Here is a 451706-nt window from a genome sequence, read left to right on the forward strand (position 1 = left end):
TATGCGAGCTGCTCGACGCGGCCTCGGGCTACATCCAAGCGCTGATCCGCCTCGACCCGGCCGAGCTGGCCCGGCATATCGACCCCGCACGTGGCGGCGGCAAAGCCGAGAAACCCGCGCCTAAGACCTCCAAGAAGAAAAAGAAAAAAGCCGCGCAAAGCTGAGCGCGGCTTTTTGGTCTGAACGTCAGAAAACCGTTGCCCCGAAGCCTTTCTGCTCCGGGCCAACGGTCATCTCGCAGACCAACAGTTCAGAAGCTGTAGGACAGTCCGAGGCTCACGACAGGCTGAAGATTCGTGTCGAACTTGTAGGGCGCAATCGGGTTCGGAGTGGAGCTCCAGTCCACGTCCCTTTGCTTGGCGGATTCGAACCGACCGAGACTCACCAGGTCGACATTGCCCAGCACCTTGAGGTGCTCGCTCAGCTTGTAGCCGAGGCCCGCGCTGACCTTAAAGGCAAACTCGTTCTGCGCGTTGGAGCGAACTTCCGCATAAGTGCCTTCCGCAGCACGGTGGAACTTGTTGCGCGCCATGCCAACGGCCGCGCCGACTTGCCAATTCCAGTTCGGTGCGAAGTCACCCAAGTAATTGACGCCGACGAAGAGCACATCCGAGCTGAGCTTGCCTGAAAAGGGCGTTGCGGTAGCTCCATTGTAGGTGCCGGAGAAATCGGTTCCCCAGTCAGTGTCGCCGTATTCATATTTCCCATAGCTAACCTCGACCTGAAGATTAGGGTCGAGTTGATAACCGACGGCGAGTGCAAAGCTTCGCTTTGACCCGGTGTCGAGACCACCCATCGCCCCATGCGGGGCCGTGGGCGGATTGCCGGCCAGATCGTCCGAGGTCTTCATGCCCCCGCCGATCGTGCCGATCGCACCGGAGACATAAAAAGAAGGCTCACTCTGAGCGAGGGCGGGAAAGGCGAACAAAGCGATGAGCGCCAGTGCAGTCTTGTTCATCTCAGGCATACCTTGAAAGGAGTTGGAGCAGTTTCACAGATGTCACTCGCAAAAAATACGGGCCAGGTCGCCCTGGAAGTCAGACAGCTCGGAGCGTTTCGATCCGAGCATCCCGCACCTATAAAAAACGCGCGGAACTGGTTAGAATTCATAGTATTTTGCGCAATTATTAGGACGCAGAACGCACGAGGTTTTCACGGAAAAGCGGCACCTGTTGCACAATCGCCAGAAAATCCTCCCCCTGTTGCAACCCAGAATTGATCCGGGAGCTGCGACTTGTCGCTACAGGGGGCCCAAGCGTAAATCTGCATCAGAAAAGGGCGACCGCACCTCTGCGATCGCCCCCCCCGAAAGACCTTACTTACCTTGCTTCCTCACACCAACCGGCTCTGATCCCGCGCGGCCTTGATGAAGCCCGCAAACAGCGGATGTGGCGCGAAGGGCTTCGATTTCAGCTCGGGGTGGAACTGCACGCCGATGAACCACGGATGGTCCTTGTGCTCGACGATCTCGGGCAGGCGGCCATCGGGCGACATGCCGGAGAAGGTCATGCCGCATTTCTCCAGCGGCTCGCGATACTTGATGTCGACCTCGTAGCGGTGGCGGTGACGCTCTTCGATATCGGTCGAGCCGTAGACCTCGGCGACCTTCGAGCCCTCTTTCAGCGCGGCCGAATAGGCGCCCAGACGCATCGTGCCGCCCTTGTCGTCTGTCACCTTGCGCTCGACCCGGTGGTTGCCCTGCACCCATTCCTTGAGGTGATAGACGACCGGGGTGAAGCGCTTCTTGCCCGCCTCGTGGTCGAACTCTTCCGAGCCCGCATCGCTGACGCCCGCGAGGTTCCGCGCGGCCTCGATGACGGCCATCTGCATCCCCAGACAGATGCCCAGATAAGGCACGCCCTTTTCGCGCGCGAATTGGGCCGCCCGGATCTTGCCTTCCGTGCCGCGCTCGCCAAAGCCGCCGGGCACGAGGATCGCGTGGTAATTTTCCAGATAGGGCGCGGGGTCTTCGTTCTCGAAAATCTCCGCGTCGATCCATTCCGCCTTCACGCGGACCCGGTTCGCCATCCCGCCATGGGTCAGCGCCTCGGCGATCGACTTGTAGGCATCCTCCAGCTGGACATATTTGCCCACGATCGCCACGCGCACCTCGCCCTCGGCATGGTCGAGACGATCCATCACGTCTTCCCAGCGGCTCAGTTCCGGCTTCGGCGCGGGCGAGATGCCGAACGCGTCCAGCACTGCCTGATCGAGGCCCATGCGGTGATAGGCCAGCGGCGCCTCGTAGATCGACTTCAGGTCATAGGCCGGGATCACCGCCTCGGGGCGCACGTTACAGAACAGCGCGATCTTGCCGCGCTCTTTCTCCGGAATCGGCTGCTCCGAGCGGCAGACCAGCACGTCGGGCTGCAGGCCGATCGAGCGCAGTTCCTTCACCGAGTGCTGCGTCGGCTTGGTCTTCAGCTCGCCCGACGCCGCCAGATAGGGCAGCAGCGTGAGGTGCATGAAGATACATTGGCCGCGCGGGCGGTCCTGGCTGAACTGGCGGATCGCTTCGAAGAAGGGCAGGCCCTCGATATCGCCGACCGTGCCGCCGATCTCGCAGAGCATGAAATCGACCTCGTCATCGCCGACATCGAGGAAGTCCTTGATCTCGTTGGTGACGTGCGGGATCACCTGGATCGTTTTGCCCAGATATTCGCCGCGGCGCTCCTTCTCGAGCACATTGGTGTAGATCCGCCCCGAAGAGATCGAGTCGGTCTTGCGCGCCGAAACACCTGTGAAGCGTTCGTAGTGACCAAGGTCGAGATCGGTTTCGGCCCCGTCATCGGTGACGAAGACCTCGCCATGCTCGAACGGGCTCATCGTGCCCGGATCGACGTTGAGATACGGGTCGAGCTTGCGCAGCCGAACCGAAAAGCCGCGTGCTTGCAGCAATGCCCCCAGGGCGGCGGATGCCAAACCCTTGCCGAGCGACGAGACAACGCCGCCGGTAATGAAGACATAACGTGCCATGAAGACCCCCGTGATCTGCGAAATTCGAATGGTTTCCCTGCCCCAAAGAGGGTCAGGATCACGGGATTTAATGCTTACACGATTCGCGGCCTGCCCGCAACCAGACCGCAAGCTATTGAGTTTGGATTGGACGCACCCGCAACTTTTTGTGGGTGCGAACCGATTGTCGGCTGAAGTGACGGCTTAGTTGGCGGCGGGCGGCGTAACCGGACCGCTTTGCGTATCCGTCGTGGTTTCGCCCGCGTTTCCGCCGGTCGAGGAATCCGACCCGCTTGCCGGCGGCGGCATCACGACATCGAGCGACGGCGTCGAGCCGGTCGTGTCATTGGCCGGCGCGGTCTCTGCCGGAGCGCTCTGCTCGGGCGCGGCGCTATCGAGCACCGAGCTGCTGCCCGCTTTCTGCGCGGCCAGAACCGTCAGCGTCACCGAGGTCGCAAAGAAGCCAGCGGCCAGAACCCAGGTCACGCGAGTCAGCGCATTGGCCGCCTGCCGACCGGTCATCAGCCCGCCGACACCGCCGCCGGAGCTGTTGGACGACCCCATGCCGAGGCCACCCCCTTCGGAGCGTTGCAGCAGCACCACGCCAATCAGCAGCAGTGCGAGGATCAGATGGATCGAGAGAACGACGTTTTCCATGAACGGGTCGGGCCTTCTTTCTTGCGACGCGCCTATCTAGGCGGATGAGACTGAGGGTGCAAGGCCGCAGAGGTGGATTTTCGGCTTTCGCGGGGTCAAATCGGCACAGCCGCGCTGCCTGCCTGCGCCCTCCCCTTCGTTTTGGCCCCAATATCCCCGCCGGAGGCGCCTGCCCCCTCGCGCGCGCGTCACACGTGAATAGAGCGAACCACCTCTCGCAAATGCGGGCTTTCGCACCGCGCGCTCAGCCGCTATACCTCGCGCGGTTTTACACCTGCCAAGGAGAGAGCAATGGCCAATGTCGTCGTCGTCGGCGCCCAATGGGGTGACGAGGGGAAAGGCAAGATCGTGGACTGGCTCAGCGAGCGCGCGGATGTGATCGCGCGGTTTCAGGGCGGTCATAACGCGGGCCATACGCTCGTGATCGACGGCAAGGTCTACAAGCTCAACGCGCTGCCTTCGGGAGTGGTGCGGGGCGGCAAGCTCTCGGTGATCGGCAATGGCGTCGTGCTCGACCCGTTCCACCTTCTCGCAGAGATCGAGAAGATCCGCGATCAGGGCGTGGAGATCACCCCCGAGACGCTGATGATCGCGGAAAACACCCCGCTGATCCTGCCGATTCACGGCGAGCTCGACCGCGCCCGCGAGGAAGCGGCGTCGAAAGGCACCAAGATCGGCACTACCGGTCGCGGCATCGGCCCGGCCTATGAGGACAAGGTGGGCCGCCGCTCGGTCCGCGTGGCAGACCTCGCGGACGATGCGACGCTGGAGGCCCGTGTAGACCGCGCGCTGCAGCACCACGATCCGCTGCGCAAGGGCCTCGGCATCGAAGCGATCGACCGCGACGCGCTGATCGCGAAGCTCAAGGAAGTCGCGCCCGAGATCCTGAAATATGCAGCCCCCGTCTGGAAAGTGCTCAACGAGAAGCGCAAGCAGGGTAAGCGCATCCTGTTCGAAGGTGCGCAGGGCTCGCTGCTGGATATCGATTTCGGCACCTACCCCTTCGTGACCTCGTCGAACGTGGTCGCAGGTCAGGCCGCAGCGGGCACCGGTATGGGCCCGGGCGCGATCGATTTCGTGCTCGGCATCGTCAAGGCCTACACCACCCGCGTCGGCGAAGGCCCCTTCCCGACCGAGCTGGACGACGAAGACGGCAACCGCCTCGGCACGCGCGGCCATGAATTCGGCACCGTCACGGGCCGCAAGCGCCGCTGTGGCTGGTTCGATGCGGCGCTGGTGCGCCAGACCTGCGCGATCTCCGGCGTGAACGGCATCGCGCTGACCAAGCTCGACGTGCTCGACGGCTTTGAGACGATCAAGATCTGCACCGGTTATGAGCTCGACGGCGAGACGCTCGACTATCTGCCGACCGCCGCGGAAGAGCAGAAGCGCTGCGTGCCCGTCTATGAAGAGATCGAAGGCTGGGCCGAATCGACCGAAGGCGCGCGCAGCTGGGCCGATCTTCCGGCGGCGGCGATCAAATATGTCCGCCGGATCGAGGAGCTGATCGACTGCCCGGTCGCGATGCTTTCGACCTCGCCTGAGCGCGACGACACGATCCTCGTGACCGACCCCTTCGCGGATTGATCCGATGGCGCTGAGCTACAAGGCCCGACGCCGCCTCTCGCTGCTGGCCCTCGTCGTGGGGCTGCCCGCCTATATCGTCGTCGCGGTGACGGTGGTGAACTGGGCGGGCGCGCGCTGGGGGCGGCTGCCGATCTGGGCCGAGTTCGGCGTCTATGTCGTGCTTGGCTTGCTGTGGATTGCGCCGCTCAAGCCGATCTTCAAAGGCGTCGGCAAGGACGATCCCGACGATCCGTCGCAGCCGTGACACCCTCTGGCGGGCGCGCTGAAAAACGGGCAAATTAGCCCGATGACAAGCGCGCCCTGCCCCCTCCCGCCCGACAGTCTGACCAATTCCGACATCGCGGAACTGACCGCGTGGCGGCACCGTCTGCATCAGGACCCCGAGCTTTCCGGCGAGGAACGCGACACCGCCGCGCGGGTCGTCGCGATGCTGCTGCCGACCGCCCCCGACCGGACGCTGACCGAGCTTGGTGGGCATGGCGTGGCCGCGATTTACGAGGGGGCGGAGCCCGGCCCGACGATTCTCCTGCGCTGCGAATTGGACGCGCTGCCGATCCACGAGACCGGCACGCCGCCTTACCGGTCGAACTTTCCCGGCAAGGGGCATCTGTGCGGCCATGACGGTCACATGGCGATTCTCGCAGGCGTGGCGCGCTGGCTGTCGCGCAATCGTCCTGCGCGCGGCCGCGCGATCTTGCTGTTCCAACCCGCCGAAGAGACGGGCGCGGGGGCTGCGGCCGTGATCGCCGATCCGCGCTTTGCCGAGATCACGCCCGATCTGTCCTTCGCGCTGCACAACATGCCCGGCGTGCCCTTCGGGGCGGCGGCGCTGCAGGACGGGGTGATGAACTGCGCCTCGCGCGGCATGAAAATCACGCTCACCGGGTGGACCGCTCATGCCTCGCTGCCGGAAAGCGGCCTCTCGCCCGCCCCGGCGCTCGCCCGGCTGCTGAGCGATCTGACGGCGCTCGGCAACGATCTGCACCAGAGCGATCCCGATTTCGCGCGTGTCACGGTCACCCATGCGCGGCTCGGCGAGCCCGCCTTCGGCGTCGCGCCCGGCGCGGCGGAGCTTTGGGCGACCCTGCGCACCCAGCGCGATGCGGGGATGGCGGGGCTCGTGGAGAAAGCCGAGACGATGGTGCACGAGGCCGCCGATGCGCTCGGGCTGGAGCGCGAGATCACCTATCACGACGTGTTTCGCCATTGCGAAAACACCCCCGAAGCGAACGCCATCCTGCGCGCGGCGCTGCAAGCCGAGGGGATCGAGACCACCGAGACCGATCTGCCGATGCGCGCCTCCGAAGATTTCGGGCGTTTCGCCGATCATGGCCCTGCCGCGATGGCGCTTCTGGGCGCGGGCGACCGCCCGGCCCTACACAATCCCGATTACGATTTTCCCGACGCGCTGATCGCCCCCGGCTCGCGCGTGCTGATCCAGTGTCTGCGCGCGCGGCTGTACTGATCGAATGAGAAAGGGCGGCCCCGCAGGACCGCCCCTTCTGATCTGTCGCCGGGCTTACTGCCCCGAGGCCATCTTCGCCTCGTCCCAGTAGCGCGAGGCTTCGGTGATCGCATATTGGCCGCGCTTCACCTTGGTGATCTTGCCCTGACGCAGCAGGCGGCCGAAGACGCGCATCCGCTCTTCGCGCGGCACGTCAGCCGCATCGTCCATGACGGACAGCTTGCGCATGATCTGCGGCGGCGAGAAATGCGGGCGCCCTTCGACAGCCGAGGTATAGGCGGCGGCGGCTTCCAGCAGATCGGAGAGGCCCTGCGTGCCAAGGCTTTCCGCGAATTCGGCGAAGCTGGTCGCCTGCTCGGGGTTCATCGGCGTGGCTTCGGAGTCGTCGCCTTGGGCAGCGGCGAACTGACCTGCGGAGACGCGACGCGGACGGATCGCGGCGGCGGGCTGAGCCACGGGCTGCTCGACTTCCTCGACCTCCGAGGCTTCCTCCGCGTCGACGCGCTGCTCGGACACCAGCACCAGCGGCGCGGGGCGCACCGGATCGGGACGGCGCGATGCCGTCTCGCCCGAGCTGACCGGGCGGCGCGGGCGCACAGCCTGGGTCAGATCGGCGCGGTAGGGTTCGGACCCGTCTTCATCCTCGACGCCCCCTTTCGCGGTGTCCTGCCCCTTGGCCAGACGATCCGCAACGGTCGCGGCGACGGCGGCCTTGAGATGCGCGATCGCGGAGAAGCGGCGGCGGGTTTCGACCACTTCGGCCTGCTTGTCGGCCTCGGCCAGAAGGCGATCCACCTCGGCTTCGCGGTCGGTCTCTTCCTCGGAGAGCGACGCGGTCTCGCGTGCGGCAACCTCGGTCGGGGCTTCCGCCTCTTCCGTGTCTTCCGCATCGGCGGTCTCGACGGTTTCGGCCTCTGCCTCCGCGTCCTCGGCTTCGGTCTCGTCTGCGGCCTCGGCGTCAAATTCCGGTGCGAAGACGTCGGCGGAGATATCCTCGGCCTCATCCTCGGCCACGGTGTCGTCTTCCGACATCTCGGCTTCGGCTTCGGCCTCTTCGGCGATGATCGCGTTGCCCAGAACCAGCACGTTTTGCGCGTCGAGCGATGCGGTTGCCGGGGTCGCCTCGGGCTCTTCCGCTTCGGGCGCGGCGGCCTCGTCTTGCGTCAGAACCAGCGGCGCGTCGACCGACTCGTCTTCCAGATCGGACAGGTCGATATCGGGCAGCTCCAGGCCTTCGTAAACATCTGCCTGCGCAACCGCCTCGTCCGGGGCTTCGTCAGCCGTCTCGATTTCGGCGCCGGTGAAGAGGTTCTCCATCTGCAGCGCGGCGAGTTCGCGCATGAGATCAGCTTCGGCTTCGGGCGAGAGGCGCCCCGGCATCCGGCTATCGCGATCACCTTCATCCTGCGGCTGCTCTGCCTGCGGCGCGACCGGAGCAGGGCTGGCCTCCTCCGTCGTTTCGCTCAATTCGGCCGCCAGACGTGCGGCGAGGTCGTCATCCTCGGCTTCTGCTTCCAGCTCGGCCTCGGCTTCCACCTCTTGCTCGGCTTCGGCAGCCACTTCGGATGCCTGTTGCGCGCCGTCGCCGTCGATCTGCTCGGCAGCCGGGATCGCCTGATCCTCTGCACTGTCTGCCATGGCCGCGTCGTCGGTCTGCGCCGGAATCTCTTCCGAAGCGTCCGCAGCAACCTCCGCAGCCGCGGCTTCGATCGTTTCGCGGCGGCGTACCTTGATCACACGCGCGCGCATCCGCGGCGCGGCGGGCGCATCGGCGTCAACGGTGATGTCGGCCGAGGTCTCTTCGGTTTGTTCCTCGGCCTGTTCGACCGTTTCCTCTTCGGTCGCACCGAGTTCTTCGGCTGCGGCCTTGAGCGCTGCGATGCGCTTGGCACGCTTGGCCGAACGGCGCGCGCGGCGGGCCGCCTGACGGCGCCCCATCTGGTCGTCGGTCGGGCCAAACGCGGCTTCGGCTTCGTCGGCAGCGTCCTCTTCCGAGGCATCGGGTTCGGCTGCTGCGATGTCTTCGGCTTCAACCTCATCCGCTTCGGCGACGGGCTCTTCCTCGGTGACGACGTCTTCGTCTTCGCGAGCAACTTCCGCCACTTCTTCGTTTTCTTCCGCAATCTGTTCGAGCGCGGCCTCTGCCGAGGCTTCTTTTGCCACCTCCGCCTCGGGCATCTCGGCCTCGGGCTGCGTGGGTTCGGAGGCTTCGGGTTCGATTTCCTCGGCGCTCAGCGGGCCGGAAATGTCGAGGTCATAGCCGAAATCTTCGGCTTCGCTCGACGGCTCGGTCTCGAAGCGGTCCAGAAGCGCCTCGGGGACGGAAACGGGCTCGTCTTCCTCGGCAAAGCTGTCGGCCTGAACCACGCGGGCGCGGGCCACGGCTTCGCGGATACGTTGCAGCTTGGCGGCGACGGTTTCCGGCTGCGCGAAGCCTGCTTCGGGTTCGGCGTGCTGCGCCGCAACCTCGGCTTCGTGCTGCTCTGCGATCGGTTCGGGCGCGGCTGCCGGCTCAGGCGTCTCGGCGACCTTGGGCTGCGCGGGCGCTTCGGCGGCAGGCGCGGCTTCTTGCGGCACCTCCGACGTCACCAGCGGCTCTTCCTGAGCGGGTGCAGGCGCTTCGTCGGCTGCAGCCTCGCCACCCAGAAGGGTGTCTTGCTGGCGCAGAACCACGCCGTTTTCTTGAATTTTCGCTTCGACCCGGCGCTGAATTTCGCGCTCTGCGATACGGTGAAGCATCTCCGCATCGGGCTGGGGCGGCTCTGCACCAAAATACCGGTCGTCGGCAGCCAGATCGCGGAAATACTCCGCAATCGCCTTCATCGTGTTGAAAGGCTCATCAAATCCTTCCAAGGTGCACGAAAAGGTGCCGTAGGATACGGTCAGGATCTTGCTCGCACCAACCATGGACCACTCGCTTTCTATTGGACCTCAATGCGTCGACATTCCTGTCCAACTGGTTCTTTCGCGTGGACGAAAGAAGGCATTTGAAAGGTTTTTTACCGGTCTCGATTGTCTTTCTTTGCCACAATCGTCATCAATCAGCCCATGATTAGCAGTATTGTCCATTCGTCAACCGGGGTTTCGCTTCTCGGCGCCGGCGCAGTTAACCATGCGGATGTTGACGAAGCGTTGACAATCGCCCCCTGTCTCGTGGCCGCAGATGGCGGTGGAGATCGGGCCTTGTCGATGGGTCTCGAGCCCGAAGCGGTGATCGGCGATCTCGATTCCCTGTCGGATGCGGCGCGCACGACACTTGGCCCGCGCGTGCATCAGGTGGCCGAGCAGGACAGCACCGATTTCGCGAAATGCCTGCAACGGATCAAAGCGCCGTTCATCCTGGCGCTCGGCTTCACGGGGATGCGGCTCGATCACACGCTGGCCGCGATGACTGACCTGATCCGCACGCCGCACCGGGTCGTGATGCTGGCCGAGGAAGAGGTGATCTTCCGTTGTCCCCCGTCCCTTTCGCTGGATGTGACGGAAGGCACGCGGGTCTCTTTGTTTCCATTCGGCGAGGTAAAGGCGCGCTCGGAAGGGCTGCAATGGCCGCTGGACGGGATCGGCTTCACGCCCGCCGAGCGGGTCGGCACATCGAACCGGGCGACGGGGCCTGTGCGGATCATGTTGGAGGGGCCAGCCCTGATGATGCTGCCGCGCGAGGAATTGGCCGCCGCCCTGACAGGTCTGGGGATCGGCTGAGGCGCTAGCCCGCCTCGACCCGCAATGTCCCATCCAGCCACGGCGCTTCTTCCAGCGCCGGTCCGACCACGCGTTCTTGCAGCAACGCCCGCAGGCGGGCAGCCACTTTCGCGGGCCAATCGGCCATCATCCCGTCGCGCGCCGCCAGCACGATGCGTCGGGTCAGCGGCGGCCCGTCGAGCGGCGACAGCGCCAGCCCCGCGCGCGGCGCATGACGCACCGCCGAGGGCGTCAGGATCGTCCAGCCCCGCCCCGCCGCGACCAGCGCGAGGATCGCGGGATAGCTGTCGAGTTCCAGTTGATGCGGCGGTGCCTTGCCCGTTTGCGCGAGATGCGCGGCGATCTGGCGGCCCATCAGCGTGCGCTGGGAATAATGGATCAGCGGCAGCGGTGGATCGCTTTTCGCAGGTGCATCGGCGGGATGAATGGCGAGGAACGGTTCGGTCAGAAGCGGATGCAGCTCGATCCCATCGAGCGCCGCGCCCTGCGGCTCGGCGGCGACGGCGACATCCAGCCCGCGCGCTTCGAGCTTCGACAGCAGCCGGTGGCTCGGTCCGGTTTCCAGCTCGAAGCGGCACGTGCTGAGTTCGTCGGCCATGCCCGCCAGCAGAAGCGGCGTCACCTCGGCCTCGAAATCCTCGATCATGCCCAGCCGGAAACTCGTGAGCCCCGCCGGATCGGCCTGGCCCACCCCGGCGCGACCGCGGGCCAATTCGTCCAGCATCGCCTCGGCATGAGGCAGGAAGGCCCGCCCGGCGGCCGTCAAAGCGAAAGGCCGCGCCGAGCGGTCCACGAGCTCCGCGCCCAAAGCGCCCTCCAGACCCGCAAGCTGCTGGCTGACCGCCGAGGCCGAGACGCCCAGACGGCGCGCGGCGGCAGTAGTCGCGCCTTCTTCCGCCGTGGCCACGAAGACCTCGACCGCCCAAAGGCTGATGCGGGGATGGGCGGCGGGCATGGGAGGCTCCGTGATCGGGGAGGCGGTAAGGGTTGTGGCGCAGACTGCCCTGCCCCGCCCCGGCGCGCAAGCCATGCGGCATCCTGGGACATCGCGGACCATTGACGCCGACCGCGCCGCGGATAGCCTCGCTTTCATCCATCGCCCATCCCGGAGGAGTCGCGAGATGAAAGACCAGAGCTGGCAGGCCCGCGCCGACGCGCATAGCTTCTACGGTTTCACCGATCTGCCCACGATCCATGACCGCGGCGCGGTCGTCGTGACCCATGGCGAGGGGCCGTACATCTTCGACACCGAGGGGCGGAAATATCTCGACGCGAATTCGGGGCTCTGGAACATGGTCGCGGGGTTCGACCATCCCGGTCTGATCGAGGCGGCGCAGGCGCAATACGCGCGCTTCCCCGGTTATCACGCCTTCTTCGGGCGGATGTCGGACCAGACGGTGATGCTGTCCGAGAAGCTGATCGAGGTCTCGCCCTTCGCCGACGGCAAGGTGTTCTACACCAACTCCGGCTCCGAGGCGAATGACACGATGGTCAAGATGCTGTGGTTTCTGCATGAGGCCGAGGGCAAGCCGCAGAAGCGCAAGATCCTGACCCGCAAGAACGCCTATCACGGGGTGACGGCGGTCTCGGCTTCGATGACCGGCAAGCCCTACAACTCGGTCTTCGGCCTGCCGCTGCCGGGATTCCTGCACATCACCTGTCCGCATTACTGGCGCGAAGGGCAGCCCGGCGAGACGGAGGAGCAGTTCACCCAGCGCCTCGCGAATGAGCTGGAAGCGACGATCATCAAGGAAGGCGCGGACACGATAGCGGGCTTCTTCGCCGAGCCGGTGATGGGCGCAGGCGGGGTAATCACGCCGCCGAAGGGCTATTTCCAGGCGGTCGCGAAGATCCTCAAGAAATACGACATCCCGCTGATCTCCGACGAGGTGATCTGCGGCTTCGGGCGCACCGGCAACACATGGGGCTGCGAGACCTATGACTTCCAGCCCGACGCGATCATCTCGTCGAAGAACCTCACCGCCGGCTTCTTCCCGATGGGCGCGGTGATCCTCGGCCCGGAATTGTCGGACCGCCTGCAAGCGGCCTCCGAGGCGATCAAGGAATTCCCCCATGGCTTCACCGCCTCGGGCCACCCGGTCGGCTGCGCGATTGCGCTCAAGGCCATCGACGTGGTGATGAACGAGGGGCTGGCCGAGAATGTCCGGCGCCTGAGCCCGCGGCTCGAGGCGGGCCTCGCCCAGATCGCGCAAAACCCCAATATCGGCGAGCTGCGCGGCGTGGGCTATATGTGGGCGCTGGAGGCGGTGAAGGACCGCGAGAGCAAAACGCCGTTCGACGGGTCGCTCTCGGTCTCGGAACGCATCGCCAATGCCTGCACCGATCAGGGGCTGATCTGCCGACCCTTGGGGCAATCGGTGGTGCTGTGTCCGCCGTTCATCCTGACCGAGCCGCAGATGGACGAGATGTTCGAGAAGCTGGAAACGGCGCTAGAGAAGGTGTTTGCGGAGGTGGGGTGACCCGCCAAACCGCGAGATCACCTGCGTTCTGTCTTAGGCACCCCGACGCATAATTCAGTCCAACTGACGAAAATTATGCTATTTTCACCTCGCCCCCTGTGGGCGAGGTAAATTGCGTTGGTCGGAGGAACGCGCATGAGCCGTTTTCTCAGAGTACTTATCTGCGCCGCCCTGATCGCCCTCGGTGCGCTCTCGCCAACCTATGCCGCCGATAGCATCGGCAATGTCGGGAAGTGGAGCGTTTTCGAAGAGAGAAACGGCACCATGAAGACCTGCTGGACAGCGACGGCAAATGATCGGCGGGTTCTGCTGAATGGCTCGCTTCTCTATGTCGCGGTGACGAAGCACTCGGGCCGGCAACCGGAGCTGTCCGTCTATGCCGACCGACGGCTGCCCCGCTCTGGCGGACTGACCATCACGATCGGGCAGAGCAAATTCCGCCTGCGTTCGACAGGGCAATATGCCTGGCTGGATCAACGCACCGACAAGCTTGCGATCAACGCGCTAAAACAAGTTGAGGCGGCAGGCGGGAACGCAAATTTCACCGTCTCCATTCCGAACGTGGGTGTCTTCGACTTCTCCGCAAAAGGCTTCGCCGCCGCGTTGGACATGACATTGAAGCGATGCAGATGACGGCTGAGGATGCGTTTCGATTGGGTCGTTCGGACGCGTCTCACGTGGACCGGACGGAGGAACTGAAACGGGCCGCATCTTACGATGCGGCCCGGTGTCAATTTCATGCAGCGCCTGCATTGCGCCGACGCGGGCGACGCCGCTTCGGCGAGGCGTTGCCACCGGCATCGACCTTGGGCTTGGCGTCAGTGCGGGGTTTCGAGCGCGCCTGGGCCTGAGCTTGACCTTGCGGCTGCCCCTGCCCCTGCGGTTTGCCCTGAGACTTGCCGCCGCGACCCTTGTTGCCACCAGAGCGCGGACCGCCACGACCGCGGCCGCGGGCTGCGCGCGCCGAGGGACGCACGGCCGCAGACGGGCGTTCGCCGCTCGCGGTCGGGATCTCGATCTTCATCAGCTTTTCGATCTGCAGGAAGTTATCCGCCTCATCCGGCGAGCAGAAGGCGATCGCCTCGCCCTCGCGACCGGCACGCGCGGTGCGCCCGATGCGGTGGACGTAGGCGTCCGGCACGTCCGGCAGGTCGAAGTTCACGACATAGGACACGCCCGGAATGTCGATCCCGCGCGCGGCCACGTCGGTCGCGACCAGCACGTTGACCTTGCCATCGCGGAAGCCCTTGATCGCGCGATCACGCTGACCTTGCGATTTGTTGCCATGGATCGATTCCGCGTTGTAGCCGTCGGCGCGCAGGCTCTTCATCAGCTTTTCCGCGCCGTGCTTGGTGCGGGCGAAGACAAGCGTCAGCGCGCCCATATCGGCCGAGAGGATATCGCGCAGCTTGCGGGCCTTCTCGGCTTTGCTGTCGAGGAAGTGCACCGACTGGGTGATCTTGTCGGCGGCCTTGCCGGGGGGCGAAACCTGCACGCGCTTGGGATCGGTGAGGTAAGCCTGCGAGATTTCCTCCATCTGCTTCGGCATCGTGGCCGAGAACAGCAGTGTCTGGCGCGGCGTGCCAAGGCGCGACGCGATCTTGCGCAGCGCGTGGATGAAACCGAGGTCGAGCATCTGGTCGGCCTCGTCGAGCACCAGATGGCGGGTGTAGCGCAGGTCGACCGCGCCGCGATCCATCAGGTCGATCAGACGGCCCGGGGTGGCGACGAGAATGTCGTTGCCGCGATGCATCATGGTGATCTGACGGTTGATCGACTGGCCGCCGACGACGGTGGCGACATTCATCTTGGTGCCCTGAACGAGCCCCGCGAGGTTGTCGGCGATCTGGTTCACCAGTTCGCGGGTCGGCGCAAGGATCAGCGCCTTGCAGGTCTTGGGCGAGGGTTTGCCCTGCTGCGCCATCAGCTTGTCGATGAGCGGCAGGCCGAAGGCCAGCGTCTTGCCGGTGCCGGTCTGGGCGAGGCCCAGCACGTCATGGCCCGCAAGAACCAGCGGGATCGCTTTTTCCTGAATCGGGGTCGGCTGGGTGAATTTTGCGCGTGCGAGCGACTTGAGAATGGCCGGGGAGAGCCCCAGCGAAGAGAAATCGGACAATGCCTATCCTTTATGGCCGAGGCTCCCGACACGGGGATGCGCACGGCGATCAGCCCGGACGGGATTGTCCGGAGCGCAGGTTGACGCAGACCTCGGGACAGGCGGGCTAGTCCCGCGTGGTCCGGTCTTGCGTGTCAGAACCCTGCGTGAATGGGAACTCGGGAGGTATCGCCGATGCGCCTCTCTCGGGCGCGGCTTGCTCACGCGGCAGCGCGGCGATTGGGAGTAAATGCGCGTGGTGGCGCGAAAAGTCAAGGGGGAGCGTGTTTTGAGGACTTCCCTTCGAGTGATGCCCCGCCCGGGCGACCAGCCCGGGCCGCGCCCGACCTCCCCCCGGGAGGGCGCATCTACGCAACCTGCGCGCGCTCGGCCTTCGGGAGAGGTGGCACGATTAAGTGCAAACCACGTAGCGAGCATGCGCCCACCCGAGGTCGGGCGCAGCCCTCAGCACGAGTGAGGCAACCTCAGCAATTCGGCACGTTTACCGCCAGCCCGCCGAGGCTCGTCTCCTTGTAATGCTCGTGCATATCGCGACCGGTCTGGCGCATCGTCTCGATCGCGGCATCGAGCGGCACGAAATGCGTGCCGTCCCCGCGCAGCGCCAGCGAGGCCGCCGACACCGCCTTGATCGCGCCCAGACCGTTGCGCTCGATACAGGGCACCTGCACCAGCCCTTTCACCGGATCGCAGGTCATGCCGAGGTGATGCTCCAGCGCGATTTCGGCCGCGTTCTCGATCTGCTCAGGGCTCCCGCCCAGCACAGCGGCCAGCCCCGCCGCCGCCATCGCCGCCGCCGATCCGACTTCGGCCTGACAGCCGCATTCTGCGCCCGAGATCGAGGCATTGGTCTTGATCAGACCGCCAACCGCCGCCGCGGTCAGCAGGAAGTCGGGGATCTTCGCGGAAGAGGCCGAGGGCACATGATCGAGCCAATACCGGATCACCGAAGGCAGCACGCCCGCCGCCCCGTTCGTCGGCGCGGTGACGACTTGCCCACCGGCGGCGTTTTCCTCGTTCACCGCCATCGCATAGGCCGAGATCCAGTCATTGATCTGATGCGGCGGCGCGAGGTTCTGGCCCCAATCCGCCTTCAAGCTCTCGTGGATCGCCTTGGCGCGCCGCTTCACCCGCAGACCACCGGGCAACTCGCCCTCGCTGGTCAGCCCGCGCTCCATACAGTCGCGCATCGTGATCCAGATTTTCTCGAGACCTTCGTCGATCTCCTTCGGGCCGCGGAAACGCGCCTCGTTGCGCCGCTTCATCTGCGCGATGCTCTGCCCCGAGGCATGGGCCATCGCCAGCATTTCCTCGGCGGTCTTGAAGGGGAACGGCACCGGGCTCGGCGCGTCGCGGGCGGCATCGTCGACGGCGGCCAGTTCCGCCTCGGTGCGCACGAAGCCGCCGCCGATCGAGTAATAGACCTCGTGCATCAACACGTCGCCCTGCGCGTCGCGCGCCTCGATCACCATGCCATTCGCATGGCCGGGCAGAGACGTCTCGTAGTCGAAGATCAGATCGGCCTCGGGGTCGAAAGCCAAAGGCGGCAGGCCCTCAGGTTTCAACAGGTGGTCGCGCGCGTTGGCGGCCAGCAATTTCTCGGCCAGATCGTTATCGTAGCTCTCGGGCACCACGCCCGCGAGCCCGAGGATCGCCGCCCGATCCGTCGCATGGCCCTTGCCGGTGAAGGCAAGCGAGCCGTGCAGGCGCACCCGCACCCCATACGCGGTGAAGGGCGAGACCCGGAGCGCGTCGAGAAACCGCGCGCCCGCTACCATCGGCCCCATCGTATGCGACGAGGACGGCCCGACGCCGATCTTGAAGATATCGAAGACGCTCAGAAACATGCGACCTCCCTGCCCTGATTTTGGCCCAGACTGCCGTGTTCGCCCCCGGATCAACAGCCCCAAAACGACCCCGCCACGCGCAAAAGCAACATCGTTGACGCGATATTCAGGATTATCGCGCAGCCTGAGCGGCGAAAGGCTGTGGTGGGCACGATGCCGATTTTCGGTGCATGGCAATTTTCGGACCTGATCGTATCGGGCCCGGACCCGTTCGGGTCGAACGCGTTGGCGAATGCCGATGCGGTGGGTGCGACCAGCTTCACAATCGATGCCTCCGCTGCGGTGCAGATGATCGATCTGACCGATGACGACACCAATCTCGAGGATGCCGACGGCTCGCAGGAACTCACCGTCCCGATGACATTCGACGGCATCGCCTGGGGCGCGGGTGCGGCGGGCGATGTCGAAATCGAATACAGCTATGTCATCCGTCCGGCGGGCTCCTCCGATCCGGCCGACAATATCACGATCTTCGTGCTCGAATTCGAGGGCGACGTGCATGGCATCGCGTCATCTCACCGCCTTTTCGCGGGGCAAACCTATGAAATCGTCGCAATCGACAGCAACGATCCGGTCATTCCTTATAGCGATCTCGCGGTCTGTTTCGCGCGCGGCACCCGGATCGCGACGAAACTCGGCCCAGTCGCAGTTGAAGACCTGCGCCCCGGCATGAAGGTGCAGACCGCCGATAATGGCTATCGCGAATTGATCTGGACGGGACGCTGGCGGATGACGGGCCGCGACGGGAACGCGCCGATCCGCGTCGCGAAAGGCGCGCTTGGCAATGACCGCGCCTTCGAGGTTTCCGCGCAGCACCGGCTGCTGGTTCGCAGCCGCGCGGGAATCCTTGGCGGGCGGGAGCATCTGATCCCGGCCAAGGGGTTGCTCGATCTGCCGGGGATCGCCCGCGCGCCGCGTCCACGGATCGAATGGCTGCATCTGCTGTTCGAGGCGCATGAGATCGTTTTTGCGGACGGGGCGGCGGTAGAAAGCCTTCTGCCCGGCCCGATGGCGCTGCGCGGGGTCGACCCGCAAGCCGCCGCGCGGCTGCGCGGGTTGATGGCGGAGAACCCGCTCCTCACCCAGCCCGCGCGCCCGATCCTGCCGCCGGGACAGGCGCGACGCCACGCCAAGCAGGCAGGCGGGATGCGACAATTCCTCCTGCGCTGAAGACAGGCCGACAAAGCCCTCGCCTGAGCGCCCTTGATTGCATATAAGCGTCGGCAACTCAGACTGCCCATGAATGGAGTGCCAAATGGCTGCCGACCTCTCCCCGATCGACAAGGCGAAATTCGCCGCCGCCCGCCGTGCCGTTGACCTCGTTGAAGACGGGATGCGTGTGGGCCTCGGCACCGGCTCGACCGCCGCATGGATGGTGCGCTGCCTTGGCGAGCGTATCCGCGACGAAGGGCTGCAGCTGATCGGGGTGCCCACCTCGACGCGCACCGCCGATCTCGCCCGCCAGGTCGGCATCAAGGTCGTGGCGCTCGACGAAGCGAAATGGCTCGATATCACGATCGACGGGGCAGACGAATTCGACCCCGACCTGAACCTGGTGAAGGGTGGCGGCGGCGCGCTGCTGCAAGAAAAGATCGTGGCCACCGCCTCCGATCAGATGGTCGTCATCACCGACGCCTCCAAGGAAGTGAACCATCTGGGCGCTTTCCCCCTGCCCGTCGAGGTCGTCCCCTTTGGCTGGCAGGTCACCCGCGCGCTGATCGAGGAACTGCTCGACTCGATGGACGTGATGGGTCGCCAGACCTCGCTGCGCCTGAACGGCCAGCAGCCCTTCGTGACCGATGAGGGCAATTACATCGTCGATCTGCATCTCAACCGCATCGGCAACCCGCGTCAGCTGGCGCTGGTGCTGAACCAGATTCCCGGCGTGGTCGAGAATGGCCTGTTCATCGACATCTGCGACAAGGTCATCATCGGCGGCACCGACGGCAAGGTCGAAATCCGCGACATCAATGAGGGCACGGTGGCCAACGAGACCATCGAGTTCGCCGAGGACGAGAATATCTTCCGCGATATGGACTGATCTTGGCGCCGGACGCGCGCCTCGGGGATGCAACGCTGTGACGCATCCCCGCCTTGCGCGCGTCTTTCCGTCCCCGCCTTGCTCCTGAGCGCATGGACCGCTAAGCCAAGACGCAAGGAATATCAGGAAGGAAGGCGCCCCCATGAGCTTCGACTACGACCTTTTCGTCATCGGCGGTGGCTCGGGCGGGGTGCGCGCGGCCCGGATTGCCTCGGGCCATGGCGCGCGCGTCGCACTGGCCGAGGAATACCGGATGGGCGGCACCTGCGTGATCCGCGGCTGCGTCCCGAAGAAACTGATGGTTTTCGCCTCGACTGCTCCGGCGGCCATCGAAGACGCCCGCGCCTATGGCTGGAGCGCGGATGCAGGTCAGTTCGACTGGCCGGGTTTCCGCGGCAAGCTGGATGCGGAGCTTGACCGGCTCGAAGCGATCTATCGCAAGGGGCAGGAAAACGCGGGCGTGAAGGTCTTCGACCAGCGCGCCACCGTGTCTGGCCCGCATGAGGTCACGCTGGCTGACGGCACGAAGATCACCACCAAGCACATCCTCGTCGCGGTCGGCGGGCGGCCCTTCGTACCCGAATTCCCGGGCTGCGAACTGGTGATGACCTCGAACGACATCTTCAAGCTCGACACCCTGCCCAAGCGCATCCTGATCGTCGGTGGCGGCTATATTGCGTGCGAATTCGCCTGCATCCTCAACGGATTGGGCGTGGAGGTCACGCAATACAACCGCTCGCCCCTGCTGCGCGGCTTCGATGGCGAGGCGCGCGATCTGATCGTGGATCAGATGCAGGCGAGCGGCATCGACATTCACACTCATGTCGTGATCACCGAGATCGAGAAGACCGAGAACTGCCTGAAAGTCACCTGCGGCGACGGGCGCGAAGACGAGTTCGACGCAGTACTCTACGCGACGGGTCGCACGCCAAACACCGAAGGGCTCGGCCTCGAGACTGCGGGCGTGGAGCTGGGCGAGCGCGGCGAGGTCATGGTCGACGAATGGTCGCAGACCAACGTGCCCTCGATCTTCGCGGTGGGCGATGTCACCGACCGCATCAACCTGACCCCGGTCGCGATCCGCGAGGGCCACGCTTTCGCCGACACCGTCTTCGGCGCCAATGCCCGCGCCTCGGATCACGAGCTGGTGGCCTCGGCCGTCTTCACCCAGCCCGAATTCGGCACCGTCGGCATCACCGAGGAAGAGGCAGAAGAACGCGGCAATGCCGAGGTCTACGTCTCCAGCTTCCGGCCGATGCGCTCGAGCTTTGCGGGCTCCGACGCGCGGGTACTGATGAAATTGATCGTTTGCCGCGAGACGCGCTGCGTGCTGGGCTGCCATATCGTGGCCCCCGAAGCAGGCGAATTGATCCAAATGGTCGGCATCGCCGTCAAAATGGGGGCAACCAAGGAACAGTTCGACGCGACTTGCGCGGTCCACCCGACCATGGGCGAAGAGCTCGTGACCATGCGGAACCCTGTAAGACATTATTGAAATCACGGAAAAGATACCCAACTGTCCGACAAGATAACGGAAAGGTGAGGAGCATATGAGCAACGGAGGCCCCTGGGGCGGCGGAGGCGGTGGCGGCGATGACCGCGACGACGACCGCGAAGACAAGCGTCCCGGTCAGCGACGTCCCGGCGAGGGCGGACAGATCCCGGAAATCGAGGAATTCATGCGCAAGGGCTCTGAGCAGCTCAAGGTGCTGATGGGCGGCAAGGGAGGCGGCAATCGTCCCAACCGTCCCAATGGCGGCGGAGGCGGCAAGAGCCCCTTCCCGGCAAAGACCGCGGTCGTCATCGGCCTCGTGGCTCTGGTTGCGATCTGGCTCGGCTCCTCTCTCTACAAGGTGAACCCGGAAGAGCGCTCGGTGGAGCTGATGTTCGGGCGCTACTACGCGACCAAAGGCCCCGGCCTGAACCTCGCGCCGTGGCCCTTCATCACCTATTCCAAGGTTCCGGTGACGCGCGAACAGACCGTCGATATCGGTTCGGGCCGCGCAGGCACGAACGATACCGGCCTGATGCTGACGGGCGACCAGAATATCGTCGATCTCGAATTCCAGGTGGTCTGGAACATCAGCGATCCGGCGAAATACCTGTTCAACCTCGGCGATCCGCAGGACACGATCCGCGCGGTGTCGGAATCGGCGATGCGCGACATCATCGCACGTTCGAACCTCGCGCCGATCCTGTCGACCGCACGTGGCGAGATCGCGGGCGATCTGCGCTCGGCGGTGCAGAACACGCTCGACAGCTATGATGCAGGCATCAACATCGTTCGTGTGAACTTCAACCGCGCCGACCCGCCGCGCGAGGTGATCGACAGCTTCCGCGAAGTGCAGGCCGCCCAGCAGGAGCGGGACCGCCTCGAGAAGGAAGCCGACGCCTACGCCAACAAGGTCACTGCAGGCGCTCGCGGTGAGGCCGCTCAGGTCAAGGAAGAGGCCGAAGGCTACCGCGCGCAGATCGTGAACGCAGCCGAAGGTGATGCCGCGCGCTTCAACTCGATCCTCACGGAATACGAGAAAGCGCCCGAAGTGACCAAGCGCCGGATGTTCTACGAAACCATGGGCAAGCTGCTGCAGAACGTCGACAAGGTCGTCGTGGACACCAAGGACGGCGCTGGCGGCGTCGTGCCGTATCTGCCGCTGGATCAGCTGCGCAAGAACTCCAGCTCGGCGTCCAACACCACCAACTCGACCGCTAACACGGGAGGAAGCAACTGATGCGCGGACCTATCGCAATTGCCGTTCTCGTTGTTCTCATCTTCCTCGGACTGAATTCGGTCTTCGTGGTGGACGAGCGTGAAAAGGCCCTCGTGCTGCGCTTCGGTGAGGTGCAGCAGGTGAAGACCGAACCCGGTCTCGGGTTCAAGATTCCGGTCGTGGACACCATCGTGAAATACGATGACCGCATCCTGAGCCTGACCACGCAGCCGCTCGAAGTCACGCCCGAGGACGACCGCCGTCTCGTGGTCGACGCCTTCGCCCGCTGGCGCATCGTCGACGCGGTGAAATTCCGCGAAGCGGTGGGCGCAGGTGGTGAGACGACCGCAAAGAGCCGCATCGACGGCATCCTGAACAACGCGATCCGCGAAGTTCTGGGCTCGGTCCCCTCGACGGCTGTGCTGTCGGATGACCGGACGCCGCTGATGAACCGCATCCGCGATCTGGCACGGCGCGAGGCGCTGTCGCTGGGCGTGGACGTGATCGACGTGCGTCTGACGCGCACCGATCTGCCCGAGCAGAACCTCGCCTCCACCTATGGCCGGATGCGGGCAGAGCGTGAACGTGAGGCCGCCGACGAGCGCGCCCGCGGCGCAGAAGCCGCACAGCGTATCCGTGCAACCGCCGACCGTACCGCGGTCGAGGTCACGTCCGAGGCCAAGAAACAGGCCGAGATCGTGCGCGGTGAAGCCGATGCGCAGGCCAACAAGGTCTATGCGGATGCTTACGGCAAGGATCGCCAGTTCTTCGCCTTCGTGCGCGCGCTGCAATTCTACGCGCAATCGATGAAGACGCAGACCTCGTCGCTGGTGACGCAGCCCGACAGCCTCTACTTCGATTACGGGCGCTTCCTGCGCTCGATCGGGGAGAACCCGGGGCCCGAAACCGGTGCAGGCCGGGGCAGCGCATCTGCGAGCCAGGTCGGCCAGTGATGGCGATGCTTCTGACCGGTCTGGGACTGGTCCTTGTGATCGAGGGGCTGGCGCTTGCGCTGGCCCCTTCGCGTATCGAGGAGGCGCTGGATATGCTGCGCGCCATGTCGGCGGGCCAACGTCGCGCCCTTGGCCTTGCGGCTCTGGCGATGGGTGTGGCGATCCTCTGGGCGCTGCGGCAGTTCGGATAATCGCCCCCGCGCCCGCGCCTCAAACGCAAGAGAGCGCGGCTTCAGCCCCCTGCGACGCAATTTCCTGTCGTGAATTTTGGCGAATAACTTCCCTTCGCCCCTCCCTGCTCCTACATTTCAAATCAAAGAGAGCATCGCGCCGGTCTTCCGCACCGGCGAAGCAAGGGAGAGCCATATGACAATCCTCACCGGACCCGGATCCATGCTGCGCGCCGGATTGAGCGCCGCCACGCTTGCCGTGGCGCTCGCCTGCGCCCCTCTGGCCGGGCCCGCCTATGCCCGCGCCGCCCCGGAAAGCTTTGCCGAACTCGTCGATCAGGTGTCCAATTCGGTGGTGAATATCACCACCTCGACCACGGTGGCCGCGCCGACCGGCGAAATGCCGAACTTCCCGCCCGGCTCGCCCTTCGAGGATCTGTTCCGCGATTTCGGCCTGCCGAACCCGAACGCCCCCAATGGCCCGAACGGGCGGGGCGCGCCGCGTCGCTCGAACGCGCTCGGCTCGGGCTTCGTGATTTCGGAAGACGGCTATATCGTCACCAATAACCACGTCATCGAAGACGCCGACGAGATCGAGATCGAATTCTTCTCGGGCAAGCGGCTCGACGCGAAACTGGTGGGCACCGATCCGAAAACCGACATCGCGCTGCTGAAGGTCGAGAGCGATTCCCCCCTGCCCTTCGTCGCCTTCGGCGACAGCGACGCCGTGCGCGTCGGCGACTGGGTGATGGCGATGGGCAACCCGCTGGGTCAGGGCTTCTCCGCCTCGGCCGGGATCATCTCGGCGCGCAACCGCGAGCTGTCCGGCAGCTATGACGACTATCTGCAGACCGATGCCGCGATCAACCGCGGCAACTCGGGCGGTCCGCTCTTCGACATGGAAGGTGAGGTCGTCGGCGTGAACACCGCGATCCTGTCGCCCAATGGCGGCTCGATCGGGATCGGCTTCTCGATGGCGTCGAACGTGGTCGCGAAAGTAGTCGAACAGCTCAAGGAATATGGCGAGACGCGGCGCGGCTGGCTGGGTGTGAAAATCCAGGACGTCACCGCCGACATGGCCGAGGCGATGGGGCTCGAGGCCCCCGAAGGCGCGCTTGTCTCCGAAGTGCCCGATGGCCCCGCGAAAGAGGCCGGGATCGAAGCGGGCGACGTGATCACCTCCTTCGATGGCGGCGAGGTCAAGAGCACCCGCGATCTGGTGCGTCGCGTGGCCGACGCCCCGGTGGGCGAGAAGGTCCGCGTGACCGTGATGCGCGATGGCGAGGCCAAGACGCTTCTGGTGACGCTGGGCCGTCGCGAAGCCGCCGAGGGCGAACAGCCCCCGAAGGCCGTTCAGGCCCCGCAGGAGGTCGAGAAGGACATGCTCGGCCTGACCGTGACGCCGCTGACGGATGACCTGCGCACCGAGATGGGTCTGACGAAAGAGGCCAACGGCCTCGTCATCAAGCAGATCGACGAAACCTCCTCGGCCTATGAGAAGGGTCTCCGCGTCGGCGATCTGATCACAGAGGTCGGGCAGAAGCCGGTCTCCGCGGTCGATGACTTCGAAGAGCGCGTGCAGGCGGCGAAGGATGCGGGGCGCAAGTCGATCCTGCTGTTGATCCGCCGCGCTGGCGAGCCGCGTTTCGTGGCCCTCCCCGTGGAGTGATCCGCACCGCTCAAAACGGTAGAAAAGGCGCCCCGCGGGGCGCCTTTTTCAGTAAATGGTGCGCGTGAGAACGTTGAAGGCTCGAAGCGCAATGGCCGCTTCGAGCCCTTTCTACCATTCGATTGACGCGCGATCGTTCCGACGATATTTCGAATTTCATGGAAAACACTACGATCATCGCAACGACCTGGTGGCTGGCCTCCTGACAGGGTGGCCGGATGACCAAACGTATTCCGAGGCCGCCGCATGGGCGGCCTTTTGTTTTCCAGGCTTCCTGATGCGCGGCCTCTCATTTCATGAGAAGACGCAAATGAACAGACAGACCATTCTGACAGGCGACCGCACCACGGGGCCGCTTCACATCGGGCACTATGCAGGCTCACTTGCAAACCGGCTGCGCTACCAGGACAGCCACGAACAGTTCCTTCTGCTGGCAGACACCCAGGCCCTGACCGACAACGCGCATGATCCAGAGAAAGTGCGGCGCAGCGTGTTCGAAGTCGCGCTGGATTATCTGGCCGTCGGCATTGATCCCAGTCGCACGGCCATCTGCCTTCAATCGCATCTTCCGGCGCTGGCCGAGCTGTCGATGCTCTACCTGAACTTTGTCACGGTCGCGCGGCTTGAACGGAACCCGACGATCAAGGATGAAATCCGCGCGCGCGGGTTCGGGCGCGATATTCCCGCCGGATTTCTCTGTTATCCGGCGGCCCAGGCGGCAGATATCACCGCCTTCAAGGCGACTGTCGTTCCGGTCGGCGAGGATCAGGCCCCGCTTATCGAGCAAACGAACGAGATTGTTCGTCGCATCAATGCAACGGCAGGTCGCGCCGTGTTGCCCGAGGCTCGGGCGATCATCCCCAAGTCAGGCCGCTTGCCCGGTGTCGATGGCAAGGCCAAAATGTCGAAATCCGGTGGTAACGCCATTGCTCTGTCCGCATCGTCGGCGGAGATCCGAAGCGCTGTTAGGGCGATGTTCACCGATCCGAGCCACCTGCGTGTCGAAGACCCGGGCTGCATCGAAGGCAACGTCGTCTTCACCTATCTCGACGCCTTCGATCAGGACCAGGACGAGCTTGCCGAACTCAAGACACAGTATCAGCGCGGCGGGCTTGGCGATGGCAAGATCAAGGCGCGTCTGGACGGTATTCTCCAGGACCTCATTGCCCCAATTCGTGAGCGCAGGGCACAGCTCTCCGAAGACCGGGGATACGTTCTTGAGGTAATCAAAGAGGGCACGGAACGGGCGCGTCAGCGAACCGAGGCGACAAAGCGCGAGGTGGTGAATGCCTTGGGTCTGTTCCAGCTGTAGGTGAGCGGGGGCGGGCGATCCGGACTAAGGTGCGTTTCGTCCGCTTAGCCGAAATCCGCCGCAGACAGATCTCGAAGTTCCCGTCGGGAGCTGCTGATCGACATGGCGTTGCGCCTACAATGCGTCCGGCCCCACGCTGCACCAGTTACTGCAAAGGGCAGCCCCCCGGGGCGCCTTTTTCATGGCGCCGCTTCGCGCGCCAGCACCCGGCGCGAGGCGATCGTCAGGCTCCCGGCTGCGATCACGCACCAGACCGCCATGCCCAGCATCTGCGTCGGCAACTCCACTCCCATATCGATAAGCACGCCCGTGATCCCCGGCCCCACGGCGGTCGAGAGCACCATCGAGGCCACGATGATCGCGCGGATGCCCCCGAGGTTCTTCACCCCGTAGACCTCGGGCCAGAGCGCGCCCATCAGCGTGCCGGAAAACCCGTTCGACATGCCAAGCAGCGCCATGAAGACATAGACACCCCAGACCGGCGTGACCAAGGCGACCGTCAGCGAGGCAAGCGTCAGCGGGGCCAGCACGAAGGGCAGCAGGCGCAGCGCTCCGAACCGGTCGATCAGCCCGCCGCAGACGAAGCCGAAGCCCACTGTCGCGAGGGACATCACCGGGAAGGCCGCCGCGAAGGCGAGCGGGGAATAGCCGCGCAGCTCGGTCAGGTAGCCTTGGTGGAAGAAGATCACCGTGCCGATGAAGGGCGGTGCGAGCAGCCCCGCCAGCAGCATGTAGAGGACCGGATCGCGGATCACCTCCGCACGGGTCCAGTCGCGGGCGGTGCCCGAGGCGCTCGATTGCACCTCGGTCGCGTTGGGCACCCGCTCGACCTGCATCAGCTGCATCAGGAGCGGCCAGGCGATCAAGACCAGCACCCCGGCCGAGAGCCACCACGCGAGATGCCAATTGCCGCTCGCCTGCGCGATCAGCACCACCAGAACCGGCAGCAGCGCAGAGCCGAAAGGCTGGCCCGGGACGATCAGCGACATCGCCTTGCCGCGGCTCGCGACGAACCAGCGGCCGATCTCGGTGAAGGCGATCTCGGTCATCATGCCCTGCCCGAAAAGCCGCAGCATGTAGATCGCCACCGTCAGAAAGATCAGGTTCGGCGCGAGCGTGATCCCGACACAGGCCAGCGCGAGCAGCGGAATGGTAAAGCGCACGACCTTCCAGCCGGGCATCAGGTCGAGCGTGCGCCCGAGGAAGGGCAGCGTCGAGGCCGAGGCCAGTGTCGCCACCATGTAGAGCGCCCCGAAGGTGCCACCCGACAGACCGAACGTGGCCCGGATGTCATTGCCCGACAGGCCGATGAAGAAGGTCTGCCCGAAGGAGGAGAACAGCGTCAGCAGGAACCCCGCGCCGAGCCAGCGGGCATTGTCGCGCATGAAGCGCAGGTTGCTGCCGAAAAGCTTTTGCATGATGCCCCCTGATCCCTTGGTCCCCGGTTAGAGACCGTTCCCCCCGTGGGCACAACCCCGCCGCCTGCGCAAAGGTCTGTGCGGCGATGCTATGGCAAGCGCAGGCGGGTTCACTCCGACCAGATATAGAGCCCCAGTTCCTGCGCGGCGCGGACCGAGAGCGTCGGGCTGTCGAGGCCGCGCGGCGCTTGATAGGCCGCGATCGCGCGGCCCGTCGCCGGGTCCAGCTTGCCGTCGGCGGGGCCAGAATAAAGCCCGCGCAGCGCCAGCGCACGCTGGGTCATGGCAACGAAAGCGGGCGTCAGATCCTCCGAACAGACGGATTCGAAATAGCGCGGCTTGCCGCTATCGACGAGCTTCTGCCCGCTCAATTCGCGATAGATCGCGGGCTGGGTGACCTTGCCGGTCTTCGGATCGCGCTGTTCGGGGAGCACCTGCACCTGCCCGGTCACGGTCTCGACCTTGGCCGGGCCTTTGAGTTGGGTGAAACATCCCTGCGCGTCGTCGGCGGGCGGGCGGCTTTGCAGCACATGGGCGAGCGTCTTGGCGGGCGGGTCCTTCGGTGTGGCCTCCGAACCCTGCGCTGTGGGCTGACAGCCCGCCAGCCCCATCGTCACACCCAGCGCCACCAGCACCGCCCGCACCGTGCCGAAGTTTTCAGCGATCTGCCGCATTCTCGTCTCCGCCTGCCTTGGGCCGGCACACTAGCCGATATCTACGCTGCGGCAATCCCTTGCCCGTGACAGCCCACCTCTGGCCAAATCGCCGAAAGCAGCTTAGATCACTTGCGACCGGCCCCGCCGGCAAGCGCGTTTTGATTACGAACAAGAGGCCCCGAGCTATGGCGAAAATCACCTATGTCGAATTCAACGGCACCCGTCACGAGATCGACGTGAAGCCCGGCATGACCGTGATGGAAGGTGCACGCGACAATGGCGTGCCCGGCATCGACGCCGATTGCGGCGGCGCCTGCGCCTGTTCGACCTGCCATGTCTATGTCGACAAGGACTGGATCGAGAAACTGCCTCCGCGCGATCCGATGGAAGAGGACATGCTCGATTTCGCTTACGAGCCCGATCCCGTCACCTCGCGCCTGACCTGCCAGATCAAGGTCACGGACGAGCTCGACGGCCTGATCGTCAACCTTCCCGAAAAGCAGATCTGATGCGACGCGCGGTGGCCCTCGCTTGCGCGCTGGTCACCGCTGCCGCCCTGCCCGCGCGGGCCGAGATGTCGGTCGCCGCGCAATTCACCGAGCCGACGGACCGCTATGGTCACGGCGCGCTCGGCCCCGATCATGAATTCGCAAATCTCCAGATCGACGTGACCCGCAAGGCGGGCAATCCCAAGGGTCTGTTCTCAGGCCACAGCACGTTGACCTACGAGCTGCGCCTCGACCCCGACATGGTCTATGAGGACACGAGCCCGCGCCTGAGCGATCTCGACGGCGATGGCATCGCCGAGGTGATCGTGGTGCAATCGCATCTGAAGTTCGGCTCGCGGCTTCTGGTGCTCACGGTGAAATCGGGCAAGCCGGAATTCCTCGCCGCGACCGATTTCGTGGGAGAGCCGAACCACTGGCTCGCGCCCATCGGCATCGCGGATTTCGATGGCAACGGGCATCGCGACATCGCGCTGATCGACGCGCCGCATCGCTTGGGCGTTTTGCGGGTTTTCGAATATCGTGACGGCGCCTTGCACCCGACCTTCGCGGGCGGGCAGTTCACCAATCACCGTTTCGGCTCTGACACGATCCTGGGCGGGGTGCGCGATTGCGGCTCTGGTCCCGAGATGATCGTCGCCAGTTTCGACTGGTCCGCGTTGCTGTCGCTCTCTGTCACGCCCAGACAAACCGTGGCATGGACACGCCTCGGCACCGACACCTCGCCCGGCGGTTTCGCGAAAGCGCTGAACTGCAACGGCTGAGCCCTCCCGCACCGGCCTCGGGAACCGCCCTGCCCCCGCCCATGTTACCCCTGCATCACGACACCGGCGCGCGGTCGTTCCTCCCCGTCGCGCGCCCCGATGCAGGATCCCAGCCATGGCCGACGCCCAAGCCTCCGAAGAAAAGCCGATTGCCGTCTATGGCGCGCTCGCCGCGAACCTTCTGATCGCCATCGCGAAATTCGTGGCCGCAGCCTTCACGGGTAGCTCGTCCATGCTGGCGGAGGCGTTCCACTCGGTGGTCGATACCGGCAATGAGGGTCTGCTGTTGCTGGGCCACAAGCGCAGCAAGAAGGAACCGGACGAGAAACACCCGTTCGGCTATGGCAAGGAGCTGTATTTCTGGTCGCTCGTCGTCGCGATGCTGCTGTTTGCGATCGGCGGCGGGCTCTCGATCTATGAGGGCATCGTCCATATCCAGAGCCCCGAACCGATCGAGAAACCGATCTGGAATTATGGCGTACTGCTCGTGGCCTTCCTCGCCGAGGGCACCTCCTGGGTCATCGCGATCCGTGAGCTTCTGAAGCAGCGCAAACCGGGCGAAGGCTATTTCAAGGCCTTCCGCCGCTCCAAGGATCCGTCGATCTTCGTCGTCGTCGCCGAGGACAGCGCGGCCCTTCTGGGTATCCTCGCCGCAGCGCTTGGCGTCTATCTCTCGGTGACGTTCGAGAATCCGTTCTTCGACGGCGCGGCCTCCATCGTCATCGGCCTCATCCTGATCGTCGTCGCGATCATCCTCGTCTACGAGACCCGCGCGCTGATCATGGGCGAGGCCGCAGACCGCGACGTGCGCAAATCGATCCGCGAGATCGCGACCGGGTTCGACGAGGTCGCAGAGGTCAAACGCCTCCTAACGATGCATTTCGCGCCCGATCAGGTGCTGGTGAATATAGAGCTGAAGATGAGGAACGGCCTCTCGCCCGAAGCGATCTTCCACGCGGTGGAGGCGGTGCAGAAGAAAATCCACGAGGCCCATCCGGAGGTTTCGAGCGTTTTCCTCGAAATCGAATCCCTGCGCGGCACGCAGCCCGAAAACGCGGCGGCCTGAGGCCGCGCGCCGCGCCCCTGACGCGATGCCGCTTTTCACCGCAACGCCGTCGCTTTCTCCCGCGCTCCTCCCCGGAGTCGGGGTGATTGTGTCCCCACCCCCGGCGCGCTAGGAAACCGGGCGAAAGATCAAAAGGGATGCGACATGACCCAGACTGCCGACGCTTACGTTCTCACCGTTGCCTGCCCCTCGACGCGGGGGATCGTCGCGGGGATCGCGAACGTGTTGGCCGATCAGGGCTGCAACATCACCGACTCGCATCAGTATGACGACCCGAAGACGGGCCAGTTCTTCATGCGCGTCAGCTTCGTCTCCGAGAAGGGCAAGGATGCCGAGGCGATCCGCGCCGCCTTCGAGCCGGTCGCCAAGGATTTCGAGATGGACTGGGCGGTCCGCGACTCCCGCGAGAAGATGAAGGTTCTGGTGATGGTGTCGAATTTCGGCCACTGCCTGAACGACCTTCTCTATCGCTGGCGCATAGGGGCGCTGCCGATCGAGATCGTGGGCGTGGTGTCGAACCACATGACCTATCAGAAGGTCGTCGTGAACCATGACCTGCCCTTCCACCACATCAAGGTAACGAAAGAGAACAAGCCCGAGGCCGAGAAGCGCCTTCTGGACGTGGTCGATGAATCGGGCGCGGAACTGATCGTGCTGGCGCGCTACATGCAGATTCTGTCGGATGCGCTGTGCCAGAAGATGTCGGGCCGGATCATCAACATCCACCACTCCTTCCTGCCGAGCTTCAAGGGTGCGAACCCCTACAAGCAGGCCTATGAGCGTGGCGTGAAGCTGATCGGGGCGACCTCGCATTACGTGACCGCCGATCTCGACGAAGGCCCGATCATCGAGCAGGACACCGTGCGCGTCACCCATGCGCAAAGCCCGTCGGATTACGTCTCGCTTGGCCGCGACGTCGAGGCGCAGGTGCTGTCGCGCGCGATCCACGCCCATGTGCAGCACCGGGTGTTCCTGAACGACAACAAGACGGTCGTCTTCCCGGCCTCGCCCGGTGCCTACGCCTCCGAGCGGATGGGCTGATCAAAGATGTAGGATGCCCGCCTCGGTCACGATCATGTCGAGAGGCTGATCGGTCGGCTCGGTGGGCACCTCCGGCACTTCCTGCGCCGCAAAAGCAAAGCCGATCGCCGTGACCGGGCCGCGTGCGCGCAGCCCCTCCAGCGTGCGGTCGTAAAAGCCGCCACCATAGCCCAGCCGATAGCCCTTAGCGTCGAAAGCCAGTAGCGGGACGATCAGCACCTCGGGCGTGATCTCTTCGCCCTCTGCCGGGATATGCGCCCCGAAAGCGCCCGCGATCATTTCGGTCTCGGGCGTCCAGCGGTGAAAGACCAGAGGCTGCGCCTCCGCGACCACCACCGGCAGACAAAGCGGCCCGCCATGGGCCACCATCGCCGGGCGCGGATCGGGCTCGGTGCGGATCGGCCAATAGCCCGCCAACACCTTGCCCGCGAAAGGCTCCAGCGCCGCCGTCAGCGCACGGGTCGCCGCGCCATCATCGGCCGCATGGGCCGCCTTGCGCGCCGCGAAAGCATCCTTGCGCGCGAGATCCTTGCTCATAGCAGGACCACAGAAGCCAGCCCGAGGAAGGCGAAGAAGCCCACCACATCGGTCATCGTCGTGACGAACGTACCCGAGGCCAAGGCCGGGTCCGCGCCGAGCTTCTCCAGCGCGAGCGGGATCAGGATGCCCGACAAGGCAGCCACCACGAGATTGATCACCATCGCCAGCCCGATCACGATCCCAAGCTGCGCGCCCGAGAACCAGAAGGCGGCCACCGCGCCCATCACCACCGCGAAGGCCAGACCGTTCAACAGCCCCACGATGGCTTCCCGTCGCACGACCCTCCAGACGTTGCTGTCGGTCAGGTCGCGGGTCGCGAGTGCGCGCACCGCCACGGTCAGGGTCTGAGTGCCCGCATTGCCGCCCATCGAGGCCACGATCGGCATCAAGACGGCCAGCGCCACAAGCTGCTGGATCGTACCCTCGAAGATCGAGATCACCGCCGAGGCGAGAATAGCCGTCAGGAGGTTAATGAAGAGCCACGGCAGGCGCTGACGCACGGTTTCCAGAACGGTATCCGAGATCGCGGATTCGTCGCCCACACCGGCGAGGCGGAGGATGTCTTCCTCGTGTTCCTCGTCGAGCACCGACATCGCGTCGTCGATGGTGATGACGCCGACCAAGCGGTCGTCTTCATCCACAACCGGGGCCGAGATCAGGTGATACTGGTTGAACGCATAGGCCACGTCGCCCTCGTCCTGATAGGCCGAGATCTTGCGGAACTCTTCCTCACAAATCTCGATCAGCTTCGAGGCGCGCGGGGCGGACAGGATGCGTCCCAGAGTGACATTGCCGACCGGATGATGGCCCGGATCGACCAGGGTCACGTGATAGAACTGGTCGGGCAGCCATTTGGCTTTGCGCAGAAAGTCGATCGTCTCGCCCACCGTCCAATGCTCGGGCGCGGTCACGACCTCGCGCTGCATCAAACGACCCGCGGAATATTCGGGATAGCCCAGCGATTTTTCGACCGCGGCACGGTCGGTCTCGTCGAGCGCGCCGAGGATCGCTTCCTGCTGCGGCTCCTCGAGATCCTCGATCAGGTCGACGACGTCATCGGAATCGAGCTCACGGACAGCGTCGGCCAGAACTTCCGGCGGCAGGCTCGCGAGAACCTCCTCGCGGATGCCCTCATCGATCTCGGTCAGTATCTCGCCGTCGATCTGGCGGCCCCAGAGCCGCAGAATCTCGCGCCGCTCATGGCCGGAAACCTGTTCGATAAGGTCGGCGATATCGGCGGCGTGCAAGGGCTCGAGCAGCTCGCTCAGGCGATCTGCATCTTCCTGCTCGACGGCATCAAGAATTTCCTCGACCAGCTCTCCGCTCAGCCGATAATCCTCTTCCTCGCGCTCTGTCTCTTCGGCAAGTGCTTCGGCCATGTCGCCCCCATTCCGATCGCGCGTGAAACATAGCTGTTTTCTCGCAGATGGACAGGGGGGCGAGGGCGAAAAAGAAGCGCCGCGACGGCAGAGATTTACCTTCGCCCCGCCCCGCCCTAGCATGACGCGTCGGACAGGAGAGAATGATGGCTGAGCTGCACCTTGGGCAGGTTCTGGAATACCGTGGCGACGCGCTTGTCGAGGGGCCGGAGGCGGTCACGCACCGGCGCCGCGGCGGTATGCTGATCGACGGCGGTATGATCGCCGCCGTGGGCGAGGCCGACGATCTGCGCGAGGCCCATCCGCAGGCCGAGATCGTCGATCATGGCGACCACCTCCTGTCGCCCGGGTTCGTCGATGCGCATGTGCATTACCCGCAGACCGCGATCATCTCGAGTTGGGGCAAGCGCCTGATCGACTGGCTCAACACCTACACTTTCCCCGAAGAGATTTCCTTCGCCGATCCCGCCCATGCCGAGGAGATCGCGACCCGCTATCTCGATCTGGCGCTGATGAACGGCACGACGTCGATGTGCAGCTATTGCACGATCCATCCCGCCAGCGTCGAAGCCTTCTTCACCGCCGCCAAGACCCGCGGGATGCGCGCCGCGGCGGGCAAGACCTGCATGGATCGCCACGCCCCCGAGGCTTTGCGCGACACGCCTCAATCCGCCTATGACGACAGCCGCATCCTCTTGCAGAAATGGCACGGGACGGGCCGGCTGAGCTATGTCATCACGCCGCGCTTCTCCCCCACCTCGTCGGCGGATCAGCTTTGCGCCTTGGGCGCGCTCTGGGCGGAGCATCCCGATTGTCTGATGCAGACCCATCTGAGCGAGCAGGTGGACGAGATCGCCTGGGTGCGCGAGCTATACCCCACCGCGCGCGACTACCTCGACACTTACGAGACCTATGGCTTGCTGGGCGAGAACGCGCTTTACGGCCACGCGATCCATCTGGAACCGCGCGAGGCCGACCGGATCAAGGAGGTCGGCGCGGCGCTGATCCATTGCCCGACCTCGAACACGTTCATCGGCTCGGGGCTCTTCGACTGGCCGACGCGTCTGGCCGAAGGCCAGCAGATCGGTTTGGCCACCGATACCGGCGGCGGGTCGAGCTTCTCGATGCTGCGCACGATGGCCGCCGCCTATGAGATCGGGCAGCTCACGCATCAGCCGCTGCACCCCGCACAGCTTTGGTGGCTGGCCACGCAAGGCTCGGCCAAGTCGATGCGGATGGGTGACAAGATCGGTGCGCTGGCGCCGGGGATGGAGGCGGATTTCATCGCTGTCGACCTCGCCTCGACGCTTGCCATTTCGCAACGCGCGGCGCGTGCGGAGGATATCTGGGAGGCGATCTTCCCCACGATCATGATGGGCGACGACCGCGCGATCACGGGCACCTGGGTCGCGGGCAAGCGGCTGCATTGAACGATCCGGCCTTCGAGAGGATTTACGCCCGCGCGCCCTTCACCATCGATTTTCTCGACGGCGGGGGCAATGATCTGGTGATCTCCTTCGCCTCGATCGGCCATGACCCAAGCCGCCCGCCCGCACCGGAATTCGTCGCCACTGCCACGGGGCGCGGCACGCTCGGCTTCCCGCGCCGAGCGCTGTTCATCAGCGACGAAAGCCGCAGCTGGGCAAACGATCCGGGTTTCGCCCCTGCCCTGCGCGCCGCCTTGGCGGAGGTGACGCGCCGCCGCCCCGTCACCCGCATCGCCGCCATTGGCCTCTCGATGGGCGCGGTCTCGGCGCTGGTCGCAGCGGAGGTGATCCCGGTCGATGTGGTGCTCGCGCTGTCGCCGCAAGTCTCGGTCAAACCGGGCGTCGTGCCGGGGGAGACGCGCTGGAGCGAGTGGACCTCTCGGATCGGAACATTCGCCCGCGAGACCACGCCGCTCCCGCCCGCGCCATGCTGGACGATCCTGTGCCACGGCGCGCATGACGATCTGGATCAGGCCATGCACTTCCCGCGCGCAGAAAACGTCGATCACCTGATCTTCCCCGATCTCGGCCATTCCGACCTCGGGCCGCATCTGAAGGCGCGCGGCGGGTTGTCGGGGCTGATGGAGGCCGCCCTTGCAGGCGACCGTCGCCGCCTGCTGCGGATCGCCAGCGCCGCCGGGGCCGTGCGGCGCGAGAAATTCAGCCCATAAGCCGTCCCGCGAGACGGTTTTGCCTCTCGATCACCCGCGGCAGGTCGATCGTCACCACATGCCCGTCGCGCACCACCTGACGGCCCTCGACGAAGAGATGTTTCACCTTGGGCGGCCCACACAGCACCAGCGCCGCGACCGGATCCCATGCGCCCGCCGCCTCCAGCCCGGAGACATCCCAGATCGCCACATCCGCGCGTTTTCCGGGCGCGAGCACGCCGCAATCGGGGCGGCCCAGCACCTGCGCCCCGCCCAAAGTCGCGATCTCCAGCGCTTCGCGCGCGGCCATCGCGTCGGCGCCGTTTTGCACCCGCTGCAGCAGCATCGCCATACGCGCCTCGCCGATGAGGGAGCCTGCATCGTTCGAGGCCGAGCCATCGACGCCCAGCGCGACCTTCACCCCCGCATCGCGCATCTGGCGCACCGGCGCGATGCCCGAGCCCAGACGGCAATTCGAGCACGGACAATGCGCAACCCCCGTCTTCGTGCGCGCGAACAGATCGATCTCGCCCGCGTCCAGCTTCACGCAATGCGCGTGCCAGACATCGTCGCCAGTCCAGCCGAGATCCTCGGCATATTGCCCCGGACGGCAGCCGAACTGCTCCAAGCTGTACGAAATATCCTCGTCATTCTCGGCCAGATGGGTGTGCAGCATCACGCCCTTGTCGCGCGCCAGCAGCGCCGCGTCGCGCATCAGCTCGCGCGAGACGGAAAACGGCGAGCAGGGCGCGATCCCCACCCGGCACATCGAGCCCTCGCCTGCATCGTGGAACGCATCGACGACCCGGATGCAGTCGTTCAGGATCGCGTCCTCGCGCTCGACCAGACTATCGGGCGGCAAGCCACCATCGCTCTCGCCGATGCTCATCGCGCCGCGCGTGGGGTGGAAGCGCAGGCCCAGCTCGGCGGCGGCGTGGATCGTGTCCTCCAGCCGCGCGCCATTCGGATACATATACAGATGATCGGAACTGGTGGTGCAGCCGGTCAGCGCCAGCTCCGCGAGCCCCACCTGCGCCGAGACGCGGATTTCCTCGGGCCCCATCTTCGCCCAGATCGGATAGAGCGTCTGCAGCCAGCCAAATAGCAGCGCATCTTGGCCGCCCGGCACTGCGCGGGTCAGCGTCTGGTAAAGATGATGATGGGTGTTCACGAGGCCCGGTGTGACGACACAGCCCTTGGCCTCGACCACCTCGCCCGTGCTTTCCAGCCCCGGCCCGACGGCGGCGATCTGCCCGTCGCGCAGCAGCAGATCCGCGCCCTTCAGCTCGCGCCGGGTGCCGTCCATCGTGACGATCACCTCGGCGCCCCGGATCAAGATCTCGCCCATCGCGCGCTCCTACTGGCTGGTTTCGCCAGAGCCTAGACCGCGCGGATGGCGAAGACCAGAAGCGCTCAGCGCCCCATCGCGTAGAACTCGGGGTTCGGCGGGATCGCGGCCATGTTCACCAAGCGGTTCGACAGGCCGAAAAACGCGGTGATCGCACCGATGTCCCAGATATCGTCATCGGTGAACCCGTGGGCCCGCAGCGCCTCGTAATCGGCCTCCTCGACCTCCTGCGCGCGCAGGCTCACCTTCATCGCGAAGTCGAGCATCGCACGTTGGCGCGGCGTAATCTCGGACTTGCGGTAATTCACCGCGACCTGATCGGCGATCAGCGGGTTCTTGGCCCGGATACGCAGGATCGCCCCATGCGCGATCACGCAATACTGGCATTCATTGGCCGCCGAGGTCGCCACCACGATCATCTCGCGCTCGGCAATGGTCAGGTTGCCGGGCTTCTCCATCAGCGCGTCATGATAGGCGAAGAAGGCGCGACACTCGTCGGGGCGGTGCGCCAGCGCGAGGAAGATGTTCGGGATGAACCCGGCCTTCTCGTGAACCGCCTCGATCCGCGTGCGGATATCCTCGGGCATGTCTGCGAGTTTCGGCACAGGATGCCGGCTGATCTTGTCTTGCATGTGGGGTCTCCTCTCTTCCGCCGCCACTATGCACAGGTGCGACCGGGCCGAGGAAATGACGTTGCGGCAATCGCGCTCAGAGGTCGAGCGTGATCCAGACCGGCACGTGATCCGAGGGCTTGTCGCGGCCGCGGATTTCCTTGTCGATCCCGACATCGCGCAGCAGATCGGCGGCCTGCGGCGACAGCAGCAGATGGTCGATCCGGATGCCGTTATTCTTCTGCCAGGCGCCCGCCTGATAGTCCCAGAAGGAGTAATGCCCCGGCCCTTGGACCCGGGCGCGGAACGCCTCGGTGAAACCGAGATTGAGGATACGGCGGAAGGCTTCGCGGCTTTGCGGCAGCGCCAGCGCATCACCGCGCCACGCCTCGGGCTTCGCGGCATCCTCGTCCTGCGGGATGATGTTGTAATCGCCCGCCATCACGAAAGGCTCTTCCAGCGCCAGCAGCGCCTCGGCCCGCGCCTTCATCCGCTCCATCCATGACAGCTTGTAGGCGTATTTGCCGCCCTCGACGGGCTGACCCGCATCGTCCAGCTCCACCGGGTTGCCATTGGGCAGATAGAGACCACAGAGCCGCACCGCGCCCTTGTCGCCGACCACGGTGGCCTCGATCCAGCGCGCCTGTTCGTCGCCCTCGTCCCCGGGCAGGCCGCGCGTCACATCCTCCAGAGGCAGCTTCGAGAGGATCGCGACGCCGTTGAAGCTTTTCTGGCCGTGCGTCTCGACCGAATAGCCCAGTTCCTCGAAGATCTCGCGCGGGAAACCCTCGTCGACCGACTTGATCTCCTGCAGCAAAGCCACGTCGGGCTCGGCTTCCTTCAGCCAATCGACCAGCGCCTGATGGCGCGCCTTGATGCCGTTGATGTTGAAGGTGGCGATTTTCATAAGCGGCTCCGGGTTTGGCAGTCGCGAAAGGTGTAACGGATCGCGGCGGGCGCGGACAGGGCGGAGTTAGCCCTCTTCGCTTTCCTCCTTATCGATCCCGTGACGCTCGAACAGCTTCGCCTGCGACATGATGAAGGCGATCATGATGATCGGCAGACCGAAGGTCTTGAAATCGACCCAATGCGCGTCCGACATCGTGCGCCAGACGATCTCATTGGCCACGGCAAGCCCGAGGAACAGCCAGACGAAGCGCTTGGTCAGGATCATCCAGCCCTCATGCGCCATCGGCATCGCCTCGTTCATCACCAGTTGCAGCCACGCCTTGCCGCGCAGCAATCCGGCCCCGAGGATGCCCGCGAACAGCAGGTAGATGATCGTGGGCTTCATCTTGAAGAAAGTCGGATCATTCAGCCAGACCGACAACCCGCCGAAGATCGCCACCAGCACGAGCGTCGCGATCTGCATCGCCGAGAGCTTGCCGGTCAGCAGCCACAGAATCAGCGTCGTCGCCGCGATCAGCGGGATGAACAGCGCGGTGGCCACGACGAAGCCCGAGTAATCGGTGCCGAGGATCGTGTAGGTGCCGTCCTTGAGCCGGTTGAAGGCGACGAAGAACACGATGAGCGGCCCCCAGTCGAGCGCCGCTTTCACCCAGGGGGAAATCTTTTTCTCTGCCATCTGCCTTTACCTGCCTGCTATCTCAACGATCACGGCCCCTGCCGCGATCAGCGCCATCAGAGCCGTGCGCCGCGGCCCCACTTTCTCGCCCAGCACGAGCCAGCCGATGAGCGCTGCGAAGACCGTGGACGTCTCGCGCAGCACCGCCGCCTCGCCCACCTTGTCGAGCCGTGTCGCCAACATGATCGAGCCAAAGGAGAAATAAGCAACAATCGCGCCGATAATACCCCTCTTGATGAGCGGCACCATTTCCGAACTCGGCAGTTTCGTCCAGCGCCGCGCGGTAAAGATCGGCATGAACCAGCCGTCGATGAAGAAGAACCACGCAAGGAAGGTGAACGGATCGGCGGTCGCGCGGATGCCATAGGCGTCATAGGTGGTGTAGAGCGCGACGAAAGCGCCGGTCGCCACGGCCAGCATCAGGGCGGGCACCATCGTGTCGCGATCGACCGTCACATTGCGCAGGTTGTAGAGCGCTAGCCCGTATATGCCCGCCAGAAGCGTCGCCACCCCGGCCCATTGGCCGATCGTGAAATGCTCACCGAAGATGAACCCCGCCCCGATGACCGCGAAAAGCGGTCCGGTGCCGCGCACGACCGGATAGACCACCGTATAGGCCCCGCGCTGGTAGCAGGCCGCCTGCAGCAGCTTGTAGGCGACATGGATGAAGAACACGCCCACGAAGATCGGCCACATGAAGGGCTCGGGCCACGGCACGACGAAAAGCGCGAAGGGGGCCGCGATGATCCCGTAGCTCGCATCGATCGCGGCGCGGCTGAGCCACGGATCGTGGCGCCCCTTCTGCAACGCCCCGAACAGCGCGTGAAGAAAGGCCGCGAGCAGAGCGAGGCTCAGCGCGAGGTGCTTGCCGGTCTCGGTGCCCGAGACGGAGATGATCCAGTCGCTCAAGGGGAAGTCCTTCGTGATGTCGGCGGCAAGGGGGCGCTGCCCCCTCTGGCCTCAGGGGCCATTCACCCCCGGGATATTTCGACCAAGGGGAAGAGGAAAGGCGCATCCCTCTCTTCGCTCTTGCACAAATATCCCCGGGGGCGCGCGCAAGCGCGGGGGGCGGCGCCCCCCTTCGCGGCGTCAGTCTTCGAGACCGACGAGGGCCTGCGCGAATTCCTCCGGATCGAAAGGCGCCAGATCATCGAGTTGCTCGCCCACCCCGATCGCATGGATCGGCAGGCCGAACTTGTCGGCCAGCGCCACCAGCACACCGCCTTTCGCAGTACCGTCGAGCTTGGTCATCACCAGCCCCGAAACGTTCGAGATCTTGCGGAAGACATCGACCTGTTGCAGGGCGTTCTGGCCCGTCGTCGCGTCGAGCACGAGAAGCGTGTTATGCGGCGCGCTCTCGTCGACCTTGCGGATCACGCGGACGATCTTGGCCAGCTCCTCCATCAGGTCGGCGCGGTTCTGCAGCCGCCCTGCGGTGTCGATCATCAGAAGGTCCGCGCCCTCGGCCTCGGCCTTCTTCATCGCATCATAGGCGAGCGAGGCCGGGTCCGAGCCTTCGGGCGCGGTCAGGACCGGCACACCGGCGCGATCGCCCCAGACCTGCAGCTGTTCGACGGCGGCTGCGCGGAACGTGTCGCCCGCGGCGATCACGACCTGCTTGCCCGCGGCGCGGAATTGCGAGGCGAGCTTGCCGATCGTCGTGGTCTTGCCCGAGCCGTTGACGCCGACCACCAGCACGACCTGCGGCTTCTTGGGGTAAAGCGGCAGCGGTTTCGCGACCGGCTCCATGATCCGGGCGACCTCTTGGGCCAGAAGCCCCTTGATCTCGGAGACCGAGAGCTTGCGGCCCATCCGCCCCTCGGCGAGGTTCGCCGAGACGCGCAGCGCGGTGTCCACGCCCATGTCGGAGGCGATCAGCAATTCCTCGAGGCTCTCCAACATCTCGTCATCGAGGACGCGGCGCGGCTCGGCCACTTTCGCCTCGCCACCGCCGAAGATGCGCCCCAGAAGGCCGGGCTTTTTCGGCTCGGGGCTGGGGCGCTCGGGCGCGGGCTCGACGTCGAGCGGCGCCTTGGCGATCTGCGCATTCTCCTCCTCGACCGGTTCGGTTACCGGCGCGGGCACGTAGCCGGGCGCGGGCGGGGTCGGATCGGGGAGGTTGATCGTCTCGCTGTGCCGCGGCTCGGGTTCGGGTTCCGGCTCTGCCTCGGGCTCCAGTTCCGGGGCGGGTTCGGCGCGGGTCTGCGGCGCCGCCTCTGGGGAGGTCTCTGCGGGCGTCGCGGGCGCGGAAGGCTCCGGCGTCTCCGCGACCTCGTCTTCGCTGGCCGCATTCTCGGCGACGATATCCTCGAGGCCCTGCTCGAGCTTCGAGGAGGAACGCGTCAGACGCGATTTGAGCTTTTTGAAAAACGACATGGATCAGGCCTTTCCTTACGCTCCACCTAGTTCATCGCAGGCCCGGATGGAAGGCTTATCCCCCGGCAAAACCCGATCCCGCGCCCCAGCCGATCAAGGCCTGACCGCCCCAGTAGAGCACCCAGAGCGCGCGTGCCGCCAGCTGTTTGCGGCCTGCGTCGCGCAGCACGAACATCTCCAGCGCGAGGATCAGGTCGGAGAGGACGAAGGCGAGGCTGCCCACGACCACCATCAGATAGCCCGCAGGAAGGCCCATCGCCACCGCCGCCATCGCCACGATGATCCAGATATAGCTGCGCACCGGCCAGCACAGCCCGCCCGTGCGCGGCAGCAGCCAGAACTCCGCCGACAGCCCCAGGGCGATGAGCGGGATGGTCCAGGCGGAGGGCCGCGCGCCGATGTCGAGAAACCCCAGAAGATAGGCCAGATGCCCCGCCGCGAAGGCCGCCATGCCGATCAGGAAGGCCCGTTGACCGGGGCGCGACAGGGCGAAATCGCCCGCCGCCCCGAGCGCGAGGCCCGCGAGGATCGCAAGCGGCGCGCCCATGGCCGCCGCCATCGGAATCAGCGCCACGACGGAGGCGGTCTTCACAAGGGTTTTCGCGCCGCTTTCCCCAGCGCCTGCATGGCGCGCGAGGTAAATCAGCGCGAAGACGGCGGCGATGAGGAGACTGATCGGGGCTGCGGACATCATGGCCACATCTCGCGCAGAAAAGCCCGGCTGCCGCAAGCGGGGTCATAAAAGGGTCGAAATTGGCGAAAGAATAGCGCAAAACCATTGCACTATTGAGAGTGAGCGAAGCGGACCCGCAGCACGTGACCCAAGGCAAAGACCCTTCACGCAAGCGCCGCCTGAGCGGAGCAATTGCAAATCTGCTGCGGCGGTCGCGCGAGATCCCCGGGGTCGACAGTTTCGCGGTCGTGACGCTTCTGCCGGTGCCGCTTCTGCTTGTGGCGGGCGTCTTCGGCGGGATCGCGGCCTGGGCGGCACTGGTCTGGATCGGGCTGTGCATGTTTATCCTGGATGAGGCGCTGAAGCATCCCTCTCCCGATGCGCCGGAAGGCTCGGAATTCCCGGCAGCGGATGCGCTGTCGACGACGCTGGCGGTGGTGCATTTCGTGCTGCTCGTGCTCGGCGTGGCGGCGATGTCGGGGCATACGCTGCTGGAGGGGCCGAGCTGGATCGCGGTCTGGCTGGCCTTTGGGCTGTTCTTCGGGCAGGTGTCGAATTCCAACGCGCATGAGTTGATCCACCGCTCGGACAAACGGCTGTTTCTGCTGGGGAAATGGGTCTATATCTCGCTGCTTTTCGGGCATCACACCTCGGCGCATCGGCTCGTCCATCACCGTTTCGTCGCGACGCCGGACGATCCGAATTCCGCGCAGCTTGGCGAGGGGTTCTGGTCGTTTGCGCCGCGGGCCTGGATCGGCAGCTTCATCGGCGGCTACGAGATGGAGCGAAACCGCTTCGCCCGTCTACCTGCGATCGATCCGAAAGCGCCGCTGAGCGCGCGGATCAAGGCGAGGATCGCGCGGCTCGGCCCCTACCCGTCCTATCTGCTGGGCGGGCTGTGGTTCGCGGTGCTGTTCGGGATGCTCTTCGGGGCCGAGGGCGTGGTGGCTTACCTGATGCTCTGCGCCTATGCGCAGGTGCAGATCCTGCTCGCCGATTACGTCCAGCACTACGGGTTGTCACGCAAACGCCGTGGCGATGGCAGTTTCGATCCGGTCGATGCGCATCACAGCTGGGACGCGCCCGCGCCGATCACCTCGCTGTGGATGCTCAACGCGCCGCGCCATTCGGATCACCACGCGCATCCGGCGCGGGAATACCCGGCGCTGCGGCTTGGCGACCTGACCGAGCCGCAGCGGCCCGTTCTCCCGCGTAGCCTGCCCGCGATGGCGGCGCTGGCGCTGTTCCCGCCGCTCTGGCGCAAGGTCATGGACAAGCGCGTAAAGACCTTGGGCAAAGCGCAGCCAGCCGACACCGAAGGGGCGAGCGCGCGCTAGGCAAGCGGGCCGCGATCTGGCAGGTTGGGCGAAAGACCTTGCCGGAGCCCTCCCATGCGCCCGAACCCGATCCTGTCTCTATCCCTTGCGGCCTTGGCTCTGATGCCGACGCTGGCGGCCGCTGCCGATCCGCTCGGCCCGCCGCTCAATGCGGAGCAATTCGATCAGCGCACCGTCGGGCGCACAATCACCTATTCGGTCTTCGGCCAGCCCTACGGCTCCGAGCAATACAAGCCCGGCCACAAGGTGATCTGGGCCTTCACCGAAAGCGAGTGCAAGGAAGGCGACTGGTATCAGGACGGGCAGTATATCTGCTTCGACTACGGCGAATATGCGCCGCTGCAATGCTGGACCTTCTACGACACGGCGCAGGGGCTGCTCGCACAGTTCAAAGGTGATCCCTCGCAGGAACCGCTGGTCAGCCTGTCGGAAAGTCAGGACCCGCTGGTCTGTCAGGGTCCGGATGTGGGCGTGTAAGCCTCAGAACAGACTGCCCTGAGACGGGCCCGGATCGGGCTTTTTCTTCTTCGGCTTCGGCGCGGTCGCACTGCCGCCCCCGCCCGGGATGACAGCGAGCTTGCCATCGGCGAACTCGATTTCGAGACCGGACTGCTTCTCCGCGACCCCCTGCGAGGTCACCACGCCGTCGGGGCCGCGCACCACCGCATAGCCGCGCTTGAGCGTCTCGGTATAGCCCAGCGTCTGGCGCATCCGGTCGAGCCGCTCGAGCCGTTCGCGCTGCGCCTCGAGCCGCGCGGGCAAGGAGCGCTCGAGCCGGGCTTCCAGCCCCGCCAGCCGTTCCGCGCCGTCGCGGTTGCGCCGTTGCGCATCGCCGATCATCCGCACCCGCGCCGCATCCAGCCGCCGCGCAAGCTGCGTGTGATCCTGGGTCGCGCGCCGCATCCGCGCCGCAGGCGCAGGGGCCAGCCGCGCCGACAGCCCCTCGATTTCCCGCGAGCGATCCCGGATGAAGCGCCGCAGCAGGTTCGGCGAGATTTGCGCAGCCAGTGGCGCGAAACGGGTATTCTTGCGCAGGACCAGCGTACGCAGCGCAGGCCCCAGCCGCTCGGCCCAGAGATCGAAGCTTTGCCGCGCCGGTTGCGTCAGCGCCTCGGGACGCCCCAGACCACGGGCCAGATCGCGGAGCCGCTGGCCGCGCTGATCGAGCCGCCCGCGCGCCGCCCGCATCATCCGCGTCTGTGCCTCCGACAGCCACGCGGCCAGTTCGGCGCGCACTGGCACCGCCATTTCCGCCGCCGCCGTGGGCGTAGGCGCACGCCGGTCAGCGGCGTGATCCACCAGCGTCGTATCGGTCTCGTGGCCCACCGCCGAGATCACCGGGATGTCGCTTTCGGCCACGGCGCGGACCACGGGTTCTTCGTTGAACCCCCAAAGGTCTTCGATCGAGCCGCCGCCGCGCGCAACGATGATCAGATCGGGACGCGGAATCTCCCCGCCCGGCGCCAGCGCGTTGAAGCCCCGCACCGCGCGCGCCACTTCCGGAGCGCAGGCCTGTCCCTGCACCGCCACCGGCCAGATCAGCACATGGCGCGGGAAGCGGTCGGCGAGCCTGTGCAGGATGTCGCGGATCACCGCGCCCGAGGGCGAGGTCACCACGCCGATCACCTGCGGCAGCCACGGAATGGGCTTCTTGCGGCCCGCGTCGAACAGCCCCTCGGCGGCCAGCGCCTTGCGGCGCGCCTCCAGCATCGCCATCAGCGCACCCGCGCCCGCCGGTTCGACATTGTCGACGATCAGCTGATATTTCGACTGGCCCGCGAAAGTCGTCATCCGGCCCGTGGCGATGACCTCCATCCCCTCCTCGGGGCGGACCTGCATCTTCGCCACCTGCCCTTTCCAGCTGACGGCGGCGATCACCGAGCGGTCGTCCTTGAGGTCGAAATACATATGCCCCGAGCGCGGCATCGACACACGGCCAACTTCGCCGCGCACCCGGACGCGGCCGAATTCCCCCTCGATCACGCGTTTCACCGCCCCCGAAATCTCGGAGACCGTGTAGTCATGCGCGTTCGAGCCGCTTTCGTCGTCGAGAAGGTCCATATGCCTGCCTGCTTGAGCGTTGGTCCGGGGCGCCTTGCCTCAGAGTTTCGCGCAGCTTAGAAGGCGGGAAAGCGAAGGCCAAGGGGGCGAGCGATGAACATTCTGGTTCTGGGCGGCGGCGGGCGCGAACATGCGCTGGCTTGGGCGATCAAGCAAAATCCGAAATGCGACCGGCTGATCGTGGCCCCGGGCAATGCCGGGATCGCGCAGATCGCCGATTGCGCGGCGATCGATCCGAGTGATGCGGCGGCGGTGCTGGAACTTTGCGAGGCCAATGCGGTCGATTTCGTGGTGATCGGGCCGGAAGCGCCGCTGGCAGCGGGCGTGGCCGATGCGTTGCGCGCGCAGAACATCCTGACCTTCGGCCCCTCGGCTGAGGCCGCGAAGCTGGAAGCCTCCAAAGCCTTCACCAAAGAGATTTGCGACGCCTGCAACGCGCCCACTGCAACCTATGCCCGCTTCACCAGCGCGGAAGGCGCAAAGGGTTATGTCCGCGAACAGGGCGCCCCGATCGTGGTCAAGGCAGACGGTCTGGCCGCCGGTAAGGGCGTGATCGTCGCGATGACGCTCGATGAGGCGTTCAACGGCATCGACGAGATTTTCGGCGGTGCGTTCGGCAGCGCGGGCGCGGAAGTCGTGATCGAGGAATTCATGGAGGGCGAGGAAGCCTCGCTCTTCGTGCTGTGCGATGGCGAGAACGTGCTCGCCGTGGGCGGCGCGCAGGATCACAAACGCGTCGGCGAAGGCGATACCGGCCCGAACACCGGAGGCATGGGGGCCTATTCCCCCGCCCCGATCCTGAGCCCCGAGATCGAGGCGAAGGCGATGGACGAGATCGTCCGCCCCACCGTCGCCGAGATGGCGAAGCGCGGCACCCCGTTCCAGGGCGTGCTCTATGCCGGGCTGATGATCAAGGATGGCCAGCCGCGGCTCGTGGAATACAACGTGCGCTTCGGCGATCCCGAATGTCAGGTGCTGATGCTGCGGCTCGGCGCGCAGGCGCTCGATCTGCTGCTGGCCTGCGCGGAAGGGCGTCTGGGCGAGGTGCAGGCGCAATGGGCGCCGGATCACGCGATGACGGTGGTGATGGCCGCGCGGGGCTATCCCGGCGCCTATGAGAAAGGCTCGGTGATCGGCGGGCTCGACGCGCTGCCCGAGGACGGCTCGCGCATGGTCTTCCACGCGGGCACCTCTGAGAAAGACGGACACGTCGTCGCAAGCGGCGGCCGCGTGCTCAACGTCACCGCCCGCGGCGAGAGCCTGCAGGAAGCGCGCGATCGGGCCTATGAAATGGTCGATGCGATCGACTGGCCCGAGGGCTTCTGTCGCCGCGATATCGGCTGGCGGGCGCTGAGCTGAGGCGTGACAGGGGGCGCTGCCCCCGCTCGCGTTCCGCGCGCCCCCCGGGATATTTCCACCAAGCCGAAGGCGCGCAACGGAACATTAACTACGCTCACGTTATCAAGGATTCGCGGAACAGGCGGGGACGCCGATGACCGCCCAAGACGAACGTGCCCGGCTCGCCCGCCCTTCTGCGGATCGAGTCGGGCATTTTTCGGTTTCGGCTTGGCTCAAATATCCCGGGGGGCTGGCGCAGCCAGCGGGGGCAGAGCCCCCTCGCGTGGCGCAGGAAAACTCCTTCATGGTGAAGATGTGCCAGCCCCGGCTTGCAGCATTTGCCGCTCCCACTGAGGCAAAGCGCCGCCTGCCGAAACGTCAGGCAGGAATTTTCCCCTTCGCGCAAAATTTCCTCTTGCAGCCTACGCCGCTATCCCCTAAATCCGCCTCCACCGAACCGGCGCGGGCGTAGCTCAGGGGTAGAGCATAACCTTGCCAAGGTTAGGGTCGGGCGTTCGAATCGCCTCGCCCGCTCCAGTTCGGTCAAATACCCAAGGATGCGGGCGTAGCTCAGGGGTAGAGCATAACCTTGCCAAGGTTAGGGTCGGGCGTTCGAATCGCCTCGCCCGCTCCAATACAAAAAAGCCTCCCTTCGGGGAGGCTTTTGTTTTTCCGCCCCACTGCCCGTCAATCGACATGCCCCCGCTTGAGCGCGCCCCCTGCCTCGGCCTATAAGGCGGTGAGTTTCAAGGAGGCGCCGCATGCGCAAGGCCACCATCAGCCGCAAGACCGCCGAGACCGAGATCAGCGTCGAGATCGATCTCGACGGGACCGGTCAATTCGATAACAAGACGGGCGTGGGCTTCTTCGACCACATGCTCGATCAGCTCGCGCGGCATTCGCTGATCGACATGACCGTGCGCGCGAAGGGCGATCTGCATATCGACGATCACCACACGGTCGAGGATACCGGGATCGCGCTGGGTCAGGCGCTGGTGCAGGCGCTTGGCGACAAGCGGGGCATCCGCCGCTACGGCCACTTTGCGCTGGCGATGGACGACACGCAGGTCTCTTGCGCGCTGGATCTGTCCGCGCGGCCGTTCTTCGTGTGGAATTGCGACATGCCCTCCCCGAAGATCGGCACGTTCGACACCGAACTGGTGCGCGAGTTCTTCCAGGCCCTCGCCACCCATGGCGGGATCACGCTGCATATCGACCGCGTGCATGGCTTCAACAGCCACCACATCGCCGAGGCCGCGTTCAAATCGGTCGCCCGCGCCCTACGCATGGCGGTCGAGACCGATCCGCGTATGGGCGGTGTGCTGCCCTCGACCAAAGGGGCGCTTTGATGCTCACGGCACTGGTCGATTACGATTCGGGCAACCTGCACTCGGCCGAGAAGGCGTTTCAGCGCATGGCGAATGAGACGGGTCACGGCACGATCGTCGTGACCTCGGAGCCGGACGTCGTCGCGCGCGCCGACCGGATCGTGCTGCCGGGCGACGGGGCGTTTCCGTCCTGCAGCGCGGCGCTCTATCGCTTCGAGGGGCTGGCGCAGGCGATCGAGGAGGCGGTGATCGTGAAAGGCCGCCCCTTCCTCGGGATCTGCATCGGCATGCAGATGCTGGCGACGCGCGGGCTCGAGTTCCGCGAGACCGAGGGTTTCGGCTGGATCCCCGGCGAAGTGGTGAAGATCGAGCCCTCCGATCCGTCGATGAAGGTCCCGCATATGGGCTGGAACGATCTGGTGATCGACAACGATCACGCCGTGCTCGACGGGATTTCGACCGGCGATCACGCCTATTTCGTGCATAGTTACCACTTCAAGGTGGCCGAGCCGCAGCACCGTCTGGCCTATGCCGAATATGGCACCGAGATCACCGCGATCGTGGGCCGCGACAATATCGTCGGCACCCAGTTCCACCCGGAGAAATCGCAGGCCACCGGTTTGCGGCTGATCGCGAATTTCCTCGGCTGGAAACCCTGATGGCGCCCAAGGCGGTTCTCTCATGGTCCTCGGGCAAGGATTGCGCAATGGCGCTGCATGCCTGCCGGACCGAAGGCCATGCGGATGTCGTGGCGCTGCTGTCGACGGCCAACGAGGCTTTCGACCGGGTCGCGATGCACGGCACGCGCAATGAGTTGCTGCGCCGTCAGGCGGAGGCTGCGGGCCTGCCGCTGATCGAGGTGCCGCTGCCCTGGCCCTGCTCGAACGAGGATTACGAGGCGCGGATGGCCTCTGCCATGGATCAGGTGAAGGCGCTTGGCGTCGAGACGATGGTCTTCGGCGATCTCTTCCTCGAAGACGTGCGCGATTACCGGATCGAGAAGCTGAAACCGCTCGGTGTCGAGGCGCTCTTCCCGCTCTGGCAGCGCCCCACGGATCAGCTGGCGCGCGAGATGATCGCGGCGGAGTTCGTCACGCATCTGGTGACGGTGGACCCGAGCAAGCTCGATCCCAGCTTCGCGGGGCGGCGTTTCGATGAAAGCCTGCTGGCCGATCTGCCCGAAGGCGTCGATCCCTGCGGCGAGAATGGCGAGTTTCACACCGCCGTCAGCGCGGGCCCGATCTTCGACGCGCCGATCCCGGTGCGGGTGGGCGAGACGGTGATGCGCGACGGCTTCGCCTATGCCGATCTGATCCCGGAGTAAGCCCGGCAAGAAATCCCGGCCCGCCGCATCCTCGCAGGGGCCGGGGAAGGCATCACTTCACGCGCTGCCAGTCCTGCGACTTGCAGAACAGGCCGCCCGCCACACAACCGGCCAGCGCCATCGCGTTACCGTTCACGGTGACTTTGCCGAGGTAGATCTTGTTGTTGGACGGGCGCCAGACCTTGCCCTGGTATTTGTTGTTGCCCTTCGGCTCCATCCCGATCACGAGCTGCTTGCCGAGGTTTTCCGACTTGTACTCGCTGCCGCCCTTGAAGGTCCGCACAATGGTGCCGCAGAACTTCGACCCGCAGGGTGCGATGTCCACATAGGCATAGGCGCCGTCATCGGGCTGCGTCTTCCAGGTGCCCTCGATCGGGTCGGCAAGCGCCGCACCTGCGCCCAGTGCCAGGATCGCTGCGGCGATCATCAAAGTCTTCATGGCAAATCTCCTCCCTTTTGCCTGCTGGCCGCATCAGGCCATGCAAGAGCGATTCCCGGCAAGACTGACGTGACGTCCGCGTCAGGCTTGGAAAATCCGCGAACCCGTGGCAAGAGGCATCGCGACAGTTCAGGAGTGCCCACAGATGATCCTCTACCCCGCAATCGACCTCAAGGATGGCCAATGCGTGCGTCTGCTGCATGGCGAGATGGACAAGGCCACGGTCTTCGGCGACGACCCGGCGGCGCAGGCGGCCAAGTTCGAGGCAGCGGGCTGCGAATGGGTTCATCTGGTGGACCTCAACGGAGCCTTCGCGGGCGAGCCGGTGAACGCGGCCGCCGTCGAGGCGATCCTGTCGCGCATCAAGGTGCCCGCGCAGCTGGGCGGCGGCATCCGCGACATGGCGACGATCGAGCGGTGGCTGGATAAAGGGCTGGCGCGGGTGATCCTCGGCACCGTCGCGGTCGAGAACCCCGATCTTGTGCGCGAGGCCGCGAAAGCCTTCCCCGGTCAGGTGGCCGTCGGGATCGACGCGCGCAACGGCAAAGTCGCGACCAAGGGCTGGGCGGAAGAGACCGATGTGATGGTCACCGATCTGGCGAAGTCCTTCGAGGACGCGGGCGTCGCCGCGATCATTTACACCGACATCATGCGCGACGGCGCGATGGGCGGGCCGAATATTGCTGCTACCGAGGCACTGGCCCGCGCGGTCGAAATCCCGGTCATCGCGAGCGGTGGCGTGTCGTCCCTGCCCGACCTGATCGCCCTGCGCGACACGGGCGTGATCGCGGGCGCGATCTCGGGGCGGGCGATCTATGACGGCGCGCTCGATCTGACCGAGGCGCTGGCCGCGCTGCGCGCCTGACACAGCGCTGAGGAAATCCACCGCAAGTGACACAAATCATTGCGCCATGTGAATTTCCGCGTGAGGGTTAACCCAGCGTTAACACCAAGTGTGGAGGGTGCCATGAAACGCATGATGACGATTGCCGCGGTGACCGCTTGCCTCGCAAGCGCGGCCATGGCGAATGATACCAAAGGCTTTGTGGGTCTGAACTGGACCTTCGGCCCGGGCGCGAGCGGCCTTGAAGGGGTGTTCGGCGCGATGAATTACGACCTCGATCCGGATGGCGACATCAACGGCGCGAAGCTGTCATTGCATCTCGGCATCGGTCCGGGGCCGGTGCAAGGCAAGATCAAGCTGACCGGTGTCGCCGGTCAGGACAATGCCATGGCGGAACTGGGCATGGGCTATGGCAGCCGCGGCTGGTTCGGCACGGGCGGGCTGACGGGCGAGCATTGGAACGTCGGCGGCGATCTCTTCTTCCAAGGCGGCTGGGAAGGCTTCGGCGGCATTCACAGCCTGCAGTTCGACCGGCCGAAAGCGCCCACAGCACCGGTTCTGGAGCCGCCGCCGCAGGAGGCTCAGCCCGGCTAAGTCGTGTTAAGCAATTCATCACAGAGGTACAGGGCGGCTTCGGTCGCCCTTTTCCTTAGCTCAGGCACCCACCGATTTGCGCACCATATCCCAGTAGATATCGGCCACGGTGGCGCGGCTCAGACGACCACCTTCGCGGAACCATGTATTCACCCCGGTCAGCATCGCGATGATCGCCATCGTCGCAAGCTTGGTATCCGGGATCAGGAACACGCCCTCGTCCTGCCCCGCCTTCAGGATCGCTTCCAGCTCGGTCTCGTAGGTCTTGCGCAGCCCCTCGATCACCGCGAAATTCTCCGGACCGAGATTGCGCAGCTCCATGTAGCTGAGAAACACCGCCTCGGCCCGCTCGAGGTTGAAGCGGATGTGGAAGCGCACGAAACGCTCCAGCCGTGCATGGGCATCGCCCCCGGCGGGCTCGGCGTGCCACGCGGCGATCAGCTCGTCCATGTGGGTCTTGAGCAGGTCGAACAGCAGCGCCTCTTTGTCGGGCGTATAGAGGTAGAGCGCCCCCGCCTGGACCCCCACAGCGCCTGCGATCTGGCGCATCGAGACAGCGGCAAACCCGTGCCGCGCAAAGAGCCTTTGCGCCTCGGCGCGGATCTTCGGGCCGGTAATCTCGGAATGGGAGCCAGTCTTGCGTGCCATGATACCGACGCTAACTGAACGGATGTTCAATATCAAACCCGATTTGCGGCGCAATCGGCACTGGCAATGGGGCCGTGGGCGCAATAGTTTGCCCCTGTCCCGAGAGGAGAAACCATGCGCGCCCCTGCCCTGATCGCCCTGTTTGCCTTGCTGGCTTCGCTCGCCGCCTGCTCGAAGCAGTCGACGGAGGACTATCCGGCACTGCTGCCGATGGACGAGATCCTGACCGATCAGCCGCTCACCCCCGACCCGGCCCCCGAGCTGGAAGCGCGCGCCGACGCCCTGCGCGCCCGCGCAGACACGATGCGCAGCCAATAAAATCTCGCCATAGCGCGGTTGAAGCCGCACGCCGCGTTGCCCTGCCTGCGCTTTCCCGCTAACAGGGCGCAAACCACCAGTTTCGCTCATGAGGTCCCTATGTCCGCCGTCTCCGATACCGCACCCTTGCGTCTTGGCATCGCGGGTCTCGGCACCGTGGGCATCGGTGTGGTGAAGATCGTGCAACGCCATGCCGATCTGCTGGCAGCCCGTGCGGGCCGTCCGGTCGAAATCACCGCCATCACCGCACGCGATCGCACCAAGAACCGCGATGCGGACCTGTCGAGCTATGCATGGGAAGACGATGCGGTGACGCTCGCACAGCGCGACGACATCGACGTCTTCGTCGAACTGATGGGCGGCCATGAAGGCCCCGCGAAAGACGCCACCGAAGCCGCGCTGAAAGCGGGCAAGGACGTGGTGACCGCGAACAAGGCGCTGCTCGCGCATCACGGTCAGGCGCTCGCGGAACTCGCCGAAAGCCTCGGCCGCACGATCCGCTACGAGGCTGCCGTCGCGGGCGGCATCCCGGTCATCAAGACGCTGACCGAAGGGCTCGCGGGCAACGGCATCCGCCGCGTGATGGGCGTGATGAACGGCACCTGCAACTACATCCTGACGCGGATGGAAGATGCGGGCCTGCCCTATGACACGGTCTTCGAAGAGGCACGCGCGCTCGGCTATCTCGAGGCCGATCCGAACCTCGACGTGGGCGGGATCGACGCGGGCCACAAGCTCGCCATCCTCGCCGCCATCGCTTTCGGCACGCAGGTCGCTTTCGACGACGTGACGCTGGAAGGGATCGGGCGCATCTCGATCGACGATATCCGCCGCGCGGGCGATATGGGCTACAAGATCAAGCTTCTGGGCGTCGCGCAGATGACCGGTCGTGGGCTGGAGCAGCGCATGACGCCCTGCCTCGTGCCCGCCACCTCGCCGCTGGGGCAACTGACCGGCGGCACCAACATGACCGTTCTGGAAGGCGACTCGGTCGGCCAGATCGTGCTGCGTGGCGCAGGCGCGGGCGAAGGCCCGACCGCGAGCGCCGTGATGGGCGACGTGATGGACCTCGCACGCGGGTTGCGGCTGCCGGTCTTCGGCCAGCCCGCCGACAAGCTCGAGGCCCCTACCCCGGCCGTCACCGCGATCCCCGCGCCCTATTACCTGCGCCTGCAGCTGTCGGACAAACCCGGCGCGCTGGCGAAGGTCGCGACCGTTCTGGGCGAGGCGGGCGTCTCGATCAGCCGGATGCGCCAATACGGCCATGCCGACACCTCGGCCCCGGTGCTGATCGTCACCCACAAGACGACGCGCGACGCGGTCGACGCCGCGATCGACGCCCTGCCCGCGACCCGCGTAGTCGAGGGCGAGCCGATCGCGATCCGCATCGAAGAGGTCTGATAGGGCCGCAAGTCTCGGCCCTTTCCCGCCGGACGCCGTCAACCCGACCGCGAGGTTCCGCCGGGCGGCCTGACGACGCGCGCCCGGCCCACTCACACCGGTTATTCGGCCGCCTATTTTCGCGACCTCAGGTGGCCCAAACCCCGCATTGCGTGCTATTTTTCACCGCAATAGCGGCTGGCCCCTCCTGTTAGCGTTCACGGGGTTGCCCTTCGCGGCCCCACAGGCTTTACCTATGCCCGGCCCACAACGCCTAGGCAGACAGGAAGACCCAAATGACCCCTCCGAGTGATTTCAACGACCGCATGCTTTCGCTGGGCCTCGCCCGCGTGTCGGAAGCGGCTGCTCATGCCTCCGCCGACCTGATCGGTCGCGGTGACGAGAAAGCTGCCGACCAGGCGGCGGTGAACGCGATGCGCGATCAGCTCAACAAGCTGGAAATCCGCGGCACCGTGGTCATCGGGGAAGGTGAGCGCGACGAGGCGCCGATGCTCTATATCGGCGAGGAAGTCGGTCAGGGCGTCGGCCCGGAAGTGGATATTGCGCTCGACCCGCTGGAAGGCACCACGCTGACCGCGAAGGACATGCCCAACGCGCTGACCGTGATCGCGATGGCGCCGCGCGGCACGATGCTGCACGCGCCTGACGTCTACATGGACAAGCTGGCCATCGGCCCGGGCTACGAGAAAGACGTGGTCTCGCTCGACATGACCCCGACCGAGCGCGTTCAGGCGCTGGCCAAGGCGCAAGGCGTCGAGACCAAGGACATCGCAGTCTGCATCCTCGACCGTCCGCGCCATGAGGACATGATCGCCGAGGTCCGCGAGACCGGTGCGAAGATCCGCCTGATCACCGATGGCGACGTGGCGGGCGTCATTCACTGCGCCGAGCCGGATTTCACCGGCATCGACATGTATATGGGCTCCGGCGGCGCGCCTGAGGGTGTGCTGGCGGCCTCGGCGCTGAAATGCATGGGCGGTCAGATGTGGGGCAAGCTGCTGTTCCGCAACGACGACGAGCGTGGCCGTGCGAAGAAGGCAGGCATCACCGATCTCGACAAGGTCTATGCGCGCGACGACATGGTGCGCTCGGACGTGATCTTCGCTGCGACGGGCGTGACCGACGGGTCCATCGTGAAGGGCGTGAAGCGCGAGCCGACCTATATCGAATCCGAGACGATGCTGATGCGCTCGAAAACCGGCTCGCTGCGCCGCGTGATCTACCGCAACCCGGTGAAGTAACCGGCGCGTCTGGATATTTTTATCGAGAAGAAGAGAAAGGCCGGAGCGCGATGCTCCGGCCTTTCTTCATTCTGGCTGGCGGTCACTCCGCCGCGTCGGCGTAACTCTCGACCGGCGGACAGGTGCAGATCAGGTTGCGGTCGCCGAAGACGTTGTCGACCCGGCCCACGGGCGGCCAGTATTTGTCGACGCGGAAGGCGCCTGCCGGGAAACAGCCCTGTTCGCGGGTATATTTCCGGTCCCAATCGGCCACGAGGTCTTCCACCGTATGCGGCGCATGGCGCAGCGGGCTGTCCTCGGGGGTGATCTCGCCCGCCTCGATCTCGCGGATCTCGTCGCGGATCGACAGCATCGCGGTGATGAAGCGGTCGATCTCGGCCTTGGTCTCGGATTCCGTGGGTTCCACCATCAGCGTGCCCGCCACGGGCCAGCTCATCGTAGGGGCGTGGAAACCGTTATCCATCAGGCGCTTGGCGATATCGTCCACCGTCACGCCCACGTCCGCGAAGGGCCGCGTGTCGATGATGCATTCATGCGCGACACGTCCACGATTGCCCATGAAGAGGATCGGGTAGCCCTCTTTCAGCTTCGCGGCGATGTAGTTCGCAGCGAGGATCGCGACGCGGGTCGCCTGCGTCAGGCCCGGCCCGCCCATCATCAGGATATAGGCCCAGGAGATCAGCAGGATCGAGGCCGAGCCGTAGGGCGCGGCACTCACCGGCCCCTCTTCGCCGCCCGTCTCCGGGTGGCCCGGAAGGAAGGGCGCGAGGTGCGACTTTACCCCGATCGGCCCCATGCCGGGACCGCCGCCGCCATGCGGGATCGCGAAGGTCTTGTGCAGGTTGAGGTGGCTCACATCCGAGCCGATCTCGCCCGGCTTCACCAGCCCCACCAGCGCGTTGAGGTTGGCGCCATCGAGATAGACCTGACCGCCATATTCGTGGGTGATGTCGCAGATGCGCTTCACCGTCTCCTCAAAGACGCCATGGGTCGAGGGATAGGTGATCATGCAGGCAGCGAGCTTGTCGCCCGCCTCCGCCGCCTTCGCCTCGAAATCCTCCAGATCCACGTCGCCATTGGGCGCGGAATTCACCACGACGACCTTCATCCCCGCCATATGCGCCGAGGCCGGGTTCGTGCCATGCGCCGACATCGGGATCAGGCAAACATCGCGCTGATCGTCGCCATTGGCGCGGTGATAAGCGGCGATTGTCAGAAGCCCCGCATATTCCCCCTGCGCGCCCGAATTGGGCTGCATCGAGAAGGCGTCATAACCGGTGATCTCGCAAAGCTTCGCGGTCAGATCGTCGATCATCTCCGCATAGCCCTGCGCCTGATCGAGCGGCACGAACGGGTGCAGCGAGCCGAATTCCGGCCAGGTGAGCGGCATCATCTCGGCGGCTGCGTTCAGCTTCATCGTGCACGAGCCGAGCGGGATCATCGCGCGGTCGAGCGCGAGATCGCGATCCGAGAGGCGGCGCATGTAGCGCATCATCTCGGATTCGGCGCGGTTCATGTGGAAGACCGGATGGGTGAGGTAGTCGCTCTCGCGCAGCAGCGCATCCGGCACCGCCGGTTGCGTGGCTTCGGGGGCGGGTTCGGTGATCCCGAAGGCGTCGAGCACCTTGGCCACCACGCCCGGATCGCTGGTCTCGTCGAGCGAAATCCCGACCCGGTCGCGACCCACCTTGCGCAGGTTGATCCCCCGATGACGGGCGGCGGCGAGGATGCCCTGCTGGCCCACGCCCACCTCGACGGTGATCGTGTCGTAGAAATTCGCAGGCTCCACCAGAGCGCCAGCGGCTTTCAACGCCTCGGCCAGCTGCACGGTCAGCAGGTGCACGCGTTCCGAGATTGCGCGCAGACCGACGGGGCCGTGGAAGACCGCGTAGAAGCTCGCCATCACGGCCAGAAGCGCCTGCGCGGTACAGACATTCGAAGTCGCCTTCTCGCGGCGGATATGTTGCTCGCGGGTCTGCAGGCTCAGGCGATAGGCGCGATTGCCGTGGCTGTCGATCGACACGCCTACGATCCGGCCGGGCATCGCGCGCTTCATCTTGTCGGTGGAGGACATGAAGGCCGCATGCGGGCCGCCATAGCCCATCGGCACGCCGAAGCGCTGCGCGGAGCCCACGGCGATATCCGCGCCCATCGCGCCCGGCTCTTTGAGCAGGCACAGCGCCAGAAGATCGGTCGCGACCACGGCCACGGCTTTCGCTGCATGGAGCGCCTCGCATTCGGCGGTGAAGTCGCGCACGTGGCCATAGGTGCCCGGATATTGGAAGATCGCGCCGAAGACCTTCTCGGCCTCCAGCGTCTCGGGCGCGCCCACGATCACCTCGATCCCGAGTGGCTCGGCGCGGGTCTGGATCACGCCGATGGTCTGCGGGTGGCAGTTCTCGTCGACGAAGAAGGCGGTGGCCTTCGATTTCGACACGCGCTGCGCCATCGCCATGGCTTCCGCCGCCGCCGTCGCCTCGTCCAGAAGCGAGGCATTGGCGACCGGCAGCCCGGTCAGGTCCGACACCATCGTCTGGAAGTTCAGCAGCGCCTCAAGACGGCCCTGCGCGATCTCGGGCTGATAGGGCGTGTAGGCCGTGTACCAGGCCGGGTTCTCGAGGATGTTGCGCTGGATCGCGGGCGGCGTGACGGTGCCGTAATAGCCCTGCCCGATCAGGCTGGTCATCACGCGGTTCTTCTTCGCGACGCCTTCCATCTTCTGCAGGAGGCCATATTCGGTCAGCGGCGCCCAGCCCAGCGGCTCGGCCTGACGGATGCTTTTCGGCACCGTCTCGGCGATCAGCGCGTCGAGGTCCGGCGCCCCCACGGCCTTGAGCATCTCCTCCATCTCGGCCGGCGAAGGCCCGATATGGCGGCGATTGGCGAAATCGTAACTGTCGTAAGTCGTGGGGGTGAAGGTCATGGATATTACCCGATGAAGTCTTTGTAAGCGGCCTCGTCCATGAAGCCGTCGAGCGCGGAGGCGTCGGTGAGTTTCATCTTGAAGAACCACGCCTTGCCCAGCGGGTCTTCGTTCACGAGGCCCGGATTGTCGGCCAGATCCTCGTTGATCTCGACGATCTCGCCACCCAGCGGCGCGAGGATGTCGGAGGCGGCCTTGACCGACTCGATCACGCAGATCTCGTCGCCCTTCTCGACCGTGTCGCCGACATCGGGCAGCTCGACGAAGACGACATCGCCCAATTGCTCGGAAGCGTGCTCGGTGATGCCGACGATCACAACGTCGCCTTCAGTTTTGAGCCATTCGTGGTCTTCGGTGAATTTCATGTAACGTCTCCCGATTGGTTGTTCAGCGTTTGTAAGTGGCGGGGCGGAAGGGCATCGGCACGACCTTGGCGGGCAGACGCTTGCCGCGCACCTCGCCATAGACGGTGGTGCCTTCGAGCGTTTCGGCGGGTAGGTAGGCCATCGCCATCGGCGCCTCGATCGAGGGGCCGAAACCGCCCGAGGTCACACGCCCGATGGGCTGGCCACCCTCGGCCTCGGCGAAAATCTCGACGCCTTCGCGCATCGGTGCGCGGCCCTCGGGGCGCAGGCCGAGGCGCAGGCGGCTCGGTCCGTTTTCCAATTCGCTCAGGATGCGATCCGCGCCGGGGAAGCCGCCTTCGCGCTCCCCACCCTTGCGGCGCACCTTCTGGATCGCCCAAGCGATATTGCCCTCGACCGGGGTCGTGGTGGTGTCGATATCATGCCCGTAGAGGCAAAGCCCCGCTTCGAGCCGAAGGCTGTCGCGCGCGCCCAGACCGATCGGCTCCACCGCCTCATCGGCGAGCAGTTTGCGGGCGAATTCCACCGCGCGGTCCGCGGGCACGGAAATCTCGTAGCCGTCTTCACCGGTATAGCCAGAGCGCGAGATCCAAAGCTCCGTCCCGTTCCAGTGATAGACGCCCACATCCATGAAGCGCATCTTGGCGGTGCCGGGCACAAGCGCCTCCAGCACAGCCTCGGCGGCGGGCCCTTGCAGCGCCAAGAGCGCGCGGTCGGTGAGTTCCTCGACCGCCTCCAGATGCGCCCGCATGTGCGCAATGTCGTCTTCCTTGCAGGCCGCGTTCACCACGACGAACAGATGATCGCCACGGTTCGCCACCATCAGGTCATCGAGAATGCCGCCGTTCTCATCGGTGAACATCGCATAGCGCTGGCGGCCCTCTTTCAGACCCATCAGGCTCACCGGCACGAGCGCCTCGAACGCCTCGGCAGCGCCTTCGCCCGGCACGATCACCTGCCCCATGTGGCTGACATCGAATAGCCCGGCCTTGGCGCGGGTGTGCAGGTGTTCCTTCATCACGCCCAGCGGATATTGCACGGGCATCTCGTAGCCCGCGAAAGGCACCATCTTGGCGCCCAGCTCAACATGCAGATCGTATAGCGGTGTGCGTTTCAACTCGCTCATCGCGGCCTCCCCTTCAGCCGGATGATCCGGCATCGATTCATGAGCCTTCCGGCTCGCCCGATGCCCCCTCTGTCCGTGCCTGCCATGCAGACGCCTGAGATCGTTATCCCTTCGGCGGATGCCGCGATTGCGCGCCGCATCACTCTCCAGAGTCCTTCGTCGGGCACGGTCCTTTTGCCTGAGAGTTTACCGGGGCGGTTGCTCCTTCGGCACCGAGGTTTCCCCCGGATTCTCCCGTATCCAACTTCTCCCGATTACCTGAGGCCCCGCGCGACTGACAAGCCCCAATCGCCAAAAGCGCCGCTTTACCGCCGAAAACGACCTCACGAGGTCGCGAATTGCACAAACAAAAAGCGCGAGGGGTTCTCCCCTCGCGCCTTTGGAATTGGTTGTGCAAGCCTGCGGCGGAGCCGTCAGCCGCGCGCCGGAACCTTGTGCAGAAGCGGCATCAGCTCGCCCATATCGGGCCCGTGCGCCATGCCGGTCACGGCCTTGCGCAGCGGCATGAACAGCCCCTTGCCCTTGCGCCCGGTCGCCTCTTTCACGTCCGAGGTCCAGTCCTTCCACGTGGTGTCGGAATAGGGCGGCGCGGGCAGCATCGTCATGGCCTGAGCGATGAAGTCGCGATCTTCCTCGTCGATCTCCGGCTCCGCGCCGTTGAGGCACAGATCGGCCCAGCCCTTCAGATCGTCGAGCTTGTCGATATTTTGCGAGGCGACCTTCCAGAAGCGCTCGCGCTGCTCCTCGGGGATGCCGAGATCCGCGATACGATCTGCCACGGCCGAGAACGGCAGGTGCTGGTTGCGCGCGCGGGTCAGCGGGATCAGGTCCGCCGGGTCGAATTTCGTCGGCGCCGAGCCGAAATGGTTCAGATCGAACCCGTCGGCCAGCTCGTCGATCGACATTTTCAGCTCGATCGGCTGGCTCGAGCCCAGACGCGCCATCATCGACAGCAGCGCCTCGGGGGCGATGCCTTCGGCGCGCAGATCGCGGATCGAGAGCGCGCCGAGGCGCTTCGACAGCTCCTCGCCCTGCGGGCCGGTCAGCAGCGAATGGTGCGCGAAGCTCGGAACCTTGCCGCCGATCGCCTCGATGATCTGGATCTGCGTCGCGGTATTGGTGACGTGGTCGCCGCCGCGCACGATATGGGTGATGCCCATATCCGCGTCGTCGACCGGTGAGGCGAAGGTATAGAGCACCTGCCCCGAGGCCTTGATCAGCACCGGATCGGACACGCTGGCCGCGTCGATCGACAGATCGCCGAGGATGCCGTCTTTCCACTCGATCCGCTCGAGCTCGAGCTTGAAGCGCCAGTAACCTTCCTTGCCTGCCGCGCGCATCGCGTCTTTTTCGGCATCCGACAGATGCATCGACGCGCGGTCATAAACCGGCGGCTTGCCCATGTTCAGCTGCTTCTTGCGTTTGAGGTCCAGCTCGGTCGGGCTCTCGAAACATTCATAAAGCTTACCGTCGGCCTTCAGCTGCTCGGCCACTTCGGCATAGCGGTCCAGACGCAGCGACTGACGCTCTTCCCGGTCCCATTCGATCCCGAGCCATTCGAGATCCTGCTTCAGCGCGTCGATATATTCCTGCTTCGAACGCTCCTGATCGGTATCGTCGAGGCGCAGGATGAATTGACCGCCGGTCTTGCGGGCGATCAGGTAGTTCATCAGCGCGGTGCGCAGGTTGCCGACATGGATATAGCCGGTGGGCGACGGGGCGAAACGGGTAACGGTGGTCATCTGGGCAAACTCCTGTTGGCGCCTGCTCTTTCACAAGGCGGCCCGTTTGTCCATATGAGGGGCCATGCGGCGCGTGCAGAGCGGCTTGGAGGGGACGATGAGCGAAGGTTACGACTGGACGGAGGTCACGGCGCCGGGCATCGAGGAAATCGAGGCTCTGGCCGAGGCCGCACGCGCGGCGCTTCCGCCGGAATTCGCCCGCGCCGCGCAAGGTGTCGCGATCCGGGTGGAAGACTTCGCCTCCGAGGCGATGCTCGCCGATCTGGGCATCGAGGACCCTTTCGATCTGACCGGGCTCTATGACGGCATCCCGCTGACCGAGAAATCCGTGATGGACCCCGGCGGCCACACGGATGTGATCTGGCTCTTCCGCCGCCCGATCCTCGACGAGTGGGTCTCGCGCGGAAACGAGCCCCTCGGAACCCTCGTCACCCATATTTTCGTGCATGAACTGGCGCATCATCTGGGGTGGTCGGATGGCGATATTTCTTCAATCGATCGCTGGTGGGAGTGAACCGAAGCGGCTCACGCAACGTTCACGACTCTGTGGAAGCGGCGCGATGCGCTAGACTTCGACCTGCGAAGATCAACCATCGAGAGGGAGAGACCCGATGACCAGGACCTTCATGACCCGCCGTACTGCCCTGAAAACCGCCGCTTTCCTGCCCGCCGCCCCCGCGCTTCTGACCGGGAGCGGCGCCGCCGCGCAAAGCTCGAACGAAGCCCCGCCCGCGATCCCGCGCTATCGCCGGATGCAGATGGGCGATCTGACGATTACCACGCTGCTCGCCGGATCGCGCGAGCTGGAAAACCCGCAGACGATCTTCGGCATGAATGCCAGCCCCGAAGACTTCGCGGCCGTCTCGGAAGCCGCCTATATCCCCGCCGACAAGTCGTTGAATTTCTTTACTCCGACGCTGATCGAGACCGGCTCGGAGAAAATCCTCTTCGACACCGGCCTGTCGCCGGAGGGGATCACCTCGGCGCTTGCCGCAGCCGGACACGCGCCCGAGGACATCACCCATGTCGTGATCACCCATATGCATGGCGACCATATTGGCGGGCTGATGGGCGATGGCGGAGAGACGTTCGCCAATGCCGCCTATATCACCGGGCAGAAAGAATTCGACCACTGGTCGAATGCGGGCAACGACACGTTCGAAGCCAAGGTCCGTCCGCTGGCCGAGAAGATGAGCTACCTCAAGGGCGGCGATTCGGTCGTCTCCGGCATCTCGGCGGTCGAGGCTTTCGGCCACACGCCGGGCCATATGGCATTCATGGTGGAGTCGGGTGGCAAGGGGCTGATGCTCGCCGCCGATACCTCGAACCACTATGTCTGGTCGCTTCAGCGTCCCGATTGGGAAGTGAAATACGACATGGACAAGGAGATGGCCGCGAAGACCCGCAAGGAACTTCTCGGCCGTGTCGCCGCCGACAAGCTGGCCTTCGTCGGCTATCACATGCCCTTCCCCGGTGTGGGTCATCTCGAGGCGCTGGACACCGGCTTCCACTTCCACCCGATCACCTATCAGCTCAACGTCTGATCCGTGATGGGTACGGGCCAAGCCCGCGCCGAGATATTTCAGGCGCGCGCCCGATCGGCGCGCGCTTTTCTTATATCAGCTCGCTCTGAGAGGGGCACGCCCCTAAGGGCCGCGACTGGCTGCGCCCCGCCCGTCAGGCGGCGGCATCGCCCTCATGCAACTCCATGCGCACAAGGGTCTGGTTGAGCAGGATATAGGCGATCTCGCCGAACGTGACGGGGCCGGTGAAGCCGCCGGTCCGCTGCCCTTCCAACTCGCCATAGAGATAGTTCAGGATACAGTTGCACGAATATTCGTTGGCGCCTTTGCCCCCCGCGCCTTCAGCGAAGGCCTGCGCGTAAGAGCCCAGCGCCTGCGCCAGACGGTATTCGACCCCCTCGACAACAGGGGCGTAGAATTTCACCTTGCCGGCCTGGGCATCGACCTCCTGGATCGAGACATTGACGAGCGTGCCTGCGTAATTTGCGACCAGCGGCAGGCGCGTGTCGAGCTCATGCTCGGCGATGTAGCGGGCGAGATTGACCTCTTTCCCCTCGACCGTCGCCACCTCCGCTTCGAACCCCGCCTTCGGGAAGGTGAAGGTCAGCGCCTCGGCCTCGCCTTGGGCGAAGATATTGAGAATGTCGAGATCGGCCGCGACACCATCGGGCAGCTCGACATGCAGCAGCACCGCCCCTTCGTCATGCGCCACCCCCGTCGCGCCGTCGAACACCTTCGGCGCGCGTTTGCCCAGCTCATCGAGATGCACCCCGGTGATCCAGCCCGCCAGCGGCTGATCGAAGAGACCGGGATAGCCTTGCCCCTCCACCGCGAAGTCGGAATGCGCCACCGAGAAGGCGGGGATCATGATCATGGTGAAGCCATTTTCGGCGTAGCCTTCGGAAATCTTCGGCAGTTCGCCCACCTCGAGCCAACGCGGCGCTGCGCCCGTCGCCCGCTCGAAACGGGTGCAGAACAGCTTGTCGCGCACCACCGCCCCGCCCTCTTCGGTGACGAAGTAAACGGTGGTGCCGCCGATCCATTTGCCGCGCGGGAGCTGCGCAAGAAGCGCCTCGTCCCCTGCCACGACCATGACGTCACCCGCCTCGATCCGCGCGGCGGCCTCGGCCACGCTCAACATCTCATTTTTCATCCCGGATCCCCTCTCGAGCCTAGAACGCCGCGACATCGCCGGCGGCAAAGGCATTTATCGTCACGAACTCACGCAGCTCCGCAATCTTGTCGCCAAGCGAGGCCGGGCGCGCGGCCACCTCGCGACGCAGGCGCGCAATCAAGATCTTCGTTGCCAGCGACGCCGCACTCAAATCGCTCTGACTCGTCAAAACCCGCTTCCATCGCGGATCATCGGCACCCGGAACCATCCTCACACTCCTTTGAAACAGCACGGGAGCAGTCATAGCGCACCACCCCTTAACACTGCGTTGACAGGCGCGCGCTCCGCGCCGCAAAGTCGGGCTCTGGGCCAAAAGGAGACGCGATGACCTCGATCCTCACGATCACGCTCAACCCGACGGTCGATCTGTCGATCGAGACCCCCGAGGTCGCCCCCGAGCGCAAGCTGCGCTGTACGCGGCCGCTCACAGATCCGGGCGGCGGCGGCCTGAATGTCAGCCGCGCGATCGCCGCTCTGGGGGGCAATTCCACCGCTTTCGTGGCCCTTGGCGGGACCACCGGCGACCGGGTGATGCGGCTTCTGGCCGAGGCCGGGATCGCCGTCTTCCCCTTCCCCGCGCCGGGCGAGACGCGGATGAGCCTGACCGCCACGGATCAAAGCACGGGCGCGCAATATCGCTTCGTGATGCCGGGGCCGGACTGGGGCGCGCGCGATGTCGCGAAAGCGCTCAGCCGGATCGCGCGCGCCGCGCCCGAAGGCGGGATCGTGGTTCTGTCCGGCTCGCAGCCGCCCGGCGTGCCCGAAGATTTCCCCGCGCGACTGGCGACGAAGATGGCGCGGACCAAGGCGCGACTTTTTCTCGACACCTCCGGCGAAGCTCTGCACCAGCTGATGGAAAGCGAGGCGCAACCCGCAGACGTGCTGCGGATGGACGAGCTGGAGGCCGAGGGGCTGGCGGGTCGCAAACTTCCCGAACGCCGGGATAGCGCCGATTTCGCCCAAGACCTCGTGCGGCGCGGGCTGGCCCATGCGGTGATCGTGGCACGCGGCGCGGACGGCAATGTGCTGGCCACCAAGGATGCGCGTTGGTTCGCTGTGGCTCCGAAGGTCGACGTCGTGTCGAAAGTGGGCGCGGGCGACAGTTTCGTGGGGGCCTTCACGCTGGCGCTTTCCCGCGGCAAGTCCTTCCGCGAGGCGTTGCAGCAAGGCGCCGCAGGCGCAGCGGCCGCCGTGACGACACCTGCGACCGATCTCTGCTCGGCCGCGATGGTGCGCCGCCTCCTGCCGCATTGCCCGGTCGAGCCGGTCTGAGCACTCTGCCCCTTTGCCTCGCGGCACCTGCGCGTTATGAAAGCGCCAAAGGAGCGCCGCCCATGCTGAAGACCCGCATCATTCCCTGTCTCGACGTCGCCGACGGCCGCGTCGTGAAAGGCGTCAATTTCGTGAACCTGATCGACGCGGGCGACCCGGTCGAGGCCGCCAAGGCCTATGACGCGGCAGGCGCCGACGAGCTGTGTTTCCTCGACATCCACGCGACGCACGAAAACCGCGGCACCATGTTCGATCTGGTGACCCGCACCGCCGAGCAATGCTTCATGCCGCTCACCGTGGGCGGCGGTGTGCGCACCCATGACGACGTGCGCGCGCTGCTGCTGGCGGGGGCCGACAAGGTCTCGTTCAACTCCGCCGCCGTGGCCGATCCGAACGTCATCACCGAGGCCGCCGATCGCTTCGGCAGCCAATGCATCGTCTGCGCGATCGACGCCAAGACGGTGGAGCCGGGCCGCTGGGAGATCTTTACCCATGGCGGGCGCAAATCCACCGGGATCGACGCGGTGGAATTCGCGCGCACCGTGACTGCGAAGGGCGCGGGGGAAATCCTGCTGACCTCGATGGATCGCGACGGCACCCGCGCGGGCTTCAATCTGGAGCTGACGAAGGCGATCTCGGACGCGGTGGACGTGCCGGTGATCGCCTCCGGCGGCGTCGGCAATCTCGATCATCTGGTGGAAGGCGTAACCAAGGGCGGGGCTTCGGCCGTGCTCGCGGCGTCAATCTTCCACTTCGGCGAATACACGATCCGCGAGGCCAAGGAATACATGGCCGCCGCGGGCATTCCGATGAGGCTGCAATGAGCATTCTGGACCAACTCGCCGCGACCATCGAGAGCCGCAAGGGCGCCGATCCCGACACGTCGTGGACCGCGAAACTGCTGGCCAAGGGCCCGGAGAAATGCGCCGAGAAATTCGGTGAGGAAGCGGTGGAAGCGATCATCGCCGCAGCGAAGAACGACCGCGAGAACCTGACCTATGAGGCGGCGGATGTGCTCTATCACCTCTTGGTGATGCTGGCGGCGCGCGACGTGAAGCTGGCCGATGTGCTGGCCGAACTGGAGCGCCGCGAAGGGACGTCCGGCATCGCCGAGAAAGCCGCGCGCAGTTAAGGGGCGCTGCCCCTCTGCCTTACGGCATTCACCCCGGGATATTTTCCAAGAGCGAAGGGGCGGCCCGTGCCTGCCTTCGCTCTTGCCGAAATATCCCGGGGGTGAGGGCGAAGCCCGAGGGGGCAGCGCCCCCTTTCCCCGCGCGAACCGCGTGCTAGCTGGCCTCTCAAACAGGAGGCTTTCATGGCACAGACCACCGACACCAACCGCAAGATCATCCTCGCCGAGCGCCCGAAAGGCGCACCGAACGAGAACACGCTGAAGCTCGAGACCGAGGCCGTGCCGCAGGCGGGCAAGGGTGAAATGCTGCTGCGCACCGTCTGGCTGTCTCTCGACCCCTACATGCGCGGGCGGATGTCGGATGCGAAATCCTACGCAACCCCGGTCGAGATCGGGGGCGTGATGACCGGTCAGGTCGTGGCCGAGGTCATGGAGAGCGATGTCGCGGGCTTCTCGAAGGGCGACTTTGTGCTTTCGCCCTCGGGCTGGCAGGATTTCTTCGTCTCTGATGGCACGCAGGTGCTCAATCTCGGGCCGGAGCCGGAGAACCCGAGCTGGGCCTTGGGCGTCCTCGGGATGCCAGGCTACACGGCCTATGCGGGCCTCCTGAGGATCGGCGAGCCGAAGCCGGGCGAGACGGTCGTGGTTGCCGCCGCCTCAGGGCCGGTGGGCGCAACGGTCGGCCAGATTGCCAAGATCAAGGGCTGCCGCGTCGTCGGCGTCGCGGGCGGGGCCGAGAAATGCGCCCATGTCACCGACACGCTCGGGTTTGACGCCTGCATCGACCACCGCGCCGAGGATTTCGCCGAGCAACTGGCCGCAGCCTGCCCGGACGGGATCGACGTCTATTTCGAGAATGTCGGCGGCAAAGTGCTCTACGGCGTGCTGCCGCTTCTCAACCCTTTCGCGCGGATGCCGGTCTGCGGCATGGTCGCGTGGTATAATCTGCAAGGCCTGCCCGAGGGGCCCGATCACGGGCCGCAGATCCTCTCGACGATCCTGCGCATGAAGGTGAAGGTGCAAGGCTTCATCATCTTCGACAGCTTCCCGATCGAGCTCTATCAGGAATTCTCCGAAGCGATGACCGGCTGGCTGAAAGAGGGCAAAGTTCAGTACAAGGAGCAGGTGGTGGAGGGCCTCGAAGCCGCGCCGCAGGGGCTCTATGACCTGCTGGAGGGCCGCAATTTCGGCAAGATGGTCGTGAAAGTCGGCTAAAAGCGAGGCACGCGCGCAGGGCTTTCGCATCCGTGACTTGCCCTGCGCCGCGCATCGCTTATCTCTATCTCTATGTTTGGACGCCTTTTCGATATGCTCAACGATCCCGCCCCCGATCCGATGGAGGGGGAAGATCGCGAATTGGCGCTTGGCGCACTTCTGGTGCGGCTCGCGCGGTCGGATGAAAACTATACCGAAGAGGAGAAAATCCGGATCGACCGGGTTCTCGCTCAGCGCAACGGGCTCTCTGGCTTCGAGGCGACCGAGATGCGCAAGCGCGCCGAAGAGGTCGAGGCGGGCGCGCCCGACACGGTCCGCTTCACACGCGCACTGAAGGACAAGGTCGCCTATGAGGACCGCACCGGCGTGATCGAGGCGCTGTGGGACGTGGCGCTGGCCGATGGCGTGCGCGATGCCCATGAGGATGCGCTGATCCGGCTCGCGGCGAAACTTCTGGGCGTAAACGATGTCGATTCGGCGGTCGCAAGGCAACGAGTCGAAGCCCGCCGCACCTGAATTCGACGGGCACACCGGCGCGGAGCGCGACCGCTCCGCGCCTGTTTTTTCCTCAGATGCTCGTGATTTCGGCCCCTTCCCCATCGTCAACCGGGCAGACGCAGTTGCATTCACCGGTCAAATCGCGCCAGATTGCGCGGATGGACAAAGAGAAGCTGCCTGCGTGACCCGAAACGAGCCTGCGCCCAAAGACGCGCCCGTCATCGAAATCCGTGACCTTTACAAGAGCTACGGCTCGCTCGAGGTGCTCAAGGGCGTCTCGATCACCGCGCCGCGCGGCCATGTGGTGTCGTTGATCGGCTCCTCCGGCTCGGGCAAATCGACCCTCTTGCGGTGCTGCAACCTGCTTGAAGACAGCCAGAAGGGCGATGTGATCTTCGAAGGCGAGTCTGTGCATTGGCGTGGCGAGGGGCTCAATCGTCGCCCTGCCGACCGCGCGCAGGTCACCCGGTTCCGCACGAACCTGTCGATGGTGTTCCAGCAGTTCAATCTCTGGGCGCACATGACGATCCTGCAGAACGTGATGGAAGCGCCGGTGACGGTGCTGGGCCGCGACAAGGCAGAGGTCGAACCGCTGGCGCGCCAGTTGCTCGACAAGGTCGGCATCGGCGACAAATGCGGCGCCTGGCCCGCGCAGCTCTCGGGCGGCCAGCAGCAGCGCGCGGCGATCGCGCGGGCGCTGTGCATGGAGCCCAAGGCGCTTCTCTTCGACGAGCCCACCTCGGCGCTCGACCCGGAATTGCAGCAAGAGGTGGTGAAGGTCATCAAGGACCTCGCCGCCGAACACCGCACCATGATCCTCGTCACCCATGACATGCGACTGGCGCGTGACGTCTCCGACCACGTCGTCTTCCTGCATCAGGGCAAGATCGAGGAAGAGGGCCCGCCAGAGGCTCTGTTCGGCGCGCCGAAATCGACGCGCCTGCAACAATTCCTGTCGGCCACCGCGCCGGCGTGAACCAACCCAAGAATTAACAACGGGGAACCAAAATGAAAAAACTGATCCTGACCGCTGCCATCCTCGGCCTTTCGGCTGGCGTCGCTGCGGCACAGACCGTCCGCATGGGCACCGAGGGCGCCTACCCTCCCTACAACTTCATCGACGATAACGGTGAAGTCGCGGGCTTCGAGCGCGAACTCGGCGACAAGCTGTGCGAGATGGAGAGCCTCGACTGCACCTGGGTCACCAATGACTGGGATTCGATCATCCCGAACCTGCTCTCGGGCAACTACGACACGATCATGGCTGGCATGTCGATCACCGCTGAGCGTGAGAAGACCATCGACTTCACCCAGGCCTATTACCCGCCGGCGGCCTCGTCCTACATGGCGATGGACCCGGGCGCGGATCTCAAGGGCGGCGTGATCGCGGCACAGACCGGCACCATTCAGGCGGCGCATGTCGCTGAAACCGGCGCGACGCTGGCCGAATACGCGACCCTCGACGACACGATCGCCGCCGTGAAGAACGGTGAGGCCGACGCGGTCTTCGCCGACAAGGACGCGCTCAAGCCCTTCGCGGGCCAGGACAACATGGAATTCGTGGGCGACGACGTGCAGCTCGGCAAAGGCATCGGCATCGGCCTGCGCAAGTCCGACACCGAGCTGAAGGACAAGTTCAACGACGGCATTTCCAAGCTGAAAGCCGATGGCACGCTCAACGAACTGCTCAAGAAGTATTTCGGCGACGACGCCCTGACCTTCAAGAACTGATCCAGAAAACGAGGCCGGGGCGGCATGAGCCGCTCCGGTCCCGACCGAAAGTCCGATGTTCGAAAGCTGTTCCGATCCCTCTGCCCTTCACGGGCTTGGCTGGCTGCTCTGCTACCTGACCACAGGTAAGCAGATCATGTTCTATGGCTCGTTCGGCATCGTGCTGATCCTGCTGGCCGTGACCGCGCCGGTGGCGCTGATCTTCGGCTTCGGCGGGGCGCTGGCCGCCCGGTCGAGCGCCGCCCCGCTGCGCTTTCTCGGACGGGGCTACATCGCGATGGTGCGCGGTGTGCCCGACATCATCTTCTTCCTTTTCGTGCCGATCGCGATGGACCAGGGGCTTGAGTACCTGAAGTCACGCGCAGTCTGCCCCGATCCCGGCCCAGCCTGGACGGGTAACGAATTCCACGTCTGTGCCTCCGCGAAAATCCCGCTCGGCACGGCCCCGCAATTCTATCACGAGGCCTATGGCTTCGCGCTGGCCGTGGTGGCCTTCTCCATCGTCTACGGCGCCTTCGCCGCCAACGTGCTGTTCGGCGCGATGCAGGCGGTGCCGCGCGCGCAGCTGGAGACCGCCGAGGCCTACGGCATGACCCGCGCGCAGGTGAACCGCCGGGTGCTGATCCCGCAGATGTGGGCCTATGCGATCCCCGGTCTGTCGAACCTCTGGATGATCCTCATCAAGGCAACGCCGCTGCTGTTCCTTCTGGGCATCGAGGATATCGTCTATTGGGCGCGCGAACTGGGCGCGACCAAGTCGAGCATCTACGCCTATCCGCATCCCGACTGGCGTCTGTATTACTTCCTCGTGCTGCTGGTCTTCTATCTGGTGATGACCAAGCTCTCCGAGATCGTGCTGGCCCGCATCAACCGCCGCCTCGCCTTCGGGCAGGCCACGGCGGCCGGGGAAGCGCTGAGAAAGGCGGACGCATGAGCTGCATTCAGACCATCGCGGATTACGGGCTGCGGTCGATCGGGATCGGCGAGCGGCTGCTGCCGCGCTCCGATTTCACCATGTGCCAGCAATTCACCCTGATCGGCTCGGGGATGATCTGGAACCTCTATTTCGGCATTCTCGCGCTTCTGGCAGGGTTCTTCCTCGCCACGACGCTCGCGGTGGCGAAGAACTCCGATCGCGCGATCTTCCGCAAACCGGCCGAATGGTTCATCTTCCTGTTCCGCGGCTCGCCCCTCTTCATCCAGTTCTTCCTCGCCTACGAGGCCTTCGCGATGCTGCCCCGTGCGGGCTTCCCGATCCTCGGGATCACGGTCGCGACGGACTGGATCACGCGGGCCTGGGCAGGCGCACTGATTGTGCTGTTCTTCAACACCTCCGCCTATGCCGCCGAGATCTTCTACGGCGCGCTGCGCTCCGTGCCGAAAGGCGACATGGAGGCCGCCGACGCCTACGGCATGACCGGCTGGACCAAGTTCCGCCGCGTGACATGGCCCACGATGCTCCGGCTCGGCTGGCCGTCCTACACAAATGAGGCGATCTTCCTGTTCCACGCCACGACGCTCGTGTTCTTCTCGGGCTTCCCGGCGTTCCGGCAGGAGGGCGACGCGCTCTATTACGCGAAATATTTCGCGGACAAGACCTTCAACCCCTTCATCCCCTACCCGATCGCGGCGTTCTACTTCATCCTGCTTACGCTCTGCGTCATCGCGGTCTTCGGGGTGATCAACCGCCGCCTGAACCGCCATCTGCCGCAGGAAAGCCGCAAGCGCTTCCGGTTCAGGCCGCAGATTATCAGGTGACACATGAACTGGCTGCACGACCATCCCGACGTTCGCACGATCCGCGTGGCGGCGGCCGATCTCAACGGGGTGGCGCGCGGCAAGCGCCTGCCAGCCCGCTTTGCCGACAAGGTCTTCACCGAAGGGACGCGCTTTCCCTATTCGGTGATGAATCTCGACATCTGGGGCGAGGATGTCGAAGACAGCCCGCTTGTCTTCGAGTCCGGCGATGCCGACGGGCTTCTGATGCCGACCGAGCGCGGCTTCCTGCCGATGCCGTGGCTCTCGGCGCCGACCGCGCTTCTGCCGATCTGGATGTTCCATATGGACGGCAAGCCCTATGCGGGCGACCCCCGGCAGGCGCTGGCGCGCGTGGTGGAACGCTACAAGTCGCTGGGGCTGACCCCGGTGGTCGCAACCGAGCTGGAGTTTTTCCTGATCGACGACAGCGGCAAGACGCTGCGCGTGCCGCCCTCGCCCCGCTCGGGCAAGCGGCGCACCGGCGGTGAGGTGCTCTCGCTTCGCGCCCTCGACGCGTTCGACATTTTCTTCAGCCAGCTCTACGACGCCTGCGAGGCGATGGATATTCCCGCCGATACCGCGATCTCCGAAGCGGGTCCGGGGCAGTTTGAGATCAACCTTAGCCACCAGCCCGACCCGCTGAAGGCCGCCGATGACAGCTGGCTGTTCAAGATGCTGGTGAAGGGTCTGGCGCGCGCGCATGGCTTCGCCGCGTCCTTCATGGCGAAACCTTACGACGAATGGCCCGGCAACGGGATGCATATGCATTTCTCGGTGCTCGATGCCGAGGGCAACAACATCTTCAACGACGGCACGCCGCAAGGCTCGGACCAGATGCGTCACGCGGTGGCCGGGTGTCTGGCCGCGATGGAGGGCTCGGGCCTGATCTTCGCGCCGCATGAGAACAGCTATGATCGGCTCGTGCCCGACGCCCATGCGCCGACCGGCATCGCCTGGGCCTATGAGAACCGCACTGCGGCGCTGCGCATCCCGGCCTCGGGCCCGCAGGCGCGGCGGATCGAGCATCGCGTGGCGGGCGGCGACGTGAACCCCTACCTGATGATCGCAGCGATTCTGGGTGCCGCCCTAATCGGGATCGAGGACAAGATGGAAGCGCCCGAGCCGATCAAGGGCAACGCCTATGCGCTCGACCTGCCGCAGATGCCGACCGACTGGGAAGCGGCGATCGACGCCTTCCAGAATTGCGAGATCATGCCGCGCATCTTCGACCGCGACCTGATCACCAATTTCGCCATGACCAAGCGGCAGGAGCTGCATTACATGGCGGAGCTGTCGGATCAGGAACAGACCGAGCTTTACCTGGATACGGTCTAAGGGGGCGCTGCCCCCGCGCTGACGCGCTCCCCCGGGATATTTCCGTCAAGGGGAAGGGGAAGGCCGGGTGCAGGCAGAGGGGCCGCGCCCCTACCCGGCTGCCGCTTTCGCCTCGGCACGGGGATAGAGCCGCGCCATCGTCAGGCCGCGCGTGGCGTTGAGGATCATCAGCCCCGCCCAGAGCCCGTGATTGCCGAAAAGCGGGATAAGCACGAAAAGCGCGGCCGTGTAGATCGCGACCGAGATCACCATAGCGTTGCGCATCTCGCGCGTCAGGGTCGCGCCGATGAAGATGCCGTCGAGCATCCAGGCCGGGCCGCCGATCAGCGGCGCGGCGGCGATCCAGATCAGGTAGTCGCGCGCCTCGATGCGGACATTCGGGGCGGTGGTCATCAGGTCGATGATCGAAGGCCCCGCGAGCAGGAAGACCGCCCCCAGCGCGAGCGCGCCGCCGATCCCCCATTGCGAGGACACGATGCTCGCCCGGCGCAGCCTTGCTACCGAATGCGCACCCACCGCTTGGCCCACGAGGCTCTCGGCGGAGAAGGCGAACCCGTCCAGCGCGAAGGCCGTGATCTGCAGGAATTGCAGCAGCACCTGATTGGCCGCGAGCGTCACATCGCCCTGCCCCGCGCCGAGGAACAGGAAGGAGGTGAAGCTCGCCTGAAGCAGGATCGAGCGCAGCATGATGTCGGTATTCACCCGCGCCATCGTCGCCAGTTTCAGCCGGTCGAAGATTGCGCGCGCGCGCCACAAGCCGTTTACGAAGGCCGCGCGACACAGCCACAGCGCCAGCACCACACCGCTAATCTCGGAGATCAGCGTGGCGCCGGCGACGCCTTGCACGCCCCAGCCGAGGCCCAGCACGAAGAACAGATCCAGCCCCACGTTCAGCGCGTTCATCGTCACTTGCAGCAAGAGGACACCGCGGGTCCGCTCCAACGCGATGAGCCAGCCGGTGAAGGCGTAGAGCGAGATCGTCAGCGGCGCGCCCCAGATGCGGATCTGCAGGTAGTCGCGGGCGAGACGCTCGACCTCGTCGCTCGCGGGGGCCAGTTGGAACGCGCCCCAGAACAGCGGAATTTGCAGCACGATCAGGCTCAGCCCGGCGATGCCCGCAATGATCAGCGCCCGCATCAGCCCGGCGGAGACCTCGCCGGTATCACCCGTGCCATGCGCCTGGCTGACCAGTCCCGTCGTACCCATCCGCAGGAAGCCGAAGATCCAGTAGAGCGAGGATAGGATTACCGCGCCGATCCCCACCGCGCCAATGGGCGCGGGCAGGCCCATTTGCCCGACGACGGCCGTGTCGACCGCGCCGAGGATCGGGATCGTGGCGTTCGAGAGGACGATGGGCAGCGCGATCTTCAGAACCCGCGCATGGGTAATCTCAGCCATTGGGGGAAGTGTCGTCCCGCGCGGGCATCAGGAAATGGCCGGTCGCTTGGGCAAAAATCCGGGTACGGTTGTCCTGCCACGCCTCGACATGGACGCTGGCGTAACGCCGCCCCGAGCGGTTGACCCGCGCCCGCGCATAGGCGTCGCGCGGCAGGCCGGAGCGCAGATAGTCCACGGTGAAATCGATCGTCTTGGGCAGCCGCGGCAGGCTCTCCGGCGTGAGCGCGTCGAAATCGATCCGCCCCGCCTCGATATCGTCCCACAGGTAGGACCAGCTGAGTTCGATGATCGCGGTGACCTCGAGAAAGGCCGCCGTCACCCCGCCATGGATCGCGGGCAGCATCGGGTTACCGATCAGCTTGTCGTCATAGGACAGAACGCCGGTCAGTTCGTCGCCGCGCCGGTCGAAGCCGATGCCGAGAAACTGCGCGTAAGGAATGCCCTCGACGAGCATCTTGAGCGCGCCGTCGCGGCGCTGCTTGACCTGCTGGACGGGTTCGGGCTTGGGACGGCTCATGCTTGCCCCTCCGATTTGGGTTTGTCGGGGCGCGAGACGGTGAAGGCACCGGTGGCGGTCGCCACGGGACGCTCGGCATCCTCGTCATGGGTCGTGGCGCGCACGAAGGCCACCGAGCGGGTGACGTGATAGCATTCGGCCCGCGCGGTGATCCGCTGGCCGGGCGTGGCGGGGCGCATGTAATCGATGCGCAGATCGAGCGTCGCGGTGGAGGCCCCGGCCTGCGGATGGCTCATCACGGCGGCGCCCGCGCAGGTATCCATCAGCGCCGAGACCGCGCCGCCATGGATCACGCCGGTGCGCGGATCGCCCACGAAGCGCGCATCATAGGGCATCGACAGGGTCGCGCAGCCCGGGCGGATCTCGTCCATCTGCATCCCCAGCGCGCGGGAATGCGGGATCGCCTCGATGAACTGGCGCGCCTGTGCGAGTATCTTGTCGGTCTCGTCGCTCATGAAATCATCCCCGAATATCTTGCGCGACTATCCCCGCTGGCCGACGGGGTTACAAGACCCGCGCCTCAGCCTTGCCCCTGCGACATCAGGAAATAGCGCGCGATCCCGTAGAGGTAGAAACCGGTGAACATGATATTGAGATATTTCAGCTGCCGCTCGGTATGGAGCCAGGCGTGATAGGCCCAGATCAGGCAGAACGGCAGGCTGAGAAAGAGATTGAGCGGGTACCAGTTCTGCACGATGGCGATGGTCGAGGCGATGCCGAGGGCCAGAGCGACCCATTTCATCTCTTGCTGATAGGCCGCAAGGCCACCTTCGCGCAGACGCAGTGCCGGACGCATGCCCGCTCCTTCTGACTGATACCAATGTCGGGGGTCGCGGCCCTTGAGGCCTGCGATGCGATTGATATGCCACAGGAAAGGCAATCCGTCCAGACGGGCGTCGCTCAGCGGCGCGCGGCGAAGAAATCCTTCAGAAGCGCCTCGGCCTCCGCCGCGCCGATGCCGTCGTAGATTTCCGGCACGTGGTGGCTTTGCGGATGCGAGAAAACGCGCGGCCCCTGCGCAACGCCGCCCGATTTCGGATCGGCCGCGCCGTAATAAAGCCGCGCGATCCGGGCCTGAGAGATCGCCGAGGCGCACATCGGGCAGGGCTCGAGTGTGACATAGAGATCATAGCCCGGCAGCCGCTCCGAGCCGATCTGCGCACAAGCCTCGCGCATCGCGAGGATCTCCGCATGGGCAGTCGGATCGCCCAGCTCGCGGGTGCGGTTGCCAGCGGCGGCCACCACCCTACCGTCAGGGGCGACGACGACTGCGCCGACGGGCACCTCGCCGCGCTTGGCCGCCTCGCGCGCCTCTGCCAGTGCCTGTTGCATGAAAGACCGGAATTTCATGGCTCTTCATCGCTTGCAAATCCGCGCTTATCAAGACGCTTCCCACGCGCAGCAGAAAGGTGTAGATCGCCATCTTTCGCGCCCGAGCGACTCGCGCGCCCCCTCCCCTTGAAGGAACCGGACATGACCGACACTCCCGACAACTCCCCCCAAAATTCCGTTTCGAAATCCGCCGAGAAATCCGGCGCGAAAGAACGCATCGCCAAGGTGATCGCGCGCTCCGGCGTGGCTTCGCGCCGCGACGCCGAGAAGATGATCCTCGCCGGCAAGGTCGCGGTGAACGGCAAGCAGATCGACTCGCCCGCGCTCGACGTGGCTGCGTCCGACAAGATCACCATCGACGGCAAGCCGATCGACGCACCGCAGGAAACGCGGCTCTGGCTTTACTACAAACCGCTGGGTCTGGTCACGACCGAGAAGGACGAACAGGGCCGCCGCACGATTTTCGACGAGATGCCCGAGGGCATGCCGCGCGTGCTGAACGTCGGCCGTCTCGACCTCAACTCCGAAGGGCTGCTGCTCTTGACCAATGACGGTGGGCTGAAGCGCCGTCTGGAGCTGCCCGAGACCGGCTGGCTGCGCAAATACCGCGTCCGCGTGAATGGCCGCCCGACCGAGCAGAGCTTCGAGCCGCTGCGTCAGGGCATCACCATCGAGGGCGAGGAATTCCTTCCGATGGAAGTCTCGCTCGACCGCCAGCAGGGCGCGAATGCGTGGCTGACCGTGGGCATCCGCGAGGGCCGCAACCGCGAGATCCGCCGCGCGATGACCGAGATCGGCTTCCAGGTGAACCGCCTGATCCGCATCAGCTACGGCCCGTTCCGCCTGATGGACATGAAGGCGGGCGACGTGATGGAAGTGAAGCGCAGGATGTTGCGCGATCAGCTTGGCGGGTTGCTCGACGACAAGCCGGTGGGCGGCGAAGCCAAGCCCGAGCGCAAAGGGCGTGGGGATCGTCCCGAGCGTGGCGACCGCAAGGATCGGGGCGACAAGCCGCGCTTCAAGCGGGATCGCGACGACGGCGGGCGCGATGACAAGCCGCGCTTCCGCAAGGATCGCGACGAAGGTGGTCGCGAGGATCGTCCGCGCAAGCCGCGCACGGGCGGCTTCAAATCGCATCGAGACGAGGGCGACCGCGGTGATCGGGGCGAGCGCGGCGATCGGGGGCCTCGCTTCTCGAAAGACCGCGGCGACCGTCCGGATCGCGGGCCGCGTGGCGACAAGCCGCGCTTCAACCGCGACCGCGACGAGGGTGGCCGTGACGACAAACCGCGTTTCCGCAAGGATCGCGAAGATGGCGGGCGCGAGGATCACCCCTTCCGCGACGGGCCGCGCAAGCCGCGCACCGGTGGGTTCAAGTCGCATCGTGATGAAGGCGAGCGCGGCGACCGGGGCGACAAGCCTCGCTTCTCGAAAGATCGCGGCGACCGCCCCGATCGTGGGCCGCGCGGCGACAAGCCCAGCTTCAACCGCGACCGCGATGACCGCTCGGGCGGGAAGTTCGGCGGCAAGCCCAGCGGGAAATTCGGCGACAAGGCGCGCTTCAGCCGGGATCGCGACGAAGGTGGCCGTGACGACCGTGGCGGCGACAAGCCCCGCTCGGGCGGCTTCAAATCGCATGGCGGAAAACCGGGCGGGAAACCGCGCTCGGGCGGGTTCAAATCCCACGGCGACCGGCCCGCACGCTCGGGCGGTTTCAAGTCGCATTCGGGCAAACCGGGCGGGAAACCCGGTGGCAAGCCCTTCGGTGGCAAGCCGCGCGGCGGCAATCGCGACTGACCGGCGAAAACGCGCTTTTAGGGAGGGGATAACCGCCGTGGTTTTCCCCTCTTCTTTTTCCTCGGCGAGTTTACGCGAATTTCACACCGTCTCTCTGGCATAGACCCGCCAGCCTGCTTATAAATTCCCCTGAGGACGTCGAAATTCGCGTCCGATGGCAGGGGCTGGCGATGTCGCGCGAGGCGCAAAAGAGAATCGCTTTCTGGCTGATGATCGCGCTGACGCTGTCGGTCGCGCTCACCGGGAGCGTATGATGGCTCAACGCTATGGCGGAAAATACTCGCCCCAAGGCCCGGCCAGCGGGCCCGACCTGCACGATCCCCGCAGCGTGCCGCCCCATCGTCGTCCCGATGCCCGCCACCCCGAAGAAGGCCGACCGTTCTGGATCGTGGCCGCCGCCCTGCCCTTCTTGCTGGGCGCCTTCGGCGAAGGCCCCTTCGCACTGGCCCGCGCACTTGGCGCCTTCGCCCTGATCGCAGGCGCCGCCTGGACGATCCGCGAAGGGCTGCGGGCCGAGTTTGCCTATGTCGCACGCAGCTCGGCCAAGCGCCCGGCCTTCCCGCGGAAAATTCTTGGTTCCGTCGCCTATGGTCTGGGTCTCGCATTGGGCGCACAGGCCCCCGAACTGGGCGTGATCGGCGCGGCCGGGATCGGGGCTATCGGCACGGTGGTCTCGCTCGTGGCCTTCGGTATCGACCCGCTGAAAGACAAGGGGATGGACGGCGTAGACGAGTTTCAGCAAGAGCGCGTCGCCCGCGTGGTCAAGGAAGGCGAGGCCTATCTGGCCGAGATGCGCAAGGCCATCACCCCCTCGGGCGAACGCGTTCTGATCACCCGCGTCGAGCAATTCGCCACCACCGCGCGCGATCTGTTCCGCGCGGTCGAGGAAGATCCCGGCGATCTGGCGCAGGCGCGACGCTACATGACCGTTTATCTGGAGGGCGCGCGCGACGCGACGATCAAGTTCGCCGATCTGTGGCGCAACACGCGCGATCAAAAGGCACGCGACGATTACGCGGCGCTGCTCGATGATCTGGAGGCGAATTTCACCGCCCGCACCCGCAAGATGCTGGAAGATGGCCGCGAAGGGCTGGAGATCGAGATCGACGTGCTGCGCGACCGGCTGGCGCGCGAAGGGGTCGTGCCGACGACCCGCGAGAATTGACGAAGCGTGAGTTGAAGAGTGACACCGGGAACTGCCCCGACAGGCGCAAGGAGGCCCTGAGATGACCGAGACGACCCGCCAAAAGGCAACCGAGCTGATGACCGAAGTGGAAGGTGTCAGCGGTTCGCTGCTGCCCGAGCCGGGCCCGGCAGAGGCGGTGACGCCGCTCGATCAGGCCCCGCCCGAGACCGCCGAGGAAATCCGCAAGCGCATGGCCGAGCTGGACATGGGCGACTCGAATTCCATCGTGCAGTTCGGCTCGCGCGCGCAGGTCGATCTGCAATCGATCAGCCAGGAGATGCTCTCGGGCGTCAAGAACAAGGATGTCGGCCCCGCCGGAGACAGCCTGCGCCAGATCGTCACCACGATCCGCGGCTTCTCGGTCTCGGAACTCGACGTGCGCCGCAAGCGGAGCTGGTGGGAAAAGCTGCTGGGCCGCGCCGCGCCGTTTGGCAACTTCATCGCCCGGTTCGAAGAGGTGCAGGGCCAGATCGACCGCGTCACCGACGAGTTGCTGAGCCACGAGCACAAGCTGCTCAAGGACATCAAATCACTCGACATGCTCTACGACAAGACGCTTCATTTCTATGACGAGCTCGCGCTCTATATCGCGGCGGGCGAGGAAAAGCTGGCCCAGCTCGACCGGGAGGAAATCCCCGCGAAGGAGGCGGCGATGGAAGCCGCCTCCGAGGATCAGAAAGTGCTCAAGGCGCAGGAAATCCGCGATCTGCGCGCAGCCCGCGACGATCTGGAGCGCCGGGTGCATGATCTGAAACTGACCCGTCAGGTGACGATGCAGTCGCTGCCCTCGATCCGGCTGGTTCAGGAAAACGACAAGAGCCTAGTGACCAAGATCAACTCGACGCTCGTGAACACCGTGCCGCTCTGGGAGACCCAGCTGGCGCAGGCGGTCACGATCCAGCGCTCGCGCGAGGCGGCAGGCGCTGTGCGCGAGGCCAATGATCTGACCAACGAGCTTCTGAAATCGAATGCCAAGAACCTGCGCGAAGCCAATGCCGAGATCCGCACCGAGATGGAGCGTGGCGTCTTCGATATCGAGGCGGTGAAGGCCGCCAACGCCGATCTGGTCGCCACGATCGAGGACTCCTTGCGTATCGCCGACGAGGGCAAGCGCAAGCGCGCCGCAGCAGAGCATGACTTGGTCGAGATGGAGGACAAACTGCGCGACACCCTGTCGGCGGCGAAATCCTCCGCACAGGCTGGCGGGGCTGCGGGATGACACGGATGCGTGCGGCCTTTCCGGTTCTTGCAGGGCTGGCGGCACTGGCCCTTTCGGCCTGCGCGCCGGGCTTGGGCGGCTCGCCGCTCGCACCGGACAAGACCGCGCGCCCGCCCAGCGCGCCGACCGATCTCGATCGCTCGAACGCCACTAAGCAAAGCGCGCTCTCGCGGGAGATGTCGGCCTATTTCGCCAAGACCGCAGCCGAGATGGAAGCGCGCGGCCAGTTGCGCACCGATGTCGCGCCGCGCGATGCGCCGTTCAACCAGCGGCAACTGGTGCAGGACTTCGTCCATATCGCGCTTTACGACGAATACGCGGCGCAGGGTGGCGGGTTCGTCGCCCGTCAGACCCCCTCGCGCCTGCGGCGCTGGGACAAGCCGGTGCGGATGGATATCGACTTCGGCGCCTCGATCCCCAAGGCCGACCGCGCCTCGGATATCGCCGAAGTGCGCGCCTATGCGGGCAAGCTTGCGCGCGCCTCGCGCCATCCGGTCAGCGTGGTGAACCGGGGCGGCAATTTCCACGTCCTGTTCCTCAACGAGGACGAGCGCCGTGCCATCGGCCCGCGCCTGCGCCAATTGGTGCCGGGGATCGATGACAGCTCGGTCGAGGCGATCACCAATCTGCCGCTCTCGACCTATTGCGTGGTCTTCGCCTTCTCGCAGGGCGACAGTCCGATCTATACCGACGCCGTCGCGGTGATCCGGGGCGAACACCCGCCGGAACTGCGCACGAGCTGCATCCATGAGGAACTGGCCCAGGGGCTGGGCCTCGCCAATGACTATCCGCGCGCGCGGCCCTCGATCTTCAACGATGACGAGGAATTCTCGCTGTTGACCAAGCATGACGAGTTGCTGCTGCAGATGCTTTACGACCCGCGCCTGACGCCCGGCATGACCGAACGCGAGGCCCGCCCGATCGTCACCACCATCGCCTCCGAATTGCTGGGCGGCGCAAGCTGAGAACCAAGAAGGAACCGCATCCATGGGCATTCTCGATTTCCTCTCCGGCGAATTCATCGACGTCATCGGCTGGACCGACGACACCCGCGACACGATGGTCTGGCGGTTCGAGCGCGAGGGTCACGCGATCAAATACGGCGCGAAGCTGACCGTGCGCGAGGGGCAGGCCGCGATCTTCGTCCATGAGGGGCAGCTGGCCGATATCTTCGGGCCCGGGCTCTATATGCTCGAGACCAACAACCTGCCGATCCTGACCACGCTTCAGCACTGGGATCACGGCTTCAAATCGCCCTTCCAGTCCGAGATCTATTTCGTCAACACCACCCGGTTCAACGACCTCAAATGGGGCACGAAGAACCCGGTCATGGCGCGCGATCCGGAATTCGGCCCGGTGCGCATCCGCGCCTTCGGCACCTATTCGATGCGCGTCACCGATCCGGGCAAGTTCCTGACCGAGATCGTGGGCACCGATGGCGAGTTCACCTCTGACGAGATCAGCTACCAGCTGCGCAACGTGATCGTGCAGGAGTTCTCGCGCGCCATTGCCAGCTCGGGCATCCCGATCCTGGACATGGCCGCGAACACCGCCGACATGGGCAAGCTGATCACCAAGGCGATCGCGCCCACCATCGCGAATTACGGGCTGGAGCTGCCGGAATTCTACATCGAGAACGTCTCGCTGCCCGAGGCGGTGGAGGCGGTTCTCGACAAGCGCACCTCGATGGGGATCGTGGGCGATCTGAACAAATACATGCAATACAATGCCGCCGAGGCGATGGGCCAGCCGGGCTCGGGCGCCTCCGCCGGGATGGGCGCCGCGATGGGCGCGGGCATGGGCGCCGGGATGGGTATGGCGATGGGCCAGCAGATGGGGCCCTGGGGGCAGATGGGTCAGCAACCCGCCGCCGCACCGCCGCCCCCTCCCCCGCCGCCGGTGGAGAAGGTCTGGCATCTCGCGGTGAATGGGCAAACGCAGGGCCCGTACGGGCGCGGGCATCTGGGGCGTATGGTGTCGGAAGGCTCGCTCACCCGCGACAGCCTCGTCTGGACGCCCGGCCAGAACGGCTGGATGCGCGCCGAGGACGTGACCGAACTGGCGCAGCTCTTCACCATCGCGCCGCCGCCGCCCCCGCCTGCCGCGCCACCTGCGAGCTGATCCGATGCTGGGTTTCCCGAAAGTGGGGCGGAGCGCGGCTGCCGCCCCTGACGACCCACGCGGCGAGAGCCACTACCACTGCGAAAGCTGCGGCGCCGATCTACGGTTTGCGCCGGGCCAGACGCGGCTCGTCTGCGATCATTGCGGCCATGTGCAGGACATTCCCTCCGCCACCGGACGCGGAGAGGCGCGCTTGCGCGAATTGCCGCTCGACGATGCGCTGACCCGCGAATTGCCCGCACAGGAGATGGAGGAGCACCGCACCGTCTCCTGCCCCAATTGCGGCGCCTCGATCGAGTTGCAGAACGGCGAGCACGCGACCGAATGCCCGTTCTGCGCGACGCCCGTGGTGGTCGATACGGGCACGACGCGGCTGATCAAGCCGCAAGGGGTGCTGCCCTTCCAACTGACCGAGGACCAAGCGCGCGCGGCGCTCTCGAAATGGCTCGGCTCGCTCTGGTTCGCGCCCAACGGGCTGTCGCAATATGCCCGCAAGGGTCGGCGCATGACCGGCATCTACGCGCCCTTCTGGACCTTCGATGCCGCGACCCGCACGCGCTATTCCGGCCAGCGCGGCGACGCCTATTACGTCACGCGCACGGTGCAGACCGACAAGGGCCCGCGCACCGAGCAGGTCCGCCGCATCCGCTGGACGCCGGTCTCGGGTCAGGTGGCGCGCAATTTCGACGATGTGGTGATCTACGCCGCGCGCTCGCTGCCGCCCGATTACGTGCAGGCGCTGCGCCCGTGGGACCTGACGGCGCTCGAACCTTATCGGCGCGATTATCTCGCGGGCTTCACCGCCGAGGGCTACACGGTGCAACTGCAGGAGGGACATCACGCCGCGCAGGCCGAGATGATCCGCGTCATCCAGACCGACATCCGCCGCGATATTGGCGGCGACGAGCAGCGTATCGGCGCGATGGACCCGCAGTTCTCGGCCGAGACCTTCAAGCACATCCTGCTGCCGATCTGGACCGCCGCCTACAAGTTTCGTGGCCGCTCCTACCGCTTCGTCGTGAACGCTCAGACGGGCCGCGTGCGCGGGGATCGTCCGTGGTCGGCATGGAAGATCGCGCTGGCGGTCCTCGCTGCGGTGATCGTCGGGGGGACGCTCTTCTACCTGAAGAGCCGCTGAGCGAGTCAGCCTTTCGCGAGATCGTCCATCCCGAAGGCGATGCCCTGCGGGGCGAGCCATTCTGCGAAGCGCGCGATCTTCTCGTCGAGCGAACAGGTATTGGTTTGCCGCGCCATCTCGATGTCATAGGCGGCGCGAAGGTCCATCTGGCGTTCGGGGCTCAGCTCTTTCCAGCGCGTCATGTCGTCTCCTTGCAAAGCCGAAGTGGGTTCCCGATATATCTTGCAACCCAATGTAAAGGAGGGGTGACATGACCCAATCCTCCAAGACCTACCGTGTGACCTGCCTCGATTGCGGGCAGGCGAACCGCGTCCCCGCCGAGAAGCTGGGCGCGAACCCGAAATGCGGTACCTGCGGCGGCTGGCTCGTCTCGCACAAGGTGACCGAAGTCGATTTCAAGACGCTCGCCAAGGCCGAGAAGGACGACCTGCCGCTGCTGGTCGATTTCTGGGCGCCGTGGTGCGGCCCGTGCAAGGCGATGGCGCCGCAGTTCAACATGGCCGCCGAGAAGCTGACCCCGCATGTGCGGCTGGCGAAGATCAACACGCAGGTGAACCCCACCGCGACCCAGCGCTACCGGATTCAGGGCATTCCCGCCTTCATCCTGTTCGCCAAGGGCCGCGAGGTCGCCCGCGCCGCAGGGGCACGCCCGGCGGGCGATCTGGTCAATTTCGTGAAGTCGAAAATCTCGGTGCCCGCATAACGCGGATCGGCAGAAAATTTCGCGCGCGGCGCGGGCGGGCCGCTTGACAACGCCCGCGCCTTGCGCGAAATACCACGCCACGGTTCGGGGCCTTAGCTCAGCTGGGAGAGCGCGTCGTTCGCAATGACGAGGTCAGGGGTTCGATCCCCCTAGGCTCCACCAAACCGCTTCAAAAAGCGCCCGTTCTTCGGGCGCTTTTTGCGTTTCCGAACAATCTCAAATACTTAGCGCGTAGCAATCCGCAATCCGCCCCGCGTTGTGGATGAACTATCCCCAGATTTCGTGGGGGCCACCCGGCTTATCCACCAGAAATTGCTTTACACAATAGCAACCTGCCTACACGATATCTTGTAGGGACAGGCGGCTGCTACCGCCGTTCCTTGTAAAGCCGACAAGCCCTAGGGGAGCTGCACCCCGGGCATCTAGAAAAGGCAGGGGGATACGAGCATGGCACTGAGCGAAGACTATCTGTACGCCGAAGAACTCCACCCGATCGACATCGTCGAGACGCTGGCGGAAGCCCATGAATGGGAATTCGACCGGGTCACCGATGACCAGATCGCAATGGCGGTCGAGGGTCAGTGGCGGACCTACTCGATCACCCTCGCCTGGTCGCCGATGGACGAGACCCTGCGGCTGATCTGCACCTTCGAGATGGACCCGCCGCCGGCCCGCGAAGGCGCGCTTTACGAGCTTCTCAACCGCATCAACGACCGGGTCTGGACCGGCGCCTTCACCTTCTGGCCCGATCAGCGGCTGATGGTCTGGCGGCATGGTCTTGTGCTCTCGGGCGGGCAGCTGCCCGGGCCGGAGCAGATCGACCGTCTGATCGGCGCGGCTGTCGTGTCCTCCGAGCGGTTCTACCCGGCCTTCCAGCTGGCGACCTGGGGCGAGCGCGATCCCGAAGACGCGATGCAGGTGGCCATTGCGGAGGCCTACGGGCGCGCCTAATCTCCCCCCGAACCAAAGGGGGAAGCATGAGCTTTGACAAGATTTCCGACCGCGGCCTCGTAATTCTGGGCTGCGGACGCATGGGCGGCGCGATCCTTCAGGGGCTGTTGAAGGGCGGCCTGCCCGCAGCCTCGGTCTGGGTGGTCGATCCGAATCCGTCCGACTGGCTGAAAGAGTCCGGCGTGAACCTCAACGCCGATCTGCCCGAGACTCCGGCTGTCGTTCTGGTCGCGGTGAAGCCGCAGATGATGGCCGATGCGCTGCCGCAGCTGTCGGCCATGGCCGAGGGCGATACGCTGTTTGTCACTGTCGCCGCCGGGATCACCATCGAGGGCTACGAGAAGATGCTGGGCAAACAGGCCCGGCTGGTGCGCGCGATGCCCAACACGCCCGCCGCGATCGGCCGTGGCGTGACCGCGATCGTCGGCAATCCGAACGCGACCGGCGACGATCTGGACACCGCGGATGCGCTGATGACCGGCGTGGGTCAGGTCGTGCGGCTCGACGATGAGGAACAGATGAACGCCGTCATCGGCGTCTCCGGCTCGGGCCCGGCCTATGTCTTCCACCTGATCGAGGTGATGGCGGCGGCAGGCGAGGCCGAGGGGCTCGACCCTGATCTGGCGCTGCGGCTCGCCAAGGCGACCGTGGGTGGCGCGGGGCAGCTGGCCGAGGATAGCGACGAAAGCCCGTCCAAGCTGCGTGAGAACGTGACCTCGCCCGGCGGGACGACGGCAGCGGCGCTGGAGGTTCTGATGGACCCCGAGACCGGCATGCCGCCCCTGATGCGCAAAGCGGTCGCCGCGAATATCGCGCGCAACCGGGAGCTGGGGAAATGACCATCTCCTTCGACGACTTCATGAAGGTCGACATCCGCTGCGGCCGGATCACCGAGGCCGAGCCCTTCCCCGAGGCGCGCAAGCCCGCGATCAAGCTCTGGGTCGATTACGGCCCGGAGATCGGCGTGAAGAAAAGCTCTGCCCAGATCACGGTGCATTACGCGCCCGAGGAGCTGGTCGGCAAGCTGGTCTTCGGCGTGGTCAACTTTCCGCCGCGCCAGATCGGGCCCTTCATGTCCGAGGCGCTGGTTTTGGGCGTGCCTGATGAGGCAGGCGAGGTCGTGTTGCTGACGCCCGACAAGGACGTGCCGATCGGCGGGAGGATGTTCTGATGAAGCTCCTCGTGACCCGCAAGCTGACGGATGAGGTCGAGGCCCGTGTGGCGAAGGAATTCGACGTGACCTTCCGCAACGGGGCCGCGCCGATGACCGAAGAAGAGGCGCGGCAGGCGCTGGCCGAATACGATGCGCTTCTTGTGACCTTGGGCGACAAGGTGACGGCAGCGGCCTTCGAGGGCAGCCCGCGCGCGAAGATCGTGGCCAACTTCGGGGTCGGCTACAATCATATCGACGTGGGTGCCGCCGAGGCGAAGGGTATCACCGTGACGAATACGCCGGGTGCTGTGACCGATGCCACTGCCGATATCGCGATGATGCTGATCCTGATGAGCGCGCGACGTGCCTCGGCGGGCGAGCGCTTCGTGCGGCGCGGCGACTGGACCGGCTGGACGCCGACGCAATTCCTTGGCCAGCACGTCTCGGGCAAGAAAGTCGGCATCATCGGTCTGGGCCGCATCGGCACGGCAATCGCGAAACGCTGCCATTTCGGCTTCGGCATGGAGGTGGCTTACACCAAGCGCACCCCCGTCGATCCGGGTTTCCCCGCGACGCATCTGAGCCAGGACGAGCTGCTCGCAACTTCCGATTTCGTGGTGATCGCGGTACCCGCCAGCCCCGCCACGCATCATCTGATCGGCGCGGCCGAGATCGCGAAGATGCAGCCGCATTCGCATCTGATCAACATCGCGCGCGGCGATATCGTCGACGAGGCCGCACTGGTGGCGGCGATGCAGGGCAATGCGATCGCGGGCGCAGGCCTCGACGTCTATGAGCGCGAGCCTTATGTGCCGGAAGCCCTGCGCGCACTGGATAACGTCACGTTGCTTCCGCATCTCGGCACCGCCGCTCTTGAGGTGCGTGACGACATGGGCCACATGGCGGTCGACAATCTCATCGCCTTTCGTGACGGCAACACGCCGCCCAATCGCGTGTCGTCTTGACCTTTCACCTCCTTGGCGGGAGGCTCTGCCAAGGAGGATCCGATGCATCAAGCCGTCATTACCGGGACCGGGGTCTATACGCCGGAACACGTCATCACGAATGCCGAACTGGTCGAGGCATTCAACGCCTATGCCGATCTGTTCAACGCCGAGAACGCAGAGGCCATCGCCGCGGGCGAGATCGAGGCCAAGCCGCATAGCTCGGTCGAGTTCATACTTAAAGCCTCCGGGATCGAGCAGCGCTACGTGATGGACAAGGAAGGCGTGCTGGATCCGACGCGCATGTATCCGCGCCTGCGCCAGCGCTCGGATGACGAGCCGGGCATCATGGCGGAAATCGCGCTCGATGCCTGCAACAAGGCGCTGGCGCAGGCCGGACGGAAGGGCGAGGACGTCGATCTCGTGATCTGCGCCGCTTCGAATATGGAGCGCGCCTACCCCGCCGTCGCCATCGAGATCCAGAAGCTTCTTGGGGCGGGCGGGTTCGCTTTCGATATGAACGTCGCCTGCTCCTCGGCCACTTTCGGCATTCAGGCCGCCGCCGACATGATCCGCACCGGCTCCGTGCGCCGCGCGCTGGTGGTGAACCCCGAGATCACGTCGGGCCACCTCGAATGGCGCGACCGGGATTGTCACTTCATCTTCGGCGACGTAGCGACCGCGACCCTGATCGAACGGCGCGAGGATGCGCCGCATGGCTTCCTGATCCGCTCCACCCGCTGCGCGACGGAGTTTTCCAACAACATCCGCAATAACAACGGCTTCCTTCGCCGCACCCGGCCCGATGGCGTGGCCGACCGCCGCGACATGCAATTCATGCAGGAAGGTCGGAAGGTCTTCAAGGAAGTGATGCCGATGGTCGCGCAGCACATCCTCGGCCATCTCGCCGACGCGGAGGTGAAGCCCACAGATCTGCACCGCCTCTGGCTGCATCAGGCCAACAAGACGATGAACGACTTCGTGGGCAAGAAGGTCTTGGGTCGCGATCCCGAGCCGGGCGAGCAGCCCAACATCCTGCAGGATTACGCCAACACGTCGTCTGCCGGGTCGATTATCGCGTTTTCGAAATATTCCGACGATTTCAAACCGGGCGAGATCGGGCTGATCTGTTCCTTCGGGGCGGGCTATTCGGTGGGCTCGGTCGTTCTCGAGAAGATCTGAGGCCTACGCCTCGCCCATCGCTTCGCGCCAGTGACGGCGGCAGAGGCTGACATAGGTCTCGTTGCCGCCGATCTGCACCTGATCGCCATCGCGCAGCGCCTGTCCGTCCGGGCCCATCCGCACCACCATCGTGGCCTTCTTGCCGCAATGGCAGATCGTGCGGACTTCGCGCATCTCGTCGGCCAGCGCCAGCAGCGCCGCCGAGCCGGGGAACAGCTTGCCCTGAAAATCCACCCGCAGCCCGTAACACATCACCGGCACGCGCAGATCATCCACCGCGCGGGCGATCTGCCAGACCTGCGTCTCGGTCAGGAACTGCGCCTCGTCCACGAAGATGCAGGCACAGGGGCCATCGGCCAGCCGCGCCTCGATCAGCGCGAACATGTCCGTCTCTTCGGTGAAACAAGCCGCCTCCGCACCGATGCCGATCCGGCTCGCGATGCGCCCGTCGCCCGCGCGATTGTCGAGCCGCGCGGTCACGAGGAAGGTCTCCATCCCGCGTTCGATATAGTTGTGGGAGGCTTGCAAGAGGATCGTGCTCTTGCCCGCGTTCATCGTGGAATAATGGAAGTAGAGCTTGGCCATGGCCTGCAATAGCCCGCGATTTTCAGGGGAGCAAGACTGCCCACGCGACGCTCAGGGACGGTCGGCGCTGTCCATCCAGATCGTGACCGGCCCGTCATTCAGGAGCGCCACTTTCATATCCGCACCAAACTCCCCGGTCTGAACCGGCAGGCCCAGAGATTCGAGGTGCCGGGCGAAATGCTGATACAGCCGATCGCCGTCTTCGGGCGGGGCTGCCGCAGAAAAACCGGGGCGGTTGCCGCGCGAGGTGTCGGCGGCCAGCGTGAACTGGCTGACCACCAGACAGGCACCGCCGATATCGCCCACCGCGCGGTTCATCTTGCCCGCCTCATCCTTGAAGATGCGCAGTTTCGAGACCCGCTCGGCCAGCTTCTCGGCGACCTTTTCGTCATCGCCCTGCATCGCGCAGCAAAGGATCAGGAGGCCCGATCCGATCTCGGAGATGCGCGTGCCGTCGGCGGTGACCGAGGCCTCGGAGACCCGCTGGATCAGCGCCCTCATGCCAGCTCGTCCGACCAGGGCGGGTTGGCCCCTGCCCGGCTGACGACCACCGCAGCGGCGGCGACGCCCAGTTTGAGGCAATCCGAGATCAGCCCTTCCTCGGCGCGTGCGAGCGCGCCTTTGTCGAGCGCCTCGGCACGGTCCAGCGCGGCCAGAACGCCTGCGTTGAACGTATCGCCTGCGCCGACCGTGTCGATGACCTCGACTTTGCGCGCGGGCACGAAGACCTCGCAGTGTTTCGAGAAGCCATGCGCGCCGGTCGCGCCTTCGGTGACGAAGACCAGCTTCGGCCCTTTCGCCAGCAGCCCGCGCGCCAGATCGGCGATGGTGCCCGGCCCTTCGATCCAGCGCAGATCCTCGTCCGAGACCTTCACGATATCGGCCACGGCGAACATCCGTTCCAGCCGCGCGCGATAGGCCGCTTCGTCGCCGATGAACCCGGGACGGATATTGGGGTCGATCATGGTCACGCGGCTCTCGGCCTCGCGCAGCATCAGCGCCTCATAGGCCGCACCGCAAGGCTCGACTGGCAGGGAGATGCCGCCGAAGAACATCGCCTTCACCTCTACCGGGATTGCGGGCATATCCTCGATCTTGAGCATCCGACCGGCGGTGTTCTCGTCGTAGAAAGCGTAGCTCGCATGGCCATCGGTCAGCGTCACGAAGGCGAGCGTCGTGGGTCGGTCCGAGCGCACCGCAAGCCCTGCATCCACCCCGCTATCGGAGAGCGAATGGATCAGCATCTTGCCGAACAGGTCTTCCGACAGGCCCGACAGGAACCCCGAACGCGCACCGAGCCGCCCCAGCGCAATCGCCGTGTTGAACACCGCGCCACCAGGATAGGGCGCAAACGCCGCTTCGCCTTGCGCGCTTTCGCGCGGGAGCATGTCGATCAGGGCTTCGCCACAACTCAGGATCATCGGGGGCCTCCTCATTCCGATACCGCCAACACCTGCTACACGCGAAGCGGTGTCCGGGCAATCCCCGCAGGGATCACGCTGCGGTCGGCCCGCCCTTATCGCCGACACTGCCGCGCCGGTTGCGCCCTTCGATGAGCCACGCGCCCACGGTCAGCAGGGCCGCCAGGATCAGCCAGGCCCAGGCAGGCAGCAGCGGCTGCACCCGGATATCGGTGGTGGCCGTGGCACCACGCGGCGTGATGCCGATCCAGCCGCGCCCCGATGTCGGGCGACCCGCGCGCACTTCGCGGATGGAGGGCACCCCGTCCTCGAGCCGCGTCACGCCGCCATTGGACGCCTCGACCACGGCGGAGAGGGGATCGCCGCTGGCGATCGTCTGCTCGAACTCGCGCGGGCTTGCAGGCCCCATCGCCACGACCCGCTCCAGATCACCGTCCTTGAGGCGATAGAGCCCCGCCTCGGGTGCGGTCCAGCGCGCGGTAAAGCGGCCGGGTGCTGTCTCGGTCAGCGGCACCTGCTCGGTCGAGCCATCCGGCAGCGTCACGGTCACCGGCGGTGCGCTGTCTTCCATCGTGCGGCGGATGATCCGCATCGAGAGCGCGCCGGGATCGATCTCGGCATAGAGCGCCTCTTCTTCCAGCTCGGGCTCTTTCATCTCCCAATGCGCGATCCGGCGCAGCAATTCGAGCTGCGGCCCGCCGCCGTCATAGCCGCGATCCCAGAGCCATGCCTGATCGGAGGCCAGCAGCGCCACGCGCCCCTCGCCTTCGCGCGAGAGCACCAGAAGCGGCTTGCCCTCGGCGCCGGACATCACGACCTCGCCGGTGGGGTTTGTCAGTTCGATCTGGCGCAGCCAGTGGCCCCAATGCGGGCCGTCTTTCTCGGCGGCCGTATCCTGCTCGCCCTCGGGCGCGGGCGCCCCTTCCAGTCCCGCGGTCACCGGATGGCGCAGCCCCAGATCGGTCGGACGCGGCAGAAAGCTTTCCGACATAACCCGGCCCGTCGGACGCGCGGGCATGATATCGCCAAGGCTGGTCTGATAGAGGCTTTCGACGGTCGCGAATTCCGGACCGGCGGCCACGAGGATCGCCCCGCCGCGTTCGACGTAATCCTTGATATTGTCGAAATACGCGGACGGCAGGATGCCCCGCGCGCCGTAGCGGTCGAAAATGATCAGGTCGAACTCGTCGATCTTGTCGACGAACAGTTCCTGCGTCGGGAAGGCGATGAGCGACAGTTCCGTCACCGGCACACCGTCTTGCTTTTCGGGCGGGCGCAGGATTGTGAAATGCACGAGGTCCACGCCTGCGTCCGATTTCAAAAGGTTGCGCCATGTCCGCTCGCCCGCATGGGGCTGGCCGGAGACCAAGAGCACCCGCAGCCGGTCGCGCACGCCGTTGATCTGGACGGTGGCGACGTTGTTGCGGTCGGTCAGCTCGCCCTCGGTCGGCGACAGCGTGAACTGCACCACGTTCTGCCCCCCATGGGTCAGCGTCAGCGGCAGTTCCAGATCGCGGTCGGTGCGCACCGTGTAGCTTTTCGGATCCTTGCCGTCGATCGAGATGGTCAGATCCGCCGTGCCACCCGCGCTTGCGGGCACGTTGCCCATATCCTCGACCTTGAGACGGATATCGGTCTCCTCGCCGATGATGCCGAAGGACGGCGCGGTCTCGATCAGGATGCGACGGTCCCAGTCGCTGCGCTTGCCGGTCAGCAGCACCTGCAGCGGCGCAGGCAGATCGGGGGCGAGCTGCGCATCATGCGCCTGCCCGTCGGTGACCATCAGCGCGCCCGCGACCCGCGCGCGCGGCTCTGCGGCGAGCGCCTCGGCCAAGGTCGAGCCCAGTTCGGTGCCCGCATTGTCGGCCCCGTCCGGAACGGTGATCCGGCGCGTCTCGACGTTTGGCATCGCGTCGAGCTGTGCTTGCAGACGCGTCAGGGCGGTATCGGTCTGCGCGACACGATCCGAAAGTTTCTGCGACGAGGAGCGGTCGTCAATCAGCAGCACGATATTGGACAGCGGCGCGGTCTGTTCGCGCTGCAACGAAGGCTGCGCGAGGGCGGCCAGCAGCACCAGCGCCGCCAGCGCCCGCAGCGCCCAGCCCTTCAGCCCGCGCCACAGCGCCAGCGCCAGCAGCACGACCGCCACCGCGCCCGCGCCCGCGATCACGGGCCACGGCAGAAGCGGTGCGAAGATGATCGACATCCCGTTCATTGCCCCAGCCTTTCGAGAAGCGCAGGCACATGGACCTGATCGGATTTATAGTTGCCGGTCAGCACATGCATGATCAGGTTCACCCCGAAGCGATCCGCGATCTCGCGCTGACGCTCGCCGGTGCGGCCACGGCCCACGGGGAACATCGGCATTCCGCGATCGTCGACAGCCCAGGCCGAGGCCCAGTCATTGCCGCCGATCACCACCGGCGTCACCCCGTCATTGAGGTTGCGAAACGGCATCCCCTCGGCGCGTTCGGCATCGGCGGGCGGGGCCTCGACCCAGATCGTGCCGTCATAGCGGCCGGGGAAATCTTGCAGCAGGTAGAAGGTCCGGGTCAGCACGTGATCGTCGGGGATCGGTGCGAGCGGCGGAATGTCCAAAGGCGCGGCCAGCGCCTGCAAACGCTTGCCCGCAGGCGTCGCCTCGCCGAAGCCCGCGATATCGGCGTCGCGCGTGTCGAACAGGATCATGCCGCCGCCGCGCAGGTAGCGGTTCAGCTTGGCATATTCCATCGGGCTCGGCGCGGGCTGATCTGCGGTGATCGGCCAGTAGATGAAGGTGAAGACCGCCAGATCGTCGTTCTGGAGATCGACCATCATCGGCGCGGAAGGCTCGACCGTGGTGCGGCGATTGAGAACCTGCGACAGCCCCTTCAGCCCCGCCATGGACACCCGGTCCACCTCGGCATCGCCGGTGGGCATCGCGGCCAGAACCACATTGGACGCAGCCTCGATCGCGCGGGCCGGATCCATATCCTCGGCATGAGTTTGCGGCGGTGCGAAGCTGGCGAGGATCAGGGCGCCCCCGAAGGCGGCGGCCTTCATCGCGCGCGGCCCCCAGAGCTTGCCCGACAGCGCCAGCGTCGCGAGAATATCGATCAGCAGTGCCGCCAGCGCCGCGCCCAGCAGCCAACCCTTCAGCGGCATTTCGCGTTGCTCGAAGGCCCCTTCGACGGGGACATTGGCGGGCCAGCTGGCCGGGGACAGCGTCGCGCCGCGCGGCAGAGCGTTCAGCGCGACCGAGCGATCCTCGGCGGTGTAGATGCCCGGGCGCAGCTTCGGCCCCGGCTCGGCCTTGGCCAGCTCCTCGCCCGGCACACCTGCGGCAGCGCCTGCGTCCTGCAGCCGCCCGAACCCGTCGAGCAGTTTCTGCGGCACCCAGGTCTGGCCTGCGAGATCAGCCTCTTCCGGCGCGGCGGGCCGGGCCGAGACCGCGAGCCGCTCCAGCATCTGCGGGAACAGAAGCGACAGCGGCAGGGTCGACCATTCGGCATTCGCGGTGACATGGAACAGCACGACCGCCCCTTGCCCCATCTTGGCGCGGGTCACGAGCGGCGTGCCATCGGTCAGCGCGGCGATGGTGTGCTCGGAGAGGTCCGGCGTGGGCTCGGCCATCACCTGCGCCTTCACGGTCACATCGTCGGGCACTTGCAGCCCGGCGAAGGGCGAGTTCTCCGGGAAGGGCGCCAGCGCGCGCGGATCGCCCCAGCTCATCGTGCCGCCAAGCGAGCGGCCGCCCGCGCGCAGCTGCACAGGCAGAAGCGTATCGGCATCGAGATCGGCATTGGCCATGCGGGGCCCCGCGAAACGGATCAGCAGCCCGCCCTTCTCGACCCAGTCGTGCAGCTTCGATTGCTCGGGCAGATCGGCCATATCGGCGAGGATTATCACGTCCGGGTCGGCGGTCAGCACATCAGCCAGCGTGCCCTCGATCAGGTCCGCCGTGGGGGCGAGCGCCTGATGCAGGTAATGTGTGGGCGAAAGCAGCTCCAGCCCCTCGCGGTCGCGCGCGCCCGACAAGATCGCGACCTTGCGGCGCTTCACCGCGTCGTCGGTCAGGCTGACGGCGCCTGCCGAGCGCATGCCGGTGATCTCGATCCGGGTTATGCGGTTGCGCAGCTCGGGCGGCAGATCGAAGCGCAGCTCGGTCTCGCGGCTGTCGGTGAATTGCAGCGGTTGGCTGGCCAGTTCTCGCTCGATCCCCGCCGGGTCGCGCCCCACGGCGGCGACATCGCGCGGGCTGGGTGGGATGGTTGAGGCGAGCGCAGGCACGACAAGCGCACCATCCTCGATCCGGGCAGCGCCCAGCGCCAAGACCGGCAATTGCGGTTGCCAGACCTTGACCGGACCACGCGCCTCCAGCGCATTCAGAACGCCCGCGCGGCTGTCGCGGGCCAAGCCGTCCGACAGCCAGAGCGTCTCGAAATTCCCCTCCGGCAAATTGGCGGCGTCGAAGCTCTGCGGAGCCCAGGGCTGCGGCTGGATACCGGGCAGCGACTGGATCAGCGCGCCCGCATCCGTGAAACTCACCTGTGCGGGCGGCGGATCGGTCAGCGAAATCACTGCTGCGGGACGTCCCGCCTGCTGCGCATCCTTCAGCGCCGACGTCATCCGCTCCACCCGGCGCGGCCAGTCGCGCGCGGAGGCCCAGCTACCGTCAGCCACGATCAGGAGCGGCCCGGTTCCGGGCACGGCGCGCTGCGGGTTCAGGACCGGTCCGGCAAAACCGATGATCGCCGCAGCCAGCGCGAGCAGACGCAGCGCCAGCAGCCACCACGGCGTGCGCGCGGCCTGCACTTCCTCGTCCTTGAGACCCAAGAGCAGCGCGACGCCGGGAAAACGCCTGCGGATCGGCGCGGGCGGCACCGCGCGCAGGATCAGCCAGATGATCGGCAACGCAGCGAGCCCCAGCAAAAGCCAGGGCGCGGTGAAGCCGATGGGGCCGAGCATCCACATCAGCGCCCCCTCTCGAGCGCGGAATAAAGCCACAGCAGCGCCGCCTGCGCCGGATCGCCCGTGTGATGGGTCGAGAATTGCCAACCCGCGCTGCGCGCCAGCCGGGCGAGCTGATCGCGTCGCGCGGCCAGCCGGTCGAGATAGCGCGCCCGCAGATCACCCGCCTTGCGGGTCTCATGGATCAGCCCGCCCGCCATCGACTGGAAGATCGTGCGTCCGTCATAGGGGAAGGCCTCTTCGTCGGGGTCGAGCACCTGCATCATCACGCCCGACACACCACGATCGGCCAGACGCCCCAGCGCCGCCTCGATCGGGCCGAGATCGCCGAAGAAATCCGACAGCAGCACAACCCGCGACTGCGGCGTGACGCCTGCGATTTCGGGTGCGCCATAATCCTGCACGCCCGCCTCGCGCGACAGAAGGCCTGCAAGCTCCATCAGCTGCGCGCGGCCCGGACGTGGCGGCGCGAGCGGGCCGGTCAGCCCGACGCGTTCGCCGCCGCGCACCATCAGCACCGCAAGCGCGAGGCCCAACACCCGGGCGCGCTCTGATTTGGTGACGCGCGCCTTTCGCCCGCTCTCGGCCCCGGTGAAGCGCATCGAGGCCGCGTCATCGACCCAGAGATGGACCGATTGCGCCAGCTGCCATTCCCGCTGGCGCACATATTGGCTGTCCGAGCGCGCCGAGCGCCGCCAATCGACGAAGCGCAGCTCGTCGCCCACATGGGCGGGACGGTATTGCCAGAATTCCTCGCCCGATCCCGCGCGCCTGCGGCCATGCGCGCCCATCTGGACGGTCGCCGCCAGATGCTCCGCCGCGACCAGCAGCGGGGGCAGCGCAGAGGCCGCCCCTTCCGCCTCGCGGCGCAGGCTCAGCGCGGGGGATTGCCCCGGCGCTGCGGTATCGGAGATTGCGCTCAAGCGGCGGCACCGGCGGCGCGCGGCCCGGTGACCTCTGCCACGGCGCGGTCGATCAGATCGCCCAGCGTCTCGCCCCGGGCGCGAGCCGCGAAGCTCAGCGCCATGCGGTGGATCAGCACCGGGCGGGCCATCGCCTGCACGTCGTCCAGCGTCGGCGCGAGGCGGCCATTGATCAGGGCACGTGCCCGCACGGTCAGCATCAGCGCCTGCGCGGCGCGCGGCCCCGGCCCCCAGGCCAGCGCATCGCGGATGAAGTCGGGCGCCTCGGCCTCGCGCGGACGGCAGAGCCGCACCAGATCGAGGATCGCATCGACGACTTTCTCGCCCACGGGCATCTGCCGCACGATCCCCTGCGCCTCGATCAGCTCGGCCGGGGTGAAGACGGTATGCGCGCCCTCCGCCGCGACGCCGGTGGTCGCCAGCAGGATCGAGCGCTCGGTCTCGCGGTCCGGGTAATCGACGTCGACCTGCACGAGGAAACGGTCGAGCTGCGCCTCGGGCAGCGGATAAGTGCCCTCCTGCTCGATCGGGTTTTGCGTAGCGAGAACGTGGAAGGGCGGGCCAAGCGGGCGATGCTCGCCCGCGATGGTGACCTCACGCTCCTGCATCGCCTGCAAGAGCGCAGATTGGGTCCGGGGCGAGGCGCGGTTGATCTCGTCGGCCATCAGCAGCTGGCAGAAGACCGGACCTTCGAGGAAGCGGAACGCGCGGCTGCCATCGGGCGCGGTTTCCAGAACTTCGCTCCCGAGAATATCGGCGGGCATCAGGTCAGGCGTGAACTGGATGCGGTTCGAGCCCAGCCCCATCACCGTGGACAGCGTCTCGACAAGAAGCGTCTTGCCCAAGCCCGGCAGGCCCACCAGAAGCGCATGCCCCCCGGAGAGCATCGCGGCCAAAACCAGCTCCACCACCTGGTCCTGCCCGATGAATCGCCGGTCGATCGACGCGCGCGCCTGTGCGAGCTTGCCGCCAAGTCGTTCGATATCTTCCATCAGCTTTTCGGGCTCGGCCATGACATTCTCCCCGTTGATGCCTATCTTTCCCAGCAAAGCAGATATCCACGCTCCGACCAACGGCCAAATTTACATGACGGATCACAAACAGACAGTTTCGACCCCTTCCCCGACGGCAGACGGGCTTGCCGATGCCGCCAAGAAAGCCAGCAAAAAGGGCCCGCCGCCCGTGCATTTGTGGGATCCGCCCTTCTGTGGCGATCTCGATATGGAGATCCGCCGGGACGGGACATGGTTCTATCTTGGCACGCCCATCGGGCGCGAGGCGCTGGTGCGACTGTTTTCATCGATTCTGAAACTCGAGGACGGGAAATACTACCTCGTCACCCCGGTCGAGAAGGTCGGTATCCGGGTCGAGGACGCTCCTTTCATCGCCGTCGATTTCACAACAGAGGGCGAAGGCGACGATCAGTCGATTCGATTCACGACCAATGTGGGCGACGTGGTTCTGGCCGATGCGGAGCACGCGATCCGGGTGGAACATAGCGAGGATGGCGAGCCCCGCCCTTACCTGCATGTGCGCCGCGGGCTGGAGGCTTTGATCGATCGCAAGAGCTTCTACCGGCTCGTCGATCTGGCCGTGACGCGCGAGCATGAGGGCGAGGATTGGACTGGCGTTATCTCCGCGGGCAGCTTCTTCCCGATCCTGCGCGCCGCGGAGCTGTAACGTGCCGAAATTCGCCGCGAACCTGACCTTCCTCTTCACCGAACTGCCCTTCATGGAACGGTTCAAAGCGGCGAAACAGGCCGGCTTCGATGCGGTTGAGGTTCTGTCTCCCTACGACGCCTCCGCGCAGGAGATGCGCCACGAGCTGATCCGTCACGACCTGAGCTTCGCGCTGATGAACGTGCCGCCGCCGAATTATACGGGCGGCGATCGGGGCTTCGCCGCCGTGCCGGGGCTGGAAGACCGCTTCCGTCGCGATTTCGACCGCGCGATGCGCTTCGCCGACATCCTGAAGCCGCGAGTCATCCATATCATGGCGGGCAAGGCCGAGGGCGCGGAGGCCCGTGCGACCTATATCGAGAACCTGAAATGGGCGGCGGCGCGCGCACCGAAACGGCGTCTGACGATCGAACCGATCAACCCGATCGACATGCCGGGCTATTTCCTGAACGATTTCGATCATGCCGCGGATATCCTCGATGCGGTCGCCGCCCCGAACCTGCATCTGCAATTCGACGCCTATCACGCGCAGATGCTGACCGGCGATGTGGCGGGAGCTTGGGCGAAGCATGGTCACCGTGCGGCGCATGTGCAATTTGCCGATGCCCCGGGGCGCGGCGGCCCCGGTTCGGGAATGATCGATCTGGAAGGCTTCTTCGCGACGCTCGATGCCGACGGCTACGAGGGTTATGCGTCAGCGGAATACACCCCGCAGACGGAGACGCGCGAAACGCTGGGCTGGCTCCCGCGCTAGCTCAATGCGCCGGGTGGCCGGCGTGGGCATGATCTGAATGATCGTGATCTTCGTGGTCGTCATGGTCCGCGTGATCGGCACAACCAAGGCTCGCGCTTTCCGGCTCCAGCGTCGCGTGGTGGATCCCGAACTGATGCGCCAGCATATCCTTGGCCCGCGCGATGACCGTTGCGTAATCCCGCCCCTCGTCCAGCACCAGATGCGCCTCGACGGAGACACGCTTCTCGTCGATCTGCCACAGATGGACGTGGTGGACGCTCGAAACGCCCTCGACATCGCCCAGCGCGCCCTGCACTTCCGTACAATCCTTCTCGGGCGGCGCGCCCAGCATCAGGATGCGCAGCACCGGTTTCAGATCGGTCGCGACATGCCACAGGATGAAGACCGAGATGCCAATGGTCAGAATCGGGTCGACCAGCCGCCAATCGTAGAGCAGGATCACGATACCGCCCACGATCACCGCGACCGAGGCCCCGGCATCGGCGAGGTTGTGCAGGAAGGCCGCACGGATGTTCAGGCTGTGCTTGGAAAGCGCATAGGTCAGCGCGGCCGTCGCCAGATCGATGATCAGCGCCAGCGTCGCCAGCCAGACCACGATCCAGCCATCGACCTGCGGCGGATGGATCATCCGCCCCACGGCCTCGACGACCAGCCAGACCGAAATCAGGATCAGCGCGATGTAATTGACGAAGGCCGCGATGACCTCGGCGCGCGACCAGCCGAAGCTCATCGCCGCATCCGCCCCGCGCTTGGCCAGTTTGCGCGCCCCGAAGGCCAGCACCAGCGCCGCCGCGTCGGAGAAGTTGTGCACCCCGTCCGCGATCAGCGCCATCGAGCCCGCGATCGCCCCGCCGAAGACCTGCGCAAATGTAAGCACGACATTGACGACCACCGCCCAGAGCACACGGTTGTCACTGGCATCGTCTAGATTGTGGTGGTGGTGATGATCGTGGGGCATGGGCGCTCTTCTCGGTTCTCGGCGCCTGAGGCGCGGTTGGGACGCTCCGCGGGGGATATTTGGACCAAGCCGAAGACCAAGCGTGCAATTCGGCTTGGCGCAAATATCCCCGCCGGAGGCTTGCGCAGTCTCAACATTGCCGGGCGGCAGGGTCAATGCGGGACGGTGTCTCTGCGCGGATGAACACACAGGTTTGTGCGTTGCCTCCTCACGTCCAATCACCAAAATGCGAGCGACTGACTTTCCGGCCCAAGGAGGAGACCCGATGATCCCCGCCCGCTACGCGCATTTCATTTTCAGCCTGATCCTGTCGGGGATCATGTCGTTTCTGGTCTCGGGCATCGCGACCTACCGCGCGACGGGGATGGTCGAAGACTTCACGGCGCTGTGGGTGGCAAGCTGGGTGTCCAGCTGGATGCTCTCCTACCCGTCGGTGTTGATCGTCGCGCCGTTTGCACGGCGCGTGACCAATCTGCTGGTGCGTCAGCCCGCGGCTCAGTGAGCGGCAGCCCAGCTATCGCCCTGCCCCGCATCGACGACGAGCGGCACGGTGAGTTTCATCACAGGCTCCGCCGCGCCTTCCATCGTGGCCCGGGCGGTCTTGATCAGATCGTCGATCACGGCCTCCTCAACCTCGAAGATCAGTTCGTCATGCACCTGTAGGAGCATCCGCGCGGGAAGCCCCTCGATCGCCTCGGGCATCCGCACCATCGCGCGGCGGATGATATCGGCGGCCGCCCCTTGGATCGGCGCGTTGATCGCGGCGCGCTTGGCGAAGCCCGCCGACGGTCCCTTCGCGCCGATATCGGGCGTGTGGATTTTGCGCCCGAACAGGGTCTGGACGAATTTGTGCTCTTTGGCGAAGGCCACGGTGTCGTCCATGTATTTGCGGATACCGGGGAAACGCTCGAAATAGCGGTCGATGAAGCCCTGCGCCTCGGCCCGCGGGATGCGCAGGTTGCGCGCCAGACCAAAGCCCGAAATCCCGTAGATCACCCCGAAATTGATCGCCTTCGCCTGACGGCGGATTTCGGGCGTCATCTGATCCAGCGGCACGTCGAACATCTCGGACGCGGTGGCTGAGTGAATGTCCAGGCCGTCCTTGAAGGCTTCGCGCATCTCGGGAAGGTCCGCGACATGGGCGAGGATGCGCAACTCGATCTGGCTATAGTCGAGCGAGACGATCTTGCAGCCGTCGCGCGCGACGAACGCCTCGCGGATGCGGCGGCCTTCCTCGGAGCGCACGGGGATGTTCTGCAGGTTCGGATCGGTCGAGGCCAGACGCCCCGTGTTCGCGCCGGCGATGGAATAGGAGGTGTGAACGCGGCCAGTCTCCGGGTTCACATGGGTTTGCAGCGCATCCGTATAGGTCGATTTCAGTTTCGAAATTTGCCGCCAGTCGAGCACCCGTGCCGCCAGCTTCGCAGCCTGCGGGTTGGTGTCCTCCATCGTGGTCACGTCTTCGAGCACGTCCGCCCCGGTGCCATAGGCGCCGGTCTTGCCCTTCTTGCCGCCCTCGACGCCCATCGTGTCGAACAGGATCTCGCCCAGCTGTTTCGGCGAGCCGACATTGAAGGGCTGGCCCGCGATCTCGGCGATTTCGTCCTCTAGCTGCGCCATCTTTTGCGCGAAGGCGTTCGACATGCGCGACAGCACCGAGGCGTCGACCTTCACGCCGGCCATTTCCATATCGGCGAGCACCGGGACCATCGGGCGCTCCAGCGTCTCGTAGACGGTGGTGACCTGTTCGCGATGGAGCCGCGGCTTGAACTGCTGCCAGAGGCGCAGCGTGATATCGGCATCCTCGGCGGCGTAGCGCGTGGCCTTGTCGATCTCGACCTTGTCGAAGGTGATCTGGCTCTTGCCGGAGCCGATCAGTTCCTTGATCGGGATCGGCTGGTGGTTGAGGTAGCGATCCGAAAGCGCATCCATCCCGTGGCCGTGGAGCCCCGAGAACATCGCGTAGGACATCAGCATCGTGTCGTCGATGGGCGCGACGCGGATGCCGTGGCGGGCGAAGATCTTGAAGTCATACTTCATGTTCTGCCCGATCTTGAGGATCGCAGGATCCTCGAGCACGGGCTTGAGCAGCGCGAGAGCCTCTTTGAGGTCCATCTGCCCCTCGGCGCGCTCGGCTCCGCCGAAGAGATCGCCTTCGCCTTTGCTATGCCCGAGCGGCAGATACGCCGCTTTCCCCGCCTCAATGGCGAGCGATACGCCGACCAGTTCGGCCTGCATTTCGTTGAGCGAGGTCGTCTCGGTATCGACCGCAACCCAGCCCTTGGCGCGGGCCTCATCGAGCCATTGCGTCAGCGTCTCGGCATCGCGGATGCAGATATAGCTGTCGGGATCGAAGGGCGGTTGCTCGACCTCGGGAGCCGTATCGGTATGGCTTGCGGGCACTTCCGAGACCTCGGGCGCGGCCGGCGGCTCGGCACCGAATTTCTCGGCCACACGGCGCGTCAGCGTGCGGAATTCCATCTCGTTGAGGAAGCCCATCAGCGTGTCCACATCAGGCTCGCGGATTTCCAGATCGTCGAGCGTGAACTCGATGGGCGTCTGATCGTCGAGCGTCACCAGCTGTTTCGAGAGGCGAATCTGGTCGGCCTTCTCGATCAGCGTCTCGCGGCGCTTGGGTTGCTTGATCTCGGAGGCGCGCTCCAGCAGCGTGTCCAGATCGCCATATTCGTTGATGAGAAGCGCTGCGGTCTTCACGCCGATCCCGGGCGCACCGGGGATGTTGTCGACTGAGTCGCCCGCCAGCGCCTGCACGTCGATCACGCGCTCGGGGCCGACGCCGAACTTGGCCTCGACCTCCTCGACGCCGATGGCGCGGTTTTTCATCGCGTCGAACATCTCGACGCCGCCGCCGACGAGCTGCATCAGGTCCTTGTCCGAGGAAATGATCGTCACACGCCCGCCCGCTTCGCGGCCCTGCCGCGCCAGCGTCGCGATGATGTCGTCGGCCTCGTAGCCGGCCAGTTCCTCGCAGGCGATGTTGAACGCCTTGGTCGCGTCGCGGGTCAGCGGAATCTGCGGGCGCAGCTCCTCGGGCATCTCGTCGCGATTTGCCTTGTATTGATCGTAGAGGTCGTTGCGGAAGGTATGGCTGCCCTTGTCAAAGATCACCGCCGCATGGGTCGGCGCGTCCGAGCCCTTGGCGTCTTCGATGTACTTCCAAAGCATGTTGCAAAAGCCCGCGACCGCCCCGATCGGCAGCCCGTCGGACTTGCGCGTGAGCGGCGGCAGCGCGTGATAAGCGCGGAAAATGAAGGCCGAACCGTCGATAAGATGCAGGTGACAGCCTTTGCCGAATGCCATTGCGAGAGCCCTCCTTCGCGCGTTGGCCCCGGTTGTGCCACAGGGGGGTGCGGAGGGGAAGAGGATCGGGGAGGCTGGAAGCGGAGGGCCGCGCCCGACCTTCCAAGGGATCAAAGCGCGCACCCGAGGCTCGGGCGCGCCCCTCATAGCGAAGCGCCCTCTTGCCAGAACCCCTGAAATCCCCCATCTCAAGCGGCAACCGCAAAGGATCGAACCGATGGATTATTCCAAAATGGGTGGCGCAAGGCCGCCGAAGAACACGCCCAAACATGCCGAGCATAACGCCTATGGCAGTGACAAGACGCCTTACGGGAAGAAAGACCCGAAGGCTGCGCTGCTCGAACGGATGAAGGCGGCGGCGAAGAAGGATAAGTGAGGCGCGGCAGGCTGGCGCCTAAAATTGATCTTCCAGCGCCGCGGCCCCGGCCATCATCTGCGCCGAGACCTTGCTGAACAACTCGGCCCAGTCGGCGGCCAGCTCGGGCGTCCAGTGATCGCCCAGCTTGGCCGCGAGGCCTGCGATCACCGCCTCTGACAGCCACGTGTAATAGTCCGGCTCGGCGCCGAACAGCACATGCATCTGGCCGAGGCCGGGCAGTTCCAGCTCCTGCTCTTCGGGTGGATCGAGCGTGGAGAGGATCACCTCCATCATCGCGGCATATTTCAGCTGCTGCCCGCCTTCGCTGTTGGGCAACACCTGATCAAGCTCGGGATGGGCCGCGAAGAGCCGCGCGAAGGCGTCGCGAAACAGCGACGGATCCTCGAAATCGAGACGCGCCGCGCTGGCCTTCACCCGCGCCGCACGCTCGGCTGGCAAAAGTGGTTCAGTGATCGTCATGCGCGTGATCGCGGTCGATCACATATTTCTTGTCGCAATAGCCGCATTCGACGAAACCGGTGTCACGCGGAATCGACAGCCAGACGCGCGGATGACCCAACGCCCCCTCGCCGCCATCGCAGGCGACCTTCCAGGTGGTGACGACCTCGGTCTCGGGTGCCTCGGGGGCATTAGGCGAATGGGTGGCAGTCATGGATGCTCCGTCTATATAAGGCACGAAAACCGCGCCCTGAATTTGGGCTTCATTCTAGCAATCGCGAAAGGCGGGGCAAGTTGGAACAGCAGGCAATCGAAGTTACCGGGCTGCGCAAGACCTATGCAGGCGGCAAGAAGCAGGAACCGAAGGAAGCGTTGAAGGGGCTCGACCTGTCGATCCCCGAAGGCTCGATCTTCGGGCTGCTGGGGCCGAACGGGGCGGGCAAGTCGACGCTGATCAATATTCTTGCGGGTCTGGTGAAGAAAACCGACGGGCGCGTCGTGATCTGGGGTTTCGATCAGGACGTGAACCCGCGCCAGTCGCGCGCCGCGATCGGGGTGATGCCGCAGGAATTGAACATGGACCCGTTCTTCACGCCGCGCGCGGCGCTGGAGATGCAGGCAGGCCTCTACGGCGTCCCGAAATCCGAGCGCTGGACCGATGAGATTCTCGAACTGGTCGGCCTTTCGGACAAGGCCGAGGCCTATGCGCGCAACCTCTCGGGCGGGATGAAGCGGCGGCTTCTGCTGGCCAAGGCGCTGGTACATCGCCCGCAGATCCTCGTGCTGGACGAACCCACCGCAGGCGTCGATATCGAGCTGCGCGCGATGCTGTGGCGCAATGTGCGCAAGCTCAACGAGCAGGGCATGACGATCATCCTGACGACGCACTACCTCGAGGAAGCCGAGGAAATGTGCGACGAGATCGCCATCATCAACAATGGCGAACTGATCGTGCGCGACACCACGCCGAACCTGCTCAAGCGGATGGACCGCAAGGCGCTGGTGGTCGAGCCGCGCAATGAGGTTAGCCAAGAGATTCGCCTGCCCGAAGGGGTTACCATGGAGACCCGCCCGGGCGGGCAGATGGCGTTTTCCTACTCGCGCGAGCAGACCTCGGCGGAGGACATCCTCGATGCGCTGCGCGCAGCCGACATCGAGATTCGCGACATCGCGAGTGAACAGCCGGGGCTGGAGGAAGTCTTCGTCTCGCTTACCTCGAACCGTTAAAGCCCGTGGCTGCGGTCGTAGGCGTTGGGCGCAGGCGGCGCCCAACCCTCGGGCGCTGATTTCGGGAGGAAGATTTCGACGCCCAGCGGGTAGCAGGCGGCCGTGTCCGAGCTGTGCTCAGACGAGCAATCCCCGCCCGGACAGGCCGAGAGCACGCCCAGCAGATCTGTCTCCGCGAAGAATTCGAGATAGTCGCCGGGCCGCACCGGGCTCGCCTTCATGAAATATTGCCCGGTGTCGCGGGTGAAACCGGTGCACATGAAGACGTTGAGCACGTCATGCACCAGCGCCTCCGCCTCGCGCAGCGGCAGATCGCGGGCCTCGGCCAGCGCGCGGGTCAGGTTCGAATGGCAGCAATGGTGATACTGCCCGCCATCGGACAGCAGGCAATGCGTGTAGGGATCGCAGCGCGTGCCGATCACGTCATGGACCGCGCCGCCGAAGGCGTCGATGCCATACCAGTCGAGCGTATCCTCGGTGATCGTCGCGAGCGGACGCATCGTCGGAAAGCCCGACCACATCCGGTCGCCGCGGCTCAGATGCGTGCCATATAGCGCGCGCGTCTTGCCCGAATAGAACCGCTCGGACAGGTCCGCAGAGAACAGGTTCAGATCGCCCACCTGCGGCCCCTCGACCGAAGTGATGCGGAAGAAATGGCCGGCGGGCACGTCGAAAGCCAGCGCCTCGCGCGGGGGCACGCGCAGATCGGCGATCTTCTCCCAGCCCTCACGCGCGGCGCGATAGGCGGACAGATCCGGCGCGGGCAGCGCGTCGGTCGGGTAACAGATCACCGGCGCGATATCGCGGCGGGCTTCGGCGTCTTCGGGTGCGGCGTGCTCGGGGGTCGGATGCATGGGGCTCCCTCCTTGTCGCGGCCACTCTGCCCTGCCCCGACCAAGAGCGAAAGGCGCAAAGAAAAACCCCGACCGAAGCCGGGGCAGTCACGACAGAACTATTCGGGAGGTCACCGCTCAAGCCGCGGTGTAATACTCGTACATCAGCTCGACCGCTTCGAGACCGTCGGTATTTTCGGTCTTCGCAGTCGGGATGAATACGGGCGTGGACTTCTCAGGGGTGTAGTAAGCCAGATGCTCTTCGGCCACCTGGATCGGTTGCGCCCCTTTGGGGAATTTGACGATGTCGACCATGGAACTCTCTCCAGTCACGTTTCGAGTTCCTCCCTGCCACCCGATTTAGGGATTTTTCCGCGGATTCAAACCCAAAATGCTGCATGTGCGATATGCATTTGCCGCAACGCAGCAAAAAGGGCGGCTCGTGCCGCCCCTTCCACAAATCGTTGAGGGTGAACCATAGGATCACCCCAAAATATGCATTGGATCAGACGACCCGGTTGACCTGCATCCGCTTGATCTCGGCGATCGCTTTCGCCGGGTTCAGACCTTTCGGGCAGGTCTTGGTGCAGTTCATGATCGTGTGGCAACGATAGAGCTTGAAGGGGTCTTCGAGCTGATCGAGACGCTCAGCCGTCGCTTCGTCGCGGCTATCGATGATCCAGCGATAGGCGTGCAGCAGCGCTGCCGGGCCGAGATACTTGTCGCCGTTCCACCAGTAGCTCGGGCACGAAGTCGAGCAGGAGGCGCACATGACGCACTCATACAGACCGTCGAGCTTCTTGCGGTCCTCGATCGACTGACGCCATTCCTTCTCGGGACGGTTCGTCTTGGTCTCGAGCCACGGCATGATCGACGCGTGCTGGGCGTAGAACATGGTCAGGTCGGGGATCAGGTCTTTCACCACCGGCATGTGCGGCAGCGGGTAGATCTTCACGTCGCCCTTAACCTCGTCGAGGCCGTAGATACAGGCCAGCGTGTTGATCCCGTCGATGTTCATCGCGCAGGAGCCACAGATGCCTTCGCGGCAGGAGCGGCGGAAGGTCAGCGTCGGGTCGATCTCGTTCTTGATCTTCAAGAGCGCATCGAGAACCATCGGCCCGCACTTATCCATGTCGATGAAATAAGTGTCGAGACGCGGGTTCTCCCCAGTATCCGGGTCCCAGCGATAGATCTGGAACTTGCGGATATTCTTGCCATCCGGCTTCGGCCAGGTCTTGCCGACGCGGATCTTGGAATTCTTCGGAAGCGTGAACTGAACCATGGTTGGTCCCCTTTCCGTCAGTACGAATAGAGCGGCCGCGTGGGCATTCGGCCGGATTTTCTGAAAACGCAGGAGTCGTAGGCCGCAGAAGGATCGCCCTGCACATAGGCCCCGACATTGAGCTCGACCTTCATGTTCGAGCGGAAGCCGTCATTGGTCACCCCCATGCCCGCCTCGCCCGAGATGGGCGGTTTGGGCGCGAACTGGGCGTAGCACTGGCGCTCTGCCTGCTCGACCGGAATAGGGCCGCAGGCGGCAAGGCCAAGCCCTGCCGCGAGAAGCCCATATGCCGGTGCGTGACGCATCAGTAGACCCGCTTCTTCGGCGCGATCTTCTTGATCTCGATTCCGCCCTGATCCTCGGGGGTCAGCGGGTCCATGTGGACCGGGCGGAAGGTCAGATCGACATTCGCGCCTTCCACATGCATGATCGAGTGCTTGCGCCATTCGGTGTCGTCGCGATCGGGATAGTCCTCGTGGGCGTGCGCCCCGCGACTTTCCTTGCGCGCCTCGGCCCCGACGATGGTCGCCAGCGCGTTCGGCATCAGGTTCTCGAGTTCCAGCGTTTCCATCAGGTCCGAGTTCCAGATCAGCGAGCGGTCGGTGACCTTGAGATCGTCGAGCTTGGCGGCGACCGCCTTCATCTTCTCGACACCCTCGGCCAGCGTCTTGTCGGTGCGGAACACCGCCGCATCCGCCTGCATCGTGCGCTGCATCTCGAGGCGCAGCTCGGCAGTCGGCGTGCCGCCATCGGCGTAGCGCACCTTGTCGAAGCGCTCGAAGATCGCATCGATCTTGGCTTTGGGGATGACCGGGTTGGACGCATCCGCGTCGACGACCTTGCCAGCGCGGATCGCAGCGGCGCGGCCGAAGACCACGAGGTCGATCAGCGAGTTGGAGCCCAGACGGTTGGCACCATGCACAGACGCCGAACCCGCCTCGCCCACGGCCATCAGGCCGGGCACGATAGCATCGGGGTCGCCCTCTTTCGGGTTGATGACTTCGCCGTGGTAGTTCGTCGGAATGCCGCCCATGTTGTAGTGAACGGTCGGCAGAACCGGGATCGGCTCTTTCGTGACGTCGACGCCGGCGAAGATCTTCGCGGATTCCGAAATGCCCGGCAGACGCTCGGCCAGGGCTTCCGGCGGAAGGTGGCTGAGGTTGAGGAAGATGTGGTCCTTGTGCTCGCCCACACCGCGGCCTTCGCGGATCTCCATCGTCATGCAGCGAGACACCACGTCGCGCGACGCCAGATCCTTATAGGTCGGGGCATAGCGTTCCATGAAGCGCTCGCCTTCGGAGTTGGTCAGGTAACCACCCTCGCCGCGCGCGCCTTCGGTGATCAGGCAGCCCGAGCCGTAGATGCCGGTCGGGTGGAACTGCACGAATTCCATGTCCTGCAGTGCGAGACCGGCTCGCGCGACCATGCCGCCACCGTCGCCGGTGCAGGTATGGGCCGAGGTGGCTGAGAAGTAGGCGCGGCCGTAACCGCCGGTCGCCAGAACCACCATCTTCGCGTTGAAGACGTGCATCGTGCCGTCGTCGAGCTTCCAGCAGACGACGCCCTGACACTGCCCGTCATCGGACATGATCAGGTCGATTGCGAAATACTCGATGTAGAACTCGGCGTTGTTCTTCAGCGACTGACCGTAGAGCGTGTGCAGGATCGCGTGACCGGTGCGATCCGCGGCGGCACAGGTGCGCTGCACGGGCGGGCCTTCACCGTATTCGGTGGTGTGGCCGCCGAAGGGACGCTGGTAGATCTTGCCCTCTTCGGTGCGCGAGAACGGCACGCCGTAATGCTCGAGCTCGTAGACGGCCTTGGGGGCGTGACGCGCGAGGTATTCCATCGCGTCGTTATCGCCGAGCCAGTCCGAGCCCTTGATCGTGTCGTACATGTGCCACTGCCAGCTGTCCGGGCCCATGTTGCCCAAGGACGCGGCGATGCCGCCCTGTGCGGCGACCGTGTGCGAGCGGGTCGGGAAGACCTTGGTCACGCAGGCGGTGCGCAGGCCCTGTTCGGCCATGCCGAGCGTGGCGCGCAGACCCGAGCCACCGGCGCCGACCACGACCACGTCGTAATTATGCGTTTCGTATTCGTAAGCAGCCATTATCTCGTCCCGTTCAGTTGCCCAGCAGAAGGCCGATGAAGACCATCTTGCCGAGTGCATAGAGTGCGGTCGCCATGATCACGTAAGCCAGCGAATGCATCGCGATCTTGGTCGCCTTTGCGGCGGTGCCGTGGATGTAGTCCTCGATCCAGATCTCGGTGCCCTTCGCGAAGTGGCGCATGCCGACGATCACGACCAGCGCGGTCAGGATGGCCGGGAAGGGCTGCGAGAAGGTCGTGATCACGGTCTGCTGATCGGCGCCGAGCGTGGTGCCGACGATGTAGAGCCAGGTCGGGATCATGAAGGCGAGAGCCACGGCCGAGGCCGACATCCACCAGTGATGCTCGGGGCCGGTGCCCGAGGCGCCCTTGCCCACGGCGCGCTTGCGGTCGGTGAGGTAACGCATGAGGGCCTCCGTCAGAATTGGATGATGATGAGGGTCAGCACGGTCAGCACGACCGAACCGATGGTGCAGATCCAGCCGAGCATCTCGGCGGATTTGATGTCCATGTATTTACCCGCATCGAAGATGAGGTGCCGGATGCCGGCGAGGTAGTGATACCAAACGCCCAGCAGCGACAGGGTGAAGACGAGATCGCCGAACCACGAGGTCGCGATCGCGTTCACGAAGTTGAAGTAGTCGGGGCTGGTCGCAGCGGCGAGAAGCCACCAGACGAGCAGCAGCACGCCGACGATGATGCCGTTGCCGGTGATCCGCGTCATGATCGACGAGAAAGACGTCATCTGCGGGCGGTAAATTTGAAGGTGCGGGGAAAGCGGACGCTCAACCTGTTTCGCTTCAGCCATGATCGGTCCCTTTTCGCTGGGCTCGGCGCTCTCGTCGGCCTCAATCGGAGGCACGCGCTGGCGCGGAGCTGGCCGGAATTGGCTCTTTTAGTAGCGTAAATTTCTCCCAAGTCACGGGGGGCAAGCTTGAAAACCTGTCATTTACGCATAAAGAGCGGCGAAAAATTCGCTTTGTGATCACATAAATTCTGTGCGTGATCACATGTTAACGCTCGCGGGCGCCCTGCCCCCGCGAGTGAGTCTCTCGGGGCGCGATCAGATCGGCATCAGTGCCCAGTAGTCGAGATCGAGCAGGACCTCGGGCAGGTATTTGTCGTCTTCTCCCTTATAGGCGAACTCGGGCGCACCCTGCTTCACGGCCACCAGACGCAGACGGATCGCCCCCACGCCGGGCGCGCCGGTCTCGGCCTTGTCGAGTACTTCCGACCATGCCTTCACCGTATCGCCCGAGAAGCAGGGATTGGCATGCGCCCCGCCATTGAGCGCCACGATCATCTGGGCATTGGCCAAGCCATTGAACGACAGCGCCCGCGCCATCGAGATCACATGACCGCCATAGATCAGACGCTGGCCGTCCTCGCGGAATGTCGCGTCGAAATGCACCTTGGCGGTGTTCTGCCACAGGCGCGTGGCGATCATGTGCTCGGCTTCCTCGATGGTGACGCCGTCCACATGGTCGATCTTCTCGCCGATCTCGTAATCGCCCCAGCGATGCGGCTCGCCCGCCAGATCGAAATCGTAATCGTCGAAGCTCAGCCCATCGGGAATCACCAGATCCGCAGGCGCCACGACCGATGCCAGATCGGGCAGCACGGTCTCGGGCGCAGGCGCATCCAGATCGCCTTTGCGCACCATCACCCAGCGGACATATTCCAGCACGGTCTCGCCCACCTGATTCAGGCCGCGGGTGCGGACATAGACCACGCCCGACTTGCCGTTGGAGTTCTGCTTGACCCCGATCACCTCGCTCTCCGAGCGCAGCGTGTCGCCCGGATAGACCGGCTTCAGCCAGCGCCCTTCCGCATAGCCAAGATTGGCGACCGCGTTCAGCGACACATCCGGGACCGTCTTGCCGAACACGACGTGGAACGCGATCAGATCGTCGAGGGGCGAGCCATCCAATCCGCAAGCCGCCGCGAATTCGTCCGAGGAATAGAGCGCATGGCGCGCCGGATAGAGCGCGTGATACATCGCGCGCTCCCCTTCCGCCACGGTGCGCGGGACGGCGTGACGGATCACGTCGCCCAGCTTGTAATCCTCGAAGAAACGGCCCGGATTGGTCTTGCCCATCATTGCTCTCCCAACTTCATGTCGGGGTGATACTCACCCTCGATCTCTTTGGTCACGGCCTGGGCACAGCGCATCACGCCATTCGCCTGATCGTAGGCATATTGCGGATCGCCATACAGCACCCAGCCCTTGGACAGCGCGAGGCTAACCTTGTGACAGAAGGCCGAGGTGTCTTCCTCGGTCAGAAGGCGGTAGATCTGCATATCAGGCTCCGAACGGGTTGTGGCCGAACCAGATGTGGATCGAGGCGATCAGGCCGTAGAGGACCAGTGTGCCGACGATCCCGCCGATCTCCTTGCCCATCTTCACCTCGGGCGTGACCTTGGCGGGCTTCGACTTCTTGTTGATCAGGATGACTTCGACCACCGCCCACGCCAGCAGACCGCCGAACAGGATGATCCCCGGCAGGGTCGGATTGACCAGAAGGTGCGCAAACGCCCAGGTCTTCACGCCGGTCAGCTGCGGGTGACGGATCTTGCCGCTGAGCCAGAGCTTCATGCCCGAAACGGCGAACAGGTAGACCGCGAAGATCATCAGCAGGTTGTTGATCCCCTTGAGCGCCGCGTTCGGCGTCCAGAGGTAGAAGACCGGATCGGCGGCGCGCCAGCCGACGAACATCAGAACGAGGCTGATCAGGAGGAGCGCGGCGACCATCGGACGCTCGGCCCCTTTGAGCGCGCGCCGGAAGCCCGGAAATATCCGTTTTGCCAGATGTGCGAGCGACCAGATCAGGACGCCGAGGATGAGTAGTGCCATTGCGATTGCCTCTTAGCTGCCAAGCGCGGCAATCGCCTCCGCCTTGGCGAGGACTTGCCGCGCCGTGACGATATGCAGATTTTCGACGATCTTTCCATCCACGACCGCGACACCCTGCCCCGCTTTCTCGGCTTCCTCGAAGGCAGCGATCTGACGTCGGGCGAGATCGATCTCGGCCTCCGAGGGCGCAAAGGCCGCATTGCAGACCTCGAGTTGCGCCGGGTGGATCAGGGTCTTGCCGTCGAAGCCCATGTCGCGGCCCTGTTCGCATTCGGCCTTAAGACCTTCGTCATCCTTGAAGGCATTATAGACGCCGTCGACGATAATTTTGCCATGCGCTTTCGCGGCCAGCAGGCACAGGCCCAGCCCCGGCAGCATCGGCAGTCGGTCGGCGCGGAAACGACTGCCCAACTCCTTCGCGAGGTCGTTCGTGCCCATCACCATGCCTTCGAGCCGCGGATAGGCAGCGATATCGCCCGCGTTGAGCATCCCCAGCGCGGTCTCCATCATCGCCCAGAGCGGCACGCCCTGAATGAGATCGGCCACCTCGACGAGATCGGCGGGGGTGGAGACTTTCGGGATCAGGATCGCGTCGACCTTGGCGCCGTTACGGATCGCGTCGGCAAAAGCCAGCACATCCTCGCGCCCCCATTCGGTGTCGAGACCGTTGATCCGCACGATCTTCATGCGCGGACCGTAATCGACCTCGGTCAGCGTCTTCGCGAGCAGCGCGCGCGCATTGGCCTTCTCGTCGATCGCCACGGCGTCCTCGAGATCGAAGATGATCGCGTCACAGGCAAGCCCGGTGGCCTTCTCCAGCGCACGCTCTTTCGAGCCGGGAATGTAGAGCACGGAACGGGTCGGGCGGGCCATTTGATTCTCCATCTCGCAATTTTCTTTCGCCAAATCGCACGAATGAGACAGAATCGGCAAGCCCCGATTTGCCGCAACGCAGAAAAATCACAGGGTCCGACGATACGGGGTCGCGACGTAAAGCTTTCTTGACAGCTAGGCCGTCACTCTTTGATGATGACCTCAGAGGGATCAAAATGCTGAACAAAACTTATGTGCTAACGCTCGGCCTGGCCGCAGCGATCGGCTTCGCACAGGCTTCTTACGGAGAGACACGGGACCCGTCTGATCCGTCGCGCGCCTGCGGCAAGCGAGATGAGATCGTGGCCAATCTCGAAGCGAAATATCACGAGAGCCGCCGCATGGTGGCGCTCTCCGCGAACAACTCCGTGCTGGAGATATTCGCAGCCGAGGCAGGCAACTGGACGATCATCGTCACACCGGCAGATGGTGTGAGCTGCCTGATCGCCTCGGGCGAGGCGTTCGAGGAGCTCGACGGGACGCTCAAGGAAAAGGACGCGGCGCTCTAGGCGCCGCCCTCACCCGGTGATCGCTTGCTGGATCAGCTTCAGCGAGATCAGCAGAAGTGCCCAGATCACCACCTTGAAGAAGATCTCCGTGGGCATGCGCTTCACAAGCCAGACACCAAGGAATACCGAGGCCGAGGCAGGGATCGCCAGGATCAGCGCGGTGCCGAGACTGTCCCAGTTCACCTCGCCCAGCGCGATGAACGGACCGAGTTTCGCAAGATTCACATAGGTAAAGAGAACCGTCGCCGTGCCCGCGAAGACCTGTTTCGGCAGGTTCAGCGGGATTGTGTAAGCCTGAAAGGGCGGCGCGCCAGAATGGCTGACGAAGCTGGTGAAGCCCGCGATGGTGCCCCAGAACAGACCCGGTGCGACTTTCGCCTCCTGCCGCGCGCCATGCCGATGCCGGAACAGCGCGTTCAGCGCGAAAAGCGCCCCGATCACCCCGACCATCAGCGTCACCCAGCGTTCTGACACGACCTCGGCTGTGGCCCAGCCAATGCCGATCCCGATCGTCGTGGCCGGGATCATGATCGCGAGCACCCGCTTGTCGAAATGCTTGCGATAGGCCCAGAGACCGAACATGTCCGCGACAATATAGACCGGCAGCAACAGCCCCGCCGCCGCGACCGGGTCCATCACGATCGTCAGGACCGGGACTGAGATCGAGGCCGCCATCGGGATGCCGCCTTTCGACAGTCCCACCATCACCGCCGCGAGCAGTGCCAGCGCCCAGCCGAGCAGGCTCAACTCCATTCGGATGCTCCCTTCCCTGCGGGTCACAGAATCGCTCTGCCCCGTCTTGCCCCCTTGCTGACACGGCGCGTGACGAAACGGAACCGCACGTCAGTGTGCGGAACCAGTTTCGGCATACGAGTGCATACAAACAGTGTCGCCGCAGCGCAGCGCCCTTGCCCTTTGCGAGCCAAAGGGCTACTCCACCTGCGATCTATTTTCCAATCCATCCACCCGGAGGACCAAATGGCCAGACCCAAGATCGCCCTTATCGGCGCCGGCCAGATCGGCGGTACGCTCGCCCATCTCGCCGCCATCAAGGAACTCGGTGACGTCGTTCTGTTCGATATCGCCGAAGGTACGCCGCAGGGCAAAGCGCTCGACATCGCGGAATCGGGCCCGTCCGAGGGCTTCGACGGCTCCTTCAAGGGGACCAACGATTACGCCGGTATCGCGGGCGCGGATGTCTGCATCGTGACGGCTGGCGTTCCGCGCAAGCCGGGCATGAGCCGCGACGATCTGCTGGGCATCAACCTCAAGGTCATGAAATCGGTCGGCGAAGGCATCGCAGCCCACGCACCGGACGCGTTCGTGATCTGCATCACCAACCCGCTCGACGCGATGGTCTGGGCGCTGCAGCAATTCTCCGGCCTGCCGGCCGAGAAAGTCGTCGGCATGGCTGGCGTTCTGGACTCGGCTCGTTTCCGTCACTTCCTGTCGCTGGAATTCGGCGTCTCGATGCGCGACGTGAACGCGTTCGTGCTCGGCGGCCACGGCGACACCATGGTGCCGCTCGCACGCTACTCCACCGTTGGCGGCATCCCGCTGCCCGACCTCGTGCAGATGGGCTGGACCACGCAGGAGAAGCTCGACGCGATCATCCAGCGCACCCGTGACGGTGGCGCAGAGATCGTGGGCCTGCTGAAGACCGGTTCGGCCTTCTACGCCCCGGCCACTTCGGCAATCGAGATGGCGGAAGCCTACCTGAAAGACCAAAAGCGCGTTCTGCCCTGTGCGGCTTACGTCAAAGGCGCGCTCGGCCTCGACGGTCTCTATGTCGGCGTGCCGACCGTGATCGGCGCGAAAGGCATCGAGAAGGTCATCGACATCAAGCTCAACAAGGACGAGCAGGCGATGTTCGACAAGTCGGTCGACGCGGTCAAAGGCCTCGTCGCCGCCTGCAAAGGCATCGACAGCACGCTCGCTTGATCGAAAGCCAGGACTGATCCAATCTTGGGGCGCGCCTTCGTAGGCGCGCCCTTTGTTTTGGAGAGTGCCATGTGTTCCGCCCGTCTCGCCCCGTGTCTTGCCGTTCTTCTCGCCCTTTCACCGATCAGCGCGCATGCGCAGGACGGGCCGGTGACCGCCAAGATCGCGCGAAGCGAGGCGCCTGCCGCCGATCCGATCTCGGCGCAGATCGCGGCGGAAGGGATCGCGCCGGTGCTGGCCGATCTGCAATCGCGGGACGCGCTTGGCCCGAAGGACCGTTTCGCGCTCGGCGGGCTGGAATTCCTCGCGAGCCTCGAGGCGACGATGCGCTGGCAGCTGGAAGCAGGCGGCGCTCGTGTGCTGATGCCCTTCGTGGGCAACCTTCCCGGCAGGCGCGACGCGCCGCGCGAAACCTTCACCGCCGACGCGGTCCCGCGCGAAAGCGAGGCGCTGATCGCCGGCATGGATCGCGCCAAGACCGCGCTCGACGGGCTGGCCGATGGACCGGAGTTCGGTCTTGCGATCGACCTGAACGATCTCTGGTTTGACCTGAACGGCAATGGCACGCGTGACGACGGCGAGGACGCGGTGACGCTGTTGCGCGGTGCCTTCATGCCCCGCGCACCGGAGGCCACCCCGGGCGCCTCGCGGATCGTGCGCTTCGACAATGCGGATGCGGCCTGGCTTTCGGCCTATACGCATCTGGTCTCGGGCGTGGGCGAGCTAATCTTGGCCTTCGACCCTGAACCGGCCATCGCTCGCGTGATGGACACCTATGCGAAACTCGTGGACGCGCGCGACAAGGCGATGGGGACCGGGCAAGCCACGTCGATGGACGGTCTGATGATGTTCAGCTTCATCGACCCGGCGGCGGCGGTGCTCGACATGCTCCACCAGCAGCCCGATCCGACGCGCACCCGTGCCGCACGCGACCATTGGCTGGCGATGATCGCGCAGAACCGGCAGTTCTGGGAACTAGCTGAGGCCGAGACCGACAATCAGGCGGAGTGGATTCCGAGCGACTCGCAGGATCAGGCGCTTGGCGTGGAATTCCCCGACGGTCTGGGAGAGACATGGCGAGCGGTCCTGAGCGATGGCGAAGCACTGCTGACGAGCGAGAAGTCCTTCCCCTTCTGGCGTGTGCCGGTCGGGGTCGATCTGGGGGCGTGGCTGGAAAATCCCGCGCCGCTGCCGCTCACCGGAGTCGTTCAGGGTTGGGCGCTCGATCCTTACTTCACCGATACGCCGATGCTGACGCCCGAAAACTGGACGCGCTTTTCGCGGATGGTTGGCGGACGGACCGGCATGATGATGTTCACGCTGAACTGACGAGCGGCTCCGGGTCGAAGCCGAATTCCTCGCGCAGCCGCGCGATCAGCTCGGCCTCATGGAGGAGCAGTGCGCGATCGAAGGCGGCGGGCGAAAGATCGACCTTGTCGCCGAACAACGCGCGGGTCTCAGCCGCGATCTTCACGTCTGGCCGGATCAGCAGCTCGTGGGTTTCCAGCTCATCGGCCTCGTAATCGCGCATCCCCTGCACCTCCCACCAGAGGCTCATCAGCTCGGCGGGATCGGCGGCGCGCTCGGCAGCTTCTGCGAATTGCGCCTTGCGGGACCCGACATAGGGAACGGGCTGGCCCTTCACCTTGGTCGTCGCGCGGCGCAGCATCTTGAGGAGGAAATGCAACGGCGTCAGCCCGTCGAAATGCATCAGCCGACCATTATAGCTGGGCCGATAAGGCAGATCGTTTTCCTTGCTGTCCCAGTCTTTCAGCGGGAAGTGCACCCCGATCGCATAGCCGCGCCTAGCCCGCACGATGGGTTTCCCGGCGACATGGCCCGCGAGACCCTTCTTCAGAAAGCGCGACCGGAGGCCGTAGAACATCAGCCCGTCCTCCTGAAATCCGTCCCAGCGTCGCCTAAAGACACCGCTGAAAATATCCGGGCCCAGAGTGCGGTCGAGATAGCAGCGTTCGTCGACCTCCAAGCGCAGCCACGCTTTCTGCTCCCCCGTCTTCGCCAGCTCCCATTCGAGCGGGCGCGCGAGGCTCACGAACTCGTCCGCGTCGCAATGGATCATCCAATCCAGGTTGGTCTCGTTCAGCGCGCGGGTCGCATTGTATTTCTGGCGGCCCTGATGGCGCGCGGGGCGTTTCTTGCGCCAGCTTCGCGCCCAGTCGTCATCGCCGGAATGGTGAATGAACGCTCCATCGACCGGGTCGAGCAGCGCCTCGGCTTCGGGGTTCGGGCGGTCAAAGAAGACGTGGACCTCGCTCGCGCCGATGCTCAGATGATGCGCGACATAGGCGGCCACCAGCGCCGCGGGCTCGTCCACCGTCGCCACCACGCCCCAGCGCGGCATATCTTGCCCTTGCGTCATCTAAATCCGGTTCCTGCCGATGCCCTCTGCGCAGATAGGTTCAATTAACCGAGTCGTGCCAGTGCTCCCATGCCACAGCGCAGCATTTTCCGATTTGTGATCACACCTTTCCGTGCTGTGATCACGTATGTCGCTTTTTCCGGGCGAGTGGGGCAGAATGTCGCGATTTCGGTTTGTCCGCCCCGCTTAACAGCCTAGAACCCCCTCAAATCGCACCAGCATGGGGTATCCAAGGATGAATATCCACGAATATCAGGCCAAACAGCTTCTCAAGAGCTATGGCGCACCGGTCTCGGACGGCCGCGTCGTCCTCAAGGCCGAAGAAGCGAAGACCGCAGCCAGCGAACTCGATGGTCCGCTCTGGGTCGTCAAGGCGCAGATCCACGCAGGTGGTCGCGGCAAGGGCCACTTCAAGGAAGCCGAAGCCGGCGAAAAGGGCGGTGTCCGCCTCGCCAAATCGGTCGAAGAGGCTGAAACGCTCGCCAAGCAGATGCTCGGCAAGACGCTCGTGACGCACCAGACCGGCCCGGCGGGCAAGCAGGTCAACCGCATCTATATCGAAGACGGTTCCGACATCGAGCGCGAACTGTATCTCGCTCTGCTCGTCGACCGTGTGACCTCGCGTGTCTCGATCGTCTCCTCGACCGAAGGCGGCATGGACATCGAGGAAGTCGCGGCGAACACGCCCGAGAAAATCCTCAGCTTCTCGATCGACCCGGCAACCGGCTACCAGCCGTTCCACGGTCGCCGCGTCGCCTTCTCGCTCGGCCTCGAAGGCCCGCAGGTGAAGCAGATGGTCGGCCTTCTCGGCAAGCTCTACCAAGCCTTCGTCGAGAAGGACATGGAGATGCTTGAGATCAACCCGCTGATCGTCATGACCGACGGTAACCTCAAGGTTCTCGACGCCAAGCTCGGCTTCGACGGCAACGCCGTCTACCGTCACTCGGACATCGCCGCCCTGCGCGACGAAACCGAGGAAGACAGCAAAGAGCTCGAAGCGTCGAAATACGACCTCAACTACATCGCGCTCGACGGTGAGATCGGCTGCATGGTGAACGGCGCTGGCCTGGCAATGGCCACGATGGACATCATCAAGCTCTACGGCGCCGAGCCCGCGAACTTCCTCGACGTTGGCGGTGGCGCCACGAAAGAGAAAGTGACCGAAGCGTTCAAGATCATTACCTCGGACAAGAACGTCAAAGGGATCCTCGTGAACATCTTCGGCGGCATCATGCGCTGCGACATCATCGCCGAAGGCGTGATCGCTGCGGTGAAGGAAGTCGGCCTCGAAGTGCCGCTGGTTGTCCGTCTTGAGGGCACCAACGTCGAAAAAGGCAAGGAAATCATCGCGAATTCCGGCCTGAACGTCATCGCCGCCGACAACCTGTCGGATGGCGCAGAAAAAATCGTCAAAGCGGTGAAAGGCTAAGAATCATGGCAGTTCTCGTCAACGAAAACACCAAGGTCATCTGCCAGGGCTTCACCGGCTCGCAGGGCACCTTCCACTCCGAGCAAGCAATCGCGTACGGCACCAAGATGGTCGGCGGCGTGACGCCCGGCAAGGGCGGCCAAGAGCATCTCGGCCTGCCGGTCTTCAACTCGGTCCACGAGGCGAAAGCCAAGACCGAAGCGAACGCCTCGGTGATCTACGTTCCGCCGCCCTTCGCGGCTGACTCGATCCTCGAAGCGATCGACGCGGAAATGGAGCTGATCGTCTGCATCACCGAAGGGATCCCGGTCCTCGACATGATGAAGGTCAAGCGCGCGCTGATCGACAGCAAATCGCGCCTGATCGGCCCGAACTGCCCCGGTGTCATCACGCCCGACGCCTGCAAGATCGGCATCATGCCCGGCCACATCCACAAGCGTGGTTCGGTCGGCGTCGTGTCGCGTTCGGGCACGCTGACCTATGAGGCGGTCAAGCAGACCACCGATATGGGTCTGGGCCAGTCCTCGGCCGTCGGCATCGGCGGCGACCCGATCAAGGGCACCGAGCATATCGACGTGCTCGACATGTTCCTCGACGATCCGGAAACGGAATCGATCATCATGATCGGTGAGATCGGTGGTTCGGCGGAAGAAGAAGCCGCGGAATTCCTCGCCGAGCAGAAGAAGAAAGGTCGCTGGAAGCCGACCGCTGGCTTCATCGCTGGCCGCACGGCCCCTCCCGGCCGCCGCATGGGCCACGCCGGCGCGATCGTCGCGGGCGGCAAGGGCGACGCGGAATCGAAGATCGAAGCCATGAAATCGGCCGGTATCGTCGCCGCAGACAGCCCCGCTACGCTGGGCGAAGCCGTGATGAAAGCGATCAAGGGCGAATAAGCCCTATTGAGACAGGCGGGGTCGCGGCGCACGCGGCCCTGCATCCTGACCAAGGAAAGGACCGGACCCATGTCGCTGCGGATCGCACGGCGCGCCTCCCTCCCCGTTTCGGGGACGGTCGCATGCGCCCTGCTTGAAAGCAGCGACGGGGGCCGGTCTTCTTCTGCGTCTGAGCGCGTCGCCAACCGCATCGGAAAGCGCGTCCATAGCGGCCTCGCTCCGGTCGCGGTCGTCCGCTCACCGGTCGCGGTTCAGCCTGCGCGCATCCCTGCCCTGCATGGAAGTCCTGACATCAGCACCTACATCACTGACCCAGAAGGCAATATGCCCGGGACTGCAGGTGCCGGTTTCGGAGTATCCGTGATGGCCCCGCGCGCGAAGGAAAGGACCCTACATCATGTCCCGTTCCACCTCTGTATCCGTCGCGGGGGCGTTCGCGCGCCGCGTGACCCCGCCACCACACGCGCCCAGCGTTTAACCAACCGTTCAATGGGCCGCTGATAGACGTTCGAGTTCCACAGATCCCTGTTTCACCGACCGAAGGTGAGGAAAATGACCGACCAATCCCCCAACGACCAGTTCAATGCCTCGCAGTTCCTGCAAGGCGCGAATGCCGAATATGTCGAGCAGCTCTACGCCAAGTTCGCCGAAGATCCGTCTTCGGTCGATACCGCCTGGGCTGCCTTCTTCGCCTCGCTCGGTGATCCCGATCAGGACGTGAAGAAATCCGCCGAAGGCGCAAGCTGGGAGCGTCGCGACTGGCCGCCGGTGGTCGCCGACGACCTGACCGCCGCGCTGACCGGCGAATGGCCCGCCGCCCCTGCCGAGGGAAAGGCCGCTGGCGACAAGATCAAGAAGAAAGCCGCCGAGGCTGGCGTTCCGGTCGATGAAGCCGCCGTTAAGCGTGCCGTGCTGGACTCGATCCGCGCGCTGATGATCATCCGCGCCTACCGTATCCGGGGCCACCTCGCCGCCGATCTCGATCCGCTGAACATGCGCGAAACCGGTCAGCATCCGGAGCTCGATCCGAAGAGCTACGGCTTCACCGATGCCGACATGGATCGCCCGATCTTCATCGACAACGTGCTCGGCCTCGAGATCGCCTCGATGCGCCAGATCATGGATATCGTGAAGCGCACCTATTGCGGCACCTTCGCGCTGCAATACATGCACATCTCCGATCCCGAGCAATCGGCCTGGCTGAAAGAGCGCATCGAAGGCTACGGCAAGGAAATCACCTTCACCAAGACCGGCCGCCGCGCGATCCTCAACAAGCTCGTCGAGGCGGAAGGGTTCGAGAAGTTCCTGCACGTCAAATACATGGGCACCAAGCGGTTCGGCCTTGATGGCGGCGAAGCGCTGATCCCCGCGATGGAGCAGATCATCAAGCGGGGCGGTCAGCTCGGCCTGCAAGAGGTCGTGGTCGGCATGCCCCACCGCGGTCGCCTCTCGGTCCTCGCCAACGTGCTGCAAAAGCCCTACCGCGCGATCTTCCACGAATTCCAGGGCGGCTCGTTCAAGCCCGAGGACGTGGACGGCTCCGGCGACGTGAAATACCACCTCGGCGCTTCCGCCGACCGTGAGTTCGACGGCAACAAGGTCCACCTGTCGCTGACCGCGAACCCCTCGCACCTCGAAGCGGTGAACCCGGTCGCGCTCGGCAAGGTCCGCGCCAAGCAGGACCAGCTGGCCGACCGTTCGGACCGTTCCAAGGTCGTCTCGGTGCTGCTGCACGGTGACGCGGCCTTCGCCGGTCAGGGCGTCGTGGCCGAGTGCTTCCAGCTCTCGGGCATTCGCGGTCACCGCACGGGCGGCACGATCCACCTCGTCGTGAACAACCAGATCGGTTTCACGACCGCGCCGCACTTCTCGCGCACCTCGCCCTACCCGACCGATCTCGCGCTGATGGTGGAAGCTCCGATCTTCCACGTGAACGGCGACGATCCGGAGGCCGTCGTGCACGCAGCCCGCGTCGCGACCGAGTTCCGCCAGAAGTTCCACAAGGACGTGGTCATCGACATCTTCTGCTACCGCCGCTTCGGTCACAACGAAGGCGACGAGCCGATGTTCACCAACCCGGTGATGTACAAGTCGATCAAGACCCACAAGACCACGCTGCAGCTCTACACCGAGCGTCTCGTGGCGGACGGCCTGATCCCCGAGGGCGAGATCGAGGATATGAAAGCCTCGTTCCAGTCGCATCTCAACGAGGAGTTCGAAGCCGGCAAGGTCTTCAAGCCGAACAAGGCGGACTGGCTCGACGGTCGCTGGTCCGGCATGGAGCAGGAAAAGAGCGAATACGAGCGTGGCACCACCGCGATCGCGCCCGAGACCTTCGAAGAGGTCGGCAAGGCGCTCGTGACCGCGCCTGAGAAATTCGCGCTGCACAAGACGGTCGGGCGTCTGCTCGACAACAAGAAGCAGATGCTCGAGACCGGCAAGGGCTTCGACTGGGCGACCGCCGAGGCACTGGCCTTCGGCTCGCTCCTGACCGAGGGCTACCCGGTCCGTCTGTCGGGTCAGGATGCCACCCGCGGCACCTTCTCGCAGCGCCACTCGGCGCTGGTCAATCAGGACAACGAAGACCGCTACTACCCGCTGAACAACATCCGTGAGGGTCAGGCCCGCTACGAGGTGATCGACTCGATGCTCAGCGAATACGCGGTGCTCGGGTTCGAATACGGCTACTCGCTGGCGGAACCGAAGGCGCTGACGCTCTGGGAAGCGCAGTTCGGCGATTTCGCCAACGGCGCGCAGATCATGTTCGACCAGTTCATCAACTCGGGCGAGCGGAAATGGCTGCGCATGTCGGGCCTCGTCTGCCTGCTGCCGCACGGCTTCGAAGGTCAGGGCCCGGAGCACAGCTCGGCCCGTCTGGAGCGCTTCCTGCAGCTGTCGGCGGAAGATAACTGGATCGTCGCGAACTGCACGACGCCGGCGAACTACTTCCACATCCTGCGCCGCCAGATCCACCGCGACTTCCGCAAGCCGCTGATCCTGATGACGCCGAAATCGCTTCTGCGTCACCCCAAGGCGGTCTCGACCACGGAAGACTTCACCACCGGTTCCAGCTTCCACCGCGTGCTGTGGGACGACGCGCAGCGCGGCAACTCGGAAATGGAGCTGAAGTCCGACGACAAGATCAAGCGCGTCGTGATGTGCTCGGGCAAGGTCTATTACGACCTGCTCGCACAGCGCGACGAACGCGGGCTCGACGATGTCTACCTGCTGCGTCTGGAACAGTTCTACCCGTTCCCCGCGCAGGCGGTCACCAAAGAGCTGACCCGCTTCAAGAATGCCGAGATCGTCTGGTGCCAAGAGGAGCCGAAGAACCAAGGCGCTTGGTTCTTCGTCGAGCCCTATATCGAATGGGTCCTCGCCAAGATCGACGCGAAACATGCCCGTGCGCGCTATGCAGGCCGTGCAGCTTCCGCTTCGCCCGCGACGGGTCTGGCAAGCCGCCACAAGGCCGAGCAAGACGCGCTCGTCAACGATGCACTGGAGGGTTGAATAGATGTCCACTGAAGTCCGCGTTCCCACGCTCGGCGAGAGCGTCACGGAAGCTACCGTCGCCACCTGGTTCAAGAAGCCCGGCGACACGGTGGCCGCAGATGAGATGCTCTGCGAGCTCGAAACCGACAAGGTGACCGTCGAAGTGCCGAGCCCCGCGGCCGGCACGCTCGGCGAGATCGTGGCCGCCGAAGGCGAGACCGTCGGCGTCGATGCGCTTCTCGCGACGATCGAAGAGGCCGGCGCCAGCCCCGCGCCGAAGAAGAAAGAAGACAAACCGGCGGAAAAACCCGCCCAACAGCCCCAATCGAATGAGGGAAAAATGACCGACGTGATGGTGCCCAGCCTTGGTGAATCGGTCACCGAGGCAACTGTGTCGACGTGGTTCAAGAAGGTTGGCGACAAGGTCGCGGCCGACGAGATGCTCTGCGAGCTGGAAACCGACAAGGTCTCCGTCGAAGTGCCGTCTCCTGCGGCTGGCGTTCTCAAGGAGATCGTCGCCGAAGAGGGCACGACCGTCGATGCCTCGGCCAAGCTGGCGGTGATCGCTGAAGGCGAATCCGGTGGCGCCTCCGACAGTGCCCCCGCGAAGGAAGAGGCCAAATCCGAAGCCCCCGCCGAGAGCGGCAGCAAGGGCGGCAAGGATGTCGAGGATGCACCTTCGGCCAAGAAGCTGATGGCCGAGAAGGGTATCGACCCGGCCTCCGTTCAGGGGTCTGGCAAGGACGGCCGGATCATGAAGGAAGACGTGGCCAAGGCCGAAAACGCGCCGAAGCAGGCGTCGGTCAACGTCGCCTCGACGCCCTCGCAAGCGCCGCGCGGCCCGGTCAATGCCGATGACGCGTCGCGCGAAGAGCGCGTGAAGATGACCCGCCTGCGTGCGACCATCGCCAAGCGCCTCAAGGACTCGCAGAACACCGCCGCGATGCTGACCACCTATAACGAGGTGGACATGTCGGGCGTGATGAACCTGCGCAACGAGTACAAGGACCTGTTCAACAAGAAGCACGGCGTGAAGCTCGGCTTCATGTCCTTCTTCGTGAAGGCTTGCTGCCACGCGCTCAAAGAGGTCCCGGAAGTCAACGCCGAGATCGACGGAAACGAGGTCGTCTACAAGAACTACGTCCACATGGGCGTGGCCGTGGGCACCCCGAACGGGCTCGTCGTGCCGGTCGTGCGCGATGCCGACCAGATGAGCTTCGCGTCGATCGAGAAGACGATCGCCGAGATGGGCACCCGCGCCCGTGACGGCAAACTCTCGATGGCCGAGATGCAAGGCGGTTCGTTCACCATCTCGAACGGCGGCGTCTACGGCTCGCTGATGTCCTCGCCGATCCTCAACCCGCCGCAATCGGGTATCCTCGGCATGCACAAGATCCAGGAACGTCCGATGGTCGAGAACGGCCAGATCGTCATCAAGCCGATGATGTATCTCGCACTCAGCTACGACCACCGCATCGTCGACGGCAAAGGCGCCGTGACCTTCCTCGTGCGCGTCAAGGAAGCGCTGGAAGACCCGCGCCGCCTGCTTATGGACCTGTAAGACCGGGACGAAGGCGGCAACCCCCTGCCCCTTCCTCTTGATCCAAGTATCCTCGGGGGGTCCGGGGGGCAGACAGCCCTCCGGTCCGCCCTCTCCACCGGGAGCGACCCATGACCCCCGAACTCACCGTGCTCATCCTCGCGATCCTGCTCCATCTGGGGCTGATGATCGCCTATTCGGTCAAAGCGAATACGGAACTCGGCACGAAATACCCCGTCTCTCCGCGCGACAAGACGCCGCCGCCGATCTCGACCCTGCTCGGTCGGATTCAGCGCGCGATGAACAACTCCTTCGAGGGGCTTATCCTCTTTGCCCCCGTCGCGCTGGTCATTGGCCTGACCGGGCAGTCGAGCGCCGCCACTGCGGCCTTCGCCTGGATCTTCCTGATCGCGCGGGTTCTCTACATTCCGTCCTATCTGCTGGGCTGGGTGCCGTGGCGCTCGCTCATCTGGGGCTTTTCCTTCTTCGCAATTCTGGCGCTGGCAGTTGCCGCGCTGATCTGACCTCCCGGCGCGAGGCCCCCTCGCGCCCCAATCCAAGGAGCAAGAACAATGGCTGACTATGATGTGATCGTGATCGGCGGCGGCCCGGGCGGCTATGTCTGCGCCATCCGCTGCGCCCAGCTGGGCCTGAAAACCGCCTGTGTCGAAGGCCGCGACAGCCTCGGCGGCACCTGCCTCAACGTGGGCTGCATCCCCTCCAAGGCGCTGCTGCATGCCACGCATCAGCTGCACGAAGCCGAGCATAACTTCGCCAAGATGGGCCTGAAGGGCAAATCGCCTTCGGTTGATTGGAAGCAGATGCTGACCTACAAGCAGGAAGTCATCGACGGCAACACCAAGGGCATCGAGTTCCTGTTCAAGAAGAACAAGATCGACTGGCTCAAGGGCTGGGGTTCGATCCCGGAAGCCGGCAAGGTGAAAGTGGGCGAGGACGTCCACAACGCCAAGAGCATCGTGATCGCGACCGGCTCCGAGCCCTCCTCGCTGCCGGGCATCGAGATCGACGAGAAAACCGTCGTGACCTCGACCGGCGCGCTGTCGCTGAACAAGATCCCGAAGTCGATGGTCGTCATCGGTGCGGGCGTCATCGGTCTGGAAATGGGTTCGGTCTATGCCCGTCTCGGCGCGGATGTAACCGTCGTGGAATATCTCGACGCGATCACCCCCGGCATGGACGGCGAGGTTTCCAAGAACTTCCAGAAGATCCTGTCCAAGCAGGGCCTGAAATTCGTCATGGGCGCCGCCGTGCAGGGCGTCGACGTGAAGAACGGCAAGGCCACGGTGAACTACCAGCTGCGCAAAGATGAGAGCAACGCCTCGATCGAAGCCGAGACCGTTCTCGTCGCGACCGGCCGCAAGCCCTATACTGATGGTCTGGGCCTCGAAGGCGTTGGCGTCGAGATGCTGCCGCGCGGTCAGGTGAAAACCGACGAACATTGGCAGACCTCCGCGAAGGGCATCTACGCCATCGGCGACGCGGTCACCGGCCCGATGCTCGCCCACAAGGCCGAGGACGAAGGCATGGCCGTCGCCGAAGTCATCGCGGGCAAGCATGGCCACGTGAACTACGAAGTGATCCCGAGCGTGATCTACACCACCCCGGAAGTCGCCTCGGTGGGCCAGACCGAAGAGGCGCTCAAGCAGGACGGTCGCGCCTACAAGGTCGGCAAGTTCTCCTTCATGGGCAATGGCCGCGCCAAGGCGGTGTTCCAGTCGGACGGCTTCGTGAAGCTGATCGCGGACAAGGAAACCGACCGCATCCTCGGCTGCCACATCATCGGCCCCGGCGCGGGCGACCTGATCCACGAAATCTGCGTGGCGATGGAATTCGGCGCCTCGGCGCAGGACGTGGCGCTGACCTGCCACGCCCACCCGACCTTCTCCGAAGCCGTGCGCGAAGCCGCGCTCGCCTGCGGCGACGGCGCGATCCACGCCTGATCGGCCAAGGGTCGTGAGAAATGCGAAAGGGCGCCCCGCGGGGCGCCCTTTTTCGTTTGAGAGGTATCGCGATGACATCCGCTGAAGTTCCTCGCCTGTCGCGCGCACTTGCTTAGCCTCCGGGGGGTGCTAACCTTCCCGGGCTTTATCTCATTGCCGCATTTTCCGAATGACCCGCAGATTTTTCGTCAACTTGGCGCTCTCCATCGCGATCGGCCTGCCCGTCGGCTACCTCCTGCGAGACGGCTATGCGCGTACCGTTTACGATCCGGCGCACGCCATGCTCAGCATGTTCGAGGAGCGTTGCCTTCCGATGCTGACAGGCGAAAGCGCCGACATCTCAGGCCTGATCGATGTCCCTATGACGATCCACCACCATGAATACGTCGATCCGAAAAGCCATCTCTCCCTGCTCACCAACAAGGGGGCTTGCTCGATTTCGGATAGCTTCGCGCCGCTTGATGACGCGAATGTCCAGACCTTGGTCATGCAGTTGCGCGAAAGGATTCCGAAGCTCGTCGGGCTGCCGGAGAGCGACGACATGGCTCCGGTCGGAAACGTTGCGGTGGGCTGGATGAAAGGAGAGCGGCTCTCGCCCGAGCGGTGGGGCGTCTCAATGATCCAGTTCGGTGCGGGAGGCCTGCGTCTATCGCTTCACCTGCCCCCGAAAGCTCACCCCTCGCCGTGATCCGCCGCGGCGTCCATCTTGGCGGCGAATTCACGGCGCAGTTCGCGCCGCAGTTCGGCGGCGCGCCAGCGGTGGCGTTCCTCTGCCGTCTCCGCCTCCAGCTTCGGCACCGCGGCGGGTTTGCCGTCCTCGTCCACCGCGACCATGGTGAAATAGCAGCTATTGGTGTGCCGCCGCGTGCCTGCGGTGATGTTCTCGGCCTCGACGCGGATGCCGATCTCCATCGAGGTGCGGCCCGTGTGGTTCACGCTGGCCCGAAACGTCACCAGCTCGCCCACATTGATCGGCTGCTGGAAGGTCACCTGATCGACCGACAGCGTCACCGCGTAGCGCTGCGAGTAGCGCGAGGCGAGCGAGAACGCGACCCGGTCGAGCCAGTTCAACAGCGCGCCGCCATGCACTTTGCCCGAGAAATTCGCCTGATCTGGCGTCATCAGCACGGTCATCACGAGGCGCTTGCGGTCCTCGAAGCTCAGCGTTTCGGTCATGTTTTTCCCTCGTTGCCCCGGGCCATATGCGCGAAAGCTTCCCGTGGGGTCAATCCGCACGGTGCGCATAGCTTACTTGCGCGGCTTGGCCCGCAAGGTCGGATCGGCCTCGCGCGGGTCTTCGGGCCACGGGTGCTTGGGGTAGCGCCCGCGCATATCCTTGCGCACGTCGGCGTAGGAGCCTTCCCAGAAACCCGGCAGGTCCATCGTCACCTGAATGGGTTTGTGGCCGGGCGACAGCAGCGTGATCCTGAGCGGCAGGCGTTTCGGGCCGACCGTGGGGTGGGTCGTGACGCCGAACATCTCCTGCAGGCGGATTTCGATCCCTGGTGCCTCGCCCGCGTAGTCGATCGGCACGCGACGACCCAGAGGGGTCTCGAAATGCGCAGGAGCCAAACGATCGACCAGTTGCATCTGCTCCCAGTCGAGCGCGGCGCGCAGCGGATCGGTGAGGTCCAGCTTGCGCAGATCGGCCTCGGTCCGGGCCTTGCCCAGATAGGGCAGCAGCCAGTCCTCGGCCCTCTCCAACAGCCCCTCATCCGAGAAATCCGGCAGGTCGGCCCCCTGCCCGCGCAACAGCTCCACCCGCGCCTGAAGGCGGCGCGCGGCGGGCGTCATCGGCAGCCCGATCTGGCGCAGCCCCGCCAGCGCGCCGCGCGCCAATGCCTCGCGCGGGGCGTCCTTCCAGACGCGATCGTCGAGCACCAGCGCGCCGAACCGTTCGTGCTTTCGCGCGATCACCCGGCCCTCGCGTCTGGACCAGTCGCAGACATCGTGCCATGCGATCTGATCGGCGAAGAGGCGGCGGACCTCGGCCTCGGAGATCGCGATGCCTTGGCGCACCTTCGCCTCGCGCGGATCGCCGTCGAGATCGCTCACCACGATCAGGCGTTGCGCGCCCAGCGGGTCCCCCTCGGCCACCACTGCGCCCTTGCCGCCTGACAGGACGTAGCGCGGCGCATCGCCCTTGCGGCGCAGCCCCACACGGTCTGGATAGGCGAGCGCGAGTTGCTCGGCGGGCGAATAGGTCTCGGGCGTCTCGCGGGCGAGGCGGGCCAACCGCTTCGCCTCGGAGCGGATACGCTCGATCGTGGCGCGATGGGGCGTGTAGGGGTGGTTCGCTCCGAAGCGCTTAGGGTCGCGGATGGCGCTGAGGCGCAAGGTCAGATCGGCAGGTGCGCCCCGCAGGGGATCGCGTTCGGCCAGAAGGGCCGCAAGGGGGGCAGCATCGGGGCCAGCGGTCAGCAGCATATGACCGAGGCGCGGATGCAGCGGTAGTTTGGCAAGCTTGCGCCCGTGTTCGGTGATCAGCCCCGATTTCAGCGCGCCGAGTTCCTCGAGCAGAGCGCGCGCCTCCGCCATCGCGGGCGCGGGCGGCGGGGTCAGGAAGGCCAGATCGTCGCCCTCGGTGCCCCAGAGCGCAAGCTCCAGTGCGAGGCCGGTGAGGTCGGCCACCTCGATCTCGGGCGGGGCGAAGGCGGGCAGCGCGCCTTCCGCGCCCTTGGTCCAGAGCCGGTAGCAGATGCCTTCCGCCACGCGCCCTGCGCGGCCCCGGCGCTGCTCGGCCTCGGCGCGGGAGACGGGCTCTGTCACCAATCGCGCCATGCCGGAGCTTGGATCGAAGCGCGCGCGGCGGGCCCGGCCGCCGTCGATGACGACGCGGATGTCTTCGATGGTCAGCGAGGTCTCGGCGATAGCGGTGGCCAGCACCAGTTTCCGGCCCGAGGGTGCGGGTGCGACGGCGGCGCGTTGGGCGGCGAACTCCATCGCGCCGAACAGCGGACGGATCGCGATGTCGGCGGGCAAGCGGCCCTTCAGCAGAGCTTCGACGCGGTGAATCTCTCCCTCGCCCGGCAGGAAGGCCAGCAGGCTGCCCTCGGTGGCCTCGGCGGCCTCGGCAATCAGCCCGGCCATCGCGGCCTCGAACCGCATCGAACTGTCGACCGGACGGTCCAGCCAGCGCGTCTCCACCGGATAGGCCCGGCCCTCGGACACCACGATGGGCGCATCGTCCAAGAGAGCCGCCACCGGCTCGGCATCGAGCGTGGCCGACATCACCACCAGCGCCAGATCGGGGCGCAGCGCGCCGCGCACCTCCCATGCCAGCGCGAGCCCCAGATCGGCATTGAGCGAGCGTTCGTGGAATTCGTCGAAGATCACGCAGCCGATGCCGGTCAGTTCCGGGTCGAATTGCAAAACGCGGGTCAGGATGCCCTCGGTCACCACCTCGATCCGGGTGGTTTTCGAGACCTTCGCCTCGCCGCGAATGCGGTAGCCGACGGTCTCGCCGACCTTTTCGCCCAAAGTGTCCGACATGCGCTCGGCGGCGGCGCGCGCGGCCAGACGGCGCGGCTCCAGCATGACGATCCGGCCCTCGATCTGGTCGAGCAGCGCGAGGGGCACGCGGGTCGTCTTGCCCGCGCCCGGCGGCGCCATCAGCACCGCGCGGCCATGCGCAGACAGCGCCGCCCGCAGATCGGGCAGCACCACGTCGATAGGAAGAGAGAGGCGGTCTGTATTCACCCGCCCCTTATTGCCGAGTGAGGCGGCCTTTTCCATAGAGCGTGTCGGTCTCGATCTTGTCGACCTGCAAACCGCCCTTCGGGCTCGGCTCGTAATAGAGGGTGAAGGCGAAGCGGCTCTTTTCCTTCATGTCTTTTTCCGAGAACCCTTCGAGCCTGCGATATTCCCCCGAACAGACGAGATCTTTGCCGTCCGGTTTCGGATCGAACAGGCGCACCTGCGAGCGCCGCGCACCGTCATACATCTTCACGTCGAGCTTGCAGGCCTCGTCGCGCGGTACATCGCGCAGCACCGCATAGAGCGCCGTCAGCGGATCGACCGTTCCGCCCTGTTTCGCGGGATCGACATCCCGGGGTTTGGGCTTGCGCGGCGGCTGCTGGCTGACGGAAACGGGCGTGCCGTTGTTGTAGACGATCTGGTGCTTCGATTTGCGCCCCGGCGCGTCGTCCACCTCGGAATACTTGAGCGGGGTGAATTTCTGGCCGTCGTGAAGCCCCGAGACGCTGGCCGAAAACTTGATCTTGCGCAGCAGCCCCACGAGGCCAGCCGTCTGCAGCACACCGTTCGCGCCATACGCTCCGTCGGTGATCTTGCCGTTGATCGCCAGCTCGCCCGCGCGGATGCCTTTGAGCACCACGTCGAAGACGATCTTGTCGCTTTGCTCGGCGCGTGCGGGCGCGGCGCCAAGGGGCGCGATCACCAGCGCCGCTGTCAGCGCAGTGGTCAAGGCGCGGGGCAAACGGTTCGAAAGAGATGTCATTGGCATCCTCGTGTCAGGAATTTCCCATTGGGTCTGGACATAGGTCGCAGGGTGCAGGCAAGTAACCGATAAGTCTTCACGTCTGATGTCATTTTTGACACGAATACCCAAAATCAGCGAAAGCCTGCCGATGACCAAACAAAGCCCCGCCGACCTCGCTCCGCGCATTCTGGCCTCCGATCGCCGCGCCTTGGCCCGAGCGATCACGCTGGTGGAATCGGGCCGGGCGGAGCATCGTGCGCAGGCGGTCGAACTGCTCGATACGCTGGCGGGCGAAGGGCGTCAGGCGCTGCGCATCGGGCTCTCGGGCACACCGGGCGTGGGCAAATCCACCTTCATCGAAGCCTTCGGAATGATGCTCACCGCGAAGGGGCTGAAGGTCGCCGTGCTGGCGGTCGATCCGTCCTCGGCACGCTCGGGCGGCTCGATCCTCGGCGACAAGACCCGGATGGAGCGGCTGTCGCGCGATTCGAACGCCTTCATCCGCCCCTCGCCCTCGCAGGCGCACTTGGGCGGCGTCGCTCGGCGTACCCGCGAGGCGGTGTCTCTGTGCGAGGCGGCGGGCTTCGACGTGGTGCTGATCGAGACCGTGGGCGTCGGCCAGTCCGAGACGCTCGTGGCCGAGATGGTGGATCTGTTCGTGCTGCTGATAGCCCCGGCTGGCGGCGACGAGCTGCAGGGCGTCAAGCGCGGCATCATGGAGATGGCCGACCTGATCTTGGTGAACAAGGCGGATGGCGATCTGAAACCGGCGGCGATGCGGACGGTCTCGGATTACGCGGGCGCGCTGCGGCTGCTGCGCAAGCGGCCTCAGGACCCCGAAGGGTTCCCCAAGGCGCTGCCGGTCTCGGCGATGGAAGAGAACGGGCTGGAGAAGGCCTGGGACGAGATGACCGCGCTGGCCGAGTGGCGGCGCGCGAACGGGCATTTCGATCAGCGCCGGGCCGAGCAGGCGCGCCACTGGTTCGAGGCCGAAGTCCGCGAGGGGCTGCTTGCGCGGCTGCGTCAGGACCCGGAGATCCGGGCAAAGATGCGCGAGCTTGGCGATGCCGTGGCCAGCGGCGAAAGCGCGGCCTCGGCGGCCGCAGCCGAGATGCTGGAGCAGTTGGGCGGCTGAACGCCGCCCTACCCGGCCCGGCTCACATATCGCTTTCTTTCTTGTCCATCGTGGGCTCGGTATGCTCGGGCTCCCCGTGGGTCATGTCTTCATGTGAAATCTGCGGATCGGCGACCGGTGCACTATCCGGCGTTGCCGCGGCGGGTTGATCGCGGTTGAGATCGACCGGGATGTCCACGACCATAAGCCCCGTCTTCTCGAAGCGCAGGTTGAGCGTGACCATGTCGCCCTGATGGAGCGGCTGAACCAGCCCCATGAACATGACATGATCGCCGCCACGCTGCAGGACATGCTCGCCCTTGGCGGGAATCTCGAAGCCCTCCTTGACCTCGAGCATCTGCATCTCGCCATTCGGCCCCTGCTTGTGGGTGTGCAGCTCGACGCGCGCGGCGACGTTCGAGCTGACCGAAAGAAGGCGATCGTCGAGATCGGAGATATTCTTGATCTCCATGAAGGCCGCCGCCGATTTCGACATCGGGGTCGAGACCCGGACGTAAGGGTCGAGGATCTGGATCGGCTCGGCGGCGAAGGCGGGGAGAGCTGCGGCGATCAGGGCCGCGCTCATCAGGTATTTGCGGATCATTTGCGTCTCCTGTGGGTGTATTCGTCTGAAAGCTTGGGGGTCAGACGGTCACGGGCGGTCCGCGGGCGCGCGGCACCAAGACGGCCTGCGCCTGCGCGGTCTCGGGCTCGACCGTCTCGACGCTGCGCCCCTCGCCCTTCGGCGGTGTCGGCAGAGCCGGCGCGAGCGCGACGGCGGCCATCATCGCCAGCACCATGTCGGGGCAGATATGGGCGGGACTGGTCGGTTTGCCCTCGGCATCTACGCTGACCGTGGTCACGCCGTAGCCGGTGCAGAGCACCACCTCGCCCGCGACGCGCGCCTGACCGCGTGCGACCGCCATCGTCATGCTGGTCATAGCCAGCATGAGCGCCGCGGCGATCCCGATTGGCAGCTTGAAGCGCGTCCTCCACATGGCGCTCACACTAGCGTGACGACGCTGGGAGGGAAATATGGCAGATAACGCCGCATAAGCAAAAACCCCGCGCCGAGGCGCGGGGTTTTCGTAACTGTGGATCCGGAAAGGATCAGGCGGCTGCCTGAGCTTTCGCGATCGCTTTCTTGATCTTCAGAGCATTCACCGACAGCTCTGCATCCTTCGCCTTGGCGAGGAACGCGTCGAGACCGCCGCGATGGTCAACCGAGCGCAGGCCGGCTGCGGAAACGCGCAGCTTGAAGCTCTGGCCCAGGGTGTCCGAGATCAGGGAGACATCGTTCAGGTTCGGCAGGAAGCGACGACGCGACTTGTTGTTCGCGTGGCTCACTTTGTTGCCCGTCGTGGGGCCCTTGCCGGTCAGTTCGCAAACGCGCGACATGGCATTCTTCCTTCGTTTCTTACCTGGCCGAAGTTACGCGAATCGCGCGCCCGGCCCCAACATGAGAAGGCGCCGCATGGCAGCGCCCGAAAATCTGTTGGCGCGGAATACGGGCAATGGCGTCTCGCGTCAAGTCGCCCAAGCCGTTTTTATGCCCCTCACGCATCGCTTCAGGGGCGGTTTTACCAGCCACGCTGGGCCAGATGGCGCAAACCCTGGGTCACATCGGTGCGTACGGCCAATCGAAGCGCCGGTTCGTCGCCCGCACGCAGAGCCGAGAGAATCATTCGGTGGTGGCGCGGCGGCTCGTTGCGCTGCAGCTTGGTGTAGACCGCGCGCATCGTCGGCCCCAGTTGCAGCCAGACGGTTTCGATCACCGCGAGCATCGCGGGCGCCTGCGCGCGCAGATAGAGCGTGCGGTGGAATTCGAGGTTCGTGCGGATGTAGCCGACCGCATCCTGTTTCGCGACGGCCTCGGCATTGGCGACGTTGATCGCGCCGAGACGATCGATCAGCGCAAGGTGGGCGCGCGGCAGGGCACGGGCCGACAGCTCCGGCTCGATCAGTGCGCGCAGCGCCGCCAGCTCCTCGATCCGCTCGTTCGACAGCTCCGGCGTGGCGACGCGGCCCGAACTCGACAGCGTCAGCGCCCCTTCCGCCACCAGCCGCCGCAACGCCTCGCGCGCGGGGGTCATGGAGACACCATATTGCTTGCCCAAGCCCCGCAGCGTCAGCGCGGTGCCCGGCAGCAACTCCCCCACCATGATCTGCTGGCGCAAGGCGCGGTAGAGCCGATCATGCGCGGCGGTCTCGATGGGGCGTGTGGAAATCGTGGTCATGCGCTTTTTGTGATCACGTTAGCAGCCGGGGTCAATCTCGAAACCGGATCGCATGCAACGCAGACCCTTCGCGCTTGAGCCAGGCGCGCTCTGTCTTGAAGCTCGGACGCAGGGCTTCGACGACGCGCCAGAAGGCGGGCGAGTGATTCATCTCCTCGAGATGCGCGACCTCATGGGCCGCGACATAGTCGAGCACCTCCGGCGGCGCCATGATCAGGCGCCAGCTATAGGAAAGCGCCCCGGTCGAGCTGCACGAGCCCCAGCGCGAGCGCGTGTCGCGAATCGTGATCTTGGCGAAGTCGCGCCCGATCTCGGAGGCATAGCGCGCGCTGGCCGCATGGAGCCGCATCCGGGCCGCGTGTTTGAAAAAGGTCTCGACCCGCACGCCCAGCCGCGCCGGATCTTCGGGCACCAAGAGCCGCGCGCCATCGATCTTCGGGCTGCGCAATCGTGCGGGCTCCAATGTCAGCATCTGCCCCTCGAAAGGGATGCCTTGCCCGAATCGCACCGCCTGCGCGGGCGGAATCGCCCCGAGGGTCTTGCGTAGCCATTCGGTTTGCGAGCGCGCGAAGGCCAAAGCCTCGCGCTCGGACGCACCCCGCGGGATCGTGAGCGCCACCCGGCCGTCCACCCGCGACACCCGCAATGAGAACCTGCGCGCGCGCCCGGAGCGGCGGAGAACCAACTCCACCTCAGGCAGTTCGGGAATGGGGGGCGTGCGGGACAGAAGCTTTCTCCGAAAGGTTCGACAGCGAGGGGTGGCCCGCGGGTCGCAGCCCGACCAGAAAAGGCACGAAAAGGCTTTGACACCCTGCCCGGCATGTGGCAGGTGGCTGCGACTCTGCTGGATTAAGTGCGCAGGAGAATTCCATGCCGAAAGAGGAATGGGGCGTCAAGCGTCTGTGCCCGCATTGCGCGAGCCGCTTTTACGACCTGAATAACGACCCGATGACCTGCCCGGTCTGCAACAACACCTTTACCCTCGAGGCTCTGACCTCGGGCAGCGGCCGTACGCTTACGACCGACAAGACGTCGTCTCAGAAAGACGATGACGTCAGTCTCGGAGATGACGATCTCGACACCGATGACGGTGACGTGGATCTCGACGACGATCTGCTCGACGACGACGACGATGACGACAATGTCTCGCTCGATGACATCGCGGATGTCAGCACCGAGGATAAGGAAGACAACTGATCGGCTGGGCCGCTCGGGACCATTGATCAAGGCGCGACGGGAAACCGTGGCGCCTTTTTCTTTGGCCCGGCGCCCTGCCCCGGCACGCGGCCTCGCGCCCGGTTTCTGGGTACAGATGATGACTGACGTTCGGGAAGGTAAGAGTGACGAAATTTTCGCGCGGTTCGGGACGAAATTCCTCTTGCGCCGCCGCGGCGCTTTGCCTATACGCCTCCCCACACAGCGGGGCTACCCGCTGGACCTCCGGTGGGGCCATAGCTCAGTTGGGAGAGCGCTTGAATGGCATTCAAGAGGTCAGGGGTTCGACTCCCCTTGGCTCCACCAAACAAACTTCGACACGCCGAAAACCCCGCCCTTCGTGGCGGGGTTTCGCGTTTCCGAGGGTTTTGTTTTCTGAAAGCAGCTGAGCATCACGGCGCTCCCGACAGACGCCTGAGAGAGCCTCGAGAGGACCTCCAAGCGTCTTGCCTTTGGACCCCGCCCGGGAGAGGACGCAGAGCGTCGATCAGCGCCCATAGCCACCCTTCAAACATCTCCGCGGCACCCCACACCCATGCGCGACCCGGAGCTCCTCTCGCAGCGCAGCGAGAGCTTGTCGGACGAGGCAACTCTAAGAACGATCGAGGGCCCACGGCTCAACATGCACGACCGACAGAGCGCGCAGACCGCAGCAGACAACAGCGCGAACGACAGGTATGGCCTGCGAGGCATTTATTTTCAGCAGGAGGGGGAAATGGCGGACCCGGGACGATTCGAACGCCCGACCCCTTGATTCGTAGTCAAGTGCTCTATCCAGCTGAGCTACGGGTCCGCTTATGTGGGGCGATGTAACGGCCACGTCGGAGCGATGCAAGAGCAAATTCGAGGCAATTTTGGAAAACCGTCAAAATTCTTGGATGCCCTCGCGGAAGCCCTGAAGATCGGCACGCACCTCCCGGAACGTAACCCCGCGCAGGCTCAGGAAATTGCGCCTGCGCCCTTCTCGGAAGCGCAATCGAGCGCGATATCTGAGGGCAGGAAGATCCGGAACTCGGTGCCGTTGCCGTCGGTCCGAACCAGGTCCAGACGCCCGCCATGGCCACGAATCAACTCTGCGGCGATGGCGAGGCCAAGGCCTGTGCCGCCCGCGCGCGTGCCGCCCGTGAAGGGCTTGAAGAGGTGTTCGCGCGCAGTCTCCGGCAGGCCGGGGCCGCTATCCTGGACGCGAATCCACCAGCCATCGGCATTCTCGCCCGCGCCGATCTCCACCGTGCCGTTCTGACCGGTCGCCTCGATCGCCTGTCGTGCGTTGCGCACGAGGTTGTTGAGCACGCGGTACAGCTGCTCGCGGTCGGCGCGGATCACCAGATTCGGCGGCATGTCGGTGACGAAATCGACGAGCGGGCCTTCGCTCGGGTGCTCCTCGTTCTCCAGAACCTCCTGCGCCAGTTCGCCGAACATGAAGCGCGACAACGTCGGCGGCGGCTCCTTGGCCTTGCCGAAGGCGAGCGTCGTTTCGCAAAGGTTGATCGCGCGCTCGATCGAGCCGGTCAGCTTCGGGGCCGCGCGCTTCACGCCGGGATCGTCGGAGCTTTCCATCCGATCGGCAAAGAGCTGCGCCGTGGTCAGGATGTTGCGCAGGTCGTGGCTGATCTTGGCGACCGCCTGCCCGAGCTGCGCGAGACGCTCCTTCTGGCGCAGCGACGCGGTGAGCTGCTGTTGCATCGAGGCCAGCGCCTCTTCCGCCACGCGCAGCTCCTCGACGCTGGCCTGCGGAGTTATGATGCGCCGCGCATCCTCGGGCGCGTCCGCATAAGAAGACATATGCGCGACCAGCCGCTTGATCGGCACGACCATCAGGCGACGCACGAGAAGGAACAGCAAAACGGCGGTGATCACCGAGAAGACCGCCGAGATCGACAGGAGCCGCAGCCCGTATTCGACCATCGCGATCCGCATCGGTTCGGTCGCGAGCGTCACCTCGATCACGATACCGCCCTTCTGCACCGGCTGACCCAGCACCCGGATCACGCGATCCCCGGAATCGAAGAGCGCGTGGACCGCATCGCGAATCCGCGTCCATTCGGTCGAATCGCGCAGGTCGTAGGTTTCGGTCACTGGAGAGGGAATCGGCGAGGACAGCACCAGCTGCCGCGCCGCGTCTCTGCGCAGCACCACGTTGAAGACGCCCGCATTGGACAGAAGCTCTTTTTCCAGATCGGGCGCTATAGTGGTGTCGGTGGTCAGAAGCGCAAGCGAGGCGATCTGCGCACGCTCAAGTCGCGTCAAAAGATAGTCTTCGCGAAAATTCGCCAAACCCGGCAAAAGGATCAACGCCTCGGCGAGCACCACGAAAACCGTGGTCAGGATCAGAAACCGCCCTGAAAGAGTGTTCACTTTCATCGCCTATCAAACGCAAGGCCGTCCCGCAGGATCGGCCCGTCCCCTTCAATGTCACTCTTGATGCACCGCCGGTCAGGATGCAAGGATACCGTCCCCTGCGTCAGCCGCGCTTTGCGCACAAGATAGGCGGCTCGCGCAGAAGGCAAAACCCCGTGAGCGGTCACGATCCGTGCGAAGCGACCGGAAAAGCCGGAAAAAACCCGCTTTGGCGAATTGACTTGCTGGGGAGAGGTCACTAAAGAGCGGCTTCGAAATGCTATCTGGCCCTCGAATCCTGTTTCTGGGCCCGAACCGGAGTGAAAACGATGAAACGCACGTTCCAGCCGTCGAACCTCGTTCGCGCCCGTCGCCACGGCTTCCGCAGCCGCATGGCCACGAAGGGTGGACGCCGGGTTCTCAACGCCCGTCGCGCGAAGGGCCGTAAGCGTCTGTCGGCTTAAGGCCGTTACAGCCGCGACTGGCTTTTGACGCCGCCGGATGCTTTTCGCAGGTCGGGCCCTCGGGTCGGATCGGTGAAAAGACCGGCGGCTTCGCTATTTTGCGCGTCGTTTATTCGCCGGAGGTCGCCTGATGGCCGCCATACGCTCAGATGATCCGTCTCGTCCGACCGCGGTTCTGCGACAGCGGGCGGATTTCCTGAAAGCGGCCTCGGCGCAGCGTAAGGGGATGCCCGGCTTTCTGCTGCAGGCGCGCAAGCGCCGCGAAGACGAGCCCGTCGCCCCCGACCTGATCCGCGTGGGTTTCACCTGCTCGAAGAAGCTCGGCAACGCGGTGGCGCGCAATCGCGCGAAACGGCGTCTGCGCGAAATCGCCCGCGCCGTTCTGCCCAAGGCGGGTCGGCCGGGCTGGGACTATGTTCTGGTTGGTCGCCCCGAGGCGACCGCCACCCGCGACTTCGCCGCCATGCTGGCCGAATTCGAGACTGTGCTCACGATCATTCACGATTTGCCGATCTCCCCACCGCGGCCGCGCAAGCCCAAGGGGAGCAAACGCAAATGAGCCCCCTCGCCCGAATCCTTGCCCTACCGGTTCATGCCTATCGCTTGCTGCTCAGCCCCTGGATGGGGCATGGCTGCCGCTATCAGCCAACCTGTTCGTCCTATGCGCTCGAAGCGCTCGAGCGGCATGGTGCGGTGAAGGGTGGATGGCTGGCCGGGAAGCGGCTCCTGAGCTGCCACCCCTGGGGCGGGCATGGCTATGACCCGGTGCCCGGGGCCGATCCCGAATTTGACGCCGCCCATCGTTGCGCCCATGCGCTTGACGCGAAGGACACTCCAGATGCTTGATGACGAAGACAGCCCGATCCATCCGCTTTTCGCAGGCGCACCCTCGACCACCGAGTTCAAGAAGCTGCGCAAGCGCATCGTGCGCGAGACCCGCGAGGCGATCGAGAAATACGGGATGATCGAACGCGGGCAACGCTGGCTGGTCTGCCTCTCGGGCGGCAAGGACAGCTATACGCTCCTGGCCGTGCTGCATGAGCTACAATGGCGAGGGCTGCTGCCGGTGGAGTTGCTGGCCTGCAATCTCGATCAGGGCCAGCCGGGCTTTCCCGCGACCGTGCTGCCGGAATTTCTCGAGAAAATGGGCGTGCCGCATCGGATCGAATATCAAGACACCTATTCGATCGTGATGGACAAGGTCCCGCAGGGCCGCACCTATTGCGCGCTGTGCTCGCGGCTGCGGCGCGGCAACCTCTATCGGATCGCGCGCGAGGAAGGGTGCTCGGCGGTCGTGCTGGGCCATCACCGCGACGACATCCTCGAGACCTTCTTCATGAACCTGTTCCACGGCTCGCGCCTTGCGACGATGCCGCCGAAACTGCTGAACGAGGAAGGCGATCTCTTCGTCTATCGCCCGCTGGCCTTCGTCTCCGAGGCCGATTGCGAGAAATTCGCCCGTGCGATGGACTATCCGATCATCCCTTGCGACCTCTGCGGTTCTCAGGACGGGCTGCAGCGCCAGCAGGTGAAGATGATGCTCGACGGCTGGGAGAAGAACGCCCCCGGCCGCCGCAACAAGATGTTCAAGGCGCTGATGAACGCGCGCCCCTCGCATCTGTGCGACCCCTCGATCTTCGACTTCGCGGGGCTCGAGCGCCGCGCGGAGGGTGAAGCGGATTTTAACGAAAACGTCCCGGATTTGCGCGAGCGCGATTAACCGGCTGAACACGAATGACGTCTAGCCTTGCTGGCGAAGGGGGCCTTGAGGGGCCCGCATGTGCCACGGGGGTAGGTGTCATGGGAAATGACGGGGGCAAGCGCGCCGCCCGCAAATCAGAGCTGCGCGCAAGATATCAGGGCAAGCCGGGTCCGGTTCTGCTCCGACGCGAGATGATCGCCTTTTTGCCGGCTTGCGGGCTCGCCCTGCTCTGGGTCGGGCCGGAGGCGATGGTGCTAATCGGCCTGACCGCGATTCTGGTGGGCTGGATGACCCGCCCCCTGCCCGTTCCGCTCGAGATCGACGAGGAAGGCTGCGACCCGGCGACCGGCCTGCTGCCGCCGAGTGCCGCGATTGCCGAGATGGCCGCCTCCTTGCAGGATTCGCAGCGGCGCAATCGCCCGACCGGATGCCTGATCCTCGGGCTCGACGCACCCGATCAGGTGCTGCGACGACTGCACCCGAAGGAATTCGATCTTCTGCTGCGCCGGATCGGCGAACGGCTACAGGCGCAGTTGCGCAGCGGCGATGTGGTCACGCGCTGGGACGGCGCGCGTTTCGCGGTGCTGCTGCGCCCGACACCGCGGCTTGGCCTCGAAGGGATGATCCAGCTTTGCGGTCGCCTTCAGGAAGCGGTGAGCGAGCCTTACGTGATCGCCGAGCAGACGCAGGAGATCACCATGCATATCGGCTTTCACCTCGTGGGTCGAAGTGCGGTCGCCCCGGCCTATTGCGACGACGCGGCCACGCAGGCCAAGGCTGACGCGCGCGCCAACACAGAGGCGGAGGCGGCGCTCTCGCGCGCCGAGACCGCGGCCAACCGCGCGATGCAGTCCGGCCCGGGGGCGATCCGCTCCTCCCGCTCGGACAAGATCGCCACGAAAGACCCGGGCGCGCATCCGCTGTCCGCCAGTGTCGGAGAGGCGCTCGAAGCGGGCCATATCAAGGCGTTTTTCCTGCCGCAGATTTCCACCGACACAGGCGGTATCAGCGGATTTCAGGCGATCCCGCGTTGGCTTCATGCGCAGCGCGGGATTCTGACCGAACGCGAGATACTCCCCGCAATCGAGGCGGCAGGGCTGGGCGCGCGCTTCTCCGAGGTGATGCTTTACGCGGCCTGCGGTGCGCTGCGCGACATCGCCCGCGATGGCAGCGATTTCGGCCCGGCCTCTCTCCCCTTCCTGCCCGGACAGATGAGCGACCCGAAACTGGCCGAGCGGCTGGCCTGGGAATTCGACCGCTTCGAGATCGCCCCGAACCGGCTGCGGCTGATCGTCCCGCAGGCGATGGTGGCACGGCTCGACGATCCGGTCTGCAGCCATACGCTGCACGCGATCAAGCGCCTAGGCTGCCTGATCGAACTGGCGGGATTCGGCTCCGGCCCCGTCTCGGCGGAGACGATCCGCCAGATCGGGCCGCAGCGGCTGCGCATCCATCGCTCGCTCACGGCAGAGATCGACCACAACACCGAACACCAGCGCCTCACCGCCGCGATCGTGTCGATGGCCGAGGGGCTGGGGCTGGAGACGCTCGCCGAAGGGGTGCCGGGAATCGCCGAACACGCGATGCTGTGCCAGTTGGGCTGCTCGGCGGTGCAGGGCCAAGCGATTGCCGCGCCGATGCCGATCAGCGAATTCCTCGAATGGGCGGAACGCCATCGCACCAAGCTCGACGCCACGCCGCAAATCGGCAGGCGTTGAGCCACCCCAAAGACCGCACCTCAGACCGGGCGCTGCGACTGCGAACCCCGGATCCGGGCCAAAAGCGTGATGGCAAACCATGCCCGATCCACTGTTTCAAGGGAAAATGGCTTGACCTTTGGCTGCCCCTTCTGTTGAACCCATGCAAGTTTTCGACAGGCTTGTGGAATTAGGGTTTCATGGACAACCAAAACAAGAATCTCATTCTCGCGGTGGTGCTTTCCGCGCTCGTGCTGGGCGTCTGGACCTACTTCTTCCCGCCCACGGAAGACACGACAACGGCACCGAGCCAACCGGTCGCAGAGCAGAGCGCTACGCCCGAAGGCACTGATATCGCACCGAAGACCGCCGCCGGCTCCACAGGCGCGCCGGTCGATACGGCGACGATGTCCCAAGCCGCGAGCGCCCAATCCCAGAGCGCCGCGCGCATCGAGATCGACACCCCTGCGGTCGAGGGCTCGATCTCGACTCTCGGCGGGCGTTTCGACGACCTCTCGCTCAAGAAATACAAGGAAACGCTGGCCGAGGATTCGCCCGACGTGCGGCTTCTGTCGCCGATCAGCGGCGATACCGGCAATTCGACCCTGCCCTATTACGTCGTCTATGGCTGGCTGCCCGCAGGCGGTCTGCCCGGCGATCAGGTGCCCGGTCCGAACACGGTCTGGACGCAGGTCGGCAACGGCAAGCTCACGCCCGACACCCCGGTCACGCTGCAATGGGACAACGGCCACGGCCTGACCTTCCAGCGCGAGATCTCGGTCGACGACAAGTATCTCTTCACGATCAAGCAGTCGGTGCAGAATGGCACCGACGCTGCCGTGAAACTTGCTCCCTACGGCATCATCGCGCGTCACGGCATCCCGCAGGAGCGCCGCGTTTACGTGCTCCACGAAGGCCTCGTGGCGATGGATGACGGCAATCTCGAAGAGATCAAATACAAGAACATCACCAAGCTCGACAACAAGGGCGCCGAGGGTCAGGCCGAGATCAAGCAGGTGCAGGACGCCGGCTGGACGGGCTTCACCGACAAATACTGGCAGACCGTTCTGGCGCCGATCTCGGGCCCGTTCACCTCGGTCGTGAAATATTCGGGCGAGAAGTCCGACATCTACCAGACCGAGACCCGCCTGCCGGTGATCGACGTCGCGCCGGGCGCCAAGGGCGACGCGCAGACCCACCTCTTCGCCGGTGCAAAGGAATGGGAAACCCTGCGCGACTATCAGGACAATGTCCCGATTCCGAAATTCGTCGACTCGCTCGACTGGGGCTGGTTCTACTTCCTCACCAAGCCGATGTTCCGCCTGCTGCACTTCCTGCACGGCGCAATCGGCAACATGGGCTGGGCGATCATCGCGCTGACCTTCATCATCAAGCTGATCGTCTTCCCGCTGGCGCGGAAGTCCTACATCTCGATGGCGCGCATGAAAGAGCTGCAGCCCGAGATGGAGAAAATGAAGGAAGCCGCTGGCGATGACCGCCAGAAGATGCAGCAGGGCATGATGGAGCTCTACAAGAAGCACAAGGTGAACCCCGCCGCGGGCTGTCTGCCGCTTCTGATCCAGATCCCGATCTTCTTCTCGCTCTATAAGGTGATCTACGTCACGATCGAGCTGTATCACGCGCCGTGGATCGGCTGGATCCATGACCTCTCGGCGCCCGATCCGACCTCGATCCTGAACCTGTTCGGCCTGCTGCCCTTCGCAGCGCCCGATCCGGGCTCGCCGCTCTTCATCCTGTCGCTCGGCATCCTGCCGATCCTTCTGGGTGTGTCGATGTGGTTCCAGCAGCGTCTGAACCCGGCGCCGACGGACAAGACGCAGGCGATGATCTTCGCGTGGATGCCGTGGGTCTTCATGTTCATGCTGGGCAGCTTCGCCTCGGGCCTCGTGCTCTACTGGATCACGAACAACACGATCACGTTCCTCCAGCAGTACACGATCATGTCGATGCACGGGAAACGCCCGGATCTGTTCGGCAATATCAAAGAGAGCTTCCAGCGGAAGAAACCCGCCGAAGAGAAGAAATGAGCGCAACGCTCTCTCGCATCTACCGACATCCGATCAAGTCGATCGGGGTAGAGGAACTGAAGGACGCGTCCCTTGAAGAGGGGCGCGTCTTGCCTTGCGACCGGGAGTGGGCGGTGTTGCACGAGCGCTCCAAGGTAGGCGTCGGCGCGGATGGACGTGCCGATAGCTGGGGCCAGAAGATCAACTTCGTGATCGGGCGCTCGGCGCCGGGGCTGATGGGGGTCACCTCTCGGATGCTCGATAACGGGCACATCCTGCTGGAGCATCCCGAGCAATGGCATCTCGAGATCGACCCCGAGCGCGAAGCCGACCAGCGCAAGCTATTCGAATGGCTGCGCACCTTCTGGCCGGACAGTGCACCGCGCCCGACCGCGCTGGTGCGCGGCCCCGACCGGGCCTTCACCGACGACCCCCTGCCCTATGTTTCGCTGATCGGGCAGGCCTCGCTCGACGATCTTTCGGCACGGGTGGGCAAGCCGATCGACCGCCGTCGCTTCCGCGCCAATCTCTGGGTCGAGGGCTGGGAGCCTTTCGCGGAGATGGACCTGATCGGCAAGACGGTGCGCGTTGGCGAGGCGGAACTGCAACTGCGTGCCTGTATCGGGCGTTGCCGTGCGACGGACGCCAATCTCGAGACGGGCGAACGCGATATCGACATGCTGGCAGAGCTGGAACGCCACTACGGGCATACCGACCTTGGCGTGTTCTGCCTCGTCACCAAACCGGGCCGCATCGCGCGCGGCGACAAGATCGAGGTACTCTGATGGAGTTGAATTTCCCGCTGGCCGAGGCCCCCGACGATTTTTCGCGTGAGCGCGGACGCAAGCTTTTCGCCGCTCCCGTCGATTTCCTCAAGGGCGTCGTCGCGATGAAGGGGCTGCCGCCTGCCGACCGGATCGAGGTCTGTTTCGCGGGCCGCTCCAATGTCGGCAAGTCGAGCCTGATCAACGCGCTGACGAACCGCCGCAACCTTGCGCGGGCGTCGAACACGCCGGGCCGGACGCAGGAGATCAACTATTTCACCACGCAGGACGGTCCCTATCTGGTCGACCTTCCGGGCTATGGTTTTGCCCAGGCCCCCGTGGCGGTGGTCGCGAAATGGCAGGCGCTGCTGAAGGATTATCTTTCGGGCCGCGCCACGCTGCGCCGCGCCTTCGTGCTGATCGACACGCGTCACGGCGTGAAAACGGTGGACGAGGAAATCCTGACGCTGCTCGACCGCGCAGCCGTCCCCTTCCAGGTCGTGATGACGAAGGCCGACAAGGTCAGCGCAAAGGATTGCGAGAAGGTGCTGGATCAGGTGCGCAAGGCGCTCGCGAAACACCCCGCCGCCTTCCCTGAGATCGTGCTGACCTCGTCCGAGAAGGGCGAAGGGATCGAGACGCTGCGCGCGATCATCGCCGGGCTGGAGTAACCCCCTGCCCGGCTGCTGTCGTTACTTGCCGAGGCAGTAGCGCATCACCGCCTTCTGCGCGTGCAGACGGTTCTCCGCCTCGTCGAAGATCACCGAGGCCGGGCCGTCCATGACGCCGCTCGTCGCCTCGTCGTTGCGATGCGCGGGCAGGCAATGCATGAAAAGCGCGTCGGGCTTGGCGTGGCTCATCAGCTCCTCGTTGACCTGATAGGGCCGCAGCTGGTTGTGGCGACGCTCTTTCGCGGATTCCGGGTCGTGCATCGACACCCAGGTATCGGTGACGATCAGATCGGCGCCTTCGACCGCCTTGACCGGATCCCGCTCGATGGTGATCGGGTGGCCCGCCTTCTCGGCCACGTCCAGCCAGGCGCGCTCGGGGTCGAGCGTTTCCGGACCCGTGAAGGTCAGATCGAAGCCGAACTGCGCGGCGGCATGGGCGAAGCTCGCGAAGACGTTGTTGCCGTCGCCCGACCAGACCACCTTCTTGCCCGCGATCGGCCCGCGCTGCTCTTCATAGGTCATCACATCGGCCATGATCTGGCAGGGGTGGGTGCGGTCGGTGAGACCGTTGATCACCGGCACCGAGGCATATTCCGCCATCTCGAGCAGGGTTTCCTCCTCGAAGGTCCGGATCATGATGAGATCGACATAGCGCGACAGAACGCGGGCGGTGTCGGCGATGGTCTCGCCATGGCCCAGCTGCATATCCGCGCCCGAGAGCACCATCGACTGGCCGCCCATCTGGCGCACGCCGACATCGAAGCTGACGCGGGTCCGGGTCGAGGGCTTCTCGAAGATCAGCGCGACCATGTGACCGGCCAGCGGCTGCTCGTCATCGGGCGCGCCTTTCGGGCGACCGTTGCGGGCCTGCTTCATGGCGATGCCTTGGTCGATCATGGACCGCAGCGCGGCGGGGTCGGTTTTGTGGATATCGAGAAAATGGTTCATCGGTTTGTCTTTCGTGGAGGGGCCTGAGGGGCTGTCCGCCCCGCTGCGCTCCCGCGCAGCCCCCGAGGATATTTACGCCAAGAGGAAGTCAGGCGGCCTTTTCGAGTTGCGACGCGGCGGCATCGAGGCGGGTCACGGCCTCGGCCAGATCGGCCTCGGAAATGTTCAGCGCGGGCAGAAGGCGCAGCACATTGTCGGCAGCTGGCACGGTCAGCAGGTGCTGATCGTAGGCGGCGGCGACGAGATCGGTCGGCGCGCGCTTGCATTTGAGCCCGAGCATCAGACCGGTGCCGCGAACGCTCTCAAACGTGTCGGGATGCGCGGCGATCAGCCCTTCGAGCTTCTGACGCAGGAAGCCAGCGCGCGCGTTCACCTGATCGAGGAAGGCAGGCTCGGAGACGATCTCCATCACCTTCGCGCCGACAGCGCAGCCCAGCGGGTTGCCGCCATAGGTCGAGCCATGCGTGCCCGCGACCATGCCGGAGGCGGCGTCTTCGGTGGCCAGAACCGCGCCCAGCGGGAAGCCCCCGCCGATGCCTTTCGCGACCATCATGATGTCGGGGGTGATGCCCGCCCATTCATGCGCGAACAGCCGCCCCGAGCGGCCCACGCCGCATTGCACCTCGTCGAAGATCAGGAGCGCGCCGGTCTCGTCGCAGAGATCGCGCAGCCCTTTCAGGCATTGATCGGGCACCGGCCGGATACCCCCCTCGCCCTGGATCGGTTCGATCAGGATGGCGGCGGTCTTGTCGGAGACGGCAGCCTTGAGCGCCTCGTGATCGCCCCAGGGAAGCTGGGTGAAACCGGGCAGCAGCGGACCGAAGCCCTTCACCATCTTTTCCGAATTCGGCGTGGCCGAGATCGCCCCGGTGGAGCGGCCGTGGAAGGCGCCATCGAAGGTGATGATCTCGGTTCGATCTTCGCCCTTCGAGGACCAGTATTTCCGCGCCATCTTGATCGCGAGTTCCGCAGCCTCGGTGCCGGAATTGGTGAAGAAGACCGTATCGGCGAAGGTCTTCTCGACCAGCGCGTCGGCCAGCGCCTGCTGCTGCGGGATCTGGTAGAGGTTCGAGACATGCCACAGCTTGCTCGCCTGCTCGGTCAGCGCCTCGACCAGTTCGGGGGCGGCATGACCCAGCGCATTCACCGCAATCCCCGCGCCCATGTCGAGATATCGGGTCCCGTCCGCCGTCTCCAGCCAGGAACCCTCGCCCTTCACGAAGGCGAGCGGTGCGCGATTATAGGTCGGCAAAACGGAGGGGATCATCGGGTCAAACTCCAGTAAGAGAAGGCAAATGCGTGCAACAGTCCCGGGGGGCTGTCAACATTCAGGGGCCTAAGGTCAGCGATTTGGGATAGGGTGTGGCGGCATGCCACGGCAGATCGGACGTCAGGCGCTTCAGCGGCGACGTCGGGGACGGGTGATATATGCGGTCCGTGCGATCATGCGTTTGCGCTTACGCCGGGGCAGCGCGGAAGTAAAGAGGGTTTAGCCAAGCGTCACGTCGAGGAACATCATCAGGATCAGCCCGAAAAGCAGCCCCGCGGTCGCGCGGTTCTGGTGCCCGTTGCGATGGGTCTCGGGCAGGATCTCGTGGCTGATGATGTAGAGCATCGCCCCCGCCGCGAAGGTCAGCCCCCATGGCAGCAACGCGCCGGAGACCGACACGGCAGCCGCGCCGACCAGCGCGCCCACGGGTTCGACCGCCCCGGTCATCGCGGTGACGAAGAAGGCTTTGCGGCGGGTATAGCCCTGCCCGATCAGCGCGACGGCCACGGCCAGACCTTCGGGAATGTCCTGCAGCGAGATGCCGGTCATCACCGAGAAGCCGTTCTCGTTGCCCGCGCCGAATGCCACGCCGATCGACAGGCCTTCGGGGAAGTTGTGGATCGTGATCGCGATCACGAAGAGCCAGATCCGCGCCAGTTGCGCCGCATCCGCCCCTTCGCGCCCTGATGTGAAATGCTCATGCGGCAGCGTCGCGTTCAGCCAGGCCACGAAGCCCGCGCCGATGGCAATCCCGATCGCGGCGATGGCGGCGGCGACCCAGACCGAGCCGAACATGGTCTCGGCCACGTCGATGCCCGGCAGGATCAGCGAGAAATACGAGGCCGAGAGCATCACGCCCGCCGCGAAGCCCAGCATCGTGTCGGCGGTGCGCTGGCTCATGGAGCGCCCGAGCAGCGCCGGGATCGCGCCGGCGGCCGTTGCGACGCCCGCCACCATGCCGCCCATCAGGCCGAGCCAAATCTCGTTCACGCCGCTCTCCTTTTCGTGTTCGCCCGGCGAGATGGGAACGGATCGCGCATGATTGCAAGCCTTGCGATGGGTGATTGCGCAAATTTCGAGGGATTGGTAAGGAAACTTAACCACGGAGAGAGGAACCCCCAATGCCCGTCATCACCTCCATCGCCGATCTGAAACGTCTGCATAAGCGCCGCACGCCGAAGATGTTCTACGATTACGCGGAGAGCGGCTCGTACACCGAGCAGACCTTCCGCGAGAATACCGAGGACTTCGCGCAGATCCGCCTCAACCAGCGTATCGCGCGGGACATGACGGGCCGCACGACGAAATCGACGATGCTGGGTCAGGAGGTCGCGATGCCGGTGGCGCTGGCGCCCGTGGGGCTGACCGGGATGCAGCGCGCCGATGGCGAGATCAAGGCGGCGAAGGCGGCGGAGAAATTCGGCGTGCCCTACACGCTGTCCACGATGTCGATCTGCTCGATCGAGGACGTCGCCGAGAATGTCAGCCAGCCCTTCTGGTTCCAGATCTACACGCTGACCGATGACGACTATAACAAGCGGGTGCTCGACCGGGCACGGGCAGCGGGCTGTTCGGCGCTGGTGATCACGGTCGATCTGCAGCTGCTGGGCCAGCGCCACAAGGACCTGAAAAACGGCCTCACCGCGCCGCCGAAATTCACCCCCGCCGTGCTCGCCGATCTGGCGACGAAATGGCGTTGGGGGATCGAGATGCTGCAGACCAAGCGGCGTTTCTTCGGCAATATCGTGGGCCATGTGGACAGCGCCGCCGACCCCGCCTCGCTGTCCTCGTGGACAGCGGAGAAGTTCGACCAGTCGCTGAACTGGGACCGGATCAAGCAGCTCATGGATATGTGGGGCGGCAAGGTGATCCTGAAGGGGATCCTCAGCGAGGAAGACGCCGAGATGGCCGCCGCGACCGGGGCCGATGCGATCGTGGTCTCGAACCATGGCGGGCGTCAGCTGGACGGGGCGCTCAGCTCGATCCGGATGCTACCGAAGATCGTCAACGCGGTCGGCGACAAGACCGAGGTCTGGCTCGATAGCGGCATCCGCTCGGGTCAGGACGTACTCAAGGCGCTGGCGCTTGGCGCGAAGGGCGTGATGATCGGGCGCGCCTATGTCTACGGTCTGGGCGCGATGGGCGAGCCGGGCGTGACAAAGGCGCTGGAGGTCATCCAGAAGGAGCTGGACACGTCGATGGCGCTGTGTGGCGAGCGTCGGATCGAAGATCTGGGCCGGGACGATCTGCTGATCCCCAACGGCTTCTTCGACACCTATTCCTGAGCGCAGGTCCTAAGGTCTTAGGCGGTTCTCGAAGAACCGGTCGGGATAGAGATCGTCGTTGAAGCGATCGATCTCATCCCAGCCGAAGCGGTGATACATCGCGACCGCTTCGGGCAGTGCGGAATTGGTATCGAGCCGCAGATGCAGCTGGCCCAACTCGCGCGCCGCCGCCTCGATCGCCTCCATCAGTTGCCGCGCCAGCCCGAGGCCGCGCGCGGCGGGCGCGATCCAGACGCGCTTCACCTCGGCATAGTCCGCACCGCCCTTCAGCGCCGCACAACCGACCGGCACCCCGTCGGACAGCGCGATCAGGAAGGTACCACGGGGCGCGCGCATAGCGTCGGCCTCAGGGTCTTTCGAGAGGTTCACGTCGAAGCCACCTTCGAACCGGGCGGCGAGTTCCGCGTAATACTGCGCAAGACAGTCCCGCGCCCGCGGATCGAGCGGATCGCAGGGCACGATCTCGATCTCGGCGCGGGTCAGCGCGGTCGCGATCAGGTCCATCGCCGCCAAGAGCGCGCTCTGGTCAGGGTGGCGCGAGAGGATATCCGCCGCCTGCGCATCGGAGAGCCGTTCATATTCCGCGAATTCCGCCTGCCCCGCCTCGGTCAGGCGCGCGATGCGGCGTCGCCCGTCTTCGGGATCGTCTTCCACGACCACCAGCCCTTCGCTTTCCAGCCCGCGCAGCAGACGGCTCATCAGCCCGGAATCGAGCGCCAGAGCCTGACGCAGCTTCGCGACGTCGCCCTGCCCGCGCCCGATCGCATTGAGCACCCGCGCAGAACCCAGCGGTCGCCCGCGATCGAGAAAGGAGGAATTCAGCGCGCCCACCTGCCGGGTGACGGCCCGGTTGAATCGGCGTATATGTGCGAGTGCGTCCATGGGAATACCTGACCTGCATCCGAGATTATTTCTGACATTAGTCAGATATCCTTCTATAGCAACCCGGATTCCGCCGCACCGTCGCTTTCCCCTTGCCATCACGGCCAATCCCGAGTATCCGCGCGGCTTCATGGGCCCGACACCCTTGGAGGCGGCCCATCACTTTGACAAATTGGAGACCAGTTATGGCAAAAGAGATCGAAACGATCGAAGCCGTGGCGCGTACGGGGACGGGCAAGGGGGCCGCTCGGCAAGCGCGTCGTGAGGGCCTCGTGCCCGGTATCGTCTACGGCGACGGCAAGGACCCGGTTGCAATCAACCTCGACTACAACCGCCTGATCACCCGCCTGCGTAAAGGCCGCTTCATGTCCACCCTCTTCAACCTGAAGATGGACGGCCAGGAAGATGTCCGCGTGATCTGCCGCGGCGTTCAGAAAGACGTCGTCAAGGACCTGCCGACCCACGTCGACTTCATGCGCACCCACCGCAACTCGCGCATCTCGCTCTTCGTGCATGTCGAGTTCATCAACCACGAGAAGGCGCCCGGCCTGAAGCGCGGCGGCACCCTCGTCGCAGTGCGCCCGGAAGTCGAACTCAACGTTCTCGCCGGTGATATCCCCGAGCAGATCGTGGTCGACCTCGAAGGCAAGCAGATCGGCGACACCATCCACATCTCCGACGTGGACCTGCCGAAAGGCGCCAAGCCGACCATCGAGCGTGACTTCGTGATCGCGAACGTCGCTCCGCCGAAAGGCTTCGGTGGCGGTTCCTCCGACGAGGACGAAGGCGAAGAAGCCAGCGAAGAAGCGACCGAAGAGTAATTCTTCTTCCGATGAGATTTTCGAGACGGGGCCTTTCGGGGCCCCGTTTTTCTTTGGCCAAAGCCGCAATTGCCGGCTACGCGGCACGCCGCAGGCGACGTATGCTCACATTTATGTGAACAAAAAATTTCTCGCCTTTTTTCCAGAACGCGATAGCTTCGAAGGCAATACAACCTAAAGGCTAGTCACATGCTGGAGCTTATCGCACTCGTTCTTGCAGCATTCGTGGTGCTACCGCCTAGAATGCTCAGCGCAATTGGTCGCGCCGTTTACGCCGTGCTGCGTCCGGTCCTGCGCCCGTTCTACCGCTTCGCGTCGAGACGACTCCCGCGCAACGGGTATGAAGAAATTGCGAAATGCAATATCGACGAGACCAGCGAGCGCCTCTTCGATGAATTCGCCCTGCCCGAACCGCAAGAGCGCCCGATCATCCTAGGCGAGTCGGGACGCCCGACTTATGTCGAATACCGCGCGGCTTAAGCGCGACGCCCCCTTTCCCCTGCGCGCCCGCTCACATATCCCTCTGTGAGCAGAGCCTCGACACCGGCGTTCGAAAGGGGAGACGCATGCAGCTTTGGGTGGGCCTGGGAAATCCGGGCGCGAAATACGCGAACAACCGTCACAATATCGGCTTCATGGCGCTCGACCGGATCGCCGAGGATCACGGCTTCGCCCCGTGGCGCGGCAAGTTTCAGGGTCAGGTGAGTGAGGGTCGCTTCGGCTCGACGCGCGTTGTGCTGCTGAAACCCGAGACCTTCATGAACCTGTCCGGCCAATCCGTGCGCGCGGCCGCCGATTTCTACAAGGTCGATGTCTCCGACATTACCGTCTTCCATGACGAGCTGGACCTCGCCCCCGGCAAGTGCCGCCTCAAGCAGGGTGGCGGTCATGCGGGGCATAACGGGTTGCGCTCGATCCATCAGCATATGAGCCCCGACTATGCGCGGGTGCGGCTGGGCATCGGCCATCCGGGGCACAAGGACCGCGTGGCGGGCTATGTGCTCAACGATTTCCCGAAGGCGGAGCAGGAGATGCTCGACGACCTGCTGCGTGGGATCTCGGACGGGGCGCCCGCGCTAGCGGCGGGCGACGGGTCGAAATTCCTCAACGCGGTGAGCCTGCGGGTCGCGCCGCCGCGCTCTTCGACCGGAACCAAAGCCCCCGCGAAAGCCAACACCTCTGTCCCGCAAGACACTCCGCAGCCCGCACCGCAAAAGAAAGAGGCCACGGAAACCCGCAGCCCCTTCGACAAGCTCAAGGATCACTTCCGTAAGTGATCACCAGCTGCCGGTGTTCTCCATGCTCGACCACGGCTCCTGGATCGGCAGCGGCTCGCCCATCTGCAGCAGCTCGATCGAGATATTGTCGGGCGAGCGCACGAAGGCCATGTGACCGTCGCGCGGCGGGCGGTTGATCGTCACGCCATTGTCCATCAGGTGCTGGCACATCTCGTAGATGTTCTCGACGCGGTAGGCGAGGTGGCCGAAATGGCGGCTGTCCGAGGGCAGCCCGCTATCGCCGTCCCAGTTCCAGGTCAGCTCCACATCCGCCGTGCCGTCGTCCTGCTCGGGCGGGCACATGAAGACCAGCGTGAAGCGGCCCTTGTCGTTTTCGATGCGGCGGCGTTCCTTGAGGCCCAGAAGCTCGTAGAAGGCTTTCGATTTCTCGAGGTCGAGCACGCGGACCATCGTGTGCAGATATTCGATTTTCATGAACAGGCTTCCTTGGAACTGATTGCGGTTAACCGGAGGATAGCCCTTGAGGCAGCCGCGGCAAGCACCCCGGCTTATCCACAGGATATGGCGGTTCCTAGAGCCGCCCATCGCATATATAGTGGAGGTCGATTCGAGACATCCGGAGGACATCATGGCGCTCACCCCCGAACAACAAGCCGAGATCGACGCACAGCGCGCCGAGACGCAAATGACCGCACGGGCGGTCTCGCCGGGGATGGAGAAGCGCCTCTATACCGCCCATGAAGTACTCGATCACGGGGTGGTTCGGGTCATCGACTATATGGGCGACGACAACGCGATCGTGCAGGCGGCGCGCGTCTCCTATGGGCGGGGCACCAAGACGGTGAACAGCGACGCGGGCCTGATCCGCTACCTGATGCGGCACTGGCACTCGACCCCGTTCGAGATGTGCGAGGTCAAATTCCACGTCAAACTTCCGGTTTTCGTCGCGCGCCAGTGGATCCGCCACCGCACCGCGAACGTCAACGAATACTCCGCGCGCTACTCGATCCTCGACCGCGAATTCTACATCCCCGAGGCCAGCCAGCTCGCCGCGCAATCGAGCCAGAACCATCAGGGCCGCGGTCAGGTGCTGGAGGGTGCCGAGGCGGCCCGCGTGCTCGACATCCTGCGCGACGACGCGATGCGCGCCTATGACCATTACGAGGACATGCTGACGCCCGACGAGGACGCGGGCAAACAGGGCCTCGCCCGGGAACTGGCGCGGATGAACCTGCCCACCAATATCTACACGCAATGGTATTGGAAGGTGGACCTGCACAACCTCTTCCACTTCCTGCGCCTGCGCGCCGACAGCCACGCGCAATACGAGATCCGCGTCTATGCCGAGACCATGTGCGACATCGTGCGTGACTGGGTGCCTGCGGCCTATTCGGCCTTCGAGGATTATCGTCTGGGCGGGGTGAACCTGTCAGGCAAAGCGGTGGAGCTGCTGAAGCGCCGTCTGGCGGGCGAGGAGATCACGCAGGAGACGTCCGGCATGAGCAAAGGGGAGTGGCGCGAGTTTACGGAGGTTTGGGGGTGATTTTCACATGAATTTCTTGTCGAAGGTATTTTTTCCACTCATATTTATACTCGCCAACACATCTTTTGCTGTTCTAGCATTGTTTTTCGGCGTCTGGCTCTCTGACGCCGCAGGAAACGTGGTAGATGGTGAAAGAATTGGCTATTCAACCGCTGCCGCGAATGCGCTGTCCGATATTACTAATTTTCACACTATAGTCCCCTATTTGGCTATTGCTTTCATCGTGATGATCTTTGGTTACTTTGAGAGCTTCAGCAATCGCTATCAATATGGCGAAAATCAAACTCTCCGAAACTCCCTTAGAGACGAAAATCAAGCCCATGGAACTTCCAAAAGGGCGTACTTTGACACTCTTGAAGAAGCACTTCGATTGTTCTTCACTGCCAATTCAAACTGGTTCGATCAAACTTGTAGAATAACCGTATACCGGGAAGAGAAAGGTCAAGAAGGAAAGCTCAAAAAAATCTTTCGCCATTCGACATATAAGGCTTACGCAGAAAGCGGTCGCTTTCGCATTCCAAATGATAAAGGAGTTGTCGGAGAGTGCTGGACAGGACCCGGTACCGCCGAGAAAAAAGTCGAGACGCACGAAGAGCTCTCCGACTTGAACCAAAGCTATATCGAAGAATGCCAAGACGCCGGCTCTGAACTCTCAATGCCTTCGAAACATATTGTGGCAAGAGCCTTTGACGATCTCGATTCGGGTCGACGGGTCGCCGTAATAGTTATAGAATCCACTGAAATTGGTCGTATCGACGTTGATCAGTTCGACGCTTTGTGTGCGACTGAGCAGCATACGCTGCTACGTCTACTTAAACATAGAGGACTATTAGACGAAGAGTTCAGTCCAGACCTCAAGGAGGATGAGGAATGAATAAGATCTCTGAAGTTGCCGCCTATATTTGTGAGCATTACCCCCATAAGTCTGAGCTTTCAAAGGCTAGGCTTACCAAACTTGTCTATCTCGCCGATTGGAAAAGCTGCGAAAAGAGAGGTGAGCAAATCACCCCAATTCAGTGGTATTTTCACAATTTTGGTCCCTATGTTGACGATGTAATAGATACCGTTTCCAGCGAGGCAGCTCGGTTTTCTGTAATCCGGACAAAGAACGTTTATGGCGATGAGAAAACTGAAATCCAGCTCAAACCAAATGAAAAGAGCACAGAGCTTAGCGGAAATGAAAAGCTCATCATTGATCAGGTCATTGAAGATACAAAACGGTTTTATTGGAAAGATTTCATAAAACATGTCTATGCGACTCCTCCGATCGCCGACTCTGACCGATACAGCTATCTCGATCTAAAAAGCTTTGCGGAGAAGCTATCGACATCCAGACGATGACCCAACGCTTCCACGCCCCCCAAGACCACGACTACCCCACCGCCCTCGCGGAGCTGCGCCAGGGCCGTAAGACCAGCCATTGGATCTGGTGGATCTTCCCGCAACTGGCCTCGCTCGGGCGTTCGCCTAGGGCGGTGGAGTACGGGATCGCGGATCTGGCCGAGGCGCAGGCCTATCTCGCCGATCCGGTGTTGCGGGCGCGGCTGGTGGAGGCCTCCGAGGCGGTGCTCGCCCATGCGCGCACGCCCATCGAGGAGATCATGGGGCCGGTCGATGCGCTGAAGCTGCGCTCTTGCGCGACGCTGTTCGAAGTTGCCTCAAAGAAAAAGGAGCCGGTGTTCACCCGGCTCCTTGAGACGTTTTATGAGGGCGAGCGCTGCCCGCTGACGCTTGACGCTTTAGCCCGGTGACATCCCGCGCAGGCGCTCGGAGCGGCGGCGCAGCAGCTCGACCGTGGTCAGAAGCGCGATCGACACGAAGACGAGGATCGTCGCCACCGCAAGGATCGCGGGGCTGATCTGCTCGCGGATACCGTTCCACATCTGACGCGGGATCGTCTGCTGGTCGTAGCCTGCCACGAAAAGCACCACGACGACTTCGTCGAAGGAGGTGACGAAAGCGAACAGCGCGCCCGAGACCACGCCCGGCAGGATCAGCGGCATCACGATCTTGAAGAAGGTCGTACGCGGATCCGCGCCCAGGTTCTGCGCCGCGCGGGTCAGCGAGTGATCGAAGCCCACCAGCGTCGCGGTCACGGTGATGATCACGAAGGGAATGCCCAGGGTCGCGTGGGCCATGATGATGCCCGGATAGGAATGCGCGAGCCCGGTCTTCGAGTAGAAGAAGAACAGCCCCGTCGCAGTGATGATGATCGGCACGATCATCGGCGAGATCAGCACCGCCATGATGGCACGGCGGAACGGCATCTCGGGGCGCGACAGGCCGAGGGCTGCCAGCGTGCCCAGCACCGTCGCAAGGATCGTCGAGAAGAAGCCGATGATCACCGAGTTCTTTGCCACGTCGATCCAGGTCGAATGCTGCCAGGCATCCATCCACCACGACCAGCCACGCTCCACCTGCGGCTCCTGCATCCCGAAGGTCAGCAGCAGGTCATACCAGCGCATCGAATAGCCGGAAGGGTCGAAGCTGAGCATCTTCTCGGTGAAGGTGAAATAGGGCTCCGCGTTGAAGGACAGCGGAATGATCACCACGATCGGCGCGATCAGGAAGAAGAAGATCAGGCCACAGATCACGAGATAGGCGTAGTGCCAGGTTCTCTCGAGCGGGCTTGCATATGCGGGAACGGCCATCTGTGTTTCTCCTCAGCCCAGCTTCATGTTGTCGATGCCCACCAGCCGGTCATAGAGCCAGTAGAGGATGATGACGCCGCCCAGCAGCATCGAGGCCAATGCCGCAGCAAGCGACCAGTTGAGCGATTTTTGCATGTGGAAGGCGATCATGTTCGAGATCAGCTGACCATCGGCACCACCGACAAGAGCGGGGGTGATGTAGTAGCCGACCGACAGGATGAACACCAAGAGCGCCCCTGCCCCGATCCCCGGCAGCGTCTGCGGCAGGTAGATCCGGCGGAAGGCGGTCCACGAGGTCGCGCCAAGGCTGCGGGCCGCGCGGACATAGCTCGGCGGGATGGTCCGCATCACCGAGTAGAGCGGCAGCACCATGAAGGGCAGCAGGATATGGGTCATCGCGACGATTGTGCCGGTCTGGTTATACATCATCTCCAGCCGGTTATCGTTGCCGATCAGACCCGACCAGACGAGCAGGTCGTTGATCACGCCCTGCTGCTGCAACAGCACCATCCACGAGGTCGTCCGCACCAGCAGCGAGGTCCAGAAGGGCAGCAGCACGAAGATCATCAGAAGGTTCGACTTCGCCAGTGGCAGCGAGGCCAGCAGATGCGCGATCGGGAAGGCGAGGAACATGCAGAGCACGGTAATCACCAGGGACAGGATCGCGGTGCGGATGAACAGCTTGCCGTAGATCGCGCGTTGCGGATCGACGGGCACGATATTGTTGTCCTTGTCGCGGGTGTGGTCGGTCGCGGCGAGGTAGAAATCCACCGTGTAGGGGCTCGACGCGGAGCGCATCGCGCGCCACAGGTTCGGGTCGCTCCACCCCTCGTTCACGCCGAGGATCGCCTCTTTCCACGGCGGCTCAAGACGTTCGATCTTGCGCGCGGTGGAGGTGAACAGCGAGCGCGTGCCCGCCACGTCATAGTTGATCCGGGTCCCCGCCTCGCCCTGCGTGCGGTTTTCCTTCATCTGTTTGAGGTCCGAGGCGAGCGCGGTGTAGGCGCTCTCGTCGATCGGCGACCCCAGCGGGTGTTCGTTGAACCATTGCCCCAGCGCCGGCGCGTTCTTCGAGAACCCGTCGTTATAGACCGATTGCAGCAGCATCTGCCCGATCGGAACGACGAAGGTAACCAGAACGAAGAGGAACAGCGGCGCGACCAGAAGGAAGGCGCGGCGTTTTGCGCGGAGTTGAGATTTCGCGAGGGCGGCCTTCAGCGGCAGCCCGTCGGCGGTCTTCAACTGTGTTGGTTCGGGGCCGTTCAGGCTCGCATCCATCGTTGCGTCGCTCATCGTGTCTCCTTGGCCCCTCAGGGCAGCGGGGCGAGCTGCGCGCGCAAATTCGCGGCTTGCTCGGCGGGAATATCGGGCAGCATCACCCGCGTCGTGTAATTGCCGTGAAGCTTGCCATCGCGGCGAAAGCTCCAGTCGGAAATCTGGTTCGGCGCGAAGGTAATCTCGTCTCCGGCATGCGCTTTGAAATGCACGGGCTCGTTCATCAGCGTGCCGGTGATTTTCTGCGCGGAGATCGAAATCGGCGCGATCCAGATATGTTCGAGGCCATCGGCGGGCGTATCGATCCCCGCCTTGAGCATGAATTGCGAGCCGGACCGGGCGCGCACCGCAGGAATGAAGACGCTTTCATAGGTCGCGCGGGCTTGGCCGATCGCCGCGTTCATCTTCGTATCGCCGGTCTCGTAGCCGACGACCGCATCGTCTTGCGCCTGAGCGTGCAAGGCAGCGGGCAACGACAGGCAAAGACCGATGCACAAACAGGCCAGTGACGACCGGAAAGCTGACATCCGCGGGGCTCCTGACATCGAACAGGTCGGACCGCGCGGCACCGGAATGCCGCGCGGCCCTATTGGCTTTAGCCAGCGAGCCAAGCGTTGAAGCGCTCGCTCAGTTCGGTGTCGTGGTCGGCCCAGAACTCCGAGTCGTTGACCAGGGCGTTCTGCATGTTGTTTTCCGCGGTGGGCATATGCGGGCCCATCTCGGTTTTGCCGTCCTGATACATACCGACCATCGGAGCCGAGGACTTACGTGCCGGACCGTAGGAGATCCACTTCGCCTGGTTGGCGAGCTGCTGGGTCTCGGTCGCGAACTTCAGATATTTCTTCGCGGCTTCCATATGGGGCGCGCCCTTCGGGATCACGAAGAAGTCGAAGTCCATCAGCTGGCCGTCCCAGACGATCTTGAAGGGCTGACCCTCGGCGACTTCAGCGTTGAAGATACGACCGTTATAGGCGGTCGACATCACGACTTCCCCATCGGCGAGAAGCTGCGGCGGCTGTGCACCGGCATCCCACCAGACGACGTCGCCCTTGATCTTGTCGAGTTCGGCGAAAGCCTTGTCGACGCCTTCAGCGGTGCCGAGCTGGTCGTAGACCTCGGAAGCCGGAACGCCCGCGCCCATCAGCGCGAATTCCAGCGTGCCTTTGGCCGACTTGCGCAGACCGCGCTTGCCCGGGAACTTCTCGGTGTCGAAGAAGTCGGCGATCGAGCTCGGGGTGCCGTCCACTTTGTCCGCGTTGTAGGACATCACCGTCGACCACACGATGTTCGCCACACCACAATCGGTGAAGGAGCCATCGATGAAGTCTTCGCTCGCCGGGGTGCCGTCGGGCGACGCGGCCAGATCAGTGTCGGGGTCGATCGGCTCGAGCAGACCTTCGTCGCACAGGCGGATCGCGTCGGACTTTTCAACATCGGCCACGTCGACCGACACGTTGTTTGCTTCGACCTGTGCCTTGATCGGGGTCGCCGGGTTGTCGGCGGCTTCCATGTTCACGTCGATGCCGGTCGCTTCCGCGAAGGGCTTGTTATAGGCTTCGACCTGGCTTTTTTCGTAAGCGCCGCCCCAGGAAAGGACAGTGACTTCCTCGGCCTGCGCCGCACCGGCCACGAGGCCGACGAGCGCGGTGCTCAGGATCATTGCTTTTTTCATCTTGGTCTTACTCCCAGTTGGTTGAGCTTTTGTGGTTTCGCGACGTTTTCGCCGCTTGGCCGCTTTTTGCGGCAGTTCGGAGCGTGCGGAGCTTGGACCGCACGTTCCGCATTCTTTAGAGATCGAGCGCGCGCGCATCCTGCGGGTGCCAGCCGATCTTGACCGTCTGGCCTTCCGTCAGCCGCACCTGATCGAGCGTGTTGCGCGATTTCATGACGAATTCCGGCGACCCGGCAACCTTCATACGGGTGCGCAGGATGTCCCCCATATAGATCACTTCGAGCACGTCGGCGTTGATCGTATGGGCGCCCGAAGGCATCATCTCGGGCTTGAATTCGACCCGCTCGGGACGGATGGAGACCAGCGTCTCCTGCCCCGCCTCGCGGATGTTCACCGCCGTCGCGTCGATGATCTCGCCGGTTTCCAGACGCACCGTGCAGGTGTCGCCGGTCAGCGTCTCCACCCGGCCCGGAAGCTTGTTGTTCTCGCCGATGAACTGCGCGACGAAGCTGTTCTGCGGACGTTCATAAAGTTCGTCCGGCGGCGCGAGTTGCTGGATGCGCCCGTCGTTGAACACGGCCACGCGGTCCGACATCGTCAGCGCCTCGCCCTGATCGTGGGTCACATAGACCACGGTGATCCCGAGGCTTTCGTGCAGGTGCTTGATCTCGAACTGCATATGTTCGCGAAGCTGTTTGTCGAGCGCGCCGAGCGGTTCGTCCATCAGGACCAGCTCGGGATCGAAGACCAGCGCGCGGGCCAGTGCGATCCGCTGTTGCTGACCGCCCGAAAGCTGCGCCGGACGGCGATGGATGAAACTCCCCATCTGCACCATGTCCAGTGCGCGCTTGACCTTGGTTTCGCGTTCATCCTTGCCCATGCCCCGCACTTCGAGCGGGAAGGCGAGGTTCTCGCCCACGGTCATATGCGGAAAGAGTGCATAGTTCTGGAACACCATCCCGATGCCGCGCTTGTGCGGAGGCACCATGTTGATGTTCTGGCCGTCGAGGCGGATCTCGCCGTTGGTGGCGGTTTCGAAACCTGCAAGCATCATCAGGCAGGTGGTTTTCCCTGAACCGGACGGTCCGAGCATCGTCAGAAACTCGCCCTTGCCGATCGAGAGATTGAGATCCTTCACGACGAGCGTTTCGCCGTCATAGCTCTTCTGCACGCGGTCGAATACGACGAATCCATCGTCGCTAGCTGCGTTGTTCAAAGCGGGCTCCCCGTTGTTTTTTGTCGTTGGTCAATTCCCGTGCATGTGACTAAAGCAAGGGCATTTGCGTTTTTCAACCCGGAAATCAAAAACCCACGTCACCGACGCATCACAGCACGGTTTCGCCTGAAAAATTGCCGTTTTGCGTCGCTTGTCGCGCAAGGAGCGACCACGACTTGCATTTGGAACGATCTAGCTTCCGCGACGTAAGAGGCGGACGAACTCGTGGACCGTAGACCGCTTCCGGCGCCGCGCCGAGGAAATGGACCTTCGCCAAGGCGGGGTGGGCGCGCAGCAGATCGGTCAGATATGAGGGGGTCAGCGCGCGCAGTGCCTGCGGTCCGGGCCAGAAACTTTCGACCCAGGCGCCCTCGGCATTGACCAATGCGTGACGCGGCAGAAGCAAGTGGTGATAGATCACCTCCCGGCAGCCCCGCATCACCCGCGCCCCGCCCCATCCCGTTGCCGCTAAGTGGCGCGCGCGCGCGAGGGCGCCCTGCCCCTCCGGCACCCAGATGCAATGTTGCGCGGAGAGAACCAGCGCCTCGCGATTGCCCAAGGCGCCGGGCCGCAGTCGTACCGGGCAAAGCCGCGGATCGGCGGCCAGCGCCGCCGCGCCGAACCGGCGACGCGCATGCCACAGCACCGGCTGCGATCCACCGTCCAGCGTCGTGACCAGATCACCCGGTTTCAGGGTTTCCACCCGGCGCGGCCCGCGCGGCGTAGCCAGCCGCGTGCCTTCGGTGAAACAAGGAATGCCCATCGCAAAGAGCTGCGGCGCACCCTCTACCTGCGCGGGCGCGATACCGGTCAGCGTCAGGCTCTCACCACTGGGAAAGCTGAGAACCGCATTGCCCGCGCCATCGTCGCTGACCGTCACATCCCAGGCATTGATCGGATTTCCGGTGCCATCGGTCAGGTCAGAGACGTCGAGCTGATCGAGCGTGAAGCCCGAACCGTCATCCGTCAGATCGAAATCGGTGACGATGTCCTGCCCGTCGCCATCGCTGAAGCTGAGCGTATCGGCCCCGAAGCCGGTGGTGATCGTATCGGCCCCGGCACCCGCATCTATGACGTCATCGCCAGCGCCCGCATCGAGCGTGTCGCCCAACGCCGAGCCAGTCAGCGTATCGGCCCCGTCGCCTGCTGCGATCGAGACGGCATTCCCCGCGGCGGAGGCATCGAATGCCTCTGCGTCGGCGGAGCCCCGAACCTCCTCGACCTCCCAGAAATAGGTGACGGTAATGCCGCCGTCATAACTGATCGCACCGGTTTCCCAACCCGTCCAGAGGACGACGGCCTCACCCGGACCAAGCTCGATCACGTCCCAATCGGTGCCGCCTTCGCCGCCTAAGATCGTCTCGGCCCCGTCACCGGCATAAAGCAGGAACGTGTCGGCATCGTCGCCGCCATGCAGCTCGTCAGCCCCTGCGCCGCCGGTGAGCGTATCGCTGCCACCCACGCCCTGTAGTGTATCGTCGCCCGCCCCGCCCGAGATCAGGTCGTCGCCGCCCAGCGCCCAGATCGTGTCGTTGCCGTCGCCCCCCGAAAGCGTGTCCGCGCCCGATCCGCCGGTGATCGTGTCGGCGCCGCCGCCACCGTCTATCGAGACGCCGCTGGCATCACTTGTGGCGTCGATCACGTCGCCCTGCTGCGACCCGACGACCCCTTCGATCTCGCTGAAACTCGCTGTGTTGCCGCCTGCGCTGGCCGTGCCGCTCTCCGATCCGGAGAAGGTGACGGCCACGCCGCTCGCCGTGTAATAGGTGAAGTTGAGCTGGTCGAAATCGCTGCCCAAGGTGACAGTCTCGCCGCCGAAAAGCGTATCGCTGCCCCAGCCGTCGCTCAGGTAGAACGTGTCGGCATCGGCATCGCCATAGAGGAGGTCGCTCCCGGCCTCCCCCGCGAGGTGATCGGCCCCGTCCCCGCCCGAGATCGTGTCGTCCCCCGTCCCGCCGAGGATGGTATCCGAGCCCGCCTCGCCCAGAATCGAGTCGTTGCCGTCCTCGCCATAGAGATAATCGTTCCCCGAGCCACCAAGGATCGTGTCATCCCCGGCCTCGCCATGGACGACGTCGTCATCATCCCCGCCCTCGACGTAATCCGCGCCGCCCCCGGCCCAGACCGTATCACTTCCGGCGCCGCCATAGATGGTGTCGTCATAATCGTAGAAAGTGCCCGAAATATCGTCGATCAGATCGTTGCCATCGCCGCCATAGACCAGATCGCCCTCGGCCAATGTGCCGCCGCCGGTACCGTAGTGAATCGTGTCGTCGCCCGCGCCACCGTCGATCGTGTCGGTGCCAGCGCCCCCATCGATCAGGTCGTTCGACGCGCCCCCTTGAAGCGAGTCATCCAGACTGCCGCCCTGGATCGCGTTGGCGTCGTCGGGGTCGTAGGTTGCGTTGAAGAGCTCGGTATAGGCGGGACCGGTCGAGACGTCGTTGACGGATGTGACCTCATAGGTGACGCCAGGCTGCAGCGGTTGATCGGCAACCTCCCCGATGATCGTCCCACCAATCTCGAGGATGTAGACAGTGATCGTCGTGCCGTCCGGGGCGAGCAGCGTGAACGCATTCTCGATATAAACCTGACCGGACGCAATCGGCGCGCCATATGCATCGGTCACCGAGACGGATTGCGTGAGGTCGTTGCCGATCTCGTCGAGGATTGTGTCGCCGGAGAGAGTCGAGCCGTCGTCGGTGAAGGTGAAGATACGTCCGCTCGTATCGACGTCCCAGCTCGGGTCGATCATGAGACGGCTGCCGGTGACGACGGTCGAGCCGCCGCCCTCGATCAGGAAATCCGATCGGAAATAGCCATGAAAGACGTAACTCGTCATCGCACGATCGCCCGATCAGCCCCAAAACGGTTTCACCCAGGGGCGATCATCGCGCGCGTCTCCCAAGGCAGGGTTAACGCGCGCGAGAGAGTTCTTGCGATTTGAGATAAATCGGCCGGAGTTCAGCCCGGCGTGACCGTGTTGTCGGGTTGCCAAGGCGCGAGGCCGGATGCATCCACGGGCAGCGACAGCGCCACCCCATCCGATGCCCCCGACGGATCGAGCGGCGGAAACTGCGCCATCCGCGTCGCGACCCGGTTCGCGCACAGCCGCCCGCCACGGTCGTTGAGATGGATCAGCAGATCGCCCCCAGCCTCGACCGCGAGATACCAGCCGCGCGTCGCGAGGTTGATGCCGCTCTCGCCCCAAAGGTCGATCAACGGGATCCCCCAGCGATCGGCCACACGCGCATGCACCGCGTTGCGCTCGAAATGGCCCTGCGGCCAGTCGAGCGTCCCATCGAAGGACCAGAAGGCCTGCGGCTCGCGCACGATGAACAGCCGATGATCTGGCACCCCATCGAAGCCGCTCGCCGCAAGATAATTGGCGATCATCGTGTGCCACAGCCCCTCATACGTCACGATATGGCCTGTGCTCAGCGGTGCAGACAGGAAGGCCGCCGCACCATCCGCGGCGTTGCGCGCCTCGAACTCGTCCTGCTCGGCCTCGGTCATGATCCGGTCGCAGCTGTAGGCGATTCCGGGCTGGGGAACGTGATAGACCGCGCGCGCCTCGGCGCTGCCGGTATTGCGATGCTCATAGAGGATATCGAAGCCGGTCTGCGTGCCGGGGACCGTGAAATAGGCCCCGGCTTGCGTCGCCGCGAGCCCCTCTGCGGGGCCTGCGAAATGCCCCGCGGAGAGCGCCGCCGCCTTCGCCGCGAGCCCCGCGATCTGCGCCCCATCGAGCGCGAGGGTCTGATACCCTGCATTGGCCAGATCCATCACCCCGTCATTCGCGCCGAGCCAGAAGATCGTCGCCGCACTCCGGTCGCGGATTTCCGCGCTCAGACCCAGCGTCGTTGCATTCCCGACGCTCGCATCGCTGAAATTGATCAGGTCGTTCGCGAGCCCCGCCATATAGTCGCGCGAGAACATACCCGCCACACCCTCGCCCGGCTTCGGCTGCAAGGTGCCGCCCGAAATCCCGCGCACCGAGTGCCCCTCGAGCGACAGCATCTCGCGCAGATGCGGTTGCCACATGACCTGCGAGACCAGCGAATGGCCCAAAGTGATGACCCGCTTTCCCTCCCAAGGGGAGCGCAGCGCCTCTGCCATATCTGCCAGATCCGCGCGGGCCGCCTGCCCTGCCTGCTGGGCGTAGCCCGTCTGGACCGCACGCACCGCGTCGAAGCTGATCGCCTGCGCGGTCTCGGGCAGCGTATGATAGGGGGCACCAAGCCGCGCCAGCGCCTCGGCCACCTCCGTTTCGCTGAGGTCGAAAGCGGGCTCGCCGGCCACGCCCAGATCGACCAGCATGAAGCAGCGCAACGTAAGCTTCAGCGACAAGGTCAGGAGGTTCTGATCGCTCCCGTCGCGCGGGCTCGCGAACTCGATATAGGGATTGCCGCGCGTCGCGCTCGCCTCGGCGATGAAGCACCGCGCGACACGGTGGCGGATCGGCGCACCGCTCTCGCCCACCTGCACGCGCAGCGCGTCCATCGCCGATCCCGGCGTCGATTGCAGCACGAAGGGACGCCAGCCGAGCGTGTCGATACCGCTTGCAGCGACATCGCCCTCCGCGTCGAAATCGGCGTAGAGCGCGTAGCGGTGCCCCGCGACCAGATCGACGCCCGCGCCGGGGACGTCCTTATAGATCAGCATCGCGCCGAAGCTTTGTCCCGACAGGCTCCGCGCGACCTCCGCTCCCTCGGGGGACCAGTTTATGGTGTCCGCCCCAGAGATGGCCCATCCAGCAGCGCCGTCGCGAAAGTCGTTGCCGCCGAAGACCGAGCGCATACCAGAGAAACTCCGCGCCGCCAGCGCTTCAGAAGACGGGTAGCTCGCGACCTCCTCGGCGATGCCTCCGGCCGCATGGCGGTAGAGCGTCGCGAAAATCGCGCCCTCGCCAGCCACACTGAAATGCGCGCCTTCCGCGGTGGCCCCGAGCCCGTCGGTAACGCTCGCATAAACTCCGCCACTCAGCATCGCGGCATCGCGCGCCAGTTCGGCCGCCGCCCGACTCTCCGCAGTCGCCGCGCCGGCCACCGCAGCCGCGGTCGCCTCTGCGCCTGCCGATAGCGCCCCGGCCTGCGCAGCCTCCGCCCAGGCCTGCGCGCTTTGTGTGCCCGGCCCGCCCGGGGCCGTGCCTTCCGCCCAAGCCTGCGCCAGCGCGACATATACCGCGCTCGCCTCCGAGGGCGGCGTATCTGCGGGCGCTTGCTCTGGGGCAGTCGCGATACAATTGGCGAAACTCTCACTTGGCGCATCGGGCACCCGGGCCAGAAACTCCCAATGCAACTCCCACGCGTCACCGAAACAGGTGCCGTGATAGTCACCCGCAGGCAGATCGATCGCGAGCGCGCCTTCCGCGTCGGTCTGCGCAGAGACGATCCGCGGCACGCGCACCGTGACGCCGCCTTGCTCGACGGTCGAGACGATTCCGCCCAGCCGCTCGAAGCTGACGGTGCAATTGGCGCTAATAGTCCCGTCTGGGGATGTGACTATTCCGGTGATGTGGCAGGTCATGCGATCCTCGCTCAGGGTAAGCCGCTGTCGAGGGATAGGATCAGCAAGAGGCCCTACCGAGCTTTGAACCGAGCGCACGGTGCTCGCCAGAAACCATCAGTCCATTGAAACCAAATGGAAAAAGTCAAAGCGGGAGACGTACAGACCTGCGCGCATCTGCGCTGCAACGAGAGATTTTCGATCTAGGGAATACCCGCCTCGGGTCTGTCAGCTTTCTCTTCAGGAGAGAAATGGTGCGGTCGAGAAGACTCGAACTTCCACGGGAGTTACCCCACAGCGACCTCAACGCTGCGCGTCTACCAATTCCGCCACGACCGCACTGTCTAGGCTTGGTGTGGCGCGTATTAGCCAAAGGCTTGGGGGATGAAAAGGGGGTATTTCGGGATTGGCGCGAATTTTTCGCATTCGCGCTCTTGCCGTTGCGACAGGCCGGGCGGTCCCGGCCTGTGCAGGGTGCAGTTTATTGCGGCGCCGCGGTTTCCACGAGCTCCGCTGCCTTCGCCGCAAAGCTCGGCAGCGCCATCGCGGGCTTCGGCGCGGTGGCGGCGTCGGCGCGACCGTTCATCATCAGGGCCGCCTTGCGGATCAGGCCGCTGCGTTCGGGCTGCGCGGGCGCGAAGACCGGCTGCGCCGAAAGCGCGTTCTCATACCAGCCCATCGCGAGATCGGGGCGGTCAGTCGTGCCGATTCCCTGCATCAGGTGATGGCCGACCAATTCGTCATAGGCGCCCTCGCCCAGTCCACCCAGAACCAGCGCCGAGCCCAGCGCCACATTCATGTCGTCGGTGCGGTAGCCGACCGACAGGCAGACCTTCGCGGTGCCCGAGAGCTGCGCCGGGCTCATCCCCGAGCCGTCGATAAAGCTTTTCACCTTGGCGAGCGTCGCCTCGCGCGGGGTGGTGCCGACGGCAGCTACCTGCTCGGAGAGAAGGGCGCCGAAATCGCGGCATTGCGCGGCGATCTGCTCGGGTGTGAAGCCCCCGACATTGGCCTCTAGCTCCGCGCCTTCGTCCAAGGCATAGCCGCGCGCGAGGCAGAACTGCTCGCCCAAGGCCTGCCCCGGATCGGTGAGCGAAGCCTCGGTGGCGAAGCCGCCATTGGACGAGGTGACGAGACTGGTCTTCGCGCAGAAAGACGCAAGCGACACCGGCACGGGTTCCGTAACCGGCGCGGGTGCAACAAAGGACGGCATCGCGGGCGCCGGCTGCGAAGCCATCTGCGTCGCGAAGGACGGCGCGGCTGGTGCCGGAGCAGGCGCGGGCGCGGCAGCCGTTACCGGCGCGTTGCTCTGGGCACCCGTATCGGCCTTCTGGCACGCTCCCGCCTGACAGGTGAACATCGCAGGCGTCGCGTTATAGGCTTGGAAATCGTTGCGCGAGAAACCACTCGGCGTCGAGGCGAAGACCCGCACCGCGCAGCTCTTGTCGTTGCACCAGAAGCCCGGCCCCAGAACCGAGGTATCGAGCAGATAATCGGTACGCCCGTCATTGTTGAGATCGGCCAGCTGCACGAAGCCCGACCGCGCCATCAGCTGCTGCGGCTCCACGTTGGAGCTGCGCGCGATCTCGAACACGGCCTCAGAGATCTGCGGCGGCAAGCCGCCGATCGAATTGCCAGCGTAGGTCGATTTCCCCGTGCCCAGCATCTGCTCGCGTGTCTGCAAGAGAAGCCCGCGCATCCCTTGCGGATGGCTCGAAATCGTCTGCGTCACCGCAGCACCGCCGAGGCTCGCCTTCTGGTAGGACGTGGTCAGAATGGTGCGCTCCAGATCGGTCAGCTTGCCCGTGATCGGGAAATCCATGAAGGCCTGATATTGCGAGATGCCCGCGCGCGAGTTGCGCCCCAGCACCCCATCCGGCGTGCCGACATTCCAGCCGAAGTGGTTGAGCGAGACCTGCACTTCGCGATTGGCCTCGCGCTGCGCCGACGACATGGTCGGCTTCTTGTAATAGGTGCGCTTGGTGACCGTGCGCGGCTGACGGTTGGCCTCGTTCACGATCGCGCCGCCGATGATCCCTCCGATCACCCCACCCACGATATCCGAGCCGCCCGCCAGCGCCGACCCTGCCGGTCCGCCCGTAGCGACAGCGAGCGCAAGACCCGCCAGAACGAACTTGTGTTTCATCCCTGAACCCTCCAATCAAATAACTTCCGGCCTTGCCTGTTGCCCCGCAAATTCCATGTTTCTGCACGACAGGACCGGTCGGAATGTGACCGGCGCGGGGGGTGCGCGACCTTACCAATAGGTCAAGTTTGCGCTCCGAATCGGTGATGTGGCAAGGAATATTGACGCCGGGTGAGGAATTCCGGCGGGTGAGGTTAAGAAATGGTCGAATGGCGCGTAAGTGACAGCCCGGTCCCCTATCATGAGGCGCTGGCCTTCATGGAGGACCGCGTGGCCAAGATCGCCGCGGGCGAGGCCGAGGAGATGATCTGGCTTCTCGAGCACCCGCCGCTCTACACGGCGGGAACCTCGGCCAAGCGCGAGGATCTCGTCGATCCCGACCGTTTTCCCGTCTTCGAGGCGGGGCGCGGCGGCCAATACACCTATCACGGCCCCGGCCAGCGCGTCGCCTATGTCATGCTCGATCTCAACAAGCGCGGACGCGACGTGCGCTGCTTCGTGCGCCAGCTCGAGGATTGGGTGATCGCTGCGCTCGACGAATTCAACGTGAAGGGCGAGATTCGCGACGGTCGCGTCGGCGTCTGGGTTCAGCGTCCCGACAAGCCGAAGGCGGCGGATGGCAGCCTGCGCGAGGACAAGATCGCCGCGATCGGGGTGAAGCTGCGCAAATGGGTCAGCTTCCACGGCATCTCGATCAATGTGGAGCCGGACCTGACGCATTTCGAGGGAATCGTGCCATGCGGGATTCGCGATCACGGGGTGACCAGCCTCGTCGATCTCGGCCTGCCGGTCGAAATGGCCGATCTTGATCTCGCGCTACGTGCGACATTCTGTCGCATTTTTGTGAGTAAACTAAATGCGACCTCAGAAGTTTAGTGGACACATAGGCAATCATGCATGTTAGAACGCCCTTCAAGGCAGCGTGACTGCCCTGTGAAAGCCGGGTCGGGAGGGCCCGAGCTTCGTCTCAAAATGAACAAGGAAGACGCGATGAAACTCAGCCTTATTGCCATGATCACCGCCGTCACCGTTGCGAGCCCCGCGCTTGCGCAGGACGTCGAGAAAGGCAAAAACGAATTCAAGCGGTGCAAGGCCTGTCACTCGATCGTCGCCCCCGATGGCACTGCGATCTACAAAGGCGGCAAGGTCGGCCCGAACCTCTACAACGTGATCGGTCGCAAGGTCGCATCCGTGGATGGCTATAAATACAAGGACGGGATCAAGGAATACGCCGATACCGGCGCCGTCTGGACCGAAGAGCTGCTCGCCGAATACATCACCGATCCGTCGAAGTTCCTCGAGGAGCAGACCGGCGATCCCAAGGCGAAATCGGGCATGGCCTACAAACAGCGCAAGGACCAGGCAGACATCGCCGCTTACCTCGGTTCGGCAGAAGTGTCGCCCGACGCGCCCGCGTCCTGATCGCGACATAAACGCATCACGCGTTCGTTGGCGGACCCTTTCGGGGGTCCGCTTTTTTGTGCCAGCGTCGCGGATTCGCAACGCCCGCGCGGCGCCACACCGACGCTCGCACAGCCCGCAAAGGGCGCGAGATCACGGATCACTCACGCCTGACAGAACTGCGACATTTTTTCACGGATGCGTGTGCAGAATTCTTGCCCTGCCATCGAAATATTCATAACCTCCGTTCATTCAGGCCCAAAGGGACGGGAGACCCGGGTCTGACGGGAGAAATGGGAGATCACTATGGCGGACGCAGCCGTTCACGGCGAGGGTGCACATGACACGCGCGGGTTCTTTACCCGTTGGTTCATGTCGACCAATCACAAGGATATCGGGATCTTGTATCTCTTCACCGCAGGCGCGGTGGGGCTGATCTCGGTCCTGTTCACAGTTTACATGCGCCTCGAGCTGATGGAGCCGGGCGTGCAATACATGTGCGCCGAGGGCGCGCGCTTCATCGCTTCGGCCGAGGAATGCACCCCCGACGGGCACCTCTGGAACGTGATGATCACCTATCACGGCGTCCTGATGATGTTCTTCGTCGTCATTCCGGCGCTGTTCGGGGGCTTCGGCAACTACTTCATGCCGCTCCAGATCGGCGCGCCGGACATGGCGTTCCCGCGGATGAACAACCTCAGCTACTGGCTCTATGTCGCGGGCACCTCGCTCGGGATCGCTTCGCTGCTCGCCCCCGGTGGCGGCGGCGGCGCAGGCTCGGGCGTGGGCTGGGTGCTCTACCCGCCGTTATCCGTGAACGAGGGCGGCTATTCGATGGATCTCGCGATCTTCGCCGTGCACGTCTCGGGCGCCAGCTCGATCCTCGGCGCGATCAACATGATCACGACCTTCCTCAACATGCGGACGCCGGGCATGACGCTGCACAAGGTGCCGCTGTTTGCCTGGTCGATCTTCGTGACTTCCTGGCTGATCCTGCTGTCGCTGCCGGTTCTGGCAGGCGCGATCACCATGCTGCTGATGGACCGTAACTTCGGCACCACCTTCTTCGATCCGTCGGGTGGCGGCGATCCGATCCTCTACCAGCACATCCTGTGGTTCTTCGGACACCCCGAGGTCTACATCATCATCCTGCCGGGCTTCGGCATCATCAGCCACGTCATCGCGACCTTCTCCAAGAAGCCGGTCTTCGGCTACCTGCCGATGGTCTACGCGATGGTGGCGATCGGTGTTCTGGGCTTCGTCGTCTGGGCGCACCACATGTATACGGTGGGCCTGTCGCTGACCCAGCAAAGCTACTTCATGGTGGCGACGATGGTGATCGCGGTGCCAACGGGCGTGAAGGTGTTCAGCTGGATCGCGACGATGTGGGGCGGCTCGATCGAGTTCAAGACGCCGATGCTCTGGGCGATCGGCTTCCTGTTCCTGTTCACCATCGGCGGCGTGACCGGCGTGGTGCTGTCGCAGGCGCCGCTCGACCGCGTCTATCACGACACCTACTACGTCGTGGCGCACTTCCACTATGTGATGTCGCTGGGGGCGGTGTTTGCGATCTTCGCGGGCGTCTACTTCTGGATCGGCAAGATGTCGGGCCGCCAATACCCGGAATGGGCCGGCAAGCTGCACTTCTGGATGATGTTCATCGGGTCGAACCTGATCTTCTTCCCGCAGCACTTCCTGGGACGTCAGGGCATGCCGCGCCGCTACATCGACTATCCGGAGGCTTTCGCCACCTGGAACTACATCAGTTCGATCGGTGCGTTCATCTCGTTCGCCAGCTTCGTGTTCTTCATCGGCATCGTGTTCTACACCCTGTTCAAGGGTAAGCGCGTCACCGAGAACAACTACTGGAACGAGTATGCCGACACGCTGGAGTGGACCCTGCCCTCCCCGCCGCCGGAGCACACGTTCGAGGAGCTCCCGAAGCGCGAGGATTGGGATCACGCCCACGCGCACTAGTGATCTAGATCTCCTGATAACGAGAACGGCCCCGGAGCGATCCGGGGCCGTTTGCAAAAGGGCGAGAGGTTGCAGGAAGGACCGGGCGGATCATGCCCTATCGCTGGACAGATACCGAAGGCCAAACCATGGAGGCGCCCCGCTCCGAGGCTGCGCCCCTGCCCGATCAGCTGCACCTGTGGCCCTATCGTTCCCTGCCGCGCAAAGGCTTCGTCTTCTTCATCGCGGCCACGGTGGTCATGGTCAGCCTGCCGCTGCTGTCGCTGCTGGGCCATGTGGAGCTGTGGGGGCTGCTGCCCTTCATCGCGCTCGCCATCGCAGGCGTCTGGTGGGCGATCTCGCATAGCTATCGCACGGGGGAGGTGCTCGAGGTCCTGACCTTCAACGGGCCGGACCTGCACCTGATCCGCCACGAACCGGGCAAACCCTCGCGCGACTGGGCGGCCAATCCGCATTGGGTGCAGGCTGATCTGCATGGAAAGGGCGGGCCGGTCGAAGCCTACCTCACCCTGCGCGGCGGCCCGCGCGAGGTGGAGATCGGCGCGTTTCTCACGCCGGAAGAGCGTCGCCAGCTGCACCGCGAACTCGTGATCCGCCTTGCAGCCTCGCGCGCGCCCATTACGCCCTGATCACTTCGAGATACCGACCCCCGGTGCGGCCACGGGCAGGCATTCATACTGTTCTTCGATCTTCAACGCCGCTTCGCGCGCCCAGGCGTCGCTGTCCCGGTTGACCTCTTGCGCGGCGGAACTCGCCCCGGTTCCAGCTTTCAGAGCGGAGACCAGCGTCTTTGCGAACCTGTCGCCGTAGTTCTGTATTTCGACCTCATAGGCGGCATGGGCCTTCCGCGCGCGGGCCTTGGTGGCACGCGGCGTGCTGCCCGCCGCGCAGAGATAACTCACCTCGCCACCCAAGGCAGACGAGTTGAAATGGTAAAGCGTTCGGTCGGGATAGCTCCGCTTCAAATCCTGCAAGCCCGGCTGCGGGACACATCCCGCCAGCCCGACAACAGTCCCAATCACCGCCCACCCCGGAAGACGCCCCATCCATTTCTCCAAACACATTACTCGTCACTCAACATCAGGCACAGCCTTGGCGGCACCGCTCAGTCGTCCTTGCTGTCGGGCAGGCCTTCGCGCTTGGTGCTCGCGATATCTTCAAGCTCGCTTTCAGACATGCTGTCATACATCTCCTTCGACGCGCCTTGAAGATCGCCTACCTTCGTCTCGCCGCGCTTGGCTGCGAGCGCCGCGCCCGCTGCTTTCTGCTGTGCTTTCGATTGCGCCGGCATCGCCGCCTCCTTTGACAAATGCTCAAAAGAAAACGCCCCACAAGGGGGCGCTGTTCCCAGTCTCGAGAGACCCAAAGCAGATCAGGAGGCGAGACGATCTTTCACCATCGGGCCGGCCTTCGAGAAATCCATCTGTCCGGTGTATTGGCCCTTCAGCTCGCCCATCACGCGGCCCATGTCGCGAATCGACTCCGCGCCGAGTTTCGAGATGGCGGCTTCGATGGCGGCATTCACCTCATCTTCGCTCAGCTGACGCGGCAGGAAGTCCTCGATCACGCGGATCTCGGCCTGCTCCTTCTCGGCCAGCTCCAGCCGACCGCCCTCTTCATAGGCGCGTGCGCTTTCCTGACGCTGCTTCACCATCTTTCCCATGATCGCAAGCACTTCGGCGTCGCCGACAGTGCCCTCGCCCTCGCCTTCGGCGCGCATAGCGATCTCGCGGTCCTTGATGGCGGCGTTGACCAGCCGCAGCGTCGAGAGCCGCTCCTGATCCTTTTCCTTCATCGCCGCTTTCAACGCGGCGGCGATCTTATCGCGCATTTGCATCACATCGTGTCCCTACTTCAGTGAAGGCGTCAGAATAGCGGCATTGCGAAACGCGCACAACATCCGTAAGTCATTGATAAATAAGCAATTCGCAATTATCTCATGGCCTCTTGACCCCCGCGTTCAGCGCGTCTAGGTTCCGGCGAATTTTGACATCGGGGAGTCGCGCCATGCCTGCAAGCCAGTCCGCATCGGAAAAGCCCACTGCGTTGATCGCGCTCGCTGATGGATCGCTGTTTTACGGGAAGGGCTTCGGCCGCCCGGGCGAGACAGTGGCCGAACTGGTCTTCAACACGTCGATGACCGGCTATCAGGAAATCATGACCGACCCCTCCTATGCGGGTCAGGTGGTGACCTTCACCTTCCCCCATATCGGCAACACCGGCGTGAACCCGGAAGATGACGAGACGAACGATCCCGTCGCCGCCGGCATGGTGGTGAAATGGGACCCGACCGAGCCGTCGAACTGGCGCGCGGCCGAGACGCTGGTCGAGTGGCTCGAGAAGCGCGGCCGGATCGGCATCGGCGGCATCGACACCCGCCGCCTGACCCGCGCGATCCGCCAGCAGGGTGCGCCGCATGTCGCGCTCGCCTACAACCCCGATGGCGTCTTCGACATCGAGGCGCTGGTGCGCAAGGCGCGTGAATGGTCCGGGCTCGAAGGGCTCGACCTCGCGAAGGACGTGACCTGCGCGCAAAGCTACCGCTGGGACGAGATGCGGTGGGCCTGGCCCGAGGGCTACAAGAAAGCCGAAGGCAACGATCTGAAAGTGGTCGCCATCGACTACGGCGCGAAGCGCAACATCCTGCGCTGCCTCGCTTCGGCTGGCTGCGACGTGACCGTGCTGCCCGCGACTGCGACGACCGAGGACGTGCTTGCGCTTGAGCCCGATGGGGTCTTCCTGTCGAATGGTCCGGGCGATCCGGCGGCCACCGGGGAATATGCCGTGCCGATGATCAAGGGCATTCTGGAAACCGAGCTGCCGGTCTTCGGCATCTGCCTCGGCCACCAGATGCTGGCGCTCGCGCTTGGCGCGAAGACGATCAAGATGAACCACGGCCACCACGGGGCGAACCACCCGGTGAAGGACCTGACCACCGGCAAGGTCGAGATCACCTCGATGAATCACGGCTTCGCGGTCGACAGCCAGACCCTGCCCAAGGGTGTCTCCGAGACCCACGTGTCGCTCTTCGACGGCTCGAACTGCGGGATCGCCATATCCGATCGCCCGGTCTTCTCGGTGCAATATCACCCCGAGGCGAGCCCGGGTCCGCAGGACAGCTACTACCTCTTCGAGCGCTTCGCGACCGCGATGCGCGCGCGCAAGACGTAAGCTGCACTCCGACCAATCGCTCGCCGTGATGCCCAACCGGCCCCGGCGGGCGTTAACACCATGTTAACCAAGCGTTCGCATTCTGCCCTGCGGGACAGATGCGAGGATTGGCATGGGCGGCGCGCGGCGACAGCTTCTCGAAATACCGGCGGCGATAGCAGAACCAGCGGAACGCGCGCAGCGCGCTTCACCGGCGAATTCGTCTGGCGCGCTGGTGCGATCCAAGCGTGATCCGCTGGGCAAGCCCGACCGCAAACCCAGCCGTGCCGACCGACCGCCCTTGGGGCAAATCCTGCTGGACCGAGGTGCGATCGACCCGGGCGATCTGCTCAAGGCCGCAGCATTGCGGCAACGCGAGGATGTGCGGCTGGGCGACATTCTTCTGGCCAATGGCTGGGTCCGCGAGGCCGATCTGCTGGCGGCCTTGGCCGAGCAATGGCACGCCTCGGTCGTCGATCTGCAGGCCTGCCCGCCCGATCCGCGACTGATCGACGCTGTCGGGGCGGAACTGTGCCTGAGGCATGCGATGGTGCCGTGGCGGCGCGTGGGCGGCGTAACCCTCATCGGGACCGCACGGCCCGAGGATTTCGAAGCGCTGCGCGACGCCCTGCCCGCGCGCCACGCACCCTATAGGCTCGTGCTGGCTCCGGAACGCTGCATCCACGAGAGCTTGTTGGCCCGTCGGCAGACCGCCCTGATCCGCCGCGCCGAGATCAAGGTCGACCCGGCCGAGAGCTGCCGTGACCATAACGAAAAGCGTGCAAGCCGGATTGCGGCGGGGTTTCTCGTGGTGACGGGTCTCGGCCTGTGGCTCGCACCTTCTCTCCTGATCGGCATCCTCTTCGCATGGGTGATGCTGACACTCGTAGGCTCCATAGCGCTCAAGCTCGCCGCTTTCGCGAGCGAACTCATCGCCTGCCGCCATCCCGCCCCTGACCCGTGCGACCGTGGCGCGCCAAGAGGACGGCTCCCGATCATCTCGATGATGGTCCCGCTCTTTCGCGAAACGGACATCGCCGCACGACTTGTCGAACGGCTCGGCAAGCTGCGCTATCCGCGCGAATTGCTCGACGTGATCCTCGTCGTCGAGCAGACCGACGCAATGACTCTGGCAGCCCTATCCGGCGCCGATCTGCCGCGCTGGATGCGGGTGGTCACGGTGCCGGACGGGCCGATCAAGACCAAGCCGCGCGCGCTCAACTACGCGCTGAACTTCTGCCGCGGATCGGTGATCGGGATCTGGGATGCCGAGGACGCGCCCGAACCGGATCAGCTGCAGATCGCCGCCCAACGCTTTCTCGAGGCTCCGCCCGAGACCGCCTGTCTGCAAGGCATCCTCGACTATTACAACCCGCGCACAAACTGGCTCGCACGCTGTTTCACCGTGGAATATGCGACATGGTTCCGCATGTTCCTGCCGGGGCTCGCGCGGCTCGGCTTCGTCGTGCCTCTGGGCGGCACGACCCTGTTCTTCCGCCGCGACGCGCTGGAGAAGCTGGGCGGCTGGGACGCCCATAACGTGACCGAAGATGCCGATCTCGGCGTGCGCCTCGCGCGACACGGCTACCGCACCGAATTGATCCCGGCGGTTACCTACGAGGAAGCCAACTGCCGTGCTGTGCCTTGGGTCAAACAACGCTCACGCTGGCTCAAGGGCTATGCGATGACCTGGGCGGTCCATATGCGCGATCCCGTGCAGCTCTGGCGCGATCTCGGAACGAAACGCTTCATCGGGGTGCAAATCCTGATCCTCGGATCGCTCTCGCAATACGTGCTGGCCCCCGTGCTGTGGAGTTTCTGGCTCGCGCTGTTCGGGGTCTGGCATCCGATTGCGAGCGCCCTGCCCGGCCCGGTCTTTGCGCTCGTCATGGGCACTTTCCTCCTGTCCGAGCTGATCGCGATCACGACCTCGGCCTGGGCCTGCCGCGGTGCGGAACATCGCCATCTGATCAAATGGGTGCCGACGCTGCATCTCTATTATCCGCTGGGCGCGCTAGCGGGCTGGAAGGCGCTGTATGAGTTGGTCGCGCGGCCCTTCTACTGGGACAAGACCAGCCACGGCATTTTCGATGCCAATGGAGCCACAGCGCCAGACAGCGCGCAGCACAGACTTCTCGAGGAAATCGCAGCCGCACAGGCCGGGGCAAAGCCCGGACCGCAGCGTCTGGCGCGTGCGCCGCTTATCGGCTGATCAGAGCGCCTCGGCCCAGTGGCCCGCCGTGCCGTGATGCGCAGCGTCGAGCGTGAGGCGCGTCTCGAAGGCGCGCGAGATATGGGCGCGCAGTGCCGAGGCTGCCGCATCGCCATTGCCTTCGCGGATCGCATCGACAATCGCCTGATGCTCGTCGAGCGCCGCCTCGCCCCGGCCCTTCACCGCAAGCGAGGTCGTCGCGAGAAGAGCCATCGAGCGGTGCACGAGGTCGAGCTGCTGGACGAGGTAACGATTATGCGAGGCGAGGTGAATTTGGTGGTGGAACCGGCGATTTGCCCGGCTCAGCGCCTCTGGATCGTCGAGTTGACCGCGATCCTCGTCGATCATGTTCTGCAGCACGCGGACCTCTTCGGGGGCCGCATGTTTCGCCGCCAGTTGCGCGGCCAGCGCCTCCAGCTCGGCACGCACGATATAGAGCTCCGCCAGCTGGTTGTGATCGAGTGAGGCCACGATCAACGACCGCCCGTCGCGGGCCAGCATTTGCTGGGTTTCGAGCCGCTGCAGCGCCTCGCGTACCGGGGTGCGTGACACTCCGAACCGCTCCGCCAATTCGGATTCGACCAAACGGTCCCCGGGGCGGTAAACGCCTTCGTCGATGGCGTCGAGTATAAGGGTGTAGGCGTCTTTTTGCATGCAACCTGCTTTCGCGTTCTGCCAGAGATTAGGCGCGGGCCGCCCCCGGTGACAAGCAGATTGCACCTGCGCGCCGCGCGACCTAGCTTGCAGCCCATGACAGACAGCTCCGCGCCTGCCCCCGCCTCCGCCACCCCTGCCGACCGCGATCTCGCCGCCGAGTTCGCGCATGTCGACGCCTGGGTGTTCGATCTCGACAACACGCTCTACCCGCCAGAGGCGCGGCTCTTCGACCAGATCGAAGTGAAGATGACCGATTTCGTGATGCGCTCGCTGGGCGTCGATCGCGCGCGGGCCGACCATCTGCGCAACCACTACTGGCAGCTTTACGGCACCACGCTGGCGGGTCTGATGCACGAGCACGACGTGGATCCTGCCCCCTATCTGCACGAGGTGCACGAGATCTCGCTCGACCATCTGGTGGTGGATGAGGCACTGCGCGCAGGCATCGAAGCCCTGCCGGGGCGCAAGATCGTCTATACGAACGGCTCGGCCCCCTATGCGACGCGGGTGATCGCGGCGCGCGGGCTGACGGGGCTGTTCGACGGGATCTATGGCGTCGAACATGCCGAGTTTCACCCCAAGCCCCGCGCCGAAGCTTTCGACCGGGTCTTCGCGCAGGCCGGGATCGCGCCCGACCGCGGTGCGATGTTCGAAGACGACGCCCGCAACCTGCGCCATCCCCATGCGATCGGGATGAAGACCGTGCATGTCGCCCCTGCCCCCGCGCCGGAGGATCACATCCACTATCACACAGCCGATCTCGCCGGGTTCCTGCGCAAAATCACGCGCGCATGAAGGGAATGTGACGGCGCTGCGACAATATGGCACGGCGTCGCATCTTTATCGAAACGAGATGCATCTTTAAATCACGGTGGCCTGTCAGGGAGACAGCAAACGGGAGAATCGATTATGACCATGACGACCGCCGATTCCGGCGTTTCGGCCTATGTGGCCGATCATTCCGAAACCGAGCACAAGCAGATTTCGCCGGCTTTCATGTTCACCCTCGCCTTCGTCGTCGTGGCTCTGGCCGCGGGCATGGTCGCGACCATGGGCCTTGGCGGCCTGATCCTCTGGGCCGTGGGCGCCACCTGGATCATGCTCGGCCTCATCGTGGTGATGACAGCAGGCGGCTGACGTCGCATTAGAAGAATTCTCGCCCTCGGCGAACACGGCCCGGATCCGCGCGATCCGGGCTGTTTCTTTTTGCGCACCGCCCTGCGGGACCTGCACACCCCCGGCTTGCGTTTCGCTGTGTCGCCGCGTCGCATCCCGGCGGCGGATCATTGCACCTGCCCGCGCCGGAGGGCAAAGTGGCACGGACATTGACGGAGGCGCCCCATGGCCGAGACCCGCACACCCATCGACACCGATATCCTGATTTCCGGCGGCGGCGTCGCCGGTCTGACGGCAGCCGCAGCCTTCGGGCAGGCGGGCTTCACCACGATCTGCGTCGACCCCACGCCGCCAGTCACGGAAGAGGCGGCAGAGGGCGCGGATATGCGCTCGACCGCGTTCTTGCGCCCGTCGCGCGAGGTGCTGCAGGCAGCGGGGATCTGGGATCGGCTCCTGCCCTATGCCGCGCCGCTGCAGATCATGCGGATCGTGGATGCGGGCGGCGAAAGCCCGACCGCGCGCCTGACCCGTGATTTCGACGCGGCGGACCTGTCCGACGAACCCTTCGGCTGGAACTTCCCGAACTGGCTCCTGCGCCGCGAACTGGTGGCCGCGCTGGCCGATAACCCGCTCGTCGATTTCCGCCCCGGCGTCGCAACGACCGGCCTCGTGACCCGCGAAAGCGGTGCCGAGGTGACGCTGTCCGACGGCACCCATGTGCGCGCGCGTCTCGTGATCGGGGCCGATGGCCGCAATTCCTTCGTGCGCGAAGCGGCGGGGCTTGGCGTCAAGACGATCCGCTATGGCCAGAAGGCGCTGGCCTTCGCGGTCACCCACCCGATCCCGCATGACAATGTCTCGACCGAGATCCACCGCTCGGGCGGTCCGTTCACGCTGGTGCCGCTGCCTGATCGTGACGGCAAGCCCTCTTCCGCGATCGTCTGGATGGAACGCGCCGCCGAGGCCGAACGCCTCGCCACGCTGCCCACGGAAGAATTCGAAGCGGCGATCATGGAACGCTCGACCGGGCTTCTCGGGCCGCTGAAGCTGGAGACCCGCCGCGCGGTCTGGCCGATGATGACGCAGATCGCGGATCGGTTCTCGGGCCAGCGCGTGGCCCTGATCGCCGAGGCTGCGCATGTCATTCCGCCGATCGGCGCGCAGGGGCTGAACATGAGCCTCGCCGATCTCGCCTGCCTTCTGAAGCTGGCCGAGGAAGACCCGGTGCATCTGGGCGAGGCGAAGATGCTCGACGCCTACCACCGTCGCCGCTGGCCGGAGGTGAAGGCGCGCGAGGTGGGGATCGATCTGCTCAACCGCGCCTCGATGGTCGAAGCCCAGCCCCTGCGCGACCTGCGCGCAGGCGTTCTGGGCGCGCTCTATTCGCTCGGGCCGGTGCGCAAGACGCTGATGAAGGCGGGGCTCGGCGTACGTTAAGCGACTGACTGGCGCGGTTGCAACCACGGCCCGCGCCAGAACCGCCGCATCATCATCGCCCCCGCCGAGGCGAGACCGAGGACGAGCCCGAGCCATAGCCCCACGCCGCCGAAATCCAGCGTGAAGGCGAGAAAGTAGCTGGCCGGGATGCCGATCAGCCAATAGCTCGCCACCGCCATCCACATCGGCACGCGCGTGTCCTGCACCCCGCGCAGCAGGCCAAGCGCCATCACCTGCATCAAGTCGAAGAGCTGGAAAATCGCCGCGACCATCAGGAAGCGAACGCCATAGAGAACGATCTCCGGGGTCGCCGGATTGTCGGCATCGAGAAAGAGCCGCGTGAGCCAAGGGCCGGCGAAGACGAAGACCGCCACCGTCAGCAGACCGAAGCCCACGGAGAGCCCTGTCACCACCCGCGCCCCGTCACGCAGAAGGCGCGGGTCACGCTTCCCATGCGCCCGGCCCGCCCGCACGGTGGCGGCGTTCGACAGGCCGACATGCACCATGAAGGTGATCGAGGAGACCTGCAGCGCGATCCCGTGTGCGGCGAGTTCGATCGTGCCGATCCAGCCCATCATCAGCGCCGAGGCCTGAAACATCGAGCCTTCCGCCACCGAGGTCAGCCCCACCGGCAGGCCCATTTTCGCAACGATCCAGAACGCCTCCCAATCGGGTCGCCAGAAGCGCTGGAACAGCCGGATATGGGTCAGGCCCGGCGCACGCGCGGCATAGATCGCTTGCGCCACGAGGTTCAGCACCATTGCACTCAGCGAGGCAATGGCTGCACCGCGCACGCCCAGTTCCGGCGCGCCCCAATTGCCGAAGATCAGGATCCAGTTGACGCCCGCGTTCAGCAGGACAGCCCCCAGCGTGATCCAGAGCAGCACCGCCGTGCGCTCCTGCGCGGACAGGTAGGAGCGGATCACCATCATCGCGAGACCGGGCGCGAGGGCGAAGCCGAGGATGCGCAGGTAATCCTGTGAAAGCGCCGCGATCTCAGGCTTCTGGCCCAGCATCTCCAGCACCGCGCCGGAATTCCAGAAGACCGGCAGCATCGCGAGCCCGAACAGGATCGACAGCCAGATCCCCATTCGTGTGTCGCGCCGCGCCTGTACCTCGTCATCCGCGCCCAAGCTTGCCGAGACGCGCCCCATCACCGCAAGCGCGATCCCGTTGCCCAGCATGAAGATTGAGAAGAAATAGGAGGTACCCAGCACCAGCGCCGCCAGCGCCTCGACGCCATACCAGCCCACCATCACCGTATCGGTCACGTTGAGCAGCATCTGCGCGAGGTTGGAGCCGATCAGCGGCAGACCCAAAGTGAAGATCGCCCGCACGTGGCGGGCGAGAGGCATCGCTTGGTTTTGCGGCTGAGGCGGCGGTGGCGCGCTCTCGGATGGGTCTTTGCTCGTCATGGGCGAGCGCTAGCCCCGCCCGACGCGGCGGTCAAGAGAGCGGTTACTCGCCCACTTCTTTCTTACCCGTGATCATCGGCTTCACGAGGTTCACACCCTTCCACGTCCGGTAATAGACGATGGCCGCGATATGGATACCCACGACGACCAGCAGCAGGGTCGCCACGAATTCATGGATTTTCGGCGCCCAGCTCGTGCTGATGCTGTCCGGCACGGATCCCGCAAGAGGACCGACGTTGATGTAATCCTGCGGATCGGAGGTCAGCCCGGTCACGACCTGCACGATCAGCAGCGCGAGCATCACGAGGACCGACCAGCCGCCCAGCGGATTATGCCCGACATGGCCGGAGCTCTCCTTCGATGGCAGGTGGCGAAGATAATTCGCCACCTCCTTGGGCCCATAGAGGAAATGCGAGAACCGCGCCGTGCGCGACCCCACGAATCCCCAGATCAGACGCACCGCCAGCAGCCCCGCGATCGCGTAGCCGGCATAGAAATGCCATGTCATCTGGTTCGGCCCCCATTCCCCGAGACCCCAGGCGGCGGCAAAAGCCGCCACCAGAAGCCAGTGGAACAGACGCACGACAGGGTCCCAGACCGTGACGGTTTTCTTCGCGGGGGAGGCGGCGGTGTCTTTCATTCTGCGTTACTTCGAACGGAACTCGTCGTGGCAGCTCTTGCAGGTGCCGCCGAGCTTACCGACCGCCGGCTGCAGCGTCTCGAGGCTGCCTGCCGCATCGGGCATCTCAGCCGCGGCTTGATGGAGGGCATCCGCCTTTTCCATGAACAGGTCCATGTTCGACCAGATTTCCGACTTCGCGTGGGTCTCCATCATGTCGTCGACCGAAGTGCCTTCGACGAAGAGCGGCGAGATGTCGACCTTCGCGAGCGCCGCGATGTTGTTGGCGGCGGTCTGTGCCTTGGCTGCGTCGAAGTCCATCTTGCCCTGCGCCATCGGCGCGAGCACGGCCATCTGGGCGCCGAGCAAATCGAAGAAACCTTGGCGCGCTTCGACAGCGTCTTTGGGCGACTGCGCGAAAGCGGCACTGGCGGCGAGGGTGAAGGTCAGGGCGAGGAGAGGCTTACGCATGTGGAACTCCAATCTGCGATGGCAAGAAACGTACAGGTTTGAGGTTACACGCATTCGTGTCAATCCGAAGACACTCCTATGTGCGCAGGCACACATTTCCCCTACCGGGACGATAGGGAGGCACCGGGTCTTAGGCAGGTTCCGGCCTATTGCCGATCGAACGCGCAAATCGCCTAGAAATCGCACTTAAGTTGCGACGGAACGTCAGGCACCCCGCGTATAAGCCGCGCGAAATCCTGACTTTATGCCGAAATCTGCGGAATCACCGCTCGGGTTTGCGGGCGACGAAATCGATCAGAGCGGCGCGGCCGGAATGGCCCGCGCCCTCGTCGAGATCGGCATCGTAATCGGCCTGATGCAGCACCTCCCAGCGCGGGAAGGCGTCGCGCAGGAGATCGAGATCGTAGAGCTGCTCCACCACCCCCGGTCCGCCGGTCCCGTAGCGCGGCTGCCGACGCGCGAAGCCGTGGATCAATGCGAGCCCGCCCGGTTTGAGCGCGGTCGCGATCCCGTCGAAAATCTCCGCGCGAAAGGCGGTATCGGCGAATTGGATGAAACAGGCGAGAACGGCGTCATATTCGCCGCGCGGCCAGTCATAGCCACGCAGGTCGGCGTCGATCGTCTGCATCGACACGCCCCGCTCCTGCGCCAGTTCAGCGGCCTTGCGGCGCGCGTTTTCCGACGGCTCGAGGGCTGTGACCTGCACTCCGAGGCTGGCGAGATAGGTGCCGTTGCGACCTTCGCCGTCAGCGATGCTCAGAAGCCGCGCCCCCGGAGCGAGACGCCATGCCTGACGCGCCACGAAATCCGCCGGGGTCGTGCCATAGAGATACTCTTCTCCGGCGAATCTTTCGTTCCAGCCCATGCTCTCCTCCGGTTGTTACCTTTCACATGGAATGCAACCGGCGGAGGGACAAGCCCCACCGGTCACCGAAATCGCCATCGGCAATCACATGCTCAGGATTTGGTCACGCGGCGCTGATCGGGATGAAGAGATGCGCCAAGAATATGCTCGGACGAGTGCACGACATGGCTCGCATGGCCGACGATCAGCGGGTCGGGCGGCGTTGCGATCGCCGGGTCCTTGTCGGGATAGTCCAGCGTCGACAGGAAATGCTTCATGCAGTTCAGCCGCGCGCGCTTCTTGTCGTTCGACTTCACGATGGTCCATGGCGCATCGGCGGTGTCGGTGTAGAAGAACATCGCCTCTTTCGCCTCGGTGTAATCGTCCCAGCGATCGAGGCTCGCCAGATCGATCGGCGACAGCTTCCATCGCTTGAGCGGATCGGTTTCGCGCGATTGGAAGCGGCGGCGCTGCTCCTCGCGGGTGACCGAGAACCAGTACTTGTAAAGCCGAACCCCCGAGCGCACGAACATCCGCTCCAACTCCGGGGTCTGGCGCATGAATTCGAGGTAATCGTTGGGTTTGCAGAAGCCCATCACGCGCTCCACACCCGCGCGGTTATACCAGCTGCGATCATAGAAGGTCATCTCGCCCGCGGTCGGCAGATGCTCGACATAGCGTTGGAAATACCACTGACCGAGTTCCTCTTCCGAGGGCTTGTTGAGTGCGACGACCCGGGCAAAGCGCGGGTTGAGATGTTCGGTGAAGCGCTTGATCGTACCGCCCTTGCCCGCCGCATCGCGGCCCTCGAAAAGGATCACGAATTTCTCGCCGCTCTCCTGCGCCCATTTCTGGACCTTCAGCAGCTCCGCCTGAAGCTCCGCCTTTTCTTTCTCATAGGCGGCGCGCGCCATCTTGCGCTTGTAGGGGTATTTCCCGGTCTCGAAAGCCAGCCGCACCGCACTGGGATCGACGCGCGGGAAGCTCTTCGGGCCGGTCGCCTTCGGCTCTGGCGGGGTGATCGCGGGATGCGCCTCGGCGGGATCGATCGGCTTGACGACAGCCTCTGCCTTCCCGGCTGCGGCCTTGGCCGGTTTCGTCGCGTCGCTCATGAGCTGATCTTTCATGCGTATCCCTCCGTTGGCTGAACCTTGCGGAGCATCGCGCAATCCCGCGTGATGTGCCTTGATACGCATCAAAAACCCGTGTCTGCTGGGCCTCCGGCGGCAAAAACGCCACAAAATCGAGCGAAACGAAGGAACGGACATGATCACGATCTACGGCAACTATCATTCGCGGGCGAGCCGGGCGCTGTGGTTGCTCGAGGAGTTGGGCCTGCCGTTCCGTCTGCGCCGAGTCGTGCAGGCGAACCGTTTCAAGGATCCGCTCGCGCCGGAGGTTCCGCTCAACACCCGCTCGCCCGAATTTCGCAAGCTCTCGCCGATGGGCGCGATCCCGGTGCTGGAGGAAGACGGGCTTATCTTGACGGAGTCGCTCGCGATCAACCTGCATCTCGCACGCAAGGCGGGAGGGCCGCTCGCCCCTGCGCACGAGCGCGAACTGTCGCAAATGGAGCAATGGGCGCTCTTCGCCGCGACCTGGATCGAGACCGACGCGCTGGCGCTCAGCTTCGTCTATCGCCGCAAGGAGCAGGACACGCCCGAAGGCAAGGCCGAGATCGCGTCTCTCTGCTCGACGCTCGCCCGGCCGCTGACCACGCTCGAGACCCATCTCGAGACGCATAGCCATATCGTGGGCGGCCGGTTCACCGTGACCGATCTCAATCTGGCCGAGGTTCTGCGCTACGGGCAGGACCACCCGGAGTTCCTCGCCCCCTACCCGCGCCTGCAAAGCTGGATCAAACTGTGCCAGAGCCGCAAAGCCTTCCGCGCGATGTGGGAGAAGCGCGAAGCCGAGGCGGTTTGATTCGGCGAACCTCGCGTCGCGCCTAATTCGAAAGGTGTATGCGAAGACGGCGCGGATACGCGCTCTGCTCAAGCGATGGGCAGGCGCTCAACCCAACTTCGCCTTTCAGTCAGGTCTCCCTGACCAAGTGGTCGGGTTTTCCGCAGCGGGGTGAATTCCTCTTAGCAATACAGCTTCCCTTACGTCATTTTGTCGGGGTGAAGAGGGTTCGAGGTAACCATGTCTGCTTTGCTTGGATACAGCCTGTGTTTGGGTGCGACGCTGATCGTGATCGCGGGAGATTTCGTTCTGAAATCCGCCGTTGATAAAGGTCACGCGCTGCATTCGCCGTCTGTCTTCCTAGGTTGCGTGCTTTACGCCGCTTCGGCAGCAGGTTGGTTTCTGGCTATGCGGCATGTGTCGCTGGCACAAACGGGCATGGCCTCGGCGCTTTTCACATTGATGGCTCTGGTGACGATGGGAGTCGTCCTGTTCGGTGAAAAACTCGCCTTGCGGGAAGTCTTCGGTATCGCGATGGCGGTGGGGTCGATGCTGCTCATGGCGCGCGTCGCGTAAGAGCCGGACGTTTTCGGGGGTGTGGGGCTTTCGAAGCGGATCGGGGCGGTGGGGTCTTCTTGCTCCTCCGCCCCAACCTGCGGTATCTCTTGTTTAGAAAACTACAAGAGAAAGCGAGCAGCATGGCCGACGATCTTCTGACGCCCCAGACCGATTCCTATGACGCCTCCTCGATCGAGGTGCTCGAAGGTCTCGAACCCGTGCGAAAACGCCCCGGCATGTATATCGGCGGCACGGACGAACGCGCGCTTCATCACATGGTGGCCGAGGTGCTCGACAACTCGATGGACGAAGCGGTGGCCGGTCACGCCAACCGCATCGAGGTCGAACTGCTCGCCGATCATTCCGTCGTCATCCGCGACAACGGGCGCGGCATCCCGATCGACCCGCACCCGAAATTCCCCGGCAAATCCGCGCTGGAAGTCATTCTCTGCACGCTGCATGCGGGCGGCAAGTTCTCGGGCGACGCCTACGAGACCTCGGGCGGTCTGCACGGGGTGGGCGCCTCGGTGGTCAACGCGCTGTCGGATTCGATGGTCGTTCAGGTCGCCAAAAACAAGGAGCTGTATGAACAGCGTTTCTCGCGCGGCATCCCCGAAGGTCCGGTGGAGAAAATCGGCGCGGCCCCGAACCGTCGTGGCACCACGGTCACCTTCCATGCCGACGAGCAGATCTTCGGTCATCACCGGTTCAAGCCCGCACGTCTGCTGAAGATGGTGCGCTCGAAAGCGTATCTCTTCTCGGGCGTGGAGATTCGCTGGAAATCCGAGGTCGATGACGGCGAAACGCCGACCGAGGCCACGTTCCACTTCCCCGGCGGCCTCGCCGATTACCTGACCGAGACGCTGAGCGGCGCAAGCACCTATGCCGACCGCCCCTTCTCGGGCAAGGTCGAGTTCCGCGAAAAGTTCAACGTGCCGGGCTCGGTCGAATGGGCGATCAACTGGACGCCGTCGCGCGACGGCTTCATCCAATCCTATTGTAACACCGTGCCGACGCCCGAGGGCGGCACCCATGAGGCGGGCTTCTGGTCGGCGATCCTCAAGGGCATCCGCGCCTATGGCGAGCTGGTGAACAACAAGAAAGCCGCGCAGATCACCCGCGACGACCTGATCACCGGCGGCTGCGCGCTGGTCTCGTGTTTCATCCGCGAGCCGGAATTCGTAGGCCAGACCAAGGACCGCCTTGCCACCGTCGAGGCGCAGCGTCTGGTCGAAGGCGCCGTGCGCGACCACTTCGACAACTGGCTGGCCTCGGACACGAAATCCGCAGGCGCGATCCTCGATTTCCTCGTGCTGCGCGCCGAGGAACGCCTCAAGCGCCGGCAGGAGAAAGAGACCCAGCGCAAATCGGCCACCAAGCGGCTGCGCCTGCCCGGCAAGCTCGTCGATTGCTCGGCCACGAACCGCTCGGGCACCGAGCTGTTCATCGTCGAGGGCGACTCGGCGGGTGGCTCGGCCAAGATGGCGCGCGACCGCAAGAACCAGGCGCTGCTGCCCCTGCGCGGCAAGATCCTCAACGTGCTGGGCGCGGCGAGCTCCAAGCTCGGCTCGAACCAGGAGATCAACGATCTGACACAGGCGCTCGGCGTGGGGCTCGGCACCAAGTTCAACGTCGACGATCTGCGCTATGACAAGATCATCATCATGACCGACGCGGATGTCGACGGCGCGCACATCGCCTCGCTTCTGATGACCTTCTTCTTCACCCAGATGCGCCCGATGATCGATCAGGGGCACCTTTATCTGGCCTGCCCGCCGCTCTACCGCCTGACCCAAGGGGCCAAGCGAGTCTATGTGGCCGACGACGCCGAGAAGGACGCGATGCTGGAGAAGGGTCTGGGCGGCAAAGGCAAGATCGACGTGCAGCGCTTCAAGGGTCTGGGCGAGATGGACGCGAAGGACCTGAAAGAAACCACGATGCACCCCGACACGCGCAAGCTGATCCGGGTCACGATCCACGACGACGAGCCGAACGAGACCGGCGATCTGGTGGAGCGTCTGATGGGCAAAAAGCCCGAACTGCGGTTCCAGTATATTCAGGAGAACGCGCAGTTCGTGGAGGAGCTGGATGTTTGAGGAGGCAAAGAGTCAAAGTATAGAGAGTTATGCTTTTCTCATTTGATCACGACGACTTTAGCAAGGCGCGCAGAGCGCTGTTCGTTTCTTCAGTCGTTTTATTGGTGGTACAAACTTCTCAAATTAGTGACGGGCCAATCAACCTCTTAGGGTTAGATATACAATTCACCCATGAACGACTAATTTTGTGGCTGAAACTGCTTGTTGTATATTTTTTCATGATCTTCTCTGTTCGAGTCTTCCAAGAGATTGATCGAAGGCACATTGATGACTTGGAGAAATTATCAGTTCAAGCGAAGAGCATCTATGGCTCGACCAACGAAGAGGAGCGTAAAGCTCTAACTATGATCTTCGATGGAATACAGAAGGTTAGAAGTGGAGAAATCAGCAAGCCGCGCCTAGTGTTTCAAACTAAGTTCGTGCTTTTCTTCCTTGCCGACATCGTTCCTCCAGTCGCAATTGCCACACTTGGGCTTACTTCGTGGGGCGAAAGAATTTTCGATCATTTTCTCTAGCGTTTTTCGCCATCGCCCGGGCGACCAGCCCGGGCAGCGCCCGACCCTCCCCCAGGGAGGGCGCATTGGCGATGCGGCCCACAGCCTCCCCGTCCTCCGGGCTTGCAAGATAAACCGCTCAAATCAGACGACAGCGAAGCGCCCACCCAGGGTCGGGCGCTGCCCTCATCGCTCGCCACACGCGCCCGTCCGGCCCTTCGCTTGCGCTCCGGGCGTTCTCCGGGGCGTCCTTCCACTGGAAGGCCGCTCTTCCCGGCTCACCCCTCCCCCCGGGAGGGCGCATTGGCGACGCAGCCCGCAGCCGCCCCGTCCTCCGGGCTTGCGAGATAAACCGCCCATACCAAACGACAGCGAAGCGCCCACCCAGGGTCGGGCGCTGCCCTCATTTCTCAGTACACGCGCCCGTCCGGCCCTTCGCTTGCGCTCCGGGCGTTCGCCGGGGCGTCCTTCCACTGGAAGGCCGCTCTTCCCGGTTCACCCCTCCCCCCAAGAGAGCGCATTGGCGATGCGGCCCACAGCCTCCCCGTCCTCCGGGCTTGCAAGATAAACCGCCCAAATCAGACGACAGCGAAGCGCCCCCTGCGCCGCGACTCGCGGCGCGTTCGCCGCTGAAGGCTCCCACTGGAAGCCTTCCGAGACGCGGCTCAACCCAAGGGTCGGGCGCTGCCCTCATCTCTCATCACCCGCGCCCGTCCGGCCCTTCGCTTGCGCTCCGGGCGTTCGCCGGGGCGTCCTTCCACTGGAAGGCCGCTTTTCCCGGCTCACCCCTCCCCCCAAGAGAGCGCATTGGCGATGCAGCCCACAGCCTCCCCGTCCTCCGGGCTTGCAATATAAACCGCCCAAACCAAACGACAGCGAAGCGCCCCCTGCGCCGCGACGCGCGGCGCGTTCGCCGCTGAAGGCTTCCACTGGAAGCCTTCCGAGACGCGGCTCACCCCAAGGCTCGGGCGCTGCCCTCATCGCTCGCCACACGCGCCCATCCGGCGCTCCGTTCGCGCTCCGGGCGTTCGCCGGGGCGTCCTTCCACTGGAAGGCCGCCATTCCCGGCTCACCCGTCCTCACTCGGAACAAGATGGACACGGGCTTGGATCATCTCCGGCTGCGCGATACCAAGGCGCGACACGTCACAACCTCCGGATCCCGACACATGCCCCAGATTTCCTCCCAAAGCCTCAGCGTCACCATCGCCGATTTGGGCGCCGAGATGCAGGGGCTGAGCTATCAGGGGCAGGAGCTGCTCTGGGAGGGCGACCCGGCCTGGTGGAGCGGGCAGGCCCCGATCCTGTTTCCCATCGTCGGCCTTCCCGCGCCCGAAGGGGTGACGATCGACGGCACGCCCCACGCAATCCCCAAGCACGGCTTCGCCCGCAACCTGCCCTTCCGCGTGACCGAGCTGACGCAAAGCCGCTGCTGCCACCTGCTCGAACCCTCGCAGGAGACCGCGGCCTATCCGTTCGAATTCCGGCTCGAGATCGTCCACGAGGTCGTGGGGGCGGAGCTGAGCGTCACCGCCACGGTCAGCAATGCAGGCGATCGGGAGATGCCGTTTTCCTTCGGCTTTCACCCCGCGTTCCGCTGGCCGCTGCCCGGCGCGACCGGCCCGCATCGGATCGAGCTGAGCAACGGGGCGGAGCCGGCCTTGGCGCGGCTCGCGGATGGGATGCTGGGGCGCGCGCGGATGCCCTCGCCCTTCACGGCGGGCGCGCTGACCCTCGATCCGGCGCAGTATGAAGACGATGCGATGATCTTCCCCGAAGGCGCGGGCGACGGGCTGCGCTACCACGCCGACGGGGCGCCGGTGCTCGATTTCCGCTTTTCCAACCTGCCCAATCTCGCGCTCTGGCAGAAGCCCGGTGCGCCCTATATCTGCGTTGAGCCGTGGCACGGGCTGCCTGCCGCGGAAGGGGCCGGGCCGGAACTGGCCGCGCGGCCCGACAGCATGATCTTGGCCCCCGGCGCCCAGGAGACATTCGCGATGACCCTGCAGGTGAGCGGATGATCCCCTACCTCGCCTATGGCTCCAACCTGCTGACTTCGCGGCTTGCCGCGCGCTGCCCCTCGGCCCGCGTGCTCGGGTTGGCGGAGGTCCCCGGACATTCGCTCGATTTCTCGAAGCGCGGGCGCGACGGGAGCGCGAAGGCCACGATCACCGAAAGCGCGGCGACCACCCAAGGGGTGCTGTTCGAGATCGCAGAGAGCGATATCCCCGCGCTCGATGCCGCCGAAGGTGCGGGGCTGCATTACGAGAAGTTTGCGCTGGTGCTCGAGGATGGTCAGCGCGCCTTCACCTATCGCGCCTTGCAGCGACAGGAGGGGATCGCGCCGTTCGAATGGTATCTGGCGCTGATCCGGGCGGGGCGGCGCGAGCATGGGCTGGGCCTGGACGATCTGGCGCATGTCGAGCCGATCCCCGACCCCGACCCCGACCGCCCCGGTTTCATCGCTGCACGCGAAGCGTTGGAACGCGCGGGCTATCGAGACTGGCGCAGCGCGCTCTGACCGATCGGGCGCACCGGCATGCCCGGCCCTGTCAGCACGGCGATCCCTGCCCCGACCAGCGACGACAGCTCCGGCCCGTCGCAATCCAAGCCCCCGGTATAGGTGCCGAAAGCGGGCAGGATCAGGTGATCGCGCCCCACCAGAAACGCCCGATGCGACCGCCGCGCGATCGTCGCTTTGGGATGGTAATGCCCCGAAAGGTCCGGTCCGGTGTCTGCGATATGGCGCAGCGTGAGCGGGCCGATTTGCGTTTCTTCCACGGTCTGCCCAAGGCCGATCGGGTCATGGTTTCCCGCGATCCAGAGCAGTTCGGTCTGCGCCGCGATGCGGGTCAGACGCCCCGCGATCTCGGGGGCGATCTCTCCCGCCGCCGCATCGTCGTCGAACGCATCGCCAAGGCTGATCAGCCGCGAAGGCCGCAGCCGCAGCACCTCAGCCTCCAGCCGGATCACCGTGTCGAGGCTCTCGAAAGGCGGCAAAAGCGCACCACCGCGCCGCGCCATCCGCTCGGACTTGCCCAGGTGAAGATCGGCCACGATCAGCGCCTCTTCCCCGGGCCAATAGAGCGCGCCCGATGGTTGCGCGATGAGCCGCTGCCCCGCGAAGGTGATCTCTCTCATTCCAGCCCCGCCTCGCGCATCATTGCCTGCGCCTCTTCTTCCATCAGCCGCGCCTCGCCCGTGCCGCCGCGAATGCCGACCTGCCCGTGCTCCAACAGCAAGGGCGCGGCCAGCGGCGTCACGTGCGGGGCGCGGATATGCACGATTCTCTTGCCCTGGGCCAGCATCTCCTCGATCCGTTCGAAATCGACGAGACCGCGGCTCGCCTCCTCGCGGGTGATGCGCAGCAGAAGGTGGTCGGGATCGTAGCGGCGCAAGGTGTCGTAAAGGATGTCGGACGAAAACGTCGCCTGTTTTCCCGATTTGCGCTGCCCCGGCAGGTTGCGCTGGATGAGGCCCGCGATCGTGGCAATGGAGCGGAAGGCGCGCTTCATCACCGCGTTGCTCTCCAGCCAGTCGCGCAGCCCTTCCCGTAGCCCATCGGCCGATAGCAACGGGGCGGGGTCTTCGACCAGATCGATCGACCAGATCAGCAGCGCGTAATCGGTGGCCACGAACCCGAGCGGCCCGAGCCCCGCCTGCTCCATCCGGTGCGTCAGCAGCAGCGCGAGCGTCTGATGCGCGTTGCGCCCGGCGAAACCGTAGAGGCAGAAGAACGCCCGCCCGCCGCGCAGAAAGGTCTCGCAGGTCAGCGTGCCGGGGGCGGGTAGCGTGGAAATCTCGCGCTGCAGCGCCAGCCAGTCGCGCGTGTCGGGCGGCAGTTGCTCCCAGTCCTCGGGCGTAGCGATCAGCCGTTGAACCCGCTGCGACAGCTCCAGCGAGGTCGCCATCTTCAGCCCCGAGAAGACGGCGATCTTCGGCTCGCGCGTGGCGGCATTCGTCACCTCCACGACCATCTCGCGCAGGCCCTCGTAGCGGACAACCTGCCCGCCGATCAGGAACGTGTCCCCGGGGGTGAGCGACGCGGCGAAGCCCTCCTCCACCTCGCCCAGAGGCGTGCCGCCGCGCCGGGATTTGCGGCGGACTTTCAGCTTCTCGGTCTCGGTGATCGTGCCGATATTCATCCGCAGATCGCGGGTCGCGCGCGGGTCGCGCAGCTGCCATTTGCCGTCGCGCTGAAGCAGCCGCTGCCAGCGATCATAGGCCCGCAGCGCGTAGCCGCCGGTGGCGCAGAACTCGAGACAGGCATCAAAATCGGCACGCGGCAGCTGCGCGTAGGGCCCCGCCCGCAACACCTCCGCATAGAGCGCATCCGCCTCGAACGGCCCGGCGCAGGCGGTCAGCAGGATATGCTGGCACAGCACGTCGAGCGGACCGCGCCAGCGCCGCCCGCCCCCGTCCAGATCGTTTTCGCGCACGGCCTCCAATGCGGCGGCGCACTCGACGATCTCGAAACGGTTCGCGGGCACGATCCGGGCGCGCGAAGGCTCGTCATAGCGATGATTGGCGCGCCCGATCCGCTGCACGAGGCGTTTGACGTTCTTCGGCGCGCCGACCTGCAGGACAAGATCGACATCGCCCCAGTCGAGCCCCAGATCGAGCGAGCCGGTGCAGACCACCGCGCGCAGGGTGCCTCTGGCCATCGCTTCCTCGACCTTGTGGCGGGCCTCGCGTGAGAGCGAGCCGTGATGCAGCCCGATCGGCAATGCGTTGTCGTTCACCTCCCAGAGCGCTTGAAAGAACAGCTCCGCCTGGGCCCGTGTGTTGAGGAAGACGAGGCTGAGCCGCGCGTCCTCGATCGCTACCATCACGTCGCGCGCCGCGTGCCGCCCGCCGCCACCCGCCAACGGTGCGGGACGCTCGGTGGGCAGCATCTCGATATCGGGGGGCGGGCCGGGATCGGCCATGATCACCCGCGCGCCGCCGATGAAATCTGCGAGCGCTTGCGGGGCCTCGACCGTGGCCGACAGCCCTGTGACGGTCAGGTCGGACGACAGGCTGCGCAGTCGCGCGACGCCCAGCATCAGCTGATCGCCGCGTTTGCTTTCGGCCAGCGCGTGGATCTCGTCGAGCACCACCCGCTTCACCCCCGCGAAGATCTTCGGCGCTTCCGGGTAGGACAGCATCAGCGCGAGGCTCTCCGGCGTCGTCAGCAGGATCTGCGGCGGATCGACCCGCTGACGGCGACGCTGCGTGGCCGATGTGTCGCCGGTGCGATCCTCGATCCGCAGCTCCAGCCCGATTTCGTCCACCGGCGCGCGCAGGTTGCGGGCGATGTCCTTGGACAGCGCCTTGAGCGGCGAGACATAGAGCGTGTGCAGCCCGTCATAGCCCTCGGCCAGATCGACGAGCGACGGCAGAAACCCCGCCAGCGTCTTGCCGCCCCCGGTCGGCGCGATCAGCAGCGTATCTTCGCGCGCCGACAGCACCTCGAGCTGATGCCTGTGCGGTTGCCAGCCGCGGCTGGCGAACCAGTCGGCGAAGCGTTGCGGCAGGAGGGGCGTGGCGGCGGTGTCAGGCATCGCGTGAAAGGTAGGCGTGAGGAGCGGATGCGCAAGCTTTGCGGCAGCTCTTGGCGCGGGCGGCTAGCCCGGGCCGCGCCCGCCCCTTCTTTAAAGCAATCAGCCTTTGCGCCGCGACGCGCGGCGCGCTCGCCGCTGAAGGCTTTCCTTGGAAGCCTTCCGAGACGCGGCTCACCTCAACATCTCGCACCATCGCACACCCCACCCGCGCCATCTCGCCACTGTTCATTGGGCGATCCATGTTATATTCAGGCCCGCGACAGGAAATTGCCCGAGTCCCCTCGGGCGCGACAGAAACGGAAATCTTATGGCCTTTTATCGTTCCCGTAGATCCACCCATGGCCGCAACATGGCGGGTGCGCGCGGTCTGTGGCGCGCCACCGGCATGACCGATGACGACTTCGGCAAGCCGATCATCGCGGTCGTGAACTCCTTCACTCAGTTCGTGCCCGGCCACGTCCACCTCAAGGACCTCGGCCAAATGGTCGCGCGCGAGATCGAGAGCGCTGGCGGTGTCGCGAAGGAATTCAACACCATCGCCGTCGATGACGGGATCGCGATGGGCCATGACGGGATGCTCTATTCGCTGCCCTCGCGGGAAGTGATCGCCGATTCCGTGGAATACATGGTCAACGCGCATTGCGCCGATGCGATGGTCTGCATCTCGAACTGCGACAAGATCACCCCCGGCATGATGATGGCCGCGATGCGTCTGAACATCCCGGTGATCTTCGTGTCCGGCGGTCCGATGGAGGCCGGCAAGGAAGGCGCGGAAATCATCGGTCACGACCTCGATCTGGTCGACGCGATGGTGGCGGCTGCCGACGACAAATATTCCGACGAGGACGTGCTGGCGATCGAGAAGGCCGCCTGCCCGACCTGCGGGTCGTGCTCGGGCATGTTCACCGCGAACTCGATGAACTGTCTGGCCGAAGCGCTGGGTCTGGCACTGCCGGGCAACGGCTCGATGCTGGCCACGCATGCCGACCGCAAGGAGCTGTTCCTCGAGGCAGGCCGCAAGATCGTCGAGATCACGCGCCGCCATTACGAGCTGGAAGACAAGGGCCTGCTGCCGCGCGAGATCGCGACGTTTGAAGCCTTCGAGAACGCGATGAGCCTCGATATCGCGATGGGCGGGTCCACGAATACCGTGCTCCACCTGCTGGCGATCGCGCATGAGGGCAAGGTCGACTTCACGATGGAAGACATCGACCGCCTCTCGCGCAAAGTTCCGGTGTTCTGCAAGGTCGCACCGGCGAAGCAGGACGTCCATATGGAAGACGTGCACCGCGCCGGCGGCATCATGGGTATCCTTGGCGAGATGAACCGCGCCGGTCTGATCCATCAGGACGTGCGCACCGTGCATTCGGAAACGATGGCCGAGGCGCTCTCGAAATGGGACGTGATGGTCGCCAATGACGACGCCACGGATCAGTTCTACCGGGCAGCGCCGGGCGGCGTGCGCACCACGCAGGCCTTCTCGACCGAGAACCGCTACAAGGAGCTCGACCGCGACCGCGAAAACGGCGTGATCCGCACCGCGGAACATGCGTTCTCGCAAGATGGCGGTCTCGCGGTTCTCTACGGCAATATCGCCGAGCAGGGCTGCATCGTGAAGACCGCGGGCGTCGACGACTCGATCCTGAAATTCTCGGGCCCGGCGAAAGTGTTCGAGAGCCAGGACGACGCGGTGTCGGGCATCCTGACCGGCAAGGTCGTCGAGGGCGAGGTGGTCATCATCCGCTACGAGGGCCCGCGCGGCGGTCCGGGGATGCAGGAAATGCTCTACCCGACCTCGTATCTGAAATCGAAGGGCCTCGGCGCGAAATGCGCGCTGCTGACCGACGGGCGGTTCTCGGGTGGCACTTCGGGGCTGTCTATCGGTCACGTCAGCCCGGAAGCGGAAGAAGGCGGCACGATCGGTCTCGTCGAGACTGGCGATATCATCGAGATCGACATCCCGAACCGCACGATCAACCTCGCCGTGGCCGACAATGTTCTGGCCGCGCGCCGCGAGGCGATGGGGCCGCTGCCGTGGAAACCGGCAGAGCCGCGCAAGCGCGCTGTCTCGACCGCGCTCAAGGCCTATGCGCTGCTGGCCAGCTCGGCGGCGAAGGGCGGCGTGCGTATCCTGCCCGAGTGATCGCACCCTAACGCGAATTGGAATGGCCGCCTCTCGGGGCGGCCGTTTTCATTCAGGCGGCATCGCTTTCGGGCAGGCTTTCTTCCCAACCGAGCCGCTTGCGGATCGCATGGGCGAGGTAGCTCATCGCCAGGGCCGAGGCCCCGCCCAGCACCGTGCCCGCGACCCGGCCCCAAGCGTTCGACAAAGGTGCATCATTGCCCATCGAGACCATCACCACGATCAGCGCGGTCAGGAAGGCCACAAAGGTCGGGTAATGCGCGGGCGGCGCAAATAGGATCGCTGTCACGCCGAAGATCACATAGAGCCCCGGCATCACGACACTGTCCGGCCCGAGCCACAGCACAAGCAGGCTCGCGCCCAGCCCGCCTGCGAGGGTCGCGAGGCTGCGCACCAGCACCCGGTCCCATGTCATGCCGGGACGCGGGCGCAGCATCAACAGCGCCGAGAGCGGCGCCCAGTAGGGATGGTTGATCGAGAAAGACACTGCGACCCCGTATGACAGGCCCACCGCCCCCATCGCCTGCAGCCCCTGACCGATCAGCGAGTTGAGCGGCGCAACGCCATCGGGCGGCACCTGCCCATCGAGCTTCGGCCCCGTCTTCGGCGCGAAGTGTTTCCAGATCACCCGCACCGCCTCTTCCACCGCCAAGACCCAGACCATCGCGCCGCCGACCGCGAGCAGTACCGGCCCGGGCGACGGGATGAACTGCACGAGGAAGGTCGAGAGCGAGAAGAACAGCCAGCTTTGCAGAAACAGCCACCACAGGCTCATATCGCGGCGCGAGAGCAGGCCAACGGCGAACGCGCCAAGCAGCATTCCCGGCACGCTCAGCGCGACGCCGCCTATCATGACCTTCGCGGCGATCATCCCCGCAAAGATCCCGACCAATTTGCCCGCAATGTCGAGGAAGGTGACCGGCCAGCGCCGATTACGGATCGACTTCCCCTGCCCCGTCGAGGTCGCGAACCCGGCCCCCAGCGCCGCCAGTTCCTGCCCGCGCGGCAGATCGAGCGACAGCACGATCGCGACCAGCCCGCTCAGCGCAAGCGCCGCGGGCAAGCCGCGCGACCAGCTCAGCTTGGACAGCTGCGAGATTGAGATATCGGACAGCGACACCGTACATCCTTTCGATGCAGGCAAAGCGCCTTACCGACGCGCTGGTTCCCCGCTAGACGCCGATCCGGTCCAGCAGCCCCGCCACCATTCCGTGATAGCCCGACCCGAACAGGCGCAGATGCACCAGTGCGGGCCAGAGCTGATAGATCGCCCGCCGCGCCTGCCAGCCGGGTTCAAGCGCGCCGTAGCCAGCGGCGAATTCCGGCCCGGGCGCGCCGAAGAGATGGAGCATCGCGAGATCGACCTCGCCGTCACCGTAATAGCAGGCCGGGTCGATCAGCCCGCTCAGATGCCCTTGGTCGGACAGCACATTGCCCGCCCAAAGATCGCCATGCAGCAAGGACGGGAACGGGCGCGGCGGCAGATGCTCGTCGATCCGCGCGGCGAGCGTCTCGACACGGCGCGCAAGCGGCGCGGGCAGTTCGGGCAGCGACGGGCGCAGCCGTGCCTCGGCCCAGAACTCGGGCCATGTCGGGCGCGCTGCATTCGGGATCGGCACCGGGCCGAAGGCGTAATCGTCGGGCCAGCCATAGGGCGCCTCATCCGGTGCCCCCGGCGCGCGGTGCTGGCGCAAGAGCGCCTCGCCCAGTTCCAGCCACCCCGCGCCCCGCAGCCCGCCGCTCTGCGGCAGGGCTTCCATCACGAGGCAGCCCCGAGAGGCCGCGATCACCTTCGGCACCCGCGCACCCGCCTCAGCGAGCGCACGCAGCATCTCCGCCTCGATCTCGGGGTGAGGCCCGCCCTTGGCGATCACCCGCTCTCCGGTCGGCAGGTCCAGCGCCAGCACCGGGCTCAGATCACCGCCCGCCAGCGGCTCGGCCCGTCGCGGGGTGATTTCCAGCAGGCGCGCGGCCTCTGCCAATATCCGCGCCGTTTCGTCCATGTCGCCCTCCTGTTTTCGGTCGTTTGCCTTTTCTTGCGGCACCACAGGCGAATATCCGCTCTGTACGACAGGATTACGGTTGCGTGACGGGTTCCATCCGGTGCAAATGCCCAATGTTGCCGTCGATCAGCCTCCCCATGGCGGGTCAGTCCTTTGTGCAGCATAGACATTTTGGACGCCTTCGTGCCGAGACAATGCGTGCAGCGCGCTCGGGCCGGAGGATTTGTCCGTTTCTGTCCCTCGGGGGGCAACACGAGACCCTGACGGAGATATCCCCACACTCGTCTCCGTCGGGTAGCAGCCGCCGCGAACCCCTTGCGGCGGCTGCGTTTAGCCCCGGCCCCGGTCAGCGCAGGAAGTTGTCGCGCATCAGCGAGACCACCTCATCGGCACGCCCGTTGAGCACCGCCTTGACGCCGAAGAGCGCGGTGGAGCCTACCTGTGCCGGTTTGATCTTCGGCGGCATCACCAGCTCCATCCGGTTCACCTTCACGTCGAGCAGCGCGGGCCCCGGTGCGGCGAGCCAGTCCCGCACCGCGCCGTCGAGCTCGGTCGCGCTCTCGACCCGCATCCCTTCCATGCCGATCGCGCGCGCCATCGCGCCGAAGTCGGGATTGTGCAGCTCGGTGAAGGCGTCGAGCATCCCCTCCACCCGCTGCTCCATCTCCACGAAGCCGAGCGAGGCGTTGTTGTAGACGAGCAGTTTCACCGGCAGTTTCTCCTGCACCAGCGTCAGCAGGTCGCCCATCAGCATGGTCATTCCGCCATCGCCGCACATCGCGATCACCTGACGCTCGGGGTAGGCCTCCTGAATGCCCAGCGCCTGCGGGTAGGCATTGGCCATCGTGCCGTGCAGCAGCGAGGTCAGGAAACGCCGCTCGCCATTGGCCGAAAGGTGGCGCAGCAGCCAGACCATCGGCGAGCCGCCATCTGCGGTGAAGATCGCATCCTTCGCCGCGAACCGGTCGAGCAGCTCGGTCAGGTGCTGCGGGTGGATCAGGCTCGGGTCGGGTTCTTCCGCGCTCTCCAGATACCCCTTGAGGTCCTCGGCATAGGCTTTCAGCGCCCGATCCAGATGCTTGCCGGTCTCGCGCGGGACAAGGCGCGGCAGCAGCGCGTCGATCGTGTCGCCGACATCGCCCGCAAGTCCCAGATGGATCGGCGCACGCCGTCCCAGCCGCGTGGGATCAATGTCGAGCTGCACAATCTTGGCCTTGCCCGGATAGAACTGCGTATAGGCGAAATCGCTGCCCAGACAGAGCAGCAGGTCGCAATCGCCCATCGCCTCCATACCCGCGCGATTGCCCAGGATCCCGGTCATGCCGACGTTATTGGGCATGTCCGGCTCGATGAATTCCTTCGCCCGCGTCGTATGCGCGACCGGCGCAGCGAGCCGCTCCGACAGTGCCCGGATCTGCGCGGCCGCCCCGCGCGCGCCGATGCCCGCGTAGATCGTAATCCGCTCGGCCTCGGCGATCATGCCCGCCAGCGCGTCCAATTCTGCCTCCGACGGGCGGATCACCGGCTGCGGCCAATGCACGGCCCATTGCAGGTCGTCCTTCGTAGTCTCGCGGAACATGTCGCCATTGACGATCACCACCGCGACGCCGCCCTTGGTCAGCGCCGCCTGCGCCGCCTGCGCGGTGATCCGGCGGGCCTGATCGGGATGGCTGATCCGTTCGCAGAACACCGAAGCCTGCTCGTAGATTTTCTTCTGATCGACCTCCTGCGGGAAGCCCAAACCCTCCTCCGCGCGCTCGATATTCGAGGCGATCAACACCACGGGCGCGCCGTTGCGGTGGCTCTCGAAAATGCCGTTCACGAAATGCAGGCTCCCGGGCCCGGTGGTCCCCGCGCAGACCGAAAGCTCCCCGGTCATGTAGCTCTCGCCACCTGCCGCGAGCGCGCCGACCTCTTCGTGGCGCACATGGACCCAGCTCAGGTCCGAGCGGCGCACCGCATCGGTGAAATGGTTGATCGTGTCGCCCACGATGCCGTAGACGCGCTGCGCCCCCGCCGAGACCAGGGTTTCGGCGATGATGTCGGATACGCTCTTGCTCATGTCAGGCCTCTTTCAATTCGGCTTTGTGATGCAGGCTGGTGCGCTTGGCATCGAGGTCGATGCGCGGCTTGAAGCTGTCCGCATCGGCCGCCTCCCACCAGTCCGCGTAATCGGTGCTGCCCGGATCGTCGTTGAGGATGTTCGCGGGCAAAAAGGGATAGATCTTGTCGATGGTGCGGGCCTCGCGCACGGCAGTGCGATGCACGATGTGATGGGGCTGCAGCTCGCTCGGATGCTCCAGCCCGGCGGCCGCGACGATGTCGGCAAGCGCCTCCAGCGTCTTGGCGTGAAAGCGCGCGGCACGGGGGCCCTGCACCTCGGGCACGAGGCCGCGCTGACGGCTCTTGTCCTGCGTGGTCACCCCGGTCGGACAGGTGCCCAGATGGCACCGCTGCGCCTGAATGCAGCCGATCGAGAACATGAAGGCCCGCGCGGCATTGCACCAATCCGCCCCGATCGCGAGGTTCTGCGCCAGCCCATAGCCGGAATAGACCTTGCCGGACGCCGCCAGCCGCACCTTGTCCTTCACGCCCGCGCCGACCAAAGCGTTGCGCATCAGAACGAGCCCGTCGATCAGCGGCATCCCCACATGATCCGACAGCTCCAGCGGCGCGGCCCCGGTGCCGCCCTCGGCCCCGTCGACGACGACGAAATCCGGATAGATGCCGGTCTTCTGCATCGCTTTGACAACCGCGAAGGCCTCATGCGGCTGACCGATGCACAGCTTGATACCCACGGGCTTGCCGCCCGAGAGATCACGCATCTTCGCCGCGAATTCCATCATCTGCGCGGGCGTCGAAAACGCCTTGTGGCCGCGCGGCGAGAGGCAATCCTGATGCGCGGGCACCTTGCGGGTCTCGGCAATCTCCTTGGTGACTTTCGCCGCAGGTAGCAAGCCGCCGTGGCCGGGCTTCGCACCTTGGCTCAGCTTGATTTCGGTCATCTTGACCTGATCGCGGCTCGCCTGCTCAGCAAACAGCTCCGGGTCGAAATTCCCCGCATCATCGCGCGCCCCGAAATAGCCCGAGCCCAGTTCCCAGACGATGTCGCCGCCATGGCTCTGGTGATAGGGCGAGAAGCCCCCCTCGCCCGTGTCGTGGTAGAACCCGCCCTGTTTCGCGCCAAGGTTAAGCGCCTCGACCGCCTTGGCCGACAGCGCCCCGAAGGACATGGCCGAGATATTGAGCACCGAGGCCGAATAGGGCTTGGCGCATTGCTCGTTGCCGACCGTGATGCGTGGGCTTTTGTCGGGATGCTCGGCGGGCGCGATGGAATGGTTCACCCATTGGTATTCGGCGCCTGCCACGTCGCGCTCAGTACCGAAGGGATGCGTATCGGTCTGCCCGCGGGCCCGCGCATGGACGAGGTTGCGCGCCTCATAGGGGTAGGGTTTGCCCTCCAGATCGCCTTCGACGATATAGGCGCGCAGGAAAGGCCGCAGATCATAGGCGAGCCAGCGGATGCGCGCCGCTCCCGGATAGTTGCGCGTGATCGTCCAGTCCTTCTGGAAATAGTCATAAAGGCTCAGCGCCAGAAGCGGCACCGTCACAAGCAAAAGGATCAGCCACCAAGGGCTGATCCAGACGGCCAGCGCGAGCGCCAGCACAGATACCAAGAGCGAGCCGAGAGGGACGATGTTGCGGATGATGCTGTTCATGGCGTCCCTCCCGGCTCTGCGTGGCTCAGATTGTCGCCTTGGCGCCTTTCGGCCCGACGAGCAGCCAGATGATGAAGCCGATAATCGGCAGGATGACGATCAACAGGATCCACAACACTTTCTTGCCGGTGGATTCGCCCGAGCCAAGGATCGACACGATGGCCCAGATATCGAGGATGAGGACGACGAGGCCCCCGATCATGCTCAGCATAACTTCACTCCTTTATCGGTTTTTTCCGGCACTTACCGGCGTTCCTTGGCAGGGAAACTTGCGCCTTCAGCGCTTTGTTCCCCGTTTTCCCCGATTCAAGCGGAAGTGATTGATCGCCAAGGCGGTCGCGCGCGTAGAGCGGCCGCCTTGGCATTGGGATCGCGCCTTCGGCTCAGCGCCCCGGCGTCAGCTTGCGGATCAGGACGTAGAAGGCGGGCACCATGAAGACGCCGATGAAGGTCGCGGCCGCCATGCCACCCAGCACGCCGATCCCAATCGCGTTCTGCGCCGACGCCCCTGCCCCGGTCGCGATCGCCAGCGGCACCACGCCCAGCATGAAGGCGAGCGAGGTCATCAGGATCGGGCGCAGGCGGAGCCGCGCCGCCTCGATGGTCGCGGGGATCAGCTCCTTGCCCTCGGCCTCGAGGTTCTTGGCGAATTCCACGATCAGGATCGCATTCTTCGCCGCCAGACCGATGGTCGTGAGGATACCCACCTTGAAGTAGACGTCATTCGACTGCCCGAAGACCCAGGCCGAGACCAGCGCCCCCAGAACCCCCACCGGCACGGCCAGCATCACTGAGAGCGGGATCGACCAGCTCTCGTAGAGCGCGGCAAGGCAGAGGAAGACGACCAGCACCGAGAGGGCGTAAAGGTAGGGCGCCTGATCGCCCGACTGGCGTTCCTGATAGCTCAGCCCCGTCCAGGCGACCGCGTAGCCGCCGGGCAGGTCACTGACCAGCTGTTCCATCGCGTCCATCGCCGCGCCGGAGCTTGCGCTGTCCGAGGCCTGGCCGGAGATCTCGATCGCATTGGCCGCGTCATAGCGCGACAGTCTCGGTGCGACGGAGACCCATTTCGTCGTCGCGAAGGATGAGAACGGCACCATCTCGCCCGACGCGTTGCGCGCATACCAAGTGTCGATATCCTCCGGCTGCATCCGGTAAGGCGCATCCGCCTGCACGATCACCGGGCGCAGATTGCCGTTGAGATCGAAGTCGTTCACCGATCTCCCGCTGAAGATCACTGAAAGCATCGAATTGAGATTGCTCAGCGTCAGCCCGAAGCTTTCGGCCTTCTGCTGGTCGATATCGAGCTGCAGTGCCGCTTTGTTCTCGTCGCCGCTGACGCGGACATTGGTCAGGCGGCTGTCGGATTTCGCCGCGGCCACGAGCTGCTCGCCCGCCTCCTTCAAGGCCGTCGTGCCGTTATTGCCCTGATCCACCAGATACATCTGGAAACCCGAGGAGTTGCCGATACCGCGGATCGCGGGCGGTTGCAGGAAGAAGACCTGCCCCGCGCGCAGCCCCGCGAAATGCGCATTGGCCCGGCCCGAGATGGCGGCAGCGGTCTGATCCGCGCCGGTACGGTCGTCGAAATCCTTGAGCTTGGCGAAGACCATCGCGGTGTTCTGCCCTCCGCCGCCGAAGGAGAACCCGAGCGTCGCGAAGACCGACGACACATCCGATTTCTCCTGCGTCAGCAGGTATTGCGTGATCTGGTCGACCACATCCGACGTCTGCGCCGTGGTCGACCCCTCGGACAGATTCACCATCGCCATCAGCACGCCCTGATCTTCCTGCGGCAGGAAGGACGAGGGCAGCCGCGTCATCACGCCCCAAGCACCCGCCAGCACCAGCACGAGAACCAGCGCCATCAGGAAAGGTTTGCGCACGATACGGGCCACCGCGCTGGCGTAACCGCCCTGCATCTTCGCGAAGCCGGTGTTGAAGGCGCGCGCAGGCGCAATCGCGCGACCCGTCGAAGGCCGCAGCAGCTTTGCCGCCAGCGCAGGCGTCAGGATCAGCGCGACCACGGCGGAGAGCACCATTGCGGTGATGATCGTCACAGAGAACTGCCGGTAGATCACCCCCGTCGAGCCCGGGAAGAACGCCATCGGCAGGAACACCGCCGACAGCACCAGCGCCACCCCGATCAGCGCGCCAGTGATCTGGCTCATGCTCTTTTCCGTCGCTTTGAGGGGGCTGAGCCCCTCCTCCTCCATCACGCGCTCGACATTCTCCACCACGACGATCGCGTCATCGACCAGCAGGCCGATCGCCAGCACCATCGCGAACATGGTCAGCGTGTTGATCGAATAGCCCGCGACCAGCAGCACCGCGAATGTGCCCAGCAGCACGACGGGAACTGCGACGATCGGGATCAACGTCGCGCGCCATTTCTGCAAGAAGACGAGGATCACCAGCAGCACCAGCACGATCGCCTCGGCCAGCGTGTGATAGACCTTCTCGATGGAGAGCTGCACGAAGGGCGAGGTGTCATAGGCGATCTGAAATTCGACGCCTTCGGGCAGCGACGACGACATCCGGTCCAGCGTCGCGCGCACCGCAGACGCCGTATCGACCGCGTTCGCGCCGTTCGCGAGGTTCACGCCGAAGCCCGCTGCGTTCATGCCATTGAACTTGGAATTGCTGCCGTAATCCTCCTGCCCGATCTCGATCCGCGCCACGTCGCCCAGATAGACCGCCGAGCCGTCGGCCTCGGTCTTCAGGAGGATCTTCTCGAACTGCTCGACCGAGGTCAGCTGGCTCTGTGCGGTGATCGTCGCGGTGAATTGCTGCCCGTCGGTCGTGGGCAGATCGCCGAGCGAACCGACCGAAACGGTGGTATTCTGCGCCTGCACGGCCGAGGTCACGTCGGTCGGCGTCAGCTGATATTGCTCGAGCTTGTAGGGATTGAGCCAGACCCGCATCGCGTAGCCAGAGCCGAAGACATTGATCCCGCCCACCCCCGAGGTGCGCTCGATCGCGCCTTTCACTTCGGTGTCCAGAATGTTGCCCAGCTCGACGGTCGAATATTTCCCATCGGTCGAGACCAACGCGCCGACCATCAGGATATCTGAGGACGAGCGCGACACGCTCACCCCGGAGGTTTGCACCGCATCGGGCAGCGAATTCTCGACCTTGCGGATCTTGGTCTGCACCTCGTTCTCGGCGTCGATCGGATCGACCGAGCCGTCGAAGGTCAGCGTCAGCCGCGACGAGCCCTGATTGGACGAGCTCTCCATGTAGAGCAACCCGTCGAGCCCGGTCAGCGAGTCCTCAATCGGAGTCGTCACCGAGTTCTCGACCGCCTGCGCAGTGGCCCCGGAGTAGCTCGCGGAGATGCGGATCGTGGTCGGCGCGACTTCCGGATATTGCGAGACGGGCAGTTGGGTGATCGCGTAGCCGCCGGCGAGCATCGTCACCAGCGCGAGCACGATCGCGAAGACGGGGCGATGGATAAAGAAACGGATCATGTTGAGCTTACTCCGCCTTCGCCGTGTCGTTGGCTGCGTCGGCGGAATTGTCGGAGCTATCCGTGGCATCCTTCACAACGCCCTGCGCGTTGATCGTCACCGGCACCGTCTTGATCTCGGCCCCGTCGCGCAGGTTCTTCAGCCCGTCGAGGATCACCTGATCGCCGTTCTCGATGCCGTCGGTCACGATCCACGCGTTCTGATAGGTGCCCGCCGTCGTCAGCGTCACCTTCTTCGCCGCGCCATCGGCGGCGATAAAGGCCGAAAGCGAGCCATCCCCTTCCCGCGTCGTCGCGCGCTGCGGCACGAGGATCGCCTGCGTCGTGCCCAACGTGATCTTCGCGCGCAGGAACTGGCCCGGCAGGATCATTCGGTCGGCATTGTCGAACTTGAACCGGAAATCGACCGTGCCCGTTGTCGAGGAGACAGTCGCACCGGGGCTGACAAGCGTGCCGGTGCCGTCATATTCCTCACCCGTCTCCAGCAGCAGCGAGACCTTCAGCTGATCGCCGCGCTGCAAGGAGCCTTGGTCAATCCGCTGGCGCACCCGCATGATCCGCGCGGCACTTTCCGAGACATCGACATAGATCGGATCGAGCCGCGTCACCGTCGTCAGCGCATCGGACTGGTTCGCAGTGACCAGAGAACCGACCGAGACGTTCGCCACATCCGGATAGCCGTCGATTGGCGAGCGGATCACCGTGCGGTCGAGATTGAGCTGCGCGGTCTGCAGATCGGCCTCGGCACTCAGCGCGGAGGCTTTTGCTTGCGCGAGCGTAACCCTCGCCGTCTCCAGATCGCTCACCGAGATCGAGGTCTTCTCGAGCTTGGTGTAGCGGTCCACTTGCGATTGCGCGGCCTGCACATTGGCGTCGGCGCTCGCCTTCTCGGCCTCGGCGGCAGTCAATTCGGCCTGATAGGTGTCGTCGTCGATGTGAAACAGCGCGTCGCCCGTCGCGACCTTGTGGCCCGCCTCGTAGTCGATAGAGGCAATGGTGCCCGCAACGCGCGGGCGGATATCGGTCTGCTCATAGGCCACGGCGCGGCCCGGCAGGGTGACGGTATAGGGCACGGATTGCGTCTCGACCCGCTTCACGCCGACCTCGGTCGCGCCTTGTGCGCCGCCCGGCATTCCCTGCGCCAGCGCGCCCGTTGCAATTGCCACGGCCACCAGCGTCCCCACCGCCGCGCGCGACGTCCACTTACCTAAACCCATTCCTGTCGTTCTCCTGTCCGCAGCCCGTTTGATCCGGGGAATTCGGTTTTCCTACGGTAGGCTCCGGACATTCTGTCGCCACGTGTGCGAGAGCGGACTTGCGCCCTGCACATGGCTGGACCGGCAACAAGGGGCAGCGAAGCGCCCCTTATGCTTGTTATTATTCAATGGAATAGCAGAGTTTTGAACGCATCTCACCCTTACGCGAGACCGTCCTCAGGCACTTGTTCCGGCGCCTGAAGAGGATATCACGATATCGCGATGAGGCAGCCCAGGGCGCATGTCACCGAGCCGTTCAGTTCAACGTACCGGGCGAGGCGAAACCGTATTTGTGGTAGATCTTCTGCCCGTCGCTCGAAGTCAGGAAGGTCACGAAATCCTTCGCGGCTTCCGGATGTGGCGCCGCCTTCAGCACGCCAGCCGTATAGGTCAGAGTCGAATTCTCGCTATCGGGCAGCTTGACCATATCGATGCCTTCATCCGCCCGCTTGGAGTGGAACTCGGCCTCCGTCAGCCAGACCGGCGCGGCATCGGCGAGCCCCGCCATCACCCGCATCGGCGACTGGCGATGGTGGATATGGGTCAGGTAGGTCGCGCCGTCCTGGACCTTGTCTTTTATGATCTTGTCGTCGAGCGCCTGCCCGCCTGCCTTGACGTAGCTTTTCTCGATCACCTTCGCGATGCCCTCCCAATCGGGGTTCGGCATCGTGACGCGGGTCGCAGGATCGGCCAGATCGGCGAGGCTCTGGATATGCAGCGGATTGCCCTTCGCCACCATCAGCGCCAGTTCGTTATCGGCATAGTCCTGCAAATCGGAGAAGGCCTTCTCGTCCTTCTGCATCGCCTCCATGGCGCCCTTGCCGCGGGTCAGCACATCGGGCTTCATCGCGATACGTAGATTGCCGATGGCGAAGGCTCCGTCATGGTTCTTCACCGCATCGAGCAGGATGCCCGGCGGCAGGGTGACGTAGAAGATACGCTTGTATTGCGGATAGGCGCGCTGGAAGGCAGCGATCAGGTCCTGCACCGCCATGTATTGATTGCCCGCGAAATAGATCACCAGTTGCGGATCGACGATATCGCCATGCAGGTCGGGAAGATTGTTCACCTCCGGCACCGTGAAGTTCTTCGCATCCGAAGGCGGATTGTCCCAAGGCGCGAAGATGCTGGCCGAGCGGTTGAAGGTCGTCGGCTGGTCGGTATAGCCCGAAAGCTCCTGCCAGCTTTGCCCATCGTTGGACTCGGCCTGTGCCATCGGCGCGGTGAGCGCCAGTCCTGCAGCCACGGCGAGCGCGGTTGTCCTGAGCGATGCCATCGTGATTTCTCCTCCCTGTTGTGATGATGCAGCGCGAAATATCGCCGCACTCACTTCAGCCTAAGGTGGAGTTCACACCCGCCCACTCACGTCTCACTCACAGGCCCTCTCTTTCGCGCGAGGTCCTGTGTCATTTATTGAAAAGGGGCGCCGAAGCGCCCCTTTTCCATCTCGGTCGGTCCGATCAGCGCCTCACAGCGTGATGCGGTAGAGCGCGAAGCCCCCCTCGCCGTCGCCCGCCGGTTCGATATCCAGACCCCGCGATTTGACGTCTTCGAGATAGGTCTGCGCCTTGGGCCCGGTCTCGAACAGTACCGTGGCGCCCCCCGCAGGCGCGAAGGACCAGTTGGCGTCGGCCTTCGGATTGATCGTGCCCTTGTCGTGGATGTAGCGCACGATCACGTCGCGGTTGGTGTCGGGCGCGCGATAGATCACCGTCGAGCCATCCGCACCGGGGAAGCTGCCGCCACCCGACGCGCGGTAGTTGTTCGTGGCGATCACGAACTCGGCCTTCGGGTCGATCGGCTTGCCGTCATATTTCAGATCGACGATGCGGTTCGTATCGGCGTTCACCACCGCGCCGTCCTTGTCGAACTTGGCGGGCTGGGTGATGTCGATCTGATAGGTCACGCCGTCGATCACGTCGAAATTGTAGGACGGGAAATCGGGGTTCAGCAGCTTGGCATCCTTCGCGCCGGGCTCAACCTGGTTGAACATGCCCGCCGAGCGCTCCAGCCAGTCCTTCACCTGCGCGCCGGTGACTTTCACCGCCTGCAGCGTGTTCGGATAGAGATAGAGGTCGGAGACGTTCTTGATCGCCACCGGGCCTTTGGGAACGTCGGTGAAGTAATCCGGGCCGCCGCGCCCGCCCGCCTTGAACGGCGCTGCCGCCGAGAGGAGCGGTAGCTTGCCTTCGGGCGTGCCCTCCAGCAGCTTCTTCACATACCAGAGCTGTGCATTCGAGACGATCTGGACCGACGGATCATCGGCCACCAGCGCGAAGTAGGAGTAAAGCGGCGCCTCGGTCTCGCCGACCTTGGCGCGGACATATTTCAGCGTCTCCTCATGAACCTGATCGGTCGCCGCGAGGATCGGTTTATAATCGGTGGTGAGCGGCGTGATCGAACGATCCTCTCCGCGTGCGAAGATCGGACGAATTTCCGAGGTATGGCTGTCGATCTTCCACTTGCCGCCGTCGCGGCTCAGCATCAGGTCGACCAGGCCCATATGGTTGCCCCAGAAGCCCGCCTGCACCGCCGGCTTGCCCTGCAGCGTGCCCTTGTCATTGTCGATGCCGGGGCCGGAGAAATCCTTGCCGGGGAAGTTCAGGTGCTGGTGCCCGGTGATCACCGCGTCGATCCCGTCCACGCCCGCGAGGTAGAAGGCGGCGTTCTCCATCCCGTCGCTTTGCGGTCCGTTGTCGATGCCCGTATGGGCGAGCGCCACGATGAGATCGGCGCCCTCTTCCTTGATCTGCGGCACCCAGGCTCTCGCGACCTCGACGATATCGCGGGTCTGGTAGTTCCCTTCGAGATGCGCCCGGTCCCATTGCATGATCTGCGGCGGCACAAAGCCGATCACGCCGATGCGGATCGGCATCTTGTTCCCCGCCCCGTCGGTCAGGTCGCGATCGAGGATCAGGTAGGGCGGCAGGTAGAGATCATCCTCACGCGGAGACGCCCCGAGCTTATGGGCGAAGTTCGCGCAGACCATCGGGAAGTTCGCGCGGTCGTTCACCTTCTTGAGGAAATCCATCCCGTAGTTGAATTCGTGATTGCCCAGCGTGCCGCAATCATAGCCCAGCAGGTTCATCCCCGCGATGACCGGATGGGTGTCGCCCTCTTTCATCCCCTTGGAATAGGCGATGTAATCGGCCATCGGGTTGCCCTGCATGTAGTCGCCATTGTCGAACATCATCGTGTTCGCGGCTTCCGCGCGCACGCCTTCGATCAGCGTCGCGGTGCGCGACAGACCGACCGTGTCGACGGGCTTGTCGGCATAATAGTCATAGGGCCGGATGTGGCAGTGAATATCGGTGGTGCACAGAAGGCGCAGGTGGGCCTGCCCTTCGGCGGCGCGCGCCGTGAACGGGTGGACCAGCGTGAGACCGCCCGCAGCGGTGGTGGTGATCAGGAATTGGCGACGCGAAATAAGCGACATAAGGGGGATCCTCCGAGACAATTGGCTCCTTGCCGGAGCGCTCTATCCGAGGATCGTAACAGTGCTTTGACCGTCTGGATAAATACCTTGACGTAAAGCCGTGCAAATTGGCGTGAGCGGGCGGGGAAACCCCGCCCGCCGCACAAGAATTCAGCTCTCCGAGAGTACAGCCTGCACTTCCGCAGCAGGGCCGGGGTGGTGGCAGAAGACCTGCCGTCCGGCGACCTCCTCGGTGGGCGGGGTCGTGGCACAGATCTCGCTCGCACGCGGGCAGCGAGTGCGCAGCGGGCAGCCCGATGGCGGGTTGAGCGGGCTCGGAAGATCGCCTTCCAGAGCGATCAGGGTCTTGTTGCGCTCGATCTCCGGGTCGGGGATCGGCACCGCCGACAGAAGCGCCTGCGTATAAGGGTGCTGCGGCTCGGCGAAGAGCTTCTCGGTCGCGCCCGCCTCCATCATCTGGCCTAGATAGAGCACCATCACCTCGTCGCAGACATGGCGCACGACGCTCAGGTCATGGGCGATGAAGATGATCGTGAGCCCGAGATCGCGGCGCAGGTCTTCGAGCAGCGCGATCACCTGCGCCTGAATCGAGACGTCGAGCGCGGAAACCGGCTCGTCGCAGATCAGGAGCTTCGGCTCCACCACGAGCGCGCGGGCGATGCCGATACGCTGACACTGCCCGCCCGAGAACTCATGCGGGTAGCGGTTGATCTGGTTCGGCAGCAGGCCGACCTTCTCCATCACCTCGCGGACCTTCTCCTTGCGCTCCTTGCGGCCCATCTTCGGGCGATGGGTGCGCAGCGGCTCGGCAATGATCTCGCCCACGGTCATACGCGGGTCGAGCGAGGCCAGCGGGTCCTGAAAGATCATCTGGATGTCGGAGCGGTATTTCAGCATCTGGCGCGGCGAGAGCGGAAGCAGATCGGTCTTACCCTGCCAGATGATCTCGCCCTCGGCGGGCAGCATCTGGATCAGCGCGCGGGCCAGCGTGGACTTGCCACAGCCGGACTCGCCAACGATGCCGAGCGTCTTGCCCTGCTCGAGCTTGAAGCTCACACCATTGACCGCGCGCAGTTTCGGCGGCTCGGTCCAAGGCAGGTCCGAGGCGCGGCGGATGTCGAAAGTGACCCGAACGTCGCGGGCCTCGATCAGCGGGGTCGTCATGCGGCGGCCTCCTCGATCGTTTCAATGGAACGGTGACAGGCGCGGGCGCGGCCCGGCGCAAACTCCGCCAGCGGCGGCATCACGTCGGCACAGGCCTCTTCGACGAAATCGCAGCGCGGACAGAACGGGCAGCCCTTCGGCGCGCCGGTCATGTTCGGCGGATTGCCCCGGATCGGGGTCATCGCGCGATCCGCATCCAGACGCGGCAACGCGGCCAGCAAGCCCTTGGTGTAGGGATGGGTCGGGTTGGCGAACAGGGGATCGACGGGCGATTGCTCCATCACCTGACCGCCATACATGACGATCGCGCGCTCGCAGAAGCCCGCGACCACGCCGAGGTCATGGGTGATCAGCACGGTCGCCATGCCCAGCTCGCGGCGCAGCTCGCCCAGCAGGTCCATGATCTGCGCCTGCACGGTCACGTCGAGCGCGGTGGTCGGCTCGTCCGCGATCAGCACGTCGGGTTTGCACAGAAGCGCCATCGCGATCATCACGCGCTGGCGCATCCCGCCCGAGAATTCGTGCGGGAAGAGGCGCACGCGGTTCTTCGCGTCCGGGATCTTCACCAGTTCGAGCATTTGCGCAGCTTCGGCCACGGCGGCGCGCTTGCTCAGCCCCTTATGCAGCATCAGCACTTCGGCCATCTGGTGCGAGATGCGCATATAGGGGTTGAGCGCGGTCATCGGGTCCTGAAAGACCATCGAGATCCGGTCGGCGCGCAGCTTGTTCAGCTCGGGTTCGGGCAGGTTCAAAATCTCCCGCCCCTCGAATTTCACCGACCCCGAGGCCTTCCCATTCGCGGCCAGCAGCCCGAGGATCGAAAAGCTGAGCTGCGATTTGCCCGAACCGGACTCGCCCACGATGCCCAGCGCCTCGCCGCGCTCCAAGGCGAAGCTGACGCCGTTGACGGCGTGGACCTCGCCCTCCTGCGTTCCGAAACGAACATTGAGGTCGTTGACTTCCAACAATGGCATATCAGCGCTCCTTCGGGTCGAGCGCGTCACGCAGCCCGTCCCCTACGAAATAGAAACCGAACAGGGTGGTGACGAAGAAGAGCAGCGGGAAGGCCAGCTGCCACAGCGTGCCGTAGCTCATCGTCCCCGCCCCTTCCGAGATCAGAGCCCCCAGAGAGGTCTGCGGCTCTTGCACGCCGAGCCCGAGGAAGGAGATGAAGCTCTCCGTCAGGATCATCAGCGGCACCAGCAGCGTCGCGAAGACCACGACCACGCCCACGAGATTGGGCAGGATGTGACGTCGGATGATTGTCGGAGCGGGCACGCCGATGGCGCGCGCGGCCTCGACATAGTCGCGGTTCTTCAGGGTCAATGTCTGCCCCCGCACGATCCGCGCCATCTCCAGCCACGAGATCAGCCCGACACCCACAAAGAGCATCCCGATGGAGCGGCCATACATGACCAGCAGCAGGATCAGCACGAACATGTAAGGGATCGCCAGCAGGATATCGACGAGGCGCATCATGAACCCGTCGACGCGGCCCCCGAAATAGCCCGAGATCGCACCGTAGACCGTGCCCACGGAGACCGCGATCAGCGTGCCGATCACCCCCACCAGCAGCGAGATCTGCGTGCCCTGCACGGTGCGCGCGAACAGGTCGCGGCCCAGATCGTCGGCACCGAAATAGTGGCCGTTGGCGAAGGACGGCGCGGAGGCAGTCGCATCGCCCATCACGTTGTAATCGATGTCGGAATTATTCCACGCCGCGATCAGGTTGCCGAACAGCGCAAAGGCCACGACGAAGGCCAGCAGCCCCAGCCCGAAGATTGCGGCCTTGTTGTTGAAAAACCGCCGGCGCGCGTCCGCCCAAAGCGAGCGGCCCGCCACGTCTTCGCGGCTCGTTGCCTCGGCGAGCGAGGTCATCTTGGATTCATCTATGACCATGTCAGTACCGGATTTTCGGGTCGATCCATCCGTAGACGATATCGACGACAAGGTTGAACAGGATGGTCAGCGTGCCCAGCAGGATGGTGATCCCCATCATCACCGCGTAGTCGCGGTTGAGCGCGCTATCCACAAAGCTTTTGCCGATCCCACCCGTGGTGAAATACACGTCCACGATCACCGAGCCGGTGATCATCGAGACAAACGCCGGACCGAGATAGGAGATCACCGGCAGCAGCGCGGGTTTCAGGGCGTGGCGCATGATGATCTTGCGCTTCGGCAGGCCCTTGGCGCGGGCCGTGCGGATGTGGTTCGAGCTCAGCGTCTCCAGCATCGACGAGCGGGTGATCCTTGCGATCGAGGCCATGTAGGAGGTCGAGAGCGCGATCACCGGCATGATCCAGAAGCGCGGATCGTCGAAGCTCCAGCCACCGCCGGGCAGCCAGTGCAGCGACAGGGTGAAGAGCAACACGAGGATCGGCGCCATCACGAAGTTCGGCAGCACCTGCGCGCCGATGGAGATACCCACGGCGAGATAGTCGAGCCACGAGTTGCGCTTGATCGCCGCGGTCACGCCAAGGGTCACACCGACAAGAACCGCGGCGATGAAGCTGAGGAAGCCATATGTCAGCGTGACCGGGAAGCCCTGCGCGATGATGTCGTTCACCGAGCGGTCCTTATACGAGAACGAAGGCCCGAAATCGAAATGGGCGACCACGTTCCACAGATAGGTCGCGATCTGCTTCCATAGCGGCTGGTCGAGCCCGTATTTCGCGTTGAGATTGGCGAGCACCTCGGGAGGCACGGCACGTTCGGAGGTGAACGGCCCGCCGGGCGCCGTGTGCATCAGCAAGAAGCTCGCGATGATGAGCACCAGAAGCGTCGGGATCGCGATGGCGAGACGCTTGAGAATGTAGACGATCATAAGAGTGTCCCGAAATAAGTCGGGCGGGCCGATCGTGCGGCCCGCCCGTTATTGTTTCAGCCGGCTTACTTCGCGACCTTGTACATGTTCTTCGCGTACCAGTTCAGCTGGACGTTATCGAACGGGTAGCCCTTGATCTGCGGGTTCAGCAGCATCGGCAGCGAATAGGCGTAGATCGGCGCAAGCGGCATGTCCTCCGCGAGGATCTTCTCCGCCTTGGTGTAGTCCGCCTGCGGATCGGCCGCCGTCTTCGAGTCCTTCATCAGCTTGTCGTAATCGGCGTTCTTCCACTGACCCGAGTTCTGATCCGACCACGAGGTGTTCACGTCGAGATAGGTCGAGGCCTCGTTGTAGTCGGCACACCATGCGGTACGCGCCACGTCGAAGTCATGCTGGCCGTTGAGCTTGTCGAGATAGACCTTCCACTCGTAGTTCTCGAGGGTCGACTGCACACCGAGCTGCTTCCAGAACTGCTGCACCGCGATCGCGATTTTCTTGTGGTCGGCCGAGGTGTTGTACATGATCCGCAGGTTCAGCGGGTGATCGGGACCGTAACCGGCTTCCTTCAGAAGCTCTTTGGCTTTGTCCATCCGCTCCTGCTGCGTCATGTCGGCATAAGCGACGTCCGGTGCCTTGAAGTTTGCGGTCGCCCAGTGGGTCCAGGTATAGGCCGGTTTCTGGCCGCCCTTGAGGATCTTGTCGACGATGATGTCACGGTTGATCGCATAGGACAGCGCCTTGCGGACCTTCACGTCCTTGAGCGCCTCGGGGCCGTTCGGGCCGACGTTGAAGCGGTAGGCATAGACACAGGAGCGCGGCGGAGCGTGGGCCGCATCCGGGTATTCCTTCTTCAGGCGCGGATACTGACCGGCCGGGGTCTGCACGAAGTCCAGCTCGCCCGCCTCGTAGCGCGTCAGCGCCTGGTCGTTATCCTGCATCGGGATGAACTTCAGATCGGTCAGCGTGACGTTCGCGGCGTCGTAATAGGCGTCGTTCTTCGTCAGCTCGATCGAGTTGCCGATTTTCCAGCTTTTCAGCTTGTAGGGACCGTTGACGACCATGTTCTCGGGCTTGGTCCAGTCGGAACCGTATTCCTCGACGACCTTCTGCGGCACCGGGAAGGTCGAGGACAGCACGAGCATCTGGCGGAAATAGGGGATCGCGCTGTCGAGCGTCACCTGCAGCGTGTGGTCGTCGAGCGCCTTCACGCCCAGTTCGCTCGGCTTCTTGTCGCCCGCGATCACGTCATGGGCGTTCTTCACCTGCATCAGCTCGATATACCACGAGTATTGCGAGGCGGTCGCCGGATCAGCGAGACGACGCCATGCATAGACGAAGTCCTGCGCGGTGACGGGATCGCCGTTCGACCACTTCTCGTTGCGCAGGTGGAAGGTGTAGGTCTTCTTGTCGTCGGACACCTCGTAGCTCGTCGCGAGCGCGGGCACGAGTTTACCGTGATCGTCCTGCTGGTAGAGACCTTCGAACATCTGCTGAAGAACGTCGTTGCCGTCCTTCGAGGTGCTCAGATCGGGATCGAGCGTCTTCAGATCGTCCTGCAGCCAGTAGGTAAAGGTCTGGTCAGCGGCGAGCTTGGTGCCTTCGGGCACTTTGCTCGACTGAGCGAGAACGGGTGCGGCGCTGCCCAGCATCAGGGCAAAAGCGGAAATCGCGGCAATCGACTTCAAGGGATACCTCCAGTTTTCCGGGGTCCGGTCGCGCGCAACGCAGGGGTGAGCGCGGGGCCCCGATTTTTCGTTGATGGGGCATCAAGGGCAGGATCGTGGCGCGGCGCAAGTCTGACGTCACGGTGCTCACACCCATGTGAGAGCGCATTTCTCGGACCTCGGCGAAATCTTTCTGAAACTTGCGTGGCGCCCTTGAAATTTGCAACGAACGCCAAGCTCCGTCGCGTGAGCCGAGGCATGCTCACGACCCTTCCGCGTCGAATCTCTTCGCCCGCAATGGATCCGCTTGCGCGCCTCCTGACGTATGTATTTTGACACATCCGGAAGTTGTTCCGCGCGGGCTCGCCTTCGGGCGTGCTATTGACCAGCCTCGCCCCCCTGCTAGCTACCCTTGGCGTTACAGCCCCGAGAGAACGGACCCCGAATGGCCGAGACCGACCAGAAGACCCCACTTTCGCCCGCACGCCGCTGGGCGGCTGCAGCCGTGCTGCTGCTGGCGAATTTCATGAACCTGATCGACATCACGATCGTCAATGTCGCCCTGCCTTCGATGAAGAACGAGCTGGCGGCTCCGCCGAACCTGATCGAGTGGATCGTCGCGGGCTATACCTTCTCCTTCGCGATCCTGCTGCTGCCGGCGGGACGAATGGGCGACCTCTTGGGGCGGCGCAAGCTGTTCGTGTCGGGCATCGCGCTGTTCACCGCCGCCTCGCTGGTCTGCGGCATCGCGCCCGGGATCGGGATGCTGGTCACCGCGCGCATCGTCCAGGGCGTGGGCGCTGCGATCATGACGCCGCAGACGCTGGCGCTGGTGCCGCGGCTGTTCCCGCCGGAGCAACGCGGCGCGGCCTTTGGTCTCTTCGCGCTGACCGCCGGGCTGGCTTCGGTCGCGGGGCCGATCGTGGGCGGGCTGCTGCTAACCGCCGATATCTACGGGCTGGGCTGGCGGCCGATCTTCCTCGTGAACATACCGCTGGGCATCGCGGCCTTCATCGCGGCGCTGATGCTGGTGCCCAAGGGCGAGGGCAATCGCAAGCTGGGCATCGACAAGGTGGGCATCGCGATCGCCGCCGTGGCGACGCTGGCGCTTCTGTTCCCTCTGGTCGAAGCCCCGTCGATCGGCTGGCAGGGATGGATGTATCCGATGGTGATCGCCGCGCCGATCCTCGGCTGGATCTTCATCCGCTGGCAGCGGCATCAGGAAGAACGCAACGCGCCCCAGCTTCTGCCGATGCGGCTGCTGCGCTCTGGCTCGTTCCTGTCGGGGAGCCTTCTGAACGCGGCGCTGTTCACCGCGGTGCCGAGCTATTTCTTCACCATGGCGCTTTATCTTCAGGCGGGTTACGGGCTCACGCCCCTGCAATCGGGGCTGACGACGACGCCCTTCCCGCTGGGCGTGCTGCTCGCCTCGGCCACGACCGGCTGGTTCGGGTCGCGCTGGGTCCGCTGGCGCGTGATGGGCGGCGGCATCCTCATCGCGACGGGCTTCGCAGGGCAGCTATGGGCGATCTGGACGATGGGCGACGCGATCAGCTGGTGGCGCATGGCGCCGTGGTTCTTCTTTGGCGGCTTTGGCCTGGGCAACACCGTCTCGCCGCTGTTTCAGGTCTCGCTCTCGGCGGCGGATAGCAACGACAGCGGCTCGGCCTCGGGCGCGGTGCAGGCGATCCGGCAGGTCGGCATCTCCTTCGGCATCGCAATCATGGGCGGGATCTTTTTCGGTATGCTGGGCGGCGCGGAGCCGGGCGATCACGAGGCCTATCGCAGCGCGATGATGTCCGCGATCGGCTACGCAATGGTCATCGCGAGCGTGGTGATCCTCACACCGTGGTTCACGCCGATGAAGATCGAGCGCGCCAAAGACTGAGCGGGCGGCGCATCCCCGCGCCGCTCCCATCCCTGTTTCGCACGATGACACGATCGTGCGCCGCAAGTGTCACGCGACACTCGCCACACGCGCCGCGCGCCCCATCTACCCAACCTAGAGGGGCCGTCCGAACCTGGCCCCCCGAAAGATGCGAAAGGAGCGATCCATGCGTTACAGACCTCTTGGCCCCAGCGGCCTTCTCGTCTCGGAACTTTGCCTCGGCACGATGACCTTCGGCGGATCGGAGGGCATGTGGGGCCAGATCGGCCAGCTACGTCAGGACGATGCCGACGGGCTGGTGAAAACCGCGGTGGACGCGGGCATCAACTTCATCGACACCGCGAATGTCTATGCGGGCGGCGAGAGCGAGCGCATCCTCGGCCAGAGCCTGCGCAATCTCGGCATCGCGCGCGACGAGGTGGTGATCGCGACCAAGGTGCTCGGCCCGATGGGCGAGGGCATCAACCAGCGCGGGGCCTCGCGCTATCACATCATGGAGCAGTGCAAGCAGAGCCTCGAGCGGCTGCAGCTCGACCATATCGACCTCTACCAGATCCACGGCTTCGACCCGATGACGCCGATCGCGGAGACGCTGGAGGCGCTGACCACGCTCGTGCAGCACGGCCATGTCCGCTATATCGGCCTGTCGAACTGGGCCGCGTGGCAGGTGATGAAAGCAGTGGGCATCGCAGAGGCTCGCAAGCTCGCCCCGATCCTGTCGCTGCAGGCCTATTACACGATCGCCGGGCGCGATCTGGAGCGCGAAGTCGTGCCGATGCTGCGCGACACCGACATGGGCCTGATGGTCTGGAGCCCGCTCGCAGGCGGTCTGCTGTCTGGCAAATACGACCGCGACGGCAAGGGCTCCGACGGGCGGCGCGCCAATTTCGACTTCCCGCCGGTCGAGAAGGACCGCGCCCATGACGCGATCGACGCGATGCGCCCGATGGCCGAGAAGCGCGACGCGAGTGTGGCACAGATCGCGCTGGCATGGCTTCTGCATCAGGACGTCGTCACCAGCGTCATCGTCGGTGCGAAGCGCAAGGACCAGCTGACCGACAATATCGCCGCGACCGAGATCACGCTCGACGCGGAAGAGCTGGAAACCCTCGACAAGGTCAGCGCCCTGCCCGCCGAATATCCGGGCTGGATGCTGGAGCGTCAGGGCGGCTACCGCCAGCGCTGAACACGCAGCGAACCGATCGGCGCGCCCGGGCGGGTGTTGGCTTGGCCAACCCTGCCTTGGCGCGCCTTTTCATGTCTGCGACCGGAGCCGCAATCGATGCACGCTTACGCTGCGGCCTCAAATCGGTTCACTTTTTCATGGACCTCAAAAGACACAGAGCGCGTTGAGCGGGAAAGCACTTACCAAGGAGAGTTCCTTTGGCACATTCCCGCTCAGCATCACGGCCACGCAGCATCCTGATTGTTCTGGGGGCGTTGATCGGCGCCGCCATCGCGATCTGGAATTACGTCACCCCCCTGACCGGCGTGACCGGCACATTCGGCGCGGGGCTGGTGATCGCCTCCTCCATTTTGATCGCACTCGCAGGGATCGTGATCCAGATGACCGAACCCGGAGCGATCCGCACGATTCTGCGCGTCCTCGTCGCGCTCGGCCTGCTGGGCACCGCAGCGGCCGCCTATTTCCTCCACGAATGGTGGCTGATCGCGGCGATGGGCGTCGTGCTGATCGGCCTTATCTACGACATCGCCTCGAGCCGGGGCGCGCGTTCGAAAGGAGCCTACGCATGAACCGCAAGACCGTCTCGCTCGCCTTCGCCCTCGCCTTCTTTGCTGCCGCCGGGTACGCGCAGGACACGACCGCGACCGACAGCACCGCAACCGACAACACGACCCAACCCGCAGCCGATAGCGGCACCGCGAACTCGACCGACAGCGGCACTTCGGCAACGACGGATACCAGCACGCAATCGGACACCTCCGGCACGGGTACGGACGCCAGCACGGGTACGGACGCCAGCACGAGCACCGATACCGGGACCACGGCGGACACTGCCACCCAGTCGGACAGTCAGGGCAGCACCGATCAACAAACCAACGATCCCGCGGCCAACGAGGATACCCCTCCCGGTCCCGACGCCAATGCCGATCAGCCCAAGCCCATCGCCGATAGCGTCGCCCAGCCGATGATCGCCAGCGGCTCGCGCGAGCGTAACGGCACCCCGCTGGTGCCGGAGCAGCCCGTCTGGAACAGCTTCCACGGCCAGCTCTCCGCACAGAAATATTCGCCGCTGACCCAGATTAATCCCGACAATGTCGGCGATCTGGAAAAGGTCTGGCAGGTCCATACCGGCGACGTCTCGGACGGTTCGGGCGACAAGCCCGCTACCGTCTGGTCGGCCACGCCGATCTTCGCCAATGACACGCTCTATATCGGCACGCCCTTCTATCGCGTGCTGGCGCTCGACCCGGCCACGGGCGAGCAGAAATGGGCCTTCGACACGAAATCCAAGCTGGAGGCGCTGACCCAGCCCGCGCTGAAGAACCGTGGCGTCGCCTATTGGCAGGCCGAGAACCCGGTCGCGGGCAAGGTGTGCCAGAAGATCGTCTATATCGGCACGATGGATGCGCAGCTCTTCGCGCTCGACGCCGATACCGGCAAGCCCTGCACCGATTTCGGCGATAATGGCGTGCTGAACGTGGATAAGTGGAACACGGTCAATGACAGCTTCCCGCTTTCCGTGCTGCAGCCGCCGACGGTTGCGGGCAATCACCTGATCCTCGGCTGGGCCGGTCAGGACTGGGAGTCGGCCGAGGCTCCTCCGGGCGCGGTCTTCTCGGTCGATGCGCAGACCGGGGAGCTGCAATGGTCCTTCGAGACCCTGCCCGAGAACATCCGCCGCAAGACCGGCACCGCGAACGTCTGGACCGCGATGTCCGTCGATCCGGGCCTGAACATGGTCTATCTGCCGGTGGCCTCGCCCTCGCCGAACTACTGGGGCGGCAACCGGACCGAGCAGATCCCCTACGCCACCTCGACCACCGCGCTCGATCTCGACACCGGCAAGGTCGTCTGGTCGCGTCAGTGGGTGCACCACGACATCTGGGACTATGACATCAACTCCGCGCCGACGCTGATGGACATCACCGTCGACGGCAAGGAAATCCCCGCGCTGATGCAGGGCACGAAGATGGGCTTCCTGTTCGTCGTGAACCGCGAGACCGGCGAAGACGTCTGGCCGATCGAGGAACGTCCCGTCCCGCAAGGCGACGGCACGGTGAAAGGCGAGGTCTATGCCAAGACCCAGCCCTTCCCGACCAAACCCGCGCCGCTTCTCGACCAGTCGAAAAAGCCCGAGGTCTGGGGCATCGCCGATCTCGTCTCCGGCGGGGCCTGCTCGAAACTGTTCGATAACCTCACCTATGAGGGGATGTACACCCCGCCCACCACCAAGGGCGAAGGCACGCTGGCCTATCCCGACAGTGCGGGTGGCGTGCAATGGGGCGGCGTGGCCTTCGATCCCGACGCGCAGATCGCGGTCGTGAACACGAGCCACATCGTTCAGTACATCAAGCTCTGGGAGCGCCAGGACTACGAGAAGAACGCCGGTGGTTCGGGCAACGAGAACGGCTTCTACCCGCAGAAAGGCGCGCCCTACGGCATGAGCCTCGGCAACGCGCTGAACTCGCTCGGGATGCCGTGCTGGAAACCGCCGTTTGGCGAACTGGTCGCGATCGACATGCATACCGGCGACGTCAAATGGCGCAAGCCGCTCGGCAGCTCGCAGAAATACGGGTTCTTCATGCCCGAGAGCATGGGCTCGCCCACGATCGGTGGTCCGGCCGTCACCAAGTCGGGACTGATCTTCATCGGGGCCACGATGGATGCCAAGGCGCGCGCCTATGACATCCAGACCGGCAAGGAGCTGTGGTCCTCGCAGCTCGAAGCCCCGGTCGTCGCGAACCCGGCGATCTACGAGTACAAAGGGCGCGAATACGTGGCCTTCATCTCGGGCGGCAACTCGATCCTGAAGCCCACCGTGGGCGATATGGTGGCCGTCTACGCGCTGCCGGAGAACTGATCGCGGCGCAAAACACATCGCGGGCGGCGTGGCACGACCCACGCCCCCGCCCCCTGACGCGCACCGCGTCCGCAAAGCCCTCACCGCAACGTGAGGGTTTTCTCGCAGGAACCGTTCCGCGCGCGCGGTGTTCCCCATTAAGCTGGTTTGAACGCCCGCCTCCCCAGACGGCTGCGCCAAACCTGAATTCCGGACAAGGGGGACCCCATGAAGGTTTCATTTCACGTCAATGGCGAGGCCCGCGCGCTCGACCTCGATCCGCGCGTGACGCTGCTTGACGCACTGCGCGACCATCTCCAACTCACCGGCTCGAAAAAGGGCTGCGATCATGGCCAATGCGGCGCCTGCACCGTGCTCGTCGACGGCCGGCGAGTGAATTCCTGCCTCAGCCTCGCGGTGATGCATGAAGGCTCCGAGATCACCACCATCGAAGGGCTCGGCACGCCCGACAACCTCAACCCGCTTCAGCAGGAATTCGTCTCCTGCGACGGCTACCAGTGCGGCTATTGCACACCGGGGCAGATCATGTCCGCAACGGGGATGCTCGCCGAAGCCGCCGAAGGTGCGCCCAGCCATGTCAGCGACAGCCTCACCGGCAAGTCCGAATTGAGCGACGCCGAAATCGCCGAGCGGATGAGCGGCAACCTCTGCCGCTGCTCGGCCTATCCCTTCATCCGCGAGGCCATCTCGCGCGTGGCCGAAGCGGAGGAGAAGTGATGAGACCTTTCGACTATCTTCGCGCAAACGCGCTCGATGACGCGGCCTCCAAGGCGGGCGAGACCGCGCAGTTCATCGCGGGCGGGACCAACCTGCTGGACCTGATGAAACTGCAGGTGATGACCCCCGAGACGGTCATCGACATCAACAATATCGACGGGCTGGACAAGATCGAGCCGCATGAGGGCGGGCTGAAGATCGGCACGCTGGTGCGCAATGCCGACCTTGCCGCCGATCCGCAGGTGCGCCGCGCCTATCCGGTTCTGTCGCGCGCGCTGCTGGCGGGCGCTTCGGGCCAGATCCGCAACAAGGCGACCACGGGCGGCAACCTGCTGCAACGCACGCGCTGCCCCTATTTCTACGACCCGGCGATGGCCTGCAACAAGCGCGACCCCGGCGCGGGCTGCGCCGCCAAGGGCGGTGTCAGCCGGATGCTCGCGATCCTGGGCACCTCGGCCGCCTGCAGTGCCGCGCACCCCTCCGATATGGCGGTGGCGATGCGCGCGCTCGATGCGCAGGTGGAAATCCGTGGCACCGATGGAGCAACCCGCACCGTGGCGATGGACGAGCTCTATCAACTGCCCGGCGAGACGCCCGAGATCGAGACCTGCCTGAAGCCGGGCGAGATCATCACCGCCGTGATCCTCCCTGCCCCGCAGCCGAACGCCACGCAGAGCTATCGCAAGATCCGCGACCGGGCGTCTTACGCCTTCGCGCTCGTCTCGGTCGCTGCCGTGGTCGAGATGGAGGGCGAGACGATCAAGCAGGCCTCGCTTGCGTTCGGCGGCATCGGGCCGCGCCCCTGGGCGGATGCGCAAGTCAATGCGATGTTCAAAGGCGAGACCCCGTCGGAGGAGCTGTTCGGCAAGGCCGCCGATACGCTTCTGGCCGAAGCGGTCACCGACGAGGGCAACGATTTCAAACGCGAAATGACCCGCCGCGCGTTGGTCGCGGTGATGCGCGAGGCGACGGGCATGGCCCCGGCCTCGACCGGAACGGACAAGGTGGAGGCGCTGGCATGAGCGACACGTTCACGATGGATGAAGCGCAGCCGCGGCTGCTCGACGAAACCAAACAGGGTCTGGTGGGCGCGCCTCTCGACCGCCCCGAGGGCAAGCTGAAAGTGACCGGCACCGCGACCTATGCGGCCGAATTCAAGCCTGAAGGCATGGTGCATGGCGTGATGCTGCGCGCCACGATCACACGCGGCAAGGTCACCGGCTTTGATGAGACGGAGGCGAAGAAGCTCCCCGGCTATCTGGGCCTGTTCCACGGCCCGGAATTCGTGCGCAACCCGGCGCAGGGCATGGCAGGCGCCGCGCCGGTGCAGCCCGGCGACCGCGTCGATTATCACGGTCAGCCCATCGGGCTCGTGGTCGCGGAAAGTTTCGAGACCGCGCGCGACGCCGCCGCCCGGATCAAGATCAACTACGAGCAGAACCCCGGCGCGCCGGTCGATCCGGCAGGCGTGGAGCTCGAGCTGAACGAAGATCGCGAGAGCATTCAAGGCGATCTCGACGCCGCGATGGAGAAGGCCGCGCAGTCAGTCGATCTCGAATACACCACGGCCGGTCACGTTTCTGCGGCGATGGAGCCGCATGCGGGTATCGCCGAGTGGAAGGACGGTCGCCTCGTTCTACATGGCTCGCTCCAAATGGTCCGGTTCAACAAGGAGGAGCTGGCCGATGCGGTTGGCATCGAGTCCGACAAGGTCCATATCCTCGCACCCTATGTGGGCGGCGGGTTCGGCTCCAAGCTGGGCATTTCCTCCGAGCATGTCGCGGCGGCGCTTGCCGCGCGCGAACTCGACCGTCCGGTGCGTATCGTGCTGAGCCGTCAGACCGTCTTCGATGCCGTGCTGCGCCGGACCGAGACATGGCAGCGCCTGCGCCTTTCGGCGGACGCGAGCGGCAAGCTGACCGGGATCGGCCATGAGGACCGCGTGTCCAATCTCGAAGAGGAAGCCTTCTCCGAACCGGTCAACGCCGCGACCCGCTTCATGTATGGCGCGCCCAACAGGGTGATGCGTCAGCACATCTCGCGCAACCACCGCACGCCTACGGGCTCGGTCCGCGCGCCGGGCGAGGCGGTTGGCACCTTCGCGCTGGAAACCGCGATGGATGAGCTGGCCGAGAAGCTGGGCCTCTGCCCGGTGGAACTGCGCCTGCGCAACATTCCCGAAAAGCACCCCGACACCGGTCAGGCCTATTCGGCCCGCGCGCTGGAAGACAGCCTGCGCGCAGGCGCGAAACGCTTCGGCTGGGATCAACGCCCCGAGACCGGAACGCGCCGCGAAGGCGAATGGCTGATCGGCATGGGCGTCGCGGCTGCGGGGCGGGCGAACTTCCTTGTACCCTCGGCGGCGCGCGTGACGCTCAGCGCGGACGGTGCACTGGTCGAGACCGACATGACCGATATCGGCACCGGCAGCTACGCGATCCTCGGCCAGATCGCGGGCGAGATGCTGGGCCTGCCGATCGACAAGGTTTCGGTCCATCTGGCCGATAGCGACCTGCCGGGGGCGTCCGGGTCGGGCGGCTCTTTCGGGGCGTCCTCCTCGGGCTCGTCGGTCTTCCTCGCTGCGCGCAAAATCCGCGAGCAGCTTGCCGAAAAGCTCGGCTGCAAGTTCGACGAGCTCAGCCTTGGCAATGGCGAGGTCTCGGGCGGCGGCAAGACCGCGAAACTGGTCGATCTGCTGAGCGATCCGATCAGCGCCGAGGGCAAGATCGAAGGCGGCAAGACCGCCAAGAGCCACTTCTCGGCTGGCTACGGCGCCCATTTCGCCGAAGTCGCGGTCAACGAAGTCTCGGGCGAGGTGCGGGTGCGCCGGATGCTCGGCGTGCTCGGCATCGGGCGCGTGCTCAACGAGAAGACCGCGCGCAGTCAGGCCGTCGGCGGCATGGTCTGGGGCGTCGGTTCGGCTCTGCACGAAGAACTCGGCCACGATCCGCGGACCGGCCATATCGTCACCCGCGATCTGGCGAATTACCACGTTCCGTCGCACGCGGATATTCCGCGCGAGATGGAGGTGGTCTTCCTGCCCGAGCGCGATGACGAGGCGAACCCGATCCAGTCCAAAGGCGTGGGGGAGCTTGGCATCTCGGGCGCAGGGGCCGCGGTGATCAACGCGATCCACAATGCGACGGGCGTACGGCTGCGCCACTATCCGGCCACGCCGGACAAGGTTCTCAAGGGGTTTGCCAATGGACGGTAGTCCGCTTCGCCAGCGTGCGCGCGCTGAAACTCGGTTGGGCATGGCGGAAATGCCGTTGCCCGCGCCGGGACGGCTCGCCGCGCTGGCCATTCTGACACGGATCGAGGGGGCGGGGTATCGCCCCCTCGGTGCTGCGATGAGCCTCGATGATCGGGGCGATATTCGCGGCCATCTCTCGGCGGGCTGTATCGATGCCGATATCGAACACCACCTGAACAATGTCGCGCAGGACGGCTGCACCCGGCATCTGCGCTACGGCGAGGGCTCGCCTTTCATCGACCTCGTTCTGCCTTGTGGCGGGGCGCTCGACATCACGGTGATCCCTGCCCCGCCCGTCGCCGATCAGGAGCGCATGGCCGAAGCGATTGACGCTCGGATGCCGCTGTCGCTGCACCTGTCGGGCGCGCAGGGTACCCTGACGCTCGCGCCGCAGCCCGAAACCGATCTGAGCCTGCACCTCGTGCCCGAGCCGCGTTTCGTGATTTTCGGCACCGGGGTGGAGGCCGAGACCTTTGCGCAGCTCGCCGCGGGCGCAGGCTATCAGGCCGATCTCATCATGCCCGATCCCGTAAGTCTGCCCGGCGTGACGAGCCACGAATTCCGCCGGAGCAATCCGCTTGGAGACATCACGCCCGACCCGCGCATGGCGGCGCTGCTGTTCTTCCACGATCACGACCGGGAAATCCCGATCCTCGCGCAGCTTCTGGAAAGCGATGCCTTTTTCATCGGCGCGCAGGGCAGCCGCCGCACGGCGCGCCAGCGCGCGGTGGCGCTGCGTCGCAAGGGGCTGTCGGAGGCCGCGATTTCGCGGCTGCGCGGACCGGTCGGCCTGATCGAACAGGCGCGCGAGCCGCGGCTGTTGGCGGTCTCGGTGCTGGCCGAAGTGCTGCAACTCGCGCGGGTCTGAGACTTGGCGCGCAAGATCATGGGCGTGGTCTTGGCGGCAGGCGCGTCGCGGCGCTTCGGTGCGCGGGATAAGCTGGCCACGCGCTGCGGCGGCGAAGCCGCGCTTGTGCTGCGGTCCGCACGGAAGCTCCAAGGGCTTGGCCTCCATCGACGCGCTGCGATCACCCGCAGCCCCCGGCTGCCGAAAGAGCTACGCGGCGCGGGGCTCGACCTTCTCTGCATCGGACCGGGTCGCGTCCAGAGCGCGAGCCTGCACCGCGCGATCCGCGCCGCTCAAGCCAGTGGCGCGAGCCATCTGCTGATCGTGCTCGGCGACATGCCCGAAGTCTCGCGCGCGCATCTGCGCCAGCTTCTCAAGACACCCGGTCCCCATCCGGCGATGGCCACTTCGGACGGTCGCCTCGCGCCGCCGGCGCTGATCCCGCGCAGGCTGTTCGGTGCGGTTTTGCGGCTGACGGGCGACCGGGGCGCCGGGGCGATGCTGCAACGCGCGCCGGACCTGCGACGCGTTGCGCTACCGCCCGGCACGCTCCGCGATATCGACCGGCCTGAAGATCTTCGCAACGCCACAGAATAGGCGCGCGGAACGGGAACTGCGCCGATACGCCCGGCGTTTTCGCTCCATGAAAGACCTGCCCGATCTCGTCTATTATCCCGATGACCGACCCGGCATCACGCGCAGGCGCTGCGGGCGCGGGTTTTCCTATATGGCCCCTGACGGGACGACCATCGCGCGCGGCACCGAGCGCAAACGGATCGAGGCACTGGCCGTGCCGCCCGCCTATGAAGATGTCTGGATTTGCCCGCGGCAGAACGGCCATCTGCAGGCGACCGGTCGCGACGCGCGGGCACGCAAGCAATACCGCTACCATCCCGACTGGACCGAGTTTCGGTCGCAGAGGAAGTTTAACCGGCTCGCGGAATTCGGCACCGTCCTGCCGCGTCTGCGCCGGTCGATCCTGAGCGATTTGCGCGGCCATGACCCCGGGGATCAGGCCTTCGCGCTGGCCGCAGTCCTCGCCCTGTTGGACCGCGCCGCGATCCGCGTCGGCAATGCCGATTACGCTCGCGAGAACCGCAGCTTCGGCGCGACCACGCTGCGCGGCGCGCATATGACGCTCGACGGCGGCACGCTGCGGCTGGCCTTCACCGGCAAGGGCGGCACGAAGATCGAAAGCGAGCTGCGCGACAGGACCTTGGAGCGCGCGCTGACGCAGCTCGACGATTTGCCCGGGGCCGAATTGATCACCTGGATCGACGAGGACGGCGACCCGCATTCGGTGCGCTCGGAGGAGGTAAACGCTTTCCTCGCCGACCGGACCGGGGCCGAGGGGCTGACCGCAAAGACCTTCCGCACGTGGAACGGCTCGGCGGCGGCGCTGGAGGCCGCGCTGCGTCAGGCGGATGACGGGCGGGTGACGATCAAGGCGATGGCAGAGGCCGCCTCTGAGCGACTGCACAACACACCCACGATCGCGCGCAATTCCTATATCCACCCGCAGGTGATCGCGCTGACCGAGGCGGAGCCAGAGGCGCTTGTCGCTCTCGCGCAAACCGCGCCGGCGGTCGACGGGCTGCGCAAGGCCGAGGCGCAACTGCTGCATCTTCTCGACGGCGGCATGCGCTGAGCGCGCCGCTCACGCCACATCACATTCAAGCGCGAAATTGCGAGCCGCGCGTGATCCGCATCGCCACATCTCCCGTATCCCCTGCACGATCCACAACCGGATCTGCCCACGATCCAACACAGGGAGAAAGAGAATGCTGAGAAGAACCTTCATGGCCGCAGTGCTCGCCGGTACCGCACTCGTTTCCGCCCCCGCCCATGCCGACAATCATGGCGGAATGGATATCGTTGACACCGCCGTGAACGCTGGCAGCTTCGAGACGCTTGTGGCCGCCGTGCAGGCCGCTGGTCTCGTTGAAACGCTCAAGGGAGAAGGCCCCTTCACCGTCTTCGCACCCACCGACGAGGCCTTTGCAGCCCTGCCCGAAGGCACCGTCGACGACCTGCTCAAACCCGAGAACAAGGACAAGCTGACCTCGATCCTCACCTATCACGTCGTGCCCGGCAAAGTGATGTCCGGCGATCTGAGCGACGGGATGATGGCCAAGACGGTGCAGGGCTCGGAAGTCATGGTGAAAACCGACCCCGCCGTGATGGTCGATGAAGCCAGCGTGACCCAGGCCGATATCGAAGCCAGCAACGGCGTGATCCACGTGATCGACAAGGTGATCATGCCCGAGTGATGGGCTTATGTGAAAAGCCCCAGTGACGGGGAGGTCTGTCGGAAGGTCCCCCTCACGGCAGACCGCTCCCGGACCGTTCGCGCAGCTTCGGATGCGCGGGCGGTTTATTCTTTGAGGTGCCCACGGGGCCGCAGGTCGGGGTCGGTCAGGCGTAAGCGCTCAGAAGGGTGCCGCTCCCGCTCGGATCGCCGCCGCCGGGCACGATCTCGCTCTGGCTCGGCAGGTCATCTTCATGAATGACCGGCGCATCGGTCATCCGCGACAGGTTCTGCGCGATCGCCTCGATTGCGCTGTGGCACGCGTGATCTCCATTGTGCTTGGGCACGAAAATCCGCGTCAGATTGTGCGCCTGCATGATGTAGGACAGCACATGCGCGATCGAACCATGCTCCTCGGGATCGGACAGCGCCCCATCTTCATAGGTCAGGAACGACGCACAGATCGGCGTCGCGCCACAGGCGCCAAGCCGGGCGATCAACTCGCCACGCCCGCCGCCTTCCTGAGACAGGCAAACGATATGGGCACGGTCGCCCTTGAGAGCTTCGATGAACGCCCCGTGGCAATCGAGATCGCAATTTCCGGGGTGCAGCATCAGAACGAGCGCGCCCTCCTCTGACGCGGTCGGCTCCATATTTCGTGACATCATAGTCATATCAGGCCTCCTCCTTTGAAATAGAGCGATGCGCGGCGGCGTCGAATTCCCGGCCCTCTTCGCCGCGCAGCCATGCGGCGGCGCGTCCGGTAATGCGCAAAGCGGGTGTGCAGGCAGCAAGCTGATCGAGGAAGCTGCGCGCCCAGGCGCCGGTATCGGTCGCGTGGACCACTTCCATGCAGGCGGCGTGGCGCGCGCGGCGTTCCTCTAGCGGCATGGTCAGAGCACGACGGATCGCCGTGGCGGTCTCGTCGACGTCATGCGGATTGACCAGCAGGGCCTCGGTCATGTCTTCGGCGGCGCCCGCGAAGCGCGACAGCACCAGCACGCCCGGATCGTCCGGGTCCTGCGCTGCGACATATTCCTTCGCCACGAGGTTCATCCCGTCGGCAAGCGGCGTCACCAGCGCGGCCCGTGCGCCGCGCAGCAGCCCCGCGATCTCGTCGCGGGGCACCGGACGGTGCAGGAAGCGGATCGGCGCCCAATGGACCTCGCCGAAGCGCCCGTTCACCTGCCCCGCGATCTGCTGCAGATCGGCGGTGATCTCCTGATAGGCCCGCACGCTTTCGCGCGAGGGTGGCGCGATCTGCACCAGCGAGGCGCGTGGCCCCGTGTCGTAGGTCTCCAGATAGCGCTCGAACGCGCGGAAGCGCTGCGGCAAGCCCTTGGAGTAATCGAGCCGGTCGACGCCGATGACATAGGCGTCTCCGAACAATTCGTGCGCGGGCGGCGGCGCGCAGTCCTGCGCCGCCCGGGCGAAGCTCTCAGCTGAAATGCCAATCGGGAAAGACCGGACGGACACCTCCTGCGCGCCGAATTTGATCGCGCCGTTGGGCAGCATTTCTGCCCGTGGGTCGGCGCGGAACATCTCGAGGCATCGCGCCACGTCAGCCCGCGTCTGCAGGCCGACCAGGTCGTAATGCGCCAGCCACCGCGCGAAGGCGGGCGGGTCGGGCAACACATCGAGATCGGTGATGTTGGGGAAAGGAATATGCAGGAAGAAGCCGATGCGGTTGGTCACCCCCAACCTGCGCAGCTCCTCGGCCAGCGGGAAGAAATGATAGTCGTGAATCCAGATGTGGTCCTCGGGCGAGATCACGTCGGCCATCTGCTCCGCGATCCGGCGGTTCACGCGCAGGTAGCCTTCGTCGAAGCTGCGATTGATCTCGACCAGATCGGTGCGGTGATGCGCGATCGGCCAGAGCACGGAATTGGCGAAGCCCAAGTAATAGGCCGCGCGGTCTTCCTCGGTCAGACGGAAGGCGAGCTTGTCATATTGCGTCCCGCCCATATCGATGAGTGCGGGCTCTTCCGGGCCCGTCTCGGGATGCGCACCGATCCAGATGCCGCCTTTCTCACGCAGCGCCTCGTGGAGCGCCACCACGAGCCCGCCCGAGGGCGTGGCCTCGGAAGGGATACGGTTGGAGACGACGATGAGGCGGGCGGACATGACGAAAGAGACCTCCGAAATTGGGCGGCTGAATGGGTTTGTCCCTGTTGGGATGTTTCGCCCGAGCAACTCCTCCTTACGCATGGCAGTTCCTCTCTCTGAGGGCGAAAACAGCCTCTCGGCCGAAAAAAGTTCATATCTTTAACATAAGACAATCAACCGGCTCACCGGGATGCATTTTTTTACACATTTTCAAGCCCTTCCGCGATGTTTTGTGACATCTCTCCCAGCTCGCGCGCATACGGCGCCGGACACATGGCGGGTGACAATTTCTCCGCCGCGACGCGCTTTGGGCACGGAACCACGCCGCGCGCGACAGGTTGGCCTGTCACACGACACAAGCCGCGACGGAGAGCACCATGTCAGACCCCGGACCGCATCGCGCCGACCATGCGGACCCCAAGCCGGCCGGACGGCGCGCGAAGGTCTCGCGTGACCGGATCGCCTTCTGGCTGCCGATCGCGATCTTCGCGCTTCTGGTGCTGATCGCGCCCGATATCCTGCTGCTGGTCTTCGCCGGACTTCTGGTCGCGGTCTTCCTGCGGATGGGCGGCAACGCCATCGCGCGCAGACTCCATATCCGCGAAGGTTGGGGGCTCGCGCTCTATTCGATCATCTTGGTCTGCCTCGCGGTTCTGTTCTTTCTCTATGCCGCGCAGGGCCTTTCCGATCAGCTCGACCAGCTTACGACCGCCCTGCCCAAGGCGATGAAACAGGTGCAGGACTTTATCGACTCGCATGGCTGGCTGCATTCGATCACGCGTTCGATCGACCTCGGCTCCATCGCCCCGTCGAGCAAAGGCGCCGCCACGACCGTGATGATGTCGATCGGCGTGATCGGGAACGCGATGCTGATCCTGTTCATCGGTGTGTATGGCGCGGTGGAGCCGCAGCTCTATCGGCGCGGGATCGCCGCACTCTTCCCCGCCTCCAAGCGGGACTGGGTCGTCGCGAGCTTCGCGACCGGCTGGGCGGCGCTGTCGGGCTGGCTGTTTGCGCAACTGATCTCGATGACGGTGATCGGCCTGCTGACCTTTGTCGGACTGTGGCTACTGAACGTGCCGCTGGCGGCGATCCTTGCGATCCTTGCAGGACTTCTGACCTTCATTCCGAATATCGGTCCGGTCCTCTCGGCGATCCCCGCCTTGGCGATGGGCCTGACGGTCAGCCCGATGACGATGCTTTGGGTCGTGGTCCTCTACCTCGCGGTGCAGGCGCTCGAGAGCAACCTGATCACGCCGCAGATTCAGGAAAAGGCGATGTCGCTGCCCCCGGCCCTCATCATCGCGTTCCAGCTTTTGATGGGGAGCTTCTTCGGCCTGCTCGGCCTTGCGCTGGCGACTCCGCTGCTGGCCGTTCTGATGCTGATGACACGGCGCCACTACCTGCCGCTGGTCAGGCCCGAGACCGCCTGACCTGACCCTCCTTTCAACCTTCCGGAGCCCGTTTTGACGACTTTCCTGATCCTCCTCGGCGCCGCCATCGTTGCGATCTCGCTTTGGGACATTCTGCTCTGCGCGCTTGGTGCGGGCCAGTCCGGCGCAATCTCGCTGGCCATCGCGCGGTTCGGCTTCAAGCGCATCCGCAGCTTCGGGCACACACGGCTAGCGCATCGTATCTGCGGCCCGGTGACGATGGCATGGCTCGGCGGCGTCTGGATCATCATGGTCGCCTTCGGCTGGAGCCTGATCTTCTTCGCCGCGAGCCGGTCTCTGGAGACGACCAAGGGCCTGCCCGCAGCGAGCTTCGGTGACAGCCTCTCTTATGCGGGGCATCTGCTCTCGACGCTGGGTGGCGGCTACGCGACGCCCGCAGGCACCGGCTGGTCGCTGATCTCGGTCATCACAGGGGTGACAGGGATGCTGGTGCTAACGCTCGCGGTGAGCTTCGTTTTCTCCACCACGCAGGCGGCGGCGCAGGGCCGTGCGGTGATGGCGCTGGCCGAGGTCTTCCCGCCCGGCTCCGACGAGTTCACCGGGCAGTTCCTGCCGCAATTATCAAGCTACGTGGCACAGGTGAAATCCATTCCCTTCGCACTGTTCTACAGCACCGCGCGACCCGAGCGCCGCCTGCCGCGCGGCATCTATCGGCTCTGGCACGACGACCACCTCACCGAGGATCAGCGCCGCGCGCTGCGGATCATTCTGCATGAATTTCCCGGGCTCGAAGGCGTCCCGCCCGAGCAGTTCGACGACACGCTCCTGCATTGGGCGAAGCGCCACGATCTGTGCCCACAGGACATGACGCGCCGCGCGTGATGCGATGCGCGCGAATGATCTGACCGCAGACCTGCCTTAGCCGAAACGCGCGATCTCGAACCCGGCCCCGGTCAGATGCCCGCGCAGAGCGCGCGCCATCGCCAGCGCCTCCGCCCCGTCGCCATGCAGGCAGACAGTGTCGATCTTGCAGGGGATTTCCTTGCCCGACGCGGTCACGATCGCACCCTTGCGCAGCATCGTCTCGATCCGCGCGCCGACCTCTTCGGCGTCATGCAGCACCGCACCGGGTTTCGAGCGCGCCACCAGCGAAGCGTCATCCTCATAGGCGCGGTCGGCGAAAATCTCGCCCGCCCAATTGGCCTGCAGATCGCGCGCGACCTGTTCCATCGCGGTTTGCGGCAGCACGACGAGGATAATGTCGGGCTGCACCTTCAGCGCCGCCGCATAGCAGGCGCGGGCAATCTCGGCATTTTCCGAGGCCATGTTCGACAGCGCCCCGTGCAGCTTGAAATGCCGAACCGCACCACCCGCCGCGCGGGCCATCGCCTGAGCTGCGCCCAGCTGATAGGTCACCAGATTGGTCAGTTCCTCGGCGCTGAGGCTAAGCCGCCGGCGTCCGAAGCCCTGCAGATCGGCAAAGCCCGGATGCGCGCCGATGCCGACATCATTGGCTACCGCCGCGCGCATCGTCTGCGCCATCACATCCGGGTCGCCCGCGTGGAACCCACAGGCGACATTGGCCGAGGAGATCACCTCCATCAGCGCGGCGTCGTTGCCCATCACCCACGGGCCGAAGCTCTCGCCGATATCGGCGTTCAGGTCGATCTTAGCCATTCTCTTCCTCCAACTCGCGCCCTGCCGTCACACCGCTAATCAATTGGTAGCCGAGCAGGTCATGGATGTCGTGCGGATCGCGGATCAGCGGGCGCAGCTTGGCGCGTTGCGCCTGCAGCTGCGCCTCCCAGCGCGGGGTCAGCGCGTCGGCCTCGTCCAGCGTCACCGCTTTGAACTGCAGCTTCGTCCCCGGCGCGGCCTGGGCCACGCGCGGCAGATCGCAGGGCAGCACGGTGCCGATCCGAGGGTAGCCGCCGATGGTCTGGCATTCGGCGAGCAGCACATAGGGCGTGCCCGCGCCGGTCATCTGGATATCTCCCTCGAAGATCACATCCGATGCGAGCCCCTTGGCCTTGTCCGAAGTCAGCGCAGGCGCATCGCTCTCGAGCGCCACGCCCTGACGGTTGCCCTGCCGCGCGCGGATGAATTCGGTCGTGGTGAGACGCGAGAAGGTGGCCTCGTCGAAGAGGCCCGTCTGCGGCCCCGGGATGATCCGCAGCGTTCCGCCCGAGAAACGGTCGTCCTGCGTGAGAACCATCGCGGGCGCATCAGGCTCGGGGTCCACGCCCAGCGGCAGGCGCGCACCTGATTCCAACGCCGATCCGATCCCGGCGGCGAGATGCGCCGAGCGGCTGCCCAGCACTTCGGGCGTCTCGATCCCGCCCGCGAAGGTGAGATAGCCGAACATGCCTGCGCGCGCGGCACCGATCGACAGCACTTCGCCCGGTTCCATTCTGTGGCTCGCGCCCCAGCGCAAGGGGCGCCCGTCAAGCTCCGCCTGCATCGGCGCGCCGGTCAGCGCGATCCGCGAAGGCGACGTGACTTCGAACCGCCCGCCGCTCACCGCCATTTCCAGCGCAGAAAGCGGGCTGCGCGATCCCAGTAGCGCCGCCGCCTCGACCAGTGCCAGCGGATCGACTGCACCACCGCGCGAGATGCCTTGCGCCATGCGTCCGGGGCGGCCCATGTCTTGCACGCTCACGCTTGGCCCGAGGGTGCGCAGGATCACCGATCCGCCGCTCATGACCGCACCTCGCAGCGCGCGCCGCCCATCGGATCGTCCGCTTTCAACAAGGCGGCCATCTCGGTGCCGGAGACCGGCGCGAGGCGAACCTCGTCGCCCGCGTGTAGCGGCACGGGATCGGATTGGTCGGGGCGGAACACATCGAAGGCTGTCCGTGCGATCTGATGCCAGCCGGTGGGCGAGGCATTCGCGAAGAGAACGAGCTGGCGCACCGCCACGCAGAGCGCGCCTTTCGGGACGCGCGGGTTCAGTTCGGACCGGCGTGCGAGATTCCAATGCTCGGGCAGCAGACCGAGATAGGGTTGACCGGGCGCGAAGCCGATGGCGAGAACACTCAGCGGGGTCGCGGTGATCTCGTCGATGGCCGCCTGAGGGGAAAGACCCGCAAGCTTCGCCGCCCCTTCCAGATCGGGGCCGTGGTCGCCCCCGAACGCCACGGGCAGATGCCAGACACGCTGCGCGGGATGCGGCGCGGCGCTCTGCCAATCGGCCTCGGACAGCAGGGTCTCCAGCCGCTCGGCCATCTCGGCTCGCGTTACCGCCTCCGGATCGAAACGCAGCAGAACCGACACGAGGCTCGGGACGATCTCGCGCAGACCGGCCAGATCGCTCTCCGTCACGCGCTGATGAAAGCTTTGCGCCGCCGCAATCGCACGCGGCTCCGCGACCAGCGCGAACCGCACAAGCAGCCCGTTCCCGCCCGCCGGCAAAATCTGCGGCCGATGCGCTTGGGCCGTTCCGGGCCGCAATGCTTCTTCGAGCGTCATGTCAGGGCATCTCCACTGGCTCAGACCGCGATTTTGAAACTTATCGTTGACTTTGATTTCATTTTACTGACAATTTGTCAACGTTATGAAAAGGAGGCGGACACGAATTCCGCCGCGACCCGACAGGAGAGAGATATGATCAGATTTGCTGCAAGCTTCGCGGTTGCGCTGGGGCTGGGCACGGCCGTTCAGGCGCAGACCTGGGACATGCCGACGCCTTATGGCGACACCACCTTCCACACCGTGAACATCCGCGATTTCGCCGAGGACGTGTCAAAAGCGACCGACGGCAAACTGGAGATCAAGGTGCATTCGGCGGGCTCGCTCTTCCCGCATTCCGAGATCAAGAACGCCGTGCGCTCGGGTCAGGTGCCGCTTGGGGAATTCTTCCTCTCGACGCTCTCGAACGAGGATCTGGCTTTCGGCGTCGACAGCCAGCCCTTCCTCGCCACCAGCTACGATCAGGCCGAAAAGCTGTGGGAGGCGCAGAAGCCCGTCATCACCAAGCTTCTCGACAAGCAGGGCCTGATGCCGCTGTTCTCGGTGCCGTGGCCGGCGCAGGGCCTCTATACCAATGGCGAGATCAAGTCCGTGGACGACCTCGCGGGGCTGCGCTTCCGTGCCTATAACCCGGCGCTCGAAGAGTTTGCGACGCTCGCGAAGGCCGCGCCCGTACAGGTCGAAGCGGTCGACATTCCGCAGGCCTTCTCGACCGGTCAGCTGCAGGCGATGATCACCTCGCCCTCGACCGGTGCGAACTCCAAGGCGTGGGACTTCGTCGACACCTACACCAAGATCGACGCCTGGCTGCCCAAGAACATCGTCGTGGTGAACAAGCGCGCCTTCGACCGTCTGAGCGAAGACGAGCAGACCGCGGTGATGGATGCCGCCGCCACCGCGCAGACCCGCGGTTGGGAAATGTCGAAGAAAGAGGCCGCCGAGAAGACCGCCGTGATGAAGGAAAACGGCATGGCGATCGTCGATCCGAGCCCCGAGCTGGAAGAAGGGCTGAAGAAGATCGGTGACGAGATGCTGGCGAGCTGGAAAGAGAAAGCCAGCCCCGACGCGCTTGAGGTTCTCAAGACCTATCAGGGCAACTGAGCCCGCCCGATCCGGCCCTTCCGCGTCCCGCGCGGGAGGGCCTTTTTCGATGCTCATCCCCATTTCAAGCGTTCGGAGCTTTCGCCATGCGTCGCCTGCTCGATCAGGTCTATCTTCTGTCCGGAGGGATCGCGGCCGTCTCGATCCTCGCGATCTGCCTGCTGGTCACGGCACAGGTCGGACTGAACGTGCTCGCCCGTCTGGGTGGCCCCTCCCTCTCCTACACGATCCCCTCCTATGCCGATTTCGCGGGCTACTTCCTCGCAACGGCAAGCTTCATGGCACTGGCCCATACGCTGCGCCACGGCAGCCATATCCGCGTCAATCTGGTACTGACCCGCTTGCCCGCGCGCGGCCAATGGGTGGCCGAGATCGTGGCGCTCGCGCTTGGCTTCGTGGCCAGCGTCTACGCTGTGTGGTTCGCGACCTCGCTGATGCTCGAGAGCCTGCATTACGGCGATATGTCCACCGGCATCGTCGCGATCCCGATCTGGATCCCGCAGTGCACGATGGTGGTGGGGCTGGGCCTTCTGGCGCTCGCCTTCCTCGACACGCTGATCGAGAGCATCCGCGCCAAGCGCCCCGTGCTCGTCGATGATGTTTCGGAGTAAACCATGTCCGATCCAATGACCTTCGCAATTCTTCTGGGGCTGCTTCTGGTGCTGCTTGCGGGCGGCGTCTGGGTGGCGCTGTCGCTGCTGATCGTGGCGCTGGCGGGGCTGGCCTTCTTCTCCGGCGCGCCGACCGGGCTGGTGATGGCGACCACGCTTTGGGGCCACAGCCATAGCTGGCCGCTCGCGGCTCTGCCCCTGTTCATCCTGATGGGAGAAATCCTGCTGCGCTCACGGCTGTCCGAAGATATGTTCTCCGGCCTCGCCCCGTGGCTTGGGCGCGCGCCGGGCCGCTTGCTGCATGTGAACGTGCTGGGCTGCGCGATCTTCGCCGCCGTTTCGGGCTCGTCGGCGGCGACGGCAGCCACGATCGGGCGGATGTCGGTGCCCGAACTCACCCGCCGCGGCTATCCCGAAAGCCTGATCCTCGGCACGCTGGCGGGCTCGGCCACGCTTGGCTTTCTGATCCCGCCTTCGGTGATCCTGATCGTCTATGGCGTCGCGACCGAGCAATCCATCGCGCGCCTCTTCATCGCAGGCATTCTGCCGGGGCTGATGCTGGTGAGCCTGTTCGGCGGCTATGTCGCGCTACGCGCCTGGATGAACCCTGCGTCGATCCCGCGCGAAGACATCACCCTGAACCTGCGCGAGAAGCTGCGCGCGTCGCGTCGCCTGATCCCGATCGTGATCCTGATCGGCGGCGTGATCGGCTCGATCTATACCGGCGTCGCCTCGCCCACCGATGCTGCTGCCGTGGGCGTGGTCTTCTCGGTGATCCTTGCGATGGCGACGGGCAGCTTCCGTTGGCGCGACTTCAAGGAGGCGCTGTTCTCGGCCACCCGCACCAGCGCAATGATCGCCTTCATCCTGCTGGCGGCCTCGGTGCTGTCGGTCTCGATGGGCTTCACCGGCATCCCGCGCAACCTTGCGGCGTGGATCGGCACGTTCGGGCTGTCGCCCACGGCCCTGCTGGCGGTGCTGACGGTGTTCTTCATCCTGCTGGGCTGTTTCCTCGACGGGATCTCGGTCGTGGTGCTCACCACCTCGATCATCCTGCCGATGGTGGAAACCGCCGGGATCGACCCGCTCTGGTTCGGCATCTACCTCGTGCTGGTCGTCGAGATGAGCCAGATCACCCCGCCCGTGGGCTTCAACCTCTTCGTGATACAGGGCCTGACAGGCTACAACATCCTCAAGGTCGCCCGCGCGGCGCTGCCCTTCTTCGGGCTGCTGTTGCTGGCGGTCCTGCTGATTACGCTGGTCCCGGGGATCGTGACCTACCTGCCCTCACTGATGGGCAACTGAGCCAACGACCCGCGCGGCCTCAGAGCGAAGAGGCCGCGCGGCTCGCCTGATCGTAATAGCCCGACAGTACGCGCAGGGCCGAGGCGATCTCACGCAAGTCTTCCCCAGCCATGCCGCCTTTCTGGATCGGCTCGAGCAGGCATTCCTCGCGTACTTTGCGATAGCGTTCGCACAGTTCGCGCCCGCTTTCCGAGGTGCGGTAGAACACTTCCTTGCCGCGCTTCTCGGAATCCAGCAGCCCCAGCTTCAACAGCTTGCGCAGCGCATAATTGACCGTATGCGTGTCCTCGATATTGAGCAGGAACGTGATGTCGTTGAGCCGCTTTTCGCGGTCGCGGTGATTGGTGTTGTGCAGCACGAGGATTTCGAGCGGCGACAGCTCCATCCCCGAGGCCGCCATGCAGCGCTGCATCCATCGCGCGAAGGAGTTGTAGGCGATGATCATCCCATATTCGAATTCCGAGGCTTCCCAGCCCGGCCCTTCGGCCAGATGGCGGGACGAGACGATGCGGCGTTCTCCTGCGGGCATGAGCGGCACTCTCCTTTCGTGCGTTTACGCCCTCACCTTATAGACATTTCGCTGACATTCTATCCTTGAGAGAAATTCGGCGCGCGCTTTTGCAGGTTCGCCATCACCATTTCCATCTGCGCGGGGCCACCGATGATCTCCGCCTGCAACTCGGCCTCCAGTGCCAGCCCATCGCCGGGCGGCATCGTCCATGCCTGCTCCACCAGCGCCTTGCTCGCCGCCAGCGCCTCAGGGGAGCGCAGGGTGAATTCGGCGGCCATGTCGCGCGCCGCTTGCAGCGGGGCCTCGGCCACGCGCGTGATCAGCCCAAGCCTCTGCGCCTCCTCGGCCTCCAGCACCCGACCGGTCATCATCAGCTCTTTCGCGACGTCGGCGCGGGTCAGTTTCGGCAGGCTCTGCGAGATGCCCATATCGGGGATCAGCCCCCATTTCGCCTCCATGATCGACAGCCGCGCATCGGGCGCAGCGATCCGGAAATCCGCGCCAAGAGCCAGCTGCATCCCAGCCCCGAAGGCCACGCCCTCGATCGCGGCGATCACCGGCACGGGCAGCTGCGCCCATCGCGTCACCGGGCGCTGGAAACGGTTCGCGCCCTGCGCATCGCGCTCGGCCATCTGCGTCTTTACGCCCGCCAGATCGGCCGCGAAGCTTTGCATCACGGTCAGGTCGAGCCCGGCCGAGAAACAGCCGCCTGCGCCGCTCAGGATCACCGCGCGCAGGCCTTTTTTCTGCGACAGGTTCTGTGCCGCGTCAGCCAGCGCGTCGAACATCTCCAAGGTCCAGGCGTTCTTCTTTTCGGGGCGATTGAGGGTCACCTCCGCCACGCCTTGCGCGCTTACCGAAATCTGCACCGGGTCGGCCATGTCCATCCTCCTCGCTTGGCTTTGCGCACTATGCAGACCCGCCGCCCCCTCGCAAAGCGGAACGCGGGGTCATAAGTCAGGGATCAACTGCCGCGCGGCGTTGGACAGCTCTGCGCGGCGCGCTAGCTCTGCCCCGACGGAGGTTCCCCATGCAGCAATTCTCACTTCTCGATCTGTCGCCCGTGCCCGAAGGCAAGACCGCAGCCGATGCGCTCGCGGGAACGGCCGATCTGGCCCGGATGGCCGAAGACGCGGGCTATCACCGCTTCTGGCTGGCCGAACATCACAACATGCCCGGCATCGCGAGTGCCGCGACCTCGGTTCTCATCGGCCATGTCGCCTCGGTGACCAAGACGATGCGCGTCGGCGCGGGCGGTATCATGCTGCCCAACCACGCGCCGCTCGTGATCGCCGAACAGTTCGGCACGCTCGCCACGCTCTATCCCGACCGGATCGACCTCGGTCTAGGCCGCGCGCCCGGCACCGATGGCGGCACCGCCCGCGCCCTGCGCCGCAACATGTCGCCCGAGGACACGTTCCCCGCGGACGTACAGGAGCTGCTCGCCTATTTCAGCGACGAGGCAGAGAATTTCCGGGTGCGCGCCATTCCGGGCGCAGGCACCCACGTCCCGATCTGGATCCTCGGCTCGAGCCTCTACGGCGCGCAGCTTGCCGCGTATCTCGGCCTGCCCTATGCCTTCGCGTCGCATTTCGCGCCCGACATGCTGGGCGATGCGCTCGACATCTACCGCCGGAGCTTCCGCCCGTCGGCCCATCTCGACAAGCCTTACGCGATGATGGCCGCCGGGGTCTTCGCCGCCGACACGGATGAGGAGGCGCAATATCTGCGCTCGTCTCAGGTGCTGGCCTTCGCGCGGCTGCGCTCGGGCATGCCAGGCAAGCTGCCGCACCCGACCGACGATCTCTCGGAAGTGCCGCCGCAGATGATGGTTCAGGTGCAGCGCGCGCTGTCCTGCTCGGCCACGGGTTCCAAGGACAAGGTGCGCGATGATCTGGCGCGCCTGATCGCGCAATACGAGCCCGACGAGCTGATGGTGACCGGGATGATCCACGACGCGGATGCGCGTCAGAAGTCCTTCAAGATCGCCGCCGAAGTCCTGAGCGAGTTTCGCGAGCAACCCGCGGCGGCCTGAGGCACGGCGCGACACTCAGACATACAAAGAGGCGGGCCCGAAAGCCCGCCTCTTTTCGTTTCAATCCGTTTCGCTTCAGTGCCCGGTGATCGCCGGGAAGGCCACCAGCAGCCCCACCGCGAAGATCTGGATCGCGATGAAGGGCAGCAGCGAGCGGAAGATCTCGCCCAGAGAGATGTCCTTCGGTGCGACCGATTTCAGGTAGAACGCGGCTGGCCCGAAGGGCGGCGACAGGAAGCTCACCTGCATGTTCATCGCGAAGACCACGCCGAACCAGACCGGATCGTAGCCGAGGTCTTTCACGATCGGCACGAAGATCGGCATCGTCAGAAGCGCGATCCCCACCCAATCGAGGAACATGCCGAGGAAGAACAGGATCGCCATCATCGTCAGGATCACGATGATCGGGGTGTCCGAGACGCCTTTCAGCAGCGACGAGACAAAGTCGATCCCGCCCATCAGGTTGAACACGCCGACCAGAGCCGAGGCGCCGATACCGATCCAGACGATCATCCCGCAGGTCGCGAGCGTCTGCAGCGCCGCCCCTTTGAGCATCGAGAGCGTCAGCTCGCCCCGGATGATGGTAGAGAGCATCACGCCCGCCACACCGAGCGCCGAAGCCTCGGTCACCGAGGCGATCCCGCCATAGATCGAGCCCAGCACGAAACCGATCACCAGAACCGGCAGGACGAGCCCCTTCAGCAGCTTGATCTTCTCGGACCACGGGCGGTCGTCAGGCTCCGGCATGGGCGCCAGATCGGGGTTAAGCTTCACGCGGATGATCACGAAGATCACGTAGAAAGCCGCGAGCATGAAGCCCGGGATGAAGGCCGAGGTGAAGAGGTCACCGATGGAGACGTTTGCGGTCAGGCCGTAGATGATCAGAACGATCGACGGTGGCACCATCGTACCGAGCGAGCCGCCCGCGCAGATCACGCCGATGGCGAGCTTGCGGTCGTAGCCCTGACGGATCATCTGCGGCAGGGCCAGAAGGCCCAGCAACACGATCTCGCCGCCGATGATGCCCGACATTGCCGCGAGGATGACCGAGACGAAGATCGTCTGCACCGCGACTGCGCCGCGCATCCGGCCGCCGACGAGCTTCATCGCCTCGAACAGATCGCGCGCGATGCCGGATCTGTCCAGAAGCGCCGCCATCATCACGAACATCGGCACCGAGACGAAGACGAAACTCGAGACGAAGGAATAGACGCGGCTGGTGATCAGCGGCACCGCCATCGGCCCGAACCAGCCAAGCGCGAAGATCAGCGCGACCAGCAGCGTCACGAAAGCCAGCGGCATGCCGGTCAGCAGCAGACCGATCAGCAGCGCGAAAAGAAGAACCGTGCCGTAGCCGATGCCCAGCGCAGAGAGGTCGAAACTCAGAAGATGTTCGATCATTTACCCGCCTCCGATGCGAAGGCGCCGCGCAGGTAGTTCACCGCCATGATGATGAATTGCACAACCATGAGGCAGAGCACCACGAGAAGGAAAATCTTGAGATAGGCCGGGAATGGAGGATCCCAGGCGCTGCCCGAGGTTTCGAAATGGACATCGCCACCGGGGCGGAAGGTCGCCTTCATCACCATGCCGTAGGCGGCCCAGGCGAAGAAGCCGGCCGCGAAGAGGCAGATCAGCGAGATGATCGCGTCGAGGATGCGCTTCGCCCGGCCGGTGACCTTGTCGTAGATCAGCACGACGCGGATATGGCTGTTGCGCACGACGCAGTAGAGCCCGCCATAGACGAAGGCCATCGCGCAGAGGAAGATCGTCGTCTCATGCGCCCAGATCGTCGGGCTGTCGAAGCCGTAGCGCAGCACGACCTCGTTCAGAAGGATCAGCGCGGAGGCGATGATGCCGAGCGCGAAGACGATGCCCACCGCGTTGATCGCGCGGCCGAGGATGCCCGCCTCGGGGATGGTCGCCGCCTCGTCCTCGGTCTGCACCGGTTCCGGCGTGTGCGGATCATGTGCGGGGTGATCCACCCCGTTATTCTCGGGTTGTGACATTGCAAAAACCGCTGCTGTCAGGAAACTGGAAAAGATGCGGGGCCGCGATCGCAGCCCCGCACCGATAGGATATCAGATCAGAGAAGGTTGTTCTTCTTCAGGTAGTCGGTCAGGACGTCATAGACGTGCTGCGCCTTGTCCGACTTCTTGGCAACCTTTTCCCACTGGGTAATCGCGATGCGGCGGAACTTGGCGCGCTCTTCATCCGACCAGTCGTGGATGTGGATCTTGCCGCCTTCTTCAGCCTTGGCCACGGCCTTCTTGTCGGCCTCTGCGAGGTCGCTGACTTCCTTGTCCGCGAATTGCTTCACCGACTCTTCGAAGGCTTTCTGCAGCTCGGGCGAGAGCGACTCCCATTCCTTCTTGTTCATCGCGACGCCCACGAGCGGCATCGAGTGGAAGCCCGGATAGACCGGGTTCGGCGCGATGTCGTTGAGGCCCTGCGCCTGGTTGGTCGAGAACACGGTGTAGTCAGCCGCGTCGATCACGCCCTTGTCGAGCGCGGTGTAGACTTCCGAGCCCGGCAGGTTCACCGGAGCCGCACCCGCCGCAGCAAAGACGTCCTGCACGAGACCTTCCGGCGCGCGCATCTTCAGACCCTTCAGGTCCGCCACGCCGTCGAGCGGCACTTTCGAGACGAGCGACTCGAGGCCCGTCGTGGTCGAGCCGACGTAGTGCAGGCCATAGGGCTGGAACAGGTCGTTCGCGAGTTGCTGTCCACCGCCATTGTTCATGAAGTCGAGAAGCTGATCGGTGCTCGACCATGCGCCGACCGGGTTACCCAGCAGCGAGAAGGCCGGGTCTTTCCCCGCGAAATAGGAGATGTCGGTCACGATGCCGTCGATGATGCCGGCACCGGTGGCGTCGAGCGTCTCGTTATGCTCGACGACGGAGCCAACGGGCATCATCTCGACCTGAATCTGGTTGTCGGTGCGCTCCGCGAGGTCCTTCGCCCAGTTCTGCTGCAGTTCGAAGTTCGGGTTACCCGCCGGGTCCGAGCTCTGGAACTTGTACTTGTGGGTTTCGGCATTCGCAGCGCTGGCCAGCGCCACGACGGCGACGCTCGCGAGGGCGATTTTACGGATCGGTTTCGTCATGGTGTCCTCCCTTAAAAGACGAAATCAAACTTGAGGAGCCGTGAGGCCCCAGGCGTTCAATATCTGCGCACAAAGCGCCTCTGGCGCTTCGCGGATATCGCAGCTCAGCGGGGCCTCGTCGGGCCCCGGCATTTCCAGATCGGCCAGCTGACTGTCGAGCAGCGCGATCGGCATATAGTGGTTTTCCCGCGCGGCCATCCGCTCGGCGATCAGGTCGCGCGGCCCGGTGAGATGCGCGAGATGCATCACGCCGAGACTCTGGCGCAGGCGGTCCCGGTACGAGTGCTTGAGCGCCGAACAGGCGAAAACGACCGTCCTGCCGTCGCGCCCCGCCTCGATCACGCCCTTCGCCACGAGGTCGAGCCAGTCCCAGCGCATCTCGTCGTTGAGCGGCAGACCGGCGGCCATATGCGCAACATTCTCGGGCGGATGGAAATCGTCAGCATCGAGGAACACGCCGTCCACCGCTTGCGCCACGCGCTGCGCCACCGTCGTCTTGCCGGTGCCGCAAACGCCCATCACAAGGACCGGTGTCGCGTTTGCGCTGCTGCTGTTTACCATCTTGCCTTACCGGGTTCGCAGGTGTTTCTTGGACACAGAGGCGTAATGTAAGCGGTTACATTCGTCAATCGCCCTTTTAAAAAAGGGGTGCGATCATGGGGAGGGGCAATGAATAAAAACAATGTAAACAAATCAGTTACGATGCGCGACGTCGCCGATCATGTCGGTGTAAGCGTTGCCACTGTTTCGCGCACCCTGCGCAATCCCGAGGTCGTCTCGCCGGCGGTGCGGGACAAAATCGCCGCCGCAATCGAATCGCTCGGCTACCTGCCGGACCCTGCGGCCCGCGCCCTCGCGTCGACACGGTCGGACATTATCGGGGTGATCCTGCCCTCGGTGTCGAACAACGTCTTCGCCGATGTGATGGACGGGATCTACTCGGCGGTCGAGGGCACGCATCATTCGGTCCAGCTCGGCTATTCGCGCTACGCGCCGCTGTCGGAAGAGAACCTGATCCGCGTCTTCCTGCGCCAGCGCCCCGCCGGGCTGATCGTGGCCGGGGTTGACCAGACCGAGGCCGCGCAGGCGTTGTTGCGCGAGGCGGGCTGTCCGGTGGTGCAGATCATGGAGACCGGCAGCAACCCCTATGACCGGATGATCGGGTTCTCGCATTACGATGCCGCCCGCGCCGCCACCGCGCATCTGATCGCGCAGGGCTATCGCCGCCCCGGTTTCTTGGGCGCGCGGATGGATCCGCGCACGCAGCGCCGTCTGCACGGGTTCCGTGACGAGCTGCGTGCGCATGGCATCGAAGAAGGGAAACGCATCCAGACGACCACCCGCCCCTCCTCTGTGACGCTGGGCAGCCATCTCCTCGCGCAACTAATGGATCTCGCCCCCGAGACCGACGCGATCTTCTGCATCAATGACGACCTCGCTCTTGGTGCGATGTTCGAAGCGCAGCGCCGCAACCTGCGCATTCCCGACGATCTGGGCATCTGCGGGTTCAACGACATGGAGATGATGGCCGCCGCGGAGCCCTCGATTTCCTCGGTGCGCACCTTCCGCCGCGAAATGGGCGAAGGCGCGGTGCAATTGATCCTCGATGCGCTGTCGGGGAGTGCGGCGCAGGAAAAGGTCGTCGACCTCGGCTTTCAGATCATCCAGCGTCGATCCACACGCGGGCACTGAGCGGGCTGATGGCGCTGACCGCCTCGACCCCTGATTAAGGAATGCTCTGGAGTTCGGTCGTTCTCCTCGCCCTCGTGGCGGTTGCGGCCTATCTCGGAATTGAGCGGGTCGAGCGCGTGGTGCTGCGCCGCTACGGGGCCGAGCAACGCGCCAGATAAGATCGGGAGAGACATGACATGACGCCAGCCGTTTTCGCCATTCCGGGGGATATCACGCAACTGACCGGCGGGTTCATCTACGAGCGCAAGCTGCTCGAGGCGCTGCGGGCCGAGGGTCGCCGCGTGGAGCATCTGGAACTGCCGCCCGGCTTCCCCGATGCGACGCCCGAGGAGACCAAGACCGCGCGCCGCCAACTGACCGCCGTTCCCGCGGAGGTGCCGGTGATCCTCGACGGGCTGGTCTTCGGGTCTATCGACCCGGAGGTGCTCGACGCGATGTCCGCGCCCGTGGTGGCGATGCTGCACCATCCGCTTGGGCTCGAGACCGGGTTGACCGAGGACCGCGCGCGTCATCTCCTGACACGTGAGGCGGAGAACCTGCGCCGCGCCGCCCATGTCGTCGTGCCCAGCCCGCATACCAGCGCCATCCTACAAAAGGAGTTCGGCGTCGCCCCGGAGCGGATTTCGATCGCGCTTCCGGGCTTCGACCGTCCGCCGGCGATGGAGAGCGCGAAACCCACGCCACCGCTGATCCTCGCGGTCGGGCTATTGGCGCCGCGCAAGGGGCATGACGTGCTGATCGACGCCTTGGCCGAGATTGCCGATCTGGACTGGCGCGCGCAGATCGTGGGCAGCGCGCAGGACCCGGAAGTCGCCGATGCGCTCGCGGCGCGGATCGCGCGGCTCGGGCTGAGCGAGCGGGTGCAGCTTGCCGGACGGATGGAGCGCGACGCTCTGAATGCAGCCTATCGCGAGGCTTCGATCTTCGCGCTTGCGACGCGCTACGAGGGCTACGGGATCGTCTTCGGCGAGGCGATGCTGCACGGGCTCCCCATCGTCACCTGCCGCACGGGCGCGGTGCCCGACACGGTGCCGCCCGATGCCGGGATTCTCGTGCCTGTGGACGCGCATCTCGACTTCGCCGAGGCACTGCGACAGCTTCTCCAAGACGCGGATCTTCGGGAGCGAATGGGCGCGGCTTCGGCGGTGGCGGGGACCGCCCTGCCGGATTGGCGCGACACAGCGGCGATCATGGGGTCGGTGCTGGACAGCCTCTGAGCTGCACCGAAAATCAGGCGATTTCGCCTCTTCCTTCCGGGCGCGCGAATTCACGGATCGCGCCTTCGGTTCCGACACGATTATTTGCCCTATGTGATTGATCCGAAAAGGAACGTGCGGCGTGCGGGGCCGTTTCATTTTCGTAATTTCAAAAGGAGGCATCTCATGAAATCCAAGACCCGCACCCTAACCGCTGGTATCGCCGCAACCTTGATGGGCACGATGGCGCTCGCTGCATCGCCCGCCAATGCGATGGACCACGCGAAAGGCGTCAAGCCGCGTCCGGATCTCGACAAGCACGTCGCTGCAGCACTGCAGCAATGCGCCAGCCTCCAGGAGACCTGCCAGCAAGTCGCGACCAATTCCGCAGCCGTTCTGGTCTTCCCCGAAGTGACCACGGTCGACCTCGGCATTGGCGGTTCGGGCGGCTCCGGCGCGCTGATCGAGAACGGTAAGGTTCAGGGCTATTACGACATCGGCAAGGCCTCGGTCGGCCTCCAGCTCGGCGCCAAGCAGGCAAGCCAAATCTACGTCTTCCCGACCAAGAAATCGGTCAGCGAAGTCGAAAACGGCGGCGAATGGCATGTCGGCGCGGGCGCGGGCATCACCGTCGTCAACGCCAATGCGACCGCGAATGTCGAGACCGGCAAGCCGCGCGTCTATGTCTTCGACAGCTCGGGCCTGAACGGCGGCGCGAAGGTCAGCACGCTGCGCATCTGGAAAGACGGCGACAACAGCTGATCGCAGGCGTCTTCCCCGTCTAGGGTAGGCCCGCGATGAGAATGGCCCCGGGGTTTGCTTCACCCCCGGGGCCTTTTGTTTGTCCGGCGAAGTCGCGCGCGGCTCAGGCCTGGCGCGCATCGCTGATCGCCTTGCGCAGCGTGTCGGCATCGACCGCGCCGGGATAGACGTCGCGCCCGACGATATAGGCGGGCGTGCCACGCAGCCCGATCGCCACCGCCTGCGCATCATTGCGCGAGAGCAGCGCGTCGATCTCCTTGCGGTTGGCCTTGTAGCCCGCCATCGCCTTCTCCGGATCGACACCGGCCTCGGAGAGCGTCTTCTCGATCAGGTCGTTCGACAGCTTTCCTTGCGTCGCCATCAGCGCCTCGAGGCCCGCTTCGTATTTGCCCATGCTCTGCGCGCCCAGCACGAGCTGCGAGGCGTAGACCGAAGGCGCACCGAAGATCGGCCAATCCTTCATCACGACGCGCAGATTGCCGTCTTCCTTCGTCACCTTCTCGACCACCGGGTGGTTCGATTTGCAGTAGGGACACTGGTAGTCGAAATACTCGACCAGAGTGATGTCGCCATCCGGGTTGCCAAGCGCGGGCGCTTTGGGGTCGTGGAACACGGCTTCGGGCGAAATGTCGGCCTGCGCGAGGCTCGCCGTCGGCAGGATCAGCGTGGAGCCCGCGGCGAAGCCTGCTAGGGTGAGGAAATTCCGGCGATCGATCATGTATCGTCTCCTGTGGTTTGGGGGAAATCTTTGGGCGTGTAGGGAACGGGCGGCAGCGGCTGGCCCGGCGGCACCGTGCCCTTGCCGCTTTGCGCACGGGTCAGCACCACGACATCGGTGCCGGAACGGACGCGATCGGCGAGGTCGATGATGTCCTGATTGAACAGCCGGATGCAGCCTGCCGAGGTCGCCTTGCCGATGGAACTGTCATCCATCGTTCCATGAATGCGGTAGAACGTATCCTTGTTCCCGCGGTGAATGTAGAGCGCCCGCGCACCCAAGGGATTGTCCAACCCGCCGTCGAGCCCATTCTTGACCGGCCCGTAAAGCTCGGGGTCTTCCTTGATCATGCTTTGCGTCGGCGTCCAGCTCGGCCAGTCGCGCTGATAGGGGATATGCCCCTCCCCGGAAAAGCCGCGCCCGTCCTCGCCCACGGCGACCGTGTAGCGCAGTGCGCGGTTGTTCTTCTGCACGAGGTAGAGCTTGCGCGCCCAAGGGTCGACGACGATCGTGCCCGGCGGCTCGTCGGTCCAGTAATCGACTTCCTGACGGGCTTTCTCTTCGCTGAGAAGTTTCGGATCCACCGCCGGGATCGTGCGCCCGTCATCCTCCATCGCGCCGTAGATCGCCTTCACGCGCGCACTGAGCTGCGGCGCTTGCGGCGCGGGTTGCGGGGCCGGGCTGGGAGGCTCGGGCGCGCAGGCCGCGAGGGCGATCAGCGCGAGAGGGGCGAAGCGGATAAGGGTCATTGAGCGATCTCCGAAAGCGAGGTCGTGAGTTTCGGCGCGGTCACATCCCCGATCAGCCGGGTGCCCTGCGCCTCCGAATGGTCGGGGCTGAGGAAGATCAGCGTCGGCGGGCCGATCACGCCCAACTGCTTGAGAAGCGCCTGCTGCGGCGCGCCGGTCTTGGTCACATCGACCGCGATGGGCGTGACGTGGCGCAGCGCCGCCTGCACCTGCGGGTCGGGGATCACCTCGCGCGCGATGGTGGCGCATTCGGTGCACCATTCGGCCGTGGTGATCAGCATCACCGGCTCGTCCTTCGCGGCGTTCAGCGCAGCATCGAGCGCCTCGGGCGTCTCGACATGGGTGAAGTCATCCTCCGTCAGCACCTCCGACGTGGCGGCCATGACTGTCTGGCCTGCGGTGAAGGGTGCAAGCGGCCGCAGAGGATCGGCGGCGCCGCTCGCCGCGCCGATACCTTCGAGCGCACCGGCCAGCAGCGCCGCGACACCCAGTGCGCCGCCCACGCGGCGCAGGCCCGAGCTTTCCGGTCCGAACCGGTCGCGACCACCGAGGGCCACGCCCGCGCCGATCAGCAGCAGCGCCCAGAGCGCGAGGATCGCGGGCCCCGCGACGACGCGGCTCAAGAGCCAGATCGCCACGCCAAGGAAGACGAAGCCAAAGGCGCGGTTCACGCCGACCATCCATTCGCCCATGCGCGGCAGAATCGCCGAGCCGAAAAGCCCCACGGCCATCAGCAACACGCCCTGCCCCAGCCCCAGCGCGAACAGCGCCGAGGCCCCGAGTCCCGCATCGCCCGTCTGCGCGATATAGAGGAAGGCCCCTGCCAGCGGGGCTGTCACGCAAGGCCCGACGATCAGCGTCGAGGTGAAGCCGAGGATTGCCGCCCCCGCGAGCGTACCGCGCGGCCCCTGCACGGAGCTGACCCTGTTGGTCAGCGCCTGCGGCAGGCGCAGTTCGAACAGGCCGAAAGAGGACAGCGCGAGGACGGCGAACAGCAGCGCCAGCGCGATCACCGTCGCAGGCGCCTGCATCAGGAATTGCAGGTTCTGCCCAGACCATGCCGCCACAATGCCGAGAAGCCCGAAGGCCACCGCCATCGCCAGCACATAGGTCCCGGTCAGCGCCAACCCGCGCGCGGGTGTCAGGTCCTTGCCTTGCGCGCCGAGCATCCCGGCCACGATCGGCACCATCGGCAGCACGCAAGGGGTGAAAGCCAGAAGCAGACCGAAGCCGAAGAAGGACGCCACCACCAGCGCCCAGCCGCCTTTCGCCGCGATCCCCGCGACGAGGCCATCATCGAAAGTGAGGTTCAGGCTGTTTCCGCTCCCTTCGGAGGCGGATGCGGGAGGCGTGGGAGTATCAGCCTCGGAACGCGCAGTTGGCGCGGAGGACGCGTCGCTCTGCGCATAATCCGGCACTCCGGCGGCTTGGTTCGATTGCGCCGCGCCGGATGCCGAGGCAGTCGCAGCCCCGCCCGGCGGCACGATCTCGCGGCTTTGCGGCGGGTAGCAGAGACCCTTTTCCTCGCAGCCCTGCCAGTGCAGCGTGAACGGGCCGGTGATGTCGCTCACCACGGCCTCGGTGTGATCGTGCCAGACCTCGACCGTGCCGAAATTCGGATCGTCCTTCATCTCGCCCGGCTGCGTCTCGATCACCGGCGCGTCGTCCTCGGCGCTGACCGTCAGATGCTCGCGATAGAGGTAATAGCCCGGCGCGATATCGAAGGAGACCGCGAGCGTCCCGTCATCCTGCCACGCGGTCTCGACCTGAAACGCCTCTTCAGGCGACAGCGGACCGCTGCCCCCCTTGGGCTTCAGAAGATCGAAGCTCTGCGCCGCAGCGAGGCCGGGCAGTAGCAGCGAAATCAGAAACACGCCCCAGAGGGCGCGCAGCGATAGACGGGAAAGAGCCTTTGCGTTCATGTTGGCCGGATCGCGGGCGAAGCTTAAGTCAGTCTTAAGATTCGTGCGGTGTATCCGCCGCGAAGGAGAAAAGATGCGCATACTCGTCGTCGAAGATGACAGCATATTGGCGGACGGCCTGCGGGTCGGGCTCGGCATGGCCGGGTTCACCGCCGATGTCGTGTCCTGCCTTGAGGACGCCCGCGCGGCACTGGCCGGGGCGGAGTATCGCGCGCTCGTGCTGGACCTGATGCTGCCCGATGGCTCCGGGCTCGAACTGCTGCGCGAATTGCGCGCGGGCCGCGCCGGGCTGCCGGTGTTGCTGCTGACCGCGCGCGATCAGGTCGAGGACCGGGTTGCGGGGTTGGATGCAGGCGCGGACGATTACCTCGGCAAGCCCTTCGATCTGGACGAGTTGGCCGCCCGGCTGCGCGCCCTTTCACGTCGGTCGGACGGACGGGCGGCGGCGCAGATTTCCCATGCCGGGCTGGAGCTCGACCCCGGCACCCGCAGCGCGGCCTTCAACGGCCAGCCGCTGAAACTCTCGCGCCGCGAATTCGCCGTGTTGCAGGCGCTGGCCGAACGCCCCGGACGGGTGCTCGCGAAATCGGACCTCGAAGACCGGCTTTACGGCTGGGATGAGGAAGTCGAGAGCAACGCCGTCGAAGTCCATATCCACCATCTGCGCGCCAAGCTCGGGCGCGACTTCATCGAAACCCTGCGCGGCATCGGCTACCGGCTGCGCCCAGAGGAGACCTCGCCATCTCGCTCCGCCTCCGCCTCTTCCTGATCCTCACCGGCGCGACGCTGGCCGTCTGGCTGTCCGCCGTATTCTGGATCGAGAATTCCACCCGCGCCGAGGTGACGCGGGTGCTCGACGCACGTCTGGTGGAGGCGGCGCGCATGGTCTCGTCGCTGGTCTCGAAGAACCAGATCTCGCTGAATCGGGACGGTCCCGCACAGATCACACTGTCGCATAACGAGAGTTACGAGCATCAGCAATTCTGCCAGATCTGGTCTTTCACCCAAGGGCTCGTCGGACGCTCGAACGGGGCGCCGAGCGCGCAGCTGGTGCCCGCCGATGCGACCGGCTTCCGCGATGTGACACGCGACGGCAAGGACCTGCGGGTCTACACGATCATCGATCCCGATCTGGGCGGGCAGGTCACGGTGGGCGACAGTCTCGCGATGCGCAACCGGCTTGTGCGCGATGTGATAGAAGGGTTCCTCTGGCCCGCGCTGGTGATCCTGCCGGTGATGTGGGGGCTGATCTGGTTTGCGATCTCGCGCGGTCTGGCGCCGCTCGACCGCTTCGCCCACGATCTGGACGCGCGGCCGAGCGAGGATCTACGCGCCCTGCCCGGCACTGCGCGACAGCCCCGCGAGATCCGACCGCTCGCCGGTGCGCTCGACGACCTTCTGGCGCGTCTGGCGGCCGCGCGCGGGCGCGAGCGGGAATTCATCGCCTATGCCGCGCATGAGATGAAAACGCCGCTCGCCGGGCTGAAGACGCAAGCGCACATCGCGCGCCACGCGCCCGATACCGACACGCGCGAACACGCCCTCGCCGCGATCTCGACCTCGGTGGACCGGACCGATCGGATGGTGCGCCAACTTCTCGATCTGGCGCAGGTGGACAGTCGCGAGGCGCGCGCCACTTCGGTGGAGCTGAACGGGCTTCTGCGGCAGGTGCTTGGCGATCTGGCGGGGCTGGCCACGCGGCGCGGCGTGACGCTGGAACTCGACAGCGCGCCGGACGCGCCGACGGTGGAAGGCGACCCGCTGCTTCTATCGCTCGCCCTGCGCAACCTGATCGAGAACGCCGTTCAGGCGAGCCCAGACGGGGCGGCGATCAAGGTCAGCGTGACCACCTCCGGCAATACGCTCCTTGTCGACATTCACGACCACGGACCGGGCCTGCCGCCCGAGATCGCGCAGCAGGCGGGGCAGAAATTCGTCAAGGGCAAGGGCGCGGATGCGAATGGCTCTGGCCTCGGCCTTTCGATCGCGCACGACGCGCTGACCCGTCTGGGCGGCACGCTCAGCTTCGAGATGCGCGCGGACGGGCATCATACGCGGGTCGATCTGCCTGCCGCGTGAGGTGCGGCGTCAGGCCCTGCGCCGCGTCCGCATCACAGCCCAACCGATCAGCGCCAGTACCAGAAGCACCGCCAAGGCGATCGCCGCCCAAGCCAACTGTGCGGCGTTCGCGATGATCCAGCTGACCTGCTGCTTGCCGCTCAGGATATTGGCGACGCTGCCTTGGGTCACCTCGCCGTCGACACCTCCGAAATTCGTGCGCACATAGCTCGCGACCGAGGCGATCTGCGCGTCGCTCATCGTGCGCTGAAATCCGGGCATGGCGACGTGGCGCGCGTCATTGGGCATGTTGATCCCATGCGCGATCACCTGCACGACATTCGCTGCATTCGCAGCGCGCACGTCAGAGATCTTGGACAACGCTGGCGCGGCGGTGCCCTGCCCGTTCATGCCGTGGCAGGTCGCACAGGCGCCCTGATAGAGCGTCGCCCCGTCTGTCGTGTCGTGGCCGACCACGGATTGCCAATCGCCGTTGGGCACCTCCAATGCGGCCAGATCGAGCGTCGCCTGACCGTCGGGTCCGCTGGCCTCGGGTTGCGTGTCGACCGGCTTCACCGCCTTCAGGTATTTCGCAATCGCCGTGAGGTCGTCGCTCGACAGCTTCGAGGTTGAGCGCGAGACCACGAGCCCCATCTCGCCGCCCGCGACGGCGTGCGCATTTCGGCCCTTGCTGAGATAGGCCACGATATCGACCTCGCTCCAGTCGCCCAGACCGCTCTTGTCCGACGGCGTGAGGTTGGGCGCATACCAACCGTTCAGCGTCCCCCCGGCGAGGTGTTTGCTGGTGTCCTCCTGCATCAGCGTCCCGCGCGGGCTGTGGCAGGAGGAGCAATGCTCCAGCGTCTCCACAAGATAGCGCCCGCGCTGAAGTTGATCGCCCGAGACATCCACCGCGCCGGGCGGATGGCCCTTGTCGAGGAACAGCGTGTTCCAGCCCATCATCGCCGGACGCACGAAAGGAAAGCCCAGATCGGTCTCGGGTACCTCGTTCTCGACGGGTTCGACCTGTTTGAAATAGGCCCAGAGCGCTTTCACATCGGCATCGGTCAGGCCGGTGTAATGGGTGTAAGGCATCGCCGGATAAAGCCACGTGTCGGACTTGCCGCGCCGCAGGGCGCCTTCGAATTCCGCCTCGGTCATGTCGCCAATCCCAGTCTTCTGGTCGGGCGTGATGTTAGGCGCATAGATCGCGCCGATCGGGCTTTCGATCTTCTCACCACCGGAGAAATTCTCCGCGTGACAGGAGGAGCAGTCCCCCGCGATGGCGAGGTATTTGCCGCGCTTCACGAGGTCGCCTGCCGAAGCATCGGAGCCGGATTGCGCGTTGGCTGCGAGCGGGGACATCGCAGCGAAGACGGAGGCCGCTAGGATCAGAACACGCATCTCAAAGCTCCTTCGCGATGGTCTGGCCCGCGCGGATCGCAAGCGCCATGCCGGTCAGCGTCGGGTTCACACCGCCCGCCGTGGGCATCACGCCGGTCGTCACAAGGAACAGGTTCTCGTGGTCGAAACAGCGCAGATCGGCGTCGCAGACCGCCTCTTCGGCCTTGCTGCCCATGACTGTCGTGCCCATCACGTGCTGCTGGCAAATAAACTTCTCGGGCGCGGAGACGCGGGTGCCACCAGTCGCCTGCAGAAAGCGCGCGTAATCCTCCATCAGCCGCGGCAGGTTCGCCTTGGTGTAATCCGAGAGCTTGTAGGTCAGTTTGATGCCGGGAAGCCCCACGGCGTCTTTCCAAGAGGAGTTCACTTCGATCCGGTTCGCGGGATCGGGAAGGTCTTCGGTCAGCGCCTCGGCGGTGAAGACGCGGGCCGAGTGGTCGCGAATTTTCGCGTCGAGCTCGGGGCCGAGCGTGCCATCCTTCAACAGCCCCTGCGCGATGCCTTCCTCGGGTGGCGCATTGAGCAGGTCGTAGCGCGTCGATGGCACCTTGTCCCGGTCGGGCAAAGCGCGGCGCTGCATGATCGCACCGTGAATATTCTGGCCGCGCCCGGTCCAATAGGGCTCGGGCGAGAGCCAAGTCATATCGATCGTCGGGTGGATCATCAGCCGCCGCCCGACCATGTCGGATCTGTTCGCGAGATCGTTCATCAACAAGAGCTTCGGCGTCTCATAGCCATGCGCCGCGATCACGAACATCTTTGCGGTCAGCCGCGTGCGGTCGCCTTCGGGGTTGATATAGGAGAGCGCCGTGATCTTGCCCTTGTCGCCGGTCTCGATCTTGTCGACGATGGCCTGCGTGCGAATTTCGACGCCCAGATCGCGGATCTTCTGAACCACGTGATAGCCCGAATGTTTCGCACCGATCGGGCAATTCCAGTTGCAGATATTGTTGCCGATACAGGCGGGCCGGTTGTCGTAGGGCTGCGACAGCCGTGACGAGGGCGCGATATCGACGCGGAAGCCCATCGACGCCACCTGCTGCTGCAACCGCTGGGTCGCATAGGGTTTCGCCTCGGGCGGCAGCGGATAGGGTTTCGAGCGCGGCGGATAGGTCTCGCCCTTGCCCAGACCGCTCTCGTCGAAGCCTTTCTGGCCGTTCACGCCGATCTCGTATTCGGCCTGCGTGTAGAAGGGCTCCAGATCGTCGTAGCTAATCGGCCAGTCCTCGGCGATCCCGTAGGTCGAGTGCATCGCCATGTCCTCGGGCAAGAGCCGCCACGTCGCCGCCGTCCAGTGCCGCGACGTACCGCCCAACACCCGCAGCGTGCCGGGAAACACCTCGAGCCCGCCGGTCAGATGCGGATCGACATAGCCCGGCGTGAAGCTGTTTGGCGCATAGGGCACATCGCCGAAGGGATCGTTGAAGTTGTTCTTGCGCGGCGAGTTGCGCCAGTTCTCGGTCACTTTCCAATCGGGGATGTCGGGGCCAGCCTCCAGCACGATCACCGAATGGCCTGCCTGTGCGATCTGCTGCGCGGCCAGACCGCCGAGCGAGCCCGATCCGACCACGATCACGTCTGCATCGAAATCAGCCATTACTGTGCCTCCTGCTGGGAGTCGGAATTGGATGCGGGGTTCGGCGAGCCACTGGCACCTCCGGAGCCGCCTCCGCTGTCCGAGCCTTGCGCTTTGCGGGCGGCGTCGACGCTGTCGGCCTCGCCCTTGGCATAGGTCAGCCATGCCGGATCGGGATCTTGCAGTTCGTAGCTGGATTTGGGCTGGTACTCCCAGCTCGTGGCCTCCTTGGGGAGGTCCGAGGCATCGACCCCGTCGGGCACCGCTTCCCACCAGCCGGCACCGCCGGAGGGGTAAGTCTGCAGGGGCACGATGTCGCTGACTTTGGTCAGCGCCTGCGCCTCGAGGAAGGTCGCGAATTCGGCGTCGTCTTTCAAAATGCGTGCCGAGGGGGAGCCGGTGAATCCGAGATACCACGGCTTCGCGATGCTCAGCGCGAGGGTGGTCTGGTCGTCACTGAGGCTTTCAATTGCGGCGGCGCGGTCCTTGCCGTCGAACGCTTTAGCGAGCCCGTCCAGCTTGCCGGCAAAGCCTGCATCGTCCTCGCTCAGCAGCTTTTCGATCCGCGCGGCGGTTTCTTTCGAGAGGCTGTCATTGCCGCAGATCGCGCGGCTCACGGAAAGAAAGGCATCGCTGGGCGTGGCGCTATCGGCGGCGCGGGCGAAACCGGGTGTCAAACTTGCAAGTGGCACGGTGCTTGCCAGGGCGATCAGGAAATGTCTGCGGTCGAGGCTCATGGCATCCTCCTCCCGGGGCTAAAAACGGAGCGTAAGCAACAGCCATGCGCAGTGACCCTCAATCCCCGCGCAATCGCGCGGAAGGAGCGGTCGGATCGTGGCTGCCTTCGTCATAATCGTGATGCTTTCACGCATTCGGGGTGGCGTAGGGTGACGGTAGGGCCGCTGTCGGGGCCAGCAACCGCCCGCTGGCGCACGTTATCGTCACGGAACAAATGCCGCGGGCTGCGCGTTTGCTCGGCCGTCTCGTCCGCCTTAGGAACGACCTGGATGCCCGACGCGGAACGTGGTCACCGGGATGTGCACGCCACGCCCGGAACCCCGCGAAGGCACGTCGCATTCGGCCAGCAACACCCTCACGAACAGGAGCAGAGCATGGCAAAGATCGCATTTCTAGGCATGGGCGCGATGGGCTCGCGGATGGCGCGGACCCTTCTGGATGCGGGCCACGATCTGATCGTCTGGAACCGGACGCCGGAGCGCTGCGCGCCACTCGTCGAGGCCGGGGCCACTCAGGCCGACACCCCGCGCGACGCCGCAGCACAGGCCGAATTCACGATCTCGATGCTGCGCGATACCGAGGTCTCGCGCGAGGTCTGGTGCAACCCGGAAACCGGCGCTTTCGCCGGGCTTCCCGAAGATGCCATCGCGATCGAAAGCTCAACTATCACGCCAGAGGGGGCCGCAGAGCTTGGCAGCTACGCCACCGCGCAGCAGCGGCGTTTTGTCGAAGCGCCGGTTTCCGGCACGCTGCCGCAGGCGGAGAACGGTGTGCTGGTCTATTTCCTCGGCGGCGAGGCCGAGACCGCAGGCCGTGTGCATGACGTGCTGGACCCGCTGGCCAAGGCGCAGCACCATGTCGGCACCTGGGGCATGGGCGCGCGGATGAAGCTCGCCACGAATGCGATGCTGGGCGTTCAGGTCGCCGCCTGGGCGGAGATCATTCCGATGCTGGAGCGCGGCGGCATGGATGTCGATCTTGCGCTGGAGGCGTTGTCCTCCACCCCGATCTGGACGCCGAACGCGCCCTATATCACCGGCACGATGCAGCGCTCGGATTTCACGCCGCAATTCCCGGTCGATCTGATCTCGAAGGACTTCCGCTATGCCATCGCCGAGGGCGGGGACGCACGGATGCCGATGACCGAGGCCGCGAAACGCCTCTTTGCGCGGGCCAGCGAGGCCGGTCATGGCGCAGAGAACATGACCGGCGTCGTGCTGGTGAACCGCGACTGAGGCGCCCTCAGCCTGCCGATTGCGGGATCAGGATGCGGTCGAAGAAATCCGCGACCGTATCCACCGCATCGAGCGGCAAGACCTGCGCGACATATTGATCGGGCCGCAGCACCAGCAAGGCGCCCTGCGCCCGGTCGATGCCGCGCAGGTCGAAGATGTCGGGACCGGGGACGGCGGGGCAGAAGGCTTTCTCGTAATCGACCAGCCCGTAACGCCCCTTCTCGGCACGCAGGAGCGCGGGCAGCGCCTCGATGCGCATCTCGCGATGGGGCGCCTGGAAGACCGCGCGCAGGTCGATGACGCTGTCGATATCCGCGCCCTCGGGCGTGAAGCGGTGAATGAGCCCCTCCGGCCCATCTAGCCGGTCGCAGAGCTGCGCGATCGCCCCGCCCGCCTCGCCGGTGTCACCCGTCGGCGCAAACGCCAGAAGCCGCCAGCGCCCGTCCGCCTTGAACGCATGGCCCAGCTGCACCGGCTTCGCATCCGCCAAACGCACCACCGGAGCGGAGTGGAAGCGCTTGCCCACGACCTGACCGGCGGCCAGCGCCTGATGCGCGGCGTCGCCGATCAGGAGCCCCGGCGCGTATTGCGTCTCGACCCCGGCGGTATAGCGCCCGTGTTTCTGGAAATAGGCCTGAAACTGCGCCTCTTCTTCCTTGGTCTGCGGCTTCGCGCTGAACAGCCGCGCCATGTCGCGGTCGAAATCGATCAGTTCCTGCGCCTTGGCCTGACGTTCCTCGGAATAGCTCTGCAGCAATTCGGGCCGCGCCTGTCCGCGCAGCACGGCAGCCAGTTTCCAGCCGAGGTTGAACGTGTCGGCCATCGAGACGTTCATCCCCTGCCCGGCCTTCGGGCTATGGGTGTGGCAAGCATCGCCCGCGATGAAGATGCGCGGCTCGGTCGCGCCGTCGCCGTCCCTGTCGCTGTCGTCGAACCCGTCGCAGAGGCGCTGGCCGATCTCATAGGCCGACCACCAAGCGACCTCCTTCACCTCCAGAGAGTAGGGCGCGAGGATCGCCTGCGCCTTCTCGATCAGCATCTCGGAGCTGACATTTCGGTCGGCGGCGCGCTCGTCGCCATGCAGCGCGTCGAGCTCGATATAGAGCCGCACCAGATAGCCGCCTTCGCGCGGGATGATCAGGATGCTGCCCTCGGTTGCCGACTGGATCGCCGCCTTGAGCCGGATATCGGGAAAATCGGTGACCGGCAGCACATCCATCACGCCCCAAAGCTGGCGCGCGGATTCGCCGTGCAATTCGTGCCCGATGGATTTGCGCACCGTGCTGCGTGCGCCGTCGCAGCCGACGACATAGCGCGCGCGGATCGTCTCGGTCTCGCCCGGCGCATCGAGGCAGTCGAATGTCGCGACCAGCGGGTAATCGGGGTCGTCGGTGCGGGTGAGCGTGGTCAGCGCGCGGTCGTAATCCGGGGTCAGACGGCGCGCGCCGTTGCGCATCGTCTTGAGGTAGAAATCATGGACCCGCGCCTGATTGAGGATGACATGCGGCATCTCGGACAGATCGTCGGCCACGTCCTGAATCCGGTCGGCCCGTCGCAGCCCCTCGCCTTGCGCACCGGGCCGCCAGAAGGCGACCTCATTCACCCAATAGCCTTCCTTCATCACCTTCTCGGCGAAGCCGAAAGCCTCGAACATCTCGACCGAGCGGCAGGCGATGCCGTCCGCCTGCCCGACTTCGAGCGGGCCGGATTTGCGCTCGGTGATGCGCACGGAAATCTCGGGGAAGGCCGCGAGCTGCGCCGCAAGAGTCAGCCCCGCCGGGCCGCATCCGACGATGAGCACCTCGACCGCGTCGAGCGTCTCCCCCGCCTGCGGATGACGCGGCGCGATGGCCGGATCGCCGGTGTTGAACCCGTTCAGATGAAACTGCATAGCGCGCCCTCCCAATTGATATGCATACTTACCATTAACGGAAAGGCTGGCGCGGCGTCAATATAGTAAGTACACTTACCTAAATCACAGACGACCCGGAGCGCATCCCATGCCGAACGAATTCGAGACAATGCCCGGCCACCTGATCCGGCGGCTGAACCAGCGCTCGACGGCGGTGTTCCAGAAGCGGATCAAGGACGCCCCGATGGAACTGACCTCAGTGCAATTCGCGGCGCTCGACGCCCTGTCGCGAGAGCCGGGAATGGATCAGGCGCAGCTGGCCGCGCGCATCGCCTATGACAGGGCGACGATCGGCGATGTGGTGAAGCGGCTGGTGCAGAAGGGGCTTGTCGCGCGGGCCGTCAGCGAGACGGATCGGCGCGCGCGCAGCCTGCATCTGACACCGGAGGGGACAGCGGCACTGGACGGCGCGCGGCCCGTAGTGACGCGGCTGCAGGCGGAGATTCTGGAAGGGTTGAGCGCGGAGGAGGCCGCGCAGTTCATTGCGCTTGCCCGCAAGGCGGTCGCCCCGCAGGACTGAAAAAGGGAGGCGGATCGCGCCGCCTCCCTCAAGTCTTTCCGTCCGGACGAGCTCAGCCCTTCTTCAGGTCGAGCTTGTCCATCGGCATCGAACGCACGCGCTGCCCGGTCAGCGCCGAGACCGCATTGGCGATCGCCGGCGGCACGGCGGGCAGCGGCGGCTCGCCCACGCCGCCCATCTTCGCGCCGCTCTCGATCACCTTCGCATGGATGCGCGGCGCCCGCGCCCCGCCGAGGATCGGGTAGTAGTCGAAGTTGCGCGCGGTCGGCTCGCCGTTCTTGTAGGCGACCTCTTCGATCAACGCCTCGGAGGTGCCGAGCGTCGCGGCCCCCATGATCTGCGCCTTGATGATCGCCGGGTTCACGATACTGCCCGGATCGAGCACGTCCCAGATGTCATGCACGACGATCTGGCCGTCCTGAATCGAGACCTCGGCAATCGCCGCCGCCTCGCTGCCGAAGGGCGAGGCCATCGCGACACCGCGGGCGCGGCGGGTGCCGTCCTCGGCATCGAAGGGGCCACGCTTCCAGCCGCCCGAGAGATCGCCCACGGCTTTGAGCAGATTAGTCAGACGCTCATTCCCTTCGAGCAGCTTCATGCGCAGCTCATAGGGGTCCTGCCCGCCCGCATCGGCCATCTCGTCGAGGAAGGCCTCATAGAAGAAGTCGTTCATCGAATGACCGACCGAGCGCCAATAGGCGAGCGAGGTCGGGTTCTCGACAAAGTTCTGCGCGATACGACGGTTCGGGATCGCGTAGCTCTTGCCGGTCAGCCCCTCGACGGCCATCGCGTCGACCTTGTCGGGGTTGTGGCCGTTGAGCGCCTCGGTCGGGCCTTCGCAGGCGGAGATCGCCTCGAGCGCCACCGGCATGCCCTGATCGTCCAGCGCACCACGGAAACGCACCGCCGCCATCGGGCGCAGCGGGTCGCGCAGGAACTCCTGCTCGCGCGTCCAGATCACCTTGATCGGCTTGCCAACCTCTTTCGCAAGCTGGACCGCCTGCGGGAAGGGGTTCGCCGCGGGGTACAGGAAGTGCCGCCCGAAGAAGCCACCCAGCATCGGCGAGTTGACCTTGACCTGCTCGGGCTTGATGCCAGCCGCATCCGCGATCTGGGCCTGAAACTGCTCGGGCGCCTGATTGGGCAGCCAGATGTCGAGCGTGCCATCCTCGTTGAACCGCGCCAGCGTCGAGGCGGGTTCGATCTGGGCGTGGTGCAGATATTGGCTCTGATAGGTCGCATCGACCGTCTTCGCAGCCCCGTCGAAGCCCGACGTGATGTCGCCCTCGCTCTCGGCCTCGGTGCCGTCGCCCTTGGTATTGGCCAGTTGCTTTGCGAAATCCTCGGTCGAGAAATCGGCGGGCATGTAGCGGATGTTGGACTTCTCGTCCTCGCTCGGCTCCTGCCAGTCGACCTTGGCGGCTTCGACCGCCGTCTTCGCATCCCAGAAGCGCTCGGCCACGACCGCGACAGCCCCGTCGAGCTTATGCACCGACATGACGCCGGCCATGCCCTTCACCTCGTCGAGGTTGCTGATGTCGCCGGGCTTGAGACCCAGACGCGGCGCGTGCTGGACGGCGGCGTGCAGCATACCGTCGACCTTGGCATCCATCGCATAGATCGCCTTGCCGGTCGATTTCTCGTAGACGTCGACGCGCTTCACGGGCTCGCCGATCCACTTGAAGTCCTTGGGGTCTTTCAGCGTCACGGAATCCGGGCTGGGCACCTCCTGGTCGAGCGCATCGCCCGCCAGTTCGCCATAGCCCAACGACTTACCGGAGGCCTTGTGGACCACCTTGCCCGGCTCGGTCGACAGGTCAGACACCGGCGCGTCGAGCTTCTTCGCCGCCGCTTCCAGCATCATCTGCCGTGCCGCCGCACCGAGCTTGCGCATCGTGTCGTAGCTGGTGCGCACCGACATCGAGCCGCCGGTGATCCTCATCTTGCCATAGACCACGAGGTAATCGCTGCCCGCAGGCGCGTTCTCGACAATGAAGCTATCGGGGGCCACGTCCATTTCCTCGCCCACGATCTGCGCCATCGCGGTGAAGACACCTTGGCCGCCCTCGTTGAACGGGCTCAGCAGGCGGACCTTGCCGTCTTTGCGCAACTCGAGGAAAGCCGGGACGTTGGCGCCGGGCGGCATCTTCTGCGCGGCGGCGGCTGCCTTGTTGGGCGCGACGCTCAGGCCGAAGCCCAGCACGAGCGAGCCCGCGGTGATACCGGCCGAAGCCAGCAGGAAGCGGCGGCGCGAGACATTCTCGGGCGCGCCGGTCGGGTAGCCGGGATCGGAGATTTTGGGATCGTGGTCGTTCATTGCGCATCCTCCGCTTTCGCTGCATCGGTACCGGCGATCGAGGCGATCGTATCGTTGATCGCGTTATAGGTGCCGCAGCGGCACAGGTTGGTCATAGCTGCCGTGATGTCATCTTCGGTGGGCTTGTCGTTGGACTTCAGCAGCGAGGTCGCCGCCATCACTTGACCGGACTGGCAATAGCCGCATTGCGGCACTTCCTTGTCGACCCAAGCCTCGACGACACGCTTGCCGACGGGGTCGTTCTCGATCTCTTCGATCGTGGTGACTTCGCTGTCGCCGACAGCGCTGACGGGCAGGACACAGCTGCGCTGAACCGTGCCGTCAAGCAGCACCGAACAGGCGCCGCATTGTGCGATCCCGCAGCCGAATTTCGTGCCGGTCATGCCGAGCTCGTCGCGGATCACCCAAAGGAGCGGGGTATCCGGGCCGGACTGCACGTCGACGGACTTGCCGTTGATTTTCAATTTCATGAATTCCTCCTCGCCGTTTCATCGGTGAGCGCTCGCGCGGCGCTGGTTGGCCGCTCTCCACCTAGGGCACGAGTGGCGCGAGGCACTAAATTTTCGTGAAAACTTCGCGAGAAGATGGAACCGCCGGGGGTGCCGGCGCGTCAGCGCGGCGCGGCGTCCTGCCCTCGTGTCGATCCCGTGAAGGCAGGGAAACCGCGCGCCGCGCCGATGGTCTTTGGCAGGCCTGCGCTCAGCCGCGCCAGGTGCGGACGGGGCCGCAATCGACATGCACGAAATGCTCGCTCGGATAGTAGCCCACACCGCCGCCACGGATGCGCAGGGCCACTTTGTGCAGCATGCTGGTCGAGACATGCGGATGCGTCAGATCGAGCGCCTCGCCCCGCATGTGGTAGCTATGCGTCGCGCCATGCACGAGACGGTTCGTCTTCGGCGTGCGGTAGCCCGACACCAGCATCAGCGGCGTGCTCTGCTCGAGCATGTTCTGCATGTTGTAGGCGATGTTGACCGTGCGGTTGTCGATCTTCACCTCTTTCTCCTGACGCCAGTCGCGGGCGATGCGGTAGAACTCGCGCATCGCGTCGTCGTCATACTGCCCCTTCGCGAAATAGACCGCGTCGAAATTCTCGTTGGTATGCGGATTGTGGAAGCGCAGGCGGCGCTCGTCCGTCTGGCCTGCCTGTGCCGGGGTGACGATGTAGGGGGTTGCGAGGGCGCCCGCCGCGCCCAGGAGAAACTCGCGACGGAGCAGTCCTGTTGCCTTTGCCATGATAGATGTCCCTTCGAATGCGTGTCGAAGGGCGCAAATTCGAAATTTCGGCGACGAACAAAAGGGCCGCATCCGGTTCCATGGATGGAACCAGCAGCCAAATGCCGAGAGCTCAGCGGGGACCTGCCGACAGACGCCTCCACCTCAAGGTCATCTGAACGGATGTTACCTCTTGAAACCCGCGTAGCCCTTGCAGGTCACGCAGGCGCGAGGGAACGCGAGGACAGCCTCACACGGGGGAGAGGCCGGATTTTGGCTTCCGGACACGTGACCGCACCTGAAACCACCACCCGATTCGCCCCGTGGAGACTTGGACCCCACGAAGACGCAGCAGCTTCGCGGCGCGCCTTTCGGTCACCTGTAAGTCTCGTCCAACGCCGAATGTCGACATGGGTTCCCGAAAAAATCGGCGCGCGTGTGGGATTGGTCGCAACCGCAAGCGGGGAACAGCGCGCAGCCGTGGGCGTTCGTCCCTGCGCGGCCGCCGCGCCCGCCCGTTCACCTCCGACCGCCGAAAGGATCGCATCCATGCCCGAGCACCCCACACCGACCGAACGCGAGGCGATGGCCCGCTTGATCGCCAAGGCGAAAGAGGCCGCACAGGAGCCGGGCAAGGCGGGGATCGCCGCCGCGATCCTGCGCGACGGGGAGATCATCGCCGAGGGGGAGAATGAGGTGCATCTGAACTGCGACCCGACCCGCCATGCCGAAATCGTGGCGATCGCGAAAGCGACACGGGCGCAGGACGACCCGTCGCTCGAGGGCTGCGTGCTGCTGACGACCCTGCAGCCCTGCGAGATGTGCCTCTCGGCGGCACGCTTCGCCGGGATTCAGCGGATCGTCTTCGGCGCGCAGAAGGAGAATGTCGCGGGGAAGTATTTCGTTTTCCCCGATTTGACGCTGACCGAATTCCGCGACGCAGGCGAAGCCTTCGAAGCGATCGGCGGCGTGCTGGAGGAGGATGTCGTCGCGCTCTATGTCGATGGCGAGGAGTGACGCCTCTCTAAGCTAAGCGGATAGCAAAAAGGCGGGGCCGAGCCCCGCCTTTTCCTTTGGCATGTCTAACGATCAGGTCAACCGCCGATGCTCTTGGCCGATGCCATGCCCGGCGCCTTCGATTCACCGCCCAGCTTGTCGCGGACCGCTTTCTCGATGCGCGCGCCGATATCGCCGTCGATGTTGCGCCAGTACTCGAACGCACGCTGCAAAATCTTCTCGCTCACACCGTCGCAGAGGTGACCGGTGACGTTGTTCACGAGACGCTCGCGCGCCGCGTCATCCATCACGTCCCGCACGAGCGCACCTGCTTGGCTCCAATCGTCGTCATCCTCGCGCAGCGTATAGGCCTGACGGACCATCTCGCCATCGGAGTACCACAGACCGGCTTCGGATTTCTGCGGATGCGCTTCCGGGCCGCCATAGGAGTTCGGGAAATAGACCGGATCCTCGGACTTGTTGACCCGCAGCGCGCCGTCCTTGGTATAGGCGTTGGTCTCGGTCTGCGGCTTGTTCACCGGGATTTGCTTGTAGTTCACCCCGAGCCGCGCGCGGTGCGCATCGGCATAGGAGAAGCCACGTGCCAACAGCATCTTGTCGGGCGAGAGACCGACACCGGGGACCATGTTGTTGGGCTCGAAGGCCGCCTGCTCGATTTCGGTATGGAAATCGGTCGGGTTGCGGTCGAGCACCATCTTGCCAACCTCGATCAGCGGATAGTCCTTGTGCGGCCAGACCTTCGTCAGGTCGAACGGGTTGATACGATAGGTCTTTGCATCCTCGAAGGGCATGATCTGGAAATAAAGCGTCCAGCTCGGAGCGTTGCCCTCGGAGATCGCGTTGAACAGGTCGCGGCGGTGATAGTCGCTATCAGCCCCCGCCATCTCGTCCGCTTCTTCCTGCGTGAAATGCGCGTTGCCGTCGCCCTGATCGGTCTTGAAGTGGAACTTCACCCAGAACATCTCGCCCGCTTCGTTGACGAGCGAATAGGTGTGGCTCGAATAGCCGTTCATCTCGCGCCAGGTGCGCGGGATGCCGCGATCGCCCATCAGATAGGTGACCTGATGCGCGCTCTCGGGCGAGAGGGTCCAGAAGTCCCACTGCATGTCGTGGTCGCGCAGACCGTTATCGGCACGGCGCTTCTGGCTGCGGATGAAGCTCTGGAATTTCAACGGGTCGCGCACGAAGAAGATGGGGGTATTGTTGCCCACCATGTCGAAGTTGCCTTCCTCGGTATACATCTTCACCGAGAAGCCGCGCGGGTCGCGCCATGTGTCGGGGCTGCCGCGCTCGCCTGCCACGGTCGAGAACCGCGCCACGATGTCGGTCTTCGCACCCGGCTGGAACACCTTCGCCTTGGTGTATTTCGAGACGTCGCCCGTCACTTGGAAATGGCCGAACGCGCCCGAGCCCTTGGCGTGGGGCTGGCGCTCCGGGATGCGCTCGCGGTTGAAATTCGCCATCTGCTCGATGAGGTAGTGATCGTTCAGAACGATCGGACCATCGGAACCGACCGTGAGCGAATGTTCGAGACTTTGGACGGGGGCGCCCCCGTCTGTGGTGGCGGGGCGTCCGCGCTTGTCGTTCGTCATGTCGGAACCTCTGATTTTGGAAAATATCGGTTCGGAAACGCAGGGGGCGTGGCGCAGTTCCTTGAAGTTTCCACGACTGAATTCACGGCTCCGATATGTTGATCGAAACGCGTGCGGCCCTTCCCCGAACCATTTCTTTGCACCGCATGCCCGGGAACCGTTTACGTTACGGCGCATTGAACCCGTTGGCGCGTCGCCGTTTCTTCCGCACATGGAGCCTCCCCCTATGACCCCCAGTTCGCTGCGTTTCGATCCGTATGCGGGGCGACCCGATACTCTTGGCGCGCGCGTCACCGGAGACGGTGTGAATTTCGCGATTTTCTCCGAAGAGGCCGAGAAGGTGGAGCTGTGCCTTTTCGACGATGAGGGCCAGGAGGAACTCGCGCGGCTGGAGATGCCGCAGCAGGAGGGCGGGATCTGGTTCGGCCATCTGCCCGGCGCGCAGGAGGGCCTCGCCTATGGGTACCGAGTCCACGGGCAGTTTGCGCCCGAAGAAGGGCTGCGCTTCAATCCCAACAAGCTGCTGCTCGACCCCTACGCGATGGCGATGCGGGGCTATCTGCAATGGGATGACGCGCTGTTCGGCTATCCCATTGGTGGCTCCGATCTGAAGCAGGACACCCGCGACTCCGCCCCGTTCATGCCGAAAGCCATCGTCGTCGACACCCAGTTCGACTGGGATCAGGATCAGGTGCTGCACCGCCCGTGGTCGGAAACCGTGATCTACGAGGCCCATGTGAAGGGCCTGACGATGCGCCATCCCGGCGTCGTTCAGGCCGATCGCGGGACCTTCCGCGCGCTCGCCTCGCCGCCAATCATCGACCACCTGCTGACGCTCGGCGTGACCACGATCGAGCTTTTGCCGATCCATGCCATCGTGCAGGATCGCCACCTGGTCGAGAACGGCCTGTCGAACTACTGGGGCTACAACTCCATCGGGTTCTTCGCGCCCAATCGCAGCTATCTCGCCGGCGAGGACGTGCGCGAGGTGCGCGCCGCGGTGAAACGCTTCCACGAGGCCGGGATCGAAGTGATCCTCGACGTGGTCTACAACCACACAGCCGAGGGAAACGAGCTCGGCCCGACGCTCAGCTTCAAGGGCATCGACAATCGCAGCTACTACCTGCTGTCGCCGGAAAACAAACGCCACGGATTCGACACGACCGGCACCGGGAACACGCTCAACGTCGCCCATCCGATGGTGCTGCGCCTCGTGATGGACAGCCTGCGTTACTGGGTGGAAGCGGTGCATGTCGACGGCTTCCGCTTCGACCTCGCCTCGACGCTTGGCCGCGAACCCGCCGGTTTCGAACGCGAGGGCGCTTTCTTCAACGCGATCCGGCAGGACCCGGTGCTGTCCGGCGTAAAGCTGATCGCCGAGCCATGGGATATCGGCGAAGGCGGTTATCAGGTGGGCGGCTTTCCCTGGCCCTTCCGGGAATGGAACGACAAGTTCCGCGATGACACCCGCGCGTTCTGGCGCCGCGATCCGGGGCTCTTGCCGAAGATTTCCCAGCGGCTGATGGGCTCGCCGGTGCAGTTCGACCACACGCATCGCCCCGCGACGTCGTCGATCAACTTCCTTGCTGCCCATGACGGGTTCACGCTCTGGGATACGCTCAGCTACAACCACAAGCACAACGAGGCCAATGGCGAGGGCAATCGCGACGGCCACGACCATAACCTGTCCGACAATATGGGCGTCGAAGGACCGAGCGACGACGCCGAGATCAACGCCGCCCGCCTGCGTAGGGCACGCGCGATGCTGGGCTCGCTGATGGTCAGCCACGGCGTGCCGATGATCCTCGCGGGCGACGAAATGGGTCAGAGCCAGAACGGCAACAACAACGCCTATTGTCAGGATAACGAGACGACATGGATCGACTGGGAGGGCGCGCGGACCGATCTGCGCGACAGCCTCAGCGCGATGGTCGCGTTCCGGCAGGACTGGCGCTACCACCTCGCCCCGCCCGCCTTCGCCCCTAACGCCGCGACCCCGGTCAGCGATTGGTGGCACGCGTCGGGGCGGCAGATGAAGGATGGCGACTGGCAGGAGGCGGGGCAGTGCTGCGTCGGATTGCGGCACCGGCTGCAAGGCTACCCCGAGCTGCTGATCGTCGCCAATGCGGGCGATGCCTGCGAGTTCACCCTGCCCGGCGACGGCTGGCGCCACATCCTCGACACGACCCGGGACAATCCGCGCTGCGACGAGGCAGTCGACGGAGTGCAGTCGCTGCCGTGGCAATCGCTGCACGCGTTCTGTCGTGAGGGTGAAGCTGCAAGCGACGAGGGCGACGCGTGACGGCGGCAGGCGATCGGCAGCCCCTTCGCTGGGGCGCGCATCCGGGGGCGGAGGGTAACTGGGACTTCGCCATCTGGGCCCCTGCCGCGAAGCGCGCAGAGTTGGTGCTGGACGGAGCGGCACATGACATGACACCGGTCGGAGACGGCGGCTGGCAGGTCTCAGTCGCGGCCCGCGACGGACTGCCCTACGCATTCAGCCTCGACGGCACCGACTACCCCGATCCGGCCGCACGCCGCCAGCAAGGCGATGTTCACGGGCCGTCGCTGACCGTTGATCCGGCCCGTTTCGACTGGGGCGCGCCGTGGCAAGGGCGGCCATGGGACGAGGCGGTGATCCTCGAAATCCACATCGGCACCTTCACCCCCGACGGCACGTTCGCTGCTGCCGCGGAACGCCTGCCCGAACTGGCAGAGCTTGGCATCACGGCCATCGAGATCATGCCGGTCTCGCAGTTCCACGGTGCCCATGGCTGGGGCTATGACGGGGTTTTGCTCCGCGCCCCGCATCCCGCCTATGGCAGCCCCGACGAGATGCGCGCCTTCATTCGCGCCGCGCAAAGCCACGGGATCATGGTGATCCTCGATCTGGTGCTGAACCATTTCGGCCCCTTCGGGAACTACCTGCACGCCTATGCGCCCCAGACCTTCGGCGGGGAGGCCACGCCATGGGGCGATGCGATCGACTTTACGCGACCCGAGGTACGCGCGCTGCTGCGCGAGACAGCGACGGGATGGATCGACGAGTATCGGCTCGACGGGCTCCGGCTGGATGCGGTCCATGCAATCCGCGATCCGTCCGAGCCGCATTTCCTGATCGAGCTTTTGCGAACGATCCGCGCACAGGATCGGGGCCGTCCGATCCACCTGATCCTCGAAGACGAGCGCAACCTGCCCGATTTGCGCGACGCCGGTTACGACGCGCAGTGGAACGACGATTGGCACAATGCGCTGCATGTCGCCCTGACCGGCGAGACGCAGGGCTACTACAAAGCCCATGCCGCCGATCCGTTCGGCGATCTGGCGCGGGCGATGGTGCAGGGCCAGGTCGAGGAAGGCCAGACCCGTTCCGATGGCACAAAGGCACGCGGCGCGCCCGCCGCCCATTTGCCATGGTCCGCTTTCGTGAACGCCAACCTCACCCATGACCAAGCGGGCAACCGTCCCGAGGGCGAACGCCTCCTGAGCCTTATCGGCGACGAGGCGGGTGCGGTGATCCATGCGCTGGTGCTGCTGATGCCCTTCACGCCGATGCTGTTCATGGGCGAAGAGGTCGGCTCGACCGCGCCCTTCCCCTTCTTCGCCGATCCACCGCCGGACGCCGTCGCCGCACTGCGCGCGGGCCGGACGAAAGAGCTGCAAGGCATCGGCTACGACACGACCGCGATGATCGACCCCGCCTCTCCCGACACGCCGCGCCTGTGCTACCCTTACGGTGACACCGGGCGGCGCGCGCAGGAGTGGCTGCGGCTGACGCGCCAGCTTCTGAGCCTGCGCCGGGCGCATCTGCTGCCGCTTTTGCGCAGCGGCAAGCGTGGCCCCGGAGAGGTCACGCGCCACGGGGCGAAGGCCTTCCACGCGCGCTGGCCTTTCGCGGCGGGGACGCTCGATATTCTCGTCAGCCTCGGGGCACCCGCATCCAATGCGCCGCGCCGAGAGCCTGCGCTATTCTCGATGGGCGACCCGTGCCGGGACGCCTTCGCCATCGACGTGAGGATTGAGTGATGCCGTCCGATCTGCTCGCTGCCACCGCCCGCCCCATGATCGCGACCTACCGGCTGCAATTGCGCAACGGCATCGATTTCGCGGCTGCGAAAACCTTCCTGCCCTATCTCGCCGAACTGGGCGTGAGCCATCTCTACCTGTCGCCGATCTTCACTGCGACAGAAGGTTCGACCCACGGATACGACGTGGCCAATCCGCAAGAGATCGACCCGGCGCTTGGCGGCGAGGACGGGTTTCGTGCGCTGTCGGAGGCGGCGCAGGCGCTGGGGCTCTGCATCGTGCTCGACCTCGTGCCGAACCACACCGCACTCTCGCTCGATAATCCGTGGATGCGCGATGCGATGCGCCATGGCCCCAACAGCGCCTATGCCGATTACTTCGCGATCGACTGGTCGCAAAAACTGATCCTGCCTTTCCTGCCGGAGCCGCTCGACGACATGCTGGCGAAGGGTGAGCTGCGACTGACTGAGGATCACGGTGGCGCGGTGGAATGGGAAGGTGGCTGGCTGCCGCTTGCGCCCGGTACGGCGGCACTGGGAGACATCGCTGCAGTCCTGACGCACCAGCACTGGCAGCTGCGCGACTGGACGCGCGAACGCGGCGCGCTCTCGCATCGGCGCTTCTTCAACGTCACCGGGCTGATCGGGATGCGCATCGAGGATCCGGCGGTATTCGCCGCGATGACGGAACTGCCTGCGCGACTGGTGCGCGAGGGGCTCGCCCACGCGCTACGGATCGATCACATCGACGGGCTGGCCGATCCCGCCACCTATCTGGAGCGGCTGCGCCAGACGGTCGGCGATGCGGTCCCGATCTGGGTCGAGAAGATCCTGACCGACGACGAAGCGATGCCCGCCGAGTGGCAGACCGACGGCACGACCGGATACGAGGCGGGACGCCAGATTTGCCGCCTGCTGACCGAGCCGGAAGGCTTCGCGCGGCTCGACACGCTTTGGCGCGACCGCACCGGCGGCTGCGATGATTACGAGACGATGTGCCGCGAGGCGCGCGCGCAGGTGATCCCCGAAGACCTCGCGGCCGAGTTGCACCAACTGATCGACCTCGCACAGGCGGCGCTCGTCGTGGATCGGCTCGATCCGCCCGATTCCGAGACGCTGCGCGAGGCGATGCTGGCGCTGCTGATCTTCTTCCCGCGCTATCGCAGCTACATCACCACGCCGCCCGCGACGCCCGAGGACCGCGCCATCATCGAAGAGACGGTGGACGCCGCGGCAGAGACCTTGCCGCAACGCGAGGCGCTCGATCTGCTTGCCGGGCTGCTGCTCGACAGGACGGACAAGCCGAGCCTCAAGTTCCGCATCCGGTTTCAGCAGGTGACGGGCGCGGTGGTCGCCAAGGCGCAGGAGGACACCGCCTTCTTCCGCCACACCCGTTACCTCGCCGCGAACGAGGTCGGCGCGGAACCCGATACGCCGCTGCTGGATGCGGAAGGGCTGAACGCGTGGTTCTCCAGCGCACAGGGCCAGCGGGATACGGCGCTGACGCTCACCTCGAGCCATGACACGAAACGCGCTGAGGATACCCGGATGCGGATCGCTGCGATCTCGTATCACCCCGAGACCCTTGCTGATTTGTTCGATACCGCGATGCAAGACGCCGCACGCTCGGATGCCGGTTTCGTCTGGTATGCCACGCAGAGCCTTCTGGGCATCTGGGACAACCCCGCGCCCGGTCCGGAGCTGTGCGAGCGCCTGACCGAGCATCTGCGCAAAGCGCTGCGCGAGGGCGGGGAGATCACGCGCTGGTCCTTCCCCGACATCGAGGCCGAGGAGGCCGCCTTGGACGCGGCGCGGCGGATTTGCGCGGCATGGGAGGCGCAGCCGCCTGCCGAACTCGCGCCCCTGATCGCGACGGGGCAGCGGCTGTCGCTGCTGCAACTGGCACTGAAGATGATGCTGCCCGGCATGCCCGACATCTACCAGCGCGGGGAGCGCGCCCTCTACGAATTGACCGATCCCGACAATCGCCGCCCTTTCGCTTTGCCGGAAACCCTGACGTCCTTCGAGCAGGCGAAATCGGACGCCACCCGGCGCCTTCTGAAGCTGCGGCGACAGGCGGAAGACGTGTTCCGCGCAGGCACCGCCGAGGCGGCAGAGCGTGACGGTATCTTTACGCTCACCCGTCGCGCGGGCGGGCGCGAAATCACCCTGCGCTTCCGTCGTGACCTTCGCGATCTCAGCGATGGCGCGCTCTTCGAGATTCGCGATTCGGCAGCAGAAGACACTGCCACCCGCCTCGCATTTCCGCCGTTTGCCTAATTGATCGGCGGATTGGCGCGACCTGCTTTTTGACACATCGCACGAGACCGCCCCCTAGACTCAAAGGGTTATCGGGAAGCTCTCGAAATGGTCAAAAAACACACGCAAAAATCTTACCGCGAACCGGCGGAAATCCGGGAACTGCGGACCCGTTTCATGGCTTTCATTTTTGAAAAGCGTTAAGCTTATTCATGTCGCAGCGTCACGGGGGAGGAACTCTGATGCTGGCTCAGAAACGACCCGATTTATTGAACGGCTGTCTTCCAATGGTCTTGGCCGGTGGGCGCGGAAAGCGTCTGTACGAGCTGACCGAGGAGAGTTGCAAACCTGCCCTGCCCTTCGGCGCTGGCGGCCAGCGATTGGTGGATTTCACTCTTGCTTCGCTGCGTGCTGCCGGGTTCACACGGGCGATCATCGCGACGCAATATCGTCCCGCGCCGCTGATCCGGCACCTGCGCGACAAATGGGCGGATGCCTTTCCCGACGGGCTGCTCATCCGCGATGCGACACGGCTCTCGCGCGGCGGCTATCGTGGCACTGCCCATGCGCTTCTCGCCAATCTCGACCTGCTCGAGCGCGAAGGCGTTAACGACGTTCTGGTGATGCCCGCCGATCAGATTTGTGACATCGATCTGCGCCCGTTCATCCAGCGCCATCGCCTGAGTGACGCGCCCGCGACGCTGGTCGCTGCAACGCTCTCATCGTCGGATGCAGAGCATCATTCGGTGCTGGAAGTCGCGCGGGACGGGCATGTCAGCGCGCTCACCCACCGCCCGAGCGCGCCCGCCGAGATCGGCGAAAGCTCGGGGCGCAGCTTGGTCGCGACGGGGATCTACCTCTTCAAGACAGCGTGGCTGCGCAAGGAACTGCCGGAACTGTCTCGGGGCCGGTTCGATATTTCGATCGAGACGGATCTTCTGGAAGCTGCGCTGCGCGAGAAGGCCCTGCAAGCCTACCGCCTGCCGCGCAGCGACGCCGGGCGCGAAGCCTATTGGCGCGATATCGACACGCTCGACGACTATCGCTCTGCGCTTCTGGATTTCGCGGCACCACAAGGCGGCACGACACGGGGTAGCCCGCCGCTGAGCTGCCTTCATCTCGAGGCGCAGCCGGGCGTCATCGGGGTCGGTCGGCGCTCCGCGTTGACGGCAAAAGGGGCCGTCTCGCGCGATTGCCATCTGACCGATACGCTGCTGGCACCCGATGTCTCGTTGCCAGCCGGAACGATCGTGGAAGGGATCGGGCGCACGAATATGCGCTGGTTCCGCCGGAGCGGCGACACCAACCTGATCACGCAGGCGATGGTCGACCGCTCCAGAGAGCGGCTGCACTAGGTACCAATTCCGAGACGCTTTCGGGCGCGGACCTTCAGCGGTCCGCGCCTTTTTCAGTCCCGCGCTATTCCACCGCCAGCCTGACACCGACCTCTGCCGGCGGCAGATCGTCCGGCGCGAAATCGACCTCGGGCGCGGGCTCCGAGAGCCCCGCCATGCACATGCGATAGAGCTCTTCGTAGCGGTCGACCATCCGCTCCACCCCGAAACGGGCGATCGCCCGGTCGCGCACGAATTGTCGGTCGCAGGTCATCGCCTTGCGCGCAGCGCTCGCAAGCGCGGCCACGTCGCCTGTCGGCACGATCACGCCCGCCTCGCCCACGACCTCGCGCACCGCGCCGGAATCGAAGGCAGCGACGGGCACACCGCAGGACATCGCCTCGGCTGCGGCGAGCCCGAAGGGTTCATCCCAGACCGGCGTGAAGAAGCAGACCGACGCCCTGGCGACCTCGGCGCTCAGGTCCTCCGCCGTCAGATTGCCACCATAGGTGATCTGCGATCCGAGATAGGGCGCGATGGTGTCGTCGAAATACGCACGATCCTCGATTGGCCCGTAAATCCGCAGCGGCACCTCTGCGATCCGCGCGGCCTTCACGGCTTCGGCGGTGCCCTTGTTGGGAGTGATGCGCCCGAACCAGACCGCCGAGCCATCGGCATGAGGGCAGAAGCCCCAGACGCCGGTATCGATCCCGTTCGGCACGACATGGAAGGACAGATCGCAGTCGGGCTTGGCCCAACGCTCGCGCTGCGCCCCCGTGCAGACCGTGAAACGACACCATGGCGCGCGGGCATCGTGGACGGCGTCGCGCAGCGTCTCGAGGGGCGGCACATGCAGGGAGGTCAGCATCGCGATCCGCTCCCGCCGCGCCAGCCGCGGCGGATAGCGGTGCAGCGAATTGTTGTGAATGATGTCGAAGCCCCCCGTCTCCAACTTCTGCAGGATGCCCGCGAAGGCGCTGTCGAGATGGGTATCGGGCACATCGGACTCGCAGCCGCCTTTCGACGGATAGGCGCTGTCGACATGGCGCTCCGTGACCGGATACAGCTCCACCCCTTCAGGCGGCTGACTGTCGCCCGACGCAAACAGTGTCACCTCATGCCCTCGCGCGACGAGGGCGCCTGCGAGCGCGTAGGAATGAGCCTCCATCCCACCCATGAAGGGCGCCGAAATGGGGTGACGGATTGGGGAAATGATAGCGATGCGCATGTGCCTCCCTTCCCGGAAACGCATGGGCTCCGGGCGATGAACGGGCTGTTTCGGTAATGGGACTTCAATCGTATCGTGTAGGGGAACCAATGGGTGCGACGCTTGTTCCTGCATCGCGGAGCCGATCGTGCAGAAAGTCTCGGCTGTTGCCCGATTTCCCCCCGGGGGGCGGCGCGCGTCAGTACCCGTCGAGCGGCAGCTTCATGTCGATGATGAGCCAGCCATCCTCATAGCGGCGCTCTTTCTCCGCGCGCAGTTGCATCGCCGAGGCGAGGATCAGGCGCGAGCCGAAGCCCTGTTCGGCGGCCGCGTCGTAATCCGGGACCTGCTCTTTCCAGGTGAGGTGAACGCCGTTCTCATAGGGCTCCCACGTCACATTGATCTGGCCGTCCACGGATCTCAGCGCGCCGTATTTGGCGGAGTTTGTCACCCATTCATGCAAGATCAAGGCCAGCGAGGTCAGCGCCCGCGCGGGGATCATCACTTCTGCGCCCGACAGCAGAATGGTTTGCTCGGCGCGTGCAGGCGCAAGGACCCGCTCCAACAGCCCACCGAGCGCGACCGGCTGCGTGCTGTCCGTTCGCAGCATCATGGAATGCGCGCGATCGAGGGCGGTCACGCGGCCGCGCAACTCGTCCAGCATCTCCTCCTTGGTTTCGCTCGCGCGGGCCGCGCTGGAAATCATTGCGGAGACGAGCGCGAAGAGGTTCTTGATGCGGTGGTTCATCTCGGCGAGGTGCAGCTCGCGCTCGGCCAGCAACTCCTGCTCGGAGGTGATGTCGAAGCTGACCCCGATGACTTTGCGCTGGCCCGCCTGCGCGCGGTATTTTCCGACGCCACGGATCCAGCGCTGCTCGCCGGAAGGAAGGGTGATCCGGAAGATCTCGTCATAGAGGTCGCCCTCGCTCACGGCGCTGTCGAGCGCCTCGAAAACGCGCGCGCGATCTTCTTCGACAACTCGCGTCCGCACTGCGTCCTGCAAGTCCATCTCTCCCTCGGAGATGTCGAAGAGCAGACGACACGGCTCGTCGATTACCAAGCGGCGCGCCTCGACCGAGAATTCCCAGCGGCCGATCCCGGCAATGCCGAATGCGTCCTCGAGGCCGATGGGGGGAAGCGACATGCTGGGGAAACCTCGGTACTGACGATGTGCGGGGGAGGATGAGCGGGGCGCGGAGCCGAATGGCCCGGCCCGACAGAGTGACCTTTCCCCCGACCGAGTCAACTGCTGTAAACCGCCAGCCCCCGGCACTTATGCCCCCGGTACGGCTCAGACTTCCTGAGGTTTCTGATGCTTCTTGGTCTCGCCGCGACGACGGCGCGCAAAGGCCTCACCGCCGGATCCGCCCCGGAGGCTTAGACCGCTGCGAAAAGCGGCGCTCCGATATAGGAGCCTTTCGGCGCGGCAGGCGGCACCCAGAACAGCCCTGATCCGGTGTGGGAGATGTATTCGTTCAGCAAATCCGACGCGCCGAGCCGCCGTTGCAGCGCCTCGAAATGCGCGGGATCGTTCTGGTAGCTGATGAAGAACAGACCCGCATCGAGCCGCCCGACCGCGTTCAGCCCGCCGGTGAAGTTGTAGCCGCGCCGCAGGATGCGAATGCCGTCATTGGTTTCATGCGCCGACAGCCGAATATGCGCATGCGTCGGGATCACCGGCTCGCCTTGCGCGTTCTTCGCCTTGAAATCGGGCGTGTCGAATTCGTTCTCTCCGGTCAGCGGCGCGCCGGTGAGCTTGTGCCGCCCGAAGACGTCGTTCTGATGGCTGACCTGCGCGTTGTCCCAGTTCTCGATATGCATCTCGATCCGGCGCATCACCTGATAGGTGCCGCCATGCTGCCATTCGGGCCCGTCATTGGCCCAGACATGCTGTGCGAGCTGCTCTGGCGTGGTGATGTTGCGGGTGCCGTCGCGATAGCCAAAGAGGTTGCGCGGCGTCTCCTGCCCTGCCCCAGCCGAGGCGCGCCCGAAGCCGAGCTGGGTCCAGCGCACCGTCGCGGCGCCTGTGCGTTTCGCGATCCGCGCGAGGATGCGCACCGCGTGATAGGCGACCTGCGGATCGTCGGCGCAGGCCTGCAGCGAGAGATCGCCACCGCTGATCTCGGGGCGCAGCGCGTCCGAGGGCAGATCGGCCAGCGGACGCAGATGCGGCGGGGCTTTCGCCGCCAGCCCCATCTCCTTAGAGAAGACGCGCGGGCCAAGGCCCACGGTCACCGTCAGCCCTGCCGGGCCAAGCCCGAGCGCCTCGCCGGTCTCGAGCGCGGTGGCTGTCTCGCGGTCGGGCTCTGCCGGACCGACCGGCTGCCCTTCCATCATCAGCCCGATCGAGGCCGACCAGCGCGCGAGCAGCACCTGCAAAGCGCGCGAATCGGTCCCGGTCAGGTCGAAGGCCATGGCCATCAGATGCTGCTGCGGCGGCGTGGCGATCCCGGCCTGCGGCCCGGTGCCGTAAAAGGCGTAGCGCCTCTGGTCCGGGTCGGGCATGGCGTCGGGCGCAACCTTGCCGGTCTCCGCCGCCTGCCCCGCCGCGGCGATGGTGCCGCCAAGCGCTGCCGCGCCCAGAAACAGCCCACGCCGCGACAGTCCTGCCGGTTTATCGTCTTGCCCGCGCATCATGGCCTCCTTCGTCTTCAGCTTGCCGTCGCGACTTTTTCAGCGATCCGCGACAGCGGCTCCTGCAGCATCTGGATCGCGCGGCTCAGCTTCACCGCGTCGGATTTGCGCAGCTCAGCATCGTAGATCTTGTAGCCGCCCAGAGCGTCGGCATCGCGGTAGTCTTCGAGCATCGTCTGCACATCCGCAAAGCGCTGCGCGATGGTCTCGGCCACGTCCGGGTCGATCCGCTTCAGCCCCGGCTCGAGGAAGGCGAAGGCCTGATGCGCGCCTTCGATATTGGCCGCGAAGTCCACGAGGTCGATATGGCTATAGGCCTCTTCCTCACCGCTGATCTTGCCGCTTTGCACTTCTTCCAGAAGGGCCGCCGCACCGTTCGCGAGATCTTCGGGGCGATATTCGATTCCGCCCGACAGATCGGCGAGCATCTTGACGTTCTTCACCAGCTCCGCCGCATAGGCCTTGGTCTCGTCGGTGATTTCACCTTTTTCGAACAGGTCGCGCTCCACCGCATGGAAGCCGTGCCAGCCGACCGCCGGGTCGAGGTTCGACGCCCGCATGTCGATCAGGTAATCGAGGTTGCCCGAGTTGTCGGTCGGGTCGGTGCCGGGCAGGACGAAGCCTTCGACGTCGGGCTCGATCCGCTCGTAGAACGGACGCGCCTGCGCATAGGCCGCCTTCGCGCCCTCCACGTCGCCTTCATCCACTTTCGCGGCGAGGCGTTCGCTTGCGGTCACCATCGCGCCGACCATGCCTTCGACGTAGTTGGCATAGCCTGCGGTGCCTTCGTCCAAGAGATCGCCGATCGCGCTTTGCGCGCGCTGCTTGCTCTCACCGGTCACGGTGAAGGCCACGGTGTCTTCGGCCGCGCCCGGGCAGTAGATGCGATAGTCGCCACCGTCGAGCGTGACGGTGAAGCTCGACGCGGGCAGGCCGGGGGCGAGGTTCTCTTTCTCGCCGAGGATGCGGCTGTCCGACAGCAGCTCCAGCTCGGAGATCGCGGGGGCGGATTCATTGGTCACCGTGAAGGTGATCGGCCCTGCCGCCGCGCTGTCGTGATCGAGGACACACGCGCCGCCATTCTCGCCGGTCAGCGTGATCGCGACCTGCGCAGCCCCGTTATTCGTGGGCGCATCGGCCAGTGCCGGTTGCGCGAAGAACGCGGTTGCGGCGAGAAGGGGGACAGCGCGGCGGCGCGCGCGGGACGACATGTTCATTGTCAGGCTCCTGTATTTGCTCTGCGGTTTTGGCTTGGTCAGAGGGACCTGGCGGGGAAAAACGGTGCGGGGCGCGCACGGGCGAGCGCAGAAGCTGCCAGTGCGAGCGCGATGAGGAAGAGGATCACGGGCAACTCCCGGGCCCAGAACTGATGCTCGATACGGGCGCGGCGCACGGCGCGCAGCGCATCGGCTGCGTTTTGCGCGGCAGCGGGGGCCATGACCCAGGCGCCGGTCGCCATGCCACCGGGGGCCATGTCGACCCGCAGCGTGCGCGGCGTCGTCAGCCCCCCACCCGAGAGGCGCAGCGTCACCGCGCTACGGCCCTGCGCATCGAGAAGCGCATCGCCCGCGGTCCAGACGGTCACCTGCTCCAGCCGCGTCCACTCGGCCACGAAAGGCCCGGGGTTGCGCGCGGGACTGACGCCCACCGGCAGCCGCCCACCCGCAAGCTGCGCAAGCGTTGCGAGATCGATCTGGCCGGGGGCACCCGCGATCTCGGTCTGGGTCTGGACTTGGCGATGCAGGCTTGGCAGACCCAGATGCCGCTCCGGCGTAGCCTCGGCGTCCGTCAGATCGACACGGGTCGCGCCCATCTCGAGCACCTGTCCCTGCAAGCGCAGATCGGGCCCTGCAGCGGTGTCAACATCGCCTTCCAGCACACGCGGCGCGTGATCGGGCAGCGTCACCTGCGGCTGCTGCCATAGCGCCGCAATGCCCACCGCCAACACCGCGAAGGCGACCGCCAGCCCACCGCGCAGCCATTGCGCCGTGCGAGGATCGGGGCGCAGTGCGCGCGGCCAATAGGGCAGCGCCGCGACCGGGATCAGATAGGCGATCCAGCCCAGCACCTCGATCAGGCGCGGATCGGCGGGAATGCCCAGAACGCCGGTGATCAGAGCCGAGCGCACCGTGCCGGGGGCCACGAGCCAGCTCAGATCGGCTATGCGCTGCTGACCCGCCAGCAACCAGCCCGCCTCATGGGCCGAGCGCAGCGTCTGCAGCACCAGCCCCGCCGCGACGAGGATCAGGAACACGCCGGTCCAACGGAAGAAACGCCCCAGATTGAGCCGCATCCCCCCCTGCGCGATCGCCCAGCCAAGCACGACCGACGCCGCGAGACCAAGTGCTGCACCAAGCCCAGCCCAATGTCCGGTCTGCGCGCCGGAGATCGTGGCAAGCAGAAAAACGGCGGTCTCGAAGCCTTCGCGAAGCACGGCGAGGAAGGCCATCGCCGCCAGTGCGACCCGGCTCCCCTGCCCCAGCGCCGCATCGGCGTCGCGCTCGATCTGACCTTTCAGCCCTGCGGCGTGGCGCGTCATCCAGAGCACCATCAGCGTCACGAAGACGACCGCGACCGCCGCGATCACGCATTCCAGCTTTTCCTGCGCACTATGCGGCAAAGCGGCCTCGACCAGCGCGAGCCCCGCGCCAACGCCGACGGCCAGCGCCACGGCGGCAGCGACGCCAAGCCACATCTCGGTCAAACGCTCGCCCCGGGCGCGCAGGAAGGCCGCAATGATCCCGACGATCAGCGCCGCCTCGAGCCCTTCGCGCAGGCCGATGATGAATGTTGCCAACATGCCGTGGGCACCCCGCCGATTCCCGAGTAAATTGATAGGGTACTCGTTAGTGGCGCAGATCGGCGGGCGCAACCCCTTTTCCGAGTAAATTGCTCGGATTCTTGAAGTCGCATTTCTTCGCCCCTGCCGTTGCGGGCGATTTGCAACTTCCGCCATCTTGGGGCAATTCGTGCGGGTCGCCCTCGCAGCGCCGCGCAATCAGGCGGTCCGGCGCAGCGAAAGAGACGACGCCCCGGGCGCCTGAAGCGGCCCGCATGCAACAAATTCGGAGGCCGTATCTTGGCACAATCGCAAATCGGGCTGATCGGCCTTGGCACCATGGGCGGGATGCTCGCCCTGAACATCGCGGAAAAAGGGTTCGACATCTCGGTGTTCAACCGCACCACCAGCGTCACGAAGTCCTTCCATGAAAACGCGGGCGAACTGGCGTCGAAGATCACGCCCTGCGAAAATCTCGAAGACCTCGTGGCCTCGATCGCGAAACCGCGCGCGATCATCTTGATGGTCCCCGCAGGCGACCCGGTCGACCAGCAGATCGCGGCGCTGCGTGCCCATCTCGACGCGGACGATCTGATCATCGATGCGGGCAACGCGAATTTCCACGACACCGAGCGTCGCGCGGAAGAAGCCGCGAAGGCAGGGCCCCGTTTCCTCGGCATCGGCGTCTCCGGCGGTGAAGAGGGCGCGCGCCACGGCCCCGCGATCATGGGCGGCGGCGAGCAGCAGGACTGGGACCGCGTGGCCCCGATCCTCAACGCGATCGCCGCGAAATTCGACGGCACGCCCTGCGCCGGCTTCATGGGCAAGGGCGGCTCGGGGCATTTTGTCAAAGCCGTGCATAACGGCATCGAATATGCCGACATGCAGATGATCGCCGAGACCTACGGCGTGATGCGCGACGGCATGGGCCTGAACTCGCAGGCCTGCGGCGAGATCTTCGCGAAATGGGACGAAGGCGCGCTGAAATCCTACCTGATCGAGATTTCCGGCAAGGTCGCCCGCGCCACCGATCCCGAAAGCGGCGAGCCGATGCTCGACATCATCCTCGACCGCGCGGGCCAGAAAGGCACCGGCCGCTGGACCGTGATCGAGGCGCAGCATCTGGCGGCCCCCGTGCCGGTGATCGAAGCGGCCGTGATGGCGCGCAACCTGTCGTCGCGGCTCGATGCGCGCAAGCAGGGCGAGGACATGTTCGGCGCCGCTCCCGAGGCGCTGCCCGAGGGCGCGCTGAGCGCGGAGGATCTGGAGAACGCACTGATCGCGGGCAAGATCCTGTGCTACGCGCAAGGCTTCGAGCTGCTGCGCTCGGCCAATGCGCCTTTCGACTGGGACCTGCCGCTGCCCGACATCGCGCTGGTCTGGCGCGACGGCTGCATCATCCGCTCGGCGATGCTCGACGATATGGCGAGCGCGCTGAGCGAGTCGCCCGATCGCAACCTGATGTATGCGCCCTATTTCGCGGATCTTCTGAAGGCGCATCACGGCGCGCTGCGCAAGGTAGTCAGCATTGCCGCGGCCCACGGTCTGGCGGTTCCGGCCCTGTCGATGGCGCTGAGCTATTTCGACACGATGCGCACCGCGCGGGGCACCGCGAACATGATCCAGGGCCAGCGCGATTTCTTCGGCGCGCATGGGTTCGAGCGCACCGACCGCGAGGGCACCGACTTCCACGGCCCCTGGGCGATGTAAGCGCGCCCTCTTCGCTGAAAGATCACCGCCCGCGGCTCGCGCAGAGTCGCGGGCGGTTTCCGTTTCGCGGGGCGTCAGACGCCGCGAACCATGCGGCACAATCACGAGTTCGTGTGCGTCGCAACCGGACCCGCCCCGCTTGATCCCCATCAAAGTCCTAAAGCATCGAGATCGTTACCCTTCCTGCATCCAAAACGGAGGCCGGGACTGCTATGACACGGGATTTCGAAGGTAAATCAGCTATCGTTACGGGCGCGGGATCAGGGATCGGCGCGGCAATCGCCAAGGAATTGGCGGCGCGCGGGGCCTCGGTCCTGCTTGCCGATCAGAACGCAGACGCGGCCAAGTCCGTGGCCGAGGAAATCCGCAAGGCGGGCGGCACCGCCGAACCGATGGCGGTCGATGTCACCTCGGCCACGGAGGTCGAGGCGATGGTCGAGAAGGCCGTCGCGACCTTCGGCAAGCTGGATCTTGCCGTGAACAATGCGGGTATCGGCGGTCCGCAGGTGCCGTTCGGGGAGTATCCGCTCGACGGCTGGAAACAGGTGATCGACGTCAACCTGAACGGGGTGTTCTACGGGATGCGCTTCGCGATCGCCGCGATGCTGAAATCGGGCGGCGGCGCGATCGTGAACATGTCCTCGATCCTCGGCTCGGTCGCCTTCCCGAGCGCCTGCGCCTATGTCGCGGCGAAACACGCGCTTCTGGGGCTGACCCGGGCGGCGGCGATCGATCACGCAGCACAGGGCATCCGGGTCAATGCGGTCGGTCCCGCCTTCATCGAGACGCCGCTTCTGTCGGGGCTGGCGCCCGAGGTGAAGGACTCGCTGGTCGCGCTGCATCCGGCAGGACGGCTCGGCACGCCCGAGGAGGTCGCGGCGCTGACCTGCTTCCTGCTGTCGGATGCCGCGAGCTTCGTGAACGGCAGCTATCACCTCGTCGACGGCGGATATACCTCGCGATGAGCACGACGGAGGGGCGGATCATCGCGGTGCGCGGGCCGGTCATCGACGCAAGTTTCGATGGCCCGCTGCCGCCGATCCATTCGATCCTGACACTGACGGATGACGACATGCCGGGCAGCTTCGAGGTGCATGGCCATCTCGACGCGCATCGGGTGCGCGCCATCGCGCTGCAATCGACGCTCGGCCTGTCACGCGGGCGCAAGCTGCGCGCCACGGGCAAACCACTTGAAGTGCCCGTCGGCGAGGCCGTTCTGGGGCGGCTGATGGATGTGACGGGGGCGATGCGCGACGGCGGCGATCCGCTGCCCAAGGGCACACCACGCCGCCCGATCCACGGCACGCCGCCGCGCCTGTCGGGCAGCGGCGCGGTCACCGCCTTCGAGACCGGCATCAAGGTGATCGACCTGATGCTGCCGCTGGCGCGCGGCGGCAAGGCTGCGATGTTCGGCGGCGCGGGCGTGGGCAAGACGGTGCTGGTGATGGAACTCATCAACACGATGGTCGAGAAATATCAGGGCATCGCGATCTTCGCGGGCGTGGGGGAGCGCTCGCGCGAGGGTCACGAGATGCTCGCCGACATGACCGAGTCCGGTGTGCTGGCGCGCACCGCGCTGGTCTATGGCCAGATGAACGAGCCGCCCGGCGCGCGCTGGCGTGTACCGCTGACCGCAGTCTCCATCGCCGAGGATTTCCGCGACCGCGATCACCGCAACGTCCTTCTGATGATGGATAACGTCTTCCGCTTCGTGCAGGCGGGCAGCGAGGTCTCCGGGCTTCTGGGCCGCCTGCCCTCGCGCGTGGGCTACCAGCCCACCCTCGCGTCTGAGGTCGCCGAGCTGGAGGAGCGTATCGCCTCCGCCGCCGGGGCCTCGGTCACGGCAATTCAGGCGGTCTACGTGCCGGCTGACGATTTCACCGATCCGGCAGTCACCGCGATTTCGGGGCATATGGACAGCTCCATCGTGCTGTCGCGCCAGCTGGCCTCGGAGGGGATTTACCCCGCGATCGACCCGCTCGCCTCGTCCTCGCAACTGCTCGACCCCGAGATCGTCGGGGCGGAGCATTTCCGGCTGGCGGGCGAGGCGCGGGCGCTGTTGGCGCGGTTCCGCGAATTGCAGGACATCATCGCGCTTCTCGGCGTCGAGGAGCTCGGCGCGGCCGACCGGCTGGCGGTGCGCCGCGCGCGCAAGCTGCAACGCTTCCTCACCCAGCCCTTTGTCGTGACCGAGGCCTTTACCGGCCAGACCGGGCGCTCGGTGCCGCTGGCCGATACGCTAGAGGGCTGCCGCGCGATCCTCGCGGGCGAGGCGGACGACTGGTCGGATCAGTCGCTCTACATGATCGGCGGGATCGACGAGGCCCGCCAGCGAGAGGAGGCCGCGGCATGAGGCTCACCATCGCCACGCCCCTCGAAATCGTCGTCGATGCCAAGGACGTCACCGCGATCCGCGCCGAGGACGAGAGCGGCGGCTTCGGCATCCTGCCCGGCCATGCCGAGTTCCTCACCAGCCTCAGCATCTCGGTCATCTCCTGGGTGGTCGAGGGCCAACGGCACTATTGCGCGGTGAAGGGCGGTGTTCTTATGGTCGAAAATGGAAGCGACGTCTCGGTCTCGACCCGCGCCGCAGTGACCGGCGATCTGCCCGAGCTGGGCGACACGATCCTGAAACGGTTTCAGGCCGAGGATGACGCCGCGAAGACCAAACAGGCCGACTCCACCCGGCTGCATCTGCTCGCGATCCGACAGCTGGTGGCGAGCCTCGACGGCGCGCAGGCTCGGAAGGATTGGACATGACCCAGCCGCCGGAAGACCCGGAACAGACGGAGGAGCCGATGGAGAGCGCCGCGCGCCGCCACGCCGCTCGGATCGAGAAAGCCCGAGAGGAGGGTGACATCCCGCTGGGCCGCCGCTTGGGCCAGATCGGTGTGCTCGGATGGATCGTCGTGCTGCCGATGCTGGCGGGGGCCGCGGGCGGCAGGTGGATCGACCGGAGCGCCCAGTCGGGCATCTTCTGGACCGCCGCGCTGATGATGGTGGGGCTTGTCGTGGGGTGCTGGCTGGGCTGGCGCTGGGTGCAACAGCAATGAGCGGGACGATGGTTCTTCTCGGTCTGGCGAGCCTCGCCCTCGGCATCGGCGTGGGCCTCTTGCATTTCACCCTGCTGCGGGCGGGCACGGATGCGATGCTGCTCGAAAGCAAGGCGCTGAAGGCGATCGCGCTGACCGCGCTGCGCTTCGGGCTGACGATCGGGGCTCTCGTGGGCTGCGCGCTTCTGGGCGCGGTGCCGCTGCTGGCGGCGGCGCTCGGGATCGGCATCGGGCGGATGCTCACCCTGCGACGCGCGAGGTCCGCATGAATTCGCCGCTCGAGACCACCGTCCTGTTCTGGGTCGGCCCCGTGCCGATCACCCAACCTGTCGTCACGACATGGGTGCTGATGGTGGTGATCGTGGCCGGGTGCTACGCGCTGACCCGAAACCTGAGCCTCAAGCCCGGACGGCGCCAAGCGGCGCTGGAGTTGCTGGTGACGGTGCTCGACACCCAGATCCGCGAGACGATGAGCGTAGAGCCCGGTCGCTATCGCACCTTCCTCGGCGGGTTGTTCCTGTTCATCCTGATCGCGAACTGGTCCTCGCTGCTCCCGGGGGTGGAGCCGCCAACCGCCAACCTCGAAACCGACGCGGCACTGGCGCTCCTCGTCTTCGTGGCGGTGATCGTCTACGGCATCCGCGCGGGCGGCGTGCGTGGCTACCTGCGCAGCTTCGCGATGCCGACGCCGCTGATGATCCCGCTGAACCTCGTCGAGACGCTGACGCGCAGCTTCTCGCTGCTGATCCGCCTGTTCGGCAACATCATGAGCGGGGTCTTCGTGATCGGCATCGTGCTCTCGCTTGCAGGGCTGTTCGTGCCAATCCCCTTCATGGCGCTCGACCTGCTGACCGGGCTTGTCCAAGCCTACATCTTTACCGTCCTCGCCATGGTTTTCATCGCGGCGGCAGTGGCGGAATCCCAAACCTCCCACGGATCCGGAAAGGACTGACTATGGAATATATTGAAGTGGCGAGCGTCATCTCGGCCGCCGCAGCGGTGGCCTTCGGGGCGCTTGGTCCCGCGCTTGGCGAGGGGCGCTCGGTCGCGGCTGCGATGGACGCGATCGCCCGCCAGCCCGAGGCCGCCAACGCGATCTCGCGCACGCTCTTCGTCGGGCTCGCGATGATCGAGACGACGGCGATCTACTGCCTCGTGATCGCGCTTCTGCTGCTGTTCGCCAACCCGTTCATCGGCTGATCATGACACTGGACTGGTGGACGCTCGGGCTGCAGACGCTCAATGCGGCGGTGCTGATCTGGCTTCTGAGCCGGGTGCTTTGGCATCCGATCGTGAGTGCCATCCAGGCGCGTCAGGCCGAGGCGGACAAGCAATTGAGTGAGGCGAGCGAGACCGCGCGCAAGGCCGATGAGGCGAAGGCGCAGGCCGAGGCGGAGCTCGATCAGGTCGGCACGCGCAAGTCCGAGATGCTGGCGCAGGCCCAGACCGAGGCCGAAGCCGCGCGCAAGGCGCTTCTGGATCACGCCCGCGCAGAGGCCGCCGATATGGCCCGCACCGCAGAGGCCGAACGCGCCGCCCGTGCGGAGGAGGCCGAGAAGCGCTATGCGGCGCGCGCCGCCGATCTGGCGCAGCGCATGGCCGAACGGATCGGCGCGCGCCTGTCGCGGCCCGCACTGCTCGAGGCTTATGCGACGGATCTTCTGGCGCAGGTCGCGGCCCTCGACACCGAGGATCGCGCGGCACTCGGCTCGGAGAAACTCATGCTGCGGATCAGCGAGGAAGCAGATGCGGGTTATGGCGAGGCTTTCGCCGAGCGCCTTGGGAAGACCTTAGGCGAGAAGATCAGCCCAGCGATCAAGACGGATGCGGAGCTGATCTGCGGCCTCGCGCTGGAGACCAAGCACCTGCACCTCGAGAGCTCATGGGCCGCCGATCTCACCCGGATGCGCAAGGAGGTGGCCAATGACACCCAATGATCCCGACGAGTGGCTGGACCGCAGCTTGGAGGCCATCGCGCGTGCGCCGCTCGGTCCCGTCGTGCGCCGCAGCGGGCGGGTGGAGCGCGTGTCCGACGGCGTTGCGATGGTGTCGGGCCTACCCGAAGCCCGCGCCGGCGAGCGGCTGGTCTTCGAGGGCGGGCAATCGGGCTTCGTGCATGTGCTCGACGAAGAGACCCTCGCGGCGGTGCTGCTCGACGATATCGCGGGCGTCGCGCAGGGCGATGCGGTGACTGGCACGGGCGACGTGATGCGGGTGCCGGTCGGGCCGGGACTGCTGGGCCGGATCGTCGATCCGCTCGGGCGGCCCCTCGACGGGCTCGGCCCAATCACGACCACGGCCAAACACCCGGTCGAACGCCCCGCCCCGGCGATCATCGACCGCGCCGCGGTGGTGGAGCCGATGCAGACCGGCACGCTGGTGGTGGATGCCCTCTTCGCGCTTGGCCGCGGCCAGCGCGAGCTGATCGTGGGCGACCGCGCGACCGGCAAGACGACCATCGCGCTCGACACGATCCTGAACCAGAAGGACGGCGACGTGACCTCGGTCTATGTTGCCATCGGGCAGAAGACCTCCTCGGTGGAGCGGGTGATCGAGACGCTTCGGCGCAACGGCGCGCTGGCGCGCACCATTGTCGTGGTCGCCGGGCCGTCGACACCGCCGGGGATGCAATGGCTCGCCCCCTTCGCGGGCATGACCATGGCCGAAGAGCTGCGCGACACCGGCGGCCACGCGCTGATCGTGCTCGACGACCTCACACGCCACGCCGCCTCGCATCGCGAGCTTGCGCTGCTGACCCGGCAGACACCAGGGCGCGAGGCCTATCCGGGCGACATCTTCTATCTGCACGCCCGGCTTCTGGAACGCGCCGCGCGGCTGTCGGACGCATTGGGCAGCGGCACGCTGACCGCGCTGCCGATTGCGGAGACAGATGCGGGCAACCTCGCGGCCTTCATCCCAACCAACCTGATTTCGATCACCGACGGGCAGATTGCGCTCGACGCCAAGCTGTTCAACCGCGGCCAGAAACCCGCCGTGGATGTCGGCACTTCGGTCAGCCGGGTCGGCGGCAAGACGCAGGCGCGCAGCCTGCGCGACGCGGCGGAGTCGATGCGGCTCGATTATGCGCAGTTCCTCGAACTGGAGATCTTCACGCGTTTCGGGGGGATGCCCGACACGCGGGTGAAGGCGCAGCTTGCGCGCGGGCGGGCGGTGCGCGCGGTGCTGGCGCAGATCCAGCACGCGCCGCTGCGCCTCGCCGATGAGGTGGCGCTGGTTCTGGCAGTGCAGACGGGGCTTCTCGACGGGTTGGAGCCCGCGCAGATCGACGCCCTGCGCGCGGCGCTGCCCGGTGCGCTCGATGCGGCGGGGCTGTCGGGTGCGGATTTCTCCGCCACGCTCAGCGAGGGTCTGCATGACCAGATCGTGGAGTGCCTGAAGGGGCTTTTGCCGGAGCCTGCGAAATGAGCGAGCAGCTTGCCGAGATCGAAGCGCGGATCGGCAGCATCCGCACGCTCGCCTCGGTGATCCGGGCGATGCGCGCCATCGCGGGCGCGCGCGTGCGTCAGACAGAGGGAGAGCTTGCCTCGGTGGATCTGCATGCGGCGACGGTGAGCCGTGCGCTCGACCGGGTCCTGTCGCTCGCGCCCACACCGCCCAAACCCGAAGGGCCGCCGCTCACCGTTCTGTTTCTGGCGGAGCAGGGCTTTGCGGGATCGTTCAACGCCCGGCTTCTGAGCGAGCTGGGCACGCCGCCCGGCGGTCTCGTCGTGATCGGCACGCGGGGCGCAGCGCTGGCCGCCGAACAGGGGCTGAACGCGCTGGCGCAGTTCCCCCTGCCCTCGCACGGCCCGGCGGTTCCGCCCTTTGCCGACCGGCTCGCCGAGACGCTGCTGCAACTGGCGGGCCGCGCCCCGATCGACGCCTTCTACGCCCAGACGGAGGATGGCAGCTGGAAGGCCCGCCGCCGCCGTATCTTCCCCCGCCCGACCCGGTCGACCCCGCCGCCAAGCCAGCCGCCCCTGCTGACGCTGCCGCCTGCGCAGCTTTGCGCGTCGCTCTTTGCCGAACTATTACATGCGGAGCTGTGCCGCGTCGCGTTGCATGCCACGGCGGCGGAAAACACCGCCCGGATGCTCGCCATGGCCTCCGCTCAGGGGATGACCGAACGCAAACTCGACGCGCTGCAACAGACCGCGCGAATTTCGCGGCAAGAGTCGGTGACGACCGAGATTCTGGAGCTTTCGGCGGGTGTCACGTCCAGCTGAGATGTGCCCCCACCGCCCCGCCGCACACAGGCATCGCTTGAAAAGCGCGCCCGCATGCAACAAGACTTGGGCTCGAGCAGAAACGAGGCCGATGTGACGCAAGAGATGTCCCCCGAGGCGCAACCCGGGCCGGGAGATGACCCGATCGACATGCGGATCATGGCGATTTTTCCCGAGTTGACCCCCAGCGAGAAACGCCTTGCCGAGGTCGTGCTCGAAGCGCAGTCGACCCTGTCGAGCTATACGGCTGCGGAGCTGGCCGAGAGCGCGGGGATTTCCTCTGCCACGGCGGCGCGCTTCTTCAAGCGGCTGGGCTATCGCAATTACAACGAGGCGCGGCTGCATTCGCGGCGCAACGGAAGCTGGGGCTCGCCGCTGAGCGAGTTGAGCGACGGTACCGAGCCGGGACAGCTGGCCGATCACTTCGCGCAGGATATGCAGAATCTGACCCGTAGCACCGAGATCCTGTCCGAAGAGGCGGTCGCCGATGCGGTCGAGCATCTCGCCTCGGCGCGCCGGATCTGGGTGCTGGGCTATCGGAATTCGCGGGCGCTCGCGATCTATGCCCGCGCCTTGCTGCTCAATCTGAAATCGGACGTGCAGCTTCTGCCCTATGAGGGCGCGTCGCTCGCCGAGGATGTCGCAGGGTTCGCACCGGGCGATGTGCTGCTGGCGATCGGGCTGCGCCGCAGGCCGCGCGCGCTGGGAGAGGTGATGACCGTCGCGCGCGAGGCGAGCATCCCGACGATCCTGATCGGCGATCCCACCGTGGCGCAGACCGCGCGCCACGCGACGATCACCCTGCGCTGCCACAATCGCGGGCAAGGCATCTTCGACAGCACCGTCGTCGCGATGAGCCTGATCAACTTCCTCTGCTCGAGCCTTGTCGACTCGCTGGGCCCGGAAGTGCGTACCCGACTCGCCCGGATCGAGGACCTTCATGCGCGCTTTGACGACCTCGGACCGCCCCCGGAGAGCCTTGAGGCGCTCACCAAGGCTGCAAAACAGGACAAATAGCGCCCAAAAACTGCGCATGGCCTGAATGAAAGCGTATTTTCATTTTTAGCATTTTGTGAAATAATTCTTTCCTGCGAAGGTGACCTCGCCATCTCATGCAGCGAAAGGATATGCCATGGATCGCCGACTATTCCTGAAATCTGCGCTTGCGGGCACCGCTCTCGGGGCGTTCGGCCCGGCGGGACGAGCGCTGGCCGCGACCGATCTTCTTTGGATGACCTGGGAGAACCTCGCGAAAGACGACTATCTCGCGCCCTTCCTCGACAGCCATGACGTCGACCTGACGAAGACCTTCATCGGCACCGATGACGAGCAATTCGCGAAACTGCGCGCCGGCGGGGCCTCCTCGGTCGACCTGATCACGCCCGGTCTCGACAAGGTTTCCTACTACACCGCCTCGGACCTTCTGCAGCCGATCGACTTCGACAAGGTGCCGAACGCGAAGCTCCTCTACGACACGTTCAAGAAGACCGATCTGGGCAAGACGGACGGCCAGACCTACGGCATCCCCTTCTATTGGGGCATCAACCCGATCGTCTATCGCGCCGACCTGATGGATGAAGAGCCCGACTGGTCGGTCTTCTTCGAGGGCGACAAATACAACGGCAAGCTCGCGATGCGCGACTACGCGCTCGAAGGGATCATGATCGCTGCGATGTATCTGGGCATTCCGCGCGACGAAATGTTCACGATGGACGACAAGCAGCTCGCCGAAGTGAAAAAGGTGCTGATGATCCAGAAGAGCAAACTGCGCACTTACTGGAACTCCATCGGCGACCTGACCAACCTTTTCGCGACCGGCGAAGTGGTCTGCGCCTTCTCCTGGGTGCCGCCCTATTACGACCTGAAGGAAAAGGGTCTCGAAATGGGCATGGCCAAGCCCAAGCAGGGCGTCATCGGCTGGTGCGATACGATTGCCGTGCCGAAGGGCGTCGAGGGCGCGCGCCGGGACTCGGTCTTCGAACTGGTGAACTACCTGCTCGGCCCGACTTACGGCAAAATGCTCGCCTATGGCGGTCCCTATGCGCAATCGACCTCCGCCGCGCGCGACGAGATCGACGAAGCCCAGCAGGAGAAGATCTTCATCAAGGACCTGTCGGTGATGGATAACTTCGTCTGGAAGCAAAATCCGCCGCGCTACAACGACTGGGTCGCACTCTGGAACGAAGTGAAGGCCAGCTAAGAATGACCGAGGCAGGTTCCGGGCCGACGGGTGGGCAGGGGCAGACAATGCCCCTGCTCCGCGCGCGTGCCCTGTGTAAGACATATGGCACCGTGCAGGCCGTGCGCGGTGTGAATTTCCGGCTCGACGAGAATTCCTACGTCACGCTGCTGGGGCCTTCGGGCTGCGGCAAGACCTCGATCCTGCGCATGATCGGCGGGTTCGAGGAGGTGAGCGAGGGGATGCTCGAGCTTGACGGCAAGAAGATCAACGACGTGTCCGCAAGCGCCCGCCCGATCAACACCGTCTTCCAGAGCTACGCCCTCTTCCCACATCTGAGCGTGTTGGAAAACGTGGGCTTCGGGTTGCGCTACAAGGGGCTGAGCCGCAAACAAGAACGCGAGAAGGCCCGCGCGGCGCTGGAAACCGTGCAGATGACCGCGATGGCGGATCGTCGCCCGCGCCAGCTCTCGGGCGGGCAGCAACAGCGCGTGGCGCTGGCCCGCGCGATTGCCAACGAGCCGCGTCTGCTACTTCTGGACGAGCCGCTCTCCGCGCTCGACCGGCGGATGCGCAAGGACATGCAGATCGAGCTGAAAGACCTGCAGCGTCGGCTGAAAATGACCTTTCTCCATGTCACCCACGATCAGGAAGAGGCCTTCGCGCTCTCGGACTGGATCATCGTGATGCGTGACGGGATCATCGAACAACAAGGCGCGCCGGATACGATTTATCGCCGCCCCGAGACCGCCTATGTGGCCGATTTCATCGGCGGCGCGGCCTGCGTGCCGGGCAAGATCACCGACACCGCCATCGGCGCCTATGAGATCGAGACCCCCTTGGGCCAGTTCGCGACACCCGGCGTGCGCGGCCTCAAAGCCGGCTCTCCCGCCGTGCTGTGCCTGCGCCCCGAGCAACTGTTCCTCGACCCGCAGGGCCGGATTTCCGCGCGCGTGACCCATGCCGTTTATCGCGGCGCGGAGTGGCTGGTGGAAGCCGAGGCCGCGGGCATCACGCTGGCGCTGACCGTCGGCCATGACGACGTGCCCGAGATCGGTGCGAAGATCCGCATCGGTTTCGACCCCGCGCAGGTCTGGATCGCGCGGCCCGAGGCCGAACAGAGGGCGGACCGGTCCACGGAGGCCAAGCCATGAGCCTGCGCGTCGGCACGCTCCTCGCCGCCCCGGTGACGGCCTTCCTGCTGGCGCTTTGCGTGGCGCCGCTGCTGATCCTGTTCGCCTACAGCTTCTTCCGCGTCGATTTCGTCGCGATCTCCTACGACCCGTCCTTCGCCAATTACGCAAAGATCGCGGGCTCTGCGACCTATCGCGGGCTGATCCTGAAAGCCTTCGGCTCGGGTGCGCTCGTCGTCGCGATCACCGCCGTGATCGGCTACCCGGTCGCGTGGTTCCTTGCCAAACGCGCGGGCGCGATGAAATCCGCGCTGCTGACGCTGCTGCTCGTGCCGCTTTATTCCGGCGATCTGGTGCGGGTGTTTGCGTGGCGCGTGCTTCTGGGGGCCGAGGGTGTCATCAACCGCTCGCTGATCTGGGCAGGCGTCACCGACGCGCCCATTCAGGGGCTGCTGTTTTCACCGCTCGCGACCCATATCGCGCTGACCTACAACTACCTGCCCTTCATGGTGATCGGGCTTTGGCTCGCCTTCGAGAGCCTCGATGACGCCTGGCTGGAAGCCGCCGCCGATCTGGGCGCGCGCAGCCCCAGCCGTTTTGCCCGCGTGACCCTGCCGCTGACCTTCCCCGGCCTCGTCGCAGGCGGGCTGATGGTCTTCGTGATGGTGGTGGGCGATTACCTCACGCCGCAACTGCTGGGCGGGGCCTCGGGGATCACCGTGATCTCGGCGATCAACGACCTCTTCGGCACCGCCTTCGACTGGCCGCTGGGCTCAGCCATCGCCTGGACGATGCTCGCGATCCTGATGGCTTTCTTCGCCATGGGTGCGATGCTGATCCGCCGTTCCAGCCTTGTGGGAGGGTCCTGACATGTCGCGCCTCTCCACGCTTTGGGTCTGGGCGGTCTTCGCCTTCATGTATCTGCCGATCGCGATGATCGCGCTGTTTTCGGTCAACGATTCCAAGATCATGTCCCTGCCCTTCTCGGGCTTCACCCTGAAATGGTATGCCGAGGTGATGGGCGACGGGCGTCTGGGCGGGGGCTTCCTGACCACGCTCAGCGTCGCCTTCCCCGTCGCGATCTGCGCGACGCTTCTGGGCGGGCTCGCAGCGCTTGCGATCAGCTTCTACCCGATGCGCGGACGCGGCATCTTCGCGGTGCTGCTGCTCGCGCCCTTCCTGATCCCGAAGCTGATCCTCGCCGTGGCGCAGCTGATCATGTTCAACGAGACCGGGGTGGCGCGCAGCCTGCTGACGGTGATCACCGCGCAGACGGTGATCGTGCTGCCCTTCTCGACGCTGGTGATCGCCTCGGTGCTGATCCGGATCGACCGTGGACTGCTGGAAGCGGCCGCCGATCTGGGCGCCTCGGGCCTCTCGGCCTTCCGCCGGGTGGTGCTGCCGCTGATGGCGAACGGGCTGATGGCGTCGTGGGTCGTGGCCTTCGTGCTGTCCTCGGCCGAATACGTCCTGACCGCTTTCGTCTCGGGCCGCGCGCAACCGCTTTCGGTGCTCGTCGCCTCCGATTTCCGCTTCGCGCTCTCTCCCTCACTCAACGCGCTCGCCGTGATGATCGTGTTCGGCAACATCGCCCTCGTGGCGCTGGCCGAGCTGATCCGCCGCCGCGCCTCCAAGACGGGGGCCTAAGCGCGATGACCAACCACAAGGACCCCACCATGATTTTCGAAAATGCCCTCGGAGAGGGGCAATCCAACGAGCTCATTCTGAACCCGCATTACGACACTGCGAAAGGCTATGGGCCCAAGCAGGAAGCCGTTCTGAACGACGCGGCCTTCGATCTGGCCAAGCGCACGATTTCTTCGTGGGAGGGCTATGCGCCGACGCCCCTCGTCTCGCTGCCCGCAATGGCGGCAAAGGCGGGCGTGGCCGAGATTCAGTTCAAGGATGAGGGCGGGCGCTTCGGTCTGGGCAGCTTCAAAGCCCTGGGCGGCGCCTATGCGGTGCTGCGGCTTCTGGCCCGCGAGATCGCGAAGGCGAAAGACATCCCCGAACCCAGCGCCGAAGACATCGTGGCAGGCGAATATGCCGATATCGTCTCGCAACTGACCGTCTGCTGCGCCACGGACGGCAATCACGGGCGCTCGGTCGCATGGGGGGCGCAACGCTTCGGCTGCCGCTGTGTGATCTTCATCCACGCCACCGTCTCCGAAGGCCGCAAGGAAGCGATCGAGGCCTATGGCGCCGAGGTCCGCCGCTGCGCAGGCAATTACGACGACAGCGTCCGCGAGGCGCAAGAGACCGCAACGCGCGAGGGTTGGTTCGTCGTCTCCGACACTTCCTATCCGGGCTATACCGAGATCCCGAAAGACGTGATGCAGGGCTATGAGCTGATGGCGGCGGAAGCGGCCGATACGCTTGGCACCCCGCCCACCCATATCTTCATCCAGACCGGCGTCGGCGGGCTGGCGGCGGCGGTCGCAGCCCAATTCGCGCGCCGCTATGGCCCCGAGGCCCCGCGCGTGATCCTTGCCGATCCCGACCAATCGGCCTGCTGGCTCGAGACGATCCGCGAAAGCAAACCCACCGCCGTCGAGGGCGATCTGGACACGCTGATGGCAGGTCTGGCCTGTGGCGAGGTCTCGCTGCTGGCGTGGGACGTGCTGGAGCCGCTGACCTTCGCGGTGATGTCCGTGGCCGACCCGGATGCCGTTGCGGTGATGCGCGCGCTGGCCAACCCCGAGGGGGGCGATCCGCCGGTGGCCGCCGGAGAATCCGCCGTGGCGGGGCTCGCAGCCTTCCTCGCCGCCGCCGAGAATGATGCGGCGCGCGCAGCCCTCGGGATCGACGCGAACTCGCGCATCCTGTGTTTCGGCACGGAAGGCGACACCGATGCCGCGCTGTTCAAAACCCTCGTCGGCCGCAGCGCCGCCGAAGTTCGGGGCGCGGCATGAGTATCGCGATCGACATCGAGCGCCTGATGGCGCGGCTGGAACGGCTGGGACAGATCGGCGCCCTGCCCGGCGGCGGCGTGAAGCGCCTCGCACTTTCCCCTGAAGACGCCGAAGGCCGTGCTCTCGTGATGCGCTGGATGCGCGAGCTGGGCCTTGAGATCACCACGGACGTCATCGGCAATTGCTGGGGCATCCGCGCGGGCGAGGAAGACGGCCCGCCGGTTCTGATAGGCTCGCATATCGATACGGTCGCGACGGGCGGTCTCTATGACGGCAGCCTCGGTGTATTGGCCGGGCTGGAAGTGATCGAGGCGCTCAATGCGGCTGGCGCGCGCACCCGCCGCCCCGTTGCGGTCGCGTTCTTCACCAATGAGGAAGGCGCGCGCTTCGCCCCGGACATGATGGGCTCGGGCGTGGCGCAAGGCGCGCTGCCGCTCGACGAGATGCTGGAGGTGGAAGGCATCGACGGGGTGCGCCTGCGCGATGCGCTCGCCGCCATCGATGCCGCAGGCCGCGCCCCGGTCGGCGCGCTGAAACCCCATAGCTATCTGGAGCTGCATATCGAGCAGGGCCCGGTGCTGGAGACCGAGGAGCTGCAGATCGGCGTCGTCACCGGCGTGCAGGGCATTTCCTGGACCGAGATCACCGTCACGGGCGCCTCGGCTCATGCGGGCACGACGCCGATGGCGCTGCGCCATGATGCAGGCGCGGTGGCGGCACGGATCGCGGTCGAGGCGCAGCAGATCGCGGCAGACCACGGCCCGCCGCAGGTCGCGACCGTGGGTCGGATGCGCGTCTCGCCCGATCTGGTGAACGTGGTGCCGCAGGAAGCGGTGATGACCGTCGATCTACGCCATACCGACGAGGCCACACTGCAAAAGGCCGAGACCCGGCTCTGGCGCGCCGCGCAGGATTTCGCACGCGCCGGGGGCTGCGCGATCACCCGCCGGACACTGGCCCGCTTCGAGCCGGTGGAGTTCGACCCCGCGTTGGTGGACAGCGTCGAGGCCGCCGCCCATGCGCGCGGGCTGGGCCATCGCCGGATGCCCTCGGGCGCGGGCCATGACGCGCAGATGTTCGCGCCGAATTGCCCCTCGGCCATGATCTTCGTGCCCTCGCAGGACGGGGTCAGCCACAACATTCACGAATATACCGCCCCCTCGGACATCGCGGGCGGGGCACAGGTGCTGATGGATGTCGTCTGCCAGCAGGCGGAGCTTCAGAACGCGCCCGAATTTCAAACGACCGAGACAGGACAATTGCCATGACCCGCAAATTCATTGCCGCCGCCGCACAGCTTGGACCGATTGCGCGTGACGAGCCGCGCGCCTCCGCCGTGGCGCGGATGCAGAAGCTTTTGATCGACGCCCATCGGCGCGGCGCGGAACTGGTCGTCTTTCCCGAACTGGCGCTGACCACCTTCTTCCCGCGCTGGCTGATCGAGGACGAGGCCGAGCTCGACGCATTCTACGAGACCGAGATGCCGAACGCGGAGGTGCAGCCGCTGTTCGACACTGCCCGCGAGCTCGGCGTCGGCTTCTATCTCGGCTATGCGGAGATCGCCTACGAGAACGGCGAGAAGCGCCGGTTCAACACTTCGATCACCGTCGACAAGACCGGCCAGATCATAGGCAAATATCGAAAGATCCACCTGCCCGGCCATCCCGAATACGAAGACTGGCGCCCCTTCCAGCATCTGGAGAAGCGCTATTTCGAGCATGGTAATCTGGGCTTTGGCGTCTTCGACGGCTTCGGCGGCAAGCTGGGTATGTGCCTGTGCAACGACCGCCGCTGGCCCGAGACTTTCCGCGTGCTCGGTCTGCGCGGGGCGGAACTGGTGATGCTGGGCTACAATACGCCGGTGCATTACCCGCTCGCGCCCGAGCATGATCACCTGCAGGACTTCCACAACCACCTGTCGATGCAGGCGGGCGCCTATGCGAACGGGTGCTGGGTGATCGGCACCGCGAAAGCGGGGCGCGAAGAGGGCTGTGATCTGATCGGCGGCACATGCATCATCGCGCCCACCGGCGAGATCATCGCCAAGACCCAAGGGTTCGGCGATGAGCTGGCGATGGCCGAAATCGACCTCGACCGCTGCCGCGAGCTGCGTGAGAACGTCTTCAACTTCGCGCTTCACCGCGAACCCGAGGACTACCGCGACATCTGCGCGGGATAAGAAAGTCGATGAGGGTAAAGACTACCGATCAGTGCAGCGGCGCATTCGAGGCCGCGAGCTGTTCCGCATATGCGCCCCGAACCTTGAGCGACGAGAGCATCGGCTGGGACTGCATGATGTAGCCCTCGAGGAAGGTGACGAGCGCGATGCGCCACCGGCGTTCGATCTCGATATAGGGATCGGAGGTAGCGTAGGAACTCACGTTGACGGAGACCGAGAATTTCTGCGGATCGAAAGTCGCGCGTTGGTCGAGCAATTCGGTGCGCAAGGCCGGGGTGAACACCTTTTCCGGCTGCGCCAGTGTCGCCAAGCCTTTCAAGTTGATCGAGTCCCCGAGAGCGTCACGGGTGTCGTCCTGGAAATTAAGGGAGAATTTGCCCACTTCAGCCACACCGCGCTCATCAAGCTTAACCAACAATTCAAGCGACACGTGTTTAACATTCATAATCAATACCTCCGTTGGGCGCGAGTGGCTCCGAATGGACCTGTGCGGCTCGCCTACGACGGCTGGATCACATGCAAGAGCGGCGATGTTGTGACTTGAATTGGGCAACTATGTCAAAGTTAGTTTCTGACGCTGCGTGATCTTTCGAGCTGACGATCAGGTCTCCATCTGCGGGGCCTGCCATCGAGAAATACCCTTGCGGCAATCTCCCGCTCATGTGCGCCGGGAAATCCTCTGCGTGGCGCCGCTGCGTCAGTGGCACTAAATACATCCACAGCAAAAGAAAAATATTGTCGCGCCCCACGGTGCGCCTCAAATAATTGAACTGGTCCGTTCACTTTGAGGACCCGAGTCGTTTTGAAAGGAACCCGACATGCAAAGCCCGATGAAGAAAAAGGCCGTACTCGCTCTGGTCGCATGCTGCGCCATGGGCATTCTGGCCGCCTGCGCCCAAACCGAGGGCACGGCGACCGCTGCAAACGTTCCGAACATGAAGGCGAACATCGAAAACCCGATGTAAGCGAGCGGAGCTGTCTTACGGCACCAAAGCCGACCCGCTACTGACGCGCCCTCTCGACATCCGCGAGGAGCGCGTCAGGAGCGATCCCGCGTTTCTCCGCACTGGCGCGGACGGCTTGCTGCAGTGATTTGCTACGGCTCAGCAGACGACGGAAGCGGGCTTCGTCCAATTCCAGAAGGGTCGACGGGGTGATCGCGCGCACTTCGGTCCTGCGCGTCCGTCTCATCAGGATCGATAGCTGACCGAACATCTCGCCGCGACCCAGCCGCCACGTCTGGTTGGCCGCCTCCACCTCGACGGCCCCGGAGGCGATGAAGAACACGCTTTTCGCGACGCTGTCGCGGCCGAGAATGACCTCCCCCGCATTGGCGTGCCGCGCCTTGAGCAAACGGCTCAAGCGTTTCTGGTCCCGGGCATCGAGACCGGAGAACAGCGGAAACTGCCGCACGAGTTCGATGCGCCGCAGCGCGATATCGAGCTTGGGGCGATCCTCCGCGCGCGACCGCTTCTGCGCAAGGGCGGCCCGGAGCTTGGTGTAGACCTCATCGCCGATCAGGCCGTCTTCGCGCATCGTCTCGTATTCGCGCTCCTCCAGCCGCAGCGCGGTCCGACGAATGATGCGTCGTTCGAGCTCTTCGGCGTAGCCGGGATATTGCAGACGCAGCCCCTGCAGCGCGGTTTCGACGATTTCGATGCGGCGCGACAGCAGGTCAGAGAGCAGGTCGCTCACGCGCTTGCCATGAATGCGGCGGATGCGGCCGCTGATGAAGCCGCCGAGATCGCGCAGTACCAGCCGCTGCGACAGGAGCATCTCGAACCGGTCCGCCGTCATCCGCGCGAGGGGGCGCGACAGGTGGAGGCGGCGATGCAGGATATTCGCGACGCGGAAGCCGAAGCCATATTTGACGCTGCGCCGCGCGATCCGGTTATAGCCGTGCCGCCCGTCCGCGCGTGCGCCCTCGATCAGACGGTCGGCATTCGACAGAACCTGTTCGGCGATGCGAGAGGCGATCGTCCGCTCCCGCACCCGCATCAGGATGGTGTCGCGTTCATGGCCGGCGAGCGCGATGAGCCCCAGGGTGATGCGGTCGCGGTCGTGGATGTCCTGACTGTCGTCGGCGGCCTTGACCGCGCCCTCCAGCCGCTCCCCGAACCGCTTGGCTTCGGAGCGGACGACGTCTCGGCTGAGTTCGTAATTCTCGGTGGTCCGCGCGAGGTCTTCGCGCACTTTCTGCAGCGAGACGGCGACCACCTGACGCGACAGCGCATCGTCGATCGGCGACAGCCGGTCCAGCCCCAGCCGACCGATGATCCAGCGCAACGTGGTGCCCTGCCCGATCAGCGTGAACAGGGTGAAGCCGGTGGCGAGGATGCCGACCATGCGCTGAACCTCGTCGGGGACGCGGAAACTCTCGGTCACGGCCAGCGCCAGCGCGAGGGTCACCGCCCCACGCAATCCGCCCCAGAGGATGGCGACCCGATAGGGCCGCTCGACCGTGGGCGAGACCCGCAGCGCCGTAAGCAGCGGCAGAAGACCGAAGAGGATCACCGCGCGCGCGAAAATGGACGCGAGGACCACAATACCGACGAGGGCGATATCCCCGATCCGGATCTCCTCCAGAAGTCGCGGGATCAACAGCGCCGCCAGAACGAAGATGAGGGCCCCCGCCCAATGCGCCAGGACGCCCCAGAGCTCGCGCAGATTGATCCATGTCTGCGGTTGCAGACGTCCGGGCCCGGTCAGGTTCAGCGTCAGACCGGCGGCAACCACCGCGATGACACCCGAGGCGCCGATGCTTTGCTCCGCGCCGATATAGGCCAGGTAAGGCAGTGCCACCGAAATCGAGAGCTGGGCAAGCTCATGGCGCCGGAAGAACGACATCATCCCGACGGCGATACGCGCGACCAGCCAGCCGGTGAACGCGCCCCCGAGGATGAGATAGGGGAACCGGGCGAGCGCATCGCCGAGCTTCGGATCGGGCACGCCCATCATCACGAAGCCCATGAAAAGCCCGAACAGCGCGATGGCTGCCGCATCGTTCAGCAGGCTTTCCCCTTCGATGATCCGCGACAGCCTGCGCGGGGCAGAGATCGAGCGGAAGATCGAGACGACGGCGGACGGGTCGGTCGTGGACACGATCGCGCCGATGAGCAGGCACGCGGTGAGCGGGATCGAACTGACCCAGGACAGCGCGTAGCCGACGCTGAGGGTGGCCGCGACGACCGCCACCACCGCAAGCATCAGGATGGGAACCCAGTCGTCCAGCATCCTGCGCAGGTCCATGCCCAGCGTCGCCTGAAAGAGCAGCGTGGGCAGGAACACGTAGAGAAACACGTTCGAGCGGATCGGCAGGTTCAGGATCGCTTCCGCCACCGGATTGAGCGCGTCGGTCAGCTCGGTCCGGAGGAAAAACACAGCCGCCACACCGATGAGAATACCGATGCCCGCGAGGATCACGCTGAAGGGCAGACGCAGCCGCGCTGCCAATGGCTCCGCCACCCCGATGACGAGGAAAAGCGACGCGACAATCGTGGTGATGACGACGATATCCATTCAGTCGAAATACCACGCTGATCGGCGGACGCACGGGGAATTGAAAGGTTTCGACACTTTGCGATCGGGAGACAAGCACGCCCCCGCCGAGAGAGGTGGGGGCGCTTAATGGACGTTAAGTCAGATCAGGCGACGAGTTTCGCCGTCATCTCGACGAGGCGTTTCGCCTGATGGGCGACCGCGGCCTTGCCAGCCTCGTCGACGCCCCCGGCATTGGTCGAGAAGCCGTAGGGGTTGCCGCCCGCATTGAAGATCGCCTCGTCGGTATAGCCCGGCGGAACGATGACGCAGCCCCAATGCATGGCCGTGGTGTAGAGGCCGAGGATGGTCGCTTCCTGCCCGCCATGTGCGTTCTGCGCGCTGGTCGTCGCGGTGAAGGTCTTGTTTGCGAGCTTGCCTGCGCCCCAGAGACCGCCCAGCGTGTCGATGAAGGCGCGCATCTGGCTTGCAGAGACGCCGTAGCGGGTCGGTCCGGAGAAGAAATAGCCCTCGGCCCACTCCATGTCGTCGGCGGTCACTTCCGGAATGTCGCTCATCTTCTCGAGCTGGTTCTTCCAGGCGTCCTGCCCTTCGACGACGGCTTTCGGGGCGGTCTCGGGAATGCGACGCAGGCGCACTTCGGCTCCGGCAGCCTCGGCGGCTTCCGCAGCCGCCAGCGCGACGGCATGGTTGGTGCCATAGGTGGAATAAAAGACGATTGCGATCTTCGGTTGTGCCATTTCTCTCTCCTGTGTTGGGAAGGGACTGAGGGGCAACGGCGCCCTCAGCCGTGTTTGATGAACGTGCCGTTGTTGAGTTCCGTCAGCGCCTGACGCAGTTCATCCTGCGTGTTCATGACGATGGGGCCGTGCCAAGCGACGGGCTCCTGGATCGGGCGGCCGGTCATCAGCAGGAAACGGAGACCTTCGTCCCCGGCCTGCACCGTGATCTCGTCGCCCGCGCCGAAGCGGACCAGCGTGCGGTTGCCGGTCATGTCGCGGATGTTCAGCTCCTGCCCGCGATATTCCTTCTCGACCTTGATGCCGACGGGATCGCTGGCGTCGCGGAAGGTGCCGGAGCCTGCAAACACATAGGCGAGCGCATTGGAGTGCGTATCGACCGGCAGCACCTTGCGCCGTCCTGCGGGGATCGACACGTCGAGCAGCATCGGATTGGCGGCGATACCGTCGACCGGGCCGGTCTTGCCCCAGAACGAGCCGATGATGACCTTGACGGTCGTGCCATCCTCATCGCCTTCGATCGGAATGTCGCTGCCGGTGATGTCCTGATAGCGCGGCGCCGTCATCTTGAGCGCGCCGGGCAGGTTCGCCCAAAGCTGGAACCCGTGCATCTGCCCCTTGGCATTGCCCGAGGGCATCTCCTGATGGACGATGCCGGAGCCTGCCGTCATCCACTGCACGCTGCCCGCGCCGAGAAGCCCGCGATTGCCGAGCGAATCCGCGTGCTCCACCTGGCCGTCGAGAACATAGGTAATCGTCTCGATGCCCCGATGCGGGTGCCACGGGAAGCCCTTGGAATAAAGGCGCGGATCGTCGTTGCGGAAATCGTCCATCATCAGGAACGGATCGGTCAGCGACGGGTCGCCGAAGCCGAACACGCGATGAAGATGAACGCCAGCGCCTTCGAGCGCGGGCTGCGCTTGGCTGGTGGCCGAGACAGGTCGAAAAGTCATGGGAGCCTCCAAATATCGTTGGTGATAGTGTGGGGCTTCCCGTGGAAATTTGAATTAGCGAAGGTCCCGCATGCCCTGTGCGCAAGCGCGCAGACGGGCAAAGGTTCCGCAAAAAGAACCGGGCCACCCTTCGGCAGCCCGGTCTTCTTTTGCCTTAGCTGACCCTCTTGGGATCAGATGTTACCCTTGGACAGCTCCCCGGCGATGAAATCCGCCTGCCGGATCGCGAGCGCCACGATGGTCAGCGTCGGGTTCTCCGCAGCCCCCGTCGTGAATTGCGAGCCGTCCGAGATGAACAGGTTCGGCACGTCATGGGTCTGGCCGTGCTTGTTCACCACCCCGTCGCGCGGGTTCTCGGACATCCGGTTGGTGCCGAGGTTATGCGTCGACGGATAGGGCGGCGTCGGCAGCGTCCGGGTCGCGCCCACCGCCTCGTAGATCGCCTTCCCACGAGCATAAGCGTGATCGCGCATCGCCCGGTCGTTCGGGTGATCGGTGTAGTTCACGTTGGCCACCGGCAGCCCGTACGCGTCCTCGACCGAGTGATTGAGGGTGATGCGGTTGGTCTCCTGCGGCATGTCTTCGCCGACGATCCACATCCCGGCCATGTTCTCGTAGCTGTCGAGCGCCGAGGTGAACTCGCGCCCCCAGCCGCCCGGATCGAGGAAGGCCGCCATGAAGGGCAGACCGAGGCTGAGCGTCTCCAGCTCATACCCGCCCACGAACCCGCGCGAGGGATCGTGGCGCGCCTCGTCGCGGACGATGCCCGCCATCGTCGTGCCACGCCACATCTTCACCGGCTTGTCGAACACGCCATAGACCGAGCCCGTGGTGTGACGCATGTAGTTGCGCCCCACCTGCCCCGAGGAGTTCGCAAGCCCGTCGGGGAACATCGCCGAATGCGAATTCAGGAGCACGCGCGGGCTCTCGATCGAGTTGCCCGCGACGCAGACGATCTTGGCCTTCTGCATCTGCAGATTGCCCTCCTTGTCGAAATACTCGACGCCGGAGGCCATGCCCTGATCGTCATGCAGGATACGCGCCACATGGCAGTGATCGCGCACCTCCAGATTGCCGGTCGCCTCGCCGCGCGGGATGTCGGTATAGGCCGAGGACCACTTGGCGCCCCATTTGCAGCCCTGGAAACAGAAGCCCGTCTGCTGGCACGACATCCGGTCGTCATAGTCGATCGAGTTGATCGCCATATGACCGGTATTCACTTCCTCGTAGCCAAGCGACTTCGCGCCTTTCTCCAGCACCTTGAAGTTGTTGTTGCCCGGTAAGCCCGGACGGTCGCCGGTGCGGGTCACGCCCAGCTTCGCTTCCGCCTTGTCGTAATAGGGCGCAAGCTCCGCCGGATCGATCGGCCAGTCGAGCAGGTTCGCCCCGTCGACATTGCCGTAATGGGTCTTCGTCTTGAACTCGTGGTCCTGAAAGCGAAGGCTCGCGCCGGCCCAGTGGATCGAGGTGCCGCCGACCGCTTTCACGATCCATGCGGGCAGACCCGAGAAGTCCTTCGCCACCCGCCAGTCGCCGCTCGTGGTGCGCGGCTCGGTCCAGGCGAGCTGGCCGAAGCTTTCCCATTCGTCGTTGATGTAATCCTCGGGCAGATAGCGACCGCCCGCTTCGAGCGCCACGACCTTGACGCCCTTCTGCGCTAGCTCGTTTGCCAGCACGCCGCCGCCTGCGCCGGTGCCGATGATGACAACGACGCTGTCGTCGCTCAGATCAAATTTCGCAACCATGTCTGCCTCCCTTACAGCCAGTCGATGTCGTCAAAACCGCGGTTGATGTAGCCGCCCTTGGAATAGGACTCGCCCTCGTAGCCGAAGATCGGCCAGACCGCTTTCTGGTTGTAGAGGCCGGTCACCAGACCGCCCCGGATCTTCTGGAAGAAGGGGCTCTCCTCCATGCCCCGCAGGATCGCGACGCGATCCTTCTCCCAGCCCGTCTCGAGGTAATTCGCGAAGCCTTTGCCGCGTGCCGCCGCATCGAGCGCGGCAATCCCCGCTTCGATTTCGTCAGCTGTATCGGCAGTGTCGTAGCCCTTCACCGCGATGACATAATACTGGTCGTCGATCTTGTCGTGCGGATAGATATCGCGCGCCATCTGCACGAGCGTCGCGAAGGTCGTGGGCTTGAGCGCCGAGAGCTCGGTGGCCCAGGCGGCATTGCGCGCCGCCATGAACCCCGAACCCACGACGAAGCTCGCCCCCGCCACGGTTGCCCGCGCCAGCAGCTGCCGTCTGGTCAGCCCTTTCGAGCTTGCCTTGGTGGTCATTGTCGTCTCCTCCCTGATGTCTCCCTTAGGAAAATCTCACTTGAAGCGGCCTTCGCGCGCGAGCACCTCGATCTGGTATCCGTCCGGATCGGCCACGAAAAAGAACTTCGCGACGACCTCCCCTGCCGGCGCGAATTCCACGAGTTTGCGGGGCGCGAGGCCCTCCGCCTCGAAGCGTTTGTGTTCGGCTTCGAGATCATCGACCGAGACCGCGAAATGGCCGTAGCCATCGCCGAGGTCATAGGGCTCGGTCCGGCCCTTGTTGACGGTGAGTTCCAGTTCGAACTCGCTTTCGGGATTGCTCAGATAGACGAGCGTGAAATCCGGAAAGTCGAGACGGTCGGCGACCTTGAGGCCGAAAGCCTTGTCGTAAAACGCGACCGAGCGGTCCTCGTCGAGGACACGGATCATGGAATGAATGGATTTTGCCACCGGTTGCTCCCGCTGTAGTGCTGTCAGTTGTCCTGAGAGCCTAGCAGCGGGCCGCGGTGGGGCGGGTAGTAGGTCTATACTACCCCTGAAGAATGTTTGACGTCAGGCTTGCGCTTACTCTGCGGCGACCGCGAGCGGGGCACGATCGGTCGAGATTTCCATGAATTTCAGGCACGCACAGCGCAGCAGCGACGTGAAGTTCGACGGCTCCCCGCGCAGCTCCAGCACTTCCGCATGCAGCGTCGAGATAAAGGTCGGCGTGGACACCCCATCGCGCGCGGCGATCTCGTCGAGAATGTCCCAGAATGCGTTCTCGAGCCGGATGCTCGTGCTCTGGCCGTTGAGCCGCAGCCTGCGCGTCTCGCTGGAATAGCGCTCCGGGTCCTGACCCGCAAAAACATGGCACATATCGTCTCTCCTCCCTCAGATCCGATTGCCGAGGCGAACCAAGATTCACCCGAGACTCAAGAATATGGTCAATCCGGGGCGGGTCAATCGTGTTGTGACAGGGCGTAGGGCTGAGCGCGTCGGGCTATGGGGTCGCCGCGAACCCTCCCACGAGGTCACGCGCCACGCGCTCCGCTGCAGCCAGCGCGCCTTCCATGTAGCCGCCCATCTCGGGCGCGGTTTCCGAAGACGCGAGATGCAGGCGGCCCTCATGAAGGCCGCGCAGCACCGGCGGCAGGCCGTAATCGGGGTGGAACCTGAGCGGCTCGAGATCGGCCTCCGTCGCCGTTTCGGGCGCGACAGCCCAGTCTTCGAGCGCATAGGTCAGCGGGTTGGCGGCATCAGAGCCGAAGATCCGGCCCAGTTGTTCGAGTGCTGCAGCTTTGACCACCTCCTCCTGCCCGATCCGCGCCCGCGCCGGCACGCCCAGAAAGCCGAACAGCGCAGCGGGCGCGCCGTCTGGCCCGGACGCATCATGGATTTCCGCCAGAGGGCCGCGCTGGCTCATCGCATCGCCCGACAGCCCGGCCTCGCGCCAGAACGGTCGCTCGTAGAGGGCTGCGAATTTAGCGTGCCCCGCCATCCAAGTCGGGATCGCGCGGAGCGCCTGCGTCTCCGCATCGCTCGGCTGCGGCGCGAAAGACATCTGCGCCGCAATGCGTGGCGGCACGGCCAGCACGACATGCTCCGCCTCGCAGGTCCGGCCGTCCTCGAGCGTGAGAGAGGGCCCTGCCCCGATCCCGACAACGCGCGCCCCGGGATGAAGCTGCGCGGCGGGAAGGTCGGCGGCGAGGGCGTTGGTCAGCGCGACCATGCCGCCTTCGAGACGCCACGACCCCGCCATGCTGGCAAAGCCCATATTGCGGTGAACGTCGCCGCTCGCATCTTCCAGCGACACCGCGCCGTGCGCGAACTGCTCGAACTTGCGCAGGTTCAGCGCCTCGGTGAGCGCGGCGATCCGGGGCTGGCCGGGCCAGAACCATGACGGGCCGAGATCGACGCTGCCCGTTGCGGTCTCGAGCGCCTTGATCCGACCGCCGAAGCGCGGCCGCGCCTCGAACAGTTCGAAAGAGACCCGGCGCGCATGCAGATGCCGCGCGAGCGCTAGGCCCGCGAGCCCGCCCCCCACGATCGCGACCTGCGTTTTCATCGTAGCCTCGTCATTGTGAGAGATCGTTTTCCGTCACTGTTCCGGCGCGGCAACGAAGCGCAGATGCCCCGTCTTGATCCAGAACTCGGCGCCGCCCGGCCCGGCCTGAACCTGCAGCGATTGATCCACGGGCAGGCGCAGCCACGATCCCTCGCGCAAGTCATCGCCACCTTCGGACAGCGTCCCGCCCAGCACGAGCAACTCCATCCCGCCCGGATCATCGAGGGAAAGGGGCGCATCCGGCGCGAGCCGGAAATAGCGGACGAGCTCACGCGCGTCGCGATGAAGTTCAGCGCATTCGACGCCGTCGTCGGTCTGGGTCAGATCGGCCCGCATATCCTTGTGAAACTGGTTGCGGTCGTCCGGGTCGAACTGCCAGAGCTTCACGAAGATCGTGCAGCCACCCTCTGATCCTGGCCGGTGCCGGGTCTGCGGCGGATTGCGCACATAAGTCCCCGCGGGATAATCGCCGCTCTCATCCTGGAACACGCCTTCGAGCACGAGATACTCTTCGCCGCCGCCATGCGTATGCGCCGAGAAACTGTGCCCCGGGGCGAAGCGCACGATGCTCGTCGCCCGCGCCACCTCGTCGCCGATCCGGTCGAGCATCCGCCGCTCGACACCCGCCGACGGCGAGCCGTGCCAGTCGAGCGTGTCGGAATGAACGAGCACGCGCTCCGAGAATTCCGCGTTGATTTCCATGTGCCCTCCGAAATATCTGCCCCAACCCGGGTTGGACTGTCGCACCGCCCCTAAGCCGCGCGTAATTCGGAGCTATGCTCGGAAGGCAGAATTTCAAATGCCGCGGAGCCGCGAAGCCCCTCGGCTATTCGACCCTGCGCAGATCATCGAGCTGAACCGAGATCGCCTCGCCGGGATAATCGGCGGGCTTCGGCAGCTCGGCAATCAACATCGTCGGCCCGCTTCCTGCCTGCGCCACCGCCTGCCCGTCTGGGCCCGCGATGATGGACTTGCCACCGAAGTCGATATCGCGATCAGGGCCCGCGTAATTCGCATAGACCACGACGGCCGCGTTCTCATTCGCGCGCGCCCGCACGAGCAGATCGGGGACGTGATCGTAGCCAACCGGGTTCGCCGTCGGCACGAGGATCAACTCGGCCTTCGCTCTCGCCAAGGTACGTGCGTGTTCCGGGAACTCGATGTCATAGCAGATCAGCAGGCCGGTCCGGACGCCATTCAGCTCGAAGACGGGCGGCGTTTCCGTCCCGAAGGCGAAACTCGCGCGCTCCATCTCGCCAAAAAGCTGGATCTTGCGATAGTGCCCGACCCGCGCGCCTGTCTTGTCGAGCACAGACGCCGCGTTGAACACGTCATCGCCCAGCCGTTCGGCCCAGCCATAACAGATCGCGCAGTCGTATTTGCGCGCGATATCGCCCATCGTGGCGCACCACTCTCCCCCGAGCGGCTGCGCCTGCGCGCGATGATCCTCGGGCCGGTTGTAGCCGGGCAAGATCAGCTCGGGCAGCACGACAAGATCGACGCCGAGCCTCGACAGGCCGCTCACCCATTTCTCGATGGTCGCAAAAATCTGCGCCGGGTGAGAGGGAAGCGGCAGCGGCTGGACGAGCGCGATTCTCATGTTTGTCTCCATTCTCGACAAACAAGCGTATCGCTTGCGTCGCAGCCCGTCACCCTGAGCAAAGCCGGAAAGCTCTGCCTAGGGGCGATAGACGTCTGGAGAGCGGGTCAGAACGAAAACAGCCCCGACAGCCTGTCCAGTTCAATCAAGACAGGAGTTTCGCCTTGGCCTCCCGCAGGGCACGCGCCAGTTCGAGATAGCCTGCATTGCCGTTATTGAGATGCATCAGCTCATAGTGGTCTGCCCAGTGGTCGATCCGCGCACGCGGCACCCGGTCCGACCACGCACCTCGGCGCACCCGGATGGCCCCGTCTTCCAAGCACTCCACTTCGATACGCGGTTCGATCATAACGATCTCCATCTCTAACTCGTCAAGGGCGCAAGAGGCTCACGATACAGCCGGGGCCCTCTGGAAAATTACTTTTTGCGAATAGACAATTGCTGCGAATAACCCACTGGTAACAAAGGAATGGGAACCCGCGCATTGCGGAATTCCTCAGTTTTTTCCGCGGTAACAGTGAATTGACTCACGGCGTGCCGAAATACCCCCTGAGTTGAATGCTCAGCGGGTGGTCCGGCTGGGTCAATTCGGAGTGCCTAGCCTCCGAGCGAGAAACGCCGCAGCAAGATCCGGGGTGGCGATCTGGGGATAATCCGCCTCGGCAATCGCGACGCCGAAGCGCTGGTTGAGCGCGATCACCAGGTTCAGGATATCCATCGAGTCGAGCTCTAGATCGTCCTGCAGATGGTCCGAGCCCGCAATCGCGGCAGGGTCGAGATCGGGGGCGACGCGCACGAGTTCCTCGATATAGGCGCTGCGGATTTCGTCTTCGGTCATAGCTCCTCCGGGGTTTGCAGCTTCGCGTCGATCGCGGTCAGGAATTTCGAGCCCAGCCGCCCGTCACTCACGCGGTGATCGGCGGCCAGCGTCAGCGTCACGGCCTGCGCGGCAATCACTTTGCCGTCGCGCACCAGCGGTTGCGGGCCGGGCGTACCGGCAGTCACGATGGCGACCTGCGGCGGCACGATGATCCCGGCCATCGCCTCGACCCCGCTTTCGCCGAGCGCCGAGAAGGTCAGCGTCGCCATGCTCATCTCCGAGCTTTTGAGCCGCCCGGCACGGGCGCGCATCGTGAGGTCGCGCATCGCCTCCATCAAATCCTGCAGGCTCTTCTTGTCGGCATCGAGGATTGCGGGCGCGACAAGCCCGCCGCCCCTGAGCGCGATGGCCAGCCCGAGATGGATCGCCGCGGAGGGCGTGAACCCATCTTCCCCGAAATGCCCGTTCACCGCCTTTTCTTCGCGCGCGGCCAGCGCCATCGCCTTCATCAAGAGCGCGCCCATCAGGATGCGCTCTTCGGGCGGGCGGTCCGCATTGGCGGCGCTTAGCCAGTCGCTCGCAGCGCTGAGGTCGACCGTGTGGGTGACGTAGTAATGCGGGATCTCGCGTTTGGACCGGGCCATCGCGGCGGCGATCGCTTTGCGCATCTCGGCGAGATAGGCGCCGCGATCTTGCGCCGGGCTCGGTGTCGCGACGGGGTTCGTCGCCTCGACATCGGCGAGGACGATTGCGCCTCCCGGCCCGCTGCCGGTGAGGCTCTCCAGCGCGATCCCCAATTCCGCCGCGCGCGCCTTGGCGGCGGGTGATGCGGCGATCCCTGATGGGGTTGCTGCGGGCGGAGCGGTTGGCGGCGCTGCTTCCGCCACAGGCGCGGCAGGTTCGGCGCTGGCCTGCGGCGCGACTGACGGCGCGGTCTGCGTTGGCGCCTCCGCAGCCTCCCCCGGCGCCTGAATAACGGCGAGCGGCGCGCCGACGGGCAGGTCTTGCCCAAGCTCTGCCATCAGCTTCTCGACCACGCCATCCTCGAAGACCTCGATCTCGATCGCGCCTTTCTGGGTCTCGACCACCGCGACGATATCGCCGTGCTTGACCGTATCGCCGGGCTTCACCAGCCATTCGACCAGCTTGCCCGCCTCCATATCCGCGCCGAGCGAGGGCATCTTGAAAACGGCCATCGCGTCACCCTTTCCCAAGCGTCGCCTTCACGGCGGCCACGATGGCGGGCACCTGCGGAATGGCGGCGTCCTCGAGATGTTTGGGATAGGGGATCGGCACCTCGGCCGAGCACACCCGCCCCACCGGCGCATCGAGATGCCAGAAGGCCTGCTCGCCGATCCGGGCCGCGATCTCGGCCGAGAGCGAGCCCGACCGCCAGCCCTCATCCACGATCACCGCGCGGCGCGTGCGCGCAAGCGAGGCCATGATCGTCGCGTCATCGAGCGGGCGCAGCGAGCGCAGGTCGATCACCTCGGCCTCGATCCCATCGCCCGCCAGCGCCTCGGCCGCCTCCAGCGTCTTCCACAGCGATCCGCCATAGGTGATCAGGCTGATATCCTTGCCCGCGCGCCGGATCGCGGCCTTGTTGATATCGACCGGCCCGGCATTCGCGGCGATCTTACCGGTCATGTTGTAGAGCATGACATTCTCGAAAATCAGCACCGGATCGGGATCCTCAATCGCAGTCCAGAGCATCCCGCGCGCGTCCTCCAGCGTGGCGGGCGCGAGGATGCGCAGCCCCGGAATATGCGCATACCAACCTTCGAGCGAATGGGAATGCTGCGCCGCCAGCTGCTTGCCCGCGCCGGTCGCGAGACGGATCACCACGGGCGCGCCGAACTGTCCGCCCGACATGTGCCGGATCGTGGCGGCGGTGTTCATGATCTGGTCGAGCGCGAGGAGCGAGAAATTCACCGTCATCACCTCGACGATGGGGCGCATCCCCGCCGCCGCAGCGCCAATTCCAGCCCCGGTGAAGCCGGACTCGGACAGCGGCGTGTCACGGATACGACCCTCGCCGAATTCCTCCATCAGCCCTTTCGACACCGCGTAGCAGCCGCCGTAAGCGCCCACATCCTCGCCCATCAGGAAGACCCGCTCGTCGCGGATCATCGCGTCGCGGATGCCCTGCTTGACCGCCTCGCGATAGGTCATCTCGACGGTCTCGGCGCTGGGTTCAAGCGGCGCAGGCGGCGCGGGGCGGTCCTCGGCCATGACGTGGCGGGTGAGCGTCTCGAGCGGCTCCCACTCGCTCGCCTCGGCATAGGCCACGGCGGCGGCGATCTCATCCTCGACCCCGGCCTCGATCTGCGCGACCTCTTCGGGATGCATCAGCCCGCTCTTGTAGAGCCATGACTGGAACCGCACGATCGGCCCCTTCTCGCGCCACGCGGCAACCTCGTCCTTGTCGCGATAGAGCTGGGCGTCGAACATCGAATGCGCCCGGAAGCGATAGGTCAGGCATTCGAGGAAATAGGGTTTGCCGGTCTCGCGGATCGCGGCGAGCGCGCGGCGCGTGGCCGCTTCGACCGCGACCACATCCATCCCGTCCACCTGTTCCGTCACCGTGCCATAGGCCGCCGCCTTGCGCCTTATGTCGGTCACGGCCTCGGTGCGCGCCAGAGCCGAGCCCATCGCGTAGCCGTTATTCTCGCACACGAACAAAACCGGCAGCGACCAGAGCTGCGCGAGGTTCATCGACTCGTGGAACTCGCCCTCGGCCACAGCCCCTTCGCCGAAGAAGCAGGCGGTCACGTTTGGCGCACCCATCATCCGGTCGCGCAGCGCGAGGCCCACGGCCAGCGGCAGCCCGCCCCCCACGATCGCGTTGCCGCCGTAGAAATTGCGCTCGGCATCGAAGATATGCATCGAGCCGCCCCGCCCGCCCGAGGCGCCGGTGGCCTTGCCATACATCTCGGCCATCACGCGCTCCATCGGCACACCGCGCACCAGCGCATGGCCGTGCTCGCGATAGGTCGCCACCACCCGATCATCCGGGCCAAGCCGCGGGATCACGCCCGAGGCCACCGCCTCCTCGCCATCGTAGAGATGGAGGAAGCCGCGGATCTTTTCCTGCGTGTAGAGCTCGGCGCATTTATCCTCGAAATGGCGCACACGGATCATCGCCGTGAGCAATTCGCGGATGTGGTCATGGGTCAGATGCGGTTTGTCGGCAGTCATGTCTCGTCACTCTCCAGCGTCGAAATATCGCCTTCCGGCAGGCCCAGCTCGCGCGCTTTCAGCAGACGGCGCATGATCTTGCCCGAACGGGTCTTCGGAAGGGTTTTGCGGAACACCACCTCGCGCGGGGCGACCGCCGCGCCGAGCTTTTTGCGCGCGAGGCCCCGGATGTCGCGTTCGAGGTCCTCGGAGGGCTCAAACCCCGGATTGAGCGCGACATAGGCCTTCACCACCTCGCCCGCAGTCTCGTCCGGCAGGCCGATCACGGCGGCTTCGGCCACTGCCGGATGCTCGATCAGCGCGCTTTCGACCTCGAAGGGGCCGATCAGGTGACCGGAAGATTTGATGAGGTCATCGGCGCGGCCCACGAACCAGAAATAGCCCTCCGCGTCGCGCATCGCGAGATCGCCCGAGAGATACCAGCCATCCACGAAACACTTCTTGTAGCGCGCCTCTTCGTGCAGATAGGCGCGCATCATCGACGGCCAACCGGGGCGCAGCGCCAGTTCGCCAATCTCGCCGGGCTTGCAGTCGCGCAGCCCCTCATCGACACGCTCCACGATCCCCGCCTCGATCCCGGGCAGCGGCTTGCCCATCGAGCCGGGATGCACATCCATCGCGCGGGTATTGGCGATCATGATGCCGCCGGTCTCGGTCTGCCACCAATTGTCGTGGAAGGGTTTGCCGAAGACCTCGTTGCCCCAGACCACGGCCTCCGGGTTGAGCGGCTCGCCCACCGAGGCCATGAACCGCAGCTTCGAGAAATCGTAAGGCGCGGCCGCCTCCTTGCCCGCGCGCATCATCATGCGGATCGCGGTGGGCGCGGTGTACCAGACCTCGATCTGCTCGCGCTCGAGAATGCCATACCATCGGTCGAGATCGAAATCGGCCTCGTCGATGACCATCCGCACCCGGTTCACCAGAGGCGAGATGATCCCAAAGGAGGTGCCCGTCACCCAGCCCGGATCGGCCGTGCACCAGTAGCGCGTGCCCGGCGTCAACTCGAGCGCGTAGCGGCCTGCCGCAGCATGCATCACCACCGCGTTGTGCACATGCACTGCGCCTTTCGGGCGGCCCGTGGTGCCCGAGGTGAAATGGATCAGCGCGGGGTCCTCTGGCGCCGTGCGGACCGTCTCGAACTCCTCCGAGGCCGCCGCCATCGCGGGGCCGAGTGCTACGCAATCGTCGGACGCCTCGTCGCCGATGATAAGCACCAGTTTGAGGGAGGGGATTTCGTTGCGCCACGCAGCGATCTTGCGGCGATAGATCGAGGCGGTCGTGATCAGCGCATTGGCCTCGCCGATCTCGAGCCGGGTGCGCAAGGGTTCAGGCCCGAAGGCGGAAAAGAGCGGCGAGAAGATCATCCCGGCCTTCAGCGTGCCCAGCGCGGCGATGTAGAGATCGGGAACTCGTCCCGCGAGACCGAAGAGCCGATCGCCCGGTTTCAGTCCGTGGCTTTTAAGCACATTGGCGAAGCGTGCGGTCCGGGCGGCGAGATCGCCGTAGCTCAGGCTTTCTCGCGCGCCGTCCTTGCCCAGCCACAGGATCGCCTCATCCGCCCCATGGCCCGCGGCGACATGGCGATCCACCGCCTCGTAGGCGATGTTCAACCCGCCATCGGGAAAGCCGTCGAGCATCGCCCGCGCGGTGTCCCATGTGAACGCCTTGCGGACCTCATCGGTCAGCGTTGCGGCTGCCCGTTCGGCATCCGCCTTCCGGATAATCGCCCAAGTCATCACGCCTCCTCCCAAGGTGATGCCAGTCGATGGGCCGCCCCCTGTCACGAACGGCCATGATCTTCCCTAGGCGAAGACAGGAGGTAGTTTCATTGATGTGGCTCAACGCGGGAGCGGAAATTATCTGCGGGTTGCGCGCGATACGACCAGATGTCCCAGCAGCGGCGGAAGCAGGCTCATCGCCCCGGCGAGCGTCAGCCCCGCGATTCCGGGCGACGGCAGCTGCAGCACATCGGAGAGCCCCGGCAGCCACAGCGCCCCGGCGATCAGCACGAGACACAGGACAAGCGCCCCCCAGACATAGGGGTTGCGTGTCACATCGTTGCGCAGGGCGTGGGTGTCGGCCTCGCGCATGTTGAACACGTTCCACAGCTGGCCCAGCGCGAGTGTGACGAAGGCCACGGTGACGGCGGCGGCGGGCGCAAGCTGCAAACCATAGAGCGCGCCCCCGAAAGCCAGCATCGTCGCCAGCGTCACGATGACTCCGAGCGCAACGATGCGTCCCCATTCCCTGCGCGCGAGGATCGGCTCGGCGCGGTCACGGGGCGGGCGGCGCATCTCATGGCCGTCCCCATGCCCCAAGCCGAGCGCCAGCGCGGGGAAGACATCGGTGACGAGATTGAGAAACAGGATCTGCAGCGGCAGGAGCGGTGAAGGAAGCCCCACCCCCACGGCGATCCCGACCACAAGGATCTCCGAGAGATTGCACGACATCAGGTAGACGATGAATTTGCGGATATTGCCGAAGATCACCCTGCCCTGCCGCACCGCCTCGACGATGGTCGCGAAATCGTCGTCCTTGAGCACCATATGCGCCGCCTCGCGGGCGACCTGCGTGCCGCGCTGGCCCATCGCGATGCCGATATCGGCTTTCTTCAGCGCCGGCGCGTCATTCACCCCGTCGCCCGTCATCGCGACAGTCTCCCCCTCGCGCTGATAGAAGCTGACGAGGTTCAGCTTCGTCGCCGGTGCCACGCGGGCGAAGACGCTGGCCTTGCGCAGGCGGTCGAGCGTTTCCTCCGGGGCGTTTTCCAGATCGAGCCCTGTGAGGTCTCGCCCCTCGATCGCCACCGCACCGTTTCCGCTGATCCCGGCATCCTTCGCGATGCGCGCGGCGGTCTCGGCATGATCGCCCGTCAGCATGATCACCCGGACCCCGGCGCTCTGGCAGGCCGCGATCGCGGGGGGCACATCCTTGCGCAACGGATCGGCGAGGCAGGCAATCGCGACAAGCGTCAGCCCCTCATAGGGCGCGTCCTCCGCCCCGTCCGTCCGCTTCATCGCGAGGCCGATCCCACGCAGTCCCTCGCTCGCGGCGTCCGCGTTGCGCGCGATCCAGTCGGCTTTGTCTCCGGCGCTCAGAGGGCGCGGGCCTTCCGCCCCCAGAACCTCGGAGCAAGAGGCGATCACCGCCTCGGGCGCGCCCTTGACCGCATAGAGCGCGCCCCCGTCCGGCAACGCATGGACGGTCGCCATCATCAGGCTATCGCTCTCGAAAGCATGTTGGAGCAGGCGTGGCTCCGCTTCGTCCCCGGTCACCCCCGCCTGTCGCGCCGCACTCAGCAAGGCCAGTTCGGTCGGGTCGCCGATCCGGCCTTCGTCGCCGTCGCCCAGCTCGGCATTGTTGCACAGCATGCCGATCTTCAACGCGGCGCGCAGACGGTCCTCCGCGAGACCGGTCTCCGGCCCATCCAGATCCACGCTCCCCCCATCGAGCAAGACCTGCACCACGCTCATCCGGTTCTCGGTCAGTGTCCCGGTCTTGTCCGTCAGGATCAGCGTAGTCGCCCCGAGCGTCTCGACCGAGGACAGGCGGCTGATCAGGGCATTGCGCTGCACCATGCGCCACATCCCGCGCGCAAGCGACAAGGTGGCCACAACAGGGATGCCTTCGGGGATCGCGGCCACGGCAAGGGCGACCCCGGTCTGGATCATACTCGTGAGCGGGTGGCCCTGCGCCATTCCCGTCACGATGATCGCGACGGCAAGAACGATCGTCAGCCAGACCAGTCGCTGCCCGAGCCGTGTCAATTGATGTTCAAGCGGCGTGGGTTCCGTGCTGGCCGCCATCGCAAGCTGGCTGACCTTGCCGATCTCGGTCTCCATGCCGGTCCGCACAACCACGCCGGTTCCGGCCCCCCGTGTGACGGCCGCGCCCTTGAACCCCATATTGGTGCGATCCCCCAGCACCGCATCGGATGGCAGCGGTTTGGTGGTCTTGAGCACCGGAAGGGACTCGCCGGTCAGCACGGATTCGTCGCAATGAAGCCCCGACGCCTCGACGAGCCGCAGATCGGCGGTCACCACATCGCCCGCTTCAAGCATCACGAGATCGCCCGGCACGAGATCGCGGGCATCCACCTCGATCAGAATCCCGTCCCGACGGACGCGGGTGCGGACCTCGGCGACGCTGAACAGCGCCTCCATCGAGCGGGTGGCGCGCAACTCGGTGAAAAACCCGATCGCGCCGTTCAAGAGCAGCACGACGAGGATCGCCAGCGCCTCGACGATATCGTTGATGACCAGCGAGAATATCGTTGCCAGAACGAGAAGCGCGACGATCACCCCCTGAAACTGATGCAGCAGGATGCGCAATGCGCTTCGGGGCTTGGGACGACGCAGAGCGTTCGGGCCGTGACGCGCGAGGCGCGTGGCGGCCTCCTGAGCGCTCAGCCCGTTCGGAAAAGGGACGGACAGACGCGCGATCACCGCCTCGGCGGTTTCGGCAAAAGCTGGCGCGGCGTCGGTATCCTGCATCACGAGGCCTTCAGTCATCCCGCGGCGATGGTAAGCCTTTCGGCAGGCAGCGCAATCGCCCGGACTTGCGTAAGGATGCCACGGGTCAAACGCGCCTCTGCGCCGGTCCGGCTCACCCGTGATTCACAAATCGTTGATCGAGATCAATGACGTTCTGCGCCTGTCGTCTCAGCCTAAATCTCGTGTCGGGCTGCGATCTTGGACCGCGAACTCGACCGGGAGGAGGAGGAAAACATGCACATTTGTAAAGCCATGATGGCGGCGGCAAGCGTCGCCGGCGCGCTCTCAGCGAGCGTCGCGCGGGCGGATGGCACGGTCGAAGTCCTGCACTGGTGGACTTCGGGCGGCGAGGCCAAGGCCGTCGGAGAACTGAAGAAAGCCTTCGAAGCCGAGGGCGGCGAATGGATCGACTCGCCGATCGCGGGCGGTGGCGGCGATGCCGCGATGACGGCGCTGCGCGCCCGCGTCGTGGCCGGCAATCCGCCCACGGCCGTCCAGCTCAAGGGGCCGGGCATTCAGGAATGGGCCGAGCAAGGCGCGCTGAACGATGTCCAATCCGTCGCGGACGAAGGCAACTGGGACGCGGTCCTGCCGCCAGCGCTGGCCGAGATCATGAAATATCAGGGCAAATACGTCGCCGCGCCGGTCAACATCCACCGTGTCGACTGGATGTGGGCCAACCCCGAGGCGCTGAAGAAAGCGGGCGTCGAGGAGATGCCCACGACCTGGGACGAGTTCAACGCGGCCGCCGACAAGCTTCAAGCGGCGGGCATCGTACCGCTCGCCCATGGCGGTCAGCCGTGGCAGGACGCGACGCTGTTCGAAGACGTGGTGCTGGGGATCGGCGGCGCCGATTTCTTCCGCAAGGCGCTGGTGGAACTCGATCCGGAGGCTCTGACCTCGGACATGATGGTCAAGTCCTTCGACCAGCTGCGCAAGCTGCGCGGCTATGTCGATCCGAACTTCTCGGGACGCGACTGGAACCTCGCGACCGCGATGGTGATGCGCGGCGAGGCCGGATTCCAGATCATGGGCGACTGGGCGAAGGGCGAATTCCTCGCCGCTGGCAAAGTGCCGGAAAAGGATTTCCTGTGCTGGCCCACGCCGGGCAAGGGCTTCGTGCTGAACTCGGACAGCTTCACCTTCTTCAAGGTGGAGGGCGAGGACCGTATCGAGGGCCAGAAAGTGCTCGCACGACTGATCATGTCGCCCGAGTTCCAGAAGGTGTTCAACCTCGCCAAGGGGTCGATCCCGGCGCGCACGGACGTGCCGCTCGACGATTTCGACGCCTGCGCGAAGCGCTCGCATGAAGACCTGCTGGCGGCGATCGAGAACGACACGCTGGTGCCGTCGATGGCGCATGAGATGGCGGTGCCGCGCTCGGTGCGGGGTGAGTTCCTCGATCTCGTGACCGCTTTCTTCAACTCTGACATGAGTTCTGAGGACGCGGTCAAGCAACTCGCTGCCGCGATCAAGCGCGCGCAGGAAAACTAGGGCCTGCAATGCCCGGAGGCACGGGGCCCATGGCAAGGTTCGGGCGGGCGCTGGAACGGCGCCTGCCCGCGATCGTGGTCTCGCCGCTTTTCGCGGCGAGCCTGTTCTTCGTTTACGGCTTCATCCTCTGGACGGCCTATATCTCGCTGACCCGGTCGGGGGTAATGCCAAACTACGAGTTCGACGGGCTGAGCCAATATGTCCGGCTCTGGGAGACGCCACGCTGGTATGTGGCGATCCGCAACCTCTTCGTCTTCTCGGGCCTGTTCATCTCGATCTCGATGGCAATTGGCATCCTTCTGGCGATCCTGCTCGACCAAAAAGTGCGCATCGAGGGGGTGATCCGCACGATCTACCTCTACCCGATGGCGCTCAGTTTCATCGTCACCGGCACGGTCTGGAAATGGATGCTGAACCCCGGCCTCGGGCTGGAGCGGCTGATGCATCAGGCGGGGTTCGAGAATTTCAGTTTCGACTGGCTGGTGAACTCTCATTACGCGATCTACACGGTGGTGATCGCAGCCGTCTGGCAAAGCTCCGGCTACGCGATGGCACTGTTTCTGGCGGGGCTCCGCTCGGTCGATGACGAGGTCCTGAAAGCGGCGGCGATCGACGGCGCGGGGCTGTGGCGCACCTATACCGGGATCGTGCTGCCGATGCTGCGGCCGGTGTTCCTGTCCACCGTCATCATCCTCGCCCATCTCGCGATCAAGAGCTTCGATCTGGTGATCGCGCTGACCGGCGGGGGGCCGGGCTATGCCACCGACATGCCCGCCACCTTCATGTATTCCTTCGCCTTCCAGCGCAGCGAGCTGGGTGTAGCGGCGGCGAGCGCCACGATGATGCTGATGACGGTCATCGCGATCATCGTGCCCTATCTCTACTCGGAACTGAGGAAGACCAGCGGATGAGTGGGCGCAACACAAGCGGGATCGTCCAGCGCCGAGGGCTGCATCACAGCCTGATGCGTGCCGTGCTGTTCGCCGTGCTCGGGGTGTTCTGCATCTACTACCTGATCCCGCTTCTGGTAATGATCTCGACCTCTCTGAAATCGCTGACCGAGATCCGGGAGGGCTCGCTGATCAGCCTGCCGAAAGAGTTCGACTTCAGCGCCTGGGAGAAAGCGTGGAACAGCGCCTGCGTGGGCGTGCGCTGCAACGGACTGGCCCCCTATATGTGGAACTCGGTGATGATGACCGTGCCGGCGGTGGCGATCTCGACGATACTCGGCGCGCTCAACGGCTATGCGCTGACCAAGTGGCGCTTTCGCGGCGCCGACACAATCTTCGCGCTGATGCTGTTCGGCGCCTTCATCCCGTTTCAGGTGATCTTGCTGCCGATGGCGCGGGTGCTGGGCCAGCTCGGCCTTGCGGGCACGATCCCGGGGCTGATCCTCGTACACACGGTCTATGGCCTCGCCTTCACCACGCTGTTCTTCCGCAACTTCTTCATCGGGGTTTCCAGCGGCATCATTCAGGCGGCGAAGGTCGACGGGGCGGGCTTCTTCGGCATCTTCTTCCGGCTCGTGCTGCCGATGTCGCTGCCTGCCATCGTGGTGACCGTGATCTGGCAGTTCACCCAGATCTGGAACGACTTCCTGTTCGGCGTGGCCTTCACCATCGGCGACAGCAACCCGGTGACGGTGGCGCTCAACAACGTGGTGAATACCTCGACGGGGGTGAAGGAATACAATGTCGACATGGCCGCGGCGATCATCGCGGCACTGCCGACGCTGGCGGTCTATGTCGTCGCCGGAGCCTGGTTCGTGCGCGGGCTCTCGGCCGGAGCGGTGAAAGGGTAGCAATGGCAGCGGGAATTTCCCTTCAGGGCGTGCGCAAACGCTTCGGGACGAACGAGGTGATCAAGGGTATCGACCTTGAGATCGAAGCGGGCGAATTCATCGTCCTCGTCGGGCCCTCGGGCTGCGGCAAGTCCACCCTGCTCAACCTGATCGCCGGGCTCGAGACGCTGAGCGACGGCCATATCGACATCGCCGGGCGACGGGTCGATGACACCCCGCCGCGCGACCGCGACATCGCGATGGTGTTCCAGTCCTACGCGCTCTACCCGACCAAGACGGTGCGCGAGAACATCACCTTCGGGATGCAGACCCGCCACGTCCCGCGCGCCGAACAGGCCACCGCAGTCGAAGAGTTCAGCACGCTTTTGCAGATCCATCCCTATCTGGACCGCAAGCCCGGTCAGCTTTCGGGCGGCCAGCGCCAGCGCGTCGCGATGGGCCGCGCGCTTGTGCGCAAGCCCGAGGTCTTCCTGTTCGACGAACCCTTGTCGAACCTCGACGCCAAGCTGCGGATCGAGATGCGCACCGAGATCAAGAAGCTGCACCAGCGGCTCGGCAAGACCGTCGTCTATGTCACCCACGACCAGATCGAGGCGATGACGCTGGCGACCCGGATCGCGGTGATGGATAACGGCCATATTCGTCAGGTGGCCGAACCCGGAGAGATCTACGACGATCCGGTGGACCTCTTCGTCGCGAGCTTCATGGGCTCGCCGTCGATGAACATGCTGCCCGGCGCCCTGCGGCGCGATGGGCAGACGGGCGCGCTGTCGGTGGAGGTGGCCGAGGGCACGGCGGGGGCGCTTCGCTTTCCCCTGCCCGCGAGGTTCACCGAGCGGGTCACAGCCCCCGATGGGCACAAGGTCGTTCTGGGGCTCCGGCCGGAGGCGATCTTCATGGCGGGGACCGAATTGCCCGGCCCCGACCGTTTCGTCTTCGAACGCCCGGTCGATCTGGTGGAGCCTACCGGCCCCGACACGATGATCGTCTTCGCCCTTGGCGAGACCGAGGTGATTGCCCGGGTTCGCCCGGAAGACGCCCTGCCCCCGGGCGCGCCCTTCAGCTTCGAGGTCGATATGGGCAAGGCCAAGGTCTTCGATGCCGAGACCGGCCTGCGCCTGTGACGCGGACTTTCGCAAGCCCCCTAAAGCCCCCGCGCCGATTGGCGCAACGCGGCTTTCGGCTATCGTCTTCGCAAGAGGAAAACCCGGTGGAGCGTCAAAGCTTAGAGCAGGCCGCGACTTGCAGCGATGCTCGCAGCTTCTCTCAATGTCTTGGCCCCGAGGCGGTCCGCGGCGCCCCTGAGACGGGCCTTTACCCCGCCGACGGAGAGCTGCAATTCGTGAGCGACCTGCTTGTGCAGATAGCCCTTGGAATAGAGTTGAAGGGCCTGCATTTGCGCCTCTGTCGGCATCTCGGGCTCGGCTGCATGGATGCGCGACAGCACCGTCTCGATCTCTTCCATTTCGGAGACGTGCAGCTCCCGGTCAGCGCGCGCGAAGATCCCGAGGCTCCGCTTCGGCATCTCCTCCGTCCCATGGATCGACACGACACTACCGAATTCGAAGCCAAATTTCCGATAGTCGCGCATGAAGTCCGTGCCGACGAAGCTGTCTATGTCCTTCCATCGCGCATAGCCCGAATTCTCCTGACACCAACGCAACAGCGGGTCGGCCAGCGCCAGTCCAGAAAAGGTATAATGATTGATCCAGTCAGCCGGAAACAGGTTCAACTCGGCCTCAGGCGCGAAGAAACCCGCCCGCAATGCGATGTAGCAACCGGCTGGAGCGCGTTCGGCGAAAAGACTTTGAAAATCACTTAGCATCGTGTCGTTTCGATCTTCCATTCCCTCCGAGGGATTTATAGTCACCAAAGAGGAGAGCTCAATTAGGCCAAGCTAGTGCCGCGGCGTTTTGGTCAAGAATTTCTGTCAAGTTTATACAAGGATAGCTGCATGATCGACGTGCATGAAATGCGCCAGAGCTTGCAACGTCTGGGTGAAGTATCGGATTGGAAATTCGCCCTAGGGCTGCACATTCGCTTTGCCAATCCTACGCTGCTCTACCAGACATATCCACAAGAATGGATGAATTTCTACACCGCAAACGGCCTCGTATTCGTCGATCCGACGGTCAAGTGGGCGATGACCCATACGGGGATTTGCGATTGGTCCGAGCTCGCGGATCAAGACGAGAGCAATGTGTTCGGTCAGGCCGCCGAATTCGGACTGCGCTTCGGGAAGGCCATCGCGATCGGGGAGACCTCCCGGTCCGCTGGATTTTTCACACACCCTTCGCGGAAGATCGAAGACGCTGAGGCCGAGGAAGCCCGAGCGCTCCTGGAAGAGCTTCACGAGATGACGAAGGGTGTCGAGTCGTTGCCCGAGGGCGAGTTGGAGCGGCTCCGGTCTGAGCTCCGTTTCTGAGACGATCCGGAAAGCCGGATCGTCTCCGAGAAAGCGCAGCAAGCCCGTGCTGTGTTCGCCCGAGCTTCGCTGCACGCATTGCGATCAGCCGTTCAGTCGCACCGCGGGCTCGGGTCGCCCTGCAATCCCGGAGGGGGCGCAATAGACCCGGCCCTGCGCGGCATCCGGTGTCTCGATCCCCTCCTGCGCGGTGGTCACGAAGAGAGTCTTGAACTCCGGCCCGCCGAAAGCGGGACAGGAACTGTGCCGTCCGCCCACCGCGATCGCCCGGTCGAAGCGCCCGTCGGGCAGGTAGCGCGCCACGCGCCCTGCCCCCCATTGCGCGCTCCAGAGCGCGCCCTCGGCATCGGTCTGCGCGCCATCGGGATTCACGCCCTCCGCGCTCAGATCGACGAATATCTCCGGCGCACCCGCAGGCCAGCCCTGCGCATCGAGCGCGATAGTCATGATCTTTCCGGTCGGGGTGTCGGCGAAATAGGCGCGCCGGCCGTCCGGCGCGAAACAGATCGAATTGGGGATGGTGATCTCGGGAAAGAGCCGCTCCACCGTGCCCTCGAAATAGCGGTAGATCGCCCCCGCGCCCGTCTCCGCGTTCTTGCCCATGGTCGACGCCCAGAAGCCCCCCATCGGATCGGCCCGGCCATCGTTGCAACGGGTGTCAGTGCGGTCGGCCTCGATCGCGGCGAGCGGCTCATGCGCACCCGAGGCAATCTCGAAGCGGCGCAGCCCGGTCTCGGTCGAGATCACCAGCGTCTCGGCATCGACCCAGCCCGCGGCGGACGCCATCTGACCGAGCGCCCATTCGCGCGGCCCGGTCGCGTCGCGACTGAGAATCCGGCCCGCGAGGATATCGAACCAGAACAGCTGGCCACGTTCGGGATGCCAGAACGGCCCCTCGCCAAGGAAACAGGCGCGGTCGTCGTAAATCTCGAAGCTCATGCCGTGCAGGCCTCGTCGTAGCTGGCGACCAGCGCGCGGGCCTTCTCGGAAACGGTCTCCACGCTGTCGCCGGGTTTGTAGATCGACGAGCCGATGCCGTAGCCTGCCGCACCCGCCTCGTGCCACTCGCCCATGTTCGCGGCCGAAACACCGCCCACCGCATAAAGCGGCACCTCGGGCGGCAGCACAGCGCGCATCGCACGCAGCCCGACGGGGCCGATCAGCTCGCCCGGAAACAGCTTGAGCCCATCCGCCCCGGCGGCGAGCGCCGCGAAGGCCTCGGTCGGGGTCATCACGCCAGGAAAGCTCTGCAGCCCGGCGGCTTTGGAGGCAGCGATCACCTCGGTGTTGCAATTGGGCGAGACGATCAGCTTCGCACCGGTCGCAGCGACGGCGGCGACCTGATCCGTGGTCAGGACCGTCCCCGCCCCGATCAGCGCGTCGGAGCCGAAGCGCTCCACCATCGCGGCGATGCTGTCGAGCGGGTCGGGCGAGTTCAGCGGCACCTCGATCCGGGTCACGCCCGCGGCGATCAGCGCCTCGCAGACGGGAAGGGCTTCAGCGGGGGTGATCCCGCGCAGGATGGCGATGATGGGTCGGCTCATGTGTCAGCTCCGATGGTCTGGCGCGCGGCATAGAGCCCCGCGAGGGTCACGTCTTCGGCGTCATGGCTGGCAGCTTGGATGCCGCAACCGGCCAGCGCCCGGGTATAAAGAGGGCTGAGCACGGGGCTTCCGATCAGCGCGACGGGCCGGCCCTGCCAGAGATCGCGCGTGGCGGACAGCTCCCAACCGATCAGCAGCCCGGAGAGGCGGCATGCGGCGGTCTCGGGCGATTGCGCACCCAGTAGCGCCCCGGCGCGCAGCGCGAACAGCGCGCCATAGGCTGACGCCGGATCGGCCAGCGCCTCCGCCACCGCCGCATCGAAAGCTGCCATGTCCTGACAGCCTTCCCCGATCGTGTGGCGCAGCACCGAGCGATGAGCGAGCAGGTCGTAGATCTCGCCGGTCATGCAGCTGCGGAACCGCTCGATCCGGCCCGCGCGCAGGGCCACCCATTTCGTATGAGTGCCCGGCAGGCAGATCGTGCCCTCGAAATCGGGATTGCGCAGCAGGAAGCCCGCGATCTGGGTTTCCTCGCCGCGCATCACGTCGGGCGGGCTGTCCTGACGCAGGCCGCAGGCAATATAGACCGGGCGCGCGGCGTGATCGGGCACCCGCACGAGGCGCGGCTGAGCGGCGCAGGGCACCGGCGCATAGGGCGCCTCGGCCCAGCCCTGACGCGAGCCGACCATGCCGCAGGTCACGACCGGGGCCGCGCCCCAGCCCGCGACGGCGTCTTCCAGCACCGGGCCGAACTCGGCGGGGGTGAGCTTGCCCATCCCCTGCTCCGAGCTCCGTCGGTCGAGCACCTCGCGCCCGCGCATCGCCCAGACGCGCAGATGCGTCGTGCCCCAATCGGCGGCGATCCAGTCGGGAGCCGCGTCACTCATAGTCTCTCTCCTTCAATCACGTGAATGCGCTCGGGGAAGGTCCAGGGCAGGGTGATCCCCTGCCCCATCAACGCTTGCCCGCTGAGCGTAATCGGTCCGGTCTTAAGCGCGGGTGTCCCACGCGACAACCGGGGCAGATCTTCCGCGGTGATCAGCCGCAACCGGTAGCGCGCCGCGGGGTCGAGCCCGGTCAGCCGCAGCGGGCGCGGCAGGATCTGCGCGGAGGTCGCCGCCTGACCTGCGAAGGCCACGAAACGGCTGCCATCCTCGGCCAGCTGCAACTCGGCGATCACAGCCGGGTCGGCGCTGTCGAGCCGCAGGATATCCGCGCGCATCCGCCAGTCGCGATTGTCCTTCCACCAGCGGGTGACGGCGCTCAGCACCTCGGCCTCCTCCGCGGTCAATTCGCGCGGGTCCATCTCGAAACCCATATGGCGTTGCGCCGCGACCCAGGCCCGGGTGCGAATGTCGATCACCCGGCCCGAGGTGTGGCAATGGCGCGGACCGACATGGGAGCCGGTAACGCAGCTCGGCAAAAACAGCGCCGCATCGTGCTGGATGCGCAAGCGTTCGAGCGCGTCGTTGCTATCCGAGAGCCAGACGCGACCGGTGCGCTCGAGAATGCCGAAATCGATCCGGCCACCACCCGAGGCGCAGCTTTCGAACTCCACGTCTGGATGGGCCGCACGCAGCCGGTCGAGCAGATCGTAGAGGCCGCGCGCCTGCGCGGCATCGGGATGCGGCAGCACCCGGTTATGGTCCCATTTGACGTAAGAGATCGCATAGGCCGAGAGCACCGCGTCGATCGCCGCGAAAAGATGATCGCGCACCGCCGGGTTCGCCATGTCGAGCACGCGCTGTTGACGGCCCTCGATCTGATCCTCCGGGCCCAGCAGCCAATCGGGATGGGCGCGCGCGAGATCACTGTCGCGATTGACCATCTCGGGCTCGAACCAGAGGCCGAATTCCATCCCGAGGCTTTGGACATGATCGACCAGCGGCGTCAGCCCATCGGGATATTTGCGCGGATCGACCGTCCAGTCGCCCAGCGAGGTCGTGTCGTCGTCACGCTTGCCGAACCAGCCATCGTCGAGCACGAAACGCTCTGCGCCAAGTGCGGCGGCGCGCGCGGCGATCTCTTTCAACTCGGCCAGATCGTGGTCGAAATAGACCGCTTCCCAGCAATTGTAATGCACCGGGCGCGCCTTGGCCCAAGGGGCGTGTTGGCGTAGATGGCGCTGGAAGGCGACCGCGCAGCCATTCGAGCCGGCCTCCGAGAAGGCGGCATACAGCGTCGCGCTAGCGAAATGGGTGTCGGGCACGGGCTCGGAGCCGCTGGCATGGCCGAACTGGATCTGGCGCCGTCCGTCGGGCAGTTCCTCGGCGACCATCCGGTGTCCGCCCGACCAGCCGTAATGAAAGGCGCGGGTCTCGCCTTGCGTCTTGGTGGCACCGCGCGCGGGCAGGATCAGACCGGGGAAATGTTCGTGCCCGGTGCGCCCCGTGTGGTTGTCACGCACGCGCTGGCCGGGACGCCACGGGGTCGGCTCGATCTGGAACTCACCGATCCAGCGGCCGGAAAATTCATGCATCTCGTCGGCCAGTTGCGGGCCGGGAAAAACCGGGGCGGCAAGCCGGTGGAGTGTGATCGGCGCATCGCTCTCCAGCTCAGCGCGCGCCGCGATCAGACCGGTGTCGGCGTCGAGCGCGAAGCTGGCCCTGTAGCTCACACCCGACGCCGCATCGCGATAAACCAGCGTGAGCCGATCCTCGCGAAGCTCTTCCGACGCGAAGCGGAAGGCGGGCCGTAGCGGCCGCCCTGCCCCGTCGCGCGCGATCAGACCCGGTTCGCCCGGGAAGCTCTGGCTGGCCTCGGGGCAGATCGAGACCTCGGGCGCGCGGTCGAGCATCCCGCCGGTGACATCCGGCACGCTCGCCGCGGCCAAGCCCGCGAGGTCTTCCCCCTCGGGCAGCGCCGCGCCCCAATAGACGATCTCGGGAAGCCGGTCGTCGTGCCCCGCCAGAACGAGGCTCTGACGGACGTCTTGCAAATGCCATGTGCGGATCATTTCACCGCCCCGAGCGTCAGCCCTGCGATGAAGTGTTTCTGCATCAGGAAGAACATCGCCACCGGCGGCAGCGCGGCAAGGATCGAGCCTGCCGAGACCAGTTGCCACGCCGCGACCCATTGGCCGTTGAGCGATTGCAACCCGGCGGTGATCGGCTGGGTATCGGCTCCCGTGGTCAGCACCGTCGCCCAGAAATAGTCGTTCCAGATGAAGGTGAAGATCAGCACCGACAGCGCCGCGATCGCGGGCCGCACCAGAGGCAGCACGATATGCCAGAAGATCTGCCATTCGCCCACGCCCTCGACCCGGGCGGCCTCGATCAGCTCTTTCGGGAGCGCCTTGATGAAGTTGCGCATGAAGAGCGTGCAGAACCCGGTCTGGAAGGCGACATGGAACAGCGCGAGCCCCGTGATCGTGTCGTAAAGCCCCATCTTCACCGTCAGGTCGCGCACCGGCACCATCAGGATCTGGAAGGGCACGAAGTTCCCCGCCACGAAGATGAAGAAGATCAGCAGGTTGCCCTTGAACTTGTAGACGGCGAGCGCAAAGCCCGTCAGGCAGGACAGTGCGACCGCCCCGATCACCGTCGGGATCGTCACCTTGAACGAGTTCAGCATGTAGCTGGCAAAGGGCGAATTCTTGAACACGTCGAGATAGTTCGAAAACGCCATATAGGACGGTATGCCGAAGTAGTTGCCCTGCGCGAGATCGCTGGAGGGCCGGATCGAAGTGACGGCGACGCCCAGAAGCGGCAGCAGCCAGACCACCAGCATCACCGGAAGGGCGATCTGATAGGTCAGCCGGGCAGCAGGGCTCATGGATTGAATGGGTTTGGGAAACATCTCACAGGCCCCTTTCGTCGCGCCACATCTTCCAGATGAAGCCCGAAATGAAGATCATCATGATCGCGAACAGCACCACCGCGATCGCCGCGCCGTAGCCCATGCGATAGCCGTATTCCGAGAGCGCCTGCTCATACATGTAGTAAGACAGCACCCGCGAGGAGCCGAACGGTCCGCCATCGGTCATGATCGAGACGAGATCGAAGCTGCGCAGCGCCCCGATCACGGTGACGACGACCGCGATGAAGGTGGCCGGGCGCAGTTGCGGCAGCACGACGTACCAGAGCATCTTGATGCCCTTAGCCCCGTCGAGACGCGCCGCCTCGATCTGGTCGGGCGCGACCGCGTTCAGGCCGGTGAGATAGAGGATCATGCAATAGGCGATCTGCGGCCAGAGACCGGCGGCGATGATCCCGTAGGTCACGGTATTGGGGTTCGCGAGGATCGCGATCCCGGTCCCGTCGAGCCATTTCGTCAGCTCGAAAAACAGTCCGAAGCCGGGTGCGTAGAACCACGAGAAGATCAGACCGACCACGACCTGAGAGATCACGAAGGGGAAGAAGAACAGCGATTTGTAGATCCGGATACCGCGCACGGTCTGGTTCAGGAACAGCGCGATGAACAGCCCGAACGGGATCGCCAGCATATAGAGCACCAGCCAGATCAGATTGTTCTTGAGGCTGGTGTAGAAAGCGTCGTCATCGAGCAGCTCGAGATAGTTCGACAGCCCGACCCACGTCTTCGCGCTCAGCCCGTCCCATTGGAAGAACGAGATCCACATCGACTCGCCGATCGGGATCAGCACGTAGATCAGGAACATCAGCACGCCGGGGGCGAGAAACAGCCAGGGCGCAAGTTTTCGGTTCAACCGGCGGCGGCGCGGTGCGGGCATGCCGGTCTCCGCGCGCGGCTCGGACATAGCGGGTGAGACGGTCATCGTCGCACTCCTCGGATCTGGAAAAACAGGAAGGGGCGGCCCCCTGCAGCAGGCACCGCCCCTCGGGGAGGATCAGTTCTTGTAGACGCGCTGACGCACCTTCTCGAGGCGCTCGAGAATAGCGTCGAGATGGTCGGGATAGGCCATGAATTCCTGGAAGCCTTCCATGCCCGCCTTAGCCATCTGAGCCGGTGCGTCACGATCGAAGAACTGCGCGATGCCGCCATCGGCCGTGGACAGGATCTTGAAGCCCGCCTGCAGATAGGGATCGTCGCCCACCGAAGAGTTCTTGTTGATCGGCAGCTGACCGAGTTCTTCGTTCATCTTGGTCTGCACATCGGCCTTCGCGACATAGGCGAGGAACTTCTTGGCGTCCGCCTTGTTCTTCGCGCCTGCCGGGATGTGGATCGTATCGGTCGGCGCTTCTTCGGCGCGCGGGATATCCGGGTTGATCGTCGGGAAATCCATGAAGCCCAGCGTGTCATTGGTCATCCCGCCATCCTTGAAGGTGGCGACGGCGAAGTTGCCCATGACGTAATTCGCGGCCTTGCCCTGCACGATGTTCGACACCGCATCCTGCCAGTCGATCGCGGCGACGTTCTTGGTGGTGTAGGGCAGAACCTTCTTCCACTCCGCGAAAACGGCCTTCACCCGGTCATCGGTCCACGGAATCTCGCCGCTGGTGAGCTTCATGTGGAAGTCGTAGCCGTTGGTGCGCAGATCGAGATAGTCGAAGATCCCGGCCGCCGGCCACAGCGCCTTGGTGCCCGTGGTCAGGCAGTCGACGCCCATCTCCTTGAACTTCTTGCAGTTCGAGATGAACTCGTCCCAGGTCTTGGGCACGTCTACCCCGGCCTTCTTGTAGACGTCTTTGTTATAGTAGATGCCCCACTGGTAGTAGGTATAGGGCACGCCCCATTGCTTGCCGTCGATGGTCATCGACTTGAGCGCCGAGCCGAGGCTGTCCTTGAGCCCGTTCTCCTCCCAGACATCGGACACATCGGTGAACTGCCCGGCATTGACGAAGGGTGCCATGCGGTTGCCCGCATACCAGTTTGCCAGATCGGGGCTGTCGGCGGTCAGGAAGTTGCGGATCGCGGTCTTGTAGCCCTCGTGATCGAAGGTGTTCACCTCGACTTTCACATCCGGGTTTTCGGCCTCGAAGCCTTTCACGAGCTGTTCGAACGCGGCTTTCGGGGCCGGATCGGACGCGTCGGTGAAGAGCTTGAGCACGCGCTGCTCGGCCATCGCCGGAATGGCGATCGAGCCCATCAGCGCCACGAGCGCGGTGGTTTTCAGGATATTCATTCGGTTCTCCTCCCGTTTCAGTAGCCCACGGATCAATGATTTTAGTTCCAAATATTGAAACCGTGTTTTACATATTGAAATGCTGCCGCGAATCTCTCATCCTGTCAACAGCCCTGAGGAGGAGCCCATGAACGACGCCACGCCAAAGCCGGAGAAATCCGACGGCACGGTTGGACGCACGCTGGCCGTGCTCGACCGCGTCGCCGAATTCGGCCGCCCCGTGCGTTTCGCCGAGTTGCTACCGGTCTGCGATCTGCCCAAGGCGACCCTGTATCGCTTCGTACAGACGCTCACGAACCAGGGCATGCTCGCCTTCGACGAGGACCGTCAGACCTATCGGCCGGGCTTGCGCCTCGTGCGCCTCGCCCATGCGGCCTGGGCGCAAAGTTCGCTTGCGCCGATCGCAGCGCCCTACCTCGACCAACTGTCGAAGGAGACCGGTCAGACGCTGCACCTCGCGCAGCTCGATCAGGGCATGGTGCTCTATGTCGACAAGCGCAACGCGTCGCGCCCGGTCGAGATGTTCTCGCAATCGGGCAAGGTCGGTCCGGCCTATTGCACGGGCGTGGGCAAGGCGATGCTCGCCTATCTGCCGGAGGACGCGCTGCAGAATGCGCTGACGCGGCAGAGCTTTCATCGTTTCACGGAACACACCCTGACCGACGCGACGAGCCTGCGCGCGGAGCTGGACAACATCCGCAAGCGCGGTTTTGCCTGGGATGACGAGGAGCACGAGCCCGGCATCCGCTGCATCGCCGCTCCGATCCTGTCGCCGCAGGGCCGCGTTCTGGGCGCGCTCTCGATCACCTCGGGCCAGCCCGACGGTCAAAAACAACTCGAAACCTATGCCCCGCTGATCCTCGAGACAGCGGAGAAGATCGCGAAAGCGGCCAGTGACTGGCGCTTTCCGGAACAGAAACGCGCCGACTGAACCCCGGCGCGTAAAAACAGGGAGGAGCCCCCGTGAGCGGAGTCGCATTGGAGAAGATCGTCAAGAGATTTGGCGATGCGGAGGTGATCCACGGCGTCGATCTGACGGTCGACCCGGGGGAATTCTGTGTCTTCGTCGGGCCGTCCGGCTGTGGCAAGTCGACGCTTTTGCGGATGATCGCGGGGTTGGAGGAGACCTCGGACGGCGCAATCCGCATCGGCGGGCGCGAAGTCACGAAGGCCGAACCCGCCGAGCGCGGCATCGCGATGGTGTTTCAGACCTACGCGCTCTACCCGCATATGACGGTGGGCGAGAATATGGGCTTCGGGTTGAAGATGAACGGCCATCCAAAGGCCCAGATCAGCGACAAGGTTCAAGAAGCCGCGCGGATCCTGAAGCTCGAGCCGCTTCTGGACCGTAAGCCTGCCGCACTGTCTGGCGGTCAGCGCCAGCGTGTGGCCATCGGCCGCGCGATCACACGGGGCCCGGAGGTGTTCCTATTCGACGAACCGCTCTCGAACCTCGATGCCGAATTGCGCGTCGAGATGCGCGCCGAGATCGCGCGTCTGCACCGTGAGATCGGGGCGACGATGATCTACGTCACCCACGATCAGGTCGAGGCGATGACCATGGCCGACAAGATCGTCGTGCTGCGGGCGGGCAATATCGAGCAGGTCGGAAGCCCGATGGAGCTTTACGACGACCCCGACAATCGCTTCGTCGCGGGCTTCATGGGCTCGCCTTCGATGAACTTCCTCGCCGCGACCGTGGTGGAGGGCCAGCTCGACGTGCCCGCTTTGGGGCAACGCGTTGACAGCCCCGTTGCCTTGCCCGCGGACGGCACGAAGCTGGAAATCGGCATCCGCCCCAACGCGCTGCGCCTGAGCGGCTCGGACGGCAACTTCACCATCGAGATGGCCGAGAACCTTGGCGGCGTCAGCTATGCGCATCTCGACGCAGCCTCCGGCGAGCGGGTGGTTGTGGAGACCGATCAGCGCCTCCACGGCGCAGTCGGCGGCAAGACCGGGCTCAGCTTCGATCCGGCCTCGGTCTATGTGTTCGACACCAGCACGGGCGCACGGGTGCGCGGATGAGCCTAGCCATCGGCCTCGTGGGGCTGGGAGCGATCGCCCGCGCCCAGCACCTTCCCGCGATCGCGGAAACCAATGGCGTGCATCTCGCCGCCATCGCGAGCCGCAATGCCACCCTGCCCGACTTGCCAAGCTATCCCGACCTCCGCGCGATGCTGGACGCCGAGCCCGAGATCGGCGCCGTCTCACTCTGCACGCCCCCGCAGGGACGGTTCGATCAGGCGATGGCGGTGCTGCGTGCGGGCCGCCACCTGATGCTCGAAAAGCCGCCCGGCATGACGCTGAGCGAGGTCGAGGCGCTGCGCGAGACCGCAGCCAAGGCGGGGCTGACGATCTTCGCGACCTGGCATTCGCGCGAGGCGGCAGCCGTGGACGCGGCGCGCCAATGGCTCGCCGGGCGCGAGATTTCCGAAATCCGGATCGACTGGCGCGAGGATGTGCGCAAATGGCATCCCGGGCAGGAGTGGATCTGGCAGCCGGGCGGGCTCGGGGTCTTCGATCCCGGCATCAACGCGCTCTCGATCCTGACCCGCATCCTGCGCCAGCCGGTGCGGCTAACAGCAGCCGCGCTGAGCATCCCGCAGGGCCGCCAGACTCCGATCGCCGCCGATCTGGAGATGCGCGCGGGCGACACCCCGATCACTGCCGCGTTCGACTGGCGGGAAACTGGCGACGAGCTATGGCGCATCAGCCTTCAGACCGAACGCGGCACGGCCATGCTCGACAAGGGCGGCGCGGAGTTCAGCACCGATGGCGAAGTGATCGCCACGGGCGAGAACCGCGAATACGCCAATCTCTACGCCCGGATGCGCGATCTTGTGCGCGCCGGCCAAAGCGATCTCGACCTCGCGCCGATGCGCCTTGTCGCAGACGCCTTCATCAATGCACGTTTCGCGATCACCGATCCTTTCAACGCCTGATCGCGCCCACTAACCCTGAGGACCGATATGAAAATCACCGCCATCGAAACCTTCATCGTGCCGCCGCGCTGGTGTTTCGTGAAAATCTCCACCGACGAGGGCATCTCCGGTTGGGGCGAACCGGTGCTGGAAGGCCGCGCGGCCTCTGTCGCCGCCTGCGTCGAGGAGCTGTCGGACTACCTGATCGGCAAGGATCCCGGCCATATTCAGGACCACTGGACGGTGATGTATCGCGGTGGCTTCTATCGCGGCGGCGGCATCCACATGTCGGCCATCGCGGGGCTCGATCAGGCGCTGTGGGACATCAAGGGCAAGGCGCTCGGCGTGCCGGTCCATTCGCTTCTGGGCGGCCAGCAGCGCGACCGCATCCGGGTCTATAGCTGGATCGGCGGCGACCGTCCGGGCGACACGGCGCGGATGGCGCGCGAATGTGGCGACCGGGGCTTTACGGCGGTGAAGATGAACGGCACCGAGGAGCTGCAATTCATCGACTCCCACGACAAGATCGACGCCGTGCTGGCGCGCGTTCAGGCGATCCGCGAGGAGATGGGCCCCGATTTCGGCATCGGCGTGGACTTCCACGGCCGCGTCCACCGCCCGATGGCCAAGCAGCTCGCGAAGGAACTCGAGCCCTTCAACCTGATGTTCATCGAGGAGCCGGTGCTGAGCGAAAACGCCGAGGCGCTGCGCGAGATCGCGAACCATTGCTCCACCCCGATCGCTTTGGGTGAGCGGCTCTATACCCGCTGGGATTTCAAATCGATCCTGCAGGGCGGTTACGTCGATATCGTCCAGCCCGACCCCTCGCATTCCGGCGGCATCACCGAAACCTACCGGATCGCGGCGATGGCCGAAGCGCATGACGTGGCGCTGGCGCTGCATTGCCCGCTGGGGCCGATCGCGCTGGCGGCGAACCTGCAGCTGGATGCGGTCTGCTACAACGCCTTCATTCAGGAGCAGTCGCTGGGCATCCATTACAACAAGGGCTCGGACTTGCTCGACTACCTGAGCAACCCGTCGGTCTTCGAATATGACGACGGCTATGTCGCGATCCCGCAGGGCCCCGGCCTTGGCGTCGAGGTCAACGAGGAGAAAGTCCGTCAGGCGGCCTCTGAAGGTCACCGCTGGCGCAACCCGATCTGGCGCCATGCCGATGGCAGCTTCGCGGAGTGGTAAGCATGAGAGAGATCAGCAAACTGAACGAAGGCTGGGGTTTCGCGGAAGGCTTCGACGCGGCGAAGGTCGCGGAGCCGCTGCAGGGCGAGACGGTCACCCTGCCCCATAACGCCGCCGACCTGCCGATGAGCTATTTTGACGAAGCCGCGTTCCAGCGTCCCTTCACCTATCAGCGCGAGATCGCGTGGGACGATGCGTGGGCGGGCAAGCTGGTGCGTCTGCGGTTCGACGGAGCGATGGCCGATGCCGTGGTCTATGTGAACGGCGCGGAAGTGCTGCGCCACCGCGATGGCTACACGCCCTTCACCGTCGATCTGACGGACCGGTTCGAGGGCGGCACAGCGCGGGTGACGGTGCATATCGACGGCTCGGAAAACCCCGAGATTCCGCCCTTCGGTGGCCGCATCGACTACCTCACCTATGCCGGGATCTATCGCGACGCGTGGCTCGAGGTGCTGCCCGAAGCCCATATCGCAAGCGTGAAGATCGAGACGCCCGACGTGCTGGACGAGACCAAGCGCGTTCTGGTCAAGCTCGACGCGCCGGGCACGGTGGAGGTGGTTCTGTCGGACGCCGACGGCCACGAGATCGCGCGCGGCGAGGGCACCGGCGAGATCACGTTCGAGGGCCTGAGCGGCATCACGCTCTGGTCGGTCGAGACGCCCGCGCTCTACACGCTGACGCTGACCCTGAGCCAAAGCGGCGACCGCCTCACCCAGCGGTTCGGCTTCCGTCACGCGGAATTCACGCCCGAGGGCTTTTTCCTCAACGGCAAACGCGTGGTCCTGCGCGGCCTCAACCGGCATCAGAGCTTCCCCTATTCGGGCTATGCCCAGGGCAAGCGCAGTCAGGAGCGCGACGCGGAAATCCTGCGCTACGATCTGGGCTGCAACATCGCGCGCACCTCGCATTACCCGCAAAGCCCCTATTTCCTCGACCGCTGCGACGAGATCGGCCTCATGGTCTTCGAGGAAATTCCCGGTTGGCAGCATATCGGCGGCGATGTCTGGCAGGACGAGTCCGTCGCCAATGTCGAGCGGATGATCCGGCGCGACTGGAACCACCCCTCGATCATCATCTGGGGCGTGCGGATCAACGAGAGCCCTGATGCGGAAGCGTTCTACAAGCGCACCAATGCCTTGGCGCATGAGCTGGATGCGACGCGCCCCACCGGCGGCGTGCGCTGCATCACCGACAGCCAACTGCTCGAAGACGTCTACACGATGAACGAATTCATCCTCGGCGACTTCGAACTGCCCTTCTCGAACCGCCCGCGTACGAGTTTGCGTGACCAGCAGGAGGTGACGGGGCTGCCCAAGCGCGTGCCCTATTTGGTGACCGAATATAACGGGCACATGTATCCGACCAAGGCGGGCGACCCCGAGCATCGCCAGCACGAGCATGTGCTGCGCCATCTCGACGTGCTCAACGCCGCCCACGACCCCGATGCCGGGCTCGCGGGCTGCATCGGCTGGTGCATGTTCGACTACAACACGCACAAGGATTTCGGCGCGGGCGACCGAATCTGCCATCACGGCGTGATGTCGATCTTCCGCGAGCCGAAATTCGCAGCCTACGCCTATGCCAGCCAGCGCGATCCCGACGAGGCGATCGTGATGGAGCCGGTCACCGTCTGGTCGCGCGGCGAGCGCAATATCGGCGGGGTGATCCCGTTGATCGTGCTGACGAACTGCGACGAGGTGGAGCTGTCCTACGCCGATGTGGTCAAACGCGTCGGGCCTGATCGCACCCGCTTCCCGCATCTGCCGCACGCGCCAGTTATCATCGATTACGACCATTTCACCCCCGACGAGGTGACCGCTTGGGGAGAGAGCTGGCATGCGGGCCGCCTGCGCGGCTATCGCAACGGCGAGCTGGTGATCGAGCGCGACTTCCCCGCCGATGCGATGTTCGACCGGCTCGAAGTGGCGCCCGATGTCACCGAGGCCGAGGCCGATCCGAGCGAGGAAATCCGCGTGATGATCCGCGCCCGCGATCAGGCGGGCAACAAGCTGCATTTTCTCAACGAGCCCGTTCACCTCTCGGTCGAGGGTCCGGCACGTCTGATCGGCTCCGACTGTCCGGTGCTCGCCGACGGTGCGACCGGTTGCTGGATCCGCCTGACCGGCGAACGCGGCACGATCAAGGTGACCGCGCGGCTTCGTGAGACGGTCGAGACAATCGAGATCGCGGTGGAATAAGCGGCAAAGGCAACGACGCTCTATCAAGGCCATGGGGCAACCCGTTCGCGACATGACATGTCGTTGAACGGGCGCCTGCTTTGGCCGGTTCGAACCCGTCGGGGTCGCATGAAGCCAGCGCTCGGATTCCGCTGACAAAATGCCAATTCATAATTTTACATTATATGTCTTATTACAATTTACAATTTTTTATTTATCACACTGCCTGCTATGAGCATCGGGCAAGGTAGGGACCCACGTGCCGTAGCCCCTATTCGGACAAGCTGCGGCATGTCAGACTTTAACCGGTCTCCCCGATCAACCCCGTGCTCAGCAGGAGGAAGCACAGATGGACGGAAATGACGTGAACACGGGCGGCAAGTGCCCGGTGATGCATGGCGGCAATACCGAGCTTGGCTCGAACGTGATGAATTGGTGGCCGCAGGCGCTCAATCTCGACATCCTGCACCAGCATGACACCAAGACGGACCCGCTGGGGCGCAGCTTCGACTATGCCGAAGAGGTCGAGAAACTCGACTACGACGCGCTGAAAGCCGATCTGCATGCGCTGCTGACCGAAAGCCAAGAGTGGTGGCCGGCGGACTGGGGCCATTACGGCGGTCTGATGATCCGCCTCGCCTGGCACTCGGCGGGCTCGTACCGTCTCGCGGATGGGCGCGGCGGCGCGGGCACCGGCAATATCCGCTTCGCCCCGCTCAACTCCTGGCCCGACAATGCGAGCCTCGACAAGGCCCGTCGCCTGCTCTGGCCGCTCAAGAAGAAATACGGCAACCGGCTCAGCTGGGCGGATCTGATCATCCTCGCCGGCACCGTCGCCTATGAAAGCATGGGTCTGAAGACCTTCGGCTTCGCCTTTGGCCGCGAGGACATCTGGCATCCCGAGAAAGACACCTATTGGGGCGCCGAGAAGGAATGGCTCGCGCCGTCGGACGAGCGTTACGCCAATGTCGACAAGCCCGACACGATGGAAAACCCGCTTGCCGCGGTGCAGATGGGCCTGATCTACGTGAACCCCGAAGGCGTCAACGGCCAGCCCGATCCGATGAAGACTGCGGCGCAGGTCCGCGAGACCTTCGCGCGCATGGCGATGAATGACGAGGAAACCGCCGCGCTGACCGCGGGCGGCCACACCGTCGGCAAATGCCACGGCAATGGCGACGCGTCGGCGCTCGGCGCGGAGCCCGAAGCGGCCGATGTCGAGCAGCAGGGTCTCGGCTGGTTCAACCCGAACCTGAAGGGGCAAGCGAGCAACTCGATCACCGGCGGGCCGGAAGGTGCCTGGACGACGAACCCGCTCGAATTCGACATGGGCTATTTCGAGATGCTCTTCGGCCATGAATGGGAAGTCACCCAGAGCCCCGCTGGCGCGAAACAGTGGAAGCCGGTGGACATCGCAGAAGAGGACATGCCGCTCGACACTTCGGATCCGAGCCAGCGCCGGATGCCGATGATGACCGATGCCGACATGGCGATGAAGGTCGACCCGATCTACAACGAGATTTGCCAGAAATTCATGGCCGATCCGGAGTATTTCAAGGAGACCTTCGCCCGCGCCTGGTTCAAGCTGACCCACCGCGACATGGGCCCTAAGGTCCGCTACAAGGGCCCGTGGGTGCCCTCGGAAGATCTGGTCTGGCAAGACCCGGTCCCCGCCGGTTCGACCGATTGGGACGTGGCGGCTGTGAAGGCGAAGATCGCGGCCTCGGATCTGTCGGTGGCCGAGCTGGTCTCGACCGCCTGGGACAGCGCGCGCACCTATCGCGGCTCGGACATGCGCGGCGGCGCCAATGGCGCGCGCATCCGTCTCGCCCCGCAGAAGGACTGGGAGGGCAACGAGCCCGCCCGTCTGCAGAAGGTGCTCTCGGTGCTCGAGCCGATCGCGGCGGAAGCAGGTGCCTCGGTGGCCGACGTGATCGTGCTCGCGGGCAATGTCGGCATCGAGAAGGCGATCAAGGCCGCCGGTCATGACGCAACGGTGCCCTTCGCGCCGGGTCGTGGCGACGCGAGTGACGAGATGACCGATGCCGACAGCTTCGACGTGCTCGAACCGCTCGCCGACGGCTTCCGCAACTGGCTCAAGAAGGACTACGTCGTCTCGCCCGAGGAGATGCTTCTGGATCGTGCCCAGCTGATGGGGCTGACCGCGCATGAAATGACCGTCCTGATCGGCGGCATGCGGGCGATCGGCACCAACTATGGCGGCACCAAGCACGGTGTCTTCACCGACCGCGAAGGCCAGCTGACGACCGACTTCTTCGTCAACCTGACCGATATGGGCTACAGCTGGCATCCGGTGGGCGACGGCGCCTACGAGATCCGCGACCGCAAGACCGGCGCGGTTAAGTGGACCGCGACCCGCGTCGATCTGGTCTTCGGCTCGAACGCGATCCTGCGCGCCTATGCCGAGGTCTATGCACAGGACGATGCGGGCGAGAAGTTCGTGGAGGACTTCGTGGCCGCCTGGACCAAGGTGATGAACGCCGATCGCTTCGATCTGGCCTGATCGCCTCTCCCGGAGAAAATCGCGCCCCTCGCAGGATGACCTGCGGGGGGCGTTTTCGTTTGGGGGATCGAAGTCTGAGCATCAGAGGGCGGCGCCAGACCGCCGGGTGGGCGCCCTGCCCTTCGTGGTCAGCGCTTTATCCCGGCCAAATCCGGACGATCTCGATCCGCGCGCTAACGTAGCCAAAGCGCCCGCCCGAGGGGGCGGTCGGACGCTGCCCGGGCCGCTCACGCGGCTGATCCGGGCGGGGCACTGTTGTGCCTTACAGCGCCGCCGTCGTCACATAGCGCAGCGCGCGGGCCACCTGTTCGGGCGTGCGCGCGACCGCATTGGCTGCGGCATCGATCTCCTTGAGCGCGTGATCGTGCTCGGGCGGCTGAAGCACGATGATCGGCTTACCGAGCGCCGCCGCATAGCCCGCATCGAAGGCCGCGTTCCACTGCTTGTATTTCTCGCCGAAGCAGACAACGAGCACGTCGCAGCGCTCGATCCCGGTGCGGATGCGGATCGCGTTGAGCGACGCGCCCTTGCGGTCATGCCAGAACTTGTCCTCTTCCGCGCCGAAGATCTCGACCCCGCAATCATCCGAGGCCCCGTGATCGGTCACAGGACCGGACCATTCGATCTCGAGCCCTTCGCAGGCCGACTTCACAGCCTCGCGCCAATCGGTGTGAATTTCGCCGGCCAGATAGACATTCAGTTTCATCGCATCCTCTTTCGCTGTCGCGTGGGCCCCGCTTCGGACCGCATCGCTTTTCCGGCGCGATCCTTGAGGATCGGGACCAGCTTGGCAACCTCTCCGGTCGTCCGCCCCCCTCCGATCCGCTCCCCATGCGCTTGATCCGGCAGCACGCATAGCGACAATGTCATTGACGCCGGTCAGTGCGCAAAATCGGCCACCTGATTTGCTGTGAAGTGTTCGAAATCCTGGGAGGAGGAGAAAGCAATGAACGGTGTGGTGATTTCAAGCATGGCAGCACTCCTGCTGCTGACAACAAGCGCTCTTGCGCAGGAGGATGCCGGTCGCGAGGAATACATGGTCGCCTGCGCTGGATGTCATGGCGAGTCAGCGAAAGGGAATGGCCCACTGGCAGGGCTGCTGGATATTCAGACACCCGACCTCACGAGCCTTGCGGCGAAGAAGGGCAACGGCGAATTTCCGTTCGACTACGCGCTTCGGATGATAGATGGGCGAAACGAGATGCGGGCGCATGGCAGCAAGATGCCGGTCTGGGGGGACCGTTACGCGGCCTCGGCGACCAGCGAGCGCGGAGAGACGGCGGACATGGTAGCCCGGGGGCGCATCCTGTCTCTCATCTATTATCTGGCCTCGATACAGCAGTAGCGCCCCGGCGCAGATGGTGGTGGGCCTCGGCATCTGTGCCGGCACTTTGATCGGCGGGCGCGCGGCCGGTCGCTACCGCTTTGGCGCGATGAAGATGGCGACCTTCAAACTCGCCAATGCCCTCGGCGCGGCGACGGGCGCGCGCAAGGAGTTGATGATCATCGACGGCGCCCATCACATCGACCTCTACGGCCAGGCGGACATCATTCCCGTCGGCAAGCTGCAGAGCGTCTTCGAAGGCCATCTGGCCTGATCACACACGAGGCAGGAAGCCGGGCCTCGCGTCCGGCTTCTTGATGTCCGCGGTCATGCCAGACGAAACCCGCGATGTGGCTTAGTCCACATCAATCGGCCGAACAGCAAGGAGCACGCGACCCTTCGGATGGAAATCCATCCTCTGCAGGATGAACGTGTCGCAGCTTCTCGGGGTTTCGGACAATCCATATTGCTTTGATCTTTCCGGAATGAACCGCGAAGGCCGTAGTTTGCAGGACGCCATTTTCCCGCACCACATATCCTGTTGCTCCGTTGATCAACTGCGGCCTCGGCACCGGCCCAGACGTCAGCTTGCCCTTCCGGGCCAAGCCTTCGAAGAAGCGCGCGGCGTTCCGGCTCCCTCTCAGCACGTTGATCGCCGCCGGAACCTTGCCGCCGCCATCCGTATGCACCTCGATATCTTCAGCGAAGATTTCCAGCAGCCGATCCATGTCGCCCTCGCGGCTTGCGGCCCAGAATGCCGCGACAAGCGGGTGGGTCTCCCCTGCCCGTTCCGGCGGGCTCTGATTGGCACCGGCAAGCTTGCGTCTTGCCCGCGAGACCAGCTGCCGACAATTTACGGAAGACTGGCCGACGACCGCCGAGATCTCTTCGAAACTGTAATCGAACCCGTCGCGAAGAATGAACGCTGCGCGCATCTCGGGCGATAGTCGATCGAGCGTGAGCAGGAGTGCGATCCCCACATCTTCGGTCAGGATCCAATCGCTTTCGGCATCCGCCGCATGGTCGGTGACAATCGGCTCGGGCAGCCACGCCCCCACATAGGTTTCCCGCCTCTTCTGCGCCGATCGCAGATGGTCGAGGCAAAGGCGCGTGACGACGGTCGACAGCCATTGCGCCGGACGTTCGATGCCGGAGAGTCCGACGGTTTGCAGTTTCAGCGCCGCATCCTGGAGGATGTCTTCCGTCTCCGAGACTGAGCCGGTCATTCGATAGGCGAGCCCCGCCAAGCGGCGGCGCTCCCTTTCGAAAACCTGCTGTGTCTCAGGCAGCTGCATGATCGCGCTCTCTGATCTTGTGGGTAGACCGGAATCCGATCGCGAAACGGTTCCAAGAGTTAATCAACGTAACAGCGAAAGTCAGGTCCACGCATTCGCGCTCCGTGAAAACATTTCTGAGACGCTGGAAGACTTCCTCCGAGGCGCCCTGTTGTTCGATCCTTGTCAGGGCTTCGGCCCAATCGAGTGCGGCGCATTCGCGTTCGTCAAACGCAGGGCTTTCACGCCAGGCCGCCAGCACATCGAGCTTTTGCTGCGACACACCCGCATCCCGCGCGGCAGGCGCATGCATATCGAGGCAATAAGCGCATCCGTTGATTTGCGACACGCGCATCTTGATAAGCTCCCGCAGCATAAGCGGGATCGAAAGCTCCTTCGTCGCGTCCTCGGCTGCCCTCATGGCCTTCATCGTCTCGGCGGCTGCTTCGTAGTAGTTCATTCGGGGCGTCATCGGCATCTCCTTGGGTTATATACCAGAAGACGAGACAGCCCCCCGCTTTGTGACAGGCGGAAAGAAAATCTCTCTGTTCAGGTCGCCGGGTCTGGAGCCTAAGGGGACCTACGCCTTTTCGCCAAAGCCATGCGCCGGAAAGGACGAACTCGGTCGAAGCTTTGGTCGCGCGGGGCATTTTAACGTAGATGCAATTCGCGGCGGCTTGTTCGGGCCAGCACCCGCGAATTTCAAACGTCGCGCTGCACGTCTTCAAGCACCTCGGCCAGCACCGACACGGCCAGCAGCCGCGGATCGCGCGCGGATTGGATCAGCCCGATCGGCCCATGAACCCGCGCGCGCGTCGCCGCGTCGATACCGCGAGCTTGCAAACCTTCCTGCCGCCGGCTTTGCGTGCGCACGCTGCCTTGTGCCCCGATGTAGAATGCGGGGGTTGCGAGCGCCGCCTCGAGAATATCCAGCTCCCAATCGTGGTCGTGAAACAGAAGGATCACCGCCGTGCGCGCGTCGATGGCCACGTCTGAGGTGATCGCGCTTCGGTCCAACCTGCGCACCGTGCAGCCTGCACCTTCGGCATTGGCGAAAGTGGCATCTTCGGGCGTGAGCAGAAGATGCGGCGCGCCGGTGCCCCGCACCAGATCGGCGAAGAACACCGCCTCGGCGCCAGCACCGAAGATCACGAAGCGCGGCTCGGGGCGAAAGGCGATACGCAGCTCTCCCGGCTCGTCGGGGGTCTCGTCTTCCTGCGTCAAACGCAAGCCCCCCGAGGCGCTCAGTCCCAAGGCCGCCTCCGCGCGGCGCGCCCGCCTTGCCGCTAGCTCGCTAAGCAAGGAACGGTCCGGCGCGGGGATCACCGTAACCTCGAGCGCGCCGCCGCAGGGCAGCTTCAGATCGAAAAAGGGCGAACCGGCCCCATAGCGCAGCTTGCGCACCTGCCCGTCGGCCAGCGCCGCGCGCGCATGTTCGGCCACATCTTCCTCGATACAGCCTGAGCTGAGCGCTCCGAAGCGCCGACCATCCGGCAAGATCGCCATCGCGGTGCCGACATTGCGATAGGCCGGACCTTCGATGGCAGAGATCACCGCGATCGCGCCGGGTGTGTCGGACCTTGCCAGTTCGAACCACGGATCTTGCGCGGCGGGATGGGTCACGGCTGGCCCCTCAATCGTTCGACCCAGCCAGCGCGCGCTGCGCGACCTCGACGAAGAACTGCACGCCCAGCGGCAGGATCGCATCGTTGAAATCGTAATGTGGGCTATGCAGGTTGCGCCCGCCCTCGGCCGATCCATTGCCGATCCAGCCGTAAGCGCCGGGCACCTTCTCCAGCAGGAAGGCGAAATCCTCGCTCGCCATGCTGGGTGCGTAATCGACCTGCACCGCGTCGCGTCCCACGATGGCCTCGGCGGCGCGGCGGGCGGTTTCGGCGGCCTCGGGGTCGTTGATCGTGGCCGGGTAGCGACGCTGATAGATCAGCTCGGCCTTGGCATGAAACGCCTCGGCTATCATTTCGGCGCGGCGCGTCATCTCGGCCTGAACGAAATCGCGCGTCGCGGGGCGCAGGGTGCGCACGGTGCCGTGCAGGGTCACTTCGTCGGGGATCACATTGAGCGTGTGGCCCGCATGGATCTGCGTGACCGAGATCACCGTCGCATCGGTCGGATCCACCGCGCGGCTGACGATGGTTTGCCAGGCCATCTGCAGCTGAGCCGCCAGCGTGATCGGGTCGATCCCCTCATGCGGCATCGCGCCATGCGAGCCCTTGCCCTTCACCTTGAGTTCGAACGTGTCGAATGCGGCCATGACGGGGCCCGCGCGCATCGCGATCTTGCCTGCCTCGAGCCCCGGCCAGTTGTGCAGCGCAAAGGTGCTGTCGAGCGGGAACCGGTCGAGCAACCCATCCTCGATCATCACCCGCGCGCCGCCTTCGTTTTCCTCGGCGGGCTGGAAGATGAACACCACCGTGCCCGGTCCCGGCGGATCGGCCGCCATCGCCTGCGCGGCGCCCAGAAGCATCGTGGTGTGACCGTCATGGCCGCAGGCGTGCATCTTGCCGGGTATCTCGGAGGCATAACCCGCCCCGGTCAGTTCGGAGATCGGCAGCGCGTCGATATCGGCGCGCAGGCCGACGGTCGGCCCCTCGCCATTTCGCAGAACGCCGATCACCCCGGTCCCGGCCAGCCCCTCATGGACCTCAAGTCCGAAAGCACGCAACTCAGCCGCGATGAAGGCGGCGGTCTCGTGTTCCTCGAAGGCCAGTTCGGGACGGCGATGCAACGCGTGCCGCCATTCGACCAACTGGTCTTCCATCGCCTTGATCGCCGGGGTGATGTTCATCGCGCGTCCTTTCAACCAAAGAGCCAGCAGATCCCAAGCCCGAGGCCAAGACCGACCAGAAGCCACGCCACGCGGTCGATCAGCGGAATATGTCCCGCCGCCGCCGTGGCCACAGCGCCCGTAGGGGCAGCGCCTTCGCTTGACGGAGCGGTCTCTTCCGCCTCGCCGGTCACGACCCGCGAGAAGGCATTGAAGAAATCCTCGGCATTCTTGCGCGCCACGCCCTGAATCAACCGCCCGCCGACCGCGGCCAGTTTACCGCCGACCTCGACATCGGCGACATAGGACAAACGCGTGCCCTCGCCTTCGGGCGCGAGCTTGATCTCCGCGCCGCCCTTGGCGAAGCCCGCAGGCCCGCCCTGCCCGCGCCCGGTGATCCGGTAGGACACGGGCGGTACCAGATCGCTCAGCTCCACCTTACCGCGAAAGCTGGCCGAGACGGGGCCGACCCGCGCCACGACCGTGGCGGTATATTCGGCCTCGCCCGTCTGCTCCATCGCCTCGCAGCCCGGGATCGCGCGGCGCAGCACCTCGGGGTCGTTGAGCCCACGCCAGACCGTTTCGGGATCGGCCGGGATCAGGTGATCGCCTTCGAACCGCATCACCCGGCCTCCGCGTGGATCGCGTTATAGGCGCGGTAGAGCGCCTGGGTGCCCTCTTCGCCGAAGCCGTCATCCACCAGCTTGCCATAGAGGCTGCGCGCCAGCGACAGGCCCGGCAGATCAAGCCCCAGTCTTTCGGCTTCGCTCAGCGCGATGGACATGTCCTTGACGAAGTGGTGGACGAAGAAGCCGGGCGCGAAATCCTCGTCCACCATCTTCGGCCCAAGCCCGTTGAGCAGGAAGCTCGACGCGGCCCCGGTTCCGATGACTTTGAGAACCTGCATCGGATCCAGACCGGCGGCGCGTGCGTAGCTGATGCTTTCCGCGACCGCGAGCATGGTCGAGGCGATGGCGATCTGGTTGGCCATCTTGGTGTGCTGCCCAGCGCCCGCCTTGCCCATCAGCGCGATATTCCCGCCCATCAGCTCCAGCACCGGCAGGACCCGCTCGAACGCCCGCGCATCGCCGCCCAGCATGATCGCGAGCTTGCCCGCCTTCGCGCCGACATCGCCGCCGGAGACCGGGGCGTCGAGCGCAGAGAGGCCGCGCGCGAGAGCCGCCTGCGCGATTTTCCCGGCCAGGGCGGGGCTCGAGGTGGTCATGTCGATCAGCACCGAGCCCGGGCGCGCCTTGCCGATGATCCCCTCCTCACCGAGGTAGACCTGTTCGACATCGGCGGGGTAGCCCACGATGGTGATCGTGATATCGCTGGCCTCGGCCACGGCGCCCGGGCTGTCACACCACGTCGCCCCCTTCGCGACGAGGGCGTCGCCCTTGGCGCGGGTGCGGTTGTAGATGTTGAGCGGATGCCCCGCGGCGAGGATATGCCCCGCCATGTGCTGGCCCATGATTCCGAGTCCGATGAAGCCGACGCTGAGTTTCTCTTCTGTCACGGCTGGGTCCTTTTCGTTGAGCTGGGCGCGGCCTCCCGCAGGAGCGCGCGAATGGATTGGGGGGTCAGCGGAAGACGCTCGATCGTCACGCCGCGCGGCGCGAGCGCATCGCTCACCGCGTTGGCGAGCACGCCGATCGCGCCCATCACGCCGCCTTCGGCCATGCCCTTGATCCCCGCGGGGGTGCGGCGGTTCGGCGTGTTGTGATGCAGGATTTCGAATTCCGGCAATTCGTTCGGAGAGGCCACGAGGTAATCGGCGAGCGTCGCGGAGAGGTTCTGCCCCGTGCGGTCGTAGATCACCTGTTCGAGCAGCGCGCCGCTCAGCCCCATCGCGATCGCGCCCTGCTGCTGGCCGCGCACGACGATCGGATTGAGAACGGTGCCGGAATCCTCGGCGACGAGATAGCGGTCGATCGAGATCGCACCGGTCTGCGGGTCGACCTCGACCTCGCAGGCATGGGTCGAGTTGGAATAGGTCATCGCGGGCGGATCGTAGCTATGCGAGAAATCGAGCCCGGGCGTGATACCCTCGGGCAGAGCCAGCGGATCGAGATAGGCACGCCGCGCGATATCGGTCAGCGCAAGGCCCGTCTCCTGCCAGTCCTCGCCGATCATCCGCTCGATCTGCCCTCCGCGCAGTCGTAGCCCGCCAGCGTCGTTGAGATCGAGCATCGATGCCGCAATCGCGAGCACCCGCTCGCGCGCCTTGAGCGCACAGAGATAGAGCGTCCCCCCGCCAGCGGTCGCGCCGCGTCCGCCGCGGCTGCCCATGCCGTAGGGCGCGATATCGGTGTTGCCCATATGGACCGTGACATCTTCCGAGCGCACGCCGAGCCCTTCGGCCACCGCCTGCGAAAGCGGGCTCTCGTAGCCCTGCCCGGTGCCCATCAGCCCGACGGAGGCGTTGACCGCCCCGCTCGGTTCGATCCGCACCCAGGCCGATTCATGGCCCGATCCGGGGATACCGGCGGATTTGTAGAATTCCGAGCCATAGGTCGTGCTCTCGATCACCGTGCACAGCCCGAGCCCCAGATAGCGCCCCTCAGAGCGCGCCTGCGCCTGCCGCGCGCGGAAAGCCGCGACGTCGATCGCGTCCACGGCGATCTCGAGCGTTTCCCGTGGGCTGACATCTTCGAGAAGTTCGCCCGTGGGCATCTTGTAGGGCAGATCCTCCGGGCCGAGCGCGTTGATACGGCGCACCTCGACCGGGTCGAGGCCGAGGTCGCGGGCGATGGCGTCGATCGTGCCTTCCATCACCCAGCTCGTGATCGCCATGGGCGCGCGCATCGGGCCTGCACCGCATTTGTTGGTCAGCGCGACGCGGACCTCATAGGCGTAGTCCTGAATCCGGTAGGGGCCGGTCATGATCAGGGCGATGACGCGGGCCATATAGTTGGCCGGGTAGAAGCAGTAGCCGCCGAAATCCTCGTCGATCTCCAACTCGAGGCCGAGAATCCGTCCGGTTTCGCTGACCGAGGTGCGCGTGCGGCACTCGTATTCCCGCGCATGGGCGGCGGACATCAGGTTCTCCATCCGATCCTCGCGCCACCGAACCGGGCGGCGCAAGTGGCGAGACAGAGCCGCGACCGTGAGTTCCTCGCGATAGAGCGCGATCTTCTGACCGAAGGCGCCGCCCACATCGGGGCTCATCACCGTCACCTGGCTCTCCGACAGACCCAGCCGCGCAGCAAGCTGGCTGCGCAACGGGTGCGGGACCTGATTGCCGATATGCATGTTCAGATGCGCGCGCCCGTCATCCCAGTCGGCGACGCAGCCGCGCGTCTCCAGCGGGACATGGGTATGGCGATGGAGCGAGAACCGGGCCTCGACGACGCGATGCGCCTCGGCCTGGCGCGCGGCAGGCTCGCCGACGCACAGGCTTTGATGCGAGACCATGTTGCTGGTCAGGCTGTCATCGACCAGAGCTGCATCGGGCGCGAAGGCCTCGGTGATCGAAGTCACCGCCGGAAGCTGGTCATATTCGACGCTGACACATTCGGCGGCATCCTCGGCGAGGTAGCGATCGGTCGCGACGACACAGACCACCGGATCGCCGTGGAAGCGGACCTTGTCAATCGGAAGCGTCGTCAGCTCGGTCGGCTGCAACCCTTCGATCGGCGGCGCGAGGCGCAGCCGCGTCGTCATCTGATCGAGATCGCGCCCGGTGAAAATCCCCACGACCCCCGGCATCTCTGACGCTTCGGCGCTGTCGATGTCGAGAATGCGCGCATGCGCGTGGGGCGAGCGCACGAAGCTCACATGCAGCGCGCCGGGAAAGGCGAGGTCGTCGAGATAGCGCCCACGACCGGAGACGAGGCGCCGATCTTCCTTGCGCGGTAGGGCGCGACCGATCTCGGTGAAATCACCGCTCATGCCGCCTCTCCACGCATCCGGGCCGCAGCTTTCAGTACGGCGGCGACGATATTCTGATAGCCCGTGCAGCGGCACAGATTGCCCGACAGGACATCGCGCACTTCCTCTGCGGTCGGGTCCGGGTTCTCGCGCAGGTAATGCTCGAAGGTCACCACGATGCCGGGCGTGCAGAAACCGCATTGCAGCCCATGTTCCTCGTGCAGCGCCTGCTGAAGCGCCGAGAGCGCGTCGGGCCGTCCCATGGCCTCGACCGTCGTGACCTCATGGCCCTCCATCTGAGCGGCGAAGGTCAGGCAGGCGCGGGCCGGGCGGCCGTCGATCAGCACGGTGCAGGCGCCACAGACGCCGTGTTCGCAGCCGACATGGGTGCCGGTCAGGCCAATATCCTCGCGCAGCACATCCGAGAGCAGCTTGCGCGCGGGCACCCGAACGTCGTGGGTTTCGCCATTCACGCTCAGCGAAAGCGTCAGGGGGTCGTGTGTCGGAGCGGTCATGCACCCTCCTCCCGGATCAAAGCGGACTGGAACGCGCGAATGACAAGCGTTTCGGCAAGCTCCCGGCGATAGACGGCGGGCACCTGTTCGCTGTCTTCGGGCGCGATCGCCGCGGCGGCCGCGGCTGCGAGGTCGCGAATGGTGTCCTCATCGGCCAGCCTGCCCTGCGCGCGCGCCTCGATCTCGGGCAGGCGCAGCGGGACGGTGTCGACGCCGCCTAGCCCAAGCCGCAGCGCATCGATCTTGCCCTCCGCGTCGCGCGCGAAACTGAGCGCGACGCTGACCAGCGCGAAATCGCCGTGACGGCGCGAGAAAGCCTCGAAAGCCCAGAGGTCGCCAACCGGGAGCGGAAAGTGCAGCGCGGTGATGAGTTCGCCATCGCGCAGATCGACCGTCATGATCGATTGCAGGAAATCGGCGGCGGCAACTTCGCGCGTGCCTGCCGGTCCCGAAATCACCAGCGTCGCACCCAGCGTGACCGCGATCAGCGGCAACTGGGCAGCGGGGTCCGCATGGGCGAGGCTGCCGCCGATCGTGCCACGCTGACGGATCGCGTAATGCCCGATCGAGGCGGCAGCGGCACCGAGAAGCGGCAGGCTCCGCTGCACTTCCGGCGCATTGGCCAGCCGGTGATGGCGCGTCAGCGCGCCGATCTCCAGCATGTCCTCCTTCACCCGCACGCGGTCCAGCTCGATCAGATCGTTGAGATCGACGAGATGGCCCGGGCGCGCCAGCCGCATGTTCAGCATCGGCCCGAGGCTTTGCCCTCCGGCGATCGGCTTGGCCGCCGGCCCATGCGTGCGCAACAGCGCCAGTGCCTCGGCAAGGCTCGCAGGCCGGTGGTAGGTGAAGGGGGCGGGTTTCATCGTGTCAGGCCGCGTTCCAGATCAGCGACTGACCGGTTTCGCGGTCGAAGACATGCAGGCGGTTGAGATCCACCGCGAGGGTGATGCTCTCGCCGAACGCATGGCGCAGATCCTTGCCGACGCGGAAGAACAGCTCCTCGCCGCCGAAATCCATACCCAGATACTGATCCGAGCCGACCGGAAGCACCGAGTTCACGGTGCCGCTGAGGGCATTATATCCCGGCTCGGCAGTGCCTTCCGCGACATCCTCGGCCCGGATACCCAGCCGCACCGCGCGGCCCTCCTGCCCTTTCAGGCGCGCCGCATGATCTGCCGGCAGCACGAGACGCAACCCATCGCGGACGAAGGCCATCTCGTCATCCGGCCCGGCCTCGAGCACGCCGTCGAAATAGTTGATCGGCGGGCTGCCGAGGAACGACGCCACGAAGGTGTTCGCCGGGCGCTCGTAGATGTCGTCGGGCGTGCCGATCTGCTGCACGACCCCGTCATTCATCACCACGATACGATCCGCGAGCGTCAGCGCCTCGGCCTGATCGTGGGTCACGTAGACGAAGGTGGTCTCCATCGCGCGGTGGAGTTCCTTGATCTCCGCGCGCATCGAGATCCGCAGCGCTGCGTCGAGGTTCGACAGCGGCTCATCCATCAAGAAGACCGACGGGTCACGGACCATCGCGCGCCCCAGCGCCACGCGCTGGCGCTGGCCGCCCGACAGCTGCGACGGCCGCCGGTCGAGCAGGTGCGAAATCTCGAGCTTCTTCGCGGCGTCTTGCACGCGCTCGTCGATCTCTTCCTTCGACGCGTTGCGCATCTTCAGCCCGAAACCGATATTGTCGTAGACGGTCTTATGCGGGTAGAGCGCGTAGCTCTGGAACACCATCGCGACGTCGCGCTTGTGCGGCGGGACGTAGTTCACGACCTGCTCGTCGAAGATCAGATCGCCGTCCGAGACCTCCTCGAGCCCTGCAATCATGTTGAGGGTCGTGGATTTGCCGCAGCCCGAAGGGCCGAGCAGGACGATGAACTCGCGATCCTCGATATCGAGGTTGAGATTGCGCACGGCATGGAAGCCGTTGGCGTATTTCTTGTTGACGTTGGTGAAGCGGATCCGGGCCAAGACTTTGTCCTTTCTAACCTTTGACAGCCCCGGCGGTCAGACCGGAAACGATGTAGCGTTCGAAGACGATGGCGACGATCACGGGCGGCACGACCGCCAAGACGCCAGCGGCGTTGAGGAAGGAGAAGCTCACCGTGAAATCGGAGGTGAACGAGGCCAGCAGGATCGGCAGGGTCTGCGACGCGGAGGTCTGCGTGAACATCAGCGCGAGTAGAAATTCGTTCCAGCTGGTAAGGAAGGTGAAGAGGACCACGGCGACGAGCGAGGGCAGCGAGAGCGGCAGGAACACCTTGATCAGCGCCTGGAGCCGCGAACAGCCATCGACCCGCGCGGCCTTGTCCAGCTCATCCGGGAGGCCCTCGAAATACTGGATCAGGATGAAGACCGTGAAGGGCACCGTGATCGCGAGATAGGTGATCACCAGCGATCCGAGCGTATCGAGCATCCCGAGTTTGCGGATCACCAGGAAGAACGGCACGACCAGCGCGATATCGGGGATCACCCGCGTGATCAGGATGAAATAGACCGACGCGTTGCGCCCCCAGAACCGGATCTTCGCGATCGCATAGGCGGCCGGCACCCCGACGAGCAGGTTCAGGATCACCACCAGGATCGAGACGATCAGGCTGTTGGCCATCGACGGCAGAAGGTTCTCTGCCGTGGAGGGGATGAAGTCACCGGCAGCCGGATCGGCGCCCGAGCGCGTCTCGTAGGTGACGGGCTCATCGTTCCCGGCGGTGAAGATCGCCTCGAAATTGCGCAGGGTCGGCTCTTCGGGAATCCAGTGCGGCGGGATCGAAACGATCTCGGTCTCGGTCTGGAACGCCGAAGAGACGAGCCACGACACCGGGGCGAGAATGTAGGCCGCAAGGACGATCGCGGAGACCACGATCACCAAGCGCTGCACGATGCGCCCGATTTTCTGGCGGCGGCGGTAGTCGATCGTGTCGACAGGCGGGGTGATAGGCATATCGCTCATGTCAGATCTTGCGCCCCAGCGTTCGGATGAAGAGGTAGGAGAGTGCGAAAGTCGCGATTGCGAGGAGGTAGGACATCGCAGCCCCGCTCCCGAAGGACAGGTTGCGGAAGGTCTCGACATAGATGTGCCACGAGAGCACATGCGACGCGCTGCCGGGCCCGCCCTCGGTCAGGATGAAGAACAGGTCGAAATGGCGGATCGCCATCATCGTCTCGTAGATCATCACCAGCATGAAACCGGGCTTCATCGCCGGCAGGGTGACATGCACGAAACGCTGCCAGACCGTCGCGCCATCGACGCGCGCCGCCGCATAGAGATCGGACGGGATCGACTTGAGCGAGACCAGCAGAAGGATCGTCGCCAGCGGCACTTCTTTCCAGACGAAGGCATTGGCGATCAGGAACAGCGTTTTGTCCTGATCCCCCAGCCAGACCATGTATTTGTCGATGAAATCTAGCTGGTAGAGCAAGCCGTTCAGCGCGCCGTAGCTGGAATCGTAGATCCATTTCCACATCAGCGCGTTCGCGACATAGGGGATCGCCCACGGCACCAGCAGGATCGTCGACAGGATACGACGCCCGCGGAATTCCTGATTCAGCAGCAGCGAAACAAGCAAGGCTATGAAAGCAATCGCGGTAACCGAGACGAGCGAGAAACTCACCGTGCGCCAGACCGCGCCCCAGAACGCCTCATCGCCGAGAAGATCGGTATAGTTCTTCAGCCCGACGAAGGGGGTCCGGTTCGGACGCGTCAGCTTGATGCTGAAGAAGCTGATATAAAGCGAATAGGCGATCGGGAAGACCGCAACCGCGCCCAGAACGGCCATGACAGGAGCAAGAAACAGCATGGCGCTGCGCTCCTCGTATCCCACCCGCCATTTCGGGCGTGTCGCCCGTGTCATTGCATTCGCCACGTCATGCTCTCCCGTTGCCCTGCCCGACAGTCGGCGGGCCTTTTAGAAAGGCCCGCCGCACCTGCTCAGTAGCTGTCCTTCAGCTCGTTCCACAGATCGGCAGATTTCTTGACCGCTCCGGCGGGATCGACATTGCCGAGGATCGCCGATTGCCAGGCCGACCCGTTGGTGTCGTTCCACTCGCCGAACCACGGGGTGACCGTGTCCTTCTTGCGAGCGAGCGCCTGCTGAGCCTGGATCATGTCGACATCGCCATAGGAGTCGTAGGCCGCGCGGATCTCGGGATCCTCGAACAGCGGCTTCACGCCGAACCCGGCGCCGATATCGAGGAACAGGAGTTTCTGGAACGTGTAGGCGCCATCCGCCTTGCCACCGAACCATTCGATCAGCTTCGCGGCATTCTCGGCGCGCGCCTTGTCTTGTGCAGCTTGCGCCGACATGCCGTGGAAACGCATCCAGCCGACCGTCGCGTGAGAGCCGTTGGCGCCTTTCGGCATCATCGCCTGCTTCACATTGCCCGCAATCTGCGACTGCTCGGGATCGTTGAGCATCCGCAGACGGTATTTCGCGACCATCGCGAAGGCATGGTTGCCCGCCGCGAAGGATTTCAGGCCCGCCAGTTCGCCGGTCTCGACACAGGCGGGCGAGACGATTTCGTGCTTGTTGACCGCATCGACGACCCAGCTCAGCGCCTCGACAGCACCCTCTTTCGGGTCCTGCATCACGGCCATGCCGTTGTCGTCGACCAGACGACCGCCATGCGAATAGACCAGCGTCGAGATGAACTCGATCAGCCAGCTTTCCTGCGCCATCGCAAGCATCATCGGATAGTCGGCAATGCCCTTCTCTTTCATGACGAGCGACTGCTCGACCAGTTCATCCCAGGTTTCAGGCGGCGCGTCGAAGCCGGCTTCCTTGAGCTTCGCCTCGTCATAGAAGAAGGCCATGTAGTCGGTGTAATAGGTCAGGCCGTACTGACGACCGCCATAGGTCATGGAGTCGGTGCAGAAATCCTCGGCCTCGGCGTTGTATTTCATCAGGCTGTCGAACTCGTCGACCGGGGCGATCCAGCCGGCTTCGGCCCATTCGGGTAGCCAGGAATCCGACACCCACATCGCGTCGAGCGGCGCACCGCCCACGAATTTCGCGACCATGCCCTCGCGGTACTGGGCCCAGGGCGAGTTGCCGTAATTGACCGGGATTCCGGTTTCCTTGGTGAAGGCGCTGAGGTGGCTCTGCACGGTGTCGACCGCCGCCGACCAGGTGTGCATCGTCAGCGCGGCCGTTTCGGCCTTGGCCGGACGAACCAGACCCGGCGCCATCAGCGCCCCTGCGCCCGCCGCCGAGTAGCGGAGGAAATCCCGGCGCCCGAGACGGCGCGTCTTATCCTTGAGCATCTTTCGATTCCTTTTGCATGGCCGCCTCAGCCCGAGCCCGTTCAAAGCCCAACCTGCAGCAAGCCGTCCCTGTTGATCTTGTTTATGGGAACCGACGCTATTGGCGATTTATTTATTCGTCAACTGACGACAAACGAAAAAGTGAGGATTTCCCTTCCGCAACGGAAATCGCACAAAATTTCAGCGCCCGCGGAAGCCTCCGTAGGCGAAATCAGGGAAAATGTAGTGGATTGCAGCGCTCAGCGGCCGCTGCACACCTCGACCATGTCCTCGAATCCCGCGAGGAACACGCGAACATGCATCGTTACCACCTGGTCTTCGGAGAGCGACAGGCTGCTTTGATAGATATGGCGTCGAATCGCGTAGTGAGAGATCGCACCGTGCAGCGTCCACGCCATTTCGCGGAGCAATGCGGGATCTTCCGGCAGCTCTACGCCCCGCTCATGCGCAACTTCGCGCATCACAGTCTCCAGCAACTGCATGACAATCGCCGCGATGTAGTCAGGCGCCATATTCGCCTCGGCCAGCGAGGCATAAAGGAACAATCGCAGCCACTTCCGGGTCAAGGTAGACTGAAGATAGTCGCGATAGAATGCGTCGAGGCGCACGGCCATGGGCTGCGAACGATCCTGAAGCTCAACGAACCAGACGGCCTTGAAAGCACCAAGAATCTCTCGGTTATAGACCTCTTTGAGCAGGTCTTCCTTGGTCGGGAAGAAGCGATAGAGAAGACGCTGGGAGATGCCGCATTTCTCCGCCAATTGGCGCGTCTGCCCCGCAAGCCCGTTCTCCGCAAAGAACTCGGTGGCGACGTCCAAGATCTGAGCACGACGCTCATTGAACGGCATGCGCACAGCGCCTTGCGGCGAGCCGGGCTTATTTCCGGCGCCGTTCGTTTTGGACGAACCTTCAGTCATTTTTGGCTTGGCCTGCACGTTTTCCCCTTGGCACCCCTTGTTGTTCATTCCGACGCCGGACGCAACGACTTCAGGTTCATACATTAGCCCATTCCGCGCGAAGGCAAAGTATCTTTTCGTCACTTGACGACTTATGTGTTGCGAAAACCCAAAGTTTGGTCGTAGCTTCGGCGCGTGACGGGACGTCAGTGCCCGCGATTTTCTGCCATTCACGCCGGAGTCCAACATGATCTACGAACAAAGAACCTACCGCATCACCCCCGGGAAGGCGCCCGAGTTCCTCAAGCTCTATGAAGCCGAGGGCCTGCACATCATCACCCAATACGCAAAGCTCGCCGGATGCTGGGTCAGCGACAGTGGCGTGCTCAACGCGGTCACCTTCCTCTGGGCCTATGAGGATTACGGCCACCGCAGCGCGCAACGCGCCAAACTGGGCGCGGACCCGGAATGGCAGGCTTTCGTGCCCAAGATCCTGCCCTATCTCGTGCATCAGGAAAGCATCTTCCTGCAGCCCGCGGCCTTCTCGCCGCTCGACTGATCCGGGCGCGGGCCACCATGCGCACGCTTGGCATCCTCCTCGCCGCCGGCGCCTCGCGTCGGTTCGGCGCTCGGGACAAGCTCCTTGCAGATTGGAACGGCGCCCCTTTGGTGCTGGCAGCGGCGCGCGCGCTCGAGGCGTCGGGATGTGACGCGCTCGTGGCGATCGTCTCTTCCGAGAAGGTCGCCGTTTCTCTTCCGCCGTCGTTCAAGGTGCATTACGTGGCACCGGGCCTGCCGCTCTCCGAGAGCTGGCGAGCGGCGCGCGGCGTCGCAACGAGCCGCCGGGCAGAACGTGCGCTGTTCGTGCTGGGCGACATGCCTTTCGTTTCAACCGACACGCTCCGCGCCTTGGTAAATAGCGATGGCGGCAGCCGCGCCTGCACCTTCGACGGTATCCCGATGCCGCCGGCGCTTCTGACCGCGCAGGACTTGAGACACGCACCCGATCAGGACGGAGATCACGGCGCCCGGGAGCTGTTGCGCGCCCTGCCGCCCAAGTCGCTCATCCCCCTTTCAGCCGAAGAGGCGAGTGACATCGACACGCCCGAAGACCTCCGCCATCATCGGGTTAACGTCAGGCGTGAGGATCGTGCCTGACACGTTCTCCAGGGCGCGTATTGTCGGGAAACTGATCCTGGCGCGGACGCGAGTTCGGCTTGCGTGAGCCCACTCCCCATGCGCTCGGCTCTCAAGACCGACAAGAGACGACAGCGTCCAACGCCCGTCCGTAATTTTCAGCTTTTCGTCCCGATCTCATCGAGTGCGCGGCAGAGCCGTTCCGTAACCTGCTCGGTGCTGGCTGTGCCGCCGAGGTCGCGCGGGCGACTCTCGGGATCGGCTGTCACGACCTCGATCGCGCGCATCATTTGCGCCTCGGCCTCGGTCTCTCCCAGATGCCCCAGCATCATTGCAGCACTCCAGAAGGTGCCGATGGGATTGGCGACGCCCTTGCCGGTGATATCGAAGGCCGAGCCGTGGATCGGCTCGAACATCGACGGCGCGGCGCGTTCGGGGTTGAGATTGGCCGTGGGGGCGATGCCGATGGAGCCCGCGAGCGCCGCTGCCAGATCCGAGAGGATGTCGGCGTGAAGGTTCGTTGCGACGATCGTGTCAAGCGAACGCGGGTCGAGCGTCATGCGCACGGTCATCGCGTCGACCAGCATCCGGTCCCATGTCACGTCGGGAAACTCGCGCGCGACCTCGGCGGCGATCTCGTCCCACAGCACCAGCCCGTAGCGCTGCGCGTTGGATTTCGTCACAACCGTCAGACGCTTACGTGGGCGCGCCTGAGCCTGCGAGAAGGCCACGCGCATGATGCGCTCGACGCCGGTGCGGGTGAAGATGGCGGTCTCGGTAGCGACCTCATGCGGCTGACCGCGATGGCTGCGCCCGCCCTGCCCCGCATATTCGCCCTCGGAGTTCTCGCGCACGATCAGCCAGTCCAGATCGTCCGGACCGACACCCGCAAGCGGGCTCGACAGGCCCGGCAGGATCCGGGTGGGCCGCAGGTTCGCATATTGATCGAGCCCCTGACAGATCGCGAGGCGCAGCCCCCAGAGCGTCAGGTGATCGGGCACGTCCGGAGCGCCGACCGCGCCGAATAGGATCGCGTCATAGGCTCGCAGTGCATCGACCCCATCTGCGGGCATGAATGTGCCCTCGCGCTGAAAGCGTTTCGAGCCCCAGTCGAAGCGGTCGACCTCCAGCCGGAACGCGTTGGTCTGGCGGCTCAGGTGGTCAAGCGCCGTCAGTGCGGCGTCGACCACTTCCGGCCCGATCCCATCGCCGGGAATGGCCGCGATACGATGAACCCGGGTCGTCATGGCCGCATCACTTCTTCAGCCACGCCTTGAAGGCGTCACCGTAATCGGGATGCCAGCGCGACAAGGGCGGGCGGTTCTCGGTGATGTCGCCCGCCGCCCAGAGGATGCGCTTCACATCCGTTGCGCGATCCACGTCGTTGTCGGGGCACAGAATGTAGAAATCGCCGCGCTCGATCGAGTCGAAGAGAAACTCCACGACCTGCTCGGGCGTCCAGGCATCGGCGGGTTTCTCGGTGCGCCCGCCTGCGGTGAGCGGCGTATAGACGAAGCCCGGGATGAACAGCCGCGCCTCGACCTTGCAGTCCTCGCGATTGCGCAGCTCGTGCTGCAGCGCCTCGGTAAAGGCCTTCACGCCGGCTTTCGACACGTTATAGGCCGGATCGCCCGGCGGCGTGGTGATCCCCTGCTTGGAGCCGGTATTGACGATCAGCCCCGGCGCGCCCGAGGCAATCATGCGCGGCGCGAAAATCTGGCTGCCCCGGATGATGCCACCCATGTTCACGTCGAGGATGCGGTCCCAGTTGCCTTCCGCATCGAAGATCGAGCTACCGGGCTGCATGCCCGCATTGTTCATCAGCAGATTGACCGGCCCGAAATGCGCCCAGACCTCATCGGCGAGCGCCGTGAGCTGCGCCCGGTCCGAGACATCGGTGGCCTGCGTCATCACGTCGGCCGCCGCCGCACCCGCAGCGATCAGGGCGTCGTAGGCGGCTTCGAGGGCCGCCCCCGGCAGATCGGCGATGCAGACACGCATCCCCAGCCCGGCGAGGTGGCGGGCGGCGGCGAGGCCGATACCCGAGGCCCCTCCGGTGACGACTGCGACATTGCCTTTGGCGAGAGCGGGATGCATGGGATTTCTCCTTTTTTCGTTCGGTGTCCGAGATCGACGCGCCTCAGGCGGTTGCGCCGGCGAAGACCTCGAAATCAGTATCGATAATGGTGGGCGTAGAGGGGCGCTCGGGCGAGGCCAGAACCTCCTCGATCGCCTTCTTGCCGATGAGATAGCGGTTCGAGCGGACGGTCGAGAGCGGCTGCGGCAGTTCCTTGCCGATATCGAGACCGTTGAAGCCGAATATGGCGAATTGGTCAGGCAGACTGATGCCTTCGGCAAGGCAGTGGAAGACGCCGCCCACGGCCATGTCGTCGTTGGAATAGACGGCGACGTCGATCTGCGGGGCCGACGAACGCAGGCGCGCGGTCTGCTCCCGACCCGTCCCGACCGAGCTGGGTCCGTCGTCGATCGCATGCGCCTCGACCGACAAGCCGGATTCCGCAAGCGCCTCGCACAGCCCGTCATAGCGCAGCCGCGCCCGGCGGTCGGCGTTCCAGTCATGGCCGACATAGCCGAAATGGCGGTAGCCGCGCGAGATCAGGTGGCGACCGATCGCGTGGCCCGCGCGGCGGTGCGAGGTGCCCACCGCGATGTCGATCGGCGTGCTGTCGATATCCATCATCTCGACGACGCGGATGTCGCTTTGCTCGAGCATCTTGCGGGTGGCGTCGGTGTGGTCGAACCCGGCGAGCAGGATCGCGGCGGGTTTCCAGCTGAGGATGCCGCGCACGACGGCCTCTTCGCGGTCGACATTGTAATCCGTGGTCGAAATCACCGGCTGCAGGTCGCTTCCTTCGAGCCCGGCATGGACGCCCTGCAGAACCTCCGGGAACACGATGTTGGAGAGCGAGGGGATGACGACGCCCACAAGGAAGGAGTCGAGCGAGGCCAGCGAGCCCGCGATGCGGTTGGGGACGTAGCCCATCGCGCGGACCGTCTCCATGACCTTCTCGCGGGTGGACTCGGCGACGAGCCCCTTGTTGCGCATGATCCGCGATACCGTCGACTCGCTGACATTGGCACGGCGCGCGACCTCGCGCACCGTGATCTTGCTTTTGCGGTCAGGCAATCGCTGTTTGGTCCCCATGACGCTTTCCTCCAATTCCTTTCGGGCAAGCCCGAGTCAATGACCCAGAAATGCACCTAGCGGCAGCGTTTTCATAGGCCATACGTGCATGGGCGCTAAAAACATCGCGGGGACCGTGGCGATCATACCTCCACGTATTTGCGCCACGGATGCGCTTCCTTGAAGCCCAGAACCTCGCGCGCCTTGCGGTTCGAAATCGGCGCCTCGTCGGCGCCCATCTCGCGGGTGATCGGCGTGTTCGGGCAATATTTTTTCAAGAACTCGGTGGTCGGCATATCGGCGGTAATCGTGTCGTTGACCGCGTTGAACACCTGATAGCCCAGCCCGTCCTTCTCGATGCACAGATGCACGATCTCACCCAGATCGCGGGCGTCGATATAGCTCCAGGCGTTGCGCTTGCGGCTCATCGGGTCCTCGAGGAAGCCCTTGAACATGCCGTATTCATCCGGCTCGATCACGTTGCCGATGCGCAGCGCATAGATATCCGCACCGTAGCGGGCGGCGAAAGCGCGGGCGGTCTTTTCGTTGCAGACCTTGGAGAGGCCGTAGCTGTCCATCGGATCGCTGTCGTAATCTTCCTCGAGCGGGAAGGAGTGGAAATCCTTGTCGCCCTCGGCGAAGCACACGCCATAGGTCGTCTCGGACGAGGCGATGATCACCTTGCGCACGCCGAGCTTCATTGCCGCCTCGAGCACATTGTAGGTGCTCATGACATTGGCCTGATAGGTCACGTTGTCGGGCTCGATCAGCACGCGCGGGATCGCGGCGAAATGCACGATCGCATCGGGCGGCGACGGCGGTGCGCCTTTCTCGAACCCGCCGAAATCGTGGTGGGTGGTGAGCGCGTTGAACACGGCGCCGCTGTCGGTCACATCGGTGATCAGCGTGTTGACGCCGGGCAGGTCGAGCGGCTTGAGGTCGACATTGAGCACATCGTAGCCCTTGCTCAGCAGATGCGGCACCGCATGACGCCCAGCCTTGCCGGTTCCGCCTGTAAATACTACGCGCTTGGTCATTTCAGTCTCCGTTTCGTTCATTCACATTTGGTTCGACGGGACGGCCTCAGCCGGTCGCCGCCAGCATCACGCTTTCCTGCGTGGCGTTCTCTCGGGTCAGCTCGCCGCTGATCTTCCCCTCCTTCAGCACGATCACACGGTCGCTGATCGCCAGAATCTCCGGCAGGTCCGAAGAGACCACGATGATCGACATCCCCTCCTCGGCCATCTTGCCCAGCAACGTGTGGACCTCTGCCTTTGCGCCGATGTCGATCCCGCGCGTCGGTTCGTCGACGATCAGGATCTGCGGGCGGCGCGCAGCCCATTTCGCCAAGACGACCTTCTGCTGGTTGCCGCCCGACAGGTTGAGCACCTTCTGCTCGGGCGACGGCGTCTTGATGCCCAGCGCGCGGATGTAATCCGCACAGGCCGCGGTTTCCTTCCGACGATTCACGAAGTCGAGGCTGCAATAGTCACTCAGATGCGTCAGCGAGAAATTCTCGCGCACCGACATGCCGAGGACAAGCCCGCGCGACTGCCGATCCTCGGTCACAAATCCGAGCCCATGCTCGATCGCGTCCGAGGGAGAGGAAATCCGCGTCGGTTTGCCATTGATCGAAATCTCCCCGCTATGGGGGCGGCTGCCGAAGATCATCTCCATCACTTCGGTCCGCCCGGCGCCGACCAGACCGAAGAAGCCCAGCACCTCGCCGCGACGCAGGTCGAAATCGACGTCGCGTACGAAGACGCCTTCGTCTTTCACGCGCTTCTCGGTGAGATTTCGGACCGACATCAGAACCTCGTCGGTCGCGTGGGAGATGTGATGGCCGAACAGCTGGTCGAGTTCGCGATCCACCATCAGGCGCACCAGCAGGTCGCTCGTCATCTCGGACACGGGCCGGGTGTCCACGGTGCGCCCGTCGCGCAGCACGGTGACGCGGTCGGCGATCTCGAAGATTTCCTCGAGCTTGTGCGAAATGAAGACGATGCCCACACCCTGCGCGGCCAGCTTGCGCGACATGCGCAAGAGTGTCGATGCCTCGTGATGGCTGAGCGACGCGGTCGGCTCGTCCATGATGATGAGTTTGGAATTGTAGGAGATGGCGCGGGCGATCTCGATCAGCTGCCTCTGGCCGATCGAAAGCGTGCCGACCATCGCTTCGGGGTCGATTTCCACACCAAGCTCGTTCAGCACCGCGCGGGTGTCCGCATTCATCTTGGTGCGGTCGATCAGGCCCGTGGACAACAGCGGCTCGCGCGCAAGAAAGACGTTCTCGGCAACGGTGAGGTTATTCACCACCGCGAGTTCCTGGTAGATGATCGAGATGCCGAGCGACCGGGCATGGACCGGGTTCTTGATGACGACGGGTTCGCCCTCGACCCGGATTTCGCCGCCCGGATCGGCGCGCAGCACGCCGGTCATGATCTTCATCAGGGTGCTCTTGCCGGCGCCGTTCTCACCCGCCAGCACATGCACCTCTCCGGAATTGAGATGCAGGTCGACGTGGTCCAGCGCCTTCACCCCGGGAAAGGTCTTGGAAATGCCGATCATTTCGAGAAACGGTTTCATCGCGGCCTCTGGCTGAAGAATGTCGGGCGGGGCCGCGTTTGGCCCCGCCCAGGTCTTGTCGGAGATTACTTGGTGTAGCTGTCGAGGTTGTCGGCAGTCACAACGGTCACACCGGTGTCGATGTTCTGCGGATCGGTCTCTTCACCCTTGATCTGGGCCACGAGATGCTCGACCGCCAGCTTGCCCATCGTGATCGGGCGCTGCACCATGATGCCGTCGATGAAGCCTTCCTTCACGCCTTTGATCGTGTCGGGCAGATCGTCGAAGGCAAAGACCTTCAGCTGGCCTTTCTTATCCGCGAATTCCTGCTGCGCGAGAACCTTCGCCACGGCCGGGCCACCGACCTGGCTGATGCCGAAGATGCCCGAGAGGTTCGGGTTGGCGCGCAGGAGCGCCTCGGTCACCGACACGGCGCGGGCGAGGTCATCCTCGGTGCCTTCGGTCGCGACCAGCTTGATGTCGGGATAGTCCGCCAGCGCTTCCTTCACGCCGTCGATCCGCTCGTTCAGGTTCGAGGCGCCGAGCTGACCGGTGACGATCGCCACTTCACCCTTGCCGCCGAGCGCTTCGGCCATGGATTTGCCCATGGTCACACCAGCCTGCTTGTTGATCGTGCCGATATACATGCTGCGCGAGCTGTTGGCGCTGTCACTGTCGAAGGTGACGACCTTGATGCCCGCATCGGTGGCCTGCTTGATGATCCCTTCGACCGATTTCGGCTCGTTGACCGAGATCCCGATCCCGTCGACATGGCGCGCCATTAGGTCCTCGATGATCTTGACCTGCGTCGAACCTTGCGTGTTCGCGGGCACAACCCACTGATACTTCACGCCCAGTTCATTGGCCGCTTCCGCACCACCGGTGTTGCAGTCGTCGAAGAACGGAACGGCCACTTTCGGCACGAGCGCCACGGTGATGTCCTGAGCATAGGACGCAGCCGTCCCCATACCGGTTGCCAGGGCCAGAACCGCAGCGGCGGCTTTCATTGCAATACGCATCTTGTCTCCTCCTCCGAACCCAACCAACCGCGGCGGGTCCCTGTTGTTGATGCAGTTTCGGTTTCACGCCCCGCACCGGGGCATTCTTCGTCCGGATCTCGCGCCGCTCTCTCCTCTTCGAGACGCGGTCCGGCTTCTTGATCTTGTTCCTTCCCGGACGGCGCGGCTCAGCCGCGCCCGCCCATCCGATTGCGCAGTACGTCCAGGCTGACCGCGATCAGGATCACGCCGCCGGTAATGGCCTGCTGGGCATAGGTGTTGATGTTGAGCAGCACGACGCCGTTGGCGATCTCGCCGATCAGGGCAGCCCCGATGACCGCGCCAAGCACCGAGCCGATACCGCCCGCGAGGCTCGCCCCGCCGATTGCGGCCGCGGCGATCACTTCAAGTTCTGAGCCGAAGCCCGAGGCCGGCTCAGCCGAAAGATAGCGCGAGAAGGCGATGACGCCGGCCAGCGCGGAAATCGTCGAGGACAGAACATAGACCGCGAGCTTGACGCGCTGGACCTTCACCCCGCTCAGACGCGCCGCGTTCTCGTTGCCGCCCGTGGCATAGACGTGCCGACCGAAACGGGTCCGGGTCATGATAACCGTGAAGATGAGCGTCAGCACGAGCAGGATGACCACCGGCACCGGCACCGGGCCGACATAGCCCTGCCCCAGAAAGCTGAAGCTCTCGGGCGTCTCCGGGGTCAGCGGCACGCCATGGGTGATCATGTACATAAGGCCGCGCCCGATGCTCAGCGTGCCGAGCGTCGCGATGAAGGGCGGCAGACCGATCGCGGTGATCAGCAACCCGTTGGTCAGCCCGAAGGCAAGCCCCACACCGAGCCCCGCAGCCACCGCCGCATATTGCGAATAGCCCGCGTCGAAGCAGAGCGCCGTGATCAGACCGGCAAGCCCCATCGCGGAGCCAACCGACAGGTCGATCCCGCCGGTGATGATGACCATCACCATGCCGATGCTCATGATCGCCGTCAGCGAGAATGCCCGCGACACGCCCATCAGGTTCGACACGGTCAGGAAATACGGTGTGAACAGGCTGATCAGCAGCCCCATCAGGATCAACGCGATCAGAACGTTGAATTCACGCATGTGACGCAGTTGAAGCAATTGATGCAGGACTCGCATGGATTTCCTTTCCGATGGCGTGACCGAATTTTCCGACAGTGCCAAAACGCCCCTCCCTTCTCCGCATCCCCGACGTTCCACACGCTCATCCCGGAACCGATCGCGCCGGTAAGGGGCTGGCGGGTCGGACGGGGATACGCCCGAAAATGCTAGCGCTGCCATTCCTCCGGTGACAGCGCTGTCATATTGCGAACTGCAAAGACGACTTGTCAATCAGAAAATAACAAAAACTTGTCTCAGGACAGGTGTCGGAACGACGCGCCCTCCCCGGCGGAACATAGTTCCGACCCCCGCCGAAGCGTTTCAAACAAGGGTCTTGAGACATTCCGGCTTGTCATCGCGCCGGGTCCGTGGTGATACTCACAAAATATGACAGCGCTGTCATAGTCACCGGGGCGAGAGCACCCCGACCGCAACAAAGGAGCCCGCCGATGACCGACGAAAGCTACGAATCACCCCGCCCTCTGGCGATGATCCACACCGTCGCCGGGCTGATCCCGGAACTCGAAGGTCTGGCGCAGAAGCACCTGCCCGACTGGAAAGTGTTCAACATGCTCGACGAGAGCCTTCTGCGCCTGACGATCCGCGAGGGATCGGTCAGCCCGATGACGGCGCGACGCCTGACGGGCATGATCTGGTCGGCGGTCGATGCAGGGGCCGAAGCCGTGCTCGTGACCTGCTCCAGCCTCGGCGGCGCGGTCGAACGTATCGCACCGCTCTGCCCCGTCCCGCTGATCCGTATCGACGAGGGAATGGCGCAGGAGGCCGTCGCAAAAGGCCGCCGCATCGGCGTGCTCGCAACCCTGCAATCGACCCTGACACCCACCGTCGAACTGGTCGAACGCGTCAGCCGCGAGGCCGGGGCGGACAGCACCATCACGAGCGAGGTCGTCGAAGGCGCCTTCGAGACGCTGCAATCGGGCGACCGGGAGGGACATGACGCGCGGGTGGCCGAAGGCATCGCCCGGCTCGCCCGCGAAAACGACGTGGTGGTTCTGGCACAGGCCTCGATGGCGCGCGCGCTCAAACAGCTCGAACCGAGCGCGGATGACCCGCCGGTTCTGACCAGCCCGACGCTGGGCATCGCCCATGCAGCAAGACGTCTGGCGCGCTGATCGCGCCTGAGGAAACGATACTCAAGAGGAGGAGATATCCATGAAATACAGAACCCTAGGACGATCGGGGCTCAAGGTCTCGGTGCTCACGATGGGCACGTTCACCTTCGGCGGCGCAGGCGCCTTCAAGGCCGTCGGCGCCCAAGGCGTCAGCGAAGCGCGCAAGCTGGTCGATACCTGCATCGACGCCGGTATCAACCTCTACGACACCGCGAACATGTACTCGACCGGCCTCTCGGAAGAGATCCTTGGCGAAGTGCTCGACGGTCGGCGCGACGACGTGCTGATCTCCTCCAAGGCGCGGATGCGGATCGCCGACGGCCCGAACGACGAGGGCTTTTCGCGCTATCACCTGATCCGCGAATGCGAACGCTCGCTCAAGCGGCTGCGCACCGACCACATCGACATCTACCACATGCATGAATGGGACGGCGTGACCCCGATGGAGGAGATGGTCTCGGCGCTCGACACGCTCGTGCAACAGGGCAAGGTCCGCTACATCGCCTGCTCGAACTTCTCGGGCTGGCACATCATGAAGGCGCTCGGCGTCAGCGACCGGAGCCTGCGCGAGCGCTTCGTGGCCCAGCAGATCCACTACACGCTCGAAGCCCGCGAGGCGGAATACGAATTGCTGCCGATCTCGGTCGATCAGGGGCTGGGCGTGTTGGTCTGGAGCCCGCTCGCCGCCGGCCTCCTGTCGGGCAAGCATCGCCGCGGCAAGGACACCCCGGAAGGCTCGCGTCAGTTCGCAGGCTGGACCGAGCCGCCGATCCGCGACGAAGAGAAGCTTTGGAACATCGTCGACACGCTGGTCGAGATCGGCGACGCGCATGGGGTCTCGGCCGCGCAGGTCGCGCTGGCATGGCTGCTGACGCGTCCTGCAGTCAGCTCGCTCGTCATCGGCGGACGCAACGAACAGCAGTTCCGCGACAATTTCCGCGCCGTGGATCTGGAGCTGAGCGAGGACGAGCTGAAGCGGCTTCACGAGGTCAGCAAGCTGCCCGTGATCTACCCCTACTGGCACCAGCAGCAATTCGCCTCGGACCGGTTCAGCCCGGGCGACTGGGCGCTGCATCGCGATTACATCGAGAACTGATCAGGTGCGCGCCTTCGTCTCAGGCGAAGGCGCGCATCCAGTCCAGACCATCCTCGGTCCGGCCCGCCGGGCGATATTCGCAGCCCACGAACCCCTCATAGCCTAGCGCGTCCAGCTCACGCAGGATGCGCGTATCGTCGAGCTCACCGGTTCCGGGCTCATGCCGATCCGGGACGGCAGCGATCTGCACATGCCCGATGATCGGCGCCATCTCCCGCAGCCCCATCAGCACGTCACCGTGCAGGATCTGGCGGTGATAGATGTCGAATTGCAGCTTGAGATTGGGCAGCCCCAACGCCGCGATGAGATCGGTGGCGAAGCGGAAATCATCCAGAAAATAGCCCGGCATGTCGCGTGTGTTGATCGGCTCGATCACCACGTCGCGCCCCTGCGCCCCGGCCGCATCACAGACCCGCCGCAGCGAGTCGCGATAGGCCTGCAGCGCTGCCGTATCTTGGCGTGAGGCCAGCCCGCTCATCACATGGACCCGCCCGACCCCGGTCGCCTCTGCGTAACGCAGAGCGGTGTCGATCGAGGCCCGAAATTCTTCTCCGCGTTCCGGCAGAGCCGCCAGCCCGCGATCACCCGCCGTCCAATTGCCGGGCGGCAGATTGAAGAGCGCCTGCGTCAGCCCGTGCTCATGCAGCCGCTCCGCGATGGCCTCGGGCGGGTGGTCATAGGGAAAGAGATATTCGACCGCATCGAAGCCTGCCTTTTTCGCCGCAGCGAAGCGGTCGAGAAAATCGTGCTCGGTGAACATCATCGTCAGGTTGGCGGCAAATCTGGGCATCGTTCAGCCCTCACTTGCAGGCGTGGCGCTAGGCAGCTCGAGCCCCGCGATATCCGCCAGCATCCGCGCCACCGAGGCGTCATCGTCGCGCCCCATCCCGGCCGCCGCTGTCATGACGAACATCTGCATCGCCGTGCTTGCAATCGGCGTCGGGAATTTCATATCCCGCCCGATATCCGCGACGATCCCGAGGTCCTTGGTGAAGATATCCACCGCACTGCGCGGGCTGTAATCGCCCTCGAGCACATGCGGCACCCGGTTTTCGAACATCCAGGAATTGCCCGCCGAGGCGGTGATCACCTCGTAGACCTTCTCCAGATCCAGATCCATCGCCTTGGCGAAGGTGATCGCCTCGCAGGCCGCCGCGATATGCACCCCGGCCAGAAGCTGATTGACCACCTTGAAGGCCGCGCCCGTGCCCGCCTCCTCGCCCAACTCGTAGACCTTGGCCGCGACGCTATCGAGCGCCGGGCGGATGCGCGCAAAGGTCGCAGACGGCCCCGAGCCCATGATCGTCAATTCACCGCTGGCGGCACGCAGCGCACCGCCGCTGATCGGCGTATCGAGATACTCCACGCCCACCGCGGCGCAGCGCTTGGCGAAGACGCGCGCCAGATCGGGCGCCATCGTGGCGCAGGACATCACGACGCCGCCTTTGGACATGGTCGCGACGGCGCCGCCCGGTCCGAAAAGCACCTGCTCTGTCTGGTCGGCATTGACGACCACGGCGATCACCAGATCCGCATCTTGCGCACCCGTCGCAGGGTCAGCCGCAACCGCGCCGCCAAGCGCCGCGAAGCGCTCCATCGCATCGGCATTCACATCGACGCCCGTCACCGCGAACCCGTCTCGCAGCAAGCTCTCGGCCATGCCGAAGCCCATCGATCCCAGACCGATGACACAGACCTTCGTCTCTTGGGGTGACTTCATGCGGAATACCTCTCAATCGCCGATTTCTAGTCTCACTCCGCCCCCTCCCAGCGTCCATCTTGCGCTTGCATTGCTGGAATGATAGCGTTGTCATTACATCGTTAGCCCGAGCTGCAACGGCTTGGCAAGGGCTATGTGAAATCGCCGTCCCGAGCCGTCGGGGCGATCGGCGATCTGTGGACCGAGGGAGGAATTTCCATGCTGATCGGAGCGGTCGCCGACGATATTACCGGCGCCACTGACCTGTGCCTGATGCTGTCACGCAGCGGGTTGAAGACGCGGCAGGTCATCGGCCTACCGGGGCCGCAAATGGACCTTTCAGGGGCCGATGCGGTGGTGGTCGCGCTGAAGTCGCGCACCATTCCGGCAGCCGACGCGGTCGAGATGTCGCTGCAGGCCGCGAAAGCCCTGCGCGCAGCCGGGGCGCAGGGCCTGATGTTCAAGTATTGCTCGACCTTCGACTCCACCGACGAAGGCAATATCGGGCCCGTCACCGAGGCCCTGATGGAGTTCACCGGCGCGACCCTGACCATCGCCTGCCCCGCCTTCCCGGCGACCGGGCGCACGGTCTACAAGGGCCACCTTTTCGTGGGCGATCGCCTGCTGTCGGAAAGCCCGCTCAAGGACCACCCGCTCACCCCGATGCGCGACCCCGATCTGGTGCGCGTTCTGGGGCGGCAGACGGCGCTGAAAGTGGGCTCGATCGACGTTGCGACGATCCGGCAGGGAGAGGCCGCGCTGCGCGAGGCGCTCGAGGCCGCACGTGCCGCTGGCACCCGCATCGTCGTCACCGACACGATCGACGAATCGGATCTGATGACGCTCGGCGCGGCTTGCGCGGAGATGCCGCTGATCACCGGCGGTTCGGGCATCGGCCTGGGTCTGGCCGCGGCCCTTCGTGCCCAGAGCGACGCGCATAGCGCCCCGGATCGGATGCAAGCTCCGGAGGGCCGCTGCGCGATCCTCGCGGGCTCCTGCTCGGTCGCGACCCGTGGCCAGATCGCGGCGGCGCAAGCGGCGGGCCTGCCGAGCCTAGCGCTCGACGTGGAGGCACTGACCGAAGGCAGACAGAGCGCGGATGAGATCGCCGACTGGGCCATCGCGCAGCCCGCCGACAGCACACCCCTGATCTTTTCCAGCGCCGATCCTGCGCAACTCACCAAGATCCAGTCCCGCTTGGGCCGTGACGCCTCCGGCGCGCTGGTCGAAGACACGCTGGCCGCGGTCGCCGAACGACTGCGCGACGCCGGGTTCACCCGGATGCTGATCGCGGGCGGCGAGACGTCGGGCGCGGTGACGACGGCGCTCGGCGTGCGCCTGCTCGACATCGGCCCGGAGATCGACCCCGGCGTGCCGTGGACGATGAGCCTGTCCGGCCCACGCCTCGCGCTCGCGCTCAAATCGGGCAATTTCGGCGCCGAGGACTTCTTCCTCAAGGCGTGGGACCTGCTGGAGCCGGAGGCCGAACATGTCGGATGAGACCCGTCTGCGCGACCAGATCTGCACCATCGGGCGCTCGCTCTTCGATCGCGGCCTGACCGCAGGGTCTTCGGGCAATATCTCGGCGCGGCTGCCCGATGGCGGTTGGTTGATGACGCCGACCAACGCCTCGCTCGGCACGCTCGATCCGGCCCGGATCTCGCTCTTCGACCGGGATGGAAATTTCGTCTCGGGCGACAAGCCGACCAAGGAATCCTTCCTGCATTTCGCGATGTATGACGAGCGTCAGGAGGCGGGCGCGGTGATCCACCTGCACTCGACCCATTCGACGGCCGTCTCGATCCTGCGCGACATCGACCCCGAGGACGTGCTGCCGCCGCTGACCGCCTATCACGTGATGCGCGTGGGCAAGCTGCCGCTGGTCCCCTACTACGCGCCGGGCGATCCCGAACTAGCCGAGGCCGTGCGCTCGCTCGCCAGCGCGCATCACTCGGTGCTGCTGGCCAATCACGGCCCCGTCGTCGCAGGCACCAGCCTGTCGAACGCGCAATACGCCGCCGAAGAGCTGGAGGAGACTTCCAAGCTGTTCCTCGCGCTGCAAGGCCACGCGATCCGCCCGCTCACCCAGTCGCAGGTCGCGGACTTGCGCAAGCGCTTCAATCTCTGACCCAAATTTCACGACCTACCGACCCAAGCGGAGTACCCAATGACTAAGACCCAGGAAACCATCGGCTTCATCGGCACCGGCCTGATGGGCCACGGCATGGCCAAGAACATCGTCGAGAAAGGCTATCCGCTGACCGTGATCGCCCACCGCAACCGCAAGCCGATCGAGGACCTGGTCTCGCGCGGGGCGACCGAGGCATCGTCCTACGAAGACCTCGCCGCCCGTTCGTCGATCATCTTCCTGTGCCTCACCGGCGCGCCCGAGGCCGCTGAGGCGGTCGCGAAGCTGACCCCGGGCCTGAAAGAAGGCAGCGTGATCATTGATTGCTCGACCGGCGAGCCGACCATGACGATGAAGCTCGCACAGGACATGGAGGCGATCGGCGTCGCCTATGCCGATGCACCGCTCAGCCGCACCCCGAAAGAGGCCTGGGAAGGTACGCTCGATTGCATGGTCGGCGCGGATGAAGAGCTGTTCGCACGCATCGAACCGGTCATCGACACCTGGGCGGGCAAGATCGTGCGCGTGGGCAGCCTCGGCGACGGCCACCGTATGAAGCTGCTCAACAACTTCATCTCTCTCGGCTATGCCGCGCTTTATTCCGAAGCCCTCGCGCTGTCGCGCAAGGTGGGCATTCCGATCGAGCAGTTCGACAAGGTGATCCGGGGCGGCCGGATGGATTGCGGCTTCTACCAGACCTTCATGGGCTACGCGCTCGAGGGCAACCGCGAGGCGCACAAGTTCACCCTCGCCAATGCCTACAAGGATCTGCGCTATGTCGAGACGATGGCCAACGCCGCCACCGTCGCGACCCCGCTCGCCAGCACGGCCAAAAACGCCTTCGCGATGGCGATGGCAACCGGTGGCGACGGCTCTGAAGATTACGTGCCGCATCTCGCGGATTTCGTAGCACGCGCGAACGGGCTCGACTGAGCCCACGCACCTCCCGAAAGCGACGTTTCAGCCCGGCCAGAAATGGTCGGGCTGAGCATTTTTCAGCTCCGCCCGAGCGGTCCGGTTTGAATGTTCGAACATGGCCGACCTTAGGTCCATCGGGAGGATGGGCTCAAGGGCCGGTGAGCGCCACCCCTCATTCGTCGGGGTGGAACAGATGCGTCCGGGCGGGGTCGAACGCCAGATCGATCCGTTCGCCGCGTTCGAATTGCTTGTCCTCGCTGAAGGCGGCGATCAGGCTCGTGCCATCCTCCATCGCCAGATCGACGACCGTTTCACTGCCCAGCCGTTCGACCAGAGACACCTGACCGTGCAGGACGCCCTCATCGGGCGTGCTGGGGGTGACGTATTGCGGGCGCAGGCCCAGCAGGGCGGTGTCGCCGGGGGCGAATTTACGACCGCGCACGGGCACGACGATCGGGTCCATGGAGTGGCGCGCGACCTTGGCGTTTTCACTGTCGGCCTCCAGGACTTCGACCTCGAGGAAATTCATCGACGGCGCGCCGAGGAAGCCGGCGACGAAGCGGTTGGCCGGGTTGTGATAGAGCTCCATCGGCGAGCCCGACTGCATCACCAGCCCGTCGCGCAGCACCACGATCTTGTCGGCGAGCGTCATCGCCTCGACCTGATCGTGGGTGACGTAGATCATCGTCGCGCCCAGTTGCTTGTGGAGCTTGCCGATCTCCATGCGCATGTCCATCCGAAGCGCCGCGTCGAGGTTCGAGAGCGGCTCGTCGAAGAGGAAGACCGAAGGGTTGCGGGTGATCGCGCGCCCGATCGCGACGCGCTGGCGCTGGCCGCCCGAGAGCTGGCTGGGGCGACGGTCGAGCAGATGCTCCATCTGCAGGATCTCGGCGGCGCGCTGCACTTTCTCCGCCTTCTCGGCTTTCGACGCGCCCGAGATGGTGAGGCCGAAGGCCATGTTGTCGCGCACGCTCATATGCGGGAAGATCGCGTAGCTCTGGAACACCATCGCCACGCCGCGTTCGCGGGGCTGCACGTCATTGACGCGCTCGCCGTCGATCTCCAGCGTGCCGCCCGAGATGTCCTCGAGCCCTGCAATCATCCGCAGCAGCGTGGATTTCCCGCAGCCCGAGGGGCCTACGAAGACGCAGAACTCGCCATCGGCGATGTCGATATCGACTCCGCGGATGACCTCATGGGCGCCATAGCTCTTTCGCAGGCCGCGCAGCTTGATGTCTGCCATGTCATTTCCCTCCCTGCTCGGCATCCGCGTCGATGTGCAGATAACCCTCTGCGTCCACGAGAACGGGCTCCGGGTCGCGGATCTGGCCGACGAAATGGTCGTGGCCGTTGTCGTCGAACCCCATGATCACCAGCCCCTCGGCGGTCTCGAGGATGCGTGCGGCATAGCGCCGGCACGGGTTCGCGCCATCGAGGAAGCCGGGGGCGATCCGCCACGGCCCGCGCGGGTCGTCTGCGATCAGGTAGTGGTTGCCGGTCACCGGGGTCATGCCGGTTTCCGCGATCCGCGCGCGGCTCCAGTGCTCGGCGGCGGTGCAGAACAGGCAATACCAGCGCCCGTTCTCCTCGAAGACCTGCGGCACTTCGAGCTGACCGAACCCGCCGACGAAGACCGGCGGCTGCAATTCCCAGTGGATCAGGTCGGGCGAGGTGGCGAAGCCGATGGCCCCGGCCGCATTCGCCTCTTCGATGCCGGGGGCGCGGGCGGTGAAATACATCAGCCAGCCGTCGCCTGCGGGGTCGCGCATCACCCAAGGGTCGCGCATCGCCCGGTCGTGCCAGTGACCGACCATATGTTCTGCCTCGTACTGCGCGGCATTGGGGCCGGTCAGGTCGAGGCAGAGCCCGTCGCCCACGCGGTCCCAGTTGTGCATATCATGCGAGGTTGCATGACCGATGCGCTGATAGAGCCCGTCTTCAGACTGCCGACCGCCTGTGTAGAACAGGTGCCACAGCCCGTCATCGTCGCGCAGCACCGAGCCGGTCCAGGTGACCAGATCGTCCCAGGCCGGAGCCGGGGCCGGGGTAAGCGACGTTCCCAGATGGTGCCAGCTTATCAGGTCGTCCGAGACCGCGTGGCCCTGGCTCACGTTGAAGTGGCGCAGGTCCGGATCGCCGAGCGACTTGTCAGCCTTGAGGAACCAGGCATGCCAGCGTTCGCCGTCATGGGCATACCAGCTGTCCCAGACCCATTGCTTGTCGAGTGCGAGAACCATGTCGGATTATCCTTTCACGCCGGTAGAGGCGATGGAGGCGATGAACGCCTTTTGAAGCACGAGATAGAAGGCGAGAACCGGCACCGTGATCAGCGTCAGGTAAGCCATGATCTCCCCCCATGCGGGGTTGAGTTGGAAGAAATACTGCAGGCCGACCATTACCGGGCGATACTGCTCTTGCTGGACCACGATCAGCGGCCAGAGATACTGGTTGTACATGATCAGGAATTTCAGGATCGCGGCGGTCGCGATGACAGGCCCCGAGAGCGGGATCACCACGCGGCGATAGATCTGGAACCAGCTTGCGCCCTCGACGCGGGCCGCCTCGATCAGCTCGCCGGGAAGGCCTTTGAAATACTGCACGAAGAGGAAGATCGTCAGCCCGTCCGCGATCCACGGGATGATCTGCACGCGGTAGCTGTCGAGCCAGCCCCAGCTGAGCCCGTCCAGCCCCAGCCAGGGCAGTTTCGACACTTCCAGCAGAAGCGGGATCGCGATCGTCTCGAACGGCACGATGAAGGTCGCGAGAATGATCGAGAGCATCACGTCGCGCCCGCGCCATTGCAGGAAGACGAAGGAGAACCCGGCGAGCGAACAGATCACCAGCGACAGTAGCACCGTCGTCCCGGTCACGAAGATCGAGTTGAAGACGAAGAGCCCGACCGGGGCGCGCTCGAAGGCGCCGGTGTAATTGTCGAGGCTGAGCTGGCCCACCGGCAGGAAGGCGCGCAGGCTCGACGTGTCGCGCAGCAGCTCGTCGCTGGGCTTGAAGCTGGAAATCACCATGAACAGCAGCGGCAGGACGAAGATCAGCGCGATCAGGATCAGCACGAGATAGCGCACACCCAGCCGCAGATTGCGGTTATCGGAACCAATGACACTCATTTCAGCGCTCCCTCGTCAGCCAGCGTTGGATCATCGAAATCACCAGAACGATCAGGAACAGGATCACCGAGATCGCCGAGCCGCCCGCGATGTTCTGCATCCCGTAGCCGCGTTGCACGGCCTGGAAGACCAGCGTCTGGGTGGAGTCGAGCGGCCCGCCCTTCGTCATGACGTCGATCTGGGCGAAGATCGCGAAGGCCTGCATGGTGATCACGATCAGCACGAGCACCGCGGTGTGTCGCAGCCCCGGCCAGGTGACATAGCGGAAGGTCTGCCATTTCGACGCGCCTTCGATCGCTGCGGCCTCGTAGAGCGTGGGCGGGATCGTCTGCAGCCCGGAGAGCCAGATCACCATGTGGAAGCCCACCGCCTGCCAGATCGACATCGTGATGATCGCGCCAAGCGCGGTATGTGGATTGCCCAGCCAGTCGACGGGCTGGAAATGCCCGAAGCTCAGGAAGGACAGCATGTTGTTCAAGAGCCCGTTCTGCCCCGAATAGATGAAACGCCAGAGCAGCGAGACGACGACGATCGAGACGACCACGGGCATGAAATAGATGGTGCGGAAGATCGTGATCCCGCGCAGTTTCTGATTGATCAGCAGCGCGAGACCCAGCGCGATCGCGGCCTGGATCGGTGCGACCATCAGCACGAAGATGCAGGTGTTGAGCAGCGCTTTCCAGAACACGACGTCGCTTGCGATCACCACATGCGCCGTGTCGCCCGAGACCCAGCGGAACCATTCCTGCATGCCGTGATATTGCGGCGTGTCGGGGTTGCGCGTGATGGAGCGCAGGCGGGGAAATTCGGCCTGCCCGTCGGCATCGGTGACGGTCTTGCCCGCGCTATCGGTCTTGGCCTGAAGGTCGACCACCGCGATGTTGAGCATTTCCCGGTAGTTCTCGAGGCCTACGAAACGCGTGGCATTGGGCGAGATCAGCCGCTGGTTGGTCAGCGAGAAGCCGACGCCCAGAAAGAAAGGTGTGATGATGAAAGCGAGGATCAGCACGATGCCCGGCAGGGCAAAGGCCCATCCCGCCCGATTGGCGGAAGTCAGTGACGAGCGCATGGCGCGGTCTCCCGGTCTGAAGTTGGAGGTGGGGGCGCGGCAATCGCGCGCCCCCGCGGCACAGCGGCTCAGTTCTTCTTGTAGCCGTCATTGCGCTTGATATCGGCGTTGATCTGGTCGGTGGCGGAATCGAGCGTGTCGATCACGTCAGCCCCGTCCGCGATATCCGCGGCGGCCTTCTGGAACACCTTGGAGTCGACGACGTAGCCGGGCGTCACCGGACGTTTCTCGGCTTGCGCCTCGGACAGGCCGTAGAACACCGCGAGCGGGCCGCCCGTCTTGTAGTTCTTGGTCATCTGCGCGGCCGACTTGGTCGCCGGGATCAGGCCGAGCGCATCCGAGAACTCCGCCAGATACTTGTCCTGCGTCGCGAACTTGATGAACTCCGCAGCACCCTCGGGAGCCTTGGAGCTGGCCGAGATGCCGAACTGCCAGGACGCGCCGCCGATCTTGGAGCCGTTGCCGAAGTCCGGCGCGGGCAGGAACTCGACATCGTCGACCTTGTCCATCGTCTTGACCGCGTTCCAGTTGCCGTTCCACGAGAAGGCGTATTTGCCGTCGATGAAGCCGGTTTCATGGGCTGCCGGGTCCTGGCTGGTGCCGGGCGCCAGCTTTTCGGTGAACAGCGACTGCCACCAGTTGCCCCATGCGATCGCCGCATCGCCGTTGAGCACGCCCTCCGCGGTGTCATAGGTCTTGCGGTTGACCAGCCCGCCGCCGAAGCTCTGAAGGAAGGGCAGGAACGCATAGGGATACCACTCGCCCTTGTCCGACATGCCCAGATCGATCGCGTAGTCGAACTTGCCGCTCTTCTTCGCGGCCTCGAGCGCGTTCATGAACTCGTCTTTGGTCCAGGGCTTGTCGAGCGTGGGCGTGCGCAGCCCCAGCTCTTTCATCGTGGACTTGCGCGCATAAAGCGCGACCGCCGCGTCCCACAGCCCGATCGAGTAGAGCTTGCCGTCATAGACGCCCTTGGTGCCGGGCAGGAAATCTTTGAAGTGATCTTCCGGGATCGGCAGCGGCTGCAGATAGCCCGACCACGCCCAGTTCGGCATGATCGGCCCGTCCATGTCGAGAATGTCGGGCAGGTTCCCCGCGAGCGCGGCCGCCGTCACCGAGTCATTGTAGCTGTTTTGCGGGAAGCTCTGCAGAGCGACCTTGTAATCCGACTGGCTCTTGTTGAAGTCGTCGATGATCTGGTGGACGATCTTGCTCTCCACCTTGTTGCCTGCACCGTGATACCACATCGTCAGATCGGTGGTCGCGAAGGCAGCACTGCAGAACCCGGTGGCGGCAATGACCGCCCCGGCCGTCACATTCAATAGTTTCATGTCATCCTCCCTTGGATGTCTGGCTTTCGAGTTCGAGGTCGGTCACGGAGGAGCGCCAGAATACGCGTCCCGCCACCCGCACAGGGTCGTGCGGACGGGATGCCTCCTCCGAGATCAAGGAAAGCAAAAGCTCGGCCGCCTGCCTGCCCATCTCGGCATAGGGCAGTTCGACCGTGCTCAGCGGCGGGTAGAGGGTCTCTGCGATCGCACGGTAATTATCGAAACCGGCGATGGAGATATCCTCCGGGACACGGATGCCGCGGGTGCGCAGCAATCCGTAAAGCTGCATCGCCATCTCGTCATTGCCGCAGCAGATCACTGTTGGCGGTTCCGGCAGGGCGAGGATCCGGTCGAGCGCCTCGTCGAGCCACCGGTGCAGAAATTCGGTGTTGATCGGGTAGCCTGTCGATACGAGCGCGGGGTCGTAGGCGATCCCCGCGGCCTCGAGCGCTTCGCGATACCCCTCGATGCGAAGCGGCACCGCATCCATCGCGGGATCGAATGTCAGATAGGCAATGCGCCTGTGGCCATGCGCGGTCAGACGCTCGACGAGCCGTTTCTCACACGCCTTGTCGTCGGGCACGATCGCCGGGGTGCCATGGGCGTCGTAGCAGTTTGCGAGCACCAGCGGGCAAGCCGGTGTCGCGGTCTCGAAGGCCACCCGCTTGTGATAGTCGGCGACATAGATCAGCCCCTCGACCCGATGCTCCTGAAACGTGCGCAGGAGTGCGGGAACCTTGTCGATCTGTCCGGCCGTATCCGCGATCATCAAGGTCAGATCGCGCTCGGCGACGACCTGCTGAATGCCCTGAAGGATGAACAGATCGGGCAGACCCTTGGGGTCGGACAGCTCGGCCGTGCGCGAAATCGCCCCCGTCACGACGCCGATCAGACCCGACCGGTTCGAGCGCATCATGCGTGCCGCGCTCGAGGGGACATATTTCAACTCGCGAATGGCGGCTTCCACCTTCTCGCGGGTCTTTTTGCCGACCGGCGCATCCCCGTTCACGACGCGAGAGACCGTTTTCGGCGAAACGCCGGCCAGCTTTGCTACATCGTAAATCGTCGACACGACGGCCCCTCCAACGCAGAGAAAACTCCGCGACTCCCAAAAGACATCGATGTCATAATCAGAAATGTCATCGATGTCAAATTGCGTTGGGAGGCGCCCCTGAGGCCCTGCCCCGTGCGCTTAGGAAGTGCGATCTCCCGAACTGGAGCTCTCCCAGAGCCCTCAGCACCACCACGAAGTCCGGGTGATCGATAAGCGGTTCAATATCTTCGGAATGCATATTCCCGCGCAGGTGAAGCGCAGGGCCCGCACGCGCGCGATCGTTCTCGGGCCGATTGTAGCCGGGCAGCACGACAAGGCCGACGCCGAGCGACGACAGGCCGCCCCCCGATGCCTTGAGGATCGCTTGCGCCGCAGCCCGGCAGTCAGCGGGCGGCCCGCAAGATCTGCTCGACCCCTTCCGGATCCAAGGGGATCGGATTGCCTCCGGCGCACGGATCACGCAACGCATCAGCGATCAGATCGGAAATATCACTGTCATTCACCTTCACGCCCATTTCGCTCAGCGTCGAAGGCATGTCGATGCGCGCCTGCAACGCCTCCAACCAGGCAAGAACCGCCGCGCCGGGATCGCCGCCCTCGAGCCGCAATTCATGCGCGAGCGTCGCCATCTGCTCTCTCACGGCAGGCAGGTTGAAGCGAAGCACATGGGGCATCAGCACCGCATTGAGCATTCCGTGATGCGCATCGTAACGCGCGCCCAACGGATGCGCCAAGGCATGCACCGCGCCGAGCCCCTTTTGCAGGGCCGTGCAGGCCATCGCGGAGGCGACGATCATGTTCGAGCGCGCCTCCAGATTTTCGGGCTCCCAATAGGCCGTCGCGAGGGCTCCATCGATCATCTTCAATGCCGTCAGGGCCAAGCCATCGGCCATCGGGTGCCAGCCCGGCGCACAGAGCGCTTCCAGCGCGTGCGAGAGCGCATCCATACCGGTCGCGGCCGTCAGAGTGGGCGGTAGGCCAACGGTCAGCTCGGGATCGAGGATCACCAGCTCCGGCAGCATCTCGGGGTGGAAGATGATGACCTTGCGATGGGTCTGGGTATCGGTGATCACCGACGATCTGCCGAATTCGGAACCCGTCCCTGCCGTTGTCGGGATCGCGATGACAGGCACCATTCCCTCGGTCTGAACGCGCCGGAAGTTGTCACCGACATCCTCGAAATCCATCAGCGGGCGCGCTTGCCCCGCCATCATCGCAACCGCCTTGGCAGCATCCATCGCGGAGCCCCCGCCAAGCGCAATGACGCAATCATGGCCGCCTTTGCGCAAGACCTCCCGTCCCGCCATGACATTTTCCACAGTGGGGTTCGGCTGCACATCGTGGAAGAATCCGGGCTCCATGCCTGCAGCTTTCACGATCTCCAGCGCCTGCGTTGCGATCGAAGACGTGGCGAGACCTCTATCGGTGATCAGGAGCGGTGCCTTCGCACCGATCTCCGCCAAGCCTGCGGGAAGATCGGACAGGCGCCAAGCTCCGAACCAGACTTGCGTCGGGAAGCTCCAGCGCGCGTGGAGGCTCGCAAAATCGAATTCACTCATGGGAAGGTCCTGTCGAAGTGATCAGCTCTCGGCAATCGCGCTCAGGCGGCGACGGGCGGCGCGTTTGCGCAACCTGTCGACGGCGAAGATCAATACCAAGGCGGGGATGAAGGTCAGCGTGGCGAGGGCCGGGTAGATCGGGGACGACCCCACCGCGATCCCCGAGAAGACGAAGGTCGGCAGCGTGCGCGTCGAGCCCGAGAGGCTGTAGGTGATGTAGAAATTCCCCCACGATAGCAGGAAGGCGAAGATCGCGGCCGAGAATATCCCCGGCCAGATCAGGGGAAGCGTGATCTCCCGCAGGATCTGCCAGCGGGTCGCCCCCGCATCCTCGGCGGCATAGTCGAGCGTGTTGTCATAGCCCTGCATCTGCACCGAGATGATCACGATGCAGAAGGGCGTGATGTAGATGACATGCCCGATCACCGCGGACCAAAGCCCGGGCGACATGTTCAGCCAGCCGGCCAGCACCGAGAACCACAAGAGCATCACGACGCCCAGCAAAAGCTGCGGGAACAGAAGCGGCGCGAAGGTCAGGATGCGAAAGCCCCATTGGAAGCGGAACTTGTAGCGGCTCCAGGCGAAGGCGCCCCCGATGCCGAGAAGCGTCGCGAAGACCGTCGCGAGCACCGCGAGAAGCGCCGAATTGCCAAGCGCGGACCAGAAATCGCGATCCGCCAGCAACTCGCCATACCAGCGGGTCGAGAATTCGGGGATCGGCCAGGACAGGAAGCGGCTCTTGGTGAAGGAGAACAGCACCAGCGTAGCAATCGGGATGTAGAAGAAAATCAGCGCGGCGAACACGGAGCCGTAAAGCAGGACATCCGCAATTCGCTTTTCCATGCGATCAGTCATTTACCACCCTCCGCGCCTGCCAGAGCGCGACCGCTCCGGCCACCGTCAAAGCCGCCGCCCCGATCACGATCAGCACGAGCGTCAGCGCCGCGCCCAGGGGCCAGTTCACGCGGGTCTCGAAACTCTGTCGGATCAGTTCCGCAGCGAGCGGAGAGGTCCCGCCCCCCATCACCTTCGGCTCGAGAAAGACGCCGAGGCTGAGGACGAACACCAGAACCGCCCCCGCCCAGATGCCGGGCTTGGCCAGCGGCAAGGTCACCTCGATGAAGGCGCGCAGCCGCGAGGCGCCCGCATCACGTGCCGCGAGCACCAGATCGCCGTCGATCCGCGCCATGGAGAGCGCGATGGTGAAGATCGTATAGGGCAGCAGATTGTAGACCATGCCGATCATCGTCGCGTTCGGCGTGAACAGCACGTTCACCGCGGCTGGCGGAAATCCGATCGCCTCGAGCGTGCCGTTCAACACGCCGGAGCGGTCGAGAAACAGCACCCAACCGAAGGTCTTCAGGACCGCATCGGTGAGAAAGGCGAAGACCATCAGCAGCGTGATATGGTCGGACCAGCGCGACAGGCGATGCAGCATGCCATAGGCGATCGGGATCGCGAGGATGGTGCAGAGGACCGTGCAGACCAGCGCCATCATCAATGTGCGCCACATGATCGTCCAGTAATGGACTTGGCTGAACACGTCGGTCCAGACCTTCAGATCCCAGGTCCAGACGAGCCGATAGTATTGCGTGCCCTGAAAACTCAGGAGCGCCGTCATGATCAGCGGGATCACGAAGAACAGCCCCATCAGCAGCAAGAGCGGCAAGGTCGAGAGGCGCAATGCCCCGTCCCGCCAGGATTTCTGTATCTCGGCCATCGCTTACGCCTCCACGGCGAACAGATCGCCCAGCGCGAGACCGAGCTTCACCGGATCGCCTTGTTTCGCCGGCAAGGTGGAGGTGCCGGGGATATCCATCACGATCTCGGTTCCAGCCGCCGCGATCCGATATTGGATCGATGCGCCGCGGATGAAGAACTCGTTTACCGTTCCGGTAATGGTGCAGTCGGCGCTTTCGCCCGGCGCAAGCAGGCGCAGCATTTCCGGACGGATCATCAGCGCCGCATCGGCGCCTGCCGCAACACCGGGCGCGACCTGATCGGCGGCGATGATCGGGTTTGCGCAGTCGAGGACGTCGCAGGCGAACCGGAACGCATCGCCCTCTCGCGTGACCTTGGCGGGCAGGAGATTGGTATCCCCGATGAACCCGGCCACGAAGGCATTCGCGGGGCGGTAATAAATCTCGGACGGCTCGCCCAGTTGCACGATCTTCCCGGCGCGCATGACGCAAATCCGATCGGCGAGCATCATCGCCTCTTCGAGGTCATGCGTGACATGGACGAAGCTCGTCCCGACATGGCGATGCAGGTGCTTGAGTTCGGCCTGCAGGGATTTCTTCAGCTTCGCATCGAGCGCGCTCATCGGTTCGTCCAGCAGCAGCACCGGCGGCTGGGACACCATCGACCGCGCGAGCGCCACGCGCTGCTGTTCCCCGCCCGACAGCTCGTGCGGGTAGCGTTTGAGGTAGCTCTCCTTGAGATGCATCAGCTCCAACATCCGGCGCACGGCCGCATCGATCTCGGGCTTCGGGCGTTTGGCCAGATGCAGCGGGAAACCGATATTCTGCGCCACGGTCTTGTGCGGGAAAAGCGCGAGCTTCTGGAACACCATCCGCGTCGGTCGGGCCGAGGCGGGGATCTCCGTCATATCCTCCCCGTCGATCACGAGGCTGCCTGCTGACAGGTCCTCGAAACCGGCCAGGATCTTGAGCAACGTGGTCTTGCCGCAGCCCGAAGGCCCGACGAGGGCCAGAAATTCTCCATTGGCGACTTCCAGTGAGATATCGGTCAGCGCGCGATAGGTGCCGTAGTATTTATCGATTCCGGTGGCTTTGATGATGGGAGAAACCAAGGGGGACTTCCTGTCTCAGAAAGGGAGCAAGGGCGGCGAAACCGCCCTTGCAAATCGGGAGATCAACGCGCGGCGGCCAGTTCCTGAGACCAGATCTCAAGCATCTGGTCGATATTCGGCGCCACATTGTGGAAGTGGGACTTGTCCCAGGCCTCCCACATGTAATCCATCTGCAGCACGTCCTTCTGCTCGTCGGTGAACAGAGCTTCGGCTTCCTGCGAGGGCACGAGGTTGCAGGTCGCTTCCGTCCAGGCGAGCTTGACGGCCACTTCCGGCGAGGTCAGGTCGCGCAGCAGCGCCTTGGCCTTGGCATCGTCGACCGGGTCTTTCACGACGCCGCCCGCTTCCATCCAGATGATGCCCTGGTTCAAGCCGTCCTTTGGCTCAGGCACGATCGACATGATCTCTTTCTGACCATCCTTGCGCAGCGCCGAGGTGCAGTAGGTGCCGCCCCCGATCAGGGTTCTGAACGAGCCGTCCATCAAACCCTTCTGCGCGACCGACAGGTCACCGACGATCGCCCGCGTGTTCTTGAAGAGCGCGCGCAGCACGAGGCGGATTTCGTTGAGCTCGGCGTCGTCGAGCTCCTTGTAGGGATCGATCCCGGCATAGAGCGCCATCGGCATGATCGGCCAGTCGCCCCAGTCGAGCACACAGATCTTGTCCTTGTAGGCCGGATCGAAACAGGGGGCGTAGCTGCTCCAGTTCTCGAGCTTGTCATATTTGGTGTTGACGGTCGGCCCGACCCAGCCCCAGCGCGTCGGCAGGCCGGTGGTCTTCCCGTCGAAATCCAGCGGCGCGAAGGGGGCGCGGAACTGCGGGTAGAAGCTCTCGTAGACATCGGCGAACTCGGCATCGTCGAGGAATTCCCCGATATCGGCCGGGCCCATGCGCTGCACCCACGGGCTGTCGGTGGCCACGACGTCGAAATCGCGCCATGCGCCGGCTGCGAGCTTGGCGAACCCGCCGGGGCTGTCGGTGATGAGGTCGATCGAGATCGAAACGTCGTTCGCCTCCTCGAAGGGCTTGATGATGTCGGGGCTGTCATAGCCCTCCCAACACATGAATTTCATCGAGGTGGCGGCATGTGCCTTGCGCGGCATCAACCCTGCCCCCGCGAGCCCTGCCGCGCCCATGCCTTGCAGGAACGTGCGGCGATTGGGTGAAAACATCGGTATTCCCTTGGACTTTGTCATCTCTCTTTACTCCCGGTTGGTTGGATCAAGGCCAGCTTTGTTTTCTTGTTTCAGACGACCTCTAGGTATCTTTCGCGTTCCCAAGTGCTCACATGGCGAAGGAAAGAAGCGTATTCGTGGCGCCGCGCGCGCACGAAACTGTCGATGAACACGTCGCCGAAAATCGCCCGAGCGACTTTGCTCTCGTTTAACCGCTCGGCGGCCATGCCAAGATCACTCGGGAAACGCGTGTCGGGCGACGGGTCCAGAAGATACTGATCGCCCGAAGCAGGCGGGCCCGGATCGAGCTCGTTCTCGATCCCCCACAACCCGGCCCCGAGGCACATGGCCAAGGCCAGATGCGGGTTCGTATCTGCCGACGGCACACGGAATTCCACACGGGTCGCATCGGGGCTGTCATTCATCACCCGCGCCGCGACCGTGCGGTTCTGGATCGCCCATGAGGCCGCAGTGGGCGCCCACATCCCCGGAACCATCCGGCGATAGGCATTCACCGTCTGGCTGCACAGCGCGAGCATCTCCGGCATCAAGGCGACCAGCCCGGCGATGAAATGCCGGGCGGTCTGGCTCAGCCCGTCCGCATCGCCGGGATCGACGAAGGCGGGGCTGTTGTCGGTCAGGTTACGCAGCGAGACATGCAGGTGCCCGGACTGCCCCGAGAGGTTTTCATTCAGCTTCGACATGAAGCAGGCGGTGAGCCCGTGGCGCCGGAAGTATGTCTTCGCGAAGTTCTTGAACAAGGCGGCATCGTCGGCGGCCTTGACCCCGGGCGCATGGGTCAGCGGCACTTCGAGACAGCCGGGGCCAAGTTCCGTATGCAGCGCGTCGAGACCGATCCCGAGGCTCTCCATCATCGCCACGAGCCCATCCAGCAGCTCGTGCTCATTCGCCAGCGTCTCGAGCGAGTAGGTCTTATTGCCCAGCGCGTAATGCTTGGGCTCAGCAAACCCGCCTTCGCGCAGGCTCGCCGCGTCCTCGTCGAGCAGGTTGAACTCGAACTCGAAAGCCGAATGGACCGAGAAGCCCATGTCGCGCGCTTTCTCGAGCTGGCGGATCAACTGATTTCGTCCTGACCGCTCTCCGAAGGGCATCGCATAATCGGCGATGCAGATCGCCTGATCGCCCTCGAAGGGCCAGGCGCGCACCGTCTCGGGGAAAAGCTGCGCCGGAACATCGGTATAGTCGCCGCTCCCGTAGGTCTCCTCGGCGCTATCCCAATTGTAGAGCACATCGCAGAACGGGTAGCCCCCTTGGGCCAGCTTCTCCGCCTTGGCGCGCGCGACCCGTTTGACGCGGAACATCCCGTCCTGATCGAAAATCCCGATATGCACGTATTGCGCGCCGATCCGATCGAGCATTTCGTGCATATCGACATGAAGGGGGGTATCAGCTTGCATTCCGCAGCATTCCATTTTTTCCTGATCCGGTTCAGCTTAGAGCCTTGGCTGAGCCTACCAATACCCCCCGAGGGGTATGCCGCGTTCCCCGCAACGGGCGCCGCGGATCAAAGCGAGACCGGGAACGATGTCAGGATGGAATGAGCGCATCGCGGATGCGATCACTGCGATGGGAACCGAAGAGTTCGCCCGAACGCTCGACCGGGCGACGGAGACGCTGTTTCCCTACAAGATTTGCATGGTTTTTGCCTATGAGGGCAACGCGACGCCGCAATCGCTATACCACAATCTGCCGCCGAATGCGGCGCGGATCGTGATCTGGGATTACTGCACCGGTCCGTATCTGCTCGACCCGTTCTACGCCGAGACCGAACGGCGGCGCTCGGGGATGGCCGGTCTTCGACAGATGGCACCGGACAAGTTTTTCCAGTCGGAATATTACGCCAAGCATTACAGCCGCACCGGCATTCGCGACGAGATCGGCATCTTCGCCGCGATCGGGCCGGAGCGGGTCGCGGTGATCAGCTTCGCCCGGGAACGCGGCCAGCCGGTTTTCAGTGCGCGCGAGCGGACACGGCTCGCTGAGGTGGGCCCCGTCATCGAAGCCCTGATGCGCGGCCATTGGGGCGTCACGGCAGCGCGCGAGGCGCGCGACGATGCGGCGGAGACCGCCCTGCCCCCTCTGCAGGTCCTGCTCGACCGGATTGCCGGTGGCGTTCTGACCCCGCGCGAGACCGAGGTGATTGCGATGGTGCTGCGTGGCTATTCGACCACGGCGATCGGCGCAAATCTCGAGATCAGCGACGAGACGGTGAAGGTCCATCGCAAGAACGCCTACCGGAAGCTGTCGATCTCGTCTCAGGCGCAGCTCTTCTCGCTCTTCCTGAAGGCGCTGGACGAAAGTTCGGTGGCGGGTCAGTTGCAGCAGCGGCGATCTGGGTAGCCCAGCGCCGACGACTCCGAGACGGCTAGAAAACCATGCTCCCGACGCCTTCGCGCTCCGCTTCGCGAACCGCTTCTGGCGCGGCGCTTGCCATCGACTGGTAGGCCATCAGCTCGACCGTGTCGCGGATGGCCACGAAATGCCCCTCCCCGACTTCACGCAGCGCGATGCGCTCGGGGTCTGTGGCGCGCGGCAGCAGAAGCTTCGGCGTTTTCAGGTCGGATGCGCGCTCGCGCTGGAGCGGTCTGCGCTGCGGGTCCGGATGCGGCACCGCCGACAGCAGTCGTCGGGTATAGGGATGAAACGGGTTCTTCAGCACGGTGTCGGTCGGCCCGGTTTCGACGACCTGCCCCGCCCACATCACGGCGATGCGGTGGCTGACGCGTTCGACGACCGCGATATCGTGGGAGATGAAGAGGAAAGAGACGCCCTCCTCCCGCTGCAGTTTGGCGATCAGATCGGTGATCTGGCGCGCGACCGATACGTCGAGGGCCGAGACCGCCTCATCCGCGACGATGATCGCCGGTTTGACAGAGAGCGCGCGGCAGATGCAAAGCCGCTGGCGCTGCCCGCCGGAGAACTGGTGCGGGTAACGGTCCATCGCGGCGGGTTCCAGACCGACCCGCTCCAGAAGGTCACCCGCCATCGCCCGCCGCTCGGCGCGCGTCATCGGGTTGCGGATATGGGCGGGCTCGGTGATCAGATCGTAGACCGGGAGCCGCGGATTGAGGCTGGCATAGGGGTCCTGAAAGACCATCTGCATCTTTCCGCGCAGCGGGCGCAGCTCTTGCGCCGTCAGGCCGGTCAGGGTCTGCCCGCTCAGCCGGACCCGCCCGCCGGAGGCTGCCTCGAGCCCGAGCAAGGTCCGCGCCAGAGTGGATTTGCCGCAACCGGATTCCCCCACCAGCCCGAGCGTTTCTCCGCGCCCGAGGGTCAGCGAGACCTCGTTGACCGCGTGATAATCGAGCGCAGGCCGCCCCGGAGCAGCGCGGCGCACCGGGAAACGCACAGAGAGCCGATCGACTTCGAGGAGCGGCGCATCGGCGCTGAGGGGTCGTTTCGGAGCCCCCGCCCCAAGCATCGGCGTCGCCGCCATCAGGTTGCGGGTATATTCGGCCTGCGGTGCGGCGAAGATCTGCCCGACCGGACCGGTTTCGACCTGTTCGCCGCGACACAGCACGACGACGCGGTCGGCGATCTCGGCCACCACCCCCATGTCGTGGGTGATGAACAGCACGGCCATTCCGCTTTCTTCCTGCAACTCCTTGATCAGCGACAGGATTTCCGCCTGCGTCGTCACGTCGAGCGCGGTCGTCGGTTCATCGGCGATCAGCAGATCGGGCTGGCAGGCCAGCGCCATCGCGATCATGACGCGCTGACGCAGCCCGCCCGACAGCTCGTGCGGATATTGCACCAGCCGCCGCTCGGGTTCGGGGATATTGACCCGCTCGAAGGCGGCGCGGGCCGCGGCCAGCGACGCCTTGCGGTCCAAGCCCTGATGCAGGCGCAGGACTTCTGCCACCTGTTCGCCAAGCGGCATCACCGGGTTGAGCGCGGTCATCGGCTCCTGAAAGATCATAGAGATCCGGTTGCCGCGCACCTGCTGCATTTCGCGTTCCTCGAGCGCGGTGATCTCAACCGGCGTGTCGCCATCCAGATCGATGCGCCCGCCGGTCAGGCGCCCACCCTCGCGTTCGATCAGGCGCATCAGCGCCAGCGCGGTGGCGGATTTGCCCGAGCCGGACTCCCCCACCAGCGCGACGGTCTCGCCGCGTGCGATGTCGAAGCTGAGCCCCGACAGCGCGGTGTGGGAGCCGAAAGCGAGGCTCAGGTTCTGGACTGACAGAAGCGGTGCGCGGCTCATGGATCAACTCGCGGCTGCGGCAGCGCGGCGGACGCGTGCCTCGGGGTGGTCGGCGAAGGACGGCAGCGGGGGCGTCCAGCGGCGATGGCGGGGAGTGGTCTCGAAGGCGAACGGATCGTCGCCCACGACCTCCCAGCGGAGACTGTCGCCCAGTTCGATCATCCCCATCGCGCCGGCGGGGTCGCCCTCGGTGGTAAAGCTCTCGGTCAGCGATTGCTGGGTCAGATGGGTGATGCCGTCGACGGTGGTGACGGTGTTCCAATGCACGTGACCGGCAAGACAGACGACCGGCACCTTCGCGCGAGACAGAGCGGCACGGGCGCGCTCGGCCATCGGATAGGTCGAGCTGGCCGGGTTGTTCTCGAAATAGTAGTTGCCCAGCTGCGAATGACCCGAGATCGGCACATGGCTGACCACGAGCGTCGGACGATCGCTCGCCTGCATGGTGCGCGAGAGCCAGACCACATCGGGCTCGGTGAGCACGAAGCCGGAATAGTCGGGCATCCGGCGGATACGCGTATCGGCGCGCCACAGGACGATGCGCCAGCCACCGATATCGACGACCCCGTGATCGAGCGTCTGGCCGAGGATTCCTTCGTTATCCGAGACCTCCAGATGATCGCGATCATGGTTGCCGTTGAGATGCAGGATCGGGGCCTCGACGGCGCGGAACGCCTCGGCCACCTCGGCTTCCAGACGTAGGTCGGTGTCGCGGTTCTCATCCGAGATCCGGTCCCCGAGATCGAGCACCAGATCGGCGCCGCCGTCGCGAACGTAACGGGCGAAGTCTTCCATCAGGGGCAGCGCCATGTCGCCGCGCTTCGCGGTCGAGGGTTTGCCATGGTGGATATCAGTGACGATGGCGATACGGGTGGACATGCTGAAACTTTCCAAAGAGTTGGGGAAGGTGCCCGCCGCCACGCACAAGCGGCGACGGGCGGGGAGCGTTAGTTGGAGGCGAAGGAGATCGCCCCGGCGCGGAAGTCGAGCACATAGGGGATGTGGCCGGGCTTCGGCGCCCAGGCGATATCCTTGCGCATCGCCCAGCTCTCATAGGGGCGATAGAGCGGCAGCACCGGCGGGTCCTGCTTGATGCGATCCATCAGCTCGGCATAGGCGGCGCGACGATCCGCGACATCCTTGGAGAAGCGGAACTTGTCCCAGGTCTTGCGATAGGCTTCGTCGGTGGTGAAACGGCCTTCCGATTCCGATGCCGCATCCGGGGCCCACATGACGCCGAACGAGCCGAAGGGGTCCGCGAAATACATCGGGTTCGACCAGTTGCGGGTCATCATGTCCTTGCTGTTGCCGGTCCATTTCTCGGCAACGTTCACCTTGCCCTTGATGCCGACCTGCGCCCACATCTCGACGATGGCCTGCGCGGCCAGAAGGCCGTTGGTGTAATAGACCGGGTCGGTGTCATAGGTGATCTCGAACCCGTCATAGCCAGCTTCCTTCAGCAGTTCGCGGGCTTTCTCGGGGTTGTATTCGAAGGTCTTCAGCTCCGGCATGTAGAGGTCGCCGAATTCCTTCATCGTGTGGGTCGAGGGAACGACGGCCTTGCCGAGCCAAAGCGCCTCGTTCAGCGCGTCGCGGTCGATCGCGAGGCTGAGCGCCTGACGGATGCGCGGATCGCGCAGCTTGGGATGGTTGGTGTTCATGATCATGACGTGGAACAGCGGCGTGACGCTGCCGGCGGCCTTGATGCTCGGGTCGGCTTCGATCAGCGACAACTGGTCGGGCGCGACATTGGTGATCATGTCCACTTCGCCGGTCTTGAGAGCGGTGATCCGCGAGGCGGTTTCCGGGATATGGATCACCGAGACCTTTTCCAGCGGCGCCTTGTCGCCCCAGAAATTGTCGAAGCGGGTATAGACCACGCGCTCACCGGGGCTGAACTCGCTGATCGCATAGGGGCCGGTGCCGACCGGAGCCATCGAGAAGGCTTCGTAATCGCTGTCCTCGGCCACGTTCGGATCGCCGGTCAGGCCCTTGGTGTAGTCTTCGGGGATGATCATGACCTGCTGCAGGTTCACGAGCGTTTCCCAAAGCGGCTCTTCGCGCTTCACCGTGATGCGGACGGTGTAATCGTCGACCTTCTCGGCCTTCTCGAAGTTGTTCAGACGGTCCTTCGAACGCACCATGTAGGGCGGGAACGTGGCCTGATACATGCGGTTGAGCGAGAAGACCACGTCATCGGCGGTCATCGCTTCGCCGTTCTGGAAGGTCACGCCCTGACGGAGCTTGAACTCCATGACCTTGGGCGAAACGAGGTTCCATTCGGTCGCCAGACCGGGGCGCCATTCGCCGCCGATCTTCTCGTGATCCTTGTCGATCAGCGTGTCGAAGGTGTTGTAGTAGAACTGCGAGCCGACATTCGAGTGGTCGCGGCCGGGATCGAGATATTTGGCGACGTTGGCAGCGCCGACTTTCAGTTCGCGGGCCTGAGCCCCCGTGACGCCAGCGGCAGCGATGCCGGCGGCAAGAGCGGTGGAAACGAGCAGTCTGAGCATTGGTATCTCCATTGCAGGGTTTGACGACGGGCGCTTGCGGCCTTCTGTTCTTGTTGCAGGGTGTCAGCGTGCGCGCAGGCGCACGTCGACGCTGTCGCGTAACCAGTCACCGACCACTTGGACGGCGAAGGTCAGCAACACGATCAGCGCGGCGGGGACGATGACGATCCAGGGGGCGGTCGGCATGTAGTCGCGACCGATGCCGACCATCGAACCAAGCGTCGCGGTGGGCGGCTGCACGCCGAGGCCGAGGAAGGACAGCGTGCTTTCAAGCAGCACGATATTCGACAGCGACAGCGTGAACTGGACCACCAGCGGCGAGACGATATTGGGCAGCAGGTGGGTGAAGGCGATGCGCCGCGGACTGGCGCCTGCGGCGCGAGCGGCCTCGATGAAGGGCAGATGCATCAGGCGGCGCACGTCGCCGCGCACGATCCGGGCATATTGCTCCCAGCCGGCGAGGCCGAGGACGATGACCATCACCTGAAGCGAGCTACCGAAGATCGCCAGCGTGAACAGCGCGATCAGCGTGAAAGGCACCGCGATCTGGGTGTCGACCGCCGACATGATCGCGGCATCGGTGCGTCCGCCGACCACGCCTGCCAGCAGACCGAGCAGCCCGCCGACGAGAAGCCCCAGCAGCGCGCCGAGGATCGCCAGCATCAGCGTCAGGCGCAATCCGTGCAGGCTGCGCGAGAGGACATCGCGGCCCAGCTCGTCCGTGCCCAGCGGATAGGCGATCTTCGCCCGGTCGAAGCCGATCGGCGGGCGCAGCCGCGAAAGCAGGCTTTGCGCATTGGGATCATGCGGTGCGATCAGCGGGCCGAGAAAGGCCATGAGCAAGAGGGCCAGCCCGACTGCGAAGGCGACTTTCTGGATCACGTTGGTGCCGGTCCAAAGGCGGTGTAGGGCCGAAGGCGCGGGAGTGTTGAGGGCCATGGTCATCGGATCACCCTTTGAGTTGATGGCGCAGGCGCGGATCGGCCCAGGCGTAGGCAAGGTCGATGGCGGCATTGATGAGGATGACGGCGATGGCGACGGTGATGACCCCGAACTGGAGCACCGGGTAGTCGCGCCGGATCGCCGAGGAGACGAGCAGGTCGCCGATGCCGGGCCAGGCGAAGATCGATTCCACCACCACCGAACCGGAGGCGGCGAGCCCCGCAATCTGAAGACCGATCACCGACAGGAGCGTGATCGAGGCGTTGCGCAATCCGTGGCGCAGGATCACCGCGCGCTCGGGAAGGCCCTTGGCGCGGGCCGTGCGCATGAAGTCCTGCCCCAGCACGTCGAGCATGGCGTTGCGGGTGAAGCGGGTGAGCGCCGCGATCAGCACGCCCGACATCGCCAGCGTCGGCATGATGAAATGCAGTGGCGTTCCATTGCCCACCACCGGCAACCAGTTAAGCCAGTAGGCGAAGACCAGGACCATCACCACGGCGAGGATGAAGTTCGGCACCGCATAGCCGAGGAAGGCCACGACCATCGCCGCGCTGCCCAGCCAGTGTTTGCGCCAGATCGCGGCGATCATGCCCAGCGGGAGCGACACGACGAGGGTAAGCCCGATCGCCGACAAGAGAAGCTGCGCCGAGGGCCACAACCGCTCCGCCACGATCTGGATGACCGGTCGGCGCTCGATGAAGGACAGGCCGAAATTCCCGTCGAGGAAGGCGCGCAGGAAGGCGAAATACTGGTCCCAGAGCGACCGGTCGAGCTCGTAATAGCGGATCAGGATCTCGCGGTCCTCTTGGGTCATGCCCTCGCCCGCGAGGAAATCAATGGCGTTCCCCGACAGGCGCGTGGCGAAGAACACGAGCGTAACGATGACGAAGAAGGTCAGCGCCATCCGGACGAGGGTGCGCAGGGTGTAGCTCAGCATGTCACGATCTCCTGGGCGAGGGTCACGCCACCCGGCCGGGCGAGCAGGACGAACTCGACCCCGGCGGCGGCGGCCGCGCGGCCATCTGTTTCGGGCGTGTCGCCAAGGAAGACCGCCGCGCCCGGCGCAACCCCGGCGCGGGACAGCGCGGCGTGAACCAGATCGGGGGCGGGCTTGGCGAGGCTCGATGCGGTCGCGGCAGGCACTGCGGCGCGTGCCGCGGCCCAAAGCGCGCCGGTCTCGGGTCGGGGCGTGCCGTCCGGGCCGGGATGGAACGTGTCAGGATTGCTCAGCAGCACGGGCAGGCCCCGTGCGGCCATCGCGGTGAGTTCCGTCAGGTCGGCGAAGCTGAAACCGGTGTCGCGCGCCAGAAGCACAAGCTCGGGCTGCGTCCGGTCGGGCACCAGCCCCAGCTTGCGCGCCAGCGTGACAAGCGGCGGCGCGGCGAAGAGCGCGACCCGCGCACCGGGGCGACGGCGCTGCAGATTGCGGAGCGTTTCCTCCCCCGCCAGCACCATGCGCTCGGCAGCTACCGCGAGCCCCATCATGCCGAGCCGGGCCGAGAGGTGCTCGGCAGTGTCGGTGGAATTGTTCGAGACGACCCAAAGCCGCTCGCCGCAACGCTCGATCAGCTCGGGCACGCCGGGCAGCACGCGGTCCCCAGCGATCAGACAGCCATCGAGATCGGCCAGAACCGCAGCACGTTCGGGGAGCGGCCCTGACAGGAACTCGGACAATCCGACAGGCTGGGTCATGGGCAAATCCTCTCCGTTCGGGGCCTCGGCCCCGTTCGCGCGATGCGCGTCTGTTCATGCGGTGATGGGGCGTCGCCCCGGACTGCTCACGGTTTGACGAGTTTCTGTGACGTGGATGTTACATCTGCAAGCTAAGCCGTCGGATGATGAAAGCTTCGGTTGGATCTTTGGCGAGCGCCCTGTCGCTTTCCCGCCTGCGCTCGGTGACTGCGGTCGCCGAGGAGGGCTCTTTTTCGGCTGCTGCGCGCCGATTGGGGGTGTCGCATTCCGCAGTCGCGCAGCAGATTCGCGATCTCGAGACCGCCTTCGGCGTGCGGCTGTTCGACAAGCTCAACGGAACCCTTTGTGCCACGCCGCTGTGCGAGCAGCTTTGCGACATCGGCGCCCGGATGCGCGAGGCCGAACATGACGCGCTGCGCATCCTCGAACGCCGGGGCCCGACCGGCAGGCGCAGGCTGCGCGTCGGTCTGGGCAATTCGATGCCGGGCATCGCGATCGTCCACCAACTTCTGCGCCAGCACCCCTCGCTGACGGTCTCGGTGGAAAGCGGCTCGCATCAGGACATTCTCGCGGCCCTGCTGCGGCGCGAGGTCGATGTCGCGGTGCTGCCCGATCTGCCGAACGATCGCCGGTTCCGCACCGCGCGGGTGCTGTCGCAGGAGGTGGTGGGCATCGTCTCCGCCGACAGCCCGACCGGTTTGCGCGACGAGGTCAGCCTCGAAGAACTGGCGCGGCTGCCGTTGATCTTCCGCTCGCAGGGGTCCTCCACCCAGAAGGTCGTCGACCGCGCCTTCCGTGCGACCGGCCTGTCCCCCGAGCCGCAGCTGATCGCCGATACTCGCGACGCCGTCTACGAGGCGGTGGCGCTGGGGATCGGTGTCGGCTTCATGTGGCGCTTCGGCACTTACCGAACCGATACCGTGCGCAGGCTTCTGATCCGCGACATCCGGTCAACGGTGGACGAGGTCGTGTTCGCCCTGAAGGACGAAAGAAACGAGTTGATCGAACTGTTCTTCAACGCCGCCAGCCAGATCGATCCTGCCGGGGCCGCTGGCGCGGAGGTCATTCGAGACTAAGCGCGCCGACGCCAAAGCGACGTGGCCTAGACCGCCACCGCGACGCTCTCGGGAAACAGATCGCCGGTCCCAAGGCTCTGCACGCTGCCATCGTCCTCGCGCATCAGGAACAGGGCGTCGAGCCCGCGTTTCCTCGCAACCTCCAATCCCTTCTCCGGGCCAAGCACCATAAGCGCGGTGGCCCAGCCATCGGCCTCGGCGCAACTGCGCGCGACGACCGTCACGGAGGCAGGCGATGCCAGCAAGGGCGCACCACGCGAACGATCCATCGTGTGCGAGAGCCTGCGCGCGCCGAGGTCGATCCAGTGCCGATAATCGCCCGAGGTCGCGACGGATGCATTCTCGAGCGCGAGGATCGAATGCGGCGTGCGGCGCAGCGGATCGGGGCTTTCGACCGCGATCGTCCAAGGGCTACCATCCGGCCTGAGCCCCGTGGCCCGCATTTCGCCGTCGATCCCGACGAGACCGGCCTCGATCCCCTGCGCGGCCAGCGTCTCGGCAAGGCGATCCACGCCGTAGCCTTTCGCGATCCCGTTCAGGTCCAGCACCACGGGGCCGCTCTTGCGTACCCGGTCATGGTCGAGCTCGAGCCATTGATATGCGGGCTGCCGCGGCACGCTCATCGCGGCGCGGATCGCCTCGGGTGTCGCACCGTCGGGACCGAAGCCCCACGCCGCAACCGCATCTCCGAGCCCGACATCGAACGCACCGCCCGAGGCTTTGCCGATCTCGAGCCCGAGACGGAGCACTTCGGCCAAACGCCCGGGCACCTTCACCCATTCGCCTTCCGCCGCCGCGTTGAGCCGCATCAGGTCGCTGTCCGGTTTCCACGTGGACATCTGCTCATCCACCTCCGCAACCGCCGCCTGAAGCGCGGCTTGGATCGGCGCTGGATCGCGCTCGGGCGGTGCGAAGAACAGGGCGGTCCAGCGGGTGCCCATGGTCGCGCCGTGCAAAGCGTGGCGCAGCAGATCAGAAGATGTCTTCGACATAACGGCCCTCCGTTTTCAGTTTGGTCGCACTCAGGCCCGAAGCCGCGAGAATGTCATGCAGGGCATCGGCGACACCCGCCGCCATGTCCCGCCCGCCGCACACCATGATCCGCGCGCCGCTCTGCACCAGCCGGACCAGTTCGGGAGCATCGGCGCGCATCGCATCCTGAACGTAGCGCGGTCGCTGGCCGCGCGAGACCGAGGTCACGAGCCGCGACAGACGGCCTTCGTCCTTCCACCCGCCCATCTCCTGCGCATAGAGGAAATCGCTTTGCGGATCGCGCATCCCGAAGAAGAGGTGGATCGGGCGCCGTTGCTCGTTTTCGCGCACAAACCCCACCAGAGGGCCGATCCCCGTGCCCGCGCCGATCAGGATCAGCGGCGCGCGCGAACGGTCAGGCCGGAAGGCAAGGTTGCGCCGGACGAAGGTGCGGACGCTGTCGCCGGGTTCGAGCGCCGTCAGCTGACCCGAACACAACCCGCCGGGGTGTTTCTTGACGACGATCTCCAGAAACCCGTCGCGGCGCGACGACGCGAGCGAATAGAGGCGCGGAGTCGGCGACCCTTCGGGCAGTATCCCGATCAGATCTCCTGCGGCAAACCGCGTGAGACCCGCCCCCGTCAGCCGCTGCCAGAACGTGGCGCGTGGCAGGGAAAAGCGCAGGATCGACGTCGGAGCCTGCACGTCCGCCCCATAGTCGCGCCGCGACTGGAGCGTGAGTTCGGTCGTGGCAGGGGGCGTCGGTTGGTGGTGCAGATCGAGCGCGATCCCGAGCACCGCACCCAACGCCTGCCCCCAGCGCGCGAAGGCCTGCGGCGACTGCCGGTCGATCGTGTCATAGGGCAGTAGAACCGGCCACCCCTTCGCCTCCACGGCCTCGGCGATCGTCTGGGCGTAGGCGCAATAGGCAGGGAAACTCCGGTCCCCGAAACCGAGCACGGCAATCGGGATATTCAGCGCATCGGAGCAGGCGTCGAGTTTCGTCAGGAAGCCTTTCGCGGAACTGGGCTCTGCCCCGTCGCCATAAGTGGCCGCGAGCACGATGATCCGATCGGCCCGGGCGTAGCGCTCGGGCGCGAAGGACGACATCGGCGCGATATGAACACTCTGGCCCGCGGCACGGAGCGCCGCATGCAGGGTCGCGGCGAAACCCCAAGTGCTGCCGCTTTCGCTGCCGACGAGGAGGATCGTCTCCGCGCGCGCAGCTGGCTGGTTGTCCCGGATGCGCGGGCGGCCGCGCCGACCCGCGAGCCAGATCGTCAGGCCAGTGAGACCCATTACCGGCACGCCCAGCGCCATAAGGCCGAGCAACGCGCCAAGCAGCGCGGCGCCCTGCCCCGTATGCAGCATGTAGATGGTTTCCGAGATGCGTTGCCATGCGGTCAGGTCCGCCCAGGCAAGCACCGCGCCGGTGCCCTGATCGAGATAGCCGGTGCCGCGATCGGTCTTCAGCGTGAAAACATCGGTGGCATCGCCATCATAGGGGAAGCTCAGGCTCCGCAATTCTGCCACCGGCGTGTCGCCCAGCATCGCAAGACCGGCAAGCGGCACGTCTGTTTGGCCGCTCACCTCTGCAGGAACGCCGAGCGAAGGCCCGCCATCGGGGATCAGCTCGAAGGTCGAGGCCGTCATCCACAAAGACGTGGCGGAGGAGAGAAGCAGGCCGATCACCGCGACGCGCGCGATCTCGACGTGGAGCCGACCGGCGAGCGGCCCGCGCAAACGCGAGAACCAGTTCCGCCAGCCGCCGACACGCCGCGCCACGAGCAGGATGCCGGAGACCGAGAGCACCAGCATCGCGACGGAGCCGAGCGCGCTTGCAACGCGGCCGGGATCGCCGAGGAAGAGGGAGCGGTGAAGGTTGGTCAGCCAACGCTGAAAGGCATTCGGATCAGCCGATGCGACGCCTCGGCCCGTGGTGGGATCGATCACCGCCGCGCCGGGCTGTCCGGCTTCGAACCAATAGGCCGTGATCTGCCCCGACGGGGCGCGCCGGATCTGTTCGAGACCCGGATAGATCGTCTGGATGCGCTCGGCGAGGGTCGCGACGCTGAGCTCCGCCCCCGCCTGCGGTGCCGCGATCCGCTCCGCAAGCGGAAAGACCGCGAGCACCGCGCCGCTGAGCGCCAGCACCGTGACAAGCGCCAGGGCAATCAGCCCCGGCCAGCGATGAAACGCGCGGATCATGGCCTGTCACCTCACATGTCGTAGGTGAAATCGGCGACGTAGCGACGCCCCGGAACCGGCGTGCCTGCACCCTCGGTCGTCAGCGGCACGGCGATCTCGTTGGGGCTGTCGCGCATGTCCTCGACCGCGGCGTCGATATGCAGCGTGTAGCCCGCATCGAAGAGCGCATCCGCAAGATCGAGCGTGATCTCGAGCGTCCGGCCCGCCCCGACGCTTGCGCCGGTGATGCCGTTGATCTGCGCGGGATCACCCCCGGTTGCGCGATACCAGTCGTTGAGATGCTCGTAATATTTGGACTTGCCGCCCGCCATCCAGAGGCTGCCCGCATAGGCGCCCGACGGATCGGTGACATAGAGCGCGAGATAAGCGCCGTCGCCGCCATAGTTGTTCAGCGTGGTCTTGAGCGTAACGGGCTGCGCGGATGCGAGCGCGGGAATGGTCAGAGCCGTGCTCAGCGCCAATGTTGCAAGAAGAGACTTCATTTCGGGAATCCTTGTTTTGGGGAGGAATGCGGCGGCGGCTCAGTTCACCTGAACCTTGGGCGGAGCGCCGTCACCGAAGAGGCCGTTTTTCGGCGGGGCGACCGTGCCGGTGGGGGCCGGGTTGCGCGCCGATGCGCCGTAGTCGTCATCATCGTCGTCCTCGTCATCGTCGTCATAGTCCGACGTGATGAGGCGCTGCGTCGCTGGATCGATCTTGGCTTCGATTTTCCGCCCGTCGCGGTCGCGGCCTTCGATCTCGTATCGGCCGTCTTCCATCTCGATTTCGTGGACAGTCCAGCCGTTCTCGCGCGCGATCTGCATCACCGCGTCGCGAGACATTCCTTCGCCGCGCGAAGACTTTCCGTAGTCGTCGTCGGCCAGAGCCATCCCCGCAGGCAGCAAGGCGATGAGGGGAAGTGCGGTCAGGGTCTTTCGCATGGCAGGGTCTCCTTTTTCATCTGCTACCGACAATCTGGGCAGCGGACCTGAGCGCTTCCTGACGGACGGACAGTTTCCGCTTCAGCTTCGCGTCAGGAAAAAGGCCCCGCCTTGTGAGGGCGGGGCCAGGTGAGGCCGCGGGACAAACGGCCTTGGCGATGTAATCGGGAACGGTCAGGCGATATCGCCGGGCTCAGGCCCACGCTTGTCGCCGGTCAGCATCGACCGCGCGAGGTTTTCGCGATGGCGGAAAGAGGCCAGAACCACACCGGCGACATGCAGCGCCACGAGCAGCAGGACCAGATTGGCGAGAACCTCGTGCAGTTCTTCCAGCGCCTCGTTGCCTTCGCCTTCAGAGCCCTCGCCATATTCACCGTATTCGCCATCCTCGTCCGCGAAGGCAGGGGTCACGATCTGCGGCAGCGTGGGAAGCATCGCCACGCGCGTGGGTTCCGCCATCAGCCAGCCGGTAAAGGCAGTGCCCGACAGCGAGATCAGCAGCGCCACGATCATCAGCGCCCCCGCAGGGTTGTGGCCGAGATAGCGACGCTCTTTGCCGCGCAGCATGTCGCCAAGGTAGGAGAGCGTCTGCCCGGGCCCTCTGAGGAACTGGGTGAACCGGGCATAGCGCCCGCCCACGAGCCCCCAGACCAGCCGGAACGCGACCAGCCCGGCGACGGTGTAGCCTGCGATCTCATGCACCGGCTGCAATTCGTCGGCCGTGAACCAAGCCGTGGCAAAAGCCGCAACGAGGCCCCAGTGGAAAATCCGCACCAGCGGATCCCAGACCCGCACCCTGCCCCCGGAGCTACCGCCGGAATTCGTCGTGTCGTGAAATGCTGCGTCAGTCATGTCTGTCTCCTTCACGATCTTCGCGGGACCGACCATGTTCGTCGCCCTCATATTCGACCTCGAGAATCTGGAGCGTCGACGGATGAACCGTCACTTCGAGCTGGCGGCCCTGCGCGTCGGTGCCGTCGATCTCGTAGCAGCCGTCATCGATCTTGATGCGGCGCACCGTCCAACCGTTCTCTTCGGCGAGTTGGGCCACGGCATCGCGCGGCTGCCAATCCGCCATCGGCACGAAACAGTCGTCATCGGCCAGAGCCATTCCAGCCGGAAGCACCGCGAGAAAGGCGAGAATTGTCACTGTCTTCTTCATGGGCCAAACTCCTGTTCGCGGCCAACTCTGCACCTTTCATGGGCGATCAATCTGACGGGAACCTGAAGCCGCATCGCGCGCAGCGTCAGCTTGGTGTCAGCCGGGCAGGTAAAGACTGGGCAACGGAAAAGAGATGGGACCAACATGCGCATCCTGCTGATCGAGGACGACACTATTCTGGGCACCGCCGTGCGCGACCAGATCGCGAGCGATGGCCACTCGGTGGACTGGGTCATGCGTCTCGACGAGGCGGGCGCGTCGGTCCGCAGCACCGGCTATGATCTCGTCCTGCTCGATCTCATGCTCCCGGATGGCCGCGGCATCGGCTTTCTGAAGTCGCTGCGCAGCCGGGGCGATGTGACCCCCGTGATCATCATGACCGCGCTCGATCAGGTCTCGGACCGGATCGAGGGGCTAAACGCGGGCGCCGACGACTATCTCGTGAAGCCCTTCGACCTCGCCGAACTCTCCGCTCGCATCGGGTCGGTCGCGCGGCGCTACAGCGGCAATCCGAACCCGATCGTTAGCCATGCCGGGCTCGAGATCGACCTCGCCGCGCGCAGCATCCTGCGCGACGGCAAGCCCGTGCAACTGACCGCGCGCGAATGGGCCCTGTTCGAGGCGTTCCTCTCGCGCCCCGGCCAATTGCTGTCCAAAGCCCAGCTCGAAGAGAAGCTCTACGCCTTCGATGCGGAGGTGGAGAGCAACACGATCGAGGTCCATGTCAGCCGCCTGCGCAAGAAACTCGGCGCCCATGTGATCGAGACTGAACGCGGTCTTGGCTACAGGCTGGGCAAGGCATGAGATTGCCGCGAAGCCTTCAGGCCCGTCTGGGGCTTTCGCTCGGGGTCGTTCTGGCGCTGATGTGGATCGCGGCGGCGACGGTCACCGCGCTGATCGTGCGCAAGGAGATGAGCGAGGTCTTCGACTCCACGCTTCAGGAAACGGCGCAGAGGATCCTGCCCCTCGCGGTCATGGATATCGTGAACCGCGACGGCAACAACACGACGCAGCGCCTTGCAAGGCTGCGCAACCACGAGGAATTCTTCACCTACATCGTGCGGGACGCGGAGGGGCATATTCTTCTACAGTCCCATGCGGCCGATCCGTCCGTCTTCCCCGCCTATGACGGCCGGGGGTTCAGCCAGACGGCCACCCACCGGCTCTATAGCGATGCCGCCCTTCAGGACACGATCCGGATCACCGTCGCGGAACCGCTCGCGCATCGTGCGAAGGTCGCGCGAGAGGTGGAGCTTGGCCTTGGCCTGCCGCTGCTGATCGTGATCCCGCTCGCCTTCGCGGCGGTCGTGCTGGCGGTGCGGACCAATCTCGGGCCGCTGCGGCGGTTCCGAACCAGTCTAGAGGCGCGCAGCGCCCGCGATCTCACCCCCATTCCGAGCGACGATCTGCAGACCGAAATTTTTCCGGTCGCCGCCACGCTCAACAATCTTCTGGGCCGGTTGCGCGAAGGGATCGAGGCCGAGCGAAGCTTCGCCTCCAACGCCGCGCATGAATTGCGCACGCCCCTTGCGGGCGCCATCGCGCAGACACAGCGTCTGAGCGCGGAGACCACCGACCCGGTCGCGAAGACACGCGCCGCCGATATCGAGGCGACGCTGAAAAGGCTCACGCGGCTCTCGGAACGCCTGCTGCAACTCGCCCGTGCGGAAGGCGGGCCTTTGCGGCTTGAGCGCAGCTCGGATCTGCGCGTCGCCGCCCGCCTGATCGTCGAAGACCTCGCGCGCGGCTTCGATCCCGGGCGTATCGCTCTGGAGCTGCCGGAGACGCCTGTCATCTCGGATCTCGACCCCGACGCTTTCGGTATCCTGTGCCGGAACCTGATCGAGAACGCGCTGAAGCATGGGGCGCAGGACGAACCGGTTACGGTGCGCCTGACTGCGGAAGGCGTTTTCACCGTGACGAATGCCGGGCCGATCATTCCGCAGGAGACGCTCGCGCGGCTGACCGCGCGGTTCGAGCGCGCCGGCAGCACGAATGACGGCAGCGGATTGGGCCTCGCCATCGTCGCCGTCATCGCGGAGCGGATCGGAAGCCCGCTCTCGCTGACATCGCCGCCGAGCGGTCGCGACTCCGGCCTCGAGGTCAGCCTACAGCTGCCGCTGAGTGCGGCGACGTCCTGAAGAGCCGCGCGCGGTTCCGAAACCCGTCTTGTTCAGCGTCACTTGCCGGACGACGTTCGACTGATAGTCTGGAAAAATGACCGACGCTGAAACGATGACTGCGGTGCTTTGCGACCGCTATGGGGCGCCTGACACGCTTTGGCTCGACGAGGTCCCCATCCCGGCGCCCGCGCCGGGCGAAATCCGGGTGCGCGTGCATGCCGGAACGGTGAACCGGACCGACACGGCCACGCTGCGCGGCCATCCCTTCTTCGCGCGGGCGATGACGGGGCTCTTGCGGCCGAAGATGCCCACGCTCGGGATGGATTTCGCCGGCGTGGTCGAGGCCCTGGGCGATGGCGTGAGCGCCTTCCGGCCCGGGGAGCGGGTCTTCGGCCTGTCGCCCGAGCGGTTCGGCGCCCATGCCCAATATCTCTGCCTGCCCGCCGATGGACCGTTGGCGCGGATCCCGGGCGATCTCGCTTTCGACGAAGCTGTGGTGGGCGAAGGCGCCTGGTATGCCGACGCGACCACCAGCCTGCTGTCCGAGGGCGCCCGATGCCTGATCTACGGTGCCTCCGGCGCCATCGGCTCGGCGGCGGTTCAGCTTGCCAAGGCGCGCGGGGCGCATGTCACGGCGGTCGTCGGAACCCGTCACCTCGAATTGGCCCAGAGCCTGGGGGCCGACAGGGTAGTGAATTACGAGACCGAGGATTTCACCGCGATCGGCGAGCGCTTCGACCTCGTCATGGACGCGGTGGGCAAGACCTCGTGGCGCGCCTGCCGCCCGCTACTGACATCCGACGGCATCTTCACGGCGACCGATCTGGGCCCCGGCTGGTCCCACCTGTTTCTCTCCGGCTGGTGCGCGCTCACCGGCAGCAAGCGCGTGCGGCTTCCCTTTCCCGAGAATGCCCCGGGCTTCGTGCGACGCCTCGCCGGGCTGATGGCCGAGGGGCGGTTCCGGGGCGTCTTCGACCGGCGCTATCGGCTGGACGAGATCGTCGAGGCCTTCCGCTATGTCGAGGCCGGGCAGAAGACCGGGATCGTGAGGATCGACATACCCTAGGATCAGGACGGGCGGCTCAGGACGGGCGGATCACGATCTTGCCCCTGACCTCGCCATGACCGGTGCGCGCCAGTGCCTCTGGCAGCTCGGCCAGCGGCAGCTCCGCCTCGCGATGCGGCGCGATCCGCCCCGCCTCTGCCAGCGCCGCCACGCGCGCGGTCAGTTCGCGCCCCGAGGGCACCATCAGCATTCCGATCGATTTGTGCCGCCCGCGGTAGATCGCCCCACCGAGCAGGAGCGACAAGAGCACGCGGACCTCGCCGCCGACCGCCCGGTAGATGCCACCCGGCGCAAGCGCCTTCGCGATGCGGCGGGGCCCGCGCGTCGCCACCATATCGAGGATGCGATCCCAGGTGGCCCCGGTCTCGGTGAAGTCCTGTGCGCGATAGTCGATCACCTCGTCGGCACCGAGCGCGCGCAGCCAGTCGACCTTGCCGCCATTGTCGACCGCACACACGAAAGCCCCTGCCTGCTTCGCCAGTTGCAGCGCCATGGTGCCCGAACCACCCCCGGCCCCGTTGATCAGCAGCCTGTCCCCTGCCGTGACATTTTCGGTCCCCGCGACGGCGATGCCGCCCGCCTGTGGCAGACAGGCGGCGACCGCGTCGGACAGGCTCTCGGGCACCTTCACCATCAGTTCAGAGGGCACGCAGACATATTCGGCGAAGCCGCCGCGGGTCATGACGACGTCCCCCATGACCCGGTCGCCGATCGCGAAGCCGGGGGTGTCGGGACCGAGCTTGTCGACGATCCCCACGATGTCCGAGCCAAGCACCGGTTGCTTCGGCCGCCAATACCCGCCGACCATTCGCGCGTAGAACGGCGCACCCGTGAGATATTCCCAATCCGACAGGTTCACCGCGCAGGCACTTACCCGGAGCCGAAGCTGGCCCTTGCCCGGCTCGGGCACCGGCAGGTCCGCAAGCCGCAGCTGCTCGGCCCCGCCGTAGCGGTGATAGGTCATGGCTTTCATTTGCCGGGTCCGGGGGGATCGGTGAACACACGGACCAGCATCGTGCCGATGATCCAGACCCCCAAGGTCCAGACGATGGTGGCGCCGGAGCTCAGGTAGCCGCCGACAAATCCGGCAATCGCGATCACCACGCCGATTGCGCCGACCAGTCCGACCAGTTCTTTTCTCTTTTGTCGCAAGCCCATCAGTCTCTTCCCCTCTTCATGCAAATCCTAGTCGATTCGCGCGCGACGCCCAAAGATCACGGCACGCAAGCCGAACGGCCCGACAAGCCCGACCGACAATCAGCCGAGCCAGTCGCCGAAGCGTCCATAGGGCGCCCTGACCCCTTTCATGGGCACGTCGACCGTGATGTTGCCGGCCCGCCCCCCTCGACCGGCATCACCGCGGCGATAACGCGGACAGCGGGCGTCTCCGGCGCGGTCATAAGCCAGCTGTCATAAGGGATTGTAGTTTGCATGATCATGCTCCTCCGGATTGTCATCGTTGATTTAGCTGTGCGCGCACGGCTTTGATGCCTTGCCGCGATACGCGATAAGGCTGGCCGTTCTGCGAGCGGATGAAGCGCCGTTTTCTCAGGCGCATAAACACGTCGAGCGTGCAGTCCGAAAGGACGTAACCGTCGCGCGTGTAACAGGTGATGGCGCGTATCTTGCCGCCCTCGCCTCTTTCATGGTGGATTGCTCCGCCAAGGGCGAGTTCATGCAAAACACGCTGTTCGTGCTTTGAGATATTCAAGGGATTGGTCTCGATTTTATGAGAGTGCAGAAACAGAGGCACTCAGCGTTGCGCGTGAGTGTTCTTTTGGTTCTGGCGTTCCCGCATCACTTGATCGGGAACGGGCTTATGCCCGGGGCTCTTGCATAAAATCTCCATCGCATGAGGTCTCTGCCTCATACCTGTTGGACAGTTAGGCACGGACGCAGAGCACAACAAGTCCCCTGCGACATCTCTGCGCGATCAAAGCAGTGGCGTTGCAGAAATGCGGGCGTTCATGTCCGTCCGCGAAAGCTCTGGTGCCGAGCGTTCTGATAAAGAGACGCAGCAGCCGCGCCGGTTGCATTGTCCTCAGCGACTATCTACGCCATCACATACACTAGCCCAGATTGGACAGCGGTAATGCCGATATTCCTGATCCTCATGGTCATTGTCGCGGGCGCCGTTGGAGCGTTCTTCTGGCTCAAGCGGCACAAGCGCGCCCAACTCCTGACGACCGCGCTGCCGGAGCGTAAGCGTCGCATCGTGAAGCAGCAGGTTCCGCTGATCCGAAGACTGCCGGGCGACCTGCAAGCCCGGCTCGACGGCAAGATCAGCCTGTTTCTGGATCAGGTCGAATTCCTCGGCTGCAATGGCTTGGAAGTGACCGAGGAAATGCGGCTCTCCATCGCCGCCCAAGCCTGTCTTCTCGTCGTGAATTCGGACAGCTGGTACGATCACCTTCGCACCATCCTGATCTATCCCGGGGCCTTCAAGTCCAGACAAGCTCAGCGCAGCGGCTATGTCCTGACTGAACGTGAGACCATCCGGACCGGGGAGAGCTGGGCGCGCGGTCCGGTCGTTCTGTCTTGGAAACACACCCGGTGGGGCGCCTCCAACGATCATGACGGCCACAACGTCGTCCTGCATGAGTTCGCCCACCAGCTCGACGATCTTTCAGGTCACACGGACGGCATTCCGGTGCTGAGCAAAGAGCAGAGCTTCGCGGGCTGGGCAATGCCATTCGCCGAGGCCTACGAGCGTCATGTTCAGCTCGTCAGACACGGGCGGCGCACCGTGATAGACGCCTATGGTGCCGAGGGACCGGAAGAGTTCTTCGCGGTCCTTGTCGAGGCCTTCTTCGAGCGACCGGCAGAGCTGAAACACGCCGAACGTGCGGTCTATGAACAGCTGTCGATACTCTTCCAGCTTGAGCCATCGACATGGGCCTGATGCCCCGGCGCGCAGGCTCGTCCCCGTGACACTCCGGCCTGCACCGGAAGATCCGGCATCCACCGGCTCATTCCGCTCTCATCGAGGGTTTCAAGACCGCGCGGCATACACTCCAGAACGAGACCGCCGCCATCACAGCCCGGCAAAGGCGTCGGTGTGAATCCATCTGCGACGGACCCCACATTTGCGCAGCATCTTCAGAAACCCGGAGACCATGGTGCTCGCACCGGACACATAAACGCGCCGTTCGTCCAGATCGGGAACGCATTCGCGCAAGTTCGTCTCGTCCATCCGGCCCTGCACCAGCGTCACATCGTCATATATGGCGGAGCCGGGTTCTCCGGACACCGCGTAGACCACCTTCATCCCCAATTCGTTGCGCGCGCGTGTCAGAAGCTCTCGATAGGCGATCTCGTCTGCTGACCTGTTCGCGTAGACCAGAACGATATCGCGTTTCTCACCGCGTTCGAGGAGGTCGGCGATCATGCTGCGAAACGGGGTAATTCCAATTCCGCCTGCGATGAACAGAAGCTTCTTCTCGCGCTGCCGCGGCAGGACGAATGTGCCCGCGATCTGGGAGCCGTAAATCGTATCGCCTTCCTGCATCCGCAGAAGCCCCTGCTTGAACGCGCTGCCATGAGGGCTGAACTTGACCCCAACCCGCACGACCGAGGCCCCGGGCGCGGAGGCGATGGTGAAGGGCCTGCGGTTGCCGCGCTTGTCCGACCCCGACAGCCCCAGCGTCCAGTCGAGATACTGGCCCGCCCGGAATTTCAGGGCGCGATCCGACTGAAAGACGAATTCGTAGCAATTCGCGGCGATCTCCTCGACTCCGACCAGCTTCATCTTGAACCGACCTTTGGGGCTTGCGGCCCAGGCGTAGATATTCGCCACGAGGAAGGCCATTTCGGGGGAGAAGTACATCGTCCCGATATGGATATTTGAGGAAGACAGAACCCCGACAATGGCGGCGTAGACATGCCGCGACCAGCGACCATGCGCAGCCGTCAGCGGCTCCGTCAGCATCGCGAAGCCCGCGAAGAACAGCGGCGAATAGAGGAGCGTCTGTTGCAGCGCCATTCCCATCATGTCCGGCGGCGTCGTCAGCAGAACGGCGGCGAGGTTGGACAGGATGTAGACAGCGATCATGCCGAGGCGCTCGATCTTGTAGACAACGAGCAGCCCGCCGAGGATCACCAGAGGCAACAGCTGTGGCGTGCCCCCGACCCACCACAGGGCCGGGGTGTTGAGCCCTACCCCCGCAACGACCGCGCCGATCGCCACCGGGTTGAAGATGTGCTTATGCCCGAGCGTCAAGATGAATTTCGACGTGATCGCGACGACCGACGCGAGCACTATCGCAGCCAGTGTCATCGGATCGGCGAAATCCGCTGGCGGCATGATGAGCGCGAGGATCAGGGCCGTGATATAGACGGATTCCGCATTCGTCGGCAGCTTCAGAAAAAAGCTGAAAAGCCGGTTTGTCACCCAGGCGCTCGCGACAGACAGCACGAGCGACATGACAAGCCCGACAGGGTCGAGGAAAGCCGCTCCCATCATGCCGACCGCAATCCCGCCCAGAAACAGGATTCCGAGATAATAGACCATCAATCGATACATCGTGACGCCATTCAGCGAACGCCTGATCAGTTTCATCATGAGAAGACAAACTCCTTGAAACCGGTCGTTTGCACGGCCGTTCCATCCTGGTGGATTTGGTAGGCTTCGACGCCATCGAGGGCTTCGATGTAGTAGATGCCCTGCTCGCCCATCGCGAAGGCCGCCGTGGCGTGTAGGTCCGCGACGAGAACGTCATGCCCGATCACGGTTATGCTGACGGGGCCTTCGATGCGGGCGGCGCGGTCATGGGGATCATAGATATGATCGCCACGGACGTAGTTGCCCGACGTCGCCACGCCCTGCCCCCTTGGCGCGATCGCCTTGACGATCTGGCGCGGATCGAAGGGGTTACGAATGCCGATCGACCACTCGCGGTCGCGCGCATCGCGCCCGCCGGCCTGAATGTCTCCGCCCGCGTCGATGCAGAAATTCTCGAACCCGTCTCTCTCGAGCAGTCGGGCCGCACCGAGGATCGCCCATCCTTTCACGACACCGGAAGGATCGATGGTTCCATCCTCGCGCCTAATGTCGAAATACCCGTCCGTGATCTCTTGCATGTCATGGGCGATCTTCAGGACGTCGCGCATCTGGGAACTGAGTGCGGGTGCATCGATCTCGCCCGAATTGAAGCGCGAAACTTCGCTGTCAGGGCGGAAGGGGCTGAAGCGTTTATCGGCGTCATTGAAGACGTCGAACACCCTTTCGTGAATGTCTGCGCCCTCGGAATTCGGGATGTCGAGCGTGATCGGCATTCCCATGATGATCCGCGTCTCGACGGTCATGGCCGGACTATTTCAGCGATTTCAGCAGCGCATCATTTGCCGAATTCAGGAACGCCTGGCTGGTGAGCGTTGCGCCGGAAATGTAGGAGACGTTGGTATTCTGCGCCATGACGATTTCGCGTTCGAGCATCGGCAGCGCCTTGCTGTTGATATAGCGGCTCGTCCTGCGATCCGTCGGCGATCTCAGGATATCGATGGAGGCGATTTTCCCATTTTTCACATGGGCTTGCACCTGCACATAGCCGTAATACTGGCGGACCGGAGACCCGGTCCAAGTGCCATCGTGAAAATGAGCGTTCGCGGGGATCTGGCGAGGCTGCGAAAAGCTCGAGAAAAAGCCTGCCGATGCCGCGGTCGAACTGAGCAGCACAGCGAGAACGGTGCCTGAAAGTGCGCTTGTAAACTTCCTGCTCGTCATTGGGGACCTCCTGATATTCCTTGCGGGCTCCCGGCCCGGTGACTTCGATTTGACGGTCGCTCGCCTGCCCCCAGACCACTTATAAAGATACGTGTTCCGCATCGACATTGAAGTCGCGCCCGTTCCCCTTTGCGTGAAGCAATTGCGAGCGAAGGGAGCGGCCCTATCGAGAACGCAGTCGCGCCCGCCCCCATATCAGCTTGGGGTGTCGCCTCTCCTTCGCGGATCTTTCACCCTGCCAGCACTTGTGCGCCGTCAGCCTCACTGCCGCCGAAACAGCAACCTGTGGGGGAACGCAGTCTCTGCGAGGATCGTCAGCCCATATGCCGGGGTGAAAGCCGACGAGAGGTCGGGCACGGAAGCTATTGGCAACGCGCGGACGGTTCGTTCGCTGCCTGGCCCAGACCGACACGAGAACGATAGCCGCGCCGGGCTCGAGACGGGCGACGCGCCCCGACCGTAGTGCGCCCGGTCTTCAAACGACCAGTTACGCTGGCACGATAATTTGACGCAATTTCTCAAGCTCCTCCTCGGACATGTCCAGCGCATCGCGGGTCACATCGTGAAGCTCCTGCATCAATGTTTGAGCCTGCTCGATCTCGTCCTGCGTGATCGGACGAGACGGATGGGCGAAGAAACCGAGCGAGCGGTCCAGCTCCCCAAGCGCAATGACTTTTCCGAAGCGCAATCCGAAACGCGCGGCGGCGCCGAACACGTCACTCTGGTCACCGTCGGCGAGATCTTCCCAGTCACAAATGCCCTGATTGGAGATCGCCCAGCGGACGGTCGGATCCACAAAAACGAGCTCTTTTTCAGTGTAGTAATCGACCCACTCTTTTGGGTAGGTGAGATAGCTAAGGGTCGGACTAGCAAAGCGAACATGCAGGCCCAACGCGAATGTCCAATCGCAGACCCGGTTCAGACGTTGCAATAGGTCCTCGATCTTACGCAGATTATCCATGTCTCGCCTCCTGACCACATCTTGCAACTCTTCGCCGATGCTTTTGGCGTATTTAGGGCAGTTTCTTGAAAACTTCGATTTGTAAATTCGGGAAACGAGCTGAGACCGATGAAACCCGTGCTGTGCCTGAGGACTCTGGAGCATCCGCAGCGGGAGTTTTCGGGTCGAGAGTGCCTTGGGCAGAAAGCGCGACAGCGCCGTTCCGATGGGAACGGCATCCTGAAACGACATCTCGCAACCAGAGAAGCGAAAGAAAATGCGCTTTCGGAGGATCAGGCAAGAATACCCCCGGAATGATATACCTGTCTCCGGCCTTCGGGACTTATTTCGAGTGCAACGCCGCTAAGCAGATTGGCGCGTCGATCTCGAAAGGACACATGATGGAACTCACGCAAGACTGGGACAAAACCTTCCCGAAAAGCGACAAGGTCGACCACAGCAAGGTCACCTTCACCAACCGCTACGGCATCACGCTGGCGGGCGATCTCTACGCCCCCAAGGGAGACGGCCCCTTCGCCGCAATCGCGATCAGCGGCCCGTTTGGCGCCGTGAAAGAGCAATCCTCCGGCATCCACGCGCAGACGCTCGCCGAGCGCGGCTTCGTGACCCTGGCATTCGACCCGTCCTTCACAGGCGAAAGCGGCGGCAGCCCGCGCAATGTCGCATCGCCCGACATCAACACCGAGGATTTCAGCGCCGCCGTCGACTATCTCGGTCTGCTGGAGTCGGTCGATCGCGAGCGCATCGGCATCCTCGGCATTTGCGGCTTCGGCGGTATGGGCCTGAACGCAGCCGCGGTGGACAAGCGGGTCAAGGCCGTGGCGGTCACCACGATGTATGACATCAGCCGGATGATGGCCAAAGGCTACTTCGACAGCACCACGCCCGAGCAGCGCGCGGAAACTCTCGAGGCGCTCGGTCAGCAGCGCTGGGTCGATGCGGAAAACGGCGCTCCGGCCTATGGCCCGGTCTCGCTCGAACTTCAGGGCGGCGAGCCGCAATTCGTCGTGGAATACGCCGGTTACTACAAGTCCGAAGAGCGCGGCTTCCACCCCCGGTCGGTCAACTCGAACGCATCCTGGACGCTGACGACGCCCCTGTCGTTCATGAACATGCCGCTCCTGACCTATATCGACGAGATTTCGCCGCGTCCGAGCCTTTTCGTTCACGGCGACAAGGCGCATTCGCTCTATTTCAGCGAGACGGCTTACGCCGCTGCGGCCGAACCGAAAGAGCTGTTCATCGTCGAAGATGCGAACCACACCGATCTCTACGATCAGGTCGACAAGATCCCCTTCGACAAATTCACCAGCTTCTTCACCGAGAACCTGTGATAAAATGCTCGGAGCCGTCTGAGGGCGGCTCCGACCTTCAGACGGGGCATCATGCCGATGAATGAGCAGACCATCCGATTTGGACACTCGCACGAAGCCCTCGCCGCGATGATCGAGCAATGGGCAGAGGGTTCGGAAGATGTCTCGACCCCACTTGCGGATCTGAGCTTCTTCCGGCGCACGCGCCCGACCGAGCCGGATGTCTGCCTGGTCGAACCCGCGCTTCTGGTCGTGGCGCAAGGGGCCAAGCAGATGTTCGTGGGCGGCGCGCCGCATCGATACGACCCGTCCGGCTTTCTGATCACCTCTCTGGAAATCCCCGGGCAGACGCAGATCATCGAGGCGAGCGAAGAACGGCCCTGCCTCGGGCTAGTCCTGAAACTCGACCAGAGGATGCTGGCCGAGATGGTCGCGCGCAACGTAACGCCACCGCCCTCTCAGGCAAAGAAGCGCAGCAGTATCGCGGTGGGTACCATGACCCCTGACCTTCTCGCCCCGCTCGAGCGGCTCGTGGCGCTTCTGGACGATCCCGAGGCCCTCCCTGTTCTTGCGCCACTGATCCGGCAGGAAATCCACTATCGGCTCCTGCGCAGCGATCAGGGAGACCGTCTGTGGTCCTTCGTCGCCGCCGGTAGCCCGAACCAACGCATTCTCGCCCTGCTCAACTGGATGAAGCTCAACTATGCCGAGCCCCTCCGGGTGGACGACCTCGCGGCCCGCGCACAGATGAGCAGTTCGACCTTTCACCAGCATTTCCGCGAGCTCACCACGATGAGCCCGCTCAAATACCAGAAATGGCTCCGTCTGAACGAGGCGCGCCAATTGATGCTCAACGACCATCTCGATGCAGCCAGCGCGGCCTTCCAGGTTGGCTATGAAAGCCCCTCGCAGTTCAGCCGGGAATACTCCCGGCTGTTCGGAAATCCTCCCAAGAAGGATATCGACCAGCTGCGGCTCGATGTAGCGATATAAGACGCTCACTTCTCTCCAAGGTGGGTCGTCTTGCGCTGCATGAACTCGACCCAAAATTCGACCTTCAAAACCGGAGGCGGGAATGTCGGCTCAGACGAAGCCGCGTCGCGACATCAGCTTCAGCAACGAAGGTCCGGATTGGGCCGGGATCTTTCTTCCGCACTCTCATTTTGGATGGAAGGGCCGGCGAAAAGAGGCCACCCTGCCCGCCGCGCGCTCGGGGCCAACGTGAGCTTGGCGGCTCACCACGCGCACCGTAGGATACGGGGCATGGGGTATGTGACGTCTCTCTTCGCACGCAAGATCGTCGCCGCAGCGGGCGGTGGCGTTGACGCTGCCGCAATGCTGGCCAGCGTCGGGATTACTCCTGACGATCCCTGGAACGCCGGGCGGATGGTTTCCGCCGAGCGTTACTACGACATGCTCGAGAAAATTGCCGATCAGATCGACGTGACGGATCTTCCGCTGCGTACGGGCGCCTCGATGCGGCTTGATGAATACGGTGCGCTTGGACTGGCCTTCAAGGCCGCAACGACGCTCGGAGCGTCCTACGCGCGGGTCGAACGCTACGCGCGCCTCTGGACCAGCGTCGTCGAATACGAGCTGCGGCCGGAGGCCGGGGGCACCCTCTTCATCCTGCACCGTGAAGGCGAGCGGCGCCTCGGGATGCGGCTGTCGAACGAGGCGACCCTTGCGAGCGCCGTGTCCATCGCAAGGCAGGTCTCTCCAGTGCCCCTCGCGCCCGTGGAAGTGCTTGTCCGGCATCCCGCTCCGCGCTCGATTACCGCACACGAAGACTGGTTCGGCTGTCCGGTGCGCTTCGGGGCCGATCTCGACGCGATCTTCTATGACAACGAGACGCTGGCCCGGCCCAATATTCTTGGGGACGAGGGCATTTCGAGATATCTAACAAAGCATCTCGACGCGGAAATGGCCGAGATCACGCAGGAGCCCGCGCTCGTCTTGCAGGCGAAAACCGCAATCGCCCAAGCCCTCAGCGAGGGCGCACCCAAAATGGCCGAGATCGCCCGCAGTCTCGGGCTCAGTGCTCGGTCCTTTCACCGGCGCCTCTCCGAGCACGGGGTGAACTTTCAGAGCCTCACCGAAGAAACCCGCCGCGACCTCGCCGAGGGGCTCTTGCGCGACGAGAGCCATTCACTGGCCGAAATCGCGTTCCTCACCGGGTTCTCCGAGCAGAGCGCCTTTACCCGCGCGTTCAAGCGCTGGGTCGGCACGACGCCGGCGAGCTACCGCAAGGATATGACCCACCGCTGACGGGCGCGTTGGCGACGGCGGTCAAAAGGCTGGCCTCACCGGTCAAGACCGCGCGGCCTCCCCCGCTTATCCCTTGGTTATCGAAACCGAAGCCAGGGACACAGCCCATGCAAGATCAGGAGATTCTCGTCATCGGCGCAACCGGCAAGACCGGCCGCCGTGTCGCCAACCGCCTCGAGGCGCGGGGCCTTCCCGTGCGCCGCGGCTCGCGCAGTTCTGCAACGCCCTTCGATTGGGACGCGCCGGAGACCTGGGCGCCAGCCCTGCGCGGGGCCCGGGCAGCCTACGTCACCTACTTTCCTGACCTTGCTTTCCCCGGAGCGGTGGAAAAGCTCGAGTCCCTCTGTGAGACGGCCCGCGACGTTGGCGTCGAACACCTCGTGTTGCTCTCCGGTCGCGGCGAACACCACGCCCGGCTGGGCGAAGAGGTGGTGCGCAAGTCCGGCATCGATTTCACGATCGTCCGGGCCGCCTGGTTCGCGCAGAACTTCTCCGAGGGCTACCTTCGCGACCCGGTCCTCTCCGGCGTTCTTCCGATGCCCGGCGGCGATATCGCCGAGCCCATCATCGACATCGACGACATTGCCGAGGTCGTCGTCGCCGCGCTGACCGAAGACGGCCATAAGGGCGAACTCTACGAGCTGACGGGACCGCGGCTGATGACATTTGCCGACATGGCGGGCGAGCTATCGCGGGCCACCGGGCGCGAGATCCGGCACATCCCGATCAGCTTCGAGGCGTTCCACGAGGCCGTCGCGCAGGCTGGCGGCGACTTCGTCGCCGACGTCTTCACGGCCATCGCGCGCGAAACGCTGGACGGGCGCAACGCCCAGACCGCGGACGGCGTGATGCGCGCGCTCGGCCGTGGCCCCCGCGACTTTACGGATTTCGCCCGGGCCGCCGCCCGTACCGGCGCCTGGACAAGCGCTGCCTGACATCCCCACGAAAGGAACATGACATGAGACCCACCCTGTTCGAGAAGATCGTGCTCGGTCTCTCCGGCCTCACCGCGCTCACCATCGGCGCGTTGATCCTGTTCGTGCCGCACGCCTTCTACGCCAGCTACGGCATCACGTTGGGCGACGACGCCAATCTGCTGAGCGAACTGCGCGCACCCGGCGCCGGGCTCGCGGGGTTCGGTCTTCTGATGCTCCTCGGCATCTGGCGGCAGGCAGCCCTGCCCGTCTCCATGGCTGCGGCCCTGACGGTCTTCATCGCCTTTCCGGTCGGACGGCTGGTCGGACTGATCGCGGACGGGATGCCCTCGGGCAACGTGATCGGTGCCCTCGTCGTGGAACTGATCCTCGCCGCGCTCTGCCTCGCCGCGTTCCGCCGCCGCCTTTGGCAGCGGGCACCCGGACTCTCGGCGGCGCAGCCCGCGCGCTGAGCCTGCCGTGCCGGCGCGGCGCTTGCGCGCGTGATCGATATGCCCGGTGAGTTGGACAGCGCATGGCATCCAAAGGGCTGATTTTCATCGCTCTCTGCCACCTGCACCGCGCCATCGCCGCCATCGCCAACCGAACGCTCCAAAAGGAGACACCCCGATGATCCAACAACTCTTCGAAATCAGCCTCGTCGCCGCAACGCTTGCCACGGGCCTCGTCGCAGGTGTGTTTCTCACCTTCTCCGATTTCGTGATGCGCGCGCTTGGACGGGCCGAACTCGCAGCCGGGATCGAAGCGATGCAGATGATAAACCGTGAGGTCTATCGGTCGCTATTCGCCACGCTCCTGCTCGGGCTGGCCTTCGTCTCGATCCTGCTCGCCGTCGTCGGGATATTCCTTGCGGAACCTGACGTGGCGCTCTGACTCGCCGCGGCCGCCGGGTTCTACATCGTCGGTGTCGTGGCGGTCACCGCCCGCAGGAACGTGCCGATGAATCAGCGTCTTGACGGCATGGAGCACCGAAGCCCCGACGCACATGCCTATTGGTCCAGCTACACGCGCGACTGGACCCGCTGGAACCATCTGCGCTGGGTGGCCGCACTGGCCGCCTCGATCGGGTACCTCGGCGCGACCGTCACGGTGGCCGGACAGGTGTGACGGGGTTCGGGTGGGGGCGATCGCGCTCGGATCTGCCGCGCTTGAAGGAGGACAAGACCATGATCGATACACCGCTGACCATCCGCCCGGCCCGCGAGACCGATCTGTTCGAGATCGTCGAAATGCTGGCCGACGATCCGCTGGGGGCCACGCGCGAGGATCTGCGCGCGCGCCTGCCAGAGGCCTACCGCGCGGCCTTTTCCGCAATCGAAAACGACCCGAACCAGCTGCTGGTCGTTGCCGAGCGCAAGGGAGCGGTCGTCGGAACATTGCAGCTCAGCTTCCTGCCCGGCCTCGCCAGACAGGGCGCCTGGCGCGGACAGGTCGAGGCGGTGCGGATCTCGCGCGATCACCGGGGCGGCAAGCTCGGTGAAGCGATGTTTGCCTGGGCGATCAACGAATGCCGGGCGCGCGGGTGTTCGTTGGTTCAGCTCACCACGGACAAGGCCCGTCCGGACGCGCACCGCTTCTATGACCGTCTGGGATTTGAACCGACCCATGTCGGATACAAGCTGAAGCTCTGAGAAAGGGGCAACTAATCCAGCAGGCGAACTCCAAAGAACCATGTCGCGCTTTCCGCGCTCCCCCCGACAGTGTAGGTCTGGCTCGTTTGAACCCTCCTCGTAGGGCTGGTCCAATCAGGGAGGCAACGATGAGCTCTGCGATTTCCAACGCGCCGAGACCTTACACGCAGGGCATCTTCCTGATGTGCGTGGGCGTGGCCTGTCTGAGCGCCAATGACGCCTTCGCGAAAGCACTGACCGCCGGCTATTCTCCCCTGCAGATCCTATTCCTGCGCAACGTGATCGCCCTGCCGGCCACCATCGTGATCGCGCTGCTCTTCGGTGGTCCCAAAGCCTTGCGGTCGCACCGGCCGCTTGCGCATTTGCTGCGCGGTGCGCTCTGGGTTGGGGCCGCAATGATGTTCTTCACCAGCTTCATCCATCTCGGTCTGGCAGAGGCGACCGCGCTCATCTTCGTCGCCCCCTTCTTCATCACCGTGATTTCAGCCGCTTTCCTCGGGGAAGAGGTCGGTTGGCGGCGCTGGCTCGCCGTGCTGGTCGGGTTTCTCGGGGTTCTCGTGATCATCCGCCCGGGCGGCGCGACGTTTCAGCTGGTGTCACTGCTGCCAGTCGCGACGGCACTTGTCTATGCCCTGCTGATGCTCAGTGCCCGTTGGGTGGACAGCCGCGAGAGCGTGTGGACTTTGCTTGTCTACCTGACGGGCGCAGGCGCGCTGCTGAGTGCGCTGATCGTGCCATTCGTCTGGGTGCCGGTGCGGTCCGAGGATCTCTGGCTTTTCGCGGGGCTCGCGATATTCGGCACCGCCGGGATGACGATGATCACGCAAGCCTTCCGTTTCGCGCCTGCGGTCGTCGTGGCGCCTCTGGACTACACCGGTTTGCTCTGGGCGACGCTCTTTGGCTGGCTCATCTGGCGTGAGAGCCCCGATGCGATGACGGTCGTGGGCGCGGCGATCATCATCGCGAGCGGCGTTTTCACGATCTTCCGCGAGCATAGACAGGCCAGCGACTGAAGCGAGTTGTGTCACCGAGAAAGAGGGTATCGGGCCATCCGGGCTAACCGCAGCGAAACCCTGCGATCCGACCGGGAAGATACCGCCTTGGCGAGAAATGCCAGGCTCACGTATCGGTGATAATCACGTTAGTGATTTGACAGCCACGAACTTATCCACCTGATTGAAAACAGGGATGAGACGCACGTTACGTCAACGCGCCGAAAATCAATAAATTCAGGCCTGTGGGGGCCAAACGGGGACAATTTCAGATGGAAGCTTTCAACAAGCTTGCGCGCCTGTTCGCGCGTCTTGTCGCATGTCGTGAACCTGCCGCTACGGCAATCGCCAAATCCACTCAGAGCGACAATCCAGCCAGCCGCTTGGACCAAAAAATGCGCACAGCGCTGCGTGCCCTCGGGATCGCAACGGCGTTGATCTTCTTCGGGCAGGCCGCCGCCGCCGTCACCTTCGTGGGCACGCCGACCGCATCTCCCACGACCTTCTCCGGCGCAGGCCAGACCATTGATTTGAGCGTCACCTTCAACACGGACTCTTACGCCTACAATTCCGCTTCGATCACCTTTCAGGCGTTTCCCGCCGGCTCGGTTCAGACAATTTGCCCGGCAGGCACGAACCAGACGAACGCAACGGTCACCTGCACGGCGCGCTATGTAACGACGTCGAGCGACACGTCGAATTTGGAGATCATCCCGATCATCACGGTCAATGGGCTCGATACGGCAACCTATAACGGCGGCATTATCACCGTGGCCTACACCGGCTCGGGGCCCGCAGCCCCGGTGGCCGGCGCGGTCTCGAAGACGGTTGCCTATGGCAGCAGCGCCAACAGCATCCCCCTCGACTTTTCCGGCGGCGGCACCCCGACATCGGTTGCGGTGACCTCGCAGCCATCCCACGGGACGACCAGCGTCAGCGGCACCTCGATCAGCTACACGCCCACCGCCGGCTATGCCGGGGCGGACAGTTTTTCCTATACCGGCACCAATTCCACCGGAACTTCGAACGCGGCGACCGCCTCGATCACCGTGAGCAATCCCACCCTGAGCATCGCCGCCAGCGGGTCGTTAAGCGCAACCGTCGGACAGACCTACAGCCAGACCTTCACCTTCTCGGGTGGCACGGCCCCCTATATCGGCTATTCGATCCTCGGCATCCCCGCTGGTCTTAGCGTCACAGCCTTCAACAGCACATCCATCACGATTTCCGGCACACCCACGGTCAGCGGCACTTTCCAGTTAACTGTCGCAGGCACCGATTCCAGCACCGGGAACGGGCCCTTCAAGGTGACGAAGTCCTTCACGCTGACGATCGCCTCAGCGACGATAAGCATTATCTCGCCAGCTTCTCTTACCAATGCGAACGTGGGGAGCCCCTATAGTCAGGTGATCAAGGCCGGTGGCGGCATCGCACCCTACACGTTTACAGTTCAATCGGGATCCCTGCCTGCGGGGGTGAACCTCACGACCTCCGGGACCCTCAAGGGCACACCGACTGCGGGCGGCACTTTTTCCTTCACAGTGAAGGCAATCGATAGCAGCACCGGCACAGGATCACCGGCGAGCGCCACGAAAACCTACACGCTGACCGTAAACCAACCGACGATCTCCGTGGCGCCAACGACCTTGCCCGATGCGGCGCAGAATACGGCATACAGCCAGACGATCACCGCGAGTGGCGGCACGGGCTCTTATTCCTATTCCGTCTCCGGCACCTTGCCCACTGGCATGACCCTGTCGTCAGGCGGCGTGCTTTCCGGCACGCCGACGGGCTATGGTAGCTTCAATTTTTCCGTCACCGCCACTGACAGCTCGACCGGCACGGGGCCCTATTCCGGCACGCAAAACTACGCGTTCAACGTGACGGCTGCCTCGCCGGTGATCTCCACCACGAGCCTGCCCGGCGCAATGGTCGGCACGCCCTACAACCAGACGATCACCGCCACGAGCGGCAATGCGCCTTACACGTTCTCGATCGCCTCGGGCACCCTTCCGTCCAATATCAGCCTGAGCAGTGGCGGTGTCCTGAGCGGGACGCCGACAACGGCCGGGTCCTATGATTTCACGGTGCAGGTGAAAGATGGCGCGGGAAATACCGATCAACAAAGCTACGCGGGCTTTACCGTCTCGAAAGCCGCGACCGGAGTATCGCTGACCCTTTCGTCGAGCAGCGCGCTGCAAGGCGTTCCGGTCACGATGACGGCGAGTGTGACGAGCGGTGCCTCGCCCACCGGCAACATCATCTTCCGCGACGGTGGCACCGCGATTGCGACGGTCGCACTATCCGGATCGACGGCGAGCTATACCACGCGCACGCTCTCGACGGGTTCGCATTCGATCACCGCGGATTACTCCGGGGATGCCGCCAATGCGCCCGCAAGCTCGGCGGCACAGTCCCTGGCCGTCAACGGTCGCCCTGCCCCTGAGCTCGATCCGACCGTGAGAAGCATGATCGTCTCGCAGGTTTCGACATCGCACCGCTTCGCGCAAACCCAGATCGACAACACCCATCGGCGTCTCGACACGCTTCATGGCATGCTGCGCTCGGGCGGAAGCCGCACCGGTTGGGGAACGACATCCCAAGCCTTTGCTGGGACAGGCGGTGCGCCGGAGGCTTCGGCAGCCCAAGGGGCGACCACGCCGAGCACGAATTACCTGCTCGATCCGGCCGCCACCAATTCGGAGAGCTCCTCGGAGCCGGAGCAGGTCATCGATCTCGTTTCCCGCGCTTTGCAACCCGCACAGAACGGCTCTGATCTGCCCTACCGTATCTGGGCGACAGGCACGCTCGATTTCGGCAGGGATCAGGTCGATGGGGGCTACACCAACAAGCTCTCGACGCAAGGAATCACGCTCGGGGTCGACCGGGTCTTCGGCAGCGACATGGCCGCGGGGGCCGCGCTTGGGTTCGGGTATAACCGGACGACCTTCGGGCCGGATGGAAGCAAGTCGCGCTCGCGGGCGAAAACCGTCTCGCTCTACGCCACATGGCAGATGAAGCCCGATCTCTTCCTCGATGCGACAGGCGGTTATGGCAAGCTGGACTTCCGGGAACACCGTTACTCGACCGACGGCGGCGTGATGCTTTCGGGCGAGCGCGGCGGCCATATGCTCTTCGGCTCGCTCGGCCTATCGCAACTCGGGCAATTGGGACGATGGAGCACGTCGAGCTATGGCCGCCTCGACGTGGTGAAACTGTCGCTGGACAGCTACTCGGAAACCGGCTCGTCGGTTTGGGCGCTAGACTACGGAAAGCTCGAAAACACGACAGCTTCGAGCGTCATCGGGATCACGGCCGAATATGACATGCGTCGCGACTGGGGGACCCTGACACCCGGCGCGCAGCTGGAATACCGGCATGCTTTCAATGGTGGCTTCACGCAAACTCTCGGTTACGCCGATCTCGGAACGATGGATTACTCCTTCGCCGGGGATACGCAATCGCAGGATGCCCTGACCCTCGGGCTGTCGCTGCGCGGCACGGTAGATCAGAACATGGACTTCGAGCTGGGCTATCAGTTCACCTCGGACCTCGCCTCCGCGCATAGCCAACAAGTGAGAGCGTCGATGCATATCTCCTTCTGATTTCGAAGTTCAGATCGGCACAAAATCAGACGGTCCACTGAACTTTCGCGACCACGAAGAACGAGAACCATGGGCTGATTTTGATGTCGGCCCATGGGCATGGTCCCGAGCGCATAATCAGAGGATGGCGATTACGCCAGCGATCGTCGCTCTGCTCGGTTGCCCATCGAGGCCGCCGCCTCCGCTCAGGCCATGTCTCGAGATCAGCGGACGCTCACGACGGTCACGGGAGACAGATGTTGGACCTTTTGAGAAACGCTTCCAACAATCAGCGCCTTGAGGTCCGATAGCCCCCGCGCGCCCATCACGATCATGTCCGCGCCGGTGTCCCCGGCAGCTTCGACGATCCGGCGGGCGGCATCGCCATCCGCGGTCAGACTTTCCACGCGCTCCACGCCATTATCTTGCAACGTGCGTTCGGCGACGTCGAGGATGCGCTTTGCCACGGCACGCAGCAATTCGTCCTCGGTCTGGGCGTTCTTCGGTATGAGATCCGCGAGGGGGAAGCGGGCATGGGGCAGCGCCGAAACCGCTTCGAAGAGGGTCCGACCACCCTCCGCGGGTTCGTATTCCACTTCGGCCATGTGCCGCAGCCCCTCCGAGAGGTGATCGCGCAAAAGAACATGGAGCAGCACGACCGGCACCCCGAAGCGCGCGGCGATATCCGCTCCGAGCTCCACCGCGCGATTTGACGCGTCCGAACCGTCGGTTGCGATGAGAATTTTCTTGACCATGTCATACTCCCTCGGTGTTCACGCTTCAGCATCACAGCGATGGCGCATCGCCACATTGATTGCGCTCAACGCCGAACGAATGGCCCTGCAATCTGGCCGTGTGGGCGATTGGGGGTATCCGAAAGGCATTGCCAACGAAGGACTGCTCGCTTCACATTGATCGCGTAAGCAGTTTTCAAAAGGATACAGACAGGTGGCTGGAAAATTCGAACTCTATAAGGACAAGGCGGGCGAATACCGCTTTCGACTGAAAGCCGGGAACGGTGAGACCATCCTTGCCAGCGAGGGTTATAAGCAAAAGGCAAGCGCCGAACAGGGCATCGCATCCGTGCGCAAGAACGCGCCGCAGGACCAGCGCTATGAGCGCAAGGCCACGACGTCGGGCAAACCGATGTTCAACCTCAAGGCCACCAACGGGCAGGTTATCGGGACCAGCGAAGCCTATAGCAGCGAAGCCGCCCGCGAGAATGGCATCACATCGGTGAAAAATAATGCACCAGATGCCAAGCTCGACGATCTGACAGCTTGAAGAGGCGCCGTTCCGTCGGCGTGACGCGCCCCGAATGAGCGGTCCATGGAGAATGCGATGGCCCTGTTGAGCTTGGAAAATCCGGTCTTTGCGACTTACGTGATTGCAGCCGCTCTGATGGTGCTCAAAGTGATGGGCCAGGGCTGGATGACGGTCTACCGGATGCAGAAAACCAACTCCGGGCTTGCGAGCCCGGAGGACGTTCAAAGTGGTCTTCTCAATAAGGCGCCCGACCCGGCGCAGCTTGAGATCAACGACTATGTTGATCGGTCTCGGCGCATGCATCGAAACGACCTGGAGAACATTCCAGCCTTCTGGGTCGCGGGGTTCCTGTTCATCATGGTCGACCCCGCACTTTGGCTCGCGCAGGCTCTGATGTATGGGTTCGTTGCCACACGACTTGCGCATTTCTTGGCTTATGCCACGCGCCAAACCCACGAAGTCCGGGCGACCTTTTATACGATAGGGTCTCTGATCGTCATCTACATGGCCCTCCATGTTCTCTGGGTGGCGATCGCTTAGGCCCGAGCAAAAGGGAGGGGCCTGCGCCTTTCAGCACAGCTAGGCGCCGGGACGGTCGGCTCGCTGGTCTAGACGCATAGATCTCGCCAACACAATCATCAGCGTTATCACTGAAACCGAGGTTTCACCGGCAAAGGCACCAAACCACGCGCCCCATTCTTTCCCACGAAAAAGCTGAACTCACACTCGACGCCCCTTCGGATACAGTCGGACCCGACGCTTCTTACCTTCGGCAGCGCCACCCATGTTCTGCATCGGATAGCCAACCGACACGTTTACGAGCCGCGTTCTCCCGATCATGAATTCAGTCCGGTGATGCGTGTGCCCGAAGAACCATTCGCTCGGCCTATATTCGACGATGAGATCCTTCAGATCGCTCGCATAGCACCAGCTGAGCTTCTGGCCGGCCGGGAGCACATCGATGATCGGAGCGTGATGTGTGACAACCGCGGTTTCTCCGTCAAAGCCTTCTGCCAGCTTTAAGCGCAGCCATGAGAGATGCTCGCGGTGTTTCGCGATCGTATCAGCCGGCCGAGCCTTGCGGTATCCAGCTGACGCCACGCGAATGTAGCGGTAATCGTTCATCTTCGCCCGGGCATCATGATCCCGACTCTCGAGAGTTCCAGGTCCCTTTTGGAAGTCCGTCCAGAGCGTGCAGCAAAGGTATCGCTTGCTCCCTAGGATGATCTCTCGCTTCTGCGCGAAGTTTGCCCCAGCGTCGCGCGCGATCTGCTCGAGCCGGTCATCACCGTCAAGCGCGTGATGATAATAGTCGTGGTTTCCAGGCACGACATACACGCGCTCGAGATCGACCTGCTGCCCGATCCTCTCGAACGCCTGCTTCCATCTGACCTTCGGCTTGTTCGTGAGATCCCCGGCGACAATCATCAGGTCCACTTTGCGGAAATCGAGATCCGCAAGCGCATCTCGACCGGCTTCTGACCACATATCCAAGTGAAGATCCGCCACGATCAGAGCTTTCGTCATTCTTTCCGCTCCTCGCTTCCCGATGAAATTGGCGGCAATCACATCAACATGTCGCGTCTGGTTGCGCGCAGAGTTTTCGCAAGACGCCCGATCTGCCGCAGGCTCGGAGGACGCCCGGCATCGCACATCTCCTCGATGAATGCGCCCACGCGTTCCAGCTCTCCCGGCTCGGCATCGTCTCCGGCCGCACGGTTGAAGAACGCCACGAGGTGCTCAGGCTTGCTCACATCGACACGAAACACCTGACACCGGTCGAGAAGCGGCGCGGGAATCTGGTGCTCGTAATTAGCGGTCAGGATCCAGTTCACATGGCTAAGGTCGAAGCGCGTGCGCAAGAACGGGCAGACGAAGTGCTCTGCGCTCGACCGCTCAAGGACCTGTAGCAGCGATGTTGTCAGAGACGTTGCCGACCTGTCTGCAGAGTGCATGGCGCCGCCCGCCTTGCAGACCTCGTCTACAACGATCACCGGGTTCGCAACCGCGGTTTCCGAGATCAACTCGACCGGGACTCCTGACCTGGCAGAGGACCAGCCATGTTCAACGCCTGCGATCCGGAACCCGGCACCCCCGGCCCCCACGTCGATGATCGCGCGCGGCGTGCGCGCAAATTCAGCAACAAGCCGCGCGAAATGGGTCTTCCCGCAGCCGGGCGATCCGACGAGGATCATCGGGTCGAAGCGCAACCCGACGCCTCCAGCCGCAATATGCGCGAGCCCCTGGTTCATGATCGAGGTCGACACCTCTGCAAGCCAAGGCGCCTGCGCATGCAACACCGCCGCGAGATCATAAACGGACTCCGCGGCTTCCGGCCCCGCAAGTCTAGCGCCATGCGTATAAAGGTGATGCATCCGTTTGACGGACGTGTCGCTGATATTCTTGTCGACCTCGAAAGTGCTCCTGAATTTCTGATCGACAAGTCGCTCGACAGCGCGATAAATCCTCTGATTTTCACGCTTATTTCGCTCACGCCACTCTTTCGACGGATCGTCGAAAATGTCACCGCAATCATCTCGAGACTCGTCGCTCGGGAACATGCGACCCCACCGCTTTACGAAAGCGGTATTTGTTTTGCTCGTGACCGTTGACCGGGCCAGGCTTGCTGAGAGAGGTTTTTTATAGAGAATCTGAACGCGCTTCTGCGTCATGGCGACCACCATCGCTTGAAAATGACCTGATTGAAATCTCGACACCGATAGGCACCCGGTTACGGGCGCAGCTCACGATATCGAGCAGGTAATCTCCAACGTAGTGGTTTTCGTGTTCATGGGGAGACGGTAGTCCGGGATAGGGGAATGCGTCAAGCGCGCCACATCCGGACAGGTCAAACCTGTCGGGAATGGGGCTCGGATAGCGGACGATAAGGGGGCGTGGAGGCATTTTGCGCATTTCTCAAAGCAAATCGCTCCAGCCCCCCTGCCGAAACTGGGAGCGATCGACGGTCTGGATGAGACGATCCCATCCAGCAGACACGCGGGGTGAACATCTCGAGGCCCCTTGTCATGAACGAAGCACTGCCACGAACAGTAAGCCCGCCTACTTGAAGAGCTTCAGCAAACCTTTCGCGGCCTCCTCCTTGAGCTTCTGCTTTGCGGCATCCTCGGTGCTCTGGCCCTCCTGCGGCGTGATCCCGAGCTTCTTGGCGATCTCGGCCTCCGCTTTCGCCTTCAGGTCTTGCTTCGCGGCATCGACCTTGTCGCCCGAGAGCGCCTTCATATCGAGGCCGAATTTCGGCTTCGCCCAGGGCCCCGTGATCGAGAGCGGCACCTTCAACCCACCCGTGCCATCGGCCTTGCTGAGCGCGGTCGGCGTCACCGTGTAATCGAGGCTCTGCGCCCCGATATCGACCCGCCCCTTGCCCGCAGCACTCAGAAGCGGCGCCTTCAGCGCAAGGTCGTCATTCGACAGCACCCCGTTGGCGATGGTGAAGCTTGCGGTAATCTGATCGAAGATCGTCTTCGCCCCCTCCCCCACGTAGTTCAGATCGAGCGTGCGCAGCATCCCCACAAGATCGAGACCCTCCAGCGCCCCCTTGCCGAAGGCGACATTGCCCGAGCCCGAAAGCGAGCGCGCCAGCGCGGCCTCGCTGTTGCCCGAGGCCAGGAGCTTCACCGCAAGATCCGCCTTCGCATCCAACCGCGTGTAATCGGCGAGATCGGTCAGAAGCGGCTGCATCGAGACGCCCTTTGCCACCAGATCGGCGGAGGCCGAGAAGCCGTTGCGCGCATTGGCCACCACTTGCCCGGTGACGCTGCCGCCATAGGCCGAGACCTGGCGCAGATCCGCAACCGCGCGGCCGTTTTCGATCGTGATCTGCGCTTTGGTCGGGCCCAGCTTGGCAGTGCCGAAATCGATGGAACTCGCATCGAGCGCGATCTTGCCATCCAGCGCTCTCAGGCCCGAGGCGTCGATCGGCGTGGTTGACCAGCCACTGGCGCCAGAGCCAGAGCCGGAGGAGGACCCGCCTGCGCCAGCCTTGCCCGACGCCCCGGTCAGCGCCGAGAGATCAAGCGCGCCCGCGTCGATCTGGGCATCGATCCGCGGCTTGCCTTTCGCGAAGGACAGATCGCCCGCCACGCTCAGCGCATTGCCGTCGAGCGTGAGTTTGCCACCGCGCAGTTGCATCGCGCCATCCGCGCCCAGTGTCACATCGCCCTTCGCGGTAATCGTGTCACTCCCCAGCCCCTTCGGCAGATCTCGCGGGGTCTGTCCGAAGATCGCAGCCAGCGCGGTTGGATCCTTGACGCTTGCGGTGAGCGCCCCTTTTGCCGCCAAGGGTGCCGTCCCAAACGTGCCTTTGAAGCCGATCGACGACGCGTCGAGGGTCAGCGCAAGATCGGTGGGGGCCGGATCGCCCGCAAGGAAGGACGCGAAACTTCCGAGCGTGCCATTGACCTTCAGCGCCTTACCGTTGGCCTGCCCCGTCAGGTCCAGGTTCGCCGGACCGTCGAAGGACGGAAGCGCGAGGCTCGCATCGAGGCCGGTGAGCGCAAGGCGCTGGCCACTCGCATGATCGATCCACCGCACCGAACCGTCGCTGATCTCCGCCTTGTCGAGACTGAAAGCCGTCATCCCGCCGCCCTTGCCCGGGCTCGGGCTCGGGCTCGGGCTCGCTGACTGCCCCCCGGTGACCGTGGCCGGTGGCGTGACCTCCCAGTTCCCGGTCCCGTCCTTGCGCCGCTCAAGCAGGATGTTCGGCGAGAGCACGTCGACCTTCGAGACACGGATCTCGCCGCCGATCAGCGCGCTTGGATCGACACCGATCTGGAGCCCCTTGGCCGAGAGCATCGGCCCGTCCTTGGACCAATCCGCATTCGCGATCTCGACCGGCCCCGTGCGCACCCCGAGCTGCGGCCAGATTGTCGCATGGACCGACCCGCTCAGCGTCATCTTGCGCCCGGTTGCGGCCTCGAACCGTGCCTCCGCGATCTGGGCGATCTTCTTCGACGGGATCAGCAGGAGCGCCCCCCCGAGGCTCAGGGCGATCAGAACGACGAGAGCGAGAGCGCGAAAGAGCCAGCGCATGGGGCCTCCGGAGGTTATGTGTTGGCTCTCAAGCTACGCGCCCGTCTGAAGGCCTTTCAAGTCGGAACAGCTGCGCCGCGGACAACGTGATCGAGTTGCCTCCTGCTCCGCCCCCTACTTGTCGCGCCGGATCATATCGCGGGTGTGTTCGCCGAGTTTCGCACAGGAGCCGCCAACATCGACATCGGCCGAGCCAAAATCACCGAGAGGGGCACCAAGCCGGACGGCCTGCGTTGTCGGTCGGGATATCGCACCGCAGCTCTCACTTCTCGTGCATTCAAATTTTCAAAGACAATCGCAAAACGATTGCGGCCTGGCGCGACCTTGTTGGAGATAGAGGTAAAAAGCTCCGCATCGGCACACCATTCTCTACGACCAATTTCTATTCCGGTCTGAAGCGCAGCCTGTGCTATTGTCCCTCCAGGGAGGCGACGCGCCATGAGAGATGCAGGGCATGTCGAGGAGATCGGACGGGTGCTGGACGGCAGCCAGACCGGGCGAGACAGTTTCGTTTCGGCCTCGTGGCGGCGTTGTGTCGAGCTTTACGGCATGGATCCGACGCGCTCCGACCCGGCCTATATCGTGACCGAGGCAGAGCTGCGCGATCACCGCAAGCAGGCGGAATGGATGATCGCGGCGGCGCGTTCCGGGTTGCAGTCGCTTTTCCGGCAGGTGGCAGGACAAAATTACGTCTTGCTGCTCACCGACGCCAAAGGGGTCTGTGTCGATTTCTTCGGCGACGATCTCTTCACCGAAGACCTGCGCAGCGCGGGGCTCTATCTAGGATCGAACTGGTCCGAGGACCTGGCCGGAACCTGTGGTGTCGGGGCTTGCATCGTGACGCAAGAGCCTGTGACCGTGCATCAGGACGATCATTTCGGAAACGCCCATACTGTTTTGTCCTGCACCGCCGCGCCGATCTTCGACAGTCTCGGACAACTGGCAGCGGTGCTCGACATTTCGCTTTTGCGCTCGCCCACGCCCAAGAGTAGCCAGAACCTCGCGATGAATCTCGTGACGTCAGCGGCACGACGGGTCGAGATGGCCAACCTGATGGCCGAGAGCCCGCGCGACTGGGTGTTGCGCCTGTCCTCCAGCCCGGAATTCCTTGATGTCGATCCCGAGGCCGCTGTGCGGCTCGATGGCTCCGGTCGCGTGCTGGGCTATACCCGCGCCGCGCGGCGGTTGTTTCCCGAAGGCGCCCCGATCCTCGGGCGCGGGATCGATGAGGTGCTCAGCATCAGCGTCGATGACCTGCCCGACCTGATGCGTGACCGCCCGACCGAGGAGCGGGTGATCGAGATGCGCGATGGTGGGGCGTTGTTTGGTCATGCGATCGCACCCAAAGCGCCACGTCACCCTCATCAGGGACTGCGTCGTGGCGGACCGCTCGCGGGCCTGACCGGGGGCGATCCGGAGATGAACCGTTTGATCGGACAGGCTGAGCGGCTGGCCCCGGGCAATGTGCCCCTGCTGATCTGTGGCGAGACCGGCACCGGAAAGACGAAACTCGCCCGTGCGATCCACATGACCAGCAAGGCGCAAGGGTTCATCAGCCTCGAATGCGCGGGGCTCGACCCGCAGGCGCTGATGCAAAACTGCGCCGAGGCAATCGGGCCGACGACGCTTCTGCTGCGCCGGATCGAAGAGATCGCTCCGGAGACGGCGATCGCGCTCGGCGGGCTACTCGACCGGCGCCCCGAATTGCGCACGCTGGCGACGAGTTGCTTTGAGCCCAGCCAGATCGCGCTGCCGCGTCCGCTTTTCCATCGGCTCGCGGGGTGCGCGCTCAGCGTCCCGCCCCTGCGGATGCGGCGTGATCTCGATTGGCTGATGTCGCGTCATCTGCGCCGCCACGCGGGCGACGCGGTCCGGCTGTCGCCCTCGGCACGGGCCGAATTGCTGGGACGTAGCTGGCCCGGCAATATCCGCGAGCTCGAACAGGTTCTCGACGTGGCGGCGGCGCTCTGTGTCGGCTCGGTGATCGACCTCCTCGATCTGCCTAACCCCGTCGAAGTAACCCCGCAAATCGAGAAGGCCCTGCCCGCACCGAGTGACCCATGGGACATGCTCGAGGAGATTCTGGACGCCTGCGAGTGGAACATGGCGCGCGCCGCCCGGCGGCTCGGGGTCAACCGCTCGACTATCCTGCGTCGGATCCGCAAGGCCGGGTTGCGTCCGCCCGAGTGATATGTTGCGCCCTTGTTGCGCGCGCAACATGCCGCGCCGCAGCAGGCGCTTTTCCTCCCTTTGCACGCGTCTCGACCATGGATCGCTCAGCGATCACGCCCCGATACTCCTCCTAGAGACACGCGCAGAGGAGGAGACGCGATGCTTGATACCACCATCAACACACAGACCCAGGACATGCTGGACAGCCTGAACGCCGCGCTGGAGAGCGGCGATATCGACCGCGCGGCCGCGCTGTTTGCGACCGACAGCTACTGGCGCGACCTCGTTGCGGTCAGCTGGAACCTGAAAACCGTGGAAGGGCCGGACGGCGTCGCCGACATGCTGAGAAACCAGCTCGAGCACACCCGCCCCGGCAAGTTCGAGATCCAGTCGGGCGAGATCCCTGCCGAGGAGGGCGGCGTGATCACCGCCTGGGTCACTTTCGAGACGAAGTCGGGCCGCGGCTGGGGCCTGATGCGGATCCGAGATGGCCGCATCTGGACGCTGCTGACGGCGCTGCAGGAACTCAAAGGCTTCGAGGAAAACCGCGGCACGCGCCGCCCGATGGGCGCTGAACATGGCGCGCGCAAGAACCGGACCTCGTGGAAGGAGCGGCGCGAGGCGGAAGAGGCGGATCTGGGCTATGGCACGCAGCCCTATGTGCTGATCGTCGGCGGCGGTCAGGGCGGGATCGCGCTGGGTGCGCGGCTGCGCCAGCTTGGTGTGCCTGCGATCGTGCTGGATAAGCATGACCGGCCCGGCGACCAGTGGCGGAGCCGTTACAAGTCGCTCTGCCTGCATGACCCGATCTGGTATGACCACCTGCCCTACATCAAGTTTCCCGACAATTGGCCGGTCTTCACGCCCAAGGACAAGGTTGGCGACTGGCTCGAGATGTATACCAAGGTGATGGAGATCAATTACTGGACGCGGTCCGAAGTGACCGGTGCCAGCTACGACGAAGCCACCGGAAAATGGACAGTCGAGGTCAATCGTGACGGCGAGACGGTGACTCTGGAGCCGACGCAGCTTGTGCTCGCGACCGGAATGTCTGGCAAGCCGAACATGCCACATTTCCCGGGCATGGAAGACTTCAAGGGCACGATCCAACACTCGTCGCAGCATGAGGGCCCCGATCCGTGGACTGGCAAGAAAGTGGTCGTGATCGGTTCGAACAACTCCGCGCACGACATTTGCGCGGCACTCTGGGAAGGCGATGCGGATGTCACCATGGTGCAGCGATCCTCCACCCATATCGTGCGCTCGGACTCGCTGATGGAGATCGGGCTCGGCGCGCTCTACTCGGAAGAGGCGCTCGCCAACGGTGTCACAACCGAGAAGGCAGACATGATCTTCGCCTCCCTGCCCTACAAGATCATGCACGAGTTCCAGATCCCGCTTTATGACCAGATGCGCGAGCGCGATGCGGAGTTCTATGCAGGGCTGGAAAAGGCCGGCTTCGATCTGGACTGGGGCGACGATGGCTCCGGGCTGTTCATGAAATACCTGCGCCGCGGCTCGGGCTATTACATCGACGTGGGCGCCAGCCAGCTGATCATCGATGGCGAGGTGAAGCTGGCCAAGGGGCAGGTCGACCATTTCGAGGAGGACGCTGTGGTGCTCGCCGACGGCACGCGCTTGCCCGCCGATCTGGTGGTCTTCGCAACCGGCTACGGCTCGATGAACGGCTGGGCCGCCGATCTGATCAGCCAAGAGGTCGCCGACAAGGTTGGCAAGGTCTGGGGGCTTGGTTCGGACACCACAAAAGACCCCGGCCCGTGGGAAGGCGAGCAGCGCAATATGTGGAAGCCGACCCAACAGGAGCATCTGTGGTTCATGGGCGGCAACCTGCACCAATCGCGGCATTACTCGCTCTATCTCGCGCTGCAACTGAAAGCGCGACTGGAGGGGCTGGAGACCCCGGTCTACGGGCTTCAGGAAGTCCACCACCTTTCCTGACCCCATCCCTCTCCCGGCCCCACACGGGCCGGGAGAACTTCCCCCATTGAACGGAGACATTCCATGAAAGCTGCACGTTGGCACGGCGTGAAAGACATTCGCGTCGAGGAAATAGACACCCCTACCCCCGGCCCCGGAGAGGTCGCGATCAAGGTCGCATGGACCGGAATCTGCGGGTCCGATCTGCACGAATATCTGGCGGGACCGATCTTCGTCCCGGTCGAGCAGGATCATCCGCTCAGCCATGAAAAGGCGCCGATCACCATGGGGCACGAATATTGCGGGACCGTGGCGGAGTTGGGAGAAGGAGTCGCGGGACTGAACATCGGCGATCGTGTCGCGATCGAGCCGATCTTCGCCTGCGGCACCTGCGCCGCATGCCTTGAGGGCAAATACAACCTCTGTGACCGTCTCGGTTTTGTCGGGCTCTCCGGGGGACATGGCGGTTTCGCTGCAACCTCAGTTGTCCCCGCCCGAATGGTTCACAAGATGCCCGACGCGCTGTCGATGGAACAGGGCGCGTTGGTCGAGCCCGCCGCTGTCGCGCTGCATGCGGTGCGCATATCAAAGATCAGGGCGGGTGACACGGCTGCGGTCTTCGGCGCAGGGCCGATCGGGCTTTTGGTCGTCGAGGCGCTGCGCGTCGCCGGCGCGGCCCAGATCCATGTCGTCGAGCCCTCGGCTGAACGCCGCGAGAAAGCGCTCGAACTCGGCGCCACCAGCGCCATAGACCCGACGGCGGAAGACCCCGTCGCGAAAATTCGTGACGCCACCGGCGGTGTTCATGTCGCTTTCGAAGTGACCGGCGTGCCGCGCGTTTTGCCGCAATGCATCGACAGCACCCGCCACGAAGGTCAGACGCTGATCGTCTCGATCTGGGAAGGAGACGCCGCCTTCCAACCCAATACGGCCGTTCTGAAAGAGCGCCAACTGCAGGGCACCATCGCATACCGCAATGTCTACCCGGCGGTGATGGAGCTGATGGTGCAGGGCTATTTCAGTGCCGACAAGCTGGTGACCAAGCGGATCAAGATCGATCAGATCGTGGAGCAAGGCTTCGAAGCGCTCGTCGCGGAAAAATCCCAGGTGAAGATCCTGGTCGAAGCGCCAGACTGAAGAAGCCAGAACCTCTTCGCGCTGCGCACGCAAAACCCCTAACGCGCGCGCAGCGCACCAGAGCGGGAGATTGCTCTATTCGTCCGCGGAACCTTTGGGGTCGACAGATAACGCTTCACACTGTGAATGCATATTCTCGAACAACGCTTCTTTGAAAGCTTATCCTTGCGAGGATACGGGCCACCTTGGACTATCGCTGACCCCGAGATCGTGCTTTTCCATGTGCCAATTGAGGTCGGGATCGGCCGCTATGATCCCTCAAAATAAGCGGGTGTGCCCCTCGCTTCCACGGATTCAGCGATCCGCCGCAGACCGTGGATATAGGCGGCATCCCGCATCGACAGCTCCATTTCGTTGTGCAATGTCCAGATCGATTGCGTCTCGGTTTCCATCGTCGTCTTCAGATGATCCCGGACGCGCGAGCTGTCCCAATAAAAACCCGATCTGTTCTGGACCCATTCCAGATGCGAAACCGTGACGCCACCGGAATTCGCGAGGATATCGGGCACGATGATATGCCCGGCTTCCGTCAGCTTCTTGTCGGCCTCGGGCGAGACCGGCCCATTCGCCATTTCCAGAATGATGCGGGCTTTGATCCTGTCGCAATTTTCGAGCGTGATCTGTCGTTCCAACGCGGCAGGCACCAGCACGTCGCAATCGAGCTCCAACAACTCGGCATTCGAAATCTCTTTCGTTTTGCCTTGCCCTTTCGCACCTTTCATGCCGCCGGTTTCATGCTTGTGTTGCATGACGGCGAGCGGATCCAATCCGCTTGGGTCGTAGATGCCGCCGGCGGAATCCGAAATGGCGACGATTTTATACCCGTCTGCGTGCAGAAGCTTGGCACAGTGGAAACCGACATTCCCGAACCCCTGGATCGCCACCGTGGCGGTGTTCGGGTCGAGGGCGAGCGCGGATTCCAGATAGCGCAGCGCATAGTATCCGCCGCGCGCCGTCGCATCGACCCGCCCGTTCGTGCCCCCGAAGGCGAGAGGCTTGCCGGTAATCGCGCTCGGGGAGGCTTGCCCTGAAATCCAGCTATATTGGTCCGCCATCCACGCGATGACGATCCCGTTCGTATACATGTCCGGCGCCAGAATATCGCGATCGGGGCCGATGAACGGCGCGAAGGCTTCGACATAGGCCCGGCTCAATCGTTCCAATTCGTTCACCGAGAGCGTCTTCGTGTCCACGCAGACCCCGCCCTTCCCGCCGCCGAACGGTAGGTTGGCCACGGCGCATTTGAACGTCATCCAGAAGGAAAGCGTCTCGATCTCGTCGAGCGAGACGTTCGGATGGAAACGAACGCCGCCCTTGGTCGGACCCCGCCGGTCGTTATAGCGGCACCGCCACGACTGGAACGCGCGTCGGCTCCCGTCATCCATCCGGATCAAGAGCGTGGCGGCCAGAGTTTCACGGGGCCCTTTGAGCTCTTCGAAAACGTCGGGATGAATGTTGAGCCGCTCGCAGGCTGCCCGCAGTGTCTCGCGAGACTTCGCCAGCATTCCCGTCGTCGGGGGCGTATTCTCCTCGACGTCTTTTTTCTTAGTCGGCATGGGCTCGAAACTCCGTGGCGAGGTTTTCTAGGACGGTTTCTGCAGGACTTTTTCCGACAGTCAGCCGACAGGGCGGGCGGCGTCATTGATTTGTCTCAAAATATGCGAGCTGGCGTCCAAGGCTTCGACTTCGCTCCAAGTCGCGGCTTGGAGGCGCGGCCTGACTGCAGACTGACGCCCCAGATTTGCAGTCGGCATTGTTGACGATGGGAAAATTCGATCGCCTTGGCTCAGCTGTTCAACGTCAGCGAGCTGTCGAAAGTCAGCCGGAAGTAGTCGTAGAGCGCAACCGCGCCCGGAGACAGCTCGGCCCCTCGGCGCCAGGCCAGACCGACATCCATTGTCGGAACGGGCGGATCGGTTTCGACCGTTACGATCCGTTTGCCCTCGAGAGACCAGGGGCGATAGACCATGTCGGAGAGCACGGTCACCCCCTGCCCGTTCGCCACGATCGAGCGCACCGCCTCGATCGACGAGGTGCGCAGCTTCACGCGCGGCTGGGTCGAACCGAAGTTCCAGTATTTCATCGTCGTGTTCGCCGCCTCGTCGACGGTGAGCATGATATAGTCCTCGTCGGCGATCTCCTTGAAATCGACGCTGCGCAGGTTCGCCAGCCGGTGCCCCTGCGGCAGCCAGAGCCTGCGCGGCGAGCGCATCAGCGTCTCGCTCTCCAGTTCCGGGTTCATCACGTTCGAGGTCAGCACGATCGCGATGTCGAACCGGTTCGACAGCAGCCCTTCCTCCACCGCTTCGCGGTTCAGCTCGTGGAGCTGGATATCGAGATTGGGGTGCAGCCGCGCCAGCCGCCCCAGATGATAGGGCAGGAAATACCCGATCACCGTGTAGGTGGTCGCGACGAGAACCCGCCCGGTGACGCCGGAGCTGCGCTCGCGGATATTCACCGCCTCGTCGAGCTTGGTGAGGATATCGTAGGACAGGCCCAGCAACTCGCGCCCCGACTGGGTCAGCTCCATCCCGTGCGAGGTCCGGGTGAAAAGCTCGGTATCCATCTCGGCCTCAAGCTCGCGGATCGCGGTCGTCACCGAGGACTGGGAAATCGAGAGTTCGTTGGCCGCCCGGCTGACCTGACCGGTCTCGGCGGTGGCCACGAAATACTTGAGCTGACGGAAGTTCATGCCGCCTCCTTTCGGATTTTCCGATAATGTCGACCACGGGATTCAGATATCAGAGGTTCGCAATCTGCACAGATCGAAGTCATATCCATATTTTTCAGCAATTTGCACCGGACAGTGTCTAATCACATTATCGAATACCACGATAATGCTCTCACTGATATTAGAATTTTACATGTCGTTCACATTGTCGAAAGCTGATCTTGCAACAGAGATCTGGGAAGAGACATGCCGAAACTCATCGACCTGAACTGTGACCTCGGAGAAGGCTTCGGCCATTGGGCCATGGCTGGCGCGCCGGATGATCAGCTGATGCCGCTGATCTCCTCGGCCAATGTCGCGAACGGTTTTCACGCCGGCGACCCGATGCAGATGAACCGGGTCGCGAAGCTCTGCCATCAGCATTCCGTCGGTCTCGGCGCGCATCCCGGCTATCGCGATCTCGTAGGGTTCGGGCGCCGCCATATCAACGCGAGCTCCGAGGAGCTGGTGAACGACATCATCTACCAAGTGGGGGCGATGCGCGAATTCGGTCGCCGCTACGGGGTGCCGCTGCAGCACGTCAAACCGCACGGCGCGCTCTACATGGAGGCCGCGCGCAACGAGGACCTCTCGCGCCATCTGGTCGAGACGCTGCAACGCTACGCGCCGGGGCTGATCCTGTTCTGCATGGATATCTCGAAGACCTACGCGGTCGCCAAGCGCCTCGGTCAGCCGGTCGTGCGCGAGTTCTATGCCGACCGTGACTATGACGACAGCGGCTCGATCGTCTTCGCCCGCCACGTCTCCGCGCCCGACCCCAAGAAGCTCGCCGCGAAATGCGTGCGCGCCTGCCTCGAGAACACCGTCGAGACGGTCACCGGCAAGACGATTACGGTGGAGTTCGAGTCGATCTGCTTCCACTCGGACACGCCCGGCGCGCTGGAAATCGGCCACGCGATCAAGACTGCACTGCAAGAAAACGGCGTCACCATTGCCCCTGCGGCGATGGTTCTCGCTGAAAATGAAAAGACCTGACAGGAGAGAGCCATGACGGATATCGTTTCCCCGCTTCCCGGAACTTTCTACCACAAGCCCGACCCCAATTCGGCCCCGTTCAAATCCGCGGGCGACGCGGTTGCGGTCGGCGACACGATCGGGCTGATCGAGGTGATGAAGACCTTCATCGAGGTAAAAGCCGAGGCCGCGGGCACCTTCTCGGACTATGTCGCGGCGGATGCGACGCCGGTTTCGGCGGGCGATGTGCTCGCGAAGATGGGCTGATCCAATGGCGATCGAAACTCTCTTCATTGCAAACCGGGGCGAGATCGCCGTGCGGATCATCCGCGCTGCGCAATCGCTCGGCATCAAGACGGTGCAGGCCTATTCCGAGGCCGATGCCGAGATGCTGGCGGTCAAGCTCGCCGACGAGGCGGTCTGTGTCGGGCCAGCGCCTGCCGCGAAATCCTACCTGAACATCCCCACCGTCGTGGCGGCCGCGAAAGACGCGGGCGCCGATGCGGTCCATCCGGGCTACGGGTTTCTGGCCGAGAACGCCGATTTCGCCCGCGCCGTGGAAGACGCCGGAATGACCTTCGTCGGCCCGAAGGCCGAGACGATCGAGCGGATGGGCGACAAGGTCGCCGCCCGGATCGCCGCGAAAGAGGCTGGCGTGCCGACGGTGCCCGGCTCTGACGGGCGCATCACGGCAGACGAGGCGCTGAGCGTGGCGGACGAGATCGGCTACCCGGTGATGATCAAGGCCGCCGCCGGTGGCGGTGGGCGCGGCATCCGGATCGCGCAGGACGCCGCCGAGCTGGCCCGTCTCGCCCCGCAGGCCCGCGCCGAGGCCGAAGCGGCTTTCGGCGACGGTGGCCTCTATCTGGAAAAGGTGATCGTCAATCCGCGCCATATCGAGGTGCAGATCCTCGGCGACGGCACGGGGGCCGCGGTTCATTGCTACGAGCGCGAATGTTCGCTGCAGCGCCGCCGTCAGAAGGTCTGGGAAGAAGCCCCGGCCTTCGGCCTGCCGGACGCCACCCGCGAGGCGATGTGCAATGCGGCGGTCGCTCTGGCCGAAGCCGTGAACTATCGCGGCGCGGGCACGATCGAATATCTCTACGATGCGGTCGCCGATGAGTTCTACTTCATCGAGATGAACACCCGTATTCAGGTCGAACATCCCGTGACCGAGATGATCACCGGGCTCGATCTGGTCGCCATGATGCTGCTGATCGCGGGCGGCGAGACGCTGCCCGTCACGCAAGATCAGATCACCTGCACGGGCCATGCGATCGAGGTGCGCCTCAATGCCGAGGATCCGCTGATGCAGTTCCTGCCCTTCCCCGGCAAGGTGGCCTCGCTGTCGATCCCCGAAGGCGAAGGTCTGCGCTTCGATCACTTCCTCTATGAGGGCTACCAGATCCCGCCCTTCTACGACTCGCTTCTGGGCAAGATGATCGTTCATGCGCCGACCCGCGAGGCCGCGATCGACCTGATGGCCGAGACGCTGAAAGACCTGGAAATCGGCGGCCTGAAGACCACCACGCCCCTGCATCTGGCGCTCGCCGCCGATCCGGGCGTACGCGCCGGCGACTTCCATACGCAATGGCTCGAGCCCTGGCTCGATGCCGGCAACCTCACCGCAACCGACGCAGCATAGGAGATCCCCATGAAGACAAGGTATTCCTTTGGCGGCGACGAGCACGTCTATGTCGAGGTCGACGAGGAGATGTCGCTCGAAGCCTTCTTCGTAGCACTGTCGCTGCGCAACGCCGTGGCCGAGGCGAACATTCCCGGCGTGACCGAGATCTGCCCCGCCAATGCCAGCTTTGAAGTGCGCTTCAACCCCGACGTGATCTCGCCCGACGAGATGATGGCGCGGATCAAGGAGCTCGAGCACAAGGCCGAGGCCGGCGAGAAGCGCCTCGACACGCGGATCGTCGAGGTCCCGGTCTATTTCCAGGACCCCTGGACCCACGAGACCCTGATGCGGTTCCGCGAACGCCATCAGGATCCGGAGGCGACCGATCTCGAATATGCCGCGCGTATCAACGGCTATGACAGCGTGGAAGCCTTCATCGAAGCCTATCACTCGCAGCCGTGGTTCGTCTCGATGGTGGGTTTCGTGGCGGGCTTGCCGTTCCTTTACCAGCTCGTCGAGCGCGAGAAGCAGATCGAGGTGCCGAAATACCTGCGCCCCCGGACCGATACGCCCAAGCACACGGTCGGTATCGGCGGCTGCTTCGGCTGCATCTACTCGGTGCGCGGCGCGGGCGGCTACCAGATGTTCGGCATCACCCCGATGACGATCTTCGATCCGACCCAGACCGTCTCCTATCTGCAAGACTTCATGGTCTTCTTCAAACCCGGCGACATCGTGAAGTGGAAACCGATCGACCGCGCCGAGTTCGACCGGATCGAGGCCGCCGTGAAAGACGGCACCTATACCCCCCGCATTGCCGAAGTGACCTTCGATCTCGAAGCGTTCAACGCCGATATGGCGGGCACCAATGCGAAACTGATGGAGGCCCTCAATGGCGTTTAAGGTTGTCAAACCCGGCCTGTCGACGACGATCCAGGATCTTGGTCGTCCGGGCTATTTCCATCTCGGCATTCCCGAAGGCGGTGCGATGGATCGCTTCGCGATGCGGGTCGCCAACATGCTGGTCGGCAATGACGAGGCCGAGGCCGGTCTGGAAGCCGTCTTCATGGGCCCGGAACTGACGTTCGAGGATGACACACTCGTAGCCGTCACCGGTGGCGAGATGCCGATCATGGTCGATGGCGAGCCGCGCGAGAGCTGGTCCTCCTTCGTCGTGAAGGCGGGCCAGACGCTGAGCTTCGGCTTCCTGAAATCCGGCGCGCGCATCTACATCGCTTTCGGCGGCGGGATCGACACGCCGAGCGCACTCGGCTCGCGCTCGACCTATCCGATCGGCGCGCTTGGCGGGGTCGAAGGCCGCGCCATCGCGGCGAACGACGTGATCCCGGTCGGCAAGTCCAAGGACATGACCGAGCGCAAGCTCGACAAGGCGCTGCTCGCCCCGATCGAGACGCCGGTCAGCCTGCGGGTTCTCCCGGGCCTCTACTGGCACCGGCTGACCCCGGCCTCGCAGGCGCAGTTCTTCGCCGATGAATGGACCGTCGCCCCCGAGGCGGACCGGATGGGCTATCGCTTCCGCGGTGGCGCGCCGATGGAATTCGTCGAGCGTGAACAGCCCTTCGGCGCGGGCTCCGACCCGTCGAACATCGTCGATGGCTGCTATTCCTACGGCTCGATCCAGGTGCCGGGCGGACAGGAGCCCATCGTGCTCCATCGCGACGCGGTCTCGGGCGGGGGGTATTTCACCCTCGGCGCGGTGATCTCGGCCGATATGGACCTGATCGGGCAGCTGCAACCCAACACCAAGGTGCGCTTCGTCGAAGTGACCATGGAACAGGCACTGGCCGCGCGCACCGCACGCCGCGAACGGCTCGACAAGATCCGCGCCGCGCTCGGGTAAATCCCGGGCGCCCCGCGCCGACGTTATTCCACAAGCGGGGACAACCCGCGATCAAACCAAGCAACAGAGAGGTCTCTGAACAATGAAACATGTCCTGACATCCGTCGCGCTTCTGGGCGCAACGTGTGCCGCGCTCCCGGCCATGGCCGAGGATGCGTGGTTCCCCTACCCCGCCGAAGAGGTCGTCCCGGCCTTCTCCGCCGATGGCACCGCCCAGCCCATCGAATATGAGGCGCTGGCCAAGGCCGACAAGGATTACAAGATCTGCGTCTCCTTCCCGCACATGAAAGATGCCTATTGGCTGGGCGTCGATTACGGCGTGACCGAAGAGGCCAAGCGTGAAGGCGTCAGCCTGAACGTGGTCGAGGCCGGTGGCTACACCAACCTCGCCAAGCAGATCAGCCAGATCGAGGACTGTGCCGCCGGTGGCGCGCAGGCGGTCATCATCGGGGCGATCTCCTATGACGGTCTGAACTCGGTCGTGAAGGAACTGGCCGACAAGGACATCCCGGTCATCGACCTCGTCAACGGCATGTCCTCGCCCGACCTCGCGGCCAAGTCGCTCGTCTCCTTCGAGACGATGGGCAAAGAAATCGGCGCCTACCTCGCGCAGAAACACCCCGAGGGCAGCGACGAAGTGACCGTCGGCTGGTTCCCGGGTCCGGCAGGCGCAGGCTGGGTCGAAGCCGCGAACAAGGGCTTCATGGAAGCCGTGAAAGGCTCGGCCGTGAAAGTGCTCGAGCCGCGCTATGGCGACACCGGCAAGGAAGCCCAGCTCAAGCTGGTCGAAGACGTGCTGCAGGCGAACCCGGAAGTGAGCTACATCGCGGGCACCGCAGTGACCGCGGAAGTGGCACAGGGCCTGCTGCGCGAGCGCGGCCTGACCGACAAGGTCGGCAACCTCGCCTTCTACCTGACGCCCGGCGTCTATAGCGGCATCCAGCGCGGCTTCATCGAGGCGGCCCCGGCGGACTCGATGGTCATCCAGGGCCGGATCGCAGTCGATCAGGCGGTGCGGATCCTCGAAGGCAAGGACTACGTCAAACATGTCGGTCCGAAGATCTTCGTCATCACCAAGGACAATATCGAAGACACCCCGCGTTCCGCGGTGCTGCCGCCGGACGGCTTCCAGCCGGTCTTCTCGGTGAACTGACGACGCGCGGCGCCGGCCCTCCCCCTTCCGCCGGCGCCGCCAATTCCTGCCCTGGGAGACAGCAAATGACGAGCAAACCGCTTCTACAGGCGCATGGGCTGAGCAAGGCCTATCCGGGCGTCCTCGCCCTCGATGCCGTCGATTTCGACCTCTATGCGGGTGAGCTGCATGTGCTGTTCGGTGAGAACGGCGCGGGGAAATCGACGATGATCTCGCTGCTGGCGGGCGCCAATACCCCGACCTCCGGCACGATCGAGATGCGCGGCGAGCCGGTCCAGTTCGCCTCGGTGGCCGATGCGCAGGCCAAAGGCATCCATACCGTTTTTCAAGAATTCTCGCTGATCCCGACGATGAGCGTAGCGCAGAACATGTTTCTGGGTCACGAGCCGGGCGTCGGCCCCTTCCTGTCGCCGCGCGCGATGCGCCAGCGGGCGAAGCAGATCCTGACCGATCTGAACTTCGACATCGACCCGGACCTGACCGTGGCGCGCCTGTCGCGGGCGCAACAGCAGATGGTCGAGATCGCCAAGGCGATGCAGGGCGATCTGTCGGTCCTGATCCTCGACGAGCCCACCGCCTCGCTGACCGATCGCGAGGTCGATCAGCTCTTCGAGGTGATCGGGCGGCTCAAATCCGAAGGCGTGGGGATCATCTATATCTCGCACCGCGTCCATGAATTCGAGCGCATCGCAGAGCGCGTGACGGTGCTGCGCGACGGTGCGCATATCGGCACCGCGCCGATGGCCGATATGACCGAGCAGTCGCTCGTGGACATGATGGCCGGGCGCGAGATCCGCGACATCTACCCGAGCATCGCCCATACGCCCGGCGAAGTCGTCCTCGACGTGCAAAACCTCAGCGCCCCCGGAATAGATCACGCCTCCTTCGAGGTGCGCCGGGGCGAGGTGCTGGGCGTCGCGGGCCTCGTGGGCTCGGGCAAGTCGCGGCTGTTCCGCTCGGTGATGGGGCTCAACGCGACCCATGCCGGGCAGGTCCGCTTCAAGGGCCGGGACGTCACCGGCGCGCAGACCCGCAAGCTGGTGAAGGCGGGCGCGTGGTATCTCTCGCCCGACCGCAAGCATGAGGGCCTGATCCTCGCCGAGACGCCGCGCGGCAATCTGGTGATAGACCTGATGGCCGAGGGTGGCCCGCTGCTGCGCTCGCGCCAGCTGAGCACCCGCGCGGCGGAAATCTTCGGCCATGTCGAACTGCACGAAAGCTACCGCAGCCGCGTCGTCGGCAAGCTCTCGGGCGGCAATCAGCAGAAGGTGCTGTTCGGCAAGGCCTTCGGGCATGAGGCCGATCTCTACATCTTCGACGAGCCGACCGTGGGCGTCGACATGGGCACCCGCGCGGCGCTCTACCGGCTGATCGCGGAACTGGCCGAGGCCGGAAAGGCCGTGGTGGTGATCTCGTCGGATCTGCCAGAGGTGATGAACCTCGCCCACCGCGCCATTGTGCTCGCCAATGGCAAGATCACCGCCGAGCTGCCGCGCGAGGATCTGCGCGAGGACATCGTCCTGCGCTATTTCTTCGACCAGCCCGGCGCCTCCCAACAGACACTCCAAGACACAGAAGGAAGCCCCGCATGATGCAGGCCAATTCCAAGCCTTCGCTGGCGGCGCTGCCGCTGCGTATCTTCATCAAGCTCGGCGTGCTGCCGTTCTTCCTCATCGCGGCCGTCGTGATCTTCACCCTCGCCGCGCCGAACTTCCTGTCGCCGCAGAACCTGATCAACGTGGCACGGCAATCGGTCTATCTGGTGCTCGTGTCGCTGGGCCAGATGCTGGTGCTGATCTCGGGCGGCTTCGACCTCTCGGTCGGCACGGTGATCGCGCTCAGTTCCGTCGTCTCGGCGCTGGCGATGACCTGGGCTGCGCAGATCTTCCCCGATGCGATCTGGCTCGTGATCCTGATCGGGGCCTTCGCAGGCTTCGCGGTCGCGCTGATCGTGGGTGCGGTGAACGGGATCGGCGTCGCGCTGTTCGACGTCTCGCCCTTCATCATGACGCTGGGTGTCTCGTCTGTCGGGACCGGGCTTGCGCTGTTCCTGACCGGGGGCGTGCCGGTCTCGGGCCTGCCCTTCGCCTTCGGTGACACGTTTGGCTTCGGCCGGGTGTTCGGAGTGCCCGTGCCCGTGGTGATCGCCGTGATCGCCATCATCGTGATGTGGGTGCTCATGGCCCGCACCCGCGTCGGCGCCCGGATCTATGCCGTCGGCGGCAACATCAAGGCGGCCCATCTGTCGGCGATCAACACCCGCGGCACGCTGATCCTCGTCTATGGCCTTTGCGCCGTGATCGCGGCCCTGACCGGCCTGCTGCTGACCGCGCGCGTCGAGAGCGGCGATGCGAACCTTGGCGGCACGATCGCAATGGAGAGCATCGCGGCCTGCGTCATCGCCGGGGTCTCGCTGCGCGGCGGGATCGGCCGGGTGGAGAATGTCGTGCTCGGCGCCTTCTTCATCATCCTGATGCAAAACGGGATGAACCTCGCGCAGGTCAGCTCCTACATGCAGATGGTGCTCATCGGCCTGTTGCTCATCTGCGCCGTGATCTTCGACCAACTGCGCTACCGGATGATCGTGAAGGGCTAAGAGACCAATCTGGCCGGGTGCGCGCGTCTTGCGCCACCCGGCTTTTGTCTTTTCGTTCGGTCGAAGCGAGATGGAACGAAGCCGACATTCGTTGCGCGCTGCCGGTCGAACGCGACCGAGGCCTAGGGTCAGGATGCATTGATTTGTGTTGCGTCGCGTGATTCACGGCTCCGAAAACGGAGAGAAAAAGACCGTGATGATCGACGCAACCTACCTGAATGCACACCGCACCGCGACCAGCCTGGCCGCGAAAAAGGGGGGCGCGGTCGCCTGATCGAGCGAACCAAGGGGTTTGAGGGAAAAAGAAACTGTCCGGGGGGCAGTTTCGCCCGAAAACGGAATACCAAACTGGATGCCATCTGCGACAGCCAAGGGCGACCGCTCAGCCTGTTCGTCACCGCTGGGCAGGTCGGCGACTACATCGGTGCGCGGGCGCTGCTGAGCAGCCTACCCAAGGTCGACTGGTTCCGAGACGCGTTTCAGGACAAGGGGATACGCGCCTGCATCCCGGGCCGGAAGCAACGCAAGACGCCCATCAAATATGACAAACGCCGCTACAAGCGCCGTAACCGGATTGAGATAATGTTCGGCAGTCTCAAAGACTGGAGGCGTGTGGCGACTCGCTATGACCGATCTCCGAAGGTCTTCCTCTCCGCCATCGCCCTGGCGGCTCTCGTCATCTACTGGTTATGAATCCTAAGCCTAGAAAATGACAAACCCGCGCCACGAGGCGCGGGTTCGCTCTTCATCGGGAGCAAAGGCTCAGTTCAGCTCGTTCGCACGCTCTGCATCGACGGTCTTCGATGCCTGATCGACGGCTGATTGCAGGTCATCGAATACTTCGCCACCGTTCTGGACGTTGTCCTTGAACCAGCCATAGACCGGCTTCGCCGCGTCCTGGAACTGCTGCTTTTCCTCGGGCGTCGGCACGTATATCTCGCCGCCGTCCTTCTTGAACTCCTCATAGGCGGCGATCGACTTGCGCTTGGGCGAGGCGAAGGTCGCCTGCTGGAGCGCGGCGAACCCGTCTACGATCACACGCTGCATGTCGGGCGACATCTCCTTGAACTTTTGGTTGTTCATCCACCACAGCGCCGCCATGTAGGCATGCCCGTCGAGCGTCAGATGCTTCAGCCCGGCCTCGGGGAATTTCATGTTCATGATGTCGGTGATGCCGTTCTTGGTGCCGTCCACAACGCCGGTCTGCATCGCGGTGAAAAGCTCCGGCCACGGGATCGGGGTCGGCGAAGCACCCATCGCCTTCACCAACTCTTGCGGCAGGTCGGCGACGATGGTGCGGATCTTCATCCCCTTCAGATCTGCGGGCGTCTTCACCGTCTTCTTGGTGTTGGCGAAGTTGCGCCAGCCGCCGGTATTCCCGATCGTCATCAGGCGGATCATGTCGTCGCTATCCGCCAGCGCCATCTTGCGCAGCTCCGAGGTGAAGTCGGTATGGGTCAGCACTTCCTCGGCCACCCGGTCGTTCGGCATCAGATACGGCAGGTCGAGGACCTGCACGTAAGGAAAGATCCCCGCGGCGCCGCCCGAGGTCGAGATGTAGATATCGAGCGAGCCATCCGCGATGCCCTGCAGGCACTCCGCCCCGTTCGAGCAGAGCTGCGTGCCGATGAAGAGGTCGACCTTGATCTTCCCGTTCGAGGCATTCTCGACATAGTTCTTGAACACGACGAGACCGTCGTAATCCTCGTCATTGGTGTTGGAGTTGGCGACCGCGCGCAGGGTGATCGTATCGTCCTGAGCCTGCGCGGCCATGCCGAGCCCCGAGGCCAGCACGGCCCCCAACGCAAGCGATTTCACAAAAGTTCTGAGCATCGTTTCCTCCCTATATGCTTCAGTCTTGTCTTAGTTGGCGAACCCCGTCAGGCGGGGGATGGTCATCGAAATCGCGGGAAAATAGGTAATCAGGAAGATCACGGCCACTTCGACCGCGAGGAACGGCAGGATCGCGCGGGCGATGGTCTCGACCCGCTCTTTCGAGACGGCGGCGGCGACGAACAGCACCAGCCCCATCGGCGGCGTCGCGAGGCCCACGGTCAGGTTCACGCTCATGATGATCGCGAAATGGATCGGATCGACGCCGAGCCCGGTGAAGATCGGCGCGAGGATCGGTCCCAGCACGATGATCGCGGGGCCCGCGTCGAGGAACATGCCCACGATGAACAGCAGGATATTGATCAGGAACAGCAGGATCAGCGGGTTCTGCGACAGGCCGAGGATGAATTCCGCCAGCGCCTCGGGGGCGTGCGCAAGGCTGACGACGGTCTTGAACGCCATCGCCGCGCCCACCAGCAAAAGCACCACCGAAGAGGTCAGCCCCGCCCGCATCAGGATATGCGGCAGGTCGCCCCAGCGCAGCGTGCGCAGGATGAAGAGACCGACGATCAGCGCATAGGCCACGGCGATTGCCGCCGCCTCGGTCGGCGTGAAGACACCGCCCAAGATACCGCCTAGAATGATCACCGGCGTCATCAGCGGGAAAAACGCGCGCAAGGATGCCTGCCCGCGCTCGGGCCAGGTGTGTTTCTTCGAGGCGGGGGGAAACCCGTGCTTGTTGGCCATGAACTTGACCATCAGCATCAGCCCGATACCGACGAGCGCCCCTGGCACGATCCCCGCGAGGAACAGCGCCGCGACCGACTGGCCCATGACATAGGCGTAGATGATCATGATGCCCGAAGGCGGGATGATCGGGCCAATCACCGAGCTGGCCGCGGTGATGGCGGCGGCGAATTTGCGGGTGTAGCCCTGCTGTTCCATCGCCGGGATCAGCATCGAACCCAGTGCCGAAGTGTCGGCCACCGCCGAGCCCGAAAGCCCCGCGAACAGCATCGAGGACAGGACATTCACATGCGCGAGCCCGCCGCGCAGATGGCCCATCATCGCTTCCGAGAACTCCACCAGACGGCGCGTGATGCCGCCCGAATTCATCATCTCGCCCGCCAGCATGAAGAACGGGATCGCGAGCAGCGGGAAGCTGTCCATCCCGTTGTAAAGGTTGCGGTAAAGCAGCGCGAAATCGCGCTCTTGCCCGTTCAGGAGCAGCATCGCGCCGGGCGCTGCCAGAAGCGCGAAGAAGATCGGGAAGCCGATCAGGATCAGGACGAGGAAAAGGGGCAGGAACCAGACCAGCATCACTCGGCCCCTCCGGCGACGGACCAGACCGGCGGCAGCGGATCGTCCCCGGTGCGGAAGGCGAGCAGATTGCGCAGGATCAGCTCGATATTGACCAGCACGAGAAGCGCGAAGCCCACCACGAGCGAGGCCATCATCCAGCTCCGCGGCACGCGAATCCAAGCGTCGAAGGCCAGGTTTTCCGGCACCCAGAGCGAGGCGGTCGCGAATTTCCCGCCAAAGCCGGTGATCCCGGCCCAGCCGAGTTTCAGTGCCGCGACCGAGACCAGCAGCGAGAACACCAAAAGCACCAGCGTCAGCCCGCGCCCCACCAGCTTCGGCAGCATCACCGCCAGCATGTCGATCGCCACGAAGCCGCCCGAGCGAAACGCCGAGGGCGCCATCAGACCCGCCATCCAGAGCATGCAGAACCGCGCCGCCTCATCGGGCCAGGGCAGCGCGCTGTTGAGCACATAGCGGAACCAGATCTGGATCAGGATCGCGATGACCATCGCCGCCACGGCGAAAACACCCGCCCACCGACCGATGGCGAGCAGGATGTCGTTCAGCCGGACCAGCGGCCTGGCCAGAATTGTCAGCAGGGTCATGCGCGCGTTTCCTCCCTCGCGATCCCTTGAAGCCCCGGCGCCGCGCTCCTCCTGCGCGGTCCGGGCCGGATATGTCAGCGCCTCAGTTCATCTCGATCCGTCGCACCTGTCCGCGGAAAAAGGCCAGCGCATCGCCATCGTCGCGCATCACCGCGCGCTCCACCTGACCCAGCACCAGCAGGTGATCGCCGCCCTCGTGGCAGGCGACGCGATGACACTCGAACCGCGCGAGACAGCCGTCGATCAGCGGCACGCCATGATCGTTGAGGTGATAGGCGTGATCGAGCAGCGCATGGGCGTTCTTCGTCGTCGCGAAACACAGATCGTCCTGATCGGCGGCCAGCACGTGGATCGCGTAATGCTCGGCCTTCTCGAAATGCACGAAGCGGCGCGAGTTGCGATCCGGGGCCCAGATCACCAGCGGCGGATCGAGCGAGACCGAAGAGAAACTGTTCGCCGTGATCGCGACAGGGCCGTTCTCGCTGGCGGCGGTCACGATGGTGATGCCCGTGGCAAACCGCCCGAAGGCGTCGCGCAGCAAGCGGGTATTCTCTGGGCCCGGCACGAAAGTGCGCGGGGTGAACTGGCGGGTTGCGTTCATCATGGGACCTCCTGACCGAGCCCGGCCTCGTAGAGGCGGAACCAGGTCTCCCTGTCGATCTGAACCTTGAGCGCATCGGAAAGCTTCGCGATCCGCTCAAGGTTATTCGTCCCCATCACCGGGATGATCCGCGCGGGATGCGCCAGCAGGAAGGCCGTCGCGACAGCCGCACGATCCACGCCCTGCGTCTGCGCGATCTCATCAAGAACGCTTTGCACGCGACCCTCGCCGGTCATCAGCGCGCCGCCACCCAGCGGCGACCATGCCATCACGGGCTGGGACTGACGCTGGTGGAAGGCCAGATCGCCGTTGGTGAAGGGCTGCAGACAGCCAAGGCTGATCTCGATTTGGTTGGTCACCAGCGGCGTCTTCATCCCCGATTGCAGCAGCTCCCAGTCCCACGGGCGGAAGTTCGATACGCCCACCGCGCGCACCTTGCCCGAGGCGACCAGATCATCGAGCGTGGCCCCTGTCTCGTGATGGTCCATCAGCGGATCGGGCCGGTGGATAAGCAGCAGGTCGATCCGGTCGGTGGCCAGCTCCCGCAGCGAGGCCTCGACCGAGGCTTCGATATGGGCGCGCGAGGTGTCGTAATGCTTCACCTTGCGATGCGAATGACGGCCCGCCGCGACGATGATGTCACATTTCGTGACGATCTCCATCTGGTCGCGCAGCGACGGGTCTTCGCGCATCGCCGCGCCGAAGACCCCCTCAGCCGTGTAGCCGCCATAGATATCGGCATGATCGAACGTGGTGATCCCCTGCTCCAGACAGGCGTCGATCTTGGCGCGCACATGGGCGGGCGAGGTGTCGGCATCGTCGGCCAGTCGCCACATGCCATAGACGATCCGGCTGAGCGCGACATCCGAGGTAAGGTCGATCTTCTTCTCCATTAGCGGCGTTCCCCTTCTGCGAGCGGTGTTGCCGGCGGCCCCATCGGGACGCGACCATAGATTTCGGGCAGCGAGACCGTGTCGAGATGCGGCATCACGAGACGGCCGAACTGGCGAGCCTCGTCGATATGCGGATAGCCCGACAGGATGAAGGCGCGAATGCCCATCTTGCGATATTCCTCGAGCTTCGAGAGCACCTGATCGGCCGAGCCCACCAGCGCCGCGCCGCAGCCCGAACGCGCGCGCCCCACCCCGGTCCAGAGGTTCGGCTCGACATAGCCGCTCTCATCAGCGATCTCGCGGTTGCGCGCCTGCTTCGACACGCCGAGCGAGCCCGCATCATGCGCCCGCTCGCGGATTTTCCGGCCTTCCTCGTCATCGAGCTTCGAGACAAGTTCCTGCGCGTATTCCTTCGCCTCGGCCTCGGTGTCGCGCACGATCACATGGACTCGCAGCCCGTAGTCGAGAACGCGCCCGTGCCGCTCGGCGGCCTCGTTGACCACCTTCATCCGGCCTTCCAGCTCTTCCTTCGTCTCGGGCCACATCAGGTAGACGTCGCAATGCTCTGCGCACAGCTCGACCGCCGCCGGGGAATAGCCGCCGAAATAGAGAAGCGGGCCGCCCTGCTGATAGGGCTTCGCCGGGTCGGTCGTGAGGCCTTTGAAATTGTAGACCTGACCTTCGTAATTGATCTCGTCTTGGGTCCAGGCCTGCTTGAGAATCTCCACCACCTCGCGCGAGCGCTGGTAGCGGAATTCGCTCTCTTCCTTCTCGCCCGGGAAATCCGACGAGATGATGTTCACCGTCAGACGGCCTTCGAGCATGTGGTCGAGCGTCGCGATGGTGCGCGCCAGCATGATCGGTTGCATTTCCCCGCAGCGCACGGCGGCGAGGAAATTCATCCGGTTGGTGATCTGGCTGGCGCCGGCCACAAAGCTCAGCGTGTCTTGGCCCACCTGATAGCTCGACGGGCACAGGATGTTACGGAAGCCCTGCCGCTCGGCCTCTCGCACGATATCGGAACAATGCGCCCAGCTGGAGCGGAGATCGCCCTCGGGCTGGCCGAGATAGCGGTAATCATCCGAACACAGGGCAGAAAACCAGGACACCTCCGCGGCATCGAGATCACCCGATCTCACCGGCACAACAGTCATGCGTTCCTCCCTCGCGATTCCCGTTCGATTTCCCTTCACTTAGCAGTCGCCTTGATATAGATCAATACTGTATCAATTTTTGGGGCGACCAAGTGACACAGGCAAATCAAGGGTCAGAGCGCACCGGACTGCCGATCTACAAGCAGGTTTCCGAAGTGCTGATTCGAGATATCGCGGCGGGCCGACTGACCGACGGGGAGCGCCTTCCCCCCGAACGGACGATGGCCGCGCAGCTGAAGATCGCGGTGGGCACTTTGCGGCGCGCGCTGGAGGATCTGGAGGAGAAAGGTCTACTGGAGCGGGTTCAGGGCTCGGGCAATTACATCCGCACCCGCAACCTTCGCGACCATTTCTACTCCATGCTGCGGATCGAGCTCCTGTCGGGAGGCGGATTTCCGAATGCCCGCATCCTCTCGGTCGATGTGATGGACAAGCCCGCCGACCTGCCGGAGTTTGGCACGTCCAAGCGCGCGAGCCGGGTGCGCCGCCTGCGCTTTCTCGACGAGACGCCGGTCGCAGCGGAGGAAATCTGGCTCGACGCCGCGAAAGGCGAGGTGAAAGCCGAGGATCTCGAGGACTCGCTTTACGCCTACTACCAACGCGCGCTCGGCTTCTGGATCGCGAGCGCCGAGGATCGGGTCAGCTTCGCGCCGATGCCGGACTGGGGGCCGTCGGAGCTCGACTGCCGCCCCGGTGAGACCGCTGGCTATATCGAGCGCTTCAGCTGGGCCGACGGCCCTGCCCCGGTCGAATTTTCGCGCACATGGTTCGACACCAGCCGCGCACATTACGTTCAACGCATGAGATGAGGAGGCTCGGATGAGCGTCACCAAGACGGGACCCGTTCGCTACGGCATGATCGGCTGCGGCATGATGGGACAGGAACACCTGCGCAATATTGCGCTGCTGGACGGGGCGGAGGTCGCGGCGATCTTCGAACCCGACGCGGAGATGGCGCAGGCCGCGCAGACGCTCGCCCCCGGGGCGAAGATGGCGGGGTCGGTGGCGGAGCTTCTGGCGGTGGAGGCGCTCGACTGCCTAGTCATCACCAGCCCGAATTTCCGCCATCTCGAACAGCTCGAAGAGATCGCATCGACCCGCCCGCTGCCGGTGCTCGTGGAAAAGCCGCTTTTTACCGATCCGACCCATGCGGAGCGGCTGCAAGCCTTCCGCGACAGCTACCCCGCTCCGGTTTGGGTCGCGATGGAATATCGCTACATGCCGCCGATCGCCGCCTTCCTCGACGAGGCCGAGGCAGCGACGGGCGGGATCACCATGCTCACGGTCCGCGAACACCGCTTCCCATTCCTGTTCAAGGTCGGCAACTGGAACCGCTTCAACCGCTACACGGGCGGCACCTTCGTCGAGAAATGCTGCCATTTCTTCGATCT

The 451706-nt window shown here is 64.7% G+C and carries 427 protein-coding genes, 6 tRNA genes, 2 pseudogenes and 1 riboswitch (2 of these 436 running past the window's edge); of the genes and pseudogenes, 210 read left to right on the forward strand and 225 right to left on the reverse strand.

Annotated elements, in window-relative coordinates; genetic code table 11:
* Positions 1–164: the 3' portion of a MarR family transcriptional regulator gene (locus tag BMI89_RS00590; protein ID WP_078569426.1), read on the forward strand. Its footprint begins 367 nt before the window's first position; the window shows 164 of its 531 coding nt (coding positions 368–531); its start codon lies beyond the left edge, outside the window; its stop codon occupies positions 162–164.
* A gap of 86 nt (positions 165–250) precedes the next feature.
* Here the strand turns inward: BMI89_RS00590 and BMI89_RS00595 are convergent, their stop codons facing one another.
* The 3 genes from BMI89_RS00595 to secG form a co-directional block, all read right to left on the reverse strand.
* Positions 251–958: an outer membrane beta-barrel protein gene (locus BMI89_RS00595; protein WP_168176749.1), complete on the reverse strand. Its 708-nt coding sequence runs from the start codon at positions 956–958 to the stop codon at positions 251–253.
* Between the two features lie 374 nt (positions 959–1332).
* A complete protein-coding gene (locus BMI89_RS00600) occupies positions 1333–2976 on the reverse strand; it encodes a CTP synthase (RefSeq protein WP_078519623.1) in 1644 nt (547 codons plus the stop codon).
* Positions 2977–3159: 183 nt separating this feature from the next.
* Positions 3160–3612, reverse strand: coding sequence for a preprotein translocase subunit SecG (gene secG, locus BMI89_RS00605; RefSeq protein ID WP_078569428.1), 453 nt, complete (start codon positions 3610–3612; stop codon positions 3160–3162).
* A gap of 291 nt (positions 3613–3903) precedes the next feature.
* Between secG and BMI89_RS00610 the strand changes: the two genes are divergently transcribed.
* From BMI89_RS00610 to BMI89_RS00620, 3 genes are read left to right on the forward strand one after another with little or no spacing between them, the layout of a single operon-like run.
* Positions 3904–5199, forward strand: a complete 1296-nt coding sequence (locus tag BMI89_RS00610) for an adenylosuccinate synthase (protein ID WP_078539695.1) — start codon at positions 3904–3906, stop codon at positions 5197–5199.
* A 4-nt stretch (positions 5200–5203) separates the two neighbouring features.
* On the forward strand, positions 5204–5443 hold the full coding sequence (locus BMI89_RS00615; RefSeq protein WP_078539696.1) for a DUF2842 domain-containing protein: 240 nt from the start codon (positions 5204–5206) through the stop codon (positions 5441–5443).
* A 42-nt stretch (positions 5444–5485) separates the two neighbouring features.
* Positions 5486–6664 carry an amidohydrolase gene (locus tag BMI89_RS00620; RefSeq protein ID WP_078569429.1) on the forward strand — a complete coding sequence of 393 codons (1179 nt, stop codon included), beginning with the start codon at positions 5486–5488 and terminating at the stop codon, positions 6662–6664.
* 54 nt (positions 6665–6718) lie between these two features.
* Here the strand turns inward: BMI89_RS00620 and BMI89_RS00625 are convergent, their stop codons facing one another.
* Positions 6719–9571, reverse strand: a complete 2853-nt coding sequence (locus BMI89_RS00625) for a hypothetical protein (RefSeq protein ID WP_078569430.1) — start codon at positions 9569–9571, stop codon at positions 6719–6721.
* 141 nt (positions 9572–9712) lie between these two features.
* On the opposite strand from BMI89_RS00625, the gene BMI89_RS00630 reads away from it, so the two are divergent.
* A complete protein-coding gene (locus BMI89_RS00630; protein WP_078547276.1) occupies positions 9713–10366 on the forward strand; it encodes a thiamine diphosphokinase in 654 nt (217 codons plus the stop codon).
* 4 nt (positions 10367–10370) lie between these two features.
* Here BMI89_RS00630 and BMI89_RS00635 read toward each other — a convergent pair whose 3' ends face one another.
* Positions 10371–11321, reverse strand: coding sequence for a LysR family transcriptional regulator (locus BMI89_RS00635; RefSeq protein WP_078569431.1), 951 nt, complete (start codon positions 11319–11321; stop codon positions 10371–10373).
* A gap of 166 nt (positions 11322–11487) precedes the next feature.
* Between BMI89_RS00635 and BMI89_RS00640 the strand changes: the two genes are divergently transcribed.
* Together BMI89_RS00640 and BMI89_RS00645 are read left to right on the forward strand one after the other, a co-directional pair.
* On the forward strand, positions 11488–12846 hold the full coding sequence (locus tag BMI89_RS00640; RefSeq protein WP_078569432.1) for an aminotransferase: 1359 nt from the start codon (positions 11488–11490) through the stop codon (positions 12844–12846).
* 135 nt (positions 12847–12981) lie between these two features.
* The gene (locus BMI89_RS00645) at positions 12982–13479 is read left to right on the forward strand and encodes a hypothetical protein (protein ID WP_078569433.1); all 498 of its coding nucleotides are present in this window, start codon (positions 12982–12984) and stop codon (positions 13477–13479) included.
* Positions 13480–13582: 103 nt separating this feature from the next.
* Here the strand turns inward: BMI89_RS00645 and BMI89_RS00650 are convergent, their stop codons facing one another.
* Both BMI89_RS00650 and BMI89_RS00655 read right to left on the reverse strand, forming a co-directional pair.
* Positions 13583–14962 carry a DEAD/DEAH box helicase gene (locus BMI89_RS00650; RefSeq protein ID WP_078546304.1) on the reverse strand — a complete coding sequence of 460 codons (1380 nt, stop codon included), beginning with the start codon at positions 14960–14962 and terminating at the stop codon, positions 13583–13585.
* Positions 14963–15426: 464 nt separating this feature from the next.
* Positions 15427–16806, reverse strand: a complete 1380-nt coding sequence (locus tag BMI89_RS00655) for an L-serine ammonia-lyase (protein ID WP_078569434.1) — start codon at positions 16804–16806, stop codon at positions 15427–15429.
* Positions 16807–16959: 153 nt separating this feature from the next.
* Between BMI89_RS00655 and BMI89_RS00660 the strand changes: the two genes are divergently transcribed.
* The 8 genes from BMI89_RS00660 (at position 16960) to trpS (ending at position 25662) form a co-directional block, all read left to right on the forward strand.
* Positions 16960–17976: a Hint domain-containing protein gene (locus BMI89_RS00660; RefSeq protein ID WP_143593781.1), complete on the forward strand. Its 1017-nt coding sequence runs from the start codon at positions 16960–16962 to the stop codon at positions 17974–17976.
* A gap of 85 nt (positions 17977–18061) precedes the next feature.
* The gene (rpiA, locus tag BMI89_RS00665) at positions 18062–18847 is read left to right on the forward strand and encodes a ribose-5-phosphate isomerase RpiA (protein ID WP_078519635.1); all 786 of its coding nucleotides are present in this window, start codon (positions 18062–18064) and stop codon (positions 18845–18847) included.
* A 142-nt stretch (positions 18848–18989) separates the two neighbouring features.
* Positions 18990–20342 (forward strand): glutathione-disulfide reductase, encoded by a 1353-nt coding sequence (gene gor, locus BMI89_RS00670; protein ID WP_078569436.1) that lies wholly within the window; start codon positions 18990–18992, stop codon positions 20340–20342.
* Between the two features lie 55 nt (positions 20343–20397).
* Positions 20398–21579 (forward strand): FtsH protease activity modulator HflK, encoded by a 1182-nt coding sequence (gene hflK, locus BMI89_RS00675; protein WP_078569437.1) that lies wholly within the window; start codon positions 20398–20400, stop codon positions 21577–21579.
* Positions 21579–22511, forward strand: coding sequence for a protease modulator HflC (locus tag BMI89_RS00680; RefSeq protein ID WP_083079136.1), 933 nt, complete (start codon positions 21579–21581; stop codon positions 22509–22511). The genes hflK and BMI89_RS00680 overlap by 1 nt, the downstream gene beginning before the upstream one ends.
* On the forward strand, positions 22511–22702 hold the full coding sequence (locus tag BMI89_RS20530) for a DUF2065 family protein (protein WP_143593782.1): 192 nt from the start codon (positions 22511–22513) through the stop codon (positions 22700–22702). The genes BMI89_RS00680 and BMI89_RS20530 overlap by 1 nt, the downstream gene beginning before the upstream one ends.
* Before the next feature lie 175 nt (positions 22703–22877).
* Positions 22878–24350: a DegQ family serine endoprotease gene (locus BMI89_RS00685; RefSeq protein ID WP_078569438.1), complete on the forward strand. Its 1473-nt coding sequence runs from the start codon at positions 22878–22880 to the stop codon at positions 24348–24350.
* 310 nt (positions 24351–24660) lie between these two features.
* Positions 24661–25662 (forward strand): tryptophan--tRNA ligase, encoded by a 1002-nt coding sequence (gene trpS, locus BMI89_RS00690; protein ID WP_078569753.1) that lies wholly within the window; start codon positions 24661–24663, stop codon positions 25660–25662.
* Between the two features lie 179 nt (positions 25663–25841).
* Here trpS and BMI89_RS00695 read toward each other — a convergent pair whose 3' ends face one another.
* Both BMI89_RS00695 and BMI89_RS00700 read right to left on the reverse strand, forming a co-directional pair.
* Positions 25842–27080 (reverse strand): MFS transporter, encoded by a 1239-nt coding sequence (locus BMI89_RS00695; protein WP_078569439.1) that lies wholly within the window; start codon positions 27078–27080, stop codon positions 25842–25844.
* Between the two features lie 110 nt (positions 27081–27190).
* Positions 27191–27754, reverse strand: a complete 564-nt coding sequence (locus BMI89_RS00700) for a peptidoglycan-binding domain-containing protein (RefSeq protein ID WP_078569440.1) — start codon at positions 27752–27754, stop codon at positions 27191–27193.
* 167 nt (positions 27755–27921) lie between these two features.
* On the opposite strand from BMI89_RS00700, the gene BMI89_RS00705 reads away from it, so the two are divergent.
* The 4 genes from BMI89_RS00705 (at position 27922) to purU (ending at position 31113) form a co-directional block, all read left to right on the forward strand.
* Entirely contained in the window at positions 27922–28245 is a 324-nt protein-coding gene (locus tag BMI89_RS00705) for a 2Fe-2S iron-sulfur cluster-binding protein (protein WP_075776110.1), read from the forward strand.
* Entirely contained in the window at positions 28245–29006 is a 762-nt protein-coding gene (locus tag BMI89_RS00710) for a VCBS repeat-containing protein (protein WP_078569441.1), read from the forward strand. The genes BMI89_RS00705 and BMI89_RS00710 overlap by 1 nt, the downstream gene beginning before the upstream one ends.
* Positions 29007–29121: 115 nt before the next feature.
* On the forward strand, positions 29122–30072 hold the full coding sequence (locus BMI89_RS00715) for a cation diffusion facilitator family transporter (protein ID WP_078569442.1): 951 nt from the start codon (positions 29122–29124) through the stop codon (positions 30070–30072).
* Between the two features lie 144 nt (positions 30073–30216).
* Positions 30217–31113, forward strand: a complete 897-nt coding sequence (purU, locus tag BMI89_RS00720) for a formyltetrahydrofolate deformylase (protein WP_078569443.1) — start codon at positions 30217–30219, stop codon at positions 31111–31113.
* Here purU and BMI89_RS00725 read toward each other — a convergent pair whose 3' ends face one another.
* On the reverse strand, positions 31114–31650 hold the full coding sequence (locus BMI89_RS00725; RefSeq protein WP_078569444.1) for a 5-formyltetrahydrofolate cyclo-ligase: 537 nt from the start codon (positions 31648–31650) through the stop codon (positions 31114–31116). It lies immediately after the preceding gene.
* Complete coding sequence (gene mgtE, locus BMI89_RS00730; RefSeq protein ID WP_078519646.1) at positions 31647–33032, reverse strand: magnesium transporter; 1386 nt, start codon at positions 33030–33032, stop codon at positions 31647–31649. The genes BMI89_RS00725 and mgtE overlap by 4 nt, the downstream gene beginning before the upstream one ends.
* 146 nt (positions 33033–33178) lie before the next feature.
* Between mgtE and guaD the strand changes: the two genes are divergently transcribed.
* Positions 33179–34462, forward strand: a complete 1284-nt coding sequence (gene guaD, locus BMI89_RS00735) for a guanine deaminase (RefSeq protein ID WP_078569445.1) — start codon at positions 33179–33181, stop codon at positions 34460–34462.
* Entirely contained in the window at positions 34459–35190 is a 732-nt protein-coding gene (locus tag BMI89_RS00740; protein ID WP_078569446.1) for a hypothetical protein, read from the forward strand. The genes guaD and BMI89_RS00740 overlap by 4 nt, the downstream gene beginning before the upstream one ends.
* On the opposite strand, the gene BMI89_RS00745 is transcribed toward BMI89_RS00740, so the two are convergent.
* The 7 genes from BMI89_RS00745 to BMI89_RS00775 form a co-directional block, all read right to left on the reverse strand.
* Complete coding sequence (locus tag BMI89_RS00745; protein ID WP_078569447.1) at positions 35180–36517, reverse strand: 8-oxoguanine deaminase; 1338 nt, start codon at positions 36515–36517, stop codon at positions 35180–35182. The two genes, BMI89_RS00740 and BMI89_RS00745, sit on opposite strands and share 11 nt — an antisense overlap.
* Positions 36518–36582: 65 nt before the next feature.
* On the reverse strand, positions 36583–37149 hold the full coding sequence (locus BMI89_RS00750) for a peroxidase-related enzyme (RefSeq protein WP_078519650.1): 567 nt from the start codon (positions 37147–37149) through the stop codon (positions 36583–36585).
* A gap of 76 nt (positions 37150–37225) precedes the next feature.
* Positions 37226–38035 carry an exodeoxyribonuclease III gene (xth, locus tag BMI89_RS00755; protein WP_078569448.1) on the reverse strand — a complete coding sequence of 270 codons (810 nt, stop codon included), beginning with the start codon at positions 38033–38035 and terminating at the stop codon, positions 37226–37228.
* A 66-nt stretch (positions 38036–38101) separates the two neighbouring features.
* The gene (locus BMI89_RS00760) at positions 38102–38713 is read right to left on the reverse strand and encodes an inner membrane-spanning protein YciB (protein ID WP_078569449.1); all 612 of its coding nucleotides are present in this window, start codon (positions 38711–38713) and stop codon (positions 38102–38104) included.
* A 6-nt stretch (positions 38714–38719) separates the two neighbouring features.
* Positions 38720–39622, reverse strand: a complete 903-nt coding sequence (locus tag BMI89_RS00765) for an EamA family transporter (RefSeq protein ID WP_078569450.1) — start codon at positions 39620–39622, stop codon at positions 38720–38722.
* 180 nt (positions 39623–39802) lie between these two features.
* A complete protein-coding gene (gene ftsY, locus BMI89_RS00770) occupies positions 39803–41089 on the reverse strand; it encodes a signal recognition particle-docking protein FtsY (RefSeq protein WP_078569451.1) in 1287 nt (428 codons plus the stop codon).
* A 55-nt stretch (positions 41090–41144) separates the two neighbouring features.
* The gene (locus BMI89_RS00775; protein ID WP_078569452.1) at positions 41145–41783 is read right to left on the reverse strand and encodes a lysoplasmalogenase family protein; all 639 of its coding nucleotides are present in this window, start codon (positions 41781–41783) and stop codon (positions 41145–41147) included.
* Positions 41784–41905: 122 nt separating this feature from the next.
* On the opposite strand from BMI89_RS00775, the gene BMI89_RS00780 reads away from it, so the two are divergent.
* A complete protein-coding gene (locus tag BMI89_RS00780) occupies positions 41906–43099 on the forward strand; it encodes an alkane 1-monooxygenase (RefSeq protein WP_246831941.1) in 1194 nt (397 codons plus the stop codon).
* Positions 43100–43153: 54 nt separating this feature from the next.
* Positions 43154–43576: a hypothetical protein gene (locus tag BMI89_RS00785; protein ID WP_246831942.1), complete on the forward strand. Its 423-nt coding sequence runs from the start codon at positions 43154–43156 to the stop codon at positions 43574–43576.
* Between the two features lie 3 nt (positions 43577–43579).
* Here the strand turns inward: BMI89_RS00785 and xseA are convergent, their stop codons facing one another.
* Positions 43580–45160, reverse strand: coding sequence for an exodeoxyribonuclease VII large subunit (xseA, locus tag BMI89_RS00790; protein ID WP_078569453.1), 1581 nt, complete (start codon positions 45158–45160; stop codon positions 43580–43582).
* Positions 45161–45253: 93 nt separating this feature from the next.
* Here xseA and purD point away from each other — a divergent pair, with 93 nt between their 5' ends.
* The 6 genes from purD (at position 45254) to BMI89_RS00820 (ending at position 49150) form a co-directional block, all read left to right on the forward strand.
* Complete coding sequence (gene purD, locus BMI89_RS00795) at positions 45254–46519, forward strand: phosphoribosylamine--glycine ligase (protein ID WP_078569454.1); 1266 nt, start codon at positions 45254–45256, stop codon at positions 46517–46519.
* Between the two features lie 441 nt (positions 46520–46960).
* Positions 46961–47035 (forward strand) — tRNA-Gly (locus BMI89_RS00800).
* A gap of 22 nt (positions 47036–47057) precedes the next feature.
* Positions 47058–47132 (forward strand) — tRNA-Gly (locus tag BMI89_RS00805).
* A 127-nt stretch (positions 47133–47259) separates the two neighbouring features.
* Positions 47260–47847 carry an imidazoleglycerol-phosphate dehydratase HisB gene (hisB, locus tag BMI89_RS00810; RefSeq protein WP_078569455.1) on the forward strand — a complete coding sequence of 196 codons (588 nt, stop codon included), beginning with the start codon at positions 47260–47262 and terminating at the stop codon, positions 47845–47847.
* A complete protein-coding gene (hisH, locus tag BMI89_RS00815) occupies positions 47847–48485 on the forward strand; it encodes an imidazole glycerol phosphate synthase subunit HisH (RefSeq protein ID WP_078569456.1) in 639 nt (212 codons plus the stop codon). Before hisB ends, hisH begins: the two co-directional genes overlap by 1 nt.
* Positions 48485–49150 (forward strand): ATP-binding protein, encoded by a 666-nt coding sequence (locus tag BMI89_RS00820; RefSeq protein ID WP_078569457.1) that lies wholly within the window; start codon positions 48485–48487, stop codon positions 49148–49150. Before hisH ends, BMI89_RS00820 begins: the two co-directional genes overlap by 1 nt.
* 52 nt (positions 49151–49202) lie before the next feature.
* On the opposite strand, the gene BMI89_RS00825 is transcribed toward BMI89_RS00820, so the two are convergent.
* Positions 49203–49589 (reverse strand): DUF2147 domain-containing protein, encoded by a 387-nt coding sequence (locus tag BMI89_RS00825; RefSeq protein WP_078569458.1) that lies wholly within the window; start codon positions 49587–49589, stop codon positions 49203–49205.
* Between the two features lie 145 nt (positions 49590–49734).
* Between BMI89_RS00825 and hisA the strand changes: the two genes are divergently transcribed.
* Positions 49735–50454 (forward strand): 1-(5-phosphoribosyl)-5-[(5-phosphoribosylamino)methylideneamino]imidazole-4-carboxamide isomerase, encoded by a 720-nt coding sequence (gene hisA / locus BMI89_RS00830; protein ID WP_075776131.1) that lies wholly within the window; start codon positions 49735–49737, stop codon positions 50452–50454.
* Between the two features lie 102 nt (positions 50455–50556).
* Positions 50557–51027 (forward strand): hypothetical protein, encoded by a 471-nt coding sequence (locus tag BMI89_RS00835; RefSeq protein ID WP_078569459.1) that lies wholly within the window; start codon positions 50557–50559, stop codon positions 51025–51027.
* A gap of 60 nt (positions 51028–51087) precedes the next feature.
* On the opposite strand, the gene BMI89_RS00840 is transcribed toward BMI89_RS00835, so the two are convergent.
* Positions 51088–51675, reverse strand: a complete 588-nt coding sequence (locus BMI89_RS00840; protein WP_078569460.1) for a TetR/AcrR family transcriptional regulator — start codon at positions 51673–51675, stop codon at positions 51088–51090.
* A 114-nt stretch (positions 51676–51789) separates the two neighbouring features.
* Between BMI89_RS00840 and BMI89_RS00845 the strand changes: the two genes are divergently transcribed.
* From BMI89_RS00845 to glpX, 3 genes are all read left to right on the forward strand, one after another.
* Entirely contained in the window at positions 51790–51993 is a 204-nt protein-coding gene (locus BMI89_RS00845; RefSeq protein ID WP_078569461.1) for a hypothetical protein, read from the forward strand.
* A gap of 99 nt (positions 51994–52092) precedes the next feature.
* Positions 52093–53394, forward strand: coding sequence for a homoserine dehydrogenase (locus BMI89_RS00850; protein ID WP_078569462.1), 1302 nt, complete (start codon positions 52093–52095; stop codon positions 53392–53394).
* A gap of 275 nt (positions 53395–53669) precedes the next feature.
* Positions 53670–54635, forward strand: a complete 966-nt coding sequence (gene glpX, locus BMI89_RS00855; protein WP_078546229.1) for a class II fructose-bisphosphatase — start codon at positions 53670–53672, stop codon at positions 54633–54635.
* 82 nt (positions 54636–54717) lie between these two features.
* Here the strand turns inward: glpX and gcvP are convergent, their stop codons facing one another.
* The 4 genes from gcvP to gltX all read right to left on the reverse strand — a co-directional run bounded on the left by gcvP (position 54718) and on the right by gltX (position 60791).
* Positions 54718–57558, reverse strand: coding sequence for an aminomethyl-transferring glycine dehydrogenase (gene gcvP / locus BMI89_RS00860; RefSeq protein ID WP_078569463.1), 2841 nt, complete (start codon positions 57556–57558; stop codon positions 54718–54720).
* A 5-nt stretch (positions 57559–57563) separates the two neighbouring features.
* A complete protein-coding gene (gcvH, locus tag BMI89_RS00865) occupies positions 57564–57923 on the reverse strand; it encodes a glycine cleavage system protein GcvH (RefSeq protein WP_078546225.1) in 360 nt (119 codons plus the stop codon).
* A gap of 22 nt (positions 57924–57945) precedes the next feature.
* The gene (gene gcvT / locus BMI89_RS00870) at positions 57946–59049 is read right to left on the reverse strand and encodes a glycine cleavage system aminomethyltransferase GcvT (RefSeq protein ID WP_078569756.1); all 1104 of its coding nucleotides are present in this window, start codon (positions 59047–59049) and stop codon (positions 57946–57948) included.
* A gap of 156 nt (positions 59050–59205) precedes the next feature.
* A riboswitch (glycine riboswitch) is annotated at positions 59206–59296 on the reverse strand.
* A gap of 166 nt (positions 59297–59462) precedes the next feature.
* Positions 59463–60791: a glutamate--tRNA ligase gene (gene gltX, locus BMI89_RS00875; RefSeq protein WP_078569464.1), complete on the reverse strand. Its 1329-nt coding sequence runs from the start codon at positions 60789–60791 to the stop codon at positions 59463–59465.
* A gap of 97 nt (positions 60792–60888) precedes the next feature.
* Between gltX and BMI89_RS00880 the strand changes: the two genes are divergently transcribed.
* Positions 60889–61305: a metallopeptidase family protein gene (locus tag BMI89_RS00880; RefSeq protein ID WP_078569757.1), complete on the forward strand. Its 417-nt coding sequence runs from the start codon at positions 60889–60891 to the stop codon at positions 61303–61305.
* A gap of 97 nt (positions 61306–61402) precedes the next feature.
* Positions 61403–62335 (forward strand): MBL fold metallo-hydrolase, encoded by a 933-nt coding sequence (locus BMI89_RS00885; protein ID WP_078569465.1) that lies wholly within the window; start codon positions 61403–61405, stop codon positions 62333–62335.
* A 133-nt stretch (positions 62336–62468) separates the two neighbouring features.
* Here BMI89_RS00885 and BMI89_RS00890 read toward each other — a convergent pair whose 3' ends face one another.
* A complete protein-coding gene (locus BMI89_RS00890; protein WP_078569466.1) occupies positions 62469–63467 on the reverse strand; it encodes a hypothetical protein in 999 nt (332 codons plus the stop codon).
* A gap of 19 nt (positions 63468–63486) precedes the next feature.
* Positions 63487–63696: a hypothetical protein gene (locus BMI89_RS00895; protein WP_078569467.1), complete on the reverse strand. Its 210-nt coding sequence runs from the start codon at positions 63694–63696 to the stop codon at positions 63487–63489.
* Between the two features lie 116 nt (positions 63697–63812).
* Here BMI89_RS00895 and BMI89_RS00900 point away from each other — a divergent pair, with 116 nt between their 5' ends.
* The 10 genes from BMI89_RS00900 (at position 63813) to BMI89_RS00945 (ending at position 72429) form a co-directional block, all read left to right on the forward strand.
* Positions 63813–64760: a 1-phosphofructokinase family hexose kinase gene (locus BMI89_RS00900; RefSeq protein ID WP_078569468.1), complete on the forward strand. Its 948-nt coding sequence runs from the start codon at positions 63813–63815 to the stop codon at positions 64758–64760.
* 62 nt (positions 64761–64822) lie between these two features.
* Positions 64823–65584 carry an imidazole glycerol phosphate synthase subunit HisF gene (gene hisF, locus BMI89_RS00905; protein WP_078569469.1) on the forward strand — a complete coding sequence of 254 codons (762 nt, stop codon included), beginning with the start codon at positions 64823–64825 and terminating at the stop codon, positions 65582–65584.
* Positions 65581–65892, forward strand: coding sequence for a phosphoribosyl-ATP diphosphatase (locus BMI89_RS00910; RefSeq protein ID WP_078519676.1), 312 nt, complete (start codon positions 65581–65583; stop codon positions 65890–65892). Before hisF ends, BMI89_RS00910 begins: the two co-directional genes overlap by 4 nt.
* A gap of 183 nt (positions 65893–66075) precedes the next feature.
* Positions 66076–67107, forward strand: a complete 1032-nt coding sequence (locus BMI89_RS00915) for an NADP-dependent oxidoreductase (protein WP_078569470.1) — start codon at positions 66076–66078, stop codon at positions 67105–67107.
* Positions 67108–67200: 93 nt separating this feature from the next.
* Positions 67201–67623, forward strand: coding sequence for a TerB family tellurite resistance protein (locus BMI89_RS00920; RefSeq protein ID WP_246831943.1), 423 nt, complete (start codon positions 67201–67203; stop codon positions 67621–67623).
* A 163-nt stretch (positions 67624–67786) separates the two neighbouring features.
* Positions 67787–68581, forward strand: coding sequence for an amino acid ABC transporter ATP-binding protein (locus BMI89_RS00925; RefSeq protein ID WP_078569471.1), 795 nt, complete (start codon positions 67787–67789; stop codon positions 68579–68581).
* A 32-nt stretch (positions 68582–68613) separates the two neighbouring features.
* Positions 68614–69336 carry a transporter substrate-binding domain-containing protein gene (locus BMI89_RS00930; protein WP_078569472.1) on the forward strand — a complete coding sequence of 241 codons (723 nt, stop codon included), beginning with the start codon at positions 68614–68616 and terminating at the stop codon, positions 69334–69336.
* A 55-nt stretch (positions 69337–69391) separates the two neighbouring features.
* Entirely contained in the window at positions 69392–70270 is an 879-nt protein-coding gene (locus BMI89_RS00935; RefSeq protein WP_078519681.1) for an ABC transporter permease subunit, read from the forward strand.
* Positions 70267–71094, forward strand: a complete 828-nt coding sequence (locus BMI89_RS00940) for an ABC transporter permease subunit (protein ID WP_078546203.1) — start codon at positions 70267–70269, stop codon at positions 71092–71094. The genes BMI89_RS00935 and BMI89_RS00940 overlap by 4 nt, the downstream gene beginning before the upstream one ends.
* A gap of 3 nt (positions 71095–71097) precedes the next feature.
* A complete protein-coding gene (locus BMI89_RS00945) occupies positions 71098–72429 on the forward strand; it encodes a glutamine synthetase family protein (RefSeq protein WP_078569473.1) in 1332 nt (443 codons plus the stop codon).
* Positions 72430–72519: 90 nt separating this feature from the next.
* Here BMI89_RS00945 and BMI89_RS00950 read toward each other — a convergent pair whose 3' ends face one another.
* The 5 genes from BMI89_RS00950 to BMI89_RS00970 form a co-directional block, all read right to left on the reverse strand.
* On the reverse strand, positions 72520–73827 hold the full coding sequence (locus BMI89_RS00950; RefSeq protein WP_078569474.1) for an MATE family efflux transporter: 1308 nt from the start codon (positions 73825–73827) through the stop codon (positions 72520–72522).
* A complete protein-coding gene (locus tag BMI89_RS00955; protein WP_078569475.1) occupies positions 73820–74344 on the reverse strand; it encodes a PaaI family thioesterase in 525 nt (174 codons plus the stop codon). The genes BMI89_RS00950 and BMI89_RS00955 overlap by 8 nt, the downstream gene beginning before the upstream one ends.
* Positions 74341–74799, reverse strand: a complete 459-nt coding sequence (locus tag BMI89_RS00960) for a PaaI family thioesterase (protein WP_078569476.1) — start codon at positions 74797–74799, stop codon at positions 74341–74343. The genes BMI89_RS00955 and BMI89_RS00960 overlap by 4 nt, the downstream gene beginning before the upstream one ends.
* Before the next feature lie 65 nt (positions 74800–74864).
* Complete coding sequence (locus BMI89_RS00965; RefSeq protein ID WP_078539747.1) at positions 74865–75140, reverse strand: peptidase; 276 nt, start codon at positions 75138–75140, stop codon at positions 74865–74867.
* Positions 75141–75244: 104 nt separating this feature from the next.
* Complete coding sequence (locus BMI89_RS00970) at positions 75245–75694, reverse strand: nucleoside deaminase (protein ID WP_078569477.1); 450 nt, start codon at positions 75692–75694, stop codon at positions 75245–75247.
* 123 nt (positions 75695–75817) lie between these two features.
* Between BMI89_RS00970 and BMI89_RS00975 the strand changes: the two genes are divergently transcribed.
* The 6 genes from BMI89_RS00975 to BMI89_RS01000 all read left to right on the forward strand — a co-directional run bounded on the left by BMI89_RS00975 (position 75818) and on the right by BMI89_RS01000 (position 83137).
* Positions 75818–77473, forward strand: coding sequence for a pseudouridine synthase (locus BMI89_RS00975; protein ID WP_078569478.1), 1656 nt, complete (start codon positions 75818–75820; stop codon positions 77471–77473).
* A gap of 253 nt (positions 77474–77726) precedes the next feature.
* Positions 77727–78638, forward strand: a complete 912-nt coding sequence (locus BMI89_RS00980) for a 5-bromo-4-chloroindolyl phosphate hydrolysis family protein (RefSeq protein ID WP_078569479.1) — start codon at positions 77727–77729, stop codon at positions 78636–78638.
* A gap of 61 nt (positions 78639–78699) precedes the next feature.
* Entirely contained in the window at positions 78700–79878 is a 1179-nt protein-coding gene (locus BMI89_RS00985) for a toxic anion resistance protein (protein WP_078519690.1), read from the forward strand.
* A complete protein-coding gene (locus BMI89_RS00990) occupies positions 79875–80843 on the forward strand; it encodes a DUF2927 domain-containing protein (protein ID WP_078569480.1) in 969 nt (322 codons plus the stop codon). The genes BMI89_RS00985 and BMI89_RS00990 overlap by 4 nt, the downstream gene beginning before the upstream one ends.
* A gap of 22 nt (positions 80844–80865) precedes the next feature.
* Positions 80866–81999: an SPFH domain-containing protein gene (locus BMI89_RS00995; RefSeq protein WP_078569481.1), complete on the forward strand. Its 1134-nt coding sequence runs from the start codon at positions 80866–80868 to the stop codon at positions 81997–81999.
* A 4-nt stretch (positions 82000–82003) separates the two neighbouring features.
* A complete protein-coding gene (locus BMI89_RS01000) occupies positions 82004–83137 on the forward strand; it encodes a zinc ribbon domain-containing protein (protein WP_246831944.1) in 1134 nt (377 codons plus the stop codon).
* 5 nt (positions 83138–83142) lie between these two features.
* Here BMI89_RS01000 and BMI89_RS20775 read toward each other — a convergent pair whose 3' ends face one another.
* Positions 83143–83319, reverse strand: a complete 177-nt coding sequence (locus tag BMI89_RS20775; RefSeq protein WP_158522074.1) for a hypothetical protein — start codon at positions 83317–83319, stop codon at positions 83143–83145.
* Between the two features lie 68 nt (positions 83320–83387).
* Here BMI89_RS20775 and BMI89_RS01005 point away from each other — a divergent pair, with 68 nt between their 5' ends.
* The 7 genes from BMI89_RS01005 (at position 83388) to BMI89_RS01035 (ending at position 88070) form a co-directional block, all read left to right on the forward strand.
* Complete coding sequence (locus BMI89_RS01005) at positions 83388–83840, forward strand: thioredoxin domain-containing protein (RefSeq protein WP_078569482.1); 453 nt, start codon at positions 83388–83390, stop codon at positions 83838–83840.
* Between the two features lie 86 nt (positions 83841–83926).
* Positions 83927–84002 (forward strand) — tRNA-Ala (locus BMI89_RS01010).
* Positions 84003–84287: 285 nt separating this feature from the next.
* Positions 84288–84791 (forward strand): YbjN domain-containing protein, encoded by a 504-nt coding sequence (locus BMI89_RS01015; protein WP_078519694.1) that lies wholly within the window; start codon positions 84288–84290, stop codon positions 84789–84791.
* A gap of 26 nt (positions 84792–84817) precedes the next feature.
* Positions 84818–85630: a pyrroline-5-carboxylate reductase gene (gene proC / locus BMI89_RS01020; protein WP_078569483.1), complete on the forward strand. Its 813-nt coding sequence runs from the start codon at positions 84818–84820 to the stop codon at positions 85628–85630.
* On the forward strand, positions 85627–85962 hold the full coding sequence (locus tag BMI89_RS01025) for a tRNA-binding protein (protein WP_078519696.1): 336 nt from the start codon (positions 85627–85629) through the stop codon (positions 85960–85962). The genes proC and BMI89_RS01025 overlap by 4 nt, the downstream gene beginning before the upstream one ends.
* On the forward strand, positions 85962–86909 hold the full coding sequence (locus tag BMI89_RS01030) for a D-glycerate dehydrogenase (RefSeq protein WP_078569484.1): 948 nt from the start codon (positions 85962–85964) through the stop codon (positions 86907–86909). Before BMI89_RS01025 ends, BMI89_RS01030 begins: the two co-directional genes overlap by 1 nt.
* A 42-nt stretch (positions 86910–86951) precedes the next feature.
* Positions 86952–88070, forward strand: a complete 1119-nt coding sequence (locus tag BMI89_RS01035) for a beta-ketoacyl-ACP synthase III (protein WP_078569485.1) — start codon at positions 86952–86954, stop codon at positions 88068–88070.
* Between the two features lie 3 nt (positions 88071–88073).
* Here BMI89_RS01035 and BMI89_RS01040 read toward each other — a convergent pair whose 3' ends face one another.
* From BMI89_RS01040 to BMI89_RS01070, 7 genes are all read right to left on the reverse strand, one after another.
* Complete coding sequence (locus BMI89_RS01040; RefSeq protein ID WP_078569486.1) at positions 88074–88655, reverse strand: thymidine kinase; 582 nt, start codon at positions 88653–88655, stop codon at positions 88074–88076.
* 51 nt (positions 88656–88706) lie between these two features.
* Positions 88707–89156: a D-aminoacyl-tRNA deacylase gene (dtd, locus tag BMI89_RS01045; RefSeq protein ID WP_078569487.1), complete on the reverse strand. Its 450-nt coding sequence runs from the start codon at positions 89154–89156 to the stop codon at positions 88707–88709.
* Entirely contained in the window at positions 89153–90076 is a 924-nt protein-coding gene (locus BMI89_RS01050) for a carbohydrate kinase (RefSeq protein ID WP_078569488.1), read from the reverse strand. Before BMI89_RS01050 ends, dtd begins: the two co-directional genes overlap by 4 nt.
* A gap of 73 nt (positions 90077–90149) precedes the next feature.
* Positions 90150–92291 carry a hypothetical protein gene (locus BMI89_RS01055; RefSeq protein ID WP_078569489.1) on the reverse strand — a complete coding sequence of 714 codons (2142 nt, stop codon included), beginning with the start codon at positions 92289–92291 and terminating at the stop codon, positions 90150–90152.
* A complete protein-coding gene (locus tag BMI89_RS01060; RefSeq protein WP_078569490.1) occupies positions 92288–95029 on the reverse strand; it encodes a DUF4159 domain-containing protein in 2742 nt (913 codons plus the stop codon). The genes BMI89_RS01055 and BMI89_RS01060 overlap by 4 nt, the downstream gene beginning before the upstream one ends.
* Positions 95029–95949 (reverse strand): DUF58 domain-containing protein, encoded by a 921-nt coding sequence (locus BMI89_RS01065; protein WP_246831945.1) that lies wholly within the window; start codon positions 95947–95949, stop codon positions 95029–95031. Before BMI89_RS01065 ends, BMI89_RS01060 begins: the two co-directional genes overlap by 1 nt.
* Positions 95946–96962: a MoxR family ATPase gene (locus tag BMI89_RS01070; protein ID WP_078546170.1), complete on the reverse strand. Its 1017-nt coding sequence runs from the start codon at positions 96960–96962 to the stop codon at positions 95946–95948. The genes BMI89_RS01065 and BMI89_RS01070 overlap by 4 nt, the downstream gene beginning before the upstream one ends.
* 73 nt (positions 96963–97035) lie before the next feature.
* Between BMI89_RS01070 and BMI89_RS01075 the strand changes: the two genes are divergently transcribed.
* Together BMI89_RS01075 and BMI89_RS01080 are read left to right on the forward strand one after the other, a co-directional pair.
* Complete coding sequence (locus BMI89_RS01075) at positions 97036–97629, forward strand: DUF1285 domain-containing protein (protein WP_078569491.1); 594 nt, start codon at positions 97036–97038, stop codon at positions 97627–97629.
* A gap of 1 nt (position 97630) precedes the next feature.
* A complete protein-coding gene (locus tag BMI89_RS01080) occupies positions 97631–98383 on the forward strand; it encodes a TIM barrel protein (RefSeq protein WP_078569492.1) in 753 nt (250 codons plus the stop codon).
* 1 nt (position 98384) lies between these two features.
* Here BMI89_RS01080 and BMI89_RS01085 read toward each other — a convergent pair whose 3' ends face one another.
* The gene (locus BMI89_RS01085) at positions 98385–99341 is read right to left on the reverse strand and encodes a cation diffusion facilitator family transporter (RefSeq protein ID WP_078569493.1); all 957 of its coding nucleotides are present in this window, start codon (positions 99339–99341) and stop codon (positions 98385–98387) included.
* A gap of 265 nt (positions 99342–99606) precedes the next feature.
* Between BMI89_RS01085 and BMI89_RS01090 the strand changes: the two genes are divergently transcribed.
* Positions 99607–99843, forward strand: a complete 237-nt coding sequence (locus tag BMI89_RS01090; RefSeq protein ID WP_078519707.1) for a DUF2798 domain-containing protein — start codon at positions 99607–99609, stop codon at positions 99841–99843.
* On the opposite strand, the gene polA is transcribed toward BMI89_RS01090, so the two are convergent.
* Positions 99837–102662, reverse strand: a complete 2826-nt coding sequence (gene polA / locus BMI89_RS01095) for a DNA polymerase I (RefSeq protein WP_078569494.1) — start codon at positions 102660–102662, stop codon at positions 99837–99839. The two genes, BMI89_RS01090 and polA, sit on opposite strands and share 7 nt — an antisense overlap.
* A gap of 217 nt (positions 102663–102879) precedes the next feature.
* Between polA and BMI89_RS20780 the strand changes: the two genes are divergently transcribed.
* Positions 102880–103038 carry a hypothetical protein gene (locus BMI89_RS20780; protein WP_165757027.1) on the forward strand — a complete coding sequence of 53 codons (159 nt, stop codon included), beginning with the start codon at positions 102880–102882 and terminating at the stop codon, positions 103036–103038.
* An 18-nt stretch (positions 103039–103056) separates the two neighbouring features.
* On the opposite strand, the gene BMI89_RS01100 is transcribed toward BMI89_RS20780, so the two are convergent.
* Both BMI89_RS01100 and BMI89_RS01105 read right to left on the reverse strand, forming a co-directional pair.
* A complete protein-coding gene (locus BMI89_RS01100) occupies positions 103057–103500 on the reverse strand; it encodes a globin domain-containing protein (protein WP_078569495.1) in 444 nt (147 codons plus the stop codon).
* The gene (locus BMI89_RS01105; protein ID WP_078519710.1) at positions 103487–103693 is read right to left on the reverse strand and encodes a zinc-finger domain-containing protein; all 207 of its coding nucleotides are present in this window, start codon (positions 103691–103693) and stop codon (positions 103487–103489) included. Before BMI89_RS01105 ends, BMI89_RS01100 begins: the two co-directional genes overlap by 14 nt.
* A gap of 80 nt (positions 103694–103773) precedes the next feature.
* On the opposite strand from BMI89_RS01105, the gene BMI89_RS01110 reads away from it, so the two are divergent.
* Positions 103774–104706: an ABC transporter ATP-binding protein gene (locus BMI89_RS01110; RefSeq protein WP_246831946.1), complete on the forward strand. Its 933-nt coding sequence runs from the start codon at positions 103774–103776 to the stop codon at positions 104704–104706.
* Here the strand turns inward: BMI89_RS01110 and BMI89_RS01115 are convergent.
* The 11 genes from BMI89_RS01115 to BMI89_RS01160 all read right to left on the reverse strand — a co-directional run bounded on the left by BMI89_RS01115 (position 104703) and on the right by BMI89_RS01160 (position 112669).
* Positions 104703–105560: a DUF1989 domain-containing protein gene (locus tag BMI89_RS01115; protein WP_078569497.1), complete on the reverse strand. Its 858-nt coding sequence runs from the start codon at positions 105558–105560 to the stop codon at positions 104703–104705. The two genes, BMI89_RS01110 and BMI89_RS01115, sit on opposite strands and share 4 nt — an antisense overlap.
* Positions 105561–105677: 117 nt before the next feature.
* Positions 105678–105854 (reverse strand): hypothetical protein, encoded by a 177-nt coding sequence (locus tag BMI89_RS20785; protein ID WP_158522076.1) that lies wholly within the window; start codon positions 105852–105854, stop codon positions 105678–105680.
* A gap of 190 nt (positions 105855–106044) precedes the next feature.
* A complete protein-coding gene (locus BMI89_RS01120; RefSeq protein ID WP_078539771.1) occupies positions 106045–106821 on the reverse strand; it encodes a succinate dehydrogenase iron-sulfur subunit in 777 nt (258 codons plus the stop codon).
* Between the two features lie 17 nt (positions 106822–106838).
* Positions 106839–107126: a hypothetical protein gene (locus BMI89_RS01125; protein ID WP_078569498.1), complete on the reverse strand. Its 288-nt coding sequence runs from the start codon at positions 107124–107126 to the stop codon at positions 106839–106841.
* Positions 107126–108931 (reverse strand): succinate dehydrogenase flavoprotein subunit, encoded by a 1806-nt coding sequence (gene sdhA, locus BMI89_RS01130; RefSeq protein ID WP_078539773.1) that lies wholly within the window; start codon positions 108929–108931, stop codon positions 107126–107128. The genes BMI89_RS01125 and sdhA overlap by 1 nt, the downstream gene beginning before the upstream one ends.
* 13 nt (positions 108932–108944) lie before the next feature.
* Positions 108945–109337, reverse strand: coding sequence for a succinate dehydrogenase, hydrophobic membrane anchor protein (locus BMI89_RS01135; RefSeq protein ID WP_078539774.1), 393 nt, complete (start codon positions 109335–109337; stop codon positions 108945–108947).
* A gap of 11 nt (positions 109338–109348) precedes the next feature.
* Positions 109349–109738 (reverse strand): succinate dehydrogenase, cytochrome b556 subunit, encoded by a 390-nt coding sequence (sdhC, locus tag BMI89_RS01140; protein WP_075776227.1) that lies wholly within the window; start codon positions 109736–109738, stop codon positions 109349–109351.
* A 255-nt stretch (positions 109739–109993) separates the two neighbouring features.
* Entirely contained in the window at positions 109994–111028 is a 1035-nt protein-coding gene (locus BMI89_RS01145) for a MaoC family dehydratase (protein ID WP_078569499.1), read from the reverse strand.
* The gene (locus tag BMI89_RS01150; protein WP_078546137.1) at positions 111028–111231 is read right to left on the reverse strand and encodes a DUF1737 domain-containing protein; all 204 of its coding nucleotides are present in this window, start codon (positions 111229–111231) and stop codon (positions 111028–111030) included. The genes BMI89_RS01145 and BMI89_RS01150 overlap by 1 nt, the downstream gene beginning before the upstream one ends.
* Position 111232: 1 nt before the next feature.
* A complete protein-coding gene (locus BMI89_RS01155; RefSeq protein ID WP_078546135.1) occupies positions 111233–111784 on the reverse strand; it encodes an NnrU family protein in 552 nt (183 codons plus the stop codon).
* A 12-nt stretch (positions 111785–111796) separates the two neighbouring features.
* Entirely contained in the window at positions 111797–112669 is an 873-nt protein-coding gene (locus BMI89_RS01160; protein ID WP_093476867.1) for a CoA ester lyase, read from the reverse strand.
* Positions 112670–112833: 164 nt separating this feature from the next.
* On the opposite strand from BMI89_RS01160, the gene BMI89_RS01165 reads away from it, so the two are divergent.
* Complete coding sequence (locus BMI89_RS01165) at positions 112834–113166, forward strand: hypothetical protein (protein ID WP_216644087.1); 333 nt, start codon at positions 112834–112836, stop codon at positions 113164–113166.
* 9 nt (positions 113167–113175) lie between these two features.
* On the opposite strand, the gene BMI89_RS01170 is transcribed toward BMI89_RS01165, so the two are convergent.
* Positions 113176–113919 (reverse strand): sulfite exporter TauE/SafE family protein, encoded by a 744-nt coding sequence (locus BMI89_RS01170; RefSeq protein WP_078569500.1) that lies wholly within the window; start codon positions 113917–113919, stop codon positions 113176–113178.
* A gap of 225 nt (positions 113920–114144) precedes the next feature.
* Between BMI89_RS01170 and mdh the strand changes: the two genes are divergently transcribed.
* On the forward strand, positions 114145–115107 hold the full coding sequence (gene mdh, locus BMI89_RS01175) for a malate dehydrogenase (RefSeq protein WP_078539780.1): 963 nt from the start codon (positions 114145–114147) through the stop codon (positions 115105–115107).
* A gap of 69 nt (positions 115108–115176) precedes the next feature.
* On the forward strand, positions 115177–116436 hold the full coding sequence (locus tag BMI89_RS01180) for a hypothetical protein (protein WP_078569501.1): 1260 nt from the start codon (positions 115177–115179) through the stop codon (positions 116434–116436).
* On the opposite strand, the gene BMI89_RS01185 is transcribed toward BMI89_RS01180, so the two are convergent.
* Positions 116423–117487, reverse strand: coding sequence for a glycosyltransferase family 2 protein (locus BMI89_RS01185; protein ID WP_078569502.1), 1065 nt, complete (start codon positions 117485–117487; stop codon positions 116423–116425). The two genes, BMI89_RS01180 and BMI89_RS01185, sit on opposite strands and share 14 nt — an antisense overlap.
* 235 nt (positions 117488–117722) lie before the next feature.
* Here BMI89_RS01185 and sucC point away from each other — a divergent pair, with 235 nt between their 5' ends.
* The 7 genes from sucC to BMI89_RS01220 all read left to right on the forward strand — a co-directional run bounded on the left by sucC (position 117723) and on the right by BMI89_RS01220 (position 127490).
* Positions 117723–118916, forward strand: a complete 1194-nt coding sequence (sucC, locus tag BMI89_RS01190) for an ADP-forming succinate--CoA ligase subunit beta (RefSeq protein ID WP_078519722.1) — start codon at positions 117723–117725, stop codon at positions 118914–118916.
* Between the two features lie 5 nt (positions 118917–118921).
* On the forward strand, positions 118922–119809 hold the full coding sequence (gene sucD, locus BMI89_RS01195) for a succinate--CoA ligase subunit alpha (protein ID WP_078569503.1): 888 nt from the start codon (positions 118922–118924) through the stop codon (positions 119807–119809).
* 552 nt (positions 119810–120361) lie between these two features.
* Positions 120362–123319: a 2-oxoglutarate dehydrogenase E1 component gene (locus BMI89_RS01200; protein ID WP_078539784.1), complete on the forward strand. Its 2958-nt coding sequence runs from the start codon at positions 120362–120364 to the stop codon at positions 123317–123319.
* A gap of 4 nt (positions 123320–123323) precedes the next feature.
* The gene (odhB, locus tag BMI89_RS01205) at positions 123324–124862 is read left to right on the forward strand and encodes a 2-oxoglutarate dehydrogenase complex dihydrolipoyllysine-residue succinyltransferase (RefSeq protein ID WP_078569504.1); all 1539 of its coding nucleotides are present in this window, start codon (positions 123324–123326) and stop codon (positions 124860–124862) included.
* Between the two features lie 110 nt (positions 124863–124972).
* Entirely contained in the window at positions 124973–125365 is a 393-nt protein-coding gene (locus BMI89_RS01210) for an MAPEG family protein (protein WP_078569505.1), read from the forward strand.
* Positions 125366–125413: 48 nt separating this feature from the next.
* Complete coding sequence (gene lpdA / locus BMI89_RS01215; protein ID WP_078569506.1) at positions 125414–126802, forward strand: dihydrolipoyl dehydrogenase; 1389 nt, start codon at positions 125414–125416, stop codon at positions 126800–126802.
* Positions 126803–126971: 169 nt separating this feature from the next.
* Positions 126972–127490, forward strand: a complete 519-nt coding sequence (locus tag BMI89_RS01220; protein WP_078569507.1) for a hypothetical protein — start codon at positions 126972–126974, stop codon at positions 127488–127490.
* On the opposite strand, the gene BMI89_RS01225 is transcribed toward BMI89_RS01220, so the two are convergent.
* From BMI89_RS01225 to BMI89_RS01235, 3 genes are all read right to left on the reverse strand, one after another.
* Positions 127475–127978: an acyl-CoA thioesterase gene (locus BMI89_RS01225; protein ID WP_078519729.1), complete on the reverse strand. Its 504-nt coding sequence runs from the start codon at positions 127976–127978 to the stop codon at positions 127475–127477. The genes BMI89_RS01220 and BMI89_RS01225 overlap by 16 nt on opposite strands.
* 72 nt (positions 127979–128050) lie before the next feature.
* The gene (hrpB, locus tag BMI89_RS01230; RefSeq protein WP_246831947.1) at positions 128051–130501 is read right to left on the reverse strand and encodes an ATP-dependent helicase HrpB; all 2451 of its coding nucleotides are present in this window, start codon (positions 130499–130501) and stop codon (positions 128051–128053) included.
* A gap of 7 nt (positions 130502–130508) precedes the next feature.
* Positions 130509–131261 carry a DUF3108 domain-containing protein gene (locus tag BMI89_RS01235; protein WP_078569509.1) on the reverse strand — a complete coding sequence of 251 codons (753 nt, stop codon included), beginning with the start codon at positions 131259–131261 and terminating at the stop codon, positions 130509–130511.
* Between the two features lie 130 nt (positions 131262–131391).
* On the opposite strand from BMI89_RS01235, the gene meaB reads away from it, so the two are divergent.
* Positions 131392–132378, forward strand: coding sequence for a methylmalonyl Co-A mutase-associated GTPase MeaB (gene meaB, locus BMI89_RS01240; RefSeq protein WP_078569510.1), 987 nt, complete (start codon positions 131392–131394; stop codon positions 132376–132378).
* A gap of 22 nt (positions 132379–132400) precedes the next feature.
* On the opposite strand, the gene BMI89_RS01245 is transcribed toward meaB, so the two are convergent.
* From BMI89_RS01245 to BMI89_RS01265, 5 genes are all read right to left on the reverse strand, one after another.
* Complete coding sequence (locus BMI89_RS01245) at positions 132401–132961, reverse strand: copper chaperone PCu(A)C (protein ID WP_078569511.1); 561 nt, start codon at positions 132959–132961, stop codon at positions 132401–132403.
* 40 nt (positions 132962–133001) lie between these two features.
* A complete protein-coding gene (locus tag BMI89_RS01250) occupies positions 133002–133307 on the reverse strand; it encodes a hypothetical protein (protein ID WP_143593784.1) in 306 nt (101 codons plus the stop codon).
* Positions 133308–133467: 160 nt separating this feature from the next.
* Positions 133468–133755, reverse strand: coding sequence for a 50S ribosomal protein L28 (gene rpmB, locus BMI89_RS01255; RefSeq protein ID WP_078519735.1), 288 nt, complete (start codon positions 133753–133755; stop codon positions 133468–133470).
* 182 nt (positions 133756–133937) lie between these two features.
* A complete protein-coding gene (locus BMI89_RS01260; protein WP_078519736.1) occupies positions 133938–134594 on the reverse strand; it encodes a GntR family transcriptional regulator in 657 nt (218 codons plus the stop codon).
* A gap of 31 nt (positions 134595–134625) precedes the next feature.
* On the reverse strand, positions 134626–135321 hold the full coding sequence (locus tag BMI89_RS01265) for a SprT family zinc-dependent metalloprotease (RefSeq protein ID WP_078569513.1): 696 nt from the start codon (positions 135319–135321) through the stop codon (positions 134626–134628).
* Between the two features lie 143 nt (positions 135322–135464).
* Between BMI89_RS01265 and BMI89_RS01270 the strand changes: the two genes are divergently transcribed.
* Positions 135465–135791, forward strand: a complete 327-nt coding sequence (locus tag BMI89_RS01270) for a TIGR02300 family protein (RefSeq protein WP_078519738.1) — start codon at positions 135465–135467, stop codon at positions 135789–135791.
* 248 nt (positions 135792–136039) lie between these two features.
* A tRNA-Ala gene (locus BMI89_RS01275) sits at positions 136040–136115 on the forward strand.
* Between the two features lie 410 nt (positions 136116–136525).
* On the opposite strand, the gene BMI89_RS01285 is transcribed toward BMI89_RS01275, so the two are convergent.
* Both BMI89_RS01285 and BMI89_RS01290 read right to left on the reverse strand, forming a co-directional pair.
* Positions 136526–136602, reverse strand: a tRNA-Arg gene (locus BMI89_RS01285).
* Between the two features lie 146 nt (positions 136603–136748).
* The gene (locus tag BMI89_RS01290) at positions 136749–138173 is read right to left on the reverse strand and encodes a HAMP domain-containing sensor histidine kinase (protein ID WP_078539797.1); all 1425 of its coding nucleotides are present in this window, start codon (positions 138171–138173) and stop codon (positions 136749–136751) included.
* Positions 138174–138478: 305 nt separating this feature from the next.
* Between BMI89_RS01290 and rpmH the strand changes: the two genes are divergently transcribed.
* The 8 genes from rpmH to yihA all read left to right on the forward strand — a co-directional run bounded on the left by rpmH (position 138479) and on the right by yihA (position 145474).
* The gene (gene rpmH, locus BMI89_RS01295) at positions 138479–138613 is read left to right on the forward strand and encodes a 50S ribosomal protein L34 (RefSeq protein WP_075776231.1); all 135 of its coding nucleotides are present in this window, start codon (positions 138479–138481) and stop codon (positions 138611–138613) included.
* 130 nt (positions 138614–138743) lie between these two features.
* Positions 138744–139172 carry a ribonuclease P protein component gene (gene rnpA / locus BMI89_RS01300; RefSeq protein ID WP_078569515.1) on the forward strand — a complete coding sequence of 143 codons (429 nt, stop codon included), beginning with the start codon at positions 138744–138746 and terminating at the stop codon, positions 139170–139172.
* The gene (gene yidD, locus BMI89_RS01305) at positions 139169–139459 is read left to right on the forward strand and encodes a membrane protein insertion efficiency factor YidD (RefSeq protein WP_078569516.1); all 291 of its coding nucleotides are present in this window, start codon (positions 139169–139171) and stop codon (positions 139457–139459) included. Before rnpA ends, yidD begins: the two co-directional genes overlap by 4 nt.
* Positions 139452–140333: a tRNA 2-thiocytidine(32) synthetase TtcA gene (ttcA, locus tag BMI89_RS01310; protein ID WP_078569517.1), complete on the forward strand. Its 882-nt coding sequence runs from the start codon at positions 139452–139454 to the stop codon at positions 140331–140333. The genes yidD and ttcA overlap by 8 nt, the downstream gene beginning before the upstream one ends.
* Before the next feature lie 80 nt (positions 140334–140413).
* Complete coding sequence (locus tag BMI89_RS01315) at positions 140414–142033, forward strand: GGDEF and EAL domain-containing protein (RefSeq protein ID WP_168176750.1); 1620 nt, start codon at positions 140414–140416, stop codon at positions 142031–142033.
* Positions 142034–142212: 179 nt separating this feature from the next.
* Positions 142213–144060 (forward strand): membrane protein insertase YidC, encoded by a 1848-nt coding sequence (gene yidC / locus BMI89_RS01320; RefSeq protein ID WP_078569519.1) that lies wholly within the window; start codon positions 142213–142215, stop codon positions 144058–144060.
* A complete protein-coding gene (locus BMI89_RS01325; protein WP_078569520.1) occupies positions 144057–144824 on the forward strand; it encodes an MOSC N-terminal beta barrel domain-containing protein in 768 nt (255 codons plus the stop codon). The genes yidC and BMI89_RS01325 overlap by 4 nt, the downstream gene beginning before the upstream one ends.
* A complete protein-coding gene (gene yihA, locus BMI89_RS01330; protein ID WP_078569521.1) occupies positions 144824–145474 on the forward strand; it encodes a ribosome biogenesis GTP-binding protein YihA/YsxC in 651 nt (216 codons plus the stop codon). The genes BMI89_RS01325 and yihA overlap by 1 nt, the downstream gene beginning before the upstream one ends.
* Positions 145475–145495: 21 nt before the next feature.
* Here yihA and argF read toward each other — a convergent pair whose 3' ends face one another.
* From argF to BMI89_RS01345, 3 genes are all read right to left on the reverse strand, one after another.
* Positions 145496–146422: an ornithine carbamoyltransferase gene (argF, locus tag BMI89_RS01335; protein WP_078519747.1), complete on the reverse strand. Its 927-nt coding sequence runs from the start codon at positions 146420–146422 to the stop codon at positions 145496–145498.
* Between the two features lie 88 nt (positions 146423–146510).
* Positions 146511–147689, reverse strand: a complete 1179-nt coding sequence (locus BMI89_RS01340) for an aspartate aminotransferase family protein (RefSeq protein WP_078569522.1) — start codon at positions 147687–147689, stop codon at positions 146511–146513.
* 222 nt (positions 147690–147911) lie between these two features.
* Positions 147912–148658, reverse strand: coding sequence for a ZIP family metal transporter (locus BMI89_RS01345; protein ID WP_078520030.1), 747 nt, complete (start codon positions 148656–148658; stop codon positions 147912–147914).
* A gap of 155 nt (positions 148659–148813) precedes the next feature.
* Here BMI89_RS01345 and BMI89_RS01350 point away from each other — a divergent pair, with 155 nt between their 5' ends.
* Positions 148814–149977: an alpha-hydroxy acid oxidase gene (locus BMI89_RS01350; RefSeq protein WP_078569523.1), complete on the forward strand. Its 1164-nt coding sequence runs from the start codon at positions 148814–148816 to the stop codon at positions 149975–149977.
* A gap of 9 nt (positions 149978–149986) precedes the next feature.
* On the opposite strand, the gene BMI89_RS01355 is transcribed toward BMI89_RS01350, so the two are convergent.
* A complete protein-coding gene (locus BMI89_RS01355; RefSeq protein WP_078569524.1) occupies positions 149987–150859 on the reverse strand; it encodes a helix-turn-helix domain-containing GNAT family N-acetyltransferase in 873 nt (290 codons plus the stop codon).
* 185 nt (positions 150860–151044) lie between these two features.
* Between BMI89_RS01355 and BMI89_RS01360 the strand changes: the two genes are divergently transcribed.
* The 3 genes from BMI89_RS01360 (at position 151045) to pth (ending at position 152957) form a co-directional block, all read left to right on the forward strand.
* Complete coding sequence (locus BMI89_RS01360; protein ID WP_078569525.1) at positions 151045–151680, forward strand: 50S ribosomal protein L25/general stress protein Ctc; 636 nt, start codon at positions 151045–151047, stop codon at positions 151678–151680.
* A gap of 189 nt (positions 151681–151869) precedes the next feature.
* Positions 151870–152160, forward strand: a complete 291-nt coding sequence (locus BMI89_RS01365) for a hypothetical protein (protein WP_078599527.1) — start codon at positions 151870–151872, stop codon at positions 152158–152160.
* Between the two features lie 86 nt (positions 152161–152246).
* Positions 152247–152957 (forward strand): aminoacyl-tRNA hydrolase, encoded by a 711-nt coding sequence (gene pth, locus BMI89_RS01370; protein WP_078569527.1) that lies wholly within the window; start codon positions 152247–152249, stop codon positions 152955–152957.
* On the opposite strand, the gene BMI89_RS01375 is transcribed toward pth, so the two are convergent.
* Positions 152958–153392, reverse strand: coding sequence for a VOC family protein (locus BMI89_RS01375; protein WP_078519753.1), 435 nt, complete (start codon positions 153390–153392; stop codon positions 152958–152960). It lies immediately after the preceding gene.
* Between the two features lie 154 nt (positions 153393–153546).
* Between BMI89_RS01375 and thyX the strand changes: the two genes are divergently transcribed.
* From thyX to BMI89_RS01395, 4 genes are read left to right on the forward strand one after another with little or no spacing between them, the layout of a single operon-like run.
* Positions 153547–154461, forward strand: coding sequence for an FAD-dependent thymidylate synthase (thyX, locus tag BMI89_RS01380; protein ID WP_075776246.1), 915 nt, complete (start codon positions 153547–153549; stop codon positions 154459–154461).
* 7 nt (positions 154462–154468) lie between these two features.
* Positions 154469–155335, forward strand: a complete 867-nt coding sequence (locus BMI89_RS01385) for a hypothetical protein (protein ID WP_078569528.1) — start codon at positions 154469–154471, stop codon at positions 155333–155335.
* A complete protein-coding gene (locus BMI89_RS01390; protein WP_078569529.1) occupies positions 155332–155802 on the forward strand; it encodes a Panacea domain-containing protein in 471 nt (156 codons plus the stop codon). Before BMI89_RS01385 ends, BMI89_RS01390 begins: the two co-directional genes overlap by 4 nt.
* Positions 155799–156212 carry a DUF1810 domain-containing protein gene (locus tag BMI89_RS01395; RefSeq protein ID WP_078569530.1) on the forward strand — a complete coding sequence of 138 codons (414 nt, stop codon included), beginning with the start codon at positions 155799–155801 and terminating at the stop codon, positions 156210–156212. The genes BMI89_RS01390 and BMI89_RS01395 overlap by 4 nt, the downstream gene beginning before the upstream one ends.
* On the opposite strand, the gene BMI89_RS01400 is transcribed toward BMI89_RS01395, so the two are convergent.
* From BMI89_RS01400 to BMI89_RS01440, 9 genes are all read right to left on the reverse strand, one after another.
* Complete coding sequence (locus tag BMI89_RS01400; protein ID WP_078539814.1) at positions 156201–157112, reverse strand: ABC transporter permease; 912 nt, start codon at positions 157110–157112, stop codon at positions 156201–156203. The genes BMI89_RS01395 and BMI89_RS01400 overlap by 12 nt on opposite strands.
* A 12-nt stretch (positions 157113–157124) precedes the next feature.
* Positions 157125–158405: an ABC transporter permease gene (locus BMI89_RS01405; RefSeq protein ID WP_078569531.1), complete on the reverse strand. Its 1281-nt coding sequence runs from the start codon at positions 158403–158405 to the stop codon at positions 157125–157127.
* Positions 158406–158422: 17 nt separating this feature from the next.
* Positions 158423–158914: a DUF2314 domain-containing protein gene (locus BMI89_RS01410; protein ID WP_168176751.1), complete on the reverse strand. Its 492-nt coding sequence runs from the start codon at positions 158912–158914 to the stop codon at positions 158423–158425.
* Positions 158915–158982: 68 nt separating this feature from the next.
* Positions 158983–160059, reverse strand: a complete 1077-nt coding sequence (locus BMI89_RS01415; protein WP_078569533.1) for an ABC transporter substrate-binding protein — start codon at positions 160057–160059, stop codon at positions 158983–158985.
* A gap of 115 nt (positions 160060–160174) precedes the next feature.
* Positions 160175–161275, reverse strand: a complete 1101-nt coding sequence (locus tag BMI89_RS01420) for an ABC transporter ATP-binding protein (protein WP_078569534.1) — start codon at positions 161273–161275, stop codon at positions 160175–160177.
* Between the two features lie 109 nt (positions 161276–161384).
* A complete protein-coding gene (locus BMI89_RS01425) occupies positions 161385–164117 on the reverse strand; it encodes a Hint domain-containing protein (RefSeq protein ID WP_078569535.1) in 2733 nt (910 codons plus the stop codon).
* Between the two features lie 122 nt (positions 164118–164239).
* On the reverse strand, positions 164240–166804 hold the full coding sequence (locus BMI89_RS01430; RefSeq protein ID WP_078569536.1) for a hypothetical protein: 2565 nt from the start codon (positions 166802–166804) through the stop codon (positions 164240–164242).
* A gap of 231 nt (positions 166805–167035) precedes the next feature.
* Positions 167036–167122 (reverse strand) — tRNA-Leu (locus BMI89_RS01435).
* A gap of 142 nt (positions 167123–167264) precedes the next feature.
* On the reverse strand, positions 167265–168929 hold the full coding sequence (locus BMI89_RS01440; protein WP_078569537.1) for a peptidoglycan-binding domain-containing protein: 1665 nt from the start codon (positions 168927–168929) through the stop codon (positions 167265–167267).
* A gap of 201 nt (positions 168930–169130) precedes the next feature.
* On the opposite strand from BMI89_RS01440, the gene lipB reads away from it, so the two are divergent.
* The 4 genes from lipB (at position 169131) to BMI89_RS01460 (ending at position 172936) form a co-directional block, all read left to right on the forward strand.
* Positions 169131–169805, forward strand: a complete 675-nt coding sequence (gene lipB / locus BMI89_RS01445; RefSeq protein WP_078569538.1) for a lipoyl(octanoyl) transferase LipB — start codon at positions 169131–169133, stop codon at positions 169803–169805.
* Positions 169806–169919: 114 nt separating this feature from the next.
* The gene (locus BMI89_RS01450; protein WP_078520032.1) at positions 169920–170351 is read left to right on the forward strand and encodes a c-type cytochrome; all 432 of its coding nucleotides are present in this window, start codon (positions 169920–169922) and stop codon (positions 170349–170351) included.
* A gap of 285 nt (positions 170352–170636) precedes the next feature.
* Positions 170637–172307 (forward strand): cytochrome c oxidase subunit I, encoded by a 1671-nt coding sequence (ctaD, locus tag BMI89_RS01455; protein WP_078539822.1) that lies wholly within the window; start codon positions 170637–170639, stop codon positions 172305–172307.
* 128 nt (positions 172308–172435) lie between these two features.
* Positions 172436–172936 carry a DUF2244 domain-containing protein gene (locus BMI89_RS01460; RefSeq protein ID WP_246831948.1) on the forward strand — a complete coding sequence of 167 codons (501 nt, stop codon included), beginning with the start codon at positions 172436–172438 and terminating at the stop codon, positions 172934–172936.
* On the opposite strand, the gene BMI89_RS01465 is transcribed toward BMI89_RS01460, so the two are convergent.
* The 3 genes from BMI89_RS01465 to BMI89_RS01475 form a co-directional block, all read right to left on the reverse strand.
* On the reverse strand, positions 172937–173353 hold the full coding sequence (locus BMI89_RS01465; RefSeq protein ID WP_078569540.1) for a hypothetical protein: 417 nt from the start codon (positions 173351–173353) through the stop codon (positions 172937–172939). It lies immediately after the preceding gene.
* A 59-nt stretch (positions 173354–173412) separates the two neighbouring features.
* Positions 173413–173598: a DUF3008 family protein gene (locus BMI89_RS01470; RefSeq protein WP_078569541.1), complete on the reverse strand. Its 186-nt coding sequence runs from the start codon at positions 173596–173598 to the stop codon at positions 173413–173415.
* Positions 173599–173679: 81 nt separating this feature from the next.
* Complete coding sequence (locus tag BMI89_RS01475; RefSeq protein ID WP_078519770.1) at positions 173680–174144, reverse strand: GatB/YqeY domain-containing protein; 465 nt, start codon at positions 174142–174144, stop codon at positions 173680–173682.
* A 170-nt stretch (positions 174145–174314) separates the two neighbouring features.
* On the opposite strand from BMI89_RS01475, the gene carA reads away from it, so the two are divergent.
* Both carA and BMI89_RS01485 read left to right on the forward strand, forming a co-directional pair.
* A complete protein-coding gene (gene carA / locus BMI89_RS01480; RefSeq protein ID WP_078569542.1) occupies positions 174315–175478 on the forward strand; it encodes a glutamine-hydrolyzing carbamoyl-phosphate synthase small subunit in 1164 nt (387 codons plus the stop codon).
* Positions 175479–175692: 214 nt separating this feature from the next.
* A complete protein-coding gene (locus BMI89_RS01485; RefSeq protein ID WP_246831949.1) occupies positions 175693–177669 on the forward strand; it encodes a glycosyltransferase family 2 protein in 1977 nt (658 codons plus the stop codon).
* On the opposite strand, the gene BMI89_RS01490 is transcribed toward BMI89_RS01485, so the two are convergent.
* Positions 177670–178323 carry a GntR family transcriptional regulator gene (locus tag BMI89_RS01490; protein WP_078519773.1) on the reverse strand — a complete coding sequence of 218 codons (654 nt, stop codon included), beginning with the start codon at positions 178321–178323 and terminating at the stop codon, positions 177670–177672.
* Positions 178324–178419: 96 nt separating this feature from the next.
* Here BMI89_RS01490 and BMI89_RS01495 point away from each other — a divergent pair, with 96 nt between their 5' ends.
* From BMI89_RS01495 to BMI89_RS01505, 3 genes are all read left to right on the forward strand, one after another.
* Complete coding sequence (locus tag BMI89_RS01495) at positions 178420–179121, forward strand: pyrimidine 5'-nucleotidase (protein WP_078569544.1); 702 nt, start codon at positions 178420–178422, stop codon at positions 179119–179121.
* Between the two features lie 114 nt (positions 179122–179235).
* On the forward strand, positions 179236–179463 hold the full coding sequence (locus BMI89_RS01500) for a hypothetical protein (protein ID WP_078569545.1): 228 nt from the start codon (positions 179236–179238) through the stop codon (positions 179461–179463).
* 204 nt (positions 179464–179667) lie between these two features.
* Positions 179668–180879, forward strand: a complete 1212-nt coding sequence (locus BMI89_RS01505) for a UbiH/UbiF family hydroxylase (protein WP_078569546.1) — start codon at positions 179668–179670, stop codon at positions 180877–180879.
* Here BMI89_RS01505 and BMI89_RS01510 read toward each other — a convergent pair.
* The 5 genes from BMI89_RS01510 to ppk2 all read right to left on the reverse strand — a co-directional run bounded on the left by BMI89_RS01510 (position 180876) and on the right by ppk2 (position 185355).
* A complete protein-coding gene (locus BMI89_RS01510; RefSeq protein WP_078569547.1) occupies positions 180876–182234 on the reverse strand; it encodes an MATE family efflux transporter in 1359 nt (452 codons plus the stop codon). The genes BMI89_RS01505 and BMI89_RS01510 overlap by 4 nt on opposite strands.
* 103 nt (positions 182235–182337) lie before the next feature.
* The gene (locus BMI89_RS01515) at positions 182338–182934 is read right to left on the reverse strand and encodes a cytochrome b/b6 domain-containing protein (protein ID WP_078569548.1); all 597 of its coding nucleotides are present in this window, start codon (positions 182932–182934) and stop codon (positions 182338–182340) included.
* Between the two features lie 6 nt (positions 182935–182940).
* Positions 182941–183384, reverse strand: a complete 444-nt coding sequence (locus BMI89_RS01520) for a cytochrome c (RefSeq protein WP_078519779.1) — start codon at positions 183382–183384, stop codon at positions 182941–182943.
* Positions 183385–183646: 262 nt separating this feature from the next.
* The gene (locus BMI89_RS01525) at positions 183647–184249 is read right to left on the reverse strand and encodes a class I SAM-dependent methyltransferase (protein WP_078569549.1); all 603 of its coding nucleotides are present in this window, start codon (positions 184247–184249) and stop codon (positions 183647–183649) included.
* A 92-nt stretch (positions 184250–184341) separates the two neighbouring features.
* On the reverse strand, positions 184342–185355 hold the full coding sequence (gene ppk2 / locus BMI89_RS01530; RefSeq protein ID WP_078569550.1) for a polyphosphate kinase 2: 1014 nt from the start codon (positions 185353–185355) through the stop codon (positions 184342–184344).
* 139 nt (positions 185356–185494) lie between these two features.
* Between ppk2 and BMI89_RS01535 the strand changes: the two genes are divergently transcribed.
* From BMI89_RS01535 to BMI89_RS01560, 6 genes are all read left to right on the forward strand, one after another.
* On the forward strand, positions 185495–186154 hold the full coding sequence (locus BMI89_RS01535; RefSeq protein WP_078569551.1) for a glutathione S-transferase family protein: 660 nt from the start codon (positions 185495–185497) through the stop codon (positions 186152–186154).
* Positions 186155–186373: 219 nt separating this feature from the next.
* Positions 186374–186709 (forward strand): hypothetical protein, encoded by a 336-nt coding sequence (locus BMI89_RS01540; RefSeq protein WP_143593785.1) that lies wholly within the window; start codon positions 186374–186376, stop codon positions 186707–186709.
* A gap of 122 nt (positions 186710–186831) precedes the next feature.
* Positions 186832–188787, forward strand: a complete 1956-nt coding sequence (gene parE / locus BMI89_RS01545; RefSeq protein ID WP_078569553.1) for a DNA topoisomerase IV subunit B — start codon at positions 186832–186834, stop codon at positions 188785–188787.
* Positions 188788–188816: 29 nt separating this feature from the next.
* Positions 188817–189302 (forward strand): hypothetical protein, encoded by a 486-nt coding sequence (locus tag BMI89_RS01550; RefSeq protein ID WP_078569554.1) that lies wholly within the window; start codon positions 188817–188819, stop codon positions 189300–189302.
* Between the two features lie 1147 nt (positions 189303–190449).
* Positions 190450–191301 carry an aldose 1-epimerase family protein gene (locus tag BMI89_RS01555; protein WP_078569555.1) on the forward strand — a complete coding sequence of 284 codons (852 nt, stop codon included), beginning with the start codon at positions 190450–190452 and terminating at the stop codon, positions 191299–191301.
* Entirely contained in the window at positions 191298–191801 is a 504-nt protein-coding gene (locus tag BMI89_RS01560) for a gamma-glutamylcyclotransferase family protein (RefSeq protein ID WP_078569556.1), read from the forward strand. The genes BMI89_RS01555 and BMI89_RS01560 overlap by 4 nt, the downstream gene beginning before the upstream one ends.
* Here BMI89_RS01560 and pdeM read toward each other — a convergent pair.
* Together pdeM and BMI89_RS01570 are read right to left on the reverse strand one after the other, a co-directional pair.
* Positions 191774–192421, reverse strand: coding sequence for a ligase-associated DNA damage response endonuclease PdeM (pdeM, locus tag BMI89_RS01565; protein ID WP_078569557.1), 648 nt, complete (start codon positions 192419–192421; stop codon positions 191774–191776). The genes BMI89_RS01560 and pdeM overlap by 28 nt on opposite strands.
* A complete protein-coding gene (locus BMI89_RS01570) occupies positions 192418–194823 on the reverse strand; it encodes a ligase-associated DNA damage response DEXH box helicase (protein WP_078569558.1) in 2406 nt (801 codons plus the stop codon). The genes pdeM and BMI89_RS01570 overlap by 4 nt, the downstream gene beginning before the upstream one ends.
* A 307-nt stretch (positions 194824–195130) precedes the next feature.
* On the opposite strand from BMI89_RS01570, the gene ilvD reads away from it, so the two are divergent.
* Positions 195131–196966 (forward strand): dihydroxy-acid dehydratase, encoded by a 1836-nt coding sequence (gene ilvD, locus BMI89_RS01575; RefSeq protein ID WP_078519789.1) that lies wholly within the window; start codon positions 195131–195133, stop codon positions 196964–196966.
* Between the two features lie 52 nt (positions 196967–197018).
* Here the strand turns inward: ilvD and BMI89_RS01580 are convergent, their stop codons facing one another.
* The 14 genes from BMI89_RS01580 to BMI89_RS01645 form a co-directional block, all read right to left on the reverse strand.
* On the reverse strand, positions 197019–198086 hold the full coding sequence (locus BMI89_RS01580) for an FUSC family protein (protein ID WP_078569559.1): 1068 nt from the start codon (positions 198084–198086) through the stop codon (positions 197019–197021).
* A gap of 52 nt (positions 198087–198138) precedes the next feature.
* Positions 198139–198969 (reverse strand): fructosamine kinase family protein, encoded by an 831-nt coding sequence (locus BMI89_RS01585; protein WP_078569560.1) that lies wholly within the window; start codon positions 198967–198969, stop codon positions 198139–198141.
* 346 nt (positions 198970–199315) lie between these two features.
* The gene (locus tag BMI89_RS01590) at positions 199316–201031 is read right to left on the reverse strand and encodes a thiamine pyrophosphate-dependent enzyme (protein WP_078569561.1); all 1716 of its coding nucleotides are present in this window, start codon (positions 201029–201031) and stop codon (positions 199316–199318) included.
* 1 nt (position 201032) lies between these two features.
* Entirely contained in the window at positions 201033–202688 is a 1656-nt protein-coding gene (locus tag BMI89_RS01595; RefSeq protein WP_078569562.1) for an FMN-binding glutamate synthase family protein, read from the reverse strand.
* A 25-nt stretch (positions 202689–202713) separates the two neighbouring features.
* On the reverse strand, positions 202714–202899 hold the full coding sequence (locus BMI89_RS01600; RefSeq protein ID WP_078569563.1) for a PLDc N-terminal domain-containing protein: 186 nt from the start codon (positions 202897–202899) through the stop codon (positions 202714–202716).
* A 172-nt stretch (positions 202900–203071) separates the two neighbouring features.
* Positions 203072–206158 carry an efflux RND transporter permease subunit gene (locus BMI89_RS01605; protein WP_078569564.1) on the reverse strand — a complete coding sequence of 1029 codons (3087 nt, stop codon included), beginning with the start codon at positions 206156–206158 and terminating at the stop codon, positions 203072–203074.
* Positions 206159–206165: 7 nt separating this feature from the next.
* Positions 206166–207374: an efflux RND transporter periplasmic adaptor subunit gene (locus BMI89_RS01610; RefSeq protein WP_078569565.1), complete on the reverse strand. Its 1209-nt coding sequence runs from the start codon at positions 207372–207374 to the stop codon at positions 206166–206168.
* 295 nt (positions 207375–207669) lie between these two features.
* Positions 207670–208689, reverse strand: coding sequence for a substrate-binding domain-containing protein (locus BMI89_RS01615; RefSeq protein ID WP_078569566.1), 1020 nt, complete (start codon positions 208687–208689; stop codon positions 207670–207672).
* Positions 208690–208881: 192 nt separating this feature from the next.
* Positions 208882–210849, reverse strand: a complete 1968-nt coding sequence (locus tag BMI89_RS01620) for a bifunctional 2',3'-cyclic-nucleotide 2'-phosphodiesterase/3'-nucleotidase (protein ID WP_078569567.1) — start codon at positions 210847–210849, stop codon at positions 208882–208884.
* A gap of 150 nt (positions 210850–210999) precedes the next feature.
* Complete coding sequence (locus tag BMI89_RS01625) at positions 211000–212013, reverse strand: oligopeptide/dipeptide ABC transporter ATP-binding protein (RefSeq protein ID WP_078569568.1); 1014 nt, start codon at positions 212011–212013, stop codon at positions 211000–211002.
* Entirely contained in the window at positions 212010–212987 is a 978-nt protein-coding gene (locus BMI89_RS01630) for an oligopeptide/dipeptide ABC transporter ATP-binding protein (protein WP_078569569.1), read from the reverse strand. The genes BMI89_RS01625 and BMI89_RS01630 overlap by 4 nt, the downstream gene beginning before the upstream one ends.
* 1 nt (position 212988) lies before the next feature.
* Positions 212989–213912: an ABC transporter permease subunit gene (locus BMI89_RS01635; protein WP_078569570.1), complete on the reverse strand. Its 924-nt coding sequence runs from the start codon at positions 213910–213912 to the stop codon at positions 212989–212991.
* A 1-nt stretch (position 213913) separates the two neighbouring features.
* On the reverse strand, positions 213914–214837 hold the full coding sequence (gene oppB, locus BMI89_RS01640; RefSeq protein WP_078569571.1) for an oligopeptide ABC transporter permease OppB: 924 nt from the start codon (positions 214835–214837) through the stop codon (positions 213914–213916).
* 65 nt (positions 214838–214902) lie between these two features.
* Entirely contained in the window at positions 214903–216522 is a 1620-nt protein-coding gene (locus BMI89_RS01645; protein ID WP_348638846.1) for a peptide ABC transporter substrate-binding protein, read from the reverse strand.
* Positions 216523–216946: 424 nt separating this feature from the next.
* On the opposite strand from BMI89_RS01645, the gene BMI89_RS01650 reads away from it, so the two are divergent.
* From BMI89_RS01650 to BMI89_RS01700, 11 genes are all read left to right on the forward strand, one after another.
* On the forward strand, positions 216947–218389 hold the full coding sequence (locus BMI89_RS01650) for an MFS transporter (RefSeq protein ID WP_078569572.1): 1443 nt from the start codon (positions 216947–216949) through the stop codon (positions 218387–218389).
* A 166-nt stretch (positions 218390–218555) separates the two neighbouring features.
* Positions 218556–219575, forward strand: coding sequence for an aldo/keto reductase (locus tag BMI89_RS01655; RefSeq protein WP_078569573.1), 1020 nt, complete (start codon positions 218556–218558; stop codon positions 219573–219575).
* Positions 219576–219772: 197 nt separating this feature from the next.
* On the forward strand, positions 219773–220144 hold the full coding sequence (locus BMI89_RS01660; RefSeq protein WP_078569574.1) for a hypothetical protein: 372 nt from the start codon (positions 219773–219775) through the stop codon (positions 220142–220144).
* Positions 220141–222435 (forward strand): pyrroloquinoline quinone-dependent dehydrogenase, encoded by a 2295-nt coding sequence (locus BMI89_RS01665; RefSeq protein ID WP_078569575.1) that lies wholly within the window; start codon positions 220141–220143, stop codon positions 222433–222435. Before BMI89_RS01660 ends, BMI89_RS01665 begins: the two co-directional genes overlap by 4 nt.
* Positions 222436–222642: 207 nt before the next feature.
* Complete coding sequence (locus BMI89_RS01670; RefSeq protein WP_078569576.1) at positions 222643–223152, forward strand: 2Fe-2S iron-sulfur cluster-binding protein; 510 nt, start codon at positions 222643–222645, stop codon at positions 223150–223152.
* Entirely contained in the window at positions 223152–224174 is a 1023-nt protein-coding gene (locus BMI89_RS01675) for a xanthine dehydrogenase family protein subunit M (RefSeq protein WP_078569577.1), read from the forward strand. The genes BMI89_RS01670 and BMI89_RS01675 overlap by 1 nt, the downstream gene beginning before the upstream one ends.
* On the forward strand, positions 224171–226366 hold the full coding sequence (locus tag BMI89_RS01680) for a xanthine dehydrogenase family protein molybdopterin-binding subunit (RefSeq protein ID WP_078569578.1): 2196 nt from the start codon (positions 224171–224173) through the stop codon (positions 226364–226366). Before BMI89_RS01675 ends, BMI89_RS01680 begins: the two co-directional genes overlap by 4 nt.
* Positions 226356–227273, forward strand: a complete 918-nt coding sequence (locus BMI89_RS01685; protein ID WP_168176752.1) for an XdhC family protein — start codon at positions 226356–226358, stop codon at positions 227271–227273. The genes BMI89_RS01680 and BMI89_RS01685 overlap by 11 nt, the downstream gene beginning before the upstream one ends.
* Positions 227274–227276: 3 nt before the next feature.
* Positions 227277–227849 (forward strand): nucleotidyltransferase family protein, encoded by a 573-nt coding sequence (locus BMI89_RS01690; RefSeq protein WP_078569580.1) that lies wholly within the window; start codon positions 227277–227279, stop codon positions 227847–227849.
* Positions 227850–227895: 46 nt separating this feature from the next.
* On the forward strand, positions 227896–228900 hold the full coding sequence (locus BMI89_RS01695) for a DNA topoisomerase IB (RefSeq protein WP_078569581.1): 1005 nt from the start codon (positions 227896–227898) through the stop codon (positions 228898–228900).
* Between the two features lie 133 nt (positions 228901–229033).
* Positions 229034–229522 carry a fasciclin domain-containing protein gene (locus BMI89_RS01700; RefSeq protein WP_078569582.1) on the forward strand — a complete coding sequence of 163 codons (489 nt, stop codon included), beginning with the start codon at positions 229034–229036 and terminating at the stop codon, positions 229520–229522.
* Between the two features lie 145 nt (positions 229523–229667).
* Here the strand turns inward: BMI89_RS01700 and BMI89_RS01705 are convergent, their stop codons facing one another.
* On the reverse strand, positions 229668–230174 hold the full coding sequence (locus tag BMI89_RS01705; protein ID WP_143593786.1) for a hypothetical protein: 507 nt from the start codon (positions 230172–230174) through the stop codon (positions 229668–229670).
* Between the two features lies 1 nt (position 230175).
* Complete coding sequence (locus BMI89_RS01710; protein ID WP_078569584.1) at positions 230176–231624, reverse strand: trehalose-6-phosphate synthase; 1449 nt, start codon at positions 231622–231624, stop codon at positions 230176–230178.
* 359 nt (positions 231625–231983) lie between these two features.
* Here BMI89_RS01710 and BMI89_RS01715 point away from each other — a divergent pair, with 359 nt between their 5' ends.
* Complete coding sequence (locus BMI89_RS01715; protein ID WP_078569585.1) at positions 231984–233039, forward strand: AI-2E family transporter; 1056 nt, start codon at positions 231984–231986, stop codon at positions 233037–233039.
* Between the two features lie 33 nt (positions 233040–233072).
* Positions 233073–233882, forward strand: coding sequence for a hypothetical protein (locus BMI89_RS01720; RefSeq protein ID WP_078569586.1), 810 nt, complete (start codon positions 233073–233075; stop codon positions 233880–233882).
* A gap of 36 nt (positions 233883–233918) precedes the next feature.
* Here BMI89_RS01720 and BMI89_RS01725 read toward each other — a convergent pair whose 3' ends face one another.
* Genes BMI89_RS01725 through BMI89_RS01735 form a run of 3 tightly spaced genes read right to left on the reverse strand, consistent with a single transcriptional unit; the run spans position 233919 to position 236468 of the window.
* Positions 233919–234677 (reverse strand): 5-oxoprolinase subunit PxpA, encoded by a 759-nt coding sequence (locus BMI89_RS01725; RefSeq protein WP_078569587.1) that lies wholly within the window; start codon positions 234675–234677, stop codon positions 233919–233921.
* Complete coding sequence (locus tag BMI89_RS01730; RefSeq protein ID WP_078569588.1) at positions 234670–235701, reverse strand: urea amidolyase; 1032 nt, start codon at positions 235699–235701, stop codon at positions 234670–234672. Before BMI89_RS01730 ends, BMI89_RS01725 begins: the two co-directional genes overlap by 8 nt.
* Positions 235698–236468, reverse strand: coding sequence for an allophanate hydrolase subunit 1 (locus BMI89_RS01735; RefSeq protein WP_078569589.1), 771 nt, complete (start codon positions 236466–236468; stop codon positions 235698–235700). Before BMI89_RS01735 ends, BMI89_RS01730 begins: the two co-directional genes overlap by 4 nt.
* A gap of 135 nt (positions 236469–236603) precedes the next feature.
* Between BMI89_RS01735 and BMI89_RS01740 the strand changes: the two genes are divergently transcribed.
* The 3 genes from BMI89_RS01740 (at position 236604) to BMI89_RS01750 (ending at position 239485) form a co-directional block, all read left to right on the forward strand.
* On the forward strand, positions 236604–237569 hold the full coding sequence (locus BMI89_RS01740) for a TRAP transporter substrate-binding protein (protein ID WP_078569590.1): 966 nt from the start codon (positions 236604–236606) through the stop codon (positions 237567–237569).
* A gap of 86 nt (positions 237570–237655) precedes the next feature.
* On the forward strand, positions 237656–238180 hold the full coding sequence (locus BMI89_RS01745; protein ID WP_078569591.1) for a TRAP transporter small permease: 525 nt from the start codon (positions 237656–237658) through the stop codon (positions 238178–238180).
* 3 nt (positions 238181–238183) lie between these two features.
* Positions 238184–239485, forward strand: a complete 1302-nt coding sequence (locus BMI89_RS01750; protein WP_078569592.1) for a TRAP transporter large permease subunit — start codon at positions 238184–238186, stop codon at positions 239483–239485.
* Between the two features lie 19 nt (positions 239486–239504).
* Here the strand turns inward: BMI89_RS01750 and BMI89_RS01755 are convergent, their stop codons facing one another.
* Positions 239505–240014 (reverse strand): winged helix DNA-binding protein, encoded by a 510-nt coding sequence (locus BMI89_RS01755; RefSeq protein WP_075776310.1) that lies wholly within the window; start codon positions 240012–240014, stop codon positions 239505–239507.
* Between the two features lie 59 nt (positions 240015–240073).
* The gene (locus BMI89_RS01760; protein ID WP_078569593.1) at positions 240074–240877 is read right to left on the reverse strand and encodes a crotonase/enoyl-CoA hydratase family protein; all 804 of its coding nucleotides are present in this window, start codon (positions 240875–240877) and stop codon (positions 240074–240076) included.
* Between the two features lie 149 nt (positions 240878–241026).
* Between BMI89_RS01760 and BMI89_RS01765 the strand changes: the two genes are divergently transcribed.
* The gene (locus tag BMI89_RS01765) at positions 241027–242031 is read left to right on the forward strand and encodes an LLM class flavin-dependent oxidoreductase (protein WP_078569594.1); all 1005 of its coding nucleotides are present in this window, start codon (positions 241027–241029) and stop codon (positions 242029–242031) included.
* 75 nt (positions 242032–242106) lie between these two features.
* On the opposite strand, the gene BMI89_RS01770 is transcribed toward BMI89_RS01765, so the two are convergent.
* The 4 genes from BMI89_RS01770 to BMI89_RS01785 form a co-directional block, all read right to left on the reverse strand.
* Positions 242107–243432, reverse strand: coding sequence for a TRAP transporter large permease subunit (locus tag BMI89_RS01770; RefSeq protein ID WP_078539874.1), 1326 nt, complete (start codon positions 243430–243432; stop codon positions 242107–242109).
* On the reverse strand, positions 243429–244040 hold the full coding sequence (locus tag BMI89_RS01775; RefSeq protein ID WP_078569595.1) for a TRAP transporter small permease: 612 nt from the start codon (positions 244038–244040) through the stop codon (positions 243429–243431). The genes BMI89_RS01770 and BMI89_RS01775 overlap by 4 nt, the downstream gene beginning before the upstream one ends.
* A gap of 77 nt (positions 244041–244117) precedes the next feature.
* Positions 244118–245137: a TRAP transporter substrate-binding protein gene (locus tag BMI89_RS01780; RefSeq protein ID WP_078569596.1), complete on the reverse strand. Its 1020-nt coding sequence runs from the start codon at positions 245135–245137 to the stop codon at positions 244118–244120.
* Between the two features lie 24 nt (positions 245138–245161).
* A complete protein-coding gene (locus BMI89_RS01785) occupies positions 245162–245698 on the reverse strand; it encodes a gluconokinase (protein WP_210402126.1) in 537 nt (178 codons plus the stop codon).
* Between the two features lie 108 nt (positions 245699–245806).
* Between BMI89_RS01785 and BMI89_RS01790 the strand changes: the two genes are divergently transcribed.
* The 3 genes from BMI89_RS01790 to BMI89_RS01800 all read left to right on the forward strand — a co-directional run bounded on the left by BMI89_RS01790 (position 245807) and on the right by BMI89_RS01800 (position 248787).
* Positions 245807–246829, forward strand: a complete 1023-nt coding sequence (locus BMI89_RS01790; RefSeq protein WP_078569597.1) for a LacI family DNA-binding transcriptional regulator — start codon at positions 245807–245809, stop codon at positions 246827–246829.
* 176 nt (positions 246830–247005) lie between these two features.
* On the forward strand, positions 247006–248046 hold the full coding sequence (locus BMI89_RS01795) for a glycosyltransferase family 4 protein (RefSeq protein WP_078569598.1): 1041 nt from the start codon (positions 247006–247008) through the stop codon (positions 248044–248046).
* A gap of 165 nt (positions 248047–248211) precedes the next feature.
* Entirely contained in the window at positions 248212–248787 is a 576-nt protein-coding gene (locus BMI89_RS01800) for a YSC84-related protein (protein WP_078569599.1), read from the forward strand.
* 103 nt (positions 248788–248890) lie between these two features.
* Here the strand turns inward: BMI89_RS01800 and BMI89_RS01805 are convergent, their stop codons facing one another.
* The 3 genes from BMI89_RS01805 to dsbD are packed head-to-tail and all read right to left on the reverse strand — an operon-like array spanning position 248891 to position 252176.
* Positions 248891–249505, reverse strand: a complete 615-nt coding sequence (locus BMI89_RS01805) for a DsbA family protein (protein WP_078569600.1) — start codon at positions 249503–249505, stop codon at positions 248891–248893.
* Entirely contained in the window at positions 249502–250254 is a 753-nt protein-coding gene (locus BMI89_RS01810; protein WP_078569601.1) for a L,D-transpeptidase, read from the reverse strand. The genes BMI89_RS01805 and BMI89_RS01810 overlap by 4 nt, the downstream gene beginning before the upstream one ends.
* Positions 250251–252176: a protein-disulfide reductase DsbD gene (dsbD, locus tag BMI89_RS01815; protein WP_078569602.1), complete on the reverse strand. Its 1926-nt coding sequence runs from the start codon at positions 252174–252176 to the stop codon at positions 250251–250253. The genes BMI89_RS01810 and dsbD overlap by 4 nt, the downstream gene beginning before the upstream one ends.
* A 73-nt stretch (positions 252177–252249) precedes the next feature.
* Between dsbD and BMI89_RS01820 the strand changes: the two genes are divergently transcribed.
* Together BMI89_RS01820 and BMI89_RS01825 are read left to right on the forward strand one after the other, a co-directional pair.
* Complete coding sequence (locus tag BMI89_RS01820; protein WP_078569603.1) at positions 252250–252945, forward strand: response regulator transcription factor; 696 nt, start codon at positions 252250–252252, stop codon at positions 252943–252945.
* Positions 252946–252974: 29 nt separating this feature from the next.
* Positions 252975–254255: an ATP-binding protein gene (locus BMI89_RS01825; RefSeq protein WP_281478175.1), complete on the forward strand. Its 1281-nt coding sequence runs from the start codon at positions 252975–252977 to the stop codon at positions 254253–254255.
* Positions 254256–254264: 9 nt separating this feature from the next.
* Here the strand turns inward: BMI89_RS01825 and BMI89_RS01830 are convergent, their stop codons facing one another.
* Genes BMI89_RS01830 through BMI89_RS01840 form a run of 3 tightly spaced genes read right to left on the reverse strand, consistent with a single transcriptional unit; the run spans position 254265 to position 257951 of the window.
* Positions 254265–255638: a cytochrome c gene (locus BMI89_RS01830; RefSeq protein ID WP_078569605.1), complete on the reverse strand. Its 1374-nt coding sequence runs from the start codon at positions 255636–255638 to the stop codon at positions 254265–254267.
* 1 nt (position 255639) lies between these two features.
* A complete protein-coding gene (locus BMI89_RS01835) occupies positions 255640–257235 on the reverse strand; it encodes a GMC family oxidoreductase (protein ID WP_078569606.1) in 1596 nt (531 codons plus the stop codon).
* A complete protein-coding gene (locus tag BMI89_RS01840; RefSeq protein ID WP_078569607.1) occupies positions 257235–257951 on the reverse strand; it encodes a sugar dehydrogenase complex small subunit in 717 nt (238 codons plus the stop codon). The genes BMI89_RS01835 and BMI89_RS01840 overlap by 1 nt, the downstream gene beginning before the upstream one ends.
* A gap of 375 nt (positions 257952–258326) precedes the next feature.
* On the opposite strand from BMI89_RS01840, the gene BMI89_RS01845 reads away from it, so the two are divergent.
* Positions 258327–259187, forward strand: coding sequence for an NAD(P)-dependent oxidoreductase (locus BMI89_RS01845; RefSeq protein ID WP_078569608.1), 861 nt, complete (start codon positions 258327–258329; stop codon positions 259185–259187).
* A gap of 7 nt (positions 259188–259194) precedes the next feature.
* On the opposite strand, the gene BMI89_RS01850 is transcribed toward BMI89_RS01845, so the two are convergent.
* Entirely contained in the window at positions 259195–261078 is a 1884-nt protein-coding gene (locus BMI89_RS01850) for an FAD-dependent monooxygenase (RefSeq protein WP_078569609.1), read from the reverse strand.
* A gap of 109 nt (positions 261079–261187) precedes the next feature.
* Between BMI89_RS01850 and BMI89_RS01855 the strand changes: the two genes are divergently transcribed.
* Complete coding sequence (locus tag BMI89_RS01855) at positions 261188–261619, forward strand: MarR family transcriptional regulator (protein ID WP_078569610.1); 432 nt, start codon at positions 261188–261190, stop codon at positions 261617–261619.
* A 52-nt stretch (positions 261620–261671) separates the two neighbouring features.
* Here BMI89_RS01855 and BMI89_RS01860 read toward each other — a convergent pair whose 3' ends face one another.
* From BMI89_RS01860 to BMI89_RS01870, 3 genes are all read right to left on the reverse strand, one after another.
* Positions 261672–263936 carry a molybdopterin cofactor-binding domain-containing protein gene (locus BMI89_RS01860; protein WP_078569611.1) on the reverse strand — a complete coding sequence of 755 codons (2265 nt, stop codon included), beginning with the start codon at positions 263934–263936 and terminating at the stop codon, positions 261672–261674.
* On the reverse strand, positions 263933–264406 hold the full coding sequence (locus BMI89_RS01865; RefSeq protein ID WP_078569612.1) for a (2Fe-2S)-binding protein: 474 nt from the start codon (positions 264404–264406) through the stop codon (positions 263933–263935). The genes BMI89_RS01860 and BMI89_RS01865 overlap by 4 nt, the downstream gene beginning before the upstream one ends.
* Before the next feature lie 229 nt (positions 264407–264635).
* Complete coding sequence (locus BMI89_RS01870) at positions 264636–265172, reverse strand: DUF882 domain-containing protein (protein ID WP_152843171.1); 537 nt, start codon at positions 265170–265172, stop codon at positions 264636–264638.
* Positions 265173–265700: 528 nt separating this feature from the next.
* Between BMI89_RS01870 and BMI89_RS20790 the strand changes: the two genes are divergently transcribed.
* Positions 265701–266168 carry a nucleoside deaminase gene (locus tag BMI89_RS20790; RefSeq protein ID WP_168176753.1) on the forward strand — a complete coding sequence of 156 codons (468 nt, stop codon included), beginning with the start codon at positions 265701–265703 and terminating at the stop codon, positions 266166–266168.
* Positions 266169–266245: 77 nt separating this feature from the next.
* Here the strand turns inward: BMI89_RS20790 and BMI89_RS01880 are convergent, their stop codons facing one another.
* Positions 266246–267760 (reverse strand): catalase, encoded by a 1515-nt coding sequence (locus tag BMI89_RS01880; RefSeq protein ID WP_078569614.1) that lies wholly within the window; start codon positions 267758–267760, stop codon positions 266246–266248.
* A 226-nt stretch (positions 267761–267986) separates the two neighbouring features.
* Here BMI89_RS01880 and glgX point away from each other — a divergent pair, with 226 nt between their 5' ends.
* From glgX to BMI89_RS01900, 4 genes are all read left to right on the forward strand, one after another.
* On the forward strand, positions 267987–270062 hold the full coding sequence (gene glgX, locus BMI89_RS01885; RefSeq protein WP_143593788.1) for a glycogen debranching protein GlgX: 2076 nt from the start codon (positions 267987–267989) through the stop codon (positions 270060–270062).
* Positions 270059–271786, forward strand: coding sequence for a malto-oligosyltrehalose trehalohydrolase (gene treZ / locus BMI89_RS01890; protein ID WP_078569616.1), 1728 nt, complete (start codon positions 270059–270061; stop codon positions 271784–271786). Before glgX ends, treZ begins: the two co-directional genes overlap by 4 nt.
* The gene (treY, locus tag BMI89_RS01895) at positions 271786–274065 is read left to right on the forward strand and encodes a malto-oligosyltrehalose synthase (protein ID WP_078569617.1); all 2280 of its coding nucleotides are present in this window, start codon (positions 271786–271788) and stop codon (positions 274063–274065) included. The genes treZ and treY overlap by 1 nt, the downstream gene beginning before the upstream one ends.
* Before the next feature lie 221 nt (positions 274066–274286).
* The gene (locus tag BMI89_RS01900) at positions 274287–275399 is read left to right on the forward strand and encodes a sugar phosphate nucleotidyltransferase (RefSeq protein WP_168176754.1); all 1113 of its coding nucleotides are present in this window, start codon (positions 274287–274289) and stop codon (positions 275397–275399) included.
* A gap of 64 nt (positions 275400–275463) precedes the next feature.
* Here BMI89_RS01900 and BMI89_RS01905 read toward each other — a convergent pair whose 3' ends face one another.
* The 5 genes from BMI89_RS01905 to efeU all read right to left on the reverse strand — a co-directional run bounded on the left by BMI89_RS01905 (position 275464) and on the right by efeU (position 282019).
* A complete protein-coding gene (locus tag BMI89_RS01905; RefSeq protein ID WP_168176755.1) occupies positions 275464–276606 on the reverse strand; it encodes a glycosyltransferase in 1143 nt (380 codons plus the stop codon).
* Between the two features lie 178 nt (positions 276607–276784).
* Positions 276785–277729 carry an HWE histidine kinase domain-containing protein gene (locus tag BMI89_RS01910; protein WP_078569620.1) on the reverse strand — a complete coding sequence of 315 codons (945 nt, stop codon included), beginning with the start codon at positions 277727–277729 and terminating at the stop codon, positions 276785–276787.
* 233 nt (positions 277730–277962) lie between these two features.
* Positions 277963–279219, reverse strand: coding sequence for a Dyp-type peroxidase (locus BMI89_RS01915; protein WP_078569621.1), 1257 nt, complete (start codon positions 279217–279219; stop codon positions 277963–277965).
* A gap of 17 nt (positions 279220–279236) precedes the next feature.
* Positions 279237–280436, reverse strand: coding sequence for an iron uptake system protein EfeO (efeO, locus tag BMI89_RS01920; RefSeq protein WP_210402127.1), 1200 nt, complete (start codon positions 280434–280436; stop codon positions 279237–279239).
* A gap of 38 nt (positions 280437–280474) precedes the next feature.
* Complete coding sequence (efeU, locus tag BMI89_RS01925) at positions 280475–282019, reverse strand: iron uptake transporter permease EfeU (RefSeq protein WP_168176756.1); 1545 nt, start codon at positions 282017–282019, stop codon at positions 280475–280477.
* A 279-nt stretch (positions 282020–282298) separates the two neighbouring features.
* Between efeU and gndA the strand changes: the two genes are divergently transcribed.
* The 19 genes from gndA to BMI89_RS02020 all read left to right on the forward strand — a co-directional run bounded on the left by gndA (position 282299) and on the right by BMI89_RS02020 (position 299390).
* A complete protein-coding gene (gndA, locus tag BMI89_RS01930; RefSeq protein ID WP_078569623.1) occupies positions 282299–283708 on the forward strand; it encodes an NADP-dependent phosphogluconate dehydrogenase in 1410 nt (469 codons plus the stop codon).
* 212 nt (positions 283709–283920) lie between these two features.
* Positions 283921–284673, forward strand: coding sequence for an SDR family NAD(P)-dependent oxidoreductase (locus tag BMI89_RS01935; protein WP_078539901.1), 753 nt, complete (start codon positions 283921–283923; stop codon positions 284671–284673).
* Positions 284670–286061 (forward strand): F0F1 ATP synthase subunit beta, encoded by a 1392-nt coding sequence (gene atpD, locus BMI89_RS01940; protein WP_078569624.1) that lies wholly within the window; start codon positions 284670–284672, stop codon positions 286059–286061. The genes BMI89_RS01935 and atpD overlap by 4 nt, the downstream gene beginning before the upstream one ends.
* Positions 286058–286468 (forward strand): F0F1 ATP synthase subunit epsilon, encoded by a 411-nt coding sequence (locus BMI89_RS01945; protein WP_078569625.1) that lies wholly within the window; start codon positions 286058–286060, stop codon positions 286466–286468. Before atpD ends, BMI89_RS01945 begins: the two co-directional genes overlap by 4 nt.
* Positions 286465–286761, forward strand: a complete 297-nt coding sequence (locus BMI89_RS01950) for an AtpZ/AtpI family protein (RefSeq protein ID WP_078569626.1) — start codon at positions 286465–286467, stop codon at positions 286759–286761. The genes BMI89_RS01945 and BMI89_RS01950 overlap by 4 nt, the downstream gene beginning before the upstream one ends.
* Positions 286758–287030, forward strand: coding sequence for a hypothetical protein (locus BMI89_RS01955; RefSeq protein WP_143593789.1), 273 nt, complete (start codon positions 286758–286760; stop codon positions 287028–287030). The genes BMI89_RS01950 and BMI89_RS01955 overlap by 4 nt, the downstream gene beginning before the upstream one ends.
* Positions 287027–287713, forward strand: a complete 687-nt coding sequence (locus BMI89_RS01960) for a F0F1 ATP synthase subunit A (RefSeq protein WP_078569628.1) — start codon at positions 287027–287029, stop codon at positions 287711–287713. The genes BMI89_RS01955 and BMI89_RS01960 overlap by 4 nt, the downstream gene beginning before the upstream one ends.
* Before the next feature lie 2 nt (positions 287714–287715).
* The gene (locus BMI89_RS01965; protein ID WP_078519861.1) at positions 287716–287961 is read left to right on the forward strand and encodes a F0F1 ATP synthase subunit C; all 246 of its coding nucleotides are present in this window, start codon (positions 287716–287718) and stop codon (positions 287959–287961) included.
* A 2-nt stretch (positions 287962–287963) separates the two neighbouring features.
* The gene (locus BMI89_RS01970) at positions 287964–288698 is read left to right on the forward strand and encodes an ATP synthase F0 subunit B (protein WP_078569629.1); all 735 of its coding nucleotides are present in this window, start codon (positions 287964–287966) and stop codon (positions 288696–288698) included.
* Positions 288685–290187 (forward strand): F0F1 ATP synthase subunit alpha, encoded by a 1503-nt coding sequence (locus tag BMI89_RS01975; RefSeq protein WP_078569630.1) that lies wholly within the window; start codon positions 288685–288687, stop codon positions 290185–290187. Before BMI89_RS01970 ends, BMI89_RS01975 begins: the two co-directional genes overlap by 14 nt.
* A complete protein-coding gene (locus BMI89_RS01980) occupies positions 290184–290987 on the forward strand; it encodes a F0F1 ATP synthase subunit gamma (protein ID WP_078539910.1) in 804 nt (267 codons plus the stop codon). The genes BMI89_RS01975 and BMI89_RS01980 overlap by 4 nt, the downstream gene beginning before the upstream one ends.
* Before the next feature lie 54 nt (positions 290988–291041).
* On the forward strand, positions 291042–292004 hold the full coding sequence (locus BMI89_RS01985) for a MurR/RpiR family transcriptional regulator (RefSeq protein ID WP_078569631.1): 963 nt from the start codon (positions 291042–291044) through the stop codon (positions 292002–292004).
* Positions 292005–292119: 115 nt separating this feature from the next.
* Positions 292120–293187, forward strand: a complete 1068-nt coding sequence (locus BMI89_RS01990; protein WP_078519866.1) for a substrate-binding domain-containing protein — start codon at positions 292120–292122, stop codon at positions 293185–293187.
* Between the two features lie 47 nt (positions 293188–293234).
* Entirely contained in the window at positions 293235–294320 is a 1086-nt protein-coding gene (locus BMI89_RS01995; RefSeq protein ID WP_078569764.1) for an ABC transporter ATP-binding protein, read from the forward strand.
* Positions 294317–295168, forward strand: a complete 852-nt coding sequence (locus BMI89_RS02000) for an ABC transporter permease (RefSeq protein ID WP_078569632.1) — start codon at positions 294317–294319, stop codon at positions 295166–295168. Before BMI89_RS01995 ends, BMI89_RS02000 begins: the two co-directional genes overlap by 4 nt.
* A gap of 1 nt (position 295169) precedes the next feature.
* Complete coding sequence (locus tag BMI89_RS02005; RefSeq protein ID WP_078569633.1) at positions 295170–295946, forward strand: ABC transporter permease; 777 nt, start codon at positions 295170–295172, stop codon at positions 295944–295946.
* A 29-nt stretch (positions 295947–295975) separates the two neighbouring features.
* Entirely contained in the window at positions 295976–297211 is a 1236-nt protein-coding gene (locus BMI89_RS02010; RefSeq protein ID WP_078569765.1) for a diaminopropionate ammonia-lyase, read from the forward strand.
* A complete protein-coding gene (locus BMI89_RS02015; RefSeq protein WP_078569634.1) occupies positions 297208–298479 on the forward strand; it encodes a Zn-dependent hydrolase in 1272 nt (423 codons plus the stop codon). The genes BMI89_RS02010 and BMI89_RS02015 overlap by 4 nt, the downstream gene beginning before the upstream one ends.
* On the forward strand, positions 298476–299390 hold the full coding sequence (locus BMI89_RS02020) for an N-carbamoyl-D-amino-acid hydrolase (protein ID WP_078545840.1): 915 nt from the start codon (positions 298476–298478) through the stop codon (positions 299388–299390). The genes BMI89_RS02015 and BMI89_RS02020 overlap by 4 nt, the downstream gene beginning before the upstream one ends.
* 28 nt (positions 299391–299418) lie before the next feature.
* Here BMI89_RS02020 and BMI89_RS02025 read toward each other — a convergent pair whose 3' ends face one another.
* Positions 299419–299835, reverse strand: a complete 417-nt coding sequence (locus tag BMI89_RS02025) for a hypothetical protein (RefSeq protein ID WP_078545838.1) — start codon at positions 299833–299835, stop codon at positions 299419–299421.
* A gap of 373 nt (positions 299836–300208) precedes the next feature.
* Between BMI89_RS02025 and BMI89_RS20795 the strand changes: the two genes are divergently transcribed.
* Complete coding sequence (locus tag BMI89_RS20795) at positions 300209–300355, forward strand: hypothetical protein (protein ID WP_158522086.1); 147 nt, start codon at positions 300209–300211, stop codon at positions 300353–300355.
* A gap of 37 nt (positions 300356–300392) precedes the next feature.
* Here BMI89_RS20795 and BMI89_RS02030 read toward each other — a convergent pair whose 3' ends face one another.
* The 16 genes from BMI89_RS02030 to BMI89_RS02105 all read right to left on the reverse strand — a co-directional run bounded on the left by BMI89_RS02030 (position 300393) and on the right by BMI89_RS02105 (position 319002).
* On the reverse strand, positions 300393–302909 hold the full coding sequence (locus BMI89_RS02030; RefSeq protein ID WP_078569635.1) for a cation:proton antiporter: 2517 nt from the start codon (positions 302907–302909) through the stop codon (positions 300393–300395).
* A 125-nt stretch (positions 302910–303034) separates the two neighbouring features.
* The gene (gene wrbA, locus BMI89_RS02035) at positions 303035–303628 is read right to left on the reverse strand and encodes an NAD(P)H:quinone oxidoreductase (protein ID WP_078569636.1); all 594 of its coding nucleotides are present in this window, start codon (positions 303626–303628) and stop codon (positions 303035–303037) included.
* 44 nt (positions 303629–303672) lie between these two features.
* Entirely contained in the window at positions 303673–304581 is a 909-nt protein-coding gene (locus BMI89_RS02040) for a pirin family protein (RefSeq protein ID WP_078569637.1), read from the reverse strand.
* A gap of 173 nt (positions 304582–304754) precedes the next feature.
* Positions 304755–306326, reverse strand: coding sequence for a GMC family oxidoreductase (locus tag BMI89_RS02045; protein ID WP_078569638.1), 1572 nt, complete (start codon positions 306324–306326; stop codon positions 304755–304757).
* 11 nt (positions 306327–306337) lie between these two features.
* Positions 306338–306862 carry a Twin-arginine translocation pathway signal gene (locus tag BMI89_RS02050; RefSeq protein WP_078569639.1) on the reverse strand — a complete coding sequence of 175 codons (525 nt, stop codon included), beginning with the start codon at positions 306860–306862 and terminating at the stop codon, positions 306338–306340.
* Positions 306863–306898: 36 nt separating this feature from the next.
* Positions 306899–307294 carry a VOC family protein gene (locus tag BMI89_RS02055; RefSeq protein ID WP_078545828.1) on the reverse strand — a complete coding sequence of 132 codons (396 nt, stop codon included), beginning with the start codon at positions 307292–307294 and terminating at the stop codon, positions 306899–306901.
* A gap of 114 nt (positions 307295–307408) precedes the next feature.
* Positions 307409–307702: a ribbon-helix-helix domain-containing protein gene (locus BMI89_RS02060; RefSeq protein ID WP_078530393.1), complete on the reverse strand. Its 294-nt coding sequence runs from the start codon at positions 307700–307702 to the stop codon at positions 307409–307411.
* 124 nt (positions 307703–307826) lie between these two features.
* Positions 307827–308891, reverse strand: coding sequence for an FAD-dependent oxidoreductase (locus BMI89_RS02065; RefSeq protein WP_078569640.1), 1065 nt, complete (start codon positions 308889–308891; stop codon positions 307827–307829).
* Positions 308892–308924: 33 nt separating this feature from the next.
* Positions 308925–309593: a cupin domain-containing protein gene (locus BMI89_RS02070; protein ID WP_078569641.1), complete on the reverse strand. Its 669-nt coding sequence runs from the start codon at positions 309591–309593 to the stop codon at positions 308925–308927.
* Positions 309594–309717: 124 nt separating this feature from the next.
* Positions 309718–310491 carry a carbon-nitrogen hydrolase family protein gene (locus tag BMI89_RS02075; RefSeq protein ID WP_078569642.1) on the reverse strand — a complete coding sequence of 258 codons (774 nt, stop codon included), beginning with the start codon at positions 310489–310491 and terminating at the stop codon, positions 309718–309720.
* 145 nt (positions 310492–310636) lie between these two features.
* On the reverse strand, positions 310637–310840 hold the full coding sequence (locus tag BMI89_RS02080; protein ID WP_143593791.1) for a hypothetical protein: 204 nt from the start codon (positions 310838–310840) through the stop codon (positions 310637–310639).
* A gap of 234 nt (positions 310841–311074) precedes the next feature.
* On the reverse strand, positions 311075–311329 hold the full coding sequence (locus tag BMI89_RS02085) for an acyl carrier protein (RefSeq protein ID WP_078569644.1): 255 nt from the start codon (positions 311327–311329) through the stop codon (positions 311075–311077).
* Positions 311326–312507: a dihydrolipoamide acetyltransferase family protein gene (locus tag BMI89_RS02090; protein WP_078569645.1), complete on the reverse strand. Its 1182-nt coding sequence runs from the start codon at positions 312505–312507 to the stop codon at positions 311326–311328. The genes BMI89_RS02085 and BMI89_RS02090 overlap by 4 nt, the downstream gene beginning before the upstream one ends.
* 4 nt (positions 312508–312511) lie before the next feature.
* Positions 312512–314509: a pyruvate dehydrogenase (acetyl-transferring) E1 component subunit alpha gene (pdhA, locus tag BMI89_RS02095; protein ID WP_078569646.1), complete on the reverse strand. Its 1998-nt coding sequence runs from the start codon at positions 314507–314509 to the stop codon at positions 312512–312514.
* Positions 314506–316245, reverse strand: a complete 1740-nt coding sequence (acsA, locus tag BMI89_RS02100; RefSeq protein ID WP_078569647.1) for an acetate--CoA ligase — start codon at positions 316243–316245, stop codon at positions 314506–314508. The genes pdhA and acsA overlap by 4 nt, the downstream gene beginning before the upstream one ends.
* Before the next feature lie 120 nt (positions 316246–316365).
* Positions 316366–319002 carry a cation-transporting P-type ATPase gene (locus BMI89_RS02105; protein WP_246831951.1) on the reverse strand — a complete coding sequence of 879 codons (2637 nt, stop codon included), beginning with the start codon at positions 319000–319002 and terminating at the stop codon, positions 316366–316368.
* A gap of 234 nt (positions 319003–319236) precedes the next feature.
* On the opposite strand from BMI89_RS02105, the gene BMI89_RS02110 reads away from it, so the two are divergent.
* From BMI89_RS02110 to ugpC (BMI89_RS02125), 4 genes are read left to right on the forward strand one after another with little or no spacing between them, the layout of a single operon-like run.
* Positions 319237–320496, forward strand: a complete 1260-nt coding sequence (locus BMI89_RS02110) for an ABC transporter substrate-binding protein (RefSeq protein WP_078569649.1) — start codon at positions 319237–319239, stop codon at positions 320494–320496.
* Positions 320497–320525: 29 nt separating this feature from the next.
* On the forward strand, positions 320526–321407 hold the full coding sequence (locus BMI89_RS02115; protein WP_078519888.1) for a sugar ABC transporter permease: 882 nt from the start codon (positions 320526–320528) through the stop codon (positions 321405–321407).
* The gene (locus BMI89_RS02120) at positions 321404–322297 is read left to right on the forward strand and encodes a carbohydrate ABC transporter permease (protein WP_078569650.1); all 894 of its coding nucleotides are present in this window, start codon (positions 321404–321406) and stop codon (positions 322295–322297) included. Before BMI89_RS02115 ends, BMI89_RS02120 begins: the two co-directional genes overlap by 4 nt.
* Before the next feature lie 2 nt (positions 322298–322299).
* Complete coding sequence (gene ugpC / locus BMI89_RS02125; protein WP_078569651.1) at positions 322300–323421, forward strand: sn-glycerol-3-phosphate ABC transporter ATP-binding protein UgpC; 1122 nt, start codon at positions 322300–322302, stop codon at positions 323419–323421.
* A 101-nt stretch (positions 323422–323522) separates the two neighbouring features.
* On the opposite strand, the gene BMI89_RS02130 is transcribed toward ugpC (BMI89_RS02125), so the two are convergent.
* Positions 323523–324143, reverse strand: coding sequence for an autoinducer binding domain-containing protein (locus tag BMI89_RS02130; protein ID WP_078539936.1), 621 nt, complete (start codon positions 324141–324143; stop codon positions 323523–323525).
* A 108-nt stretch (positions 324144–324251) separates the two neighbouring features.
* Between BMI89_RS02130 and BMI89_RS02135 the strand changes: the two genes are divergently transcribed.
* The gene (locus BMI89_RS02135) at positions 324252–324722 is read left to right on the forward strand and encodes an autoinducer binding domain-containing protein (RefSeq protein WP_078519892.1); all 471 of its coding nucleotides are present in this window, start codon (positions 324252–324254) and stop codon (positions 324720–324722) included.
* 84 nt (positions 324723–324806) lie between these two features.
* On the opposite strand, the gene BMI89_RS02140 is transcribed toward BMI89_RS02135, so the two are convergent.
* From BMI89_RS02140 to BMI89_RS02170, 7 genes are all read right to left on the reverse strand, one after another.
* Positions 324807–325661 (reverse strand): SMP-30/gluconolactonase/LRE family protein, encoded by an 855-nt coding sequence (locus tag BMI89_RS02140; RefSeq protein ID WP_078569652.1) that lies wholly within the window; start codon positions 325659–325661, stop codon positions 324807–324809.
* Positions 325658–326266 (reverse strand): 2-dehydro-3-deoxy-6-phosphogalactonate aldolase, encoded by a 609-nt coding sequence (locus tag BMI89_RS02145; RefSeq protein ID WP_078569653.1) that lies wholly within the window; start codon positions 326264–326266, stop codon positions 325658–325660. The genes BMI89_RS02140 and BMI89_RS02145 overlap by 4 nt, the downstream gene beginning before the upstream one ends.
* A complete protein-coding gene (locus BMI89_RS02150; protein WP_078569654.1) occupies positions 326263–327153 on the reverse strand; it encodes a 2-dehydro-3-deoxygalactonokinase in 891 nt (296 codons plus the stop codon). Before BMI89_RS02150 ends, BMI89_RS02145 begins: the two co-directional genes overlap by 4 nt.
* Positions 327150–329222 carry an alpha-galactosidase gene (locus BMI89_RS02155; protein ID WP_078569655.1) on the reverse strand — a complete coding sequence of 691 codons (2073 nt, stop codon included), beginning with the start codon at positions 329220–329222 and terminating at the stop codon, positions 327150–327152. The genes BMI89_RS02150 and BMI89_RS02155 overlap by 4 nt, the downstream gene beginning before the upstream one ends.
* The gene (locus tag BMI89_RS02160; RefSeq protein WP_078569656.1) at positions 329219–330064 is read right to left on the reverse strand and encodes a carbohydrate ABC transporter permease; all 846 of its coding nucleotides are present in this window, start codon (positions 330062–330064) and stop codon (positions 329219–329221) included. Before BMI89_RS02160 ends, BMI89_RS02155 begins: the two co-directional genes overlap by 4 nt.
* 1 nt (position 330065) lies before the next feature.
* Complete coding sequence (locus BMI89_RS02165) at positions 330066–330956, reverse strand: sugar ABC transporter permease (RefSeq protein ID WP_078520040.1); 891 nt, start codon at positions 330954–330956, stop codon at positions 330066–330068.
* Positions 330957–331073: 117 nt separating this feature from the next.
* Positions 331074–332309 (reverse strand): extracellular solute-binding protein, encoded by a 1236-nt coding sequence (locus tag BMI89_RS02170; protein ID WP_078545768.1) that lies wholly within the window; start codon positions 332307–332309, stop codon positions 331074–331076.
* A 127-nt stretch (positions 332310–332436) separates the two neighbouring features.
* Here BMI89_RS02170 and BMI89_RS02175 point away from each other — a divergent pair, with 127 nt between their 5' ends.
* From BMI89_RS02175 to katG, 6 genes are all read left to right on the forward strand, one after another.
* The gene (locus BMI89_RS02175) at positions 332437–333240 is read left to right on the forward strand and encodes an IclR family transcriptional regulator (protein ID WP_078569657.1); all 804 of its coding nucleotides are present in this window, start codon (positions 332437–332439) and stop codon (positions 333238–333240) included.
* Positions 333241–333272: 32 nt separating this feature from the next.
* Entirely contained in the window at positions 333273–334334 is a 1062-nt protein-coding gene (gene ugpC, locus BMI89_RS02180; protein WP_078569658.1) for a sn-glycerol-3-phosphate ABC transporter ATP-binding protein UgpC, read from the forward strand.
* Complete coding sequence (locus BMI89_RS02185) at positions 334331–335251, forward strand: Gfo/Idh/MocA family oxidoreductase (RefSeq protein ID WP_078569659.1); 921 nt, start codon at positions 334331–334333, stop codon at positions 335249–335251. The genes ugpC (BMI89_RS02180) and BMI89_RS02185 overlap by 4 nt, the downstream gene beginning before the upstream one ends.
* A gap of 27 nt (positions 335252–335278) precedes the next feature.
* Complete coding sequence (gene dgoD, locus BMI89_RS02190) at positions 335279–336427, forward strand: galactonate dehydratase (RefSeq protein ID WP_078569660.1); 1149 nt, start codon at positions 335279–335281, stop codon at positions 336425–336427.
* 2 nt (positions 336428–336429) lie between these two features.
* Entirely contained in the window at positions 336430–338628 is a 2199-nt protein-coding gene (locus tag BMI89_RS02195; protein WP_078569661.1) for a glycoside hydrolase family 2 TIM barrel-domain containing protein, read from the forward strand.
* Positions 338629–338956: 328 nt separating this feature from the next.
* Positions 338957–341131: a catalase/peroxidase HPI gene (gene katG / locus BMI89_RS02200; RefSeq protein WP_078569662.1), complete on the forward strand. Its 2175-nt coding sequence runs from the start codon at positions 338957–338959 to the stop codon at positions 341129–341131.
* 262 nt (positions 341132–341393) lie between these two features.
* On the opposite strand, the gene BMI89_RS02205 is transcribed toward katG, so the two are convergent.
* Complete coding sequence (locus tag BMI89_RS02205; protein WP_078569663.1) at positions 341394–341837, reverse strand: YtoQ family protein; 444 nt, start codon at positions 341835–341837, stop codon at positions 341394–341396.
* A gap of 240 nt (positions 341838–342077) precedes the next feature.
* Here BMI89_RS02205 and BMI89_RS02210 point away from each other — a divergent pair, with 240 nt between their 5' ends.
* Both BMI89_RS02210 and BMI89_RS02215 read left to right on the forward strand, forming a co-directional pair.
* Positions 342078–342476, forward strand: a complete 399-nt coding sequence (locus tag BMI89_RS02210) for a c-type cytochrome (protein ID WP_246831808.1) — start codon at positions 342078–342080, stop codon at positions 342474–342476.
* A 19-nt stretch (positions 342477–342495) separates the two neighbouring features.
* Positions 342496–342729, forward strand: a complete 234-nt coding sequence (locus BMI89_RS02215; protein WP_143593792.1) for a hypothetical protein — start codon at positions 342496–342498, stop codon at positions 342727–342729.
* 91 nt (positions 342730–342820) lie between these two features.
* On the opposite strand, the gene sigJ is transcribed toward BMI89_RS02215, so the two are convergent.
* The 14 genes from sigJ to BMI89_RS02285 form a co-directional block, all read right to left on the reverse strand.
* Positions 342821–343750 (reverse strand): RNA polymerase sigma factor SigJ, encoded by a 930-nt coding sequence (gene sigJ, locus BMI89_RS02220; RefSeq protein ID WP_078569665.1) that lies wholly within the window; start codon positions 343748–343750, stop codon positions 342821–342823.
* A complete protein-coding gene (locus tag BMI89_RS02225) occupies positions 343737–344189 on the reverse strand; it encodes a carboxymuconolactone decarboxylase family protein (protein WP_210402128.1) in 453 nt (150 codons plus the stop codon). Before BMI89_RS02225 ends, sigJ begins: the two co-directional genes overlap by 14 nt.
* 242 nt (positions 344190–344431) lie before the next feature.
* The gene (locus BMI89_RS02230) at positions 344432–345352 is read right to left on the reverse strand and encodes an XdhC family protein (protein WP_168176757.1); all 921 of its coding nucleotides are present in this window, start codon (positions 345350–345352) and stop codon (positions 344432–344434) included.
* Positions 345353–345362: 10 nt separating this feature from the next.
* Positions 345363–346535 carry a M20 aminoacylase family protein gene (locus BMI89_RS02235; protein ID WP_078569668.1) on the reverse strand — a complete coding sequence of 391 codons (1173 nt, stop codon included), beginning with the start codon at positions 346533–346535 and terminating at the stop codon, positions 345363–345365.
* Between the two features lie 11 nt (positions 346536–346546).
* Positions 346547–347137, reverse strand: coding sequence for a carbon monoxide dehydrogenase subunit G (locus BMI89_RS02240; RefSeq protein WP_078569669.1), 591 nt, complete (start codon positions 347135–347137; stop codon positions 346547–346549).
* Positions 347137–348030 (reverse strand): NAD(P)-dependent oxidoreductase, encoded by an 894-nt coding sequence (locus tag BMI89_RS02245; RefSeq protein ID WP_078569670.1) that lies wholly within the window; start codon positions 348028–348030, stop codon positions 347137–347139. The genes BMI89_RS02240 and BMI89_RS02245 overlap by 1 nt, the downstream gene beginning before the upstream one ends.
* Positions 348027–350405 carry a xanthine dehydrogenase family protein molybdopterin-binding subunit gene (locus tag BMI89_RS02250; protein ID WP_078569671.1) on the reverse strand — a complete coding sequence of 793 codons (2379 nt, stop codon included), beginning with the start codon at positions 350403–350405 and terminating at the stop codon, positions 348027–348029. The genes BMI89_RS02245 and BMI89_RS02250 overlap by 4 nt, the downstream gene beginning before the upstream one ends.
* Complete coding sequence (locus BMI89_RS02255) at positions 350402–350899, reverse strand: (2Fe-2S)-binding protein (protein ID WP_078569672.1); 498 nt, start codon at positions 350897–350899, stop codon at positions 350402–350404. Before BMI89_RS02255 ends, BMI89_RS02250 begins: the two co-directional genes overlap by 4 nt.
* Positions 350896–351765 (reverse strand): FAD binding domain-containing protein, encoded by an 870-nt coding sequence (locus BMI89_RS02260; RefSeq protein WP_078569673.1) that lies wholly within the window; start codon positions 351763–351765, stop codon positions 350896–350898. Before BMI89_RS02260 ends, BMI89_RS02255 begins: the two co-directional genes overlap by 4 nt.
* Positions 351766–351769: 4 nt before the next feature.
* Complete coding sequence (ugpC, locus tag BMI89_RS02265) at positions 351770–352879, reverse strand: sn-glycerol-3-phosphate ABC transporter ATP-binding protein UgpC (RefSeq protein ID WP_078519916.1); 1110 nt, start codon at positions 352877–352879, stop codon at positions 351770–351772.
* A gap of 13 nt (positions 352880–352892) precedes the next feature.
* Positions 352893–353858 (reverse strand): carbohydrate ABC transporter permease, encoded by a 966-nt coding sequence (locus BMI89_RS02270; RefSeq protein WP_210402129.1) that lies wholly within the window; start codon positions 353856–353858, stop codon positions 352893–352895.
* A 1-nt stretch (position 353859) separates the two neighbouring features.
* Positions 353860–354705 carry a sugar ABC transporter permease gene (locus BMI89_RS02275; RefSeq protein ID WP_208607942.1) on the reverse strand — a complete coding sequence of 282 codons (846 nt, stop codon included), beginning with the start codon at positions 354703–354705 and terminating at the stop codon, positions 353860–353862.
* 131 nt (positions 354706–354836) lie between these two features.
* Positions 354837–356168, reverse strand: coding sequence for an extracellular solute-binding protein (locus BMI89_RS02280; protein WP_078539960.1), 1332 nt, complete (start codon positions 356166–356168; stop codon positions 354837–354839).
* A gap of 239 nt (positions 356169–356407) precedes the next feature.
* The gene (locus BMI89_RS02285) at positions 356408–357169 is read right to left on the reverse strand and encodes a TetR/AcrR family transcriptional regulator (RefSeq protein ID WP_210402130.1); all 762 of its coding nucleotides are present in this window, start codon (positions 357167–357169) and stop codon (positions 356408–356410) included.
* Between the two features lie 142 nt (positions 357170–357311).
* On the opposite strand from BMI89_RS02285, the gene BMI89_RS02290 reads away from it, so the two are divergent.
* Positions 357312–357623: an NIPSNAP family protein gene (locus tag BMI89_RS02290; protein ID WP_078519919.1), complete on the forward strand. Its 312-nt coding sequence runs from the start codon at positions 357312–357314 to the stop codon at positions 357621–357623.
* A gap of 17 nt (positions 357624–357640) precedes the next feature.
* A complete protein-coding gene (locus tag BMI89_RS02295) occupies positions 357641–358222 on the forward strand; it encodes an NTP transferase domain-containing protein (protein WP_168176758.1) in 582 nt (193 codons plus the stop codon).
* A gap of 137 nt (positions 358223–358359) precedes the next feature.
* Here the strand turns inward: BMI89_RS02295 and BMI89_RS02300 are convergent, their stop codons facing one another.
* The 7 genes from BMI89_RS02300 to BMI89_RS02330 form a co-directional block, all read right to left on the reverse strand.
* Positions 358360–359448 carry a tartrate dehydrogenase gene (locus BMI89_RS02300; protein ID WP_078569675.1) on the reverse strand — a complete coding sequence of 363 codons (1089 nt, stop codon included), beginning with the start codon at positions 359446–359448 and terminating at the stop codon, positions 358360–358362.
* Positions 359449–359455: 7 nt separating this feature from the next.
* Positions 359456–360298 carry an SDR family NAD(P)-dependent oxidoreductase gene (locus BMI89_RS02305; protein ID WP_078519922.1) on the reverse strand — a complete coding sequence of 281 codons (843 nt, stop codon included), beginning with the start codon at positions 360296–360298 and terminating at the stop codon, positions 359456–359458.
* A 43-nt stretch (positions 360299–360341) separates the two neighbouring features.
* Complete coding sequence (locus BMI89_RS02310) at positions 360342–361367, reverse strand: LacI family DNA-binding transcriptional regulator (protein WP_078569676.1); 1026 nt, start codon at positions 361365–361367, stop codon at positions 360342–360344.
* A gap of 122 nt (positions 361368–361489) precedes the next feature.
* Positions 361490–362383, reverse strand: coding sequence for an NAD(P)-dependent oxidoreductase (locus BMI89_RS02315; RefSeq protein ID WP_078569677.1), 894 nt, complete (start codon positions 362381–362383; stop codon positions 361490–361492).
* Between the two features lie 46 nt (positions 362384–362429).
* Positions 362430–363932, reverse strand: coding sequence for a sugar ABC transporter ATP-binding protein (locus tag BMI89_RS02320; RefSeq protein WP_078569678.1), 1503 nt, complete (start codon positions 363930–363932; stop codon positions 362430–362432).
* A 65-nt stretch (positions 363933–363997) separates the two neighbouring features.
* Positions 363998–364930, reverse strand: coding sequence for a sugar-binding protein (locus tag BMI89_RS02325; RefSeq protein ID WP_078519926.1), 933 nt, complete (start codon positions 364928–364930; stop codon positions 363998–364000).
* Between the two features lie 167 nt (positions 364931–365097).
* On the reverse strand, positions 365098–366060 hold the full coding sequence (locus BMI89_RS02330; RefSeq protein ID WP_075776414.1) for an ABC transporter permease: 963 nt from the start codon (positions 366058–366060) through the stop codon (positions 365098–365100).
* Positions 366061–366491: 431 nt separating this feature from the next.
* On the opposite strand from BMI89_RS02330, the gene BMI89_RS02335 reads away from it, so the two are divergent.
* Both BMI89_RS02335 and BMI89_RS02340 read left to right on the forward strand, forming a co-directional pair.
* A complete protein-coding gene (locus BMI89_RS02335) occupies positions 366492–367175 on the forward strand; it encodes an aspartate/glutamate racemase family protein (RefSeq protein ID WP_078569679.1) in 684 nt (227 codons plus the stop codon).
* 40 nt (positions 367176–367215) lie between these two features.
* Positions 367216–368271, forward strand: coding sequence for an aldo/keto reductase (locus BMI89_RS02340; protein WP_078569680.1), 1056 nt, complete (start codon positions 367216–367218; stop codon positions 368269–368271).
* Between the two features lie 19 nt (positions 368272–368290).
* Here the strand turns inward: BMI89_RS02340 and otnI are convergent, their stop codons facing one another.
* Together otnI and ltnD are read right to left on the reverse strand one after the other, a co-directional pair.
* The gene (gene otnI, locus BMI89_RS02345; protein ID WP_078569681.1) at positions 368291–369061 is read right to left on the reverse strand and encodes a 2-oxo-tetronate isomerase; all 771 of its coding nucleotides are present in this window, start codon (positions 369059–369061) and stop codon (positions 368291–368293) included.
* A gap of 3 nt (positions 369062–369064) precedes the next feature.
* On the reverse strand, positions 369065–369991 hold the full coding sequence (ltnD, locus tag BMI89_RS02350; RefSeq protein ID WP_078569682.1) for an L-threonate dehydrogenase: 927 nt from the start codon (positions 369989–369991) through the stop codon (positions 369065–369067).
* Between the two features lie 198 nt (positions 369992–370189).
* Between ltnD and otnK the strand changes: the two genes are divergently transcribed.
* The 3 genes from otnK to BMI89_RS02365 are packed head-to-tail and all read left to right on the forward strand — an operon-like array spanning position 370190 to position 373031.
* Positions 370190–371470, forward strand: a complete 1281-nt coding sequence (gene otnK / locus BMI89_RS02355; RefSeq protein WP_078569683.1) for a 3-oxo-tetronate kinase — start codon at positions 370190–370192, stop codon at positions 371468–371470.
* Entirely contained in the window at positions 371460–372098 is a 639-nt protein-coding gene (otnC, locus tag BMI89_RS02360) for a 3-oxo-tetronate 4-phosphate decarboxylase (RefSeq protein ID WP_078519932.1), read from the forward strand. The genes otnK and otnC overlap by 11 nt, the downstream gene beginning before the upstream one ends.
* Positions 372099–372137: 39 nt before the next feature.
* Positions 372138–373031, forward strand: a complete 894-nt coding sequence (locus BMI89_RS02365; RefSeq protein ID WP_078569684.1) for an NAD(P)-dependent oxidoreductase — start codon at positions 372138–372140, stop codon at positions 373029–373031.
* Between the two features lie 157 nt (positions 373032–373188).
* Here BMI89_RS02365 and ugpC (BMI89_RS02370) read toward each other — a convergent pair whose 3' ends face one another.
* The 12 genes from ugpC (BMI89_RS02370) to BMI89_RS02425 form a co-directional block, all read right to left on the reverse strand.
* Positions 373189–374259, reverse strand: a complete 1071-nt coding sequence (ugpC, locus tag BMI89_RS02370; protein ID WP_078569685.1) for a sn-glycerol-3-phosphate ABC transporter ATP-binding protein UgpC — start codon at positions 374257–374259, stop codon at positions 373189–373191.
* A gap of 1 nt (position 374260) precedes the next feature.
* Positions 374261–375253: a levansucrase gene (locus BMI89_RS02375; RefSeq protein ID WP_078569686.1), complete on the reverse strand. Its 993-nt coding sequence runs from the start codon at positions 375251–375253 to the stop codon at positions 374261–374263.
* Between the two features lie 6 nt (positions 375254–375259).
* Positions 375260–376138: a carbohydrate ABC transporter permease gene (locus BMI89_RS02380; RefSeq protein WP_078569687.1), complete on the reverse strand. Its 879-nt coding sequence runs from the start codon at positions 376136–376138 to the stop codon at positions 375260–375262.
* A 1-nt stretch (position 376139) separates the two neighbouring features.
* The gene (locus BMI89_RS02385) at positions 376140–377207 is read right to left on the reverse strand and encodes a sugar ABC transporter permease (RefSeq protein ID WP_078519937.1); all 1068 of its coding nucleotides are present in this window, start codon (positions 377205–377207) and stop codon (positions 376140–376142) included.
* Positions 377208–377275: 68 nt separating this feature from the next.
* Positions 377276–378538, reverse strand: a complete 1263-nt coding sequence (locus BMI89_RS02390; RefSeq protein WP_078569688.1) for an extracellular solute-binding protein — start codon at positions 378536–378538, stop codon at positions 377276–377278.
* A 1-nt stretch (position 378539) separates the two neighbouring features.
* Positions 378540–379610, reverse strand: coding sequence for a LacI family DNA-binding transcriptional regulator (locus BMI89_RS02395; RefSeq protein WP_078539978.1), 1071 nt, complete (start codon positions 379608–379610; stop codon positions 378540–378542).
* 365 nt (positions 379611–379975) lie between these two features.
* Positions 379976–381151 carry an iron-containing alcohol dehydrogenase gene (locus BMI89_RS02400; protein ID WP_078569689.1) on the reverse strand — a complete coding sequence of 392 codons (1176 nt, stop codon included), beginning with the start codon at positions 381149–381151 and terminating at the stop codon, positions 379976–379978.
* A gap of 21 nt (positions 381152–381172) precedes the next feature.
* Positions 381173–382006: an ABC transporter permease gene (locus BMI89_RS02405; protein ID WP_078519941.1), complete on the reverse strand. Its 834-nt coding sequence runs from the start codon at positions 382004–382006 to the stop codon at positions 381173–381175.
* The gene (locus BMI89_RS02410; protein WP_078545692.1) at positions 381999–382871 is read right to left on the reverse strand and encodes an ABC transporter permease; all 873 of its coding nucleotides are present in this window, start codon (positions 382869–382871) and stop codon (positions 381999–382001) included. The genes BMI89_RS02405 and BMI89_RS02410 overlap by 8 nt, the downstream gene beginning before the upstream one ends.
* A gap of 3 nt (positions 382872–382874) precedes the next feature.
* On the reverse strand, positions 382875–383963 hold the full coding sequence (locus BMI89_RS02415; RefSeq protein WP_078569690.1) for an ABC transporter ATP-binding protein: 1089 nt from the start codon (positions 383961–383963) through the stop codon (positions 382875–382877).
* Between the two features lie 62 nt (positions 383964–384025).
* Positions 384026–385135 carry an extracellular solute-binding protein gene (locus BMI89_RS02420; RefSeq protein WP_158522092.1) on the reverse strand — a complete coding sequence of 370 codons (1110 nt, stop codon included), beginning with the start codon at positions 385133–385135 and terminating at the stop codon, positions 384026–384028.
* A 74-nt stretch (positions 385136–385209) separates the two neighbouring features.
* On the reverse strand, positions 385210–386556 hold the full coding sequence (locus BMI89_RS02425; protein WP_078569692.1) for a glutamine synthetase: 1347 nt from the start codon (positions 386554–386556) through the stop codon (positions 385210–385212).
* A gap of 127 nt (positions 386557–386683) precedes the next feature.
* Here BMI89_RS02425 and BMI89_RS02430 point away from each other — a divergent pair, with 127 nt between their 5' ends.
* Positions 386684–387499 carry a helix-turn-helix transcriptional regulator gene (locus BMI89_RS02430; protein ID WP_168176759.1) on the forward strand — a complete coding sequence of 272 codons (816 nt, stop codon included), beginning with the start codon at positions 386684–386686 and terminating at the stop codon, positions 387497–387499.
* Positions 387500–387524: 25 nt separating this feature from the next.
* Here the strand turns inward: BMI89_RS02430 and BMI89_RS02435 are convergent, their stop codons facing one another.
* The 6 genes from BMI89_RS02435 to BMI89_RS02455 form a co-directional block, all read right to left on the reverse strand.
* Positions 387525–389363, reverse strand: a complete 1839-nt coding sequence (locus BMI89_RS02435) for an ABC transporter ATP-binding protein (protein WP_143593794.1) — start codon at positions 389361–389363, stop codon at positions 387525–387527.
* A 3-nt stretch (positions 389364–389366) separates the two neighbouring features.
* Complete coding sequence (locus BMI89_RS20535) at positions 389367–390242, reverse strand: metallophosphoesterase (RefSeq protein ID WP_143593795.1); 876 nt, start codon at positions 390240–390242, stop codon at positions 389367–389369.
* 68 nt (positions 390243–390310) lie between these two features.
* Entirely contained in the window at positions 390311–391876 is a 1566-nt protein-coding gene (locus tag BMI89_RS02440; protein WP_078569694.1) for an ABC transporter substrate-binding protein, read from the reverse strand.
* A 63-nt stretch (positions 391877–391939) separates the two neighbouring features.
* A complete protein-coding gene (locus tag BMI89_RS02445; RefSeq protein WP_078519948.1) occupies positions 391940–392821 on the reverse strand; it encodes an ABC transporter permease in 882 nt (293 codons plus the stop codon).
* Between the two features lie 4 nt (positions 392822–392825).
* Positions 392826–393755 carry an ABC transporter permease gene (locus tag BMI89_RS02450; RefSeq protein ID WP_078539987.1) on the reverse strand — a complete coding sequence of 310 codons (930 nt, stop codon included), beginning with the start codon at positions 393753–393755 and terminating at the stop codon, positions 392826–392828.
* Entirely contained in the window at positions 393749–394510 is a 762-nt protein-coding gene (locus BMI89_RS02455) for an HAD family hydrolase (RefSeq protein ID WP_078569695.1), read from the reverse strand. Before BMI89_RS02455 ends, BMI89_RS02450 begins: the two co-directional genes overlap by 7 nt.
* A gap of 167 nt (positions 394511–394677) precedes the next feature.
* Between BMI89_RS02455 and BMI89_RS02460 the strand changes: the two genes are divergently transcribed.
* The gene (locus tag BMI89_RS02460; RefSeq protein WP_152843305.1) at positions 394678–395586 is read left to right on the forward strand and encodes a LysR family transcriptional regulator; all 909 of its coding nucleotides are present in this window, start codon (positions 394678–394680) and stop codon (positions 395584–395586) included.
* A gap of 26 nt (positions 395587–395612) precedes the next feature.
* Here the strand turns inward: BMI89_RS02460 and BMI89_RS02465 are convergent, their stop codons facing one another.
* From BMI89_RS02465 to BMI89_RS02490, 6 genes are all read right to left on the reverse strand, one after another.
* The gene (locus tag BMI89_RS02465) at positions 395613–396578 is read right to left on the reverse strand and encodes an FAD:protein FMN transferase (protein WP_078569696.1); all 966 of its coding nucleotides are present in this window, start codon (positions 396576–396578) and stop codon (positions 395613–395615) included.
* A complete protein-coding gene (locus BMI89_RS02470; protein WP_078569697.1) occupies positions 396559–398766 on the reverse strand; it encodes a PepSY domain-containing protein in 2208 nt (735 codons plus the stop codon). The genes BMI89_RS02465 and BMI89_RS02470 overlap by 20 nt, the downstream gene beginning before the upstream one ends.
* 11 nt (positions 398767–398777) lie before the next feature.
* A complete protein-coding gene (locus tag BMI89_RS02475) occupies positions 398778–399248 on the reverse strand; it encodes a DUF2271 domain-containing protein (RefSeq protein ID WP_078569698.1) in 471 nt (156 codons plus the stop codon).
* A gap of 39 nt (positions 399249–399287) precedes the next feature.
* Positions 399288–399686, reverse strand: a complete 399-nt coding sequence (locus BMI89_RS02480) for a PepSY domain-containing protein (RefSeq protein ID WP_078569699.1) — start codon at positions 399684–399686, stop codon at positions 399288–399290.
* 174 nt (positions 399687–399860) lie between these two features.
* On the reverse strand, positions 399861–400538 hold the full coding sequence (locus BMI89_RS02485; protein WP_078569700.1) for a cytochrome b/b6 domain-containing protein: 678 nt from the start codon (positions 400536–400538) through the stop codon (positions 399861–399863).
* Positions 400531–400848: a PepSY domain-containing protein gene (locus tag BMI89_RS02490; RefSeq protein ID WP_078569701.1), complete on the reverse strand. Its 318-nt coding sequence runs from the start codon at positions 400846–400848 to the stop codon at positions 400531–400533. The genes BMI89_RS02485 and BMI89_RS02490 overlap by 8 nt, the downstream gene beginning before the upstream one ends.
* 144 nt (positions 400849–400992) lie before the next feature.
* On the opposite strand from BMI89_RS02490, the gene BMI89_RS02495 reads away from it, so the two are divergent.
* From BMI89_RS02495 to BMI89_RS02505, 3 genes are all read left to right on the forward strand, one after another.
* Positions 400993–401652: a response regulator transcription factor gene (locus tag BMI89_RS02495; protein WP_078569702.1), complete on the forward strand. Its 660-nt coding sequence runs from the start codon at positions 400993–400995 to the stop codon at positions 401650–401652.
* The gene (locus tag BMI89_RS02500) at positions 401649–402989 is read left to right on the forward strand and encodes an ATP-binding protein (protein ID WP_078569703.1); all 1341 of its coding nucleotides are present in this window, start codon (positions 401649–401651) and stop codon (positions 402987–402989) included. The genes BMI89_RS02495 and BMI89_RS02500 overlap by 4 nt, the downstream gene beginning before the upstream one ends.
* Positions 402990–403065: 76 nt before the next feature.
* A complete protein-coding gene (locus tag BMI89_RS02505; RefSeq protein ID WP_246831952.1) occupies positions 403066–404037 on the forward strand; it encodes an NAD(P)-dependent alcohol dehydrogenase in 972 nt (323 codons plus the stop codon).
* Between the two features lie 16 nt (positions 404038–404053).
* Here the strand turns inward: BMI89_RS02505 and BMI89_RS02510 are convergent, their stop codons facing one another.
* From BMI89_RS02510 to BMI89_RS02520, 3 genes are all read right to left on the reverse strand, one after another.
* The gene (locus BMI89_RS02510) at positions 404054–405010 is read right to left on the reverse strand and encodes an NAD(P)-dependent alcohol dehydrogenase (RefSeq protein WP_078569704.1); all 957 of its coding nucleotides are present in this window, start codon (positions 405008–405010) and stop codon (positions 404054–404056) included.
* Entirely contained in the window at positions 405007–405195 is a 189-nt protein-coding gene (locus BMI89_RS02515; RefSeq protein ID WP_078569705.1) for a hypothetical protein, read from the reverse strand. The genes BMI89_RS02510 and BMI89_RS02515 overlap by 4 nt, the downstream gene beginning before the upstream one ends.
* A 295-nt stretch (positions 405196–405490) precedes the next feature.
* Positions 405491–405748 (reverse strand): YjhX family toxin, encoded by a 258-nt coding sequence (locus BMI89_RS02520; RefSeq protein ID WP_078519961.1) that lies wholly within the window; start codon positions 405746–405748, stop codon positions 405491–405493.
* A 381-nt stretch (positions 405749–406129) separates the two neighbouring features.
* On the opposite strand from BMI89_RS02520, the gene BMI89_RS02525 reads away from it, so the two are divergent.
* Positions 406130–406939, forward strand: a complete 810-nt coding sequence (locus BMI89_RS02525) for a M90 family metallopeptidase (RefSeq protein WP_078569706.1) — start codon at positions 406130–406132, stop codon at positions 406937–406939.
* A 132-nt stretch (positions 406940–407071) separates the two neighbouring features.
* Here BMI89_RS02525 and BMI89_RS02530 read toward each other — a convergent pair whose 3' ends face one another.
* From BMI89_RS02530 to BMI89_RS02545, 4 genes are all read right to left on the reverse strand, one after another.
* Positions 407072–408598 (reverse strand): hypothetical protein, encoded by a 1527-nt coding sequence (locus tag BMI89_RS02530; protein ID WP_078569707.1) that lies wholly within the window; start codon positions 408596–408598, stop codon positions 407072–407074.
* Positions 408595–409341, reverse strand: a complete 747-nt coding sequence (locus tag BMI89_RS02535; RefSeq protein ID WP_078569708.1) for an FAD:protein FMN transferase — start codon at positions 409339–409341, stop codon at positions 408595–408597. Before BMI89_RS02535 ends, BMI89_RS02530 begins: the two co-directional genes overlap by 4 nt.
* A 7-nt stretch (positions 409342–409348) precedes the next feature.
* The gene (locus tag BMI89_RS02540; protein WP_168176760.1) at positions 409349–409759 is read right to left on the reverse strand and encodes an FMN-binding protein; all 411 of its coding nucleotides are present in this window, start codon (positions 409757–409759) and stop codon (positions 409349–409351) included.
* 487 nt (positions 409760–410246) lie between these two features.
* Entirely contained in the window at positions 410247–410720 is a 474-nt protein-coding gene (locus BMI89_RS02545; protein WP_078545647.1) for an autoinducer binding domain-containing protein, read from the reverse strand.
* Positions 410721–411100: 380 nt separating this feature from the next.
* Between BMI89_RS02545 and BMI89_RS02550 the strand changes: the two genes are divergently transcribed.
* The 10 genes and pseudogenes from BMI89_RS02550 (at position 411101) to BMI89_RS02595 (ending at position 421464) form a co-directional block, all read left to right on the forward strand.
* Entirely contained in the window at positions 411101–412054 is a 954-nt protein-coding gene (locus BMI89_RS02550; protein ID WP_210402131.1) for an alpha/beta hydrolase, read from the forward strand.
* 57 nt (positions 412055–412111) lie between these two features.
* Positions 412112–413026 carry an AraC family transcriptional regulator gene (locus tag BMI89_RS02555; RefSeq protein ID WP_210402132.1) on the forward strand — a complete coding sequence of 305 codons (915 nt, stop codon included), beginning with the start codon at positions 412112–412114 and terminating at the stop codon, positions 413024–413026.
* A gap of 270 nt (positions 413027–413296) precedes the next feature.
* On the forward strand, positions 413297–414301 hold the full coding sequence (locus BMI89_RS02560; protein ID WP_078569712.1) for an AraC family transcriptional regulator: 1005 nt from the start codon (positions 413297–413299) through the stop codon (positions 414299–414301).
* 107 nt (positions 414302–414408) lie between these two features.
* Positions 414409–415236 carry an NmrA family NAD(P)-binding protein gene (locus BMI89_RS02565; RefSeq protein WP_078569713.1) on the forward strand — a complete coding sequence of 276 codons (828 nt, stop codon included), beginning with the start codon at positions 414409–414411 and terminating at the stop codon, positions 415234–415236.
* 23 nt (positions 415237–415259) lie between these two features.
* Complete coding sequence (locus BMI89_RS02570; RefSeq protein ID WP_078569714.1) at positions 415260–415688, forward strand: DUF4345 domain-containing protein; 429 nt, start codon at positions 415260–415262, stop codon at positions 415686–415688.
* A 157-nt stretch (positions 415689–415845) separates the two neighbouring features.
* The gene (locus BMI89_RS02575) at positions 415846–416109 is read left to right on the forward strand and encodes a hypothetical protein (protein ID WP_078569715.1); all 264 of its coding nucleotides are present in this window, start codon (positions 415846–415848) and stop codon (positions 416107–416109) included.
* A 15-nt stretch (positions 416110–416124) separates the two neighbouring features.
* Positions 416125–416343 (forward strand): annotated as a pseudogene (locus BMI89_RS02580) (anthrone oxygenase family protein); the annotation flags it as partial.
* A gap of 41 nt (positions 416344–416384) precedes the next feature.
* Positions 416385–416867, forward strand: a complete 483-nt coding sequence (locus BMI89_RS02585) for a GNAT family N-acetyltransferase (protein WP_246831954.1) — start codon at positions 416385–416387, stop codon at positions 416865–416867.
* 128 nt (positions 416868–416995) lie between these two features.
* A complete protein-coding gene (locus tag BMI89_RS02590) occupies positions 416996–417880 on the forward strand; it encodes a DMT family transporter (RefSeq protein WP_078569718.1) in 885 nt (294 codons plus the stop codon).
* A gap of 374 nt (positions 417881–418254) precedes the next feature.
* Positions 418255–421464, forward strand: coding sequence for an autotransporter domain-containing protein (locus tag BMI89_RS02595; protein WP_168176762.1), 3210 nt, complete (start codon positions 418255–418257; stop codon positions 421462–421464).
* Positions 421465–421667: 203 nt separating this feature from the next.
* Here BMI89_RS02595 and BMI89_RS02600 read toward each other — a convergent pair whose 3' ends face one another.
* Positions 421668–422198 carry a universal stress protein gene (locus tag BMI89_RS02600; RefSeq protein ID WP_078569720.1) on the reverse strand — a complete coding sequence of 177 codons (531 nt, stop codon included), beginning with the start codon at positions 422196–422198 and terminating at the stop codon, positions 421668–421670.
* 193 nt (positions 422199–422391) lie between these two features.
* On the opposite strand from BMI89_RS02600, the gene BMI89_RS02605 reads away from it, so the two are divergent.
* Positions 422392–422727 carry a YegP family protein gene (locus BMI89_RS02605; RefSeq protein ID WP_078569721.1) on the forward strand — a complete coding sequence of 112 codons (336 nt, stop codon included), beginning with the start codon at positions 422392–422394 and terminating at the stop codon, positions 422725–422727.
* A 57-nt stretch (positions 422728–422784) separates the two neighbouring features.
* Positions 422785–423249, forward strand: coding sequence for an MAPEG family protein (locus tag BMI89_RS02610; RefSeq protein ID WP_078569722.1), 465 nt, complete (start codon positions 422785–422787; stop codon positions 423247–423249).
* Positions 423250–423429: 180 nt separating this feature from the next.
* Here BMI89_RS02610 and BMI89_RS02615 read toward each other — a convergent pair whose 3' ends face one another.
* The 3 genes from BMI89_RS02615 to BMI89_RS02625 form a co-directional block, all read right to left on the reverse strand.
* Positions 423430–424236, reverse strand: coding sequence for a metallophosphoesterase (locus BMI89_RS02615; RefSeq protein ID WP_078569723.1), 807 nt, complete (start codon positions 424234–424236; stop codon positions 423430–423432).
* A 38-nt stretch (positions 424237–424274) separates the two neighbouring features.
* Positions 424275–425381, reverse strand: a complete 1107-nt coding sequence (locus BMI89_RS02620) for an AAA family ATPase (RefSeq protein ID WP_168176763.1) — start codon at positions 425379–425381, stop codon at positions 424275–424277.
* Positions 425382–425769: 388 nt separating this feature from the next.
* A complete protein-coding gene (locus BMI89_RS02625; RefSeq protein WP_078569725.1) occupies positions 425770–427758 on the reverse strand; it encodes an AsmA family protein in 1989 nt (662 codons plus the stop codon).
* Between the two features lie 438 nt (positions 427759–428196).
* On the opposite strand from BMI89_RS02625, the gene BMI89_RS02630 reads away from it, so the two are divergent.
* The 3 genes from BMI89_RS02630 to BMI89_RS02640 all read left to right on the forward strand — a co-directional run bounded on the left by BMI89_RS02630 (position 428197) and on the right by BMI89_RS02640 (position 433005).
* On the forward strand, positions 428197–429948 hold the full coding sequence (locus BMI89_RS02630) for a sigma-54-dependent Fis family transcriptional regulator (RefSeq protein ID WP_078569726.1): 1752 nt from the start codon (positions 428197–428199) through the stop codon (positions 429946–429948).
* A gap of 141 nt (positions 429949–430089) precedes the next feature.
* Positions 430090–431889 (forward strand): NAD(P)/FAD-dependent oxidoreductase, encoded by a 1800-nt coding sequence (locus tag BMI89_RS02635; RefSeq protein ID WP_078569727.1) that lies wholly within the window; start codon positions 430090–430092, stop codon positions 431887–431889.
* A 63-nt stretch (positions 431890–431952) separates the two neighbouring features.
* Complete coding sequence (locus tag BMI89_RS02640) at positions 431953–433005, forward strand: 2,3-butanediol dehydrogenase (protein ID WP_078569728.1); 1053 nt, start codon at positions 431953–431955, stop codon at positions 433003–433005.
* Positions 433006–433253: 248 nt separating this feature from the next.
* On the opposite strand, the gene BMI89_RS02645 is transcribed toward BMI89_RS02640, so the two are convergent.
* Positions 433254–434561, reverse strand: coding sequence for a Glu/Leu/Phe/Val dehydrogenase (locus BMI89_RS02645; RefSeq protein WP_210402133.1), 1308 nt, complete (start codon positions 434559–434561; stop codon positions 433254–433256).
* A gap of 230 nt (positions 434562–434791) precedes the next feature.
* Entirely contained in the window at positions 434792–435697 is a 906-nt protein-coding gene (locus BMI89_RS02650) for a LysR family transcriptional regulator (RefSeq protein ID WP_078545613.1), read from the reverse strand.
* 225 nt (positions 435698–435922) lie between these two features.
* Here BMI89_RS02650 and BMI89_RS02655 point away from each other — a divergent pair, with 225 nt between their 5' ends.
* The 9 genes and pseudogenes from BMI89_RS02655 to BMI89_RS02695 form a co-directional block, all read left to right on the forward strand.
* Positions 435923–436711 (forward strand): 5-oxoprolinase subunit PxpA, encoded by a 789-nt coding sequence (locus BMI89_RS02655; protein ID WP_078569730.1) that lies wholly within the window; start codon positions 435923–435925, stop codon positions 436709–436711.
* Between the two features lie 12 nt (positions 436712–436723).
* Positions 436724–436957 carry an acetyl-CoA carboxylase gene (locus BMI89_RS02660; protein WP_078540022.1) on the forward strand — a complete coding sequence of 78 codons (234 nt, stop codon included), beginning with the start codon at positions 436724–436726 and terminating at the stop codon, positions 436955–436957.
* A 4-nt stretch (positions 436958–436961) separates the two neighbouring features.
* Entirely contained in the window at positions 436962–438335 is a 1374-nt protein-coding gene (locus BMI89_RS02665) for an acetyl-CoA carboxylase biotin carboxylase subunit (RefSeq protein ID WP_078569731.1), read from the forward strand.
* 9 nt (positions 438336–438344) lie between these two features.
* The gene (locus BMI89_RS02670; RefSeq protein ID WP_078540024.1) at positions 438345–439220 is read left to right on the forward strand and encodes a carboxyltransferase domain-containing protein; all 876 of its coding nucleotides are present in this window, start codon (positions 438345–438347) and stop codon (positions 439218–439220) included.
* Positions 439210–440178: a biotin-dependent carboxyltransferase family protein gene (locus tag BMI89_RS02675; RefSeq protein ID WP_078569732.1), complete on the forward strand. Its 969-nt coding sequence runs from the start codon at positions 439210–439212 to the stop codon at positions 440176–440178. Before BMI89_RS02670 ends, BMI89_RS02675 begins: the two co-directional genes overlap by 11 nt.
* Before the next feature lie 82 nt (positions 440179–440260).
* The gene (gene torT, locus BMI89_RS02680; RefSeq protein ID WP_078569733.1) at positions 440261–441331 is read left to right on the forward strand and encodes a TMAO reductase system periplasmic protein TorT; all 1071 of its coding nucleotides are present in this window, start codon (positions 440261–440263) and stop codon (positions 441329–441331) included.
* A gap of 65 nt (positions 441332–441396) precedes the next feature.
* Complete coding sequence (locus BMI89_RS02685) at positions 441397–442923, forward strand: sugar ABC transporter ATP-binding protein (RefSeq protein ID WP_078569734.1); 1527 nt, start codon at positions 441397–441399, stop codon at positions 442921–442923.
* Entirely contained in the window at positions 442920–443927 is a 1008-nt protein-coding gene (locus BMI89_RS02690) for an ABC transporter permease (protein ID WP_232621712.1), read from the forward strand. Before BMI89_RS02685 ends, BMI89_RS02690 begins: the two co-directional genes overlap by 4 nt.
* A gap of 154 nt (positions 443928–444081) precedes the next feature.
* A pseudogene (locus BMI89_RS02695) lies at positions 444082–444620 on the forward strand (transposase); the annotation flags it as partial.
* Between the two features lie 69 nt (positions 444621–444689).
* Here the strand turns inward: BMI89_RS02695 and dctP are convergent.
* The 6 genes from dctP to BMI89_RS02725 all read right to left on the reverse strand — a co-directional run bounded on the left by dctP (position 444690) and on the right by BMI89_RS02725 (position 450315).
* Entirely contained in the window at positions 444690–445760 is a 1071-nt protein-coding gene (dctP, locus tag BMI89_RS02700) for a TRAP transporter substrate-binding protein DctP (RefSeq protein WP_078569735.1), read from the reverse strand.
* A 30-nt stretch (positions 445761–445790) separates the two neighbouring features.
* The gene (locus tag BMI89_RS02705; protein ID WP_078540029.1) at positions 445791–447080 is read right to left on the reverse strand and encodes a TRAP transporter large permease; all 1290 of its coding nucleotides are present in this window, start codon (positions 447078–447080) and stop codon (positions 445791–445793) included.
* Entirely contained in the window at positions 447080–447667 is a 588-nt protein-coding gene (locus BMI89_RS02710; RefSeq protein ID WP_078569736.1) for a TRAP transporter small permease subunit, read from the reverse strand. Before BMI89_RS02710 ends, BMI89_RS02705 begins: the two co-directional genes overlap by 1 nt.
* 82 nt (positions 447668–447749) lie before the next feature.
* Complete coding sequence (locus BMI89_RS02715; RefSeq protein WP_078569769.1) at positions 447750–448268, reverse strand: flavin reductase family protein; 519 nt, start codon at positions 448266–448268, stop codon at positions 447750–447752.
* The gene (locus tag BMI89_RS02720; RefSeq protein WP_078569737.1) at positions 448268–449161 is read right to left on the reverse strand and encodes an aldo/keto reductase; all 894 of its coding nucleotides are present in this window, start codon (positions 449159–449161) and stop codon (positions 448268–448270) included. Before BMI89_RS02720 ends, BMI89_RS02715 begins: the two co-directional genes overlap by 1 nt.
* Positions 449161–450315 carry an LLM class flavin-dependent oxidoreductase gene (locus tag BMI89_RS02725; RefSeq protein ID WP_078569738.1) on the reverse strand — a complete coding sequence of 385 codons (1155 nt, stop codon included), beginning with the start codon at positions 450313–450315 and terminating at the stop codon, positions 449161–449163. Before BMI89_RS02725 ends, BMI89_RS02720 begins: the two co-directional genes overlap by 1 nt.
* A gap of 92 nt (positions 450316–450407) precedes the next feature.
* On the opposite strand from BMI89_RS02725, the gene BMI89_RS02730 reads away from it, so the two are divergent.
* Complete coding sequence (locus BMI89_RS02730) at positions 450408–451124, forward strand: GntR family transcriptional regulator (protein ID WP_210402134.1); 717 nt, start codon at positions 450408–450410, stop codon at positions 451122–451124.
* A 10-nt stretch (positions 451125–451134) separates the two neighbouring features.
* Positions 451135–451706 carry the 5' portion of a Gfo/Idh/MocA family oxidoreductase gene (locus BMI89_RS02735; RefSeq protein WP_078569739.1) on the forward strand. Its footprint extends 562 nt past the window's final position, so only the first 572 of its 1134 coding nucleotides appear in the window; it begins with the start codon at positions 451135–451137; its stop codon lies beyond the right edge, outside the window.

This window comes from Thioclava sp. F36-7, assembly GCF_002020075.1.
Taxonomy (GTDB): domain Bacteria; phylum Pseudomonadota; class Alphaproteobacteria; order Rhodobacterales; family Rhodobacteraceae; genus Thioclava; species Thioclava sediminum.

Bases quoted from the DNA above. Each gene is read 5' to 3' on its own strand.
- BMI89_RS01985 (WP_078569631.1), top strand. From the start codon at position 291,042: ATGCAACAAGACTTGGGCTCGAGCAGAAACGAGGCCGATGTGACGCAA.
- BMI89_RS01775 (WP_078569595.1), bottom strand. From the start codon at position 244,040: ATGTCACAACCCGAGAATAACGGGGTGGATCACCCCGCACATGATCCG.
- BMI89_RS01685 (WP_168176752.1), top strand. From the start codon at position 226,356: ATGGACGGTAGTCCGCTTCGCCAGCGTGCGCGCGCTGAAACTCGGTTG.
- BMI89_RS02340 (WP_078569680.1), top strand. From the start codon at position 367,216: ATGAAATACAGAACCCTAGGACGATCGGGGCTCAAGGTCTCGGTGCTC.
- BMI89_RS02290 (WP_078519919.1), top strand. From the start codon at position 357,312: ATGATCTACGAACAAAGAACCTACCGCATCACCCCCGGGAAGGCGCCC.
- BMI89_RS01360 (WP_078569525.1), top strand. From the start codon at position 151,045: ATGGCAAAAGAGATCGAAACGATCGAAGCCGTGGCGCGTACGGGGACG.
- BMI89_RS00785 (WP_246831942.1), top strand. From the start codon at position 43,154: ATGCGCCCGAACCCGATCCTGTCTCTATCCCTTGCGGCCTTGGCTCTG.
- BMI89_RS02060 (WP_078530393.1), bottom strand. From the start codon at position 307,702: ATGTGCCATGTTTTTGCGGGTCAGGACCCGGAGCGCTATTCCAGCGAG.
- BMI89_RS02570 (WP_078569714.1), top strand. From the start codon at position 415,260: ATGAGACCCACCCTGTTCGAGAAGATCGTGCTCGGTCTCTCCGGCCTC.
- BMI89_RS01615 (WP_078569566.1), bottom strand. From the start codon at position 208,689: ATGGCATCGCTCAGGACAACCGCGCTCGCCGTGGCTGCAGGACTGGCG.
- BMI89_RS01510 (WP_078569547.1), bottom strand. From the start codon at position 182,234: ATGCCTCTCGCCCGCCACGTGCGGGCGATCTTCACTTTGGGTCTGCCG.
- BMI89_RS02065 (WP_078569640.1), bottom strand. From the start codon at position 308,891: ATGAAAACGCAGGTCGCGATCGTGGGGGGCGGGCTCGCGGGCCTAGCG.
- BMI89_RS01805 (WP_078569600.1), bottom strand. From the start codon at position 249,505: ATGATCGATCGCCGGAATTTCCTCACCCTAGCAGGCTTCGCCGCGGGC.
- BMI89_RS02365 (WP_078569684.1), top strand. From the start codon at position 372,138: ATGACTAAGACCCAGGAAACCATCGGCTTCATCGGCACCGGCCTGATG.
- BMI89_RS02710 (WP_078569736.1), bottom strand. From the start codon at position 447,667: ATGACCCTGCTGACAATTCTGGCCAGGCCGCTGGTCCGGCTGAACGAC.
- BMI89_RS00660 (WP_143593781.1), top strand. From the start codon at position 16,960: ATGCCGATTTTCGGTGCATGGCAATTTTCGGACCTGATCGTATCGGGC.
- BMI89_RS02535 (WP_078569708.1), bottom strand. From the start codon at position 409,341: ATGACCGTCGAGACGCGGATCATCATGGGAATGCCGATCACGCTCGAC.
- BMI89_RS00850 (WP_078569462.1), top strand. From the start codon at position 52,093: ATGTCCGCCGTCTCCGATACCGCACCCTTGCGTCTTGGCATCGCGGGT.
- BMI89_RS00655 (WP_078569434.1), bottom strand. From the start codon at position 16,806: ATGTTTCTGAGCGTCTTCGATATCTTCAAGATCGGCGTCGGGCCGTCC.
- BMI89_RS02330 (WP_075776414.1), bottom strand. From the start codon at position 366,060: ATGCGAGTCCTGCATCAATTGCTTCAACTGCGTCACATGCGTGAATTC.
- parE (WP_078569553.1), top strand. From the start codon at position 186,832: ATGGCCGACGATCTTCTGACGCCCCAGACCGATTCCTATGACGCCTCC.
- BMI89_RS02565 (WP_078569713.1), top strand. From the start codon at position 414,409: ATGCAAGATCAGGAGATTCTCGTCATCGGCGCAACCGGCAAGACCGGC.
- gcvP (WP_078569463.1), bottom strand. From the start codon at position 57,558: ATGACCTTCACCCCCACGACTTACGACAGTTACGATTTCGCCAATCGC.
- BMI89_RS02600 (WP_078569720.1), bottom strand. From the start codon at position 422,198: ATGGTCAAGAAAATTCTCATCGCAACCGACGGTTCGGACGCGTCAAAT.
- BMI89_RS01570 (WP_078569558.1), bottom strand. From the start codon at position 194,823: ATGCCTGACACCGCCGCCACGCCCCTCCTGCCGCAACGCTTCGCCGAC.
- rnpA (WP_078569515.1), top strand. From the start codon at position 138,744: ATGGCCGCCATACGCTCAGATGATCCGTCTCGTCCGACCGCGGTTCTG.
- BMI89_RS00635 (WP_078569431.1), bottom strand. From the start codon at position 11,321: ATGCCCGCCGCCCATCCCCGCATCAGCCTTTGGGCGGTCGAGGTCTTC.
- BMI89_RS02405 (WP_078519941.1), bottom strand. From the start codon at position 382,006: ATGACTGATCGCATGGAAAAGCGAATTGCGGATGTCCTGCTTTACGGC.
- BMI89_RS01390 (WP_078569529.1), top strand. From the start codon at position 155,332: ATGAATAAGATCTCTGAAGTTGCCGCCTATATTTGTGAGCATTACCCC.
- BMI89_RS01585 (WP_078569560.1), bottom strand. From the start codon at position 198,969: ATGGACGAAACGGCGCGGATATTGGCAGAGGCCGCGCGCCTGCTGGAA.
- yihA (WP_078569521.1), top strand. From the start codon at position 144,824: ATGGAGTTGAATTTCCCGCTGGCCGAGGCCCCCGACGATTTTTCGCGT.
- BMI89_RS02665 (WP_078569731.1), top strand. From the start codon at position 436,962: ATGGCGATCGAAACTCTCTTCATTGCAAACCGGGGCGAGATCGCCGTG.
- BMI89_RS01790 (WP_078569597.1), top strand. From the start codon at position 245,807: ATGAATAAAAACAATGTAAACAAATCAGTTACGATGCGCGACGTCGCC.
- BMI89_RS02255 (WP_078569672.1), bottom strand. From the start codon at position 350,899: ATGACCGCTCCGACACACGACCCCCTGACGCTTTCGCTGAGCGTGAAT.
- BMI89_RS01470 (WP_078569541.1), bottom strand. From the start codon at position 173,598: ATGCCGGCGCAATCGAAAGCACAGCAGAAAGCAGCGGGCGCGGCGCTC.
- BMI89_RS02705 (WP_078540029.1), bottom strand. From the start codon at position 447,080: ATGCTGGTCTGGTTCCTGCCCCTTTTCCTCGTCCTGATCCTGATCGGC.
- BMI89_RS01220 (WP_078569507.1), top strand. From the start codon at position 126,972: ATGACCCGCAGATTTTTCGTCAACTTGGCGCTCTCCATCGCGATCGGC.
- BMI89_RS01105 (WP_078519710.1), bottom strand. From the start codon at position 103,693: ATGACTGCCACCCATTCGCCTAATGCCCCCGAGGCACCCGAGACCGAG.
- BMI89_RS01425 (WP_078569535.1), bottom strand. From the start codon at position 164,117: ATGACGAGTTACGTCTTTCATGGCTATTTCCGATCGGATTTCCTGATC.
- BMI89_RS01035 (WP_078569485.1), top strand. From the start codon at position 86,952: ATGCATCAAGCCGTCATTACCGGGACCGGGGTCTATACGCCGGAACAC.
- dtd (WP_078569487.1), bottom strand. From the start codon at position 89,156: ATGAGGGCGCTGATCCAGCGGGTCTCCGAGGCCTCGGTCACCGCCGAC.
- BMI89_RS01945 (WP_078569625.1), top strand. From the start codon at position 286,058: ATGAGGCTCACCATCGCCACGCCCCTCGAAATCGTCGTCGATGCCAAG.
- BMI89_RS00645 (WP_078569433.1), top strand. From the start codon at position 12,982: ATGAGCCGTTTTCTCAGAGTACTTATCTGCGCCGCCCTGATCGCCCTC.
- BMI89_RS02720 (WP_078569737.1), bottom strand. From the start codon at position 449,161: ATGGAGAAGAAGATCGACCTTACCTCGGATGTCGCGCTCAGCCGGATC.
- BMI89_RS02080 (WP_143593791.1), bottom strand. From the start codon at position 310,840: ATGATCGAACCGCGTATCGAAGTGGAGTGCTTGGAAGACGGGGCCATC.
- BMI89_RS00750 (WP_078519650.1), bottom strand. From the start codon at position 37,149: ATGCAAGACAAGATCAGCCGGCATCCTGTGCCGAAACTCGCAGACATG.
- BMI89_RS00840 (WP_078569460.1), bottom strand. From the start codon at position 51,675: ATGGCACGCAAGACTGGCTCCCATTCCGAGATTACCGGCCCGAAGATC.
- BMI89_RS20795 (WP_158522086.1), top strand. From the start codon at position 300,209: ATGCAAAGCCCGATGAAGAAAAAGGCCGTACTCGCTCTGGTCGCATGC.
- BMI89_RS01855 (WP_078569610.1), top strand. From the start codon at position 261,188: ATGCCGAACGAATTCGAGACAATGCCCGGCCACCTGATCCGGCGGCTG.
- BMI89_RS02575 (WP_078569715.1), top strand. From the start codon at position 415,846: ATGATCCAACAACTCTTCGAAATCAGCCTCGTCGCCGCAACGCTTGCC.
- BMI89_RS01395 (WP_078569530.1), top strand. From the start codon at position 155,799: ATGACCCAACGCTTCCACGCCCCCCAAGACCACGACTACCCCACCGCC.
- BMI89_RS02715 (WP_078569769.1), bottom strand. From the start codon at position 448,268: ATGAACGCAACCCGCCAGTTCACCCCGCGCACTTTCGTGCCGGGCCCA.
- BMI89_RS01780 (WP_078569596.1), bottom strand. From the start codon at position 245,137: ATGACGAAACCGATCCGTAAAATCGCCCTCGCGAGCGTCGCCGTCGTG.
- BMI89_RS02425 (WP_078569692.1), bottom strand. From the start codon at position 386,556: ATGCAAGCTGATACCCCCCTTCATGTCGATATGCACGAAATGCTCGAT.
- BMI89_RS02240 (WP_078569669.1), bottom strand. From the start codon at position 347,137: ATGCGGTTCGAAGGCGATCACCTGATCCCGGCCGATCCCGAAACGGTC.
- BMI89_RS00775 (WP_078569452.1), bottom strand. From the start codon at position 41,783: ATGATGTCCGCAGCCCCGATCAGTCTCCTCATCGCCGCCGTCTTCGCG.
- BMI89_RS01655 (WP_078569573.1), top strand. From the start codon at position 218,556: ATGCGTTACAGACCTCTTGGCCCCAGCGGCCTTCTCGTCTCGGAACTT.
- BMI89_RS01555 (WP_078569555.1), top strand. From the start codon at position 190,450: ATGCCCCAGATTTCCTCCCAAAGCCTCAGCGTCACCATCGCCGATTTG.
- otnI (WP_078569681.1), bottom strand. From the start codon at position 369,061: ATGCCCAGATTTGCCGCCAACCTGACGATGATGTTCACCGAGCACGAT.
- BMI89_RS02385 (WP_078519937.1), bottom strand. From the start codon at position 377,207: ATGCGCTCGTCACTGACTTCCGCCAATCGGGCGGGATGGGCCTTTGCC.
- BMI89_RS01015 (WP_078519694.1), top strand. From the start codon at position 84,288: ATGGCACTGAGCGAAGACTATCTGTACGCCGAAGAACTCCACCCGATC.
- BMI89_RS02155 (WP_078569655.1), bottom strand. From the start codon at position 329,222: ATGATCCGCACATGGCATTTGCAAGACGTCCGTCAGAGCCTCGTTCTG.
- BMI89_RS02490 (WP_078569701.1), bottom strand. From the start codon at position 400,848: ATGAAGAAGACAGTGACAATTCTCGCCTTTCTCGCGGTGCTTCCGGCT.
- BMI89_RS01560 (WP_078569556.1), top strand. From the start codon at position 191,298: ATGATCCCCTACCTCGCCTATGGCTCCAACCTGCTGACTTCGCGGCTT.
- BMI89_RS01400 (WP_078539814.1), bottom strand. From the start codon at position 157,112: ATGGCCGTTCCCGCATATGCAAGCCCGCTCGAGAGAACCTGGCACTAC.
- BMI89_RS02105 (WP_246831951.1), bottom strand. From the start codon at position 319,002: ATGCAGGATACCGACGCCGCGCCAGCTTTTGCCGAAACCGCCGAGGCG.
- BMI89_RS01765 (WP_078569594.1), top strand. From the start codon at position 241,027: ATGCAGCAATTCTCACTTCTCGATCTGTCGCCCGTGCCCGAAGGCAAG.
- BMI89_RS00880 (WP_078569757.1), top strand. From the start codon at position 60,889: ATGAGCGAAGGTTACGACTGGACGGAGGTCACGGCGCCGGGCATCGAG.
- BMI89_RS00985 (WP_078519690.1), top strand. From the start codon at position 78,700: ATGACCGAGACGACCCGCCAAAAGGCAACCGAGCTGATGACCGAAGTG.
- BMI89_RS01705 (WP_143593786.1), bottom strand. From the start codon at position 230,174: ATGACTATGATGTCACGAAATATGGAGCCGACCGCGTCAGAGGAGGGC.
- BMI89_RS02530 (WP_078569707.1), bottom strand. From the start codon at position 408,598: ATGATGAAACTGATCAGGCGTTCGCTGAATGGCGTCACGATGTATCGA.
- BMI89_RS02305 (WP_078519922.1), bottom strand. From the start codon at position 360,298: ATGCATCCCGCTCTCGCCAAAGGCAATGTCGCAGTCGTCACCGGAGGG.
- BMI89_RS02555 (WP_210402132.1), top strand. From the start codon at position 412,112: ATGAATGAGCAGACCATCCGATTTGGACACTCGCACGAAGCCCTCGCC.
- hisB (WP_078569455.1), top strand. From the start codon at position 47,260: ATGCGCAAGGCCACCATCAGCCGCAAGACCGCCGAGACCGAGATCAGC.
- BMI89_RS00915 (WP_078569470.1), top strand. From the start codon at position 66,076: ATGGCACAGACCACCGACACCAACCGCAAGATCATCCTCGCCGAGCGC.
- BMI89_RS02170 (WP_078545768.1), bottom strand. From the start codon at position 332,309: ATGAATATCCTGAAAACCACCGCGCTCGTGGCGCTGATGGGCTCGATC.
- BMI89_RS00685 (WP_078569438.1), top strand. From the start codon at position 22,878: ATGACAATCCTCACCGGACCCGGATCCATGCTGCGCGCCGGATTGAGC.
- BMI89_RS00640 (WP_078569432.1), top strand. From the start codon at position 11,488: ATGAAAGACCAGAGCTGGCAGGCCCGCGCCGACGCGCATAGCTTCTAC.
- hisA (WP_075776131.1), top strand. From the start codon at position 49,735: ATGATCCTCTACCCCGCAATCGACCTCAAGGATGGCCAATGCGTGCGT.
- BMI89_RS20535 (WP_143593795.1), bottom strand. From the start codon at position 390,242: ATGTCCACCCGTATCGCCATCGTCACTGATATCCACCATGGCAAACCC.
- gcvH (WP_078546225.1), bottom strand. From the start codon at position 57,923: ATGAAATTCACCGAAGACCACGAATGGCTCAAAACTGAAGGCGACGTT.
- BMI89_RS02015 (WP_078569634.1), top strand. From the start codon at position 297,208: ATGAGTATCGCGATCGACATCGAGCGCCTGATGGCGCGGCTGGAACGG.
- BMI89_RS01980 (WP_078539910.1), top strand. From the start codon at position 290,184: ATGAGCGAGCAGCTTGCCGAGATCGAAGCGCGGATCGGCAGCATCCGC.
- BMI89_RS01860 (WP_078569611.1), bottom strand. From the start codon at position 263,936: ATGAACGACCACGATCCCAAAATCTCCGATCCCGGCTACCCGACCGGC.
- BMI89_RS02500 (WP_078569703.1), top strand. From the start codon at position 401,649: ATGAGATTGCCGCGAAGCCTTCAGGCCCGTCTGGGGCTTTCGCTCGGG.
- BMI89_RS01100 (WP_078569495.1), bottom strand. From the start codon at position 103,500: ATGACGATCACTGAACCACTTTTGCCAGCCGAGCGTGCGGCGCGGGTG.
- BMI89_RS02525 (WP_078569706.1), top strand. From the start codon at position 406,130: ATGCCGATATTCCTGATCCTCATGGTCATTGTCGCGGGCGCCGTTGGA.
- proC (WP_078569483.1), top strand. From the start codon at position 84,818: ATGAGCTTTGACAAGATTTCCGACCGCGGCCTCGTAATTCTGGGCTGC.
- BMI89_RS20780 (WP_165757027.1), top strand. From the start codon at position 102,880: ATGGATTATTCCAAAATGGGTGGCGCAAGGCCGCCGAAGAACACGCCC.
- BMI89_RS02120 (WP_078569650.1), top strand. From the start codon at position 321,404: ATGAGTGGGCGCAACACAAGCGGGATCGTCCAGCGCCGAGGGCTGCAT.
- BMI89_RS02235 (WP_078569668.1), bottom strand. From the start codon at position 346,535: ATGAACATCACCCCGGCGATCAAGGCGATGGAAGACCAGTTGGTCGAA.
- efeO (WP_210402127.1), bottom strand. From the start codon at position 280,436: ATGAACATGTCGTCCCGCGCGCGCCGCCGCGCTGTCCCCCTTCTCGCC.
- BMI89_RS01880 (WP_078569614.1), bottom strand. From the start codon at position 267,760: ATGACGAACGACAAGCGCGGACGCCCCGCCACCACAGACGGGGGCGCC.
- BMI89_RS02300 (WP_078569675.1), bottom strand. From the start codon at position 359,448: ATGACGACCCGGGTTCATCGTATCGCGGCCATTCCCGGCGATGGGATC.
- BMI89_RS02430 (WP_168176759.1), top strand. From the start codon at position 386,684: ATGTCAGGATGGAATGAGCGCATCGCGGATGCGATCACTGCGATGGGA.
- BMI89_RS00920 (WP_246831943.1), top strand. From the start codon at position 67,201: ATGCTCAACGATCCCGCCCCCGATCCGATGGAGGGGGAAGATCGCGAA.
- yidC (WP_078569519.1), top strand. From the start codon at position 142,213: ATGGACAACCAAAACAAGAATCTCATTCTCGCGGTGGTGCTTTCCGCG.
- BMI89_RS01025 (WP_078519696.1), top strand. From the start codon at position 85,627: ATGACCATCTCCTTCGACGACTTCATGAAGGTCGACATCCGCTGCGGC.
- BMI89_RS00625 (WP_078569430.1), bottom strand. From the start codon at position 9,571: ATGGTTGGTGCGAGCAAGATCCTGACCGTATCCTACGGCACCTTTTCG.
- BMI89_RS01200 (WP_078539784.1), top strand. From the start codon at position 120,362: ATGACCGACCAATCCCCCAACGACCAGTTCAATGCCTCGCAGTTCCTG.
- gcvT (WP_078569756.1), bottom strand. From the start codon at position 59,049: ATGAGCGAGTTGAAACGCACACCGCTATACGATCTGCATGTTGAGCTG.
- meaB (WP_078569510.1), top strand. From the start codon at position 131,392: ATGACCAAACAAAGCCCCGCCGACCTCGCTCCGCGCATTCTGGCCTCC.
- BMI89_RS00825 (WP_078569458.1), bottom strand. From the start codon at position 49,589: ATGAAGACTTTGATGATCGCCGCAGCGATCCTGGCACTGGGCGCAGGT.
- BMI89_RS02545 (WP_078545647.1), bottom strand. From the start codon at position 410,720: ATGGATAATCTGCGTAAGATCGAGGACCTATTGCAACGTCTGAACCGG.
- BMI89_RS02205 (WP_078569663.1), bottom strand. From the start codon at position 341,837: ATGAAACTGAATGTCTATCTGGCCGGCGAAATTCACACCGATTGGCGC.
- BMI89_RS01995 (WP_078569764.1), top strand. From the start codon at position 293,235: ATGCCCCTGCTCCGCGCGCGTGCCCTGTGTAAGACATATGGCACCGTG.
- mgtE (WP_078519646.1), bottom strand. From the start codon at position 33,032: ATGGCCGAAGCACTTGCCGAAGAGACAGAGCGCGAGGAAGAGGATTAT.
- BMI89_RS02050 (WP_078569639.1), bottom strand. From the start codon at position 306,862: ATGACCACCAAGGCAAGCTCGAAAGGGCTGACCAGACGGCAGCTGCTG.
- BMI89_RS02465 (WP_078569696.1), bottom strand. From the start codon at position 396,578: ATGTCGAAGACATCTTCTGATCTGCTGCGCCACGCTTTGCACGGCGCG.
- katG (WP_078569662.1), top strand. From the start codon at position 338,957: ATGGACGGAAATGACGTGAACACGGGCGGCAAGTGCCCGGTGATGCAT.
- sucD (WP_078569503.1), top strand. From the start codon at position 118,922: ATGGCAGTTCTCGTCAACGAAAACACCAAGGTCATCTGCCAGGGCTTC.
- BMI89_RS01610 (WP_078569565.1), bottom strand. From the start codon at position 207,374: ATGGGTTTAGGTAAGTGGACGTCGCGCGCGGCGGTGGGGACGCTGGTG.
- BMI89_RS20530 (WP_143593782.1), top strand. From the start codon at position 22,511: ATGGCGATGCTTCTGACCGGTCTGGGACTGGTCCTTGTGATCGAGGGG.
- BMI89_RS01000 (WP_246831944.1), top strand. From the start codon at position 82,004: ATGCTGGGTTTCCCGAAAGTGGGGCGGAGCGCGGCTGCCGCCCCTGAC.
- BMI89_RS02610 (WP_078569722.1), top strand. From the start codon at position 422,785: ATGGCCCTGTTGAGCTTGGAAAATCCGGTCTTTGCGACTTACGTGATT.
- BMI89_RS02655 (WP_078569730.1), top strand. From the start codon at position 435,923: ATGCCGAAACTCATCGACCTGAACTGTGACCTCGGAGAAGGCTTCGGC.
- BMI89_RS00820 (WP_078569457.1), top strand. From the start codon at position 48,485: ATGGCGCCCAAGGCGGTTCTCTCATGGTCCTCGGGCAAGGATTGCGCA.
- BMI89_RS00610 (WP_078539695.1), top strand. From the start codon at position 3,904: ATGGCCAATGTCGTCGTCGTCGGCGCCCAATGGGGTGACGAGGGGAAA.
- BMI89_RS02650 (WP_078545613.1), bottom strand. From the start codon at position 435,697: ATGAACTTCCGTCAGCTCAAGTATTTCGTGGCCACCGCCGAGACCGGT.
- BMI89_RS01210 (WP_078569505.1), top strand. From the start codon at position 124,973: ATGACCCCCGAACTCACCGTGCTCATCCTCGCGATCCTGCTCCATCTG.
- glgX (WP_143593788.1), top strand. From the start codon at position 267,987: ATGACCCCCAGTTCGCTGCGTTTCGATCCGTATGCGGGGCGACCCGAT.
- BMI89_RS02090 (WP_078569645.1), bottom strand. From the start codon at position 312,507: ATGGCCGTTTTCAAGATGCCCTCGCTCGGCGCGGATATGGAGGCGGGC.
- dsbD (WP_078569602.1), bottom strand. From the start codon at position 252,176: ATGAACGCAAAGGCTCTTTCCCGTCTATCGCTGCGCGCCCTCTGGGGC.
- BMI89_RS01755 (WP_075776310.1), bottom strand. From the start codon at position 240,014: ATGCCCGCAGGAGAACGCCGCATCGTCTCGTCCCGCCATCTGGCCGAA.
- ilvD (WP_078519789.1), top strand. From the start codon at position 195,131: ATGGCCTTTTATCGTTCCCGTAGATCCACCCATGGCCGCAACATGGCG.
- BMI89_RS01845 (WP_078569608.1), top strand. From the start codon at position 258,327: ATGGCAAAGATCGCATTTCTAGGCATGGGCGCGATGGGCTCGCGGATG.
- BMI89_RS00990 (WP_078569480.1), top strand. From the start codon at position 79,875: ATGACACGGATGCGTGCGGCCTTTCCGGTTCTTGCAGGGCTGGCGGCA.
- BMI89_RS01405 (WP_078569531.1), bottom strand. From the start codon at position 158,405: ATGAGCGACGCAACGATGGATGCGAGCCTGAACGGCCCCGAACCAACA.
- BMI89_RS01345 (WP_078520030.1), bottom strand. From the start codon at position 148,658: ATGGGCGGCATGGTGGCGGGCGTCGCAACGGCCGCCGGCGCGATCCCG.
- BMI89_RS02630 (WP_078569726.1), top strand. From the start codon at position 428,197: ATGAGAGATGCAGGGCATGTCGAGGAGATCGGACGGGTGCTGGACGGC.
- BMI89_RS00995 (WP_078569481.1), top strand. From the start codon at position 80,866: ATGGGCATTCTCGATTTCCTCTCCGGCGAATTCATCGACGTCATCGGC.
- BMI89_RS01270 (WP_078519738.1), top strand. From the start codon at position 135,465: ATGCCGAAAGAGGAATGGGGCGTCAAGCGTCTGTGCCCGCATTGCGCG.
- BMI89_RS01375 (WP_078519753.1), bottom strand. From the start codon at position 153,392: ATGAAAATCGAATATCTGCACACGATGGTCCGCGTGCTCGACCTCGAG.
- BMI89_RS01970 (WP_078569629.1), top strand. From the start codon at position 287,964: ATGACACTGGACTGGTGGACGCTCGGGCTGCAGACGCTCAATGCGGCG.
- BMI89_RS01245 (WP_078569511.1), bottom strand. From the start codon at position 132,961: ATGATCCGCAAATACCTGATGAGCGCGGCCCTGATCGCCGCAGCTCTC.
- BMI89_RS01235 (WP_078569509.1), bottom strand. From the start codon at position 131,261: ATGACATCTCTTTCGAACCGTTTGCCCCGCGCCTTGACCACTGCGCTG.
- BMI89_RS01055 (WP_078569489.1), bottom strand. From the start codon at position 92,291: ATGAACGGGATGTCGATCATCTTCGCACCGCTTCTGCCGTGGCCCGTG.
- BMI89_RS01145 (WP_078569499.1), bottom strand. From the start codon at position 111,028: ATGGGCAAGACCAATCCGGGCCGTTTCTTCGAGGATTACAAGCTGGGC.
- BMI89_RS02020 (WP_078545840.1), top strand. From the start codon at position 298,476: ATGACCCGCAAATTCATTGCCGCCGCCGCACAGCTTGGACCGATTGCG.
- BMI89_RS00900 (WP_078569468.1), top strand. From the start codon at position 63,813: ATGACCTCGATCCTCACGATCACGCTCAACCCGACGGTCGATCTGTCG.
- BMI89_RS01355 (WP_078569524.1), bottom strand. From the start codon at position 150,859: ATGGACGCACTCGCACATATACGCCGATTCAACCGGGCCGTCACCCGG.
- BMI89_RS00980 (WP_078569479.1), top strand. From the start codon at position 77,727: ATGGCTCAACGCTATGGCGGAAAATACTCGCCCCAAGGCCCGGCCAGC.
- BMI89_RS02615 (WP_078569723.1), bottom strand. From the start codon at position 424,236: ATGACGAAAGCTCTGATCGTGGCGGATCTTCACTTGGATATGTGGTCA.
- BMI89_RS01850 (WP_078569609.1), bottom strand. From the start codon at position 261,078: ATGCAGTTTCATCTGAACGGGTTCAACACCGGCGATCCGGCCATCGCG.
- otnK (WP_078569683.1), top strand. From the start codon at position 370,190: ATGCTGATCGGAGCGGTCGCCGACGATATTACCGGCGCCACTGACCTG.
- BMI89_RS02690 (WP_232621712.1), top strand. From the start codon at position 442,920: ATGATGCAGGCCAATTCCAAGCCTTCGCTGGCGGCGCTGCCGCTGCGT.
- BMI89_RS02475 (WP_078569698.1), bottom strand. From the start codon at position 399,248: ATGAAGTCTCTTCTTGCAACATTGGCGCTGAGCACGGCTCTGACCATT.
- BMI89_RS01500 (WP_078569545.1), top strand. From the start codon at position 179,236: ATGACCATGACGACCGCCGATTCCGGCGTTTCGGCCTATGTGGCCGAT.
- BMI89_RS02285 (WP_210402130.1), bottom strand. From the start codon at position 357,169: ATGTATGAACCTGAAGTCGTTGCGTCCGGCGTCGGAATGAACAACAAG.
- odhB (WP_078569504.1), top strand. From the start codon at position 123,324: ATGTCCACTGAAGTCCGCGTTCCCACGCTCGGCGAGAGCGTCACGGAA.
- BMI89_RS00885 (WP_078569465.1), top strand. From the start codon at position 61,403: ATGACCAGGACCTTCATGACCCGCCGTACTGCCCTGAAAACCGCCGCT.
- purD (WP_078569454.1), top strand. From the start codon at position 45,254: ATGAACATTCTGGTTCTGGGCGGCGGCGGGCGCGAACATGCGCTGGCT.
- BMI89_RS01085 (WP_078569493.1), bottom strand. From the start codon at position 99,341: ATGCCCCACGATCATCACCACCACCACAATCTAGACGATGCCAGTGAC.
- BMI89_RS01250 (WP_143593784.1), bottom strand. From the start codon at position 133,307: ATGCTGGCTATGACCAGCATGACGATGGCGGTCGCACGCGGTCAGGCG.
- BMI89_RS01170 (WP_078569500.1), bottom strand. From the start codon at position 113,919: ATGGAGTTGAGCCTGCTCGGCTGGGCGCTGGCACTGCTCGCGGCGGTG.
- BMI89_RS02560 (WP_078569712.1), top strand. From the start codon at position 413,297: ATGGGGTATGTGACGTCTCTCTTCGCACGCAAGATCGTCGCCGCAGCG.
- BMI89_RS02040 (WP_078569637.1), bottom strand. From the start codon at position 304,581: ATGACTTTTCGACCTGTCTCGGCCACCAGCCAAGCGCAGCCCGCGCTC.
- BMI89_RS01625 (WP_078569568.1), bottom strand. From the start codon at position 212,013: ATGACGACCCCGCTGATCGAGGCCCGCGACGTTCGGGTCACTTTCGAC.
- BMI89_RS01430 (WP_078569536.1), bottom strand. From the start codon at position 166,804: ATGACCTGCCACATCACCGGAATAGTCACATCCCCAGACGGGACTATT.
- guaD (WP_078569445.1), top strand. From the start codon at position 33,179: ATGGCTGAGCTGCACCTTGGGCAGGTTCTGGAATACCGTGGCGACGCG.
- BMI89_RS01160 (WP_093476867.1), bottom strand. From the start codon at position 112,669: ATGGAGAATCAAATGGCCCGCCCGACCCGTTCCGTGCTCTACATTCCC.
- BMI89_RS00620 (WP_078569429.1), top strand. From the start codon at position 5,486: ATGACAAGCGCGCCCTGCCCCCTCCCGCCCGACAGTCTGACCAATTCC.
- BMI89_RS02000 (WP_078569632.1), top strand. From the start codon at position 294,317: ATGAGCCTGCGCGTCGGCACGCTCCTCGCCGCCCCGGTGACGGCCTTC.
- BMI89_RS01810 (WP_078569601.1), bottom strand. From the start codon at position 250,254: ATGACCCTTATCCGCTTCGCCCCTCTCGCGCTGATCGCCCTCGCGGCC.
- xth (WP_078569448.1), bottom strand. From the start codon at position 38,035: ATGAAAATCGCCACCTTCAACATCAACGGCATCAAGGCGCGCCATCAG.
- polA (WP_078569494.1), bottom strand. From the start codon at position 102,662: ATGGCATTCGGCAAAGGCTGTCACCTGCATCTTATCGACGGTTCGGCC.
- BMI89_RS01180 (WP_078569501.1), top strand. From the start codon at position 115,177: ATGTGTTCCGCCCGTCTCGCCCCGTGTCTTGCCGTTCTTCTCGCCCTT.
- BMI89_RS01675 (WP_078569577.1), top strand. From the start codon at position 223,152: ATGAGACCTTTCGACTATCTTCGCGCAAACGCGCTCGATGACGCGGCC.
- BMI89_RS02280 (WP_078539960.1), bottom strand. From the start codon at position 356,168: ATGCTCAAGGATAAGACGCGCCGTCTCGGGCGCCGGGATTTCCTCCGC.
- BMI89_RS01090 (WP_078519707.1), top strand. From the start codon at position 99,607: ATGATCCCCGCCCGCTACGCGCATTTCATTTTCAGCCTGATCCTGTCG.
- xseA (WP_078569453.1), bottom strand. From the start codon at position 45,160: ATGGACCTTCTCGACGACGAAAGCGGCTCGAACGCGCATGACTACACG.
- BMI89_RS01620 (WP_078569567.1), bottom strand. From the start codon at position 210,849: ATGTCGCTTATTTCGCGTCGCCAATTCCTGATCACCACCACCGCTGCG.
- BMI89_RS01600 (WP_078569563.1), bottom strand. From the start codon at position 202,899: ATGCTGAGCATGATCGGGGGCCTCGTCGTCCTCATCCTCGATATCTGG.
- sdhC (WP_075776227.1), bottom strand. From the start codon at position 109,738: ATGGCTGAAGCGAAACAGGTTGAGCGTCCGCTTTCCCCGCACCTTCAA.
- BMI89_RS01120 (WP_078539771.1), bottom strand. From the start codon at position 106,821: ATGGTTCAGTTCACGCTTCCGAAGAATTCCAAGATCCGCGTCGGCAAG.
- BMI89_RS00760 (WP_078569449.1), bottom strand. From the start codon at position 38,713: ATGGCAGAGAAAAAGATTTCCCCCTGGGTGAAAGCGGCGCTCGACTGG.
- BMI89_RS02030 (WP_078569635.1), bottom strand. From the start codon at position 302,909: ATGGATATCGTCGTCATCACCACGATTGTCGCGTCGCTTTTCCTCGTC.
- BMI89_RS00910 (WP_078519676.1), top strand. From the start codon at position 65,581: ATGAGCATTCTGGACCAACTCGCCGCGACCATCGAGAGCCGCAAGGGC.
- BMI89_RS00965 (WP_078539747.1), bottom strand. From the start codon at position 75,140: ATGCGTCCGGCACTGCGTCTGCGCGAAGGTGGCCTTGCGGCCTATCAG.
- BMI89_RS02185 (WP_078569659.1), top strand. From the start codon at position 334,331: ATGAGCCTAGCCATCGGCCTCGTGGGGCTGGGAGCGATCGCCCGCGCC.
- BMI89_RS00950 (WP_078569474.1), bottom strand. From the start codon at position 73,827: ATGGCTGAGATTACCCATGCGCGGGTTCTGAAGATCGCGCTGCCCATC.
- BMI89_RS01460 (WP_246831948.1), top strand. From the start codon at position 172,436: ATGGAGGCGCCCCGCTCCGAGGCTGCGCCCCTGCCCGATCAGCTGCAC.
- BMI89_RS02175 (WP_078569657.1), top strand. From the start codon at position 332,437: ATGAACGACGCCACGCCAAAGCCGGAGAAATCCGACGGCACGGTTGGA.
- BMI89_RS01795 (WP_078569598.1), top strand. From the start codon at position 247,006: ATGACGCCAGCCGTTTTCGCCATTCCGGGGGATATCACGCAACTGACC.
- BMI89_RS02115 (WP_078519888.1), top strand. From the start codon at position 320,526: ATGGCAAGGTTCGGGCGGGCGCTGGAACGGCGCCTGCCCGCGATCGTG.
- BMI89_RS02260 (WP_078569673.1), bottom strand. From the start codon at position 351,765: ATGAAACCCGCCCCCTTCACCTACCACCGGCCTGCGAGCCTTGCCGAG.
- BMI89_RS01385 (WP_078569528.1), top strand. From the start codon at position 154,469: ATGAATTTCTTGTCGAAGGTATTTTTTCCACTCATATTTATACTCGCC.
- ttcA (WP_078569517.1), top strand. From the start codon at position 139,452: ATGCTTGATGACGAAGACAGCCCGATCCATCCGCTTTTCGCAGGCGCA.
- gor (WP_078569436.1), top strand. From the start codon at position 18,990: ATGAGCTTCGACTACGACCTTTTCGTCATCGGCGGTGGCTCGGGCGGG.
- BMI89_RS01040 (WP_078569486.1), bottom strand. From the start codon at position 88,655: ATGGCCAAGCTCTACTTCCATTATTCCACGATGAACGCGGGCAAGAGC.
- BMI89_RS02295 (WP_168176758.1), top strand. From the start codon at position 357,641: ATGCGCACGCTTGGCATCCTCCTCGCCGCCGGCGCCTCGCGTCGGTTC.
- BMI89_RS01465 (WP_078569540.1), bottom strand. From the start codon at position 173,353: ATGGGGCGTCTTCCGGGGTGGGCGGTGATTGGGACTGTTGTCGGGCTG.
- BMI89_RS00940 (WP_078546203.1), top strand. From the start codon at position 70,267: ATGAGCTGCATTCAGACCATCGCGGATTACGGGCTGCGGTCGATCGGG.
- BMI89_RS02435 (WP_143593794.1), bottom strand. From the start codon at position 389,363: ATGAGCCGCGCACCGCTTCTGTCAGTCCAGAACCTGAGCCTCGCTTTC.
- lpdA (WP_078569506.1), top strand. From the start codon at position 125,414: ATGGCTGACTATGATGTGATCGTGATCGGCGGCGGCCCGGGCGGCTAT.
- sucC (WP_078519722.1), top strand. From the start codon at position 117,723: ATGAATATCCACGAATATCAGGCCAAACAGCTTCTCAAGAGCTATGGC.
- ltnD (WP_078569682.1), bottom strand. From the start codon at position 369,991: ATGAAGTCACCCCAAGAGACGAAGGTCTGTGTCATCGGTCTGGGATCG.
- BMI89_RS02675 (WP_078569732.1), top strand. From the start codon at position 439,210: ATGGCGTTTAAGGTTGTCAAACCCGGCCTGTCGACGACGATCCAGGAT.
- BMI89_RS02045 (WP_078569638.1), bottom strand. From the start codon at position 306,326: ATGGTTGCGAAATTTGATCTGAGCGACGACAGCGTCGTTGTCATCATC.
- BMI89_RS00705 (WP_075776110.1), top strand. From the start codon at position 27,922: ATGGCGAAAATCACCTATGTCGAATTCAACGGCACCCGTCACGAGATC.
- BMI89_RS01550 (WP_078569554.1), top strand. From the start codon at position 188,817: ATGCTTTTCTCATTTGATCACGACGACTTTAGCAAGGCGCGCAGAGCG.
- BMI89_RS00615 (WP_078539696.1), top strand. From the start codon at position 5,204: ATGGCGCTGAGCTACAAGGCCCGACGCCGCCTCTCGCTGCTGGCCCTC.
- BMI89_RS01740 (WP_078569590.1), top strand. From the start codon at position 236,604: ATGATCAGATTTGCTGCAAGCTTCGCGGTTGCGCTGGGGCTGGGCACG.
- BMI89_RS02325 (WP_078519926.1), bottom strand. From the start codon at position 364,930: ATGCGTATTGCAATGAAAGCCGCCGCTGCGGTTCTGGCCCTGGCAACC.
- BMI89_RS02495 (WP_078569702.1), top strand. From the start codon at position 400,993: ATGCGCATCCTGCTGATCGAGGACGACACTATTCTGGGCACCGCCGTG.
- BMI89_RS01830 (WP_078569605.1), bottom strand. From the start codon at position 255,638: ATGCGTGTTCTGATCCTAGCGGCCTCCGTCTTCGCTGCGATGTCCCCG.
- BMI89_RS00715 (WP_078569442.1), top strand. From the start codon at position 29,122: ATGGCCGACGCCCAAGCCTCCGAAGAAAAGCCGATTGCCGTCTATGGC.
- trpS (WP_078569753.1), top strand. From the start codon at position 24,661: ATGAACAGACAGACCATTCTGACAGGCGACCGCACCACGGGGCCGCTT.
- hflK (WP_078569437.1), top strand. From the start codon at position 20,398: ATGAGCAACGGAGGCCCCTGGGGCGGCGGAGGCGGTGGCGGCGATGAC.
- BMI89_RS02505 (WP_246831952.1), top strand. From the start codon at position 403,066: ATGACCGACGCTGAAACGATGACTGCGGTGCTTTGCGACCGCTATGGG.
- BMI89_RS02660 (WP_078540022.1), top strand. From the start codon at position 436,724: ATGACGGATATCGTTTCCCCGCTTCCCGGAACTTTCTACCACAAGCCC.
- BMI89_RS01935 (WP_078539901.1), top strand. From the start codon at position 283,921: ATGACACGGGATTTCGAAGGTAAATCAGCTATCGTTACGGGCGCGGGA.
- BMI89_RS01770 (WP_078539874.1), bottom strand. From the start codon at position 243,432: ATGATCGAACATCTTCTGAGTTTCGACCTCTCTGCGCTGGGCATCGGC.
- BMI89_RS02250 (WP_078569671.1), bottom strand. From the start codon at position 350,405: ATGAGCGGTGATTTCACCGAGATCGGTCGCGCCCTACCGCGCAAGGAA.
- BMI89_RS01910 (WP_078569620.1), bottom strand. From the start codon at position 277,729: ATGTCGCTTCCCCCCATCGGCCTCGAGGACGCATTCGGCATTGCCGGG.
- BMI89_RS02195 (WP_078569661.1), top strand. From the start codon at position 336,430: ATGAGAGAGATCAGCAAACTGAACGAAGGCTGGGGTTTCGCGGAAGGC.
- BMI89_RS02085 (WP_078569644.1), bottom strand. From the start codon at position 311,329: ATGACCGAAGACGAAATCCGCAGCGCCTATATCGAGGAACTCGTGCGC.
- BMI89_RS00680 (WP_083079136.1), top strand. From the start codon at position 21,579: ATGCGCGGACCTATCGCAATTGCCGTTCTCGTTGTTCTCATCTTCCTC.
- BMI89_RS02550 (WP_210402131.1), top strand. From the start codon at position 411,101: ATGGAACTCACGCAAGACTGGGACAAAACCTTCCCGAAAAGCGACAAG.
- BMI89_RS01155 (WP_078546135.1), bottom strand. From the start codon at position 111,784: ATGGCACTACTCATCCTCGGCGTCCTGATCTGGTCGCTCGCACATCTG.
- BMI89_RS01440 (WP_078569537.1), bottom strand. From the start codon at position 168,929: ATGAAACACAAGTTCGTTCTGGCGGGTCTTGCGCTCGCTGTCGCTACG.
- BMI89_RS02445 (WP_078519948.1), bottom strand. From the start codon at position 392,821: ATGACCATGGCCCTCAACACTCCCGCGCCTTCGGCCCTACACCGCCTT.
- BMI89_RS02470 (WP_078569697.1), bottom strand. From the start codon at position 398,766: ATGATCCGCGCGTTTCATCGCTGGCCGGGGCTGATTGCCCTGGCGCTT.
- ctaD (WP_078539822.1), top strand. From the start codon at position 170,637: ATGGCGGACGCAGCCGTTCACGGCGAGGGTGCACATGACACGCGCGGG.
- BMI89_RS01735 (WP_078569589.1), bottom strand. From the start codon at position 236,468: ATGACGCTCGAAGAAGCATTGCGGCCCGGAACGGCCCAAGCGCATCGG.
- BMI89_RS00975 (WP_078569478.1), top strand. From the start codon at position 75,818: ATGACCGACACTCCCGACAACTCCCCCCAAAATTCCGTTTCGAAATCC.
- BMI89_RS02380 (WP_078569687.1), bottom strand. From the start codon at position 376,138: ATGAGTGTCATTGGTTCCGATAACCGCAATCTGCGGCTGGGTGTGCGC.
- BMI89_RS01415 (WP_078569533.1), bottom strand. From the start codon at position 160,059: ATGAAAAAAGCAATGATCCTGAGCACCGCGCTCGTCGGCCTCGTGGCC.
- gltX (WP_078569464.1), bottom strand. From the start codon at position 60,791: ATGACCACCGTTACCCGTTTCGCCCCGTCGCCCACCGGCTATATCCAT.
- BMI89_RS01005 (WP_078569482.1), top strand. From the start codon at position 83,388: ATGACCCAATCCTCCAAGACCTACCGTGTGACCTGCCTCGATTGCGGG.
- BMI89_RS02400 (WP_078569689.1), bottom strand. From the start codon at position 381,151: ATGAGTGAATTCGATTTTGCGAGCCTCCACGCGCGCTGGAGCTTCCCG.
- BMI89_RS01725 (WP_078569587.1), bottom strand. From the start codon at position 234,677: ATGGCTAAGATCGACCTGAACGCCGATATCGGCGAGAGCTTCGGCCCG.
- BMI89_RS01865 (WP_078569612.1), bottom strand. From the start codon at position 264,406: ATGAAATTGAAAATCAACGGCAAGTCCGTCGACGTGCAGTCCGGCCCG.
- BMI89_RS02140 (WP_078569652.1), bottom strand. From the start codon at position 325,661: ATGAGCTTCGAGATTTACGACGACCGCGCCTGTTTCCTTGGCGAGGGG.
- BMI89_RS01150 (WP_078546137.1), bottom strand. From the start codon at position 111,231: ATGCAGATCTACCGCCTTCTGACCGAGGAAGACACCTCGGCCTTCTGT.
- BMI89_RS00935 (WP_078519681.1), top strand. From the start codon at position 69,392: ATGTTCGAAAGCTGTTCCGATCCCTCTGCCCTTCACGGGCTTGGCTGG.
- BMI89_RS01450 (WP_078520032.1), top strand. From the start codon at position 169,920: ATGAAACTCAGCCTTATTGCCATGATCACCGCCGTCACCGTTGCGAGC.
- BMI89_RS02670 (WP_078540024.1), top strand. From the start codon at position 438,345: ATGAAGACAAGGTATTCCTTTGGCGGCGACGAGCACGTCTATGTCGAG.
- BMI89_RS02375 (WP_078569686.1), bottom strand. From the start codon at position 375,253: ATGGTTCTCGCACTCGACAAGCAATGGGTCTGGGACAGCTGGTATGCC.
- carA (WP_078569542.1), top strand. From the start codon at position 174,315: ATGCCTGCAAGCCAGTCCGCATCGGAAAAGCCCACTGCGTTGATCGCG.
- BMI89_RS00745 (WP_078569447.1), bottom strand. From the start codon at position 36,517: ATGGGCGAGATCTTGATCCGGGGCGCCGAGGTGATCGTCACGATGGAC.
- BMI89_RS02160 (WP_078569656.1), bottom strand. From the start codon at position 330,064: ATGTTTCCCAAACCCATTCAATCCATGAGCCCTGCTGCCCGGCTGACC.
- BMI89_RS02725 (WP_078569738.1), bottom strand. From the start codon at position 450,315: ATGACTGTTGTGCCGGTGAGATCGGGTGATCTCGATGCCGCGGAGGTG.
- secG (WP_078569428.1), bottom strand. From the start codon at position 3,612: ATGGAAAACGTCGTTCTCTCGATCCATCTGATCCTCGCACTGCTGCTG.
- BMI89_RS02540 (WP_168176760.1), bottom strand. From the start codon at position 409,759: ATGACGAGCAGGAAGTTTACAAGCGCACTTTCAGGCACCGTTCTCGCT.
- BMI89_RS02005 (WP_078569633.1), top strand. From the start codon at position 295,170: ATGTCGCGCCTCTCCACGCTTTGGGTCTGGGCGGTCTTCGCCTTCATG.
- BMI89_RS01835 (WP_078569606.1), bottom strand. From the start codon at position 257,235: ATGGCTGATTTCGATGCAGACGTGATCGTGGTCGGATCGGGCTCGCTC.
- BMI89_RS02135 (WP_078519892.1), top strand. From the start codon at position 324,252: ATGATCGACGTGCATGAAATGCGCCAGAGCTTGCAACGTCTGGGTGAA.
- pdeM (WP_078569557.1), bottom strand. From the start codon at position 192,421: ATGAGAGAGATCACCTTCGCGGGGCAGCGGCTCATCGCGCAACCATCG.
- BMI89_RS01700 (WP_078569582.1), top strand. From the start codon at position 229,034: ATGCTGAGAAGAACCTTCATGGCCGCAGTGCTCGCCGGTACCGCACTC.
- BMI89_RS00955 (WP_078569475.1), bottom strand. From the start codon at position 74,344: ATGAGCCGTCCCAAGCCCGAACCCGTCCAGCAGGTCAAGCAGCGCCGC.
- BMI89_RS02485 (WP_078569700.1), bottom strand. From the start codon at position 400,538: ATGACTGACGCAGCATTTCACGACACGACGAATTCCGGCGGTAGCTCC.
- BMI89_RS00595 (WP_168176749.1), bottom strand. From the start codon at position 958: ATGAACAAGACTGCACTGGCGCTCATCGCTTTGTTCGCCTTTCCCGCC.
- BMI89_RS01185 (WP_078569502.1), bottom strand. From the start codon at position 117,487: ATGACGCAAGGGCAAGATATGCCGCGCTGGGGCGTGGTGGCGACGGTG.
- BMI89_RS02515 (WP_078569705.1), bottom strand. From the start codon at position 405,195: ATGGGCTTGCGACAAAAGAGAAAAGAACTGGTCGGACTGGTCGGCGCA.
- BMI89_RS00630 (WP_078547276.1), top strand. From the start codon at position 9,713: ATGATTAGCAGTATTGTCCATTCGTCAACCGGGGTTTCGCTTCTCGGC.
- BMI89_RS00710 (WP_078569441.1), top strand. From the start codon at position 28,245: ATGCGACGCGCGGTGGCCCTCGCTTGCGCGCTGGTCACCGCTGCCGCC.
- BMI89_RS00970 (WP_078569477.1), bottom strand. From the start codon at position 75,694: ATGAAATTCCGGTCTTTCATGCAACAGGCACTGGCAGAGGCGCGCGAG.
- BMI89_RS01715 (WP_078569585.1), top strand. From the start codon at position 231,984: ATGTCAGACCCCGGACCGCATCGCGCCGACCATGCGGACCCCAAGCCG.
- BMI89_RS02640 (WP_078569728.1), top strand. From the start codon at position 431,953: ATGAAAGCTGCACGTTGGCACGGCGTGAAAGACATTCGCGTCGAGGAA.
- BMI89_RS01785 (WP_210402126.1), bottom strand. From the start codon at position 245,698: ATGGTAAACAGCAGCAGCGCAAACGCGACACCGGTCCTTGTGATGGGC.
- BMI89_RS02225 (WP_210402128.1), bottom strand. From the start codon at position 344,189: ATGAACTACTACGAAGCAGCCGCCGAGACGATGAAGGCCATGAGGGCA.
- BMI89_RS00890 (WP_078569466.1), bottom strand. From the start codon at position 63,467: ATGAAAAATGAGATGTTGAGCGTGGCCGAGGCCGCCGCGCGGATCGAG.
- dctP (WP_078569735.1), bottom strand. From the start codon at position 445,760: ATGCTCAGAACTTTTGTGAAATCGCTTGCGTTGGGGGCCGTGCTGGCC.
- BMI89_RS01695 (WP_078569581.1), top strand. From the start codon at position 227,896: ATGAAAGACCTGCCCGATCTCGTCTATTATCCCGATGACCGACCCGGC.
- BMI89_RS01820 (WP_078569603.1), top strand. From the start codon at position 252,250: ATGCGCATACTCGTCGTCGAAGATGACAGCATATTGGCGGACGGCCTG.
- BMI89_RS02635 (WP_078569727.1), top strand. From the start codon at position 430,090: ATGCTTGATACCACCATCAACACACAGACCCAGGACATGCTGGACAGC.
- BMI89_RS01870 (WP_152843171.1), bottom strand. From the start codon at position 265,172: ATGGCAAAGGCAACAGGACTGCTCCGTCGCGAGTTTCTCCTGGGCGCG.
- BMI89_RS01540 (WP_143593785.1), top strand. From the start codon at position 186,374: ATGTCTGCTTTGCTTGGATACAGCCTGTGTTTGGGTGCGACGCTGATC.
- BMI89_RS01135 (WP_078539774.1), bottom strand. From the start codon at position 109,337: ATGCGTTACCTCACCGACCGCAAGCGCGCCGTGGGCAAGGGCGCCTCG.
- torT (WP_078569733.1), top strand. From the start codon at position 440,261: ATGAAACATGTCCTGACATCCGTCGCGCTTCTGGGCGCAACGTGTGCC.
- BMI89_RS01315 (WP_168176750.1), top strand. From the start codon at position 140,414: ATGGGAAATGACGGGGGCAAGCGCGCCGCCCGCAAATCAGAGCTGCGC.
- BMI89_RS01915 (WP_078569621.1), bottom strand. From the start codon at position 279,219: ATGCGCGGGCAAGACGATAAACCGGCAGGACTGTCGCGGCGTGGGCTG.
- dgoD (WP_078569660.1), top strand. From the start codon at position 335,279: ATGAAAATCACCGCCATCGAAACCTTCATCGTGCCGCCGCGCTGGTGT.
- glpX (WP_078546229.1), top strand. From the start codon at position 53,670: ATGACCCCTCCGAGTGATTTCAACGACCGCATGCTTTCGCTGGGCCTC.
- BMI89_RS02590 (WP_078569718.1), top strand. From the start codon at position 416,996: ATGAGCTCTGCGATTTCCAACGCGCCGAGACCTTACACGCAGGGCATC.
- BMI89_RS00930 (WP_078569472.1), top strand. From the start codon at position 68,614: ATGAAAAAACTGATCCTGACCGCTGCCATCCTCGGCCTTTCGGCTGGC.
- rpmH (WP_075776231.1), top strand. From the start codon at position 138,479: ATGAAACGCACGTTCCAGCCGTCGAACCTCGTTCGCGCCCGTCGCCAC.
- BMI89_RS02410 (WP_078545692.1), bottom strand. From the start codon at position 382,871: ATGGCCGAGATACAGAAATCCTGGCGGGACGGGGCATTGCGCCTCTCG.
- BMI89_RS01535 (WP_078569551.1), top strand. From the start codon at position 185,495: ATGATCACGATCTACGGCAACTATCATTCGCGGGCGAGCCGGGCGCTG.
- atpD (WP_078569624.1), top strand. From the start codon at position 284,670: ATGAGCACGACGGAGGGGCGGATCATCGCGGTGCGCGGGCCGGTCATC.
- otnC (WP_078519932.1), top strand. From the start codon at position 371,460: ATGTCGGATGAGACCCGTCTGCGCGACCAGATCTGCACCATCGGGCGC.
- BMI89_RS01750 (WP_078569592.1), top strand. From the start codon at position 238,184: ATGTCCGATCCAATGACCTTCGCAATTCTTCTGGGGCTGCTTCTGGTG.
- BMI89_RS01730 (WP_078569588.1), bottom strand. From the start codon at position 235,701: ATGAGCGGCGGATCGGTGATCCTGCGCACCCTCGGGCCAAGCGTGAGC.
- BMI89_RS01975 (WP_078569630.1), top strand. From the start codon at position 288,685: ATGACACCCAATGATCCCGACGAGTGGCTGGACCGCAGCTTGGAGGCC.
- BMI89_RS01520 (WP_078519779.1), bottom strand. From the start codon at position 183,384: ATGCGTAAGCCTCTCCTCGCCCTGACCTTCACCCTCGCCGCCAGTGCC.
- BMI89_RS02455 (WP_078569695.1), bottom strand. From the start codon at position 394,510: ATGACCCAGCCTGTCGGATTGTCCGAGTTCCTGTCAGGGCCGCTCCCC.
- BMI89_RS02210 (WP_246831808.1), top strand. From the start codon at position 342,078: ATGAACGGTGTGGTGATTTCAAGCATGGCAGCACTCCTGCTGCTGACA.
- BMI89_RS01960 (WP_078569628.1), top strand. From the start codon at position 287,027: ATGAATTCGCCGCTCGAGACCACCGTCCTGTTCTGGGTCGGCCCCGTG.
- BMI89_RS01635 (WP_078569570.1), bottom strand. From the start codon at position 213,912: ATGGTCATAGATGAATCCAAGATGACCTCGCTCGCCGAGGCAACGAGC.
- wrbA (WP_078569636.1), bottom strand. From the start codon at position 303,628: ATGGCACAACCGAAGATCGCAATCGTCTTTTATTCCACCTATGGCACC.
- BMI89_RS01125 (WP_078569498.1), bottom strand. From the start codon at position 107,126: ATGCGTCACGCACCGGCATATGGGCTTCTCGCGGCAGGGCTTGGCCTT.
- ftsY (WP_078569451.1), bottom strand. From the start codon at position 41,089: ATGTCGTTTTTCAAAAAGCTCAAATCGCGTCTGACGCGTTCCTCCTCG.
- BMI89_RS00600 (WP_078519623.1), bottom strand. From the start codon at position 2,976: ATGGCACGTTATGTCTTCATTACCGGCGGCGTTGTCTCGTCGCTCGGC.
- BMI89_RS01800 (WP_078569599.1), top strand. From the start codon at position 248,212: ATGAAATCCAAGACCCGCACCCTAACCGCTGGTATCGCCGCAACCTTG.
- BMI89_RS01710 (WP_078569584.1), bottom strand. From the start codon at position 231,624: ATGTCCGCCCGCCTCATCGTCGTCTCCAACCGTATCCCTTCCGAGGCC.
- BMI89_RS02450 (WP_078539987.1), bottom strand. From the start codon at position 393,755: ATGCTGAGCTACACCCTGCGCACCCTCGTCCGGATGGCGCTGACCTTC.
- BMI89_RS01900 (WP_168176754.1), top strand. From the start codon at position 274,287: ATGCTGGCTCAGAAACGACCCGATTTATTGAACGGCTGTCTTCCAATG.
- BMI89_RS01070 (WP_078546170.1), bottom strand. From the start codon at position 96,962: ATGGCCGAGCCCGAAAAGCTGATGGAAGATATCGAACGACTTGGCGGC.
- BMI89_RS02070 (WP_078569641.1), bottom strand. From the start codon at position 309,593: ATGGAAATCAACGCGGAATTCTCGGAGCGCGTGCTCGTTCATTCCGAC.
- oppB (WP_078569571.1), bottom strand. From the start codon at position 214,837: ATGATCGTCTACATTCTCAAGCGTCTCGCCATCGCGATCCCGACGCTT.
- BMI89_RS01630 (WP_078569569.1), bottom strand. From the start codon at position 212,987: ATGCCATTGTTGGAAGTCAACGACCTCAATGTTCGTTTCGGAACGCAG.
- BMI89_RS00895 (WP_078569467.1), bottom strand. From the start codon at position 63,696: ATGGTTCCGGGTGCCGATGATCCGCGATGGAAGCGGGTTTTGACGAGT.
- BMI89_RS01590 (WP_078569561.1), bottom strand. From the start codon at position 201,031: ATGAGCAAGAGCGTATCCGACATCATCGCCGAAACCCTGGTCTCGGCG.
- BMI89_RS02270 (WP_210402129.1), bottom strand. From the start codon at position 353,858: ATGAGCGATATGCCTATCACCCCGCCTGTCGACACGATCGACTACCGC.
- thyX (WP_075776246.1), top strand. From the start codon at position 153,547: ATGGCGCTCACCCCCGAACAACAAGCCGAGATCGACGCACAGCGCGCC.
- BMI89_RS02275 (WP_208607942.1), bottom strand. From the start codon at position 354,705: ATGCTGTTTCTTGCTCCTGTCATGGCCGTTCTGGGCGCGGTTGCGGTC.
- BMI89_RS01325 (WP_078569520.1), top strand. From the start codon at position 144,057: ATGAGCGCAACGCTCTCTCGCATCTACCGACATCCGATCAAGTCGATC.
- ppk2 (WP_078569550.1), bottom strand. From the start codon at position 185,355: ATGAAAGATCAGCTCATGAGCGACGCGACGAAACCGGCCAAGGCCGCA.
- BMI89_RS01340 (WP_078569522.1), bottom strand. From the start codon at position 147,689: ATGATCCCCTCCGTTTTGCCGACCTATAATCGCGCACCGCTCGCCTTC.
- lipB (WP_078569538.1), top strand. From the start codon at position 169,131: ATGGTCGAATGGCGCGTAAGTGACAGCCCGGTCCCCTATCATGAGGCG.
- acsA (WP_078569647.1), bottom strand. From the start codon at position 316,245: ATGACTTGGGCGATTATCCGGAAGGCGGATGCCGAACGGGCAGCCGCA.
- BMI89_RS00845 (WP_078569461.1), top strand. From the start codon at position 51,790: ATGCGCGCCCCTGCCCTGATCGCCCTGTTTGCCTTGCTGGCTTCGCTC.
- BMI89_RS02645 (WP_210402133.1), bottom strand. From the start codon at position 434,561: ATGCCGACTAAGAAAAAAGACGTCGAGGAGAATACGCCCCCGACGACG.
- BMI89_RS01365 (WP_078599527.1), top strand. From the start codon at position 151,870: ATGCTGGAGCTTATCGCACTCGTTCTTGCAGCATTCGTGGTGCTACCG.
- BMI89_RS01260 (WP_078519736.1), bottom strand. From the start codon at position 134,594: ATGACCACGATTTCCACACGCCCCATCGAGACCGCCGCGCATGATCGG.
- BMI89_RS02320 (WP_078569678.1), bottom strand. From the start codon at position 363,932: ATGAAACCGTTTCTCGAAATGATCGGCATTTCCAAGACCTTTCCCGGG.
- BMI89_RS01840 (WP_078569607.1), bottom strand. From the start codon at position 257,951: ATGAGCCTCGACCGCAGACATTTCCTGATCGCCCTGGCAAGCACCGTG.
- BMI89_RS00700 (WP_078569440.1), bottom strand. From the start codon at position 27,754: ATGCGGCAGATCGCTGAAAACTTCGGCACGGTGCGGGCGGTGCTGGTG.
- BMI89_RS00960 (WP_078569476.1), bottom strand. From the start codon at position 74,799: ATGAGCGACGAGACCGACAAGATACTCGCACAGGCGCGCCAGTTCATC.
- BMI89_RS01050 (WP_078569488.1), bottom strand. From the start codon at position 90,076: ATGATCCTGAGTTGTGGCGAAGCCCTGATCGACATGCTCCCGCGCGAA.
- pth (WP_078569527.1), top strand. From the start codon at position 152,247: ATGCAGCTTTGGGTGGGCCTGGGAAATCCGGGCGCGAAATACGCGAAC.
- BMI89_RS01075 (WP_078569491.1), top strand. From the start codon at position 97,036: ATGACGGATCACAAACAGACAGTTTCGACCCCTTCCCCGACGGCAGAC.
- BMI89_RS01410 (WP_168176751.1), bottom strand. From the start codon at position 158,914: ATGTCAGCTTTCCGGTCGTCACTGGCCTGTTTGTGCATCGGTCTTTGC.
- BMI89_RS01760 (WP_078569593.1), bottom strand. From the start codon at position 240,877: ATGGCCGACCCGGTGCAGATTTCGGTAAGCGCGCAAGGCGTGGCGGAG.
- BMI89_RS01595 (WP_078569562.1), bottom strand. From the start codon at position 202,688: ATGAACAGCATCATCCGCAACATCGTCCCTCTCGGCTCGCTCTTGGTA.
- BMI89_RS01060 (WP_078569490.1), bottom strand. From the start codon at position 95,029: ATGTGGATGCTCGGCCCCATCGGCTTCACCGCGCCCTGGCTTTTGCTG.
- hisH (WP_078569456.1), top strand. From the start codon at position 47,847: ATGCTCACGGCACTGGTCGATTACGATTCGGGCAACCTGCACTCGGCC.
- BMI89_RS01605 (WP_078569564.1), bottom strand. From the start codon at position 206,158: ATGATCCGTTTCTTTATCCATCGCCCCGTCTTCGCGATCGTGCTCGCG.
- BMI89_RS01515 (WP_078569548.1), bottom strand. From the start codon at position 182,934: ATGAAAGACACCGCCGCCTCCCCCGCGAAGAAAACCGTCACGGTCTGG.
- efeU (WP_168176756.1), bottom strand. From the start codon at position 282,019: ATGTTGGCAACATTCATCATCGGCCTGCGCGAAGGGCTCGAGGCGGCG.
- BMI89_RS02420 (WP_158522092.1), bottom strand. From the start codon at position 385,135: ATGTTTTCACCCAATCGCCGCACGTTCCTGCAAGGCATGGGCGCGGCA.
- sdhA (WP_078539773.1), bottom strand. From the start codon at position 108,931: ATGGCTGCTTACGAATACGAAACGCATAATTACGACGTGGTCGTGGTC.
- BMI89_RS01495 (WP_078569544.1), top strand. From the start codon at position 178,420: ATGACAGACAGCTCCGCGCCTGCCCCCGCCTCCGCCACCCCTGCCGAC.
- BMI89_RS01225 (WP_078519729.1), bottom strand. From the start codon at position 127,978: ATGACCGAAACGCTGAGCTTCGAGGACCGCAAGCGCCTCGTGATGACC.
- ugpC (WP_078569651.1), top strand. From the start codon at position 322,300: ATGGCAGCGGGAATTTCCCTTCAGGGCGTGCGCAAACGCTTCGGGACG.
- BMI89_RS02335 (WP_078569679.1), top strand. From the start codon at position 366,492: ATGACCGACGAAAGCTACGAATCACCCCGCCCTCTGGCGATGATCCAC.
- BMI89_RS00695 (WP_078569439.1), bottom strand. From the start codon at position 27,080: ATGCAAAAGCTTTTCGGCAGCAACCTGCGCTTCATGCGCGACAATGCC.
- BMI89_RS01505 (WP_078569546.1), top strand. From the start codon at position 179,668: ATGGCCGAGACCCGCACACCCATCGACACCGATATCCTGATTTCCGGC.
- rpmB (WP_078519735.1), bottom strand. From the start codon at position 133,755: ATGTCGCGCGTTTGCGAACTGACCGGCAAGGGCCCCACGACGGGCAAC.
- BMI89_RS01475 (WP_078519770.1), bottom strand. From the start codon at position 174,144: ATGCAAATGCGCGATAAGATCGCCGCCGCGTTGAAAGCGGCGATGAAG.
- BMI89_RS02685 (WP_078569734.1), top strand. From the start codon at position 441,397: ATGACGAGCAAACCGCTTCTACAGGCGCATGGGCTGAGCAAGGCCTAT.
- BMI89_RS01350 (WP_078569523.1), top strand. From the start codon at position 148,814: ATGCCCGTCATCACCTCCATCGCCGATCTGAAACGTCTGCATAAGCGC.
- BMI89_RS01745 (WP_078569591.1), top strand. From the start codon at position 237,656: ATGCGTCGCCTGCTCGATCAGGTCTATCTTCTGTCCGGAGGGATCGCG.
- BMI89_RS00835 (WP_078569459.1), top strand. From the start codon at position 50,557: ATGAAACGCATGATGACGATTGCCGCGGTGACCGCTTGCCTCGCAAGC.
- yidD (WP_078569516.1), top strand. From the start codon at position 139,169: ATGAGCCCCCTCGCCCGAATCCTTGCCCTACCGGTTCATGCCTATCGC.
- BMI89_RS02075 (WP_078569642.1), bottom strand. From the start codon at position 310,491: ATGAGAATCGCGCTCGTCCAGCCGCTGCCGCTTCCCTCTCACCCGGCG.
- purU (WP_078569443.1), top strand. From the start codon at position 30,217: ATGACCCAGACTGCCGACGCTTACGTTCTCACCGTTGCCTGCCCCTCG.
- BMI89_RS02010 (WP_078569765.1), top strand. From the start codon at position 295,976: ATGATTTTCGAAAATGCCCTCGGAGAGGGGCAATCCAACGAGCTCATT.
- BMI89_RS02480 (WP_078569699.1), bottom strand. From the start codon at position 399,686: ATGCGAAAGACCCTGACCGCACTTCCCCTCATCGCCTTGCTGCCTGCG.
- BMI89_RS01670 (WP_078569576.1), top strand. From the start codon at position 222,643: ATGAAGGTTTCATTTCACGTCAATGGCGAGGCCCGCGCGCTCGACCTC.
- BMI89_RS02620 (WP_168176763.1), bottom strand. From the start codon at position 425,381: ATGACGCAGAAGCGCGTTCAGATTCTCTATAAAAAACCTCTCTCAGCA.
- BMI89_RS02390 (WP_078569688.1), bottom strand. From the start codon at position 378,538: ATGAAACTATTGAATGTGACGGCCGGGGCGGTCATTGCCGCCACCGGG.
- mdh (WP_078539780.1), top strand. From the start codon at position 114,145: ATGGCCAGACCCAAGATCGCCCTTATCGGCGCCGGCCAGATCGGCGGT.
- BMI89_RS01525 (WP_078569549.1), bottom strand. From the start codon at position 184,249: ATGGGCTGGAACGAAAGATTCGCCGGAGAAGAGTATCTCTATGGCACG.
- BMI89_RS01965 (WP_078519861.1), top strand. From the start codon at position 287,716: ATGGAATATATTGAAGTGGCGAGCGTCATCTCGGCCGCCGCAGCGGTG.
- BMI89_RS02110 (WP_078569649.1), top strand. From the start codon at position 319,237: ATGCACATTTGTAAAGCCATGATGGCGGCGGCAAGCGTCGCCGGCGCG.
- BMI89_RS02165 (WP_078520040.1), bottom strand. From the start codon at position 330,956: ATGCCCGCACCGCGCCGCCGCCGGTTGAACCGAAAACTTGCGCCCTGG.
- BMI89_RS01165 (WP_216644087.1), top strand. From the start codon at position 112,834: ATGCTGAACAAAACTTATGTGCTAACGCTCGGCCTGGCCGCAGCGATC.
- BMI89_RS01665 (WP_078569575.1), top strand. From the start codon at position 220,141: ATGAACCGCAAGACCGTCTCGCTCGCCTTCGCCCTCGCCTTCTTTGCT.
- BMI89_RS01905 (WP_168176755.1), bottom strand. From the start codon at position 276,606: ATGCGCATCGCTATCATTTCCCCAATCCGTCACCCCATTTCGGCGCCC.
- BMI89_RS02315 (WP_078569677.1), bottom strand. From the start codon at position 362,383: ATGACCAAGCGCGTAGTATTTACAGGCGGAACCGGCAAGGCTGGGCGT.
- rpiA (WP_078519635.1), top strand. From the start codon at position 18,062: ATGGCTGCCGACCTCTCCCCGATCGACAAGGCGAAATTCGCCGCCGCC.
- BMI89_RS20790 (WP_168176753.1), top strand. From the start codon at position 265,701: ATGCCCGAGCACCCCACACCGACCGAACGCGAGGCGATGGCCCGCTTG.
- BMI89_RS01650 (WP_078569572.1), top strand. From the start codon at position 216,947: ATGGCCGAGACCGACCAGAAGACCCCACTTTCGCCCGCACGCCGCTGG.
- BMI89_RS02310 (WP_078569676.1), bottom strand. From the start codon at position 361,367: ATGGGGACCAAACAGCGATTGCCTGACCGCAAAAGCAAGATCACGGTG.
- pdhA (WP_078569646.1), bottom strand. From the start codon at position 314,509: ATGACTGCCGACAAACCGCATCTGACCCATGACCACATCCGCGAATTG.
- ugpC (WP_078569685.1), bottom strand. From the start codon at position 374,259: ATGGCAGACATCAAGCTGCGCGGCCTGCGAAAGAGCTATGGCGCCCAT.
- BMI89_RS02440 (WP_078569694.1), bottom strand. From the start codon at position 391,876: ATGCTCAGACTGCTCGTTTCCACCGCTCTTGCCGCCGGCATCGCTGCC.
- BMI89_RS20775 (WP_158522074.1), bottom strand. From the start codon at position 83,319: ATGACGCGCTGGAAAGAGCTGAGCCCCGAACGCCAGATGGACCTTCGC.
- treY (WP_078569617.1), top strand. From the start codon at position 271,786: ATGCCGTCCGATCTGCTCGCTGCCACCGCCCGCCCCATGATCGCGACC.
- BMI89_RS01990 (WP_078519866.1), top strand. From the start codon at position 292,120: ATGGATCGCCGACTATTCCTGAAATCTGCGCTTGCGGGCACCGCTCTC.
- argF (WP_078519747.1), bottom strand. From the start codon at position 146,422: ATGAACCATTTTCTCGATATCCACAAAACCGACCCCGCCGCGCTGCGG.
- BMI89_RS01490 (WP_078519773.1), bottom strand. From the start codon at position 178,323: ATGCAAAAAGACGCCTACACCCTTATACTCGACGCCATCGACGAAGGC.
- BMI89_RS02130 (WP_078539936.1), bottom strand. From the start codon at position 324,143: ATGGAAGATCGAAACGACACGATGCTAAGTGATTTTCAAAGTCTTTTC.
- BMI89_RS02025 (WP_078545838.1), bottom strand. From the start codon at position 299,835: ATGAATGTTAAACACGTGTCGCTTGAATTGTTGGTTAAGCTTGATGAG.
- BMI89_RS01115 (WP_078569497.1), bottom strand. From the start codon at position 105,560: ATGCATCCGACCCCCGAGCACGCCGCACCCGAAGACGCCGAAGCCCGC.
- sigJ (WP_078569665.1), bottom strand. From the start codon at position 343,750: ATGCAGCTGCCTGAGACACAGCAGGTTTTCGAAAGGGAGCGCCGCCGC.
- BMI89_RS01680 (WP_078569578.1), top strand. From the start codon at position 224,171: ATGAGCGACACGTTCACGATGGATGAAGCGCAGCCGCGGCTGCTCGAC.
- BMI89_RS02625 (WP_078569725.1), bottom strand. From the start codon at position 427,758: ATGCGCTGGCTCTTTCGCGCTCTCGCTCTCGTCGTTCTGATCGCCCTG.
- BMI89_RS00725 (WP_078569444.1), bottom strand. From the start codon at position 31,650: ATGAGCAAGGATCTCGCGCGCAAGGATGCTTTCGCGGCGCGCAAGGCG.
- BMI89_RS01950 (WP_078569626.1), top strand. From the start codon at position 286,465: ATGACCCAGCCGCCGGAAGACCCGGAACAGACGGAGGAGCCGATGGAG.
- BMI89_RS02145 (WP_078569653.1), bottom strand. From the start codon at position 326,266: ATGAGCCGACCCATCATCGCCATCCTGCGCGGGATCACCCCCGCTGAA.
- BMI89_RS01955 (WP_143593789.1), top strand. From the start codon at position 286,758: ATGAGCGGGACGATGGTTCTTCTCGGTCTGGCGAGCCTCGCCCTCGGC.
- BMI89_RS02595 (WP_168176762.1), top strand. From the start codon at position 418,255: ATGCGCACAGCGCTGCGTGCCCTCGGGATCGCAACGGCGTTGATCTTC.
- BMI89_RS00945 (WP_078569473.1), top strand. From the start codon at position 71,098: ATGAACTGGCTGCACGACCATCCCGACGTTCGCACGATCCGCGTGGCG.
- hisF (WP_078569469.1), top strand. From the start codon at position 64,823: ATGCTGAAGACCCGCATCATTCCCTGTCTCGACGTCGCCGACGGCCGC.
- BMI89_RS20785 (WP_158522076.1), bottom strand. From the start codon at position 105,854: ATGGTCGACATCGTCAAATTCCCCAAAGGGGCGCAACCGATCCAGGTG.
- BMI89_RS01290 (WP_078539797.1), bottom strand. From the start codon at position 138,173: ATGAAAGTGAACACTCTTTCAGGGCGGTTTCTGATCCTGACCACGGTT.
- BMI89_RS02150 (WP_078569654.1), bottom strand. From the start codon at position 327,153: ATGAGTGACGCGGCTCCCGACTGGATCGCCGCCGATTGGGGCACGACG.
- BMI89_RS01030 (WP_078569484.1), top strand. From the start codon at position 85,962: ATGAAGCTCCTCGTGACCCGCAAGCTGACGGATGAGGTCGAGGCCCGT.
- BMI89_RS02510 (WP_078569704.1), bottom strand. From the start codon at position 405,010: ATGAAAGCCATGACCTATCACCGCTACGGCGGGGCCGAGCAGCTGCGG.